The sequence below is a fragment of the Mesorhizobium cantuariense genome (assembly GCF_042647205.1).
GTDB lineage: Bacteria > Pseudomonadota > Alphaproteobacteria > Rhizobiales > Rhizobiaceae > Mesorhizobium > Mesorhizobium cantuariense.
In genome coordinates this window covers 3,565,558-4,014,404 of sequence record NZ_JBHRVD010000001.1, presented here as the reverse complement: position 1 = coordinate 4,014,404, position 448,847 = coordinate 3,565,558, and the positions used below count along the sequence as shown (strand labels likewise).

Genomic DNA, 448,847 nt, shown 5'->3' with positions numbered 1-448,847 from the left:
GGCGTTCATGGTCATTTCGTCGCGCAACCCCGTGCATTCGGTGCTGTTCCTGATCCTGACCTTCTTCAATGCCGCCGGCCTGTTCATGCTGACCGGGGCCGAGTTCCTGGCGATGATCCTGCTCGTCGTCTATGTCGGGGCGGTCATGGTGCTGTTCCTGTTCGTCGTCATGATGCTCGACGTCGATTTCGCCGAGATGAAGGAAGGCGCCCTGCAATATGCACCGATCGGCGCGCTGGTCGGGCTGATCCTGGCGGCGGAGCTGATCGTCGTGCTCGGCGGCTACACTTTCGCGCCGCAGCTCGCCTCGACGGTTTCGAAACCCATTCCGGATCTCGCCGCGCGGACAAACACCGCCGCGCTCGGCGACATCCTCTATACCGACTACCTCTACTACTTCCAGATTTCGGGCCTCATCCTGCTGGTCGCCATGATCGGCGCCATCGTGCTGACGCTGCGCCATAAACCAGGCGTCAAGCGGCAGTCGATCGCAGCCCAGGTCGGCCGCACGCCGGCGACCGGGATGGAAATCCGCAAGGTCAAGACAGGCGAGGGACTCTGAGATGGTTGTCGGCATCGCGCATTATCTGACCGTATCGGCGGTCCTGTTCACGCTCGGCGTGTTCGGCATCTTCCTGAACCGCAAGAACGTCATCGTCATCCTGATGTCGGTCGAGCTGATCCTGCTTGCGGTCAACATCAATTTCGTCGCCTTTTCGGCAGCACTCGGCGATCTGGTCGGCCAGGTGTTCGCGCTGTTCGTGTTGACGGTCGCGGCGGCTGAAGCCGCCATCGGACTTGCCATTCTCGTCGTCTTCTTCCGCAACCGCGGCTCGATCGCGGTCGAAGACGTGAACATGATGAAGGGTTGACGGAACCACCATGTATCAGGCCATCGTCTTCCTTCCCCTGCTCGGCTTCCTGATCGTCGGCCTGTTCGGCACGTCGCTCGGCGCCAAGGCGTCCGAATACATCACCTCAGGCTTCCTGGTGATCGCGGCTGTGCTGTCGTGGGTCGCTTTCTTCACCGTTGGTTTCGGCCACGGCGAAGTGTTCACCGTGCCGGTGCTGCGCTGGATCCAGTCAGGCGGACTGGAAGCGGCCTGGGCTTTGCGTATCGATACGCTGACGGTGGTGATGCTGGTGGTGGTCAACACCGTGTCGGCGCTGGTTCACATCTATTCGATCGGCTACATGCACCACGATCCGAATCGGCCGCGCTTCTTTGCCTACCTGTCGCTGTTCACCTTCGCCATGCTGATGCTGGTGACGGCGGATAACCTCGTGCAGATGTTCTTCGGCTGGGAAGGGGTTGGTCTCGCCTCCTACCTGCTGATCGGTTTCTGGTACAAGAAGCCGTCGGCCAATGCCGCGGCAATAAAGGCTTTCGTCGTCAACCGCGTCGGCGATTTCGGCTTTGCGCTCGGCATCTTCGGCTTGTTCGTGCTGTTCGGCTCGGTCAATCTCGGCACCATCTTCGCCAATGCGGCGACGTTCATTCCGGCCGAAGGCGCGCCACAGGGCGCCGCCGTGCTGACGTTCCTTGGCTATGCGCTGGACAAGCAGGCGGCCATGACGGTCGTCTGCCTGCTGCTGTTCATGGGCGCCATGGGCAAGTCGGCGCAGGTGCCGCTGCACACCTGGCTCCCGGACGCCATGGAAGGCCCGACGCCGGTTTCGGCACTCATCCATGCCGCCACCATGGTGACGGCCGGCGTGTTCATGCTGGCGCGGCTGTCGCCACTGTTCGAGCTGTCGCATTCGGCGCTGACGGTGGTGACCTTCATCGGCGCCTTCACCGCCTTTTTCGCCGCGACCGTCGGTCTGGTCCAGAACGACATCAAGCGCGTCATCGCCTATTCGACCTGCTCGCAGCTCGGCTACATGTTCGTGGCGCTCGGCGTCGGCGCCTATGGCGCGGCGATCTTCCACCTGTTCACGCATGCCTTCTTCAAGGCGCTGCTGTTCCTCGGCTCGGGCTCGGTCATCCATGCCGTCTCCGACGAGCAGGACATGCGCAAGATGGGCGGCCTGCGCAAGCTGATCCCGGCCACCTACTGGATGATGGTGATCGGCACGCTGGCGCTGACCGGCGTCGGCATCCCGGTGACGGTCATCGGCACCGCCGGCTTCTTCTCCAAGGACGCCATCATCGAGAGCGCCTTTGCCGGGCACAATTCGGTTGCCGGCATGGCCTTCGTGTTGCTGGTCATCGCCGCCTGCTTCACCTCCTTCTATTCCTGGCGGCTGATCTTCATGACTTTCCACGGCGAGCCGCGGGCGAGCCACGAGGTCATGCACCACGTCCATGAATCGCCGCCGGTGATGCTGGTGCCGCTGTTCATCCTGGCCGCCGGCGCGCTGTTTGCCGGCATCATCTTCCACGGCGCCTTCATCGGCGAGGGCTATGCCGAGTTCTGGAAGGCGTCGCTGTTCACGCTGCCGGAGAACCATATCCTGCACGATATCCACGAACTGCCGCTGTGGGTCGAGCTGTCGCCCTTCATCGCCATGCTGATCGGCTTCGCGCTGGCCTGGAAGTTCTACATCCGCTCGCCGGAAATGCCGGTCAATCTGGCTGCTCAGCATCGCGGGCTCTACACCTTCCTGCTCAACAAGTGGTATTTCGACGAGCTCTACGATTTCCTGTTCGTGCGGCCCGCCAAGCGCCTCGGCCACTTCCTGTGGAAGACCGGCGACGGCACCGTCATTGACGGCCTCGGCCCGGATGGTATTTCGGCACGCGTCGTCGACGTCACCAACCGGGTCGTCAAGCTGCAGACCGGCTACCTCTACCATTATGCCTTCGCCATGCTGATCGGCGTTGCCGCACTCGTCACCTGGATGATGCTCTGATGACCGCCTGGCCAATCCTCTCGCTGGTCACCTTCCTGCCGCTGGTTGGTGTGCTGCTTATCCTGTTCGTCAATGATGACAGCGAAAACGCACGCCGCAACATCCGCGCCATCGCGCTGTTAACGACGACTTTCACCTTCATCATCTCGCTGTTCATCTGGACCGGCTTCGACAATTCGCAGGCCGGTTTCCAGTTCGTCGAGAAGGTCGCCTGGCTCGACTCCGGCATCTCCTACCATATGGGCGTCGACGGCATTTCGATGCTGTTCGTCATCCTGACGACGTTCTTGATGCCGCTTTGCATCCTGGCCTCGTGGGAATCGATCGAGAAGCGCGTCAAGGCCTACATGATCGCCTTCCTGCTGCTCGAAACGCTGATGATAGGCGTGTTCTGCGCGCTGGATATCGTGCTGTTCTACGTCTTCTTCGAAGCCGGCCTGATCCCGATGTTCATCATCATCGGCGTCTGGGGCGGCAAGCGGCGCGTCTATGCCTCGTTCAAGTTCTTCCTCTACACGCTGGCCGGCTCGGTGCTGATGCTGCTCGCCATCATGGCGATGTTCTTCCAGTCCGGCACGACAGACATTCCGACGCTGTTGACGCACAATTTCCCGGCCAACATGCAGACATGGCTATGGCTTGCCTTCTTCGCCTCTTTCGCGGTGAAGATGCCGATGTGGCCGGTGCATACCTGGCTGCCCGACGCGCATGTCGAGGCGCCGACGGCAGGTTCGGTCATCCTGGCCGCCATCCTCTTGAAGATGGGCGGGTACGGCTTCCTGCGGTTCTCCTTGCCGATGTTCCCGCTGGCGTCCGAAATGTTCGCGCCGCTGGTCTTCGCGCTGTCGGTCGTCGCCATCATCTACACCTCGCTGGTGGCGCTGATGCAGGAGGACATGAAGAAGCTGATCGCCTATTCGTCGGTCGCCCATATGGGCTTCGTGACGATGGGCATCTTCGCCATGAACCAGGAAGGCGTGCAGGGCGCCATCTTCCAGATGCTCAGCCACGGCCTCGTCTCCGGCGCGCTGTTCCTGTGCGTCGGCGTCATCTACGACCGCATGCATACACGTGAGATCGCCGCCTATGGCGGCTTGGTCAACAACATGCCGAAATACGCCACGGTGTTCATGATCTTCACCATGGCCAATGTCGGCCTACCCGGCACCAGCGGCTTCGTCGGCGAGTTCCTGACCATGCTCGGCGTGTTCCGGGTCAACACCTGGGTGGCGTTCTTCGCCGCCACCGGCGTCATCCTGTCGGCGTGTTACGCGCTCTGGCTCTATCGCCGGGTGATCTTCGGCGCGCTGACCAAGGACAGCCTGAAGGGCCTGCTCGACCTGTCGACGCGCGAGAAGGTGATCATCTACCCGCTGGTCGTTCTGGTCATCTTCTTCGGCGTCTATCCCGCACCCGTCTTCGACGCGACGGCCGAATCGGTCAAGTCGCTCGTCACCAATGTCACTGCATCCATCGGCGCCGCGCAGACCGCGGCGGCGAATTAACCCAAGGGTTTTGCGAACCATGACGCCGGACCTTCTCTCCAGCCTGTCGCTCTCGACGCCAGAGCTGATCCTTGCCGTCGGCGCGCTGGCGCTGCTGATGGTCGGGGCCTATTCGCGCGCCAACACCGCCAACACGGCGACCGGCCTTGCCGTTGCCGTTCTGGTGATCGCCGGCGCCTGGCTGATCTTCCAAACCGGGCAGGGCAGCGCCTACGGCAATGCCTTCATCCAGGATTCCTTCGCCCGCTTCATGAAGGTGCTGGCGCTGGTCGGCTCGGCGGTGACGCTGGTTATGTCGATGCGGTTCGCCAAGGCGGAGCATTTCGACAAGTTCGAATATCCGGTGCTGGTGCTGCTCAGCACGCTCGGCATGATGCTGATGATCTCGGCCAACGGCATGATCGGACTCTATCTCGGCCTCGAACTGCAGTCGCTGGCGATCTATGTGCTGTGCGCGATCAATCGTGACAATCTGCGTTCGACCGAGGCCGGCCTGAAGTATTTCGTTCTCGGCGCGCTGTCGTCGGGCATGCTGCTCTACGGCATCAGCCTGGTCTATGGCTATACCGGCAACACCGGCTTCCAGGAGATCGCCACGGCGCTGGGCAGCGGCGAGCGCCAGCTTGGCCTCGTCTTCGGTCTCGTCTTCGTGCTGGCCGGTCTTGCCTTCAAGATCTCGGCGGTGCCGTTCCACATGTGGACGCCTGACGTCTATGAGGGCGCGCCGACGCCGGTGACGGCCTTCCTGGCGGCAGCACCGAAGATGGCGGCGATGGCGCTGATGGTGCGCGTCACCATGGGCGCGTTCAAACCGATCGCTTCCGACTGGCAGCAGATCATCGTCTTCATCTCGATCGCCTCGATGGCGCTGGGCGCTTTCGCGGCGATAGGCCAGACCAACATCAAGCGGCTGATGGCCTATTCCTCGATCGGCCACATGGGCTACGCGCTGGTCGGCCTTGCCGCCAACAGCCAGGCCGGCGTGCGCGGCGTCGCCATCTACATGCTGATCTATCTGGTCATGACGCTCGGCACCTTCGCCTTCATCCTCGCCATGCGGCGCAAGGAAGGCAATGTCGAGCAGATCAGCGATCTGGCCGGCCTGTCGTCGACCAATCCGATCATGGCGACCATCCTGACCATCCTGATGTTCTCGCTGGCCGGCATTCCGCCGCTCGCCGGCTTCTGGGGGAAGTGGTACGTCTTCCTCGCAGCCATCAACGCCAACCTCTATGCGCTGGCGATCATCGGCGTGCTGGCCTCGGTCGTAGGCGCCTATTACTATTTGCGCATCATCAAGATCATGTGGTTCGACGAACCGGTCGGTGGCTTCGTGCCGATGGCGACAGAATTGCGTGTCGTGCTCGGCGTCTCCGGCGCCTTCGTGCTGTTCTACGTGCTGATCGGCGGACCGATCGGCACCTATGCCGAAGCCGCCGCCAAGGCATTTTTCTAGACGGCATGGCGTTTCGGCTGGCTCCAACCTCGGCGTCGGAAGGGTTCCGGCTCGAGGCGCATGACAGCGTCGGCTCCACCAATGCGCTGGCGCTGGATCACGCAAGGGCAGGTGACCCGGGCAAGCTGTGGGTCGTTTCCAAGAAACAGGAAAGCGGGCGTGGCCGGCGCGGCCGTGTCTGGGCGACGCCCGAAGGCAACCTCGCGGCGACGCTGCTCGTGATCACCAAGGCAGAGCTTCGCCTTGCCGCAACGCTGGGTTTCGTCGCCGGACTGGCGCTGGCCGATGCGCTCGACGCCGTGGTGCCGAAGGGCCGGATCGCCATTGGCCTCGACGGTGGCAGTGAAGGAAAGAACCGTTTCGAGCTGAAATGGCCGAACGACGTCCTTGCCTCGGGCGCCAAGCTGGCCGGCATCCTGCTGGAATCGGCGATCCTGGAAGGCGGCCGTTTCGCGGTGGCGGTCGGCATCGGCGTCAATGTGGTGGCATACCCCGAGGATTTGCCTTATCCCGCAACATCATTGCACGCGCTGGGTGCGGCATGCGATGCGGAAACACTGTTCCTGGCGCTGTCGGATGCCTGGAGCGAGAATGCCCGGTTGTGGGATGAGGGGCGCGGACTTGCCGCCGTCAGGCGACGGTGGTTGGCTCGCGCGGCGGGGCTCGGCGGCGAGGTTGCTGTCAGAATTGACGGTAATGTGGTGCGTGGGGTGTTTGAAACCATTGACGAGGACTGCCGTTTCGTGATCCGCGACGATGAAGGTTCGGTTCTGACGATCGCCGCCGGCGACGTGCATTTCGGCGCGGTCGCTTCGGCCAGGGCCTAGAGCCATTCATGGACGGGTCTAACTGTTTGTTCTTGCGCAATTCCTGTGGGAAAACCGATACACACTTTTCCTGGAATTGCTTTATGGACTTGGCCTGAGGGCCAGGAAGGGAAAAATCATGGCGAAAGCGGAAAACGCCGAACTCGTCTTCGTGCCGCTCGGCGGCGTCGGCGAGATCGGTATGAACTTCGCTCTTTACGGCTACGGGCCGCCCAGTGCGCGCGAGTGGATCGTCATCGATGTTGGCGTGACCTTCCCCGATGCCAGCCTGCCCGGCGTCGACCTGGTGCTGCCCGACACGCGCTTCATCGAGGAGAACCTCGCCAATCTGCGCGGCATCATCATCACGCATGCGCATGAAGACCATTACGGCGCGCTGCTCGACACCTGGCCGAAGCTGAAGGCGCCGGTCTGGATGACGCCGTTCAGCGCCGGTTTGCTCGAAGCCAAGCGGCAAGGCGAGCAGGGCGCGCCGAAAATCCCGCTGACGATCTACCGGGCGGGCGAGAAATTCACCGTCGGCCCGTTCGAGATCGAAGCCATCCCGGTCGCGCACTCCATCCCTGAACCGATGTCGCTGGCGATCACCTCGCCGGCCGGCACCGTCATCCACACCGGTGACTGGAAGATCGATCCGGAGCCGACAATCGGGCCGAAGACCGACGAGGCGCGGTTCCGCGCCTATGGCGACAAGGGCGTGCTGGCACTGATCTGCGATTCGACCAATGCGCTGCGCGAAGGCGAGTCGCCTTCGGAAGTGGCCGTGGGCGAAGGCCTCAAGGGCGTCATCCAGGCTGCCAAGGGCCGTGTCGCCGTCACCACGTTCTCCTCCAATGTCGGACGCATCGTCTCCATTGCCAAGGCGGCGCGCGATGCCGGCCGTCAGTGCCTGGTGCTCGGCCGTTCGCTGAAGCGGGTCATCGATGTGGCGGGCGAGCTCGGCTACATGGACGGCCTGCCCGAGTTCATCGCCGAGGAGGATTTTGGCTTTATCCCGCGCGAAAACCTGGTCATCATCTGCACCGGCAGCCAGGGCGAGCCGCTGGCCGCATTGGCCAAGCTGTCGCGCGAAGAGATGAAATCGGTGTCGCTGACGGCCGGCGACACGGTGGTGTTTTCCTCGCGTACCATTCCCGGCAACGAGAAGGCGATCCTCGAGATCAAGAACCGTCTCATCGACCTCGGCGTCAAGATCATCGAGGACGGCGATGCGCTGGTGCATGTCTCGGGCCATCCGCGGCGCAGCGAGTTGCGCAAGATGTATGAATGGGTGCGCCCGCAGATCGGCGTTCCCGTGCATGGCGAGGCGGCGCATCTGGTGGCGCAGGGGTCGCTGATGTCGACTTCGGGCATCGGCCAGGTGGCGCAGGTGCGCGACGGCGACATGCTGCGGCTTGCTCCCGGCCCCGCCACCATCATCGACCAGGTGCCGTTCGGCCGCGTCTACAAGGATGGCAGACTGCTTGGCACCGATCAGGCGATGGGCATTCGCGACCGGCGCAAACTGTCCTTTGCCGGCCATGTCGCGGTCAACGTCGTGCTCGACGACAAATATGAGCTTGCCGGTGACCCCGATCTGGTCGCCATCGGCGTCGCCGAGGCCGATGGCCGTGGCGAGTCGCTGGAAGATTTGATGATCGATGCGGCAATCGGCGCGGTGGACTCGATCCCCCGTCAGCGCCGAAAAGATCTCGACCTGGTGCAGGAAGCAGTACGGCGCGCCGTGCGCGGCGCCGCCAACGAAGCCTGGGGCAAGAAGCCGCTGGTGACTGTATTCGTCACAAGGTGACGAAAGGGAGCCTATTGCCTTACTGCCCTGAGGAAAACCTATGCTCGGACGTTTGAACCATGTCGCGCTTGCCGTGCCGGAGCTGACAGCTGCCGTCGCCGCCTATCGCAACACGCTCGGCGCGGACGTGACGGAGCCGCAGGCGCTGCCAGAGCATGGCGTCACGGTGGTGTTCGTCAATGTCGGCAACACCAAGATCGAACTTCTGGAGCCTTTGGGCGAGGGATCGCCGATCGCCGCCTTCCTGGAGAAGAACCCTTCCGGCGGCATGCACCATCTTTGCTACGAGGTCGACGACATCCTGGCCGCGCGCGATCAGCTCAAGGCTGCCGGCGCCCGCGTGCTTGGCGACGGCAACCCGAAGATCGGCGCGCACGGCAAGCCGGTGCTGTTCCTGCATCCGAAGGATTTCTTCGGCACGCTGATCGAACTGGAGCAATCATGAGCTGGGTTTCGTTCACCGCCCTGTTTTTCGCGACCTGGTGGGTGGTGCTGTTTGCCGTGCTGCCGTTCAGTGTGAAGACGCAGGACGACGACCATGACGTGACGCTGGGCACGGTTCCGAGCGCACCGCGCGGACCGCACATGCTGCGCGCCGTGATCCGCACCACCGTCGCCACGGCTGTCCTGATGGGCATTTTCTATGGCCTGACGCATGGGCTGGGTTACAGCCTCAACGACATCCCGCACATCGTGCCGGAATTCAACCAAACCCCAGCCAAATAGACTGTCCGGCAACGACGTTTTTATCCTTCGGAATCATGCGCGGTTTCCGACAGGACTGCGGTGCGTTTTTGCGGCCGGGCGAGTGCTGACGCAAGGTAAGGTGGTTTGGCAACGCGTCGCGCTAAATAGCTGATTGCACAAAAAAAATGCAAGGCACAAGGCCTTGCAATTTAAACGCGTCCGATCTGTTTCCGGTTTCCGGTGGCAGCGAGTAACCGCGCCTAGATCGCATCCTCCCAAGACTTTGACCGCGTAGGAGAGCAGATTTTTTTCTGCCCTCTCGGTTATCGAGGTACATTAGCCTAAGGCGAATGAAAATGTCACGAAGAATTTTGCCTTGAAACGGGCATTCTCGTGCTGCACTGCACAATAGTGTGGCAGGCGTTGCTTCGGATACGACCAATAAGACACCCGGGGCAATCGCGGCGCCTTGCAGCGCCGCGCGTCCGCTGGACGCGCGAAGGACGCCGCAACGCTTTTGATCCCGGCTGCCTGTGCTTTTTGAAAATCGATTTCCGATTTTCGGGCCGATGCGTCCGGGTTTCCATTCCGCCATGAAATGGCTATGAAGCCGGGTCAAGCAAGCCAAAGCCGCGCCGATTCTGACGCGGCCATCCTCACTCACGGACCTGTCCATGCGTTTGTCGCGCTATTTCCTGCCTATCCTCAAAGAAAATCCGCGCGAGGCCGAGATCGTCTCGCACCGGCTGATGCTGCGTGCCGGCATGATCCGCCAGCAGGGGCAGGGCAGTTTCTCGTGGTTGCCGCTCGGCAAACGGGTGCTGGACAAGGTCTGCCGCATCATCCGCGAGGAGCAGAATCGCGCCGGCGCGCTGGAAATCCTGATGCCGACCATCCAGTCGGCCGATCTGTGGCGCGAAAGCGGCCGCTATGACGACTACGGCAAGGAGATGCTGCGCATCAAGGACCGGCAGGACCGCGACATGCTCTACGGTCCGACCAATGAGGAAGTGGTCACCGAGATCGTCCGCGCCTATGTGAAGTCCTACAAGGACCTGCCGCTCAATCTCTACCACATCCAGTGGAAGTTCCGCGACGAAGTGCGGCCGCGCTTCGGCGTCATGCGCAGCAGAGAATTCCTGATGAAGGACGCCTATTCCTTCGACCTCGACTTCGAGGGCGCCAGGGCGGCCTACAACAGGATGTTCGTGTCCTATCTCAGGACTTTTACGCGCATGGGGCTGCAGGCGATTCCGATGCGCGCCGACACCGGGCCGATCGGCGGCGATCTCAGCCATGAATTCATCATCCTCGCCGACACCGGCGAGAGCCAGGTCTATTGCCACCGCGACTATCTTTCGCTCGATGTGCCTGGGGCCAATACCGACTTTGCCAACGACGCCGAGATCGCCGGCATCGTCAAGACATGGACGACGCCCTACGCCGCCACCGACGAGATGCATGACGAGGCGGCTTGGGAAAAGATCGGCGAAACCGACAAGGTCTCCGCGCGCGGCATCGAGGTCGGCCACATCTTCCATTTCGGCGACAAATATTCCAAGCCGATGGGCGCCAAGGTGACCGGGCCCGACGGCAAGGATCATTTCGTCTCCGGCGGCTCCTACGGCATCGGTCCGTCGCGTCTGGTCGCGGCGATCATCGAAGCCAGCCATGACGACAACGGCATCATCTGGCCGGAAGCCGTGGCGCCGTTCGACATCGGGCTGATCAACATGAAGGCGGGCGACGCCGAGTGCGACCGTGTCTGCGACGAGTTGCATGCCGCTTTCGTCGCCGCCGGCAAGGACGTGCTTTACGACGACACCGACCAGCGGCCCGGCGGCAAGTTCGCCACCGCCGATCTGATCGGCCTGCCGTGGCAAGTGATCGTCGGGCCGCGCGGCGTGGCTGCCGGCGAGATCGAGATCAAGAATCGCAAGACCGGCGAGCGCGAGACGTTGCCGATCGCTGACGCGAAAAAGCGCTTCGGTGTCGCCGCATGAGCGAGGCGGTGGCGGCAAGATCGGCGGGCGCCGGACCCTTTTCCATCTTCGAACGCATGGTCGCGTGGCGCTATCTGCGCTCGCGGCGCAAGGAGACGGTGATTTCGGTGATCGCCTCGATCTCCTTCCTCGGCATCATGCTGGGCGTCGCCACGCTGATCGTGGTCATGGCGGTGATGAACGGCTTCCGGGCGGAGTTGTTGACGCGCATCCTCGGCGTCAACGGTCATCTGATCGTGCAGCCGCTCGATTCGCCGCTGGAGGACTATGCGCAGGTCGCCGGCCGTATCAACGGCGTGCCCGGCATCAAATACGCCATCCCGCTGATCGATGGCCAGGTGCTGGCGCAGGGCAATGTCGGCGGCGGAACCGGTGCGCTGGTGCGCGGCATACGTGGTGAGGATCTCAGCAAGATCGCTATCGTCGCCAGCAACATCAAACAGGGCTCGATCGCCGATTTCGACACCGGCGAGGGCGTTGCCATCGGCAAGCGCATGGCCGAGAATCTCGGCCTGACGCTTGGTGACACCATCACCTTGATCTCGCCGGACGGCGACGTGACGCCGATTGGCACGACGCCGCGCATGAAGGGCTACAAGATCGCGGCGATCTTCGAAGTCGGCATGTCCGAATATGACACCTCCATCGTCTACATGCCGTTCGCCGAAGCGCAGCTCTATTTCAACATGGACGGTCGGGCGCAGACGATCGAGATCTATGTCGATAATCCCGATGACGTCGATGCGCTGAAACCGAAGGTGGAGGCGGCTGCGCAGCGGCCGATCGACATGGTTGACTGGCGCCAGCGCAACGAGACCTTCTTCTCCGCCCTGCAGGTCGAGCGCAATGTCATGTTCATGATCCTGACGCTGATCGTGCTGGTGGCGGCGCTCAACATCATCTCCGGCTTGATCATGCTGGTGAAGGACAAGGGGCACGACATCGCCATCCTGCGCACCATGGGGGCGACGCGCGGCGCCATCCTGCGCATCTTCTTGATGACGGGGGCGGCGATCGGCGTTACCGGCACGCTCGCCGGCGTGCTGCTCGGCGTGCTGATCTGCACCAACATCGAATCGATCCGCCAGTTCTTCTCGTGGATGACCGGCAAGGTGCTGTTCAATCCGGAGCTCTATTTCCTCAGCCAGCTGCCGGCGAAGATGGATCCGCGCGAGACGACCTACGTCGTCCTGATGGCGCTCGGTCTGTCCTTCCTGGCAACGGTGTTTCCGGCATGGCGGGCCGCCCGGCTCGATCCGGTCGAAGCCTTGAGGTACGAGTGATGGCCGAGGCCATTATCGAGTTGAAGAGCGTCGAGCGGCACTATGTCCAGGGGCCGCGCAAGCTCACCATTCTCAATGGCGCGGACTTCTCGCTGAAGCGCGGCGAGATGGTGGCGCTGGTGGCGCCGTCGGGCACCGGCAAGTCGACGCTGCTGCACACCGCCGGCCTGCTGGAGCGTCCTGACGCTGGCGACGTCATCCTGGCTGGCCGTGCCTGCGGGCGGCTCTCCGACGACGAGCGCACGGCGATCCGCCGCAACGATGTCGGCTTCGTCTACCAGTTCCATCACCTGCTGCCGGAATTCTCGGCGCTGGAAAACATCATGATGCCACAGCTCATCAAAGGGCTGAGCCGCAAGGACGCGGCAGAGCGCGCGGCACTGCTGCTCGACTACATGCAGATCGGCAAGCGTGCGTCGCACCGGCCGTCCGAGCTCTCCGGCGGCGAGCAGCAGCGCGTCGCCATTGCCCGTGCGGTTGCCAATGCGCCGCTGGTGCTGCTGGCGGATGAGCCGACCGGCAATCTCGACCCGGTCACCGCCTCCTATGTGTTCGACGCGCTGGCGGCGCTGGTCAAGCAATCGGGCCTTGCGGCGCTGATCGCCACCCACAATCACGAGCTGGCATCGCGCATGGACCGGCGCGTCACCCTGGCCGACGGCAAAGTGGTGCCGCTTTAGTCTCCGATGTCGTCATCCTAGGGTCTGCGCGCGTCGCTCCGCTCCTTGCTCCGCCCTAGGATGACGAAGCGATGGGTGTATTGGCCAATCGCAAAGGCTGCGATCTGCCCACGTAGCACTGTCCGACGCCCCGTCAACCTTTCCTTAACCCTGCCGATCTGATCGCCCGGAAATTCCGGACGCGGCCGGATTGTGCTCGTTGACATTTGAACAAAATTAGAACAAACTACGAACATATCAACAACAGGAGAGAGTTATGACCGATCTGGTTCAGGATGTCATCTCACTGGTTTGCATGAGCACCTTTCTCGTTTCCATGGCGATCTGGATCGGAGCCATGTGATTTGGCGGCGTTGGCCGCCGCTGGTCCTGAGTGGGCTATGACCCGTTCCGCCGTTAAGCTTTTCTTGCCGCCGCGACGTTAGGGTGCCCTGAAAGACAGGGAGCGTCGCGTGTCGCCCATCGTCACGGCCATTCTCGTGGCCAGCAATCTCGGGCTGATCTTTCTCTTGATGACCGTGCCGCTTGGTCTGCGCACGGTCCGGCTGTCTCGTCTGGTAGCGATGGACCGGCAGCGCCTGTGGCAGGCGCTGTGGCCGCTTGGCAGCGATGCCGGCTGGTCCGGTGAGATACTCTCGGCCGAAGCGCCGGACGGTGAGGGCGTGGCTCGAATCATGCTGTCCTGGGAAGGCCGCGACGGCAAGCCGATCGAGCGCAAGTCGCGGTTCGAAGACATTGTCGAGGGCAGCCGCTTCTCGATGCGCGTCATCGAGGACACCGCGCTCGACGCCTCGTTCTGGAAGGATTTTCGCGAAACCACCGAACTCGTCTCCGACGGCAATGGTACGTGGGTCACCCTCAGCCAGACCGATCGCTACCGCGGCGTTGCTTTCCCAGTGTTCCGCTATTTCGCCATGCGCCGCGAACTCTCCAAGCTGCAGCGCTGGGCGCGGACCGGGCAGTATCGCAAGGGTGGCTGGTTCGAGCATCCGCTGAGCCAGGTCGGCTTCGCCGGTCTTTCGGCATTGATCCTGTGGCCGTTCTTCGGCCTCCATTTCGGCGGGCTGGCGCTGGCCGCGATCCTCACATCGGTGGTCGCCTTGCACGAGCTTGGCCACATGGCGGCATTCCGCCTGATGGGCCACAACAGGGCACGAATGATCTTCATTCCGCTGCTCGGCGGCATTGCCATTGGCGGGCGGCCGTATGACAGCCGTTTCGAGGTCGCCTTCGTGGCATTGATGGGCGCCGGCTTCTCCGCCTTCCTGGTGCCGATCGCAATCGCTGCAAGTACCTTTGCCGGCGCGGAAGGACATCGGCTGGCGGCAATGCTGCTGGCCGCTCTGGCGGGGTTTGCCGCCCTGTTCAACATCGCCAATCTGGTGCCGGTGTGGAAGTTCGACGGCGGCCAGGTGCTGCGCCAGATCTGCCCGGGGCCGATCGCGCTGGCGCTGGCCTCGTTCTTCCTGCTCTCGGCCTTCCTGGCCGTGGGGTGGCGGGCCGGTTTTTCCGCCAATTTTCTGCTCGCTTCGGGAGCGGTGTTTTCGATCCTCAGCCTGCTGACGACGAGCAGCGGTGTAAAGCCGCGTCACGAGTTGAAGCCGATCCGCACTGTCGACCGCTTTGCCATGGCGGCAGCGCTGCTGGCGGTGTTCGCCATCCATGGCTACGGCGTCCTGTGGGCCTCCGCGCAGCTGATCTGAGCAGTACCGGATCAGGAAGGCTCAGCCGGCCTTGCGCGCGACTTCGACAGGCAGAGCCGTGGCGGGACCGAAGACGTCCTCGAAGGCGGATTTCAGTGCCAGGTCGAGGTCGGCCATTCCCAAGGGAAGGCCGAGGTCGACGAGGCTGGTGACGCCGTGATCCTGCACGCCACAGGGCACGATGCCACTGAAATGGTCGAGATCCGGCTCGACATTGATGGCGATGCCGTGAAAGCTGACCCAGCGCCGCAGCCGGATGCCTATTGCCGCGATCTTGTCCTCGGCCGGCGAGCCGTCCGGCAAGGCAGGGCGGTCCGGTCGCACCACCCAGACGCCGACCCGGTCCTCGCGGCGTTCGCCCTGCACGTTGAAGGCGGCGAGCGTGCCGATGATCCACTGTTCGAGCGCCGCAACGAAGGCGCGCACATCCTCGCGCCGCCGCTTGAGATCGAGCATGATATAGGCGACCCGCTGGCCCGGCCCATGATAGGTGTATTCGCCGCCGCGTCCTGCCGCAAACACCGGGAAGCGGTTCGCGTCGATCAAATCCTCGCCGCGGGCGCTGGTGCCGGCGGTGTAGAGCGGCGGGTGTTCGACCAGCCAGACCATTTCGCCGGCCGCCCCGCTTCGGATCGCCTCGGCGCGCGCCTCCATGAAGGCGAGCGCATCGGGATAGGCGGTGAGGCCGGGCTCGATCAGCCATTCGACCGGTACTGAGCCGGGGAGCGGCAGGAACGACGTGGCGATCTGGCTGCGTTCTGGCATGAGGTGTTGTCTTTTCGCTTATGCTCGTCGCGGTTCCAAAATCGCCTTGCACTTTCGTGCGACATGAACTTGCCTTCCATATGGCGATATCAGGCGCAAACGTCCAGTTCCGGCTATGCATCCGAACCCTGTGGAGCATTATGCCAATCGCCTGACATTATTGCTTGCCGCGCACTTGTTTCGCCGGAAACGATTTGCTACACGCCGCGAGCCGGTCGGTTCCGGCTCTACCACGTGCGGTCGTGGCGGAATTGGTAGACGCGCAGCGTTGAGGTCGCTGTGGGGCAACCCGTGGAAGTTCGAGTCTTCTCGACCGCACCATTCTCTCTTCCCAGAATCCGATATGTGCCAGCCTCCGCCCCATGGGCGGGGCGCATTTTGTTTGATATTCCCGCACTTTACGCCACTTTCTTTTTGAGCATCGGATTCTCCCAAAACCGGTTTCCACTTTCGGGCCCGATGCTCTAGACCTGATTTGCACCTTTTCCGGGATTGCGATGGCGGGAGGCGCTGGTGGAAGGCCAGGACGAACGGACGACCGGCGCCAGGGCCGCCGAGGATCACCACGCCGACATCTATGGCGAGGACGGCGCAGTCCTTTCGTCCTTCCTTGCGCGGATTGGGGCGGCGATCGCCGACCGCGACACGCTCACGCTCAAGCATGAAGTCGACGACCTGCACCAGTCGGAACTCGGCGACCTGCTCGAGGCGCTGCATCCCGAACAGCGCCGCGCGCTGGTCGAACTCTTGGGCGCCGATTTCGACTTCTCCTCGCTGACCGAGGTCGACGAGGCGATCCGCATGGAGATCGTCGACAATCTGCCCAATGCGCAGATCGCCCAGGCGGTGCAGGAGCTCGATTCCGACGACGCCGTCTACATTCTCGAAGACCTCGAGAAGGAAGACCAGGACGAGATCCTGTCGCAGCTGCCGTTCACCGAGCGGATCAGGCTGCGCCGCTCGCTCGACTATCCGGAAGAGACCGCCGGCCGGCGCATGCAGACCGAGTTCGTCGCGGTGCCGCCGTTCTGGACGATCGGCCAGACCATCGACTACATGCGCGACGACCAGAATCTGCCTGAGCGCTTCAGCCAGATCTTCGTCATCGACCCGACCTTCAAGCTGCTCGGCGCCATCGACCTCGATCAGATCTTGCGCACCAGGCGCTCGGTCAAGGTCGAGGAGGTCATGCATGAGACGCGGCACGCCATTCCCGCCACCATGGACCAGGAAGAAGCGGCGCGGGAATTCGAGCAGTATGATCTGCTTTCGGCCGCCGTGGTCGACGAGAACGAGCGGCTGGTCGGCGTGCTGACCATCGATGACGTCGTCGACGTCATCCAGCAGGAGGCCGAGGAAGATCTGATGCGCATGGGCGGCGTCGGCGATGAAGAGCTGTCCGACAGTGTTTTCTCCACCTCGCGCTCGCGCGTTCCATGGCTGTTGATCAATCTGTTGACGGCATTCCTGGCCGCATCGGTGATCAGTCTGTTCGACCGCACGATCGAGCATATCGTGGCGCTGGCGGTGCTGATGCCGATCGTCGCCGGCATGGGTGGCAACGCCGGCTCGCAGACCATGACCGTCACGGTGCGGGCGCTGGCGACCAAGGATCTCGACATCTACAATGCCGGCCGCATCATCCGCCGCGAGATGGGCGTCGGCTTCATCAACGGCATCGTCTTCGCCATCCTGATCGGCATCGTTGCCGCCGCCTGGTTCCGCGACCCCAATCTGGGTGGCATTATCGCGGCGGCGATGATCATCAACATGTTCGCGGCTGCCTTGGCCGGCATCCTGATCCCGCTGCTGCTCGACCGTTTCAAGGTCGATCCGGCGGTCGCTTCGGCGGTCTTCGTCACCACGGTGACCGATGTCGTCGGCTTCTTTGCCTTTCTCGGCATTGCCACATGGTGGTTCGGTGTGCCCTGAAGGCACCCCTTTGTCTCAATTGACTTTTACGTAAATGCCATGCGAGGCTTGCGCGGGGCGCCTTGTCGATTCCGGCGTGGCATGGGTTTTGGTTCGGGACGGAGGGGCGATGCCGCATGGCGATCGCCCGGGATTCCGGCGTGCGGAGTGGCAATGCGAGAATATTATTCGATCACCGAGTTGACTCGCGAGTTCGACGTATCGACGCGGACGCTGCGCTTCTATGAGGACGAGGGGCTGGTGCAGCCGGTGCGGCGCGGCCGCACGCGGCTGTTTCGCCCGTCCGATCGCCATCTCATCCGCCAGATCATGCGCGGCAAAAGGCTCGGCTTCTCGATCAACGAGATCCGCGAAATCATCCAGATGTACAAGGCGCCGCCCGGCGAGGTCGGTCAACTCAAGCTGATGATCAAGCGCATCGAGGAAAAGCGCGAGGATCTCAGGCAGAAGCGCCGCGACCTCGAAGAGACGCTGGCCGAACTCGACCAGGCCGAGGAATCTTGTGTGGAGCGGCTGGTGGAACTTGGTGTGAATACGTAGGCGGACTGGATTCTAGCGCGCGTTTGAGCGGCATGGCAAACGTTGGAGATTAGCCTAAGTCTTCCAAACTTCGTCATCCTCGGGTCTGCGCTGCGTCGCTACGCTCCTTGCTTCGCCCGTGGATGACGACGGAATGGATGTTTCGGCTAATCTTCGAACGCGGCGACCCCATCAGCGAAGCCGCCCGTCAAAACCTCTGCGCGATGAAAACCGGGGCGCGCCAGCTCAGATCCAGCGGCGCACCCGCTTCGCATAATCTCGGTATTTCTTGCCGAACTTCGCCGCCAGCACCTTTTCCTCGCCTTCGATCGCTGCCTTCTGCGTGGCATAGGCGGCGATGAAGGCGAGCGGCAGGAACCACACGATGCCCGAGACAAAGGCGACGCCGATCAAAAGCAGCGTGTTGGCCAGATACATCGGATTGCGGGTGATGCCGAAGGGACCCGTGGTGACAAGGTGATCGGGCACCGCGTTGGGGTTGAGTGTGGTCTTGGCCCGGATCATGGTGCGGATCGCGGTGAACCAGAGTGCGGCGACGGCAAACAGCGCCACCCAGCCGGCGGCGAAAAGAATGTCGCCCAGCAGGTCGCCGATCCAGGGCAGGGGATAGAGCAGGCCAAGCGCGATGCTGATGGCGATGGCGGCGGTGTAGATCAGCGGCGGCCACGGTATGAGCCCCGGCTTCGGCTGGTTCTCGGTCATTTGACCCCTTCCTCCATCAACTTGCTGTCGGTCTTGGCGGTGCACATGCCGGCAAGATCGGACAAATGTGTCTTCCATTCCGCAGTCTGGTCGTTGTTATAGAGCCGATCAAGCGTGGCCTCGCCCTCGAGCGTATCGAGCATGCAGACACAGTAGCTGGAACAGAACTCTGTGTCGCGCGACTGCTCGCAAGACAGCTGGCAGGTTTTGAGGAAATTCACCTGCGGGGTTTCGACCTGTGCCGGCATCATCTGCGAGAACAGCCACATGCAGCCGATCAGCAATGGCTGGTGGATCAGGTAGAAGGCCAGGCTGTGCCTGCCGATGAAAACCAGCGGGTTGGCCCAGCGACCGGGTGCCAATTCGGCAAGCCGGGCAAGCACCCCTGAACCGACGGCGAGTTTCGTCACCGCGATACCCGCAAGGACGGCGCCGAACCACGGAAACAGCGGAACGTAGTCGTTGGAACGCGGATTGTTCGCCGACAGGCCGACCCACCACAGCCACGGGTGATCGAAAGCCTCGAAGCGCAGATAGACCGGTGCCGCGATGACGAGCGCGGCAATGACAAGCGTCAGCAGCGCCGGCAGGCGCAGGAAGGCGAGGCCGAGCAGGCTTGCCAGCGCTATCTCGTGCAAGATGCCGAAGAAGATGAAGCCGTCCGGGGTGGCGATGCGGGTGGCGACCGAAATCGCGATCGCGGCTCCGGCAACCATGGCGAACCGCTTCCGGAAGCCGTTCCAGCGGATCTGTCGGCCATGGGCGAGATACAGGCTGACGCCGACCAGGAACAGGAAGGTCGAGGCGATGCAGCGCGCGTAGATCTTCCACCAGCCGAAGGCGGTCAGGCCGGGATCGGTGTAGCCGAAGAATTCCAGATCCCAGGTGAAATGGTAGCTCGCCATGGCGATCAGCGCGATACCGCGCACGATGTCGATGGCGACGATGCGCTTTGGTCGATCCTGAACGGGTGCGGTCGGCGTTTGGATGCTCATGGTCTCGCATTCTGATTCAGCCCCGCAAGACGACTATCACGGTTGCCCCGGACAAAAGAAGACCGGGAGCTTTGATCATCCGCCGCATTGGGCCAGTGCCGGGAAGCCTTTGGCCGACTTCGCTTTTTGCCGGGTAGGCGTCGGTTTCCTCTTCTTGGCGCCGGGATCGCCCCGGCAGATTTGACCGGTGATTCTGCTTTGGGGAAAGCAATGTCCACCCATGTGCGCCATCCGATCTGGCTTCCGGCCCTCAAGGCCGCGGACGCGCGCACCTTCGCTTCGCTCTATGCGGTCGAATCCTTTGCTCGCGCCACAGTGTCGAGCGTCATCCCGATCCAGGCCTACGAGATCCTGCACAACGAGCAGATCGTCTCGATCCTCTACACCGTCGTAGCGATGCTCGGCCTGTCCGTAACCCTGTTCATGCCGATGCTGATCCGCCGCTTTGCCCGCCGCTGGGTCTACACGGCGGGCGCCTGCCTGCTCGCCATAGGCTCGCTGTTCTTCGTCACCGACACGCTTGCCGGGCAATTGGCCGGCATGCTGTGCCGGGTGATGGGTGCCAGCGCGCTGTCGATCACGCTCAACCTCTACATCATGGACCACATCCGCAAGACCGATTTCATGCAGGCCGAATCGCTGCGCATGGCGTGGTCGATGCTGGCCTGGACGGGTGGGCCGACGCTCGGCATCCTCCTCTACACACGCTACGGCATCTATGCCGCGCATGGTGCGGTGGCGGTGTTCGCCCTGGCCCTGCTGGCGCTGTTTTGGACCTACCGGCTTGGTGACAACCCGTCGATCCGTCCGGGCAAGACACGGCCAGTCAATCCGCTCGCCAATATCGGCCGCTTCATCGCGCAGCCCAGGCTTAGGCTGGCCTGGCTGATCGCTTTCGGCCGCTCCTGTTTCTGGACGACGTTCTTCGTCTATGGTCCGCTGTTCATGGTGATCACCGGCGAGGGCAAGCTGGCCGGCGGCCTGCTGGTTTCGGCCGGCAATGCGCTGCTGTTCATGGCCATCTTCTGGGGCAAGGCGGGGAAACGCTTCGGCGGCCGCAGGACCATGACGTTTGCCTATTTCGCCATGTCGGCGACGCTTTTGGCGGCAGGTTTCGTCGGCGAAACCGTGCCGCTGCTCACCGGCGCCTTCCTGCTTGGCGGTGCCTTCTTCACCATTGCGCTCGACGCGCTCGGCTCGACCGCCTTCATGCGCTCGGTGCGCTCCTATGAAAGATCGCAGATGGCGGCGGTCTATCGCACCTATCTCGATTTTTCCGAGCTGACGCCGCCGCTGGTCTATTCCGTGGTGCTGGCCTTCTTCGGGCTGGGCTCGGTGTTCGTCACGCTCGGCCTGCTGGCGGCGGTTTGCGGTTTTGTGACATGGCGTTATCTGCCGAAATCGCTCTGATCTTCAGGGCTTGGGCTCTTCAGGGTTTGGGCGGAAGCGCCGCGTGATGCCCGCGCACCCAGTTGTGGAAGCGATGCAGGTCGTATTCCTCGGGCATCAGCACGCCGGCCGCGTGGCGCATCGAGTGCAGGCCTTTCTGGTTGACCTCGCAGATCGCCGCATCCTCCTCCAGCACCTGTTTGCCGAAGGCAACGATGTTGTCGATGTCGGTTGCATCGAGCGCTTCGGGCGCGAACAGCCATTCGGCGACAAGCTCGGTCTGCTCGGGGCCTTGCGGTACCAGCCGCACGGTTCTGATATAGTCGACATGGCCGACGACGAACATCGAGGGCAGGCTGGTGGCGTAGGTCTGGCCGGCGGCACGCTCGGCTGGTGTCAGGCCCGAGAAGACCGGTCCATGCGCCTGGCCGTCGCGCGACCATGTTTCGGCGCCAGTGCGCAGGCCGCCGGAAAATTCGGGCGCGTCATTATCGGCGTGGCGCGTCCATTCGGGGTCGTCATGCCGGCCCATCAGGCCGCGGCCATAGATCGGCACCAGCCGCGACAGGTCCTTGTGGACGCCCGGGCAATGCAGGCACTCGTTGAAGTTTTCCCAAAAGATCTTCCAGTTGCAGTTCATCACCTTGCGCAGCACGTGGCCGCTCACCAGCGTCTCCAGCGGCCAATTGCCGAGATCGCCGGAGGCGGGATCGAAGGATGCCTGCGCCGAGCCAGCGGCGTCCTCCTGCAGATTGACGAAGACAAAACCGCGCCACACCGAAAGCGCTACCCGATAAAGCGGATGGTCGGCCTTGTCGAAGCCTTCCGGCAGCGATTTCGACGGCACGCGCACAAGATCGCCGCGCAGCGAGTAGGACCAGGCGTGGTAGGGGCAGGTGATCAGCCGCGCCTTCAGCCGGCCCTCGCTTTCCTGGCAAAGCTGCGAGCCGCGATGGCGGCAGGTGTTGTGGAAGGCGCGCAGCTCGCCGGTCTCGTCACGCAGCACGACGATGTCCTGCGTGCCGATGCGGAATCTGCGGAAAGCCAGGGGTTGTGCAAGGTCGCTCTCACGGCAAATGAGCAGCCAGCTTCGATACCAGATGGCGTCGAGATCCCTTTGATAGGCTTCTGCGTCCCAATAGGCCGATGAGGGCAGGGTCGGTTCGGCCCGGGTCAGGCCGTTGTAGAGACCGCGCTCGCTGGCAATGGGCTGCATGGCTGGCTTCCTGTGAAGGTGCAAGCCGACACCCGGCCAGGAAAATTGTCAATTGCGGCACCGGCGGGCCTCGGCTGGTACGACGCATTCGCGATGGTTGCCGGCGGAATTTGGTTTGCCGGAGGCGAGGATTCTGCCTATAGTCGCCGATGTCGTCGGTTCCATTTTGGAGCCAAGAGGGAATGCGGTGAGGGCGAGTTTTCGCCCAATGCCGTGGCTGCCCCCGCAACTGTGTGCGGTAGTCCTCTCCATATGCCACTGAAGATTTTTCTTCGGGAAGGTGGGGAAGGGCGCTGATCCGCGAGCCAGGAGACCTGCCGGCGACAGGAAACTGACTTCGATGCCCTCGGGTGGAGGGCGAAAGGACAAGATATGACTACCGCTTCCGTCTCCCTCGGCGCCTCCGTCTCCTCGCAGTCGCGCTTCATGCAGCTCGCTCTTGCTGCGTTTCTCGGCATTTTCGTGATGGGCTTTGTCGGCTTCTCGCATATCGATGCGGTCCACAATGCAGCTCACGACTATCGCCATTCGATGGCGTTTCCCTGCCACTGACGAGGATCTGACATCATGAACCTGTTTCGCAACGTCGTGTTCATCGCGGCGATCGCAGGGCTCGTGGCCGGCGTCGTTCTCGCCTGCATGCAGGCCTACGCCACCGTGCCGCTGATCCTTAAGGCGGAAGTCTACGAACAGGCCGGCGGCGGGCACAGCCATGACCATGCCGCAACGGCCGCAACGGATACCACTGCCATGAGCACTGCGGCCCCGGCCGAAGCGGCTGCTCCGGCGGAAGACGAGGGTTGGGCGCCGGCAGACGGTTTCGAGCGTTTCGCCTTCAGCGTGCTTGCCAATATCATCACCGGCATCGGCTTCGCCTTGATCCTGGTCGCGGTTTCCGAATTCGCCGGCGGCATCGGCAATTGGCGCCATGGCGTGTTCTGGGGCCTGGCCGGCTTTGCCGTGTTTACGCTGGCACCCGGTCTCGGCCTTCCCCCGGAACTGCCGGCAATGCCGGCTGCCGATCTGACCGAGCGCCAGATCTGGTGGTGGGCAACGGTGGCGGCGACCGCGGCCGGGCTCGGCCTGATCGCCTTCCGCAAGTCGCTGCCGCTGGCGATCCTTGCCGTGGCCTTGATCGTCGCGCCGCATATTGTCGGCGCGCCGCAGCCCGGCAGTTACGAGACGGCGATTCCAGAAGGGTTGCATCACCAGTTCGTGGTGGCGGTGACGGTGACCAATCTGGTGTTCTGGCTTGTGCTCGGCGCGGTCGTCGGTGTGGTGCGTGGCCGCTTCACCGGCACGGCGACCAGCCTGCGCGACAGCTTTGCCTGATCGCAGCAAGCTGACCTTCCTCATCGGCGGTGCGCGCTCCGGCAAGAGCGCGCACGCCGAAACTCTCGCGACAGCCTTGCCGCCGCCATGGATTTATATCGCCACGGCGCAAGCCTATGATGACGAGATGCATGAGCGCATCGCGCTGCACCGGTCGCGGCGCGGCGAAGGCTGGACGACCATCGATGCGCCGCTCGATCTCGCCGGCACGCTTGCCGCCTTGCCGGACGATCAGCCGGTGCTTGTCGACTGCCTGACGCTGTGGTTGACCAATCATATGCTGGCCGAACACGACCTCGGCCTCGAATGCCGTCGGCTGGCGGAGGTCCTGTCGCGGCCGCGCGGGCCATGGTTCGTGGTCTCCAATGAAGTCGGGCAAGGCATCGTGCCGGACAATGCACTGGCGCGCCGGTTTCGCGATGCGGCCGGCCGACTCAATCAGCAGGTCGCCGCGGTTGCCGATACGGTGCTGCTGATGGTGGCGGGGCTGCCGCTCAAGGTGAAATGAGATGACCGACATCGACAACAAGCCCATCGAAGGCAAGCCCATCGAAGACCGGGACGAAGAACGCCACCGCGCCAAGATGGCCAAGCGCAAGGCGGTGCAGGACGCCGAGGTGGCGGCCAAGACGATCGAGAAGGGGCTGCTGATCGTCAACACCGGTCCGGGCAAGGGAAAGACCACTGCCGCCTTTGGCCTGGCGCTGCGGATGCTCGGCCACGGCAAGCGCGTCGGCGTCGTCCAGTTCATCAAGGGCAAGTGGCATACTGGCGAGAAGGACGCCTTCGCCGCTTTCGGCGACCGCGTCGTCTGGCACGCGATGGGCGAGGGGTTCACCTGGGAAACGCAGGATCTGAAGCGTGACATCGCCGCGGCCGAAGCCGCGTGGGCCAAGGTGCTTGAGCTGATGGCCGATCCGTCGATCAGCCTGCTGGTGCTGGATGAGCTGAACATCGCGCTGCGCTACGACTATCTCGATCTCGACAAGGTGGTTGGCGCGCTGAAAGCACGGCGCGAGGGCCTGCATGTCGTCGTCACCGGCCGCAACGCCAAGCCGGCGCTGGTCGAGGCTGCCGACCTCGTCACCGAGATGGGCGTGACCAAGCACCATTTCTCAGCCGGTGTGAAAGCGCAGCAAGGGATAGAGTTCTGAGAGTCTTACCCTCCCCCTTGAGGGCATATGCGCTAAGATAGGTGTTGCAGTGGGGAATCGGTTGTGATTCTACGCTGCGATGACTCACGAATCGCTTGTAGATGACGGCTGGGCCGAGACGATTGAGCTCCTCGGCGGTGAAGAGTTGATTGCAGGGAGTGCCCGCGAGACGAAGGCGTTTCTGCGGCCGCGGGGCGTCAGGTCGGCTACTGATCTGTTGCGCCTGACACTGGCTTACTGCCTTGGCAAGGTGGGCATGCGGGGCGTCGTGGCCTGGGCGGCGGCAAGCGGGATCGCCGACATCTCGGACGTGGCGTTGCTCGGCCGGCTGCGCAATGCAGGGCCGTGGCTGCAGCAGTTGATCGGGCACCTTTTGAAGCGCGAGGAGGAAGGCTTGCCTAAGGGCCGGCTGATCCGCATCCTCGATGCGACATCGGTTGCCAAGGCGGGTGTGCATGAGAAGAAGAACAATGGCCTTTGGCGTATGCACTGCGCCTTCGATCTTGAGCGCGAGCAGTTCGATTTCCTCGAGATCACCGACCAGAGCGAGGCCGAGCTGATCGACCGCGTGCCGGTGGTGCCGGGCGAGATCCGCATCGGCGACCGCGCCTATCTGCAGGCCGAGCGGATCGCAAAGGTCATGGCGCAAGACGGCGACGTTGTCGTGCGCGCGCCGTGGAAGAATGTGCGATGGCTCGACGCCAACGGCAAGGCGTTCGATCTCATCGGCCACCTGAAGAGCTGCCGGGAGGAGGTCATCGAAACGCCTGTCTGGCTGGGCCTCAAGAAGGGCGAGCCCCTGAAGATGCGCCTGATCGCCTTGCGCAAATCCGAGGCTGCGACACAAGAAGCGCGGCGCAAAATCAACAAGGAAGCCAAGGCCAAGGGCAAGCAGGTTCAACCGGAGACGCTGATTGCCGCCGGCTTTGTCATCCTTGTGACCTCGCTTGACCAGGAGGAGTTTCCCTCCGGCACAGTTCTCAAGCTCTATCGCATGCGCTGGCGCATCGAGCTCGCCTTCAGCGTCTGAAGAGCCTGATCGGACTGCGCGCGCCTCCAGCCAAAGACCCAAGGATCGCAAAGCCTTGGATTCTTGCCCACTTCCTCATCGCGCTTGTGACCGAACCCCTTTCGCAGGAGTTGGGTGTCTCTCCCCCTTGAGCGACGGGCGCCCGCTGCTGTGGCGCGCCACCCGCCAGATCGTCGCCTCTCTGATCGCAGCGATCTTTGCTCAACCTCCCTTGGCAGCCCTGCGCCAAAATCTCCATGCCTTGCGACATCGATGGCGTGAGCCACCACGAAAGCGCAAATTTCAGTCCATGCCGAAGCTATCTTAGCGCATATGCCCTTGTGGGGAGGGTCGATCCGCGAAGCGGAGCGGGGTGGGGTCTTCGGCGCCGCACCCCCACCCCGGCGCTGCGCGCCGACCCTCCCCACAAGGGGGAGGGTGAGGTTAGGTCACAACGATGACGATGATCGAAACCAACCCGAACAGCGCGATCAGCAGGTAATCGGCGACGCGATAGAGTTTCAGCGCTCGCCTTATGTCGACGCTGTCGGCCTCGCGGCGGCCGCCTTCGCCCATGAAGACGTCATCGACCAGGACGCCACCGTAGCTCCGTGGCCCGGCGAGCGCGAGGCCGAGCGCACCGGCCATCGCCGCTTCCGGCCAGCCGGCATTGGGAGAGCGGTGTTTTTTCGCGTCGCGCCACACCGCGTGCCAGGCATTGCGCGGATCGGCGCCCCTGACCAGGAACGCCGCCAGCACGATCAGCAGTGCCGTCAACCGCGACGCCGGCAGGTTGATCCAATCGTCGAAGCGCGCCGCCGCCCAGCCGAACGCCTCATGGCGTGGAGTGCGGTGGCCGATCATCGAATCGGCGGTGTTGGCGGCCTTGTAGGCAGCGCCGCCCGCCAGGCCGCCAATGCCGGTCCAGAAGGCGGGGGCAACGATGCCATCGGAGAAATTTTCGGCCAGGCTCTCGATCGCGGCGCGACAGACACCGGCCCTGTCGAGCGTTTCAGGGTCGCGGCCGACGATTCGCGAGACGGCCATGCGACCCAGAGCGAGGCCACCGGTGTCGAGAGCATCCGCCACCGCCTCGACATGGTCGTGAAGGCTCTTCTGCGACAGCAACGATGTTGCCAGAAGGGCAGTGATGAATAGCCCCATGGGAACGAACCAGAGCAGGATATGCAGGCCGAGGCCGATCACCGCCGGCACCAGCACGATGACCAGCAGCGCCTGGACACCGCGCTTGCGACGCAGCGCGTCGGGATCAGTGGCGCGGTTGAGCCTGCGGTCGAGAAAGGATATCAGCCTGCCGAACCACGTCACCGGATGGCCGATGGCGCGAAACAGCCAGTCCGGATATCCGAGGGCGAATTCGACGGCCAATGACAGGAAAGCGATCAGGACTGACATGAAGCTTCTTGAAGGAGCGGTGGACCATGGTGGAAGTCTTGGCCGGGCGAGGGTGCTTTTCCCCAACGCCCTGCTGCCTTTCGTCGACCTCTCGACCGGCATCAATCCGCACTCCTACCCGCTTTTCGACCTGCCCGCCACCTCGCTGTCGCGGCTGCCGGAGGCCGCGCGCACGCGCGACCTGACAGAGATCGCGGCCAACGCCTATGGCGCGCCGTCGCCAGCCAACGTCGCGGCGGCGCCGGGCACGCAGATCCTGTTGCCGCGCGTCGCATCGCTGGTGAGGCCCGGCAAGGCGCTGGTGCTGGGTCCGACCTATGCCGAACATGCCCGCGCTGCCGCGATCGCGGGACACGCGGTGGCGGAGGTCGATAATTTCGAAGCGTTGGCGGACGCCGACCTTGCCATCATCGTCAACCCCAACAATCCGGATGGGCGCATCATCGAGCGCGACCGGTTGCTGGCGCTGGCCGCCGGATTGCGTGCCAAGGGCGGGCTGCTGGTCGTCGACGAGGCGTTCATGGATGTCGGCCCGCGTCAGCACAGCCTCGCGGGTGACGTTAACCAGGGCGGCATCGTCGTGCTGCGCTCGTTCGGCAAGTTCTTCGGCCTGGCCGGCGTGCGGCTCGGGTTTGCACTTTCCGAGGCGGCAACGGTCGAACGCCTGGAAGCGCAATTCGGACCATGGGCCGTCGCCGGCCCGGCGCTGGAATACGGCATCCGCGCGCTTGCCGACATCGACTGGCAGGACGCAATGCGGGCATCCCTTGCGGAAGCATCGGCGCGGCTCGATGCGCTGCTCGGCCGCTTCGGCATTCCCGTAGCGGGTGGCACCACGTTGTTCCGCTATCTCCGCTTGGCCGATGCCGCCGACCTGTTTTCCGCCCTTGGCGAGCGCGGCATCCTGCTTCGCCATTTTGCCGACCGGCCGCATGTCTTGCGCGCCGGCGTGCCGGGGAGTCAGGAGGAATGGCAGCGGCTCGAATCCGCTCTTGCCGAATGGGCGGCGCGGCGCGAGGATCAATCGAAGGGTTCAAAACAATGATCCATGTCTGCTCGCTGGCAAAGATCGAGGAAACGGTGGCCAGGACCGGCGCCGACCGCATGCTGTCGCTGCTCGCCGCCGGAACGGACGTGGTCCGGCCGGCGTCGATCGCCCGGGAGAACCACCTGCATCTGGTCATGCACGACATCGCAGTGGCGCAGGACGGCATGACCATGCCGGGCGAGGAGCATGTCCGCAACCTGCTCGATTTCGCGCGCCGGTGGGACCGGGCAAGGCCTATGGTCGTGCATTGCTATGCCGGCATCAGCCGCTCGACCGCCTCGGCCTACATCATCGCGGCAGCACTGGCGCCGAAGCGTGACGAGGCCGAGCTGGCGCGCACGTTGCGGGCGCTATCGCCGTCGGCAACGCCCAATCCGCGACTGATCGCTGTGGCCGACGCACTGCTTGATCGCAACGGCCGCATGGTCGAGGCGATCGAATCGATCGGGCGCGGTGCGGATGCCTTTGAGGGCACGCCTTTCGCGCTGAAGATTGATGCGTAGTTCCTCGACGTCGTGATTTTGACCGACGCCAATTCCTCCTTCAGGCGCCATCCATCGTTCATTGGGCGGACTGATGCGACCGTTGGAGATCGGCCAAAGCCTCCCCGCCTTCGTCATCCACGGGCGAAGCAGGAGCGAAGCTCCGTCGCGGAGACCCGAGGATCCATGCCGCGACAGCGGCCGTAGAGTGCAACCGAGCAGAATTCTGCACCGTAGCAGCGCTTCGGAGTCCCGGCATGGATCCTGGGGTCTGCGCCGCGTCGCTTCGCTCCTTGCTTCGCCCCAGGATGACGAAGAAAAAGGCTTCGGCTATTCTCAGAAGGGCGCGATGTGCCCATCTGATGGTCAGAGCATCTGTACCGAGCAACTATGCTACGTCAACCACTCCGCGAGCTTCGCCTTGCGCACATCCCTGAGCAGGCTGATGAAGCCGTCGGCTTGATACTCGGCCGTCAGCCGGCCCTTCTCCGCCGTTGCGATGCTGGCATCGCCGACCACGCCGTTCGGGTTCAGGTCGCTGGCGATCCAGGCAAAGGCGTGGGTGCCGGTGTGGCGCAGCAGCGAGAATTCCTTTTCGGCCTTGGCGACGTTGGAAACGAAATTGTCGGCCTTGCTCATGTCGACAAGGTCAGGCCGGAAATGCAGCATCAGCGAGGTCTCGACATCACCGCCATGGATGCCGTGGCGGTCCTCGAGCTCGGTATACATGCCGGCCGGGCGGCCGAAGCGTTGCCAGCTGGTCTTCACAGCCAGCATCTTTTCACGCACGCGCAATTCGCGCGTGACGATGCCCATGATCTCTTCGTTGCCGCCATGCGAATTGACGACGACCAGCTTGCGCACCCCGGCGCGCGCGATCGACAGGCCGAGCTCGGTCCAGGCTTCGACCAGCGTCGTTGCCGGCAGTGTGAGGGTGCCCGGTGCGTGCAGATGCTCGTTCGACTTGCCCGCTGCCTGGACCGGCAGGATGCGGATGTCGAGATCGTCGGGCAGGCGCGAAATGACCGTGTCGAGCATGCCGTTCATGATCGAAGTGTCAGTTGAAACTGGCAGATGCGGGCCATGCTGCTCGATCGCCGCCACCGGCAACACGGCGATCGTCGCCTCCGGATCGATCGAGGCGTATTCGGTGGTCCGGTAGTCGCCCCACCACACACGTTTCTTCGCAACAGTCATGTCATGCCTCTTCAATGGTCAGGCAGACCTAGCGCGGCAAGCGCGGCCTGTCGATCACCCAGCCGCGATGGCCTCGACCTCGACCTTGAATTCGGGCCGGGCGAAACCGGAGACGATCATCAGTGTCGAGGCCGGCGCGGGGCTCGAAAACAGCCGGTCGCGGACGTCCATATAGGGCCGCAGATGCGTGCGGTCGGTGACATAGGCGTTGATGCGGACGATGTCCTGCAGACCCAGCCCGGCCTCGCCGAGGATCGCCTCGATGTTGCGGAAACAGAGTTCGGCCTGCGCGCCGGCGTCTTCCGGAATCTGATCGTCCGCGGTGATGGCGACCTGACCCGAGCACAACACAAGTCGTTTGCCGGGCGGCACCTCGACGCCGTGGCTGTAGCGGGCAAAGGGCGGCTTGATCGACTTCGGGGTGAGGAATTTGAACATGGCAATCTCCTGGATATCGCCAGCCTAAGGCCTGACCCATTACACCTTCAAGATGGCGGTGCATGTTGCCGGGGCGATTGTGGACAGGCGAAAAAAAAATAGGCACGATGCCTCCGGTGCAGCACGACCTGTCCGGCTTTCGCAGATGGCTGTGGTGCAAGCAGGCGGTCCCGGTGCAAGCCTCCGGTGGCATGCGTCTTGCTTCTTGAATCTTTGGTGTCGAGCCTGGCGCGTGGCGCGCCGGAGCAAACAAAGGGTGGTGTCTATGTACGGAAGACAGAAGATCTCGGTGGCGGTTGTGGCCCTGCTTGCAGCCAGCACGCTGGGTGCGGCTGCGAATGAAAAAGTCACCTTCGGCACCAACTGGTTGGCCGAGCCTGAACATGGCGGATATTACCAGTCCGTGGCGGACGGCACCTACGCCGCTTGCGGCCTCGACGTCACCATCATGCAGGGCGGCCCGCAGGTCAGCGGCCGGCCGTTGCTGCTGGCCGGCAAGATCGATTTCTACATGGGCGGCAATCTGCTGTCGGCTTTCGATGCCGTCCAGCAAGGCATTCCGATGCGCGTGGTGGCGGCGGACTTCCAGAAGGACCCGCAGGTGATCATGTCCCATCCCGGCGAAGGGCTCGACAAATGGGAGGACCTGAAGAACGCCGACCAGTACATATTGGGCGACGAGGGCGTGCAGACCTTCTTCCAATGGATGGTCATCGAACTCGGCTTCGACGCCTCAAAACGCGCGCCCTACACCTACAACACCGCTCCCTTCCTCGCCAACAAGAAGTCGATCCAGCAGGGCTACGTCACCTCCGAGCCGTTCGCGGTCAAGAAGGAGGGCGGCTTCGTGCCGAACCAGTTCCTGCTTGCCGACTATGGCTGGGACACCTACTCAACGACGATCGAGGTGATGCAGGACACGATCGACAAGAAGCCGGAGGTGGTCCAGTGCTTCGTCGATGGCTCGGCCAAGGGCTGGTACAAATATCTCTACGGCGACAACAAGGCCGCCAACGAATTGATCAAGAAAGACAATCCCGACATGAGCGACGAGCAGATCGCGTTCTCGATCGAGCAGATGAAGAAGTTCGGCCTGGCCGATTCCGGCGACACCGAAAAGCTCGGCATCGGCGCCATGACCGACGAGCGGATCAAGAGTTTTTACGACAAGATGGTCAAGGCCAAGGTCACTCCTGACGGCATCGACATCAAGCAGGCCTACACACTGACCTTCGTCAACAAGGGCGTCGGGCTCGAGTTGAAGAAATAGGCCGTCCCGGCATGATGCAGGAAAAAGTGGCGCCAGCGCCGGCTGCGTCGGGTACGGCCCCGACGCTTCTGGCGCTGCGTGGCGTCGGCAAGGTGTTTTCAAACGGCGTGACGGCGCTGAGCGACGTCGACCTGACGATCCGGGAAGGCGACTTCCTCAGCCTGCTCGGGCCGTCCGGTTGCGGCAAGTCGACCGCATTGCGGCTGATCGCCGGCCTGTCGACGCCGACCTCCGGCGTGCTCGACTGGCGCGGCGGCGGCGCGATCGACCGCTCGAACATCGGCTTCGTTTTCCAGGAGCCGACGCTGCTGCCCTGGGCCAGCGTTTTCGACAATGTCTGGCTGCCGCTGCGGCTGAAGGGCATCAGCCGCGCCAAGGCGGCGCCAACGGTGACGGAAATGCTGGCGCGGGTTCACCTGACCGGCTTCGAGGACGCGGTGCCACGCGAACTTTCCGGCGGCATGAAGATGCGCGTCTCCATTGCGCGCGCCATGGTGACCAAACCGCGCGTGCTGCTGATGGACGAGCCGTTCGCCGCACTCGACGAGATCACCCGCTTCAAGCTCAACAATGATCTGCTGGAACTGTGGCAGGACGAACGCTTCACCGTCGTCTTCGTCACCCACAGCGTCTTCGAAAGCGTGTTCCTCTCCAACCGCGTCGTCGTCATGGCGGCGCGGCCGGGCAGGGTGTTCGACGAACTCGCCATCGAGGCGCCCTATCCGCGCGACGAGGCGTTTCGCACCTCGCCCGACTATGCAGCACTGTGCCGTCAGGCTTCCGATGTGCTGGTCAAGGCCATCAATTCAACAGCAGGCGCGCATCATGACGGCCATTGACGAACGCGCGTTCAAACTCGACCCCGAGGAAGCACGCCGCGTGCGCCAGGAGCGGTTCGAACGGGTCGGCCGCTGGGTGCTGCCGCTGGCGATCATGATCCTGGCGATCTGGCTGTGGGATCGCATCTGCGTGTGGAATGCGATTCCGCAATACATCCTGCCGCGTCCCGGCGTGGTGCTGTGGACGCTCTACAACGATGCCGGCCTGCTGTTTTCCTCGCTCCTGGTCACCTTGCGCATCACCTTCCTCAGCCTGGCTCTGGCGGTCATCGGCGGGGTCGGGTTGGCGGTCCTGTTCGCACAATCGAAATGGGTCGAGATGTCGTTCTTCCCCTTCGCCATCGTGTTGCAGGTGACGCCGATCGTGGCGATCTTTCCGCTGATCAACATCTATGTAAACGACCAGACGACCAAGCTTCTGCTGTGTGCCTGGATCGTCGCCTTCTTTCCGATCCTGTCCAACACCACGCTTGGCCTCAACTCCGTCGACCGCAATCTGCGCGACCTGTTCAAGCTCAATGGCGCGACGCGCTGGCAGCAGTTGCGGTATCTGCGGCTGCCGGCGGCGATGCCGTATTTCCTCGGCGGGTTGAAAATCGCCGGCGGCCTGTCGCTGATCGGTGCCGTGGTGGCCGAGTTCGTCGCCGGCACTACTGGGCAGTCGTCTGGCCTTGCCTCGCGCATCATCGAGGCCGGCTACCGGCTCAACGCGCCGCGGCTGTTCGCGGCGCTGTTCTTGATCTCGCTTACCGGTATCCTGATCTTCCTCGTGCTGTCGCTGATTTCGCATCTCATTTTACGGCGCTGGCATGAAAGTGCGCTGAAGCAGGAGCGCTAGGATGACTGAAAGGTTGGCGCGAAACACCCCCCTCTGTCCTGCCGGACATCTCCCCCTCAAGGGGGGAGATCGGCTGTGTTTTTTGCTTTCGCCAATTGTGAATGCTGAAAGAGAGGCGGTTCGACCGAAGCTGCCAATCTCCCCCCTTGAGGGGGAGATGTCCGGCAGGACAGAGGGGGGCAGACCTTGATACCAGCCTCCGGCTCTTATCATCTCGCCAACGCCCGTGTTCATCAATCCATCACGGCTGGCTTTGCCGCAACCTTCGATAACGATGGTTTCGCACTTGCCGACGTCGCGGTCGTCGACGGCAAGATTACGGCCATCACCGCGCATGGCCGATCGAAAGCGCCTGCTGATGCTGTCGACCTTGACGGCCGCATCGTGCTGCCGTGTTTCGTCGACTGTCATACGCATATCGACAAGGGCCATATCTGGCCGCGAACACCCAATCCCGACGGCACCTTCATGGGCGCGCTGAACGCCGCCGGCGCCGATCGTGTGGCACGCTGGAGCGCCGAGGACGTTGCCCGGCGCATGGATTTCTCGCTGCGCTCAGCCTACGCCCATGGCACCAGGGCGCTGCGCACCCACCTCGATAGCGTCGCGCCGCAGGAGGAAATCTCCTGGCCGGTGTTCGAGGCAATGCGCGAGGCATGGCGCGGCCGCATCGAGTTGCAGGGCGCCTGCCTGCTCGGCATCGAAGGCGTGCGCGACAGGAAATGGTTCGACGGGCTGGCAAAAAGGGTTGCCGCGGCCAATGGCGTGCTCGGCGTCGTCACTTACATGGTGCCGGATCTCGAAGAGTTGCTCGACCATGTCTTCGCGCAAGCCATCAGACATGGCCTCGATCTCGATTTCCATGCCGACGAGACCGACGATGTCGCCGCCATATCGCTGAAGAAGATCGCCGAGGCCGCTCTCTGGAATGGCTTCGAAGGCAACATCCTCGTCGGCCATTGCTGCTCGCTGGCGCGCCAGCCGGACCTCGATGTGCTGGACACGCTGGACAAGGTGGCGAAGGCGCGGCTCGCCGTCGTTTCACTGCCGATGTGCAATCTCTATCTGCAGGACCGGCGCGGCGACGGCACCACGCCGCGCTGGCGTGGCGTGACGCTGCTGCACGAGATGAAGGCGAGGGGCATTCCAGTGGCCGTCGCTTCCGACAACACGCGCGACCCGTTCTATGCCTATGGCGATCTCGACATGCTGGAGGTCTACCGCATGGCGACGCGCATCCTGCACTTCGATCACCCGGTCGCCGACTGGCCGCAAGCGGTCACCGCGACGCCGGCCAAGGTGATGCGGCTCGATGGTTTCGGTGCGCTTGCCGCCGGCGGCGATGCCGATTTCATCGTGTTCAAAGGTCGGAGCTGGACGGAATTGCTGTCGCGGCCCGAATCGGATCGCATCGTCGTGCGTGGCGGACGCGCAATCGACCGGCAATTGCCCGATTATGCCGAACTCGACGAGCTGATGGTGGAATGATGGATGTTTCGGCGCTCAAACGCGATCTCGAAGGCCTGAAGGTCGACGACAATCCGGCCATCGTCCAGCAGAAGAGCCGCGACTTCTACTGGTACAGCCCGGTGCTGAAGCAGCAGCTCGACCATGTCACCGGCGATTTGGTCGTGACGCCGAAGAACGAGGCCGAACTGATCCGTGTGCTCGCCGCCTGTCACCGCCATGGCGTGCCGGTGACGCCGCGCGGCAGCGGCACCGGCAATTACGGCCAGGCAATGCCGCTCTCCGGCGGCGTCGTGCTCAACCTTGCCGAGATGAACGAGATCAAGTCGATCGCGCCAGGTCGCGTTGTGACCGGGCCGGGGGCCATTCTGGCCGATATCGACAAGGCAACGCGGGCGCATTCCGGGCAGGAGCTGCGGCTGTCGCCGTCCACCTACAACACGGCCTCGATCGGCGGCTTCATCGCCGGCGGCTCGGGCGGCGTCGGCTCGATCAATTTCGGCGGCCTGCGCGATTTCGGCAACGTCTTGCGGCTGCGCGTGGTGACGATGGAGGCAGAGCCGAAAGCACTAGAACTTACCGGCGAGGATCTGCACAAGGTGACCCATGCCTACGGCACCAACGGCATCATATCGGAAGTCGAGATGCCGCTGACGGCAGCCTATGACTGGGTCGATGTCATCGTCGGCTTCGACGCTTTCATGGATGCCGCCCGCTATGGCAATGCGCTGGCCTGCCAGGACGGCATCCTGACCAAGCTGATCACGCCGATAGCCGCACCCGTGCCGCAGCTCTATTTCAAGCGGCACCAGAAATTCGTGAAGGAGGGGCAGAGCATCTGCGTCGTCATGGTGGCGCAGCATGGGCTGGATGCCTTTTTGGCGTTTACTCGCCGTGCCGGTGGCGAGGTGATCTTCAATGCCGCAACCGCGACACCGGACGAGAAAAAGGGCCTGCCGCCGGCCTATGAACTGGCCTGGAACCACACGACACTGCGGGCGCTGCGCGTCAACCCCGACATCACCTATCTGCAGTCGCTCTATCCCTTCCCCAACCAGCTGGCGCTGGTCGAAAAGATGGACGCGATGTTTCCGGGCGAGGTGTTCTCGCATCTCGAATTCGTGCGGCTGGACGGCAACATCACCTGCTTTGGCCTGCCGCTGGTCAAGTTCACCACAGAGGCGCGGCTCGACGAGATCGTGCGCCTGCATGAGGAGAATGGCTGCCCGATCTTCAACCCGCATCGCTACACGCTGGAAGAGGGCGGCATGAAGCAGACCGACGCGGTTCAGCTTGCCTTCAAGCGCGAGACCGATCCGCAAGGCCTGCTCAACCCCGGCAAGATGATCGCCTGGGAGAACCCGGATTACGACTTCCGTTCGGGCCGGATTTTTTTGTTCAAGGGGCTGCAAAGGGCGGGATGAGGACAGGTTTGCGCTTGAACACCCCCCTCTGTCCTGCCGGACATCTCCCCCGCAAGGGGGGAGATTGGCAGCCTCTGAGTCGCGACCATTCTGCGGCGTTGACAGTTGGCGAAAGCGATGCGGCAGTCCGATCTCCCCCCTTGCGGGGGAGATGCCCGGCAGGGCAGAGGGGGGTGTCTCGCGCTGACGTCTGGGATATTCCCCTGTGAAAATCCTCGTCCTCTACGCCCATCCGATCGAGACCAGCTTCAATGCCGGCCTGCACCGGATGATCGTCGAGCGGTTGACGGCGGCGGGCCATACGGTTGACGACTGCGATCTCTATGCCGAGGATTTCGATCCGCGGCTGACGCTCCAGGAGCGGCTGGACTATCATAATCAGCGTGGTCCCGCCGATGCTGTGGCGCCTTATGTCGAGCGCCTGCTGCAGGCGGATGCGCTGGTGCTCTCCTATCCGGTCTGGAACTATGGCTTTCCAGCGATCCTGAAAGGCTTTTTCGATCGCGTCTTCCTGCCCGGCGTGTCGTTCAAGCTGGTCGACGGCAAGGTGCAGCCGTCGCTGCACAACATAAGCAAAGTTGCGGCGGTGACCACCTATGGCGGCAGCCGGTTCCGCGCCATGCTGATGGGCGATCCGCCGCGCAGGCTGGTCAAGCGCATGCTGCGCGCCACGGTAAAACCGGGCGCGCCGGTGAGCTATCTCGCGCACTACGCGATGAACCTGTCTACCGACCGCACGCGCAAGGCTTTCATGGCCAAGGTCGCGGCACGCATGGAGGCGTTCTGATGCGCGCGCTGGTGGTCTACTGCCACCCGGTCCCCGACAGCTTCTGTGCGGCAATTCGCGACGCTGCCGTCGAAGTGCTAAGGGCGAGGGGCTGGGAGGTGCGGCTGCTCGACCTCTATGCCGAGAAATTCGATCCGGTGATGGGCTGCGACGAGCGTCGCTCCTACAATGACCAGGCGCCGCAGGACCCGGCGCTGAAGCCGCATTTCGAGCTGCTCAACTGGGCCGAGGCGATCCTGTTCGTCTATCCGACCTGGTGGTACGGGCTGCCGGCAATGCTGAAGGGCTGGCTCGACCGGGTGTGGGCGACGGACGTCGCCTTCAAGCTGCCGGCCGGCAAGGGACGGATCAAGTCGCTGATGACGCATGTGACCAAGGTCGGTGTCATCACCACCTGCGGGGCGCCGACCTGGTGGAGCGTGGTCGTCGGCCAACCGGGACGCAAGACCCTGCTACGCGGCATGCGGGCACTGTGCGCGACGCGCTGCCGGACCTTTTTCCTGGCGCACTATTTGATGGATTCCTCGACGCCGCAGACGCGGGCTGCGTTTCTGGCGAAGGTGCGAGCGAAGCTGGAGCGGTTTTGAGTTTCTTACCCTACCCCTTGTGGGGAGGGTCGCTCCGCAAAGGCCGCTAGGGCGGCTTTTGCGGAGCGGGGTGGGGGTCTCGTAGGCGCTATCCCCACCCCGTCCCGCAATCTCCGCTCCGCTCCGACTGCGAGCCGACCCTCCCCACAAGGGGGAGGGTAAGAAGCGCTACATCCTCGTCCGCTCCGACTTCGGATCGTACATCGGCTTCAGCGACGCTTCCGCCGCAAAACGCTCGCCGGCGATCTCGATCTCGTAGGATGAGGCCAGCACATCGGCCTCGCTCTCGCCTTTACAGGGCACATAGCCCAGCCCGACGGCGCCGCCGAGGTGATGGCCGTAATTGCCAGAGGTGATCGGACCAACGATCTTGCCGTCGCGCAGGATTGCCTCGTTGTGGAAAAGCAGAGGTTGCGAGTCCTTCAAGCGGAACTGGACCAGCCTACGGTTCAGCCCGGCTTCCTTCTTGCGCAGCACGGCATCGCGGCCGATGAAGTTGCCCTTGGCCGTTTTGACCGCGAAGCCAAGTCCTGCTTCCAGCACATTGTCTTCATCGGTGATGTCGTGGCCGAAATGCCGGAATGCTTTTTCGATGCGGCAGGAATCCAGCGTGTGCAGGCCGCAGAGTTTCAGGCCGACTTCGGCGCCGGCCTCGTTGATCGCTTCGAAAACATGGGCTGCCTGATCGGTCGAGACATAGAGCTCCCAGCCGAGCTCGCCGACATAGGTGACACGGTGGGCGCGAGCCAGGCCCATGCCGATTTCGATCTCCTGGAACGTGCCGAACGGATTGGTCTCGTTGGAGAAATCGTTCGGGCTGACCTTCTGGATCAGGGTTCGTGCGTCCGGCCCCATCAGGCAGAGCACGCTTTCGGCCGCCGTTACGTCGGTGACGACGACGAATTCATCGGTGATGTGCCTGCGCAGCCAGGCAAGATCGCGCTGCAGCGTGGCGCCTGGGACGACGAGGAAGAACGCCGTCTCCGACAGCCGCGACACCGTCAGGTCGCTCTCGATGCCGCCGCGCTGGTTGAGCATCTGGGTGTAGACGATCTTGCCCGGCGCGACGTCCATGTCGTTGGCGCAGAGCTTTTGCAGGAAGGCGCAGGCATCGCGGCCCTCGACACGGATCTTGCCGAACGAGGTCATGTCGAACAGGCCGACGCCGTTCCTGACCGCGAGATGCTCCTCGCGCTGGTTGTCGAACCAGTTCTGGCGCTTCCAGGAATAGCGGTATTCGCGCTCCTGGCCCTCACGGGCGAACCAGTTGGCGCGCTCCCAGCCGGCGACTTCGCCGAACACGGCGCCGCGCGCCTTCAGATGCTCATGCAGTGGCGAACGCCTGACATTGCGCGACGTTGCCATCTGGCGATAGGGGAAATGGTCGGCATAGAGCAGGCCGAGCGTTTCGGAGACGCGCTCCCGGAGGTAACGACGGTTCTTCTGGAACGGCTGGGCGCGGCGGATGTCGACTTCCCACAGGTCGAAGGGGGCTTCGCCGTCATTGATCCACTGCGCCAGCGCCATGCCGGCGCCGCCGGAGGAGACGATGCCGATCGAATTGTAGCCGGTCGCCATCCAATAGCCGGACAGCTCCGGCGCCTCGCCGAGATAGTAGCGGTCGTCGGGCGTAAAACTCTCGGGACCGTTGAAGAAGGTGTGGATGCCGGCGGTTGCCAGCATCGGCATGCGGTTGACGCCCATTTCGAGGATCGGCTCGAAATGGTCCATGTCCTCCGGCAGTTGGTCGAAGCAGAAATCCTCGCGGATGCCGTCCATGCCCCATGGCTTTGCCACCGGCTCGAAGGCACCGAGCATCATCTTGCCGGCGTCCTCCTTGTAGTAGGCGCACTCGTCGGGCACGCGCAGCACCGGCAGACGAGTGAGACCGGGGATCGGCTCGGTGACGAGGTAGAAATGCTCGCAGGCGTGCAGCGGGATGGTGACGCCGTTCTGTGCTCCCAGCTCGCGCGCCCACATGCCGGCGCAATTGACGACGATGTCGGCCTCAATGGTGCCTTGGTCTTCGCCCTGTGCCCAGGACACGCCGGTGACGCGGCCGGCCTTGGTGTGGACCTTGGTGACCTTCACATTCTCGACGATGGTGGCGCCGCGCTGGCGAGCGCCCTTGGCCAGCGCCATGGCGATGTTGGCGGGGTCGCACTGGCCGTCGAGCGGCAGATGCACGGCGCCGACGACATCGGAGACATTCAGATGCGGGTACATCTCACTGACTTCATTGGGCGAAATCTCACGGACATCGACATCGAAGGCGCGAGCGAGCGACGCTTGCCTGTAAATCTCGTGCTTGCGCTCCTCGGTCAGCGCCACGGTGATCGAGCCGACCTGGCGCATGCCGGTGCCGACCTCGGTCTCGGCTTCCAGCTTGACGTAGAGATCGGCGGAATATTTCGCCAGCCGCGTCATGTTCTGCGAGCCGCGCAACTGGCCGATCAGGCCGGCGGCATGCCAGGTCGTGCCCGAGGTCAGCTGCTTGCGTTCGAGGAGCACGATGTCGGTCCAGCCAAGCTTGGCCAGGTGATAGGCGACCGAACAGCCGGAGACGCCGCCGCCGATGATGACGGCGCGTGCCTTGGCGGGAATGGCTTTGGCGGTCATGCGGCCTCACGGCGATAGCTGGAAGCGAAACGGCGCAGCCGGAGCGCTGCTTCTTGCAGCATGGGTTCGGGCTGGCAGAGGCTGATGCGGATATGGCCGGCGGCTGCCTCGCCGAAGCTGGAGCCCGGCATCACGCCGACGTTCTCCTTGTCGAGGAAAGCGAATGCGAATTTCTCGTCGTCGGGTTCGACGGCGGATATGTCGAGCATGACATACATGCCGCCTTCGGAGCCGCGCACGGTGACATCGTTCATGCCGCGCACGGCATCGAGGAAGACGGTGCGACGCGCGGCGTAACGCTCGGCGATGTCCTTGACGCCATAGCGGTTCTCCAGCGCCTCGGCGCAGGCGATCGAGATGAAGGCCGGCAAGCCGTAGGTCGTCACCAGGTTGAGGTTGGTGAGCAAGGTGATCATCTCCTCCGGGCCGGTCAGCCAGCCCATGCGCCAGCCGGTCATGCCGTGGCTCTTCGACATCGAGTTGATGACCAGAGTGCGCTCGGCCATGCCGGGCAGCGAGCGCGGCGAGACGTGCTCACCGCTGCCCAGCGTCCAGTAGACCTCGTCCGACAGCAGCCAGAGGTCGTGCTCCCGGCAAACCTCAGCCAGCTGTTCCAGCCGCTCGCGCGAATAGACGGCACCGGTCGGGTTGTTCGGCGTGTTGATCAGGATGGCGCGCGTGTTGGGCCGGAGTGCCGCGCGAATCATCTCGGCGTGCGGCTGGAAGCCGTCCTCGGCCGGTGTCTCGACCACGGTGAAACTGGCGCCGGCGGCGCTGAACGTGTTGGGATAGGTGGCGTAGTAGGGCGCCACCACGATGGCGTGGTCGCCCTGGTCGAGCACGGCCTGCACGGCAGCGTAGAGTGCGGCCTGGCCGCCCGGCGTGGCGATGACCTGATCCGGCATCGTCTCGACGCCGGTACAGGCGCTCGAAGCCGCCGCCATCGCCTTGCGCAAGCGCGGCAGGCCGGGAAGCGGCGTGTAGTGATGATTGCTGCCGCGAACCGCGGTCACGCAGGCTTCGATCGTTTGCGAAGGTGTGTCGAAGTCGTGATCGCCGACCGACAGCATGATGATGTCTTCGCCGGCCGCCTTGCGGGCCCAGGCAGCCGAATGGACTTCCCAGCCGTCCTTGCCGGAAGGCACGATGCCGGAAATGCGCGACGATGGTCTAGGCATGTATGTCTCCCGAAATTTCGTAGCCGGCCCGTTCGAGCCGGTCGCGCAGAGCGGCGATGTGTGGCGGTCCGACTTCACAGCAGCCGCCGACTATGTCGGCGCCGGCCTCGACCCAGCCGATCGCCTGGTCGGCATAGGCGTCCGGACCGAGATCGTGACGGGCGTGCAGCACATCGACGGTGCCGCCATGCTTGAGTGCTTCGGTGGAGGTGAAGCCATTGGCATAGGCGCCGACCGGGCCGCCGAGATCGATCAGTTCAGGCAAGGCCGCGGCGATCGCTTCGGGCCGGCAACAATTGAGCAGCCGCGCGGCGACCGTCAGGCCGTCGAGCGCGCCTGCCGCGGTGGCTATCGTCTCGCCGCTGCGCAGGCGTGGCTTGCCATGGTCGGCCAGCGTCCACGACACCCACACCGGCTTGCCACTTTCCGATGCCGCGGTGACCGCCGCGCGGGCTTCGTCCGCCGACGCCATGGTTTCGCACAGGAACAGGTCGACGCCGTCAGCCTGCTCGGCGACGATGCGGCGGTAGATGGCGAGCGTTTCCTCGAAGGAAATGGTCAGCGCCGGCGCGTAGCTGCCGAAAAGCGGCGACAGGCAGCCGGCGATCGCGGTGTCGCCGGCCGCGTCGCGGGCCTGCCTGGCCAATTCGATGCCGCGCTTCTGCAACGGCTTGAACAGATCTTCCGCGCCCTCGCGCGCCAGGCGTTCGGGTGTTGCCGAATAGGTATTGATCGTAATGACACGGGCGCCAGCGCGGATGAATTCCGCGTGCAGGTCGCGCACCAGATCGGGCTCATCGATCAGCACCCTGGCCGACCAAAGCGGCGTTGGCTCGGATTGGCTGCGGCGGACCAGTTCCTGGCCCATGCCGCCATCGGTGAGGATGATTTTCTTCATGCGCGCAGCCTCTCGTTCTTCGGATCCCACAGTGGCTCATCTTTCTGCACGATCGCCTGAAAACGGTCGCCGAAGATTTCGACCTCGATGGTCGTGCCGGGCTCAGCCAGGTCGGCGGGCAGCATGCCGAGCGCAATCGATTTGTCGATCCGATGACCCCAGCCACCGGACGTCGTTTCGCCAACGATCTGGCCGTCATGCCACAGCGTCGACACCGATGGGGCGTCGCAGTCGCCGGGGTTTTGGACAACCAGCGTGACGAAGCGCTTCTTCACGCCTTGCTGTTTTTCATTCAGCAACGCCGCCTTGCCGCGGAAGTCGGGCTTGTCCCATTTGACGAAGCGCTCGAGCCCGCCCTGCAGGATCGAATAGTCGGTCGACAGATCGCCCTTCCAGGTGCGGTAGCCCTTTTCGAGCCGCAGCGAATCGAGCGCATACATACCGAACGGCTTCAGCCCGTGCTGCTGGCCTGCCGCACAGACGGCATCGAAGATGGCGGCGGTGTCGTCGACCCTGGTGTGGATTTCCCAGCCGAGTTCGCCGGCGAAGGAGACGCGCACAAGCTTCGCCCAGCGGCCGGCGATCTTTGTCTCCTGATGCGTCAGCCAAGGCAGAGTGAGGTCGGCTTCGCAGACATCGGCGAGGATTTTTCGCGAGTTGGGGCCGGCCAGGATCTGGGTGGAGAATTCCTCGGTCCGGTCGATCAGCCTGAACTGCGCATCCTTGGGCATGCGCGATTTCAGCCATTCGAAATCATGCCACTGCGCCACCGCCGCGGTGATCAGCGTCATCACATTCTCGTCGTGGCGCACGACGGACATTTCGGTGACGATGCGGCCCTTGTCGTCGGCAAAATAGATGAGACCTATGCGGCCTGGCTTCGGCACCAGCCCGGTGACCTGCAGGCTCAGCCATTCGGCCGCCCCCGGGCCTTCCAGGTTGAAGCGCGAAAAGCCCGGCAGGTCCAAAATGCCGGCGGCATCGCGCACGGCCAGGCACTCCTCGCGCACGCGATGTTGCCACGGTCCTTCGCGGCGGAAGGTCAGTGTGGCTTCCTCGGAGATGTCGTCGCCATCTTGCGCGTACCAGGTGGCGCGCTCCCAGCCATTATAGGCGTCGAAGCGGCCACCGAGCGCCTTGATGCGATCATGGATCGGCGACAGCTTGCGGTCGCGCCCTTCCGGCCAGGCATGGCGCGGAAACTGGATGGCGTATTCGTTGCCGTAGATCTCCATGCCTTTGGCGACGCAATAGTCCGGCGCCGAGGCAAAGGAAGTGAAGCGGCGTGGATCACACGACCACATATCCCATTCGGTCTGGCCCTCAGTCACCCATTCGGCCAGCACCTTGCCGGCGCCGCCGCCTTGGGCGATGCCGAAGGTGAAGACGCAGGCCTCGAAGGCATTGGGAACGCCGGGCATCGGGCCGATCAGCGGATTGCCGTCCGGCGTGTAGGGGATCGGCCCGTTGATGACCTTGGACAGGCCGGCGGTGCCCAGGATCGGCACGCGGGCGACAGCGTCGGTCAGATAATGTTCCAGCCGGTCGAGATCGTCGGGGAACAGCTGGAAGGAAAAATCCTCCGGCATCGGGTCGTTGTGGGTCGCCCAATGTGCGCGGCAATTGCGCTCATAGGGGCCGAGGTTCATGCCGTTCTTTTCCTGGCGCAGATAGTAGGACGTGTCGACGTCGCGCAGCAGCGGCAGCTTTTTGCCCTGTTCCTTCGACCATGCCGCCAGTTCGGGGATTTCCTCGAACAGAATGTACTGATGGCTCATTACCATCATCGGCACGTCGCGGCCGAACATCCGGCCCACTTCGGCGGCGCGATAGCCGGCGGCATTGACGACGATCTCGCAGCGGATCTCGCCTTGTGCCGTCTCGACCACCCACTCGTCATTCTCGCGGCGCACGCCCGTGACCGGGCAGAAGCGGATGATCCTGGCGCCCATGTCGCGCGCGCCCTTGGCCAGCGCTTGGGTGAGCTGCGCCGGATCGATGTCGCCGTCGCTGGGGTCATAGAGCGCACCCTTCAGATCATGTGTCTCGATGAAGGGATAGCGGCGCTTGATCTCGTCGACGCCGACAATATCGATGTCCATACCCTGATAGCGGCCCATGCCCTTGGCGCGCTGAAATTCCTGCATGCGCTCTTTCGTATGGGCAAGGCGCAGCGAGCCGGTGACGTGGTAGTTCATGGGATAGTCGACCGCGTCGGCCAGTCCGCGATAGAGTTCGGTCGAATAGCGCTGCATGTTCATCAGCGACCAGGACGAGGAGAAGGTCGGCACGTTGCCGGCGGCATGCCAGGTCGAGCCGGAGGTCAGCTCGTTCTTTTCGAGCAGTACGCAGTCGGTCCAGCCCGCCTTGGCGAGATGATAGAGCGAGGAGGTGCCGACGGCACCACCTCCGATGATCACCACGCGCGCCGTGCTCGGCAAACCCGCCATGTTTTTCTCCAAACTTTAGCTCAATAGACGGGTGGTGAAACCACCCAGATGACAATTGCCGGTTCGGCTCCCGGATTTCGCCAGCGGTAAGGCTTGCCTTCGAAGCGAAAGGAGTCGCCCTCGCCAAGCCGATGCCATACGCCTGCTATCTCAATGTCGAACAGTCCGGACGCGACGTATCCGGCTTCCTCGGTCGGCCGCTGCGCCTCGGCCTTCAGTGCCGCGCCCGGCGCGAAGACCGAACGCACCATCTCGAAGCTACCGCCGAGATCGGGCGACAGAAGCTCCTCCACCAGGCCGGATTCGCTTGTGCCAAGCGTGCGGCGCCGGCCGGCGCGCACGACCACGCCACGCTCGCTTTCGACAGGCACGTCATGGCTGAAGAACAGGCTGATCGGTACGCCGAACAGTTCGGCGAAGGCTCTGAGATCGCTGAGCGATGGCGTCGACAGGCCACGCTCGACCTGGCTAACCCAGCCGACCGAACGGCCAAGCTTTAGGCCGATCTCGGCGAGCGTCAGCCCACGCGTCCTCCGCAAGGCCCTGATATCGCCAGCAAGCACGCGTTCGTCAGGTCCCTGCAATGTTCTTGCTGTAGGCGAAGGCAAAACGCTCACTTCGTGAAAAAATCCGGTTAAATTTCATGAGAAATCAAGCTCGTGAAAAAATCAAGCGGATTTTCACGGATGCACAAGAATTGCTTGCGCGATTTTGGCGGTTCATGCAAAGGCTCGGGCAGGAACGGCGAGTGGGGACGTCCGGTCGAGACGAGGGTTAAGGGACGGCCCATGCTGAAAAACAACACCCGAATTGCGGGCGATGCCGAGATCATCGACGAGGCGATCCTGTCGCGCCGTTCGGTGCGCGCATTTCTGCCCGACATGGTCGACGACGATACCATTCGCGATATTCTGGCGGTTGCGGCGCGTGCTCCGTCCGGCACCAACATGCAGCCATGGAAGGTCTACGTCACCAAGGGCGAGACCAAGCAGCGGATCACCGACGCCATTCTCAATTCCGGCATCCGCGCGGAAAAAGCGGACTGGGACGAGTACCGCTACTATCCCACGCAGTTCTTCGAGCCGTATCTGACCCGCCGCCGCGCCAACGGCTTCGGCCTCTATGGCGCGCTCGGCATCGGCCGCCGCGAGGTCGACAAGATGCGCGCCCAGCACGACCGCAATTTCGTCTTCTTCGACGCGCCGGTCGGCATGATCTTCACCATCGATCGCCGGCTCAACCAGGGCTCGTGGATCGACTACGGCATGTTCCTGCAGAACATCATGGTCGCGGCGCGGGGCAGGGGTCTGCACACCTGCCCGCAGGCAGCCTTCGCGCCCTATCACCGGCAGATCAGGCCTGTGCTCAACATTCCGGATGAAGAGATCGTCGTCTGCGGCATGGCGCTTGGCCATGAGGACATTTCGAAGCCTGAAAACACCTTCCGCACCGACCGCGTGCCGCTGGAAGAGTGGGTGACGTTCAGCGAATAGCCAGCTTTGAAGTAGCGCCGGCCTCACAGGCCAAATCTGGCCGTCTACTCCGTATTCATCTGGGCACCGTGGCCGCTGACATGGGCGCCGTCTTGCGGCGTCAGCTTGAGGTAGGCCAGCAGCGCGCAGAGCGTGATGACGCCCTCGATCACGAACAGGATGCGGAAGTCGTCGGCGACGGCTGGAGCGCCCCCGGCCAGAAACGACAGTGCCGCAGCGGCCAGACCGACGCTGATCGCCACCGCTAGCTGCCAGAGGATGTAATAAAGCGCGCTGAAGCGGGCTAGCTGTTCGGGGGCGATGTCGGAATAGGCGAGATTGCCGGTCGAGGCCCATTGCGCGGAGCGGAAGACGCCGAAGACGAAGATGTAGGCAAGCACGATCCAGACCGGCGTGGTCGCCTGCATCAAGGCGAAGCCGGCGACCATGACGGCGACGATCGGCGTGTTGTAGACCAGCACGCGGCGGAAGCCGAAGCGGTTGAGGACGTGCGGCATGAAGAACCGCATCGCCACCGAGCCGACCGCGGCGACGAAAGTCAGCGATCCCGCCTGCACGGCGCTCATGCCGAAGCCGAGCTGGAACATCAGCGGCAGCAGGAAGACGACCGAGCTGAGGCCGATCGTGTCCAGCCCGCCGCCGGTCAGGAACGAAATGCGGAAGGTGCGGATGCGTAAGAGCTTGAGGTCGAGCAGCGGATTGCGCACGCGCAGGCAGTAGAACGAGGCGATGGTCAGGATGACGAGCGCCAGCGCCAGTTCGCCAGCAATGATACCGCCGGCGGCATCCTTGGCGGCAAGCGAATCCATGCCGAAGACCAGCAGGACCATGCCGCTGCCGACCAGCAGGAAGCCCGGAAAATCGAACGGCGTACGCACGGGCTTGGTCGTCGTCGGAAACAGCGAGGCGGCAAGAATTGCAGCCGCCAGTGCGAACGGCACGTTGATGAAGAAGATCCACCGCCAGGAAATGTAGGTGGTCAGCGCGCCGCCGACGAGCGGGCCGACCAGCGGGCCGGACTGGCCGGCGAGCGAGATGTACATGTTGATCTTGAGCGTACGGCTGCGCGGGAAGGTCGACAGGATGACGACCTGGCCGAGCGTGCCCATCAAGGCGCCGCCAAACCCTTGCAGTGCACGGGCGCCGACCAGCGTCCAGATGTTGTCAGACAGCCCGCACAGCGCCGACGAGGCGGCGAACACCAACAAGGCAAAACAGTAGACGTTGCGCAGGCCGAAGCGGTCGGCAGCCCAACCGCCAAGCGGCATCGAGATGATCAGGCTGGCGACATAGACGGTGATCAGCAGGCCGAGCTGACTGGGCGGACGGCCGAGACTTTCGCTGATGCCGGGCAGCGCGGTGACCACGACATTCTGGTCGAGGCTGGTCATGAACACGCCGCAGGCGACCGTCAGCGGCAGCAGGAGCAAGGCTCTGGCCGGCACATCGGCGCGATCTGCGGCGCCGGCGGATAGTTCAGCGGTCATGGAGATGTTCGAACCAAACGGATGTGCCGACTGAGAGACGGGATTTTCATACTCCTTGGGCCGGTTGGGCGGCCACATCTTCCCACCATGAGCGGCTGCGGCGCGATTCTCTAGAGCGGGATGAATTTAGGTTGGGCATATCCGGCCTCAGTGAAGTAATTTCGGCATTCGGTTGAAGTGACGGTGCCGAGGATTTGGCCGATGGCGTCACAGACAGTTTCGACTGTTCGCTTGGCAGCCTTGCGCAGCCAGTGCTTGAGCTTGGCGAAGAGCTTCTCGATGGGGTTGAGGTCGGGCGAGTATTTCGGCAGCAAGAACAGCCTGGCGCCGGCTGATCGAATGGTGCGGCGCACGGCCTTGCCCTTGTGCGAGCCGAGATTGTCCATGATGACGATGTCGCCGGACTTGAGGGTTGGGACAAGAACCTCATCGACATAGAGCTGGAAGCGCTCGCCGTTGATCGGTCCGTCGATCAGCCATGGTGCTTCGACACGGTCGTGGCGCAGCGCCGCCAGGAAGGTCATGGTCTTCCAATGGCCGTGCGGCACCTTGGCTTTGATCCTCTCGCCGCGCGGCGCCCATCCCCTGAGTGGAGCCATGTTGGTTTTGGTCCATGTCTCGTCGATGAACACCAGGCGGGAAGGATCGATACGATCCTGATATTTTGCCCACTGTGCCCGCCGGCGCGCCACATCTGGGCGATCCTGCTCGGCCGCGATCAGCGTCTTTTTTTGTGACTGAGCTTCTCGGCGTGGACGAACTCCCATACCGAGCGGTAATCAACCTTCAGGCCGCGCTCAGCCAGTTCGGCCACCAGTCCGCGCAACGTGAAATCAGCGGCCCGGCAGCGCAGCAACAGCCACTCCCGATGCTCTCCGGCAATGTTCTTCGGTCTGTGCCCACCCATCTTGCCGGGCGCAAGACTGCTCGTCTCGCGCAAGCGGCTTACCCATCTGATGACGGTGCTGATCCCAACCCCAAAGCGCACTGCTGTCTGCCGCCGCGACAGCCCCTCCTGCTCAACTGACGCTACAACCCGTTCGCGAAGATCCATCGAATAAGGCTTGCCCATCCATGCCGGCCTCCTTGTCCAGCCAGCATGTTGAATCAGATTTGCAAGCCTTAGGGAATCCCATCCGATTCAGCCTCAATTCATTCCGCTCTAGCGGCAGAACCGGCTGGCCTTGATGCCAGAAGCGGCGGCGATGCGACCGTCCGGCCGCGCCACCCTATTGCACTTCGTAGCCGACTTCCTCGCTGGCATGGCAGAGCGCCTTCCAGAACGAGCGTGCGAACGAGCGGAAGACATAGATGTCGAACTGGTCGGCACCGGTGCGCTGGATCTGGGCGAAGACGTCGTGATGGGTGGTCGAGCGGCCGGCGTCAATCGGGAAGGCCGGCAGCGAAAAGTCGATGGCGAAGAATTTCGCCAGCACCCATTCGGCCTTCGGCCCGGCAATGCGAATGGCGGTGCGGCCATGCGACAGGTCGGTCACCGTGCCAATGGCGGGGGTCACCACCTTGGCAAAGGCGGCGGCCAACCCTTCGGCCTCGTCGGCAACGGTGAATTTTCCCGGCGCGAAGCCGAACACCGATTTCACGCCGTCGCTCAAGCCGCCGCCGGCGCCATCGGGCAGAGCAAGCCCGGTGACGGTGCGGATGGCTGCTATCAGCTTCTTCTCCTCGCCGGGCCACGCCGCCAGCTGCACGATCGAGCCAGGCCGCGTCTCGGTCAGGATGATCTCGACGCCATGCTCGAAATTGCCGTGTGAGCCGACGTGAAATTCCGGTTCAAGCGGCGACAAATGCTCGGGTGATTGGCGCTCAACCATGCATGCGGCTCCCGTCCGGATCGAAGAAGTGGTTGGAGACGATCTCGACCGGTCCAAAGCGGTTGCGCAAGGGATCGGAGACATGGGCGCGTGTACCCTGCCGTGCCTTGCCGCCCTTGACCAGGGCCAGCGCGATATGCTTGCCGAGCGCCGGCGAATAGCAGCAGGCGGTGATGTGACCGATCGAGCCGTGCGGATTGGCCTCGTCAACCTCCTCGACGATGTGCGCGCCGCCACTGAGCGGCCGGTTGTCGAGGGCGATCAGGCCGACCAGTTCCAGACGATCAGACGCGATCAGGCCTTCGCGGTCCATCATCGCCGAGCCGATGAACGGCTTCTTCTTCGACAACATCCAGTCGAGATGCAGGTCGCGCGCCGTGGTGCGGCCGTCGATCTCGGCGCCGGTGACATGGCCCTTTTCGATGCGCATCGTGCCCAGCGCCTCGAGCCCGTAGGTGACCAGCCCGAACGGCTTGCCGGCTTCAACAAGCGCTTCCCAGACATGGGTGCCGTGGCCGGCGCCGGAATAGACCTCGAACGCCATTTCACCGGAGAAGGAGAGCCGGCAAATCATCACCGGCACATCAGCTATCTCGCCGCGCACGATGCCCATGAAGGGCAGGGTCGCATTGTCGACGGCTGTGCCGGTGACGCAGGCGGCGAGGATCTGCCTGGCCTTCGGACCGCCGATCGCGGCACCCGCCCATTCGTCGGTCACCGAGGTGAGGTGGACTTTCAGCTCAGGCCAGATCACGTCGAGGAAATATTCGAGATGCTGCATCACCTTGCCGGCATTGGCCGTGGTGGTGGTCATCAGGAAATCCTGTTCGCCGAGCCGCCAGGTGGTGCCGTCGTCGAAGGCGAGGCCGTCCTCGCGCAGCATCAGCCCGTAGCGTGCCTTGCCGACGGCCAGCGTCGAAAACATGTTGGTGTAGACACGGTCGAGGAATGCGGCGGCGTCGGGGCCTTGCACGGCAATCTTGCCCAGTGTCGAGACATCGACGATGCCGGCGCTTTCGCGCGTCGCCTTGGCCTCGCGCACATAGGCCTGCTCGACCGTCTCGCCTGCATGGCCATAGATCATTGGGCGATACCAGAGGCCGGCGGAGTACATGGTCGCGCCATTGGCGACGTGCCAGTCGTGCATCGGCGTCAGCCGCTCGGGCTTCAGGTCGCCGAAGCGTTCCGCCGCCAGCGAGCCGATCGACACCGGCGCAAAGGGCGGCCGGAAGCGCGTGGTGCCGACCTCGGGGATCGGCTTGCCCAGCGCTTCGGCCATGATGGCAAGGCCAGGCACGTTGGAGCTCTTGCCCTGGTCGGTCGCCATGCCAAGCGTGGTGTAGCGCTTCAGATGCTCGACCGAGACGAAGCCTTCGCGATGCGCCAGCCGCACATCCTCCGCAGTGACGTCGTGCTGGAAGTCGACAAAGCTCTTGCCCTTGGCCCTGATCTCGAACACCGGAGCCGGATCGGGGTCGCCAGGTACGGCTTCGACCGTCGGCAGCACGGAAGGCATGCTCGGCCCGCCTGCGGCGGCAAGGCCAGCGGCGCGGCCTTCGGCGATCGCCTCGGTGGTGGAAAAACTGCCGGTGAAGGCGCCGGCGCCAATCCATTGCTGTGTTGGCCATTGCTGTGTCGGCTTCGGCGGCAGGAAAGCTTGCCGCGCGGCGTTCCATTCCGCCTTGGCGCCGGCCTGGCTGGCCAAATGGATGGTCGGCGACCAGCCGCCGGACATCAGCAGGCAATCGGCATGGATGCTGCGTGCATCACCGATGAGTGCGCCATTGGTCATGTCGAAGCGTTGCAGTTTGAGGCCGGACAGCGCCTTGCCGCCTTCGGTGGCGACGACGGCGTGGCCGGCAAAGATCTCGGCCTCGGCTTCCGCGACCAGCTTGCGCATCTCCGACGAAAGTTCCGGCCGCACGTCGGCGATGGCGACGACCGCGGCACCGGCCTTCTTCAAGGCGATGGCGGCGCGATAGGCGCTGTCATTGTTGGTGAACAGCGCGATCCGCTCGCCCGGCAGCACGCCGAATTCGTTGGCATAGCGCTCGGCGGCATGCGCCAGCATCACGCCTGGCCGGTCATTGCCGGGGAATACGAGCGGCCGCTCAAAAGCACCGGTGGCCAGGACCACGGATTTGGCGCGGATCGCCCAGTAGCGATGGCGCGGCTCGCCTTTGCCTGGCTGCTCCTTGTGGTCGCTAACCCGTTCGAGCGCGGCGAGCGTATTGTTGTCGTAATAGCCCCACACCGTGGTGCGCGGTAAAAGCCGGACATTGTCACGGCCCGCGAGCTGGGCGACGATGCGGCGGGCCCAATCGGCGGCCGGCGCGCCGTCGATCGTCTCATCGGACCAGTTGGCCGAGCCGCCGAAACGCGGCTCGAGATCGGCCAGCATGACGCGGGCGCCCTGATCGGCGGCGGCCTTGGCGGCCATCAGCCCGGCCGGGCCAGAGCCGACCACCAGCACGTCGCAAAAGGCGTTCATGCGTTCGTAGCGGGCCGGGTCCTTTGCCGATCCGGCGCTACCCAGGCCGGCGGCGCGGCGGATGAAATGCTCGCAGAACATCCAGAAGCGCGTGCCTTTGAGCGGACCGAACACCGGTCCCATGAAGGTCTTGTAGTAGAAGCCGGCCGACAGGATCTTGCCGCCGAGCTGGTTGACGGCATGGATGTCCCAGGCAAGCGAAGGAAAGCGGTTCTGGCTGATGGCGACCAGCCCGTCATGGATCTCGACCATGGTCGCCGGAATGTTGGGTTCGCGAACCTCGCCCTTCAGCACCGTCACCAGGGCATTGGGCTCCTCGACGCCGGCGGTGAGCAAGCCGCGCGGGCGGTGGTATTTGAACGAGCGTCCGTAAAGCGTGACGCCTTTGGCCAGCAGTGCTGACGCCAGGGTGTCGCCGGCATGGCCGGTGTAGGCCGCGCCATCGAAGGTGAAGCGGATGGTTTTCAGCCGGTCGATGCGGCCGCCTGTGTCGGTGCGGCGCGGGCTCATGCCTTGTCCTCCGCCTTGCGGCGTGCGGCCGAGCCATGATCGCCGCGCCCATGATCACCGCGCCCATGATCACCGCGCATGAAGGCGACGTTGGAAATCTCATGCGTCAGCGTGTTGCGCACGACCCGCAGATGCGTGCGGCAACCGCCGGAATGCTGCCAGATCTCGTTGTGGTCGCCGGCCGGGTTCAGCCTGTTATAGACATAGGCGTTCCACGCCTCGAAATTCTGCGAGGCGGGGTCGGGACGCTCACGGTTGCCGTCACCTTGATAGGTGAACTCGATGACGTCGCGCGGGCCACAATAGGGGCAAGTGATCAACATTGGATTCTATGCTCTTGTTTGACCATGATCTTATCGGAAAACCGGCATCCACTTTTCCGGATCATGGTCTAATGCAGCCGCGGGTTTGCACCCTGGCCCTTGTCGTCGATCACCAGGCCGCGGTGGAAGCGGTCGAGCGTGAAGGGGGCGTTGAGGTCGTGCGGCTGGTCCTTGGCGATGGTCCAGGCGAAGCACCAGCCGGAAGCCGGCGTCGCCTTGAAGCCGCCATAGCACCAGCCGCAGTTGAGATACATGCCGGGCAGCGGACCGGTGGTGATGATCGGCGAGCCGTCCATCGACATGTCGCAGACGCCGCCCCAGGAGCGCAGCATGCGCACGCGCGCAAGCCCGGGAAACAGTGCCAGCATCTCGCTCATCACCTCGTCGACGACAGGCAGATTGCCGCGTTGGGCATAGCTGTTGTAGCCGTCGATGTCGCCACCATAGATAAGGCCGCCCTTGTCCGACTGCGACATGTAGAAATGGCCCATGCCGAAGGTGACGACGGTGTTGATGAAGGGTTTCAGCGATTCCGTGACGAAGGCCTGCAGCACATGGCTCTCGATCGGCATCGTCTCGATGCCGGCCAGCTGCATGACGCGTCCAGTGCTGCCGGCGACCGCAACGGCCACCTTCTTGGCACGGATGTCGCCGCGCGAGGTGGAAACGCCTGATATGCGGTCGCCGTCGCGCAGGAAGCCGGTGACTTCGCAGTTTTCGATGATGTCGACGCCGCGCCGGTCGGCGCCGCGCGCATAGCCCCAGGCCACCGCGTCGTGGCGGGCGGTGCCGGCGCGTCGCTGCATCAAGCCGCCGACCACCGGAAAGCGTGCGCTGTCGGAGATATCGAGCGCCGGGATCAGACGTTTGATTTGCGCCGGCGTCATCAACTCGGCGTCGACGCCGAGATGGCGCATGGCGTTGCCGCGCCTGGCATAGTCGTCGAACTGGGCTGGCGTGTGCGCCAGGTTCAGGCAGCCTCGTTGCGAGAACATGACGTTGTAATTGAGTTCGTGCGAGAGGTTCTCCCACAGCTTCATCGAGTGTTCGTAGAAGCGGGTGTTGGCCGGCAGCAGGTAATTCGAGCGCACGGCCGTCGTGTTGCGGCCGACATTGCCTGAGCCGAGCCATCCTTTTTCGAGCACGGCGACATTGGTGATGCCGTGTTCCTTGGCAAGATAGTAGGCGGTGGCCAGCCCGTGACCGCCGCCGCCGATGATGATGACATCATAGGACGCCTTCGGGTCCGGCTTGCGCCAGGCCGGCTTCCAGTCCTTATTTCCCTTGAGCGCATTCGCGAGCAGCGAAAAGGCCGAGTACTCTGCCATCATTGTCATCCGGTTCGGGCGATGCGGCAGACTATAGAGCAGGCCGCATCCGCAAAGCCAATATTGCGCCATTGCCTTTCGACTGGCCGACGCATTGGTCAGGGATCAGTTAGGGGGCAGGGATCAATGGGGTCAATGATCGGATGGGGTTAGCGATGCGACGGCTTGCCCCATGATATGGCCGTCTTTATCAAGGACAGGCTTCAAATTGCCTTTGCCGTCCATTGAGTCGCCAACAAATCATGCTTTCCCGATTGCTTCGTCTCATTTTGCTCCTCACGCTTGTCGTTTCGGCGCCGCTGTCGTTCGATGCGGTGGCACAAGGGCTTGGCCAGGCGCCTGCCGGACTGGTCGCCGACCAGCAGAAGATCCTGCAGGATTTGACGACCAAGACCGACAATTTCGAGAAGCAGATCCAGCAGGACGGCGAGGACGATGGCAACCTTGTCGATATCCGGCTGCAGCTCGAGGAACTGTCGCGGCAATCGCTGAACAGCGCGCTCGCCTTCCGCACGCGCCTTGGCGAGATCAACAGTCGGCTTGAACAGCTTGGCGCCGCACCCGCCGCCGGCCAGCCGCCGGAGCCCGACATCGTCAGTGCCGAACGCCAGGCGCTGGTGTCCGAGAAGGCGGAAATCAACGCGGTCATCGCCGTGGCGCAAACGCTTTCGATCCGCATCAGCGGGCTGATCGACAAGATCGGCAACATGCGCAGCGAGCTGTTCCGCAACCTTTTGACCAAGCGCTATGTGCTGTCCGATGCACTGAGCCCGCAGGTCTTTTCGGACGCCAGGGACGAATTCGGCAATTTCTACAAGGCGGTGTCGTCGTGGCTGAGCTTCGCCTTCAAGTTCAAGTTCCAGGCCATCCTCGCGGCAACCTTCGTGGCGCTCGGGCTGGCGCTGGTGCTGCTGGTCGGCGGCCGCCGCCTGTTCGGACGCGTGTTTGAAGCCGACCCGTCCAATGAAGATCCGTCCTACCTCAGTCGCCTGTCGGTGGCCTTCTGGTCGACCTTGCTGCCGACCTTGGCGGTCGCCGCCTTTCTCGGCTCGACCATTTTCTTTTTCAATTATTACAACGTGTTGCGCGGCGACATTGGCCTTTTCCTCAATGCGCTGGCGACGGTCATCGGGGTGGTGTTCTGCGTCAACCGGCTGACCAATGCAGCACTTTCGCCGCGGCTGCCGAACTGGCGCCTTATCCCGGTCGAAACAGGGCCGGCGCGCTGGCTGGTGCGCCTGGCCACCGCCATGGCAGTGGTCATCAGCGTCAACACCTTCCTGTCGGTGATCAACGACAAGATGGGCTCGCCGCTGTCGCTGACCATCGCCCGCAGTTTCGGCGCCACCATCATCGTCGGCGTCATCCTGATCCTGATGGCGATGCTGAGGCCGTTCAAGGCGCGTGACGGAAGCTGGCGTCCATGGCCGGCATGGCTGCGCTATACATCGCTTGCGCTCGGTCTTTTTACCATCGTCGCCGCGCTGCTCGGCTATATCGGCCTTGCTCTGTTCGTCTCGCTACAGGTCGTCGTTACCGGCACCGCGCTGATCACCGCCTATATCGGCTTCCTGTCGGCACGGGCGATCGGCGAGGAGGGTGCTTTCGCCAACACCTCCGTCGGGCGCTGGCTGTCGGCCAATTCGAGCTACGAGGATACGGCACTCGACCAGCTCGGCCTTGTCGTCAGCGTCGCCATCAATCTGATGATCGTGCTGGTGTTCCTGCCGCTCATCCTGCTGATGTGGGGCTTCCAGCCCGGCGACATCCAGGCGTGGGCCTACAAGCTGGCGACTGGGATCAATATCGGGTCGGTGACGATTTCGGTCACCGGCATCCTCTCCGGCATCGTCGTCTTCATCATCGGCTATTTCCTGACGCGCTGGTTCCAGGGCTGGCTCGACGGTTCGGTGATGGCGCGCGGCAAGGTCGATACCGGGGTGCGCAATTCGATCCGGCTGGCGGTCGGCTATGCCGGCGTGGCGCTGGCGGCACTCGTGGGCATCTCGGCGGCGGGCATCGACCTGTCCAGTCTGGCACTGGTCGCCGGTGCTCTTTCCCTCGGTATCGGTTTTGGCCTGCAGAATGTGGTCTCCAATTTCGTTTCCGGCCTGATCCTTCTGGCCGAGCGGCCGTTCAAGGTCGGCGACTGGATCGTTGCCGGCGATATCAGCGGCACCGTCAAGAAGATCAGCGTGCGCGCTACCGAGATCGAGACCTTCCAGCGGCAATCGGTGATCCTGCCCAATTCGAACCTGATCAACAACGCCGTCGGCAACTGGACGCACCGCAACAAGCTCGGCCGCGTCGACATCAAGGTCGGCGTCGCCTATGGCAGCGACGTCAAGCAGGTTCATGCCGTCCTGCTGGAGATCGCGCGCAGCCATCCGCTGGTACTGAAGAATCCGGAACCCTTCGTGCTGTTTTCCAATTTCGGCACGGCGGCGCTCGAATTCGAGATCCGCGTGTTCCTGGCCGATGTGATGAACGGCAACATCGCGCAGAACGACATCCGTTTTGCCGTCCTCGAAAAGTTCAGCGACGAGCATATCGAGATCCCCTCGACCCCGCGTGCCGTGGTCGAGGCCCACAAGCCCAAGGCCTGGCCGACCGATGACGACAAGATCGAAGCCGACTTCGCCGAGCAGGAACAGGTGAAGGCCGAAGCCGAGGCGGAGAAGAAGCGGCTGGCCAAGTCCCGCAAAACCAAGAAGCCCGATCCGGACTAGACTGGGAATCCGTGGGTCTCAATGCCGCCGAAAGCCAATTGCGGCATGAATGCGGCATTCAGTTGCGGTTCAGCTTCCATCTCATATAAGCTCCCATGCAAAGGCGAAAATGCCTTGCGAAATGCAACAGAGGCGGTGGGAACACCGATATTGCAACATGTGGAAGTCTCTCGTCGCTGCCGTCGCCCTGGTCGCCGCCATCGGCTCGGCTCATGCCGCGAGCGCGGTCAACAAGGACGCCGAGACCCGCACGCTGGTCGTCACGGAGGGCGGCAGCAAGACCGACCTTGCGCTGGCCGGTGGCGAAACGGTTGAGTTCTGCCCGAATGGCTGTTTCGTCACCTTGCCGAACGGCGACCTCGAAGCTCTGACCGGTTCGGAAACCGTCGAAATCTCGGGCGGCGTCGCCCGCATCAAGTAATCGTGGCGGTATAATTGGAAAGGCCGGGCATTTGCTCGGCCTTTATCGTTTCCGGTAACAGTTGCTTAACAATGACGCCGGAAATACCGCCACGGCAGCCGTCTACAACCGGGCGTTTTAACGTTCGCTACGCCATCCCGCGCTATACCAGCCTCAAGACGCCGAAAAGCGGCGCGCAACGAGGTCCGGCCTTCCGGATCATACGCGGCAGGGCAGGACGGGCATGGATGCGCGGTCGGACAGGAACGCAATACCGCTTGCGGTCGATCTCGACGGCACGTTGATCGCGACCGACCTGTTGTGGGAAGGGCTGTTCATCCTTCTCAAGAAGAACCCGCTCTACATTTTCCTGGTGCCGTTCTGGGCCGCCGGCGGGCCGGCGCGGCTGAAGCAGGCGATTGCGCAGCGCATCGACATCGATCCGGCATCGCTGCCCTATCGGGAGACGTTGCTTTGCCGTCTCCGGACCGAGCACGCCGAGGGCCGCAAGATCGTGCTGGCGACCGGTACGCCGCGCAAGTTCGCGGACGCCATCGCTAGCCATCTCGGCATTTTCGACCGGGTGCTGGCCACCGACGGTCTCGCCAATCTCACCTCGGGCAGGAAGCGCGCCTCGCTGATCGCGGCCTATGGCGATGGCGGCTTCGACTACGCCGGCAACAGCCGCCATGACCTCCAGGTCTTCGACGCCGCGCGCAACGCGATTGTCGTCGCACCCGACCGCCATGCCGCGCGCTGGCAAGCGGCACATGGCGCCGAGACGATGCCGGTGCCGAAGCCGAATTTGCGGACCATCGTCAAGATGCTGCGCGTCCATCAATGGCTGAAGAACTCGCTGATCGCCGTGCCGATGGTGCTGTCGCATGAATATTTCAACACCGACATGATCTGGCAATGCCTGCTGGCACTCGTCTCGTTCAGCGCGGTGGCATCGGCCATCTACATCCTCAATGATTTCTTCGACCTCGCGCTCGACCGCAAACACCTCACCAAGCGCAACAGACCGTTCGCCAGCGGCGCGCTGTCGATCCCGTTCGGCCTTGGCGCGATCGCGGTGCTTCTGGCGATCGGCGTCGGCACCGGGCTGTTTTTGTCGCTCGAATTCCTGGCTGTGCTCGGCGGCTACATGATCGTCACCACGGCCTATTCGCTGTCGTTCAAGCGCATGCTGCTGGTCGACGTGCTGACGCTCGCCGGCCTCTACACGATCCGCGTTCTGGCCGGTGCGGCGGCGACCGGCGTCGATGTCTCGTTCTGGCTGCTGGCCTTCTCGATCTTCTTCTTCCTGTCGCTGGCGTTGGTGAAGCGCTTCGTCGAACTGCGCACCACCGCCATTCCGCCTGGCGAGCGCATTGCCGGCCGCGGCTATCGCACCGAAGATCAGGAGATCGTCGCCCAGGCCGGCATGGCCTCGGCCTTCTCCTCGGCGCTGGTGTTGGCGCTCTACATGGACAGTGTCGCGGTGCGCGAGCTTTATCCGCATCCGTGGCTGATCTGGCCGCTGGCGCCGATCGTGCTTTATCTCACCATGCGCGTCTGGATCCTGGCGCGCCGCGACGAGATGCATGACGATCCGGTCGTCTTCATCATCCGCGACTGGCGCAGCCAGATCGTCGTGCTGATCGGTGCGGTGATGCTGGTCCTCGGAGGCTGGTAGGCATGGCCACCGAACGCTTCCAGAGTTTCGGCCTTGCCACGCCGCCGGCGCCGCGCGCCATCGGTGCTGATGACGCCATCGCGCTGCTGAAGGGAGGCCAGGCCAAGCCGGCGGCGCTGCTTGCCTACGGCAATGGCCGTTCCTACGGCGATTCCTGCCAAAACGAGTCCGGCGCGGTGGTCGACATGCGGTCGCTGAACCGGATCCGCGCCTTCAACGCCGAAACCGGTGTTCTCGAGGCGGATGCCGGCGTGCTGTTATCCGACATCATCGCCCACGCTGCCCCCTACGGCTTCTTCCCGGCGGTCGTGCCAGGCACGCAATTCGTCACGCTCGGCGGCGCCATCGCCAATGATGTGCATGGCAAGAACCATCACCGGCGCGGCACCTTCGGCTGTCATGTCGAGGCCTTCACGCTGCTCAGGTCCGACGGCAAAACCCACCGCTGCTCGGCATCAGACAATGCGCGGCTGTTTGCGGCGACGATCGGCGGCATGGGGCTGACCGGCCTCATCCTGTCTGCCTCGATCCGGTTGATGCGGGTGCATTCGCTCGACATCGTCGAAAAGGCGACGCCGTTTCGCGATCTCGACGAATTCTTCGGTTTGGCCGAGGCGGCCGATCAGGCCAATGAATATGCGGTCGCCTGGATCGACCAGTTGGCCGGCGGCCGCAATAGCGGTCGCGGCCTGCTGTTCACTGGTAATCACGCCGAGCACGGCTCGCATGCCGCTTCGCGTGCCGGCGGCAATCTCTCGGTGCCGGTCCAGCCGCCGTTCAATGTGCTCAACCGGCCGTTCCTGACCGCCTTCAACGCCGTCTACCGGTGGAAGAAGGGCCGGTCGCCCGCACCGCGCCAGGTCGGCTATCAGGGTTTTTTCTTCCCGCTCGACGGCGTGCGCGACTGGAACCGGCTTTACGGACCAAAAGGGCTTTTCCAGCACCAGAGCGTGGTGCCGGAAGCGACGGCGCGCGAGGCCGTGCCGGCACTGCTGGCGGCCGCAAGGCAAGCCGGGCAGGGCTCGTTCCTCACCGTACTGAAACGCTTCGGCTCCATCCGCTCACCGGCGCTGCTGTCGTTCCCGCGTCCCGGCTACACGCTGACGCTGGATTTCCCCAACAGGGGGGCTGCGACGCTCGCCTTGTTGCGGGAACTCGATCGCATCACGGTCGAGGCGGGTGGCGCGGTCAACCCCTACAAGGACGCCCGCATGGGCGCCGACATCTTCGCTTCGTCCTTTCCCGACTGGCAGCGGCTGGAGGCACTGCGCGATCCCGCCTTCATGTCGAGCTTCTGGGCGCGGACTGCAAGGAAGCTGGACACGCGGCGAGGTGCGGCCGAGGCGGCGGAATAGATAAAACTCGAGTAATGCTTGGTTACCGAATGGTTAAATCCACGATTCACTCAAAACATTCTTGTGGCTTCACGAAATGTTTGCGGGTTTGTAATAGGAAGCGTGAAGGGTGGCTTGGAACACATGAAATACATCGTCTTCATTCTCTTTACCGTCATGACCAATGCTGCTGCACAGCTGATGCTGAAGCAAGGCATGATGTCGCTCGGGCCGATCTCGTTCGAGGGCGTCAATCCGCTCGTCAAGCTGTTGCAGATCGTCTTCAGCCCTTGGGTGTTCCTGGGCCTCTGCACCTTCGTCATCTCGATGGCCTCGCACCTCTATGTGCTGTCCAAGGTCGAGCTTTCCTTCGCCTATCCGTTCCTCAGTCTCGCCTATGTCGCCGTCGCCATCTTCGCCTATTTCGTCTTCCGCGAGGACCTCAATGGCTGGCGCATCGCCGGCATCGCCTTCATCTGCGTCGGCACGGTGCTGATCGCGCAGAGTGGCAGAGATTTGGGTGGCCGCGGGCATGAAGACCAGACGGCTTCCATCCCGCCCGACAAGATCCAAGCAAACGAGATCGTTCGATGAGACATGTGATTTTCGGCGGCGACGGTTTCGTCGGCCGCCACCTTGCCCCGAAGCTCGTGGCCGATGGTGAAGAGGTTGTCGTCGCCGACATCGTCAAGAGCGACCTGCCGCATTACCGAAGCGTCCGCTTTATCCAATGCGACGTCACCGATCCGGCCTCGGTTACCGCGGTTGGGCTCAAGGCCGACGACATGGTCTACAATCTGTCGGCCAAGATGCTGTCGCCGATCCAGGTGCGCGCCAAGCGGCACGATTTCTTCTTCCGGTGAATTTCCACGGCACCGAGCACATCATGCAGGCCATGGACAGAGCCGCCGCCGCCAAGCTCGTCCACTACACGACCGACATGATCTACGGCCACACGGTCACGCAGCCGATGACCGAAGAACATCCGGTCGCGCCGCTTGGCGAATATGGCTGGTCGAAGCAGAAGACCGAGGAGCTGGCGGCCGAATGGCGCAAACGCGGCATGTCGATCTCGCTGTTTCGCCCGCGCCTGATCATCGGCCCTGGCCGGCTCGGTATCCTGGAAAAACTGTTCAAGCTGATCGACTGGAATTTTCCGGTGCCGATGATCGGTTCGGGCAGGAACCCCTATCAGTTCATTTCTGTTTTCGATTGTGCGGAAGCTGCCCGCGCGGCCTGGAAGGCCGGCGTGCCCAACGAGGCCTATAATCTCGGCTCACTCAACCCACCGCCGGTGAAGAAGCTGCTCGGCGACCTGATCAGGCACGCCGGCTCGAAATCGATCCTGATCCCGACATCAGGCTGGGCGGTCAAGCGCACGCTCGACCTGCTCGACCTGATGAACATGCCCATCATGGACCCGGAACAATATCTGATCGCCGACGAGGAGTGCGTGCTCGACGTGTCCAAGGCCGGGCGTCAGCTCGGCTGGGTGCCGCAATACCGCGACGAGGACATGCTGATCGCCGCCTACAGCGAGTACCGCGCCAAGAAGGCCGGTCATGCCGTCGCCACCAAACATGTGCCCGCCGAATAGCGGCTCGCAAAACAGCTTTCGTTGCGCCCGATCCTGGTCGTGCGTGCAGACAGGAGATTGAAATGACCGTCATGGCCAAGCCCGAACAGACGAACGTGCGCACCATGGTCAGCGCGCCGTCGCTGTCGCCCGCCACCGTCGCCAAGCCCGACCTGATCAGCGTCGAGCAGGCCAAGGCGATGGATCTCGCCCGCATGACCGACCTGTTCAAGGCGCATCTCAACCCCGGCCAGCTGCATTTCATGAAGCTGCTCGGCTTCCACAAGATCAAGATCGAGCGCGCCGAGGGCATGTTCTACATCGACCAGAACGGCCGCAAGATCCTCGACTTCTTCGGTGGTTTCGGATCGCTGGCCTTCGGCCACAACCATCCGCGCATTCTGGAAGCACGCAAGAAATTCCAGGAGGAGAAGCGCCAGGAAATTGCCATCGCCTTCATGTCGCAATATGCGGCGGCACTTGCGCACAATATCGCGAAATGCTCGCCCGGCGATCTCGACATGGTGTTTTTGGGCTCGTCCGGCTCGGAAGCCATGGAAGCGGCGGTGAAACTCGCCGAGCGTGCTGCCGGCCCGAAGCGGCCGAAGATCGTCTATGCCGAGAATTCCTTCCACGGCAAGACCAAGGGCGTGCTGGGCATCACCGACGGCCAACTCTACCGCGCCGACTTCAAGATGGCGGACAACACCGTCCGCATCCCGTTCGCCGACATCGAGGCCGTCGAGCGCCTGTTCCGTTCCGACCCGGAGGTCGGCGTCATCGTGCTTGAAACCATCCAGGGCGGCGCCGGCATCATCCAGGCGCCGGCGGAGTATTGGCAGAAGCTGCGGGCGCTTTGCGACCAGTATGGCGTGCTGTGGGTCGCCGACGAAGTGCAGTGCGGCTATGGCCGGTCAGGCCGCTTCTATGCCTTTGAGCATTACGGCGTCATTCCCGATGTGACGGCGCTGGCCAAGTCGCTTGGTGCCGGCAAGGCGGCTGTCGGCGCGATGATTGCGCGGCGCGAGGTCTACATGAAGGCCTACGGCACGCCGAAGACGGCGATGATCCATGCCATGGCGACCTTCGGCGGCATGGGCGAGGCCTGCGTCACCTCGATCGAGGGGCTCAACGTGCTCTATGATGAGGGGCTGATCGACAACGCCGCCGTCACCGGCGACTATTTGCTGCAGCGGCTGCGGGCGCTCAGGGAAAAATACCCGAAGATCATCAAGGATGTGCGCGGCAAGGGTTTTATGATCGGCCTGGAGTTCCACGACTTCTCGCAGACCTTGCCGATGGTGCTGCGGCCGATCGTCAGCGTGCTCGACGACAAGCTTAAGGGGTCGCTGTCGGGCTTCGTCGGGGCGCTGCTTTTGCGCGATTATGACGTGCTCGTCGCGTTCACCGAATACAACCGCAACGTCATCCGGCTCGAGCCGCCGCTGATCTGCCAGCGCGAGCATGTCGACCGTTTCGTAGATGCCTTCGACAGCCTGCTGTCGCGCGGCATCGTGTCGATCGTGAAGGATTTCGTCAAAAGCCAGGTCCGTTAAGCGAGTTCGCTGAGTACAACGATGCTGACCAAGTCGCCCGCACCGAACAACCTGCTCGACCGGCTCACCGGGGCCGGTCTGGCGTGGGGCGAGGGGACTTATGCGCGGCTGGCAGCACCGATCGGCGCGGCGGCCTTCGCGCTCTACATCCTTTTTACAGCGTTTACGGCGTGGGTAATGCCCGACGCCAATTGGGACATGCTGCCTTATCTCGCCATATCAGAGGAAGGCACCTATCCTGATGCCCAGGCACTGCACGACTATGCCTACAACACCGTCAAATCAGGCGTTTCAGCTGGTGACTACAAGGCGCTGACCGATGATGCCGGCGGCTTCCGCAGCCATATGGCGGAGAATGCCGCCGACTTCCATTCTCTGCTCGGCATGTACCGGATCAAGTTCCTCTACGCCGAGATCCTGTCGACGCTGAGCGCGGTGATGTCGCCGGTCGAGGCGATGCGCTTGGTGTCGGTGTTCTCCGTGCTGCTGTTCGGCGCGATTGCGCTGCTTTGGTTGCGCTCCGAGGGGGCGCTGGCCTTGGCGCCTTTGGTCGGCGCGGTGCTGATCATGGCCGATTTCGGCGATGCGGCGCGCGCCTCGACCCCGGATCTGTTGTGTTCCGCGCTGTTGCTCGGCGGGCTCTACGCCTATGTCCGCGGTCGCGAGATGGCAACGGCGCTCCTGCTCTTTCTCGCCTTCATGGCGCGGCCGGACAATATTGTTTTCCTGGCGATTTTCGCTGTGCTGCTGGTTGCGTTCCGGCAGAAGGCATGGGGTGCGTTGGCCGGCTTTGCCGCGTCCTTCGTCGCTTACTTCGCCATTTCGCACTGGGCCCATCATCCTGGCTGGTGGCCGCATCTGTGGTTCTCCAGCATCGAGCAGCACTACAATATGGACGGGTTCGAGCCGCCATTCTCGGTGGTCGCCTATCTCAGGGCCTTTGCCACCTCGCAGTTGCGCGCCGTCAGCCTGAACAGCTGGGTCGGCGTGTCGGTGCTGGCACTGGCCGGCTGGTTTGCTGCCGCCCGCGCCGGCTTCCGCCTCGATCGCCGCGCCGGCATCCTGTTTGCGGCACTGGTGCTCGGTGCGCTGGCGAAGTTCACCGTCTTCCCGATCCACGACACGCGCATCTATTTCCCGCATCTGATCCCGCCCTTCCTGCTGCTGTCGACGCCGTTCATGGCGCTGTGGGCAACAGTGGTGCGTGGTCAGCATCGCGCCGCCTTGCCAAGCATTCCCGGAGACAAGTCATGAGTTCGGTATCCAGCCTGGCGCGCATTGCCCTGTCGCTTGGTCTTCCCAAGGGAGTTCTCGATCGCGGGCCGTCGCTGCGCGGCACGAAGTTCCTGGCCAAGGCGGCGTTGAAGTCGCGCTTTGGTGGGTCGGGGCGACCGTTCCAGATGGTCAATGTCGGCGCCTGCGATGGCGCGCTGTTCGACGATGTGACGCCGTGGCTGCACCGCATAGCTGGCGCACGCGCGATGCTGGTCGAGCCGATCCCGTACAATCAGAAACGACTGCGCGCCAACTACCCCGACACCAGCCGGTTCATCATCGAGCCGGTGGCGGTGACAAAGGCCAAAGGCACGATCACCGTCCACACCTTCGATGCCGCCGCGCTCGAGGCCGGCACGTTGCCCATCGAATTTATCGGCTGCTCGTCGGTCACCGACACCAATCTGATGTCGGGCAAGAACGCCTGGGGCGAGGCCGACACCAACTTCAACAAGTTCGCACCGCATCTCAGGGATATCGAGGTGCCATCCGAGACCTTGCAGACGCTGCTCGATCGCAACGGCATCAGCCATATCGACGCTTTCCTCGTCGATTGCGAGGGCGCCGACTGGATCGTCTTCGAACAGCTCGACCTCAAGCGCTACCGCCCCGGCATGATCAAGGTCGAGGTCGGCGCGCTGCCGGCGGTCGAGATCGGCCAGGTTGTGGTCAAGCTGAAGACCTCAGGCTATCAGGTCGGCTTTCAGGCCGAGGACATCTGGGCCTTCGCCTGACGGTCAGCGATTTTTTCTGATGCCATATCGGGTCGCGCCGCACCTGCGGCGTGTCGCAAACAGGCGGTAGCGTCGTGCCCGTCGCCTGCATATTGTGCGCCGATCAAACGGGCGCCGACGCTGCCCGCAATAGTATTTGGAGTCGCGGGCAATGGCAGAGTTTCCGAAAAAGGCGAAGGTCGTCATCGTCGGCCTGGGCGGTATTGTCGGCGCATCGATCGCCCATCATCTGATAGAGCGGGGATGGGACGACATTGTCGGCATCGACAAGTCGGGCATCCCGACCGATATCGGCTCGACCGCGCACGCCTCCGACTTCTGCTACACGACCAGCCACGATTTCCTGTCCTGCTGGACGACGCTCTACTCCATCGATTTCTACGAGAAGATGGGCCACTACGCGCGCATCGGCGGTCTCGAAGTAGCCCGCGTTGGCGATGACAGCCGCATGGAGGAGATCAAGCGCAAGATCGCCTCGGCCAAGGCGTTTGGCACGCGCGCCCGGCTGATCGAACCGGCCGAGATCAAGGAAAAATTTCCGCTCATCGAAGAAGCGATGGTGCAGGGCGGCCTGTGGGATCCCGATGCCGGTCTGGTCATCCCGCGCTCGCAGACGGTCGCCGGCAAGCTGGTCGACCAGGCGGAAGCGTCGGGCAAGCTCAAATCCTTCGCCAACACGCCGGCCCGGTCGCTTGTCGTCAAGGACGGCCGCATCACCGGCGTGGTGACCGATCGCGGCACCATTGAGGCCGATTATGTCGTCGTCTGCGCCGGAATATGGGGCCGGCTGATCGCGGAAATGGTCGGCGAGGACCTGCCGGTGATGCCGATCGACCATCCGCTGACTTTCTTCGGTCCGTACAACGAGTTTGCCGGCACCGGCAAGGAGATCGGCTGGCCGTTGCTGCGCGACCAGGGCAATTCGGCCTATATGCGCGACACGGGCGATCCCAAGACCGCCGAGGGCGGGCAGATCGAATGGGGCTATTACGAAGAGACCAATCCGCGCCTTTGCCATCCGCGCGACCTCTTGGAGAAGGACCAGGCGCGTCTGTCGCCTTCGCAGCGCGATCTCGACATGGAGCAGATCCTGGCGCCGCTCGAACGCGCCATGGAACTGACGCCGATCCTGGGCGAACTCGGCTATAATGAGAGCCATTCCTTCAACGGGCTTCTCCAGGTGACGGCCGACGGCGGCCCGTCGATGGGCGAAAGCCAGAAGGTGCGGGGCCTGTGGTATGCCGTTGCCATCTGGGTCAAGGATGGCCCGGGCATGGGCAAGCTCATTGCCGACTGGATGACGGACGGCCGCACCGCGATCGACCATCACGCCATCGACTATGCGCGCTTCTACCCGCACCAGACGATGGAGCAGTTCATCTGGGATCGCTGCACCGAGACGGCGATGAAGGTCTACAATCCGGCGGTGCATCCGCGTGAGCCGTTCTCCAAGGCCCGCAACATCAGGCGATCGCCCTTCTGGGAGCGCGAGAAGGAGCTCGGCGGCTATTTCATGGAGCTGGGCGGCTGGGAGCGCGCTCACGGCTATGCCGCCAACGAGCATCTGCTGGAGAAATACGGCAACCGGGTGCCGGTGCGTGAGAACGAGTGGGACAACCGCCATTTCTGGCGCGTCTCCAATGCCGAACACCTCGCCATGAGCGAGGATTGCGGCATCGTCAACCTGTCGCACTTCGCCATGTACGACATTGAAGGTCCCGACCATGTCGCGCTGCTGGAATGGCTGTGCGCGGCCAAGATCGGCGGCGACAACAACATCGGCAAGGGCATCTACACCCACTTCCTCGACGAGGAAGGCATGGTGCGCGCCGACTTTACCGTCATCCGCATGGCCGACCGCTGTCGTTTGATCGACGGCGCGGATGCCGGTCCGCGCGACTTCCAGTACATGCGCCGCACGGCGCAGGACAAAGGTTTCGACGTCACCATCACCGACGTGACCGAGAAATATGTCACCATCGGCATCTGGGGACCGAACGCCCGGGCGACCCTGCAGAAGGTGGTCGAGAATCCGGGTGGTCTTTCGCTCGAGAATTTCCCGTTCGCGGCGATCAAGCAGGTCAGGATCGGCGGCAAGGATGTCACCGCTTTCCGCATCTCCTATGTCGGCGAGCAGGGCTGGGAGCTGCATATGCGCTACGAGGACGGCCTGGCCGTCTGGGACGCCTTGCGCTCGACCGGCGTCATGCCCTTCGGCGTCGAGACCTATGCCAACACGCGCCGCATGGAAAAGAGCCTGCGCCTGCAGAACGCCGACCTTTTGACCGAGTACAATCTGCTCGAGGCGGATCTCGCTCGTCCGAAGGTCAAGGAGAACGATTTTTGCGGCAAGGCCAGGCATGTCGAGTTCCGCGCCCGCGAACACCAGCCGGCCATGCTGTGCACTCTGGTGATGACCAGTAATGTCGATTCCAAAGGCGTTGCCCGCTATCCCGTTGGCACCATGCCTGTAATGGACCCGAAGACCGGCGAAACGCTGGTCGACGACCTCGGCCGCCGGTCTTTCACCACCTCGATGGCCTACGGCCCGACCATCGGCAAGAATATCGGTCTCGCTTATCTGCCATGGGCGTATGCCCAGGAAGGCCGCAAGCTGACTATCGAGTATTTTGGCGAGACATATCCGGTCGAAGTGGCGGCTGTCGGCTACAAGCCGCTCTATGATCCGGAGAATCTGAAGCCGCGCAGTTGATCACTGGGCAGGCGCAAAGGGCATGAAGACAAAAGCTTGGCCATCGGCCAGGCTTTTGTCTTTTTAAACAGGCTGTTTTCGCTTACCTTGCGGCATGTCTGCTTTTGCCTGCGCAAGACATTTCCTTTCAGGCTGCGCCGCATTCGCGCTGACGCTCTGGCTGGCGCCAGTGTCCCTCGCGGATGAGCCGGTCGATGTCGAGCTGGTGCTGGCGGTCGACGTTTCGCTGTCGATGTCGCCGGAGGAGCTCGAGATCCAGCGTCATGGCTACGCCGCGGCATTGACGCACGACAATGTGCTGCAGGCCATTGCCGATGGCGCCCATGGCAAGATCGCCGTCACCTATGTCGAATGGGCCGGCACCACCTGGCAGCGCGTCATCGTGCCGTGGACGGTGATCGCCAGCCGCACTGATGCGGAGCGCGTGGTTGCGCAATTGTCCGCGCAGCCGCCCAACAGCGCGCGGCGCACTTCCATCTCCGGCGCGCTGGAGTTTGGCAACGACCTGTTCGCCGAAAGCGGCTACCAGGGGACGAAGCGGGTCATCGACATTTCGGGCGACGGCCCCAACAACCAGGGCGCGCCGGTCAACCTCACCCGCGACGGGCTGATCAAGCAAGGCATCGTCATCAACGGCCTGCCGCTGATGACTCGAGGCGGGTTTTCCGGTGCCTACGACGTCAACAATCTCGATCGCTACTACAGCGACTGCGTCATCGGCGGTCCCGGAGCCTTCATGATCCCGGTCAACGACTGGACGCAGTTTCCCGAAGCCATCCGTCGCAAGCTGGTGCTGGAACTTGCCGGTCCGGCCTCGCCGCAATGGGCGGCGGAAGAAGCCGCGCATCCGCCCGTGATATTGGCGCAGGACAGGCCCGCCACCGACTGCCTGGTCGGCGAGAAAATGTGGCGCAACCGCAGCTGGATGTTCGACAGCCGCTAGGCGACCGAAGCATTGGCAAAATGGCCGGACCGCGCTATCCAGCCGGAGGGGCCGCGGTCAAAACCGAGGAAACATCAGATGAAACGTCTAGCCATCCTGACTGCTGTCGCGTCCGTGCTTTTTGCCGACGGCGCCAGCGCCCAATACAGGGACGAGCCCGCCTGCATTATGTTCGAGCACGCGAATTTTCGCGGGCGATCCATCGGTATGGGGCCCGATGATTCCGTAAACTTTCGTGGCGGCCAGTTCTGGAACGACCGTGTGTCGTCGGTGATCGTGCGCCGCGGCTGCACGCTCGTTGCCTATGAGGACTCGCGGATGGGGGGCCGCTCCATCGAGATCCGGCGCAGGATCCGCGATTTCGGCGGCAGCGAGTGGAACGACCGCATCTCCTCGGCGGAGTGCTATTGCGAAGGTTACTGAGGTTGGACTTCAGGCGGCGGGCGCCGCTGCCTGAGAATCTCAAGCCAATTCGCCAGTTGTCCGAGGACCTATCGGATCAGGCCGCCAGTAGCTGCTTGCGGTCGACGCGCTCCTGCTGCGGCGAGCGGGCGTAGAGCTCGCGGTAGCATTTGGAGAAATGCGAGGCCGAGACGAAGCCGCAGGCGACCGCCACTTCGACCACCGGCATCGATGATTGGATCAGCAGATGCCTGGCGCGGTCGAGCCGGATTTCGAGGTAGTAGCGGGCAGGGGAGCGTCCCATCTCGGTGCGGAACAGCCGTTCGATCTGGCGTCGCGACAGGTCGACATGGTCGGCGATCTCGATCAGTGACAGCGGCTCGGAGAGGTTGCCTTCCATCAACTCGATGATGGTCAGCACTTTCGAGTTCTGGACGCCGAGGCGGGCGCGCAGCGGCAGGCGCTGGCGGTCGGTCGGGCTGCGCACGCGGTCGGTCAGCACCTGCTCGCAGACGCGGTTGACGAGGTTCTCGTCAAAATCGTCGCCGATCAGCTTCAGCATCATGTCGAGTGCGGCGGTGCCGCCGGCGCAGGTGTAGATGTTCTGGTCGATCTCGAAGAGGTCGGCAAAGACATTGGCCTTCGGGAACGCTTCGGAAAAGCCCGGCAGGTTCTCCCAATGGATGGCGCAGCGCTTGTTGGACAACAGGCCGGCGGCGGCGAGGATATGCGCGCCGGTGCACAGGCCGCCGACGGCGACGCCGCGATTATACTCCTCGCGCAGCCAGGCGAAGGCGGACTTGTTCTGGTAGCGCTCGACATTGATGCCGCTGCAGACGATGGCCATGTTCGGCCGGTCGGGGCCTGCCATCTTCTTGCGTTCATCCTCGAGCGAGGTGTTGACCGCGCATTCGACCCCGTTCGAGGCACGCACCGGCTTGCCGTCGATGCTGGCAAGGCGCCAGCAATAGGCCTCGTAGCCAAGCATGCGATTGGCCGAGCGCAACGGGTCGAGCGCGGTCGCAAAAGCGATCATGGTGAAATCGGGAACAAGGAAGAATACAAACGATCGCTTGATCGGATGCTTTACGGCGTTCAAGGGAACCTCACACAGCCATGGCGCGAACAGGATGTCGCGAATAGCATAGCGACATCAGGAAAAACCATGTCTGTCAATCGGCTACGCCGCTACGACAAGATTAAATTTGCGACATGGGTCGCAAATGGGCAATCGGCATGCAGCGAGCCCTGGAAGTGGCACCAACTGTTCAAAGGACGGGCAAAGTACGGCCTGCGGGCAGAACAAAAACGCCGCTCTGGCTGGAGCCAGGCGGAGTTACAGTTTTAAAGCAGCGGCAGGGATGCGCTGCCTTGAAAATCTTCAGGCGACGAAGCCGAGGCGCGCCGCATTCATGGCGCCGGTCTGGCCGGGCATGGTGTTGGCGAGGCGCTGGCGCTCGAGAGCGGTGGTCAGGTTCATTTCGCGGCGGGCGAAGAGGCGTGCAAAAAGCTTCATAATCATCTCCATTTGTTGCTCAGACGGGTCGCCTTCGCTTGATGGAGTGGGGCAGCTCGTTTGCTGGCGCTGATATAGGCTTGTGTAAGCAGAAACTAATCGCAAAAGCGAAGCGCTTGATATGAAATGCGACATCGATTGCGGCAAATTTGGGCAAGGTGCTCGAAATTTGCGATTGTTTACAAGGCATTAATTGGAAATAGGAGCTGCTATGCGGCTTTCTCATATGCGTCATGCGCTGGCCACATGGCTCCGAAACTCATTTGAATACAAATAAAACAGAGAAGGCCTGCCGGGCGATTGCGCGGCAGGCCTTCAGCACATGGTACACACGATCTACTTTGCTCCAGCCCAGGATCCGACGCCATTGCGTGAATTGGTCTTGGTGTCGGAAGCTTCAGGCCAGCCGATATCCTTCTGCAATTCGATCGGCAGGGAGCGGATGGCGCGTTCGGTCTGGTAGCGGGCGCGGGCCGCGCTGAATTCGGTCGCGATCCGACCGAGGGACGACAGGATAGACATTTCATTCTCCTTTGGCATCTGGCGACTGCCAGACAGCGAGTTGGTTATGTCAGGTTTGTTTCAACTTCATTTCGTGTCGAATGCAGGTCTGTGTCGTGGTCGTTTCATGGCTGCTTGTGGCAGCTGCCTGCTTCGATGGAGTTGACTATCCTCCCAATCTGATGTTCAATCAAACGAAATGGAATGATGCTTTGTATCAGAAAAATTGAAGGTCGGTTCCCATGAACGCCCCGCTCAATCATCCACTGCCACTTCTCGATCTCGACGTTTTGCGCACTTTCGTGGCGATTGCCGAGACCGGCAGCTTCACCACCGCCGCCAATGCGGTCTTCCGCACGCCCTCGGCCGTCTCCATGCAGATCAAGAAGCTGGAGGATATTCTCGGCCGCTCGGTGTTCGCGCGCGACGCCCGCTCGGTGTCGTTGACCACGGATGGCGAAATGCTGCTCGGCTATGCCCGCCGGCTTTTGTCGATCAACCGCGAGGTGGTGTCGAAGTTCATCATTCCCGAGATTGTCGGCGTGGTGCGGCTCGGTTCGCCGGACGATTACGGCGAGCGCGTGCTGCCGCATGTGCTGAAGCGTTTTGCGCAGTCGCATCCGTCCATCGCCGTCGACGTCACCATCGATCAGAGCAGCAATCTGCGCCGGCGCATGGACGACCGGGCGCTCGACATCACGCTGTTGACCAATTCCTACAAGACCAGCGCATTGGGCGCCGAGGTGCTGCTGACCGAGCCGATCGTCTGGGCCGGCGCCAAGGGCGGCTGCGCGCATCTGCGCGAACCGCTGCCGGTATCGCTGTGGGAAGAGGGCTGCGCCTGGCGGGCCGGGGCGCTTGACGCGCTTGGCCGCGAGGGCCGCAACTATCGCATCGCCTATATGAGCGCGCATACGGCCGGCCAGCGTGCCGCGATCATGTCCGATCTGGCCGTGGCGCCGCTGCCGAAGTCGTTCCTCGGCAATGAGATGGTCGAACTCGGCCCGAAGGACGGCATGCCCGACATCGGCACTTACAATCTGGCGATGGTGGTGGCGCCGGACGCCAGCGCGCCGGTGAAGGCCGTCGCCGACCACATCCGCGCGACCTTCGAAGTGTTCCGCGAGACGGGCAAGTTCTGACAGATGACGTTGAGCCGGGTTTCAGTGCTCGGCGATCTCGTCGCGTTCGCAAAGCCGGTTGATCGTCTGGCCCAAATGCTCGACGAACTCGGCTGGTCCGAGACTCCGGTCGTTGTCTTGACTGCCGATCACATAGTGACGGCGCTCCATCGCTTTTTGGAGGGCGAACTTGCCGCTTCTGAGGTGGAGGAATGGGCAAACTTGATCGAACTCAGGGACGATATCGACTATCAACCGGATCGAAACGATGAAATCGCGGAGGCAATCTTCGTGCTTGCCAATCCGCTCATCAACGGAGATCTCGACAAGGCTTTGGTCGACGAGGTGACCATCTCTCTTTCAGCCTGAGTGTCGGCTTCATTCGTGAGAAACGCGACGATGTGCTGCCGCGCGCGACGCGATTCCGGCATGTCGATCAATGGCCAGACATGGAACATGCCTTGCTCATAGACGACATCGATTTCGACGCCGGCGGCACGCGCCTTTTCGGCGAAGATCAGATTGTCGGGACTGAGCAGGTCGTGCGAGCCGGTCAAAAGCAGCGTTTTCGGCAGCACCGACAGATCGCCATAGAGCGGGCTGATGTGCCAGTCGCTACGGTCGATGCCGGCACTGTACATCCGGATGGCTTCCAGGCCGCCGGCTATGCCGAGCCACGGGTCGTTGCGTTCGGCCTCGAACAGCTTTGGGTTGGAAAGCGACATATCGAGGCCCGGTGAAATCAACACATGGCGCGACGGCGGGGGCAGGGCCTGCTCAGCCGCCATCATGGTCAGCACCACGGCCATGTTGCCGCCGGCGGAATCGCCCATGAACACTATGTCCTCGGCCTCCGTCTCGTCGAGCATATGCCGGTAGACGTCGCCGACCATGCCGAACATGGCGTGGAAATCGTGTTCGGGGGCGATGGGATAGATCGGCACGGTGATGCCGTAGCCTAGCCGGTCCGCCATGTCGGCGATCAGATGCCAGTGATAGGGTGTGATTTCAAAGACATAGGCGCCGCCGTGCAGGTAGAGAATCCGCTTCTGCTCGCCGGCCCAGGGGGCGATTTCATAGACCGGGAAGCCATCAATCGTATGCATCTCGATGCCGAGACGCTGCTGCAGCGAGGCGGGCGGCCGGTGGTTCTCGGTCTTGCGCGCGGCGGCGATCCAGCGCTGCAGGTTTTCCGGGCTGGCAAACGCCTGTTTGCGGCTGTGCCGCAGGACGAAGGACACGACGTGGCTTTTCAAACTTGGCATGCGGATACACGAACTTCGGCGAAAGCCGACTAAGAGAACCCCCACTATCTCCGAAGATCGTGCCGCGGCCGAAAATGTCAAGTTTTACGCCCGCGTCTACACGGTGGTGTGATCCGCGCCGTGGTGGTCAGCGACGCGGTAGAAGTGCGGCACGCAGCCGGTTGCTGGTGGTCGCCGGGGACATGCGAGATCCCCGGCGCCTGCCGAGCAATTTGCATTTGTCGGCGAAGGTCATCAGCGCGCGGCGCTCCAGATCGTGCTGAGGAGTGCGGCCTTTTCGCTGGATCGCGGCGACACCGGCCAGCCGATATCCTTCTGGAGTTCAGGCGGCAGGCTGTTCAACAGGCGCCGTGCCTTGTTGCGGTCATGGGCGTTTCTGATGGCCGCGCCATAGCGGCTCAGGCTTTCGAGCATCGACATTGTTGTCTCCCTTGGAACGTTGCGGTGGCTGATTTCTGCCGTTCGATGCCGGTTAAATGCGCCTGCCATGTATCTGGCGGATTTCACGAAAACAGCGTTTCGGTTTCCGGATCAGGCGATCCGGAAACATTTGCATACAAACGAAATTGCAGGTGATTGACGCCCCGAGGCGATCGCTTCTCGGCCCCGCCCGGTTGACAGCGGGTGGCGGACGTCTGCTATTGTGCGCTGCAGCATTTTGAGGGTGCTGGTAAGGGGCTGCTGGTAAAGGAGGTGCTGGTAAGGAGTATGGCGTGAATGACATTCACAGTATTCAATACCTTCGAGGACTCGCCGCTTCCGCGGTAGTTTGCTTTCATATCAGCGAGCAGTTCAACGGTCCGTTCGCGGTTGGCGCTGCAGGTGTCGACCTCTTTTTTGTCATCAGCGGTTTCATCATGTGGGTGACCACGGTCGATCACCCTGTTAATCCACAGCGTTTCATGTGGCGACGGATTGTCCGTATCGTGCCGCTTTATTGGATCGTCACGGTGCTGACCGCGCTGGCAATTTTCGTCAAGCCGCAATTTCTCTTCGGACATGTGCTGAGCCCGGCAAATTTTGTCGGCTCGCTGATGTTTCTTCCGATCATGCAGGATGGGTCACTTCACCCCGTGGTGATCCAGGGCTGGACGCTGTGTTATGAAATGATGTTTTACGTCATTTTCGCCTTGGCGCTCTTGCTAGGCGAGAAGCAGCGTTTTGCCGCGCTGATCGGCGTGCTGACGGTAATGGTCGCATTGAACTTGCTGCTGCTCAGAGGCTATCCCTTCACCTCTCCCCTCATGCTCGAGTTCGCGGCTGGCATTGTCGTCGGGCGGCTGTGGATGGGGGATATTCGGCTCCAGCTTGTGCTGGCGCTGTCGCTGGTTGTTGGCGGATTTCTGCTGTTGATGACGTCCCAGATGCTTGACCCTGAAATGCCTCGTGTCCTGCGTTGGGGTGTTCCGGCGGCCCTGATCGTTGCCGGAGCGGTTTTTGCCGAGCGTGCCAGACCGTTCAGCCCCGTGGCCTTGTTTACATTTTTTGGCAGTGCCTCGTATTCGATCTACATCTGGCATGTGCTGGTGGTTGTCGTGGTAACTGGCATCATGCTGCGGCTTGGCGTTCCGCCAAATTGGCAGCCGGCGCCGATTGCCTTTATCAGCATTGCGCTTTCCGCGATGCTTTACCTGACGATTGAAAAGCCGCTGACCAGCTTTCTCAACCGGTCACGTGTCAAAAGCATACCGCCGGTCGGTCAGCTGTCCAGCTTGCGCCTGCCGTCGAATGAGACAAACGACTAAGGCGCCTCGGCGGAATCCGTTGCAATGTGCCTTAATTCTATTCCCGCCCGCGCCGGGCGGCGTGGCCTTCGCGCGAACGTCGGCGCGGGGTGGCGTCGCCGGCCACGCCATCCTCGCTGACCGTCTTGCGCGGCGGCAGTTTCACCGCCGCTGACAGTTTCGGGAACGGATCGACCTTGTTGGGCAGCGCCATGGCGTAGACGAAATGCTCCTGGAATTTCGGTTCGAGCGCCGTCTCGATCTTCTCGATCTTGCTGACAGTGTCCTCGATCTCGCGGCGATAGCCGCGATTGAGCAGCGCCATGCGCGCGCCGGCACCGGCGGCGTTGCCGACAGCCGAGACCTTGTCGAGGTCGCAATCCGGGATCAGGCCGAGCACCATGGCGTATTTCGGATCGATGAAAGATCCGAAGGCGCCGGCGAAGTGGATGCGATCGACGTGCTCGGTGTTCTGCTTTTCCATCAACAGCTTAGTGCCGGCATAGAGCGCCGCCTTGGCGAGCTGAATGGCGCGCACGTCGGTCTGGGTGATGGTGATCTTTGGCTCGCCTTCCTTCAGCACGTAGGAGAAGGTGCGGCCGTTGGCGGTGACGCGCGGCGAGCGGGCCGAGAGCCCCCCGTCGATGACGCCGTCTTCCGAGATGATGCCGGCGAGATACATTTCCGCCACCACTTCGATGATGCCGGAGCCGCAGATGCCGGTGACGCCGGTCGCCTGGACGCTGTCGAGGAAGCCCGGCTCGTCGGACCACAGTTCCGAGCCGATGACGCGGTACTTTGGCTCCAGCGTGTCGGGATCGATGCGCACGCGCTCGATGGCGCCGGGCGCGGCCCGCTGGCCGCCGGAGATTTCGGCACCCTCGAAGGCAGGGCCGGTCGGAGAAGAAGCAGCCACGACCCGCGCACGGTTGCCGAGCACGATCTCGGCATTGGTGCCGACATCGACGATCAGCATCATCTCGTCCTGGCGATGCGGGCCTTCCGACAGCGTCACCGCCGCCGCGTCGGCACCGACATGGCCGGCGATGCAAGGCAGCATGTAGAGCCTGGCGCCCTGGTTGAGCTTCAGGCCGATGTCGGATGCCTTGATGTGCACCGCACCCGAAACGGCCAGCGCGAAGGGCGCGCCGCCAAGCTCGGTCGGATCGATGCCGAGGAACAGATGGTGCATGATCGGATTGCCGACGAAGACGGAATCCAGGATGTCGTTGCGCTGCACATTGCCTTCGGCGCAGACCTTGTCGACCAGGCCCGAGATCGCCTCACGCACGGCGACCGTCATGCCTTCGCGGCCGTCAGGATTCATCATCACATAGGAGACGCGGCTCATCAGATCCTCGCCAAAGCGGATCTGCGGGTTCGAGGTGCCGGAAGAGGCGGCGACGCGGCCCGACAGCAGCGATACCAGATGCATGGCGATGGTGGTCGAGCCGATGTCGCAGGCGAGCCCATAGGCTTCGTTCTTGAGGCCGGGCCAAAGTGCTACGACGCGCGCGGTCTCGCTGTCGGCATCCTTGTAGATGGCGGCGGTCGCGGTCCAGTTGCCCTTGCGCAAGATGCCTTGCACCTGCGGCAGCAGATAAAAATCGAAATCGAGGCTTTTCAGGCCCCAATCGTGCATCAGCGCGATCTTCAGGCGGTCGAGGTCGCCAAGCGGCTTGTGCATGTCGGGTTCTTCGATCTCGACATAGCACATGCGGATGGCCGAATCGCGGGCGATAACCCTGGTGTCGGCATCCTTGCGGATGGTCTGCGCATTGATGACCGTGTCCTGCGGCACGTCGATGACGAGGTCGCCGAGGATCTGCGCCGAGCAGGAGAGGCGGCGCGGTTCGGGCAGGCCGCGGACGCGCTCATAGCGCTCTTCCTTGGCGCCCTTGGGCGTGATGTGGTCGTTGGAGGAAACGATCTTGTGCTTGGCGAAATTGCCTTCCTGCACTTCGATCTGGCAGCGTCCGCAGGTGGCGCGTCCGCCACAGACGCTTTCGACATAGACGCCGAGCTGGCGCGCGGCATCGAGCACCGGCGTCCCGACAGGAAACCGCCCGCGCTTGCCGGACGGCATGAACAGCACGAGCGGGTCGGTGATGTTGGCAGGTGAATTCACGATTGCGCGCTTATCCTCGGCCCATCCGGGCTTCACGACCGCCACGGCGGCGTCCGCCATTGTTGGCGCCGTCACCCGGCGCATTGACTTGCGTCGGGGCGGCAACGGCCTGGCCGCCTTCGGCCGGCTTGTAATCCTTGTAGGTGCGGATCCAGTTGGTGCAGTTCTCGTCGGTGCCGTTCAGCACATTGGCGCCGCGCACGGCTTCCATTTCCTGCGGACGCACCGGGTTCATGATGGCTGATGTCATGCCGGCGCCGATCACCATCGGGATGAAGGCGGCGTTGATGCCGTGGCGATGCGGCAGGCCGAACGAGATGTTGGACAGGCCGCAGGTGGTGTTGACCTTGAGCTCTTCACGCAGGCGGCGCAGCAGCGCGAACACCTGGCGGCCGGCGTCACCCAGCGCGCCGATCGGCATGACCAGCGGGTCGACGACGACGTCATGCGCGGGAATGCCGAAATCGGCGCAACGCTGCACGATCTTCTTGGCGACGGCGAAGCGCACATCCGGATCCATCGAAATGCCGGTCTCGTCGTTGGAGATGGCGACGACGGGCACGTTGTACTTCTTGACCAGCGGCAGGATGGCTTCGAGCTTTTCTTCCTCGCCGGTGACGGAGTTGACCAGCGGGCGGCCCTTGGCGACCTTGAGTGCTGCCTCGATCGCGGCGGTGACCGAGGAGTCGATCGACAGCGGCAGGTCGACCAGACCCTGCACGATCTCCAGCGTCTGCACCAAAAGGCCGGGTTCGGTCTCGTTCGGATTGACCGAGGTGACGCCGGCATTGACGTCGAGCATGGTGGCGCCACAGGCTGCCTGCTCGAGCGCGTCCCTGATGACGGTCTCGAAATTGCCCGCGATCATCTCGGCGGCCAGCTTCTTGCGGCCGGTCGGGTTGATGCGTTCGCCAATCACGCAGAACGGCTGGTCGAAGCCGATGATGATTTCTCGTGTCGCCGAGGCGACGATGGTACGGGTCATGAGTCTCTCCGCCGTGATATAAAGATTTCTTTATATCGTTGTCTGGTTTCGTTCAAGCGAATGGGTGGCCGTCCGCGCCGTCAATGCGCGGTCTTCACCATGTCCACCTGCGTTTCGGTAATGTCGTCGTGCAAGATGCTTTCGAGCCGGTCGGCGACCATCTGGTCGTCGCGACGGATCTCGCGTTTCCATGGCTGGCGGCCCTTCAGCACGCCCGATTCATCGACGATCTCGGCGACATATTCCTCCTGCCGGTAGGCCATCACATGGACGCCGGAAACGCCTGATATTTCCTTCACCTCATTGATGATGTCGATGCAGAGCTGCTTGCCTTCCTTCTTCTGGTCCTGGGCGCCTTCCAGCCGCTTGATGACTGAATCGGGAATATGGATGCCCGGCACGTTCGAGCGGATCCATTTGGCCGTCTTGGCCGAGGCGAGCGGGCCGACGCCAACCAGGATGAAGCATTTTTCGGTGTAGCCGAGGTCGCGCACCTTCTGCATGTAGGTGCGGAACATCGGCACATCGAAGCAATACTGGCTCTGCACGAATTGCGCGCCGGAGGCGATCTTCTTGCCCAGCCGATGGGGCCGGAAGTCGATCGGCGGCGCGAAAGGATTGATCGCAGCACCCAGGAAAAGCTGCGGCGGCGTGGTCAGCTTGCGGCCGGACAGGAACTTGCCGTTGTCGCGCATGATGCGGCAGGTCTCGAGCAGCGACATGCAGTCGAGGTCGAACACCGGCTTGGCGCCGGGCTGGTCGCCGGCCTGCACGCCGTCTCCGGTGAGGCACAGCATGTTGGCAACGCCCATCGCGGCACCACCCAGCACGTCGCCCTGGATGGCGATGCGGTTCTTGTCGCGGCAGGCGATCTGCATGATCGGCGCATAGCCCATGCGAGTCAAAAGCGCGCAGATGCCGACCGACGACATATGGCAGTTGGCGCCCGACGCATCGACGGCGTTGATGGCGTCGACCCAGCCGTCGAAAATCTTGGCACGGTTGTAGACGTCCTCGGGATCGGCGCTGTCGGGCGGGTTGAGCTCCGTCGTCACCGCGAACTCGCCGCGCCGAAGCACGCGCTCCAGCCGGCCGCGCGAGGTGTGGCCGGGCAGGGGCTCGAGCGGCAGATCGATGCCGGCCGGGTTCTCGTCGCGCTGGCGTCCGATCATGCCGACGCCCCGGTGTTTGCCGCCCCATTCTTGGCGGCAGCGGCTGCTTCGCGCGCGGCGGCAGCCTGCGCGGTCACCCGCAGCCAGGCCGAGGTCTCGCGCAGCGACTGGTCTACCGGCTTCTGCACGGCCAGGATACTGTCGCTGTGCACCATGTTCTGCGAGCCTTCCCAGGCCTTGACCCAGACGCACGGCATATCGGGCTCGACCTCGCAATTGCCGTTGGCGCGTACGCCGCCGCAGGGGCCGTTGCGCAACTGCTTGGGGCAGTTCATCGGGCACGACATGCCGGTCGATGACAATATGCACTGGCCGCACATGCGGCAGTCGAACATGAAGCCCTTGACGCGCTTCTCGACGAACTTGATCGGCCCTTCGACGCGGCCGTAGCCGATGCCTTTCCACAAGGGATGGAGAAGCAGGAACATGTCGGCGAATTTTGCGTAGAACCATTCGAGCAAGCGCGAATGCCTGACCGACCAAAGCCGGACCGCGAAGGAGCGCTGTACGCGCCGCTGCGGCGATACGTCGGCCGGCTTGTAGTCGGATTTCGGCGCTGCCTTCTTGACCAGAGTGGCCTGGGTAACCGCCGGGGTGGTTTCAGACATTTTCTTTGCCGCCCGCCTTGACCAGAGCGACCAGCCGCTCGCGGTCGTATTTCGTGTCGATGTCGTTGAACGCCTTCTCGACCTCGACTTCGAGGTCGTCGCCGACCGGAATGGGATCGGCCTTGCGCCATTCGGCCAGATAGTCGTCGGTGCCGCCGGCGCCGGTGCGCATGGCGCACATGTCGATCGCCTCGGTGAAGCGCAGCGGCAGTTCGCGCTTGGCGTTCTGCCGGCCCTTCTTGACGATGATCTGGGCAGGGATATCGCGCCAGTAGACGACGATCAGATCGGCCATGAATTCTCACTCCTCGATATCGGAGCATTGCCGGAAGCGCAGTGGGGCCGCTTGTTATGGGACGACGCGCGCGCATTCAAAAGCGACGCATTTGGATGTCGTAAAATGAAAGGTGGGTTTATTCGTTTGCGGCGTGTGCCGGCGGCGGGTTTGACGCGTCGGAATAGCCGGCGCGCGGCATGCGGTTCCGGGCGAAGAACGCGCTACCAGATGCCGGTTCTGAGGCCCGTCCAGAGATAGAACCAGATCGTCGGGTGATACCATTGTTGCGACGGCAGGCCCGGGTCGACGGTAGTGAGTTTTCCGGCCAGCACGTCGCTGACCGCCTCGACGCAAATGTCGCGCGAGAACGCGGCCTGGCGCAGCGCGTAGCTGGAGATGGTGTCGCCGCGTTTCGGCTGACCGCGTACTTGTTTCAGCACGGCGCCCGTATCGACGCCGGCATCGACCAGATGAACGGTGGTGCCGAAATTCTGCGGATCGCCGGATGTCAGCGCCCAGTAACCGCCATTCATGCCGCGGTATTTCGGCGTGATGCCGGCGTGATAGTTGAGCACCGGGCAAGGCATCTTGGCCAACATGTCCTTCGACAACAGCCTGCAGCCGTTAAGCAGGACAACGCCCGGCTGGAGCTTCTCGATCGCCGCGAGGCACTCCGGCCCGTTGGCGGAAGCAATATGGATGATCTCCTGACCTTGCCGCGGCTCGACCTCGAGCTCTTCTTCGGCAATCAGCCGCGCGGCATGGCTGGCTAGCAGCCGCTTGCCAAGCCTGCTGAGCACCATCGTGCCGAGCTGGCCGATGGCCGAGATCCAGCCCTGGCGGCGAGCCCGGCCACGCAGCAATTGCTTTTTTGATTCAGGCGTTTCGAGGACGACGCTGACAGGGCCAACGCGATCGGCGATCGCATTGACGATAGCCCAGACATGCTGGCCTCCGCCGGTGACGACCACGATCGGACGCGGACTGGATTCTGATGCTGCCATGGATATTGCCCCCTCCAAGCAACCCGTTCTCGACAATGGGCGGGATGCTAAGGCGTCCGGGTTAATCCTTGGTGATCAGCTCTTCGATACACGGTCAGCGCTTGAATTCGATGACATCGAGCTTCGATTCGTAGTAGGGCGCTGGAAATTCAATGCGCCATTCCTTGGCGCTGTTGCGGAAGGCGTAGCCGACCTGGTCGGTTTGCGGGCCGCTGCCATAGGGCTTTGCCGGATCGCTGTTGACATAGAAGGAGCCGAGATAGATCGCACGTTTCTCGCCATCGTCGAAGAAGCGACCCTTGGTGCGATGCGAGCCGCTGATCTTCTCCAGCCGCCAGCCGGAACCGTCATCGGTCACCTTGCACTTGAACCAGCCATAGATGACGAGCGGCAAAGGTCCGCCGGCCTTGATGGTTCGGCACTGCCAGTTGCCGGTCAAATCCTTGTCGGAGAAGGCCACCAGCGGCTTCGCCAGCAAGGCGTCGAGTTGCCTGACCTCGGCGGGGTCGCCCGCTTTCGCCTCGGCGAGCGCCGCCTTGCGGGTCTCGCCATATTTGTCGAGCCGCGCCTTGTCGGCGGCGGTGATGAGTTTCTGCACCTCGCCATCGGCAAGGGCGGGCAGCGTGCAGCAGAGCAGGCCGACAAGGGCGAGCAGCGGGCGAAGTGTCATCGGAGGCCTCCCGGTTGATGTCTGGCGCAGCGCCGCTGCCATCTGGTGCATAACTTATCGGGTCGCTGGCGCCTGTCATCCGTGCTTAACAGCGTCACGGTCAAAAATCATGGTGTGACGAATGCGAATCTTGCTCACGGGATCGTCGGGTTGGCTGGGCAGCGCGCTGGCGCCGAGGCTGCGGGCGCTCGGGCACGACGTCACCGGGCTCGATCCTGCGCCATCGCCGGAGACCCGCATCGTCGGCTCGATCGCCGATCGTGACCTTGTCATGCGTACAGTTGGGGACAACCGGATCGAGGCGATCATACACAGCGGCGCGCTGCACAAGCCCAACATCGAGAACCGCGCCAACGGCGATTTCGTCGCCACCAATGTGCAAGGCACGCTGAACCTGCTCGACGCGGCGGTGGCGGCAGGCGTGCAGCGCTTCGTCTTCACGTCGACGACCTCGCTGATGATCTCGCAAACGATACGCGACGGGTTCAGCGGCGGTGCGCGGAAAGCTGCCTGGCTGACGGAGGCGATGTCGCCCGAGCCGCGCAACATCTATGGCGTCACCAAGCTTTCAGCCGAGCATCTCTGCCGCCTCTATCATATCCAGCATGGGCTGCCGGTGGTGGTGCTGCGAACGGCCCGCTTCTTCCCCGAAGCCGACGACATGGCGCATGCGATCGAACAATCGGACGCCAACACCAAGGCCAACGAGCTGTTGTTTCGCCGGTTGACGGTGGAAGACGCGGCCGATGCCCACATCCTTGCTCTCGAAAAGGCGCCGCAGCTGGGCTTTGACATTTTCATCGTCTCGGCACTGACGCCGTTCCACCCGGATGATTGCGCGGCCTTGATCGCCGATGCTCCGTCGGTCGTCGCGCGCTATTTTTCGGAATTTCCGGCGCTTTACGCGCGAAGGGGCTGGACGATGTTTTCCTCCATCGACCGCGTCTATGACGCGTCGCGGGCAAGGGACAGGCTGGGTTTCGTCTGCAAGACGAGCTTTGCCGATGTGCTTGCGGCGCTGCGGGCGGAAGAGGGGCTGCCTAGCCCGTGACAGCAGCGGCTTGCGCCATTCCTGCCGTCAGGTCGCCATAGCCCGTGGCACGGCGTTCATAGACGAGACCGAGCATTCTGGCGGCTTTTTCGGCGACCTTGTCGAGTTCCGGATCGTTGGTCTGGGCGAGGTAGATCAGCTTCTCGTAATTGCCGAAATAGTCCTTGATCAGCTCCGGGTGCTTGTCGAGGCCGAGCGGCTTCATGAAGAAGGCGTCGAACTGCCGGCAGAGGAAGTCGGTCATGTAGAACGACATCATGTCGTCGTCGGCGATTTTCGCATAGGCATCCATGCCCTGGTAGAAGGCAAAGCAATGCGGGCCGGCCATGCGCTGGACGCCATGCTTTTCGCAGATACGGTCGAGCAGGCCTCCGGTGCCGCAATCGGCATAGCCGACGAAGATGTTGGTGTAGCCTTCCGCCTTGGCCTTTTCGATTGCCTTGTCCATGGCCGGGGCGATGCGGTCGGGATAGAAATGGAATTCCGCAGGCAGGCAGGTCAGGTCGAGGTGATCCAGTCCGAGCTGTTCCTTGACGGCCAGAACTTCGCGCGCAATCATCCCACAGGCGATAACGAGCAGCCTGTGGTCTTGATTCGGTTTCGTTTTTTGCGTCTTGACCATGGAACCAGTCGAGCCGGCCTTCGTTGCTGTGGGGCTAATTTATCTATTGAGGGAGACACCGTCCATGAAACTGCTACGCATCACGCCAATTGCCATCCTGGCCTGCGCCCTGGCCCTCACGGCTTGTGCGAACACCGTCCGTGGCGTCGGCAAGGACGTCAAATCAACTGCCAATGCGGTCGAGGACACCGTCAACAATCCCTGATCCGCGCCCGGCCTTCTTCATCTGGGAACAAAAAAGCCGCGCTGCAAGGCGCGGCTTTCTCATTGTCCATGCCGAACCGACCAATCAGGCCGAAGCCCGCACATTGTGCTTGCGCTTCATGTAGTCCTTGGCGGTCTCGACCGCCACCGCCGCGTCGCGGCAGTAGGCATCGGCACCGACGGCCTTGCCGAATTCCTCGTTCAGCGGCGCGCCGCCGACCAGCACGACATAGTCGTCGCGGATGCCCTTTTCCTTCATCGTGTCGATGACGACCTTCATGTAGGGCATGGTCGTGGTCAGCAGGGCCGACATGCCGATGATGTCGGGCTGGTGCTGCTCGATCGCATCGAGATATTTCTCGACCGCATTGTTGATGCCGAGGTCGATGACGTCGAAGCCAGCACCCTCCATCATCATGCCGACGAGGTTCTTGCCGATGTCGTGGATGTCGCCCTTGACGGTGCCGATGACCATCTTGCCCTGCTTGGGCGCGCCGGTGGCGGCGAGCAGCGGGCGCAGGATGAACATGCCGGCCTTCATCGCATTGGCGGACAGCAGCACTTCCGGCACGAACAGGATGCCGTCGCGAAAGTCCTCGCCGACGATGCGCATGCCTTCGACCAGTGCTTCCGTCAGCACCTTGTAGGGCACCCAGCCGCGCTCGAGCAGGATGTTGGTGCCTTCCTCGATCTCTTCCTTCAGCCCGTCATAGAGATCGTCGTGCATCTGCTGCACCAACTCGTCGTCGGAAAGTTCGGAAAGGATGATCTCGTCGTCGGCCATTTGTATCGAGCTCCTGCCGGCATCGCGACTGCGTCGCAAGGCACAAAATATTCGCGTTCATACCTAACCCGCTGAGGGCATGTATCCATAGCTGATTTGCGACTTCCCGCAAAAGGAAAGCGACCGTAACTCTCTTGGAATTCTTGTCGATTTTGCGACAGGCGTTGGCGCTGGCGAGCCGTTTCAAATAGGGTGCATGGCTACGATCTGGCAAGAGCGGCGAGATGCAGCCGCTATGGATTCCAGACAAGAACAGATTCAGGGAAGAACCACCATGAGCGAACACGCGGCAGTCGATCAGGAAGCGTCAAACGCGCGGCGTGGGCGCGGCGCCAGCGGCGGGGCTGCTGCCCGGCGGGCAGCACGGTCGGGCGGTGGCCCGGGCACGCAGCTCACCTACATCAAGCGCAAGATCAACGTTTACGAGGTGCTGGACGAGGAAGGCCTGGCGCTGATCGAGAAGAACACCGACACGGTGCTCGAGGAGATCGGCATCATCTTCCGCGACGATGCGGAGGCGCTGCAACTGTGGAAAGAGGCCGGCGCCGACGTCAAGGGCGAGCGTGTGCACTTTCCGAAGGGTCTGTGCCGTTCGCTGCTCAAGACCGCGCCGTCCGTCTACACCCAGCACGCCCGCAATTCCGAGCGTTCGGTGCAGATCGGCGGCAATGCCACCGTTTTCGCGCCGGTCTACGGTCCGCCCTTCGTGCGCGACCTCGATGGCGTCAGGCGTTATGCGACGATCGAGGATTTCCAGAATTTCGTGAAGCTCGCCTATATGGCGCCGTCGATCCACCATTCGGGCGGCACGGTGTGCGAGCCGGTCGATGTGCCGGTCAACAAGCGCCATCTCGACATGATCTACAGCCACATCAAATATTCCGACAAGCCGTTCATGGGCTCGGTGACCGCGCCGGAACGCGCCGAAGACACCGTCGCCATGGCCAAGATCGTGTTCGGCGACGACTTTGTCGAGAACAACACGGTGCTGACCAGCCTGATCAACGCCAACTCGCCGATGGTGTTCGACGAGACTATGCTCGGCGCGCTGAAAGTCTATGCGCGCCACAACCAGGCCTGCATCGTCACGCCGTTCATCCTTGCCGGTGCGATGAGCCCGGTGACGGTCGCCGGCACGCTGACGCAGGTTCTGGCCGAGGTGCTGGCCGGCGCGTCGTTCACGCAGCTGATCCGGCCGGGCGCGCCGGTGCTGTTCGGCACCTTCGCCTCATCGATCTCGATGCAGTCGGGCGCGCCGACATTCGGCACGCCTGAGCCGTCGCTGGTTTCTTACGGCGCCGCCCAGCTGGCGCGCCGCCTCGGCCTGCCGTTCCGCACCGGCGGCTCACTCTGCGCGTCCAAGGTTCCGGACGCACAGGCGGCCTATGAGAGCGCCAACACGCTGAACTCGACCATCCTGGCCGGCACCAATTTCGTTCTGCATTCGGCCGGCTGGCTCGAGGGCGGGCTCGCCTCCTGCTACGAAAAATTCATGATGGACATCGACCAGCTCGGCATGACGCAGAAATTCTCCGAGGGCGTCGACCTGTCGGAAAACGGCCAGGCGATGGATGCCATTCGCCAGGTCGGGCCGGGCAGCCACTATCTCGGCTGCGACCACACCCAGGCCAATTTCCAGACCGCCTTCTACCGCTCCAACATCGCCGACAACAATTCGTACGAGCAGTGGCTGGCCGAAGGTGAGAAGACAGCACCCCAGCGTGCCAACGAACTTGCCCGCCGCTGGCTGGAAAGCTACGAGGCGCCGTATCTCGATCCGAGCATCGACGAAGCGTTGAAGGACTTCATCGCCAAGAAGAAGGGGTCGATGCCCGACGCCTTCACTTGAAAGGAGCCCGAGTCAGGCGGGGCTAAAGTCGCCAACATCATCCACAAGGAAGTCTGGCGGAGCGCGTTCTCCGATCCGGTCAAGAAGGAATGATTGCGCCTGCCGGCAGCGTTGACGGCATTGCCGCGGCGCTTCTTGCCAACGGCCTTGTTCTTCGTGGCGGTTTCAATTTTGCGCCAGGCGAAGCGCCGCCAACGGGATCATCGGACGCGCCAGCAAGAGCCGTCCTGCTGGTGGGGCAGGCGGGTGCCGCGCCCTGGCCGCATTTCCTGCGCTGGCGCGTCAAGCAATCGCAGAATATCGCAAATCCGCTCGACAGCTGGTCGCGCGAAGTGATCAGTGCTGTGGCGGAGACATTCGGGGCGCGGGCCGTTTCGCCTTCCGACAGACCTTATCTGCCGTTCCAGCAATGGGCGATGCGGGCGGAGGGGCTGAAGCCGTCACCGCTCGGCATCCTCATGCATCCGCAGTACGGGCTCTGGCACGCCTATCGCGGTGCGCTGCTGTTCGACGATGAGCTTCCGATTCAAGCCGCTGAGCCGGGACCCCATCTTTGCGACACCTGTGTCGAGAAACCTTGCCTGAAATCCTGCCCGGTCGACGCCTATTCCCCGCAAGGGTTCGCCTATCAGTCCTGCCTGGCGCATGTGCGGGGGGTGAATGGCGAACCGTGCCGCAGCGGTGGCTGTCTCGACCGGAATGCCTGTCCCTGTGGCACGGCCTATCGCTACCCCCTGGAGGTCCAGGCGTTTCACATGGCGAGCTTTGCGCGCGACGGCCGGCTGATCGAAATGCAGCTCTCAAAGCTTGACGATTGACCGCAGTGAGCCTATTCATCAAGTCATCAGATGACTTGATGAATAGGCTTATGCAACCCGCCATCAGAACCAATCTCACCGACAGCGCCGCCGAAAGCCTGCGTGCCGAGATCGTCAGCGGCCGCTGGGGTGTTGGCGAGCGTATTCCCAATGAGGCAGCCCTGACCGACCTTCTGTCGGTCAGCCGCGGCACTGTGCGCGAAGCGGTGCGGGTGCTGGTCTCGCAGGGATTGCTCGATACGCGCCAGGGCTCGGGCACTTATGTGCGCTCCGCCGTCGATGCGTCTGCCGCGCTCGACCGGGTCAAGCGCAGCGGCCTGCGCGATCAGTGGGAGGCGCGGGCGGCGCTGGACCTCGAGGCCGCGCGGCTCGCCGCCTTGCGTTACACGCCAGCCGATCTCGAGCGGATGCGGCAATTGCTTGCCGAGCGCGGCACCGTCGCGGACGGCGGAAGCGATGCCTTCATCCGTCGCGACCTCGCCTTCCACAAATCGGTCGTCGCGGCATCCGGCAACAGGGCGATGATGGAGCTCTACGACTTCTTCACCGCCGCCATCACTGAGACCATCCACGCCACGCTCGACGGCAATCTGCCTGAACCGGATCAGCAGGCGCATGCGGCAATCGTCGAGGCCATTGCCGCGAGCGATCCCGAGCGCGCGGTTGCCGCTGTTCGCGCCTTCATGGCGCCGGTGCTTGCCCAACTTGAAAGACTGCTTTCGCAATGAACCAGAGTTTTCGTCAGCCTGACCCCAAGCCGCAAACCGAGGCCATCCAGGGGCTGGAACTCATCGATGCCGAGGCCGACAGCCTGCCCGTGCCGCAGCCGCCTGAACTGCGCAGCCGTGCGGCGCGTATCGTGCTCGGGGCGAGCCTTGTGCTGATTGCCTTCAGCCTGCGGCCGCTGTTTTCCAGCCTGTCGGTGCTGTTGCCCGAGGTGATGCAGGCGACCGGGCTTTCGACGACGGGCGCCAGCCTGCTGACGACGCTGCCCGTGCTGTGCCTGGGTCTGTTTGCGCCCTTCGCACCAAGACTCGCCCAACGCTATGGGGCTGAGCGCACGCTGCTCGGCGCGCTCGCCTTGCTGGTGCTGGGAACCGGCCTGCGCTGGTTCGAATCAGTTCCCTTGCTGTTTGTCGCCACCTTCCTTGCCGGCGGCGCCATTGCCATCGGCAACGTGCTGTTGCCGGGCCTGGTGAAGCGCGATTTTGCCGACAGGGCCGCCGTCATGACCGGGCTCTACACCATGGCTCTGTGTGCCGGCTCGGCCGCCGCTGCCGGCTTCACGCTGCCGATCGAGCATTTTGTCACTGGTTCATGGTCGGGAGCGCTCGCGGCGTGGGCAGTGCCGACGCTGGTCGTGCTGCTGATCTGGATCCCGCAGGCGCTCGGCAGCCGGCGGCAGGTCAGCCATCGCGGCTTTCTCGTCGTTGGTCTCTGGCGTGATCGCCTGGCGTGGCAGGTCACGCTGTTCATGGGGCTGCAGTCGGCGCTTGCCTATTGCATCTTCGGCTGGCTGGCGCCGATCCTGCGCGAACGGGGTTTCGATGCGGCCACCGCCGGCGCCATGGTTTCGGTGTCTGTCATGGCGCAGGTCATCACGTGCCTCGCGGTGCCGTCCTTTGCGATGCGGCTGAAGGATCAGCGCGGCATCAATGTCGCGCTCGTTGCCACAGCGGTGATCGCGCTGCTCGGCATTCTCTTTGCACCGACCTCGACCGTGCTGTTCTGGGCGGTCCTGCAAGGCATTGGGCAGGGCGGCCTGATCGCGGCAGCCATGAGCCTGATCGTGCTGCGTTCGCCGGATTCGCATGTGGCGGCGCATCTTTCCGGCATGGCGCAAGGCGTCGGCTATCTGCTGGCGGCCTTCGGCCCGCTGCTGGTGGGTTTGATCCGTGGCTGGACCGGCAGTTTTTCGGCGTCGGCCCTCCTGTTTGTCGCGCTCGGGCTTGGCGCCGCCATCATGGGGCTCGGCGCCGGCCGCGCGCTGCATGTGAGCGCACGGACCGTGCGCGCCGACGACCGATAGCGCGTCACCCAATCCTGCACGAAATGTTGACTGCGAGGGTCAGGGAACGCCTTGCCGTATCGGCTTGGCCGGATATGTATCGCGCATCAAACGAACGGAGCGGGCGATGACGAAGCAGGACCTTCAGATCAGGACCAGGGATGGCGTTGCCGGAGCAGGGCTGTTCCGCTCTGCAAACGCATCTTCGACCAAGGCCGGCGTCATTCTCTATCAGGACGCCTTTGGTCCGCGGCCGGCGCTCGACAGCATGGCCGAGCGGCTGGCGAATGAAGGTTATGCGGTGCTGGTGCCGGACCTGTTCTACCGCAACGCGCCTTACGGGCCATTCGACGCCAAGACCGCCTTCGTCGAGGAAAAGAGCAAGGCGGCGCTGATGGCGCTGGTCAGCGGCACGACGCAGGATATGACCATCAGCGACAGCGGTGCGCTCATCGATGCGCTCGCTTCCGAGGGCGTCACAGGGCCGGTCGGCACCGTCGGTTACTGCATGGGTGGCGGCCGGGCACTGAACGCCGCTGCAACCTATCCCGACAGGATAAGGGCGGCCGCGAGCTTCCATGGCGGCAATCTGGCGAGCGACGCAGCCGACAGCCCGCATCGCAAGGCAGCCTCCATCAAGGCGCGTGTCTATGTCGGCACTTCCGGTATCGACAGGAGTTTCCCACCGGAACAGTCGGCGCGGCTGGCCGAGGCGCTCAGGGTGGCGGAAGTCGACCATGTCATCGAGAACTATGCCGGCATGGCACATGGCTGGTGCGTACCCGATCATAGCGTTTTCAATGCCGCAGGTGCGGAACGCCACTGGAAGCGATTGACGACGCTGTTCGCCGAAACACTGATCTGAGCCCTTCGTTCAGCTGTTCTTGCCTGTTGGCTGCCCGTCCCGTTCGCGGTATCAGGCACCACGAATGGCGCGGCCCCAGATGAGCGGATCGAGCGGGAACGAATAACCTGATGCAATCCTATGATGTCGTGATCATCGGCGCGGGTGCCGCTGGAATGATGTGCGCCGTGGAGGCGGCCAAGCGCGGCCGTTCGGTGCTGATCCTCGATCATGCGGCAATGCCTGGCGAAAAGATCCGCATCTCCGGCGGCGGCCGGTGCAATTTCACCAATATCCATGCCAGCCCGAAGAATTTTCTCTCGGGCAATCCGCATTTCTGCATTTCGGCGCTCAGCCGCTATACGCAGCGCAATTTCGTTGCGCTCGTCGAACGCCACCGCATCGCCTATCACGAAAAAACGCTGGGGCAGTTGTTCTGCGACGGCTCGGCACGCCAGATCATCGACATGCTGGTCTCGGAAATGCAGGGCAGGGGCGTGGAGCTGGCACTGTCGACCAGCGTTGAGGATGTCCGCAAAACCGAGGAGGGGTTTGAGCTCACCCTCTCCACCGGCACGGTCACTTGCCAGTCCGTTGTTGTGGCCTGCGGCGGCAAGTCGATCCCCAAGATGGGGGCGACCGGCTTCGGCTACGAGCTTGCCGAACGGTTCGGCCTTGCTGTTGTCGAAACGCGGCCGGCGCTGGTGCCGCTGACCTTCGACGCAAACACGCTCGAGCGGCTAGCGCCGCTGGCCGGCAACGCCGTCGACGCGGAAGTCGCCTGCGGCAAGACGCGGTTCTCCGAAGCGATGCTGTTCACGCATCGCGGCATCAGCGGACCGTCCATCCTGCAGATCTCTTCCTATTGGCGCGAGGGCGATGAAATCCGCATCGCCATGCTGCCGGGAGTTGACGTGGCGGACCTCATTCGGGTGGCCAAGCGAAGCAATGGACGGCAAGCGGTGCAGACGGTGCTGGCAAACCATCTGCCGAAGCGGCTGGCGCAGTCTATCACTGAACGAACCGGGATCGACGGCAACCTCGCCGATCTTTTCGACGCCCAGATCAAAACCGTCGCCGCCGCGGTCAATGACTGGCGCATCAAGCCTGCCGGCTCGGAGGGCTACCGCACCGCCGAGGTGACGCTGGGCGGGATCGACACCAACGGACTGGACCAGAAGACAATGCAGGCGAAATCCGTTTCGGGCCTGTTCTTCATCGGCGAAGCCGTCGATGTCACGGGCTGGCTGGGTGGCTACAATTTCCAGTGGGCATGGTCGTCGGGCTGGGTGGCGGGGCAGGCGGCTTAGCAGGCTGTGGAAAAAGGGACGGAGATACCCGTTTTGAATCTGGTTTGTGCTCGGTCTGATTCTGATACGTTCCGTGAACAAAACAGTTTTTCAACAGCCTGTTAGGGCCAAACGCACCGAAAATAGCGATGATGCTACTTCTGCACCTTCGCCCGAACTGCAGGCGCTTTCTTCTTCTTTTTGGCCTGATTGTAATCGATCGCTGCGCGGACGAGGTCTTTCAAAGCACGCTCATCGAGCCTATCGCCCTCAAGGATATCGATTGCCCGCCACACCTTGCCGCGCCAAAACCGTTGTTGAACAGCTTGTCGGGGTCCGGCAGGCTCGCGCCGTGGGAAAAGGTGAGCTTCACCTTGTCTTTGTGCGCGTTGCCGACCACGATGTTTCCGTCGAGGCACCATACCGGGCTGCCCATCCACTTCCATTCCTCGGTGATGTCCGGGTCGGCTGCAAGAATGGTTTTGCGGATGCTGGCGAGCGTCTCGGCGCGCCAGTCCGTGAGGCCGGCGATCAGTTGGTCGATCTGTTCGGACGGGTTCATTGGGTGCCTTTCTGTGCCTCGACGTGTTTCAACCGCCGCCCGCTACCAACGCGCCAGCTGGGTGATCTGAACGAGGTTGCCGCAGCTGTCGTTCAGCTGTGCGATGGTCGAACCGGTCACCTCGGTCGGCGGCTTGATAAACGCGCCACCCTTCGCCTTGATGCGCTCATAGTCGCCCTTGACGTCGTCGGTGAGGAGCATGACTGCGGGCTGGCCCTGCTTGAAGATGGCTTCCTGATAGGCCTTGGCGGCCGGGTTGTCGTTGAGCGCGAGCTGCAGCTCGGTTCCATCAGGCTCTTCGGCCGATGCCACGGTCAGCCAGCGATAGGGTCCATTGCTGAAATCGGCCTTCTTGGTGAAGCCCAGCACGTCGGTGTAGAAGCGCAGTGCGTTTTCCTGGTTGTCCACGTACACGCTGGTCAGCTTGATCTTCATCGCTCTTTCTCCTCTGTCGTATTCGGTCGTTACGGGATCCAGCCGGGCAGGGCCGCGGCCTGCTTCACCCAGTCCGCCATCCGCGCCTCGTCGAACTGGTCTTCGCGGATGTCGATCCAGCGCACATCCTTGCTCTTTGCCGTGCCGCCGGGTGGGATCGGCTGCAACGACATGCCGCTGAAGAAGGTCACCTTCACGTAGTGGGTGAAGGCATGAAACGACACGAACCAACCCTGGCCCTCGATGCCATAGAATGGCGAGTTCCATCGCACGGCCTTGCGGACGTCAGGCACGTTGCGCACAATGAGCGCGTCGAGGCGCTCGCCGAGACCGCGCTTCCAGCCCGGCATTGCCGCGATGTAGGCCTGCACCGGGGCGTCGCCGTCGCCCTTGGCGATTTGCGGATTGCCGCCCGAGAGCAGCACTGGCGCAGCCTTGGCCTTGGTCGATTGTCCAAGCGTCTTGGCCATTCTACCCACTCCTATCCGCTCGCACGCTGCGCGCCGCGTCCCTTGGTGGCATAGGGCAGCACGAACATGTACAGGCCGCTGAACAGCAGCAGGAAGAGCGGCAAGAGCGGTGAATAGACCACCCAGGCGGGAGGCTGCCCAAATGCCATGGTGACGAAGTTGGCGATGACGGTCAGCGTAAAGATGATCGACAGCCAACGATGAATTTGCCGGATCCACTTGTTCCAGTCCAATGGCACCTCCCGTTAAAGCGAGCCGAAGCGGACCCATCGATCCGCTTGCCGGCGGTTTCAATTTGCCGGCGGTTTCAATCCAGCCGCGCCAGGACGTCTTCCAGGGCAGTAAGGAACCTTTGCCAGCCGACCGTGGCGCCGCGGAAATATGGCTGCTGATCCGGCCGGAAGCCCGTCTGCTGCATGCGCAGATGGGTTCCCGTGTTCGTAGCGGTGAGCGTCCAGGTGACCACGCTCTCGAGGTCCTTGGTGTCCCAGGTGTAGGACAGCGTCTTGTTGGGCTCGACTGTCTGGACCTGGCAGTCGACGCCGCCCCAGTCCGCGCTGAGATTGAAACGGTGGTCCACGACTGGCTTGAAGTTGTTCTTCATCAGCCACTCCTCGATCAGATGCGGTTGGGTGAGGGCGCGCCAGATCTTCTCCGGCGGATAGGGGATCTCACGTTCGACGACGACGGAGCGCGTTTCGGTCGTAATGTTGGTCATTGGTCCATTCTTTTGAGCAGATTTTCGAGGTCGTCGAACCGGCTTTGCCAGAACGCGTTCATCTGGTTCGTCCAGTCGGTCAGTGGGGAAAGTGCTGCGAGCTGGGCGCTATAATGGGTCTGCCGTCCCTCATGGCGGTCGCGCACCAGCCCGGCCTGCCTGAGAAGGCCGAGATGCTTCGACACCGCCGGCTGCGAGACACCTGACTGAGCCGTCAGGGCGCCGACAGTCTGCTCGCCCTCGCGGCACAGGCGCTCGAAGATCGCCCGACGCGTTGGGTCGGAGAGCGTTCTGAACAGGACATCGTGAGCGCTGGTCATTTGGGATCGATAACCCGGTGGCTATTGATTGACGTATAACCGTCGAGATATGTGTGTGTCAAGCGGGAGCGCGGGTAGGTCACGATCCGACCGTTTTCAAAAAAATCTTCCCATTGCCCCAAGGATTAGCCATTAGCCTTCGTCCAACAGGCAAATGATGGCGATGATGCTGGATGAAAGCGAAGCCTCCGACGCCGAACTGATCGGGCGGGCGAAGGGCGGAGACAGGGGGGCCTTCAGCACATTGCTGGAAAGGCACTACGACTTCGTCTATCGCGCCGCCTATCGCTGGTGCGGCAGGAAGGCCGATGCCGAAGACATCGCCCAGGAAGTCTGTGTCCGGCTGGGCAAGGCGATCCGCGACTATCGCGGCGGCGGCGCTTTCACGACATGGCTCTATTCCGTGACGATGAACGCCACGCGCGACATGATGCGCAAGACCGCGCGCGAAACGGTCAAGACCGAGGCCTATGGCGTTCATGCACTGATCTCGGGCGAGGCATCGGTCGAACCGGAAGACCCGGCCGATGGGCTGTGGGCGGCGGTGCGGCAACTGCCGGACAAGCAGCGCGACGCGGTGCTTTTGGTCTATGGCGAAGGGTTGAGCCACGCGGCCGCCGCCGAGGCGATGGCGATCTCGGAGACGACGGTTTCCTGGCACATCCATGAAGCGAAGAAACGGCTGAAGACGCTGATGCGCTCGGCCGGGGAAGTGTGACCATGGTCGACGACAACGAACTCAACAGACTGCGCGATATAGCGGCGCCGGCGCCCGCCCAGGACGCCAAGGCGCGTGCTTTTGAGGCCGCCCTGCGCGCATACGATCAGGAAAATATTTCTGCTGTCACCCAAGGATCGGTTGGCGGGCTTCGTCTCACAGAGCGAGCACAAAAGCTCTGGAGCGAGATCATGCAAAAGAAACTCATTGCCACGCCGGCCCTTGCCGGGCTCGTCGCCCTGCCGATCGCCGGATACGCCACCTTCCATCTGCTGAGGGAACAGCCGCCTAGATTCGGCGGCGACGAGAAGATCAGCGAGACGCTGGCCGACAAGCCGGCGACCGTGAAGCCGACGACCGCCGAGCCGAAGCCGGCTCGCAGCGAGTTGGAGAAGGACAAGAAGGCCGACGCGGATGTGGAAAGCCGCGATGCGACCGATGCGCTTGTCGCGCCGGCCTCGCAGCCGAAATCCGAATCGACTGTTGCCGGCGGCGCGACGCAGCAGGAATCGGCGACTTCAAGCCGCACTCCACAGCAGAATGCGCTGGGGCGCGGTATGCCGGCCGAGCCTGCACCACCGGCGCCGACAGGTGAATTCGCACTGGATGGCACCGTGAGCGCGCCCAGCACCTCTCGGGACGCCCGCATGCCGGCCGAGTCGAAGCTGATGGCGCCGCCGTCGACCTTGCCGGCCGACCAAATGCAGCCGCAACCGGAAAACCGCGACCGCGTCGAGGATTTCAAGACCAATCCGGTGCATGCGGCACTCGAGGATCCGGTCTCGACCTTCTCGATCGACGTCGACACGGCCTCCTATTCCTTCGTGCGCGGCTCGCTGAAGCAGGGCACCCTGCCGCAGGCCGATACGGTGCGCGTCGAGGAGATGATCAACTACTTCCCCTATGACTGGAAGGGTCCGGAGTCGGCTTCGACGCCGTTCAACTCGACCGTCAGCGTGATGCCGACGCCGTGGAACACGCAGACCAGGCTGATGCACGTCGCCATCAAGGGATTTGACGTCAAGCCGACCGAGCAGCCGAAGGCCAATCTGGTCTTCCTGATCGATGTCTCGGGCTCGATGGACGAGCCCGACAAGCTGCCGCTGCTCAAATCGGCTTTCCGGCTGCTTGTCAGCAAGCTGAAGGCGGACGACACCATCTCGATCGTCACCTATGCCGGTGACGCCGGCACAGTCCTGGAGCCGACCAAGGCTGCCGAGAAGGACAAGATCCTCAGTGCCATCGACAATTTGACGCCCGGTGGCAGCACGGCCGGCGAGGCGGGCATCAAGGAAGCCTACAGGTTGGCGCAAAAATCCTTCGTCAAGGACGGCGTCAACCGGGTGATGCTCGCCACTGACGGCGACTTCAATGTCGGCCAGAGCGACGACGACGATCTGAAGCGGCTGATCGAAAAGGAGCGTAAGACCGGTGTGTTCCTGTCGGTGTTCGGTTTCGGCCGCGGCAATTTGAACGACCAGATGATGCAGACCATTGCCCAGAACGGCAACGGCACCGCCGCCTATATCGACACGCTGGCCGAGGCTGAAAAGGTGCTGGTCGAGGATGCCTCGTCGACGTTGTTCACCATCGCCAAGGACGTCAAGATCCAGGTCGAGTTCAACCCGAACAAGGTCTCGGAATACCGGCTGATCGGCTACGAGACCCGGGCGCTCAACCGCGAGGATTTCAACAATGACCGTGTCGATGCCGGCGACATCGGTTCGGGCCATTCCGTCACCGCGATCTACGAGATCACGCCCAAGGGCAGCGGTGGTGAGCAGATCGATCCGCTGCGGTATGGCCAGGCGTCGGTGGACAATGGCGGCGTCGCCAATGCGGACGAATATGCCTTCGTCAAGATCCGCTACAAGCTGCCCAATGAAGACGTCTCGAAGCTGATCACCACGCCGGTGACCTCGGCCAACGAGATTTCGTCCTTCGACCAGGCCAGCACCGACCAGCGCTTCTCCGTCGCGGTTGCGGCCTTTGGCCAGAAGCTACGCGACGAGGATGCGACCGCGAAGTTCGGTTACGACAAGATCATGGAGATTGCCACTGCCGCTCGAGGAGCCGACCCGTTTGGGTACAGGTCTGAGTTCCTCTCGCTTGTGCGCCTTGCCTCGGCGCTGGGCGGTAACCGGTAGTGGTGATGACGGCGGTTTCTTTCAGATGGGATCGTTCTGATACGGGAAACCGACCAACGGGCGGGTGAGGCAGGCCGGCGAGGGGTTCATTCCCTTGCCGGCCTTTTTTTGAGGAATTTCCCGGTCGTTAAATTGCGCCGCATTTCCGGTACCGGATCGCAACTCCCTCTTGTTACACCGGACAGGTCTACGGGGCTTGAGGGAACCGGAATTGCAGATCAGGACTATCGCCAACTCGACACCCCCGGCGCGAGACGCCTCGGCGGTTTCATCGGCCCCATCATCAGAATCCAGGCGTATCAGTGACGATGTCGCGCAGGCGCGCCACACCGCCATGTCGGCGCTGACCAACGACCGCTTTCGCGTCATGCTGGAACAGATCACCGACCCCAGCGCTTCCGGCGCGCTGATAACGATGCGCGGCGACAATGTGGTCGATTTCAAGTCGGCGCAGTCAAGCTACGCCGACAACAGCGAATAAATCGAAAACCGATAAGGTCAGGCCCGGCTGCGGCGGCGCTCGCGGCGGGCTTCACTGGTCTCGGCGGTGTTTTCCGTCGCGACCTTGTTGCGCATCGGACCAATGCGCTCGACGATCGCGGCAACCGTCGGACGATCCGCCTTGGTGTGCGCATCGAGCGCCTTGCGCATGGCGGCAAGGTGCTGGAACGAGGTGCCGCAGCAGCCGCCGATAATTTTGGCGCCACCATCGACAGCGAGGCGCACATAATCGGCCATCAGTTCGGGCGTGCCGGAATAATGGATTTCGGTGCCGCGGAATTCGGGAATGCCGCAATTGCCCTTGACGATCACCGTCGCTTCCGGCTTCGCCTCGGTCATATCGAGCAGCGAGGCCAGGATGTCGGACGCGCCGACGCCGCAATTGGCGCCGACGCCAAGCGGCGCCTGCGACAGCCCGTCGGTGACGCCGTGGATATCCTTCGGCAGCAGGCCCATCATTGTGCGGCCGGCAGTGTCGAAGGAACCGGTGTAGGTGTAGGGCAGGCCGACGCGGATGGCAGCCTCGGCGGCTGCCCGGATCTCGTCTGGAGCCGACATCGTCTCGATCCAGGCGACTTCGGCGCCGCCTTCCTTGAGGCCCTCGATCTGCTCGGCGAAGGCGTCGACCGCCTCGTCATAGGTCATGGCGCCGAGCGGCACCAGCAATTCGCCGGTCGGGCCGACCGAGCCGGCGACGATCACCTTGCGGCCGGCCTTGCCGGCAACGGCGCGCGCGAGTTCGGCGGCGCGCTTGTTCAGCGCATGCACGCGATCCTGCGCATGGTGAAGCTTCAAGCGGTGACGGGTGCCGCCGAACGAGTTGGTGAGGATGATGTCGGCGCCGGCATCGACGAAATTCTGGTGCAGGCTGGTGATGGTGTCGGGCGCCGTCTCGTTCAGCAGCTCGGGTGCCTCGCCGGCCTCCAGACCCATGGCGAACAAATTGGTGCCGGTGGCGCCATCGGCCAGCAGCACGCCCTTTTCGGCCAGCAGCGCATCGATCGGGTTGGTGGTCGTCATCGGATTGGCTTTCATGTTTCGAATTCGAATAAGGATATAAAGAAGTCTTTATGTGTAGTCAATGATTTTGCGGCGATGCCGGCGCCAGATCGGAGGCCGTTCCTCACGATGTCGAGGTGATCTCGACATGGATTTCGGTGCAGATCCCGCCATTGGTTGGATAATAGTCGACCGAGCAAGCGGTGACGACCAGCAGGAGGTCCTGCTCGGCCCGCAACGTCACATAGCCGCCTGGCGGGTTGATCGACGCGGAGACCACCAGCCGGCCGTCCGGCTCCGGCAACGAATTCTGGAAGAGATCCACCGGATCGGGGGTGAAAGGCAGCGATATGCCCTCCTTGGCAAGCGCCTGCATCAGATTGTCCCGGCAATTCGGATGATTGGGAAACCCGGCGCGCTCGTAAAGCGCGCTATCGCAAGCGGGGTAGAGCATATCGTGCGGACCGGGCGATGCGTTCTCGACCAGCGTCAGCATCGGCTTGGCGGCGGCACTGAAGAAGCTGTCGCCGAGGCCGGGAAAAAGCCGCTCGGTGATGTCACGCGTCTGCGAGGTGCTTAGCCAGTCGAGCGTCGGCTCGGTGGTGAACGCCCAGAGATCGGAAACCTGCTGTCCCTTCGGGTCGATGATCAGGATGAGGTCGCCGCGCGAGACGCGGATGGAGCGGCCCGACTGGGGAGGAACGACGATACGGCGCGAGTCTGGCATGAGTTGTCCTTCAAGAAATGCGAGTGGCGTGGCCGGGACCAGGCTCTGCCAGGGGACCATGATTGTCAGAACTCAGACAGTGCCTGTTGGGAACGACATGCCGGCCAGTCTGTGCGCGAAGCCGGCCGCCTCATGTGCATTGATGGCGGCGGCGCGGATCAGATTGTCGAAATGCTGGATCAGCGTCTGGATCGGCTGGGTGGCGTTGAGCACCAGATACATGTCACCGACATAGATGGCGGCGCGATAGGGGCCGAAGATGGTGTAGGGAATCGAATAGCGCATCCGCCCGTCATAGAGAAACAGCCGGAAGGTCGGGTAGAGGTCGTCGAGCAGCGTCGCCATGTGCAGCAGCTGGGCGCGGCGGTCGGCTTCGGGGAAACGATCCCAGACACCCAGCCCGCGTGCAAAGATCTCCAGCGTGTGGCGCGGCATGCAGACTTCCATGTCGGTTTCCGGCCGCCTGTTGTAGTCGATGCGGTATTGCGTTTCGCCGGCCTGGGCGAGGCGGCTCTTGTTGGTGATGCCCGCTTCGTAGTCGACCAATGCTTCGGTGCGCAGAAGGTCGGGAATGCCGGCCGGTACGTAGCGGATCTTGGTGCCGGCCGCCTCGGCATGCCATTTGGCCAGCAGCGTGCGATCGAAACCGTCCGGTGCCTCCTCGATTTCCAGGCTCTCGCGGATTTCACCGGTGAGGCCCTCGTCCTGGCTGAGGCCGAGTAGCCAGTCGAGCGACACCTTGAACTCGGCGGCGATGTTGAGCAGCGTTTCGGCGCGGGGCAGGCGGGTCGAGGCGCCCGATAGCAGCTGCGACAGCGCCGAGCGGTCGATGCCGACCGCGGTCGCGAAGGCCGACTGGTTGAGGTCGGAGCGTGTCAAGAGCATTTTCAGGCGTTCGCGGAAGATCGTCGACAGGTCGCGCTTATCCATTCCGTCCTCCAGGCCGATTGAGGAAAAATTTGCGCCGAAGCCTCTCTGGGGCTTCGGCAGGCGCAAATGAATCCCTAAGTCTGTTTACAATGTATAACATGTGCGGTCAAAAATGCGCAATCGCAACAGTTTGTGCACTTTGTCTCGTTGAGTGGAATCATTTCTCCTGACACAATGTTGTCAGGAGCCAATTGGGGCTCCGGCGACTGAGGGGCAGTGGTCGATAGCATGACGAGCAAGAGCATCAGGCGACACAACGTACCGGCCATCGAGTGGCCGACCGTGGTTCTCGCTTTCTTCTGCTACGCAACTTGGCTCGCCACCGGTTTCCTGCTCTGGCCATCTTACCCCATATTGGCGCTCGCCATCCTGGCTTTGACCGCCGCACTGCAATCCTCGATCATGCACGAAGTGCTGCACGGTCATCCGACGCGCAACGCGCGGGTCAACGAAGCCTTTGTGTTCCTGCCGATCGGTCTGGTCTGGCCATTCCGCCGCTTCAAGACCATCCATCTGCGCCACCATGCCGACGAGCGGCTGACCGACCCGCTGGACGATCCGGAAAGCTATTATCAGGCGCTCTGGCAGCATGACGAGCTGCCGCCGACGATGAAATTCGTGCTCAAGATCAACAACACCATGGCCGGCCGTTTCGTGCTCGGCCCCTGGCTGTCCTGCATCGGTTTCTTCATCGACGACGCCAGGCAGATGATTGCCGGCGACAAGGCGATCCGCAAAGCGTGGCTCCTGCATGCGATCGGCCTTGCCATCGTTGTGCCGATCGTCCAGTTCGGCTTCGGCATACCGCTGTGGCTTTACATCCTGGTGCCGGTCTGGCTCGGCCAGTCGCTGATCTCGATCCGCACCTTCGCCGAGCATCAATGGTCCGAACATCCGGAAGGCCGGACGGTGATCGTCGAGCGCTCGCCGCTGTCGTTGCTGTTCCTCAACAATAATCTGCACTTCGTCCACCACAAGAGCCCGACCGTGGCCTGGTATCGGTTGCCGAACCTGTTTCGCGACCGCCGTGAGGAATGGCTGCGGATGAACAATGGCTATGCCTATCCGAACTATTTCGCGCTGATCAAAGCCTATGCATTCAAGGCGAAGGAGCCGATCGTGCATCCGGTGCTGCGGCGTGCGCCGGAGCCGGGCAGGGCGTTCAAGCCACGCATCAGGGCACGCAGCATCAGTGGGCTTGGCAGTGCGCCGGTCCCCGCCGAGCCGCCCAAGGAATGAGTTTTTTGCGGCAGCCATGTGCTGCCTGCTAGACTGGCTGCGGTCGGTTCCCTTCAATCCCGGGCATGGTGGTCAGACTTTGACATGAGCGAATTGATTGCGGCGTTGCCGATGTATGACTGGCCCGAAATGCGCGACGAGGTCGACGCGCAATGGGTGCGGTTGCGCGATGCTTTCCGGCAAAAGGGCATCGACGCGCCGCAAGCCATCGCGCGCCGCAATGGTGACCTGCCGCCGGTGCCTGGCGGCATTTATGACGCCCAGAGTGCATTGATCGCGCCGGACTCGGAGACATTGCCGCCGGACGAACTCGATTTTCACAGACTGTGGCTGCACCCGGCGCTGCTTTTCTCGCAGACCTGCTGGGGACCAATGGAACTCGGCCTGTCCAGCCATGTGCAGGTTATCGGCCAACCCAGCTACGACGCCTACGAAGGCGGGCAGGGTGAGCTCTACTCCAGCGCCATCGTCATGCTGGCGGATGGCACGCCGTCGGTTGCCTCGCCAAATGACGGCAGCCCGCTGATCCCACTCGATCGCATCCGCGGCAAGCGCTTCACGTTCAACAATCTCGATTCCATGTCCGGCCTGATCGGCCTGACGCGCGACCTGCAGGCGATGGGCGAGAGCCTTGACCTCTTTTCCTCGCGCAGCGAAAGCGGCGGGCACCGCGCTTCGATCGTCGCCATTGCCGAAGGCAGGGCCGATGTTGCGGCGATCGACTGCGAGAGCTGGGCGCTGGCGCAACGCTTCGAGCCTGCGGCGAAAGAGGTGGCGGTCGTCGGCTGGACAGGCCGGCGCAAAGGCCTGCCGTTCATCACCGCCGCAACGACGCCGGAAAAGACAGTGGCGGCGCTGCGCGAGGCCATTGCCGGACTAGCCGAGCAGCCTCTTATCCAACGGGTAGGTTGACAGCTGCTCGTTGCCGGTTTCGGTGATCAGGATCTGCTCCTCGATCTTGACGCCCTCGCGCCCGCCAAGCCGGCCGATATAGCTTTCCACGCACAGCACCATGCCAGGTTCCAGCACACCGTCCGGCGTGTCGGCGGTCCAGTCCACGGCATGCGGCAAGGTCGGGTATTCGTCGGCCAGCCCGACGCCGTGGTAGAGCACGCCATAACGCGTCGGGAAGCAGTCGCCGGGCGGCACCGCTGAGCGTTCGACAAGGTGGCGGAAGGAGATGCCAGGCTGCATCAGAGCCGTGTTGTGTTCGATCTGATCTGCGGCGATGCGGAACAGGTCGCGCTGTTCGCTCGTCGGCTTTCCATCGCCGCACAGCCATGTGCGTGACAGGTCGGCGCAGAAGCCGTAGGGGCCGATCAGGTCGGTGTCGAAGGCAACGAGGTCGCCAGCCTCGATCTTGCGAGACGAGCACTCCTGGAACCATGGATTGGTGCGCGGGCCCGACGTTAGCAGCCGGGTCTCGATCCATTCGCCGCCACGCGCAATGTTGCCGCGATGAAGTTCCGCCCACAATTCGTTCTCGGAGATGCCCGGCTTCAGTGCCTGCTCCATCTCAGCCATCGCCGCCTCGCAGGCGACGATGGCTCGGCGCATGGCGAGGATTTCGTCGGATGATTTGATCAGCCGCGCGTTCTCCATCACCGCTTCGCCATTGCCGATGGAAATACCGAGGCGAGCCAGTTCCTCGACGCCTTCCGGATTGATGTGATCGACCACGATGCGGTTGCCGCCGCCATGTTCCCTGAGCAGATCGGCGATCCCAGCGGCCCAGCGGCGGACTTTTTGCTCCGTCAGCTCGCCGCTATAGAGATACATCCACGATACCGCAGGCCGCACTTCGTCGACGACGCCGGAATGGTCGGATAGGTGCTCGCAAGAAAAATAGTCGAACAGCACCACCGGCCCGTCGGTGGCAACAAAACAATGCCGCGTCGGGTTGTGCGCCACCCACAGCTGCATGTTGGTGGAATCGGTGGCGTAGCGGATGTTGACGGGGTCGTAGAGCAGGGCGCCCGCATAGCCGCGGCGCTTCAACTCGGCGCGGATGCGATCGAGCCGGTATCGGCGCATCAAGGCCAAGTCGGGCGCGGCAATGCCTGCCGCGGCCCATTCAGCCTCAGCTTGGGCGCCATAGCCCAGCACATGCTGGTTGAGCGAAGCCGCCTTCTGGCGGGAGGCGTCGCGCAGGGCCTCGATCGAGCCTGGCTCGAACGGCATGATCTTGCGATGGCGGCCAAAGCTGCCCTTTGGCCCTGCACTGTCCATGATTGAACCTCAGGTCCGCATCTTTTCGCCGCTCGGGTCGAAAGGTGCCTCGACATTGATGCGCGCCGGACGCCGATGGCCGAGGATCTCGATCTCGAACAGTCCCGCGCTTTCGTCCTCGGCGAGTGCTGCCGGTACATAGCCCTGTGCCATCGACTTCTGCACATAATGGGCATAGCCGCCCGACGTCACCCAGCCAACCACGCGCCAGTCGCCGTCGACGATGCCGCGCACGGCGGACGCGCCTTCGGCAGCCTTGGAGCCGCGTATTTCCTTGCCGCCCTTGTCGAAGCGCGGTGCGCCATAGCCATGCGGCTTTTCCACCGTGCCGTAGTCCTTGCTGACCTTGGCCCAGATCGGTTCGTCGCCCATCACATCGGCGTCGGCGGCATCGACGATGAAGGAGACGCGGCGCAGTTTCGGACCCCCGGCCTGTTCCTTGGCGGCAGCCTCGCGGCCGATGAAGTCGTTCTTCTCGAGCTTGATGAAGCGGTCCATCGCCCCTTCAAACGGCCCGTAGATCGGCCGCAATTCGCGGAACCAGGTCGGGAAGTTCTTTTCCAAGCGCATCGACAGCAGAGCGCGCATGCCGAAATCGATGAGACCGAACTCCTCGCCGGCGTCCTTGATCGCCTGATAGACGAGGCGCTGGTAGGTCGGCGCCATCCAGATCTCGTAGCCGAGGTCGCCGGTGTAGGTGATGCGGTTGACCAGGCACGGCGCGCCGCCGACCGCCATCTCGCGGAAATCCATGAAACGGAAGGCTTTGGTCGAGATGTCGACGTCGACCAGCTTCTGCAGCAAGTCGCGCGATTTCGGCCCGGCTATCGAGAGACCGACCAGGCTCTGGTCGAAGCGGTGGATGCGCACGGACCCGTCCTTCGGCAGGTGCTTCTCGAACCAGCGCATGTGATATTTCTGCGCGGCGGACGAGCCCCAGATCATGAAGCGGTCTTCGGCCGCCTTGGCGATGGTGAAGTCGCCGATCAGCTTGCCGAATTCGTTGAGCATCGGCGTCAGCACGATGCGGCCCGTCTTCGGCATGCGGTTGGTCATCAGCCGGTTAAGGAAATCCTCGGCCGCAGGTCCCGACACTTCGTATTTGGCGAAGTTGGCGATCTCGGTGACGCCGACACGCTCACGCGTGGCGCGCACTTCCTCGCCGATCGGCTCGAAATCGTTGGAGCGGTGGAAGGAGACGATATCCCTGGGCTCCTTGCCCTTCGGCGCGAACCAGAGCGGGGTTTCGAGGCCCCACGAGTCGCCCATGACGGCGTTGTTGGCCAGCATGGTGTCATAGAGCGGCGTCGTCTGCGCCGGGCGTGCCGCCGGCAGTTCCTCGTTGGGGAAGCGGATGGAGAAGCGGCGCGAATAGTTTTCGCGGACCTTGGCGTTGGTGTAGCGCAGGCCGGCCCATTCGCCGAAACGGGTGACATCCATGCCCCAGACGTCGAAGCCGGGATCGCCATGGACCATCCAGTTCGACAGTGCCAAGCCGACGCCGCCGCCCTGGCTGAAGCCGGCCATCACGGCGCAGGCGCACCAGAAATTGGTCAGACCCTGCACCGGGCCGACGAGCGGATTGCCGTCGAGCGCGAAGGTGAAGGGGCCGTTGATGATCTGTTTGATGCCGGCCTTCTCGATGCCGGGGAAATGCTTGAAGCCGATTTCCAGCGACGGAGCGATGCGGTCGAGGTCCGGCGGCAGCAATTCGTGGCCGAAATCCCACGGTGTGTTGACCGGCGACCATGGCTTGCAGGCCTTTTCATAGGTGCCGAGCAGGATGCCGTTGCGCTCCTGGCGGGTGTAAATTTCGCCTTTGAAGTCGAGCACGCCGATCATCTCGCGGCCGGTCGACTTGTTGAATTCCTCGACCTCCGGCATCGGCTCGGTGAGCAGATACATGTGCTCCATGGCCAGCACCGGCAGTTCGACACCGACCATGCGGCCGATCTCGCGCGCCCACAGGCCACCGCAGTTGACGACATGCTCGGCCTTCACCGTGCCCTGTTCGGTGACGACGTTCCAGGTGCCGTCGACCTCCTGCGTCAGTTCGACGACGCGGTTGCGCAGCACGATCTCGGCGCCGAGTTTTTTGGCCGCCTTGGAATAGGCGATGGTGGTGCCGGACGGATCAAGATGGCCTTCGACCGGATCCCACATGGCGCCAACGAAATTGGTCTCGTCCATCAGCGGGAACATCGCCTTGGCTTCGGACGGCGTGATCAGTTCGGTATCCATGCCGAGATAGCGGCCCTTGGCATGCGCTAGGCGCAGGAAATCCATGCGCTCGGGCGTATCGGCCATCATCACGCCGCCGGTCAGGTGCAGCGAGCAGGACTGGCCTGATATTTCCTCGATCTCCTTGTAGAGCTGCACCGTATAGGCCTGCAGCTTGGCGACGTTGGGATCGCCGTTCAGCGTGTGGAAGCCGCCAGCCGCGTGCCAGGACGAGCCGGAGGTGAGCTCCGAGCGCTCGATCAGCATGATGTCGGTCCAGCCGGCCTTGGCCAGGTGATAGAGAACCGAGCAGCCGACGACGCCGCCGCCGATGACAACCGCTTTTACATGAGATTTCATCAAGATAGGTCCGTTTTTGAAGGGATTGAATCGAGTGAGCGGGGTGTGAAAACAAAGCGGAGGTCGGATGCAGCGATGTTCTCGCCCAGCCTGCCATCAAGCGCGGCAAGAATGGTTTCACAGACGGAAGTACGGTCTTTCAGGACGTCATGGCTCCAAAGACGCAGGATCGAATAGCCTTGGGCACGCATGAAATCGTCGCGGCGGCGGTCATAGGAACTGCCGGCATGTTGGTGTCCGTCGACTTCCACGACAAGCCATTTTTCGCGGCAAGCGAAGTCTGCAAAAAAGGGGCCGATGGAGAACTGACGCGTGAACTTGTAGCCGCCAAGTTTGCGGGCTTTTAACTCAAGCCAAAGCAGCGCTTCGGCCTGGTTGTCACCTTGCCTGAGTTTTCTGGCTCGCTGGGTGGCGCCCGTTTTGCGGCGGCTGCGTGTTGCGGGGCGGGCTTCCCCCACTCCGTCGCCGCTTCGCGGCGCCACCTCTCCCCCCTCCGGAGGGAGAGGAAGGGTGCCAGCCTGCATAAGCTCGCGCCTTTCCTCTCCCCCGTCGATCGGGGGAGAGGTGTCGAGCGCAGCTCGACGGAGTGGGGGTCGACCGTTCATCAAATCCATACGAATGATCAGTTCATCAACAACATTGACGATCAAAAATCGGTCGGCGCGCCGCCCTCGGACCGCCGCTTGGCGACGAAGGCGTTGAGTTCCTCGCAGATGGCCGGGTCCATATAGGGCTCTTCGTAGGACGCGAGCCGTTCCTTCCAGACTTTATTGGCCTTTTCGAGCGCTGTCGGTGAGCCGGCTTCCGCCCAGGTCTCGTAATTGCGCCAGTCGGACAGGATCGGCGAGTAGAAGGCGGTCTTGTAGCGGTCCTGGGTGTGCTGGGTGCCGAAGAAATGGCCGCCGGGACCGACCGACTGGATGGCGTCGAAGCCGAGCGCCTCGTCGGAAAGGTCGAGGGGGGTCAGGAATTCGGCGACCATCTGCAGCAGATCGATGTCCAGAATGGTCTTCTCGTAGGAGCAGCGCAGGCCGCCCTCGAGCCAGCCGGCGGCATGCATCATCAGATTGCCGCCGCCCTGGATGGCTCCCCACAGCGAGAACACGCTTTCATAAGCCGCTTGCGCGTCGACCGTGTTGGCGGCGCAGGTGTTGGAGGTGCGGTAGGGGATGTTGTAGCGGCGGGCAAGCTGGCCACCGACGAGCTGCGCCTTCATGTATTCCGGCGTGCCGAAGGCCGGTGAACCGGACTTCATGTCGACATTGGAGGTGAAGCCGCCATAGCCGACGGGAGCGCCCTTGCGCACCATCTGGGCGAAGGCGATGCCGGACAGCGCCTCGGCGTTCTGCTGCACCAGCGCGCCGGCAATGGTGACCGGCGCCATGGCGCCCGACAGGGTGAACGGCGTGACGACGACGACCTGGCCCTTGCTCGACATCTGGATGATGCCTTCCATCATCGGCACATCGAGCTTGAGCGGCGAATTGGTGTTGATGATGGTGAAGACGGACGGCTCTTCGAGCATCTGCTCGTGGCTGATGCCGCGCGCGATCCTGGCGATCTCGATGCCGTCGACATTGCGCTCCTTGCCGAGCGAATAGATGTGGAACACCTTGTCGGTGAGCACGCTGAGATCGCGGATGCACTCGAGGTGGCGGACGGACGGATGGATATCGGTCGGCTCGACCGGGTAGCCGCCCGTGCAGTTCAGGATGTTGTGCATCTGCGCGAGCTTGAGGAAGTTGCGATAGTCCTGCTGGTTGCCGGGCCGGCGGCCGCGATCGATGTCGGAGCAATTGGGCGCCGACGCCATCATAGAGATGATCACATTGTTGCCGCCAAAGCGCACATTGTGCGCGGGGTTGCGGGCATGGATGGTGAACTCCGACGGGCAGTGTGACACCAGTTCGAGGATCATGTCGCTGTCGAAGCGCACCCGCTCGCTGCCCTCGCGCACGTCGGCGCCATGCGCCTTCATAATGCTCCGGGCTTCGTCATGCAGCACATCGACGCCGATTTCCCGCAGCACGCGCAAGGAGGCGAGGTGGATTGATTCCAGTTCGTCGTCCGAAACCAGCCTGGTTGGCGTCAGCGGGTTCTTCAGCTGGCGGAAAGCCGGTTGCTCGAACGCGGCCGAGCCGCCGGCGCGCTTTCCGGCGCGGCCGCCGCGACGGGCGCGGTCGGTGGCCAATGCCGGTTCCAAGGGTTGTAGGGCGGCGGTCATGATGGTCCTCGTACGATGCGATAGCGGGCGGCATAATGGACCGGCGGCTGTCCGACCATTGCGGAGGCGGCGACCACTAGGGCGAGGGAAGCGACATGCCGGAACGGCAGGCGCGCGGCCGCGACATCGCCTTGACCGCGCTGATGCGCCTGGAAGTGCCCGAGAGCAGCCGTCCGGCTGGATGCGCTGATATGGAGTGCGTTACACTTCCGTCTTTTACTTCTGATATACTTGTGCGCTTAACGTCTTTGGAGGGACAGTCATGCCTGACGTTGTCAAAGTGCGCGCCGCGACGAACAACGAGGTCGCGTTCCTTTCCTGGGATATAGACGGCATGATTCCGGGCTGCCTCGGTTTCGAGATCGTGCGCAACTACCCCGACACCGGCGAGGAGCGTTGTCTGGCGTCCTGGGTGCCCTTCAAGGGGCAGCGCAATCCGAGATGGATTCCCCAGGACACCGGCGTCTGGCCGGTGCAGAAGACATTCTGGCGCGACCTCACCGTACGGCGCCGCCGTGATAGCATCGACGTCAGGCCAGACGGCGAGATGATAGCCTACCGGGTGCGTCCGGTCGGGGACATGAAGCCTAGCCTCGATCCCGTGCCGGTGCGCCCCGATCAGGTCGTCGATGGCAAACCCGCCTATACCGGGCCGGCGCGGCCGCTGGGCTATCTCGGCCACGGCGCGGTCAGTCCGGCGATCTTCCTCGGACAGATGTTCGGCAAGGCGCGTGTCGCCTTCACCAACGGCGTGCTGTCGACGCAATGGATGTCGCATGCGCTGCAGGAGGCCGGCATCAAGGTCGGGCAGCGCGACAAGATCAGGGCGGTGCTGCAGGATCCAACGAGCAAGATACGCGCCTATCTACAAGGTGACGTGCCTGACGTGCTGACCAGCCTCATGAAACGGGCGAAGGCCGACGGCGGCACCGTCAGGCTTGCGCTCTATGAGCTTGGCGACGACGCGTTGTGTGACGCCATCATCGCCGCCAAGGATGTCGTCGAGGTCATCCTTTCCAATTCGGGCAGGGACGACCAAACCAAGGCCTGGGACGCCGGTAACGCGCCATACAGGAAGCGCCTGCACGACGCGGGCGTCGTGGTGACGGACCGCCTGTTCAACAACAACCATATCGGCCACAACAAGTTTGCCGTCTACCGCGATGCCCACGGCAAGGCGCAAGCGGTGATGACCGGCAGCACCAACTGGACGTCGACGGGTATCTGCGGGCAGTCCAACAACGCCTTCATCCGCGATGACCCGGATATGGCCGAGATCTTCGACGCCTATTGGCAGCGCATGAAGGCCGATGTGTTCCCGCCGCCGGCCTCGGAAAGCGCTGCCGGTCATGTCGCGCAGACGCAAGGCGTGCCATTCCGCCGGGAAAACCACAGGCCAAACCCGCTGAATGGCGCCACGGCGGCGCTGGATGGCATGACGGTATGGTTTTCGCCAAACGATCCCGACCGCAACAAGAAAGACATTTCCGTGCGGCCGGTCGACCTCGAGGACGTCTTTGCCCGCATCAAGGCTGCGAAGCGCGCAGTGCTGTTCCTGGTGTTCAATCCTTCGCGGCTCGGCGACAACTCGGTTGTCGACCAGGCGGTTGCGGCAGCCAAGGCCGATCCGAAGCTGATCGTGCAGGGTGCGATCAGCGATCAAACCGCCATGCCCAACTATGTCGCGCCGACCAAGGATCCGGTCACCCACAAGTCGAACAAGGACGGCAAGTCGCCATTCGTCTTTCCGGAGAAGGTCTGGGAGGCGCCGAACGTCTCGATTGTGCGGGCGGCAAACCTGACCGGCGCCACGATCGCCCGCGACTTTCAGGCGGAGGTGCTGACCGTCGGCCATGCGATCGTGCACGACAAGATCGTCATCATCGATCCGATGGAAGACAATGCCACCGTCATCACCGGCAGCCACAATCTCGGTTACAAGGCGTCCTACGAAAATGACGAGAACCTGGTGATGGTCGAGGGCGACAAGACCTTCGCCGCTGCCTACGCGGTGCACATGCTCGACGTGTTCGATCACTACAAATTCCGCGCCTGGCGCCGGACAATCGGCAAGGGGCCTTCCGACGATGACGGGATCGCCACCGACGACAAATGGCTGAAGCCTTACGCCGACGGCAAGAAGGGCGCTCTCGCCCGCTATTTTCCGTAGCGTCGGCCGAGCCGAACACTCGCCGCCATTCAATCCGGACCCGTTCGGCTTGCGCCAGCCGCACTGGCTCGTTGGCGCAAGCGGATTTCGCCGGCCGGATGGCCAGCACTTCACGTGGATGGCAGCATGGTCGCGACCGGCTCGAGCGAAGCGAAGCGGGAACGCAGTGGGCAGCGCTTGCCGGCGTCACCGCGGCACTTGCCATGTTCGGCGCGGCGCAAGGGTTGAGCTCGCCGCTGTTCACGCTCCTCATGCAGAAGCAAGGCATGTCGCCGGCACTGATCGGCCTGTCGGCGGCGATGATGCCGCTCGGCCTGATCCTGTCGGCTTCCTTCGTGCCGGCGGCGGTGCGGCTGGTCGGCGCCCGCAACCTGGCGGTCGGCTGTTCGCTGATCGGCGCGCTCTGCTTCCTGGGCATTGGCTATCTGCAGGACTGGGTGGCCTGGTTCGTCATCCGCTTCATCATCGGCGTGGTCATCAATCCGCTCTACATTCTCGGCGAGGTGTGGGCGCTGTCGCTGGCGCCGCCGTCGCGGCGTGGCCGGGTGATGGGCGTGTTCAACACGCTGATGGGCGCCGGTTACGCGGCCGGGCCATTCGCGCTGACCCTGCTCGGCACGTCGGGCTGGGCGCCCTTCCTTGTCGGTGTCGCCGGCTTCACGCTCTGCGCGGTGATCCTGCACGCCGTCTCGTCAAAGCTCACCGGTTTCGAGGATGACGGCCAGCCTGCCAGCGGCCTTGTCGGCTTTGCCAAAATGGCGCCGGCGCTGCTGCTTGCCGTGCTGGTCTCGGCCGCGGTCCAGCAGAGCACCTATGCGCTGGTCCCGGTCTTCGGCGCCAGTTACGGTCTGGCGGAAGCCGTGCTGGCCTCGCTGGTGATGGCGCTGTCGCTGGGCAATATCCTGCTGCAGATTCCACTCGGCCTTCTGGCGGAGCGTTTTGGCGGCCGTGCCATGATCATCGTTTGCGCGCTGGCGACGAGCGCCTGCGCGCTTTTGCTGCCGCTGCTGATCATGACGCCGTTGATCTGGGTCGTGCTGCTGGTGATGGGGGCGGTCGGCTACGGCGTTTACACGATGGCATTGGTCGAGCTCAGCAGCCGGTTCAAGGGCTCGGCGCTGGTCGCCGGCAACGCTGCCTTCGCGCTGATGTGGGGCGCCGGCGGCATCGTCGGCCCACCCGGCGCCGGCCTGCTCATGCAAGGCATCGGCCCACTCGGCTTGCCGGTCGTGATCGCCGGCCTCGATGCGGTGCTGGTGTTGTTCGCGCTGTATCGCTCGTCGGTGCGTCGCGCTTTCTGACAGGCCCAGCTTCCTGACAAGCATTGTCTGGAGCAAGCGGTTTTCGCCCGCGGGGGACTTACCACCATCCAACTCAATCGCTAATCCTGCAGCCCGATAAGTGGTGCGCACAATGACTCTGGCGAAATCGAACGACGACGAGACGATGCAATGGGCAGCGATCACCGGTGTGATCGCGACCGTCTCGGTGTTCGCCATCGCGCAGGGCCTGTCCTATCCGCTGTTGAGTTTTATTCTGCAGCGCCAGAGCGTTTCTCCTGCGATGATTGGCCTGTCGGCGGCGATGACGCCGGTCGGCTTCATCCTGTCGTCACCGCTGATCCCGGCGCTGGCGCGGCGGTTCGGGGCAGGGCGCACGGCGCTCATTTGTGCTTCCCTGTCGGCAATCGTGCTGGCGCTGATCGGCTGGACGCAGAATGTCTATCTGTGGTTTCCGCTGCGCTTCCTGATCGGCGTCGTCACCAATCCGCTCTATGTGCTGAGCGAGATCTGGGTGATTGCGCTGGCGCCGCCGGCGCGACGCGGTCGCGTCATGGGCGTCTATTCGACGATCATCTCGGCCGGTTTCGCGGCCGGGCCATTGTGCCTGCTTGCCGTCGGCACTGAAGGCTGGCCGCCATTCCTGGTCGGCATTTTCGCCTTCGTGCTGTGCGGCATCTGCCTGGCATCGGTGCTGCCTCGCTTGCCGAAGGTCGACGAGGCTGGCCATCGGGTTTCCGTCCTGGGCTTCGTGCCGCTGGCGTGGCTGCTTTTGTTTGCCGTCATCGTCGCCGCCGGTTTCGAACAGGGCGCGCTGGCTTTGCTGCCGGTCTATGGCACCCATCACGGCATCACCGAGACCCGCATGTCGGCGCTGCTGTCGGTGATGATCGCCGGCAACATCGCCATGCAGGTGCCGCTCGGCCTTTTGGCGGAAAGGCTTTCCGCGCGCCTGGTGCGGCTTGCCTGTGTTTCCTTGACGGTGCTTGGTTGTGTGCTGTTGCCGCTGCTCATCGAGACGCCGCTGATCTGGCCGATGATCTTCGTCTGGGGCGCCGTTTCCTACGGCATCTACACGATGTCGATCATCGAACTGGGCGAGCGCTTTACCGGTTCGACACTGGTTGCCGGCAACGCCGCCTTCTCCTTGATTTGGGGCGTCGGTGGCATCGCCGTGCCGCCGCTGGCGGGCGGCGCCATGGATATTCTGGGCGCCGGCGGGCTGCCTATCACGCTTGGCCTGATGTGCCTGGCGCTGACCATCGCGAGCCTCGTTGGTCGGCGGAAAGCCTCAATCGTCAGCTGAACATATTGAATATCGAACACCTTATATCGATGTTGGCAGTGCCAAAAGCGGCACGTTTATCGGAGACCTCATGACCAAGTCCGCCACCAAGACGCCAAATTCCGCTCCTTCGAGCGATCCCTTCCTCTGGCTTGAAGACAGGACAGCCGCGCAGTCGCTCGACTGGGTGCATCGCCAGAACGAGGTCACGGTTGGCGAGCTGCAGGGTGATCCGTCCTATCAGGCGTCGTTCCAGACCGCGCTCGACCTGATGACGGCCGAGGACAACATTGCCGTCGGCGCTGCACTCAAAGGCCATGTCTACAATTTCTGGCAGGACAAGACCAATGTGCTCGGACTCTGGCGCCGCACAACGGTCGCTTCCTACAAGACCGAGAAGCCCGACTGGGAAACGATCGTCGACTTCGACCGGCTTGCTGCGAAGGAGAGGATTAAATGGGTGTTCGGCGGCGCCAGCCGGCTCTATCCGAACTTCAACCTTTGCCTTGTCTCGATGTCGCCGGATGGCGGCGACGCCAGCGAGATGCGCGAATTCAACATCGAAACTAAATCGTTCGTAGAAGATGGGTTTCACGCGCGGGCTTCCAAGTCGGGTTTCGGCTGGCTGGACAAGGACACGGTCATCGTCTCGGCGGCCTTCGAGGAGGAGGACAAGACGCAGTCGGGTTATCCGCGCGTGGTCAAGCTCTGGAAACGCGGCACCAGGCTGGAAGACGCGACACCGATCTTCGAGGCGCAGAAAGAGGATCTCGCCGTCGGTGCCGCTGTCGAGTTCGATGGCGACCGCCGCTATCTGATCCTCGCCAGGACGCTTAATTTCTTCGCCTCGCACCTTTTCCTTCGGCTGCCTTCCGGCGAGAACAGACGTCTGCCTTTGCCGGACGACATGACCGACACCGCGATATTCAGGGATCAGCTCGTCTTCGGCGTGCGCAGCCCGTGGACCGCGCCCGATGGCACGGTGTGCAAGCCCGACGGCCTCTATTCGCTGGATCTGGCGCACTGGGTCGAGACCGGCGCGCTCGGACCTGTGGAGACCTTGTTGGAGTCGGCGTATCGCGTTTCCGTCGCCGGCATTGCCCGCACACAGGACCGGCTGTTCATCAACCTGATGGACAATGTGCGCGGCAAGGTCATCGTCTGCGATCGCAAGGATGGCGGCTGGTCGCTGAAACCGGTCGCGCTGCCCGAAAACGGCAATGTCGGCATCAGTCATGCCGAGCATTTCGGCTCGAGCGTGTCCTTCTCCTTCACCGACTTCCTGACGCCGAGCTCGATCATCTGGTCGGATGACAATGGCGAGACGCTGGCCACCGTGAAGTCGCAGCCGGCGCGTTTTGATGCCTCGCCGCTGATCTCGGAACAGTTCGAGGCACGCTCGAAGGACGGCACGATGATCCCCTATTTCGTCGTCAGGCGGCGCGACCAGAAAGGTCCGGTGCCAACGCTGCTCTATGGCTATGGCGGTTTCGAAGTGCCGCTGCTGCCGGGTTATGCCGGCGTGCGTGGCCGGCTGTGGCTAGAGAAGGGCAATGCCTATGTGCAGGCCTGCATCCGCGGCGGCGGCGAGTTCGGCCCGGCCTGGCATCAGGCGGCCCTGAAGGGCAATCGCCAGAACGGTTTCGACGATTTCGCGGCAGTCGCACAGGACGTCGTCAAACGCGGTATCGCCACGGCTGCTTCGCTCGGCATCCAGGGCGGTTCGAATGGCGGCCTGCTGACCGGCGTTTCCTTGACACAACGCCCCGAACTCTTCGGCGCCGCCATCATCGAGGTGCCGCTGCTCGACATGCTGCGCTACACCGAGTTGCCGCCCGGCGCCTCGTGGATGGCCGAATATGGCGACCCGTCGAAACCGGAAGACGCGGCGTGGCTTTCCGCGTACTCGCCCTATCAGCATGTCGACGCCGGTGCCGCCTATCCGCCGATTCTGCTGACCACCTCGACCGCGGACGACCGTGTCCATCCCGGCCATGCGCGCAAGATGGCCGCCCGCCTGCAGGAAGCCGGCCATGCCAGGACGCTGTTCTTCGAGGAGACCGAGGGCGGACATGGCGGCCGCGGCGACCGCCGGCCGCAGGCGGCGCAGACGGCGATGAAGTATGTCTTCCTGCAAAGGGCGCTGGGCGGGATCGCCTAACCGGCGATCGGGTGTTGCGGACGCAAAGGGTGGTTCACCTCGACCATCCTTTGCTTTAAGGTGCCGGCCATGGCTCTCGAAGGGACATTGGCTGGCGCATTTGGCGTTCGCGCATTGCGGGTCGCGGTGACACCGTCACCGCGCACGCTGCGTGCCGAGCTTTTGCGGCTGTGCGCCCGCATCGGCTATTCGCCACCCGCTTACCTCTGACGCATTCGCCCCCGGCTTGGGCCGGATAGAATCCAGAGGAAAGATCAGATCCATGACCTATCAGAATTATTCGCTGAAGCAGCTTCAGCAGATCGACGCCGCGCATCATCTGCATCCGTTCACCGACCACAAGGAATTGCGCGAGGCCGGCTCGCGCATCATCACCCACGCCAACGGGCCGTTCATCTACGATTCCGAAGGGACGGAAATCCTCGACGGCATGGCCGGGCTGTGGTGCGTCAACATCGGCTATGGCCGTGACGAGCTGGCCGAGGCTGCCTATGCCCAGATGAAGGAACTGCCTTACTACAACTCCTTCTTCAAATGCTCGACGCCGACGCCGGTGCTGCTGTCCAAGAAGCTGGCGGAGATCGCGCCAAAGCACGTCAATCAGGTGTTCTACGGTTCGTCCGGTTCGGAAGCCAACGACACGGCGCTGCGTCTTGTGCGCCACTACTGGGTGCTGGAGGGCAAGCCGGAGAAGAACCGCATCATCTCGCGCAAGATGGCCTATCACGGCTCGACCGTCGCCGGCACGTCGCTCGGCGGCATGGACGGCATGCACAAGCAGCTCAACGGGGCGGTGCCCAACATCGTCCATGTGATGATGCCCTATGCCTATGAGCTGGCGCTGCCGGGCGAGAGCGATCATGATTTCGGTCTGCGCGCGGCCGGGGCTGTCGAGGATGCGATCCTCGAAGCCGGCGCCGACAAGGTTGCCGCCTTCATCGGCGAGCCGGTCATGGGAGCGGGCGGCGTGAAGATACCGCCGGTCAGCTACTGGCCGGAGGTGCAGCGCATCTGCCGCAGATACGATGTTCTGCTGATGCTGGACGAAGTCATCACCGGCTATGGCCGCACTGGTGAGTGGTTCGCTGCCCAGACGCTCGGTATCGAGCCCGACACGATCACCACGGCCAAGGCGCTGACATCGGGCTATCAGCCGCTGTCGGCTTTGCTGGTCGGCGACCGCATCGCCTCGACGCTGGTCGAGAAGGGCGGCGAGTTCAATCACGGCTACACCTATTCCGGGCACCCGGTGGCCTGCGCCGTGGCGCTGAAGAACCTTGAGATCATCGAGCGGGAAGGGCTGGTCGATCGCGTCCGGAACGACACGGGTCCTTATTTCGCCAAGGCGCTGCAGGAGCGCATTGCCGGGCATGATCTGGTCGGCGAGGTGCGTTCGATCGGGCTGATGGGCGCGATCGAGATCGTCAAGGACAAGGCGACCAAGGAGCGGTTCCTTCCGGCTGGCAGTGCGGCTGTGACCGTGCGCGACCACGCGATCGCAAACGGCATGATGCTGCGCGCCACTGGCGACACGATGATCCTGTCGCCGCCGCTGATCTGGACCCGCGATACGATCGACATGGCCTGCGACCGCATCTCGAAGGCGCTGGATCTGGCGCAGGCCGACCTGCGCAAGCGATAGGGCTCGACCCCGGACCGGGCGTTCCGCGGCAGGAGCGCCCGGCCTCAAGACCATGCTGAAGCGACGAACGAATTCCATCCCCAGCGCGTAGTGTGTGGGGCAGCGGCTGATTCGGCTGCGACAAGGAGTTGTTTCCATGAGAAAGACCGGCAAGAGCCGACGGACGCAAGAAGCGGCCAGCATCGGCGGTGACCTGATGCTGGCGCCGCTGGTGGCGATGATGCGGCTGCCGTTGATGGCGACGGACGCCGGGAGTAGCCAGCCTTGGGACACGGAGACGGCGCGTGCGGTGAACGAGAAGACCGTCGCGATGGCCGAAGGCGCGTTTGCGGCGCAAATGTCTTTCCTGCAGTCGGCATCGCGGTTCTGGCCGGAGGTCTTTTCCGGTCGCACACCATCGCTGTTGAACGGCGTTGCGGCGGAACGCTCGATCAGCGCCGCGCTGAAGCCGGCAAGCCGTGCCGTGAAAGCGAACTTTCGCCGGCTGTCCAACAAGACCTGACAACCAGAGGCCGATCCAGAAAAACCGATTCCCGTTTTTCGATGTCATACGTTAGAACCCATCAGGCATATCTGCCGATGGGGAACATCATGGCCGGACAACCGCTCAACCAGCCCGCCGAAATCCCGGCCGAACTCGACCGCTGGAACTGGGGCGCCTTTTTCCTGAACTGGATCTGGGGCATCGGCAACAGCACCTTTATCGCGCTGCTGGCGCTGATCCCTGTCGTCAACATCATCATGATCATTGTGCTGGGTGCGCGCGGCAGCCGCTGGGCCTGGCAGAACCGCGCCTGGCGCGACGCCGAACAGTTTCGAAAGACGCAACGCAACTGGGCAATTGCCGGCCTTGCCGTGTGGGTGGTCGGGATCGGCGGCTGTGCGACGATGGTCGGCAGCATCCCCTACGTCCTGAAAGGCAGCGATGCCTACCACATGACGATGGACAGACTTCGCGCCGACGACCGCGTCAAGGCCGCGCTGGGTGATGATCTGGCCGACAGTTTCTGGGTCGGTGGCCATCTCAATGTCAATGCGAATGGGGCTGGTGACGCCCAATTCAGCATTCCGGTCCACGGCGCCAAGGGCAAGGGCACCGCCTACTCGACGGCTGTCCGGACAGCCGCCACGTGGGGCCTGCGCCTGCTGGTCGTCAGGGTCGAGGGAGCCGATGCACCGATCGTGCTGATCAACGAAGATCATGTCCCGATCCCGAATGCGGCAATCGGAATATAGCTGGGCAAAACGCAAAATCGCGGCCTATACGCGGCGCGACAGCTGACAGTCCGGCTGGCTTTGTGGCCCAACAGGCGATGACCTCTGCTGCGTTCCAGACAAGGAAATGTGCTGAAAAACCAGATGCTGTCTGACAGTATGCGCGCGCGTTCATGTGGACCAATAGCAATTTCATACAAGGGCACACGCATATGGTGAGTTCCGTTCGGGCGGTCGTGATCGGTGGCGGCTGCGTGGGTGCCGGCATTCTCTACGGCCTGGCAAAGCGCGGCTGGACCGATGTGGCATTGCTGGAGCGAACACAGCTTACGGCCGGCTCGACATGGCATGCCGCGGGGCTCATCCCCTCTTACGCGCGCAGCCGCAATGTCGGCCGCATGATCGCCAGGTCGATTGAAATCTATGAGGGCCTGGAGGCGGAGACGGGCCAGAACGTCGGTTGGCACAAATGCGGCCAACTGCGCATTGCCAACACGCGCGACAGGCTGGACGAGTACAGAAGCTACATGGACGTCGCTGAGGTCCAGGGTGTGCGGGCCCGGATCGTATCGCCCGCGGAAGCGCGGGAGATCTGGCCGCTGCTCGACAACAACAGCATGCTGGGCGCCCTCTACCATCCCGATGACGGCCACATTGCGCCGGCCGATGTCACCCAGGCCATGGCCAAGGGTGCACGTGACCTCGGCGCGAAGGTCCATCTTGATACCGAAGTCGAGGGTTTCGAGCGGATGCCGAGCGGCGAGTGGAGGGTCAAGACCTCACGCGGTGACATTGTCTGTGAACATGTCATCCTTGCAACCGGCAACTACGCCCGCCAGACAGGCGCCATGCTGGGCCTGGACATTCCCGCGATCCCGATCCTGCATCAGTACTGGATCACCGAGGCGGTTCCCGAAATTGTGGAACGCAAACGGCTTGGTCTTCCGGAGATGCCGATCCTCAGGGACGAGGGTTACGAGGGTTATCTGCGCGAAGAGGGGGACGGGCTGATGTTCGGTCCCTATGAGCGTACCGAGCAGCTCAAGCTGTTCGCCGAAAACGGCGTTCCGGAATGGTTCGGCGCCGATCTGCTCGATGAAGACTTCGACGCCGTCTCCTGGAACTGGGAGCGCGCGACCGAACTGGTCCCCGCGCTCGGGCGCGCCGGCATCAAGCGGAATGTGCGAGGGCCTTTCCAGATGACGGCCGATGAACTGCCGCTGATGGGGCAGGCGTGGGGCCTGGAGAATGTCTGGCTCGCCGAAGGGGTGCCGGGGGGCATCCTTTGGGGCGGTGCGATTGGCTATTACCTCTCCGAACGGATCGTGGAGGATGGCAACAGCATCGACACGGCGGAGCTGGATCCCCGTCGGTTCGGCCAATATGCCAACAAGAACTGGACCCGGGCAAAGGTCCGGGAAGCTTGGGGCACCCACGCCGCACAGCACTATCCTGGCCAGGACATGCCGGCGGCGCGACCGCAGAAAACGGCCCCGTCCTATGACCGTCTAAGCCAGCTCGGCGCGGTATGGGATGTGTTGAACGGCTGGGAGATGCCGAGCTGGTTTGCGCCCGCGGGTGTCGAAGCGCGCAATGTCTACAGCTGGCACTGGACCCCCAAAGGGAACCACGTCGCCGCAGAGGTTCAGGCTGTCCGCCAGGCCGCGGGCTTGGTCGAGATGACACCAATGACCAAGTTCGAGGTCGGCGGGCCGGGCGCCGAGGGCTGGCTCGACGGAATCCTGGCCAACAGACTGCCCCGTCCCAGTCGTGTCGCTCTTGCCCATCACCTGACGCCGGCTGGCGGCGTGCAGGCCGAGTATGTGGTGGCGCGGCTGCAGAGCGACCTGTTCTATCTCATATCGACGCCGCGCGCCGAGCGCTGGAACCTTGACGATCTCAGCCGGCTGTTGCCGAAGGACGGCAGCGTGCATCTGCGCAACGTCACGGAGGATCGCGGCAGTTTCACAATCGTTGGGCCGAAGGCGCGCGACATATTGCAACCGCTGACGGAGATGGATCTCTCCAACGAAGCCTTCCCGTGGTTCAGCGTGCAATCCGGGACCGTCGGCATGGCCAGCGACGTACGACTGCTGCGCGTCAACTATTCGGGCGAACTGGGATGGGAACTCTATCATCCGCTCTGCTATCAGCGGCATTTGCTGGATGCACTTCTGGTATCGGGAGAGGCGCACGGGCTGAGGCTGGTTGGACTTCAAGCGCTGGAATCGCTTCGTCTCGATAAATCCTATCGGGCGATGTATCGCGATATGAACCTCGAATTGTCAGCCTGGGAAAGCGGTCTCGACCGCTTCGTCAGCCTCGACAAGGGCGACTTCATCGGCCGGGCCGCACTGGTCGCAAAACAGAAGCAGGGGACGGCACGCCGGATCGCCACGCTGTCGATCGATACGGACAGTGCGAGCGCGTTCGCCTTCGAGGGCGTTTACCGCGAAGGCGAACTCGTCGGCCACATCACTTCGGCAGGCTACTCCTATACTTTTGGTCACGACATCGCACTTGCGCTGCTGCCCTTGGAACTTGTGTCGCCCGGCACCAAGCTCGAGGTTTCCATCCTCGGCGAGCGCCGCGCGGCAAAGGTGATCGCCGACTCGCCCTATGATCCGGAAGGCGCCCGCGGGCGTATGTGAGGCATCCCGGAGTACAGTTGTCCGGTTTGATTGATGTCTCAAAAAGCGTTTGACGGGGAAACGCAAAAACCGCGCTCCATCGGGAACGCGGCTTTGCCAGATACGCATGGTGCTTCGCTACGCAAACACTTTGCGAAACTTACGGGCACTTGTCGAAACTTACGGGCTCCGGTACGCGAGACCTGATCCGGAGCGCCGGGCGAATGCGATATGTCCGCCTCGCAGTCCGTTTTATAGGGACATCGTTACCGGGGGGTTATCGAGAGCTTAAGCAAATCTAAATTTGCATTTTTTCTGCCCAAGAAAATCGGAAAAAGTCCGCCAAATCCGTTGGTTACGCTGGGTTACCGCGCAGAAAATTAATTATGCCGGAGAAATCCGTGCCACCATGTCCCTGGGCGTTGAACAAGGCATAGAGCTGAGCTGCTTCGGCACCAAGTGGCGTCACGGCGCCGGCACTTTGCGCGGCTTCCTGGGACAATCTCAGGTCTTTCAGCATCAGTGCCGCTGCAAATCCTGGGTTGTAATCCCGGTTTGCGGGCGAAGTCGGCACCGGGCCGGGCACCGGGCAATAGGTGGTCAGGGACCAGCATTGCCCCGACGAGGTCGAGGCGACGTCGAACAGCGCCTGATGCGACAGGCCGAGCTTTTCGGCCAGAACGAAGGCTTCGGCGACGCCGATCATCGAAATGCCGAGGATCATGTTGTTGCAGATCTTTGCCGCCTGTCCGGCGCCGTCGCCGCCGCAATGGACGATGCGGCCGGCCATCGGCTTCAGGGTCGGCTCGGCGGCAGCGAAGGCATCGCCGGAGCCTCCCGCCATGAAGGTCAGCGTGCCGGCCGCAGCACCGCCGGTGCCGCCCGAGACCGGCGCATCGATGGACAGCAGGCCGTGTTTGGCGGAAATGGCATGCGCCTTGCGCGCCGATTCGACGTCGATGGTCGAGGAATCGATGAACAACGCGCCTTTTTTCGCCTTGGGCGCGATGTCTTCATAGACCGACAGCACATGCTTGCCGGCCGGCAGCATGGTGATCACCACGTCGGCATCCTTCACCGCGGCCAAGGCATTCGCCATCACTGTCACGCCATGCTCCCGGGCGACGGTGAGGTTTTCCGGCATCAAGTCGAAGCCATGCACTTGATGCCCCGCCTTGACCAGATTGGCGGCCATCGGATTGCCCATGTTGCCGAGGCCGATGAAGGCGATCGTCGTCATTGTGCTCTCTCCCAGAGTTGCTGGCTTCAGCGGCCGATCAGAGCACGCGCGATGATGACGCGCATGATCTCGTTGGTGCCTTCGAGGATCTGGTGGACGCGCAGGTCCCGCACCAGTTTCTCGATGCCATAGTCGTGCAGGTAGCCGTAACCGCCGAGCAGCTGCAGCGCATCGTTGGCGACGTTGAAGCCAGTATCGGTGACGAAGCGCTTGGCCATCGCCGACCATTTGCCGGCATCCGGCGCCTTGCGGTCGAGCTTTGAGGCGGCGGCATAGAGGAAGATGCGCGCCGCCTGCAGCTCGGTCTCCATGTCGGCCAGCCTGAACTGCAAAGCCTGGAACTGGTTGATCTTCGAGCCGAAGGCCTTGCGCTCGGCGGTGTAGGCGAGCGCCTTGTCGAGCGCCGACTGTGCGCCGCCCAGCGAACAGGCGGCGATGTTCAGCCGTCCGCCGTCGAGGCCGGCCATGGCAATGCCGAAGCCCGCGCCTTCGCCTGAAAGCAGGTTCTCCGCCGGCACCTTGCAATCCTCGAAAATGACCTGGCGCGTCGACTGCATGTGCCAGCCCATCTTGTGCTCGTTGGCGCCGAAGGAGAGACCTGGCGCATCCTTCGGCACGACGATGGTGGAAATGCCTTTCGGCCCTTCAGTGCCGGTGCGCACCATGACGGCGTAGACATCGCTGTCGCCGGCGCCCGAGATGAACTGCTTGGTGCCGTTGAGGACATAGTCGCCGCCGCTCTTGACCGCGCGCGTCTTCAGCGCCGCGGCATCGGAGCCGGACCCCGGCTCGGTCAGGCAATAGCTCGCCAGCCACTCCATCGAAGTGAGCTTCGGCAGGAAGCGTTGGCGCTGTTCGTCATTGCCGAAACGGTCGATCATCGACGCCACCATGTTGTGGATCGAGATGAAGGACGAAAAGGCCGGATCGGCGTGCGACAGCGCCTCGAAGATCAGCACGGCGTCGAGTCGGCCAAGTGCCGAGCCGCCGACATCGTCCCTGATATAGATGCCGCCGAGGCCGAGCGGGCCGGTCTCGCGGATCACATCGGCCGGGAAATGCTTGTTGCGGTCCCAGTCGAGCGCGTTCGGCGCGACGCGGTCGGCGGCGAAGGCCTGCGCCATCTCCTGGATGGCGCGCTGTTCCTCGTTGAGTTCGAACTGGCTGGTGCTCGCATCGACCGCGGCGTCCATGGCGTGCTCCCTAATATCTTCGACCTGCTGGCCTGTCGTTTTTGGCTTTGCGCGCGCACCAATCTAGACCAATGATGCCGCCGCGCAACCCGACCCTTCGCGGAGCGGCTGTGCACCAATGCATGTCCGGAGCACGATGTGACGACAAAATTTGATGAACTGCTGGGACAGTTCCACGCATACCTTGCGTCCGTCGATCACGCCTTGGTGCGCGATGCCGTGGCCCGGATCACCTGGAAGATGCCGGTCCGCATACTGGAGCCGCATCCGCTTGCCTGCCTGCGCCATCTTGACCGCGCCGTGGAGTTGGTCGCGCCGGATGCCAAGCCGCTGGTACGGCTGCTTGCCGAGCGTCGGAACGATCTCCGCTGGGGGCAGACCTATGGCGAGGCGGATTTCGGAAAAGAGTTCATCGACAATTATGGCTGGCTGGAAGTGTTCGGCACGCGAGGCCATTTCGCCAATGACGAGGTCGCCGCCGGCCTGCTGATCCTTGGGTCCGATATCGTCTATCCCGACCACCATCACGTCGCCGAGGAAATCTACATTCCGCTGACGGGCGGCACCGAATGGCGGATGGGCGAGAGCGGCTTTTGCATGCGGACGGCCGGCGAGGTCGTCCACCACGCTTCCAACGTCAATCACGCCATGCGCACCAGCAAAGAGCCATTGCTGGCGCTCTACATCTGGCGCGGCGGACCGCTGGCGCAGAAATCCGATGTCACCGGAACCGTGGCGCAGGGCAAGGGCTGATGGCCAAAGCGATCATGCTGCAGGGCACCGGTTCGGATGTTGGCAAGACGGTGCTGGTCGCCGGCCTCTGCCGCGTGGCAAAAAAGCGTGGCCTGAACGTGCGGCCGTTCAAGCCGCAGAACATGTCGAACAATGCCGCCGTCGCCGATATCCCGGGCGACAACAATGCCGGGGGCGGTGAGATCGGCCGCGCGCAATGGCTGCAGGCGATCGCTTGCGGCGTCGCGCCGTCGGTCCACATGAACCCGGTGCTGCTCAAGCCGCAGACCGATGTCGGCGCGCAGGTCATCGTGCAGGGCAAGGTGTCTGGCGAGGCGCGGGCGCGCGACTACCAGGCGATGAAGGGCCGGCTGATGGACGCCGTTCTGGACTCCTGGGGCAAGGTTGGCGAGGGTGCCGATCTGGTCATCGTCGAGGGCGCCGGCTCGCCAGCCGAGATCAACCTTCGCAGCCGCGACATCGCCAATATGGGCTTTGCCACCCGCGCCGATGTGCCTGTGGTGCTGGTCGGCGACATCGATCGCGGCGGCGTCATCGCTTCGGTGGCCGGCACGCATCTGATCCTGCCGGAAGAGGACCGGCGGATGATCGTCGGCTATCTCATCAACAAGTTTCGCGGCGACGTTTCGCTGTTCGACGACGGCATAAGGTCGATCGAGACATTCACGGGATGGCGCTGTTTTGGTGTCGTGCCGTGGCTGAAGGCGGCGACGCGCTTGCCTTCGGAGGATTCGGTGGTGCTGGAACGGTTGGCATCGGGTGAGACGCGCGCGCTGAAGGTGGCCGTGCCGATGCTTGGCCGCATCGCCAATTTCGACGATCTCGACCCGCTCAAGGCCGAACCGCAGGTCGAGGTGGTTTTCGTGCCGCCGGGAAAGCCGCTGCCCGCCGATGCCGGGCTGGTGGTCATTCCAGGCTCCAAGTCGACGATCGGCGATCTCCTGAAGTTCCGTGAGAACGGCTGGGATCGCGACCTTCTTGCGCATCGCAAGCGCGGCGGCCATGTCGTCGGCATTTGCGGCGGCTTCCAGATGCTCGGCCGCACGGTGCGCGACCCCGACGGCATCGAAGGCAGCGTCACCGAGGCCGAAGGGCTCGGCCTGCTCGACGTCGAAACGGTGATGGAACCGGAAAAGACGGTGCGCAATGTCAGTGCCCGCTCGGTGCCCTTCGATCTGCCGCTTGAAGGCTACGAGATCCATCTCGGCCGCACCACCGGGCCAGATAGGCTGCGGCCGTCCGCCGTCATCAATGGCGTCGAGGACGGGGCGGTGTCGGCCGATGGCAAGGTAATCGGCACTTATATGCATGGCCTGTTTGGCGCCAACGGTTTTCGCGGGAAATTCCTCGAAAGCCTCGGCATCAAGGGCGGCGGTATCGACTATCGCGCCGAGGTCGAGCAGGCACTGGACGAGGTCGCAGCCGAGCTGGAGACCCATCTCGACTGCGACGCGATCTTTGCGCTGGCTCGGTAATTCGCGACGCAGGTTGGCTCAGGCCTTTTCGCCAGCCTTTGGCCAGTAGGTGCCAAACGACCAGACGTTGCCTTCCGGGTCTCGGCAGATGAACTCGCGGCTGCCATAGTCGCGGTTGGTCAATTCCTGGATGATCGTGGCGCCGGCCTTCCTGGCCTTGGCATAGGCGGCATCTGCGTCGTCGACGGCAATGTAGATCGACTTGCCGCCGCCTGAGCCGGGTTCGCCGACCATCTTGCCGTAGTCGTCGTCGCGCACCGTGCCCAGCATGATCATCGAGGAGCCGAAGACCAGTTCGGCATGGTGCACGACATCGCCTTCGCCATAGCGGGCCTGGACGCTGAAGCCGAAAGCCTCGCCCAGCCAGTCGATCATTTTTGCCGCGTTCTTGTAGCGCAAAGCGGGGTAGAGGCGGGGCGCTTCAGTGGTGATTGGCATGGAAACCTCCTTCATTAGGTTGGTCGATACCCCACTCTGGTCGAAGGCCGTTCCAGCGTCTTGAAGAAATGTTACCTGGCCGAGAGCGCTGTCGGCGTCTCGCCGGCAAGGTCGCGGAACTCGCGCACCAGATGAGCCTGGTCCGCATAGCCGCAATCGGCGGCGATATCCGCCCAGTCGACGGCCTGCTGCCTCGACAGGCCGAGCGCGCGGTTGAAGCGGACGATGCGCGACAGCGTCTTGGGGCCGATGCCGATGGCGTTGGAAAAACTGCTGGCGAGATGCTTGCGGCTCCAGCCCAGCCTTTCGGCGATCGATGCAATGCGGGTCCGGCCGCCGGATGTGATGATACGGTCATAGGCCCAGGCGATTTCGAGCGGTGTCTCGGTGGCATTCTCGAGACGGGCGGTGACGAAGGCTTCGGCCATGTCGAAACGCGTGGCCCAGTCCGTCGCGTTGCCGAGCCGTTCACGCAGCGCCAAACCTTGAGCGCCGAGCACGTCGTCGAGGACAACCATGCTGTCGGCCAGTTCGCTCATCGGCAAGGCGAAGAAACGGCGTGCGCCAAGTGGCGTGAAGTTGACCTGGACGCAGCAGGCGCCGCCGAAGGATTCGATCATCACCGGTCCGGCATAAAGGCCGGCGGCGAAACTGGCGAAGCGGTCATTGTCGCCCGGCGCCTTGCCGAGGCCGATGGCGAAGGGTTCGGCGAAGCTGATGACCAGCGGTACGGTGAGCGACGCGTATTCGACGTTGCGCAGATGGCCGGGCGCTGTTTCGCGATAGCCACAAATGTCCGACACGATGCCCGCAAGTTGAGGGTTGGGCAGGCGCCGGCGCATCTCGAACCGCCCGGCGACGGATCGGTCCTGCTCTTGCCGGGGTTGCATCTCGACTGGCATCGGCCATCCTTCCGTAGAAAGAAATCTAGCAGACCCTTGGCCGGAATCAAAAGCGCCCGGCTTTTGGCCGGGCGCTCCTCGTCCCCACTTCAAGAGAACGTGTCAGGCGCCGCGCATCAAGCAGCCGCCGGCAAGCACGATGAAAGCAATAAGCACGATCCACACCGATGCGAGTGGAATGAACGCAAGAACGCCAACCGCGGCGAGAACGCCGATGATGGCGATAACAACGGAGATGATAAAAACGATCTGGGTAGGTGCGCTAAGATTCATGTCTGCCTCTCCAACATGATTCGAACAGCGGCATTCTATCAGGGCGCGTGATCACACACCAATCAAGGCCCGCAGCGGGTTCGCAGGGTCGGCCAGCAGCTTCACCGCCAGCGCCAGGCACACGATCACCAGCAGCGGCTTGATCAGTTTTGCGCCGATGCGCATGGCCAGGCTGGCGCCGACGCGGGCGCCGAGGAACTGGGCAACGCCCATCATCAGGCCGATCTTCCAGTAGACGACGCCGAAGGCCGCGAAGACGATGAAGCCGCCGATGTTGGAGGCGAAGTTGAGCAGCTTGGTATGCGCCGTCGCCTTGAGCACGCCGTAGCCGGCAAGTGCCACGAAGGCCAGCATGTAGAAGGAGCCGGCGCCTGGTCCAAACAGGCCATCGTAGAAGCCGATGGCGGGCACCAGGGTCAGTCCGAACAGAAACGGCGACAGGCGCTCGGCCCGGTCGACGTCGTTCATGTTGGGCTTGAACGCGAAGTAGAGCGCGATGGCGATCAGCACGATGGGCAGGGCGGCCCGCAGGATGTCACCCGGCACGATCGTTGCCAGCAAGGCGCCGATGGCGCTTCCGACAAGCGCCAGAAGCGCCGACGGCAATTGCCGGCGCAGGTCGACATGACCCTTCGATGCGTAGTGGATGGTCGCCGAGCCCGAACCGAACATGCCTTGCAATTTGTTGGTGGCGAGCGCCTGGACCGGTGTGAAGCCGGCAAGCAGCAGCGCCGGCACCGTGATTAGCCCGCCACCGCCGGCGATCGAATCGACAAAGCCCGCGGCAAAGGCGGCGAAGGCGAGCATGGCGACGGTCTGGATGCTAAGGTCGATCATCTGATGTATGGGGGTGTCCGGCCGGCTGAAATATCGGGCGTTCCACCACGACCGCCCTGTTTGCGCAAGGTCGATTCCGCGCTACCTCTATCCAGGCGCATCGCGCTTGGATTTGTATTTGTGTGGTTAACCCGGAAAGAGGCTCCTGATGGCATTCGCATTGCTGGACCAGATACGTCAGATCTTCGACGGCGACCCGGGCGTGCGCAAGGTGGCGGACGATCCGGTCCTGTCGGCGGAACTGCTGATGCTGTTCCGCATGATCCTGGCCGACGGGTCGGTCAGCGAGAGTGAAATGGTTGCCTTCCGGCGCATCTGCAAGGATGCCTTCGGCATTGCGGAAACCAGCATCGACAGCGTCATCGAATATCTCAACGAGTTCGGCTACGAGACCAATGGCTCGCAGGCGATTGCACTGTTTCGTGATCTCGACATCGAGCGGCGCCGGCAATTGGCCCAACATATGGCGGATATCGCCAAGGCGGATTCGCAACTGGCCGAGAGCGAGGTGCGCCTGCTGCGCCGCACGCTCGACCTGCTCGACATCAGCCCAGTCGATGTGGTGAAGCCGGAAGGCTGAGGCATTGCTTGGGCAACGGTTCGCTGACGCCGAGAGGTGCGCTTAAATGGCCTTTGCCGACAGCTATCTGGGACAATTGCGGGCGTTGATCGGGAATCGCCTGGTGCTGATGCCAGGCGCGCGCATCGTCATCGAGCGCGCCGACGGCCGCATCCTGTTGCAGGAACGGACCGATTTTGGCTTGTGGGGCTTGCCTGGCGGCAATGCCGAGGAAGGCGAGGGCCTGGAAGCGGTGGTGATCCGGGAAGTACTCGAGGAAACCGGGTTGGTCGTCAGCGACGTCGAACCGTTCGGGTTTGGCTGCGACCCACACTATGAAACCTTCCAGTTTCCGAATGGCGACCGCGCTCAGTTCTTCGCCTTGGTGTTCTACACGCGCTCCTTTGAAGGCGAGCCGGCCGTCACCGATGACGAGAGCAGTGCTGTCGGCTGGTTCGCGCCTGGCAGCTTGCCCGAAATGCTGCCCAACATGGCGCGCAGCATCGAGGCCTATCTCCGGTTCAAGACCACCGGAAAATTCCAGATGATCTGAGAGATTGTTTGGAAATTCTACTCTGGCGGCCATCTGATGGCGTTTTCTGCGCTTCCCCGTTCTACTGCGTCGCAGTAGAACTGAGCTCACGGACCAAATGTCCGCTGCGCTACGGTTCTCGAAACCACCACCATATGGCTCACCAGAGCGAATTTCGAAACACTCTCTGAGAGGCTCTAACCCTGCTCCTGCATCCGGCGGGCGATTGCCCGGTGCAGATCGGGGGCGGCGGCAACCAGCACCTTGGCCGCCTCGGACTGCGGATGGTCGAGCACCGCGTTCGTCTTGCCGCGTTCGACGATCTTGCCGTCATGCATGACCAGCACCTCGTCCGTGATGGCGCGGGCGACGGTCAGGTCGTGGGTGATGAAGAGATAGGCGATGCCGAGCTTCTGGTTGAGCTCGGCGAACAAATCGAGGATCTGGGCGCGGATCGAGACGTCGAGGGCCGAGACCGGCTCGTCGGCGACGACCAGCTTGGGGCGCGTGATGATGGCGCGGGCGATCGACAGGCGCTGGCGCTGGCCGCCGGAAAATTCGTGCGGGTATTTGTCCATGTCGCGCTGGTCGAGACCGACTTCGTGCAGCGCATGCGCCACCATCTCGCGGCGCTCGGCGCGGGTCGGCTTTTTCTCCAGCACATGCAGGGGTTCGGCGACCAACTTTTCGACCTTCTGGCGCGGGTCGAAAGATCCGTAGGGATCCTGGAAAACGACCTGCATGTCGCGCCGCGCCGGCTTCAGCTCGGCTTCGCTCTTGCCGGTGATGGTCTCGCCGCGAAACCGGATCGTGCCCGATGTCGGCCGATCCAGCGCCAGGATCATGCGGGCGAGCGTTGACTTGCCGCAGCCGGATCTCCCGACCAGCGCCACCGATTGGCCCGGCGCCATCGACAGCGAGACATCGTCGACAGCGCGGATACCAGGCGCGCGTTTGAACAGCGAGGTCCGCCGGCCGGGATAGTCGCGGGTCACGCTCTCGACCTGAAGCAAAGGTCGGCCCGTCTCGATGCCATGCGGCCTGGCGCGCGCCGGGACATGCATCGAGGCTTGCGCCAGCTGGCGCGTGTAGGGGTGGAGCTGTTCGGACAGAGTGTGTGCCGTGTCGCCGGCTTCCATCACCTCGCCGCGCCGCAGGATGGTGATGCGGTCCGCCATCTTGGTCACTACAGCGAGGTCGTGCGAGATCAAGAGCAGGCCCATGCGGCTCTCGGCGACGAGGTCGCGCAACAGGTCAAGGATCTGGGCTTGCAAGACAACGTCGAGCGCCGTCGTCGGCTCGTCGGCGATCAGCAGCTTCGGCTTCAGCGCGCAGGCGATGGCGATGACGACGCGCTGGCGCTGGCCGCCGGACAGTTCATGCGGATAGCGCGACATTGGGAATTTCGCTTCGGGCAGGCCGACGCGGTCGAGCATTTTTCGTGCCCGGTCTTCTGCCTCGGCGCGGCTGGCCTTGGTGTGCCAGCGTATGCCTTCGGCGACCTGTTCGCCGATGGTCTTGACCGGGTTGAGCGCGGTCATCGGCTCCTGGAACACCATGCCGATGTCGTCGCCGCGCAGTGCGCACATCTGGTCCTCGGTTGCTGCCAGGATGTCGATACCGTCGAATGTGACGCGTCCGATGGCGCGCGCGGCATGGGGCAGGAGCTGCATCACCGTCAGCGCGGTCATCGACTTGCCCGAACCCGATTCGCCGACCAGCCCCATCACTTCGCCGGGCGCGACGGAAAGCTCCATACCCTTAAGGATCTGCGTGTCGCCGATGGTCAGCGACAGGTTTTCGATGTCGAGCAGGCTCATCGCTGCCGCCGCGATTTCGGATCGAGGATGTCGGCGATGCCGTCGCCCAGGAGGTTCAGGCCGAGCACGGCGACAACGATCGCCATGCCGGGAAAGATCGCCATCCATGGCGCCACCACCATGCGGGTCTGCGCGTCGAACAGCATGCGGCCCCAGCTCGGCATTGGCGGTTGCGCACCCAGGCCGAGATAAGAAAGCCCGGCCTCGGCCAGGATGCCCAGCGCGAACTGGATGGTGCCTTGCACCAGAAGCAGGGTGGCGATGTTGGGCAGCACATGTTCGATGGATATCTGCGTGCTGCTCTTGCCGGCGGCGCGCGCGGCAAGAATGAACTCGCGCGGCCAGATCGCCAGCGCGCCGGCCCGGGCGACACGCGCGAAGACCGGGATGTTGAAGATGCCGATGGCGATGATGGCGTTGACGGCGCCCGGCCCGAAGATGGCGGTGATCATGATCGCCGACAGCAAAGCAGGGAAGGCGAAGACGAGGTCGTTCAACCGCATCAGCGCTTCGTCGACGAGGCCGCCGCGTGCCGCGGCAAAGGCGCCGAGCGGCACGCCGACGCCCATGCCGATGCCGACCGCGACCAGCGCCACGGCAATCGAATTGCGGGCGCCGACCATGACCATCGACAGGATGTCGCGGCCGAAATGGTCGGTGCCGAACCAGTGCGCCAGAGAGGGTGCTTGTGTCTTGTCCGATATCACCAGTTTCGTGACGTCGTAGGGCGTCCAGGCATAAGAGACGATTGCCATTGCCAGGATCAGCAAGGTGATGACGAAACCGGCAACGAAGGCGGTGTTCCTGAATGCCTTGGCCAGGATGCTGCCGAACGTCTCCTCAGGGATGTCGATGTGCAGTGTCATTGCCGGCTTCTCAGGCGCGGATCGACGACCGCATAGGAAAGGTCGACGAGGAGGTTGACGGCAATGACGGCCGCGACCAGCAGCATGACGACGCTTTCAACGACGATCAGATCGCGCTGGGTGATTGCCTGGAACACCAGCCGGCCGAGGCCGGGCAGGTAAAAGACATTCTCGATGATGATGGTGCCGGCGAGCAGGAAGGCGAACTGCAGGCCCAGGATGGTCAGCACCGGGATCATGGCGTTGCGCAGCGCATGCCGCCACAGCACGGCGCGATAGGGCAGGCCCTTGGCGCGGGCGGTGCGGATATAGTCCTCGTTCAGCACCTCGATCAGCGCCGAGCGGGTAACGCGCGCCAGGATCGCGGCTTGCGGCAAGGCAAGTGCGACCGCCGGCAGCAGCAGCGATTTCAAGGCCGGCCAGATGCCGGCACTCCAGCCGGGAAAGCCGCCGGCCGGGACCAGCCGCAGCCAGACGGCGAAGACATAGATCAGCATCAGCGCGAACCAGAAATTGGGCACGGCGACGCCAAGCTGTGCGGCGCCCATCGAAATCGTATCACCGGCCCGTCCACGCCGGCTGGCGGAAAACAGGCCAACGGGAATCGCGATGATGGTGGAGAGCGCAAGCGCAATCAGCGCCAGCGGCAGCGAGACGGCAAGCCGCTCGCGCACCAGATCGATGACCGGCACCGAATAGGTGTAGGAGCGGCCGAAATCGAGACTGAGCAGACCGCCCGCCCAATGCAGATAGCGTAGGCCAAGTGGCGCGTTGAGGCCCATCTGGTTGCGCAACAGCTCGACCTGATCGGCACTGGCGTTCAGGCCCAGCATCAGCCGTGCCGGATCGCCGGGCAGGATCTCCAGCACGGCGAACACCACCATGGAGGCCAACACCAGCGTGGCGATGGCGATGGCGAGGCGCTTGAGGAGGTAGGCGGTCATGGAAGGTGGGGGATCACTCGCTCCACTTCACCTTGGTCAGATCGTTGGCCTGGATCGGCGCGTTTTCCCACAGCCCTTGCAGCTTGGCGTCCCAGACGCCGACCTTGGGCAGTTCGAAGAGGAAGCCGACCACGGCATCGTCGGCCAGGATCTTCTGTGCCTGCTCCAGCAATTCCTTGCGCTTGGCCTCGTCGGAGGTGACGCCGAGATCGGCAATCACCTTGTCGAAGGCCGGGTTGTCGTAATTGAAGTAATAATCCTTGCGTGAATAGATATCGATGTCGTTGGGTTCAGTGTGGGAGACGATGGTCAGGTCGTAGTCCTTCTTGGTGAACACCTGATCCAGCCACTGTGCCCATTCGACCGGAATGATCTCGAGATCAATACCGACGTCGCGAAGTTGCGAGGCGATGATCTCGCCGCCGAGCCGCGCATAGGCGGGCGGCGGCAGTTTCAGCGTCGCCTTGAAGCCGTTCTCAAGCCCTGCTTCCTTCAGCAATTCCTTGGCCTTGGCGACATCATGTGGGTAGCGGCCGGTGAGGTCGACATAGTCCTTGTTGGCCGGCGACATGTGCGAACCGATCGGCTGGCCGAGACCGGCCGAGGCGCCGTCGATGATCGCCTTGCGGTCGAGCGCGTAGGAAATCGCCTGCCTCACCTGCAGCTTGTCGAAAGGCGGCTTCTTGTTGTTGATCGACAGGATGGTTTCGCCCTCGGTCGCGCCGATCACCACCTTGAAGCGCGGGTCGTCCTTGACCTGCGCGACACTGTCGGCGTCGAAGAACGGGAAAGCCTGGATGTCGCCCGAGAGCAGCGCCGGCACATAGGCCGCGGCATCGGGCACGATGCGGAATTCGGCCTTGTCGAGAGACGCTGGCGTGCCCCAGTAAGTGTCCGATTTGACCAGGGTGATCGATGATCCCTTGGCCCAGCTCTGGAATTTGAACGGGCCGGTGCCAACAGGCTTTTCCTTGTTGGTGTCGGCTGTCTCAGGCGCCACCATCACCGCGTCGCCCCAGCCCATATTGTAGAGGAAGGATCCTCGCGGGTTCTTCAGCGTGACCTTGACCGTTGCGGGGTCAACGACATCGACCGTGTCGATTGCGGCGAACAGCCCCTTTTGTGCGTTGACCGAATTGTCGGCGCGGGCACGGTCGAGCGAGAATTTCACGTCATTGGCATCGAAGTCGGTGCCGTCGTGGAATTTGACGCCGGTGTGCAGCTTGAAGGTGTAGACCTTGCCGTCATCGGAAATGGTCCAGCTTTCGGCCAGATCCGGCAGCACTTCGCCACTCGGCCCGATGCGCGTCAGGCCCTCGAACACATTGGCGTAGAGCACCTCGTCGATCGCAGCGGCGGCCCCGGCGGTCGGATCGAGATGCGGGGGTTCGAGCGGAATGCCGATGACCAGGTCGGTTCGCGCGGCAAACGCAGAAGTGCCGGCGGCCATTGAAAGCACTGCAGCAGCCAGGACGGTTTTCCACAATTTCATCGTGCAACTCCCAATGCGTTTCAGACACCTGCTCAAACCCGGGCGATAGAAGCGTGATTTCGCCGCGGAGTAAATTGCGTTTCGTTCTGCCCGTTGGCATGGCCGGGAATGTTTTTGTCCTGGCGGCCTCATCGGCAGGTCGAAGCTTGTCGCGATGTGCGCGTTATCCCGTGGCTGTGCCGCGCAGCAGCACGTTGAGCCCGATCGCCATCACCTTGGCCGATTCCACCATGTCCGATATCCCGACCCATTCGTCCGGCCGATGGGCGAGGTCGAGAATGCCCGGGCCATAGGCGATGCAATCATAGATGTGGCCGATGCGGGCAATGTGCTTCTGGTCGTAGGTGCCCGGCGAAATGACGTAGTCGGGTTCGCGGTCGAAGATCGCCATGATACCTTGCGCTACCGCCTTGACCACCGGCGCGTCGCGCTCGGTCATCAGTGGCAGCACTTCTATCAGGTCGCGGATTTCGTAGTCGAATTTTTTCCGCTCGCGCTTCAACCGGTCGAGAATGCCGGTCACTTCACCTTTGACGGTGTCGAGATCTTCCTCCAGCAGGAAACGGCGGTCGATGGTCAGCCGGCAGGAGTCGGGCACGTTGGGCGAGGGCAGGCCGGGCCGGAAATCCTCGGTCTGGCCGCCATGGATAGAATTGATGTTCATCGTCGAGCGCTTGGCCCCTTCGGGCACGACCGGCATGCGCGTCATCTTGCGGTCGAGCGCGGGGAACAGTTCGTCCTCGAAAGCCCTTAGCACGGCGCCCATGTGGCGCACGGCATTGTCGCCGAGAAACGGCATCGAGCCGTGGGCGATCTCGCCCTTGGTCTCAATCTCCGCCCACCAGACGCCGCGATGACCGAGGCAGATGCGGTCCTTATTGAGCGGCTCGGGAATGATGACGTGGTCGACCCTGGGTTTTGAGAAATAGCCGAGGCTGGCCAGATGGGCGACGCCGCCGAAGCCGCCGGACTCCTCGTCCACGGTACCGGATATTTCGATGGCGCCGGGAAAGTCGGGGAAGACTTCCAGGAAGGCTTCGGCTGCGATGATCGAGGCGGCCAGTCCCCCCTTCATGTCGCAGGCGCCGCGGCCATAGACCTTGCCGTCTCTGACGATGCCGGCAAAGGGATCGACGGTCCAGCCGTCGCCGGCTTCGACCACGTCGATATGCGAGTTGAAGTGGACGCAGGCGCCGGGCGACCGTCCGTCGAAACGGGCGACGACATTGACGCGTGGGTAGCGGTCGGTGTCACCTGGCGTGCCTTCGGCGCGGATGAATTCGGTCTCGAAACCGCTCTTCTTCAGCCGCGCTCCAAGATATTCGGCGCATGGCCGGTAGGCCTCGCCGGGTGGATTGATGGTCGGAAAACGGATCAGCTCGGCGGTCAGCGCGACGACATCGTCGCGACGGTCATCGATTGCCTGGAGGAGTCGCTCGTTCATGTGCAGAGTTGAGCAACGATCGTCTTGGTTTTGCAAGCCCGTTGGTGATCAAGCCCGTGCGGCGTGTCGTTGCGGCAACTATCGCGGGAAATCGTTCAAATTCGCTGCTTTGAATTGGCGAATTGGTCAAGGAGTGCGTGTTACCCGTTCACCTGCCATGAAAAAGATGAAAAAGAACGTGATGGCAGGCAAGTAAGGGGCAATCAAAGGGGTTTGATCGCATGAAAAAGACAGTTCTCATGGCGGCCGTGTTTGTCGCGATGCTGTTCGGTGCTTCGGGGCAGGGTTGGGCAGCCAGCCTCGTTGCAAACATAGACGTGTCGTCGCAGACGATGACAGTTAGATATGGTGCGGCGGTTTACCGCTGGAGCGTCTCCACCGCGCGCAAAGGCTACATTACTCCGCGCGGCAGCTATCGACCGCAACGGACGGCGCGGATGTGGTATTCGCGCAAATACGACATGTCGCCAATGCCTCATTCGGTGTTCTTCCGCGGCGGCTATGCCATTCACGGCACCGGCGCGGTGAGGCAGCTCGGGCGCCCGGCATCGCATGGCTGTGTGCGCTTGCACCCGACCAACGCCGCCGCCTTCTATGCGATGGTTCGGCAAGCCGGCTTCGGCAACACGCGGATTGTCGTGACGAACTGAGGCATTCAGGTTCGCTGATGTTGGCCATCATCTGCTGGCGCAGGGCTAACCTCCCCGCCAGCGGTTCGGCTTAGGCGCTTGCGGCTGGAGCTGGCTTTGGGGTCGCTTTCGCCCGCCGCCGATCTCCCACCTTTTGTGGAACCACATCCACTGGCCTGGATCTTCGCGTACCCAGCGCTCGACCACGTCGTTGAGACGCTGGGTGGTGGCGTGGACATCGACGCTGCCGTCAGTGGTGCGCGGCAATGTCAACTTGTCCTCGATCTCGAGCCGGAAGCGGTTGCCTGGCAGCCTGACGCAGCGCGCCGGATAGACGTCGCAGTCGTAGTGACGGGCAAGGGTGGCCAGCACCCGATTGCTCTGGCAGCGACGGCCGAAGAATGTCGTATCCAGGCCGTTGGAGAATTTCTGGTCGACAAGAATGCCGATGTTGCCGCCATTCTCCAGGACGCCCGCCAACGCGAACGAGGCGCCGGCCATCGACGGCAGCAGTGAGCCCATGGTCGAGCGGCGCGTCGACAGGATGTAGTCGGCGAGATAGGGATTGTTGGGCGGGCGAAACAGCGCCGTTATGTTCATGCCGAAGGTCGCCGCCGCCACCGGCAACAGTTCGAAATTGCCGAGATGGCCGGTAAAGACGATATGCGGCTTCTGTTCGCTGGCGATTTCGACGAAGTGGTCCGCTCCCTTGACCTCGACGCGGCCGGGCTTGCTGGCTGCGGGATCATAGTCGAACAGGGCGTCGAGAAAGATGTATTCGGCGGCGAGGCGCGCCATGTTGCCCCACATGTCGGAGGCGATTGCCTGGATTTCGCTTTCGCTCTTTTCCGGGTACGCCTTGCGCAGATTGTCAACGGCGACCTGATGGCGCCCCACCCAGGGGCCAACGCGACGGGCGACACGGTCGGCGAAGTTCAGCGCACTGTCGGCCGGCAGCAGACGCAGGACTGAGATGATCATCATCGCCGCGCGCGCCACCAGCCAGTAGTTGAGCTGACGCAACTGCCTGCCGTAGCGAAATTTGAGATCCCGACGGAACTTCTTGAACACAGAGGTCAAGGCTCTAACCGACGCGCAGGATGATCTTGCCGAATACGTCGCGGCCTTCCATGCGCTTCAGCGCGGCATCTATACCGTCGAAGTCGACTTCGGTATCGATGACAGGTGCGACCTGTCCCGCCGCCATTTTCTGCATGGCGTTTGCCATGTTCTCCATGCGGCAGCCGAAGGAACCGAGCAGTTTCAGTTGCTGCTGGAACAACTGCATCAGGTTGATCTGCGTCGACACGCCGGAAGTCGAACCGCAGGTCACCAGGCGGCCGCCACGCTTCAAGCAAAGCATCGAGGCGGCAAAGGTGTCGGCGCCGACATGTTCGAAGACGACATCGACGCCCTTCTTCTTGGTCAGCTTGCGCACGACGCCCTCGAAACGGTCGTCGCGGTAGTTGATGACATGGTCGGCGCCGAGCGCCTTGGCCTTGTCGATCTTGTCGTTCGAGCCGACCGTGGTGATGATGGTGCAGCCCATCCGCTTGGCCAGCTGGATGGCCGCCGAGCCGATGCCGGATCCGCCGGCATGGATGAGGACGGTCTCACCGGTCTGCAGCCTGGCGTTGTCGAACAGCATGTGCTCGACGGTGCCGAAGGTGACGGGCGCCACCGCGGCACCGATGTCGGTCACGCCCGGTGGAGCAGGGACCAGCAGGCGGGCCGGCAGGTTGATCTTCTCCTGCGCGAAGCCGTCGAGATGGAAACCGTGAACGCCCGAAACATGTTCGCAGAGATTGTCGCGGCCTTCGCGGCAGGCTCGGCAAAGGCCGCAGGTGCGCGCGCCGTAGATCGACACCAATTGTCCGGGCAGCAGACTGGATACGCCAGGACCGACCGCCTCGACTTCGCCGGAAGCTTCGGCGCCGACGACCAGCGGCAGCTTGCGCTTGGCGAAGGCCATGCCGCGCCAGCCCCAGACGTCGATGTGATTCAGCGCCACCGCCTTGATGCGCAGCGTGACTTCGCCGAGTGCCGGCGGTGGGGGAGGCGGCAGGTCCACCGTTTCAAGACGGCGGTCCTCGATAAGTTGCAAAGCGCGCATGGGGCCTGTCGGTTCAGTCTGGCTGAAAAAGGTCGCTTAGACCGGTTCCCGCGCCATGACAAGGCAAGTGTTCTGGCCGCCGAAGCCGAAGGAGTTCGACAGAACAGTGCGAACCTCGGCATTGCGCTTCTTGTTCGGCACCACGTCGAGCACGATCGCCGGGTCGGGATTGTCGTAGTTGATGGTCGGCGGAATGACGCTCTCGCGCATCGTCATCAGCGAAAACGCCGCCTCGACGGCGCCGGCCGCCGAAAGGGTATGGCCGATCATCGACTTGTTCGACGAGACCGGCATCGAGCCGATCCGTTCGCCAAACACGGTCGATAGCGACAGATGCTCCATCTTGTCGTTTTCCGGCGTCGAAGTGCCGTGGGCGTTCACGTAATCGATCTCGTCTTCGCTCAAGCCGGCATCGGCAAGCACAGCACGGACCGCCGCGATCGCCGGCGAAGCGTCCGGCTTCGAGCGGGTGCGGTGGAAATCGTCCGCCTTTTCGCCGCAGCCGCGCAGGATGCCAAGAATCGTGGCGCCGCGTGCCAGCGCGGCTTCCAGCGATTCCAGCACGAGAGCGCCGGAGCCCTCGGCCAGCACGAAGCCGTCGCGCTCCTTGGAGAAGGGTTTTGACGCCTTTTCGGGAATGTCGTTGTGGGTCGACAGCGCCGACAGCAGCGAGAAGCGGATCAGCGCCTCGGCGGTCGCCGAGCCGTCGGCGCCGATCGACAGCGCCCGGTCGCATTCGCCGCGGCGGATCGCCTCGACACCGAGTTGGATGGCGGTGGCGCCGGAAGCGCAAGCGGTCGACAGCGTGATCGGCAGTCCGCGTGTGCCGAAACGGTCGGCAAGCCGGTCGGCGATCGAGCCGAACTGCGTGGTCTCGAAAATGTCGAGTTCCTTCAATCCGCGCGCCACCCGCAGCAGCCGTTCGCCGCCGGAGTCCAGGTTATCGGAATTGTAGAGCGCGAAGCGGTCGTGCCAGTCGAGCTCGACCGGTGGTGAAGCGAGGAAGAGAGGACCACCGAAATCACCGGAATCGAGGCCGGATTCGGCCACGGCCTCACGCGCGGCGGTTTCCGCCAGTTCATAGGTGAGGGGACTGGAGCCCTTCGAGCTCGACGGCAGGAAGTCAACCATGCCGGAGATGCGGGTGTTGAGATGATCGACCGGAAAGCGGGTGATCGGGTGGATGCCCGACTTGCCCGAGGTCAACGCCGCCCAATTGTCGGCCTTGCCGACGCCAAGCGAGGTCACCACGCCGATGCCGGTGACGGCAACGATCGGCCTGCCCATGTGATCGTTCAGATTGGCCATGCGGTAGCCCTCGATCGTTTATCGTTGCAGCATGGATCGTGGAGCACCGCCTCAGGCGGCGTTGACGAGCGCCATGCCCTCGAATTGGTGATAGCCAATCGCCGTTGCAAGGACGGTTGCGGGAACCCCTTCGAACGGCTTCTCGGCTGCGGCATCAAAAACAGGGTAGGCGGCCTTGCGATCGACGGCCAGCGCCGCCAGCGCCACGGCGAAGGGAAACTGTGCTTCCTTCATGTGCCCGGTCAGCGTCGAGAAGCCGCGCGCGGCAATCGCCGGATTGGCATCGAGCGCTGCTTTCTCGGCGATGGTTGCCGTATGGGCGCCCGACGCGCCCGACAGGGCCAGCAATTTGCCGTTCGGCATTGCAGCCTGCTTGAGCAGTGCGGCGATCTCGGCGTCGAGTTCTCCCCGTGGGCGCCTGGCGCGGCCGGAGACGACCGGCCCAAGCTCGGCATAAATCTTTCGTCCGCGGCTTGTCGCGTGTTCGCGCTGCTCCAGCACCAGGAAGGCACCGCCGGATCCAGTCACGACGCCGCCGCCCTCAGCCCCCTGTCTTTGCCAGACCGGCTTCCACGGGCCGCGATGCAAATAGCCGGCAAGTTCATAGCCGAGCAGCATGTCGGAATGTTCGGTCTGGAAGGCACCGCCGACCAGGATGTGCGTCGACTGGCCGGAGCGGATGCGCGCGGCTGCCGTCTCGACGGCGGCGACACCGGCACCTTCCTCACCCATGAAGGTTCTGGATGAGCCCGTCACCTTGTGGACGATGGAGATGTTGCCGGCGAGCAGATTGGAAAGCTGGGCCAGGAACAGTGTCGGCCGCAATTCGGTGGTCAATTTCTCGTTGAGCAGCACATCGCGGTCGTTGCGGCTTTCCGAAGCGGCGAGAATGGCGGCATCGACCGCCTCGTCGCGTTCGCCGCCGCCTGCGGCCACAACCATGTCCATGGTCGTGCAGAGTTCGTCATTGCCCTTGATGCCGGCGTCGTCGAGCGCCAGGCCTGCGGCATAGGTGCCGAGCCTCTGCCAGGTTTCCATCTGGCGCTGATCGCCGCGTTTGGCGATCTGCAGGTTCCAGTCGATCTCCGGCAATGGATGGACGGTATAGGGTGCAAAGCGCGCCGCTTCGAGCACCGGTTCCAGGCCCGGCTGCGCGAGCTTCTGCCAATGGGCGTCCGGACCTTCCCCCAGCGAGGAGACAAGGCCGATACCAGTGATGACGACGTCGCGGGGGCTGCTCATGAGCGGCTTTGTGGGTCAGGCGGCAGGGCGCGTCAAGATCGCGCGCTCAACCGACGTCAGGCGGTTTTGGCGGCAACCAGTGCGTCGATCTTGGCGCACAGGTTCTTCATGACGAAGTAATCGTCGGTCGAAGCCTTGCCGTCATTGACTTCCTGGGTCCACTTTTCCAGCGGCACCTTGATGCCGAATTCCTTGTCGATGGCGAAGACGATGTCGAGGAAATCGAGGCTGTCGATGCCGAGATCGTCGATCGTGTGGCTCTCGGGCGTGATGGTTTCGATATCGATCTCGCTGGTGTCGGCAATGATCTTGGCGACTTTGTCGAACGTGGTGGACAAGGGGCTTTTCCTTCGGTTGCGGGCGGAATCTGTCCGCATCTGGTTTGGGCGCTGTCTAATCGGTTTTTCCCGGCAGGAAAAGGCCTCATACGCCGGGCGCAGATGGGAAGCCTGCTCTGCAAAGGCAAGAAGGGCCGCCGGTTGACCGGCGGCCCTTCCCTTTGACGTCACGTCAGCTCAGCTGTCGCGGAGCTTGACCAGGTCGTTTAGCAGCCCGCCCGTTCCGTTGTGGACGGTCAGCCGCTCAACCTTGCCGGCGATGGTTTCCAGAGCCTCGAGCTCCTTCAACCGCAGCATCACCGGGTTTTCCGCCATCACCCTGGCCGTGTTGAGCAGCGAACGCGTGGCGTTCGTCTCCTCGCGGCGGCGGATGATGTTGGCCTCGGCCTGCTTTTCGGCCGACACCACCTGGTTGAGGATCTCGCGCATCTCGCCCGGCAGGATGACATCCTTGAGCGCGATATCGCTGACCTCCACCCCGATCTCGGCCATATCGGCACGAACCTTGCCGGCGGCCTCCTCATCGATCGTCACTTTCTTTTCAAGGATCTGATCGAGTGTCAGCGCGCCAAGCGCCTTGCGGAAGGCATATTGCAGGGCGCGGTAGAGGGCTTCGGAGAAGTCCTTCACCATGCTCACCGCCTTGACCGGATCGACGACCCGGTATTCGGCAGCGATGTTGACGCGGATCGTCACGCGATCCTTGGTCAGCACTTCCTGCCCGGCAACGTCCAGCGACTGGCGCTTGAGGTCGACGACCTTGATCTGCACCATGCGTCCGACGTTCCAGAAGCCATGCACGCCCGCCGTCAATGTCCTGACCAGGACACCGTCGATGAACAGCAGTCCGGCCTGACCGTCGACGACCGGGTGGACGGACATCAATTCCGCCTTCCGGGCCTGGCCGAGCCGGCGCATGACCGCCGCATCGATGGCGAGATCGACCGATGTGTCGATCAGCGTCACCTTCCACGGACCGGCATCCGTCCACAGCACGAGCTTGCGGTCCGGCGCCAGAACGGCGTGCAAATTGCCGTCACGCTCGATGATGGCGACATCCGTGCGCCCGGTGCGAACGACGGTGAAATGACGCGCAGCCACATCCGGGAGCTTGTCGAACAACGCCTTCTCGTATGCCGAAACGAATTCCGGGTTCTTCAGATCGTGCCGGGACACTTCAAGGCTGCCGCGCCGATTGGCGAGCCAATGTTCGCCCGGCAGCAGGACAGCCTTGATCTCACCCTTGTGAAGGGTGAGGGCACGTTCGTTTTCCCTTACGAGGACGCGCTCGCGTCCAAGAACCTTGTCGAGAATGGTCATTGTCGTACTCCTGTCGGGCATGGCCCCATGCGAGGCGTCAAGTCATGCGTCGATCTTCCCTTCGTTTCTCGTTTCACGTCGTCGTGGTCCGGGCACGAATGATCCGGGGACTGGTGGCATCAATCCGTTGCGGACCCGCGGGAGCGGATCGCGGGGCAGCGAAGCGGGCGCCGGAGGCCTTGGCCTCCCTTGCCGGCGACACTGCGCCTTGATCGTCACCGCGGGCCTGGCCGCGAGCCGATGGTGTCGGACTCTTCGATACGGCCTTGGCCCGGAGGCTTCGGCCGTTCGTCAGGTCTTCGGCATTCCAGTCCCCGGACCGTTTTCAGATAACACCGTGGCAGGGTGCTGGCTTATCAGGCCAATGGAGAAGGGATCGAACCTTCGACAGTCAGATTAACAATCTGATGCTCTTCCAGCTGAGCTATCCGTGGTGCAGACGACGGGACTCGAACCCACAACCTCCGGAGTATGTCCGGCGCTCTCCCAGTTGAGCTACATCCGCGATCCCAATCCCCAAAGCGGCGCCGTATACAGGACGGCAAAGCTGCCTGCACGGGCGGAGACGAAAGCTCCAACCGTTGTGCTCGCTTCGGTTTTCGTGACCGGGAGCGCGCCTATACCCCCTGCGACGGGTTGTCGCAAGCGGCATTGTCGTGGCCAATCAGCGGCTTCTTTCAGGGGTGGCATTTCGGCAACACAACTCGTGCCAACATCTGATTGCATGTACCAATGTACCATGGTAAAGAAAGCGATGGATGTAGAACGTGTGCAGACCGGGGTTCGCCTGGAAAAACGACTGGTGAAGGTGCTGAAGGCTTTGGCCGAACACCGCGACATGAGTCTCGGTGATCTCATCGAAGGCATCGTGCTGCATGCTTTCGAAGGGCAGACGCCGTTTTCGCCGGCGACGCTCGAAACGATCAGCCAATTGAAGCGCATCTACGGGCTGGAGCTAGGCGCGGCGGACAGCCACCGTCTGACTGAGGGGAAGACGGATGACGAGCCATCTTGAGCGCAGCCACAGCATAGTCCTTTGCGGGCCGGTCGATCGCGTCTTCCCGCTGTTCACGCCGATCGGTGAGACCTTATGGGTGGAGGGCTGGGATCCGGAGTTTCTGCACCCGCGGAGCGGAGAAACGCGGCAAGGCATGGTCTTCCGGACGCTCCACGGTGATGAGACGACGCTCTGGACCTGCGCCGACTGGGATCCTGTCGGGCATCGTGTCCGCTATGTCAGGGTGACGCCGGATTCGCGTTTCGGATTTGTCGAGGTGGCCTGCCGTCAGACGATTGACGGCGGCACCGAGGCGACCATTGCCTATACATTCACGGCCCTGAATGCGGCAGGCAGGTCGTATCTGTCCGAACTGACGCAGGATGCATTCGCGCGCATGATCGAGACGTGGAAAGTCCGCATCGACGCGTGGCTGCTTACCGACGCGTCGGCCGGTTCTCGCGATGATCAGAATTAGAAGGTGACGCGGCCGAGCACGCGCAGGCCATCGCCTTGCGGTTCGACGACCACCGCTTCGCCTTCGCGCGGCGAAACGCCGGTTAGTGCCACGATGTCTTCCAGATGGGTGACCATGACCAGATTATCGGAGCCGGAATAGGCGCGGATTTCCTTCAGGATCGCAGCGATCTGCGCGGTCTTCTGGGTCTCGTCGCCCTTCAAGAGATCGAGCGGCGCAAACAGCTCCGGCTCGGCCTCGAAGGCGATGCGCGCGGTGTCGAGGCAGCGGCAATAGCGGCTGGACAGCACGCGCTCGATCGGTGCTGCCCGGGCGGCAAACAGAGCGCCGATCTTGCTCGCCTGCTGCTTGCCGCGCGCCGACAGGTTCATTTGGGTGGCACAGCTGTCGATGTCGAAATTGGCCGGATCGGTGGTGCCGGTGACCATGGCATGACGCAGCAGCACGACATGCCCGCCATCGCGCAGCAGCGCCCAGCCGGCGTCCGTGGCGTGAGCCACGCCGGGAACAAGCAGGAACAACGCCAAGGCAAATCGAATCATCCGCTATCCCTCTCCGGTTCCCGGCAATGGGTTCCGGTGACAGGACATATAGGGACGGCAAAGCCAGCCGAAAGACAAGGCGCGGTCGGGCGGAGCCCTAAAGCACGTCGCCTCTGAACGGATTCATGTGACGCGCTTTAGGTGGTTTCTTCATGCATGTCGTACTCCCAAAACCGGGGCCACTTTTGGGCGACATGCATTAGTTCTTCGCCATCTGCTTCTTCACCAGATCGATCTTCTGGTCGGTGAGCGGGATGGGGATTGTGTAGCCGGCTTCTGTAAAGCCCTGCTTGGCGTTCTCGAAGAATTCGATCGCCTTTTGATATTCGGCCTTGCCGCCGCCATAGCTGGCTCGGTTCCAGTGGATGTCGCCGAGATTGTTCTGCGCGAAGGCCCATTGCATGGGCAGGCTTTCCCTGGCGAATACCTTCAGCGTCGCCGTGAAGGCGACTTCGGCATCGCCGAGATACTTGTCGGTGTGTTCGAGATTGCCGAGGTTGAGCAGGCTCATGCCGATGCCGTTCTGTGCGTTCGCCCAGTCGACCGGCGCGGCGTCGACAGTCAGCACTTCGAGTGCTGCCCTGCGGGCTGCGATGGACTCAAGCAAGGTCTTGGGGTCGGCATTGCTCATGCTCAGCCAATGCAGCGCCGAGCCGAGGCCGGCCTGGGTCAGCGCCCATTGCCGCGGGTTCGTCTCGCGCTTGTACTCGCGCAACGCATCGCGGTAGGCGGCAATGGCTTCACCGTAATGTTCCAGCTTGTCGGTCACGCCGCCGAGAAGCTGCAGCGTGTTGCCGAGATTGTAGTGGCTCATTGCCCAGTCGAGGGGAAATTTTCGTCTGACATAGACCTGCCGGGCCGCCTGGAAGGCGCTTGCCGACTGCTCGAGCTTGGCCGCATCGCGAGTGCGCTGGCCAAGCGTCTGGTAGATCGAACCGAGATTGTTCTGCGCCGACGCCCAGTCCATCGGGAAACGCTGCCGGGTAAACACAGTCAGCGCATCGTCATAGGCCGCCGCGGCCTCCTCGAGCGCACCGGTGCCCATATCGAAGCGGGCCACACCGCTCAGCGCGTTGCCGAGGTTGAGCCGGCTGGTTGCCCACGAGACCGGGAAGGTTTCGCGGGTTCGCACCTCGAGTGCGGCACGGAAGGCGTCGGCCGCCTCGTTGATCTTCGCCTTGTTGTTGAGTTGGATGCCGAGCGACACCAGCGTGTTGCCGAGATTGTTCTCGACCATCGCCCATTCAACCGGCGCCTTTTCGCGTGTGTATTCCTCAAGTGCTAGCCGGTAGGCGGCTTCGGCCTGCGTCAGATGCTCGCCGGCCGCCTCGCGCTCGGAAAGCGCATAGAGCGCCAGGCCGAGATTATTCTGCGAAGCCGCCCAGTCGAGTGGCACCTTGTCGCGCGGGCGTTTCTGGAGCGTCGCGCGCATCGCCGCCACCGCTTCGTTCAGGCGCTTCGGGTCGCTCTCGCGTTCGCCGATCTTCAACAGCACATTGGCCAGATTGTTCTGCGCGGCGGCCCAATTGAGGTCGTCCTTCTCGCGCTCGAACACGACCAGGGAATCGCGAAAGATCTGCGCGGCCTCTTCTAGGCGCGCGGTCTCCGTCTCGCGCTCGCCGATGGTCTGCAGCACCACCGCCATGTTGTTGCGGGTGATCGCCCAGTCGCGATTCTGTTCGCCATTGGGGATGAAGTTCAGGATGGCGCGATAGGCCTCGATGGAGTGCCGCAGCGCATCCAGGTCGCCGGTGGCGTAGCCGTAAGCGTTCAGCGCCTCGGCTTCCTGGTTCTTGTAGTTCCAGCGCAGCTTGTCGTCCCATTTTTCGGCCAGCGAAAACGCCTTGGCATAGTCGCCGGCGGCGGATCTGTAGTCGAAGACCAGCCCCGAGGCGTCGGCCCGCCTGGCGTAGATCGCGGCATCGGCAAGACGCTTCTGCTTGACGAGGTCTTCGGCTTCATCGACCGCATCGTCGGTCTGCTCGACCCGGCCGACAGCATCGTCGAGGAATTTCCGCGCCGTCACGATGGCGCCCTGGCCGATCGCCTTGTCGGCGGAGGCGACGAGGCGTTTGATCTCCGGATCGTCGGTGCGCAGCGCGGCGCGCTCGGACATCATCTTCTTCAGGCGCTCGGCCTGGGCGTCGAGCACCTTTTGCAGGTCGGACGGGTCTTCGGGGATTTTTTCCGTGCCGAGCGCCTTCAGCACGCCATAGAGCGCGTCGAGCGGCACGCCCTCCTGCAGCGAGGCCAGTTCCACCTGCGCCCGTTTCGGGTCGGGCAAGTCGGAAATCGTCAGCAGCAGTTGGCGCCGCTCGCCGGTGATCAGCCCGTCGTCGCCGGTCGGCTCCGCTGGCGCAACGCCGAAATAGAGCAGGCGGCGCAGGCTCTCATTGACCCAGGGGCGCTGCCTTGCCTTGGTGTCGAGATAGACCTCCTCGGTCACCATGCGCATGACCGAGCCGAACTCGGTGCCCTTCATCGCCGCGAGGTGGCGCAGCAGGGCGGACGCGTAAGGGCTGTTTTCGCCGGCGGCGCCATCGAGCGCCGGACGACCCGGTTCTGCGGCAAAGCCGACCACCGTGCCCAGGCTCGCGTCGGCCGCCGGCGCATTGCCGAGTGCCTTGGCACCGCGCACCGGCTCCAACCCGCCGGCGCCTATGGGCGTGGCGGAGGCTGTCGGCGCGCGCCGCACGACTGCATCGGGTGGAAACGGGTTGTTGCGGCAGGCGTCGAGCAGCACGATCGTCACCGGCACGGTCTTCTTCAACGCGTCCATGAGGGCGGAAATCGGCACCAGTGCCTGGTCGGCATCTTTCAATGACGACAGGTCGGCATCGACCGGAACCAGATAGTTCTCGCCGCCGGCCTCGATGCCGTGACCGGAATAATAGATGAAGGCGACATCGGCGCCTTCGGCATCTTCCGTGAACCGCTCCAGGTCGCGCTTCAGCTTCGCGGCGTCGCGATCGGTGACGCTGCGCGCGTCGAAGCCAAGGTCGGTCAGCATCTTGGCCATATCGCGGGCGTCGTTGGCGGGGTTGGGGAGGGCCGCGATGTGCTCGTATTTCGACTGGCCGATGATCAGCGCCACGCCCTTGAGGCTTTTCGTCTCGGCAACTGCAAGTGCGGTCGCGGCAAGGTAAAGCAGTGCGGCGACGAAGGCCGTCAGCCACGCCTGCCGCAAAAGATTACGCTTCGTGGTTTCGACAAAGCCCATTTGTCGTTCGTGTCCGCCCTGATGATCCAAACCCTGTATAACGCTGCCAGCCGACGATGATCAAATTCGGGCGCGATTGCGTCGCGGTCGTGGCTCGCCTATCACGGGAAACTCGCCCGTCACGGTAAAAATGTCTCCGCTCACCGAAACCGTCCTTTTCGTCTTCAGCCTTGTCGCGCTCGGCTATCTCGCCGGGTTGACTGGCTATTTGAAGCCGGCGAGCGGCGAGGGGATAGCCGATTTCGCGATCAGCGTGGCAATGCCGCTGCTGTTGTTTCAGACCATGGTGAATGCCGATTTCCACGGCGTGGCACCCTGGTCGCTGTGGGGCGCCTATTTCGCGGCCGTGGCAATCACCTGGGCCGCCGGCCATGTCGTCACGACGCGTATATTCGGGCGGGATGCACGAGCCGGTGTCGTCGGCGGCGTGTCGTCGGCCTTCTCCAATGTCGTGCTGCTCGGCGCCCCCTTCATCCTTGGCATCTTCGGCCCGAGCGGCTTCGAAGTGCTGTCGCTGCTGGTCTCCGTGCACCTGCCGATCATGATGATGGCCTCGATCGTGCTGTTCGAGATGTTCGGGCGGGGCGGTGGCGAGCCCGTGCACCCCTTGCGCATCATCCACGGTTTCCTGAGGCGGCTGTTGCTCAATCCGCTGATCATCGGCATTCTGGCGGGCCTCGCATGGCGCTTTAGCGGCGTGCCGCTGCCCGACCTTGCCTCGCGGCTGGTCGATGCGCTGGCCGATACCGCCGGCCCGGTGGCGCTGTTTGCCATGGGCCTCAGCCTGCGCCGCTTCGGCATATCCGGCAATGTCCGGCCGGCGCTGGCGCTTTCGGCGCTGAAGCTGTTCCTGATGCCGGCGCTGGTTCTCGCCTTCGTCTGGCTGCTCGGCCTGCCGCCCTTGACGGCCAAGGTTGCGGTGGTGGTGGCGGCTCTGCCGTCCGGCATCAACTCCTATCTCATCGCCGTGCAGTTCAACACCGGTCAGGCGCTGGCATCGAACCAGATGACCATCGCCACGGCCTGCGCCGCCGTCACCACCGCTTTCTGGCTGACAGTTGTCGTCCACGTCTTTGGATAGTTTGTCTTCGGCTGGTTTCACCCTGGTCCAACCCCTATATGCCATCTTGCGATTGCTTGCGGGCCTTGCCCTAGGTAAAGAGCAGTCCCTAGGTAAAGAGCAATGGCTCCGGCGTGCCGGCTTCAGTCCATGGCGCACGCTCACCGAAGATTTCACAGACCGGCCCGTCAGTGCGCCGAACGGAGGATAGACCATGCTTCAGAAAACCAGCCATTTCATGCGGCAGGCCAATCTCATCAATGGCGAATGGGTGCAGGCCGACAGCGGCCAGACGGTCGACGTCAACAACCCGGCCACCGGTCTCAAGATCGGCACCGTGCCGAAGTCGGGCAAGGCCGAGACCCGCCGCGCCATCGAAGCCGCCGCCGCCGCCTTCAAGTCGTGGCGCAAGACCACCGCGCTCGAGCGCTCGAAGCTGCTGCGCAAGCTACACGACGCGATGATGGATAATCAGGACGTGCTCGCCGAACTGCTGACCATCGAGCAGGGCAAGTCGCTGTTCGAATCTAAGGGCGAGATCGGCTCGGCCGCGTCCTACATATTGTGGTTCGCCGAGGAAGGCCGCCGCACCTATGGCGACGTCGTGCCCTCGCCATGGGCTGACCGCCGCATCCTGGTGACCAAGGAGCCGGTCGGCGTCATCGCCGCCATCACGCCGTGGAATTTCCCGTCCTCGATGCTGGCCCGCAAACTCGGACCGGCGCTCGCCGCCGGCTGCACCGCCGTGGTCAAGCCGGCGTCGCAGACGCCGTACTCGGGTCTCGCCTGGGGTGCGCTCGCCGAGGAAGTCGGCTTCCCCAAGGGGGTCGTCAACATCCTGACCGGTTCGGCCAGCGAGATCGGCGACGAGATCTGCGCCAATCCGCTGGTGTCGAAGATCACCTTCACCGGATCGACCGAGGTCGGCAAGCTTCTCATCCAGAAGTCGTCGGTCACCGTCAAGAAGGTGTCGATGGAGCTCGGCGGCAACGCGCCGTTCATCGTCTTCGACGACGCCGATCTCGAACGCGCCGTCGCCGGCGCCATCACCGCCAAGTATCGCAATTCCGGCCAGACCTGCGTCTGCACCAACCGCTTCCTTGTCCAGGCTGGTGTCTATGACAAGTTCGTCGAGAAGCTCGCTGCCGCCAGCAACGGGCTGAAGGTCGGCTCCGGCCTTGAGGACGGCGTGCAGCAAGGGCCGCTGATCGACGAGAAGGCGGTCGAGAAGGTCGAGGAACTGATCGCCGATGCCACCGCCAAGGGCGGCAAGATCGTTGCCGGCGGCAAGCGCCATGCGCTCGGCGGTTCGTTCTTCCAGCCAACGGTCATCGCCAACGCCACACCCAAGATGCGCTTCATGAAGGAAGAGATCTTTGGCCCGGTCGCACCGGTGTTCAAGTTCGAGACCGAAGAGGAAGCCGTCGCACTCGCCAACGACACCGAATTCGGCCTCGCCTGCTATTTCTACACCGGCGATCTCGGCCGCGCCTTCCGCGTCATGGAAGGGTTGAAATACGGCATGGTCGGCGTCAATGAAGGCCTCATCACCACGCCGGAGGCGCCGTTCGGCGGCGTCAAGGAATCCGGTCTCGGCAAGGAAGGCGGACATCAGGGCATCGAGGACTATCTCGACACCAAATATGTCTGCATCGGCGGCCTCGGCCTCTGATAGACTACCCCTGAGATAGGCAGGCCCGTGACCTGCCTATCTCAGGGTTGAGAAAACCAGCCGAACTCCTCTGGATCAACTGCGGGCATGGCGATGAAGGACGGCGAGGTTTTCGGCACGACGCAGGCAGGCGAGCCGGTGCGTCGCTTCACGATCAGGGGCGGCGGTATCACCGCCAACATCATCGGCCTGGGCGCGATCATCCAGGATCTGCGCCTGACTGGGCACGATGCACCGCTGGTGCTCGGCTACGACAATCTGGAAGCTTATGAGACGGATACGGGCTTCTTTGGAGCGGTTGTCGGCCGCTATGCCAACCGCATCCGCGACGGCCGCTTTACCATCGCCGGCAGCCGCTATCAGACCGAGCAAAACTTCCTCGACAAGCATACGCTGCATGGCGGCTCGCAAGGCTATTCCCATCGGCCATGGACGGTTTCGCTGCATGGCAGGGATTTCGTCACGCTGACGTTGCATGATCCCGACGGTACGATGGGTTTTCCCGGTGCGCTCGACGTCACCTGCACCTACCGGTTGAAGATCCCGGGCACGCTCAGCGTCGAACTGACCGCCACCTGCGAGGAGCCGACGCTGTGCAATCTCACCCAGCATTCCTATTTCAACCTGGATGATGGCGGCGCCGGCGACATTCTCGACCACAGGATGATGCTGAATGCCGGCGCCTACCTGCCGGTCGATGGCGACATGATCCCGACCGGCGTGGTCAAGCCGGTTGAGGGCACGCCGTTCGATTTCCGTCAGGCGCGGCCGCTGCGCATGGAGACCGAGGGCGAACAGCTGCCCTATGACCAGAATTTCTGCCTCGCTTCGACGCGCGGGCCGCTCAAGCAAGCGGCATGGGCGCAAGGCGCCAGTTCCGGTGTTGAGATGGAGGTCTGGACCACCGAGCCCGGCGTCCAGCTCTATACCGGCCAGTATGTGACGCCGCGCACCGGGCTGGAAGGGCGGAACTACAAGGCCTTTTGCGGTTTCTGCCTGGAGCCTCAGGTGTGGCCGGATGCGCCGAACCGGCCCTATTTCCCTCAGGCAACGCTATGGCCGGGCGCGATCTACCACCACGTGACGGAATACAGATTCCGCCTGCCCTAGTTTTTCAGACCTTAACCGGCGAATGCCGCTCGCAGCGTCTCGAACGGCGCCAGTGCGCCACGTACCTGCACCACGGCGGCGGCGACACGATGGGCACGGCGCGCGGCTTCCAGCGGGTCGTGGCCGGCAAGTCGAGCCGCAAGATAGCCGCCGTTGAAGGAATCGCCGGCGCCCGTCGTATCGGCGGGAGCAGCGACATGGATCGCAGGGACTTCGCGTAATGTTCCTCGTTGGGCAACCAGCGCCGGCGCTTCGCCATTCTTGACGACGACCTCGCCAATCAATTGCCCGAGTCGCTCCGCGGTCGCTTGCGGCGTTGTATCGCCGAACAGCATCTGCTCGTCGGGGAAGGTCGGCAATGCGATGTCGGTGACGGCAAGGGCTTCGACGATCGCGGCCTGCGCATCCTCGCAATTGCGCCAAAGCCGCGGCCGGTAGTTGGGATCGAAGGCGACAAGTGAACCCGCCGAGCGCGCCTTGGCGACGGCCACCAGCAATGTGGCGCGCGCGGCATCGTCCAGAATTGCCAAAGTGATTCCGGAAAAATAGACAAGCGACTGATTTTCCAGGTTTTTCGACAATGCAGCCGGGTCCGAGGCGAGCTGCCGCGCGGCGGCATCGCCGCGCCAGTAGGTGAAGGAACGCTCGGCCCCGGTCAGCGTGATGGCATAGAGGCCGGGCCGCGCGCCCGCTATGACCGGGCTGGAACCGATGCCGATGCCGTTTTCGGCCAGGAAATCGATCTGGTCTTGCGAGAAGGGGTCGTCACCGAAGGCCGAGACATAGGTTGCCGGCCGCTCAGTGCTCAACGCATGCAGCGCCCACAGCGTGTTGAACGTGTCGCCGGCAAAGCCCATGCGCCAGTTCGGTCCCGTCTGGCCCGACAATTCGAGCATGCATTCGCCGATCGAGGCGATGCCGGTTCCCGCCATCTACAGTCCTCCAATGATCTTGGTGCTGTAGCTTTTTGCCATCGGCAGCGCCATGCTTGGCAAGCAGGGTTTTTTCCGCCACAGCGTTTTCCCACAGGCTGGCGGGATGCGATCCGTCCGGCAGAGCGTTGTCCGCAGAAGAGGAACCGGTTTGGCATCACTATGGCGTTATCTTCTGGCAGGTCTTGGTCTGGCTGCCTTGCTGGTCGGCATTCTCGCGGTCGTCTATCTGACGGCGCCGCAGTCGGCGCAGCCTGCCGGCCCGGATATCTCGCGGACGAAGAACACCGCCGCCGGGCTGTTCGTGGCCAGCTTCGCACCGGAACGGGGCGTTGTGCGGCAAGGCGAACTACAGTCCTGGCGGCTGACGCTGAAGACAAAGGCTGGAGCGCCGGTCGAAGGAGCGGCGATCGCAATCTCAGGCGGCATGCCGCTGCACAGCCACGGCCTGCCGACCAGCCCGCAGGCAACCGACTATCTCGGCGACGGGCGTTATCGGATCGAAGGGGTGAAATTCACCATGAGCGGCTGGTGGCAGCTGCATTTCGCCATCTCGGCCACCGCCGGCTCCGATACGGTGCTCTTCAACGTGGTGCTGTGAGCAACAAATGAGGCGGCTTTCGCGATTTCTGCCGCTGATGGTGGCCATTGTCCTCGCCGGTTGCGGCAAGCCTGACTTTTCCGACGCCGAGAAGAAGACCATCGCCTCGCTGGCTCTGTCGGCGCTGCCGTCACTGAAGCCCGACACCACCAACCGGTTCGCCGACGTGCCGGCCGCCGCAGCACTCGGGTCGACACTGTTCTTCGACCAGGGCATGAGCCGCGACGGCACGGTGTCGTGCTCGACCTGCCACAAGATCGACCGCCAGTTCCAGGACGACCTGCCGCAAGCGGTCGGCGTCGGCCACACCAACCGGCGCACCATGCCGCTGGCCGGCGTGGCGCGCGATCCCTGGTTCTTCTGGGACGGCCGCCGCGACAGCCTGTGGTCGCAAGCGCTGACGCCGCTCGAAAACCCGCTGGAGCAAGCGGGAAACCGCACCGCCTACGCGCATTACATCAAGGCGCGCTTCGGCGAGCGCTATGAGCGCATCTTCGGGCCGCTGCCTGACTTTTCCGACATGCCGTTGAATGCCAGCCCGCTTGGAAATGATGCGGAGACGGCTGCCTGGAACGCGATGAACGACGCACAACGCGACGGGATCAACGGCGTCTTTGCCAATATCGGCAAGGCGATCGCCGCTTTCGAGCGCTCGATCGAGCCGGCGCCGACGCGTTTCGACCGCTTTGCGCTGGACCTCGTCACCGGCGCCGAGCCGAAAGGCGATGCGGTCTTTTCCAAGGAGGAAATCCTTGGCCTGAAACTGTTCATCGGCAAGGCCAATTGCGTGACCTGCCACGACGGCCCGCGCTTCACCGACAACAGCTTTCACAACACCGGCGTGCCGCCTGTTGCGGATCTGCCGCCGGATCGCGGTCGCATCGATGCGGTGGCACAGGTCGAAGCCGACCCGTTCAACTGCTTCGGCGCCTATCGCGATGGCGATGCCGGCGCCTGCGGCGAGCTGCGCTTCATGGTCAAGGATGCGCCGCAACTCATCCGCGCCTACAAGACGCCGTCGCTGCGCGGAGCGGCAACGCGGCCGCCCTATATGCATGCCGGGCAGTTTTCGTCGCTTGACGAGGTCGTGGCGCACTACGCCAAGGCTGCCCCCAGCGTCGAGGGGGTGTCAGAGGTTCGCCCGCTGGAGCTTTCAGACCGAGAGCGTGCGGCGCTGGTGGCGTTCCTGAAGACTCTGGCGGAGTGAGGTTGCCGACTATATCGGCGATTGAAAAATATTGCAAAAAAGGTATACTTAAGTCGATGAGCTGGTCGGTCGTATTTCTCAATAGCGAGGTGAGACAGGAGCTTGAGGCTCAACCGAAAGATATCTTGGCCAGCTTTCTGAGGATATCGCGTCTGATCGAGGCGCACGGGCTGCAGAAAGTCCACGAGCCATACGTTAAGCACTTGGAAGGCAGGCTTTGGGAAATGCGCATGAAGGGCCGGGACGGCATCGCCCGTGCGGTCTACGTGACCGCGGCCGAACGCCGTGTGGTAGTGGTGCGAGTGTTTGCCAAGAAGACTCAGAAGACGCCACGAAGCGAAATCGAATTGGCTCTTAAGCGAGCAAAGGAGGTTCTATGAGCCGGAAAACAATCCCCGTTGAGGACGTCGCCAAGGACTGGTTCAAGGACCCGGAATTCGTTGCCGAATACGAAGCGTTGGAGGAAGAGTTCGCGATCGCCGAAGCTTTGATCAAGGCCCGGGGTGAAGCCGACATGACTCAGGAAGAGGTCGCCGTCGCCATGGGAACAACACAGGCCGTGATTGCCCGCTTGGAGAGTGGTCGAAACATGCCTTCGACCCGAACATTGCAGCGTTTCGCCAAGGCGACCGGCTCGAAGCTCCGCATCAGCTTCGAGTCTGCGAAGCCGAAGTCGCGCACCGGTCATTGATCTAGAGCAGTTTCTGGATAATCACGGTTAGGCATCGTAGCCGGCGTGGGCGAACAGGTTTTCGCATTCTTTGGGGTGGAAACGATCGATGGCGACGGCCACGGCGTCCCATAATTCCGGGATGGACCGGGCTGCTGCCTTTCGCAGTAAAGCCTTCAGCTTGGCGAAGGCCATCTCAATGGGGTTAAAGTCCGGGGAGTAGGGCGGAAGATAGCGAAGGGAAGCCCCCGCAGCCTCGATGATTTCGCGGACACCGACCACTTTATGAGCAGGCAGGTTGTCCATCACGACGACATCGTCGGGTTGAAGCGTCGGCACGAGGACGCGGCGCAAGTAGACCAGGAATGCTTCGCCATCCATGGCGCCGTCCAGGAGCCAGGGCGCGACGATCCCGTCGAGGCGCAGGCCGGCCGTGAAGGTCGTGGATTTCCAGTGCCCATGAGGAACAGCCGCCCGGCAACGCTGTCCACGCGCAGAGCGGCCTCGTAGCCGGGCCATCTTGGTATTGAGGCCACTTTCGTCGATGAAGATCAGGCGGCTCGGATCGAGATCGAGTTGGCCTTCGAACCACTCTTCCCGCGCTGCCAAAACATCCGGTCGCTGCTGTTCGGCCGCGTGCGCTGTCTTTTTTTGTACGTGATGCCACGCTTTGCGAAGAACGCATGGACCGTCGTCAGGCTGGCTTTGACCCCGCGCTCTGCCGCAAGGCGATCGACGATCTCGGCAAGCGTGATGTCCCGCTCATCGGTCTCGACCAAGGCGAGAATGAAAGTCTCGTGCGCGTCCAGCTTCGATACCTTCGGCTTGCCCTGCCGCCCAGGTTCCAGATTGCCGCTCGAACGCCAGGCCCGATACCATGCACCAGACGTCGATATCCCGATCGCAAACCGCCGTGCCGCTTCTCGGGTCGACAGGCCTGCCTCTATCGCCTCGATAACACGCGTCCGCAAATCCAGGCTGTAAGCTCGTGCCATGCCGCTGCTCCTTCCGCAAATCACTTCCATCAGGGAATCAGAACAAGCCGTTCACTGCAAACAAACGACTCCGATTAAGGGAAAACCGCTCTAGCGATCCTTGACCGTTTCCATCGCCACGAAGGTCGAGGTCTGGGCGACATGGGGCAGGGCCGAGATGCGCTCGCCCAGGACGCGGCGATAGGCGGCGATATCCCTTGTGCGAACTTTCAGCAGATAATCGAAGCTCGACGCCATCATGTGACACTGTTCGATCTCCGGCACGGCCTGTACGGACCGGTTGAAGGCGTCGAGCGCGGCGGAACGGGTGTCGGACAATTTTACCTGGACGAAGGCGACATGGCCTTCGCCCATGCGCTCGCGGTCGATGATCGCCTGGTAGCCCCTGATGTAGCCGTCCTTCTCCAGTCGCTTCACGCGCGCCTGCACCGGCGTCTTCGACAGGCCGACCTTTGCCGCCAGTTCTGACATGGAAAGCCGGCCATCGCTTGCCAGTGCCGCCAGGATGTTCCTGTCGATGCGGTCCAATTGGTCTTCTGTCATCGAAAATGCAGTCCATATGTCAATTCTGAGCCGCTAGGATAAATCGAATGACCTGCAATGTCGATTTCTTCGGACCGACTGAAAATTCGCACCTGTGCTAGCTTGCGCCATTCGGTCCGGTGACCGCCGGCCGCTCCCTTTTGCTCGATCCATGGGACCACCATGCCAGCGCTTGATGCCATCCGCCAGCAGATCCGCGCCAACTACCTGCCCGACGAAGACGAGGCCGTGAAGCGGCTGGCCGAGGCGACGGGCCTTTCAGCGAAAGACCGCAAGGCGATCTCGGCCCGGGCTGCCGATCTGGTGCGGGCGGTGCGCGGCTCGTCGGATCCTCGGCTGATGGAAGTCTTCCTGTCCGCCTATGGTCTCTCCACCAAGGAAGGCGTGGCGCTGATGTGCCTGGCCGAGGCGCTGTTGCGCGTGCCCGACACCGAGACGATGGACGACCTCATCGCCGACAAGATCGCGCCGCACGACTGGTCGGCGCATTCGGGCGGTTCGAGCTCCATCTTCGTCAACGCCTCGACCTGGGCGCTGATGCTGACCGGCCGTGTCCTCGATGAGGGTGAGGGCGGCATTGAAGGCACGCTGCGCTCGATGGTGCGGCGACTGGGCGAGCCGGTCATCCGCAAGGCGGTGGCCGCCGCCATGCGCGAGATGGGCGAGCAGTTCGTGCTCGGCCGCACCATCACTGAAGCCGTCAAGCGCGGCCGGCCGATGACGCAGAAAGGCTATCTCTATTCCTTCGACATGCTGGGCGAGGCGGCCCGCACCGAGGCCGACGCCTTGCGTTATCACAAGGCCTATGCCGACGCGATTTCCTCGCTCGATGCCGGCTCCAACGGTCCTGATATCAGGCAGAACCACGGCATTTCGGTCAAGCTTTCGGCCCTGCATCCACGCTACGAGGTGGCGCAGAGGGACGAGATGCTGCCGGTCATGGCCGAGCGGCTGCTGTCGCTGGCGCTAGCCGCGCGCCATTCGCGCATGGGGCTCAACATCGATGCCGAGGAAGCCGACCGCCTCGATCTGTCGCTCGACGTCATCGAGCGGGTGCTGGCCGAGCCGGAGCTCGCCGGCTGGAACGGTTTTGGCGTCGTCGTCCAGGCCTATGGGCCGCGCGCCGCCTTTGCCATCGACTGGCTCTACGCGCTGGCGAAGAAATACGACCGCAACATCATGGTGCGGCTGGTCAAGGGCGCGTATTGGGACACCGAGATCAAGCGGGCGCAAACGCTGGGCCTCACCGGCTACCCCGTCTTCACCCGCAAGGCCAACACCGACGTCTCCTACATGGCTTGCGCCAAGAAGCTGCTGTCGATGACCGACCGTATCTATCCGCAATTCGCCACCCACAACGCCCACACCGTCGCCGCGATCCTGTCGATGGCTGACAATCGCGATGCCTTCGAGTTCCAGCGCCTGCACGGCATGGGCGAAGCCCTGCACGAGACGGTGCGACGGTCCGAAGGCACGCGTTGCCGTATCTATGCGCCGGTCGGTGCGCATTCCGATCTGCTTGCCTATCTGGTCCGCCGGTTGCTGGAGAACGGTGCCAATTCTTCCTTCGTGCATCAGCTGACCGACGAGGATGTCGAGCCGGAGGACATTGCGCGTGATCCGCTCGAAACGGTCGAAAGCCAAGGTCCGGCCGCCAATCCGGCGATTGCCCGGCCTTCCCAGATTTTTGGCGCCGGCCGTCGCAATTCCAGGGGATTTGATATCACCGACACGGTGACGCTGGCGGCGATCGACAAGGCCAAGGCCGCCTTCGCCGGGCCGGATCGTTGGCATGCCAAGCCGATCACCCGTGCCGCCGGCTACGGCAAGCAGCGTCCGATCGTCAACCCGGCAAAGCCTTCCGAGGTGGTCGGCACGGTCAGCGAAGCCGCTGCCAAGCAAGTCGCGACCGCCGTGCGCTTTGCGGTGGAAGCGCAGCCGGCCTGGGCAAAACGTCCTGTCGCCGATCGCGCCGCGATCCTCAACCGCGCCGCCGATCTCTACGAGACGAATGCCGTCGAGTTCTTTGCACTTGCCACAAGGGAGGCCGGCAAATCGCTGGCCGATGGTGTGGCCGAGGTGCGCGAGGCCGTCGACTTCCTGCGCTACTACGCCACCGAGGCGGCCAATGCGGAGGCGGGCACGCAAGCGCGCGGCGCCATCGTCTGCATCTCGCCGTGGAATTTCCCGCTCGCCATCTTCACCGGCCAGATCGCGGCAGCACTTGTCACCGGCAATTCGGTTATCGCAAAGCCGGCCGAGCAGACGCCGCTGATCGCCTTTCGCGCTGTCGAACTGCTGCGCGAGGCCGGCGTGCCGGAAGATGTCATCCAGCTTCTGCCGGGCGACGGCCCATCGGTCGGCGGGCCGCTCACCGCCGACCCGCGCATTGCCGGCGTCTGCTTCACCGGCTCGACCGAGGTCGCCAAGCTGATCGAGAAACAGCTGGCCGAGACGGCCGCGCCCGACGCCATGCTGATCGCCGAGACCGGCGGCCTCAACGCCATGATCGTCGATTCCACCGCGCTGCCCGAACAGGGGGTGCGCGACATCCTCGCCTCGGCCTTCCAGAGTGCCGGCCAGCGCTGCTCGGCGCTGCGCGTGCTTTATGTCCAAAAGGATGTCGAGAAGAAGATGCTGGAGATGCTGAAAGGCGCCATGGAGGCGCTCAGCATTGGCGATCCCTGGCGGATTTCGACCGATGTCGGCCCGGTCATCGACGACGAGGCACAAAGCTCGATCCGCGAGTACTGCACCAAAATGGGTCTGCAGGGCCGGCTGATCGCCAAGCTTGAGGCACCCAAGGAGGGGCGCTTCGTTGCGCCGCACGTCTTCCGGGTCAAGGGCATCGAGGACATGGAGCGCGAAGTGTTCGGGCCGGTGCTGCATGTCGCCACCTTCGACGCCGACGAGATCGATGCGGTCATCGCCGCCATCAACCGCAAGGGCTACGGCTTGACCTTCGGCCTGCACACCCGGATCGAGGGCCGCGTCCAGCATTTCGTCGATGGCATCCATGCCGGCAACATCTATGTCAACCGCAACCAGATCGGCGCCGTCGTCGGTTCGCAGCCGTTTGGCGGCGAGGGGCTTTCAGGCACCGGTCCGAAGGCCGGAGGTCCGCACTATCTCAGGCGTTTTCGCAAGGGGCCGGAGGCAGGTACCCATTTGCAGGATGGCCATAAGGTGACGGCGACCGAGCTTTCCGACAATCTGCCTGATCCCACACTTGGCGGCTGGTCGACGCGGCCCGACCGGATCGCCATTCTGAGGAAGCATCTGCGCGGCAAGGGTGCTGCGGCCATAGGTGCCGCCGCCGGCATCGATTTCGGCCAGGTCGACCTGCCTGGGCCGACCGGCGAGGCCAACACGCTCTCGCTGTCGCCACGCGGACGGGTGCTGTGCCTTGGTCCCGATGGCGACACGCTGCTCGCGCAGACGATCCAGGCACTCGCCGCCGGCAATGCGGTGCTGGCCGTGGCGCCCGGCGCACCGGCGGCGCTTTCCCCATTGACCGGCAAGGGCCTGCCGCTCGCCGCCATCGACGGCCGACCGGATCCGGTCGAAGCGCGCGCGCTGCGCGTCGACGTCGTCGCCTTTTCCGGCACACCCGAGGCTGCACGCATCGTGCGCAAGGTCATCGCCGACCGCTCAGGCCCGATCGTGCCGCTGGTCAGCGAGGTGCTGAACCCGGCGGCCTATGCACATGAACGGGCTGTCTGCGTCGATACCACCGCCGCCGGCGGCAATGCGAGCCTGCTGGCCGGAGCCTGACCCCGGCCAGTATTTACGCGCCTTCGACGACTGAAAAGCCCTCAAACTGCGGATGGCCGAGATAGTGGACCTTGGTCGTGCCGACATTCTTGTGGGCGGCACGGAAATTCTCCGACTTGGTCCAGGCGATAAAATCATCATGGCTCGCCCACACTGTGTGCGACGCGAACAGCGTGTAACCTTCGGTCTCGTTGACCGGGCCACGCAGCAGGTGGAATTCCCGGAACCCTTTCATCTCCGCGAGGCTGGAGTCGCGGTTCTTCCACACGGCTTCGAAATCGTTCTCCGAGCCGGTCTGCACCTTGAAGCGGTTCATGGCGATGTACATGGTGGTCCTCTCATATGGTTGTTGATGATTAGCGGCCGTAGCGTTTGTTCTGCGCGCATTCAAAATGGGCCGATTTCGGTCTCGAATTCCAAACTCTCGCTTGCTGCCTGTGGTGGAATTGGGGGGAAGGGGGCTGCCTTGCGGACAATGCCAAGCGCTGCCTGATCGAAAGCCGTCGATCCTGAGGTCTCCAGGATGCGCAACGCGTTTATGTTGCCCTTCCTGCCTATGACGAATGTGACAACCGCATTGTTGCGTGCCGCCAGTTGCAGGGAAGGCGGGAGGGTGCGATTGACGCTGCCAAGCTTTCTAAAGACGTCGCCGCGATAGTTGTCGTCCGCGGCGCTGCCTGCCTCTTTTTGTCTTTTGCCCTTGCTGGCTGCTTGCGCCGACCGGTCCTGGCCATCCGCCGTGCCACGCTTCTCATCCGTCGCCCTTGAAGGAGCAGTTGCCGGAGTTGGCCGGGCGCTGGGGATCGGAGGCCGTTCTGGAACGGCGACAGGCGTGACCGTGCTCTCGGCCTGAACGGTTGGCTGCGCCGGCGTGTCGGCCTTCCGAGCTATACTCTGGTCATCGGAGCGTGGGGCGCCGGCCACCAATATGTCGGGCGTCACTGGGGGCTGTTTGACGGGATCCGGCAACGGCTTGAGCGGCGGCTTTGCCGCTTCCGTGGCAGGTTGGGAGGCCTCTTTTGGCGGCGTTGGCTTAGACGGCGTTGCCGGCTGTGGTTTGGCCGGTTGCGGGTTCGGCACCAGCGCAACGTTTATTGCTGCCGGGTCCTTATCCAACGCGCTGCCGGCCACTTTGGTGCCCGACTGATCGCTGCCTTCCGGCTGCTCGGCATCCTGGGGACTGGACATCCCAGAAGGCATCAGAAAGGCCGCCGCCACCGCGGCATGGAGCAGGCAGGAGACGACGATCGCTGCCGTCCATTTGCGGTTCCAGGCCGATGGCCGCGGCAGCGCAAGCGGCTCGGCTGGCTCTATGGCCAGCACGGGGCCGGCGTCGGGGAGGGGACTGATATCGTGCATGTCTCGCCGCGAGACCTGCAGCGACAAGGGCAGAATTGTCAAATCAAGATCGTTCGCTGGCAGCGGCAGTCGGCCGTGGCCGGCAATTGGCCCCGCCACGGTGTTCTGCAGGAATGCGGGATGCAGTCCCACCTCAGACGCCGAAAGCGATACCGGTCTTTGTGCCCGTCTTCAGCTTGCGCATGCAGGCATTTGGTTCGATGCCGGTGCCAGAGCACTCCGTCGCGCTGTTGATCAGCACGCGGCTGACTTTCGAACATTCGGTGCCGGCCAGATCGAAACGCGTCACCTTGGTCTTGCCCACCGGCAATTCCTTGAAGTCGAGCATGGTCAGCCGGTCGACGACGCCGGCTTCGTTGAACAGGGCGATCTCGAACGCCGCCTTGGACAGGTCGGCGCCGAGATTGTTGTTGACCACGAACGTCAGGCGGCAACCCTTGTCGGAAGGTTGCGCACCGTTGAGTTCAAGGGTCAGCGCGGGGACCGGCGCGGACTCTTGTGCCCACGCCGGAACCATCGCAAGCGACATCGCCAGCGTCGAGGTCAGCAGACGAAGGGATGTCGTCAAGCTCGTCATGGTCATCAGCCTCCAAACCGCATCGTTGCCGCCAGCTTCAGCGTTATGCCGGGCTCATAGACCGCAACTGTCGTGCTGCCGTTGAGCGGGTTGGCGTATTTGACATCGAACAGATTGTCGGCGCGGAAATCGACCTTGAGATTATCGGTCGCCTGATAACTGGCGAAGGCATTGACCAGCGTGTAGTCCTTGGCCACCGCATTGCCCTTCGGCTTGCCGTTGTACTGCACTTCGCCGCCGACAGTCAGTTTGTCTTCGAGGAAGCGCAAGCCGAGCTGCGCCGTGATCTGGGAGGAGGGGATGGTGGCGAGATCTGCCCGGTCGCCTTCATACGATATCGTATGCCCATTGATGATGGACGCCGAAAGTCCGGCATAGCCCCATGCCGCGTCGTAAACGCCTTCCATTTCGAAGCCGTTGATCTTGGCCTTGGCGAAATTCTGATACTGGAAGCAGATCGGGATCCCTGGGCCGAACGGGCAGCCGCTGGTCGGGTCGAACGCCGACAGCGTCACACCTTCGATATAGTCGTCGACATCGTTGTTGAAATACGCCGCCTTGAGACGGAACGCGTCGCCAGCCTCGATAATGTCGTTCTGCTTGTAGTTGAAGCCGAATTCGGTCGTCTTGCCGGTCTCTGGCCGCAGATTGGGATTGGGCAGGAACGGGAAACTGACGCCTGCCGGGTGATTGCCGCTGATCAGCGTCTCGGTAATCGATGGCGAGCGATAGCCCTCGGCGTAGGTGCCATAAAACTGAAGGCCTGCAAGGCCCGCGGATTCGAACGGGGAGACGCCGACGGTGATGCGCGGCGATACCCTATCGCCAGAAATGTCGTGGGTGTCATCCTTGAGGCTGTAGCTGTCGTAGCGGAGACCGGCGATGACTTCGAGCCAATCCCAGGTGAGCTTGTCCTGGACATAGACGCCGGAGACGTTGCGCTTGCCCGACGGCGTGTAGAAGCTGTCGCCGCCGGCGGTGCCGCCGGTCTTGACGTTGTCGCCGACCCAATCGCCGCCATAGGTCAGTTCGTGCGCGATGCCGGCAGTCTCGAACCGGGACGTGTTCCAGATGTCGATGCCAGTGGTGCCGACGTCGAATGTCGACTGCGATCCCGCCGGCAAGACAACGGGAAGGCCGGTGACCGGATCAAAGCGGTTTTGCGGGACGAGGCTGGTCAGATCGAGATTGGTCTTGTTGTAGGAGGTGTTGATGTGGAGATCGAGCCAGCTCTTGTCCTCATCCGTGATGTTGTAGCGCGCCGTGAAGGTGTTCGACTTCAGGTCGACGTCATTGACCGGCACACCGCCGCTGATCTCGTTCCAGCCGTCGCTTGAACCGACCCAGCCGAGCTTCAGTTCGCTGTTGTCGGTCGGGCGGATGGTGGTCTTGAGCAGGCCGCTCAGCACGTCGAAGCCGGTGCCCTTGACCGTGTCGCCACCGCCATCCTTGTAGTCGTCGTAGTTGCGGTAGACGATGTTGCCGAGCGCATCCCAGTTCTCCTTGAAGCGATAGGCGCCGGATGCGCTGGTGGTCCAGCCCTTGCCGTTGCTTTCATAGCGTCCCGTGACGGAGCCGGCCCATGTCTCGTCCGGCTTGAGAAAGTCCGCGGCATCCTTGGTGTCAAAGAAGACGACGCCGCCGATGGCGCCCGAGCCGTAAGTGTTGGCGACGGGGCCACGGATCACGTCGACGGATTTGACGAGCTCGGGGTCGATGTAGAAGGTCGACTGGGTGCCGTGGTCGGAACGCTGGAAATTCTGACGGGCGCCGTCGACGATGACCGCGACGCGGCCGAAATCCTGCAAGCCGCGAATATTGATGCTGGTGCTGACGCGCCGGGCGTCCGCCTGCGCCGCGACACCTGGCACGCCGAGCAGCATTTCATTGGGCGTCGTCGCCATGCGGCGGTCGAGTTGTTCCTGATCGACATGGCTGGTCGACGCGAGCGATTCGATCGCCGTCTCGCCGGTGCGGCTGATGACGAGGATCTTGTCGAGTAGCGTTGCTCCCGCGGGTGCGGCCTTTTCTTCGTCAGTCTTCTTCGTTTGATCTGTCTGCGGGGCCGCCTGCTGAGCGTTGGCCAGTTGCGCCGACAAGGCGATCGCCGCCACGCTGGCCAGCAAAGCCGCCGCGCCGTTCGCCGCCGACCGGCCGCGCCATTCCCAATTCACCAACCCCATGCCCCAACTCCAAAGTCCAGGTTTCATGCTGGCTGGCCCGGGGCTGGCTGGCATTTTTGATCGTGTCCGGCGTCTTAAATCTTGACTCATTTAATCCGGTATTGCACTGACTAGTAAACATGATTATTCAAGTCAAGAATGAATCGGATTACGCAACGCCTAGCCAGACGCCCGGCACAGGAAAGGGATCGATCCAGATGAATACCCACAATCCCAACGATTTTCGCTATCGCGTCCGCCGTTCCGACGATGCTTCCACCCGTTTCGACCGGGTTCCGCTGGCGGTGCGGACCCTGTCGAGCAACACCCTGTTCCAGGGCGAGCACGAGATCGGCATCGAGCATCACGGCGCGCTCTACCGGCTGAAGATCACCCGCCAGGGCAAGCTCATTCTCAACAAGTAAGACAAGGCAACAGGGACGAGACATGGACCAGCGCGTAAAACCCGCCCCGCATGAAATCCGGCGGGCACGGACAGACAATCCGAAGACCCGCGAGCGTGATCTGGCTGCCCAGCTCGGCATTTCGGAGGCCGAGCTGGTCGCGGCGTATTGCGGCGACGGCGTTGTCCGCATCGAGCCGCGCGTCAACGATCTTTTGACCGGCCTTGAGGCCGTCGGCGAGGTCATGGCGCTGACCCGCAATGAAAGCGCGGTGCACGAAAAGATCGGCGTCTACGACAAGGTCGTCACCGGCAACCACAATGCCATGGTGCTTGGCGAAAACATCGACCTGCGCATCTTCCCGAAGGTGTGGGCACACGGCTTTGCCGTGGAAAAGCGCGATGGCGACGAGATCCGCCGCAGCCTGCAGTTCTTCGATGCGGCAGGCGAGGCCGTGCACAAGGTGCATCTGCGGCCGGCCTCCAGCCTCTATGCCTATCAGAAGCTGGTCGCTGCGCTCGAATCGTCCAACCAGGAGCCGACGGTCGATATTTCAGGGCCGCTCGCCGATGACGAGACCCATGGTGACGAAGCGACCGCCAGTCTCGACGATCTGCGCGACCGCTGGAGCCGGCTGACCGACGTGCACCAGTTCTTCGGCATGCTGAAGACGCTGAAGCTCAGCCGCCGGCAGGCGGTGCGCATGGTCGGCCAGGACTATGCCTGGCTGCTCGACAATGATGCGGTCCGGGCCATGTTCCATCACGCCGCCGAAGGCGAGATGCCGATCATGTGCTTTGTCGGAAACCGCGGCTGCATCCAGATCCATTCCGGTCCGATCAAGTCCATCAAGCCGATGGGACCATGGATCAACGTGCTGGACGAGACCTTCCACCTGCATCTGCGGACCGACCATATCCACGAGGTCTGGGCCGTGCGCAGGCCGACCAAGGACGGGCATGTCACCTCGCTCGAGGTCTATGACGCTGACGGCAAGATGATCATCCAGTTCTTCGGCAAGCGTCATGAAGGCGAAGCCGAGCGTGACGACTGGCGCTTCCTGGCGGAAAATCTGCCGCGCATTCCAAGCCCGACCGCAGCCTGAGGACTATAGAAATGGTTTCCTTTTCCAGACTGGCGCCTGTCCTCAGCTTGGCGCCCGTTTTAAGATCGGCAATGGGGCCGGCGATCGGTCTTTCCCTGGCTTTTGTCGCGTTGCAACCTGCCGGCGCCACCGAAGGCACGGCCGTGTTTGCCGATCCGTCGAAGATAGCCGCCATTGGCGGCTCGATCACCGAGATCGTCTACGCGCTCGGCGAGGAGAAGCATCTGGTGGCGCGCGATTCCACCAGCCGGTATCCAAAGGCGGCGCTTGAGCTGCCCGATGTCGGCTACATGCGTGCGCTGTCGCCGGAAGGCGTGCTCTCGGTCAATCCGACCGGCATCCTGGCGCTGCATGGCAGCGGTCCCAAGGAAGCCGTCGATGTCCTGAAGAAGACGAGCGTCCCGTTCATCGAAGTGCCTGAGCATTATAGCCACGAAGGCATCCTCGAGAAGGTCCGCATCGTCGGCAAGGCGCTCGGCGTCGACGCCAAGGCCGAGGTGCTGGCCAAGGAGCTTGATGCCAAGCTCACGGCAGCCGAACAGCAAACGGCCTCGATCAAGCAGCGCAAGCGCATCCTGTTCGTGCTGTCGATACAGGGCGGCAAGATCCTGGCGGCCGGCAGCGAGACCGCCGCCGACGGCATGGTCAAGCTGGCCGGCGGGGTCAACGCGGTCGAGGGCTTTTCCGGCTACAAGCAAATGTCCGACGAGGCTGTTATCACCGCCAGGCCGGATGTGATCCTGATGATGAGCAATGCCGGACCTCCGGTATCGGACGACGAACTGTTCGGCAATCCGTCGATCGCCTCGACGCCGGCCGGAACCGCGCGCAAGCTGATCCGCATCGATGGCGCCTATCTGCTCGGCTTCGGGCCACGCACGGCTGATGCCATCCATGACCTCGCTGTCTCGCTTTATGGCGGGCAGGTCACGGACTGAGCAGGCAGATCATGGTCGATCAATCGATCGCCGGTCCGGTGATGGCGAGCGCATCCGAGGGCGACCGGTCGGGCCGCGCCCGCATCGTCATTCTGCTGCTGTGCCTGGGGCTGGCGGCTGCCGTTTTTCTGTCGCTGACATCAGGAGCGTCGGACGCATCGGCCGTCAACGTCATCGGCGACTGGCTGTTCGGCACAGTGCCTGATAACGCCGCGTTGAGCGCCCGCGACAGCCTGATCGTCTACGACATCCGCCTGCCGCGCATCATCCTCGGCATGCTGGTCGGCGCGGCGCTCGCGGTCTCCGGCGCGGTCATGCAGGGACTGTTCCGCAATCCGCTGGCCGACCCCGGCCTGATCGGCGTCTCGGCCGGCTCCAGCCTCGGCGCGGTTGCCGTCATCGTGCTCGGCGCTACAATATTGGCTCCGGTGACCGCCTTGCTCGGCACGCTTGCACTGCCATTGGCCGCCTTCTGTGGCGGGCTCGCCACCACGCTGGTGCTTTATCAGATCGCGACACGACGGGGGCAAACCTCGGTTGCCACAATGCTGCTCGCCGGCATCGCACTGGCAGCGCTCGCCATGGCGCTGACCGGCATCCTCATCTTCATGGCCGACGATCGCCAGTTGCGCGACCTGACTTTCTGGCAGCTCGGATCGCTCGGCGGCGCGACCTGGGCGAAGATTGCTTCCGTCGGTCCGATCATCGTGCTGGCGCTGGCGGCAATGCCGTTCCTGGCGCGCGGCCTCAACGCGCTGGCACTGGGCGAGGCGACCGCCGGTCATCTCGGTATTCCGGTACAGCGGCTGAAATACACGGCCATCATCGGCGTCTCGGCGGCGGTCGGCGCGTCCGTCGCCGTCAGCGGCGGCATCGGCTTCGTCGGCATCGTGGTGCCGCATCTGCTGCGCCTGCTGATCGGTCCGGACAATCGCTACCTGCTGCCGGCGTCGGCGCTGCTCGGTGCCTCGCTGCTGCTGCTGGCCGACGCGGTCGCACGCACCATCGTTGCGCCGGCCGAATTGCCGATCGGCATCGTCACCGCGATGGCCGGGGCGCCGTTCTTCCTTTGGATCCTGCTGCGCAAGCGCGGCATAGTCGACCTGTGAGGCTTGGATGATCGAGGCAAGGGACGTTTCGGTTGATATCGCCGGCAAGCCTATCGTCACCGGTGTCGATTTCCACGCGCGGCCGGGCGAGATCGCTGCCATCGTCGGCCCCAATGGTTCGGGCAAAACGACCTTCCTCAAGGCGCTTTCCGGCGAACTCGCCTATACCGGGCGCGTCGCGCTCAACGGCCGCGATCTCTCGGCGATGAAGCCGGTCGAGACCGCAGTTCATCGGGCGGTGCTGCCGCAGGCGACGACGCTGTCGTTCCCGTTCACGGTGCGAGAAGTGGTCAAGCTTGGTCTTGTCGGCGGCCGCTCGGGCGTCTTGCCGGGCGAGGATGCGCGGCTGCCGGAACGGGCGCTGGCGCGTGTCGATCTCGACGGCTTTGCCGGGCGTTTCTACCAGGAGCTTTCCGGCGGCGAGCAACAGCGCGTCCAGCTCGCGCGCGTGCTGTGCCAGGTCTGGGCGCCGGTGCTCGACGGCAAGCCGCGCTATCTCTTCCTCGACGAGCCGGTTTCCAGCCTCGACATCAAGCACCAGCTGATCATCATGAACATTGCCCGCGACTTTGCCAGAAGGGGTGGCGGCGTGGTCGCTATCCTGCATGACCTCAATCTCACGGCCATGTATGCGGACCGGATCTTCGTCATGCATCGCGGCCGGCTGGCCGCCACCGGGTCGCCGCAGGACGTGCTGAGCGATGATCTGATCGAAAAGGTGTTCGACTGCCGGCTCAGGGTCGGCGTGCTGCCGGCTGGCAACGTGCCGTTCGTCCTGCCGCAATCAGCGGTCTATTGATATTCAGGTGAGGCCGGCCTGCGAATGGCGGTTTCCTGCGCTTCCGGTACTCACGTACCCAAACGTACGCTCCGTTCCGGTTCTCGGAACCCATCATTCTCGACTCGGCCTGACCTGAATCTCAACAGACCTACTCAAACGCCGGGAGACTTGCTCAGGCGGCCGGGGCGCGGCGCTCCATCAGCATGTCGATGCCGAGCAGGTTGCGCACATTCGGCCGCGCCGCCACCAGGTCGGCGATGGTGTAGCGGGCGAGCACCGCGAAGAACGCGTTCAGCGCCTCGCGCAGCGCCGAATTCAGCGCGCAGCTGTCGACCAGCGGGCATTCGGCGGCGTCGTTCTCGAAGCATTCGGCCATGGCGAAGCTCTCTTCCGTCACGCGCACGACATCGAACAGGCTGATGGCTTCAGCTGCCCGGCCAAGCTTGACGCCGCCATTCCTGCCACGCACGGTCTGGACAAGGCCGTGCTCGACCAGCGGCTGCAGGATCTTGAACAGGAAAAGCTCCGACACCGAATAGGCGGCCGCGATCTCGGGGATGCGGCTCAATCGGTCATCATTCGCCGCGCAATACATCAAGATGCGCATGGCATAGTTGGTCTGGCGCGTAAGCCGCATTTTGTCCTCACAAGGCACTGGTGCGGTGCAACCACGCCAGATTTCAAAATTTTGCTGATGTGGCTTTGACCCGAAATTCCGGATTCGCCACATTGGCCTTGGCGGAATATGGCCTATACCTTGGAATAATTCCAGACTAGCTTCGCACAATAGATGAATTTTCTCCTCAACTTTGTGTGCGCACCCGCGCAAGATTCGGGGCTGAACCGGCTGTCACGGGTATTCCGGCCGTCAAACCACTAAATAGCCTGAGATCGACGAGGAGCAGCTCACCCATGTCACAATCGGCTTCGTCCCTGGCGCCTGTCCGTTTCGATGCCGACGCGGATGCCAAGCTTTCCGCGTTGCGGCGGACAAAATTCGTCGCGGCGGCGGCACTTGCGCTTTGCGTGCTGGTGTTTGCGGTCGCCAAATCATTCGAGCACATCTATCCGTGGCTCGGCTTCGTCGCTGCCTTTGCCGAGGCCGCGACCATCGGCGGCCTGGCCGACTGGTACGCGGTGGTGGCGCTGTTCAGGCGGCCGCTGGGGCTGCCGATCCCGCACACGGCCATCATCCCCGAGAACCAGCACCGCATCGCCGACAATCTCGGCCGCTTCATCGAGGTCAATTTCCTGGCCCCCGAACCGGTGCGTGAAAAGCTTGCCGAGGTCGACTTTTCGGCGCTGGTCGCCGACTGGCTGGCCGATGCCGAGCGTGCCGCGGGCCTGTCGCGCTTCGTCGTGCGGCTGGTGCCGCAGACGCTCGCCGCCGTCGAGCAATCCGGCCTGCGTGGCTTCGTCACCAGCCGCATGCTCGAACAGATCGAAAAGGTGCCGCTGGCCCCGCTGGCGGCCGAGCTGCTCTCCGCGCTCACCGATGATCGCCGCCACCAGAAACTGTTCGACGAGTTCACCAAGGTGATCGGCCGGTTTCTCAACGACGAACAGGCGCTGGCAACGATGCGCGAAAAGATTCGCGAGGAACTGCCGTCGCTGTTCAACCTGTTTCGCGCCGATGCCTATCTCCTGAAAAAGATCGTCGCCTCGGCCGGCTCGCTGCTCGATGAGGTGCGAGCCGATCCCAACCACCCGATGCGCGCCGAATTCGACCGTTTTGCGCAGACATTCATCGAAAAGCTGAGGACATCGAAGCAATATGCCAAACGCGCCGAGAAGCTGAAGCGCGATTTCCTCGTCCGGCCGGAGGTCAAGGGATTGGCCGGCGACATGTGGGCAAGCCTCAGCCAGTTCATCGAGCAGGACGCCAAGGCGCCGAATTCGGTTATCCGCGCGCATCTTGCCAACATGTTCGTCGAGGTCGGCCGCCATCTTGCCAGCGATGCGCAGATCCGGGCCGACATGAATGGGGGATTCGTGGTGGCGCTCGCTTCGTTCGTCGAGAGCCAGAAGAGCGGCGTGTCGACATTCATCGCCGACCAGGTCAAGCGCTGGGATCTTGCGCAGCTGACGCGACTGATCGAGATGAACATCGGCAGGGACCTGCAATACATCCGCTTCAACGGCATGATCATCGGCGGGCTTGCCGGTCTCGTGCTCTATACGGTGGAGCTGCTGTTCCTCACCAATTGATGCGCGGTGAGGTTGCCCCTGGTTCCATCGCGTTCGAAATGGACTCACGGCACGCGAGTGCTATTCTCCTGGTGAGGGCGCCCGCATTTGCGGCAAAGGGGAGTGAGCGAGCATGGCGAAACAACCGGAATCCGATTCCTTCATGGACATGTTCGGCAGGTTCGGTCGCGACCTGAAGGTGCCTAATGTCGATGTCGAGGCGATCCTCGCGCATCACCGCAAGAACCTCGAAGCGCTGGAGAAATCGGTACGAGCCAGTGCCGCCGGCGCGTCCTCGCTGTTGTCCAGGCAGCGCGAAATGCTACAGGACACACTGCGCGAGGTCACGGACATGGCGCAGAGCTACAGGGCGCCGGGCAATCCGCAGGAATTGATGACCAAACAGACGGAGTTTGCCAGAAAGTCCTTCGAAGTCGCATTGAAGAATGCAGGCGAAGTGGCTGAACTGGTCAAGAAATCCGGCACCGAATCGGTCGACATCCTGCGCACGCGCATCAAGGAGGCGATGGAGGAAATCCGCGCCGGCTACGAGAAGAAGTAGCAGATGCGGCCGAGGCCGGCTGGTAGCTGCCGGCTGCCCTGAAGCCTGGAAATCCCGATTTAACCTGCGACTGCGCTCGTGGCGTGGCAGGATTGCGGCCGAAATCGGCGGAACGGATTCGCGCCGAGCGAATTGACAGAGGCCGTCAGTTCGTGGTCCGGAGGCTTTGGAAGCGATCGGGAAACCAGGAATGACTGAAATACGGCCTAAAACGCCGCCGACCTACGAGCAGTTGAGGGCGATGGCCGGGCAGGAGCTTGGCGTGTCGGAGTGGACGACGGTCGACCAGAACCGTATCGACCAGTTCGCCGAATGCACCGGCGACCACCAATGGATTCATGTCGACCCTGAGAGGGCGCGGCGGCAAAGCCCGTTCCGCACGACGATCGCGCATGGCTACCTGACGCTGTCGATCATCGGCGCGCTGGCGCTCGGCATGGGCATCGTGCCTGAGAACACTCAGGCCGCCTTCAATTATGGCTTCGACAAGGTGCGGTTCCTGGCGCCGGTCAAGGTCGGCGCGCGCATCAGGCTGCGCACCACGCTGCTGTCCATGGAGGATAGGGGCCCTGGCCAGTATCTGATGAAGGCAGCCAACACGGTTGAGATCGAAGGCGAGGAAAAGCCTGCCCTGATGGCAGAAACGCTGGTCATGCTCTATGAACGTCGCAAGCGGGCAGGGGTCTAGAGCGACCATCCGCCAGGCCGTGAAGCGGCCGATTTGCACAATGTCAGAGGTTTTGCGGCCTAAGACTGTCAAAGATCAACCTGAGGCCCAGCGCTCCCATGACCGCTCCTGCGAACCGGTCGATCCAGTTCTTGGACCCAAGATAGATCGAACGGGGGCGGCTGGCCGAGAAGGCAAGGGCGACGGCCGCATACCAGGACGCTTCCACCAGGAAAATCAACGGCGGCAGAGCGAGCAGCAGCCAATACGGTGGCGATGCTGGCAGGAGGGCGGCAAAAATGCTGCCATACACGATGGCGGTCTTCGGATTGCAGAGCTGGGTGATGAAAGCAAAAGAAAACGAGCGGAAGCGGGACGGGCGGGGCAAGCCTTCCGTTCGCGGAATAACGATCGGTTCGGATGCACCGCGCCAGATGCGGACACCTAGATAGACAAGGTAGGCGCCGCCGGTCAGCTTCAAGGCGAAGTACAGCCAATCGACCTGCAGCAACAGGGCATTGAGGCCGACGAGCGCCAGGCTGCCAAAGACCGCCCCGCCGAGGCCCATGCCAATTGCGGCGGCCAGCCCGTCAAGCCGGGATGCGGTTACTGCAATGCGCGAAACGAGCACAAAGCTGGGGCCTGGGCTGATGGCGCCGATCAGCAAAGCCCCAATGATGCTGGCGAGAATGGCGACGTCAGACATGTGCAAGCTCCTTTTTGCGCAAGCGAGCAGCATTCCTAGTCCGAACTCCCCACCTGCCGCCACAATGGCAAGTCCCGCCAGCATTCGCAATGTCAGGGGTTTTATAACAGCTCGACCAGTCTCTGCCGCCTGAACTCGGCGCGGGCCGAGAGCAGTGCGAGGAACAGCGCGACCAGCGCCAGCACTGTCGCCGTCTGAAATGTGACTTGCATTCCCCGGGCGGCGGCCTCGGAACTCAGAAACTCCTGACCAACGCCTTGGTGCCCTTCGGCCGATGCGACGGCGAATATGGCGCCCATCAATGATGCGCCGGTGATGAGGCCGAGGTTGCGTGAAAGATTGAGCAGGCCGGAAACGACGCCGCGCTGGCTGGCGCCGATACCGGTCATGACGGCTGCATTGTTCGACGTCTGGAACAGCGCGTAGCCGATGCAGGTGACGGTGATCGGAACGACATAGCCGGCAATGCCGAGTTTGGTCATGGCGAGCGACAGGAGGAACGTGCCTGTCGTGAGGCTGAGCAGGCCAGCGACCATCATCCTGTGGGCGCCGAAGCGGTCGGTCAGGCGTCCAGCCACCAGCGCCGACAGGGTCGAGACAAGCGGCCCGGTCGACAGCACGAGGCCGACCATTGCGGCATCGAGCCCAAGCCCGCGTGACAGGTAGAATGGGGCAACCACAAGGGTCGCCATCATCACCGTGGCGACGATGATGCTCATGGCGAGGCTGGCGCTCAGCTGAAGATCGCGGAAGTTGGCAAGCTGGATCAAGGGGTTTTTCACTCTCGCCTGCGCGGCGGCGAAGAGAAACACGCCGATGCCGGCAGCTATCAGCAGGCTGATGTTGAGTGCGCCGAAATTGCCTCTGCCAAGCGTCATGGCCAGCGCATAGGCGGCCAGCGTCAGGGCCAGCAGGGCGGTGCCCATGACATCGAACGTGCCTTGGTCGACCTGCGCGGTTTTATTGCGTGCCGGCAGGGCACGCCAGGCGAGAGCTAAGGTCAGTACGCCCAGCGGGACATTGACGAGGAAGATCGCGCGCCAGCCCAAGCCTGCGATCAAAAGGCCGCCAAGCGAGGGGCCAAGTGTCGTGCCGATCGCGGACATGGCGCCGAGCAGGCCCATGGCGCTGCCAATTCTGTCTTTGGTCACGGTTTCGGCGACAAAGGCCAGCGTCAGCGCCATCATCAGCGCCGCCCCAAGTCCCTGCACCGCCCGCGCGGCGATCAGCAGCCACAGCGTCGGCGCCAGGCCGCAGAGCACCGATGCCGATGTGAACAGCGCGATACCGCCAAGCAGCAAGGGCCTGCGCCCGAACATGTCGGCCAGCCGTCCGGCGCTGACGATCAGTGTGGTGATGGCCAGCAGATAGGCCAGAACAACCCATTGCACGGACTGGAACGACGCGCCGAAATTCTGCATCAGCGACGGCAGTCCGACGCTGGCAATGCTGGTTCCCAGCGACGACAGCAGCGTGGCGAGCGAAAGGCTTGCCAGCGCCCAGCGGGCGGATTGCATCCGTGGCGGCGTCGATGCGCGCCCGTCCAGATTTTGCTCGGCAATTGCCACGGCGATCTCCTTCCATCAGCCCCATAACCGGAACTGCTGGAGATCTAGTCCCTTGGCCGATGTGGCGGAAGGCGCAGCATTTGCATCTTGTTCGTGCGTTTTACGCCATACCATGCCATGATCCATCGATGACATCGCCCGATCTCAATCTGCTCTTTGCTCTCGATATCCTGCTGGCCGAAGGCAGCGTGGCGCGCGCCGCCAGCCGTCTGCGCCTCAGCCCCTCGGCGATGAGCCGGACGCTGGCGCGGCTGCGCGAGGCGACGGGCGACCCGCTGCTGGTTCGCGCCGGTCGCGGCCTAGTGGCGACGCCGCGTGCGGAAGAACTGCGACAGCAGGCTGGCCGTGTCGTCCAGGACGCGGAGGCGCTGCTGCGTCCTGCCACCCTGCTTGATCTCCGGAGCCTGGACAGGGTGTTCACGCTGCGCACCAATGAGAGTTTCGTCGAAGAATTCGCGCCTCGTCTCGTCGCCCGTATCCAGGCCGATGCGCCCGGCGTGCGGCTGCGCTTTGCACCGAAGTCCGACAAGGACGTCATGTCGCTGCGCGACGCGGCGATCGACCTGGACATAGGCGTCGCCGGCGAGACCGGACCGGAGGTGCGCATCCAGGCATTGCTTCGCGACCGCTTCATCGGCGCCGTGCGGACGGGCCATCCCCTGAGTGAGGGCGCGGTGACGCCAGAGCGCTATGCGGCAGGCCGGCACATCAGCGTTTCACGGCGTGGCCGCGAGAAAGGGCCGATCGACGAGGCTTTGAACCTGCTCGGGCTACAGCGGACAGTCGTGTGCATGGTTTCCGGTTTCTCGGCAGCCCTTGCCATGGCCCGCACGTCCGACCTGATCGCCAGCGTTCCGGAGCGGCACACCGAGGGCGCGCGCGCCGGCATGCACAGTTTTCCCCTGCCGGTCGTCACAGCGGAGGTCACCATCTCCATGCTCTGGCACCCACGCCTCGATGCCGATCCGGCGCAACGCTGGTTGCGTGACTGCGTGCGAGAGGTCTGTACGACGTCTCGCTGACAGTGACGAGAAGCCTGCGCCAACGGCCCAGGCTTCTCATCCGTCCCGTTTATTCGGTTTGGCGTTTCCGCAAATATCTCATCGCGCTTAGTGTGAGCGTCGCCATGACCGAACAGTAGCCCACCAATGGCCATGCCGTGTTTCCATCAAGCAGGATGACGAACAGCGTGCCGAGGATGCCGACGACAAGGCTCTGGATGCAGAAGTAGAGCGCGACGGCGGTTCCCGCGACATCGCCGAAGGCCCCGAGTGCGCCGTTCGCGGTGACCGAAACAGTGAAGACGATGCCCACGGCGATGACCCACATCGGCAGGACGAATGTCGCAAAAGACGGTGCAGCGAACAGTTGTCCGGCCGCCAGCAGAGCCGCGCCGAGCAGCAACATCGCCATGCCTCTGATAGCACTGCCCGCGATGCCCCAACGTGCAATGAACTTTTTGGCGAAGCGGGTGGTCACGATCATCAGCAGCGCCGCGGTGGCGAAGGCCAGGCTGAAACCGAGCTGTGAAAAGCCGGCGCGATCCATGAGCACCCGCGGCGCCGTCGAAAAGAACACGAAGAAGGCGCCCATGGCGGCACTGAAGCCGAGCGTATACGCCCAGAAGGCGAAGCTGGAGAGAATGGGACGAAACGCCATTGGCCTGATATCGCCATTCAACGGTCGTGTTTCATGCCATCTCGGCCATGCATTGAGGGTGGCGGCTATCGCCAGACCGCCGAGCGTCAGGAAGATCGCGCGCCAGCCGAGATTGTCGGCGATCAATGCACCGGCAATCGGCCCCAACGCCGGCACGAAGGCCAGCATCGAACTGAACAGGCCGTAGATGACGGCACTTTCGGGCCTCTGCGCATAGACGTCGCGAACCGTTGCAAAGGTTGCAACGAGAACGGCGGATGCACCGATGGCCTGCATGACTCGCAAGGCGACGAACACCATGGCCAGCGAGGTGCAGGCGAGCAGGACGGATGCGCCTGCAAACAAAAGCGCGCCGCCGATCAGCACAGGACGTCTGCCGATCCTGTCGGAAATCGGGCCGAAGACCACCTGGCCGAGGCCAAGGCAGATCATGTAGAGGCTCAGCGTCAGCTGGATGACATCAGGCGATGTCTTGAGGATTCCCGGCATCGCCGGGACGATCGGGAGGTAGATATCCATGGCCAGCGAGGCCAGGATGTCGAAGGGCGCCATCAGCACCATGGCTGCTGGCAGGGAAGTGGTCCATGTCGGGTTTTTTGGACAAGGCATGATTGAACATCCGCTCAAATGGGTACATTTGGCGGCGATCTGCCGTTCTCACTGAAGATGGGAAATGACGGGCCGCCGCAACAACGAAGTGCTGTTGCGGCCTACTTGTCTGCTGACTTGCTGGTTCCCATAGTTGCTATCCCGGATCGCGCGGATATTCTCTCGAACGCGCAGATCCGTCCCCTAGCAGCCGGAGGTTGCCCAGGCAACAGGATCGGCTTGATGCGTGTCAACGCACCATCGCCGCCTCGAGCACCCTGAAAATCCGCTCGTCCGCGCACTGGGCCACGTTGAAGCGCAGGAAGCGGCTCGCTGTTCCAGACAGGCTGAATGCGTTGCCGGGCGCCAGCACGATGTTGTCGGCCAGAGCGCGGCGGGCCACTTCGGCCGCATCCACGCCATCCGGCAGGCTGCACCACAGGAACAGGCCGGCCGGCTGGTCGATCCAGGGCGTGATTCCGATCGCCTTCAGGCGGGCGCTCGTCTCGCCCATGGCGCGCGCAAGCTTCGCGCGCAGCAACTCCATATGCTTGCGGTAGCTGCCGTCCTTCAGCAGGGTCAGCACCAGTTCGGCCGCTAGCCGGCCGCCGCCGAAGGTGGTGGCGATCTTGAGGTCGGTCAGCGGCTCGATCCAGTCGCGGGGGGCTGCGATGAAGCCGCAGCGAACCGAAGCCGACAGCGTCTTGGAGAAGCTGCCGATGTGGACGACGCGGCTCAGGCCATCGAACGCCGCCAGCCTCGGGGCCGGCGCATGTTCGAAATCGGCAAAGATATCATCCTCGACGATGGTCAGATCCGACTGGTCGGCGAGCTTGAGCAGCCGGTGCGCGGTGACCGGCGACAGCACCGCTCCGGTCGGGTTGTGGATGGCGGAGTTGGTGATGTAGAGGCGCGGCCGGTGCTCGGCCAACGCCTGCGCGAACAATTCGATATCCGGCCCCGAGGGCGTATAGGGGACGCTGACGACCTTGGCCCGGTGGGCGCGCAGCAGAGCGTGAAAATTGAAATAGCAGGGGTCGTCGACCAGCACCGTGTCGCCGGGTTCGATGAGGAACCGGCACAACAGGTCGATGGCCTGCGTGCCCGATTCCGTCAGCATGATCTGCTCGGGCGAGGCTTCGATGCCATAGCCAGCCATGCGCCGCGCCAGCAATTGCCGCAGCGGCGGCAGGCCGAGCGGCGTGCCGTAGTCGGCCAGTGCGATATCGTCGGCACGCGCCACCGTGCGCAGTGCCCGGCGCAAACCTGCCTGGGGCATCCATGAGGCCGGCAGCCAGCCGCAGCCGGGTTTCAGCATGTCGTCGCCCGCTTCCAGCGACTGCCGCGAGATCCAGAGCGGATCGACGGCGCGGTCGAGGCGGGGACCGATTTCGGCCAGCGACAGCGGCGCAAGCGAGCCGGCGGCATAGAAACCCGAGCCCGGCCGCGAGCGGATCGCACCTTCGGCGGCGAGCCGCTCATAGGCTTCGACCACGGTGGATTTGGACACCTGCATGGATTTGGCGAAGGCGCGGATCGACGGCAGTCGTGCGCCCGGCGTCAGGCTGCGCGCCGCGATCCGCTGGCGGATCGTCGTCATGACGCTTTCGACGAGCGTTCCGCTGCTCTCGCTTCCTATGGTCTGCTTGTCCATCCGTACTGCTCTATTGCCCATGACAGTTTCGTACAACTGTACCGCATTGTCTCTGGCAATGCCACCGGCTCCGCTCGATACAGAGCCGACAAACGGAGCATATGATGGACAAGATCGCGAGTGGCTGGATGAACGGATTCATCGGCGTGTTGATCTTCAGCGGCTCGCTGCCGGCGACGCGCGTGGCGGTGAAGGATTTCGATCCGACATTCCTGACGTCGGCCCGAGCGGCGATCGCCGGACTGCTTGGTCTGGCGCTGCTGCTCGTGTTCCGGCAGAAACGTCCGGAGCGCGGCGATCTGCTGTCGCTGGTGATCGTCGCGCTGGGCGTGGTGGTCGGCTTTCCCTTGCTGACCGCTCTGGCGCTGAAGCACCTCACCACGGCCCATTCCATCATCTTCGTCGGACTGCTGCCGCTGGCGACCGCGATCTTCGGCGTGCTGCGCGGCGGCGACCGTCCGCGCCCGGCGTTCTGGCTGTTTTCGTGCGTGGGCAGTGGGCTCGTCGCGGGCTTTGCCCTGACGCAGGGCGTGACGGCCTCGCCGGTGGGCGACGGTCTGATGCTGGCTGCCATCATCGCCTGCGGCCTGGGCTATGCCGAGGGTGCTGCGCTGTCGCGCAAACTCGGCGGCTGGCAGGTGATTTGCTGGGCGCTGGTGCTGTCGCTGCCGATCATGCTGGTGCTGACGCTGATGACCATGCCGCCGTCGTTCGACGGCGTCGGCGTCAGTGCGTGGATCGGGCTTGCCTATGTCTCGCTGTTCAGCATGCTGATCGGCTTCGTGTTCTGGTATCGCGGGCTGGCGCAAGGCGGCATCGCCGCGGTCGGGCAGTTGCAGCTGCTGCAGCCATTTTTCGGGCTGGCACTGGCAGCGACGCTGCTGCACGAGCAGGTCAGCCCGCTGATGGTTGTCGTCACGCTTGGCGTGGTGCTTTGCGTCGTAGGCGCCAAGCGATTCGCGAAGCAGGAATTGCCACGACGCGCGATCGCCTGATGACGGTGCTGTCCTCGCCTAGAACTTCGTCACCACGCCGATGCCGATGCCCTCGAAACCGCCCATCGCCATCAGGGCCGCGGGCGCCTCGTCGAGGCTGATCCTCTTGCCGACCAGCAATTCGGGCTTGAGCTTGCCGTTGCGGATCATGTCCATCATCGCCTGGTAGCGGTAGGCCTGCATGCCGTGGCTGCCGAGGATTTCGAGCTCGAAGGCGATCACCTTGTCCATCGGCACTTGCGGGCGGGCATGCTCGCCCAGCATCAGGCCGACCTGCACATGGCGGCCGCGCCGGCGCAAGTTCGCAATCGAGTTGAACGAGGTGGTGGGGTGGCCGAGCGCGTCCATCGACATATGCGCGCCGCCATTGGTGATCTGCTTGACCGCCTTGACCACATTCGGCGTCTTGGACGCATTGATGGTGGCGACGGCGCCGATTTTTTTGGCGAAATCCAGTTTCTCGTCGGTGAGGTCGATGGCAATCACATTGGCGCCCATGGCACTGGCGATCATGATCGCCGACAGGCCGACGCCGCCGCAGCCATGTACCGCCACCCATTCGCCCGGCGTCACCCGGCCCTGATCGACAATGGCGCGAAACGAGGTGACGAAGCGGCAGCCGAGGCTGGCGGCGGTGGCGAATTCCATCTCGTCGGGCAAGCGCACGAGATTGGTGTCGGCGTGCTCGATGGCGACATATTCGGCGAACGAGCCCCAGCCGGTGAAGCCAGGCTGCGTCTGGTGCTCGCAGACTTGGTGATTGCCCGAATTGCATTCGAAGCAACGCCCGCAGCCGACGGCGAACGGCACGGTGACGCGCTCGCCGGCTTTCCAGCGGGTGACCTGCTTGCCGGCGGCGACGACGATGCCGGCCAGTTCGTGGCCCGGCACATGCGGCAGCGTGATGCCGTCGTCATGACCCATCCAGCCATGCCAGTCGCTGCGGCACAGCCCGGTTGCCTCGACCTTGATGACGACGCCATCGGCGGCCGGCTTCGGATCGGGAACGGTCTGGATCGTCGGCGCTTCGCCGAATTTCTCGAAGACGACGGCTTTCATCGATAACTCCAAATAGGTTCACGGACCACGCGCATCGAAGTGCGAGGATAGCCGATTCCTTGGCGCGGCGAGCCCGAAATTGATGCCGCAATTCAGGCAGGGGGCGCAGGAGGCGTGTCGAGCAGCGGCTGCCATGCCCGGAACCAGTCGCTTGCCTCAGCATCCCAGGGCCAGATACCGTCGACCGTGGGATAGATCAGCTGCAAGACGCGAAAATCCAACCCGTCATAGAACCACATATCCCAGCCGCAATGCTCGCGGTAGTGCTCGATGTGCACGGCACCGAATTGACATTCGAACCCTTCAATGAACCCTGTCGATCGCTGGCCCGGTTCGAAAACTTCGCCCGAGCGGACGCGGCTGCAATATTCGTTGATGATGAACTGGGAGATTTCCTGTTTCAGGCCGATCACGATGATTTCGGGGGCTTTGAAGTTGTGCTCGATGCCGACGGAATAGGCGAAGGGCGCCAGTTCGTCTTCCTCCAGCACGTACAAGATATGGCAGCCGTAAGCCTCGATGTCGGCAAGCGCTTTCGCTTCTTCTGGATCGCAGTCTTCCCTATTCGGCATCGATCTGATTCTCAGGCGCCGCCTTCCAGAAGGCCGGCAGCGCCATGCAGGCGGCGTTTATGCGCGCGATCGTCGGGTATGGCGTCAGGTCGACACCGAAGCGGGCGTTGCTGGTGACTTGCGCTACCAGGCAGATGTCGGCCAGCCCCGGAGCGTCGCCATGGCAGAATGTTCCGGTCTCCGCCGACGAAGCCAGGATCTTTTCAAGCGGCTGGAAACCTTCGTTCACCCAGTGACGGAACCAGTTGACGACGTCCTCGTCGTCGGCGCCGAACAGAGTGCGCAGCGAGGTCAGCACGCGCAGATTGTTCACCGGGTGGATGTCGCAGGCGATCATCTGCGCCAGCATTCTGACCCGTGCCCGACCGGCCGCATCCCTCGGCAGCAGCGGTGGTTCCGGGCAGGTCTCGTCGAGGAATTCGATGATCGCCAGCGATTGCGTCAGCAGCGTGCCGTCGCCGAGCACCAGCGCTGGCACCAGCCCTTGCGGATTGACCGCGAGATAGGCTGGTTCCAGATGCTCGCCATGGCGCAAATGATGCGGGACGTAGTCGTAGCTCAGCCCCTTCATCTCCAGCGCGATCCGCACCCGGTAGGAGGTGGAGGAGCGATAGTAGTTGTGCAGGACGAGTTCGCTCATGCGCTCACTTCGGTTGGCCAATGGTCACCTCGATCGTGCCGATGCCGTCGACGCCGCCCGTCATCGTGTCGCCGGCACGAACCGCGCCGACACCGGCCGGCGTGCCGGTGAAGATCAGGTCGCCGGGCGCCAGTTCCACCGCCTCGCTGCAGATCGACACGATATCTGCGATCGGCCAGATCAGCTCGGCGAGGTCGGCGTCCTGCCTGACCTGGCCGTTGACGGCGAGCCAGATGCGGCCTTTTTGCGGGTGGCCGGATTTTTGTGCTGACGTCAGCGGGCCGCAGGGGGCGGAGCGGTCGAAGGCCTTCGACCAGTCCCACGGACGGGCGGCTTTCTTGGCCTCATCCTGCAGATCGCGGCGGGTGAGATCGATGCCGACGCCATAGCCCCAGATATGATCCAGCGCCCGTTCGCGGGGAATGCGGAAGCCCGGCCTGCCGATCGCTGCAACCAGTTCGATTTCGTGGTGCAGATTGGCCGTCAGCGGCGGGTAGGGAATCGCCGTGCCGGAATCGACCACCGCATCGGCCGGCTTGGTGAAGAAGAAGGGCGGATCGCGTTCGTCATTGCCGAGCTCGCGGGCATGCGCGGCGTAGTTGCGGCCGACGCAGAAGATGCGGCGCACCGCGAAACGCTCGGACGAGCCCGCAACGGCCACCGATGCGATTGCGGGCGAGGGGAGGACGAAGTCTGTCATGGAGGGTCTCTGCCTGGTTGCCGGAACATTCGACCGATTTGGGCGTTCCGGCAAGGCGATTTGGTCGAGAAAGTGCCGGCGGCACTTTCCACCGGAGATGGCGATATACTATTTGGCAATAATCTGGCCATGGTGGCGGGGTTATTCTAATCGCCCATGAACTGAAACGAACCCCATGACCGCAACCCACGATCGCGCCCGGTTCCTGATCATCGACGACCACCCGCTGTTTCGCGAGGCGCTGCACAGCGCGGTGCAGATGGCCTATCCGGAAGTCGACACGGTGGAGGCGCGCTCGATCACCGAAGCGCTGGATCTGCTGGCCGGCGCCAAGCCGTTCGATCTTGCGCTGCTCGACCTCAACATGCCCGACGTGCACGGTTTCGACGGCCTGCTGCAGCTCAGGACCCGCTATCCGCGCCTGCCGGTGGTGATAGTCTCGGGCTATGAGGAGCCGAAGATCATTTCCGAGGCGCTGTCCTATGGTGCTGCCGGCTTCATTCCGAAATCGGCGCGCAAGAGCGACCTCGCCGCCGCCATACGCTCGGTGATGGAAGGCGCGATCTATGTGCCGGAAACCTACGAAGGCCGCACGCCCGACGCCGAAAGCGTCGACCGCGCCGACATGGTGCAACGCCTGTCGACGCTGACGCCCCAGCAGTTGCGCGTGCTGCAGATGCTGCGCCAGGGCCTGCTCAACAAGCAGATCGCCTACGAGCTGCAGGTGGGAGAGACGACGGTCAAGGCGCATGTCTCGGAGATTTTGCGCAAGCTCAATGTCTACAGCCGGACGCAAGCGGTGATCGAGGTTTCGAAGCTGGACAATGCGGAGCTGTTTCGCGATCAGGCGGGGTTTTGAATTTGCCCACAGCGATGGTCGGGCGAGCACGGTAAAAGTGCACTGTCACCGTAATTCCTTCCGTAATTCCTTCGACGAAGATGAGAGTCTCTAGACGCTAACTCCCAAGAACTTCTTTGCACTCACATACACCATACCGCGATCAAGAAAGCCTGATTCAATCGATTCTTTTATACGGCGTAAATCCGTTATATTTTCAAGATATGGAACTATCAATTCGACAATAAGAATTGTAATAGCCGCTACTCTTTTTACATCCTCCAATTCACGATTTTCAAGGTCCATAGCACTAGTAATTTCATCCTTATGCCCCGGGAAAGCTGAATCAAGCCTGATCCTAATAGGGCATTTATGCCCCTTCGGAGTCGGCATCCCATCAATTTGCATCCCCCAGGAACGCAACAGATATTGATGTAGTAGCTATTTCCATAATTTGATTTTTGCAGGTCAACAACCTGTGTCGATTCTTTAAGATAACGGCACCAGGATGTCGACTTCTTAATGAAATCATGCTCGGAGAGCCTCTGGTTAAATAGAGAGAGTAGTTCCTTTTTATCCATTGTCACTGCCGCTTATATGTTTCTACGACACCCGTCCAGAATTACGAGAATTACGGTGACAGTGCACTATTTTCCTTTCGCCGCCTGCCTCGCTTCCTCGGTTTGACGGCTTTTCGGGTTTGCCCGGCAATCCGGTCCAGAAAGGCCTCGCCGCCCACCGGCCGGCCGATGCTCTCGGCCTTGCGCAAAGCATCGAAAGCCGCGGCATCCATCTCGATGAGATCGAATAGCCCGGTCGACGATGGCAGCCGATCCCTCATCGGCCCCAGCTCCGTGACACCGTCGGGCTCATCCGTCAGATGCGCCCGGGCGCTTGACCAGGGCCAATCCGTGGCCTGCTTGACCAGCCCAGCGCGCACAGGGTTCAGCCCGACATAACGCACTGCCGAGAGGAGATGATCCTCGTCCATGGCAACGGCGCCGAAACGCCCTTGCCAGAAATGCCCGGTTTTCTTCTGCCGGGCATGGATCGCCCCCGCATAGGCGCGGTGCACCTTGGCGAGCGCGCGCCGCAGGCCATCCGGATCGGCGGGCGTCAGAATCAGATGCACATGGTTTGGCATCAGGCACCACGCCCAGATGCCGACATCGGCGGCGTGGCAATGCTCGACCAGAAGGCTCTTATAAAGCGCATAGTCTTCGGGTGTGAAAAACACCTTGGCGCGCCCGTTGCCGCGCTGGGTTACGTGGTGCGGGATTCCGGGAACGACAATGCGGGCAAGGCGAGCCATGCGGTCAATCTAAGCGTCACAACACCGGCCGGGCAAGAAAAAGTGCACTGTCACCGTAATTCATGTGGTTGACCTCGGCGCGGGACCTATACGTGAATGTAGCGAGAAATTAGTGCACTGTCACCGTAATTCGTAATTCCTTGGCGCACCTGCTAGAAATTAGTGCATTGTCACCGTAATTCACGGTGACCATGTCCCTCATCGACATACGCAACAACACGCCGACACAACTCAAGCGGTAGCGGCTTGCCCATCGCAGTTCCTTTCAACCGCAATGAATCACGAACTAAATCAATGGGAATCCTGAATCCCTTAAGCCAGCAAATGCGCCAGCAGCGCCCTTAGCTGCGCCGGCTTCAGGGGTTTGCGCATCAGTTCGATGCCGCCGGCGCGCGCGGCCTTGGCGACGGCTTCGGAACTGTCGGCGGTGACGATCAGCGCCGGCACGGCGCGGCCGAGATAGTCGCGCACCTCGGCGATGGTGGCGGTGCCGAGATCGCCGTCGTCGAGATGCTGGTCGGCAATGACGATGTCGGGCACCCAGTCGGTGTCGCCAAGCATGTCGAGGGCGTCGTCGGTCGAGGTCGCGGCCCGCACCAGGCATTGCCAGCGCTCGAGCAGGAAGGTCATCGCCTGCAGCACCTCGACATCGTTTTCGATGAGCAGCACCTTGGTGCCGAACAGGCCGTAGCCGCGCGGCCGTTCCATGTCGGCGCTGTTGGCGATGGCGTCGGCCGGGGCGCCGATGCCGACGGGAACATCGATGTGGAAGATCGTGCCGCGGCCGACCTTCGACGAGAATGTCACGGGATGGCCGAGCGCGCTGGCCATACGACGCACGATGGCGAGCCCGAGGCCGAGACCGCCAACGTCCAGTTCGGCATTGGCCGACGAGGTGCCGCGGTGGAATTCCTCGAACACCGCCTCGCGCTGGTCGTCGGGAATGCCGCAGCCGGTATCGGCGACGTCGATGCGGATGGTGTCGCCGCGATGCCTGGTGCCGACCAGCACGCCGCCCGAGCGTGTATAGCCCAGCGCATTGGAAAGAATGTTCTGCAGGATGCGGCGCAGCAGCGTGCGGTCGGAGCGGACCACCGCATTGACCTGCCGGAATTTCAGCGACAGCCCCTTCAGTTGCGCCACCGGCAGGAAATCCGAGCGCAGCGAGGAGAACAGCGCCTCCAGGCTGACGTCGCCTATGTCGGGCTGGACCACGCCGGCATCGAGCTTGGAGATGTCGAGCAGGGTGCGCAGCAGGTCCTCCATCGTCTCCAGCGAGCGTTCGACCTGCCGCACCAGTTTCTTGCCCTCGTCGCTGGTCTGCACTTCGGCGAGCGCCGAAACCGAGAGGTGGGCGGCGTTCAGCGGCTGCAGCACGTCGTGGCTGGCGGCGGCGAGGAAGCGGGTCTTCGACAGGTTCGCCAGTTCGGCGTTTTCCTTGGCGGCGCTGAGGTCGATGTTCGACTGCTCCAGCCGACGCAGCGTGGAATGCAGTTCCTCGGTGCGCGTACGCACTCGATTTTCCAGCGAAATCGCGGTCTGGAACAGCGAAAAGGCGTTGCCTTGCTGGTCCATCGACCGCTCGACGCGGCTGACGAGGGCGGCGTTGATCTTCTTCAGCTTTTCGAGATCGTTTATGTCCCTGAGCGGCATCTTGGTTAGCGCCTTATTCCGCCGCCTGGCGCGCGCCAAAGGCGATGCCGGTGAACGTCTGGTTCAAATGCATCGACCGGTATTGTTCGCCATAGGTGCCGAAGCCGATGACGTTGTTGACCCGGTAGAGTTCGGAAATGTCGCGGAACACCTGTCGGTTGCGCGCATCCAGCCGGCGCAGCACGCAGTCGAAGCCGAGGATCATGTCGATGCCGCCGAGCCTCTCCTCGACATCGCGCAGTGCCGCGCGCGTCGATTCGACCATGTCCTTGGGTTGCGCGATCGACAGCACGACGCCATCGTCTATGGCGCAGAAGAAGGACAGCGATCCGTCGGGATGCATCTTCTGGATCGACCGGCAATAATATTCGCCGCCCACCTTCACCACCACCGGATGCGAGGCAAAGCTCAACGGCGTCAGCGTCTGCGCGACGATGCCGACGGAGGCGGCATATTCCTCCGCCGCATTGGTGGCGTTGAACTCGCGCACGATGCGGTGATCGGGATCGGACGCCGTCACCACCAGTTTTTCGTCGGTCGGAACGAAATTGTCGGTCTTGAAGACATGGAAGGGAATTTCAGTGGCGATCAGCACGATGATGGCGCTGTCGGACGTGACCTTGCCGTTGGAGATCAGCCGCGTCGTCTCGAACTTCAGGTCGTCGCCGGCCGAGCCGCCAAGCAGCGGTATGTCGTCCAGCCCCCAATGGATGGCCGAACTCACCGCTTCCTCGGCATAGGAGAGCCCGTCGATGAAGCAGAGCGCGAACGTTCCCTTGGTGCGATCGCAACCCAGGCGCACGCGCAACGACCGCCGCAGGGCCTCGACCTCACTGGTGATCCTGTCCATGCCCGACGACGACAAATTGTCGACCATCACGCTGGCGGTGGTGAAGGCCGCGGACGGAAGCAGCATGGCCAGTACATGACCGTCCTCGAGGCCTTGCGGCGTGATCTCGCCGGCGGTCGAGCAGCCGGCGTGGTCGAGCCCCGGTGCATGGGTCATGAGCGCCTGGGAAAGGGCGCTGGCCTCGACCAGGCTCTGGGAAAAGAACAGCAGGGCAAAGCCGGCGTCGATCGCAGCTGCCTCCAGCGCGATCGCCCTGGCGAACGCCTCCATGTCGGGCTCGTCCGTGGTGAGCGCCGACAGGCCGCATGCATAGCGCGTCCGTGAACTGGCCAGCGATGTTCTCCGCATTTCCTCCGACGCGTTTTTGTGCGCGGCTGTTTTTACATGCTTCTGGCGCGCGGGCGTCGACCAACATTGTTGCCTTCAATCGGCATTTTGGCAATGGGGCGATGGGGACTGCACGTTTGGGCGTGGCCATGACCGAAAGTACAATGTGCCGCGTTTGCGACGTGCTGTTTTTTGTGCGTTGTGCGGTGTACGAATAACGCATGACTGACGCGCCAACACCGCGTCGGCAGCGTGATGACCAAGGTTGATACCCAGGGAGGGACCATGTCGGACGTTTCGTTGATGGTGAACGGAAAACGGGTCAGCGGTGCTGCCGAGGATCGAACGCTTCTGGTTCACTTCCTGCGGGAAAATCTCGGCCTTACCGGAACGCATGTCGGTTGCGACACCTCGCAATGCGGTGCCTGCGTCGTCCATGTCGACGGCAAGGCGGTCAAATCCTGCTCGATGCTTGCGGTGCAGGCCTCCGGCTCGACCGTGGTGACGATCGAGGGCCTGGCCAATGGCGCCGACCTGCATCCGGTGCAGGCCGCCTTCAAGGAACATCACGGGCTGCAATGCGGCTTCTGCACGCCGGGCATGATCATGACGGCGACCGACATGATCAGCCGCCACCCCGAAGGCCTCGACGAGGCGACGGTGCGCGCCGAGCTCGAGGGCAACATCTGCCGCTGCACCGGCTACCACAACATCGTCAAGGCGATCCTCGCCGCATCGAAGACGATGAAGGGGTCGAAGGGCAGGGCGAAACAAGCTGCGTGAGAGGCAAGCGAGTAGCGAATAGGGAGTAGCGAATAGTCAGCATTCTGACCAAACGCCAACTCAACATCCTTCACTACTCGCTACTCACTATTCGCTATTTCAGCATTTCGGGAGGAATTTCTGATGGGCATTGAAGGTGTTGGCGCTCGGGTCGTGCGCAAGGAAGACAAGCGGTTCATCACCGGCGCCGGCCGTTATGTCGACGACATGGTGGTTCCCGGCATGAAGCATGCGGCCTTCGTGCGCAGCCCGCACGCGCATGCGCAGATCAAGAAGATCGATGTGAAGAAGGCTCAAGGCATGCCCGGCGTCATCGGCGTGCTGACCGGCAAGGAACTCAAGGCCGACGGCATCGGCAACCTCATCTGCGGCTGGATGATCCACTCCAAGGATGGCTCGCCGATGAAGATGGGGGCGTGGTCGCCACTCGCTTTCGACCGGGTCCGTTATGTCGGCGACGCCGTGGTGGTCGTCGTCGCCGAGACCAAAGGCCAGGCGCGTGATGCCGCCGAGGCGGTCGAGATCACCTACAAGGAACTGAAGGCGGTCGTCGATGCCTCCAAGGCGATGGACAAGGGCGCGCCGCAGATCCACCCCGAGGCCGACAACAATCTGATCTTCGACTGGGACATCGGCAATGCCGACGACACGGCCGCGGCATTCAAGAAGGCCGCCCATATCGTCAAGATGGACATCATCAACAACCGGCTGGTGCCCAACGCCATGGAGCCACGCGCGGCTCTTGGCCATTACGACAAGGCCGAGGACCACTACACCTGCTGGACGACCTCGCAGAACCCGCATGTGGCGCGGCTGGTGATGAGCGCCTTCTACAATGTCGCGCCGGAAAACAAGCTGCGCGTGATTGCGCCCGATGTCGGCGGCGGTTTCGGCTCGAAGATCTACATCTATCCCGAAGAGATCGTCTGCCTGTGGGCGTCGAAGAAGACCGGCGTGCCGGTCAAATGGGTGGCCGACCGGACCGAGAGCTTTCTGACCGACGCGCATGGCCGCGACCACCACACCCATGCTGAAATGGCTTTCGACAAGGATCACAGGATCCTTGGCCTCAAGGTCGAAACCCAGGCCAATCTCGGCGCCTATATGTCGCTGTTTTCGTCGGCGACGCCGACCTACCTCTATGCGACGCTGCTGTCGGGCCAGTACAACATCCCAGCGATCCACGCCAATGTGAAGGCGATCTACACCAACACCGCGCCCGTCGATGCCTATCGCGGGGCAGGGCGGCCGGAAGCGACCTTCGTCATGGAACGCATGATGGAGACGGCCGCGCGCCAGTTCGGCGTCTCACCGGCCGAGTTGCGGCGCAAGAACTTCGTCACCTCGTTCCCGCACCAGACGCCGGTCATCATGTGCTATGACGCCGGCGACTACGCGGCTTCGCTCGACGCGGCGATGAAGGCGTCGGACTATGCCGGCTTTGCCAAGCGCAAGGCCGCGGCTGGCAAGAAGGGGCTGCTGCGCGGCATCGGCATGAGCTGCTACATCGAGGCCTGCGGCATCGCGCCGTCTGCCGCGGTTGGTTCGCTGGGCGCCGGTGTCGGCCTTTGGGAAAGTGCCGAGGTGCGCGTCAATGCCGTCGGCACGATCGAGGTGCTGACCGGCTCACACAGCCACGGCCAGGGCCACGAGACGACCTTCGCGCAACTGGTCAACGAGCGCTTCGGCGTGCCGCTTGATTCCGTCTCGATCATCCATGGCGACACCGACAAGGTGCAGATGGGCATGGGCACCTATGGTTCACGCTCGGGTGCGGTCGGCATGTCGGCCATCGTCAAGGCGCTCGACAAGGTCGAGGCCAAGGCCAAGAAGATCGCAGCACACCTGCTCGAGGCCGACGAGGGCGACATCATCATCGAGAACGGTGCGCTGAAGGTCGCCGGCACCGACAAGAACGTACCGTGGTTCCAGATGGCGCTCGCCGCCTACACCGCCCACAATCTTCCGGGCGGCATGGAGCCCGGGCTGAAGGAGACGGCCTTCTACGATCCGTCGAACTTCACCTTTCCGGCCGGGTGCTACATCTGCGAGGTCGAGGTCGATCCGGAAACCGGCATGACCGAGATCATCCAGTTCGTCGCCGCCGACGATTTCGGCAACATCATCAACCCGATGATCGTCGAGGGCCAGGTGCATGGCGGGCTGGCGCAAGGCATCGGCCAGGCGCTGCTCGAAGGCGCCCACTATGACAACAGCGGCCAGCTTTTGACCGCGAGCTACATGGACTACACCATGCCGCGCGCCAGCGACCTGCCGTCGTTCAAGGTCTCGACCTCGAACACGCCGTGCCCGGGCAATCCGCTCGGCATCAAGGGCTGCGGCGAGGCCGGCGCCATCGGCTCGCCCCCGGCGGTGATCAACGCCATCACCGACGCCATCGGCAGCAACGATCTTGCCATGCCGGCTTCGCCGTCCACTGTGTGGGCAGCGATCCGCGCGGCGAAACATTGAAAAGCGAATAGCGAATAGGGAGTAGCGAATAGGAAGAGAAGGCGGTGCGACGGGGCAGATCCTATTCGCTATTCGCTACTCCCTATTCGCTCTTTCACCCAGGGGAGAAAGACAAATGTACTCAGTCAACTATCATCGTGCCGCCTCGGTCACTGATGCCGCCAAGCTGATCAAGACGGGTGACGCCAAGCTGCTTTCGGGCGGCATGACGCTGATCCCGGCGATGAAGACGCGGCTCGCCGCACCGTCCGACCTTGTCGACCTGTCGCGGATCAAGGAGCTGCAGGGCGTCAAGGTGTCGGGCAAGACCGTCACCATCGGTGCCGCCACCACGCATCACGCCGTTGCCAATGACGAGAAGCTGAAGAAGGCCTGTCCGGCACTTGCCCATCTGGCATCGCTGATCGGCGATCCGGCGGTGCGCCACAAGGGGACGATCGGCGGCTCCATCGCCAACAACGATCCGGCGGCCGATTATCCGGCGGCGCTGCTGGCGTTGGGCGCCACCATCATCACCAACAAGCGCCAGATCGCCGCCGACAAGTTCTTCAACGGCCTGTTCGAGACATCGCTGAAGGATGGCGAAATCGTCACTGCGGTCACCTTCACCGCGCCGGCCAAGGCGGCCTATGAAAAGTTCCGCAATCCGGCATCGCGCTACGCCATCGTTGGGGTGTTCGTGGCCAAGGGCAAGGATGGCGTCAGCGTTGCCGTCACCGGCGCCGGTGACGACGGCGTCTTCCGCTCGAAGGAGATCGAGGCCGCATTGGCCAAGAATTTCGCTGCCGCGGCACTCGATGGCGTGAAAGTGCCGGCGAAGAATCTGATGACCGACATCCATGCCTCGGCCGACTATCGCGCCAATCTAATCGCGGTGATGGCCAAGCGCGCGGTTGCGGCAGCCAACGCCTGAGAAACTGTTTGGAAACTCTACTCTGGCGGCCATCTGATGGCGTTTTCTGCGCTTCCCTAGTTCTACTGCCACGCAGTAGAACTGAGCTCACGGACCAATGTCCGCTGCGCTCCGGTTCTCGAAACCACCACCATATGAGTCGCCAGAGCGAATTTCTGATACGATGAGTTGCAGACAAGGAAAGGGGCCTCCGCGGTCCCTTTTTCGTGTGTGGCGACCGTATCTGTCTAGGCGCTGATGGAATCGCCGCGCGCCAATCCTCTGCTTCAAGCAATTGCGGCCGATACTTCGTCCGGAACTGACAGCAATCTCGCACTTGCACAAATTTATCTTGCACTGCAATATGACTTGGGGCGGGAATGCGAGCCGGGTTCGGAGTGTACCGCCGTGCCCTTTCGCATGCCCAATGCGAAAGGATCGGCATGACCGACATCTCCGCGACGCATGTCGTCCCGTCCCGATCCGTCGCCGACAGGCCAGCCAGAACCAGACTGGCCTATCTCGACGGCTGGCGCGGCCTTTCGATCGCCCTGGTGCTCATCGGCCATTTCTTTCCCGTTCCCGGAATCAATCTCGGGGTGCTGGGCGTCGAATTCTTCTTCGTGCTCAGCGGTCGGCTGATGGGCGAGATCCTGTTCATCGAACGCTACCCGCTGAAGAAATTCTTCAAGCGCCGCTTTTCCCGCATCTATCCGGCGCTTCTGGTGTTCGTGGTCGTCGCGATGATTGCGCTGTCCAGCACATTCATCGCCTTCAAATGGAAGGCGGCGCTAACGGCGCTGACATTCACCTACAATTATGCCGGCATTCTCGTGACCCGGGCAGGCGCGCTCGACCATATCTGGTCGCTCTGCATCGAGGAGCACGCCTACATCATCCTGGCGCTGATCAGCGTCGTCGTCTCAAGCCGCTCTCGCGTCGTCGTGCTGCTCCTGGCGCTGGCCCTGCTGGCCATGGCCAACGGCGCGGTTTCGTACTGGGTCTTCGGAATGGACTACGAAACCACCTATTGGCGCACCGATGTGCATATCGCGTCGATCCTGCTGTCGGCTTCGATCTGCCTGCTCAAGGCCGACGGCAGGCTGCCGGCGGTCTTGAGAGGCAAGCATGTGGCCGTGGTGGCATCGATCTGCGCCGTTCTGCTGTTCCTCGATCCGGTGCCGACGCCGATCCATTATCTCTTTGCCGTCCCGCTGCTGGCTCTGGCCGTCAATGTGCTCGATTTCAGCCCCGGTATTTTTCCGGGTTGCTGTCCTCCTGGCCGATGGCAACGCTGGGGCTGTGGTCGTACTCGCTCTATCTGTGGCAGCAGCCGTTCTACAAATTCGTCTATGAGCAAGGCGGCGCGCCGATCCCGATGCTGGCCGGCGTCTTTGCCTGCGCGCTGTGCAGCTATTATCTCATCGAGCGACCGGCGCGCGAATGGCTGAACCGCAATTGGTGAGCAACAGGGCCGTTCAGGCCGTCTTGCGGCGCGCTCGCCCTATGCCTGCAACGATCTGACGTAGTAGCGCACCGCTTTCTTGCCGCCATGGATCACCGCGTCGCCGGCTTCAGTGAAGCCGAGCGCGGCGTGGAAGGCATCCGAGGCGGGATTGGGCGGGTCGGTGTTGACCTCGCAGGTGACCAGCATGTGGCCGGCGCGCTCAACATGGCCGAACAGGTCCTGATAGAGCCGGCGGGCATGGCCGCGACCGCGCGCGTCTGCCGCGACAACGACGCGGTCGACATAGACGAAGCGCTCGTAGCGTTCGCGGAACCACAAGAAATTCGGGCTGTCGTAACGGGCATCCTGGTCGAAGGTCATGATGAAGGCTTCGAGATCGCCGATGCGGCGCGCGTAGAACGCTTCGCCAAGCAGGAAGGACAGCCGTTCGGGCTCCAGCCACGACAGTTCGGCGGCATGCTCGTTGTTGAGCGCGAGGATCGCCGCTTCGTCTTCGGCCGATACGCGGCTGATCGGGGCAGGGGTCGCGGTCATGCCTTGGCTGCCTTGATGGTGGCTACCACGAGGTCGGTGTCGGTCAGCGTGTTGCGATACTCGCGGTCGAGGTCGGAGCCGCCCATGCCGACATGGGGATTGCGGTAGTCCATGGCGCTCGGCACATCCTTGAGGGCAGCAAAATGCATTTCGGACAGGCCGGTTTTCCTGCGCACCTCAGCGATGTTGTGCAAATCGAGCCCGCCGCAGCCGAGGATGACGATGCGGTCGCCGGCCTGCCGCACCAGATCCGCCAACAGCGGCAAGCCTTCGATGGCGGTGTCGCGCTGGCCGCTGGTCAACACGCGGCCGACCTTGCATCGGATCAACGCTTCGAGCGCCTCGGCCGGGTCGCGCGTCATGTCGAAGGCGCGGTGGCAGGTGACGTTCAAGGAGCCGGCGGCCTGCGTCAGTTCGCTCATGCGCGCCTCGTCAATGGTGCCGTCGCCGTTCAGGCAGCCAAACACCACGCCGGGCGCGCCGAGATCGCGCAGTGCCGAGACATCGGCGAGCATCGAGGCGTACTCGGTGTCGGTGTAGAGAAAATCGCCGCCGCGCGGCCGCACCATGACGTGAAACGGCACGCTTGCCTGGTCGAGGGCGGCGCGCACGGTCCCAAGGCTCGGTGTGATGCCGCCTTCGATGAGGCTGGCGCACAGTTCGACCCTGTCGGCGCCGGCAGCTTGTGCTGCCAGCAGGCCATCAATGCCTTCGACACAGATTTCGATCAGCGGCAGGCGAGTTTCAATGGTCAAGGGGCGATCCAATTCATGATTTTGCGAAAAGCCCTAGCATCGGGCCGGTTGGCGCGAAAGCATGAACAGCGTGCCGCCATTTGGGCCAGGCGACATTTCTCCGCTTGACACTCTCATAACCATGGAGTTATGAGTTAACCCATAGCCAAGAGGTTATGAGTTAGCCGTTGGCAACACGGCGTCGCAGTCGACAATCTTTCAAACTCGCAAACCCGAATGCATGGCATCCGGGCCGGCAAAACACGCCCTGACGAAACACTTCAGAGGAGAAAGACCATGCAAGCAAGGATCAAAAACCCGGTGGTGCTCATTCCCGGATCCGTGCAGGCGCTGCTGGCGCTGGACAAGTCGACCGAGGCGGCCGACGTGCCCTATGTCACGCGCAAGCTCATCCATCTGCGCGCCAGCCAGATCAACAACTGCGCCGTCTGCGTCGACATGCATGCGCGCGAACTGAAGAAGGCCGGCGAAAAGGACGAGCGCATCTTTGCCCTCGCGGCATGGCGGGAGACGCCTTACTTCACCGACGCCGAACGCGCGGCGCTGGCGCTGACTGAGGCCGGCACACGGCTCGCCGACCGGCCGGACGCGGTGCCGGACGATGTCTGGGACGAGGCCGCCCGGCACTATGATGAAAAGGCGCTTGCCGCGCTGGTCATCCAGATTGCGCTCATCAACGCCTTCAACCGGCTCAATGCCACCACGCGGCAGATGGTTGGTAGTTGGGGCTAGCCTTGGACGGGGGAGGCGGGACGGCGCGCTGTGACGCGCAGCGCACGCCTCCCGACATCTGGACGCTGATATCGGCTTGGCCGCTACTGGCGCAGCTCGGTGTTCTTGGCGCCTTCCTCGATCTGATCGATCACCAGCAGCTTGACCTCGCTATCACCGATATTGGTGGCCTGATGCCATTGGCCGATCATTTCGATGATGAAATCGCCCGCCTTGTAGGTGGTGCTGTTGCCGGTCTCGACATTGGTGACCTTCAGCGTGCCGGCCTGGACATAGGCGTAGCGCGGGAAGGGGTGTCTGTGGACCGGCAAGGTCGCGCCCGGCGCGATGTCGTAGGTCGACACCAACACCTGCACGTTCTTCTGCGGCAGCGTGATCGGCTGGCCGGATGCGGTCGTCGTGCGGGAGGCAAGCGGGGTCACGACGACAGGCGTGCCGCTGCTGTCCAGCGCGTGGGCCGGATTTGCGGAAAAGGCTGCCGCGAGGAGCAGGCCTGACATCAGAATTTTTCGCATGATTCTCTCCAACCCGAGCGCCAGCATCGCGCGGTAGGCAGTTGCTAGCAAGGCGTGGTCTCGAGCGAAGGGCGATGTCCCAGGCCGTCGAACGTGGAGATTGCCGCCGCCGCTGCTCAAGGATTACGCCACGGCACCGAGCCTGGGTTCCGCCGGCGTCCCCAGGCCGGCACATCCCAGAGGGGCGATCGTCCTTCCCCGGCAACCGCTCCGATCGGTCCGCGGGCAGCAAATGCCCGTTCGACGCATACCATTTGGAACAATCGAAAATCTTGCCGCTGCCATGACTGTGCAGGCATTCCGCATTCACTGAAGTCAGTACCAATTCTTGCCAAACCAAGACGCGCTAATCATGCCGCAAGCAGCAGGAATCATCGCGCTTTCAAGCGCGGCGCCCTGACTTGGTTGGGTGGATTGATGATGAGGGAGATGGCCGGTGTGACCGGCGAGGGCTGGTTGGGCGGCATAAGCTTCCAAGATCAATCCACGCCCGCATGGCGGGCTATTGTCGCCCGGTCGTCAGTAAGGTGGTCGTGACGAGCTTCCTCTCCCCGATCCGTTTAAGGCAGCGATCGGAAATATTTGGCCATGTCGCCTTGGCGCATTCTTTCTCAGTGACCGCAAGGGATGCCCCTGGCTGCACGTTCGCGGCCTGGGTGGCGGTGGATGACGCAAAGAGAACCGTCTGAGTTAGGAGGGCCGAAAAGATGGCGACCTGGAACAGCACAGCAGCAAAAGCGATCTTTTTGAACATGCGAGGGAACGCTCTTCAATGCTCCTGGTTCCTCCTGACTTTCAGTTTTCCGGCTCCTAACGGGAACAAGAGACCGGTGGTCCGGTTAAATGGATTATGCCAGACAAGATCAAAGAACCGTCAGCGAAGCCCGAACAGAAGAAGGTACCTGTCCAGCGTCGCGACAAAGAAGCACCGCCAGAGCTTGACCATGTCGATCCGCCACCGCGAGACGTGCGAGAGGCGCCGGCACCCAATCCAAACGGCGATAAGAAATCCTGACGGGATCGCTGCAGCCGAGGCAAAGCACATGTCCTGGTCCCACGAAAACGCGGCCACCTGGAGCAGCTAAGTGTTTTTGAAAGATTGGCTCCCCGGATCGGACGAAGCTGCGAACTATGAATACGCGATTCCCCTCCAGGGTACGCCTAAGAAGATGCGTAAACGTGACCGCGACCGAGCTGAGGCCAGGTGCTTGGCCGGCGTTCCCAAGCCGTCGCTAAGAGAGCGGGCCGTAGCCCTCGCAATCGAGAAGGGCGAAGTCAGGACGAAAGAGCTAACTGATGTCGGCATTCCTCTTTGTTACATTGCCCGCATGTGCGACGAGGGCTTGCTCTTGAAAGTTGCCTATGGGCGCTACTGTGCGGCAGTTCCGAATGCTGCTTAAACGTTCATTCGGGATCTGGGGTTCAAGTCGGGAGAGGATACCGTCAATACAGTGCTACCACCGAGTTCGATTGCTGAACGACGTTCTTGACCCATGTCTAGGTTTGTCGGCTAGTCAAAAGTGCGCAGCTACATCTTGTCGCGTCGGAGGAGAGACCGGGGTATGGGGCGGATACGACGTTCGCAGGTTTGTATTAGCATTGGCTCCCCGCTTGGTCGCACTTCTTGTCGCTCCAACGGGCACGGCGAGGGACCCGTTATTTCAGCTATTACTTATATGTGTAGCGATCGGGCCGAGCTCGATTCTTCATGGTCGCGCACCCGCCGGTGGGCCGTTTGGTAGCTGCAGGTTCCCGCTTCTTGAACATTCATCCCAAGATGAGGCGCAACCTATTTGGGCAGGACCACGATCGACCGAAGCGGTCACCGCGCCACGAAGCGCGCTATCTGACGATTGATAACATCGAAGTTGGCATTTGGCCCAAGTTCTGGTGGACCGAGCAGTTCGATCGCCTTCGTGCGGGTGACGATCTCCCGCGCGGCAGTTTGGGTCTCCATCCGGGCCAGCGGCGCCCCTAGGCACATGTGCATGCCATATCCGAAGCCCATATGTCTCTTGGTGCCGCTACGCTCAAGCAAGAATTTGTCTGGCTCAGCAAATGCGGCAGGATCCCTGTTGGCGGCGGAGAGCCATATGACCACCAGCCCTCCCGCAGGAATTGTCGTGTCTCCAAGCTGGACATCGCGCAAAGCGAAGCGGTCGATGTTTCGGATTGAGTTGCGGAGTCGCAGCGTCTCCTCAACCGCTCCGGCAACGAACTCAGGATGTTCGCGGAGCTGATCTCCCTCATTTGGAGAGCCTTCCATCAGGCGCACAAAATTGACGATGAGATTGGTCGTGGTTTCATTGCCGGCCAGGAGCAGGAGCATCGCCATTGAGAGAACTTCGGCATCGGTGAGCCTCTCGCCCTCCACTTCAATGCTTAGAGTCTGACTCATAATGTTTTTGAAGCGGATCAATGGTTTGCCAGCCTGCGCGTCATGAGCTGAGCGGAGGCCAGCAAGAGCCATGCGGTGGAACTTTCGATCGTGGCCTCGAAGTCCTTGGCCAGGCGTCGGTTTCGTCCGAACCATGCAAAGGTGCGCTCGACGACCCATCGACGTGGAAGCACTTCGAAGCCCTTGGCGGTGTCGGATCGTTTGATGATTTCGAGCGTCCAGTCGCCTTTCCCATGAAGGGCGGTCTCAAGCTTCTCACCGGCGTAAGCGCCGTCGGCGAAGACGTGGCGCAGCCAAGGAAAGCTGGCTCGAATGGAGGCCAGAACGTCGGGAGCGCCGTCGCGGTCCTGGATATCGGCGGTATGGATGACCGCGCCGACGAGCAAACCCAGGGTGTCGGTGAGGATATGGCGCTTGCGGCCTTTGATCTTCTTGCCGGCATCGTAACCGCAAGGCCCGCCGCTCTCCGTGGTTTTCACGCTTTGACTGTCGATCACGCCGGCGCTGGGTGAGGCTTGGCGACCGGTGGCCAGACGCACGCTCATCAGCAGCAGATGATTGATGGTGCTCCAAAGGCCGCAGTCGCGCCAAGCGTAGAAGTAGCGCTGCAGCGTCGACACCGGCGGCAAGTCCCTGGGCAGCATCCGCCATGGCAAGCCACTGCGCAGCACGTAGAACAGTCCATTCATGATCTCGCGCCGCGACCATTTCGGCGGGCGCCCAAGTCGGGACCGGGGCGGAATCACCGGATCAAGAACCGCCCACTCCATATCCGTCAAATCGCTTGAATACCGCAGCCCTTTGCGGGCATGCTTGGCTCGGGTGATATCGGTCCACATGGGATTCTCCGTCGATGCTTCGCAACACCGACTGAATCACAAGCCGCTGATATCACCCAACTTCTTTTCGGGTCAGACACTTAGGAAATCGGAAATGAGATCGCCTTCCATAGGGCGCCTGCGACGCTCTTCCAAATAGGTTCGGAAGTAAGCAGCCATTTCTTCGCCAGTCCTTCTTCCTCGATCTACCATCGCCGGCTCAAGGATGGGGAGCCACGTGGAAGCGCCTGAATTGTCGGCGAGAACGGCGGTCCACCTACGGATTTGCTCCATCTCGTCGCGCGGGATCCCGAGGATCGCACAGATCATCGTGACTGTGATCGGCGCTGCGAAATCCTCGACCAAATCGAAGGCCTCGCCCTGGAGTGCCATGGCCATGCGTTCTCTTACCGCTGTTTCGACGACCGGGCGAAAGCGCTCAAGGTACTTAGGCATGAAGACGCGGTTCCCTATCAACCTTAGGCGACGATGCTTCTCTCCGCTGGCGGAAATCATGTTGTTAAAAAGGAAAGCCAAGTTCGCCTCTCCGAACTCGCCACCTGTATGAAGGCCCCGGTCCGAAGAGAAGGTATTCGGATCGAGCAGGACGCGTTGCGCATCTTCATAGCGGAGGACCGACCAGCTCTCGACCAGCCCGGGGCAGAGATAGGCAACGGGATGGCTCTCTCTAACCCGCGCCAAGATCGGATAGGGATTCCGCCGAAAGGCATCGGAGGTCATCGGATTGAAATCTGGGTCGATCATAGCGGCCATCCCTGTCTTGGCCCACGTCTGATACGTGCGTCCTCGCCATGCGAGGCCAAGGCGCGCGGATGCAGGTGCTGGGGCGCGTTCCGAGTTTCAACGATAGCATCGGGCCGCTGTTTTCAGCCCAACGTGCCTCTAGAATAGGGCCACTAGACACATATGTCCAGTGACCCTATCTTAACGGCGCCCCATCAAGCACTCGAGGCCAAGAGAGGAGAGCGTCATGGCGAAGATATGCTTCATGAAAGAGGACCGTGTGCTGTGTGTCGTGGAGGGAGCCGACGGTCAGTCATTGATGGAGGTCGCTGTGGCCAACGGCATCCCTGGCATTGTCGGTGAATGTGGTGGCTCGCTGGTCTGCGCTACCTGTCATCTCTACGTGGAACGCGGCCCCGTAGAGAACCTCTCTCCGAGGAGCGCGATGGAAGAGGATATGTTAGAGCTGGCAGACACCCAGGTTGAGACCACGAGTCGGCTTGGCTGCCAGATCGTTGTTTCCCGAATGATTGAAGGGTTGGTTGTCCGTAGGGGAGATGACATCGAATGGGCGTCCGACGATTGAGAAGACGCGCTTCCCTAAGCCGGACCTGACGGCTTTGGTGGTCAGCCGCCGCCGGGTAATGTGCTGCCTCTCAGCGAACGACGCATGCTTGGGAGTTTGGTCCTCGGTCTCCGCTTGTAGAATGCCTAGCCGAGAAAGGACATCGCGGACCTGCTTGCGGCCAACGCCTTTGGTTTCGCCGTACTCGGTGACGGTGATCCAAGAGCCTATCGGTGCCTGGACGACTTCACCCGTGGTGCTGTCGATAGTTTCTGAGGTGTACTCCAAGGTGTCCTTTCTGGGGTTTGATTGTCGCTTGCGCAAAATATCCCGAGGCAGCCCGCTAAGGTGCCATCGGAATGATCCTTTCCACGGCGTGGAGTTGGTTGATGGAGAGTTTGGCCAGCTTGGCCGTGATGCGGGCCAGGAGGTCGGCGTGGGGGTCCGGTTCGGGTGGAACTTTTCTGACGTGCGTCGGAATAGTTTCTCGCTTCCTCTTGTAGTTGGCGCGGTCTCTCTCACGCCGATCTTGAGCGACCGCCACCTCCGTGGTCTTGCCGGTGGCGATGGAGATTAGTTGATAGGCGCGGGCTCGGCCCTTTGCATTGACGCTCGGGCAGTGGTCCCGAAGGAAAACCTCGAAGGCTTCCGTCCGCTGCCCATAGAGGGTCTCCTTGTCGATCCGGCGCTTGGCCTCGGCCAGATACAGGCCACACGACATGCCCTGATCGTTTGCCCTCTGATTAGCCTTCTCGCCAGCCTTGTAGTGGGCGTCGGCATGCGCCCCGAGCTGTTCGAGGGTCAGCTCCGAGAAACTCATTGCGTTCACGTTCAGTTCTCCTGATTTGTCGCTCCAGCGCAGGGCTGAACAGCATGAATTATACGGGTTTGGTGGGGTCGGAACCCGAGGCGTGATCCCGAGGTTCACCTTGCGGTGATTGTCGCCCAGAAAGACGCAGAGGAGCAGACGAGCGCCTGCGCAATCTGCTCGCTTCTGATCTTAGATGCATGATGATTTCGGCTTCGTAGTCCCACGGTTGTCCCTATTCGGTTTCGTGGTGCCACTGTGGTCCCCATTAGCAGTCGCTAACGGAGCCGCTCTATAAAGCCACTGTTGTCCCTATTCGGTTTCGTAGTATTTGCTACTGTTCACCCTATTTGTGCATCGTAACGCTACGTGGTCCTTACCCAGACCTTGGGGTTCGGCTGGCGGTCAAATAGCGCTTCATAGGGTAGTGGTGTCCCTATTCGGTTTCGCAGTGCCACGGTTCACCCTAACCGGCAGCAACCAGCCCCAGAGCCCGATAGACCGACGCCTTGGATAGCCCGGTGGCTCTCATGATCTCGGGGACAGTTTTTCCATCGGCGCGCATGGCCACGATCTCAACTGCCCTCTCAGGGGTCGCCTTGACCTTGCGGCCGAACTTTGTGCCGGTAGCCTTAGCCTTGGCAATCCCGTCCATCTGCCTCTCAGACCGAATGGCGGTCTCGAACTCAGCGAACACGGCAAGCATCTGCAGCATGGCGCGGCCGGCCGGTGTGGAGGTGTCAATCTGCTGGTCAAGGACCCGAAGGGCAACGCCGTCCTTCTCCAGTCCCTTCACGATGTTGAGGAGGTCTGTCGCTGACCGAGCAAGCCGATCGATGCGGGTGATGATGAGCGTGTCACCCCTGCGCAGAGCCCGGAGGCAAGCCTTCAGCTCCGGCCTGCCGGTGTCCAGCCCTGACCGCTTCTCCTCGAACAGGTTCTTCGGCTCAACCCCAGCCGCGACCATCTTGTCACGCTGGACCTCAAGAGACTGGCCGACGGATGATACCCGGATGTATGCGAGGTCGGCCATGTGCTGCTGTCTTTCCAATGTCTAGACGTTGTGAGACTGAACTTATGAGACATGAAAAGAGGCGTGTCAACAGATCGTCTCACAGTTTATACATTTTGAGACGATATAGGCCGCAGTGACCACTTCAGTTATTCAACTTCTCCAGGTTGCAGCGCCAACACATTATGCGCGCGTTCCTCCACGGTGAAAGGGCGACGTTTGTCTTTGTCGGGCTCGGCCTTGTCCTTCGGGGCTGCCTCCAGGTACATGAACGGGTTCGTGACCTTGAGGTCATATTCCCGAATGGCGTGGTTGACGGCGGCGCGCACCACGTTGAGGTAGCGGTCCACAGACGAGGCCTTCCGGCCGTCGAGCATGTGGTCCCGGATTTCCTTAGCGTCCTGCCGCTTCAAGCTACTGAGCTTCCGGTCCTTTCCCAAACCCTCTCTGACCAACTTGAATATCCGATCAAGCTCCATCTGCTTGGTCTTGTCGTCTCCGACCTTCTCTTCGAGATAGAGCTTCCTGGCGTCTTCGAGGGTGGGGTCGGGCTGCACTTCACGGCTGCCTAACATCAATGTCCGAAGCAGCGCAGCGTCATTGGGGGAGACATCAACGGGATAGCCGTCGTCCCCGATTGGATATTTCTGAGCGATACTCTCGGCGATCACATCTCTCGCCACCACTTCGTGGTCGAAATCCCTGCCGCCGCCTTGCCAATCGGGATCAAGTTTCCACTGCCTGACTTGCCTGTCGGCACGTTGGAACTGGTCCAAGGGCGTGTCTGCGGTCCCGAGCGAGGTTGCCTGAGGCGTCCTGACCCCCAATGCAGCGTTTCTCAGTTGCTGCTCAGCTTCGGCATGGACCTTCTTGTATCGCGCCAATGCTTCGGCCTCGGTTTTCCCGAGCGGCACAACGATCTCACCTCGACCGAGAAACGCCTTTAGGGCAGGGGGTACTTTGCGCCGATAACGCCATCCGGCCTTGCCGCGCTTCTGAAGATATTGCACTAAAATCATCATTCCCATGTACCCTTCGGTGTACCTGAAGGTGTACCTCGGGGGAAGCGCAAACCCTTGCAACTGTTGGGATATAAGGCTTTGAGGCGTTAAGTGGCTCCCCGGGCCGGATTCGAACCAGCGACCAACCGGTTAACAGCCGGTTGCTCTACCACTGAGCTACCGGGGAACGGAGGCTCTTATGTGAGTGGCGCAGCCTATAGCTGCCCTTTTCGGCTTTGCAAAGAAGCATTTCGCATTTTTCCGAGGCTTTTTCGCACAGGGGTTTCTCGCAATCGTCGACGGATGCCCTCATATTAGCCGTCTTGGCAGGGATAGGGAACCGAAAGCGCGGCTGCGGCTTTGGTTTAACGATGCTCCTGAACGATCAAAACGGGTCAATTTTCGAGACGATGACAGCACAAGAGAACCAGATGCCGGCGCGCAAAATTTCGGTTTTCGGGCGTGAGTTCAAGATGCCGCGCTCGCGCGGGCTCAGAATCACCATCGGTTTCCTGCTGACCATCGGCGGCATCCTCGGTTTCCTGCCGATCCTCGGGTTCTGGATGGTTCCGCTCGGATTATTGGTGCTGTCCTATGAATTCGCCATGGTTCGGCGCCACCGCCGCCGCTTTGTCGTCTGGTGGGAACGACGCCGCCGGCCGGATTGACGGCCGATAGCGCAAGATGGCGCGCCTTAGCGTCCAGCGTGCTCTTCCAGTGCCTCATAGATCTGCTGGAGAATCGCCGCGGCTGAGGCAAGCCTTGCCCTGTCGTGCGGCGACAAGTTGCCCGCACCTTCGATGGACAAGCGGTCGATGGCGTAATGCAAAAGCTCTCCGCACTGCGGCAGCGATAGGCCGGACGACGCGTTCTTGCCTTTTACCACAGTTGCCTGGTGCATGGCTTCGCCTCCTGGCGTGCTCAACGCGTGGGCCGTTGATACGTTTCTTGCGGCGGCAGGTGATGCTTAACAACCCGCTAATATGCTATTGTGATGCCTGGGCCCTGAGGATTTGACGGATGCTGCCCGCACTGGCGCCGAGGAAACCGTTCGGAATGCACGGTGGCCGCTTGACGGCATTTTCGCCGCAACCTATTGGAACCGGGTGGAACGCCGGGAGCAACGAGGCCTCGTGGCGGAGTGGTTACGCAGAGGACTGCAAATCCTTGCACCCCGGTTCGATTCCGGGCGAGGCCTCCAATGCCCGGGCCCCCGCGCAGCAGCGCCGGGGGCCTGAAGTTCCTGACATATGAACCGCGGTTCTGGCGCGGCAAGCGGATTGGTTGGGACATGAGCGCTGATTTCTCCGAGCTTCGCGTCAAGATGGTGGACGGCCAGGTTCGCACCACCGATGTGACCAGCGCGCCGCTGCTCGACGCCATGCTTGTCGTGCCAAGAGAGGTCTTTGTCGGCGCCGCCCAGCGCGATCTCGCCTATATCGACGAGGACATCCGCATTGCTGTCGGCGCGGACGGCGCGCGCTACCTGATGGAAGCCTCGCCGCTGGCCAAGCTGATCCAACTGGCTGAGATCAACCCGACCGATTCGGCGCTCGATGTCGGCTGCGGCACGGGCTACGCTTCGGCCATCCTGTCGCGGCTGGCCGGGTCCGTGGTGGCGCTCGAAAGCGATTCGGAGCTGGCGGAAACCGCCAGATCGACGCTTTCGTCGCTAGGCTGCGGCAATGTGACCGTTGTCCAGGGGGCGTTGCCGCACGGGCATGCCGCTAAGGCGCCTTATGATGTCATCTTCGTCGGCGGCAGCGTCGCGGAAGTCCCGGTGACGCTGCTCGACCAGCTTGCCGAAGGCGGCCGGCTTGTCGCGGTCGAAGGGCAGGGCAATTCCGGCGTGGCCCGACTTTTTTTTAAGGCAGGGGGGGTTGTAACCGGAAGACGCGCGTTTAATGCGGCAATTAAGCCACTACCGGGGTTTGAACGTATTCGTGTCTTCGAGTTCTGAATGATTTGGCCTTGCAGCAGAGGCTTTGTCATGGTCGCTTGCATTTGAACGATCGTTGCTGATCCGCAAACTGGGGGCACTTTGGGGCTGAGCAACAGGGAACATGAAACACGCCGCTACGGCTGCTCAAAGGGAGAAGCTGGCGCGGCGCGGTTCCCATGGAAAACGAATGAGGGATACACCGTGCCGTCTGTACGCAAGTCACTTTTCACCGCCGTCCTCGTTTCGGCGACCATGCTGTCCCCACTGGCCGCTTCGGCAGAAAGCATCTCCGGCGCGCTTGCCAAGGCCTATCAGTACAATTCTTCGCTGAATTCGGCCCGTGCCGGCGTTCGTGTCACCGATGAGGGTGTCGCCATCGCCAAGTCGGGCTATCGTCCGACTGTCACCGGCTCGGCGGAAATCGACTATTCGAGCAGCCATCTCAACGGCACCAACTCTAGCGTACGGCTGACCACCGGCAATTTTGGCGTCCAGATCAATCAGACGCTGTTCGACGGCTTTCAGACCAGGAACAATGTCGCTGCCGCCGAAGCGCAGGTCCGTGCTTCGGTCGAAAGCCTGCGCAACACCGAAGAGGGCATCCTGTTCAGCGCGGCCCAAGCGTATATGAACGTGATTCGCGACCGGCAGGTCGCCGTGCTGACCGAGCAGAACCTGCAGTTCCTGACCGAAACGGCGCGCGCGGCGCGTTCGCGCTTCGAGGTTGGCGAAGGCACGCGCACCGACGTGGCACAGGCCGACGCTTCGCGCGCCGCCGCCGTGGCATCGCTGAGTGCTGCCCGGGCGCAGGCGCTGGCAAGTGCGGCGATCTATCGCCAGATCGTCGGCGACGAGCCGGGCAAGCTCAAGGGCGCTTCGCCGGTGGCAAAGCTGTTGCCGTCGAGCCTCGCCGCCGCCGTCGGAGTGGCCGCGAACGAGCATCCGGCTATCCTTGCGACCCAGCATCTGGTCGACGCCGCGGCGTTTTCGGTGAAGTCGGCCGAAGGCGCGCTGCTGCCGCAGCTGTCGGCTTCCGCCGGCGTTTCGAGCGCCTATCGCAACACCTCGCCCTTGCCGGGCGTCAATTCGCAGGATGGCACGACCAATTCGGCCAGTGTCGGGGCAACGCTGACCATCCCGATCTATTCCGGTGGCCGAACCTCGGCGATCGTGCGCCAGGACAAGGAATCGCTGAGCCAGGCCCGCATCCAGGTCGACGTCAGCCGCGACCAGGTGCGCCAGGCTGTGACCGCTGCCTGGACCGAGTACACCGCCGCGCAGCAGCAGCTGACGGCCAACAGGCAGGTGATCGAAGCCGCGAAGCTGGCGTTGAACGGCGTCATCGAAGAGCGCAATGTCGGCCAGCGCACCACGCTCGATGTCCTCAACGCACAGGCGACGGTGATCACTGCTCAGATCAACCAGGCCGGCTACGAGCATGATGTGGTGGTAGCGAGCTACGCCATTCTGCAGGCGACCGGCCGTCTGTCCGTTGACCGCCTTGGCCTGCAGGTGGCGAAATACAAGCCTGAAGAGCACTACAACGCGGTCAAGGACAAGTGGTACGGCCTGCGCACGCCCGACGGCCGCTGAGGACGTTCAGCCCGGACTTGCCGTCTCTCTGTTTGAGCAGGATCTTTTGCTCCGCTGCACTTTGCTTCGGGATCGCGCTAATCTGTTGAAATCCCACAAGTCCCCAGATTGGGGATTCTCGTAAGGCCATCCGTCGGTTACGCTGTCGCCATGATTCGATCCGGCTTTGCCGGAGCGGAAATCCACAGGGGTCACAAAGGCGGCGGATGTGACGATGGCAACGGCAAGCAGCGCACAGCGCGAACCTTCCATGGAAGAGATACTGGCTTCCATCAGGCGGATCATCGAGGACAGCGACGGTGGCCGCAAGCAGCCGGGCGACGCCGATGAGCTGATCCAGGATCTGGAGTGCGTGTCGAGCGCGGATGCAGCCCCCGACGTCGAAGCATTTCGTGCCGACCTGCATGCCGCTCCCGAGGTCAGGAAGCCGCCGATCACGCTGGCGGAAGTCCAGGCACAATTGCCGGCGGCCGAGCCGGTGATTGCACGCATGGAAACGCCGGTGCGCCCCAATCCCTCCCCGGCAAAGCCATCGATGACACTTGCCGAGGTCAGCGCCCGCGTTGCCGCCGAGCCGGCCACGGCCGACGCGCCAGCACCGCGTCCTGTCCCTGCTGCGGACGTCGCCGATTGGCGGCGCGAGATCGCCGCGGTTGGCGAGCAGGCGAGGGCGGTGTCGGACAGGGGCGAGGCCCGCAAGACGGTTGCGCAGCCGCCGGTGGACAATCTCAGGGACGAGCCGGCCACAGAACCGGTCGTCGAGCCGTCTCGTCCGGATGCAAGCGTGGTGCGACCGGTGGCGGCCAGCGATGCGCCGCGTCCGGCGATCGTTTCCGAGCACACCGGCCGGCAGGTCGCCGCTGCCTTTGGTGAGCTTTCCGATGCGTTTGCCAGCCGCAGCAAGAAGACATTCGACGAGATGGCCGAAGAGATGCTGCGGCCGATGCTGCAGGATTGGCTGGACAACAATCTGCCGACGCTGGTCGAAAGGCTGGTGCGCGAGGAGATCGAGCGCGTGGCGCGCGGGGCGCAGTAGTTCCCGATACCGATTGCCAAAATAAGCGGCGCCTTGGAGGCGCCGTTTCTTTTGGTGAGGTCAGCTTGTTGGCAGGACGACGGATCGCCTTCCGTTGAAATGACCAAGGCTTCGCCTATTTGCTTGTGGGGGTCCGAGACCGCCCTTGCGGTTGACTTGGCCAAAACCTTCCGATTTACACCGGACCAGCAAAACTCCCGACAGCGCGGACCATTTTCCCATGCTTGAAAAGACCTACGACGCCAAAACCGTCGAGCCGAAGATCGCCAAAGTCTGGGAAGAGGCCGACGCGTTTCGCGCCGGTGCCGGGGCCGAGGAGGGGGCCGAGGCCTTTACCATCGTCATCCCGCCGCCAAACGTCACCGGTTCGCTGCATATGGGCCACGCGCTCAACAACACGCTGCAGGACATATTGGTGCGCTTCGAGCGCATGCGCGGCAAGAACGTCTTGTGGCAACCGGGCATGGACCATGCCGGCATCGCCACGCAGATGGTGGTCGAGCGCCAGCTTATGGAAAAGCAGATCCATCGCCGCGACCTGACCCGCGAACAGTTCATCGAGAAAGTGTGGGAGTGGAAGGCTGAATCCGGCGGCGCGATCTTCAACCAGCTGAAGCGGCTCGGCGCCTCCGCCGACTGGTCACGCGAACGCTTCACTATGGACGAGGGCCTGTCCAAGGCCGTGCTCGAAGTGTTCGTCACGCTCTACAAGCAAGGGCTGATCTACAAGGACAAACGCCTTGTGAACTGGGACCCCAAGCTGTTGACCGCGATCTCCGATCTCGAGGTCGAGCAGCAGGAGGTCAACGGCAATCTCTGGCACTTCCGCTATCCCATAGATGGCGAGGTCTTCGACCCGGAAAACCCAAAAACCTTCATCACCGTGGCGACGACACGCCCCGAGACGATGCTGGGCGACACGGCCGTCGCCGTGCACCCCGACGACGAGCGCTTCCGGCACCTTGTCGGCAAGAACATCGTTCTGCCGATCGTCGGCCGCAAGATTCCGGTGGTGGCGGACGAGTATTCCGATCCGGAAAAAGGTTCGGGCGCGGTCAAGATTACGCCGGCGCACGACTTCAACGACTTCGAGGTCGGTAAGCGCCACAAGCTGCCGGCGATCAACATCCTCACCACGGAGGCGGCGGTAAGCCTCAGGGATAATGAGGATTTTCTTGCCGGTCTCGAGGTGACGCCGGAGCGCCAGGCGGTCTGGGACGAACTCGACGGCCTCGATCGCTTCGTTGCGCGCAAGAAGATCGTCGAGCTGATGGAAGAGGGCGGCTTCCTCGAAAAGGTCGAGCCGCATCGCCACGCCGTGCCGCATGGCGATCGCGGCGGCGTGCCGATCGAGCCGTTCCTGACCGAGCAGTGGTATGCCAACGCGGCGGAACTGGCCAAGCCGGCGATTGCCTCGGTGCGTGAGGGCCGCACGAACTTCGTGCCGAAGAACTGGGAAAAGACCTATTTCGACTGGATGGAGAACATCCAGCCCTGGTGCATCTCGCGCCAGCTCTGGTGGGGTCACCAGATCCCGGCCTGGTACGGGCCGGACGGGCGTGTCTTCGTCGAGAAGACCGAGGAAGAGGCGCTGGGCGCGGCGATCGAATATTATCTGGCGCTGGAAGGCCCATGGAAGGCCTGGGTCGAGGACAAGCTCGAGAACTACAAGCCGGGCGAGATACTGACCCGTGACGAGGACGTGCTCGACACCTGGTTCTCGTCGGCGTTGTGGCCGTTCTCGACCTTGGGATGGCCCGATGAGACGCCCGAGCTCAAGACCTACTACCAGACCGACGTGCTGGTGACCGGCTTCGACATCATCTTCTTCTGGGTCGCCCGCATGATGATGATGGGCCTGCATTTCATGGATGAGGAGCCCTTCCACACCGTCTATGTCCATGCGCTGGTGCGCGACAAGAACGGGCAGAAGATGTCGAAGTCGAAAGGCAACGTCATCGATCCGCTCGACCTGATCGACGAATACGGCGCCGATGCGCTGCGCTTCACCCTGACGGTGATGGCGGCGCAAGGCCGCGACGTGAAGCTCGATCCGGCGCGCATCGCCGGCTATCGCAATTTCGGCACCAAGCTGTGGAACGCGACGCGTTTTGCCGAGATGAACGAGGTCGCGCGCAATGACGATTTCTGGCTGAACGACGCCAAGCTGGCGGTCAACCGCTGGATCCTCACCGAGTTGACGCGCGCCGCGCGCGAGATCACGGACGGCATCATCTCATACCGCTTCAACGAGGCGGCGGGCGCTGCCTACCGCTTCGTCTGGAACCTGTTCTGCGATTGGTATCTGGAACTGCTGAAGCCGGTGTTCATGGGCACTGACGAGGCGGCCAAAGCCGAAAGTCGCGCCTGCGTCGCCTTCGTGCTCGACGAGATCTACAAGCTGCTGCATCCGATGATGCCGTTCATGACCGAGGAACTGTGGGCGCAGACCGCCGGCGAAGGCAAGGAGCGGTCGTCGCTGCTGTGCCATGCCGCGTGGCCGTCGCCGGACTTCGAAGACGCGGATGCCGCCGCCGACATCAACTGGCTGGTCGACCTTGTCTCCGGCATCCGCTCCGTGCGCTCGGAGATGAACGTGCCGCCGGCAGCCATTGCACCGCTCGTCGTGGTTGGCGCCAACGACGTGACACGAGAACGGCTCGTTCGCGAGGATTCTGCGATCAAGCGGCTGGCGCGGGTCGGCGACATCTCGCTCGCCGATGTCGCGCCAAAGGGTTCGGCGCAGATCGTGCTCAACGAGGCGACGATCTGCCTGCCGCTTGGCAGCCTGATCGATCTCGCCGCCGAGGCGGCACGGCTGCAGAAGGAATTGGCCAAGGTGACCGAGGAAATCGCGCGCCTGCACAAGAAGCTGTCGAACGAAAGATTCGTCGCCAGCGCGCCGGCCGAGATCGTCGACGCCGAGCGTGAAAAGCTCGCCGAATACCGCGACGCGCAGGACAAGCTTTCGGTGGCGTTGACCAGGGTTCGCGACGCCGGTTGAGAGTAGATTCGGAAGACTTTAGACTTCTCTAAAATGCTGGTTTTTTGCCTCGAAAATCGGCATGCCGTTGCGTTAATCTTGACGTAAACGGAAGTTTTTGCCCCATTGTTGCCATAATGTAACAATGGGGCTCGTGGCCCCCAAAAAGCACTGTTTTTGAGCCCTTTTGGGTGATTTTTCTCTGTTTTTTTGGGGACGATACTCCGTATGAGCCTTTTTTCGGCCTTGTTGCATCCGCTCGCATTTTGTCGAAAGTGCGCCTGGCGAATGTGTACATGTACACCCTTGAATTCGTTGTTGCACCGTTAACCTGAATTGGTTCTAGCTTGATGCACTCGAATTCGGGGAGGACATTTCATGACTATTCTGCGACTGAAAGCGCTGCTGGGGGCAGGGTGCTTTTCGCTGGCTTTGATCGGGACGGCGATGAACTCGGCACATGCCGGCGGCCTGGAGCGCGGCGGCTACGACATCGATCTTCTGTTCGATCCGGCGCCGTTCGCCACCGAAGCGGAATCGACCTATGTGATGCCGCAACGCAAGCTCAAGAATGCGGTGGACACCAACCCGCTCGACGGCAATTTGACGCCTCTGGGCAGCACGGCGAAGGACAGCGAGAGCTATTGGGTGCCGCGGATCGGTGTCAAGGCGCAGATCGTCCAGGGTGTCGACTGTATGTTCGACTATTCCCAGCCTTGGGGTGCGCACACAAATCCGGGTCTTTGGGCCGGTGCCCAGTCCAACATGGAAACCGACATCAAAAGCAACAACTACGCCACAACCTGCTCCTACAAGATGGACGCCGGCAAAGGCCAGGTTCGCTTCATCGGCGGCGTCTACTACCAGGAAGTCTATGGCTTCAAGCAAGACCTGATATCGCCGCTGGTGCCGGATTTCCAGGGTACCGGGCGTGTTGATCTCAAGGGGACCGGCTGGGGCTGGCGCGCCGGCCTTGCCTACGAAATCCCCGAGATCGCGCTGCGCGCGAGCCTTGTCTACAATTCGCGGGTCAAGCTCGACAATATCTCGGGCACGCTGGATTTGACGCATGTTGGCAGCGTGGTGCTGCCGATCTACGGCTCAACGCAATACATGCCGGATACGGTCGAATTGAAATTGCAGTCAGGCATTGCGCCAGACTGGCTCGCCTTTGGTTCGCTCAAGTGGGTCAATTGGAGCCTGCTGCAGAGTGTTCCGATTTGCGTCGTAGGTACTCCCGCCGCGGCATGCGTTACGGGTGATGCTCTCCATTCAGGCCAGATCACCTCGCTGGACCTGATGTATCGTGACGGCTGGACAGTTACCGGCGGCATCGGCCACAAGTTCAACGATCAGTGGAGCGCCGCCGGTCAGCTTTCCTGGGATCGTGGCACGTCGCATGGCTATGGCTCGCAGACCGATACCTGGACACTGGGCGGCGGCGTCGCCTTTACACCCCAGCCAAACATTGAGGTTCGCCTGGCGGGTGCGGTCGGGGTGCTGACCAGCGGCCATTCGGGAACGTTGGCTGGCGAAAACGGCTATGTCGCCGGCACCGATGTCAGCTATGACTTCGGCAACGATCTGGTCACGGCTATTTCAGGTGGCCTCAAGATCAAGTTCTAAGTCTCTGAAAATTATAACAAAAGGCCGGGGATTGCCCGGCCTTTTTTGTTTGGGATCGCATTGCCCGCGATTGTCTCATCCAAGCCGCGTTGCATATTAGCCGCACCGCTTTCGCCTCGTGCGATTGTGACGTTTTGGCAACACTTTCTGAACAACCCCTGCGCTAGAAGTCAGGCTGAGGAAATTGCCCATTTCCCGCCATAAACCCGGCGCACCTCGATCTTGTCTCGGGACACGCGCCAAAAGGCTCGGCGATGGGGCAGGCCGCACCGCCCGCGGCAAGGAAGAATATGGACGCCAAAGTCATTTCCAAGGCCAAGCTCCCCAGCCGCCACGTGACCGTCGGTCCGGCGCGTGCGCCGCACCGTTCCTATCTCTATGCGATGGGCTTGTCGGCGGCCGAGATCGCACAGCCGCTGGTCGGCGTCGCGTCCTGCTGGAACGAAGCGGCCCCCTGCAATATTTCGCTGATGCGCCAGGCACAGGCGGTCAAGAAGGGCGTCGCGGCCGCCAGCGGCACGCCGCGCGAATTCTGCACCATTACCGTCACCGACGGCATCGCCATGGGCCACCAGGGCATGAAGTCGTCGCTGGTGTCGCGTGAGGTCATCGCCGATTCGGTCGAACTCACCATGCGCGGCCATTGCTATGATGCGCTGGTCGGGCTGGCCGGCTGCGACAAGTCGCTGCCTGGCATGATGATGGCCATGGTGCGCCTCAACGTGCCGTCGATCTTCATCTATGGCGGTTCGATCCTGCCCGGCAGCTATCGCGGCCGCCAGATCACCGTGCAGGACGTGTTCGAGGCCGTCGGCCAGCACTCGGTCGGCACGATCGATGATGCCGAACTGCTTGAAATCGAGCAGGCCGCCTGTCCTTCAGCCGGCTCCTGCGGCGCCCAGTTCACCGCCAACACAATGGCCACCGTAGCCGAGGCGATCGGCCTGGCGCTGCCCTATTCCTGCGGCGCGCCAGCACCCTACGAGATGCGCGACCGTTTCAATTTCGCCTCGGGCGAAAAGATCATGGAACTGATCGCGAAAAATATCCGGCCGCGCGACATCGTCACGCTGAAGGCGCTGGAGAATGCCGCGACCGTGGTCTCGGCCACCGGCGGCTCGACCAACGCTGCACTGCATCTGCCGGCGATCGCGCACGAGGCCGGCATCAAGTTCGACCTGTTCGATGTGGCCAAAATCTTCGAGAAGACGCCCTACATCGCCGACCTCAAGCCGGGCGGCAAATATGTCGCCAAGGACATGTTCGAGGCCGGCGGTATTCCGCTGTTGATGAAGACGTTGCTCGATCACGGCTATCTGCATGGCGATTGCCTGACCGTGACTGGCCGCACTTTGGCCGAAAATATGGAGCACGTTGCCTGGAATGAACACCAGGATGTGGTCCGCCCGGCCAACAGACCCATTACCCAAACCGGCGGTGTCGTGGGCTTGAAGGGAAACCTTGCCCCCGAAGGCGCGATCGTGAAGGTCGCGGGCATGGCGGAGTTGAAATTCTCCGGCCCGGCGCGCTGCTTCGATTCGGAAGAGGAATGTTTCGAGGCGGTGACGCATCGCAATTACAGGGAAGGCGAGGTTCTCGTCATTCGTTACGAAGGGCCGCGCGGCGGTCCTGGCATGCGCGAGATGCTGTCGACGACGGCGGCGCTCTACGGCCAGGGCATGGGCGGCAAGGTGGCGCTGATCACCGACGGGCGCTTCTCGGGCGCGACGCGCGGTTTCTGCATCGGCCATGTCGGCCCCGAGGCCGCCGTGGGCGGTCCGATCGGGCTGCTCAGGGATGGCGACGTGATCTCGATCGACGCGGTGAACGGCACGATCGACGTGGCGTTGTCCGATAGCGAACTGGCGGCGAGGGCAAAGACCTGGAAGGCGCGCACGACCGACTATCAGTCGGGCGCGATATGGAAATATGCACAGACGGTAGGGCCGGCGCGCGATGGCGCGGTGACCCATCCGGGCGGTGCGAAAGAAACACATTGTTATGCGGACATCTGAGTTGTTGAGGTCGTCTGTCTTTTCGGCACTGGTCGTGATCGCCACTTTTGGCGCGACCTTTGGCGCCGTGGGCCAGGCCATGGCCTTCGACGACAAGGTGTTCGACGACAAGACTGGCGTGAAGCCGCAATCCAGCCCCTGGGCGGTGTTCCAGTTCGGCTTCTCCGCCTATAAGAACGGCCACAAGGAACAGGCCGCCGAGGCCTACAAATACGCCGCCGAGAACGGCCAGATCGGTGCCACCTGGAAGCTTGCCCGCATGTATGCCGAGGGCGACGGCGTGGCGCGCGACGACTATGAGGCGTTCAAGTTCTTCTCCGAGATCGTCGACCAGGATGTCGAGCCCGGCTCGCCCGAGGAAAGCTATGTCTCCGATGCGCTGGTGGCGCTTGGCGACTATCTGCGCAAGGGCATTCCCGGCAGCCCGGTCACCGAGAACGAAGTGGCGGCCCAGGAATATTACATGCGCGCCGCGGCCAACTATCGCAATCCGAACGCGCAGTTCGAGATGGGGCAGATGTTCCTCAAGGGTGAGGGCGGCGTGAAGGCCAGCGTCAAGCAGGCCGGGCGCTGGTTCCAGCTTGCCGCTGAAAAGGGCCATGCCGGCGCCCAGGCGACGCTTGGCCACCTGTTGTTCCAGAGCGGCAAGATCGTTCGCGGTCTGGCGATGATGACGGCAGCGCTCGAACGCGCTTCGCCGGCCGATCAGCCCTGGATACGCGGCATGCAGGAGGAGGCATTTGCCACCGCCGGCGAAGCCGACCGCCGCACCGCGATCTCGCTGGCCGATGACATCCTCACCAAGGGCGGCAACGCCGACCAGTAGTCTCGCGGCCGCGCTGAGCTCGCTAAAAGCACTCGATTTCGATCTTGATCAGTTCCCGGTCGGCACCATGTTGGGCGCCGGCGTCGAGATCGGCGTGACGTACGGGTGCGGTGCCATCGTGTTTGCGGGGCAGCTGTCCGCGACCTTCGTCCACGAGGTGTTGTTGAGCACCATGTCGCAGCGAGCCAGATGGCTCTGGTCGGCAATCGTCAGGCAGGCGACCTGACCGATCTGGTAAGATTTCCCATTGGCCAAGCATTCCTGATCGGCATGAGCCGCTGCAGGAGCGGCCATGGCAAATGCCAAGCCGATCGGACAAAGAGTAAATCGTATGGTCATGGAACCCCAGCCGCCATGCTGACCCGCAATGAACGGCGCGAATGTGGCGATATGAGGGTTCAGAGCGTGATCCCGAAAAGTGGGGGGCCGGTTTTCGGAAAAGATCAGGCTCAAACAAGAGGATAGAGCCCCATCCCGACTCCATCGGGATGGAACAGGCTCTAGCCGTTGTCAGGCCGGCTGCAAAGCCAGATCGATCGCCACCGGGACGTGATCGGACGGCTTTTCCCAGGCGCGTACATGCTTTTCGATCGAGGCCGACGAGAACCGATTGGCGGCTTCCGGCGACAGCAGAAGATGGTCGATGCGGATGCCGTTGTTCTTCTGCCAGGCACCGGCCTGATAGTCCCAGAACGTGTAGGTGTCGGGTCCGTCGGTGACCGCGCGCACCGCCTCGGTGAAGCCAAGGTTGAGCAGCCGGCGGAAGGCCTGCCGCGTCTGCGGCTGGAACAGCGCGTCACCCAGCCAGTTCTCCGGAAACCGTGCGTCGATCGGCTCGGGAATGACGTTGTAGTCGCCGGCCAGCACCAGGGCCTCTTCAAGCTCGAGTCGCTCCTTCGCCCAACGCTCCAGCCGCGCCATCCAGGACAGCTTGTAGGGGAACTTTTTCTCGTCATCGATCGGGTTGCCGTTCGGCAGATAGAGCGAGGCGACGCGCAATGCGCCCTTGTCGGTCGAGAAAACGCCTTCGATGAAACGCGCCTGCTCGTCGGCATCGTCGCCGGGCAGGCCTCTGATAACCTCGTCGAAGCGCAGCTTCGACAGGATGGCGACGCCGTTGAAGCCCTTCTGGCCATGGGTTTCGACATTGTAGCCAAGCGCCTCGATCTCGGCGCGCGGGAACTGCTCGTCGACCGTCTTGATCTCCTGCAGGCAGACGATGTCGGGCGCGCTTTCGGTCAGCCAATGGGTCAGGTTGCCGATGCGGGCGCGGACGCCGTTGATGTTCCAGGTGACGATTTTCATGACGGTCTCGATGCTGTTCTGTTGGGCTCTTGCGGCGGATGGCGTTCGACCAACCCGATCGTATTGCCAGCCGGGTCCTTTAGGAAGGCCATCCATTCGCTTTCCCCCGCCGGACCGAACTGGCCTTCGGTATCGCGATGGACGAGCGTCGGCGGCGCGGTGAAGGGTACGCCCGCGGCGACCGCCGAAGCATGGAAGTCATCGAGGTCTGATATGTCGAGATAGACGGTTCCGGCCGGTATGCCGTCGGTGAACAGCAACCTGATATCGCCGGCCATGATGAAGGCGATGCCCGGCGGATCGAAGCGCGCGTGGACAGCCATACCGAGTACGTCGCGCCAGAAAGCCAGCGTCGCGTCGAGGTTGCGTCCAGCCGACAGCGCGATCTGACGGACCGCGCCGATTGCAGGCATTTCTATATGGAAAAGCTCGTGCCGCAGCCGCAGGAGGCGACTGCGTTCGGGTTCCTGATCTGGAACGACTGGCCCATCAGATCGTCGACGAAATCGATCACCGAGCCGCCCATATAGACCAGCGACAGGTCGTCGATCAGCACCGTCGCGCCATCCTTCTCGATGGCGACGTCGTCGTCGTTGCGGGTATCGACCAAGTCGAACTTGTAGGAGAAGCCCGAGCAACCGCCGCCTTCGACCGACACGCGCAGCGCCGTCTTGCCGGCTTCGCCCGAGACAATCTTGGCGATCCGCCTGGCGGCGGCCTCGGTGATATCGACTTTCATGGCAGTCTTGGCATCCGCGCCCATGGGCGTCACCTTGCTTTCGGTTTCACATGATAGGTATGAAGCGCGACGGGGCAAGTCAACTGCGGCATCGATCATGACCAATGAGTTGGGCGACATCGGATTCGGCTATCGGCCGCGTGCCGCCTATGCCTGCGATCCGGCAAAGTCGCGCGGACGGCTGTTCGACGAGGTGGAAAGCCCGACCCGCACGCCGTTCCAGCGCGACCGTGATCGCATCATCCATTCGACGGCGTTCCGCCGGCTCAAGCACAAGACGCAGGTCTTCATCGCGCATGAAGGCGACCATTACCGCACCCGGCTGACCCATTCGATCGAAGTGGCGCAGATCGCGCGCGCCCTGGCACGGGCGCTGCGCGGCGACGAGGATCTGGCCGAGGCGGTGGCACTGGTGCATGATTTCGGCCACACGCCCTTCGGCCATACCGGTGAGGACGCGCTGAACGAGAAGATGGCCGCCTGGGGCGGTTTTGACCACAACGCGCAATCGCTGCGCATCGTGACAAGGCTGGAGGCGCGCTACGCCGAGTTCGACGGGCTGAACCTGACCTGGGAAACGCTGGAAGGCCTGGTCAAGCACAATGGACCGTTGACGGATGTCAACGGAAAAGGCCTGAAAGGGCCGGTGCCGCAGGCGATCCGTGATTATTCCGAGCTGCACGATCTCGAACTCGACCGGTTTGCCGGCATCGAGGCGCAATGCGCGGCAATCGCCGACGATATCGCCTACAACACGCATGACATCGACGACGGGTTGAGGGCAGGGCTGCTGACGCTGGACATGCTGGAGACGGTTTCGCTGCCCGGAACCATTCTGAGAGGCGTGCGCGCGCGCTATCCCTCCCTCGATGATGTGCGCACCGGCCATGAACTGATGCGGCGGCAGATCACCGCCATGGTCGAGGATGTCATTGTCACCACCACGGCCAATCTCGAACGCATCAGGCCGCAGAGCGCCGATGCGGTGAGAGCGGCGGGCGAGACGATGGTGGCTTTCTCGACCGAAATGGCCGCCTTAGAGAAAGAACTGAAGGCCTTTCTCTACAAGCATCTCTATCGGCACGCGGAGGTGATGCGGGTGCGGGCGGGCGCCGAGCAGATCGTCAACGATCTGTTCGACGCCTATTTCGCCGATCCGCGCGCCATGCCGGATGGCTGGCGCGTGGGGCTGGATCGGGCCGACGATCGCATCAAGGCGCGCAGCGTCGCCGACTTCCTGGCGGGTATGACCGATACCTACGCGCTCAAGGAACACCGGCGTTTGTTTGACCATACGCCTGAATTGAGCTAGGGCGGGCTCGATTTTGCCGGCCAACGAGCCGGATTCGCTGCAAAGCCGCCAGAGCCAGACCCCAGAGTCACACAAATGAACATCTTCGCCGATTTCACCGCGCGAATCATAAAAGCCGTCGAAGCGCTTGATCTGAAAGACAATGACGGCGTTTCGCCTGACCTGTCGCGCATTGCCGTCGAGCCGCCGCGTGACGCCAGCCATGGCGACCTGGCGACCAACGCGGCGATGGTGCTGGCCAAGCCGACCGGCCAGAATCCGCGTGCGCTGGCCGAAAGACTGGCGCAGGCGCTGCGTGACGACAAGGATGTCGCCGCGACAGAAGTGGCCGGCCCAGGCTTCGTCAACCTCAGGCTCAAGGACGGCTTCTGGCAGACGCATCTGACCGCACTGCTTGGCGAGGGCCGCAACTATGGCCGCTCGACGGTTGGCGGCGGCAGGAAGACCAATGTCGAATATGTCTCGGCCAATCCGACCGGGCCGATGCATGTCGGCCACTGTCGGGGCGCCGTCGTCGGCGATGCGCTCGCCAACCTGATGGCCTTCGCCGGTTACGACGTGACCAAGGAGTATGTCATCAACGATGCCGGTTCGCAAATCGACGTGCTCGGCCGCTCGGTCATGCTGCGCTACCGCGAGGCGCTGGGCGATGATGTCGGCGAGATTCCGGCCGGGCTTTACCCCGGCGATTACCTGGTGCCAGTCGGTCAGGCGCTGGCCAAGGAGTTCGGCGGCTCGCTTCTGCAGATGCCGGAAGACGAGGCGCTCGCCATCGTCAAGGATCGCACCATCGATGCGATGATGGCGATGATCCGCGAGGATCTGGCGATGCTCAACGTGCATCATGACGTGTTTTTTTCCGAACGCACGCTGCACGCCGACAATGCCAAGAAAATCCGCTCGGCGATCAACGATCTGACGCTGAAGGGCCATATCTACAAGGGCAAGCTGCCGCCGCCCAAGGGCGAGAAGCCCGACGATTGGGAGGACCGCGAGCAGACGCTGTTCCGCTCGACCGCGGTCGGCGACGACATGGACCGCGCGCTGGTCAAGTCCGATGGCTCGTTCACCTATTTCGCCGCCGACGTGGCTTACCTGAAAGACAAGGTCGATCGCGGCTTTGTCGACCTGATCTATGTGCTCGGCGCGGACCATGGCGGCTACGTCAAGCGGCTGGAAGCCTTGGCGCGGGCGATTGCCGGCGAAGAAGTGAAACTCACCGTGCTGCTTTGCCAATTGGTGAAACTGTTTCGCGATGGCGAACCGGTGCGCATGTCGAAGCGGTCCGGTGATTTCGTGACGCTGCGCGAAGTGGTGGAGGAGGTCGGCCGCGACGCGATCCGCTTCATGATGCTCTACCGCAAGAACGATGCACCGTTGGATTTCGATTTCGCCAAGGTGACCGAGCAGTCCAAGGACAATCCGGTGTTCTACGTGCAGTACGCCTCGGCGCGCTGCCATTCGGTGTTCCGGCAGGCGAGCGAGCAGCTGGGCGAAGCCAATTTCGACCGCAACAGCCTGGCGTCCGCCGTGGCTTTGCTGACCGACGAGGGCGAGATCGGCCTGATCCGCAAGCTTGCCGAATACCCGCGTCTGATCGAGTCCGCGGCACTTGCGCTCGAGCCGCACAGGCTGGCATTTTACCTCTATGATCTGGCTTCCAGCTTCCACGGACACTGGAACCGTGGCACGGATAATCCGGACTTACGTTTTGTTAAGGTTAACGACCGACAATTGACGCATGCCAGACTAGGGCTGGTGCAGGCTGTTTCGGACGTTTTGACGTCCGGCCTGACGTTGATCGGAGCCGCTGCGCCCACCGAAATGCGTTAGGTTTGACTAAATAACCTGTCACCTTTTGCCCACATTGCGCTGGTAAGGGCCAACCCTACGCGACGTCCATGGCGTCCGAATGAGTGCGAGTTCGGGAACAATAATGGCAGACAGAACCCAGCTGAGAGTAGCCGACAACAACGACATCTCTGACGATGATCCGTTCGCGGAACTGACCAGGATCATGGGGTTCGACCCGCGTCAGCCGGTCAAGCCGCAGTCGCCCGCCCAGCCGAAAGCCCCAGCCGCCGATCACGTGGCGGAAGAGGGCGATTTCGATATCGATCTCGAGAAGGAGATGATGGGCGAGTTCGGCGCTGACGACAGCGACGCCGCTCCGGTTGCCGAGGCTCATGAACCGACATTCGAACATGAGCCGGCGTTCGACGCGGCTGATGCCAGCGCAATGGACGACGAGCTTTCGGTGTCGCTCGACGACGATTTCCATCTGGACTTGGACGAAGTCGACGACCACGCAGCCGGCGCCAGCCATGCGGCCGGCGCTGAAACTGCGCCAGCTGTCGAGCCGGCTTTCGAGTCCGATTTCGACAATGCCGTCGCCAGTTCGCTTGAGGATGTCTCGCCCTTCGAGGACGATCAGCCGATGGCGGACGAGCTTGCCGCGTCGCTCGACCAGGACTTTCGGATCGATGAGGAAGCCGAAGAGGCCCAGAACGCAGTTGCCGTCGCTGACGCGCCTGCTGTCGAGATGGCCGCTCCCGATCATGAATTCGACGATGCGGCTGCGATCTCGCTCGAAGACGAGCTGATGCTCGACGACCATTCGGCGGCGGAACAGTCCTACACGGCTGCCGATCCGGTCGAATATCCCATGCCGGAGCAGGCGGCTGCGCGTGACGGCCAGGCCTCCGACGAGAATTTTGTCGGCGACTTCGACGATGCCATGGCTGATGTCGACATGGATTTTGATAGCCGCGCGGATGAGCCGGTCGCCTTCGAGGAGCCGGAAGCGCATGATGGGCTTGCCGATACCGCGGACGCGAAGGGCGAGATTTCCAGCCCTGAAGGCGCATCGGATGATGCTTTCGACCTGAATCTCGACGACACGTTTGCCGAGACGATCGAAGAGCCGGTCGCTGAAATTGCCGCCGCTCCGGTCCAGCCGGTGGCGCCAGCCGCTGATATGGCCGAGCCGGTGCAAGCTCCGATAGCGGATGAACGAAGCCTGGAAGACGAGTTGAATGCGCTGCTCGGCACCATGACCGCGCGTACGGCGCCGGTGGCCAGGGAGCCCGTCACGGCTCAGCCAGCTGTCGCCGCTCCGCCGCCTGTCGCCGAAGCAGCAGAGGCCGCCGAAGAACCGGCCGAACTTGTCGGCGACCTCCACTGGGACCTTGACGAACCCGCGTCCGAGCAGCCTCAGCACCTTGGCGGTGCGCAGGCGGCCGATGCGAATCTTGACGATCGTCTGTTTGATGAAGTTGAGGGCCAGGATCCGGGCCCGGATGCTGCCGGGCAGGGCGATATCGATTTCGACAATGATGCGTTCGACGCGGCTTTGGCCAAGAGCCTCGACCCGCGTGACGCGGCCCGGGACAATTTGGCGGATTCTCTCGATTGGCTGGCGGAACGTTCCGCGCCGCCAGAGCCAGCCCGTTCGTGGAGCCGCGTGACGCCGGTTCCGCAGCAGCCGTCATTCAGCGCTCAGCCTGCGTTTAGCGCTCAGCCGGCCGCTTCGATGGCATCCATAGCCGCGGTGCCGTCCTACCGTTCGACCGAGCCAGTCGAGACTGTCGCTCCTGCAGCCCCTGCGTCCGAGCCGCAATCGCGGCAGTCCGCGCGTTACGAAGACATGCCCGATGTCGAGACAGTCGATGTGCCCGAGCGTGTCGTGGCGCTGGCGGACGATCTCGATATTCCGGAACTGCACTTCGAGGAAGATCAGCCGGCGTCGTCTGGCTATGACGATCTCGATGCCGAGTTCTCCAGCCTTCTCACCGAGATGAATGCGGTGGAGGTTGCTGCCGCTCCCGCAAGCAACGTGGCCGGCGCGTCTTACGACGATGACTCCTACGCCGCAGGCTTCAAGCCGGGCTATGACAGCGTCAAGCCGGGCTATGACGTCAAGCCGGGCTATGACGGTGTCAGCCAGGGCTATGACAGTGTCAAGCCTGGCTATCAGCCCGAGGCGCGGACCTATGCGGCGCGGCCGATGGACGTGTCTGCCCGCGCGGCGGCGCCCACGGGTTATGCCGATGCCTCCGATGGCTTCGATCTCGACAATCTGCCTGGCAGCCAGCCGGTTTCACAGGCGGATGATTTCACCGTCGATGAACTGGACTACGATCCTGAACTTGACGAGGCGATGGCTGTTCCGGGTCTCGGCGAACGCGAGGTCGCAAGGCCTTCGCGCGGACGCGGCCTGTTCATTGCCGCAATTGTCGGCGCGGTGGCGGTGGCTGGTGGCCTCGGTGCCTTTGCACTGTCTTTCGGCGGCAAGGGCGGCAGCGAAGCGCCGGTGATCGTCAAGGCCGACAACGCGCCGATCAAGGTCAAGCCCGAGAATCCGGGCGGAGCCGTGGTGCCGAACCAGGACAACAAGGTCTACGACGCGGTCAGAGGCGCGAAGCCCGCCGAGCCGGTTCAGGAAAAGCTGGTCACCAACATCGAAGAGCCGGTGGACGTCCAGGCGAAAGACCCGGCCCGCGCCATCGATCTTTCGCCGGACCAGAACGCAGGTGCCGTTGGAACCGATGACGGCAATGCCGCACCGACGGCCGGCGCTGCTTCTGCCGACAACACGGCGCCCGCACCCAAGTCCGAGGATCGCATCGCGCAGGTGCTGCAGGATGCCGACAAGGGCACCAATGCCGATGTCGTCGCCGTTGCGCCGCGCAAGGTGAGGACCATGGTGGTCAAATCGGACGGTTCGTTGGTGCCGCGCGAAGATCCGGCTCCCGCCGCCCCGCAAGTGGCCGCAACGGAGCCGGTCGACCCGGCGCCGCAGCATGTTGCCCCGTCGGCGCAGGCCGATGCGGACCAGACCGGCACGGTGGCGCCTGTCGCCGCTCAGGCGGACGTCGAGCCGGCCCTCAAGCCGGTAGCCAAGCCCAAGGCTGAGGCCAAGGCGCAGTCGACCAACACGCCGGCCAAGGTTCCGCTCGCGCCGCAGCGCCCGTCCGACCAGCCGGTCGACGTCGTCGGCGAGGTCAAGCCCGATCAGGTTGCGTCCATCGATCCGGCATCGACCGCGACCGGCGGTGGTTCATGGTCGATGCAGATCGCTTCACAGCCGACGGTCGAAAGCGCCCAGTCGAGCTATCAGGATCTGCAGCGCCGCTACGGCAGCGTGCTTGCCGGGCGTACCGCCAACATCGTCAAGGCCGAGATCGCCGGCAAGGGCACGTTCTACCGTGTGCGCGTTCCGGCCCAGTCGCGCAATGACGCGATCAATTTGTGCACCAGCTACAAGGCCGCCGGCGGCAACTGTTTCGTCTCGCGCTAGAGCCGGAGCCACCCAATCAAAAGCCGGCGCGGTCACCGCGCCGGCTTTTTTTTATGGGGAAAGCAGATCTGGCGTTGCACCGTATGTCATCCCGGCGATTCCCTTTGATCGCGCGAAGCTTTAGACTCTCGATATGACCGAATCAAAATCCATGATCCTCGGCTGTGCCGGGAAATCGCTCACCCGCGAAGAAATCAATTTCTATCGCAACGAATGCCCGTGGGCCTTCATCCTGTTTGCGCGCAACATCGGCGAGACCGAACAGATCCGCGATCTGGTCGCCTCGATGCGCGACTGTATCGGGCGCCCGGACGCGCTGGTGTTCATCGATCAGGAAGGCGGCCGTGTGCAGCGCCTGCGGCCGCCGCTGGCGCCGAACTATCCGGCCGGTGGCGCGCTTGGTGCGCTGTGGCGCGACGACCATGATGCCGGCGCCCGCGCGGCGTGGCTTATGGCGCGGCTGCATGCTTTCGACCTGCTGCGTTACGGCATCACTGCCGATTGCCTGCCGGTGCTCGACGTGCCGATCGAGGGCGCCAGCGACGTTATTGGTGCGCGCGCCTATGGCAAGGACCCGCGACCGGTGATTGAACTTGGCCGTGCCGCCGCGGAAGGGTTGATGGCAGGTGGCGTGCTGCCTGTCATGAAGCATATTCCGGGCCATGGACGCGCCTTTGCCGACACGCATTTCGAATTGCCTGTCGTCAATGCCTCGCTCAGCGATCTGCAGCGGCATGATTTCGCCCCGTTCCGGGAGCTCAACCATCTGCCGATGGCGATGACGGCGCATGTCGTCTACAGCGCGATCGATCCCAACAACCCGGCGACCACCTCCGGCAAGGTCATCGACGAGATTATCCGGCGCGAAATCGGCTTCGACGGGCTGCTGATGAGCGACGACACCTCGATGAAGGCACTTTCTGGGGATTTCCCGACAAAGGCGGCCTCGATCCTTGCGGCGGGCTGCGATCTGGTCCTTCACTGCAACGGCGTTTTCGAGGAGATGGCGGGCATTGCATCGCGGACCACGGGGCTCGAGGGCACGTCGCTGGAGCGCGCAAAGCGGGCGCTGACCTATATAAAGAACCGCGACACGGTTGAAGAAACCGAAATACGCGCTGAATTCGCCACCTATTTCGAGGCGGTGGCCTAACAGAGGAAAGTGACAGGCAGTGGCGGAAACATTGGAAAGCAAGGCCGCAAAGGCCGCACCGATGGACCGTCTGTGGGCCGAGAATGACGATTCACGCGTCACCGGCGACCCGTCGTTGGTCGTCGACGTGGCCGGCTTCGAAGGCCCGCTCGATCTTCTGCTGCATCTTGCCCGCACCCAGAAGGTCGATCTGGCGCGCATTTCGATCCTGGCGCTGGTCGAGCAATATCTGACCTTTGTCGAGACAGCGAGGGCGCTCAGGCTCGAGCTTGCCGCCGACTATCTGGTGATGGCGGCGTGGCTGGCCTTCCTCAAATCGAAACTTCTGATCCCAAAGCAGCCGGGCGACGAGGGCGAAAGCGGCGAGGAACTGGCGGCGGTGCTGCAGTTCCGGCTGAAGCGGCTGGAAGCTATGCGCGACGCCTCGGCGCGTCTGGTCAACCGCAACCGGCTCGGCCGTGACGTGTTCGCGCGCGGCATGCCGGAAATGGTCATCGTCGAAAAGCGCAACGCCTATTCGGCCTCGCTCTACGATCTCTTGACCGCCTACGCCCAGCAGCGGCAGAAGCAGGCGATCAACAATGTGACGATCGCCAGGCGCGGTGTCTGGTCGCTCAAAGACGCGCGCGACATCTTGACCCGCCTGGTGGGGGCCGTGAGCGACTGGACGACGCTGGAGAGTTTTCTGATCGCGTACATGACCAGCCCGGAAGAACGGCGCACGGCGATCGCCAGCTCTTTCGCGGCCACGCTGGAACTGGTGCGCGATGGCACGATGGACATGCGGCAGGACGAAGTGTTCGCGCCGATCTATCTGCGCGGCCGCACGCAGGCAATCAAGGCAGTCGAGGTGGCATCATGAGCGAACGCGCCAACGCTTCGGTTATTCCGTTCAAGGTCGGTGACGAACCCGAAGAGGAGTCGCTTTCCCAGGACCCGGCCGAGCAACAGGTGCAGAACCCGGCCGAACGGCTGCATCTGGCGGAGGCCGTGCGCATGGCCGAGGCGATCGTGTTCGCCAGCGCCGAGCCCGTCAGCGAAAAGCAGCTTGCGGTACGTCTTCCGGATGGCATCAACATCGCCCTGGCCATGGCCGAGCTGCAGCAGATCTATGCGCGGCGCGGCGTCAATCTGGTGCGTATCGGCGAGGCCTGGGCGTTCCGCACGGCCGGCGATCTCGCCTTCCTGATGAGCCGGGATACTGTCCAACAAAGGAAGCTCTCCCGCGCGGCGCTCGAAGTGCTGGCGATCATCGCCTATCACCAGCCGGTGACGCGCGCCGAGATCGAGGACATCCGCGGCGTCGAAACCTCGAAAGGCACGCTCGACACGCTGCTGGAAACGGAATGGGTGCGCATGCGCGGCCGGCGCAAGACGCCGGGACGCCCTGTCACCTACGGCACGACAGACACCTTCCTCGACCATTTCGCGCTGGAGGAGATCCGCGATCTTCCGGGCATGGAGGAACTGAAAGGGGCGGGACTGCTTTCAGGCCGCATGCCGTCGAATTTCGCCATTCCGCAGCCGCCAGCCGATCCCGACGCGTTGACCGACGACGAGGATGCGCTGACCGACATCGATCTCGAGGAACTCGGCCTGCTGACGCCACGCGTCACGGAAGATTGACTGGCATTGGCCGCCAGTCTGTCGAGGATGCGCGGATTCGTAGCGGGCCATCACGCCGAAAATGCGTGACATCCGTCACCCTTTCATAAACTCTGTCGCAGTTGTGTTTGAATCCCAACGCGAAAACGCATAGATCATCGCCAGGGAAAACATTCGAGAGAGATTTGCTATGGGTTCATTTTCGATTTGGCACTGGATGATCGTGCTGGTGATCGTGCTTTTGGTGTTCGGCCGGGGCAAGATTCCCGAGCTGATGGGCGACATGGCCAAGGGCATCAAGAGCTTCAAGAAGGGCATGGCCGACGACGAGGTTGCCGAAGACAAGCGCACCGTCGAACATCGCGCCGACGAGACCGTTACCGCCGCGAAGGAAAAAGCCAGCAAGAGCTGAGCCACGGGTTCTAGTCGGAACAGAGTGCCATGTTTGAAGTCGGCTGGACCGAAATGCTGGTCATCGCGATCGTCATGATCGTGGTCGTCGGGCCCAAGGATTTGCCCAATATGCTGCGCACCTTCGGCCGCACGACGGCGAAGCTGCGCGCCATGGCGTCCGATTTCCAGAAGCAGTTCAACGAAGCGCTTAAGGAAGCCGAGCTCGACGACGTCAAGAAGTCCGTCGACGAGCTCAGGGGCATGAGCCCGATGGCCGAGATCAGGAAGCAGCTCAATCCGTTCGAACAGGCTGCGGCCGACGTTCGCTCCGGCGTCGACTCGGCGATGAAGCCGAAGCCGGCAGCCGATCCGGCAACCCCTGCCGTTTCGACCCCGCAGGCGGGCGAGCCGTTGAAGAATGGTGCAACGACCATGCCTGGCGTCAACGGGCCGGAAGCCGCGCCGGTTTTCCCGGCAATGACCGACGAATCGGTGGTGACGTCGTCAGTGTCGACGGCACCTGTCGTGGCGCCGAAGGTGTCCGCGGCGGCGAAGAAAGCAGCCAAGCCTGCGCCGGCAAAGACGATACCGGTTGCAAAAGCACCGGCCAAGGCTTCGGCAAATGGCGCGAAGGCTCCCGCGCCCAAGGCGCCCGCGAAGATCGTGACGGCGGCAAAGCCTGAAACGCCCAAGGCCGCGAAGCCTGCCGCGGCCAAGGTCATCGCGACCAAGACCGTGGCGAAAGCCGAACCGAAGCCTGCTCCGGCGAAGAAGCCGGTGGCCAAGAAGACGGCGGGAGCCGCCAAGTGAGCGTTTCGGACACCGAAAAGGACGAGATCGAGAAATCGTCGGCGCCGCTGATGGAGCATCTGATCGAGCTGCGCCGGCGGCTGATCTGGTCGCTGGGCGGTTTCTTCGTTGCCTTCCTGGTCTGTTTCTTCTTCGCCAAGAAACTGTTCAACCTGCTGGTCGTGCCGTTCAAATGGGCGACGCAATGGGCAGGGCTCGATCCGCACAAGGTCGAGCTGATCTACACCGCGCCGCAGGAATTCTTCTTCACCCAGGTCAAGCTCGCCATGTTCGGCGGCATGGTGATTGCCTTTCCGCTGATCGCCACGCAGATCTACAAGTTCATCGCGCCCGGCCTCTACAAGAACGAGCGCAACGCCTTCCTGCCGTTCCTGATCGCATCGCCCATCCTGTTCCTGATGGGCGCATCGCTGGTCTATTTCTTCTTCACGCCGATGGTGATGTGGTTCTTCCTCGCCATGCAGCAGGCCGGCACCGACGATCAGGTGCAGATTTCGCTGCTGCCGAAAGTGTCGGAATATCTCAGCCTGATCATGACGCTGATCTTCTCCTTCGGCCTGGTGTTCCAGTTGCCGGTGGTGACCAGCCTGATGACACGGGTCGGTATGCTGTCGTCCAAGGGGCTGGCCGAGAAGCGCAAATGGGCGATCGTCATTGCCTTCGTCGTCGCGGCGATACTGACGCCGCCCGATCCGATGAGCCAGATCGGCCTCGCCATCCCGACCATCCTTCTTTACGAGGTCTCCATCTGGGCTGCCCGGCTGATCGAACGCGATCAGGAAAAGCAGCGGGTGGCGCGCGAGAAGCAGGAAGCGGCGGAGACCGTGGCGGACAAAGCCCCGGAAGAGCCTCCGGCGCCGGCTGCCTCGTAGGCAACAGAGCGGCGGCAGCGGCGGAAAAAGACAGTCGCCGCCCAGCCCATCTTGCATCGATCTCAGATGCGGTTTACGCCCTCTGGCTGAAACGCATCGCACTCAAAGCGATGCGTTTCAGTTTTGTTTGAAGCATGTCGTTGTCCCAAAACCGCTGCGCACTTTTGGGCGACATGCTACCCAGGAGCGTTCAAACCATGCTTGACATCAAATGGATTCGCGACAACCCGAAGGCCCTTGTCGAGGCGCTGGTCAAGCGCTCGTGGTCGGCGGGTGAGGCGCAGTCCACGGTCGACGGGCTGATTGCCTCGGACGAGGCGCGGCGCGAACACGTCACCGAACTGCAGACCAAGCAGGAGCGCCGCAACGCCGCCTCGAAGGAGATCGGCAACGCCATGCGTTCGGGCGACGCGGCCCTTGCCGAGAAGCTGAAAGCCGAAGTCGGCGAGATAAAAACCTTCATCCAGAATGGCGAGGCGCGAGAACGCGAGCTCGACAAGGCGCTGAGCGATGCGCTGGCGGTGCTGCCCAATGTGCCGTTCGATGACGTGCCGGTCGGCAAGGACGAGCACGACAATGTCGTCAAGCACATCGTCGGCAAGGTGCCGACGCGGCCGAACTGGGTGAAGGAGCATTTCGAGATCGGCGAAGCGCTCGGCATGATGGATTTCGAGCGCGCGGCAAAGCTGTCAGGCTCGCGCTTCACCGTGCTGAAAAGCGGGCTGGCGCGGATGGAACGCGCGCTCGGCCAGTTCATGCTCGACCTGCACACCACCGAGCATGGCTACGAAGAAGTCATCCCGCCGCTGATGGTCAAGGACGATGTTCTCTTCGGCACCAACCAGTTGCCGAAGTTCGAGGAAGATCTATTCTTCACGTCACACGGGGAGGGCCGGCTTGGCCTGATCCCGACCGCCGAAGTCCCGCTCACCAACCTGGTGCGCGAAGAAATCACCGCGCATGAAAAACTGCCGCTGCGCTACACCGCGCTGACGCCGTGCTTCCGTTCGGAAGCGGGTTCGGCCGGGCGCGACACGCGCGGCATGCTGCGCCAGCATCAGTTCTACAAGGTCGAGCTGGTGTCGATCACCGATCAGGAGTCTTCACTCGCCGAGCACGAGCGGATGACGCAATGCGCCGAGGAAGTGCTGAAGCGGCTCGGCCTGCCGTTCCGTACCATGACGCTGTGCACCGGCGACATGGGCTTTGGCGCGCGCAAGACCTACGACATCGAAGTCTGGCTGCCCGGCCAGAACGCCTATCGCGAGATCTCGTCCTGTTCGGTTTGCGGCGATTTCCAGGCGCGCCGCATGGACGCCCGCTACAAGGACAGAGACGGCAAGGGCAACCGCTTCGTCCACACGCTCAATGGTTCGGGCACTGCCGTCGGCCGCGCTCTCATCGCTGTCATCGAAAACTACCAGAATGAGGATGGCAGCGTAACCATTCCTGAAGTGCTGCGGCCTTACATGGGCGGCCTGGAAAAGATCGAGTCATCAAAGTGACTAGCTTGGCAGTGTCGCGTTCCTTCGCGCCCCCCTCTGTCCTGCCGGACATCTCCCCCTCTAGTGGGGAGATTGCGCTGTCGTCGCGGCTTTCGCCAATTATTGGCGTAACAAGGAACGCGGCGGCGAGCGAGCTGCCGATCTCCCTCCTTGAGGGGGAGATGGCCGGCAGGCCAGAGGGGGGCGCCATAGAGCGCTGCCGTCAGTCCAATTCTGCGAAGGGGCTTCATGCGTATCCTCCTGACCAATGACGACGGCATTCATGCCGAGGGCCTGGCGTCGCTCGAACGCGTCGCGCGCACGCTGTCCGACGATGTCTGGGTGGTGGCGCCGGAGCAGGACCAGTCCGGCTATGCTCATTCGCTGTCGATCTCGGAGCCGCTGCGGCTGCGCAAGATCGGCGAGAAGCATTTTGCCGTGCGCGGCACGCCGACCGATTGCGTCATTATGGGCGTCAAGAAGATCCTGCCCGGCGCACCCGACCTGATCCTGTCCGGCATCAATTCCGGCGCCAACATCGCCGACGACGTCACTTACTCCGGCACTGTTGCCGGCGCCATGGAAGGCGCACTGCTCGGCATCCGCTCGATCGCGCTCAGCCAGGGCTACAGCTATGTCGGCGAGGATCGTGTCGTGCCTTACGAGACGACCGAGGCGCTGGCTCCGGCACTCCTGAAGAAGCTGGTCGCAACACCGTTGCCGGACGGTGTGTTGCTCAACGTCAATTTTCCCAACTGCACTCCCGAGGAGGTCGCCGGCACAGTGGTCACCTCGCAAGGCAAGCTCGTGCACAGCCTGTGGGTTGACGAGCGCCGCGACGGGCGCGGCCTGCCTTACTACTGGCTGCGTTTCGGCCGCGAGCCGGTCGAAGGCAAGCAAGGCACCGACCTCTACGCTCTGCGCAACAGGCTGGTGTCGGTGACGCCACTGCAACTCGACCTCACAGCGCATGAAATCCGTGACCAATTGAGCAAGGCGCTTGCATGAACCACGGCCTCCAGAACGATGACCGCGAAGGCTTTGCCGCCTTTCTGCTGCGCCTGCGTGGCCGGGGAACGGTGCCGAAGGCGCTGATCGCGGCTTTCGAGGCGACGCCGCGGCGCGGGTTCCTTGGTGCCCAGTTCCATTCCACCGCCTGGTCGGATCGCATGCTGCCGATCGAATGCGGCGAGGCGATCGAAGGCGCCGACATGCAGGCCGCAGTGATCGCGGCGCTCACCATCGAGCAGGGCAACCGCGTGCTCGAGATCGGCACCGGTTCCGGCTATACCTCGGCGGTGATGTCGCGGTTGGCGGCGCGGGTCGTCACCACCGATCGCTACAAGACGCTCGTCGAGCAAGCCAGGCAGCGCTTCGAGGCGCTCGGCATCGGCAATGTCATCGTGCGCCACGCCGATGGTTCCGGCGGCCTGCCGAATGAAGGGCCGTTCGATCGCATCGTTGCATGGGCGTCCTTCGACAGCCTGCCGCGCTTCCTGCTCGACCAATTGTCGAGCGGCGGCATCGTCATCGCCCCGATCGGACCCGAGGAGGGCGAGCAGGTGCTGGCCAAGCTGACCAAGGTCGGCAGCCGGTTCGAGCGCGAGGATATCGGCCTCGTTCGCCTGCAGCCGATCTTGCGCAGTGTCGCCGCTATTATCTAGCGTATGTCGATGTTTAGGTGATGCCGCGCTGCAAGCGAACGCTTGGCGCGCCCGTTTTCGACTCCGGCTGGCCTGACCTGAAATCTCCCTTCAGCTCGTCCTCTAATATTTTAAGAAAAATTGCGTCGGATTCCATGGGGTTAACCGTCGAGTAACATTAACGCGCTTTAATCATGCTTAGTTTGTACCGGGTATGTGCGGGTTAGTGCGATGCAACTCAGTGTTTTGAAGACAAGCGGTCGCAATCTGGCGCGAGGCTGCGCCATACTGATGGTCGCGGGTGCTGCTGCGGGGTGCAGTTCCCAGGTTTCGCGGTTCAATGGCGTCGACGACGTCTTTACATCCTCGACCAACAATCAGCGCGCCATCATCAACAAGCAGGACGCCGTGCAGCAGCCCTATCCGGGTGATGTCGCGGCTGCTCCGATCGATGGCAGCCACACACAATCGGTCAGCCGCTCCAGCCTCGAGCCGGTCTCGACGCGGCCGCTGCCGCCACCCGTTGCCCAGGCGCAGCCGGCTCCCGCACTGGCGCCTGCCTCAAAGCCGGTCCGCACCGCATTGGCTCCGGCGCCGCATGTCGACAGGACCACGACCGGCACCGTCGCCCCAGTGGCATCGCCGTTCAAGGTTGCGCAGCCCGATGAACCGCGAGTGGCGACTTCCGGCACTGCGCATGCGACCGAGATCGTCGTCAGGGACGGCGAAACGATCTCCGGCCTGGCGCAGCGCTATAAGGTGCCGTCCGACGTGATCATGAAGGTCAACGGGCTGAGCGCGACCAAGGGGCTGAAGACCGGCCAGAAGCTGGTCATCCCGGCCTATGCCTATTCGAGCAAGGGCGAGCCGAAAGTCGCCGATGCCAAGCCGGCGAAAGACGGCAAGCACGACCTGCCGGCGACTGCGCCGGACAAGGTCGCCGTTCTGCCGCAGCAGCCGAAGCTCAAGGAGGGCAAGTCCGCCACTCAGGTCGACACGTCGGCCGCGGCAAGCCAGCCCAAGGAGCCCAAGCCGCAGGTAGCCGCGGCCAAGGCGACCAATGCAGCTGGCACCTATACGGTCCAGTCGGGCGACACGCTTTCCTCGATTGCCAGAAAGACCGGCGTCGGCGTCGTCGCCATCAAGCAGGCAAACGGCATGCAGGATGGCTTGCTCAAGATCGGTCAGACCCTGAAGGTGCCGGCTGGCGGGACCGCGACCGTCGCCAGCGCCAAGCCGGCCAAGATCGATCCGGTGACGACGGCCACGACGCAGCCAGCGGCAAAGACCACGCCGTCGGAAACGCTGGCGTCCTACACGCCGCCGAAGAAAGATTCGAAGGTCATTCAGCAGGCCGAGGCCGACGACGCCGTCGCGCCCGACGCCACCGGCATCGGCAAGATGCGCTGGCCGGTGCGCGGTCGCGTGATCTCCGGTTTCGGCTCCGGCAAGGATGGCGTCGACATCGCCGTGCCCTCGGGCACACCGGTCAAGGCGGCCGAGAATGGCGTCGTCATCTATGCCGGCGACGGCCTCAAGGAATTCGGCAACACGGTGCTGGTGCGTCACGAGAATGGCCTCGTCACCGTCTACGGCCACGCCAGCTCGATCGAGGTGCAGCGCGGCCAGAAGGTCAAGCGCGGCCAGGAGATCGCGCTGTCGGGCATGAGCGGCACGACGGACTCGCCGAAGCTGCACTTCGAAGTGCGCAAGAATTCGGCTCCGGTCGATCCCTCCGGCTATCTCGAATAGTCGGGGGGTTATCTCGAATAGAAGAAAAAAAGCAATTTGCGGGACGTCTGACCTCCAGTCCGCCCGCCGGCTCAGCCCGCTCCGCAAGGGGCGGGCTTTTTCAGCTTCGAGACGGGTCAGTCCTTCAGCGGTTTACCGAGCCGTCCGGCCAGATCCTGGGTGAACTGCCAGGCGACGCGGCCCGAGCGGCTGCCGCGCGTTGTCGCCCATTCCAATGCTTCGGCGCGTAGCTGCTCGGGATCGATGACAAGGCCATGATGGCTGATATAGCCATCGATCATGTCGAGATATTCGTCCTGTGAACATTTGTGGAAGCCGAGCCACAGGCCGAAACGGTCGGACAGCGACACCTTTTCCTCGACCGCTTCGGACGGGTTGATCGCGGTCGAGCGCTCATTGTCGATCATGTCGCGTGGCAACAAATGGCGGCGGTTTGAGGTGGCATAGAAGATGACATTGGCCGGGCGGCCCTCGACGCCGCCTTCGAGCGCTGCCTTCAGCGATTTGTAGGAGGTGTCGTCGTGGTCGAAGGAAAGGTCGTCGCAAAACAGGATGAAGCGGAAGCGGGCCGCCTTCAGCAATCCCATCAGCTTCGGCAGCGTGTCGATGTCCTCGCGGTGGATTTCGATCAGCTTCAACGGCAGGTCGGACTTGGTCCTGGCGTTGATCTCGGCATGCACGGCCTTGACCAGCGACGATTTGCCCATGCCGCGCGCCCCCCACAGCAACACGTTGTTGGCTGGATAGCCGGCGGCGAAGCGTTCGGTGTTGTCGACAAGGATGTCGCGGACGCGGTCGACGCCGCGGATAAGGCCGATGTCGACGCGGTTGACCTTGCGCACCGGCTCCAGATAGCCCGGATCGGCCTGCCAGACGAAGCAATCGGCCTCGCCGAGGTCGGTTTCGGGCACGGGCGGTGGGGCGAGGCGGGTCACCGCCTCGATCAGCCGGTCGAGTTTCTGGTTCAAGGCTTCAATGCTGCTGTCGGTCATGTCTGTCTTTTGTTTTCGCGTTTTTGACGTGCGGGAGCGTGAACCTGCCCGATTCCGTCGGGTTCGAAACCGGTTGCAACCTTTTGTTCGAGCGTGATCTTTTCCGCAAACCGGCTCGCGCTTTTCGCGATCATGCTCTAACACGGCTCAACAGGCCGGAAAAGCAGCCGATTTGGCCGGCCGCGCAGTTGCATTGACAACTTTACCGACTATATTCCGGCCAAATTTCAAGGGGCCGCCAAATTGGCGGCTGTTTTCAAAATTCAGGAGTACCTCGATGTTCGTGACACCGGCATACGCCCAAGGCGTCGGCGCTTCTCCCGACATGTTCATCAGCATTTTGCCGTTTGTCCTGATTTTCGTGATCATGTATTTTCTGATCATCCGGCCGCAGCGCACGCAGCTGAAGAAGCGCGGCGAGATGCTGGCCGCGGTTCGTCGCGGCGATACGGTCGTCACCGGCGGCGGCTTTGTCGGCAAGGTGACCAAGGTGATCGACGATAACGAACTCGAGATCGACCTCGGTAATGGCTTGAAGGTGACGGCGCTGCGCTCGACGATCGCCGATGTGCGCGTCAAGGGCGAGCCGGTGGCCAACCAGAACGCCAAGAAATAATCCAATTTTAGGCGGAGCAATCCGCAGACACGCTCTGACGGACGACGCCATATGCTGTATTTTTCGCGCTTCAAGATGATCCTGATCTGGGTGGCCGTGGCCATCACAGTGATCCTCGCCGCGCCCAACCTCATCCCCGCAAGCACCTTGGCCCAACTGCCCAGCTGGGTGCCGAAGCGTCAGATGACGCTCGGCCTCGATTTGCAGGGCGGCTCGCACATCCTGCTGGAGATGAATCAGAACGATCTGATCAAGGACCGGCTGGAGACGACGCGCGACGAGATCCGCACGCTGCTGCGCGACGCCAAGATCGGCTATACCGGCCTTGCCGGCACGGGACGGACCTTGCAGGTCCGCATTACCGATCCCGCCCAGGTCGATGCCGCCAAGACGGCGCTGAAGACGCTGACCGATCCGGTCGCTGCCGGCCTGTTCACCGGCGGCTCCATCCAGGAAATGACGCTCGACGATTCCGAGCCCGGCCTGCTCAAGTTCAACGTCACCGATGCCGGCGTCAAATATCGCACATCGACCGCATTGACGCAGTCGATCGAGGTGGTCGAGCGCCGCGTCAACGAACTCGGCACGACCGAACCTATCGTGCAGCGGCAGGGCGACGACCGCATCCTTGTCCAGGTGCCGGGTCTTCAGGACCCGCAAAGGCTGAAGGAAATCCTCGGCCAGACCGCCAAGCTGACCTTCCAGATGGTCGACCAGTCGATGCCGGTGCAGGACGCGCTCAATGGGCGTCCGCCTGCCGGTTCGTCGGTGCTGTATTCGCAGGACGATCCGCCGGTTCCCTATCTGATCGAGAACCGCGTCATCGTCTCGGGTGAAAACCTCGTCGATGCACAGGCGACCTACAATTCGCAGAACAACGAGCCGGTGGTGTCGTTCCGCTTCGACTCGAAGGGCGCCGCGCGCTTCGGTCAGGCCACTGCGCAGAATGTCGGCAAGCTGTTCGCCATCATCCTCGACAATCAGGTGATTTCGGCGCCGCAGATCCGCGAGCCTATCCTGGGCGGCACCGGCCAGATCTCCGGCAATTTCACCGCCCAGAGCGCCAACGACCTCGCCGTGCTGCTGCGCGCCGGCGCCTTGCCAGCGACGTTGACGGTGATCGAAGAACGCACAGTGGGCCCCGGTCTCGGCCAGGATTCGATCCATGCCGGCAAGGTGGCCGGCATCATCGGCTCGATCCTCGTCGTCGCCTTCATGTTCGTCGCCTACGGCTTCCTTGGCTTCCTCGCCAACATTGCGCTGGCGGTGCATGTGGCGATGATCGTCGGTGTGCTCTCGCTGCTTGGCGCGACGCTGACCTTGCCGGGCATCGCCGGTATCGTGCTGACCATCGGCATGGCGGTCGATTCCAACGTTCTGATCTACGAGCGCATCCGCGAGGAGCGACGCGCCGGCCGCTCCGTGATTCAGGCGATCGATACCGGTTTCACCAAGGCGCTGGCAACCATCGTCGATTCCAACATCACCTCGCTGATCGCGACGGTGGTGTTGTTCTATCTCGGTACCGGGCCGGTTAAGGGCTTTGCCATCACTTATGCGATCGGCATCCTGACAACCGTCTTCACCGCCTTCACCTTCACCCGCCTGCTGGTCTCGATCTGGCTGCGCCGGGCACGTCCAAAGGAGTTGCCGCGTGCCCCGGTAACCTTCGTTCCGCCTGGCACCAAGATCCCCTTCATGGGCATCCGCCGCTGGACGTTCACACTGTCAAGCGCGCTGTCGATCCTGTCGGTGGTGCTGTTCATGACCGTCGGCATCAATTACGGCATCGACTTCAAGGGCGGTTCGCTGATCGAGGTGCAGGCCAAGAGCGGCAATGCCGACCTCGCCGACCTCCGTGCCAGATTGACGGAACTCAACATCGGCGAAGTCCAGGTGCAGCAGTTCGGTACGCCGAACGACGTGCTGATCCGCGTCGGGACGCAGGATGGCGGCGAGAATGCCGAGCAGACCGTCATCGACAAGGTGCGCGGCGAACTGCAGGACAATTATGACTTCCGCCGCGTTGAAGTGGTGGGACCGACCGTCTCCGGAGAACTCGCCAAGCAAGGCACCATCGCCATGCTGATCGCGCTGCTCGGCATCCTGATCTATGTCTGGTTCCGCTTCGAATGGCAGTTCGCGGTCGGCGCCATCGTTGCGACGGTGCACGATGTGGTGATGACACTTGGCTTCTTCGTCATCACCGGACTGGAGTTCAACCAGTCATCGCTGGCGGCGATCCTGACCATTATCGGCTATTCGCTGAACGATACGATCGTGGTCTATGACCGTGTTCGAGAGGATTTGCGAAAATACAAGCGGATGCCGCTGCCGCAACTGTTGAACAACGCCATCAACGAGACGCTGTCGCGAACGACGCTGACCTCGGTGACGACGATCCTGGCGCTGCTGGCGCTGGTGCTGTTCGGCGGTGAGGTGATCCGCTCGTTCACCATGGCCATGCTGTTCGGCGTTGTCTTCGGCACCTATTCGTCGATCTTCATCGCCGCACCGCTGCTGATCCTGTTCAAGCTGCGGCCGCAGGCTTCGGCCGACGAGGAGAAGCCGGTCAATGGCGGCAAGGCGGTCGCGACCTGACGCGCCGCCCCGTGGGGGTGACAGAACGGTGACCAGCAAAGGCATCGTCATCCGCGAGGCGCATTTTCCAGGCCGCGCGCCGATCGAAGCCTACGGCAATGGCGGGTTCCGCTTTGCCGACATGTCGCATCGCGGTTCGCTCATGTGCCTGCCGTCCGGCATCCATGGCTGGGAGCCGGCGGATCCTCTGGCGCTGACGGTGGCGGATTTCGACAGGCTGCTGACTGAGGCCGACAAGGTCGAGATCCTGCTGGTCGGCATGGGTAGGGATCTCCGGCCATTGCCCGCCGCACTGCGGGCCGCGCTGAAGGCGGCAGGCATTGCGTCCGACCCGATGTCGACCGGCGCCGCGGTACGGACCTACAATGTCCTTCTGGCGGAAGAGCGCGCCGTGGCCGCCGCGCTCATCGCCGTCGATTGACATGTCCCAGAATGCCAAAATCGTCATGGATGCGGTGCGCGCCGCCGACCATGACCGCTATCTGACCGCGCTCTACGCGCCGGCCGACAAGCGCGACGTGCTGTTTTCGCTCTATGCCTTCAATGCCGAGATCGCAGGCATTCGCGATCGCATCCATGAGGCGCTGCCGGGCGAGGTGCGGCTGCAATGGTGGCGCGATGTCATTGCCGCCGGCGGGGAGGCGGGCGCCGGCCATCCCACAGCCGAAGCCTTGAACGCCACCATAGCAACATTCAGCCTGCCGAAACTGGCCTTCGAGAACATGCTCGATGCGCGCATCTTCGACCTCTATGACGACCCGATGCCGTCGCGCACCGATCTGGAGGGCTATTGCGGCGAGACGGCCGCCGCGCTCATCCAGCTTGCGGCGATGGTGCTCGATCCCGGTGAGGCGCCGCGCTTTGCCGAACTGGCGGGGAGGGCGGGATGCGCGCAGGCGATGACCGGCCTGTTGCTGCTCTTGCCGCTGCACCGCAAGCGCGGACAATGTTTTATTCCGGCTGATATCCTTGCTGCGGCCGGCTCTTCGCCGCAAGAGTTCGTCACCGGCGACGGCGGTCCTGGCGCCAAACGCGTCGCGGCGGCGATGATGGCGCTGGCGCGGGACCATCTTTCCGCCTTCGAACAGGGGGCATCGGCCTTACCTGTTTCGCTGCGCCCGGCATTTCTGCCGCTGGCTCTGTCGCGTGCCTATCTCGGCAAGATGGAGAATGGTTCACCGCTCGATGGTGTGGCGCGGCTGTCGGCCTTGCGCAGGCATTGGCTGCTGCTGCGTCGTGCGAGCAAGGGCTGGCCGGCACTTTGACGTAAACGTCAATCATGCTAAGGATTCCCCGCGCCGAAACTGTTGCCGAAGACGACAGGCCGGCTGGAGGAGATGCCCGTTCAATGAGCTTGCCTTTGTTGGTCGCGATCGTCGCCCTTGGCATTGCGCTGTCGGTTGCCGCGGTGCATTTCACCGGCGGCAGCAAGACGGCGACGCTGGCCGGCGCGGATCAGGCGAGGAGCCGGTTCGCCGAGGATTTTCCCGACGAGATCGCGGCGGTGGTCCGCCTGACAGCGGATGGCCGATCGGCTTTCCTCGACCTCGGGCGGGCGCGCATTGGGATCGTTCACAGCATCGGCGACTGTTTTTTGACCCGCATCGTCAAGTCTCTGGACGTCGCTGCTTTGGCTGCCGATGATGCGAACACGGTCTCGTTCCGGCTCGCCGATTTCACCTGGAAGGGCGGCCGCTTCCGCTTTGCCAGCGCAGCGGATGCGCAAGGCGTGCTGGAAGCGCTTGAGCCGCGACATTCAAATTCCGCCAGGCAGGCCGCGTGATGGACAGCTACAATTTCCCGCAAGTCACCCAACTGGCCATCCCGTTCTTCGTTGTCGCGATCCTGATCGAGCTTTGGTTGGTGCGCACCGGCCGTGCCAAGGGTTCGTTCGAGACGCGCGACACCTTGACCAGCCTGATGATGGGCACCGGCAATGTCGTTGCGGGGCTGCTGCTTGGCGTCGTGTCCTACTGGGCGTTGCTGTGGCTCTGGCAATTCCGCGTCTTCAATCTCGGCCTGTCGGTCTGGGTGTTCCTCGCCGCCTTCCTGCTCGATGATCTGCGCTACTACGTCTATCACCGCATTGCCCACCGGGTCCGCTGGGTGTGGGCCGAACACGTCAATCACCATTCGAGCCAGCACTACAATCTGTCGACGGCGCTGCGGCAAAGCTGGACCGGCCTGTTCACCTTCATGTTCGTGCTGCAGGCTCCGCTGGTGCTGCTTGGCTTCCATCCGGCGGTGATTGCCTTCACCTTCGGCTTCAACCTGGTCTGGCAGTTCTGGATCCACACCGAGACCATCGGCAAGATGTGGGGCTGGTTCGTCTTCAACACGCCCTCACACCACCGCGTCCACCACGCCACCAATCCGCGCTATCTCGACGCCAACTATGCCGGCACGCTGATCATCTGGGACCGCATGTTCGGCACCTTCGTCGGGGAGCTGGAAGAAGACCGGCCGCGCTATGGGATCGTCAGGAACCTCGGCACAAGCCGCCGGGCTGGAGCCATGATGGCTCGCGCGAAACCTCGGAAAGCTTGAAGGCAGCGTATGTTCGGAGAAATCCGTCACAGGCGGGCAAGCCGGGGTTGCCGATGGCTGGTGTCGAGCCAGCCGAATAGCTGTTTTGTGACGGCTGTTAGACGGCTACTTCGAACTGCCATCGCGCATCATGCGCCTGAAGATGTTCGCCAGATCGTTCCTGGCGTCGTCGCTATACTCGACTTCAAGCCGCTGAATCATCAGTGCGGCTCGAATATTGGGCGAAAAGTCCTCGGAAGTGAGCGCGAACCTCTTCTCCCGAATGGCTTGGCCTCGTGTCCTCGACCGACGCCTTCACCCGCGCCCTGATCGAGGCCATGCGCTCGGCGTGTTCTTCCTCTTCGCGCTGGAAAGCGCGAAGCGCGGCGCGGATGACCTCGCTCGCCGATCCGAAAGACCCGTCCTCGACTTTCTCGCGGATCATGCGCGCCATGGCGGGCGTGACGGTGACAGTCAGTTTCTCGGCGGATTCCATGGATGCCTCACTCAAAAGGAAGTAGGATGGTATCCTACTTTCCTTTTGCACCCAATTGGCTCGCTCATGTGTCAGCTAATGCGTTGACCGAACCGATGTAGCGTCCGGACTGACCGTCGCCCGTGAAAGCAGGCGTTAGCTCGACGAGAGCATCAACGACTGCCGGCACCTCTGAGGCGGGCGTCTCCCGCGAGAAATGAGCGCAGACATACACACCCTGAGGATGTGACGGGTTCAGCCGGGCTTGGATGTTCCAGGACGGCGCCAGCGAATAGAGCCTCTTCATGAAATCGAGGAGGAACTGTTCGGTGTAGGGGCCTTCGAGGCGCTCTACGGCAACAACCCTCTTCAAACTTCTATCGCGGTTCTCATTGTAACTCTCGTTGTCGATCACCCAGCCCTTGCCGCCGTGGGGCTGGCCGATCAACGCTTCCAGCGCTGGTATATGAGTGCCGCGCAATTTCTGCAGGTTATTGCATCTGATGTAGATGCTCCAGACAATGTCGTAGTCGCCGGCGAAAGGTTCCTCGCTCGTAGAGAGCCCCGGTGGTAAAAGCTGGAACGGTAGGCCAGAGGAACCGGGCATAAGCTATTCCGCCGCTTCGGCCGTTTGCGCCGCCAATCCCAGCCATTGCCGGCAATCGGCGCGTGCGCGCGATGTGATGGCGTGCCGCTTGGCAACGGTCTTGTCCTTGCCGCGCATGCGTTTGCCCTCGGTCTTCGGGGCTTCCACTGGCGGAAACAGGCCGAAATTGACATTCATCGGCTGGAAGGAACGCTTTCCCGGCTCGTCGTCTGAAACGATGTGGCCACCGGTGATGTGGTTGAGCAAGGCGCCGAAAGCGGTGGTGAGCGGCGGCAGCGACGGTGCCCGGTCGAGCCTTTCGGCGGCGGCGAAGCGGCCGGCGAGCAGGCCGATCGCAGCACTTTCCACATAGCCTTCGCAGCCGGTGATCTGGCCGGCGAAGCGCAGGCCGGGGCGCGACTTCAGCTGCAGCGAGGCGTCCAGCAAGGTCGGCGAGTTGATGTAGGTGTTGCGGTGCAGGCCGCCGAGGCGGGCGAAATCGGCGTTTTCGAGACCCGGTATGGTGCGAAGCACGCGCACCTGCTCGGCATGCTTCAGCTTGGTCTGGAAACCCACCATGTTGTAGAGCGTGCCCAGCGCATTGTCCTGGCGCAGCTGGACGACCGCATAGGCCTTGACCGTCGGATTGTGCGCGTTGGTCAGCCCCATCGGCTTCATCGGTCCGTAACGCAGCGTCTCGACACCGCGTTCGGCCATGATCTCGATCGGCAGGCAGCCGTCGAAATAGGGCGTGCCTTCCCATTGCTTGAATTCGGTCTTTTGACCCTCCACAAGCGCCGCCACGAAGGCGAGGTATTGCTCCTTGTCCATCGGGCAGTTGATGTAGTCCTTGCCGGTGCCGCCTGGCCCGACCTTGTCGTAGCGCGACTGGAACCAGCATGTGTCCATGTCGATCGTGTCGAAATGGATGATCGGGGCAATGGCGTCGAAGAAGGCGAGCGCATCGGCGCCGGTCATGTCCGTGATCGACTGGGCAAGTGAAGGTGCGGTCAGCGGCCCCGTGGCGACGATCGCCTGGTCCCAGTCCGCCGGCGGCAGACCCTGCACTTCCTCGCGCTGGATGGTAATCAGCGGATGCGCTTGAAGCTTTTTCGTCACCGCCTCGGAGAATCCGTCGCGGTCGACGGCAAGCGCGCCGCCGGCCGGCACTTGATTGGCATCGCCGGCGCTCATGATCAGCGAGCCGGCCAGCCGCATTTCGGCGTGCAACAGGCCGACGGCATTGTTTTCGGCGTCGTCGGAGCGGAACGAATTGGAACAGACGAGTTCGGCCAGGCCATCGGTCTTGTGGGCATCGGTGCCGCGAACGGGCCGCATTTCATGCAGGATGACGGGAACGCCGGCTTGCGCTGCCTGCCAGGCGGCTTCGGAGCCGGCGAGGCCGCCGCCGATGATGTGGATGGGATTGTTGCTCATGAGCGCCGGAATAATCGCTTGGTGCGGCGATTGCAATTGCCGTGCGTGGTGCGGGCAAACAGCGGCTCGGGGAATCAACCCCTGAATACAACAACACCCGCCGGGGGAGGAGGTCCGGCGGGTGTCGTTTTTGGGGTCGACCCTCGGGAGGAGGTGAAGGCCGACCGTATTCGTCATCGCCGGGGAGGAGGTCGGCTTTGACGAAAACTCTTTCGCCGTTTTTGAAAGGGGCGAAACCTCTGGAGCAAAATTCGTTTTGCCCCGGGGAAACAACGCCCGCCGCGGGAGGAGGTGCGGCGGGCGCCGTTTTGGTGGCCGACCTTCGGGAGGAGGTGAAGGTCGGGCCTATTCGTCATCGCCGGGGAGGAGGTCGGCTTTGACGAAAACTGGTTCGCTGTTTTGAGAGGGCGAAACCTCTGCGGCAAAATTCATTTTGCCCCGGGGAAACAACGCCCGCCGCGGGAGGAGGTGCGGCGGGCGCCGTTTTGGTGGTCAACCCTTGGGAGGAGGTAAGGGGTGACCGTATTCGTCAGGGTCGGGGAGGAGGGTCGACCCTGGCGAAATTCCGTTTAGATCGCCATTCTGGTTAGATGGCTTGCCGGGCGATGATCTTGATTTCGTCACGGACGATACCGAGATCATGCAGCTGGCGGTTCGAAAGGCGACCCAGCTCGGTAACCGTCTCGCGATAAACGCGCCAGTTACGATAGTTGCGGATCAGGTTCATTGTCGTTCTCTTTTTCAAAACTGGTTCGGACCATTCGCGGTCCGAAGAATTAGACCGCCTTGCGGGCGACGTAAGGAATGTCGCTGCGGCTGATGCCGAGGTCGGTCAGTTCACGGTTGCTCAGGCGGCTCAGCTCGGACACGGTGTCCCTGTAGCGGCGCCAGTTGCGGTAGTTGCGGATCAGGTTCATGGTAGTTCTCGTTTCGTCTTTCTTGCGGATCATTCCGTTTGTGTACGAACCATAAATAGGCGGGGTCATATCGATTTAAAAGCGCTATGGCTGCATGGCAGCAATGCAAATTGTGCAATGCAGCATTAACGCGCGTTCACGGACCTGACACAAAGAAACCCGAATCGGAAAATGCCGCCGCGTCAACGGTTTGACCGGGTCGGCTGAAAAAAAGACCAAACTGGGGGAGAAGCGGCATGGCGAGCTATTCGTCACGGGTCAGGTCGGATATAGCGCGATGGCTGCAGGCGGGCCTGATCGATGCGGCGACCGCCGATTCCCTGACACGCGATATCGAGGCCAATGAGCGCAAGTCGTTCAGCTTCGGCTCTATCCTGGCGATGATGGCCGCATTGTTGTTCGGTGCCGCCATCCTGATCTTCGTTGCCGCCAACTGGGACGCCATCCCGCGCCTGGCACGCGTGGCGGCACTGTTTGCCGTCATCCTTGGCGGCTATGTCGGCGGCGCGGTGTTGAAGACGCGCGACCATGCGGCGATCGGCGAGGCATTGTGGATCGTGGCGGCTGCGGCTTTCGGCGGTTCGATCGCACTGATCGGCCAGATGTATCATCTGTCCGGCGACGAGGCGTCGGCCCTGGTCACCTGGGGCGCCGGCACGGCGTTGGCGGCGGTCGCACTGCGTTCGAACCCGCTGACCGTCGCTTCGGTCGGCATTGCCGACGCCTGGCTATTCCTCAAGGGCTTCGACTATTACAGCCGCAGCGACTTTCCGCATGCCTTCGTCGTCATGGCGATCGTGCTGTTTGCCGTTTCTTTCTGGACCCGCAGCCAGGCGGCGCGCCACCTGATCATCCTGTCGGTGCTGTTCTATCTGGTGCTGCTGGCCGCGAACCACGACACACTGCAGGTGGCGGTCCCGCTGGTCGTCGCGTCGGTGCTGCTGTTCGCGGCCTCCATCCTGGCTCCGGACCCGGTCGACAAGATCGTGCAGCTCGGCGGCCGCTTGCCCTTGCACGCGCTGCTCGGCTTCCTCACCGGCCTGGCAATGATCCAGTTCGAACTGGCCGACGAGAGCACCTACAACAGCGGTTTTGCCATCGCCTCGATCGTCGCGCTCGCCGGCATTGTCGCGGCAATCGTGCTGGCAGGGCGGGAGAGCCGCGGTTTGCGCTGGCTCGCCTATCTCGGCTTCGCCTTCGAACTCGCCATCATCTATGTGGTGACCTTGCAATCGATGCTCGATACGGCCGGCTTCTTCCTGGCCGCCGCGGTGCTGCTCGGCATTCTTGCGATCGTCATCATCCGCGTTGAAAAGCGCATGAAGGGCCCAGTTGCCAAGGGAGCCACGGCATGATGACCGGGAAAAGACTTGTTATTTCGGCATTGGTGCTGGCGGTTGTCCAGATAGGCTTCCTGAGCTGGATCATCGCCGGCCGCGCGGCGATCCTGCGCAACGGCAAGGAAGTGCTGCTGAAGGTCGAGCCCGTCGATCCACGCGATCTCCTGCGCGGCGACTACATTATTCTCGGCTACGAGATTTCGCGGATACCGGTGAAAATGATCGCTGACATACCGCCCGACAAATTTTCCAGCGACGACACCTCGATTGTCGTGCGCCTGAAGAAGGGCGCAGACGGCTACTGGACGCCGGCTGCCGCCTGGTTCGGCAAGGCGCCGACACCGGCCGCTGCCGACGAGGCCGACATATCAGGCCATGTCACCGAAGGCTGGGACCTCCGCGGCGAAGGGATGACCATCGCGCCGGACTACGGCATCGAGCGCTTCTACCTGCCGGAGGGCGAGGGGCTGGCGATCCAGAACGACATGCGGGTGCGACCGTTCGGCATCCGTCTGGCGCTCGCCGGCGACGGCACCGCGCAGATCAAGGCGCTGGTGGACGGCGACAAGACGCTGTTCGAGGAACCACTCTATTAGTATCCATACCTGCCGTATCAGCATCCGTACCGTGGTGTGAAGCATGCCAGTTAGCCTGTCGACGCGTGAGGACATCAACCTCGACACTGTTTTGCGCATCGCGTGGAAGAAGGACACGGTGGAGATCGGCGAGAAGGCCTTGCGGCGCATCGCCGAATGCCGTGCCTCATTCCTGAAGCTGATTGAATCCGACCCGCCACCGGTCATCTATGGCGTCACCACCGCCATGGGGGAGTTGGCGAGCCGCAAGCTCGAACCCGACGAGCGGGACCGCCATGCGCGCATCAAGGCGTTCGCCGCCGCCACCTCGTTCGGCGATCCCTTGCCGGACCGCGTGGTCCGCGCGATCGTGCTTGCCCGCCTGGCCAACTTCATCGAAGGCAACGCCGCCACCACGCCGCGCATCGCGCTTGCCGTTGCCGAGATGCTGGATGGCCGGCCGATGCCGACAGTGCCGGCCTCCGGCCAGGGCGGCGCCGGCGAGATCCTGGCGCTCTATCCGCTGTTCGCCGAGCTTTCGACGCGCTTCGATCTGGAGGTCAAGGAACGGGGCTCGCTGATCAACGGCTCGCCTTGCGCTGCCGCTCTGGTGGCGGATGCTGCGCTCGCGGCACGCCGCCGCGTCCGCATGGCGCAAAAAGTGTTCGCGCTGTCGATCGAAGCGTTTCGTGCGCCGCTCGAGCATTACGACGCGGCGCTCGACGCGCTCTGGGGCGATGACCATGAAGCCGCGGCCCTGCGGGGATTGCGGGAATTCCTGGTCGGCGCCGGCGACGGGCGGCGCAATTATCAGGCGCCGGTCAGCTACCGCATCGTGCCGCGCGTGCTCGGCCAGGCGCATCGTGCGCTGTCGATGGCCGAGCGGGCGGCCACCGTGTCGCTGGCCTCGATATCGGACAATCCGGTGTACATCCCGCCTGACGACGCACATCCGCTCGGCCGCTGCATCTCGACCGGCGGCTATCACAATGCGATGGCGACGCCGGCGCTGGACGATTTGGCGGCGATATGGGCCGATATCTGCCTGCTCTGCGACCGCCACGCCTCCAAACTCCTCAACGGCAAGGTCTCGCTGCTGCCCGATCTCTTGATGACCGGACGACACTCGGCCGACAGCGACGGTCACGGCAATGTCGGCTATGTGCCGATGGCGATCACCGGCTATCTCGAGCAGGCCAAGCTGGCGGCACAGCGCACCTTCATTCCGGGAACGGAATCGGCCGGCGCCGGACAGGACGATGTCGCCACCACGGCGTTCTTCGCATGGACCAAGGAAGCGACCGCCGGACGCTGCGTCGATGCCGCCATGGCGATGCTGGCGATGATGGCCTCGCAGGCACTGCACGTCACCGAACGCACGCCGCCGCCGGCGCTTCAGACCTTCGTCGATGAGATCAGAGCCATCATGCCGCCGGTCGGTGACGATCGTGTGTTGGGGCCGGAACTTGCCAGGTTGGCCGAGTGGTTCACGCGCCAGGTCTTCGAGGCGTAGCCTAAAGCTCTTGGGGCAAATGCTGGGATTGGTCGGCGCAAATCGTCGGCCTCATCACTGCTTCATAAGCCGTTGGCAGATGGCTGGCCGACGGTCGTTTCAGCCAAGCTTTCTGCGAAGCAGGCCAAAGTCGACAAGGCGCAAAAGTCTTGTCTTGTCGCTGATGAGCTTGTCGAACGCCGCATCGAAATCACTACCGATTGCAAGCCACTCGCCTTTCAGCCCCCGAGCGCGCCGGGCGCGCAGCCAGTTCTTTATCTTCGCGCCAGTTCCCATGGGCTTCAAAATGACACCAAAGCCGTAATCGGCATCGACGGTGAAATAGTCGAGATTCGGATTGCCCAGCACGAAATCGATGTATGCCTTGTAGGTTACGCCGCACCACTCGCCGTGGAAAAAAGCGGGATTGGCTGCCGCCCGGTCCGGGGGCAGGCAATCATGCACCACCACGGCACCCCCGGGCGCAACCATGCGGAAGCCTCCCTGATGTCTCGCGCCGAGCACTCGTATGTGTGATGCGGATCAACGAAGACAAGGTCGAACGTCTGTCCCTTTAGGCGCGTGTCTTCGAGGCATGCGGCGATATCTTCATCTGCGGAGGTGAAATCGACAGGGAGACCATCAAGCGGCGCCTCAGTCGCCCGATAGACCAGACGCATGCAGGGCTGAAATCCCAATTGCTGTGCTTCCGCGTACCTGAAGCCAGTGGTGCTCGTGTTGATCTCAAGGTAGCTCGTGAGCCCGAAGCGAACCGAGAGCAGCCCACAGATGTGCGCCTTGTTCCAGTATTCAAGTGTCATTGTTGTCCCGCCATTTCCCCATAATGAGTTGATCTCATTGTCGGCTATGTCTCAAGCGATCAATCAGCAGGACGCTCGCCAGGCGCAGGGCTGCCGTCTCGGTACGTTCAGGCGCACAGTGGTGTCGTCGAACATAATGGTCCCACGGCAGTTTCCTCTGCGTCTTCGCGGGTAGATCCGTTTCAGTCGGGAGTTTCGGCCGGCTTCAGGGGCGTCGCACCTGAGCGCTTGGACTTGCTTGCGGTTGATGGTGATCGGCGGTGAACCGATTCGGGGCCAGGTTCAAGCAGTCGGCTTTCTGGCAAAAACCCATGCCTGAAATGTCAGAAAGTTCAATGCCGGGATTGCGATGCTGATGATGGCGAAGGTTTGCCATCCGGAGAAATATCCCTGGTGCGCCAAATAAGTGGTGACCGAGATTACCAGCAGGCTCATTGCCTGGACGACACAGAACTTTGCCCATTCGCCTAACACTGCTGCGTCCGAGGCGAATGTCAGCTTTCGGTGCCCAATAAAGGAAACCGGCACCAGAACCACGTAGGCCAAATAGGCAGACACCGTCTCGGTGAAGCCGCCGAGCAGATGCAGACCATTGGCGATGGCAAAGTACGCGCCGGTATTGGCAAGTCCCACGGCACAGAAAATGACAAATTGCCTCAAGCGGGCACTGGAGGTCATTGACGCCGGCCAAGAACATAATACTGGGCGCCAAGCGGCACGCCGCCGAAAGCATCGTCAACGCGCCTGAGCACACCCTCAATGGCCGGAACCGTAAGGATATAGCGACCCGCGACATCGCGCAGGCCCGCTCCTCTGAGATATTCCACCACCTGTTTCTTCGCGAGCAGGACCGCGTCCTCGTCGAATGGACACGTCGATACTGCCCGGCGGGTCAGCGGATTGTACGGATTGTGCTCGAAGATCAGCACCACGCCGCCGGGGCGAGTGACGCGCGCGAGTTCGGAAGAAAATTTTATCCAGTTGGCTGGCGGTACGTGATGCATGACGCAGATGGCATACACGGCATCAAATTCCCCATCCTGGAACGGCAGTTCTATCCCATCCGAGACACGATAAATCAGGCCCGGGTTTCTCAGCTTCGCCTCATCAATGCATTCGGATGAAGGATCGACGCCCGTAAGCTTGCCGATCTTGTCTCGAAGGAGTTCGTGGTAGTTTCCAATCCCACAGCCCACGTCGAGAACCGAAAGCTTTTCGGTTGGCCCGAGTCTGTCTTCGAGGAGGCCTAGCAACCGCGCAGCCTTGGCGCGGGTGAAGAAATCGACTTTCAAACCCGAAAAGGAAATCGCGTTGTTCACAGCCTCCGAGTAGGAGTTGCGATACGCATCGAACTCATTGCCGGTTGCGTTCTTGCTCAATCTACAATTTCTCCGCTAAAAGCACGCCGTTTATCATCGGCCGCCATCGAGCGGCAAGCCCGTTGTCTCGAAAGGTAGCCACATGCTCGAAGCCCATTTGTTGCGGCGATGGACCCTGATCTGGGCGCTTTCTTCGCTGGCGATGCTGGGCGTTGTCGCAGCCTACGTACACCGGGAAAGCCCCGCGTACACTTGGGATTATGCGTTATATTGGAACACTTTTGAGGACTATGGGAATTACTTCGCGACCGACCCTGCCAGGGCGCTGAAGGCTTTTTTGGGTGGGATCTGGACTCAAGACTATAACCCGTCCGGGGTACTGCCCCTCCTGCCATTTTACGCCCTGTTCGGTCCCGGACGGATCGTCTATGTAAGCGCCGTCGCGCTGCTTTATCTGCTCCCGACAACGCTCATTGCGACAGCTGTCTACAGCCACATGGCGAAGACCACCTCGGGCTTGTTGCCGATCTTCCTGGTGGCGCTGACATTTCTGCCTTTTTGGGCGCCGACCCTCCGAGGAATGCTGGACATAGTTGGCCTCGTTTTCCTGGGCCTCTCCACGCTGCTGCTGTTTAGATCCGATTTCCTCACGAGGCGACCAGTTGTCAATGGCCTTCTTCTGGGCCTTCTGATCTGGCTGCCATTCCTGTTTCGGCGCTGGTACGCCTACAGCGTCGTCATGTTCTTCGTCGTTGCCTTTCTGGTTGGGTCAGCCAAGGCGATCCACGAACGGACCGGGCTCCGAGCTATCCTGACTATGGGCTGCAGTCAGGTGATCGCCGGCGTCGTGCTCGTCACCTTGGCGCTCGCGTTTCAATACGCGCTCGTGGTTCGCGCGTTCACAACCTCGTATAGTGATCTTTACAGCGCCTACCAGGTGCCTTTCCCGACTCATCTCGGGATGTTTGCAAGCCGTTTCAGCCCTTACATGCTTGCGCTGACGGTGATCGGAGCGATCGTGCTTCTCGCGAACAAAAGCTTCGAGGGAGCCTTCTGCCTGATGGCTGCAGTCGGGACTTTCCTGCTTTTCATTAGAACTCAACAAATCGGTCCTCACCATTTCCTGCCGATCGCGTTCTGGCTTTTGCCGCTCTTGCTTGCTGGCGTAGCGCGCTGCGCCGGATATCTGGGAGTTTTGCCGATTCAATTCCGGCTTTGGCCTTTTGCCGCGATTGCGGTTGCAACCTTTCTTGTGGCCATCGCTCCGTTGTCGCGATCACTGGGGCCTACGGCCCATATCTTCGTTCCGCGCAGCGATGTGAGCCCGCTCCATCTGGATAACTATGCCGAGTACGAGCGACTCACTTCCGATCTCGAGCGACTAACCGCCAATGGCGAAAAATTCGTGGTCTATGCATCAACCAAGATATTATCGGATTCCCTGCTCCTGGCTCTCGATCGAAATCTTCGAGACCGAGTGATCTATGCCCCCGCCATCGCGAATCAGGATCTTTTCAATTTTGACGCCTTGCGATCTGATTTCGCCGTTGCGGCGACGCCACCGCAGGAACAGCAAGCACCTGGAAGTCAAGCCAACATAACAATCCCTGGTCAATGGCTACTTGACCGACGCGGTTTTGGGCGGGCCTATGAGAGGGTCGGCTCCGACTACACGCTCATGGATGGCGTACGGGGATATCTTTTTCGACGCGTTCGACCGGTTACGCTTGAAGAGGTCGACGAACTTGTAACCGAACTTGATCGCCATTATTCCGGCTGGGGTCAGATGTTCCGATCCTCAATGGCGATGCCATTTGCAGCGCGGAACCAGACCCTCGGAGATCAATGGGGGCAAATCATCATAACGGGACCGAATACGTTTCTTATCCATCCTGGAACGAACCTGCCGACTTCGATCAAGCTGCCGTTTCAGCCTGCCATTAGCCGACTGCCAAAGCGCCTTAATCTATCCATCTCGGGCAAAGTTCTAGAACAATGCCCCACCGCCGATGGCGTGGCGGCAAATGTCATGTTCAATGAGCGAGAGATTTGGTCGGGTGTCGTTTTGCCCGGAGGCAACACGACAATTCAACTGCCGGAAGAAAGCGGGATGCTTTCGGTTGTTGTCCATGACAGGTCCCAACCGAGTTGCGATCATGCTGTCGCAACATTTGAGTTTTAGCCATGCAGAAAATTGCTGATCAAGTCGCCCTGTCGATTGTGATTCCAGTCTATCGGAGCGCGGACGTTCTCCCCGAGCTTATATCCCAGGTGAAGGGTGCGCTCGCTGGAAGATGGCCATTATGAGCTGGTCCTGGTCAATGATTGCAGCCCGGACGAAAGCTGGAGCCATATTGAGCGCTACGCCAAGGAGTTCCCTTGGGTGCGCGGCATCTCTCTCCGCAAAAACTTTGGCCAGCATAACGCGACCATGGCAGGACTAAGGTACTCGCGCGGGCGCGTCATCGTTGTCATGGACGATGACCTGCAACACCCCCCATCCGCCATCCTCGCTCTCGCTGCGACGATCGAGAAAGGATTTGACGTTTGCTACACCCGGTACAATGAGCGCAAACATGCTGCTTGGAAGAAGTGGGGCAGCCGCCTCAATGACATCGTGGCTGGCTGGGTGCTCAAAAAGCCTCGCGATCTTTACCTTTCATCCTTCAAGGCGATGAGCCGCGGAGCCGTCGACGCGGTTCTGGCCTATGATGGCCCCTACGCCTATGTCGACGGACTGATCTTCAATGTGACGAACTCAGTCACCTCGGTCGATATCGATCATCAGGAACGCTTTTCCGGCGCGGGCAACTACAATCTGAAGCGATCCGTGTCGCTGTGGCTCAAGATGGCCACGGGGTCGTCCGTCTATCCTCTTCGCATTGCGACGGTGTTCGGATTCGCGATGGCGGCCGTCAGCCTGATATTCTTGGCACTAATCATAATACAGCGATTGACGCATCCCGAGATGCAGCCCGGCTGGGCATCGGTCATCGCCACCATTCTCCTGATAGGCGGATTGCAGATGGTCTTTTTGGGCATTCTCGGCGAGTATCTTGGGCGCGTCTACATTCGGCTCAACAACACGCCGCAATATGTCGTTCGGGAAACCACCTTTTCGAATTCCAACTGATCTCGGCAGGGTCGAGCCAGTCGCCGGCTGCTGCGTCGGTGTAGGTGCCGATAGTCGATTGTCTGTGATCTCATGCTGGTAGGTTGGTGCGGATGAAGGGACTCGAACCCCCACGCCTTTCGGCACTGGAACCTAAATCCAGGGCGTCTACCAGTTCCGCCACATCCGCATTGACCGGCAATCCCATGTAGCCATCATTCTGTCAATGTCAGACAAGATGCTGGGTCGGAGACAAGATGTTGGGTCAGGGCCAAAATGTTGGTTCTTCGCGAATTGCGAAGACTGTTGAAAATTAGCCTCGCCTGTGACAAAAGGCGTGTCAAATGTGACGGGACGCGACGATCCGCTTCTACAGAATGTGATAAGAAGTAGGAAAAACAAGAACTTATTCACATTTTGGAACGCAGTTTGGGAGAGTTTGAGCCGTATTACCGGTCAAATCGCCAGGTTCCGTACCAAAAGCCATTCCCGGCAAGAATATACCGGCAGGCTGTAAACGGCAGAGGCCGTGGCAGTCTCATTGGTGAAAACAAAGGTTTTACGATGCAGGTCACCGAAACGCTCAACTCCGGTCTCAAGCGCGAGATCAAGATCACCGTGCCGGCCGGTGACATGGAAGCCAAGCTGATGGCGCGGCTTTCGGATGCCCGCAACAAGGTCCGCATCAACGGCTTCCGCCCCGGCAAGGTGCCGGTGCAGCACCTGCGCAAGGTCTACGGCAAGTCGTTCATGGCCGAAGTGGTCAACGAGATCCTCAATGATTCGACCCGTTCGATCATTACCGGGCGTGGCGAAAAGGCGGCCATGCAGCCCGAAGTCATCATGACCGAGGACGAGAAGGAAGCCGAGAAGATCCTGGCCGGCGGCGCCGACTTCGAGTTCCGCCTCAACTACGAGATCATCCCGGCGATCGAGATCAAGGACTTTTCCGACATCAAGGTGACCCGCCAGGTGTTCGACGTGCCGGACGCCGAGATCGACGAGCAGGTCCAGCGCGTCGCCGAATCGGCGCGCAGCTACGAGCCGAAGACGGGCAAGGCCGCCAATGGCGACAGGGTCTCCATCGACTATGTCGGCAAGATCGACGGCGAGGCCTTCAACGGCGGCGCCGGCACCGATCAGCCGCTGGTGCTGGGTTCGAAGGAGTTCATCCCCGGCTTCGAGGATCAGCTGGTCGGCGCCAAGGCTGGTGACGAAAAGCAGGTCACCGTGACGTTCCCGGAAAACTACCAGGCCGCGCATCTGGCCGGCAAGGAAGCGACCTTCGAGGTCACCGTCAAGGAAGTGTCCCAGCCCGGCGCGCTGGAAATCAACGACGAGACCGCCAAGAACCTCGGCCTGGAGTCGCTGGAGCGCCTGCGCGACGTCGTGCGCGGCCAGATCGAGAACCAGTTCGGCGCCATGACGCGCCAGAAGGTCAAGCGCCAGCTGCTCGACCAGCTCGACGCGGCTTATTCGTTCGAGGCGCCGTCGAAGCTCGTCGACGCCGAGTTCAACAACATCTGGGCGCAGGTCAATCGTGACCTGGAAGCAGCCGGCCGCACCTTCGCCGACGAAGAGACGACGGAAGAAGAGGCGCGTGCCGAGTACCTGCGGCTTGCCGAGCGCCGCGTGCGCCTCGGCCTGGTGCTGGCTGAAATCGGCGAGAAGGCCGGTGTCACCGTATCGGACGAGGAATTGCAGCGCGGCCTGTTCGAGCAGGTGCGCCGCTATCCGGGCAATCAGCAGCAGGAAGTCTTCGAGTTCTACCGCAACAATCCGGAAGCGTTGAACACGCTGCGCGCGCCGATGTTCGAGGAAAAGGTGGTCGATCATCTCCTCGGCCAGATTTCGGTCACCGACGTCAAGGTCAGCAAGGAAGATCTGATGGCCGACGACGAGGAGGACGACACCGCTACCAAGGCGAAGCCGGCGAAGAAAGCCGCCGCCAAGAAGGCCGACGACAAGAAGGCCGACGACGCGGAAGAGCCCAAGAAGAAGGCCCGCGCCGAAGAAGAAAGCCGGCAAGGACGCCGAATAACACCAGCGCTCCGCTGAAACAGGAAAGGCCGCCCTCGAGGCGGCCTTTTTCGTTGCGAGGTTGTGGCAACAGAGACCCGCTATAGCCCGCGTTTCGAATCCACGCCGCCTGATATTGAGAGGATCAGATGGAGTGGCCGTGACCCAGCAGATAAATTTCTGATGAGAAACTGGGTGGCTGAGTCAAAGTCAGATTTTGTTGTCTTTGTGTTATTTTGGAGAGGGGAAACGATTCGGGCGACAACGTGAAACCACAAAGGATACGAGATCCGCTACACGATCTCATTGAATTCTCTGAAACCGCGTTCGAGCAAGCGCTTTGGGATGCAGTTAATTCCGAAGAAATGCAGCGGCTTAGGAGAATTAAACAACTTGGATTTTCTGAACTTGTTTATCCAGGAGCCACGCACACGAGGCTGGCTCACAGCTTAGGTGTGTTCCATACCGCTCGAGAGCTATCAGGCCGGGTCAGGAAATTTCTTGGTAAAGACTTCGATGAAGATCGCGAAAAAATCGCTCTTGCCGCTGCGCTTGTGCATGACCTTGGTCACGGGCCGTTTAGCCATGCGTTTGAAGACGCAATGAAGAAGATTGCCAAGGCACGGGGCCAGAAGGTCGAAAAACGGCATGAGATTTGGACCGCTGACATCATTCGTGAGAATACGGACATCGGCAGACGCATCGAAAAGGGAATGGGCAAAGAGGCAAGAGAGGCTGTTGCCACTTTGCTGCTGCAGGAAACGCCGACCGACATCTATTCGGGAATCGTTTCGAGCCAATTTGATGCTGACCGCCTCGACTATCTTCGTCGGGACCGGCTTATGACCGGTGTCAGTCATGGAAGTTTTGACTATTTCTGGTTGCTCGCCAATCTCGAGGTCGACCAGGTGCCGTTCTCAACGGATGGTGAGGATTACGCGAATATCGATAGTTTGGTGCTTGGGAATAAGGCATTTCAGGCAGCCGAAGCGTATGTTCTTGGTTTGTTTCATATGTATTTTGCTGTATATTTCCACAAGGCGACCAGATCGGCAGAAAAAATTCTAACCGCCCTTTTGGTCCGGCTGGGAGAGTTGATTTTGGATGGAAATGTCGCAGCTACCGGTCTCGACTCGGCTCATCCGATTACTGAGTTCTTGGTCGATTCGACGCTCAGGAATTATCTGACCCTTGACGACTCGGTTGTATGGGGCAGTTTGCCGCTTATGGTTCGCGCGTCTGACGACCACATAAAACATTTGGCGTCCAGGCTTCTTCGAAGGGACCTGTATAAAGCCTTTGACGTGACCGAATATTTTAAGGGTCGGGGTGGAGAGGCATCGGTAGCTAAATTTCGAGCCGCCCTATCAGAGGCAAAAAAAGCAGACGGTTTTGGATATCTCGAAATTTTTGAGGATTCCCCAGCTAGGGATCCTTACAAGAGGCGTGGGTACGATACGCCTGAGGCCCTCTCAAAGGTCCTTATACGTGGGTCACCTGGCGGCCCTTATCAGGATTTGGCCGAATTGTCGGACGTAGTTAGCGCATTACAAAAGCGTACGGTCTACCGCGTCTATGCCGGTAACGCTAATGCACTGGAAAAAGTGAAACAAATCGCGATGGGAGTGGGATGATGACAAACTCCACAGATATAGCAAAGATATTGAATCTTAATGGAGGCGAACTAGTTGGAAGAACTCGACTTCAAAAGACCTTCTATTTTCTTGAACGCCTTGGCATCGGATTTGGTTATGACTTTCAATACTATCACTATGGGCCATACAGTGAGGAGCTGACTATCTCTGCTCAGGATTCTGTGGCGCTTGGATTCGTAAATCACGATAAGCGCGTCGGAACTAGGTCTCAATTGTATTCGGTGTTTCAGTCGCTTTTGAAAGATGAACGCGATCCACTGGACGCTTCGCGGAAGCACGCCCTGAAAATTCTCGCCGGGTATGATCCAATTTCACTAGAGCTTGCTGCGACTGCAGACTTTTTGGAGTGCGCCGGCTACGGCTTGGATGCTTGGTCAGAGACTGCCGTCAGGAAGTCATCGAAGGCGACGCCTGAACGTATAGAAAAAGCCAAAAAGTTGCTCTTAGATCTCCAAGGGCTCTAGACGTGTAAATTACGACCTTCGATAATTTATAGCGCTTTCAGGCCGCCTCGAGGCGGCCTTTTCGTTGCCAAACTGCAACAGCCGCCACGCTTCGCGAGCGATGGCCTGTGGCGATCAAGCTTTGATCATTATCTGCGCTTCTATTGCAGGCCACTTGGCTGTTGGAGGGCGTGTTGAGACTGTTCGTCGAATTGGGACACGCTGCGGCAATTGCGCTGGTCCTTGTCTCGGTCTGCGGCACTGCCCGGGCCGATACGGTGCCTGACAATTGGCGGTTCGACACGAGCGAGGACGGCCTCGTCACGGCGTCGCTCTATGCCACCAACAAGCTGATCACCGGCGGCGGCGCCTTGAGCTACAGTCCGATCCTGACCATAGCCTGCCGGGCGAATGGCGAACCGCATTGGACCGAATGGCTGCAACTGAACGACGCCGTCTCCGCCAGCCGCAAGATCACCATGTCGGTCACGGTCGACCAGGGCAGCAAGTTCGATGAGAGCTGGTCGGTCGGGCCGCGCGGCAGGATGCTGGTGCGCGACGGCGCTGACGGTATCAAGCGCCTTGTCGCCGCGAACCGGCTCCAGCTTTCGTGGCGGTTCGGGCTGCTGTCGGGGCGCGGCGAGGCCGATTTCGATCTTGCCGGGTTGGGTGAAGCGGTCAACCAAGTTGCCGGCAGCTGCAACACGGATGTACCTTGAGCCACTGCAGACCACCTAAACCTTTGTACGGTCGACCTCTTCTACCTGCCGGCCAGATTCTGTGGTATATAGGCCGCAATTCCATTTGGGGGCGAAGCGGATAATCTGTTCTGCCGTGCAAGGCGCGTCTAACCTCTTGTTTTACTGTGATCTTATCCGAACTGAAGGGCAGCGTAAGCAAAGACCGGGTTTCAGTTTTCGCTCGCGCCTTCAGTTCTGGATTATGGCCTAGGTTGCCTGCTTCCATCGGTCCGAGATGTCGACTAGGGAAAACCGCCTCAGGGATACCGGCATCCGCCTCTCGGAAGCGAAGGCGGGTGATTTCTTCGCGCTTTTGAAGCCCCGTGTCATGGCGCTTGCTGTCTTCACTGCTTTCGTTGGCCTGATGGCAGCGCCTGGCGCGATGAATCCGGTCATGGCCGTGATTGCAATCGGTGCGATTGCGATTGGAGCGGGAGCGGCCGGGGCTCTCAATATGTGGTACGACGCGGATATCGACGCGCTGATGTCGCGCACATCAAAGCGGCCGATTCCGTCGGGCCGCGTCACGCCGGGTGAAGCTCTCGGCTTCGGCCTGGTGCTTTCCGCATTTTCGGTCATGACGCTCGGCGTGCTGGTGGGCTGGCTTGCCGCATCGCTGCTGGCCTTCACCATCTTCTTCTACGTCGTTATCTATACGATGTGGCTGAAGCGCTCGACGCCGCAGAACATCGTCATCGGCGGCGCGGCGGGTGCCCTTCCTCCTGTCATTGGCTGGGCGGCCGCCACTGGCGCCATCGGCGTTGAAAGCCTCATCCTGTTTCTAATCATCTTTCTATGGACGCCTCCGCATTTCTGGGCGCTCGCGCTGTTCAAAGTCGGCGACTACGCCGCTGCCGGCATCCCGATGATGCCGAACGTTGCCGGCCAGGTCTCGACCAGAAAACAGATATTCGCCTATTCACTGCTTCTGGCGCCAATCGGCGTGCTGCCCTGGGCGTTCGGATTCGCGAGCGGGTTCTATGGAATTGTTTCGGCTGCATTGGGCGCGGGTTTTATCTGGCACGCCTGGAAGGTTCTGGTCGCTCAAGACCAGGGGATGAAGCCTACAAAGGCGCTGTTTGCCTTCTCGATTTTCTACCTTTTCGCGATCTTTGCCTTACTGCTTGCCGACACCATCGCAATGCGAGCATTCATGTCAACCGGAGGTTGACGGCAAGACCGCTGTTATCGGAATACTCGTCGGGTGAGACAGCCGGTCTGTCCTTGCTGCATCGAAGGCGTTGCAGGCCAGAATCGGCTCGAACATCACGAAGGGATCGCACAGAATCCCAGGATCAGCAGGGCGACCACGCCAAGGCCGAGTATGAGAAGCGTCCTTCCGTCCATGACCTTCACCTTTGACCCTGAGAATATCGAAAAAAGACCACCAGAGCTAGCCGGACCGCCGGGGCCCTTCCGACAAAGGGCGACAAGTCTCTGGCAAGAGAGTATGTTGATTGCGGTGCAGGTCGCGGTTTTTGCGTGGCCAATCACGCAGAACGGCAGCACCGCGAAGCCGCGACCTTACCGGACCTGGTCTGGAGGAATGGTCATGGCTAGCTTTCATGTGATAGCAGGCGCCAGCGAGACGCTGGAACATACCAAAATTCGAAAAATCGGCGTTTCCGACCTTTTCGACGCGCTCAAGCGGGGCGTCGACGATTTCATGGTCAAACCGTCGCACATCGTTTTTCTCTGCTTGATCTATCCGCTCGTGGGCGTGGTGCTCGCCGCCTGGACTTCTGGCGCCAATGCGTTGCCGTTGTTGTTTCCGCTGGTCTCCGGTTTTGCGCTGATTGGCCCGTTCGCGGCGATAGGCCTCTATGAAATCAGCCGCAGACGGGAAGCCGGACTCGACTTCTCCTGGAGGCACGCTTTCGAGGTCAGGAATTCTCCGGCGCTGCCGGCCATCGCGGCGGTCGGGATCATGCTGTTTGCAATCTTCATCACCTGGCTTTTGACGGCGCAGATATTCTACCAATATCTTTTCGGCCCGGCTCCGCCGGAATCGATATCCGGCTTCATCAATGAAATATTTGCCACCGGACGCGGTTGGACGCTGATTATCCTGGGGCACGCCATAGGCTTCGTCTTCGCTGTGGTGGTGTTGTGCACAACGGTTGTCGCCTTCCCCTTGTTGCTCGACCGCGACGTCGGCGCCTACGAAGCCATCCACACCTCGGTGCGTGCGGTGCTGGCTAACCCGATCGCCATGGTTGTCTGGGGACTGATTGTCGCCGTCGCCCTGATCATCGGCTCGCTGCCGGTGTTCGCCGGGCTGGCCGTCGTGTTGCCGATCCTCGGTCACGCCACCTGGCATGTTTACCGCAAGGTCGTGGAGTCGCCCGCCAGACCGGCGAGTTGAGGAAATTCTGCCTCACCGCACCGGCGAGGGTGCCGGTGCAAGTCTGATCGAAGCCGTCAGTAAGCCGGGTGACTGAAGCGAGCCTGGTGTGCGCCCATGGTCAGGTTGCGGAAATCCTCGCCACTGACATGCACCAGCGTTCTATGGTCGCCGCCTTCGAAGTAGATGTCGGCGGCATCGCCAAGGCTCTCATCGACAATCACCGGCACATCGTAAGCTGCGCCGATCGGCGGGATGGCGCCGGTGTCGCAATCACCGAAGAGCGAAATCACCTCGTCTTCGGAGGCGAGTCCGAGACGCTTGTTCATGACGTCTTGCAACCTGCCAAGTTCGATCCTGTGGGTGCTCGGAACCACGGCCAGCGTATAGCCAAGCTCGTGGTGAACGACCACGGATTTCGCCATGATGCTGCCGGGCACATGCGCGGCTATTGCCGACTGTCGGCTTGTTGAAGTGCGATGATGAGCGACGGTGTCGTAGGAAATTCCCTTGCCGTCGATGAAGTCCTTCAGTCTGTTTGCGATCGTCATCTTGGCCTCCCTTGCCGGAGTTCGCGACGCACGGGGATCAGCGCAGCGAAAACCGGATCCATTTTTCGGGATCATGCTCTAACAAAAATGGACCAGCTGCCGATTGTTTCAAGGCGCCGGCAACCGAACTGGACGCACGTCGCATGCAAGGGTCCTGACCGGAAATGCCATAGGCAAATCCGGTTTGCGCGTCAGGGGCCGGATCCGAAAAACGCCAGCCGGGTGAAAAGCGTGTAGTCGGCTTCGAAGACCATCATTGCCACGAACACCAGCACCAGTATCGGCGGCAGGATGATCGCGTAGGTCAGCGCCAGCCGTTCCCAGGCCATGTGCATGAAGAAGGCGACGATCAGGCCCGCCTTGAGCATCATGAAGATCAGGATCAGCGACCATCTGAGATAGCCGTGGAGACCGAAATAATCGACCATGTAGGAGCATGCGCTGAGGATGAACAGCCATGCCCAGACCACCAGATAGAGCTTGATCGGGTGCTCCTGGTGGACCTCCGCATCGGCGATGCCGGTCGCCGGCGCGTCATGCGCATGACCAGCGTGAAGTGCGTGTTGCCCTAGGCCGTTTGCGGTTGCTTCAGCCATATCTGCCTCTCACCAAAGATAGAAGAACGCGAAGATGAACACCCAGACCAGATCGACGAAGTGCCAGTACAGCCCCATGATCTCGACGTTCTCATAGCGGCCGTGCGGCTGGTGAAGAAGCCGCGCCGTCCGGTGTCATAGTCTCCGCGCCAGACCTTTCGCGCCACGATGATCAGGAAGATCACCCCGATCGTCACATGGGTGCCGTGGAAACCGGTGATCATGAAGAAAGATGAACCGAATTGTGCGGCGCCCCAGGGATTGCCCCAGGGCCGCACCCCTTCAGTGATCAGCTTGGTCCATTCGAAGGCTTGCATGCCGACAAAGGTCGCGCCGAGTGCCGCGGTCAGAAGCATGAGAATTGCCGTCTTGCGGCGGTCGCGGCGATAGCCGAAATTGACCGCCATGGCCATCGTTCCGCTGCTTGAAATCAGCACAAAGGTCATGATGGCAATAAGGATCAGCGGGATATCCGAGCCGCCGATACGAAGCGCAAAGACCTCGCTCGGATTGGGCCATGGCACGCGGGTCGAAATGCGGGCGGTCATGTAGGAGAGCAGGAAGCAGCCGAAGATGAAGGTGTCACTGAGCAGGAAGATCCACATCATGGCCTTGCCCCAGGACACGTTCTTGAACGCACGCTGATCCGAGGACCAGTCGGCGGCAATGCCTTGCCAGCCTGCGGGCCGTGGCTCCGTTTGGCCGATATGCGTCAGTGTCTCTGCCATCCGCTTGATCCCTAAGTCAGCAACTGTCGGCAAATGTCGATGAACGTCGCGGCCCAACCGGCCAGCAGGGCGAAGATGGCGAGCCAGACGAAGAGCAGGAAATGCCAGTACATGGCGCACAGCTCGATGCCGAGGCGAAGCCGTTCCGGCCGCGCTCCATTCCAGGCGCCGGCGGTCGTTCTGCCGAGGCCCACCAGCCCGCCCAGTATGTGCAGGCCATGCATGCCGGTGATCAGGTAGAAAAAGCTATTGGCCGGATTGGAACTCAGCAGATAGCCGTCGTCGGTCAACTGCCGCCATGCCACCAACTGCCCGACCAGGAAGGCAAGCGCCGTGAGCCCGGCTGTGGCGAGGCCGAGTCTGACCATGTCGATCTGCCGCTTGCGCGCGGCGACCACGGCGCATTGCAATGCGACGCTGCTCAAGATGAGCACGCCGGTGTTGAGCCAGAGCAGGCGGGGGAGCGGCAGGGGCTGCCAGTCCGACAGCGCCATGCGCATGAAGTAGGCGCTGGTGAAGAGTGCGAACAGACAGCCGACGACGGCGAGGAAGACACCGAGGCCGATCTTGGCGGTTGGCAGCGCTGACCGGTCGAAGGCGACAACGTCCCCGGCCAGACCTTGCTCGAGCCATGGCCTCGACATCAGCCGCTGATGGGAAAGCCACCATCCGGCAAAGCCGGCGATGACGAACAGGAAGACTATGATGACGCTCATGCCGGCTCCTTTGAGGGGCCGAAAGATCCCGGCACGTTCTGTGGGATGAAATCCTCCTTGGCGCCCGGCACGCTATAGTCATAAGCCCAGCGATAGACGATCGGCAGATCCTTGCCGAAATTGCCATGGGTCGGCGGGGTTTCGGACGTCTGCCATTCGAGCGTCGTGGCGCGCCACGGATTGCCGCCGGCCTCACGGCCATGGCGGATGCTCCAGATCAGATTGAACAGGAACACGATCTGGGCAAAGCCGACGATGAACGCCATGATGCTGATGAAGGAGTTTAGGTGGTGGGCCGACTCCGTCATGATCGTCATATTGGACAGTTCGTTGTAGCGCCGCGGCACGCCCATCAGGCCGATGTAGTGCATGGGGAAGAAAATCAGATAGGCGCCAAGGAACGTGACCCAGAAATGGAACTGGCCCAGCGTCTCGTTCAGCATCCGGCCGGTGACCTTCGGGTACCAGTGGTAGATCGCGCCGAAGATCACGGTGATCGGAGCGACGCCCATGACCATGTGGAAATGGGCGACGACGAACATGGTGTCGGATAGCGGGACGTCGACGACGACGTTGCCGAGAAACAGCCCGGTTAACCCGCCATTGACGAAGGTGACGATGAAGGCCATGGCAAAAAGCATCGGTATGGTCAGATGGATGTCGCCGCGCCACAGCGTCAGCACCCAATTGTAGACCTTGATGGCGGTCGGGACGGCGATGATCAGGGTCGTGGTGGCGAAGAAGAAGCCGAAATAGGGGTGCATGCCGCTGACATACATGTGGTGCGCCCAGACCACGAAGCTCAGCGCGCCGATGCCGACGATGGCCCAGACCATCATCCGGTAGCCAAAAATGTTCTTGCGCGCGTGGGTGCTGATCAGGTCGGAGACGATACCGAAGGCCGGAAGCGCCACGATGTAGACCTCGGGGTGGCCGAAGAACCAGAACAGATGCTGGAACAGGATCGGGCTGCCGCCGCCATGCTGCAATTGTTGACCCATCTCGACAACCGCCGGCATGAAGAAGGAGGTGCCGAGCGCACGGTCAAACAGCATCATCACGCAGGCGACGAACAGCGCCGGGAAGGCGAGCAGCGCCATGACGGTGGCGGTGAAGATGCCCCAGACCGTCAGTGGCAGGCGCATCAGCGTCATGCCGCGCGTGCGGCCCTGCAGCACCGTCACCACATAGTTCAGGCCGCCCATGGTGAAGCCGATGATGAACAGGATCAGCGAGACGAGCATCAGGATGATGCCCCAGTCCTGGCCGCCAGGCGTGCCGGTCATGATGGCTTGCGGCGGATAGAGCGTCCAGCCGCCCCCGTCGGTCCGCCGGGCGCAAAGAAACTCGACACCAGAACCAGCACGGCAAGCAGATAGATCCAGTAGCTCAGCATGTTGACATAGGGGAAAACCATGTCGCGAGCCCCGACCATCAGCGGGATCAGGTAGTTGCCGAAGCCGCCGAGAAAGAGTGCCGTGAGCAAATAGATCACCATGATCATGCCGTGCATGGTGATGAACTGGTAGTAGGCTTCCGGGGTGATGAAGTCGAACGTGCTGGGGAAACCGAGTTGCAGCCGCATCAGCCAGGACAGCACCAGCGCGACCATGCCGATCCCGATCGCCGTCGCCGAATACTGGATGGCGATGACCTTGGCATCCTGCGAGAAGACATACTTCGTCCACCAGCTGTGCGGATGGTAGAGTTCCATTTCCGCGACTTCGGCGGCCGGGACGGCATCTGCAGGCGTGATATCGACCATAGGAGGAGCACCTCCGTGCCCTTTTCAGCGGGACCCGACAGTTTCGAGTTTTGCCGCAACTTTCAAAGCTGATGCCATGGCGTTGCTCGGCGCCTGTTGCGCCGAGCCCGTCTGCTGGGGCGCCGATAATTGCGCGAACGTCTGCTGCTGGTCGAGCCAGGCCACATAGTCCTGCTCGGTGTCGACCATGACGATGCCGTTCATCAAAGGGTGGCCTTGGCCGCAAAGCTCGGCGCACAGGACCTGAAAGGTTCCGGTCTTGATCGGAGTGAACCAGAAATAGGTGACCGAGCCCGGGATCATGTCCATCTTGGCGCGGAATTCCGGCACATAAAAATCATGTAGCACATCGATCGAGCGGAGCAGCATCTTGACCGGTTTGCCGACCGGCAAATGCAGATCAGCCGCTTCGACCACGACATCGTCCTGACCATTGGGATCGCCGGCGATCACGCCCAGCGGATTGTCCGCGGTGACCTCGCGGGTGTCGGATGTGCCAAGCTTGCCGTCCTTGCCGGGCAGACGGAAACTCCACTGCCACTGCTGGCCGACGACTTCGACCACGGTTGCGTCGCTGGGAACGTTGACGAACCGGTTCCAGACGAACAGGCCGGGAATCAGCAACGCCGTGACCCCAACCGCGGTGACGATTGTCAGCCACGATTCGAGCCGCTTGTTCTCCGGTTCGTAGGCAGCCCGGTTCCCTTCCCGATGACGGAAGCGGAAGACGCAATAGGCCATGAACAGAACCACGGCGGCGAAGACGACACCGGTGATCCAGAAGGTGATGATGATGGTGTTGTCGATATAGCCCCAGTTCGAGGCAATAGGCGTCCACCACCATGGGCTCAGGAGGTGAAACAACACTGAGCCCACAACGATCAAAACGAGTACAAGCGCTACGGCCATGTCCCGTCCTCCCGGCATTCAAGGGCGCGAGAAGGTGTCCCAGGAAAAACCAAGTGCATCATGCTTGATTTGCGATCGAAACTCCAGAGCCGACTATCTTGACGGCAAAAATGCCGCTTTTTTTGCCGCCACGACCCTTCGAGAGGGCCGTTCCTAGATCAACAGCAGGCCCTTCATGCTGGCATGGCCTTTGCGCCCGATGATGATGTGGTCGTGGATGGCAATGCCCAGACGCTTGCCGGCCTCGATGATCTCCTTCGTCATCTCGATATCGGCCCGCGATGGTGTCGGATCGCCTGACGGGTGGTTGTGGAGTACCGCAAGTGTCTTGGTAACTATTTGAAAAATAATGGGAAACAGGGTGGTTCGTAACAACAAGGGTGCGGTAGTTGGGGGCGGTCTTGTGTGCTCCCCCGTGATCATCACGCTCAGTCATTAGCGTTCAGCGTGAGTCGTTTGGACGCACGGCTAGACACGGTGTTTTTTGATTCCGCGTCACGTCTCCTCGATCGGATATAGCCCGGCTTTTCATGATATGCAGTCTGGACTGAAAGGCGAGTGTTCGCGTCTCGTCGCCGCAAGGCGTTTGCGGCTACCATTTATGGACAAATAGAATTTCGCGCTGCCGCCCACGGCCGTCGCTCGCGTAGGTCCCCAGGATGCGGGCCGACCTTCAACTGATCTGTTTGATGAATGTCTCAAGCATGTCGCGGAGCTTCTTGGTGTCCTCGTTCCCATAGGAGCCTTCGACGCGCGCCTCATGGTCCTGCACTCGGCGGTTCTGGCTTTCCAGAAGGGCGGCGCCCTTGTCGGACAGGAACATGCGTACCTTGCGGCGATCGCTGGGGTCGGGAACGCGGTAAACCAGCGCTTCCTCGACCATTCGATCGACCAGTTTCGTCAGCGTCGGGTGATTTATCGCCAGTTCGTCGGCCAGTTTGCCCATGGTCGAGCCGCCGACTTCAGACAGCGCCATCATCAGGCGCCACTGGTCGAGCGAGACGCCCTCGGCGTTGAGCTGCCTGCTGATGTGCCGATTTGCCTGGGCCAGGAGGTGCGACAGGTGCTCGCTGAGGGGACGGCGCTGCATGATATTTGATTCTATAATTGTTTAATCGGAAACTATGTATATGATTTACGCTGCAAACGAAAGACAGTGACTTCACAACCGTTCAAATCAGGCGGCACAGCTAATGGCCCCAGCAGGCAGGGTCTCCTCAGCACGGCATTCGGCCGACAGGGTCGAGGTCGGCCGGTGTGTGCCAGGCCAGGCCGATTCCCTGGCCCGCGCCGTAAGGCCGGTGAAGACGCGGCGATGGAATGTCGGCCATTCCGATACGCACTCTTTCCGTGTCGTTCCCAAACGGCCGGTGAGGATTGGCCTTCTGGTTCCTTTCCAGGGTGCTGACGCCATATGGGGCCCTTCCTGTCAATACAGCGCGGTCCTGGCGGCCGCCGAGATCAACGAGCGGGGCGGCATTCTGGGACGCCAGGTCGAGCTGCTGGCGGCGGACGCAGGCGGCAGTCCGGCCGCTGTGGTGGAACGAGCGCGCGAATTGGTGGAGAGGGATGGCGCGGAGGTGCTTGTCGGCGTGCATCTGTCCTCGGTGCGCGTTGCATTGAGCGAAGCGTTCGCCGGGCGGATCCCCTACGTCTTCGCGCCTCTCTACGAAGGCGGCGAGGAACGGGCAGGGGTCTTTGCAATAGGCGATGTCCCCGAGCAGCAATTTCCCGGACCGGTGCGCTGGTTGATGGAGAACCGCAAGGCGCGGCGCTGGTTCCTGGTTGGCAATGACTATGTCTGGCCGCGTGCGTCGCACCAGTGGGTGCGGCGATTTATCGAGGAAAATGGCGGTGAGGTCGTCGGCGAGGAATATGCGGGCATTGGCCAGGGTCGGACTGAGCGCCTGATCGATCTCGTGGCAGAAGCCAGCCCAGACATCGTCTTCGAATCGCTGGTCGGTGCGGAATGCGTGCCTTTCAACCGGGGGTTCGCCGACAGGGGCTTGAGCCAGTCGATCATCAGGTTCTCCGGTGCTATCGAGGAAAACACGCTGATGGCGATCGGCGCGGAGAACACGGCAAATCTTTATTGTGCCGCCGGCTACTTCAACGCGCTCGCAACGCCCGATAATTTGCGTTTCCTCAAGCGCTACCGAGAGGCTTTCGGCCTCACCGCCCCGGTCCAGGGCGTGCTCAGCGAGGCCTGCTATGAGGCGCTGCAGTTCTTGCATGCCATGGCCAACAAAGCGCAAAGCCTGTCGACGGTCCATCTCACCGCCGCGCTCGAAGGACTGAAATACCGTGGTGCGCGCGGAGAAGTCGTTATCCGCAATGGTTCAGCATGTGGCGCAACGTTTCTGGCGCGTGCCGACGGTACCGAGTTCCAGGTTCTGCAAGCTTTCAATTGCTTAGACTAGGACCAACCAACCCTACCACGCACCTCGTCGTACGGTGACGCCTGGTTTTGCGGGCCGCGTGCTGAGCGCGTCGCGCCAATCTACTCCCGCTTAACGCCGTTTCGTTCCAAGGCGGCTGTTTCCTTCGATCTATCCCTGCAAAGCGAGATGGGTGGGTTTGGCTCGGAAAAAGTACTTGAAAAGTGAAATATTGAATATATAGGATATTGGCACGCTTCCATCTGGCACCCCATGGCTCGGCCGGCAACGCCACATCCATCAATTCCTAACGAACGAGGCCAAAATGTTGACGATCACCGCAATCATCCGTGCCCGCAAAGGCTACGAGCAGGCCATGTCACAGGCGCTCCTGGAGGTCGCGGAACATGTCCGCGAAAACGAGGCGGCGACTGTCGGGTTCTTCGTTTCCCAAGACCTTTCCGATCCTCGCGTTTTCACCACCTATGAACGCTTCGCCGACCAGGCAGCCATGGACACGCACAACGGCTCGCCAGTCGTCGCGCGCTTCTTCGGCATCGCCAAACCCATCCTCGACGGCGAGGTGACATTGGTCACCAGCCAGGAAGTTTCCAGCAAAGCCTGACGGTTTTGACGCCGCCACAATTCACGAGGAGATCGACATGAACGCACCCGTCACCTTGAAACGGCTGGGTCCTGACGCCGAGAAATTCGTCGGCAAACAGAAGAAGCTCTACATCGACGGTAAGTGGGTGACAGCCGCTTCGGGCGAGACGTTCGCGGTGATCGATCCGGCCACCGGCCTGATCTTTGATCATGTGCCAGCCGGCGACAAAGTCGACATCGATCGCGCCGTGGCGGCCGCGCGCCGCGCCTTCGATGACGGCCCCTGGGCAAGGATGACGCCGGCCGACCGCGGCAAGCTGGTTTGGCGGCTGGGCGACCTTGTCGAGAAACACGCCGACGAAATCGCCCAGATCGAGGCGCTGGACAACGGCAAGCCGGTCAACGACGCCCGCTTCGGCGATGTCGCTTTCTCCTACGAACTGCTGCGCTACATGGCGGGCTGGAGCACGAAGATCACCGGCCAGACCATAGCGCTGTCGTCGGCAGCGCCATTCCATGCTTACACGTTGCGCGAGCCGGTAGGCGTGTGCGGCCAGATCGTGCCGTGGAATTTCTCCTTCATGATGGCGGTATGGAAGATTGCGCCAGCGCTCGCCGCCGGCTGTACCATCATCCTGAAACCAGCCGAGCAGACTCCGCTGACGGCGCTACGCCTGGCCGAACTGGTCGAGGAAGTCGGCTTTCCGGCCGGCGTGTTCAATGTCGTCACCGGCTTCGGCGAAACGGCGGGTGCCGCCCTTGCCGCCCATCCAGATGTCGACAAGATCGCCTTTACCGGGTCCACCGAAGTCGGACGCAAGATCCTCGCTGCCGCGCAAGGCAATCTGAAGAAGGTATCTCTGGAACTCGGGGGCAAGTCGCCAATGATCGTCTTTCCCGACGCCGATCTCGAAAAGGCCATTCCGGCTGTCGCATCCGGCATCTTCTACAATATGGGCCAGACCTGTTCGGCCGGCACCCGGCTCTATGTCCACAGGAATGTCTCCGATGCCGTGCTGGATGGTGTCGCGCGGCTGGCTGAGAAAATGCCTGTCGGGCCGGGCCTCGATCCGATCAGCCAGATCGGCCCGCTCGTATCCGACGAGCAGTTCCAGAAGGTGCGCGGCTATATCGAAGCGGGTGTCAGTGAAGGCGCCGAGCTTTTCGCAGGCGGCAGGCGCGTCGGTGACGTCGGCTACTTCCTGCAGCCGACCATCCTTGCCAACACGCGCAATCACATGTCGGTTGTTCGCGAGGAGATTTTCGGACCGGTGCTATGCGCCGCCAGTTTCGATGACGATGGCATCGATGCCGTCGTTCGGGAGGCCAACGACTCGATCTATGGGCTGGCGGCAGGCGTCTTCACCCGGGATCTCAGCACCGCCCACAAGGTCGCAAAACGGCTGAAGGCAGGCACCATCGGCATCAATACCCACCATGTCGTCGACCCGGCTCTGCCCTTCGGTGGTTTCAAACAGTCAGGCTGGGGCCGCGAGCAGGGATATGAAGCGATCCAGCTCTACACCGAAGTCAAATCGATCGGTGTTGCGCTATGAGCACCCTGGAAGACAGGCCGTCGGGCGCTCCATGCTTGCCGCCGCCTCGCGGTTTTGCTCCTGGCGTAGCTTCGGCCGAAACCGACTTCCAATCCTTGCTCAGGCCAGTGACAGCGCATTCTAAAAATCACGTCGCTTGGCAAAAAATAGTTGAAAAGGAAAATATTGAATATATAGTGTTTATGAAAGGTGCCCTGCGATTGGCTAACAGGCTTGATGCGGCATAAGCGGTTGCGATCTGCTGGGATGGCAGCAGGAACCGAATAACAAAAAAGAGGGTGAACAACATGAAGCATAAGGGGACCTTCGTGGCCTGATCCACGAACATAATGCCTCATTCACGGAAGCCGTCTGGTCGATCTGTTTCGGATCGGTGTGACCAGGCCTGTCGCGAATTCCGGCAATGCAGAAGTGAGTAGAGGCGGTTTGCGCGCGTTTCCAGGCGGCCAGCTTGGCTGTCAGGCATCAGCGCTCCATGGCTTTGCTATGTCTGCGACCCATCGAAAACAATCAACCGACTGCCCGCCCCGGCCGGGCATCGCTTAGCCGAAACTCAAACAAAACCCAATGAGGGATCGATGAAAAAACTGATAGCAGCCGGCGCGATCGCGCTGGTTACCACAAGCTTGACCGCAAGTGCGATGGCGGAGGATCTGGACGCATTCAATGCGCGCGCGACCAAGATCACTGAAGACGCCACCAAGACGCAGACCGCCACGCCGCCAAACAGCGGTCCGGCGATCGCCAAGAACAAGACCATCGTCATCATCCCGTGCTCCATGGGGGCCGAGGGATGCGCGCGGGTTGCCCGCTCCACCCAGGAAGCGGCGACAGTCGTCGGCTGGAAGTCGGTGCTTATCGATGGCGGTGGCGATCTGTCGACCATTGCCAATGCCATCCGCAAGGCCATATCCATCCATGCCGATGGTATTTCCATCATGGCTGTCGACGCCAAGCAGGTGCAGGGCGCTCTCAAGGAAGCCAGGGCCGCGGGCATCAAGATCGTCTCGGCCGCCAGTGCAAACCAGGACGGCCTCTACGACACCGTAAATCCCAGTCAGGATGCCTCGGTCGAAGCCGGCTATGCGATAGCCGCGCAAGCCTACCAGCAGAACGGGCGCAAGCTCTGGGCGCTGGAAATGAACGACCGCGAGTTCGCCATCGTTCAATGGTGGCTGAGCGGTGTCGAAAAATTCATGAAGGAATGCGCCGAGGCCGGCGGCGACTGCAAGATGTTGGGCACCGACAACTTCCTCGTCGGCGACCTGACAACGCGTCTGCCCGACCAGACGGTGGCGTTGGTCCGCAACCATCCCGACTATAATTACCTGTTCGCCGGCTATGACGCAGCTCTGAATTTCATGATCAAGGGCCTGCACGCGGCGGGGCTCGACAAGCAAGGTCACTCTGCTGGCTTTGACGGCAATCTCGCCAATCTCGATTTCATCCGAAAAGACGGCTACCAGGATGCCAGCCTCGCCAACGCCATGGAGTGGTATGGCTACGAACATGTCGACCAACTGAACCGATTGTTCAACAACCAGCCCGTGGTTCCGACCGCCATACGTTTCAAGGTCATCAACAAGGGCAACGCCCCGGAGAAGGGCGGCTGGGTCGGCGACGTCGACTTCAAGTCCTTCTACCGCCAAGCCTGGGGCGTTAAATAATCTCGATGTCCATGCAGGTCGACTCCGCGCTTTCATTGCAGATCGGGAATCTCTCAAAGAGCTTCTCCGGTCAACGTGTCCTGCATAATTTCGACTTCGATTTGAAGCGAGGCGAGATTCATGCGTTGGTCGGAGAGAATGGCTGTGGCAAATCGACATTCATCAAATGTCTGTCCGGCTTTCATTCTCCTGACGAAGGCGCCGAAATCATAGTCCACGGGCAGAAAATGGCGCTCCCGTTCACGCCCGTGGACGCGTTGAAGGCAGGATTTGGCTTCGTCCACCAGAATCTCGGGCTGATCGGGGACCTGACGGTGCTGGAGAATCTTGCCCTATCGCGCGAATTCGCCAAAGGTCCCTTATGGAAGATCGACTGGAGTGAAGAGCGCAGGCGGGCAAGTAAGGCACTCGATCTGATCGGCGCCAACATCGATCCGAAGGCGTTCGTCCGCGATCTTTCGCTCGCCGAGCAGACCTTGGTCGCCATCGCCCGTGGTCTGCAGATCAGCAGCAGGACCAATCAGGTCGATCCGATACTGGTACTCGACGAGCCCACCGCCGCTTTGCCGCAAGATGAAACAAAGCGGCTGTTCGAAGCGCTGAACACAGTGGTCAAGCACGGCGTGTCGATCATCTACGTGTCGCACAGGCTCAACGAGATCCTGCAACTTGCAGACAGGGTCACCGCCATGCGCAACGGACGCCTGGTGCAGACCCGACCGAAGGCTGGCCTGACCGAACGTGAACTCGTCGAGATGATCATCGGACGATCCCTGGCAGCGCACTATCCACCAATCTCCAAACTGGAGCGTCTTTCCGGAACAGTTCTTGAAACCAGGAATCTCTGTGGGCGGCGAATCCGCGACGTCAACCTTCATATTCGCCAGGACGAGATCGTCGGCATTGCCGGCCTGCTCGGCTCCGGCCGCAGCGAGATCGGCCGCATCATCTTTGGTGCGCAGCAGCGGACATCCGGCGACGTGGCCATGAAGGACGGCAAGGTCAGCTTTCGTAGCCCGGCCGACGCCTTGGCCAAGGGTATCGGCTACGTTCCGCAGGATCGTCTTCGTCAGGGCGGTTTCCTCCGCCTTCCAGTTTCGCAAAACGTCACCATGGCCAATCTTTCGGAGTTCTGGCGGGCAGGCAAGCTCGACCACCGACGCGAGCGTAGCGCCGTCCAGAAAATCATCGGCAGTTTCGATATTCGTCCCAATGACCCGGACGCCAGGTTCGGTTCGCTGTCGGGCGGAAACCAGCAGAAGGCTATCATCGGCCGCATGCTGCGTTTGAATCCCAAGCTGCTTATCCTCGACGAGCCGGTCCAGGGCGTCGACATCGGATCGAAGAGCGAAATCTACAAGATCATCGAGAATGCCGCCGCGAAGGGGATGGGTGTCCTGCTCATAGACTCGGATTTCGAGGATCTTTGCCGGCTTTGTCACCGCGTCCTGATCGTTAACCAGGGCCGCATCACCGCTGAAGCCTCCGGGGCCAGCATGACAAGCGACAGGATTTCCGAGCTTGTCTATTTGTCAGAGGGAATGAATTGATGGAAAACGTTCAAGATGGCGCTGCGCCAAGAACGACACCGATATGGACGATACGGTATGCTGGCTATGCATTGCCGGCCATATTGCTCATCCTTGTAGTCATCTTTTCGGTCCTCAATCCGACGACATTCCCGAGCCTTTTGACGCTGAATACCTTGCTGCGCACGGAATCCGTGGCTGCGATCCTGGCGATCGCTCTGATCTTTCCGCTTGTGGTCGGTGAGTTCGACCTGTCGGTTGGCGCCAATCTCGGACTTGGCGCAATCCTGGTGACGGGGCTGACGTCGCAGGGAATTCTGACGATTTGGCCAGCCATCGTGGCCGCCATCGCCATGTGCGGCCTGGTCGGGGCCATCAATGGTGTTCTGGTGGCGCGTATCGGCATCAACGCCATGGTCGCGACGCTTGGTATGAGTGTCATCGTCACCGGCTCCGTGCTCTGGTACACGCAGGGCAACGTCTTCTTCGACAATATTCCGATCCAACTGACGGATCTGGCCGATAACAGCCTGCTCGGCGTTCCCATGCCGGCGGTGTTCCTGGCCATAGTGGCCTTCTGTGCATGGTATGTGCTCGAACAGACCCCGTTCGGCCGCTATCTCCATGCCGTTGGCAGTTCGAAGGACGCGGCTGCATTGTCGGGGCTGAACATCCGCAATCTGATCTTCTCGAGTTTCCTGATCTCCGGCTTGCTTGCGGGTTTCTCGGGGGTCTTGCAAGCGGCCGCGCTAGGCTCCGGCAATCCGAACGTTGGGCCGGCCTTTCTGTTGCCGGCTTTTTCGGCCGCATTCCTCGGCGCCACCGCCATAAAGATCGGCACGTTCAACGTGCTGGGCACGATCGTCGCCGTGTTCACGGTCGCTGTCGGCATTACCGGCCTGCAACTGATGGGCGTCGCGTTCTTTGTCACCCCGATTTTCCAAGGTGTGGCATTGATCGCCGCTGTCACCGCGGCGCGGTTCCTGAGGCGCCAGGAACTCTGACCGATACTGCTATGCGGCAATATGCTGCCGCATTTGTCAGTTGTGAAATGTTGCCTTGGAAACTAAGTTCGGGCGTTCAGGGGACAGGAAGAACGAGATGAGCGAAGAAGGACATGACGCCGATCACCATCATCACGCACCGCCCGACGACATAGTCGTGCGTGTAAGGGCCCTCGAGAACCTGTTGATACAAAAGGGATTGATCGATCCGGCTGCCGTGGATGAACTGATCGACACTTACGAAAACAAGATTGGGCCGCACATTGGCGCCAAGGTCGTTGCGCGGGCCTGGTCCGACCCGGCTTACAAGCAGCGTCTGCTGGCCAAACCCAACGAGGCACTGCAGGAACTAGGCGTTTCCCGCATGCAGGGCGAAGACATGGTGGTGGTGGAGAACACGCCTTCCGTCCACAATGTCATCGTTTGCACGCTGTGCTCCTGTTATCCGTGGCCGGTGCTTGGTCTGCCGCCGGGATGGTTCAAGTCAATTGAATACCGCTCCCGGGTCGTCCGCGAACCGCGAAATGTCCTTCGCGATTCATTCGGTGTCGACGTGCCACCGGATGCCGAAGTCCGCGTCTGGGACTCCAACGCCGAGTTGAGATATCTAGTGCTGCCAGAGCGCCCCGCCGGTACAGAAGGGCTGTCGGAAGCACTGTTGGCCACATTGGTCACTCGCGACTCCATGCTTGGTGTTGGACGGCCGAAGGCAGCCACTAACCCCGCAGGGGCATCGGCATGAACGGCCTTCACGACTGTGGCGGTATGGATTATCTCGGGCCGATCGAGATCGAGGCCGATGAGCCGGTCTTTCATGCCGAGTGGGAAGGCCGTGTGTTTGGTCTTTTGCTCGCCATCGGCATGAATGGCTTCTACAATCTTGACGATTTCCGGCACTCCAGCGAAAATCGCACGCCGAGCGATTACCTGAACATTCCTTATTTCGAAAAATGGCTCAGCAACTATGAGATGCTTCTGGCCAAGAAAGGCATCGTCACGCAACAGGAACTTCTTGATGCGCGCAAGCTGAAGGACGCGAAACTGCCCAAAGGCGCGTCGCCCGCCTTGCCAAGAACAATGGTGGCGGCAGTCCTGGCCGGCGGCGGTTCGGCCCGCAGGGATATCGGCGCCGAGCCGCGTTTTCGCCTCGGCGACCAGGTGGTCACGCGAAATATCAATATCCCCGGCCACACCAGGTTGCCACGCTATGCACGTTGCAAGACGGGCGTAGTGGTGCAGGATCGCGGCATTTTCACCTTCAACGACAGCATGGCGAACCTGGGCGAAGAACGCCCACAGCATATCTACTCGATCCGCTTTACCGCTCGCGAACTTTGGGGGATGGACGCGTCCGAGAGGGATACTTCTTTCCTCGACCTCTGGGATGACCATCTCGGTCCGGCCACGAAAGTGGAGGGTGCGGCATGAACATCAACGCCCCCTATATCCCCAGCGATGGAGAAGGTCCGGTGTTCTCCGCTCCCTGGGAAGCACGCGCATTTGCCATGGTGGTCAGGCTTCACGAGGCAGGGCACTACACTTGGGTCCAATGGGTTGAGGCGCTAAGCAGCCAGATCGCCAAGGCCGAACACGGCGAACACGCCAAGCAGGGCCATACGGACGATTACTATGAGTGCTGGCTGGCGGCCATGGAAGGATTGTTGAAGACGCTGGGGTTGATGACCGACGAGGGCCTGTCTGCCGAAATCGAGACCACGTTGGCTCATTGGCCGCATCCCGACCATGTCGCCAAACGCGAACCTGTCGCACGGGATCTGCCAGGACATGTGCCCGCGCGTCTCTAGGCAAGATGCCTTGTTGGGTGGAATCGCTTGAACAACCAATTGCCACCTCACCGACTCGTAAGTGAGGGAACCGCCCTAGTCGTGCGATAGAGGATCTCCTCCGGCGAGCTTCCGGTGACAAGAGCAAACAGAGCCGACGACGACACCAAGCATCCCCCCTGACCAGCCGATGCCCAACGCGGGCGTAGCCGTCATCATGATGGTGCTGACGGCTGGATCTATACGAGAGGTACTTCATGGCTTTTCCAATAACCCGACGCATGGATGCCGACCGCTTCTGGTCGACGATGGAAGCGTCCGCGCAAATCGGCGTGGGCCGCGAAGGTGGCCTGTCCCGCCTCGCGCTCAGCGATGCCGACAAGGCGATGCGCGACCTGTTCGTTGAATGGTGCGGGCAGGCCGGTCTCGCCGTCACGGTGGACGCGGCAGGCAGCATCTTCGGGCGTCGGGCAGGGGCGGATGACAGCCTCCCGCCGGTACTAGTAGGCAGCCATCTCGACACACAGGCCAATGGCGGTCGTTTCGACGGTATTGCCGGCGTGCTTGCCGGGCTTGAGCTGGTCCGTGCCCTGAACGATGTCGGCCACGTCACCAGGCGGCCGATCGAAATCGTCAACTGGACAAACGAGGAGGGTGCAAGGTTCTCCCCGCCGATGGTCGCTTCGGGATGCTTCGCCGGCCAATACGCGCTCGACTGGGTGCATGCCCGACCTTCCGATGACGGCCCGACATTCGGCGATGAATTGAAACGCATAGGCTACCTTGGCGAGACGCCTGTCGGCGGCCGGTCGATCGACAGCTATTTCGAACTGCACATCGAACAGGGCCCGGTGCTCGATGCGGAGAAGGTGCAGGTTGGCGTCGTCACCCATGGCTACGCTTCTTATGGCGCACTCGTCGAGTTTCGCGGCGAGACAGCACATACCGGCCCGACGCCAATGGACAAGCGCCACAATGCGCTTCTGGCCGCCGCCCGGCTGCTCGTAGCCGTGGACGACATTGGATGGGAATATTCAGCAACGGGCGGCAAGGCGACCGCTGCGCGTTTGGTCGCCTGGCCCAACAAGCCAGGCATTCTCTCCGACTGGTCGCAGGCGGTCTGCGACGTGCGCCATGATGACCCGGATACGGCCAGGGCAATGGCCGATCGCATGCATGCCGCGGTGACGGAGGCAGCAACGCTAGCGGCGTGCGAGGCCAAGATCCTCGACACCTGGGAGTGGGGAGGCAGGATATTCGACCGCGCGCTGGTCAATCTGGTGCGACGGAAGGCGCAAGAACTGGGGTACAGCCATCGCGACCTGCCGAGCCAGGCCGGCCACGATGCCTACTTCATGACGCGCATTTGTCCGACCACGATGATCTTTACCCCATGCAAGGATGGCATCACGCACAACAATGCGGAGTTTACGACAAAGGAAGAGATATCGCCCGGCTTCGATGTGTTGATGCATAGCGTCGTGGCACAAGCGGATCGCGGGTGAGTTCTCTGAAGCGAGCCAATTCGTTTCACTGAGATTCCTGTGACCGTGCCATCTTCGCTATTCCCTGTTTTTCTACGCCAGAGTCCTACGCGGGCAATTTTCTGTTGATCCGACGGGCCGTCAGCCCCATTTTTGTCGCAGGGAGCAACCGACACGAAGGAAGACGCCAGGAATTCAGATCAGCAACAGACCTTTCATGCTGGAATGGCCTTTCCTGCCGATGATGATGTGGTCGTGCACGGCGATGCCCAGCCGCTTGCCCGCGTCGATGATCTCCTTCGTCATCTCGATGTCCGCGCGGGAAGGTGTGGGATCCCCAGAAGGATGGTTGTGGATCAAAAAACTTCGACTATATTCGTCATACATATCAGACACTTGTGCCGGGATCTTGGGAGCTGAGGTCGTTAACTGGGGCGTGTATTGAGTGACCACTTGTGATCTTCCACGCTTGGGCATGATCGCATTTGCTCAGTACCCTGACGTCCCGATCAACCACGGATTCCGAACGCCCATCTTTTCTCGCTAGTGCCACTCGGGACGGCTGAACGGCCTTTCTACTACTCTGGTGGAGACGCCTTGTCGAACGGCAGTTTGCGCGTGGACCTGCAGACAACGAGGATCGATTTGTCCCAGCGATCGAGCTCGCTGCTCGGGTAGAGGATTGCTTTGCCGATTTTGAGGAACAACGGCCCGATGCGCATGCAGCGCCAGTTGCGAAGCGTCCCTTCGCTCAGCTGTCCGCGGGTGGCGAGCGATGATGAGAGGCATGTTGCGGTCGCCTGCGCCCTGTCGGTCCTGGTCGGATTGGCTCTCAACCAGACCCTCCTGGTCCACCGATTGGCCCTACGACGAGTGTCTGTCGCGCCAGCTTATCGCGCAGCACCGATCCGTTGTATTGGGTTCAGGCCGACGACCTAGCGCTCGACCGGACTCCCGAAAGGCCGCGCTTGCGCACTTCCTCCGAAAGCCTGAGATGAGACCCCCGGAGGTCGTGAGAAGGCGCAACTCGCCGCCAAAGAACAAAGGCCGAAGCGATGGAACGATCAACAACTATCGTGACCACGTCGAGCGGCTATTGGCCGACTGGCTTGACGAGCTTGACGAGCCCCTTTCCAAGCTCGGCAGCGATCCTTCTCTCGTACGTGCGTCACGAGAAACTCACCAAAGAGAACGGCGCCTATATCGCCAATGGATGCATGCGAACGCTGCGCGCCGTGGTGATTTCCACCGAGAACTGACCCGCCTTTCATGTATGTTTCGGTTCGGTGTCGAGAATTGCGGTTGTCATCCTGGCAGCGCCGAAGACACTGGCCCATTCGCTGAAGCTGAGGTTTGTGGTGATGATGAAGCTTGTGCGTTCGTAGAGCTTGCCCAGCAGATGGAAGAGCAATGCTGCACCTGATGCACTGAACGGCAGATAGCCAAGCTCGTCCAGGATCACGAGATCGGATGCACGAGGCGATTGGCGATCTGGCCGGATCTTCCCTGTGCTTTCTCCTGTTCCAGCGCATTGACCAGCTCGACCGTCGAGAAGAAGCGAACCCGTTCGTGATGATGCTCGATGGCCTGCACGCCGAGAGCCGTCGCGATATGGGTTTTTGCCTGCTCCAGGGCCGCCCACGTGCTGACAAAAGGTTGACGAATAATCAAAGAAAATGTCCGAAATTTAAAATTCTAGCGCCTGGTTTGAATTCATAGTCCTCGCAGAAAAAGGGGCGTGTTGGCGGCAACTTGTTTCCAATCCGTCAAAGAAGCGGAGATTTATGATGCGAATGGACGGCAAACCGGGATCGGCAGCCAACCGATCTGCGTGGTCGTAAAATGCAGGCGGTATTCGACGGACACAATGACGTCCTGCTGCGCCTTTGGAGGGACGCCGGTACGGGCAAGGATCCGATCGCCGAGTTTCGCGACAGCACGAGCGAAGGCCATCTCGACCTGCCCCGGTCTCACTCGGGCGGACTGGCCGGCGGGCTCTGCGCCATCTTCGTGCCATCAGGGCATCTGGTGCTGAAAACGCCAAATGCGGACGGACACTATGACACGCCGCTTTCTGACACGGTCGAGAGGCACCAGGCGCTCGATACGGTGTTGGAAATTGCCGCCATCGCCTTCCGATTGGACCGGGCAGACGCTTGGAAGGTGTGTCGATCGACGGACGAGGTCCGTGCCGCAATGGACGCGAAGGTTTTTGCGGCCGTACTGCACATGGAAGGCTGCGAGGCGATCGGTCCCGATCTGATCGAACTCGAGATATTCCATGCAGCTGGGCTCCGGTCGATCGGGCCAGTCTGGAGCCGCCACAACATTTTCGGCCATGGCGTACCTTTCGCCTATCCGAAATCGCCAGACACAGCACCGGGCCTGACGAACGCAGGATTCGCTCTGGTCCGGGAGTGCAACCGGTTGGGCATCGCCATCGACCTGTCTCACATCACCGAGCAGGGGTTCTGGGATGTCGCAAAGACAACTGACAAGCCGCTAATCGCCAGTCACTCGAATGCCCATGCGCTGACGCCGGTGGCGCGCAATCTGAACGATCGCCAACTCGACGCCATCAGCGAGAGTCGGGGCATCGTCGGTCTGAACTTCGCCACGACGATGCTACGATCCGACGGGCAGGAGAATGCCGGGACGCCGCTCTCCGACATGGTCCGCCATATCGATTATCTGGTCAACCGGATGGGAATCGATTGCGTCGGCCTCGGTTCGGATTTCGACGGCGCGACGATCCCGCAGGGTATTTGCGACGCGGCCGGAACACAGAATCTCGTTTCCGCACTGCGGGACGCCGGATACGGCGACAGCGACCTTCAGAAGATTTGCAGGGAGAATTGGCTGCGTGTGCTTGCGGGAGCCTGGCACGAGCAAAACTGACCACTCAGACCGTCAAACAAACCAAAAAGGGGAATGACAATGACGAGACACCTTCGGAGCCTTCTTTGCCTCACGGCCGGCACGGGCCTGGCAATCTTACTCGCCAACGCTCCTGTTCTGGCCGGCACCCCAGCCGATACATTGGTCGAAGCTTTCGCAATCGATGACATCATCAGCCTTGATCCGGCCGAGTCGTTCGAACTCAGTGCAGGCGAGGTCATCAGCAATACTTACGACACGCTGGTTCGACTCGATCTCAACGACACTACGAAGGTGGTTGGCGACCTCGCCGAAAGCTGGACTGTCTCGCCCGATGGCCGGACCTATACCTTCAAGCTCAAGCCCGGCCTCGTTTTCGCTTCGGGCAACCCTATTACCGCTGAAGACATTGCCTGGTCGTTCGAACGAATGGTCAAGCTCGACAAAAGCCCTGCCTTCCTGATCGACCAGCTCGGACTTAGCGGCGACAATGTCGCCCAGAAGGCCAAGGCGATCGATCCCACAACCTTTTCGCTCACTGTCGACAAGCCCTACGCGCCGAGCTTCGTGTTGAACGTCATGGCCGCAAGCCCAATCTCGGCCGTCGACAAGCAGCTGCTGACGGCACACGCCAAAGCCGTCACGCCGACCAACGATTACAAATACGACACCGACTTCGGTAACGGCTGGCTGAAGACCAACTACGCTGGGTCCGGTCCCTTTGTCATGAAGACCTGGAAGGCCAATGAGGCCGTCGTTCTGGAGCGCAACGACAAATTCTACGGTGAGAAGGCCAAGCTCGCCCGCATCATCTTTCGGCATATGAAGGAAAGTACCGGCCAGCGGCTTGCACTGGAAGCTGGCGACATCGACGTCGCCCGCAATCTCGAGCCAGGCGACATCGACGCCGTGTCAAACAACAAGGCGCTTGCTGTCTACAGCGCGGCGAAGGGCACCGTCTACTACATCAGCCTCAACCAGAAGAACCCCAATCTGGCCAAGCCAGAAGTGCGGGAGGCCCTGAAATATCTCGTTGACTATGCCGCGATCGGCAAGACGCTGATTAAGGGCATCGGCGAGATCAATCAGACCTTCCTGCCAAAGGGCCAGCTTGGTGCGCTCGACGAAAATCCCTACATGTTCAATGTCGCCAAAGCGAAAGAACTGCTCGCAAAGGCCGGACTTGCTGACGGATTCACGGTCACCATGGATGTGCGAAGCGCCCAGCCCGTGAGCGGGATCGCCGAGTCCTTCCAGCAGACCGCGGCCCAGGCAGGCGTCAAGGTCGAGATCATCCCTGGCGACGGAAAGCAGACGCTGACCAAATATCGCGCCCGCAACCACGACATCTATATCGGCCAGTGGGGATCGGACTATTGGGATCCGCATTCCAACGCGCAAACATTCACGGCCAATCCCGATAATTCGGATCAGGGCGCTTCCAAGACACTGGCCTGGCGCAATGCCTGGGACGTGCCGCCGTTGACGGCCGAGACGGATCGCGCTCTCCTGGAAAACGACCCTGTCAAACGTACGGCGATCTATCAGGACCTGCAGAAGAAGGTCCTGGACGATGGTCCGTTCATCAACATCTTCCAGCAGACCGAAGTGGCCGGTACATCTGCGAAACTGAAGGGCTTCAAGCTTGGCCCGACCTTCGATTCCAACTTCCTCGCTCCAGTCTCCAAAGACTGACCAGGGAAGGACGATCCGATGGCAATGACCGATACGGCATTGAGTGCCGGGCGCAGACGCGCCCGGACAATGAGCAGGATTTACGGCGTGGCCGGTTTCCTGGCGGTCATCGCCACCACCTATATTGGGCTTCTGGCAGTGACCTTCTTCATCGGCCGCGTTGTGCCGGTGGATCCCGTCCTTGCAGTTCTCGGCGACCGGGCGCAGGCCTCGGCAATCGAGCGGGTCCGCGAGCAGATGGGGCTGAACCTGCCCCTCTGGCATCAGTTCTTCATCTATGTTCGCCAGGTTCTCTCAGGCGATTTCGGCACGTCGGTGCTGACCACCAATCCGGTCATGGCGGATATTGCCCATGTCTTTCCGGCGACGCTGGAGCTTGCAACCTTCGGAACACTGATCGGCACGGTGCTGGGCGTTCCACTCGGGATTCTGGCCGCAGTCAAACGGGGATCGTTCACCGACCAGCTCGTTCGACTTGTTGGGCTCGCCGGATACTCGATCCCGATCTTCTGGCTGGCCCTGCTGGGACTCCTGCTCTTTTATGCACGTCTCCACTGGGTTGCCTTTCCCGGCCGGATCGACATTGTCTACGAGTATACCTTCACGCCGATTACCGGGCTATTCCTGCTGGACGCGGTTTTGCAGCGCCGGTGGGATGTCGCCTGGGACGTATTCCGGCATCTCGTACTGCCCGCGAGCCTGCTCGGCTATTTCTCGCTTGCCTATATCAGCCGCATGACCCGCTCCTTCATGCTGAACGAGCTCGGGCAGGAATATGTGATTGCCGCCCGCGCCAAGGGCCTCTCGGAAACGCGGATCATCTGGAGACATGCGCTCAGAAACGCAGCTGTCCCGTTGGTTACGGTGATTGCGCTCTCTTATGCCGGCCTTCTCGAAGGCTCGGTGCTGACGGAAACGGTGTTTTCCTGGCCGGGCCTCGGTCTCTACATCACCAACTCGCTTCAAAATGCCGACATGAACGCCGTGCTTGGCGGCACGCTCATCATCGGCGCCGTGTTCATCGCCCTCAACATCCTTTCCGACCTGCTTTACCGAATCCTCGATCCAAGGACCCGAGCGCGATGACTATGACGATCGATCCTCCTCCTCTCAGCCGCCGGGCATACCTCCTGAGCGATCAGCCGGCCTCGCGTACGCAAGCCAGCCTCGGTCGCGCCTACATGGTGTGGCTGCGCTTCTCCGCCAACGGTCTGGCACTTGCGGGCCTGGGCATTATCATGGCCTTGTCGCTGGTCGCGATCTTCGCCGATGTCATTGCGCCGCATTCGCCGGTCTCCGGTGATCTGGCCGGGGCCCGCCTGTTGCCGCCTGGAACAGGCAGCTATCTGCTTGGCACAGACGATCAGGGCCGCGACATTCTTTCAAGGCTGATCTTCGGCTCTCGACTGACGCTTGCAGTCGTCTCGCTCGTGGCCGTTATCGCTGCACCGCTCGGCCTTCTTGTCGGCACCGTTGCCGGCTATGCAGGTGGCTGGGTGGATGCCGTGCTGATGCGGATCACCGATATCTTCCTCGCCTTTCCGAAACTCGTGTTGGCGATGGCGTTCGTAGCGGCGCTTGGGCCGGGGATCGAAAATGCGGTGCTCGCCATCGCAATTACATCTTGGCCAGCCTACGCACGGATCGCGCGTGCGGAAACGCTACGGGTTCGCAATTCAGACTATATCGCCGCCGTTGGGTTGATGGGCGCCTCACCATGGCGCATCGTGCTGCGCCACGTCATGCCCATGTGCCTCTCGTCGCTGATCGTGCGCGTCACGCTCGACATGGCCGGCATCATCCTGACGGCCGCCGGCCTCGGCTTCCTTGGCCTTGGCGCACAACCGCCCATGCCGGAATGGGGCGCGATGATCGCGTCCGGGCGCCGTTTCATTCTTGATCAGTGGTGGGTTGCCACCATGCCCGGCATTGCCATCCTCACCGTCAGCCTCGGCTTCAACCTGCTCGGCGATGGATTGCGCGACGCACTTGATCCAAGGGAGGCCGGCCGATGAGCCCGCTTTTGACCGTCACGAACCTGAAAGTGCAGTATCCTACCCGTACAGGGCTCATCGAGGCAGTGCGCGACGTGTCCTTCACGCTCGGGCGCGAACGTCTCGGCATCGTTGGCGAAAGCGGCTCCGGCAAGTCACAGACCGGCAGGGCGATCATGGGCCTTACGCCATCGCATGCCCGGATTACAGCCGATCAGCTCGCATTCTCCGGCATCGACCTGATGACGGCGACACCGCGAGAGCGACGGGCGCTGCGCGGTGGCCGCATCGCCATGGTGCTGCAGGACCCGAAATATTCGCTCAATCCGGTCATGACCATCGGACGGCAGATTTGCGAAACGCTGAGGACGCACAGCCCCGTAACGAAGACCGAGGCGAAGCGTCGAGCTTTGGAGATGCTGGAGGCGGTGCAGATCCGCAATCCGGAACGGGTGTTCGGGCTTTATCCGCACGAGGTCTCTGGGGGCATGGGACAACGCGCCATGATTGCGATGATGCTGGTCGCCGGTCCAGAACTTCTGATCGCCGACGAGCCGACCTCGGCGCTAGACGTCACAGTGCAATTGGAGGTTCTGGCGATCCTCGACAAGCTGGTGGCGGACCGGGGCATGGGGCTGATCTTCGTCTCCCACGATTTGCGCCTTGTCTCATCCTTCTGCGACCGGGTTCTCGTGATGTATGCGGGCCGTGTCGTGGAGGAGTTGTCTTCAGGTCAGATTTCGAATGCCAAACATGCCTACACCCAAGGACTTCTCGGTTGCATGCCGAAAATCGGCGAGAGCCGGCATCCGCTACCGGTTCTCAACCGCCAACCGGAGTGGGCCGCATGACATCCGTTCTGACTGTCGAGAATATTACTGTCGCCTATGAGGATTATCGCGCGCTCGACGATGTCACTCTCGCGGTCTCACGCGGCGAAACCTTCGGTCTCGTGGGAGAATCCGGTTCAGGAAAATCGACTTTACTGCGTGCTATCGCCGGCCTTGCGCCGGTGCGCGCTGGAACGATCCGGGTCGACGGAGTGACACTTACAGGCACGAAGCGCTCGCGCGACTTCTATCGAAAGGTGCAAATGGTGTTCCAGGACCCCTATGGGTCACTGCATCCACGCCAGACTGTCGATCGAATATTGCTGGAGCCGCTCGCAATTCACGGTGTCGGAGACACTGAGCCTCGCATCCGCCGTGCGCTCGACGAGGTAGGGCTTGGCCCGTCCTTTCGGTTCCGCTTCCCGCATCAAATGTCGGGCGGCCAGCGACAGCGCATCGCCATCGCGCGCGCTCTTATTCTCGAACCGGAGATCTTGCTGCTGGATGAACCTACGTCGGCGCTCGACGCATCCGTTCAGGCGGAGGTGCTCAATCTTCTCGAGCAGGTGCGAAAAGAGCGCGACTTGAGCTTTGTCATGGTGAGCCATGACCTTGGCGTCGTGACTCATATGTGTGAGCGAATGGCGGTGATGCGAGGCGGGAAAGTGGTAGAGGAGCTGACATCCAGTGATCTGATCGCAGGAGCGTTCAAAGAGGACTATACACGTGACCTCATGACAGCGAGCAAGGGTTTCGTGCGCGCACCAAAGGCCGCTTGATTCCCGGCGATCTCACCGAAACTTTCCGGGAGGCTTGCCGTACTTCTTGCCAAATGCCGTGGCAAGATGTGCTGAGTCCGAAAAGCCTGTCTCGAACGCGATGGCCGTGATCGGCATGGCGGTGTTTTCCACCAGGAAGCGTGCATAACGCAGGCGGGTTTCGAGAATGAAGCGTTTCGGGGTCATGCCGATATGCTCTCGAAATAGCCGGGCGAACTGGCGCGGCGATAGACCGACGACGGCCGCAGCCTCTTCGGGGGAGGTACCGCGGCCCTTGCGGCTTTCGATGAGAACTACGGCGCGCTGGATGCGAGTGTCACCAACTTGTTGGAACGGAGAGACCCGTTCGTGATCAAAGGCGCTTATGCTTTTTTGTTCGGTCAGTGATAGCTGATGGACGGCCTTTGCTGCCCGGTCCGGCCCGCAATGGGTGCGAATGAGCTCCGTCAAGAGCGACAGGATGGAGATCCCGCCCGGCACCGTGATCTGTCCGTCCGCGACGATAAAATCTTCACGGGTAGAAAAGGAGTGGCGAGGGAACGCCACCCGAAAATCTTCCGCGTGAAAGGGATGGATTGCCGCTTTGCGACCTATTAGCAATCCCTCCTGCGCTAGCACGAAGGCGCCCGTGCAGACCCCGATCACAGTCACGCCAGCAGCGACTGCGACCCTTATATAGTCCCGATGCTGCGCAGGGGCTGCCCGCAGATGCGGCAGAAGTCCACCGATGACGACGATGTAATCGAAGTCTGTTGGATTGGTGTAAGGCGCGTCTGCCTGGACGCGGATGCCACAGCTTGCGACGGCGGCCTGTCCCAGTTTGCCCATGATCGACCAGCGGCAATGAAGCGGGCGCGAATTGTCGGCGAAATCCGCGGCATGGCGTAAAGGCTCCACAACGCCGGTCAACGACATCATCGGAAAGGTCGGCCACAACAGAATGCCGACGGACAGATCCGGCTTGCGATCGCGCGACGAGAGCAGTCGTTGCGCCCACAGATCATCGAGCCACCGGACATAGTCGGGATCAGTCGGCGCTGGTGAAGTATCGCTGTCGGACGTCACGGCAAACCCTCGTTTGTCAAAATGTGTACCGCTCGCGTGTCGATTTTTCAAAGAAAAAGTCCATTCCTTAAAATTCCAAGCTCGTCCTCCGTGCCAATCTGATCGTGGTCGTATGTCGATACCGGAGCTTGCTTCTTGCCGATCATATGACTGTTCCTTTTCGCTGCCGGCGGTTGGCCGGGTTGCGCTCGCCTACCGTCGCTAGAGAAAAGTCCAATGAACACCCAGACTGCAGAGATCGCATTGAGACGCGCGGAGGGTGCGACGGGCCACAAGCCGGTTATTCTAATGACGCCGAATATCAACGTGACAGAGCGTGCCTGGACAGAGCGGGAATATACGGTACGGGCAAACTATGCCGAAGCTATTGCCGAGGCGGGCGGAATTCCTCTCATTCTTCCCTTTGAACTGGAAACCATGATCTCTGCTGCGGCTTTGGCCGACGGCATTCTGATCACCGGGGCCCAGCCTGGCGCGGAAGTGGCGCCTCAGCGCCGTGAATGTGAGCGAACCCTTGTCGGAATTGCGATCGAGGCCAGAAAACCACTGCTTGGCATTTGCCATGGCATGCAGTTGATTGGAGAGTATCTCGGCGGGACATTTGTCGCTGCTCTGCCCACCGGTGCCGGCATGCCGCCGACCGACCACATGCCGAGTGCCATACCGGACGGCCTGGCCCATGACATCCTGCTGGCGCCTGAGAGCGAACTTGTCGGATGGGCCGGCTCAACAGCGGCTCAGGTCAATAGCCTGCATCGCCACATGCTAACGGGTATGGGGCGCTTTCGGGTCGCGGCGCGCGCCCCGGATGGCGTTATCGAAGCTTTCGAGGGGACGGCTGATGGGTTCTGCCTCGGCATCCAATGGCATCCCGAATACCGACTGACCGAGTTCGATCGGGCAATCCTTAAAAATTTTGTCGAACGCAGCGCCCGACACGCGCGGCCGGGAATTGCGCCCGGAGCGTTTCGCGAAGAGCTTTGCGCGGTGCGCCAGCGGCTTTCAGCGCTTGGCCTCGCTCTGCCGGAACCGGCAGTTCCGCCAGGAGCCTTCGTCGGCGCGATTCGCAACGGGACGATCGTTACGGTTTCGGGGCAGGTGCCTCTCAGGGAAAAGGCCGTTATTAAAAGGGGCCATCTGGGCACCGATGTATCCATTGAGGAAGGCCGGGAATCTGCGCGTTGGGCGCTACTCAACGCCCTTGCCCAGTTGGAGGGCATTGCCGGCGGACTCGATCGGGTGGCGGGCTTCATCCGGCTGGCCGGATATGTGGCTGCCTCGCCCGACTTTACACAGCACGGGACGGTGGTGGACGGGGCTTCCGAGCTGCTCCGCGAGATTTTTCCCGACCGATGGCCACACGCTCGCGTCGCTCTCGGCGTTGCCTCTCTGCCGCGCGGTGTTCCCGTGGAGATCGAATTGACCGCCTCTCTGGCTACCGAGGGGCTTTGACATGGCGCTTGTGGCAGTCATCGGAGCGGGTGTCGTGGGCGTCGCATCCGCCTATCTGTTGGCTCGCGCCGGACACAAGGTCACGCTCATCGATGCGGCTCGCGAACCGGGGCTGGGAGCAAGCGCTGGCAACGCCGCCCAGCTTTCGTGGGCCTATGGCGATGCCATGGCGTCACCGGCGCTGCTGAAACATTTGCCAGCGATCGTTGCCAAAAGGGATCCGGCGTTTCGCATTCGCTGGCAACTTGACCCGGATTTCCTGATCTGGGGGCTGCGGTTCCTGGCCAATTCATCTGCTAGCCGCTGGTGGAGCAACACCTCCGCCATTTTGCAGCTGGCCAATGAATCGCGCCAGGAACTAGAGGCTCTCCTGGCAGAGGCGGATATAGCGTTTGACTACCGGGTTGCGGGTAAGCTCCATCTCTACCCCAATCGGACAAACTTCTCGGCAGCTCGGCCGATTGTCGAGCGAAAGACGGCCCTCGGATTCGATCAGAGGCTGCTGACGCGTGCGGCGGCCGAGACGGTGGAGCCTGCTTTGAAGACATATCAGGGCGAGATTGCCGGCGCTATCTTTACGCCCGGCGATGCGCTCGGCGATGCGGCGGCCTTTTGTCGTCAGCTCACCGCACACATTGTGGATCGGTATGGCGTTTCGACCCTGTTTGGCCAGCGGGTGGTTGCTTTCGAACAACGGCAGGGAAGGCTTCGTGCTTTAAGGTTCAGCGATCGCGGTCCACTTCATACCGAGGTCGCAATTGTCACCGCTGGGCCTATGAGCCGCACTTTTGCGGCCGATTTGCCTGAAGTCCGGTCGATCCGCGCGGTGAGGGGCTATTCGTTGACCATCCCCTTTAGCCGGGGAGCGCCCCGCGTCAGTTTGACGGATACCAAGCGCAAGCTTGCCTTTGCGGCTATCGGCAATCGAATGCGCGTTGCAGGCATTGCCGATATCGAGCGACCGGACGCCGGCTTTGGCGCGGACCGCTTCGAGACGTTGCGTACTGCAGCTTGCGAAGTGTTTCCTGACCTTTTCGGCTTGCAAGAGAGCGAGAGTTGTTGGTCGGGCGAGCGGCCTATGACACCATCGTCGCGCCCCATCATCGCGCCGTCGCGCCGCATCCATGGCGTCTATATCAACGCGGGTCACGGCATGCTGGGCTGGACGCTTGCGCTTGGCTCTGCACGACGGATGGTCGGTATGGTGGGGTAAGTGCCAAGATGCGCGATGATCATATGCAGGCCCTGAGGAAGGCATTGCCCTCATGGAAAGCCGCGTCAACGAATTGCTCGTCAATGTCTGACTACAGGTTTCACGAAAGCTCCGCAGACGCCCCAGGGGAACGGAGGGTGCGCCCTCAGGTTGATTTGCATCAGGGAGATATCAGGAGGCCGAAAAATGCGGCGCGATGATGATTTCCCAAGATGGATTTCCGGGACCAATGCGGCGCGACAGCCGGCGCTCAACGTAAAAGGCGGGCTTTCCGTCCGCAGTGCACGTACAGTGCAGGAGTTCCTGAACGAGAACTTTTCGCGCAAGCTGGCGCTTGCCGAGATGGCCGCGGTTTGCGGGCTTTCATCCTATCACTTTGTGCGCGCCTTCTCCAGGACGTTCGGGATGCCGCCGCATCAGTTTGTTCTCGATCTGCGGCTGGACTTCGCGGAAAGACTGCTTGCCGACAGCCGCTTGACGATCGCGGACATCGCCCATTTGATCGGTTTTTCAAGCCAGAGCCACTTCACCACAGTAATGAAAAAATATCGACATGTAACGCCATTGCAGGCGCGGTTGAGTAAGTTTATTTCGACAGTTAAACGATAGCTTGTCTAATTGACACTTGTCAAAGTAACGAATACAGAATGATCATTTGATCCAAAGCGTGTCGCGGTTAATTGGCCTCATATCCGGCCGCTTTGAAGAAGTTTCTGCATTCGGTTGGCTCGAACAGGTAGCAGGAACAGGAGCGAAGCGCCTTGCAGAGTGCGTCGAAGGTTCTGGCCGCCTTCTTTCGCTATCGCGCCTGGAGTTTTGAGTAGGCCATTTCGATCGGATTGAGATCGGGTGAGTATGGTGGCAGGAACAGGAGCCAAGCGCCTCTTTGGCGAACCAGTTGGGCGGCGCGCTCGTTCTTGTGGAAGCCGACATTGTCGAGGTGCGCGAAGATGGCGGCATTCATCGGCGCGTTGACGATCCACGGCGCGACATGCCGTGGCATCGCAACCCGGCGATGAAGGTCTGCGTCTGCCATTTGCCGAATGGCGCATGCGTCCAAGCGCTCGCCCTTCGGCACCCAGCCGGTGCGTTTGGTCAGCTTGGCGCCAAGGCCTTGTTGAAGAAGCGCTTTCGCCGCCCCATCCACAGTTCACGCGCCTGGCGCACGTCGGCCCGCTGCTGCTCGCTGGCCTGTAGAGTTTTTTTATGACTGAGCCCCAGGCGATTGAGCAGGCGCCCGACATTGGAGCGGTGCACGCTCACCCCACGCACCTCCAGTTCGACGCAAAGCTCTTGAATTCGTGCTGTCATCATGGGCGAGCCACTTGGCCGAAGCCTTCAATCTCTGCTCCGCCGCTCGGAAGGTTCCCGGCAAGGCAGCCCCGGGCATCATGACTACCGGCGCCTTGCGGATTTTCCGGCCCTCGACGGCGGCCTGATAGGCTTCATTGAATCCTGACTCAGTGGGCGCAGGCAGCGACACTAGGCGCCGTTGGCGCGGTAGCGCCAGCGCGTCGTTCCATGCCGATCCTTGTAGGAGTAGGCCCGGATATTTGTCTTTCAGACGCTGTTCCATCAAGGAACCAGACTATTATCCACGATGACAATATTCTCGTCATCGTGGCCGGGAAGATCGGCGAACGCCGTCTCCAGTTTGAGGCGATCCCAGATAACACGACTATCTATTTTCTTTGGCTTCGGCATGCCGCGGTGACGGAGGCAGCAACGCTAGCGGCGTGCGAGGCCAAGATCCTCGACACCTGGGAGTGGGGAGGCAGGATATTCGACCGCGCGCTGGTCAATCTGGTGCGACGGAAGGCGCAAGAACTGGGGTACAGCCATCGCGACCTGCCGAGCCAGGCCGGCCACGATGCCTACTTCATGACGCGCATTTGTCCGACCACGATGATCTTTACCCCATGCAAGGATGGCATCACGCACAACAATGCGGAGTTTACGACAAAGGAAGAGATATCGCCCGGCTTCGATGTGTTGATGCATAGCGTCGTGGCACAAGCGGATCGCGGGTGAGTTCTCTGAAGCGAGCCAATTCGTTTCACTGAGATTCCTGTGACCGTGCCATCTTCGCTATTCCCTGTTTTTCTACGCCAGAGTCCTACGCGGGCAATTTTCTGTTGATCCGACGGGCCGTCAGCCCCATTTTTGTCGCAGGGAGCAACCGACACGAAGGAAGACGCCAGGAATTCAGATCAGCAACAGACCTTTCATGCTGGAATGGCCTTTCCTGCCGATGATGATGTGGTCGTGCACGGCGATGCCCAGCCGCTTGCCCGCGTCGATGATCTCCTTCGTCATCTCGATGTCCGCGCGGGAAGGTGTGGGATCCCCAGAAGGATGGTTGTGGAGAACCGCCACCGTCTATCTAACTATCTGATAGATAATGATAAATCTTACATAGGCCTGCAGGCAGGGTGCGGTAACTGGGGCCGGTCTTACGTGATGCTAGGTGATTATCATGCTCACTCACTAATGTTCATCGTGAGTCGTTTTGACGCACGGCACGACACGGTATTTTTTTGATCCCACGCATCTAGTCCTTCGGTGGGGTACAGCACCGCTTTCCCGACCTTGATAAAGGCTGGTCCAACTCTCATTGCTCGCCAGTTTCGCAGCGTTCCAACAGAGATGCTGCCACGATAGCGCTGCGAGACTTCCTCAGCCGTTAGAAACTTTCTGTCATCCATCAGGAGTCTCCATTGTCGGTGACGGCTGCGCTCCTAGCGGCATCGCAGCTTGATACATCCGAGCATGCTCGGGCACACCCCATAACGATCGAACATCGAGGGGGCATCAAGATGATGAGGTCTGTGGATTCGAAATGGAAGACGCGGGCGAGGAGAGGAGTCCTGACGGATACGGTAGGCTAGAAATCGGACGGTCCATCAACCATAATGCTACGCGTTGGCCCAATCAGCGGACTTGCCACTATGCCGTTGATGGATGGGGAAGATACGTAAATAAAATCAGTTAGTTACGAGAGGTTGTGTGCAAGAATCGCACGCGAAAGTTCTGCTTCTCTTTTTTTTTCGTTCCCACGACGGAGCCACCGACAGCCCTTTCGGACGCTCTTCTGCCGACGATATTGACCGCTCCAATGCGGATGTTTGCCGGGGTATCCATGAAACCTCATTGCCCGCCGCGGCCGCAGAGGAGGCCACCTTGCTGAGGTATGTTGAGGTTCAGAGTTTCCAGGGAACGCCAAGGGGGCTTTCACGACGGGAGAGCGTAGAAGTCCAGAGCTTGGAGCATGCTTTGCGAATTGTTGAGAAGCTGGCGGCAAACGCGGCGGGCATGGTCGCATTCAGCCGGAAAGGGGATACTGGCATCGGAGAGTTCGAGGATGCTGTTATCCTCTCTGCTAACGGCACGGTTCCGGTATTTGAGGCTGACTTGGCGATTGTCTGCTGAAGACCCGACCGCTTGCGGCGTCATCGTCTCGATCGGACTTCTGCGCACGACTGGCTCCGAGCCGTACAGCGTCACCCGGTTGCGGACCGGTTTCCTTCGCTAGATAAGGTGCCGCATCCGCTACGCTGGAGTTGCTCCGGCGAGTTGGCCTCGCCAGCAGTCTGAACGGCTACACCGATGCTGATTGTAACGCGGCGCGAAACGGGGGGCCCGGGGTTGCGGAGCGCGGCAGCCTCGACACCCTGACGAATCCTCTCAGCTACGGAGACTGCTTTTTCCTCGTCCACCTCCGGCAGGAGCACGAGGAACTCTTGGCCACCGTAGCGGGCCACCTGATCCTGATCGCGCCTGACGTTGTCCTGGATGATGCTGGCCACCTCGACCAGACAGCGATCGCCCTCGGCATGGCCGAGGTGATCATTCAGGGTCTTGAAGTGGTCGATGTCGCACATATCAGCGCGAAGGCCGGGCGTGAAGTCGTGGTCTCTAAGCGACAGCCAGCGCGTGCCGCAGCGGCCCGACAATGGACCGGCGCAAGATCAAGTGCTTCGACGAAAGCAGATTGACATCATCGGGGTCCAGCGAGAGCGGCGCAAGCCGGCGATGTTTGTGATGGCGGACCGGTCGTTACGCCGGCGGCGCTTCGTCACCTTCAAGGCAGACAAGCGGCAGGCACCAGGGGATCGCGTGCAAGGGAAGGTCGACGGCCCGGTTCCGAAAGGGCAAAAGAAGGACAACGCCGAATGGCTGAAGCGTGGTCTTGTCGGCCGGTGAGACCCCAAAAGTGAAGGTGACTTGTGCCTTCTTGGTAGGCCGGTCGGCCCAAATCCATCATGTCGCTCGCTGCAAACCGCGCGCCGGTGGCCGATCTTGTTGCGCAACAACATAAGAGGTTCGCGCGGATTATCTTTTTTTGGAACAGGTGCGTAGCCCGCGCATTCTTTTGGTTCAAAAGCGGTCGGGAGATTGCGGATGACACGGCGCGTCGACAAGGAAAGAATAGCAAGGGCAGATCGGGAAGCTCGATTGATCATTGACGCCGAGCGTGAGGCAAGAGACGCCAAGACCTTACGCCTAAGACAGCAGCGATTGCAGATGAAAGCCGACCCGTCGGCGAGGCGCCAAAAAGGACACGTGGGCCGTGTGATCGAGATAGAATGACATGAGCACACGCGGCATCAACTTCCTCGATCAGTGGATCGCAAACAACGTCCCCGAAACGACAAAGGCAGATTTCAGTCGATGAGCTTACCCACAAGCTCATTGCCGACGCCAAGGCCGTTGGCATCAAGCGAGTTGAGATCGACGAGGAAGTGGACAGTCTCTACCGCACCATTCTTGACGCCATCGTCCATTACGAGCCCGGCCTACCAGAGTAACGACCGACTTGACTCGTTCCCATTGCGTTCCCACTTTGGTCTTCCCTGACGTAATTAGGCGGCTCTTAAATGTGCGGACGCGTTTTCGTAAAGACCACGATTCCCGACATGGTTCGACGTTTCGAATTTGCCCATCCCGGGGAAGTCGACCGGTTGGGCTACAGCTTCCCGCTCTGGAATGGTGCTCCAAGCCTGACCTTTCCGATCATCATCCGTGAGGAACTGTCGACGAGCATGGCCGGTTTCGTGTCGGCGCGCTGGGGCCTCGTTCCCGGATGGGCTCGCGATGGCGGCGGTCGGCCGCCGCCCGTCAACGCCCGCTGCGAAACCATCTCCAGCAATGGCATGTTCCGAAAGGCTTACGCCGCGCGCCGCTGCCTGGTGCCGGTCGACGGCTACTTCGAATGGCACAAGCTCGACGCCTCGGGCAAGAAGAAGCGACCCTATGCCATCGCCTTGAAGTCGGATGAGCCCTTTGCGATGGCCGGGATCTGGGAAGAGTATTCCGACAATGCAACCGGGGAACTTATCCGCACCTTCGCCATTGCCACCTGTGAGCCGAACAAACTGATGGCGAGCATCCATGACCGCATGTCGGTGATCCTTGCGCCGGCCGACTACATGCGCTGGCTGGGACTGGAACCGGACCCACGCGACTTGATGAGGCCGTTCCCGTCCGATCTGATGAAAATGTGGCCGATCGACAGCAAGGAGGGCAGCCCGCGCAACAACACACCTGACATCATCGACGAAATCGGGCGAGGGCCGTCTGACCTGTTTGACGTCTGACAACGTTCGGTCAGTTAGCCGAAGAGTGGCGTGACGGTACATCGCCTTTGGGCATCAAAATGGTCGAGAGACGACCGCAGGGCAGTCGAGCGCTTGGCGCAGGACTTTCTCGTCGCGGCGTCTCCAACAATGAGCTTCGCACCTTTCAGGTCACTGGCCTTTTCGGGAGAGCGCACGAGCACGGTGACATCGTACTCTCGCGCCAGCGCTTGGGCGACGATCAGACGGCCCGTGCCGCCGGTTGCTCCAAGGACCAGTATCTTGGGCTGGGCAGTCGGGATATTGTCGTTACGGAATCTTGCATCGTAACTACCTCGGAAGGCGGGACGCCTCCTAAGAGGCAGTCCCTGGTTGATGTTCATGGGTGATGGTCAGAGCCGGCTCTCCGTGAGCAGCTCGCGTGCGCTTCCGTGTGGACAGCAGGCTGTCTGGCGTTAAGCCGAGGCAGCGATTTCCGCGGCGAAGTCGCGATAGGTGCGCAGCGGGCGGTTCAGCAGCTTGGTCAGGCGGTCGATGTCGCCAGCATCGGAAATCATGCCCTCGCTGATGAAGCGCTCGCCCATCAGGCGCATGTCGAGCGCCATCCAGCCCGGCATGAACTGCCCCAGGTTCTGTTCGAAGCCTGCTAGGTCTTCGCCGGGGTAGGTGATCTGGCGACTCAGGACGTCGGTCCAGATGGGGGCGACATCCGTGCCGGTCAGCGTATCGGGACCCGACGAGGTTGATCCGGTCGAGCGGGAGGGCAACGTCGGCCTGCTCGCGGCGAAGCAGCTCGATCGCCGCGACCTCGGCGATGTCACGCGCGTGCCAATCACAGGCGTCCGGCCGGCGAGGTTTACCGCAGCCTCGTTGAAGTACGTGATCTTTCCCTGCTGATCGGTCGTGTAGATGGCCGCAGGGATGGCGGCGAGCAGATCCTGAAGGTGACGCTCGCTATCGCGCACCTTTGCTTCCGCAATCTTTTGGTCAGTTATATTCCGCGCGATCTTGGATGCGCCGATGATACGACCCGTTGCATCTCGGACGGGCGATATTGTCAGAGATATATCTACAAGCGACCCGTCCTTGCGGCGCCGGATCGTCTGGAAATGGTCGACAAGTTCTCCCCGGCGTATCCGGCCCAAGATCAGCGGCTCCTCCTCCAGTCGATCCGGGGGGATGATGATCGTGATCGGCTTGCCTACCACCTCTGAAGCCGAATAGCCGAACAGGCGCTCAGCACCTCGGTTCCATGTCGAGATGACCCCATTCAGATCCTTGCTGACGATCGCGTCATGGGAAGACTCCACGATTGCCGCCAGCCGCTGAGCAGCGTTTTCACCCTTGATCCGCTCAACGCCGAAACCGAGGTGACGAGCAATGGTCCGGGCAACTTCAACATGGTCGTCTGAATGATCCTGAGTCTCGTCGAAGTAGGCCATGAACTTGCCGAGGAGCAGTCCACCTTCCATAATCGGAATGAAGGAGATTGCACTGATGCCTTCAGCTTGAATGGCCTGTTTTAGCTGGGCAAGTGCTGCCTCGACCCGCTTGCGCTCGCTGATATCGTGCTGAACCCGTACAGCGTATCGAAATTGCCCATTCTGGCTTGCTGTCAGTCGACGCGGCGATGCCGTAGGGGCTGGCCCGGCAGTATAGCATTTTTGCGAATGCACGGCTGGGCGGACGAAGGTAGCGGCGGCGAACTGGCCCAGGCGCGAGCCAAGGACGTGTTAATGGTGGGCTTGAAGCTCCTAGAGGCCGATGACATCCTCTACGTCTTCAATAACCGAGACATGTAGCAGCCATGCCAACTCGGTTGCCCATGGGTCTGGGTTGGTGGTGCCGCTCATCGACATAGGCGCGCCAATTCATTCGAATCTGCGGCGCGTTTTTTGCCCTCCTACGTCGGGCAACGGGGCTACCTCATATTCGAATGAAACGCGGTTCCGCCCGCGTTGCTTCGCTTCAAAAATGCACCGTCCGGCAGTGCGGAGAACATTCTGAATATCTGCACCGCGAGGAAATTCTGCCCCACCGATGCTGACCGTTACGTTCACGCCGTCTTGTTTCCCCTTCACCCAGGGAATACCCTCGATATGACGGCGGATGTTCTCTGCAATCGTAATTGCCTTCGCTTTGCGCACACCTCGTAGCAACACCCCAAATTCTTCCCCACCGAGGCGGCCAATCGAGTCCCCTGGGCGGGTCGTGTAGACGAGCGCCTTCGCGATCCGGACCAAAGCCTCGTCACCCTTGAAATGTCCGTGCCTGTCATTGATTGAGGAGAAGTGATCCGGATCGATCAGGAGGAGCGTGTCGCATTCTCCCTCATCGCGGTTTCTGTCCATCCTTGCGATGAATTCACCGCGGCTAAGGAGTCCAGTCATCGGATCGTGGCTGGTTACGAAGTTGAGCCTGTCGTGCGCCTCTTCCAAGGCCGTATGCGACTTCTCCAACTTATCACAAGTCTCCCGGATCGTTTCCGATTGGGCGAAGATGTAGGCACTGACTGGCAGCCCGATGAGAATGGGAATGAAGGTACATTCCACCCAACTCAGCCAGTCGATCGGCATCTGTAGCGCAAGTCTGGCCGTAAACGACAGACCGAAAGTGGCGACGATTGCAATTAGCGTCACGACTATTGATTTACCCAGAATACGCTTCGTGCGGGGCGTCATAGTGTTCCTCTAGACATTGGGCCTGAAGGGGGCGCTACCCAATCGGATGGCAGCTTATCGCGGGAAGCTAAAGTAACGATTCTGGTAGACGCTAAATTCTTACAGATCTTAAGCGCAATCTCCCAGGTCGACGAAGCGATCGATCGGGCGCAACAGACGGTCAATCGGCACGCGACGCTCGATGCTGAGTTCGTAAAACAGCGCCTCCAGGGTTCACTCAAAATTAGTTACCTACCCATAGAATGCGTCCGGTTTTAGTTGTGCGTACCTACTTGTTCTTTCTTCCGGAACTGGAAAAAGTTTGACCACGAAATCATCAAAGCGCGCCGGCGAGCCAGCGGATCGGGCCGGACTGGCTGCGCTGTCGAAACTGGCGATCGCCTCCTATGAAGACCTGGAGCGCGAGTTAAAAGCCAAGATCGCGGTGCTCGAAGCCCAGGCGCGGCGCTTTGAGACAGCAATTGACAACATCTCGCAAGGCATCTGCTTTTTCGATGCCGGCGAGCGGCTGATCCTGTGCAACCGCCGCTATGCGGAGATCTACCGGATCGCACCCGAAAAGCTGCATGCAGGCGTGACGCTTGGCGAAATCGTCGGCTACCGGCTCGCTGCCAACACCTCCGCGATGGACGGCGACGCCTATCTGGCTTTCGCTCGCTCGGTCAATTCAGGCACTGGTCCAAGGAACTGGCCCGCCGAACTCAAGGACGGTCGTACCATTCAGATCAGCCATCAGCCTATGCCCGACGGCGGATGGGTTGCAACGCATGAGGACATTACCGAGCTTATCGCCAGCCGGCTGGTCATGAACCAGCACGTTTCGCTTCAGACGCTCATCGACTGGGTTCCCGACTACCTCTGGGTCAAGGATACCGAAAGTCGCTTCGTTGTCGCCAACCGAGCTCTTGCCGCCGACCATGGCCGGCAGGAGGCCAGCGAGATGGTCGGTTTAAGTGACTTCGACCTGCACGCCCCCAAGCTTGCCCGGCAATTTCGCGCGAGCGAGCAGGACCTGTTGCGCAGCGGCCAGCCGATGATCGACAGGGAAGAGTTTATCGTTGACGCGTCCGGCACGGGCAAGTGGCTATCGTCGACCAAAGTGCCGCTACGCAATGCGCAGGACGAGATCTTTGGGCTCGTCGGCATTGCCCGCGACATCACGGCGCGCAAGCAGGCCGACGATCTGCGAAATGGGCAGGCGCAGATTCTTGAAATGATTGTGACAAATGCCCCGCTCGAAGGTGTGCTTGAACGTCTCATGCGGCTAATCGAATCTCAGTTGGCCGGCATATCGGGCTCCGTCTTGTTGCTCGATAAGGACGGCAGCCATTTACGGCATGGCGCCGCACCCAGCCTGGTAAAGGACTACACCGACGCGATCGACGGCGTCCGGATCGGCCCCAAGGTTGGATCCTGCGGTACCGCCGCCTATCGGCGTGAGCCCGTCATCGTCACCGACATCATGAACGATCCGCTCTGGGAGGACTATCGCGAACTGGCGGCTCCCTACGGCTACCGGTCGTGCTGGTCGACGCCGATCTTGTCGCATAATGGCGCCGTGCTTGGCGTCTTTGCGATGTATTCGACGACCGCGCGCGAACCGGCCGAGAACGAGAACAGGCTGATCGATTTCACCACCCGCATCGCCGGCATCGCAATCGAACGCAAACTGGCCGAGGATCGCATCCATTTCATGGCCAACCATGACACCCTGACGGGGCTTCCCAACCGAGCCCTGCTCAGCGATCGGTTGGCACAGGCGTTCGTCTATGCGCAGCGCTACGATCGGTGGGTTACAGTCCTGTTCATCGATCTCGACAACTTCAAGGCCGTTAATGACACATTGGGTCACAATGCCGGTGACGTGCTGTTGAAGATGGTCGCCAGCCGCATGGTCGGTTGTGTCAGTGCCACCGACACCGTGGTGCGGCTGGGTGGCGATGAATTCGTCATCGTGCTTTTCGATCAGGTCTCGGACGCAGATATTGGCGACACGATCTTGCGAAAGATCCAGGCGTCGATAGCCGAGCCGGTTCAATTGGGAGAGCATCATCTCAGGATTACGGCCAGTATCGGCATTGCGACCTACCCGAAGGACGGGTCAGACGCCGAAACGTTGCTGGCAAATGCGGATGCGGCTATGTACCGCGCCAAGGAGCTTGGCCGGGACAATTTCCAGTTCTACGCGCCCGAATTCAACTCGACGGCCCAGGAAAAATTCTTTCTGCAGGAGGAGTTGCGCAACGCACTGGCCCGTGCCGAGTTCACCCTGTCCTACCAGCCGCAGGTTGACCTTCGTTCGGGTCATGTCTTCGCCGTCGAGGCATTGATACGCTGGAACCATCCAAGCCTCGGCACGATCTCGCCGATGAAATTTATTCCGCTGGCCGAGGAAACAGGGCTCATCGTGCAGATCGGGGACTGGGTCCTCCATGAAGCCTGCCGGCAAAACAAGGACTGGCAGGATGCGGGCCTGCCGCCGATAGTCGTGTGCGTGAACGTGTCGGCCAGGCAGTTCAGGGAAAGCAACCTGATCAGCCGTGTCGTCAATGCGCTGAAGGATAGCGAACTGGAGGCGAAATATCTCGAGCTCGAGGTAACCGAGAGCCTGATCATGCAGAATATCGAGACGGCGGTGGCGACGATGAACGAGTTGCAGAGCCTTGGCGTCCAGATCTCGATCGACGATTTCGGAACCGGCTATTCGAGCCTTAGCGCGCTGAGGACGTTCCCGCTGGCGCGGCTGAAGATCGACAAATCCTTCATCAAAGACCTTGCCGCCAACGAAAACGACCAAGCCGTTGCCATCGCGGTCATCTCGCTCGGGCAGAAGCTCAATCTAAGGGTCATTGCAGAAGGTGTCGAAACGGAGGACCAGGTCGCGTTCCTGCGCAAGAACAATTGCGACGAGATGCAGGGCTATCACTTCAGCAAACCGGTCTCAGCCGCGGGCATTGTGCAACTGCTCAACACGGGCGGCGCGCGACCAAGCCAAAAATGATGCCGATGACCCGCGTTTGTTCGAAAGCAGAGCAGATGTTGACTTCCCTAAACGCTTAACCACGCGCTTCTGCATCATCCGAGCGAACGAGCGGAACGATCCAAGGCGGCCTCGCCGAACATCAAGAGGGTACTGATCTCGTTCATCATCTGCCTGAATCATGTTTGAAATCAATGCAGCTTCGCTGGGCAAAGGTGCGACCGACGATACTACATAAACTTGAAAACGTCGGTCGCCAGCCTATGGGGAGCGCCGGCAAGATCAGGCGCATTGGCACGGGGACCGCATAAGTGTGCCTTCGATGAGATTGGACTAACATGGTGAACAACTGGTTACTGTGCAGCGGACAACGCCACTTTCAACCACAAAGTGGCGGCTCTAAGTCACGCGTGGCGGCGCCTTGCACCGTTTGCTCGCTTCGTCCAGCGCCTTGGCGGGGTCCTTGACAATTTGGGTTCGCATTATTTTTATGGCCGTGTTGATCAGACAGTCGGCATAGTCATCCTCCTCGTCGGCAACTCCAGTAACGAGGGTGGCCAAAACAAATAGAATTGTGGCGACCCCTGGGCTGGTACGGCAACGATGCGTCTTTGCAGCCGTGATTGGACAGGCATTGATCGGAAGAACCACGGCCATAACGGGTGCTCCTGCGGTGGCGAAGCGGAACAATTTTTGAAAGTCCGGCCCCGAATGCGGCTAGGCATCAAGGCCCGGCCAAAGGACGGCGACCGACCATAGGTCGGCCGCCGCGAGGCCATTGTGAGTGCACAGGGAACCCCAGAGTGTCTGGCGGAAATACAGCACTCCGATCAGAGTCGTTCGCAACCCGCATGCACGACCGTGGTGAACACCGAGTTTATAAAAAAAATGGCCGGGCCAGATTTGGGCGAAGGTTACCCTGAATTAGCCGCACCTGGTCCAGATGTTGAGCGGGATGGCAAGCGAGCGGAGTGACCCACAGGCGAGCAGGACCAAACTACGCTATTTGCCGTAACGGTACTCCAGCGCATCCGCGATGCGCTCGCAAAGCAGTTCTCCCGTGACCGCAGTAACGTGAAGCCGCAGGCGGATTCCCTGGGCATCCACTAAAGTGATGACAATTCGTCGATCGGAATACCCGGCCTGTTCTGATACTTCATCGAGGATGAAGTCCTGTATTTCGCGGGACCTCTCTGGGTCGTTTTCCATTGTTGTCCGCTCCCAAAAGAACGCCATCTTTCGCCCAGTTGTTCCCGCGATCTCTACGGGCTAATCGTCCCGATCGCTGGTCATGGCCGAAATTCTCGGCAAAGACTTGAGCCTTAGAAGAGCAGGTCGAGTTGTTTTTCCACCTTGCCCAGCCCGACCGCCCCCTGGCCCCTCGATTCGTCCGACTTGCTGCGTCATAACGGTTCGCCGGCAACCATCACCGTCCCCTTGCAGTATTTAAGATTAAATATGACAGCCTTCCCACTGTCAGCCGTCAATCCAATAGTTCTATTCCTGATCTTCGACGAGACAATAGCAAGAAAAGCAGCCTCGCAGAACCTCGAAGTTCGTACCCGTTTCGTTTCCCCTATGTGCAACCGCTTTCGATTGGAGGTTGAAAAAGCAAGAACTGTTCTTGTTTTGTCCTCATGAACCGCGCCTACATCGCCTCGCCGCAAACGGCAAGGCGCGCAACGGCCTCAGAAGTCTTGTCTTATGACCAGCAGCTCGGAGAATGCTCTCCTGGCCACCATGCGCGTCTGCGAAACATCGGGTTCAATGGCAGGTGGTGATGTTCGACGTCATCTCATTCCCGGAACTGAAACGACACCAAGGCCGCCCGTTTTCAGAATGTGACGTACGCAACCGCCGCGCGTCCGCCGCGACGATTCCAACCTCCAGGATTGACGTGCAGGCCCACTCACTGCAATGTGTGTTAACCAGCTGTTAACCTTGCGGCGGCTGAGATCGGGGGGAACTTGGAACGGTTTTTGGATGCGAATCTCCTGAATTGGGACGATCGGGCCGAACTGCACGCGACCGACAAAACGGGCAGCTACCGCATCGAGAATGTGCTTTCTGGTGGATCCAATCTCTATGAGCTGGAAACGCGCGAGATCGGTGACATTTCCGGCAAGGACATCGTCCATCTGCAATGCCACATTGGGCTCGACACGATCAGCCTGAGGAATCTCGGCGCGGGCAGCGTGACGGGCCTGGACTTTTCACCCAAGGCGATCGCCGCGGCGCGGGATTTCGCCTCTAAGGCAGGCAGCGACGTTCGCTTCGTAGAAGCCTCGCTGTTCGAGGCTGTTGAAGCGCTCAACCGGACATATGACATCGTCTACGTCACCTGGGGCTCGGTGAACTGGCTCGACGATGTCTTCCGTTGGGCGCAGGTGGTCGCCGATCTGCTGCGGCCCGGCGGCAGGCTCTATTTGGCCGAGGGCCATCCCTTAATGTTCCAGTGCAATCGCAAGGCCGCAGCGCTTGAGTTGAGGCACGACTGGCGAACGCCAGCGGCGCGGCCGCTCGCCTGGAACGAGGATCTGACCTATACTGGCGACGACCGTCTTTTGAAGCATCCCCGTTATTACGAATGGATCCATCCGATCAGCGATGTGGTGAACGCGTTGATCGCAGCTGGGCTATCGCTCGATTTTCTCAACGAGCACGACACGGTTTCCTGGCAGCACTTTTCATTCGCGATCAGGGCCGGCAAGAATATGTACGGCCTGCCTGAAAACGCACCCAAGATTCCGATGGCCTATTCGATTGGGGCGACCAAACGTGGCGTCGGAACGTACCGGATTGTGCCGAAGAAGGTCGACGGCCACTAGTCCCGCCCCCTGCCGAGTTCGAGGCGGTTCCGCGCAACAGCGCGAAGGCGTCAAATTTAATGACTGTGAAGGCTAAAATTAAGTTATTGCGAACTAATATTCCCTCGATCAGGCTTACCAACGGAGCCTGAGTAGCAAGGGAATCTCGCTTTATTGGCTCTTTTCGCCAACAGGTTCGGCCGCATGAAGGGGGCTGTCTTTTCGCCGGCAAAGATTCCGGCGGCGATCGCAATTGTGGTTATTGCCGTTTGTGCCCTGTTCGCAGACCACCAGAATAGGATCGTCTCGGACCAGGCCGCCCGTGCGGATGTCCTGGCCAAGGTCAGCGTCATTCGCGCCAAGCTCGAGGGGAACATCAACGGCAACCTGCAACTGGTGCGAGGACTGGTCGCGGCGGTCACAACCGAGCCCTACATGGGACAGCAACGTTTCGCAGAGCTCGCCAGCAAACTGTTCAACGAAGGGTCCCAACTTCGCAACATCGCCGGCGCGCCCGACCTGATCATTTCCTTGATGTACCCGCTCGCCGGCAACGAGAAGGCCATCGGCCTCGACTACCGCAAGAACGACCAGCAGCGTGCGGCTGCCTTGCGTGCGCGCGACGAGCGCAAGCTCATTCTCGCCGGCCCAGTCGATCTGCGGCAGGGAGGCGAGGCTTTCATCGGCCGGTTTCCTGTATTCGTAAAAAGCGCGGGCAACACCGACCGCTTCTGGGGCATCGTTTCCGCCGTGGTCGACGTGCAGCGCCTTTACCAGGCGAGCGGTCTTCTCGACGAAGATCTTGGGATCGACGTCGCGCTCATCGGCAATGACGCGCTTGGCGCGAAGGGAGTGAAGTTCTTTGGTGACGAGCGCGTCGTCAATAGCAACCCGGTGACGGCTGACGTTCTGGTCCCGTCGGGCTCCTGGCGGATCGCTGCCATTCCCAAGAGCGGTTGGCCCGCCACCCCCGCCAACGCCTGGCTGCTCCGCGCGATCATGGCGGCGGCGGCGGCGCTGATCCTGCTTCCCTTTCTGGCGGCAGGCCGCCTAATTGATGAAAGGCAGCGAAATTACTGGGAGCTGAACCGGCTGTCTCGCCGGCTGGAGCTTGCTCTGGAGGCGTCGGCCATCGGAGTCTGGGAACACGACCTCGAAACCAACCGTCTTGCTTGGGACGATCGCGTCAACGAAATATACGGCAGAGAGACCGACGGCGGGCCGCGTGGATATCTGGACTGGGCCGGAGGCATTCATCCTGCCGATTTGCCTGCCGCGCTTGCCGACTTCGACAAAGCCGTTGCTGGGCGGAGCACATATTCATCGGAATACAGGGTCATTCGTCCGGACGGCGAAATTCGCCACGTCCGATCCAGAGCGATCTTCTACCAGACCGCAGACAATTCGCCTCGAATGGTCGGCGCGGAATGGGACGTCACCGCAGATGTTTCGCTGAACAACGACCTGGTTCGCGCAAGGCAGCTGGCCGAGTCGAAAAACACGGAACTCGAGTCTGCGAAGGTGCAAATAGAACATGTCGCCCTGCACGATGCGTTGACGGATTTGCCTAATCGCCGTTTCCTGGACCAGGTACTGAAGGATTACGTGGCAAAGGCCAGGCTGAATGGCGGCTATGCAGCGCTGCTACACGTTGATCTGGACCGCTTCAAGCACATCAATGATACACTCGGCCACGCGGCGGGCGACGCAATGCTGGTGCATGCCTCATCCGTTCTCCAGTCCAACGTCGGCGACCGCGGTTTCGTCGCTCGGGTTGGGGGAGACGAATTCATCGTGCTCTGCACGGTGCGTGACGATGTCGGCCAAGTAGCCCTGCTTGCTGATCGCATTATCGGAGAGATGCGCAAGCCCGTTGACTACCATGGTCACCAATGCCGTTTTGGGGTCAGCGTTGGCATTGCGGTCGACAATGGCGGGGATGCCGATGTCAGGCAGTTACTGGTGAACGCCGACATTGCTCTTTACCGGGCGAAGAAGCGGGGCCGCAACCGACATGAATTCTTCAGTGGCGAGCTGCAAAGTGAAATCGTCAACACGAAAAGAATTGCCGACGAGATCCTGGCCGGTCTTGAACGAAACGAATTCATCGTATTCTACCAGCCTCAATTCGACGCGAAGACCCTGGAGATAGTGGGAGTTGAAGCGCTGGCGCGGTGGAGGCATCCAGAGAAGGGTATCCTGACGCCTGACGTTTTCCTGAAGATCGCCGAAGAATTGAACGTCGTTTCGACGATAGATCGCAAAATCCTTCAACAATCGCTTTTGGATTTCGAGGCGTGGTCTGCCGACAAAATCGGCATTCCGCGTGTATCCGTCAACGTCTCGGCACGGCGTCTTCGAGATGAGGAATTGATAAAGAGTTTGCGAGATCTCAATATCAGGAAGGGAACATTTTCCTTTGAGCTCGTAGAGTCGATCTTCCTCGATGACAACGACGATCTGGTCACATGGAACGTTGACCAGATCAAACAACTCGGCATCGACATTGAAATCGACGATTTCGGCACCGGCTATGCTTCCATTGTCAGTTTGCTCAAACTGCAGCCTCGCCGCCTGAAGATAGATCGGCAACTGGTGGATCCTATCGTGAACTCACCCCAGCAAAGGCAGGTCGTCTCGTCGATCATCGAAATCGGTAAGTCTCTGGGCATCGAGATCATTGCCGAAGGGGTCGAGACGATGAAACATGCACGTCTGCTTAAAGGGCTTGGCTGTGACATACTGCAAGGCTACGCATTCGGGCATGCGATGGATTGCGACAGTCTGACAAGCTTTGTGCGATCTCGCCGGTTGCGTGTCGCAAGTTGAATTTGGCCTTACGATTCCCGAGGTTCGGGAACCCATTGAGAAGCATGGTAGTGACCGCAGTGCGACGGAAAGGGCCTTGTTCGCCTGCAAACGAATCGCAGGCCCGCTCATTGTGACCCGGTCGGTAAACGTTCCTCGGATCTGGAGACTGTCGGAGACCAGTTGGCCCAAGGATGCCTGCTCCAGCTGGTCTGGGTCAGGATGTTGTGCGCGGCGGAGAGGGCCATGAGGCGACCCTCGAAGGCGGCAATGAGCAAGACAATCCATCTTGGTTCCACTCTCGCGGACGGGTCGATCAGGCGGAGAACTGCCATCGCTCTGGTCGATGTTTGGTTCAGAAGCGCGGAAAGCGCCGTAATGATCTGCGCAATCACAAACGCTTCTGGATCATGATGCTGTCCGGAACCCCGTGCCATGCCACTCCGAGGCGCTGTCTCCGCTCCGTGCGCCCGCCCAGCACGATCCGACCGGCGCCCATAAGACCCCGACCGGCGCCCATAAAATGAAATCGTCGAGGCCCTCACGCTTCATAGGAAGGACCCTACCCAGGCCATAGGGTACGTCGACCACGAGACACTTCGCGTACCACCATGCGAACAGGATGCCGACAACGTTGCCCACGCCATGCCAATGAACCGCAAGCTGCCCGATCTGCACGACGACCGGACTAATGTCTGGGAAGGCCCGGGCCGCTGAGGGCAGGCTAAAGTACTCGCCCAATTGTAGGCTCCGAGCCGTAATTGCAGCCGGCTTTCAAGCACCAGCCGAGTTGGTTGTCAGCGTCGTATGTGACCTTGTGTACGGTCCAGAATTCGGGCTATTTTGCGTTTGATGGGAATGGAGTTCTCCCGAAACCGCCGGTAAGGCTGATGACTCCTACCGCGACAACCGCGGTGGGAATCTGTCTTGATCCCGCCGCTCTAGGCGGGCCGATGCTCGCCTCAGACAGAGGATCGAGCATGTCCTTTACAAATTGCCTTGTTGTGATGGCCGGTGGTGCCCTTGGCACCCTGGCGCGCTATGTGATTTCCGTGCTGGCTCTGCCGATCAGCGGCCCGTTGCCCTGGGGCACGATCATCATCAACGTCACCGGGTCGCTCCTCATCGGCTTTTTTGGAACGCTGACCTTTTCCAGTGGTCGTTTTCCGGTCTCAGAAACGCTGCGTCTTTTCGTCATGATCGGCATATGCGGCGGCTACACGACCTTCTCGTCGTTCAGCCTGCAGACCCTCGACCTGATTCGCACCGGCGGATTGGCAAAGGCAGCCCTGAATATCGGCCTCTCTGTCGTTTTGTGTGTTGGCGCAGTCGCGCTCGGTCACCTGATGGCAGCGCGCCTGAATGGCGGCGCGACGCAGATTTCTCAGCTCAACATCGAAGAGGAAGCATGAGCATGCTGTACGTCCTGAACATGCTGGAAGGGGTTTCGTCATGATTTCCTGGGCAACCGCAGCACCTGCCGTTACCGCCGCCTTTCTGGCTTCCCTGGTGGAAGCGGTCGAAGCCCTTACCATCGTGTTGGCCGTGGGCACTGTTCGCGGCTGGCGGCCGGCTTTGACCGGAACCGGGGCCGGATTGGCACTGCTTGTTCTGCTGGTGCTCGCACTCGGTCCGCTGCTCGATCTGGTACCGCTCCATGCGTTGCAACTGGTTATCGGTGTTTTGCTGCTGCTCTTCGGCCTGCGCTGGTTGCGCAAGGCCATTCTGCGCTCGGCCGGGGTGATCGCCCTCCATGATGAAACGAAGGCGTTCGCCAAGGAGGAAGCCAACCTGCAAACGGCCGAGCGCAACAAGGAGGCTCATCTCGACTGGATCGCCGGCATAACCGCGTTCAAGGCGGTTGTGCTGGAAGGGCTTGAGGTGGTCTTTATCGTCATTGCAGTGGGAGCCGGCAGGGGATTGCTGGTGCCTGCGGCGATGGGCGCGGCAGCCGCTTGCGTTGTTGTGCTGTTGATCGGCGTCATTGTCCATCGCCCCCTTGCCCGGGTGCCCGAAAACACACTCAAGTTTGGCGTCAGAGTGATGCTTTCGGCGTTTGGCGTGTTCTGGACGGGGGAAGGGCTGGGTGTCGACTGGCCTGGACATGATCTCTCCATCCTGGCCTTTGCCGCAATCTTCCTTGCAGTCGGCCTGGTGGCGGTCAAGCTGGCGATGCGCACGGCTTCAGAGGTGAAATTATGAATATAGCGTCGCTCATCCTTCGCGAATTGATCGGTATGTTCGTTGATGACGAGTTCCTGGCCTTGGCTGTGGTGGCAGTGGTCGCCATCGCAGGTCTTCTCGCTTGGCTCGCCGTGCCGCAATTTGTCGTGGGCGGGCTGTTGCTGGCTGGCTGCGTCGTTGTCGTGATGTCCAGTGCGTTACAGGCAAGCCGGAAAGCGCGCTGACGATCATCCATGTCTACCCTTGGCTGTCTCGGGGGGAGGGGTCGCCAGCCAACTGCGAAGTCCCGTCCATTTGGATACGCAAGACACGGCGGGGCGGCGGCCAGAAGTAAAGATAGGCTGCAATTGCGATGAGTATCGCGAGCATAAACCAAAGAGCCAGATGCAGTGGATCAAACTTGCGCATGTGCTGTCTCGGCTCCCTTGGCAAACATCCCAGAGCCCTCCTAACGCTAGGGTACGCGATTGCGCTTGCAAAGCCTTGTTGCACCGCAGCAGGGTTTGCGGCTAAGTGCAACATCTCGACTGGACCCGGTGAAACTCCGGGTGGCTCTTCCGACCGCCAATCCGCCGGACAACTCAACCGCATAACCAGTTTTGCAGGACGGGCCAAGTTGGGTCCGTGCGGTTGGTAAAATTTGACCGGACTCTCATGCTCTCACTTCACGCCCACCGGGATCAATGGCTCGGCAATATTCGTGGCGACGTGCTCGCCGGCCTCGTTGTCGCCCTGGCGCTTATCCCAGAGGCGATTGCATTCTCGATTATCGCCGGCGTCGATCCGAAGATCGGACTTTATGCCTCGTTCTCGATCGCGGTCATTGTTGCCATCACAGGGGGGAGGCCGGGGATGATCTCGGCAGCAACGGCAGCGACAGCCGTTCTCATGGTTACTCTGGTTCGCGACCACGGCCTGCAGTACCTCTTGGCCGCAACTGTGCTAGCCGGGCTCCTGCAGATCGGCGCTGGTCTCATCAAGCTCGGTTACGTCATGCGCTTCGTGTCGCGTTCGGTCATGACCGGCTTCGTCAACGCCCTTGCGATCCTGATTTTTATGGCCCAACTGCCCGAGCTGATCGGGGTGCCGTGGCTGACCTATGTGATGGTCGCGGCAGGCCTCGGCATCATCTATCTCTTCCCGCTGATCACCAAGGCGGTGCCATCGCCTCTGGTTTGCATCATCGTCCTAACAGCGATCGCGATGTATTTTGGCTTTGATCTGCGCACCGTGGGCGATATGGGCGAACTTCCCTCGACCCTGCCGGTATTCCTCATCCCGCGAATTCCGTTCTCTTTGGAGACGCTGCTGATCATCCTGCCATATTCTGCGGGGGTCGCCGCCGTGGGCTTGCTTGAATCGCTGATGACGGCCACCATCGTCGACGACCTGACCGACACGCCGAGCGACAAAAATCAGGAGTGTATCGGACAGGGCATCGCCAATATGGCCACCGGCTTCATCGGCGGCATGGCCGGTTGCGCCATGATCGGGCAATCGATGATCAACGTGAAATCCGGCGGCAGCGGCCGGCTCTCGACCTTCTGCGCCGGCATCGTCCTGCTGTTCATGATTGTCGTCCTCGGCCAGTGGGTGAAGCAGATCCCGATGGCTGCGCTGGTCGCCATCATGATCATGGTGTCGATCGGCACCTTCAGTTGGTCTTCGATCAAGAATCTGCGCAGCCATCCGCGCAGTTCGTCCGTGGTGATGCTGGCAACGGTCGCCTGTGTCGTCGTCACCCACAATCTGGCGATCGGCGTGCTGGTCGGCGTGCTGCTTTCAGGCATTTTCTTCGCCTGGAAGATCGCCCAGCTCTTCCGGGTCACGTCGACGCTTTCGGTGGATGGCGGCTCACGCGCCTATGTGGTCGAGGGCCAGGTGTTCTTCGCCTCGGCCGATGACTTCACCGCCTCCTTCGATTTCAAGGAGGCGCTGGAAAAGGTCACGATCGACGTCAGCCAGGCGCATATCTGGGACATTTCCAGCGTCGCCGCCCTCGACATGGTGGTGCTGAAGTTCCGCAGGGAAGGGGCTGACGTCCAACTCGTCGGCTTGAACGAAGCCAGCGAGACCATCGTCGACCGGCTGGCGATTCACGATAAGCCTGGGGCGCTGGAACGCCTCATGGGTCATTAGGGAGGAACGCAATGGCTAAAATAGTCGCCCTGGTAGACGGCTCCGTCTACGCACAAAGCGTCTGTGGCTACGCATCCTGGCTCGCTCTTCGAACCGGCTCGCCGGTCGAACTGCTGCATGTGCTGGGCCGCCGCGAAACCCACACCGTTCCCTCCGACCTGAGCGGCAGTATTGCGCTCGGCGCGCGCACCTCGCTGCTCGCGGAACTCAGTGCGCTTAACAGCGTGCAAAACTGGCCCAGAAGCGCGGGCGAGCCATCCTTGAGGACAGCAAGGCCGTGGTCGAAGCGGCCGGCGTCGGGCAGGTCACGGTGAAGCTGCGCATCGGCGACCTGGTCGACACCGTCACCGAATATGAATCCGATGCGGACCTGATTGTGATCGGCAAGCGCGGTGAGGCAGCGGATTTTGCCAGGCTGCATCTCGGCTCGAATATGGAGCGCGTTGCGGGGTCGAGCCCTAAGCCGGTGTTTGTCGCCTCCCGCGCCTTCAAGCCGGTCGAGCGGTTCATGATCGCTTACGACGGCGGCACAAGCAGCATGAAAGCGGTCGACTATGTAGCACACAGTCCGATCTTCGCCGGGCTGCATTGTCGATTGGTCACCGTGGGCGCCAATTCGGATGAAACACGCAAGCGCCTGGCCGATGCCGAGGCAGTGTTGCGCGGTGCCGGCTATGACGTTGAGGGCTTTGTCGCGCAAGGCCAGTCTGACGTCGTGCTGACGCAGTTCGCCGAAGATGGCAAAATAGATCTTCTGGTTATGGGTGCCTACGGGCATTCCCGCATCCGCAACCTGATCATCGGCTCGACCACCTCTGAAATGATCCGCTCCTGCAAGGTGCCGATCCTGCTATTCCGCTAAGGCAGCGGGTATCATCCAGTATTGGGACGGGCATGCATTTTCTTCTGACCTACGGCCGGTTCGCGCGGCGGAACTGGGACCACCTGCTTTTCGGTGCGATGCTGCTGGCGCTTTCAAGTTTCGGGCAGACTTACTTTATCTCGCTGTTCGGCACGCATTTCAGGCAGGATTTCCGCTTGAACGGCCTATAATTCTCCAGCCGGAAACCTACCCCGTTTGCCGGTTAGGCCCGGCGGCCGAACCCCGCCCCCCAGCCCCGGCCGCTGGGCCGCTAGGCGCTTGGCCGGCCTCTGGTGCAGTGGGAGACGATTTGAAGAAGGGAGGACATGGGGATGGCTGCCTATCTGATTGCCGATGTTGATGTCACCGACGCTGCCACGTTCGATGAACACAAGCGCGAGGTCCCGGCGACCGAAGCGCCATGGCGGGCGGTATCTCGCGCGCGGCGGCACGACCCGAGTACTTGAAGGCGACTGGGATCCGGATCGCCTGTCGAATTCCCCGACATGGCCGCGCTCACTGCCTGGTACGATTCTCCGGAGTACGAGCGCCTGAAGGAAATCCGCTTCCGCAGCGCCAGGGCTTTGAGGACCGGATATTTGAGGAGGGAGCCGCCTAGGGTTGCTGCTCATACGCTGCGAGTGCCTTGGCGACGCCGTGGCGCGGAAACAGCGCCAATCCTGCGAAGCCAGCTGCTCGGATGGCGGATCACCTGCCCGCATTGCGGAGCATTGCTGCGAGGGCTCGGCGATGTTGAACTTCCTCGCACCGGGGCGTATTGCCGCTTCGCGCCTGCCTGCACCACCCCGGCCATTCGGGGTCGCCGTCCGCGCACGCTCCGGTGCGGGCGCCTTTCGACGGATTTGGCCGGGTCTTGTCGGAGGGACGGACCATCGGGCGTGAATTCCGAAGGCTTGATGATGACGGTGCAGCCGGCCGCCAGTGCCGGGCCGCACTTGCGGGTGATCATGGCATTGGGGAAGTTCTAGGGGGTGATGACGGCAGCGATCACCGACCGGCTCCTTTGCCAGAAGAATGCGGGGGTCGGCTGAGGGTGATGGCAGCGTCGTGCCGTAGGTGCGGCGCGCTTCCTCGGCGAACCATTTGATGAAGGAGGCGCCGTAGAGAACTTCGCAGTGCTTCCGACAGCGACTTGTCTTGCTCGGCCGTCATGATCGACGCCAGATCGTCGGCATGTTCGAGCATCAGCGCGTGTCAGCGCTCAAGGTGTAGGGCACGTTAGGCTGGTGTAGTTAGGCGCCATTTCCGCAAGGCGGCAGTGGCGGCTGCGATCGCAGCCTCGGTATCTTCAGTGCCGCAGTCGGGGATATGGCCGATGATATCGCTGGTCGCGGAATCGTCGAGGCGACCGTGGCACCGGAGCCCGCCGGCAGCCACGCGCCGCCGATCAGGGCTTTCTCCACGAACAGGGAAGGATCTTTCAATGCCAGCGTGTCTCTTTCCTCAATATCGCTTGCGCCGGTCGATCAGACCGAGCGGCGGTTTGCCGTTTGCGTGACGGCGCATAATTTCAATGCGTTCTTCATGATTGTCTCCACCACACATATCGTGCCGGTCATTGCCCGCTTCGGATGAAGTGGGCGATCCGTTCGGCAATCATGATCGTCGGCATGTTGGTGTTGGCGCAGGGAATGGAGGGCATCAGCGATGCATCGCAGACCCGCAAGCCTTCGACGCCGTAGACCAGGCCGGCAGGGGAGGTAACGGCCATCGGATCGTCCGGCGACCCCATGCGGCAGGTGCCCGAGGGATGCCATGTGCCGCCGACATGGCGGCGAACGAACTCGGTAAGTGCGATATCGTCGTTCAGCAACCCATCCAATGTGGTGCCGAGCGTGACGGCTGAATGAATAAGTGCCGCGCGCAAGGGACCTGCAAGATCGAGCATGGCCGACAGCGCCCCGCGCTGGAGCGCATTCCACGCGCCGGGAACCGCAACCTTTGCCACCCGAGGGGAATAGCTGGACGGAAACACCGTGCCGCGATAGCCGTCCATATGTGGGTCGGAAAGCGCTTGCGCGCCCATACGAAGCGCGAGTTTCAGCCGCTCCAGATCGCGCTCGTCGGTCAGCATGCGGAAATCGACGTCCGGCTCGACAAGCGGGTCGGCGGAGGCAAGTTTCAAAAAGCCGCGCGAATAGGACTTGTTGACCCAGAAGAACAGGCTGCCCATACGAAGCCCGACCGAATGCCAGCCAGCGCGCGACAGGATGGCGGCGTGCATGTCACCCCGCGGCGCATCTTGCAGGCCGGAGGAGAAGCGCCAGACCGCCTGTTCATGGTGTTCCGCCCGGTCGCGCACCCGCATCGACGGTGGCAGATAGGCAGCCACGGCGATCGAAGGGTGCTCCATCAGGTTCCGACCAATCCCTGAGCAGGATGCGATGACCGGGATGCCGAGCGCGGTGAGATCGGCACCGGGGCCGATGCCGGAGCGCAGCAGCAGTGCCGGTGAGTGGATCGCGCCCGATGCGACGATGATCTCATGCGCCGCGATCGTATCGGGGGTGCCGCCAGTGATCTCTGCTCCCACGGCGCGGATACCGTCGAACAGGATGCGGGTCGCCGTGCTGTCGGTGATGATCCTGAGATTTGGCCGGCGGCGGACTTCCGGCGTCAGATAGGCGAGCGATGTAGGCAGGCGCTCGCCGGTGTCGCTGACAGCGATCGCCCCGTGAAAGGCGCCGTCTTCCCACGCGCCGTTCTGGTCCGGACGGATTGGGTGGCCGCGCTTTTCCAGCGTTTTCATGACGCGATCCACGAAGGGCGATATTTTGTCGTCGGCGATCCGGCGGATCGTCAGCGGCCCGTCGGTTCCATGCAGCGGTCCCTTGAAATCGCGGTCGGTCTCGATCTTGAGGAAATTGGGCAGGCAGTCCTCCCAGCCCCAGCCGCTGGCGCCCAGCGCCTCCCATTCCGCATAGTCCGACGGTGCGCCGCGATTGGCCATCATGGCATTGATCGCCGAGCCGCCACCGAGCAATCTCGCCTGCTCGTAGCGGCGGGATAAGCGGGGTGCGCTGTTCGACCTTGAGTACCCCATCAGGGAGGTCAGAGAGGCCCAGATGTTGCTTGTGTCGAGATAGGCGCGGCCGGGATAGCGGCTGCGAACGTCGTCCGGTATGTCGCCGACAGCGATGTTGCGGCCAGCCTCGACCAGGACAACGGTGCGCTTCGGATCTTCCGACAGCCGCGCGGCCAGAACGCATCCGGCTGAGCCACCGCCGAGTATAAGGTGATCGGCGGTCATGCCGCCTTGCCGTGTTTACGATCCGTGCTGCGGGCGTTGAGCGCCACCAGCATCACCAGAATGAAGGAAATTGCCGTCAGCAGCGAACTGATCGCCGCGATCGTCGGATCGATCTCGTCGCGCAGCGCGGTGAACATGCGCTTGGTCAGCGTTTGGTATTGGCCGCCGGAAATGAACAGCGATACGACGGTCTCGTCGAGAGCTGAAATGAAGGCGAACAGCATCCCGGAAATCACGCTGGGCCGGATCTGCGGCAGGGTGACCACGAAGAAGGTGCGCAGCCGGTTCATTCCCAGGCTGCGCGAAACCATCTCCTGCGTCGGATCGAATTTCCGCAGCCCCACCAGAACGGAGATGATGACGTAGGGAAGACCGAGCATCGTATTGGCGAGGATCAGCCCGGTCATGCTGGCAAGAAGACCGACCTGAGCATAGACGAGGAACACGCCAACGGCGGTGATGACGATCGGAACCACGAGCGGCAACAGCAACAGCATCTGCAGGCTGCGCACCAGACGGGAAGACGTCATGTTCAGCGCGTAGGCTGCGGCCGTGCCAAAGATCGTCGCCAGAATGGCACTCGAAACCGAGACGATGAGGCTGACCCGCGTTGCCTGCATCCATGCAACGCTGCCGAGATAGGCCTCATACCAGCGCAGCGACCAGGATGGAGGCGGAAATGTCAGGAAGCGGGCGCTCGAAAAGGACATCGGCACGATGATGATGATCGGTATGATCAGCCAGGCCAGAATAAAAGCAACGATGCCATAAAGCAGAACAGTGGGCATGCGCATGCGTCACCTCGTTCCCATGATGCGTTCAAAAGGAATAGCCAGGCTCGCCAGCCTGAAGATCAGAAAAACGCAGATCATCAGGACGACGCTGATCGACGATGCCGCACCCCACTCGTTGTAGACTTCGATGTTACGGGAAACGAGCATGGAAACCATGTAGGTGCGCCCGCCGCCGAGCAGCTCCGGCGTGATGTAGAAACCGAGCGTGAGCACGAAGACCAGAACCATGCCGGCGATCATTCCGGGCAGCGACAGCGGCAGGAAGACCCGAGCGAAGACATGCGATGGCGATCCGCCAAGGCTTGCGCCAGCCATCGTCAGTTCGGGCGGGATCTTCTTCATCGTTGCGTAGAGCGGCAGCACCATGAACGGCAACAGGATGTGGATGGTGGCCAGTACCGTGCCGAATTCATTGTTGACGAGCAGAAGTGGGCTGTCGATCAACCCGGCGCTTTTCAGCGCGGAATTGACGATGCCGGTTCTCTGCAACAGGATGAGCCAAGCATAGGCCCGCACGAGAACGCTGGTCCAGAAGGGCAGCAGGACCATTGCCAGGACGAGTACGCTCCAGCGCTGGGGCAGGCCCGCCGCCACATAGGCGACGGGGTAGCCGAGCAAAAGCGTTACCAGCGTGACGACGACGGCGATACGAAAGGTCTGGAGGAAGGTCATCCAATAGACGGAATCGGTCAGGAACCGTTGATAGTTCACGATCGTAAACCCGCCATCCTGCCAGATCGACTGCCAGGCAAGCCAGAGCAACGGCACGATCAGCAGCGACACGATGACGAGGAGCGCCGGAGCAAGGAGCATGAGCATCAACCTCTGCTCCCTGCGGTCATGCAGCATCGATGGATTGCTTGTCGACATGGTCATCAATGACGCTCCCCGGTCCGCCGGCGATTACTGCTGGATGAAGGCTGCCCAGCGCTTCTGCGCTTCCTCGCCTGCCGGCGAACTCCACCATGCATCCGATACCAGAACCTGCTTGGCGGCATTGTCGGGTGAACTTGGCATTTGCGCCGCGCGTTCCGCAGTAATCTTGCCGGTCTTGTAAGCTTCGGGGTTGCCCGGGCCGTAATCGATATAAGCCGGGAAGTTTGCCTGAATCTCCGGCGTCATCGCCGCATTGATGAACTTCACCGCCGTGTCAAGATTGGGCGCGCCCTTCAGAATGCACAGAGAGGTATATTGCAGGAAACCCTGATTGAATGTGTAGCTGATCGGGGCACCTTCCTTGGCAACGGCGGTCACCCGTCCGTTCCAGGCCATTTCCATATCGACCTCACCATCGGCGAGAAGCTGCGCGGACTGGGCGCCCGACGTCCACCAGACCGTCACGTATGGCTTGATTTCCTCAAGCTTCTTGAAGGCACGGTCGACATCCAGGGGATAGAGCTTGTCGGGTGCAACGCCATCCGCCAGAAGCGCTGCCTCTAGTGTAGCCAAGGGGTGGTTGCGAAGCGCGCGCGTTCCCGGGAATTTCTTCACGTCCCAGAAGTCAGCCCAGGTCTGCGGTGGCTTGTCGCCGAACTTGTCCTTGTTGTAGGCGAGAACGCTGGAATAGAACTCATAGGCGACGGAATAGGGGCTCCTGTACTCCGCAGGCATCTTTTCTGCATTGGGGATCTTGGAGAAATCCAGGGTTTCGATCATGCCTTGCTGGCCGCCGCGAATGCAGTCCTGCGTGGGCGTATCGACGACATCCCAGATCGGTTTGCCGGTCGCCGTCTGGGTCTTGATGACGGGCCAGGCATCCGGGGCGCTGTCCTGGTTGATGGTAATGCCGAGCAGTTTGGCGACCGGATCGAGGATCGCCTTGGTTTGCGCCTCCTGATAGGCGCCGCCCTGCGACACGAAGGTGACCTGTTCGGCCATTGCGAGCCCGGCGGAAAAGGCGACGACTGAAGCGGAAAGCACGAGCGTGGAAAATTTCATGTCCGTTCTCCTCTTTTGGCAGGATTTCAAACCCTGCTTTTGACGTTGGAAATGCAGGGTCTTAGCGCCCGATTGCATCCAGAAACTGGTACCAGCCGGCAACAAGCCGGACAGCGGGTTCGCGGATGGGATAGAAGGGAACGGATTTCAGCCGCTCCGAAGTCAGAAGCCCGAGATCGGGATTTTCGCCGGCGACGATCGCGGCAACATGCTTGCCCATGGTGGAGGCAAGCGCGACGCCAGTGCCGTTGTAGCCGACCGCATACACGATCCGGTCGTCGAGTCGGCCGACATGCGGGATGCTGTCCATGGTCATGGCGACGAGGCCGGACCAGCGGTGCGTGACGGCGGCATCGGAAAGTTCCGGGAACTGACGCACCATCGCCTTGTGCAAAGCAGCAAAGGCGCTCTCGGAGTCCGTCTTGCCGAAGGCACCGCGGCCGCCATAGAGCAGGCGGTCGCCGGCCTTGCGGAACCAGCGCATCATCCGCCGGGTCTCCGTGTAGCTGCGGCCCTTCGCCAGCAACTGGCTGCCGGCCCTGCCGGAGAGTGGTTCCGTAGCGATCATTGCCGAGCGAAAGGGAATGATCGCCTTGCGCACCGCCGCCGTGGCCTTCGTCAGGTCGGAATAGGAGTTGGTCGCGATAACGGCCTGTCTGGCGGTGATCGTTCCACCTGGCGTTTCCAGCAACACGCCGGATTCTTCGCGCCGCAGATCGGTCACCGGTGTATTTTCGAATATCGGTATCCCTGCCGCCTTCAGACCCGTCGCAATGCCGAGCACGAAATTGAGCGGATGGATGATGCCGCCATGGGTGTTGAGCATGCCACCGACGAAATCTCGCGAGCCGGTTTCCGTCGCCATTTCCTCTGCCGAAAGCATGGAGCAGGCGTTGTCGCCGAGAGCCTGACGCAGCCAGTCAGCCTCCTTCTTCAGCGAGGCGAGGGAGACCGCATTGTGGGCGCAACGCAGCGATCCGGTCGGCCGATAATCAGCGGCGACGATGCCATAATCCTCGACGAGTTCGCCGACATGATCGATGCTCTCGATGCCGAGATCGTGCATGCGGCGAGCCGTGTCGAGGCCATGGCGGCTGGCAATATCAGAGAAGGATATCCGGAACTTGCCGGAGACGACGCCGCCGTTGCGGCCGCTCGCGCCCCATCCGATACGGCTTGCTTCCAGCACGACGGTCGACAGACCACGGCGGGCGAGGTAGCGCGCCGTGGTCATGCCCGTATAGCCGCCGCCGATGATCGCGACGTCAAATTGATGACCACCCGCCAGCGCGCCGAAGACCGGACGGTCGGTGGCCGTCTGCTGCCAGAGCGAGGCAATATCAGGGAAAGGAGGATGGGCGGTCATCGTCTGTCCGTTTCCGTTCTCAGGCCGCGTTGGCGGTCTGGACGCTCGCGGCCAGTTCGGCGTCGACGGCGTCGGCAAGCTGTTTCAGCGAGGAAAAATGGAAGTCCGGCTTTGTCACCGCCTTGGGCTTCGGTGTACCCCCGAACCCATTCTGGCCCTGGCGTCGTTCGATCCAGCAGGTCGTGTAGCCGAGTTCCTTCGCCACACCGATGTCGTGGTGCTGGCTCTGGGCGACATGCAGGATTTCCGACTGGTTGTAGCCGGAGGCGGATTGACGACCCTTGTTGAAGGCGAAAAACTGTGGATTGGGCTTGGCACATCCCGCCTCGTCGCAAGTCACGCTGTCATGAAACGGATTGCCCAGTGTGGCCGAATAGGCCGAGAAGGCGGTGCGGTCGGCATTTGTCATCGCGACCAGCCGGAAGTTGCGGCGCAGCCGCGCCAGCGCCGCGACGGAATCGGAAAATGCTGGCCAGCGCAGGACCGCGAGCTGAAATGCTTCCGCCGTCGCATCGCTTTTCGTGAAGCCGAGCTCCGACGCGAGAGAAAGATAGACATCCTTCATGGCGAAGGAGGAGCGTCCGTAAAATTTGTCGCGACCGCGCAGGTAGGGCTCGAAGATGTCGTCGTCCGACGCGGCCGCGGCTTTGTCGCCGCCCAGCGCTCGAACGGCATTCAGGACGCCCGTTTCGAAATCAATCAGAGTGCCGACGACGTCGAAGGTCATGATCTTGAATTCGGATATTTTCATAGTCTTCTTTCCTTGTTGGCTTTGTAAGGGAAGGCGGGCCTTCAGGAGGCTTCTGGAACCAGGATCGTGTCGTCGGGATGCAGGGCCACCGTGATGGGATCGCCTGGCCTTTTGAGTTGCAACCGACCGGTATGGTTGCTGGGAAGCCTGAGGCTGAGGTCGCTACCAGATAAGAGCTTCAGGAAAACCCTGATGCTTTCGCCCTGATAGAGCGTTTCGGTCACGGTTCCCGTCAGCCGGTTTGAGCCGGCAGGCTCGCTGCCGTCGGCGACGACGAGCTTTTCGGAATGGACCACGAGATGAAGAGGCCGGTTTGCCGGAACCGGATGCGAGGTCCGCAGCACGGTATCGCCCAGTTGCACGCTGTCGTTGCTCTTGCGCTCGACCGGCAACAGTGTCGCCTCGCCGACAAACCGGGCGACGAAGGAATCGGCCGGACGATCGTGCAGCTGCTCGGGCGTATCGACCTGTACGAACTTGCCCTTGTTCATGATGGCGACACGGTCGCTCATCGTCAGAGCTTCGCGCTGGTCGTGCGTGACGTAGATTATTGTCGCATCGAGCTTCCTGTGCAGCCGCTTGAGCTCGATTTGCATGGATTCGCGCAATTGCTTGTCGAGCGCGGACAAGGGTTCGTCCATCAGGATCAGCCGCGGCTCGAAAATTATGGCGCGGGCAAGGGCGACACGCTGGCGCTGGCCACCTGAAAGTTCATGGATGCGCCGGTCGTCGTAGCCGGTGAGTTCAACCATATCGAGCGCGCCCTGCAGTTTGCTGGGCCAGCTTGATTTGGGCAGCCGCCGGGCGCGCAGCGGGAATGTGATGTTCTCGGCGACGCTCATGTGCGGGAAAAGCGCATAGTTTTGGAACACGATTCCGATATCGCGTCTGTGCGGCGGCTCGGATGTAATGTCTCGCTCGCCTAACCATATCGAACCCGACGTCGGTTGTACGAAGCCGCCTAAAATACCCAGGAATGTCGTCTTGCCCGATCCGGAGGGGCCGAGGATGGAGACGAATTCGCCCGCGGCCACCTCCAGGCTGACCTTGTCCAGGGCCTGGAAGCTCCCATATGCCTTGCTCGCCGCGCGAATGGATACGCCCACGCGATCCGGCTGTTTCGTTTCAACCATATGATTCCACTGCAAAATATTTGCGCATCAACGCCTGGTCGGCGTGCGCTTCATCTTTGTCGAGCGGAAACTTGAACATGGAGGCCATCCCTGGACTTAACTTGCCCTGTACGGTCGCATGTGCTGTTCCCAAGTCTTGGTGAAGGTCTTTTTTGCCTTGCTTGACCGGCAGCAGATCAAAGAAACGGCATGTTCGCAATTGAAAAAAAGTTTGGAAAGATGTTACATGATGTAATGAACAAATTGCGACGATCCCTGCCGTCGATGAACGGCCTGTTTACGTTCGAGGCCGCGGCACGGTGCGCCAGTTTTTCCAGGGCGGCGGAAGAGCTCAATGTCACGCCTGCTGCCGTCAGCCGGATGATCGCGCGCCTGGAAGAGCGCCTGGGGACGGCGCTGTTTGCGCGTCAGGCGGGGGGCGTCGGTCTGACCGAGTCCGGCCGGCTGCTCTTCGATGCGATTGCCCGGGGTTTTTCAGGGATCGAAAATGCCCTGCGCGAAATCGAGGATCGCCGCATCGGCATTCAGACGGTTTCACTGTCGGTTTCAACCGGCTTCACAACGCACTGGATGATGCCGCGCATGGCGGATTTCAAGAAGCAGTTTCCCACCGTCGACCTGCGTTTCCAGCTGGTGATGGGCGCGCTGTCAGGTCCGGTCAACGATGTTGATCTTGGCATGCGCTTCGTCAACGGTCCCGACGAGCGCCATGAGGCAGCCTTTATCATGCCGGAGATACTGGTCCCGATCTGTAGCCCTTCCTACCGCGAGAGCCACGGGCCGGATGGGGGTGACGTGAGCCGGACTCCCGACACCACGATCAACCTCAGCGAAGCCCAGCCGAACTGGTCCAGCCTGTTTTCCTCCGCAAACGACGGCGATGCGCTGAATTCGATGATTTTTTCGGACTATGCCATTGTCGTGCAAGCCGCTCTCCTGGGGCAGGGCGTAGCGCTCGGCTGGCTGAACGTCGTCGCGCACTGGCTGCGAACCAAAGCGCTGGTGCCGGCGCGCGAGCATCTCATGACAACCGGCCGCCAATGCCATCTTGTCCGTTTGCGCGACAAGCCCGCCCGCCCCATCGTGACGCAGGTCCGGGATTGGATGATCGCAGAACTCAACGACGATATCGCAGCGGTGGATGCGCTTTACCCGGCTCTGGGTCTCGAACCAAAGACCTGGTTGAAAACCTGACGTCGAGCGCAGCCTGTTGCAATCATCGAGACCATGATTGTCGATCCGGGCTTCTTCCGCACGGAGTTGCTCACCGAGGAATCGACGCAGTGTGCTTTCGGTCCGGACTACACCGAACGACGGACCCAGTTGGAGCAATTCTATACCTCCCATAACGGCAAGCAGGGAGGTGATCCTGCCAACGCTGACGGGTCAGGACGAACTGCCGCGCCGTTTCCTCGCGGGTGCAGATGCCGTTGCTGCCGCAGACCAGGCTGGTCAGGATCACGACCGATCTCTCCAACCAGATTCGCGGGCTCATGAAGACGTTCGGGCTGGTCATTCCGCGAAGCAAGGGCGGCAAGTTCGAAGCCGAGGCCCGGCGCCTGCTGGCCGGTCAGGAAGAGCTCGCCCGGATTGTCCTGCCAATTCTCGAAGCCTGGCTCAACATGCGCGCCCGCGTTCGTTCGTCTTCACGAGCGAGATGCCGGACCTGCCGATCAAGCTTCTCCTGTTCACAGCAGACCTGCTCATGGACAGACAGAAGCGCCTGAACCAAAGGGCGAAGCGGATGGCCGTCAGCAACCAGTTCCCAAACCTTTCGCCGGAACTGTGACCCAATCGATCGACTGAACTGCAGCCCATATTCCTTCAGCATGGACCGCGTCTGGTTTTCTAGATCGCGACGGATCTCGACAAGTCTGGACCGCGCGACCAGCATGGACCCGGTGGCCTGACTCTCTGCGCTCTTGACCTTCACTTCCCGATACCAGCCGACGCGAACCAGTTCGGCCAGGCCGCGGGCATCGTTCTCATCGCTCTTGTTCATTCGGACTGAAAGCGCTGCCTTCGCATGCCGAGCATCAATGCAGACGACCGGCAACCCGACCCTTTTCAGCTCGTGCCAGAGCCAGCTGGACATGGCACCTGTCTCAAATCCGATGCGCTCGGCGTGAGGCGCACGTTTACGCAGCAACTCCGTCAAGGCCCCTGGATCGGACTTCGCCTTTCCCTGGAACACCGTCTTTCCAGTATCGTCGACCACGCAGACGCTCGTCTCCCTCTGTGACACATCCAATCCGACATATTGCTTCACTGCGGCCTCCTTGATCTCAATCGTCGGCGGCTTTTGCCGTCAGCCGAGTCTTCGTTCAAAGGAGCGACGGCAGCAATTACGTCATCGTTTCCAAAACTGACCCCCGATCTGGTCAATTTTGCACGCCGATTCACATCCCGCTCAACCAGAATATCTGTTCGATCGCCGCATTAATGAACGCGGGTCGAGCATAGCGAGCCTCCTGATGGTACCACCATCGAAAGCGCGGCATGTTTCGGCAGACGACCCAAACAATGAGGTTCGCAGCATTCGGTGGCGCCCAACGTTTTCAAGCATCGAGTTGAGGCGTATATCTCGGTCCCGCTCTTCGGGTCGCGGTGCGAAAAATATGTTTGGTCTTGGCCAAGTCTCAGGAGCTTTAGAGCGGGGCCAGCCACCGAATTTTTGGTCGTGCCGCCGAAAGAAGCTCGCTACGAAAATCCCCCTACCGGGCCAGGATAGAAGCCGCTTTGTCGGCAGCGATGTCGGGCTACGAATTCACAGTCACCATCAATCATCCCAAGCGCCACGACGAGGAAGACTTCTTTCTCGACCCGAATGGCGCGACAGATATAGAGATGTTGCAAAACATCGCCGACGCGCTTGCGCCCTTCATCGACGACAAGCCCCCAAAGATGAAATAGATGAGCGTCGCAACCTAGGGCCTTAACGTCCCAGCGGCAGTTTGGACGCCGAAATCAGCTCTTCCTCGTCTCTCACTCCCACTGTTGATTTTCACTGAGAACTGACCCGGCATTTCCACCGAGATTTGACCCGCCTTTCATGTATGTTTCGGTTCGGGGTTGAGGGTCAAGGTTCTGGCTTTCTCCTTGCTTTCTTAGGCTCGTGGGCAGAGCTATTTTTGAATCGGAAGCTGTCGTTTCCGGTTTCCAGGATGTGGCAATGATGGGTCAGCCGGTCGAGTAGCGCGGTTGTCATCTTGGCATCGCCGAAGACGCTGGCCCACTCGCTGAAGCTGAGGTTGGTGGTGATGATGACGCTGGTGCGTTCGTAGAGTTTGCTCAGCAGATGGAAGAGCAATGCTCCACCTGATGCACTGAACGGCAGATAGCCAAGTTCGTCCAGGATGACGAGATCGGAATGGACGAGGCGATTGGCGATCTGGCCGGATCTCCCCTGTGTCTTCTCCTGTTCCAGCGCATTGACCAGCTCGACCGTCGAGAAGAAGCGAACCCGCTTGTGATGGTGCTCGATGGCCTGCACGCCGAGGGCCGTGGCAACATGGGTTTTGCCTGTTCCGGGGCCGCCGACGAGCACAATGTTGTGGGCCTCATCGACGAACTCGCAACGATGAAGCTGCCGCACGAGTGCCTCGTTGATCTCGCTGCTGGCGAAGTCAAAGCCGTTGAGATCGCGATAGGCTGGAAAGCGTGCCGTCTTGAGCTGATAGGCTGTCGACCTGACCTCGCGTTCCGCCGTCTCGGCCTTGAGCAGTTGCGACAGGATCGGAATGGCGGCTTCAAACGCCGGCGCTCCCTGTTCGGTGAGCTCGCCTACAGCCTGCGCCATGCCGTGCATCTTCAGGCTCCGGAGCATGATGACGATTGCGCCGCTGGCAGGGTTATGACGCATGGCGCACCTCCAGGGCCTTCCTCAACGCGTCGTAGCGTTCGACATTTGCTCTCGGCTCATTGGTAAGCGTCAAAGCCTGAGGAGCATTGATGGTTGGGGGCGTGAGCGATTTGCCGTCGATCAGACGATGGAGCAGATTAAGCACATGGGTCTTGGTAGGAATACCGCCCTGCAACGCCATTTCCACGGCGCAAAGCACGGCCTGCTCGTCGTGCTGAAGGACAAGTGCCAGTATGTCGACCATCTCGCGATCGCCGCCCGGCTTCTTGAGCAAATGCTGCTGCAACGACCTGAATGCATCGGGAAGTTCGGCAAAGGGTGCTCCGTTGCGTAGGGCGCCTGGCTTGCGCTGAACGACAGCCAGATAGTGCCGCCAGTCATAGATCGTCTGCCCTGGTCGATCATGCGAGCGATCGATGATGCGGCGATGCTCGCAGATGGTCAAACCTTCCGCAGCAACCACGACACGATCCGGATAGACCCGCAGGCTCACGGGCCGATTGGCAAAGGACGCCGGCACGCTGTAGCGGTTGCGCTCCAGATGCACGAGGCAGGTTGGCGCTCGAGATCGCAGACAATCGTCCCGTACCGCTGGCCGCGCCGGAATGCAAAGTCGTCAATGCCGATGATCGCAAGCTCATCACGCGGCTGTTCAGTCCGCCGGCGCACGACACGCAATAGGGTATCGTTGCTCACCGGCATCATTAGGCGATCCGCAAAGGCTGCGGCCGGTCTGCCACCCAACGCCAACCCCAGATGATGTACGATGGTCTCAAGGCGTCCTGTTCTTCGCGACAACGGGGCCAGTATATTGGTGCCAAATCGCTCAGCAAAAATGCGGCGGCGGCAAAGAACGGCATCACACCAGAAACGGCGAACCGTCACCCGTAAGACAACCCGTCGGCCCGCGATGGGCAGATCGGCGGCTTGCCGCAGATATCGGCTCTGGATCCGGCGTGAACTCGTCCCACAGCACGGGCACATCGCCGAAGCTGCTGCGGCGCGCACGTCAAGAAATATACAATCCCCGTCGATTTCCGCATGTTCGACGAGCAAGCCATGCGGTGCCAGTCTCGTCGACCCAAATCTCTGTTCCATCGCGCTGATTCCCCTCGGAAACCGCGACATCACCCTTCACATGCAGCAAGATTGAGTCAGAGCCCCTTTTGCGCGAAAATACGGGGGCCCGATTCCGTGATCATTGACATTCGAGCTCAGGTCATCGGTGATCCGCTGGCACATCCTGCCCAATGTGACCGTAGACGCCTATGCCTATAATGACGAAATTCCCGGTCCGCGCATTCATATTCGCCAAGGCGATCGAATCCGGGTCAATGTCACCAATGCGCTGCCTGAGGAGACAACGATCCACTGGCACGGCATGATCCTGCCCAACCAGATGGACGGGGCGGCGGAAATAACCCAGCCACCCATAGAACCTGGACAGATCTATTCCTATGAATTCACGGCGACGCAACACGGCACGTATTTCTATCACCCGCACGCCAAGCCGGACCGGACGCAGGCGCTTGGTCTCTATGGCGCGCTGCTCATCGATCCGGCCAACCCGGCCGACGAAGTCGCGGCCGACCACGACTATGTCATCCAGTTGCAGGAATGGCTGCTGCGCGAGGGCCTGACCTATCCTTCGATGCCGATGGACGGCGGCATGCCGAACTTCTTCACCATCAACGGCAAGGCCTACCCCTCGACCGAGACCATCCACATGAAGCTAGGCGAGACCTTGAAGGTGCGCTTCATCGGCACCAACAATGGCCTCATCCACCCCATGCACATCCATGGCGGCCCATTCGAGGTCGTGGCTCGCGACGGCGAGACGGTTCCCCCTTCGGCTCGCTTCCTCGCCGATACGTATCCATCCGGCGTGTCGCGCCTTGTTCGGGTGATGAACGAGTGGTCTTAAGCGTGCTCTTATGAGCGCACTTAGGAGCAGTTGATGGGTCAGATCACGTTGCTCACAGGCCCCGAACGTCGGCGGCGGTGGAACGAGGAGGAACGGCGCCAGATTTTGGAGGAGGCGTTTTCGCCCGGAGCCTGTGTGACGCAGGTGGCGCAGCGGCATGACGTTTCGACGGCGCTGATCTACACATGGCGTCGCAAGCTCTGCGAACACGTCCCGGACCCGTGCCTTACAGAGGCGGTGGTTGTGGATGAAGACGTCGGCCATCCACTGGAGCACCGGCCGGCTATTGTCGTGGAGCTGGTAAAGGGCGGCCGGGTGAGCATCTTCGCGGGAGCGACGCCCACGCTGGTTACGGCAGTGGTAAAGGCACTGCGGTGATCCCGTCGGGCGCGCGGGTGTGGCTGTCAATGGGCCACACCGATATGAGGAAGGGCATGCAGGGCCTGGCTTTGCTGGTGCAGCAGCACCTGAAGCGCGATCCCCACCTATGTGTCGGGCGAGATTATGTGGCGGAGCCGCGCAGACGCCTGTCAGGGCCTGCCAAGTCTTGAGTCCTCCGCCACATAATATTTCATGCCTCTCTGACGGACGCGGGATTTCCCTGCGCCGCGATGCTGGAGGGCAGGATGCTCGAATTCTATTTTTCGTATCGTAGGGTGCTCAAGCGCCTGCGTGGCGGTGCACTCGGTGGCGAGATGGATCGCCTCGCGGAGCATTTTTTCACGCTTGGTTATAAGCGAGCGTCCGCCAAGATTTACCTGAGCCGGATTGCTCGTTTTAGCCAGTTTGCCGCGACGCGCTGTGGTCCGATGCCGATCCATCAAGGTGTCGTCGACAGCTATTTGCACACATTTACTACGGATACTCCGCGCATTGGAGCAGTGTCGGCTCTGGGACACGCACGGCGAGTGGCTCCGGACCGGTTCATAGTTTCCGTTCCAAGTGTAGAGGATGATCCGGTTGCTCCACTTCTGGCCTCCTTTTCGGACTATCTGCGCAGGGTGCGGGGCCTGGAGCCGAAGACCCGCGAAGGCGTTCTTCTGGGCGGCCGCCGCTTTCTGGATTGGTTCCGCCATCGCCATCCCGGCCAAGACCTCGAGACGTTGACGGCTGAGCTCGTCCTCGCTGCTGTCGAGCATCGGCTGTCGCTCTCGGCGACCACCGGCACCCGCACGGCAGCGATTTCTCACATTCGAACATTTCTTCGATTTTTGTATTGGGCTGGCTACCATGACCAGGATCTCGCCCGCGTCGTCCCAGGGACGCCCCATTGGCGTTTGGCGCATTTGCCGCCGCGCCTTGCATGGGAAGACGTTCGGCGCGCAATCGATGCGATCGGCGCAACTACGCCGGTCGACATCCGCGATCGAGCCGTCCTGTTGCTGCTCGCCACCACGGGTATTCGCAACGGCGAGCTACGCGCCATTCAGCTGCAGGATATCGACTGGCGAACCGGTGAGGTTTTTGTCCGGCGCACCAAGAGTAAGCGTGACCGGGCGGCACCGCTCCTCGAGGAGACCGGCGCCGCGCTCGCCGACTATATCCTGCGCGCTCGACCGAAAGTGGATAGTCCGTATCTGTTCCTGTCCTTCACGCCGCCCGTCGGACCCTTCAAGTGCGCGTCGCCTGTTTCGAGGATCGTACGGAAGCGGTTGCGGCATGGCGGCGTCGAAGTCGGGCGGGTCGCAGGTGCGCATCTCCTGCGCCACAGCCTTGCCACCCAGCTCGTCAGGCAGCGAACGCCGATCAACGAGGTCGCCGATCTTCTCGGGCACCGGAGCATCAACACAACAGCGCTGTACGTAAAGGTCGCGGCCTTGCAGCTCGCCGAGGTGGCACTCCCCTTTCCCGGAGGCGTCGTATGACCGCCTTTGCCCGATGCCTCGGCGAGAAGGCCGAGCGTTACATCGAATTGCGCCGCTCGCTTGGCTACGCCTTCAGCAAGCAAGCTGGCACGTTGCGGGCTTTCATCCACTACGTTGAGCGCGCTCAGCTCGATGGGCCCGCCACTCGAACGATGGCGCTGGATTTCGCCTTGTCGTTCAGCGGCGCCGCTAACAGCCGCGTCGCTCGCCACGGCGTGCTCCGGAGGTTTTACGAGTATCTCGCCATCTATGACGTCCGAACCGAGGCCTTGGAGCGCAGAGTTTTCCCCAGATCCAGAGCCATTCCGCCTCCGCGTATCCTCAGCGAGGCAGAGTTGGCGTCGCTCATCGACGCATGCGCCCGCATTTCGCAAGGCACCCCTCTCAGAGGGCGGACGATGGCGACGCTGATCGGATTGTTGGCGAGCTCGGGGCTGCGATCGGGCGAAGTGGTCAGGCTTGATCGTTCCGACGTCGATTTGGCCAACGGGGTTCTCCTCGTTCGGAAGACGAAGTTCCGCAAGGACCGTCTCGTTCCTGTTCACACGACGACCCAAACAGCCCTTCGTCAATATGTGCGTGAGCGCGATGCTGCTTTTCCCACGCCCAAGGATCAGGCCTTCTTCCTCAGCTCCCGAGGCAACCGCCTTTCGGCGACGGGTCTGCAAAACGCTTTTGCTGAGGTCCGCAAGCTCGCCCGTCTTGATGGCGGCAAGCCGTTAAGGCCGCACGATCTCAGGCATCGTTTCGCCGTGACCCGCCTCAGCCTCTGGCACCAACAGCGCGCAGACGTTCAGGCGCTGCTCCCGTTGCTCGCCACATATCTCGGTCACGCCAGCTACAGCGACACAGCCTACTACCTCACTGGCTCGGCGGAGCTCCTCGCCATTGCGGCTGAGCGCGCCTTCCTCGACGGAGGTGCAGCATGAGCGAACATTTGCTCCTGGCGCCGCTCCTGGAGTCCTACTTTCGCCGGCGCTTGACCAAGCAGCGCAACGCGACTCCCGCGACCGTGGCCAGCTATCGCGACGCCTTGCGCATCCTGATCCTCTTTGCCGCCGCCCGGTTGCGGAAGAGGCCGGCGGCGTTGACGCTCGAAGATCTCGACCGAGACCTCGTTCTCGCTTTTCTCGACGAGCTCGAGGAGAAGCGGAACAATTCCGTCGCCACGCGCAACGCCCGCTTGTCCGCGATCCGATCTTTCTTCCACCATGTCGCAGCCGCCGACCCGGCGTCCTTCGGTGTCGCCCAACGCGTGCTGACGATTCCCATTAAACGGGCGCACATTGGGGTGACGCACCATCTCACCAAGGCCGAAGTGGACACCCTCATCGCGGCGCCCGATCCAAAGACGCCCCGTGGTCGGCGCGACCGAGCCTTTCTGCTCTTCTTGGCGCGGACCGGCGCCCGGGTCTCCGAAGCCACCGGCATCAACGCAAACGACCTTCAGTTGGAGCGGTCGCACCCGCAAGTGCTCCTGCGCGGCAAAGGGCGCAGAGACCGCGTCGTCCCCATTCCTAAGGACCTGGTGCGAGCGCTGACGACCTTGTTGAGCGAGCGCGGGATCACCCATCACGAGCCGCGACCGATATTCGTCGGCGCCCGCAACGAGCGCCTGACTCGTTTCGGAGCGACTCATATCGTGCGGCGTGCGGCCGCCGAAGCCGTGGCCATCAGGCCGGCCTTGGCCGACAAGCCCATATCGCCGCACATCTTCCGTCACTCCCTGGCCATGCAGCTTCTCCGGTCCGGCGTGGACCTTTTGACGATCCAGGCTTGGCTCGGGCACGCACAGGTCGCCACGACACATCGCTATGCCGCCGCGGATGTCGAGATGATGCGCAAAGGACTCGAGAAGGCGGGCGTCTCCGGCGATTTCGGCGTGCGTTTCCGACCAAACGACGCCGTTCTGCAGCTGCTGAACTCCATCTAATTATTATGTGGCGGAGGACTCCAGACTTGGCAGGCCCTGACAGGCGTCTGCGCGGCTCCGCCACATAATCTCGCCCGACACATAGGAACGGTTATGTGGTGCGTCACATAACCGTTCGGTGGTGATCTCTACGTTTTCCGCGGACGCGCCGGATCGCTGGTAAAGATCATCTGGCATGACGGGATCGGCATGTCGCTTTATGCCAAGCGGCTCGAGAAGGGCCGCTTCATTTGGCCCCAGGCGAAGGACGGTGCAGTGTCGCTGACGAGCGCTCAGCTGGCGTGTTTGCTCGACGGGATTGACTGGCGCAACCCGCAATACAGCTGGCGTCCGGCGAGCGCGGGATAGGACGCGGATTTCCTCAGCCAAAGCGGCATTTTTCGGTTGCACCGAGAGACAGGTGCTGATTCATTTCGGCCATGGAAGCCGCCGTTTCGCCCCTGCCGGACGATGTCGAAGCGCTGAAGGCGCTGGTTGTTTCGATGGGCGCCGAACTTGCCGCCGCGAGGGCTAAGGCGTCGGCCACGGAAGCTCTGATCGGGCACCTCAAGCTGCAGATCGCCAAGCTCAGGCGCGAGCAGTATGGCCCCAGCGCCGAGCGCAGCCGCCGGCTCCTGGACCAACTGGAGTTGCAACTCGAGGAACTCGAGGCCACAGCCAGCGAAGATGACCTTGCCGCCGAGGCGGCGGCGACCAGGACGACCAGTGTCACCGCCTTCGAGCGCAAACGGCCAGTGAAGAAGCCGTTTCCCGAGCATCTGCCGCGTGAGCGCATCGTCATCCCCGCGCCATGTTCGTGCCCGACTTGCGGCGGGACGCGGCTTTCGAAGCTCGGCGAGGACGTGACCGAGACGCTGGAGGTGATCCCGCGTCAGTGGAAGGTCATCCAGACGGTACGCGAGAAGTTCTCGTGCCGGAACTGTGAGACGATCACCCAGCCGCCGGCGCCGTTCCATGTCGTGCCGCGTGGCTGGGCAGGTCCTGGCTTGCTCGCCATGCTGCTGTTCGACAAGTACGGCCAGCATCAACCCTTGAACCGCCAGGCTGAACGTTTCGCTCGCGAGGGCGTGCCACTGAGCCTGTCGACGCTCGCCGACCAGGTTGGCGCGGCCACTTTCGCGCTCATGCCCCTCTATCGCCGGATCGAGGCTCATGTTCTCGCCGCCGACCGATTGCACGGCGACGACACAACGGTGCCGGTCCTCGCCAAGGGCAAGACCGATATCGGCAGGCTGTGGGTCTATGTCCGCGACGACCGGCCATTCGGCGGCGCCGATCCGCCCGCCGCGCTGTTCCACTATTCGCGCGACCGCCGTGGCGAACATCCGCGAGCGCATCTCGACAGCTGGTCCGGGATCCTGCAGGCAGACGCCTATGGCGGCTATGGCGAACTCTACGCAGCCGATCGTCGCCCAGGGCCTGTGCTCGAAGCGGGCTGCTTTGCCCATGCGCGCCGCAAGTTCTTCGAACTCGCCGACGTCGAGGGATCAGCGCGCAAGAAGAGCCGCGGCGAACGGACAGGGGCGGCGATCTACCCGATCGCACTGGAGGCGGTGCAGCGCCTGGATGCACTGTTCGATATCGAGCGCGAGATCAACGGATTGAGCGCTGAAGCGCGTGCTTGCGCCCGCCAGGAGCGCAGCGCTCCACTGATGGAGGACCTTCACGCCTGGCTGATCGCCCAGCTTGCCCAGCTCTCACGCAACCACGATCTCGCCAAAGCCATCAACTACATGCTGCGCCGATGGCCGGCGTTTACCCGCTTCCTCGACGATGGCAGGATCTGCATTACGAACAATGCGGCTGAACGGGCCTTGCGCTGCGTCCCGCTCGGTCGCAAGGCCTGGCTGTTCTGTGGCTCCGATCGTGGAGGCCAGCGCGCTGCAGTCATCTACGCCCTCATCGGCACCGCCAAGCTCAACAATGTCGATCCGCAAGCCTGGCTTACCGATGTGCTTCACCGCATTGCCGGGCACCCCGCCAATCGCCTCGACGAGTTGCTGCCGTGGAACTGGCGGTCCAAGCCCGCCGCAATCGCAGCCTGACAATGCACATCAACAAAATCCATTCCGTGCGAACCATCGCGCTCGTCGCCCGGGACCTCGGCGAAGATGAGGACTGGCTCGGCCAAATCGCTATCGAAATGGAACCCGAGGACGGTCTGATCTGGGTCTACGGGCCAGACCACGAAGACGGCGTCATGGCCTTCTCCGAATTCGGCATCGAAAGCCTTCAAAACCTCATCGCCATCCATCGCGACGGAAACAAATAGGTCCGTCCGCGTCCCTCACCGGAGGGATACGCCGATACGATCAATGCCGGGACAGCGCTACGACGTCGTCTGGAAGGCGAGGGAGCCCGGCAAGTATTCGCTTCGTTTGCGACGGGTCATCCCAATTCGAGCTAATTTGCCGTCGAGCCTGCTGCCGTAAGACCAAAGTTCGATGTACACTTAGGGAATGTCCAAGCGCTACGACATGCAACGATCACACAATGGTCTATGGTCGATCATTGACGTGTTCACCGGGCAGCCGGCTACTCTTGATGGCGCGTTAATGGTGGGCCTGAAGCTGATAGAGGTCGATGACATGCTCTATGTGCTCAATTGCCGAGATCTGAGCGATAGGAAGGCGAGAGGAATCGCTTAAGTCCCCGGGGCGTATACCAGCCATACCAATTCGTATCGGCAAGGACGCGCCGGTTCATTCGAATCTGCGGCGCGTTTTTTGCTCTCCTACGTCGTGCAACGTGGCTACCTCATATTCGAACGAAACGCGATTGCGTCCACGTTGTTTCGCTTCAAAAATGCACCGTCCGGCAGTGCGGAGGACATTCTGAATATCTGCACCACGATGGATTTCTGCCCCGCCTATACTGACAGTTACCCTCACGCCGTCTTGTTGACCTTTCACCCAAGGAATCCCCTCGATATGACGGCGGATGTTCTCTGCAATCGAAATCGCCTGCGCTTTGCGCACACCTCGTAGCAAGACCCCAAACTCTTCCCCACCGAGGCGGCCAATCGAGTCCCCTGGGCGGGTCGTGTAGACGAGCGCCTTCGCGATCCGGACCAAAGCCTCGTCACCCTTGAAATGTCCGTGCCTGTCATTGATTGAGGAGAAGTGATCCGGATCGATCAGGAGGAGCGTGTCGCATTCTCCCTCATCGCGGTTTCTGTCCATCCTTGCGATGAATTCACCGCGGCTAAGGAGTCCAGTCATCGGATCGTGGCTGGTTACGAAGTTGAGCCTGTCGTGCGCCTCTTCCAAGGCCGTATGCGACTTCTCCAACTTATCACAAGTCTCCCGGATCGTTTCCGATTGGGCGAAGATGTAGGCGCTGACTGGCAGCCCGATCAGAATGGGAATGAAGATACATTCCACCCAACTCAGCCAGTCGATCGGCATCTGTAACGCAAGTCTGGCCGTAAACGACAGACCGAAAGTCGCGACGATTGCAATTATCGTCACGACTATTGATTTACCCAGGATACGCTTGGCGCGCGGCGTCATAGAGTTCCTGTAGACATCGGAGCTGAACACGACGTTACCAAGTCGGCTAAGATTATTCGGACTCCAAAAACGATGGTGCAAGAGCACCCTTCGACCGAAAAATGGACATCTTTCCCGTACCACCCCCGCTGGATCTGCGCCAGGTCCTCTGCCTGTGCGGTCGCCGGCGATGCGATGACCAACTCGCTCGAAGCGCCGAGCTTTTTGATGTCGAGGTGCATCAGTTCGGCACGCTCGTAGCGGCATACCTGCGGCGGTGGATCCAAGAGCTTCTTCGTCTTCAACCCAGGTGCAGGTTAGCTGTCCGTCCTGCCTGCGGTTGGCGCGGGTTTCGTCCGATCGGCGAAATCGGCGTCCAGGTCGAGCTCGAGTGTGAAGCCGACGTTTTCTTGCGTGAAGTTCGCCAGATCGACGTCCTCGTGCAGGCCCTCGCCGACATAGCGCGACAGCCGCAGTTCGATCGTTTGCTGGGCTATATCCGAAATGGCTAGGTGGCGACTGAACGCCTTCGGGACCGGAGCGATGTAATAGCCAAGCCAAGAGTGCTGCGCCACATTGGGAATAGAAACCGCCTGTGGCGGATGCCCGTCAATCAGATAGCGGTGGCGGGATAAAAGCCGCGTCCGATGAACGAACAGGCCCTGGTCAGGCCCTTGGTCGAGAAAGCCGTCCCGGCGGCCGGTCGCGAGGACAGTCCGGCCTTTGCTGACATAGATTGTTTCCGGACGTGCCCGCAGGCGAACGAGGCTGTGGTCGGGTAGTTCAGGGGGCATATCCGTCGGCTCCACACATGCAGGATATTACGCCGGCTAGTCAGAGAGAAATTTCGACCGTTCAATTCCCCGTGTATCCAGCCAATGGCCGGGAACAGCCGAACGCTCTGCCCGTTTACGTCTGAATAGAAAGTTGCACCCAAAAAGGGGTAACAGCCATGGCCTATCGGGAATATATTCACACGCCAGTGACACCGCGCGACATGCGGTGGGGTCTTCGGCAGGGCGCCATCGCAGGCATAGTCGCAGGTATCGTGTTCGCTGCCTTCGAAATGATCGTCAGCGCGGTAATGATGGGCGCGGAAGCATTTTTTATGCCGCTGCGCATGATCGGTGCCATCGCGCTTGGATCGGAGGTACTCGATCCCAGCTATTCGCTCGTGACGGCGGGCGTCAGCGGCGTCGTCGTACATATGGTACTCGCGATCATCTACGGAATAATCTTCGGTGAAATCGCAGCAATGTTGCGCGGGCCGGTTGCCTTTATCGGCGCAGGCAGCATCTTCGGCCTCGTCCTCTGGTTGATCAATTTCTATCTAATCGCACCGGCCTTCTTCCCCTGGTTCTTGGAATCCAGTCCGCTGGTGCAGTTCATCGCGCACACCTTCTTCTTCGGTTCAGTGCTCGGCTACTACCTGAGGAAGTCGCACCAGAGAAGCGGGCTGGAGGAGCCGTTGGTTTAGTCGTGCCGCTGGCAATTGCTAACGAGGTCGGACGCGCAACCGGCATTGAAGCTGACCCAGCGGGGGCGGCGAAAGTTCTTCTTGTCGGGCGCGTCACGAGATCTGCAGGCGGTAATTGAGCGCGACGGCGGCCAGGCCCTCGACCGACGTCTCAATCCAAATGCAATTTGCAGCCCCGCTGACATCAGACAGGACTCGGTGCGAGTTTCATCTCTGCGTGACCGGACCCTTTTCAGTGTGCAATGTTCCGTGGGGCTCAAAAGCAAAAAAGGCGAATGCGAACGTTACGGTGTGGGGCACGTCTTTCCCATGGCGCTGCACCACCACATTGCCGACATCGGCACCGCGGGTGATGTCCGCAGCATCAACCGCCGACACCTGTCCTGGCCGCCAGCTGATGCGCAAGTCGCCGGCGTTGATGGCGCCTTTCTCGCGCACCAGCGGCAAAGTCCATGCCTCGCTGCCCACGGCCACGACCCTCATCATCGCCGGTACGTTCTCCGGCAAATCTCCCGTGAACAGGAACGGTCGTAGCGCCTGGTCATAACCGACATTGGGATTGGTCCCGTAAGCGCGAAACGGGGATCGTTGGGCACCAGCACGCGTCCCTCTGGCGCGCGCTCACGAAAACTCTTCAGTGATTCCAGGCGCGAGGAGAGAATCTTGAGCGACCGGCCCGCCAAATCGCCGACGATGGCTTCCCCGCCATACTGTTGCCACCAGCTTTCGGTCTGGCGATCGTACATCACGAGATCGGAATTGCGCAGCTTGCCGGTCGTGCCAAAGTCGAGAGTCCTACCGTCAAGGCGCCGATCGACGATGATGCCGGTGTTGCACAAGGGGCAGTAAGTCACTGTCACCGGTATGCCCCCCACGACGTCGTTGACGATCTCGTGCCAGATCATCACGCGCAGCGGGTAGGCGCGTGCATCCTCGCCGAGGATCAGTGAACCGACCGGCTCGTCGGGGCGCCAGGCCTCTCACCTTGCCGACGGGCGTGAACTGCGGGTCGTCGATTGACGGGATGCTGTCCTTCGCCGGTCCGCCGGAGATGATTTCGGTAAGATCGATCGTGGCACGGGAGAAATCGGTACGTGGCCATTCGCGCATCCATTGCCGCGAAATGTCGGCCATCGCTAGCGAAGTTGACGCCACAAAAACAAGCACCGCCGCTAAGGGCGCAATGAGGTTTCGCAAGGCGGTCATAGCCTGTCCGTTCAGACGCCTGCAAGCAGTGCCTGTCTCCCGCTTGGTGCGTCGTCTCGTTCAAGAATAAATTCGCCCGAGCGTCACAGATGGTTACTCAGTAATGCCTCAAAGCGGAAATCTGCCGAGCGTCTTCCCGCCGGACAATGAGCGTCGCTGCAATCTGACCTGGTGATTGATCGCGTCCATTCGACGCCTTTGCCGATCTCCCCCACAAGCGGGGAGATCGGCAGCTTCGCCATCCGGCGCTACACGTCGCCGAGGCAGGGCTCAGGCAATATCGCCGCCGCTTCTTCTCGCCGCTGCCCACGCCGAGGCCGGCATGAGGATCGCTGTACCTTGGCGCACCCTAAAATCGCCGAGCCGACCTCAGCAGCCGTCATCCAACCTCTTCAACGTATCTTCCCGTTGAGCGCAATCGGCGCTGATGGCCCAAAATACGAGCTTCCAAAGCCGGAAGCGACCCTTGAAAGCTGGCCATTGTTGAAACCTGCACTTGTCGCTAATAGCCCTCGATCGGCCTTCGCCAGTCCTAAACTACGTTCGGAGGGCCGCCGTGCTTTTCCGGACTTCCGCCGGCAGAACCGATTGCTGTTCTCGGGTGGGCACTCAGGGACGCGAGTTGCCGGCCCCCGTGAAGCATCCGACTGTTCCAGTCGGCGGAGGCAACCGACCTTGCGAAGGCCACCCCCTTGCTCTGAGCCGAATGGACGATAAGGCCGAGCGCTAGGCCCCCCAAAATCGCGGCGGACGTAAACAGCCATCCCGGCACCGATGCTTCGATTGGAGCGATAAGAAGCTCCGGCACCAAGCGGTGGAGGAGATAAATGTGATAGCTCGCGGCGGCGATCGCCACAACGACGGCGGAGGCCCAGGAAGGCAGCAAGAATCGGGGAACATACAGAAGCGTTGCCAGTACACCGATCTGGAGCCCGTATTTGATCCAGGAACCGATCCAGTTGCCGCTTGCATAGGCAACGAGCGGCATGACGATCAAGGCTAGGAAGAGGACCATGAGGCGTCGCTGCCGGGTGTCCGCCGAGGCCGCGCACCAGCCGAAGGCGCAGAGATAGAAAACCCAGGGAAGCGTGAATATCTGCCGCTCGCCAATCGGCCAGATAACCGGGCCGACGAAGCGAAGCGCAACGGCGCTCAAGAGCAGCAGAAGACCAAGGAGGAACGGATCCTGGCGCGCTGTCGCGCGCACGGCCGGGATGAGGAACAGGGCAGCCAGCACAACCAGCATCTGGACATAGACTTCTACGAACCAGTAGAGGAATGGAAGCATCGTGTGGCGCACGGGATCAGCAAATCCGAAATTGCCGACGAGGAACACCGACGTCCAAGGAACTGTGCCCCATGCCAGGGCATATCCCGCCAGAATCGCATAGTAGGGAAACAGGATCAGGGCGAGCGGCCGGAAATAGCGCGCAAAGTCACCCTCAAGCAGCGATTCCTTCTGGAAACGAGCAATCGCGTAGCCGATCAGCACCGTCATTGCGGCGGCGCCGCCAGGCACCGGCCACAGGGTCGCATGCTGGGTGACGACCAACAGGATGGCCAGCGCCCGCACGACGAGGTCCGATCCGACAGCGCGCTTCGGGTGCCGCTCAGGACGCAGGCGTGCAAGTTCCGCGAGTGACATCCTCTCCCATCGGTTCGGGATGTATCCGAGCCGGCGGTCCAGCACCATCGAGATTTCGACGTACCGCAGGGAATCGCCGCCGAGCGAGGTAAAGCTGTCCTCCTCCCCAACCGGATGAGGAAAGAACGCTTGGCGGAATGCCTCGGCTACGCCCTGGCGATCGGCGTGCTCTTCCTCCAGCCGCGCTTTCAGGGCCAGGTAGTCGATCTTTCCGGAGGCAAGCCGCGGCAGTGCCATCAGGCGGACGGCCTTCACATGGCGAAGGGTCAGCCCGGTCGCGCGTGCAAGGTAGGCGCAGACCTCACCGGACGATCGGGCCGCCGTGTAAGCCGCGAGTATGGTCTCATCATTTCCGACGACCGCCGCAGGGATGCCTTCGGCCGCAAGCGCCGTCTCCAGAGCGTCGTGGCCGATCCGGATGCCGGCAATCTTGGACATGCGCCGCTGGCGGCCCACGATGCGATAAAGGCCGCCGGCATCACTACAGGCGATGTCGCCGGTGTGAAGCGCGTCCACTTCGGGGCCGCGGGCGAGGTCGGCACGGTCCTGGGCATAGCCCATCATCACGTTGGGGCCGCGATAGACGATCTCACCCGGCACCCCAGGCTCCGAGATCGGGCGTCCTTTGTCGTCTTGCAGAGACAGTTCACCGCCTGGGATGGCAATTCCAATCCGATCCGGCGCTGTTCCGGCCAATTCCGGCGGCAGGTAGGCGATCCGGGCCGTTGCTTCCGTCTGACCATACATGACGAAAAACTTCCGGCCGGCTGCGGCGAGGCGCGCATGATAGGCGCGCACGAGTCCGGGCTCCAGCCGGCCGCCGGCGACGGTCATGAAGCGGAGCCGCGAGGGAAGCCTTTCGCGAAAACCGATCCGTTCCAGCAGTTCGTAGGTAAACGGAACCCCCGACAGATTGGTGCAACCGGTCTTCTCCAGCGCTTCGAGAAAGTTATCGTCGAGCACGGAACGGTTCGTGAGATAGATACTGCCACCGACTGCCAGGTGCGAATTAAGAACGGAAAGGCCATAAGAATAGTGGAGTGGCAGCACGAGGGCAGTGCGGTCGCTGGTGCGGAGATCGAGATATTCGGCGATCGCGCGCGCATTGGCCTCCACCGCCGTGGAGGAGAGCCGGACACCCTTGCCGTGTCCGGTGCTTCCAGAGGTTGTCAAAAGAAGGGCGAGATCGGGATGAAGCGCTCCTTGCGCGTCAGCTGGGATCTTCTCCAGCCTCCAGCGGCGATCCACCCGCCGATACACCACATCGGGCGCGAATTTCTCCCGAAATGCGTCGATTGCTTGCGGTTCGTCGGGAGGAAGCAGGGCGACAGAATGGCCTCCGGCGAGCGCCCCAAGGTATGCTGTGACAGCGTGCTCGGAAGAGGCAGCCTCGAGGGCGATCAGGCATTTCTGCGCGCCGAGCTGCTCCCCAAAGGCGGTTACGCGCCGGGCAAGCTCCGCGTAGGAGATCGGCGGGCGCCTGTCTATCAAGAGCGCGGGCGAGTCACCATAGCGTGCGAGATCGGTCGCAAATACCGGCACCATATCGCCCCCCTTTTGACGGCGGAAAGACTGCGGATTGGGACCATGCCGCTACATAACTGGAGGCTAAAGGTCAAGAATTAGTTCGCCGATGCCAGCTTTGTACGGCGGCGGTCGCTTTGCTCTGCCGGAGGCGAGGGAACCGCCATGACGCGCGTCGTCGTCAGAGCCGAGGGCCCATCATCGTGAGCCTGGAAAAGGTGCGGTTGCCGAAACGCTGGGGAGCCTCGCGCCGGGTGATCTCGGCAGGTGCTGTTCCCCACAGGGCGCTGCCGGAGCGCTTCGGCAAATGGAACAGCGTCTGGAAGCGGTTCGACCGGCTGAGCAAGGCCGGTGTCTTCGAGCTCTTCTTCGATCATCTGGCCGGGCTGTCGTCGTCAGCGCATCTGGTGCAGATGTTCGATTCGACCGTAGTGCGCGCCCATGTCTCGGCCGCCGGCGCAAAAGGGGGCAGGACGGACAGGCGCTACAGAGGTGGGTTCTCGACGAAAATCCATTGAAAACAGACTTCGACGGGCCTTCCCATCGCCTTTGACCTTACCGGCGGCGAGAAGGGCGATGCGCCGCACTTCCCAATCCCGCTCGGCCTCGGTCCCGCCATCGACCCGCGTGCAGCCCTCGGCGACAAGGAATATTCCAGCAAGGCCAACCGCAAAGCAGCGCGCCACAGAGGCATCGTCCCAGTCATCCCGCACAAGACCAACGAAAGGGACAAGCCGGCCTTCTTCGCCAAGACCTCTATAAAGGCCGAGCCCGCATCGAGATCGCGGTCGGCAAGATCAAGCGCTTCGCATTACGCCGCGAGAAGACAAAGCGAAACTTCGCAGCCTTCGTCGCACTCGCAGCCGCTTTCATCTTGATCAAATCCGTCCACAACGCCTAGCACTAAAACGGCGCTTACCGGGACGACCAAAACTCTAAAAACTAGCACTACTTTGGCAGTTTTTGGTTCTGGGAGCATTTTGAGGATTCCCAAGAGCGGTTTTGCGTGATTCATGAGAGGTCGGCTGTTGGAGGGGCCGGCCATGAACAGGGATTGGCAAGTCGATCTGGAGCAGTGGCTTGAGCCGTTCGTCTCGGCGCTGAGGCACAAGACGCGTGCGCGGATGTGTCCGGCCTATATTGCTGGGCTGATTGGCCTTGGGGATCGCAAGAGCATCCAACCGATGGCGGCGCGCGACGCAGGTGTCAACTATGACCAACTGCACCACTTCATCGCGAGCGGCGTGTGGGATGCTGCGCCGCTGGAGAAGGTGCTACTTGCGGAGGCCGACAGACAAGTTGGCGGGAACGATGCGTGGCTGATCGTGGACGACACCGCGCTCCCCAAGAAGGGGCGCCACTCGGTCGGCGTCGCGCCGCAATATGCCTCGGCGCTTGGCAAGAACGCCAACTGCCAGACGCTGGTGTCGCTGACGCTGGCCTCTGGCGAAATGCCGGTCATGGTGGGACTGCGGCTATTTCTGCCCGAGAGCTGGACTTCCGATCCCGCCCGGCTCGACCGTGCCGGCGTGCCCGAGGACCATCGTGCCTACAGGACCAAGCCCGAAATCGCGCTGGCCGAGATCGACCGGGCTCGCGCAGCCGGCCTACGTTTTGGCTGCGTGCTCGCCGATGCCGGATATGGCTTGAGCGCCCCCTTCCGGCAGGCGCTCACCGAGCGCGGCCTTACCTGGGCCGTCGGTATCCCGTTCAAGCAGAAGGTCTATCCGGCCGACGTGGCGATGATCTTCCCCGTTGCCGGACGCGGCCGCCCGCGCCATGGCGGACGGTCAGTTGGCGGCGTGGCACGAAAGGCCGCCTCTCGGCGCGCTTCGCCGCTGTCCGTGCCCGGGTTGCAGATGGCCCACCCCAGCGCATCCGCGACATGGGCGCTCAGCATCTGCCCGGCGAGGAGGTCTGGGTGATCGGCGAGCACCGCTCAACCGGCGAGCGCAAATACTACCTCTCCAACTTGCCCGCCGACACCCCGCTCAAGCAGATCGCAGGCGCCATCAAGGCGCGCTGGGTCTGCGAACAGGCGCATCAGCAGCTCAAGGAGGAACTTGGCCTCGACCACTTCGAGGGGCGCTCATGGACGGGCCTGCACCGGCACGCGCTGATGACGATGATCGCCTACGCCTTCCTGCAATCTCGCCGCCTCAAACAAGCGGGAGGGGGAAAAAAGAATCCTCGGCCCACCGCCCCAGCCGAGCCTACCCGCCGTCAGGCAAGCCATCCTCACCGCGCTCGCGCAGCCGCCCCCAATCCGTTGTCCCCACTGCCGCAGAACCCTCTTCGCTAAAAATATGCCAAAGTAGTGCTAGCAAGGATTGACGTTATATCTACTTGACCATATCTGACGCACTCAGAATTGCATCTTGTCGGTGTCGATCTCAATGCAAGTAGTTTAACACGCGAAAGGGCGTCTTCCGCGGCCCACACCGGGCCATACCGGATGGTTACCCTACTGCCCGTGGCTCACACATGCACTCCCGCTCCACAGGCGGCTGGACAGATAGGCCCTTGCCTCCGGCGTTGGCGCCGATCGCCGATGGCCGGGTGCGGCCATTGCTTAAGCGGCGCTGCCGGTTTGGGATTTGCGTAGCAAGCCCGCCGCGGGATCAAACAAGGCTTTGGCGGCGGCAGAGTTGTCGAAACGGCCTGCATCGAAGGCCAGCGCATCACGCATGGGAAGCGCGGCCGAGAAGAGAAATCCCTGCGCGATCATGCAATCAAGCGACCGGAGAATCAGGCGATCCGCGTCCGTTTCGACCCCCTCGGCGACCACCTCTATTCCCAGCGTTCGCCCGAGATCGATGACTGCTTTGACCAGGGCCTGATCTTCCACGGACTTGGCTAGATCGCGAACGAAGTCCTTGTCGATCTTGATTTTGCGGATTCGGCGGTCTTTCAGAGAAACCAGCGTCGAAAAACCGGTGCCGAAATCATCCAGCACAATTGATATGCCCGCGTCCGCCAGGCGTTCCAACTTTTCGTCAATTCTGTCGCGATCCACGGGCGCTTCTTCCGTGATCTCTATCTCGAGCATCGCCACAGGGATATTCTTCGTCTTGAGGCTGTCCAGTATCATTTCATCGACATTGCCTGCTTCGAGTTCGCGTGGCGAGAGATTCATCGCGACCCGAACATGCTGACGCCCATTTCTCAAAAGCTCTTCGATCATGGAGCAGCAGTTGAGAAATACCGTTTCCGTCAGCACGGAAAGCAGCCCGGTTTCACGCGCCGCAGTGACGATCTCAGGCGGGGAGATGGCCCCATGAATCGGGTGTTGCCACCGCAGGAGCGCTTCGAAGCCGACTATTGCATTCGTGTCCAGTCGCACCATGGGCTGGAACCATGAGCAAAGAGTGCCGGCTTCGATGGCTCCGCGCAGATCGCGCTCAATGCAGTGCTTGCGTTCAAGCCCGCGTTCGAGTTCGGCATCGAAGAGACAGTATTCATTCCTGCCACTGCGCTTGGCCGCATAAAGCGCGAAGTCCGCCCGCAGCAGCATCTCCGTCAATCGGGGTCTGTCCGATACATAGATGCCGATCGAAGCGCCGACGCGCACCGAGTTCAACGCCGGATCCGGATTTGCGATAGCGGCGATAATCGAGGATGCAAGTTCGTCAGTTGAATACACGGACCTGCTGGCGGGAAAGAGCAGCACGAACTCGTCTCCGCCGATGCGCGAAATGGTTGCCCCTGGTGGCGCATGGTTCTCTATTCTGCGCGCAACCCTGACCAGCAGGTCATCACCGATATTGTGACCATAGGTATCGTTAACGGATTTGAAACCGTCCAGGTCGACCAGCATGGCCACGAACGGACCGTCTGTAAGTCCGAGCTGGCGGACAGCCTGCTCGAGCCCGTACCTGTTGAGCAAATTCGTCAGCGGATCCCGTCTGGAGTTTCGTTCCATCTCGGTGGCGAACGCCTTCGCCTCGTATTTGAGGCGGCTCGCTTCTCGGAAGCGGGCTTGTCCGAGGAGCGCGCTTCTCATCATTCCACCGAGAAAAAGCAGGACTGAGAAAGCCAGAATATAATTTTCGATATCGCCTTTCGCCAAAAGGCATCCGGTGGTGACCACAAGCGGCAGCATCATGAAGTTGATCGAGGCTGGGGCGTATGATGTTCCGTAGGTGACCGAACCGGCCGACGCGCCCGCGAGAACGATCAAATAGATCGGCGCTTGGGGCGTGGTGTATCCATCGGTCAGCACCGCCAGGAAAGACCAGGCGATGCCCGACGCCAGAGCCAACATCCCATAGTGAGAAAGTCGCGCACCGACCGGCTTCAGCCTGCTGTCGGCTATGTCTGATTGGGCGAGGGCAAGTGCCATGCGTGCGCCATTTATTATGCTGACCGCCGCAAACCACAGCACCGCCGCAAGGCCGCCGCCCGAAAGCATCTGCACGGTCAGGATCAGGGCCGAGAGCACGGTGCCGATAGGCATCGAAATGAAGATTCCCGTCCTCAGATCAGCGAACTGATCTCGGAGAATTCCGGCGTCCACGGATTCACTTTGCCCTTGAGGGGCGGACCCTTGAACAGTCTGCTTGGAATGCCTCATAGTGGTAAGTAGCTAGGCCAGTGGAATGAAAATCGCGTTAAGTGTCTGACCCGAAAAGAAGTTGGGTGATATCAGCGGCTTGTGATTCAGTCGGTGTTGCGAAGCATCGACGGAGAATCCCATGTGGACCGATATCACCCGAGCCAAGCATGCCCGCAAAGGGCTGCGGTATTCAAGCGATTTGACGGATATGGAGTGGGCGGTTCTTGATCCGGTGATTCCGCCCCGGTCCCGACTTGGGCGCCCGCCGAAATGGTCGCGGCGCGAGATCATGAATGGACTGTTCTACGTGCTGCGCAGTGGCTTGCCATGGCGGATGCTGCCCAGGGACTTGCCGCCGGTGTCGACGCTGCAGCGCTACTTCTACGCTTGGCGCGACTGCGGCCTTTGGAGCACCATCAATCATCTGCTGCTGATGAGCGTGCGTCTGGCCACCGGTCGCCAAGCCTCACCCAGCGCCGGCGTGATCGACAGCCAAAGCGTGAAAACCACGGAGAGCGGCGGGCCTTGCGGTTACGATGCCGGCAAGAAGATCAAAGGCCGCAAGCGCCATATCCTCACCGACACCCTGGGTTTGCTCGTCGGCGCGGTCATCCATACCGCCGATATCCAGGACCGCGACGGCGCTCCCGACGTTCTGGCCTCCATTCGAGCCAGCTTTCCTTGGCTGCGCCACGTCTTCGCCGACGGCGCTTACGCCGGTGAGAAGCTTGAGACCGCCCTTCATGGGAAAGGCGACTGGACGCTCGAAATCATCAAACGATCCGACACCGCCAAGGGCTTCGAAGTGCTTCCACGTCGATGGGTCGTCGAGCGCACCTTTGCATGGTTCGGACGAAACCGACGCCTGGCCAAGGACTTCGAGGCCACGATCGAAAGTTCCACCGCATGGCTCTTGCTGGCCTCCGCTCAGCTCATGACGCGCAGGCTGGCAAACCATTGATCCGCTTCAAAAACATTATGAGTCAGACTCTAAGGATTTCAGCAGCTTACAGTGCAATCGCTCGATTGACGGCCTGTGACACCCCGTTCTTGAGGATCGCAGGGCGGCGACCGTGGCACTAGTGTTGGAGACCAAAGAAACGCGTCATCCACCCCAGTAAGCACTTTCATGAAAAGGCTAGATCTTGGCAGGAACTTTGCGCGTTTTCTTGACCAACGACTTTGCAGCTGCTGAATGTATCGCTGCTGCAGCGGCTCGAGCCGTCCGTTTCGGTTTCAGCGTCACAGCCGAACCAGCCACCGCTACCTTGCGTTTCTGCCCGAGGCCGGCTGCCTTTGCCAGTGCCGAGCGGGCGGCAGCGTAGTTCGGCGCCACCATCGGATAATCGGCAGGCAGGTTCCATTTCTGCCGGTATTCCTCAGGGGTCAATTTGTAGTGCGTGTTGAGGTGCCGCTTCAGCGATTTGAATTTCTTCCCGTCCTCCAGGCAGATGATGTAATCGGACGTCACCGATTTCCTGATCGATACGGCGGGCTCCAATTTCACCGCAGGTTCGGCCGCGGGTGTGCCAATTCCTCGCAAGGCGACATGGATGTCCCCGATCAGCTTTGGCAGCTCCGCGACCGGCACCGGGTTGTTCGACACATAGGCGGAGACGATATCGGCGGCGATCGACACGAGATCGGTATTGTCTTGCTGTTCGGCGGGCACCGTCATGGAATATTTCCCTCTCGTTCTCTCGGATATATAGAAGCGTATGGGTAAGCGTTTATTTCGCCAAACAAGAAAATAATTCGTTATCTTCCCAACAATTCTCATTCGTTGCGAATAACAAGCGGCAAGCTTCGCTTACTTCGTGGAGGTCGGATGCGGACGAGTCTTGCCGATCGTTTTCCGAGAAGCGAGAAGACTTTCCGCTCGCTTCCCTGCCATTGCCGCCTGTTGCAGAGCAGGGCCGCCGGCTCGCAAGGCGGCCGAACAACCGGCAACCCTCAAGATCAATTTCCATCCGCTGTGCTCGACCGCGCAGCTCGGCTCAGCGCCCGGCATTGGAAGGATCAACATCTCATCGGCTTTCCATCAAACGCCGTCAATGGCATTATTTTTGTTGAGCAACTGTACAATCTCCACGGCCAAGACCGGCATGCTGAAATGATAGCCCTGCATTTCGTCGCAGTTGTTCTTGCGCAGGAACGCTATCTGTTCGTCCGTCTCGACGCCCTCGGCAATGACCCTGAGATTGAGTTTCTGTCCGAGCGAGATCACGGCGCTGGCGACGGCCTGGTCGTTCTCGTCGGCGGCGAGGTCTTTGATGAAGGATTTGTCGATCTTCAACCGCGCCACGGGGAACGTCTTCAGCGCGCTGAGGCTCGAATAGCCGGTGCCGAAATCATCGATCGAAATCTGCACGCCAAGACCCTGCAACTCGTTCATGGTGGCGACCGCCGCCTCGATATTCTGCATGATCAGGCTCTCGGTCACCTCAAGCTCAAGATATTTCGCCTCCAGGCCGCTGTCCGTCAGCGCGTTGACGACGCGGCTGATCAAGTTGTTTTCCTTGAATTGCCTGGCCGACACGTTCACGCAGACAACCATCGGCGGCAGGCCGGCATCTTGCCAAGCCTTGTTTTGCCGGCAGGCTTCGTGCAGCACCCAGTCGCCGATCGGTACGATCAGCCCTGTCTCCTCGGCCATCGGGATGAACTTCATCGGCGAGATCAGGCCGAGGCTCGGATGGTTCCAGCGGATCAGCGCCTCGACCGTGAAGACATGGCCGGTACGAAGGTCAACCTGCGGCTGGTAGAGCAGGGTGAACTCGGCGCGCGCCAGCGCGTCTCGCAGTTCCTCCTGCAGAAGGAATTTTTCTTGGGTCTTGGAGTTGAACTCGGGCGCGTAAAACTGGAAATTGTCGCGGCCAAGCTCCTTGGCGTGGTACATCGCCGCATCGGCGTTTGCCAGCAGCGTCTCGGCGTCTGCCCCGTCCTTCGGGTAGTTAGCAACGCCCATGCTGGCCGTTGCTCTGATATTGTGCTCGCCCAGCCGAATGGGCTCCGCAATCGCCGCCCGGATCTTTCGCAAGATCGCGTCGGCAATGTCGGCGTCCGGTACCTGGTCGAAAAGCACGACGACGAATTCATCGCCACCCAGCCGCACCACCGTGTCGGTCGCCCTGACGCAACCGACCATTCGGCTGGCGACGGTCTTCAGCAGCACGTCTCCGGCATTGTGACCCAGCGTATCGTTGACGAGCTTGAAATTGTCGAGATCGATGAACACCACTGTAACCCACCGATCGTAACGCTGGGCATAGAGGATCGCCTGCGAAAGCCGGTCGCTGAGCAGGGCGCGATTGGGAAGCCCGGTCAGCGTGTCATGGTTGGCCATGAAATGGATGCGGTCTTCGGCCAGCTTGCGCTCGATCGCGATGCCAGCGATGCGGGTGGTGGAATCGATCAGCCTGGTCTCGTCCTCGACCGGTTCGCGCACCGTCTTCGAATATATCGCAAAGACGCCCAGCACCGCGCCGGTGTGCGACAGGATCGGCGTCGACCAGCACGAGCGGTAGCCAAAAGGGGCTGCCACCTCGCGATAATCCTCCCATAGCGGATCGTGCATGATGTCGGCGACTATGACGGGCTCGCGCCGGTAGGCGGCGGTGCCGCAGGAGCCAACCTTGGGGCCGATGCGGATGCCGTCGATGGCGTCGGTGTAATCCTTTGCCAGGCTAGGCGCCGCGCCATGCCGCAGATGGCTGCCATCCTTGTCGAGCAGCAGCACGGAGCCGGATATCCTGTCAACTGGGACTCGATGAGGCGCATGAGCCGCTCGAGCACGTCCTCGAGCGGGGCGCTTGTCGCAATCATCTCCAGGATCTGCGCCTGCCCATTTCGCAGGTCGTCCGCTTGCTTGCGCGCCGTGATGTTCCGGGCGATGCCGACCAGCCCGAAAATTTCGTTGCGGGCATTGCGCACCGGCACTTTCGTCGACGACAGCCACTTGCCGCTGCCCGACACGTCGACGATGAACTCTTCCCTATCGATCATCGGCTGACCACTGTGCAGCAGGTCCTGCTCGCTCGTGCGAAACTGCCGGGCGAGTTCGGGCGCGTGCAAGTCGAAGTCGCTGAGACCGACCATCTCGCTGGCCTCCTGCCGGCCATGATCAGCGGCAATGGCCCTGTTGGCGACGACGAAGCGGCTTTCCGTATCCTTGACCCACATATAGTCGGGAACCCAGTCGATCAGCGTTTGCAGCGAGATATGCTGGTTCATGAGCAGGCGGCTGGCGGTGAGCTCGCTGATGTCCTCATGCGTTGCCACCCATCCGCCGTCGGGCGGATTTTTCTCCGGCCTCGTTCTTCAGGAGGTTGTGGGCGGTGCAGATCATGGCCCACTCGGCACGTACTTTTTCGACGCCCCGCAACAGGAATCGGCGGAATCCGCGCGCCTGTTTGATCTGTCCGAACACCGGTTCCACCACTTGTTTTCTCAATCGGTAGGGCGTTTCGAAGCCGCCGTCGTCGATCTTCTTTCGCATCCATTGTGTCAGGGGCCCGCCGATTTTTCCGTTCGCGGCTGTTGCGTGCTTGGCGCGTCCGGGCGCGACATAGCCGTCGATACTGTGTGCTTCGAGCGCTGCGAGGTTGGCTTCGCTGCAGTAGCCGGAGTCCGCTAAGGCCAGCTGTGGTTTGCTGCCGAGATTGTTCTCGATGGCCTCGATCAGAGGCACCAACTGACCTTGATCGTTGCCGCACTGCGTCAGTTCGTGCGCGACAATGATCTGGGCGGCTGCGTCGACGGCGGCCTGTGCATTATAGGCCTGAACGAAGCCATCCTTCGACTTCATGATGCGGCTTTCCCGATCGGTGAAGTTGCGTTGCGACTTGGGATCAGGCTGGTCGGATGGCGGCGCCGCCGGTTTGCCCGGCTTCTTGCGGCCTTCGGCTTGGCGCTGCCATTCCTTCTCGGCCTCGATGCGACGCTCTTCCTCCGCCGGCAGCCTGGCGTCCGCCTCCAGCGCCGCCTTCGCATGCTGGATCTTCGCCAACCGTTTCTGCTTGTCGCCGACCCAATCCGGCATCTCGTCACCGCGCTTGGCGGGGTCTTTCAGTTTCAACTGAAAATACACTCCGATCTGTTCGGGGGCGTCGCCAGACACATGGGCAGCGCGCCTTCGACCGACATGGTCGCAGAGCGCGCATGGCGTGCTCTGGCATCAAGCAAACCGCGCGTAACGCGAGAAATGCGCGGGTGAAGCTCGTAGGCCCGTCGCCTTAACCTGATCTTCATTTCGGCAGACGATGCTCAGTTCAGCGGCAAGGTTACAGTACCGCATTGCAAAGCCCGTTGCCTCCCTCAAGGTGACGGGCTTTGTTGCTATCAACTGGCCGACGCGGAGGGGGCAGGGTTGGGGTGCCTTTGGCCCACGCCGGCCGGGGGCGAACTGAGGGCGGCCGCATCTACATTGGTCTCGGATCCATGTTTGGTGGTGTAGGTGCGCTCACTCGACAGTGACGTTTCTCAGTGTGATTTTTCATGGAATAGGTTGCCAGAAAATGCGGGGTCCCGATTCCGTGATCATTGCCAATCTGGCCGTTCTCAATCAAAAACTCATTCCCATTTCAGCCGAAAGATAAACCGTGCGGTAACGGAACCCATGGGACTATGAGGCCGCCCGGGTAGCCCGCCGCCGCCAGGCGCTGGTTCGGGATCCACGGGAGGTGTTTCGCGCATGTGCGAAAGGTCCGGCAATCGATGCAATTTCCTTTCGACGGCGCTCCTGCTGTCCGCGTCACTTGGGACGTTTCCGGCCATTGCGCAGGACATCACGACCTCGCTGGTCGCAATACATCAGAGCTCGGCGCTTAGCGACCTTGCGAGAAAACTCGGCAACGGCGGTTATGAACTGCAGGATGGAAGCTGGGTTTCGTTCTCCAAATGGTATCACACGAACTGGGTCGACTTGCATATAGACCTGCTCACCCAGATCACGGAAGATAACGGCATCCTGTGGGGATTTGGAACCGGAGAGCAAGGCGACAAGTATCGGATCGAGCCTAGCCTCAAGCTTGGCTTCCTCACTCAGATGCATCCGAATCCGAACAGCACTGTTTCGTTGTCGCTCACCACGACCATCGGCGGAAACCTGACCGAAAAGCCCTGCAAAGCGGATTATGGCGATTTGGGTACTTACAACGTCAATTGTCGGCTTGCGGCGAGCGAGACAGCACCCGAAGAAACATTGAAATATCTGGTTAACGTTAAACCGGAGAGCCTGCGTCTCTGGCTGAATTACCGTGTTACTTTCTGATCGTCAGGGGGCCACGCTTGAGATGTCACGTAGCCGCCCGAAGTTCGCGATCGTCCGTCCTAGTTATTGTTTGACAGGGGTAAGCACATGTCACGTTATCGTTGGAAGTTCGGTGTCGCCACAGCTCTCGCTCTCCTGCCGGCATCGATAGCGGCGGCGCAAGACGCTCTCGGTCCGGACGCGCTCGCCGCGGTTTGCCGCGCCAGTCAATCCGGTGCTTCCATATGCCTGAGTGCAACGCTCCCAACCTCGGCTTCGCTAGCAGTGCCAGGCTGGATGAGCCCGGATGTCGGCGCCGCATGGGCTGCGGGCTACAAGGGACGAGGCAGCACAATCACAATCGTCGACGACTTCTCCAGCGCGTCACGGTTTTATGGCAACCTTGGCATCGGGGTGCAATACCAGCGGCACGGTGAATGGACCCGCGAGGAAGCCAGTATGATTGCTCCTTTGGCGACCATCAGGGCCAAAGACTTCACGACGAGTTCGGCCGTCAGCCTGGCGCCAGGCCTGAATGTGCTCAATCTAAGCTATGGCATGTACGCTACAGCGGGCTACAACGTAAACCAGATCGGGTGGAGCGCGGAGGAAGCTTCGATCATCTACTATGCCACCAGAGGATCAGCCGTGGTCTCGAAGGCAGCGGGCAACGACTCGGTTGCGGTGGGCGGTGTCACGGGCGGTCAGCAGGACTATCTCGACCTCGCCCTGATTGGAAAAACGTCAGCTATCTTCGCCGGCGCGCTCGACGCGAACGGCACGCCGTCCCACCCCACCAAGCTGGCCTGGTACTCCAACAGCGCCGGCTCCAACCCGCTGGTGCAGAGCCATTTCCTCGTCGTTGGCGTCGCGGGAGATAAGACTGGCCTCTACGGCACCTCCTTCGCTGCGCCGGTCATTTCCGGTTATGCCGCGATCCTGGGCAGCAAGTTCACCAGAGCGTCGCCGACCCAGATCACCAACCAGCTGCTCAATACGGCTCGTACCGACACGCTTATCAACTATAGTGCCTCCGTCTATGGCAGAGGCGAGGCTAGCCTTTCACGCGCCCTGGCTCCGGTATCGATTAGGTGAGCGGCGCTGCGTGGGCCAGCCTCCAGAGCGATGAGATTTCCGTGAACTCGTCGCCTCTATTGCTCCATGTGGGCAGCATTTGATTGGGCTCTGTTGCCACAGATGATGCTGCGGAGCCCGGTAGCAGTCTGAATTACGATCATCGACATGAATGAAGCTCCCAAAAAAGTGCCGGCGGCTCATACACCCCGAGCATGAGAATATCATTCTATGCCGGAAAAACTTTGCAAACAGAGCCCAAGCCGAGCAAGGGCGATCCGCAGGTTTCCCGGTGTGCAAATTTTCCGCCTATAAAAACTGGTCGCGCCGGCTTAAGTGTCCAACGTTCGCAATAGAAGATTGCGCACGTTCGAGACTTGCCACCGGCCATTGCGCGCTGTTCGGACACCACGGTTGTTCAAGGCGATTGCCAAGCCACGGAGGCTGGTTATGCCGGCTCGCTGGATGGACTCGATGATCGGCAGAACAGTCTGCGCAAACAGGTCAGCTTCTCGCCGAGATTTGACGGCCCTTCGCAGCTGCCTCGGCGGTGTTGGTCGCATTGCCGAGTTTCATTCCGGTTGCCTTGCGTGAGGCGAGGGCGGCCTTGGTGCGTTCTGAGATCAGCCGCCGCTCTTTCTCGGCGAGATGCCGCGTGAATGGGTCAGCATCGGCGCCGTGTTCGGCCACGATAAACGGAACCCGCTGAACCATCAGCCCGGCGATGAAGGCGACGTCACGTGACAGTCGATCGAGCTGGCAACGATCACCGGGCATTTGGCCTGTCGGGCCAGGGCGAGGGCGGCTGCCAGTTGAGGCCGACGGTCCAGGGCATCCGAGCCCTTTCCGGTTTCGACCTCGGTGAACTCCTGGACGATCGAAATGCCCTCGGCTTCGGCGAAGCGGGCAATGGCAGTTTTCCCCCGCCAAGTTCGCGATAGCCGTTCGCCAAGTCCTGCGGCGACGACATCCTCGCGGAGTTCTGCCTTCGGCCCTTCGCTCGCGTCCCGCATGCCGGCAATGACGGCGCGTTCAATGCCTCTTTCCGTCCCAGCCGAAGCCTTCGGGAAATCCGGGATTCGGATAGAAAGCTTCACAGGAACTTGAAGCCGCAGATCGCATCGCTCTCCTGCCAGCGCGCGAACCAGCCATCCGAAGCCAAAATCAAAAAAATCGGATTGGCATCATCGGACCCTGAGAATGGATGGCCGGGCGTTTCAGCCCGGCCATCCCGGTCAATTACTGCGGCGCAACGCAGGCCCCATCTGGACCAACGACCTGGCCTTCGGGGCAGGCCGGCGGCGGCAGGGGCTCTGCCGGCGCCGGGGCCGGCTCGGGCGCGGCCTGCGGCTCCGGCTCGGGAGCCGGAGCAGGCGCTGGTGCCGGGGCCGGGGCCGGGGCTGGTTCAGGCGCGGGTTCCAGAGCCGGAGCGGGGGCCGGTTCAGGAGCCGGAGCCGGGGTGAGCTCTGGTGCCGGCGCAGGTTCAGGCGCGGGAGCCGGCGCGGGTTCCAGAGCCGGAGCGATGGCCGGTTCACGAGCCGGAGCCGGGGTGGGCTCTGGCGATGGGACGGGCTGAGGCTGTGCCTCGGGCGCCGGGGGCATTGGCTGGACGTCGGGTTCAGCGGGCGTCGGTTGGGCTTCGCTGACCGGGGCGGCGCAGAGTCCGTCCGGCTGGCGCACGGTGCCGTCCGGGCAGGGGCCTGTGTCGGCCGGGGCGGCCGGCGTCTCGGCCGCTGGCTGACCCTCTGCCGCGGCAGGCGGCGTATCGGCCGTCGGCGTCTCGGGTGTCAGCTCTTCCGCGGGCTGTGCTTCCGCCGCGGGAGCGGCGCAACTGTCGTTCGGCTGACGGATCGTGCCCTCGCCGCAGGCCTCGACTCCTTCCGGAGCCGGACCTTCAGGCACGGCCTCGGCTGGCGGAGCGGTCGCAAGATCGCCTTCCATGGCAACGCCTTCCATGGGCGGTGCAGAAGACACGGCCTCTGCCGGCACCTGATCAGCTGCTGGCGGCGGCGGAACGTTTTCGTCGGTGGCGGCGCCGCCCGCTTCTTGACCAGTAGTGGTCGACTCGGCTGCCGCCTGTTCTTCGGTCGCGACCTCGGCGGGAGCTTGAGTTGGGACAAGGGCCTGCGGTTCTGGATGGTAAATCTCGAGCGTGTTGCCGTCGATCTTGCCGCCTTCCGCTTCCGTCTTGGTCAGGGCGACGTCACGGACCTCAACCTGCTGGCCGCTGGCCCGCTCGACATAAGTGATGTCGATGTTGTTGTTGATAACGACGTTGTTGACGACGTTGACGGTGCCGACCTCCTGGCTGTTGTTGATGATGTTGACGACCTGGTTGTTGTCGCCGATGACAACGCTCTGGATATTCTCAGACTGGAAGTCCTCGTTGCGCACGGCGCGCCAGTAGTAGTTTGGAATGTCGCCGTACGAGATGTCGACGCTGAGGCCGAACGAGTCGTCCCGTTGGGGAGGCAGCGGCGCCCAGGCAAGATGGTCATTATCGCGCCGCCAGGCGACCCATGCTGGCGCCCACGTGGTGCCGGGGACCCAGAACCAGCCGATGCGCTGAGAGTAGGCCCAGCGCCCGTAGTGATACGTGGCCCAGCCGAACGGCTCATTGGAAACCCACGTCCAGCCGTTGCGGCGGGTGTAGACCCAGCGACCTTCGGTATACGGTCGCCAGTCACGATCGACACGCGGTGTCCACACGTAGCGGCCGCGGAATTCTACCCACCGGCCATGCGGCGCGAGGGGCTGATAGAATGAGCCGAGCGCGACATTGACCGATCCGCCACCGGCATACACACTGAGCTGCGCGTAGAACGGCCGGTCGCGGTAGTAGCGGTCCCAGTAGCTGTCGATGTTGAACGCCACGGTCGGCAGGTACGCATAGCGCACGTAGCTGGCAACGGAGAGCCGGGTGTTGCGATACGGGATGGTCAGGTAGCGGGCGCTGAACCAGCCACGATAGCCCCGGTATGAGCCATCGCACCAGGTCAGGTTGCGAACGCAGCCGAACAGCGTCACTGGAGCGCTTTGCGGGACCACAACCAGCACCGGATACCGTGTGTCGGGACCGGCGCGCTGGTTCAGATTGACGGTGGTGGTGGCATAGACTTGCTGCGCATCAGCTGCGCCGGAAAACGATAATGCCGCTATCAGCACCACGGCCGCAGCGGCAAGTCTGGTCATACAGGTTTTCAAAACGGGCATAGTTAACTCCCTTGAAAACGTGGGATTGTTCGCAAAAAAAGGCAATCCCGCACGGGCGGAACGTTGCTCACAACGCTGGCAAAGCAATCGGGTTCCGCGCCGAAGGACAGGCTACTGCAGACTAGATGAACCGTGGCTGTACGGAAGCCGCATTGTGTTCTGCCCTCGCCAGAGCATGCGACAGCAGACAGGTCGGCTGAGCCAGCAGCTAGGCTCTGTGCCGTTCACCGCCGATGTTGACTACAAGTTCAAGGGGCGTTTCCTGGTTGCCCTCATGCTCGTTGATTTGCGTTTCCTCCCAGCAGGCGCGCGTCTTGAGCCAGAAGATGGCGGCCGTCACGCCTTCACGTTGCCTGAGACGCGGTCACCTATAGACGAAACCGGGGGGGCATGGGACAGCCGCCCGGTCAGTCGGCCGGAACGACTTGCTCTTCCCGCCGCGGGCGCTGGCCGTCCTTGCCGGGCACCAGAACGACGATCGCGCAGACAGTCTGGCCGCCACGGTTGGCCTCGTTCGCCTTGGCGAGCGTGCCGCCATCCTGGGCCGCGATCTGCTGGCCGATGCCGTAGCAATCGGACGTCATGCCCGGCACCGTCTGAGCGGCAAGCAGCGCCGCCAAGCAAAGCGCGGGCAGGACGGACCGGCGGATGGCGCGAGCCATGTTCATGTCACTTTTCTAGCGCATCGGCGCTGAACGGGAAATGAATGATGGGTTTTCGCCAAGCGCCTTTCGGTAGAGGATCTCCGTGACGCGGGCATTGGCTTTGATGCCACCGCTCTCGAGCTCGTGGGCAAAAGCGGACTTCAGCTCCTCTTCCTCGATTTCGAGAACGCAGGCGATGTCGGTCGCTGGCAGACCAAAGCCGGCCAAGGCCTCGACCTGCGCCCGTCGGTTCGCATGGATGTCTTCGATTTCGGCTCCTATCTCGTCCTTCCAGTTCCGTCGCAAACTTTCTGTCAATGCTGCGATGGCATGAATGCTCTACGATTTCACGGCCTTGCGGAGTATGTCGGCCGCGACGTCGCAGGCTTCGCCTGTTTTTCCGAGCCGCCGGCGGTATGGCAAGCGATCATCCATGACCGCTGCCTCGGCAACGCCCTGTGTAAATCCGTGCCCATCGCCAACCATTTGGAAAAACGCCGTCTGATCCAGAAGCCCTTTCTCCGTGTGTCCAGCGACGTGGCGGACGAGGTCACCGCGACAAGGACGCCGGCGGCAACCAGCAAGGAATCCTACATCGCGATCCCACCGAGACGGCGCGCCTCCTCTTCATATGCCGATAACGGCTTTGTCGCCTCGAAATGGAGGTCACCGAGTTTTGTTGCAGTTGCAACGCAAAAGGCCCGTCGCCCAAGGATTGGGGGAGCGACGGGCCGTGTTGCCTGAAGATGCGGTACTGTAACTAGGCCGCCCGACGATGGTGGTGCAGAACGGTAAACGCCGCATTAACAAGCCGGCAGAAGCCAGCGGGTTCTCTGGACATCTGTGGGAATGTCCAATGATCCGAGAGGATCAGCTTAAGTTTGGGACCTTGTTTGACACAGCGCATCGGCCGATCAGATGAAAACCCGCCGACTGGAGGCGGGACTATGATCCGAGGTCGCTGTCATTCGGAACGTGAGCGATTGTACCTGGTGCTGTCATGCGGCGTGAGAACGCCCACCCGGATCTGGGAGGTTCTGCCGGGTGCCGTGATGCCCTGCGACCGACGGGCCTTGTTCTGGGCGGATCTGCCCCGCGATGCGGTCTGCGACCCGGCCTCTTCCCCACAACAGCGCGTGGCGATCTTCTTCCCCGCGGCTGCGCCGCTCCTCGCGCAACAACAAGATCGCCACGCGCCGTCCTTCGCATGCGCTGCGGCCTGATGGTGCGGGTTGGCCGTCCCGGGGCTCCAGATCGCCACAAGGCCGCGATGGTCGCGGGCTTGAACACAGCACAGGAGTTCACACCATGTCCCAGATCGGTTCGTTCACCCTCAGCAATGACGGCACCTACACCGGCACCATCAAGACCCTCGCCATCGACGCCAAGGCGCGTCTCATCCCCAGCGATCCCGCCGCCACCAGCGACAAGGCGCCCGACCTCAGGGTCATCGTCTCCGGCGTCGAGATCGGTGCCGCCTGGCGCCGGACCTCCAAGGAGGATCGGACCTACCACTCGGTCAAGCTCGACGATCCCTCCTTCAGCGCACCCATCTACGCCAACCTCTTCGAAGGCGACGATGGCAAATATGCCCTGATCTGGTCGCGCTGATCGACACCGCGGCGCCCCGGTCACAACGGGGCGCCGCTACTCGATCACGTAGCCCAGCGCGCGATAACCCGCTCGTCGCTTCCCAGCCATCCGGGCGAGAACCGGAACCGTCTGATCGACATAGTCCACGACCAGAACATCCCTCTTTCCGTCATGCTCCCGATGCAGCCGGCCGACATACTGCGCCAGGGTTCCCTTCCAGGCGATCGGCATCGTCAGGAACAGCGTGTCGAGACGAGCATCATCGAAGCCTTCGCCGATATAGCGGCCTGTCGCGAGTATCAGGCGCTCATGATCATCGGAGACATTCAATGCGGCGTTAGCTGTTTTGCGATCGGTCGCCGACATGCCGCCGCGCAGGACCACGAGATTTCTCACGAATGGCGAGAACCTCTTCTGAAGATAATCGAGGTGGTCTTTCCGCTCCGTCAGAACAATGGGCGAACGCTTGGCCTCAAGCGATTTCAGCACATCATCGAAGATCAGATCATTCCGACCATCGTCATGCGCCAGCGCTGCATAGATTGCAGGCATTGATGGTCGTTCGGCGGAGGCCAGCGATGCCGGGAGTTCAAACTGCGTCGAGCGATCGCGCGCGCGGTGGCGGATACCACGTTCGGCGGCTTGAACCCGTGCATCGACCCTATGGCGAACAGGGCCGCATTGCATGAAGATGATCGGATGGTGCCCATCTTTCCGGGCAACCGTCGCCGACAGGCCGACGACGTATCGCGCCTTCGACCGCCGGGCGACAAGCTCAAAGCTGGCTGCGGACAGGTGATGACATTCATCGACGATCAGATGGCCGTAATCGGCGACCATGTCCGCAACTTCACCCTTGCGCACCAGGCTCTGGATGAGCGCAACATCAATGACACCCGTCGGCTTTCTTTTCCCGCCGCCAATAACGCCGATCTGCTTTGGATCTATCTGCAAAAAGGTTCGTAGACGTTCCACCCATTGATCGAGCAGCTCTCGTCGGTGGACCAGAATGAGCGTGTTTCGAGCACGATGCGCAACGAGCGCCGCCGCGACGACCGTCTTGCCAAAGGCGGTCGTCGCGGCAAGCACGCCGTTCTCATGCGCGGCGAGAGCATCGAACGCCGCCAACTGCGGCCGTCGTAATTCGCCCTGGAAGGATACGTCTGCGGGAAGTGCCGTGCCGATTTCGCGCAGATCTTCCAGATCGGCAACTGCGCCATGGCTTTTGATGAGATCGATTACTTCCTCAAGGCAACCCCGAGGTAGAGCGACATGCTGCGCATATAGCTCGGCGCACGAGACGACCCGAGGCTTGCCGAACGTCGGCAGCCGCATTGCCTGGGCGCGATAGAACTCCGGATTCTGGAACGCTGCCAGACGAACAAGCTGCGCAATCAGGGCCGATGGAAGTTCTGTCCTGTCGATGTAAACCTGATCGGCGACCACGATCCTGATGTAGTGCGGTATCGCGGCCTCAATACGCCGCGGCGCACTGCGGCGCGACGGCGACATCTTCCACGGCTCGTCGGCATGTTCGTCGTCCACCGGCATGCGGACGCCCAAAACCCGACCTGACAGCTCCGCCTCGTCCGCGATCCTGAAGGCCAGGTCAGCCGACAATCTGGGCAGGGACGACAGATACGCCCATTGGTCGTCGTAAGGTCGCAAATCCTTGTCGACAAAAATGCTGTTGCCGCTCTCCCGTGCCTTTCTCTGCAACGGCAGTGCAATCAGATTGCCAAAGCCCCCAAGGGGCATCGTGTCCTGATTGGGAAAGAAGCGATCATAGGATTTAAAGCCGATCTCGGGGCGTTTTTCCATCGTCTCCGTGATCAGGGCAGAGCCCATCTGCCTGGCGGTCCTTGCCGGAACAGGCTCCGAGAAGAATATCCAGACATGGCCACCATTCCCCGACCTCGACCGCTCCAGGGCGGCGGCAATTCCTTTCGAATGACAGGTGCTGAGCAAGGCCCTGGCGTCATCCGCCCAGCTATCCTTGTCGAAGTCGGCGGCAAGGAACCAGCATGTCTCGTCTTGCAGTAATGGATACACCCCGGCGACAAAATCCCCCGAGCGAGCATCGCCGCCGCGCAGATGCTTTTCGATGATGTCCTCGGATGGCGGTACGAACGCCTGATGCGGGCATTCCCCGCATTTCACCTTCGGCTTGCCGCAAATCCCCTTGGCCCACTCGTTCGAGCATGCCGGCGAATATCCTGAACCTCCCGTCTTCCTGTTTTCCCATCGAACCGGAAAGACATCGGGACGCCCAGCAAACAGACGGCGGAACAACTCAATTTTCTCTGCCGATGACGAGTTATTGGTGACAAGCGCATCGGCAAAGGCTGTGCGCTCGCCAGCATGGCTGTCGGATATCAGCTTCTGCTCAAGTGTTTCCAGTTCGCGCGCAAGCGCCAGCCGCTCCGCATCCAGAGCAGCCAACCGTCGCCGGATGTGCGCGATTTCATCAGAAACTTCGTCAGCCAAGCTTCCGCCTGCGTCTCTACGTTCATCTTGTTGCCCAAACATAGCCCAAAACCACCTCGGGCTTAAGACGCGCAGTGCCTGACCGGCAGCTGTTCAATCTGGGATTATGCGGAGCAGAACTCGCCGAAACTGACGGAAAAACAAGCCTTCAGAGGCCGGCACTCCGCATAATCCCGCGCTACGCATAATCGGTGTTATGCGGTGCACCGCATAATGTCGAGATCGGGGCCGCCTGGTCGAAGACATCCAACGAGGGCCGCGACTATCTTGGTCTCAAGCTCGACGATCCGAGCTTCAATGCCCCGATCTACGCCAACCTCTTCGACGACGAGGAAGGTGAGGGTTTCTCGCTCATCTGGTCCCGCCCGAACGCGCGGCGGGGTGACTAAGGCTCGGCGTAGGCCCCGGCCGGAAGGCCGGGGCCTTCTTCCGCGGACGTCCGGTTCGGTTCACTCAAGCCGAGAGCGATGCCGAAACCGCATCGCCTGATGCCGATCGACCATCCTCCGTCGGTGCTGTTGTTTCTATAAAATGCAGGCTCACTCTGTGAAGACGAGGCAAGCGATGATCGAGCCGTTTGACGAAACCGCGCCGACGGGTGACGAACTCACCGAATACGATCGGGAGCACATCAAGCTCTATGCACGCCTGCTTGACGCCGCCGACGACGGCGCGGACTGGCGCGAGGTGGTCGAAATTCTCTTCGGCATTGATCTGACGAAGGAGCCACAACGCGCCCGGCGCATCCATGACAGCCATCTGGCGCGAGCGCGCTGGATGGCGCGTGCTGGCTACCGCCATCTCTTGCGTCAACCCCGCAGCTAGCACCACCGCTCCTGTCGTTCCCGGGTGATGCTGAAACGGCATCACCCGATGCCCGGCGAGGGTCTTCCGCCAATCGCTACAACCCGGAATTGTTTTGAGGCGGGGTCTACGCGTTTCTTGCGAGGAGCTCTTGGATGAGGCCGGATACGTCGCATTGGCGAGACAACGACAGCTATGATTATTTCGATACATTACCCATCGAAGGGCTCGCCTGGGAGTGTCTGCGGCGTCACGAACCCTATCAACGGCACTACCAAGCGCTCCTGACCACAAGAGCCGAAAAAGCACCCTTCCACCCTGAGACACAGCGGCTGTGGGGGTTACGATTTCCCGGCCAGGCCGGATTTGTCCGCCTTGGCGCAAGACGTTCTGTGGTCGCCTGACGTCGATCCAGCTGTGGTTTCTCTCGTGCCGGCGCCGGAATTCCTGTCGTCCTTGCGATCGGCGCCTTTGACCGGCCTGGGCGTGCTCCACGACAGTCCGGAAGGACGTCACATTGTCCACAGTGCAGGTGTCGCGACCCAACTTCTCCTTCTGCCCGGCAGTGACCCGCACGGCCACCTGGCGGCGCTGATCCCCTTGGATGCAGAAACGTTGGGACGGATCGAAGCGCTCACCCGTTTCTGGCGTTCCTTGCAGGGGCGCCCAACGGCTTCGGACACGCGTATGACCCCACAGCAGCGCCGCCGGTTTCGTCTGATGATGCAGGCCGCTGACGGCCGTGCGAACGGCGCGAGCTACCGCGACATTGCGGTTGCGTTCTACGGACACAAGCGCATCGCCGCCGATCCTTGGAAGACCTCGGCGTTGCGCGATGCGGTGATCGGCCTGGTCGAAGGCGCCACCGCCATGATCGGCGGCGGCTATTTGCAGATCCTGCGTCATCGCCGTCGATCCTAGCGTTTCTGGCCCCCGACGAGGGGGTGGGATTTTAGCCTCCCTCAACTTCCCCATCCCTTGCGAAGCCCATTCTCCGCCACCGTGGTCGCCGTCCACCGCTGAACGCCAGCGGCTGCCCAAAACCCCACGGAGGTCCGACCCATGCGACCCGATATCGCCGTTTTGCCGCCGCGCTTCCTGCGCACCAAGGAAGCCGCGGATTTTCTCAGCCTGTCCGCCCGCACGCTCGAAAAGCACCGTACCTATGGCACCGGTCCTGGCTATCGAAAGCTCGGCGGCCGTGTCGTCTATGCCGTCGACGATCTTCAGGCTTGGGCCGAACGCGGCGCCGTCACCTCGACATCCGATCCGCGCGGTTCTGTCCTGCCGGCCAAGCGTCACGCACCGACGCCGCCGGCGCATGGCGGACGATACGCTCGCTGACCACGCGCGGATTTCAAATGGTGGCGCGGAACCAATCCCTATCGGAGCGCGGGCAGCTCGACCTGTTCCGGGCGCTCCCCGGCGACTTCGCCCCACGAGACGCGCAGGATCTCATGGCCTATCCGTTCTTTTCCCTCTCCAAGACCCATCGCGTCGCGCCAATCGACTTCACGGCCGGCAACGTCACGATCCGGGTCGAAGCCGTACCCGATCATGGCATGGCGACCATCTGGGACGCCGACATCCTGATCTGGGCCGCGAGCCAGATCGTCGAGGCGCGCGACGCCGGCCTTCGCACCTCGCGCCTGATGGCCGCCACCCCCTATGAGATCCTCATGTTCGTCGGCCGCGGCAAGAGCCTGCGCGACTATCAGCGCCTGAAGGCGGCGCTTGATCGGCTGCAGTCGACCACCGTCTCGACGACGATTCGTCAGCCCGCCGAAGGCCGGCGTCACCGCTTCTCATGGATCAATGAGTGGCAGGAGCGCATGGATCGCCATGGCAAACCCGCGGGGATCGAGTTGATCGTCCCCGACTGGTTCTACCAGGCAGTCCTCGATGACGCGCTCGTGCTGACGATCGATCGCGCCTATTTCGACCTGACTGGCGGGCTGGAGCGCTGGCTCTATCGGCTGGTGCGCAAGCATGGCGGACGCCAGCGCGACGGCTGGCGCTTCGACTTCCGTCACCTTCACCTGAAATCCGGCAGCCTGTCGCCCTACAAGCGCTTTGCCTTCGAGCTGCGCGACATCATCCGCCGCCAGCCGCTGCCCGGCTACACGCTGTTCCTCGAAGTGGAGATGGGCGGCCGGACGCTGCTCGCCTTCGAGCGGATCGCCTCCTGTGGAAGGCCTGTGGACGGCCTCGTGCTATCGGGAACCGGAACTGTCGTGCCATCGGGAACCGCAGGCACGTGCTATCAGGAACCCGAGCATGCTCTAACTTCCAGAAAGCAAAGCCGAAATCGCGCCCTTAACTTAGACTCTAACCCAGATTCTAACTTTGAAGCGAGCGCGCGCGATGTGCAGAGGCTCGTACGGCGAGCCAGCGACGCACTCAGCGTAACCACCAACAAGACCCCGAACATGTCAACGGTTTCTGGTGGCCGCAACACGGCAACCAGCGTCTCCGAAGCCTCGACTCCGCCTCTTGATCGGCACACGGGAGCCACCCGATGATCGCCGCACTCCTCAATCAAATGAGCCGTGTCGGCAAGGCAACTTTGACGCTGCTTCTCGCCGGTGAATTGACCGGCAAGGGAAATCAGTTCGCGACCTTCGTCGTGCGCCCGACCACCGACATGACGCCGCAGGTGCGCGATCGCATCGCCGCTTCCCAGCATGTGGTCACCGTGGCTGACATGCTGGGCGCGAGGCTCGCGCGCGAATTTCCCACCACATCAGGAGAACCCTCATGACTGGCATCGCGGCTCCGCGCGTGCGCGGCGCGTTCCCGGCCACGCACCACGCTACCGACAATCTCGTCCGTGTCGAACTGACCTGGGTCGAGAAGAGGATCGAGAACTGGATACGGTTCGGCACGCACGCCCACGAACAGATTGTTGATCGTCACCGGCGCATCCTGTCCTATCGCCCCGGCACGGTCTTCGCGTTCGTTCGCTGGGCCGCGAACGACTTCGGAACGATCATCTCACGCATCGATATCGTGCGTGCGGTCGCACGTGGCGATGCCTATCAGACACTGCCCTTCGTGCGCCCCGGCGGCGACATCCTTCTGAGGGTCGAGAGCTGGCCCAAGGTCGAACGCGTGCTGCAAGCGATCGACGCCATCCAGCGCCTCGACATCGAGCCTGAGTTGGTGTCGCCCGATCATTGGCGGCACATCCACAACCGGATAACCGCCGGCCACGCGCCGCGCAGCTACACGCTCGACCAACATCGCGCCTTCCTGCTGCGCAAGAGGACCGAGCCGTGACGCGCGTCGCGATCATCCTGGCTAGCGTTCTCGCAACCATGGGCGTCGGCTATCCCGGCCTCACTTCGCTGCCCACGAAGCTCATCTGGAATGCGTCAGCTAGCGCGCCGATCGGCTTCTACACGATCGACTTCGACGGACCGTTCGAGGTCACCGATCTCGTCGCCGTCAAGGTGCCCGAGCCACTCGCGGCCTTCCTCGCTGATCGCAGCTATCTGCCGAGGGGCGTGCCACTCTTGAAGCGCATCCTTGGCGTTTCCGGGCAACGAGTCTGTCGCTCGAACCTCACCATCACTGTCGATGGTATCGAGGCGGGCATGGCCCTCGAGCGTGATCGGGCCGGCCGTGACCTGCCGGTCTGGCAGGGCTGCCGCCGCATCCCGACCGGCGAAGTCTTCCTGATGAACCGGCAGGTCCGCGACAGCCTCGACGGACGTTACTTCGGCCTCCTTTCCACCAGCCAGATCATCGGCCGCGCCGTCCCGCTGTGGACCGACGAGCACGGGAACGGCCGCTTCGAATGGCGCGTGCCAACGCGGTGAGCGCGCGACCGGCGGCGCGCGTCGTGCCGCCAGCCTTAATCACCGCACCACTGAAAACAGGAGCCTGACATGCAACAGATCGGGGAATTCACGCGCCAGAAGACTGGCTATAGCGGGCGCATCCACACGCTCAGCCTCAACCTGGATATCGCCATTGTGGCGGCAGGGGCGAGCGAAACGGAGAATGCGCCTGACTACCGCGTTCACGCCGGCAACGAGGACGGGCCCGAGATTGGCGCCGGCTGGAAACGCTCCAGCGAAAAGGCCGGAGACTATGTCTCGATCCAGCTCGATGACCCGACCTTCGTGCAGCCGATACGCGCGAACCTCTTTCGCAATGGCGACGACAAGACGTCCTGGTCGCTGCACTGGGCGCGACCGCGCGACCGCAACGAGAAGGATTGAACGGTGCGCGCTCGCCGTCCGTCGACGAGCCACCGCGGTGCGCCCGGGCCGCTTCGCGCTGCCCGGCGCATGGCTCTGCTCCTCCTTTGCGGCCTGTCCGTTACGACCGTCATGCCGGCGGCCACCTTGGCGCAGGAAACACCTCTCACACGATCGTCGCAGCGCGATCCGTTTAGCGCTCACATCAGCGAAGCCTCGCACCGCTTCGGCGTTCCGACTGGGTTGATCCGCGCCATCATACGCAAGGAGAGTGCGGGCGATGTGCGCGCCGTGTCCAGCGCAGGCGCCCGCGGCTTGATGCAGATCATGCCGGGCACATGGGATTATCTGCGCGCCCGCTGGTCGCTTGGCCGCGATCCGTTCGATCCCCGTGACAACATCCTGGCCGCAACGGCGTATCTACGCGAGCTGCGCGATCGCTTCGGCTCGCCGGGGTTTCTGGCCGCCTACAACGCCGGCCCTGCACGCTACGAAGCCTACCTCACTGGCCGTCCGTTACCGGCCGAGACCCGCGCCTATGTCGCGGCGCTTGCCCCCCTGATCGGTGAAAGCGAGGGTATGCGCCCTTTCGCAGTCACGTCTGTCGAGGCCATTCCCTGGAAGCGCGGCTCGCTCTTCGTAGGTCAGCGGGATCGCTTACAAGCTGTCGCTCTCGTGCCGACCGAGCGATTACCAAATGACTCGAGCTCTGCACCCACCGTGCGCGATGTCTCCGCCATCGTGCCGCTGTCCGAAGGCCTCTTCGTGGCGCGAGCGGGCGAAAGGATCCAGCCATGAGCGCGCACGGGCGTTTTCGCGCAACCGCAAGCTCCAGCGCACCGTGGCGTGCGTGGAGGCGGAAGGTGGGCAGAACAACCGTAAGCGTCCGGAGCTTGCACGTGAGGTCAGGTTTTGACAGGAACTTGGGCTTTCCAGTTCCACGGCAAGAGTTCATCCAGCCGATTGACTGGGTATCCGTCGACCATGCGGCTGAGCACATCGCGCAGCCAGGCGTAGGGCTCGACGTCGTTAAGTTTGCAGGTTTCGATCAGCGAACACAGCACCGCCCATCGATGGCCACCGCCGTCGCTGCCCGCGAAGAGGTGGTTCTTGCGGCCGAGACTGACCGGACGGATCGCGCGCTCGACCGAGTTGGTGTCGAGCTCGATGCGACCGTCGTGCAGGAAGCGGGTCAGTCCGTCCCAGCGCGAGAGCGCGTAGCGGACCGCTACGGCGAGTGTGCTTCGTCCCGACAACAGTGGAAGCTGCGCTTCGAGCCAGGCCCGCATGGCGGCGACAATTGGTTTCGAGTGGCTGCGCCGCGATGCCAGCCGATGCGCCGGCGATTGACCGCGAACGTCGGCTTCGACGGCATAGAGTTCGCCGATCCGGCGCAGCGCCTCGGTCGCGATCGGCGCGTTGGTGGCCTGCGCCACATCAAAGAACTTGCGCCGGGTGTGGGCCCAACAGGCAGCAAGAACGATGTCTCCCTTGACGGTGAGTTGCTGGAAGCCGGCGTACCCATCGACGTGAAGCACGCCCTTGAAGTGCTTGAGATGCGAGGCCGGGCGTTCAGCCTTGCGGTCCGGCGCGAACAAATAGACCGCAGCCGGCGGCTCCGGTCCGCCCCATGGTCTCTGTTCGCGGGCATAGACCCAGAGCCTGCCGGTCTTGGTGCGGCCACGGCCCGGATCAAGCACCGGAACCGGCGTGTCGTCGGCAAAGAGATGGTTGGAAGCAAACACGCTTTTGGCGAGCCGCTCATGCAGAGCTTCGAGCCACCAGCAGGCGCCGCCGACCCAACCAGCGAGCGTCGAACGCGGAAGATCGACACCACAGCGGGCGAAGATCTGCGACTGCCGGTAGAGCGGGGTATGGTCGCAATATTTGGCTGTCAGTACCTGCGCCAGCAACGCCGGCGTTGCCATGCCGCCGGCGATCAGCCGCTCCGGAGCCGGCGCCTGCACCACCGTCTCGCAGACACGACACGCATATTTTGGTCGCGTCGTCCTGATCACGCGAAGCTGCGCCGGAATCCAGTCCAGCATCTCGCTCATGCTCTCGCCGATGGGATGCAGCGCAACGCCGCAGCCCGCGCAGACTGTGCTGCCGACATCGAGCAGGACGTCCTCACGCGGCAGATGATCGGGCAGCGACTTGCGATGGGATTGCCGCTCGGTCGACGGCTTGCTGACGAAGGGGCGGCTCTCCTGGATGCGAGCAACGTCGGCGTCGAGGTCTTCCAATGCGAGCGCAAGCTGGTCGGGATCGAGCTGCTCGGAGCTGCGGCCGAACTGCGCCCGCTGGAGCTTTTTGATGATCGACTGAAGCCGCTCGATCTCTCCGTCGCGGCTCTCGACCGCAGCCGCCATGTCGCGCACGAGACGCTGCAAAAGCTGCGGGTCGGAAGGCAGATTCGCGAGATCGATCAACATGACCGAATCTATCACAAACAGCCCCAGAACCCAAGGATTCCGGGCCTTTTCGGGCCAGTCGACGCGTCGATTTTAGCCGGCGAGGGCTGGCCTCCAAACACGCTCGGGAGCGCGCCAGTCGATGCCTTCGATCAGCATCGCAAGCTGCGCCGGCGTCAGCGTGATCGAACCATCATAGCTCGCCATCACCGGCCATGCGAAGCTGCCCTGATCGAGCCGTTTGGTGAACAGGCACAGTCCGTTTCCGTCCCAGAACAGGATCTTCAGCATCGACGCCTTCTTGCCCCGGAAGGCAAACAGATGGCCCGAGAACGGGTCCAGCTTCAGCGTTTGCTGCACCAGCATGGCGAGCCCGTCGAGACCCTTCCTCATGTCGGTGTAGCCCAGCGCCAGATGCACCTTCACACCCGCCGGCACGATCATCATAGTGTCGTTCCTTCACTCGCGACGCGTTGTCGAACGGCATCCGGATCGCTGCCGGCCGGTGCGAAGACACGCCGGCCATCAGGCAGATCGATCGCCGTCATTCCATCAGGCGGCTGTACCAGGCTCTGTAGAAGGCGCACCGCCGCAGTGTCATCGCCCATCGCCACAGCCGCAAGCTTCGCGCGCTTCTTCTGCGCTACGCCGAACTGCGCGCGCCAACGGAACAACAGCCCCGTGACGATCCCGTGCTTTCGCGCGACCTGCGAGACGCTGACACCTGGCCGGTCGCTCTCCAGCGCAATGGCGTGCTTTTCAGCGTCGCTGAAGAAGCGTCGGGCAGGTTGCCGGGGCGTGCCAGGATCATCGTTCGACGAGGCCGTCAAGCTCGATTCCGGCGGCGTTCCGTTAGCACTAGTGCTAACGGCCGGGCGGGCGGAGGGATGAAGATGCGCCCGCCAGTCGATTTCGACCTCACCCTCGTCCAGTCGGTCTCGCCATATGCGCAAGCTCGTCGGCGAAAGATGCAACGCCGCGGCATATTCGCGAACACCCATGCCGCTCCAGTTCATCGCCTCGACATGCATCGCCCAGTACGCCTGGACAGCACGGTTGCGCACATCCGTGGTCACCGAAAAGCGCAGCCGAGCCCACTTTTTCTGCCGCTTCGCTCGCTCTTCCAGGCGCTTCTGACGGCGCAATTCCGCCTGATATTCCGCATGCTTACGAGCCGCCTCGTTGCCGGCGAAGTACTTCAGCCAGCGATCGAGCGTGTCCTTCGTCAGGCGATGAACGCGGCAATATTCGGTCCGCGTCATACCGCTGCGCTGCCACGCCTCGACGTGAACCACCCACCAGGATTGCCGCGCCTTGTTCTCGAAATATCTCAAATTCACCGGAGATCCTCCATGCTACGAAGGAGCCCGACATGTCGCGCAAATGCACTACTCAATCTGGGTGCAGGGACCGGACGCTTACGAACAACCGGAAGATGGCGAGATAAAAGGCCGCGAGGTGCGGCGTCGGTCGGTCGTGTTGTTTCAATAGGTTATGCAGCATTTCCGCGAGGTGCGAAGATTTGGTGCACCGCGCCAGAACCATGTTTTCGCTGTGATTTCCATGCCTTGATACGATGTGCGGATCTTCGCCATGAAAGGTGAGGATGGTTTCCGAATCCGGCCCGGCCGCATCCGCTCGCCCAGCGCCCAGCGCGCCAGGCCCTTCATCGGGCAGGCGCTTGCCGCCGCCCAGAAGGCCGGCGCTCGTATCTCTCTCGCCGGCCGGATCAGTCCGGGCAATCGCTCGACGTTCGGGCGTGGCCGCTCGGCGAGCGTGCGCGCCAATCGTCTCCTCACCGGCCGCTCGCGGGCCGTGATCATCAAGACGCGGCTGGTGCGTCATCACTCGCGCGCAGCGCCGCTTGCGGCCCATCTCACCTATCTTCGCCGCGAGGGCGTCACCCGTGACGGGGAGAAGGCAAGGCTGTTCGGGCCGGAAGCCGATGCGGTGGATGGCGGTGCTTTTGCCGAGCGGTGCGGCGATGATCGGCACCACTTCCGCTTCATCGTCTCGCCCGAAGATGCCGTCGACATGGCGGATCTCAAAGCCTTCGCCCGCGATCTGATGGGGCAGATGGAAAAGGACCTCGGCACAAAACTCGATTGGGCGGGCGTCGATCACTGGAACACCGACAACCCGCACCTTCACATCATCCTGCGCGGCCACGCTGATGACGGGCAAGATCTCGTGATCTCGCGCGATTACATCAAGGAGGGGATGCGCGCGCGCGCGGCCGATCTTGTTACGCAGGAGCTCGGCCCGCGCAGCGATATCGACATCAGCCGAAATCTGCAGCGCCAGGTCGACGCCGAACGTTGGACCCAGCTTGACCGGCAACTTGTTCGCGACGGGCGCGACCGAGGCGTCATCGACCTTGCCACCAACCAGAACGCCCAGCCCGACGAGTATCACGTGCTGAAGGTCGGGCGGATGCGCAAGCTCGAAACACTTGGCCTTGCCGAACAGGTCGGCCCGGGCCAATGGATGATCGACGACAAGGCCGAGGCGACGCTGCGCGAACTTGGCGAACGCGGTGACATCATCAAGCGGATGCACCGCGCCCTGACAGGGCAGGCGATCGAGCGCGGCTCGGCGAATTATGTGCTGGCGGCGGAGCGCCTCGACACGCCGATCGTGGGTCGGCTGGTCGACCGCGGTCTCGATGATGAGCTGAAGGGCAGCGCCTACGCCGTGGTCGATGGCACCGACGGCCGCGCACATCACATCAAGCTGTCCGACCTCGACGCCGCGGGCGACAGCGCTCCGGGTTCGATCGTCGAGCTGCGCAAGTTCCATGACGCGCAGGGACACGGGCGCGTGGCGCTCGCTGTCCGTTCCGATCTAGACATTGAGCGGCAGGTTACCGCCGCCGGGGCAACCTGGCTTGACCGCCAGAATATTGCCCGCGAACCGATTGCGTTGTCGGAAGGCGGCTTTGGGGCCGAGGTGCGGCAGGCGATGCAGCGCCGTGCCGACCACCTAGTGCAACAGGGCCTCGGGGAGCGGCAAGGCCAACGCATAAGCTTCACGCGCAACCTGATCGACACGCTGCGTCGCCGCGAACTGGAGGCGCTCGGCGAAAAGCTTTCCGCCGAAACCGGCCAGCCTTTCAACCGCGCCCGCGGCGGCGAGTATGTAGCCGGTTCCTACCGGCAACGTTTCACGCTCGCCTCCGGCCGCTTCGCCATGATCGATGACGGCCTCGGTTTCCAACTGGTGCCCTGGACGCCGTCCCTGGAAAAACATCTTGGCCGCCACGTCTCTGGCGTCGCTCGCAATGACGACGGCATCGACTGGAGTTTTGGCCGCAAGCGAGGCCTCGGCCTTTAACCTCATGTTGAAGAAAGGACCGCTTCTATGTCCGCCACCAAAATACTCTGGGGCCAGATCCTCGCGGTCGTCACGATCGTGCTTTTCACGACCTGGGGCGCGACGGAGTGGGTGGCCTGGCGGCTGGCTTTCCAGCCCGAGCTCGGCAGGCCATGGTTCTATGTCCTAGGCTTTCCCTTCTACCTTCCGCCGTCCTTCTTCTGGTGGTGGTACGGCTTCGATGCCTACGCTCCGTCGATCTTCGTGGAGGGAGCCTTTATCGCGGCTTCCGGCGGTTTCGCCTGCGTCGCCGTCGCCATAGGCATGTCGGTCTGGCGGGCTCGCGAGGCCAAGAAGGTCGAGACCTACGGGTCCGCCCGCTGGGCCGACAAGCAGGAGGTCAAGGCAACTGGCCTCCTCGGCTCCGATGGAGTGGTGCTTGGGCGGTTTGACGGCGCCTATCTGCGCCACGACGGACCGGAGCACGTGCTGTGCTTCGCGCCCACACGTTCAGGGAAGGGTGTGGGCCTTGTCGTCCCGTCGCTGCTCACCTGGCCGAGTTCCGCGGTCGTGCACGACATCAAGGGCGAGAACTGGCAACTCACCGCGGGCTTCCGCGCCAGGCATGGCCGCGTCCTGCTGTTCGATCCCACCAATCCGAAATCCTCATCCTACAACCCGCTGCTCGAGGTGCGCCGCGGCGAATGGGAAGTCCGCGACGTTCAGAACATCGCAGACATCCTGGTCGATCCCGAAGGCTCGCTCGAGAGGCGAAACCATTGGGAAAAAACCAGCCATGCTCTTCTGGTCGGCGCGATCCTGCATGTCCTCTACGCCGAGCAGGACAAGACGCTTGCTGGCGTCGCCGGTTTCCTCTCCGATCCTAAGCGTCCGATCGAATCGACGCTGTCAGCGATGATGAAAACAGCGCATCTGGGTGAGGGCGGTCCGCACCCGGTCATCGCCAGCGCCGCGCGCGAGCTCTTGAACAAATCCGACAACGAGCGCTCCGGCGTGCTCTCCACCGCCATGTCGTTCCTTGGCCTCTATCGCGATCCTGTGGTGGCAGAGGTGACCCGCCGCTGCGACTGGCGCATCACGGATCTTGTCGACGACAAGCATCCGACGACGCTCTACCTCGTCGTGCCGCCGTCCGACATCAACCGGACCAAGCCGCTCATTCGCCTGATCCTCAATCAGATCGGTCGCCGTTTGACCGAAGATCTGCAGGTGAGGGCGAAAGGGCACCGGCTGCTCCTGATGCTCGACGAGTTCCCGGCGCTTGGCCGCCTCGACTTCTTCGAGTCGGCGCTCGCCTTCATGGCCGGCTACGGCCTGAAAAGCTTCCTGATCGCTCAATCCCTCAATCAGATCGAGAGGGCGTACGGCGCCAACAACTCGATCCTCGACAACTGCCATGTCCGGGTAAGCTTTGCCACCAATGATGAGCGCACCGCCAAGCGCGTGTCCGACGCGCTGGGAACAGCGACCGAGATGAGGGCGATGAGGAACTATGCCGGCCACCGGCTGTCGCCCTGGCTCGGTCATCTCATGGTTTCCCGCTCCGAGACGGCTCGCCCGCTGCTCACGCCTGGTGAAGTGATGCAACTGCCGGCCACCGACGAGATCGTCATGGTCTCGGGCGCACCGCCGATCCGCGCCAAGAAGGCGCGCTATCATGAGGATGCTCGCTTCCGGGAGCGTATCCTGCCGCCTCCGGCATTGGTGGCGGCAGTGGAGGGGAGACCGGACGACTGGACCAGACTGCCTCTGCCTTCCCGTCCCCAGATTGCCGAAGCCACGTCGCGCCTGTCGGCCGCGGATGAGGACCAAACTGATTCCGAACGTCGTCGGCAACCTGAGCTCAGCCGAGTCGAGTTGGTCGTGAAGCCTTCAACCGAGAACGAATTCGAGATCGATCACCAAGACGACGTGGAAGACGATGTTACCCGCAACCGTCGACTGACACGCCTCATGCAAGGCATTGCGCGGCAGGCGTCGCTCGACCCCGGCGACGGTGTGGATATGTGAGGCTCCGATGGCAAAGTCACCCCGCAAACAACGCCTGTCCGTCTATCTCGATCCGAGGGTGATGAGCAGGCTTGCCGAACATGCGGCGCGCCGTGATCTTTCACGTTCGCTCGTCGCCGAGGCGGCCATCGAGTCGTTCCTCTCGCCAGATGCCACCGAGCGACAGGAGGCTGCGATCACCAAGCGGCTTGACCAGCTCGATCGGCGCATGACACGCCAGGAGCGCGATGTCGCGATTGCAGTGGAGACGCTCGCTGTTTTCGTCCGCTTCTGGCTGGCGACAACACCAGCGTTGCCCGAGCCCGCGGCGCAGGCTGCCCACGCGAAGGCTGGCGAGCGCTATGATGCCTTCGTCACCGCGCTCGGCCGGCGCCTGGCGAAAGGTCCAAAGCTTCGACAGGAAATCTCCGAGGATATCGAAGGTGCCCTGGACACACACCAGCCCGGCAGGCCCGTGGGCTAAATGGCCTTAAGCGGTGTCAGGATTTTTCGTTGAAAATTATAGTCTGTATGCTATAAGGCAGAGGAGAATGAAAAACCAAAAGCCCGCAGTATGGATGGGGTCGTCGAAGGGCGACCTGCGCGAGTTTCCGGTCGATGTTCGCCGGTTGATGGGTGTCGCAATCAACGACGCCCAGAATGGTGAGGAGCACCCGGCTGTCAAAGCCCTGAAAGGGTTTGGGGGCCGCAGCATCCTCGAGGTGGTCGACGACTTCGACGGAGATACCTACCGGGCGGTCTACACGGTGCGCTTTGTCGGGGTGATCTACGTCCTTCACTGCTTCCAGAAGAAGTCGAAGAAGGGCAGGGAGACACCCAAGCACGAAATCGATCTCTTGACAGTGCGATTGAAGGCGGCCGCGGCGCACTACCGCGAGAACTATGGGAAAGGAACAAAGTCATGACAGAAGACATCACCGCCGAAGTGAGTAGCGGCAACGTGTTTGCGGACCTCGGCTTTGACAATCCCGAAGAGGAATTGCTCAAGGCCAAGCTGGCCCGCGAGATCCGCGCCATTATCAAGCGCCGGCGCCTGACCCAGGCAAAGTCGGCTGAACTGCTCGGAATGAAACAGCCCGACGTCTCCGCGATCGCCACCGGGCGCACGGGTAAGTTTTCAATAGACAGGCTGGTTCGCTGTCTGGACCGGCTCGACTACAAGGTCGACGTGGTGGTTCGCCACAAGCCTCGACGTTCAACTCGTGCTGAAGCCGCTTGATCAGACGGCTTTGCTGACGAGCGGATAATTGAAGACGAGCGCCCTTGCCTGAAGATCGTCAGCCTTGATTACAGGTCGGCACCGCCAATCTCCTGTGTTTGCACGCTACGCCACTACGCCTCGATATAGGTGTTGAAACAACTCGAGATGTGGCTCTCTTAATCATCCCCGTCCAGGGGCCGCCCATGTTCCCCCGGATCGCAACGGGGACACGATGGCAGTTTCGCATCACAATTCAGAAGGTCTGGCGCGCGGCGCACGTATGTTGCGCACAGCGCTCGGACCTGCGATCGCGCGCTATCTCGACGATGCGAGCATCGTCGAGGTGATGCTCAATCCCGATGGCCGGTTGTGGATCGATCGCCTGTCCGAGGGCCTGTCCGACACCGGCGAACGTTTGTCGGCGGCGGACGGCGAGCGTATCGTTCGCCTCGTCGCTCATCATGTCGGCGCCGAAGTCCATGCCGGCGCCCCACGCGTCTCGGCCGAGCTGCCCGAGACGGGCGAGCGGTTCGAGGGGCTTCTTCCTCCCATCGTCGCGGCGCCCGCCTTCGCGATCCGCAAGCCCGCCGTCGCCATCTTCACCCTTGAGGACTATGTCGCGGCCGGGATCATGTCGGCGCGCCAGGCGGACGCACTGCGCCAGGGCGTTGCCACCCGCGCGAACATTCTGGTCGCAGGCGGCACATCCACGGGCAAGACCACGCTGATCAACGCGCTGCTGGCCGAAGTGGCCAAGACCGCCGATCGCGTCGTCATCATCGAGGATACGCGCGAACTGCAATGCGCCGCGCCCAATCTCGTGGCGATGCGCACGAAGGACGGCGTCGCGTCGCTCTCGGATCTCGTTCGTTCGTCGCTGCGCCTTCGCCCCGACCGCATTCCGGTCGGCGAGGTGCGCGGGGCCGAGGCGCTCGAACTGCTCAAGGCCTGGGGCACCGGCCATCCCGGCGGCCTCGGCACGATCCACGCCGGCAGCGCCATTGGCGCGCTCCGCCGCATGGAACAGCTCATCCAGGAAGCCGTCGTCACGGTTCCACGCGCGCTGATCGCCGAAACGATCGACCTGGTTGCCGTCCTTTCCGGCCGCGGCTCCGCGCGCCGGCTGTCCGAACTCGCCCGTGTCGATGGCCTTCGCCCGGACGGTGATTACCGGGTCGCGCCAGCCGTCCGCGAGGGCGACGACAGCCCGACCTTGCTCATCCAAAGCCCTGAAGGAGAAAATCCGTGATCCAACCCCTGCGCCTCGCGCGCCATCGTCTCGCCATGACCGTTTCCGTTCCCGGGCTCATCCTGGTGATGGCCGCGCCCGCTTATGCCTCCGGCTCATCGATGCCGTGGGAACAGCCGCTGCAACAGATCCTCCAGTCAATCGAAGGCCCGGTCGCCAAGATCATGGCGGTAATCATTATCATCGTCACCGGCCTGACGCTCGCCTTCGGCGACACGTCGGGCGGCTTCCGCCGGCTCATACAGATCGTGTTCGGCCTGTCCATCGCTTTCGCGGCGTCGAGCTTCTTCCTGTCGTTCTTCTCGTTCGGCGGCGGGGCGCTGGTCTGATGGCGGGCGCTGTCGAACAGGGCGGCCCAATGCCCGATTATGCAGTGCCGGGCTATACGGTCCTCGTGCACCGGGCGCTGACCGAGCCGATCCTGCTCGGCGGCGCCCCGCGCGCCATTGCCATCATGAACGGGACGCTCGCCGGTGCCGTGGGGCTGGGGCTGCGTCTGTGGCTCGTCGGCCTCGCCATCTGGGCGATCGGCCATTTTGCCGCCGTCTGGGCCGCCAAGCGCGATCCGCTTTTCGCCGACGTCGTTCGCCGGCACCTGCGCATCCCGGCGCATCTCACGGTCTAAGCGAGGTCGCCCCGATGATGAATCTTGCCGAATATCGCAATCGCAGCAGCCGGCTCGCCGACTTCCTGCCCTGGGTGGCATTGGTCGGCGCCGGCGTCGTCCTCAACAAGGACGGTAGCTTCCAGCGCACCGCACGCTTCCGCGGCCCCGATCTCGACAGCGCTGTGCCGGCCGAACTGGTCGCCGTCGCCGGCCGGCTCAACAATGCCTTCCGCCGCCTCGGCTCTGGCTGGGCGATCTTCGTCGAGGCGCAGCGCCAAGCCTCGACCGGCTATCCCGACAGCCGCTTTCCGGATGCGGCCTCGACGCTGGTCGATGCGGAGCGAAAGGCGGGCTTCGAGGAGGCCGGCGCGCATTTCGAGTCCAGCTACTTCCTGACGCTCACCTATCTCGCGCCCGCCGAAGACACGGCGCGCGCGGAAAGCTGGCTCTACGAAGGCCGCGAGAAGAAGGGACTTGACCCCAATGCGGTGCTGACCGGGTTCATCGATCGAAGCGACCGCGTCCTTCGCCTTGTCGAAGCCTTCATGCCGGAATGCCGCTGGCTCGATGACGCCGAGACGCTGACCTATCTGCATGGCTGCGTCTCGACCAATCGCCACCGTGTCCGCGTTCCCGAAACGCCGATGTATCTCGATGCCATGCTGGCCGACCAGCCGCTGACCGGCGGGCTCGAGCCGCGGCTGGGCACGTCGCATCTGCGCATTCTGACTGTCACGGGTTTCCCGACCGCGACCACGCCGGGTCTGCTCGACGAACTGAACCGGCTGGCCTTCCCGTATCGCTGGTCGACACGCGCGATCCTGCTCGACAAGAACGATGCGACCAGGCTGCTGACAAAGATCCGGCGTCAATGGTTCGCCAAGCGCAAATCGGTCGCGGCGATCCTCAAGGAGGTGATGACCAACGAGGCATCCGTCCTCGTTGACACCGACGCCGCAAACAAGGCCGCCGATGCCGACATGGCGCTGCAGGAGCTCGGTGCCGACTATGCGGGCATGGCCTATGTCACCGCGACGGTGACGGTTTGGGACGATGATCCCGGCATCGCCGACGAAAAACTGCGCCGGGTCGAAAAGGTGATCCAGGGCCGCGATTTCACAGCGATTATCGAAACCATCAACGCTGTCGACGCCTGGCTCGGCAGCCTGCCGGGTCATGTCTACGCCAACGTCCGTCAACCTCCCATCTCCACGCTTAATCTCGCCCACATCATCCCGCTTTCCGCGGTGTGGGCGGGCGAGGTGCGGGACGAGCATTTTGCAGCGCCCCCTCTGCTCTTCGGCAAGACCGAAGGCTCGACCCCGTTCCGGCTTTCGCTTCACGTCGGCGATGTCGGCCACACGCTGATCGTCGGCCCGACCGGCGCGGGCAAGTCCGTGCTGCTGGCACTGATGGCGCTGCAGTTCCGCCGCTATGCAGGCTCACAGGTTTTCGCCTTCGATTTCGGCGGCTCGATCCGCGCGGCGGCACTCGCCATGGGCGGCGACTGGCATGATCTCGGCGGCGATCTCAGCGATGGGGCGATCGACAGCGTCAGCCTTCAGCCGTTCGCACGCATTCATGATGTCCCAGAGCGCGCCTGGGCCGCCGACTGGATCGTGGCGATCCTGACGCGCGAGAATGTGGCGATCACCCCAGAGGTCAAGGAGCATATCTGGACGGCGTTGACTTCACTGGCCTCCGCTCCCGTCGGGGAGCGCACGATCACCGGTCTGGTCGTGCTGCTGCAATCAAATGATCTCAAGCAGGCATTGCGTCCCTATTGCGTCGGTGGTCCCTACGGCCGGTTGCTCGATGCCGAGCGCGAACATCTCGGATCGGGGTCGGTCCAGGCATTCGAAACCGAGGGACTGATCGGAACGGGTGCTGCGCCCGCGGTGCTTTCCTATCTATTCCACCGCATCGAGGACCGGCTCGATGGCTCGCCAACCCTTCTCATCATCGACGAAGGTTGGCTTGCGCTGGACGACGAGGGCTTTGCCGGCCAACTCCGCGAATGGCTGAAGACGCTGCGCAAGAAGAACGCCAGCGTCATCTTCGCCACGCAGTCGCTCAGCGACATCGATGGTTCGGCAATCGCGCCGGCGATCATCGAGAGCTGCCAGACCCGGCTTCTGCTGCCGAACGAGCGCGCCATCGAGCCGCAGATCACGGCGATCTATCGCCGCTTCGGCCTCAACGATCGGCAGATCGAGATCATCGCCCGGGCGATGCCGAAACGCGACTATTACTGCCAGTCCCGTCGCGGCAACCGGCTGTTCGAGCTCGGTCTGTCGGATGTGGCACTCGCGCTCTGCGCTGCATCCGCGAAGACCGACCAGGCCGCGATCGCCCGCATCGTCGCCGAGCATGGCCGCGAAGGGTTCCTCGCTGCCTGGCTGACCCACCGCAATTTGGGCTGGGCCGCTGAACTCGTTCCCGCCCTAACCAACCCCGCCCTCACCAACAAGGAGAAGTCCCCATGAAACTGCGCCGTTCCCTTGCCATGCGGTTCGCTGCCGCCCTGCTTGCCGCACCCGCCGCAATCTCGCCCATCCTGGCGACGCCCGCACAGGCCTTCATCGTGTTCGATCCCTCGAACTATTCGCAGAACGTCCTGACGGCAGCGCGCTCGCTCGAGCAGATCACCAACCAGGTCACCTCGCTTCAGAATGAAGCGCAGATGCTCATCAACCAGGCCCGTAATCTCGCTAGCCTGCCGTTCTCCTCGCTGCAACAGCTCCAGCAGTCCGTGCAGCGTACGCAGCAATTGCTCGCTCAAGCGCAGAACGTTGCCTATGACGTCCAGCAGATAGATCAGGCCTTCCAGCAGAAATACGGCAACGTCTCGCTGTCGAGTTCGGATCAGCAACTCGTCGCCGACGCGCGCTCGCGCTGGGGCAACACGGTTGGTGGGCTTCAGGATGCCATGCGTGTGCAGGCGGGCGTCGTCGGCAACATCGACACCAATCGAACGCAGATGTCGGCGCTGGTCGGCCAGAGCCAGGGTGCGACCGGCGCGCTTCAGGCAACGCAGGCCGGCAACCAGCTCCTCGCGCTCCAAGTGCAGCAACTCGCCGATCTCACCGCTGTCGTCGCCGCGAACGGTCGGGCGCAGGCGTTGCAATCGGCCGAGCAGGCCACCGCCGCCGAGCAGGGCAGGGAGCAGCGCCGCCGCTTCCTGACGCAGGGCTCGGGCTACCAGCCCGGCAGTGCGCAGATGTTCCATGGCAAGAACTGAGGTCCGCGCGATGGACGGGAAGATCCTCGCTCGCCTCGGCGCGGTCGTTTTCGTCGCCGTCGCTTTAACCGTGACCGCAATCGAGATGAGCAGCAAGGACGAGCAGCCTGGCGCCATGGCGACGCGGGGCCGTCCCTTGGCGTCGCAAGACCCGCTCGCGGCCGAATTGCGCCGCTGTTCCGGGATCGGCGAGGCCGGTCCTCGCGATCCCGGCTGCCTGCAAGCGTGGGCAGACAGCCGGCGCCGGTTTCTCGGTCAACGTGACTCGGCAACCGCGCCTGCTCCGGTAGCGCCGACAACGCTGTTTCCGAATGTGCCGGCGTCAGCCGACCGGAAAGAAGGGAAGCGGGCGGCTGTGACCGCTCCCGCGATGCAGGTCGAGCCGCCTCGGCCGGAGGCGCGCTGACATGGGCGGCATGGGCGTCATCGACCATTTCCTCGAAGTCTTCACGCGCTACATCGACAGCGGCTTCGGCCTGCTCGGCGGCGAGGTCGGCTTCATCGCCACAACCCTGATCGTCATCGACGTGACGTTGGCTGCGCTCTTCTGGTCCTGGGGTGCGGACGACGACATCATGGCGCGCCTCGTCAAGAAGACCCTGTTCGTCGGCGTCTTCGCCTATCTCATCTCCAACTGGAACAATCTCGCCCGCATCGTCTTTGAAAGCTTCGCCGGGCTTGGCCTGAAGGCCTCGGGCACGGGTTTTACCGTCAACGATCTGATGCGCCCGGGCAAGGTGGCGCAGACCGGGCTCGACGCCGGCCGGCCGTTGCTGGACTCGATCTCGAACCTGATGGGCTATTGGTCCTTCTTCGAGAACTTCATCCAGATCGCCTGCATGTTCTTCGCCTGGGCGCTGGTGCTGCTGGCCTTCTTCATCCTGGCAATCCAGCTCTTCGTCACGCTGATCGAGTTCAAGCTGACGACGCTCGCCGGTTTCGTGCTGATACCCTTCGGTCTGTTCGGCAAATCCGCGTTCATGGCCGAGCGGGTGCTCGGCAACGTTATCTCGTCCGGCATCAAGGTGTTGGTGCTCGCCGTCATCATCGGCATCGGCTCGACACTCTTTTCCGAGTTCACCGCAGGTTTCAGCGGCAACACGCCGTCGATCGACGATGCCATGGCGATCGTGCTGGCCGCGCTGTCGTTGCTCGGCCTTGGCATCTTTGGACCGGGCATTGCCAACGGTCTCGTCTCCGGCGGCCCGCAGCTCGGCGCGGGCGCGGCGGTCGGCACCGGGCTCGCGGCAGGCGGCATGGTCGCGGCGGGCGCCGCGGCCGCCGGCGCCGTCGTGTCCGGCGGGGCGGCTGTCAGCGGCGGTGCCGCGGCGGCAGCCCGTGGCGGTGCCGCCGCCGCGGGCAGGGCATCCACAGCCTACGGCCTCGGCGCGGCCGGACAGTCAGGCTTTGCCGGCGTTGCATCCGGGCTCGGCGGTGTCATCAGCGCCGGCGCCCAGGGTGCCATCTCACCGCTCAAGCGCGCGGCCAATAATGCGGCAGGCAGCATGAAGCACAGCCACCAGTCCGGCGCTCGCGCTGCCTTCGAGACGACGGGCGGATCATCCACCGCCGGCACAATCGGTGCGAACGCTGGGGAAGCCGGCTCCGCTCCGGTCGCGTCCTCCGCCACCGAAAGTCAGCCCGCCAGGGCGAAGCGCATGAAGCGCTCGCAACAGATGACGCATGGCGTCCAGGCCGCCGCTCACGCTGTTCGCAGTGGTGACAGCCATGGCGGCGGCTCCTCGATCAACCTCTCTGAAAGAGACTAAGCATGTTCAAACGACCGTCCACACACTACGGCAAATCCCCACAACCCGAGACGCCCTACCAACGCGCTGCCCAGGTCTGGGACGAGCGCATCGGTTCCGCGCGCGTGCAGGCGCGCAATTGGCGCACCATGGCCTTCGGTTCCCTGGCGCTCGCCGCCGGGTTCTCCGCCGCGCTCGTCTGGCAATCCGCCAACGGCTCGATCGTGCCCTGGGTGGTGCAGGTCGATCGTCTCGGCCAGGCGCAGGCTGTCGCCCCCGCGGTCGGCGACTATCAGCCGAACGATCCGCAAATCGCCTTCTACCTGGCGCACTTCATCGAACAGGTGAGGTCGATCCCCGCCGATCCGGTCATCGTGCGGCAGAACTGGCTGCGCGCCTATGACTTCGCGACGCAGGGCGGGGCGCTCGCTCTCAACGACTATGCGCGCGCCAATGACCCGTTCACCAAGGTCGGCATACAGCAGGTCGCCGTCGACGTGTCGTCGGTCATCCGCGCATCGCCGGTGAGCTTCCGCATCGGCTGGGTCGAACGCCGATATCAGGACGGCTCACTCGCTTCCACGGAGCGCTGGTCCGCCATTCTCACCATTGTCGTGCAGCCTCCGCGCGACGCCGACGCGCTGAGGAAGAACCCGCTCGGCATTTACGTCAACGCGATCAACTGGTCGAAGGAGCTTGGACAATGACCCCCGCACTCTGCAAAGCCGCCCCCTGGGGGCGTCCGGCTTTCCTCATCCACGCAATGCCGGCCTTCCGCAAAATGTCCTTCCCAGCACTTCTGCTTTTGACCTCGGTGCTTGCAGGCTGTGCCACCAGGCAGAAGCCGCCGGAGATATCTTATGACGACCCGATCCCGGCCGTGCAGGCGGTCGATCCGCCCCCGCCCGTCAAGGTGGTAGAGCTGTCTAAGCCGCTGCCGCTTCCCGGCCAGTTGAAGCCGGTCGGCAAGGACGCAAAGCCCGAGCCGGAACCGACCGATCCGGCCGCACGCGTGAACCTGGCCAATGCGGCCGCGCGCGTCCAGCCTGTCCGCAACGGGTTCATCAACTCGATGCAGGTCTATCCGTTCGTCGATGGCGCGCTCTATCAGGTCTATGCCTCGCCGGGGCAGATCACCGACATCGCGCTCCAGCCCGGCGAGCAGCTCGTCGGTTCCGGTCCCGTCGCCGCCGGTGACACCGTGCGCTGGATCATCGGCGATACCGAGAGCGGTACGGGCGGGGCCAAGCAAGTCCACATCCTCGTCAAGCCGACGCGCGCCGACCTTCTCACCAATCTCGTCATCAATACCGATCGGCGCACCTACCACATGGAACTGCGCTCGATGCCGTCCACCTATATGGCGTCGGACATCTGTGCCAAAGTCACCTCATTGCCGAACATCGTATTCAGAACGAGGGTCTGCTTTTTCTCGATTTCGTCCGGGGGAAAATAGCGCGCCTTGAAGCCGAAATCCTTCTGGTATTCGCGACGCCGGTAGTCCGTCTCCTCGGCTGCCCGGAACTTCTCGACGAAGACGAAGATTCCGTCCGCCTTGAGGTGCTGGGTCACGAACGCGATCTGTCCCGATCTGTTGGGCGAGTACATCTGAAAGGTCGTATCCTCCAGAATGATATCGAATCCTTGAGCGAAATTTGCCAGTCGCGGATCCGAGCCCAGGACGTCCCTGGTTAACTTATGAAAAGGGCCAACGAAGAAGTCAGCGTGCGGCGGTTCGCCATAGGACATGAAGCATTTGTAATTCTCCGGGTTCGGGCTGCAGGACAGTGTGCGTATCTGTCCCTCTGACAGTTCGGACAGTGTTCTCGCCATCGTACCTTCCGCTGTTCCAAGGCTGTATAGCGCAAGCGGTGCGTCACGGTGCCGTGCGTATTTCATCACCGCGTGGGCCATCCGGCACTCCTCTTCCAATCTGTAGGGAATGCTGCCGTGATAGTGCTGGTCGAAAAAACCTTGTCGTGACGCATGCAGGCCGATCAGGTCGCGCAGCAGTTGATCACACGGCAGAAGGCGCGTATCGGCTAAGCGCGTCGATGCTCTACAAGATCGCTACGTCGCTGGACGTTCCCGTCAGTCGGTTCTTCGACGGCCTGCCGGGGAACGATGAGACCTGCGTCGAGGCGCGGCCCCTGCCGGTCGATGAGCGCCTAGATTTCATTGCCAGCGCGGAGGGTCGGCGCCTGATCGAGGGGCTAGTGAAACTTCCGCCGCGTGTGCGCGGTCGCGTCTCGTCCCTGATCGCAGCTTTGGGGGAAGAACTGGCCCTGCTAGACACAAAGGCGGACAGCGAGACGGCCGGCGAGTCCCGGCCGGCCGAATGCAAGACCGTCTGACGGCCGTCAGGCCCGTTAGCCAAATTTTCGGGCAGCGGGCACGGCGATGCGGCCGCAGGTCGAGGACACTTCGATTTCGACGCCGAAAGCCCGCGAGCGGGTCGCGAATCCCTCGAGGATGTCTCGCGCCGCGCTTCCCGTGACGGCGACGGGTACCAATCTGCCCGTTGCTGATCCTGGAGACTGAGCTTCCGCGCCGATCACGACGGGCAGGAGATCTATTTCTGCGAGGTTTCCGCCCGCATCATAGCGGCAGGCGGCGAGGATGCTTTGCCAGACTTCCGGTGGATCCCATTCGTTTTCGTCGGGGTGCACGTGGAAGAGGAAATTTCCGAGGCCGTAGAAGATCGGCGAGCCGTTGTAGATCTCCACCGCCTGCAGCACCGGAGCGCCGTGGCTGACGAAGAGGTTGGCGCCGGCGTCGATGCACATCCTGGCAAAGGTCTGCACCCAGTGCGGTACTTCCTGCCAACCTGGTTCCCAATGATGGTGGTGCAGATAGGCAATGACGAAATCGCCTTGTGCCGCCGTGTGCCGGATGGCGGACAGATGGACACTCGCGCTCCGCTGTTCGACTTCGATCAGACGGCCGAAATCGGCGGCTTGCGTGAATACGGTGCCGTAGAAATTGATCTCCTTGCCGGCCGACACCTCCATCGGGTCTTCCGGTTGCGCATAGTTGGCCAGCTCAAAAGGCGAGCTTTGCAAATGGGCGCCCAGCTTTGCCAGCCTGCGGAAATGTCCGTCCGGCACCCGCATCTTGCGAACGGTGTTCAGACGATTGACGCCGGGCCGAGCCGGTCGGAAAGCCGTGCGGTCTTCGGCATACATGTTGGCCGGCCCGGGGCCCGCATCCATCGCAAGAAGCGCGACCTCGCGTGCGCCCAGCCGGCGGCGGCCCGGTTTCCTCGCGTCAGTCTCGTTGGCCCCGATGCCGGCATGCAGGAAACCGCGCGCCTCCACCTCCTCCAGTGTCGAGAGGATGCCGCCAGCTCCGAGATCGAAGGCGTGGTTGTTTGCAAGCGCCAGCGCGTTGAAACCGATGGCCTGCAATGCGTCGAGCACTTCAGCCCTGGAATATCCAAAATACTTGCCCTTGGTCGGCCACCCGCCGTGCTTGCCCAGGATTGTCGACTCGAAGTTGGTGAAGACGACGTCGCCTTGGCGCAGGAAGTCCGTAACCGCGATGAAGCGTTCGTCTTTGACGTCACGGACGTCGTGCGTGATCAGGGATTGGCCGGTAACGACCGCGCAGAACTGGTCTTTCATGGAACTCGCCTTGAAGGAGGGGAGGGCGCCGGCGTTCCGGCCAGCGCCACGTCAATGTCAAAGTCGGGTGCCGGGCCTATTGCGAGACGGCCGGTGAGATATCGCTCTTGAACCATTTCAGGCTCAGCGCCTTGATCGTCCCATCCTTGGTGGCGGCGTCGATGGCCGCGTTGAACTTGGTGAGCAACTCGGTATCGTCCTTGCGCATGCCCGCGCCGACGCCTGGGCCCCAGAGACCGCCCTTCAGTTCGGGGCCGAAAAACACCACATCCGAACCGGAAGGCGTCTCCAGGAAATCCCGCCAGGTGAAATAGTCGGCAAGGCCGCCGTCGATGCGACCCGCGGCAAGATCGAGCTTCATGTTGTCCTGGCTGTCATAACTGCGAATGGTCACGACATCGCCCAGCATTTCCTTCACGACTGCTTCCGAATTCGACGAGCGCAGGGCCCCGATCGCCCTGCCGGCGAGTGTCGATCTGAGGCGTTCGATGGTTGCCTTTTCCTTGTCCCCGATGCTCGAGAGGTTGACCTTTTCCTTGGTGTCGCCAGGATCGAGACCCAGGTCCTTGCGCACAACGAACTGGTTGAAGCCGGTGGCGTAGGGAACTGAGAACGCGATCTTCTGCTTGCGTTTCTCCGTGATCGCCATGCCGGACATGATCACGTCGAACTTGCCTACAAGCAGTGCCGGAATGATCCCGTCCCAATCCTGCGGGACGAAGGTACATTTGATCTGGATGCGACGGCACAATTCCTGTCCTACCTCGATATCGTAGCCGTAGAGTTGACCGTTCGCGTCGGTGCTGTCCCAAGGCGGCGAAGCACCTTCGGAGGCGATCGTTATGACGCGCTCGCTTTGCGCGCTCGCCGGGAATGCCGACATCAGGGAAGCGATAGAAACAGCAATAGCCAGGGGTATGCGCATGATGCACCTCTTCGTTGGTTTAGATGGGAAGGCCTGCCGAAAGACCCGCGGGTCAGGGCAGGGAAGTCGTGGTCTCGGGGTCAGGCAATGGCGGACGCAATCGGACTTTGCGTCGATGCACACGATTGCCGTCGGTCGAAAGCCATCGCTCCAGCAACTGGATCGCTTTCACCGCGATCGAGGTGAGCGATAGGTAGATCGCTCCGGCGACGATGAAGATTTCGTAAGGCGCGAACGTCGTCGAAACCATCTGTCTCGCCATGCCGGTGATCTCGAGCAGCGTCACGGTGCTCGCCAGGGACGAACCCTTGATCATCCCGACGATCTCGTTGCCGTAGGCCGGGAGCGATATCCTGAAAGCGATCGGGAAGGTGACCAGGCGAGCGATCTGGAAGCGTTTCAAGCCGAGAGACGTGGCCGCCTCGGTGACACCCTTGGGCACGGACTGGAGACCGCGGCACAGGATCTCGGTGGTGTGTGCCGCGCTATTCAGCGAAAATGTAAGCAGGGCGCACCAGAAGGGGTCGCGCAGGATGACCCAGAAGATGCTGGCTCGCACCGCCTCGATCTGAGCGAGGCCATAATAGAGCAGGAACAGCTGAACCAGCATCGGCGTGCCGCGTATGACATAGGTGTATGCCAGCACCGCGAGCGAGAGGCCGGGGCGTCCGAACGCGCGGATGAAGGCCAGCGGCACGGACAGAAGAAATCCGGCCGTCAGCGACAAGACCGTCAGGGTCAATGTGAGACCAACGCCCGAAGGCAGGACAACCATTGCGTCAAGCATCAAGCCGAGGTTCATGGGTCGCTCCCTCCTACCGGCCGAGTGCCGGATAGCGCCGCTCAGCCAGCCGGATCGACAGCAGCGTGACGGTGGTCAGCGAGAGATAGAGAGCGGAGGCCGCAAGGTAGAAGGTCAATGGTGCGCGTAAGGATCCAGCCCCCACATACGCGACGCGCATGATGTCGGTCAGGCCGACGATCGAAACCAGCGCGGTATCCTTGAAGAGCGAAATCCAGAGATTGCCATAGGCCGGCAGCGCCAGCCGCAGCATCTGCGGTCCGATGACGAACACCCATCGCTGCCAGGCGTTCAGCCCAAGCGACTTTGCCGCTTCCGTCTGACCTGTTGGCACTGCCGCAATCGCGCCACGAAACACCTCGGTCGCATAGCCGCTGAAGACGACCGACAGCGCGATAACCCCTGCTGTGAATGCGTTCACCTCCACATAGCGGCCGGCGATCGTGCTGGCGAGGGTGGTTCCGCCGAAGTAGATGAGCAGGATAATGAGAAGTTCTGGTACACCACGGACAACCGTGGTGTAGGCCGTCACGATACGGTTGAGGCGCGGTTGTGCCGTGCCCTTCGAAATAGCCAAGAACAACCCAAATGCCGTACCCAGGCAGCCGCTGACAAGAGCCAGGCTTATGGTCACGGTAAGTGCGACAACAAATTGAGTAGTAAACCCACCCATGGGGCGCTTTCCTCGACTCGCAATACCGCAAGATACGCCGGTCCTTGCCACTCAGACCAAGTCGTATAACCCAAGGTTGCGAATTGTTATATTTGTAATTTGGAGTTAATTTGAGATATTGGCTAATTCTAGCGCTTGAAATTACACACTCAATCTATAATTTTTAATATTTTATCTATAACGCGCCGTTATATACTGAGGCGGTTCGTTGCTCCCCAGGTTGGCGGTATCTGCTTCCCGGGTGGGCGTTATCAGGGAAAGGAGCGCAGGGAATGGAGTTGCTGCAGAGCGACCTGAAGCTCCGTCAACTGAAGGTCTTCCGAGAAGTGTTGCGGGCCGGTTCTACAAGGCGAGCAGCGGTTGCGCTCGGGATAAGCCAGCCGGCCGTCAGTCAACATGTGAAGCAACTCGAGACCACGCTCGGCATCACTCTCTTCAAGAGATCAGCCAACCGCATCGTCCCCTTGCAGGAAGCATGGGAACTCCTGCGAAACGTGGAGCTTGCCCTGACGTCCCTGGATCGGCTGGACGCGTCGATCTTCGCGATGAAAAATGATGAAAAGCAGCGGATTGCGATTGCCGCGCCTTCTGTTTTCGGTTTCATGACCTTGCCCAAAGTCGTGGCGATCATCCGCTCAAAGACCGCTTCGAATGTCCGGTCGATTTCTGGAAGCTACGAGCAGATCGGCGAGCACATCCTGGCTGGGCGGGCGGATCTTGGAATCTCGAGACTGCCGCTGGACCCAAGTCTGTTTGGATGGGCGCCCCTTGGGTCAGCCCGCAACGTATGCATCTTTCATCCCGACCACCGCTTTTCAAAACAGACCTGTATCGAGGCTCAAGACCTGGCAGGCGAAACAATCGTCGATATCGATCCCCAGTTCGCCGCCCACCAGATGAACTTCAATGCCTTGCGCTTCGCCGGCGTCGAGCCAGACATACTGGTGGAATTCGATTGCAACGGTCACGAAGCCGGATACGTTTCGGCTGGCCTAGGCATTTCGATAACCAATGAGATCATTGCGCGTGAGTATGCGGCGTTTCACTTGGGAATAAGGCCAGTGGAGCCGTCCGCGCTCTACCACTACGTTGCGATCTGGCAGAAGGGCAGGACCTTTTCGAATGCACTGAATGTGACCCTCGATGCGATCATCGCCGCGTTTTCCCAGATATCATCTGCGAGAGGGTGATCATCCCTTTTGGGATGGTGTCCTCGACAGCGGCTCCTTTGAACAGGAGGTAAGGGTTCATCCTATCAGAAAACGATCAGCCCGCGCCTCTGCAACAGAACGCGGGTAGTGGGTCGGTTTGAAATTCAGCCTTCAAGCGCCTCGCGCGATCCCAACCAATTGGCCAAGTCGATTGTCGCACTGTCAACTGACGAGGCGGAAGATACGAAGCCGCTCGCCAGCGCGCGCAAAGGCGGCCTAAAAGGTGCTAAGGCAAGAATGAAAGCGCTGCCCCCGGAACAGCGCTCAGAGATGCCGAGAACGGCGGTGTCGGCCCGCTGGAAGAAAGGCTAAGCCGCCCTGCGATCGTCGTTCCAGGGCTCAGGTTAATGCGGTTGAGCTGCACTTCATGTACTTGGGAGATCGGCGACATCTTCGCGCTGATCGAAGCCAAGGAAGCCGAAGAAGTCGATGGCCGTGGCGCGTATCGAAAGAAGATCGAGGCATGATTCAAAGGGAATTGCGTCGCCCGTTTTCGGCCTTCGGCAGCGGTGCAGCAATTGGAACGCTTGGCGGATTGATTGGGCTTGGTGGTGCCGAGTTCCGGCTTCCCGTACTGATAGGCCTATTCCAATTCGCCGCCTTAGAGGCGGTAATCCTGAATAAGGCAATGAGCCTTGTTGTCGTGGCGTCGGCGTTGCCGTTCCGGGCGGCAACTGTGCCGTTCGCGGAGATCGCCGCACACTGGCCCGTCATCGTGAACTTGCTTGCCGGTAGCTTGCTTGGTGCCTGGATCGGCGCCGGCTGGGCAACGCGCCTGAAAGCCGAGACGCTTCACAAGGTAATCGCGATGCTCTTGCTGGGCATAGCTGTCGTGCTTCTGTTGGGCCACGATCCTTCGTCCGCTGGCGCTGCCCTTGCCAGCGGCGGTCTACAGATAGCTTTGGGAATCGTTGCCGGCTTCTGCATAGGCGTGGTTGCCTCGCTGCTTGGCGTGGCCGGCGGCGAGCTGTTGATACCTACGCTCATTCTGTTGTTCGGTGCCGACATTAAGCTTGCCGGCAGCCTGTCATTGGCCGTGAGCCTGCCAACCATGCTTGTCGCCTTCACACGCTACAGCCGAGATCAGAGCTTCATCGTTTTGGGCAAGAACAAAGGCTTGGTTGCCATCATGGCCGCAGGCTCGGTTGTTGGCAGTTTCATAGGTGGTAGGCTGCTCGGCATAGTGCCGAGTGCTTGGCTTCTGCCAACCCTTGCGGCAATTCTTGTGGTGTCAGCCATCAAGGTTTGGCGGCAGTAGGATTTCAAACTGACCCCTACCAGAACGCGGGCCTCTTGAGCAAAATAGCCCCGATGTTAGCTCGTCTTGATGCCGATCTTGCGGCGCTTCGCTGGCGCCGCTTCAGGCTCAGGCGCTACAACCTTCCGTCCCAGGCCGATCGCCTTCGCCATCGCCGATCGCGCCGCGGCATAGTTCGGCGCAACCATCGGATAATCGGAGGGCAGGCCCCATTTCGCGCGGTACGCATCCGGCGACAGATCGTAGTGAGTTCCTAAGTGCCGTTTGAGCGATTTGAACTTCTTGCCGTCTTCCAAGCAGATGATGAAATCAGGCGTCACCGATTTCTTGATCGGGACAGCGGGTGTAGGCTTCTCTTCCGCTCTGGGCGGGGCTGTTCCCTGCAGCTAGCTGATCGCTCCGTAGGTATCGGAAATTACGCGAGCGAGTTCCGCAACTGGAACCGGGTTATTGCTGACATAGGCGGAAACGATGTCAGTGGTCATCCCCAGCAATTCCGCGTCGGACTTGATAAGATCTTCAGGCATTTGGCCAACCTTTCATTTGCTCTTCAGGTGCCGTAGCCCCGATCTACGTCAGCAGCCTCGCTACAGCAAAGCGCACCGGGTGCACAAGACAAGAAGTTACAATGAGGAACGCCGACGGGGCATGGGTCGCGAAACTCTGCATGAACCATTTCGCTATGCTGCCGGCTGTATCGCCGCCCGTAGCAGCATGCCGAACAGGTCGCGTGGCTCGTCGGGATCGGCGAGCAAGTCGAGTTCCTCGTACAAGCCCGTCGCTTGCAACTGGTCGCGCACATATCGTAGCGCCGAAAAGTCCTCGATGGCGAAGCCGACTGAATCGAACAGCGTGATCTGCTTGGCGTCTCGGCGTCCCTGGGCCTTGGCGGCGATCACTTGCCAAAGCTCGGTCACCGGATGGTTGGAATCCAGTTGCTGGATTTCGCCCTCGATGCGCGTTTGTGGCGGGAACTCGACGAAAATGTCGGAGCGCAGCAGGATGTCCTTGTGCAGTTCGGTCTTGCCGGGGCAGTCGCCGCCAACCGCGTTGATGTGGACGCCGGAGCCAACCATGTTGTCGGTGAGAATGGTGGCGCACTGCTTGTCGGCGGTAACGGTAGTGATGATCCCGGCGCCTTCAACCGCCTCCTGCCCGGTTGCGCAGATGGTGATGTCAAATCCCATGCCAGCCAGGTTCTTCGCGCATCTCATCGAGGCTGAGCGGTCGATGTCGTAGAGCCTGAGCCGATCGACGCCGGTCAGCGCCTTGAAGGCGATCGCCTGGAATTCCGACTGCGCTCCATTGCCGATGATGGCCATTGTGCGCGCACCGCGTGGTGCCAGATACTTGGCCGCGACAGCTGACGTGGCGGCGGTGCGCAGCGCGGTCAGGATGGTCATTTCGGTGAGCAGCATCGGATAGCCACTGCCAACGTCGGCGAGTACGCCGAAAGCGGTGACGGTCTGCAAACCCTGGCGCATGTTCTTCGGATGCCCGTTGACGTATTTGAAGCCATAGAGACGCCCATCGCTTGTCGGCATCAACTCGATGACGCCGTCATGGCTATGCGAGGCGATGCGAGGCGTCTTGTCGAACAGTTCCCAGCGACGGAAGTCTTCTTCGATGTAGCCGGCGAGCTCGGTCAGGAAGCGCTCGACGCCGATGGCGATCACCAGCTTCATCATACGGTCGACGCTGACGAAGGGGACGATGTTCAGCTTTGCCGTGGTCATGATCAAAAGCTCCCGGAATGGCTACGGGTCGGACGGTCCATGATGCGGCGGCCCATCAGGCTCGCCGTCAGGTCGACCATCAGCGTCGCGGTGCGGCCACGCTCGTCCAGAAAGGGGTTCAACTCGACCAGGTCCAGGCTGGAGACGAGGCCGCTGTCGGACAGCATCTCCATCACCAGATGCGCCTCGCGGAACGTTGCGCCGCCGGGAACCGTGGTGCCGACTGCTGGTGCGATCGACGGGTCGAGGAAATCGACGTCGAGACTGACATGCAGCAGCCCGTCTTCATCAGACACGCGCGCCAGGAAGGCGCGCAGCAGCGGCGCGATGCCGTGCTCGTCGATGGCGCGCATGTCGTGCACCGTCACTCCTGCCTCGTTCAACGCCCTGCGCTCAGCCGGGTCGACACTGCGCAGGCCCATGGTGCAGATACGCTTGGGATCGACCGCTGCCGGCAGATCCGGGAAATAACCACTAAAGCCCGGCTGGCCGCTGGCGTAAGCGAGCGGGACACCGTGCAGATTGCCGCTTGCGGTGGTGTCGAGCGTGTGGAAGTCCGGATGCGCGTCGAGCCACAGCACGAACAGCGGGCGACCGGCCTCTGCGGCGCGGCGGGCGAGGCCAGACACGGTCCCGGCGGATATCGAATGGTCCCCGCCGAGGAAGATCGGCATGGCGTCCTCGCTCGCCGCGTAGGCCGCATCGGCAATGGCGGATGTCCAGGCCGATATTTCGGGCAGGGCCTTCAGCGCCAGATTGCCATGCACGACGCGCCTTGCCGGAAGCGGCTGGACCGCGCCCAGGTCCTCGACGCTGTGGCCGAGGCCGGACAGCACCTCCCGCAGGCCGGCGGTCCTGAGCGCACTCGGCCCCATCTCGCATCCCATTCTGCCGGCACCGTCCTGCACCGGCGCCCCGACGATTCTGCAACGCATCTGTTTTCCCAACCACCACGTTTCGAATGGCCGGCAGGAGACCACGGCCAGCCGGCGATATGAACAGGGTGAATTGGCAATCCGAGAAGCATTGTTTATCGTAATGGCAGCGAAATTGATCAAAATGGTATCTCGATGAACGCGCTGGACGAACGCCTGGTGACCCTGCTTAGACATGACGCCAGGCGCAGCGTGTCCGATCTCGCCGTCGATCTCGGCGTCTCGCGCGCCACGGGTCAGGGCGCGCATGGAGCGGCTGCAACGGTCCGGCGATACTATCGGCTACACGGTGGTGCTGCGCGCCGACGCGGTCGATCAGCGCATCCGCGGTATCATGCTGATTGAGATTGAGGGCCATGCCGCCGACCGCGTGGTTCGTGCGCTTGGCGGCTTCCCTGAAGTCTCGACCATCCACACCACTAACGGTCGCTGGGACCTAGTGGTTGAGCTCGGGACGGCCTCGCTGACTGATTTCGATGCCGTGCTGCGGCGCATTCGCCTTATAGCTGGGATCACCGGCAGCGAGACCAGCCTGCACTTGGCCACGCCGCGCACGACGCGAGCAAGACTGACCTAGCCGGTCAAAGACCAAACAGAAGATCCACGGCTCAACCGCCTTGCTATCCCAGAGCCAGTGCGAGAGCGAAAAGCACCAATGCCACCAGGACAGTCGTTGCTGACGACTGCGACAGAGATTGGAAAAGAAAACTTTGGGACCTTGTGAATACCGGTCGGCGTGGGAGATGACGTGGAGAATTGCTCATTGAAGATTTGACCCAAGATCTTCGGCAAGGCGGTCGATGACCTTCGTGCCCCGACCTTCACGCGCCTGGCAACCGACTATATCACAACCGATATTCCAATAGAGGAGAATGAGTTCGCTATTGACCGAGAGGCCGGCGCGGTGCCGAGCCTCGGTGATCCTGCGTTTCAAGTCGCCGACGAAGGTCGTGTAGCTCTGAACGGTCAATGTCGCGCGGCGCCTTGATTATCGCAGGACCGGATTTTGGGCCTTGCTGCTCATGCCGCCGTCTTCATACGTTTCTTAGCAAGCAACGCACGAACGAACACGTTCCACCGCTTCATGGCGGCACGCTTCTCCGGCATATAGTTCCAGCGATCGTAACTCTTTGAGCTGACGTCTTGCAGTGTGTGGTTCTGGAGGCGATCGCGAATCTCTTTTGAGAGCCCTGCCTTCCCGGCGAGCGTTTTCCAGGTTCGACGCAGGTCGCGGTTCGTCACATTGGGGATCACGACACGGTCGCGTTGACGCCACATGAAGCAATAGAGCGTGCCATGGCTGACCGGCCTGGAAGGATCCATTGCCGAAGGAAAGAACCAGCCATATTCATTGGGTTTGATTGACTCGATGATCTCAGCAGCAACCTCAGGAACAGGGATGGCGTGTGGCTTCCCGTTCTTCGTCTTTGACCAGTCGATAATGCGCTCCTTGGCATCCCATTGATCGACATGCAGCCTGGCGATTTCCTCAACACGCTGACCCGTCAACATCAGGATTCGGACAGCACGCGTGTAAGGCGGGTGAACCGGTGCATCGGGGCATTCCAGCCAGCGGTATAGCCGCAAGAATTCCTCTTCATCGAGCCAGCGCGTACCGACCTGCTTTGGTTCGGTCGGAATGCCGGCGGCCGGATTGTAGACCAAGCGGAAGCGGCGCAATGAATTCGAGCGGTAGTCGTGCTCGGATTTCAGGCCCCAACTGTATGCCGAGCGAACGTAGCTTCGTACGTGATCAGCCATCGATCGCTTCCCGCGATTGTAGATGGGGCGAATGAGGTCAGTGACTTCATCGGGCTCGATGTCGCGAGCTGGGCGGTTGCGACCTAGGGTATCCGCAATCTTGTTGAGGCCTTTTTCCGCCTCCTTCCAGGACGACTTTCCCGAGTTCTTTAGATAGGCGACGTAGCCTTCAAACAGGTCGGCTACCGTGCCGGGTCTGGTGTCACCGGCTATCTTGATGCTTCGCCCTTTCTGGATCATGTCGGCGAAGTCGCGCTCGAACACCTCCCGCGCCTTGCTCAGCGGCATCGAGGGATAAGACCCGAGCTTCTTCTTGATCCTTTTCTGGTCGCGCCACTGCTGCGCCATCCAGTCTGCGGTCACGCGCGATGGCATGGGCTTCATCACAAGGACGAGGCGTCCGGTCCCATGTCCTTCGCCATCGATCAGGCTTAGCTGTTTTCCAGTCTGCTCAACCTGCTTGATCGCGCGGCGTATTTCACCATCTGTTAGGCTCGGCAAAGGGCTCTCCCGTAGGCTTTCAAGTGGGGTCGCCAGATGGGTTGCTGGGGCCGGCGACTGGGGTCAAAAGGGCTCTCGATCCCCCTTAAAACCGGTCCCAGTATGCCATTGTATCCGAGAGTACGGCAAGCCGAAAAAGATATGTGATTCAATGGGTAGTAGCGTGATCCAGCGTGATGAAATTAGGTCGAGAGGGATGGTTGTGGACCAGGATAATGGCGGTCGCCGAGAGTTCCAGCGCACGCCTGACCACCTCGCGTGGGTAGACAGGCGTGTGGTCGACGGTGCCCTTCTGCTGCACCTCGTCGGCGATCAGCGCGTTCTTCTTGTCGAGGAACAGGATGCGGAACTGCTCGCGCTCCTCGAAGGCCATGACTGACCGGCAATAGGCAAGAAGCTGTGTCCAGGACGCGAGGATTTCGCGACCCTGCACCTCTCCACGCGCCATGCGCTGTGCGGTCGCCGCGACGATCTTGAGATCGAGCGCCACCGTTGGGCCGATGCCCTTGACCTCCTGCAAGAGGCCAACCGGTGCTCCGAGCACTTCGGCCAGCGTGCCGAAGCGCGCCAGCAGCGCCTTGGCCGCCGGCTTGGTGTCGGCGCGAGGAATCAGGCGAAAGAGCAGTAGCTCCAGAAGTTCGTAGTCGGGCAGGGCGTCCGGACCTGCCGAGGCAAAGCGCGCGCGCAAGCGGTCGCGATGGCCGAGATAATGCGGCTTTTCGTCGACCGCCGCCTTGGCTTTCGCCGTCGGCCGCATCGGCGCTTCGGAGAAGAAACTCCGTTCGTCGTCGTCGCTTGTGTTGCCCATATGCCGCCCACATTGCTCCGGTGCTGACATTAGAACCGTTCCGGCCTGGATTGAAACAGTTCTGTTCTGCGATCGCGAGACGACCTCCGACAGCTCCCGCTGTCAGCTTCCAGCTGCCTTTGCACCGGCAAGATGAAACCACGATTGCGCAACAAAACTTAACATCACTTCGCGCATGCGGCCACTTTCACCTGACATGGTGACGGCATCGGAGGCGCATTGCCTCGCTATACTGGAGCACGCATGTTCGCCAAAATGGACTCTGGATTATTTGCCGGCCGGGCATCTCTGGCTGCGATGACAATCCTGTTTGCAACGCATTCGGGGCTGGCGGCCGACGCCATTGCGGTCAATTCCGATGATTTTATCCCGCCGCCCGAGCCCTCTCGTTTCGGACGCATCGAACAGAAACTGGCCGACTGGCATGTCGTGCTTGGCGGTGGCGCCATCATCGTCCCCAAATACGAGGGCAGCGACGAGTTCAAGATCATGCCGGTGCCTTTCGTCACGGCGACATTCCTCGACACGGTGACGATCGATCCGATAGGTGCCAACATCGCCGTCTATGAACAAGGACCGTTCGAATTCAGCGCGCGGCTTGGCTATGAGATGGGCCGCAAGGAAGACGATTCCGATCACCTGCGCGGCTTGGGGGATGTCGACATGGGCGCGACGGTTGGCGCAAAGGCGGCGGTGAAGTTCGGCCCGGCCGAAATCTTCGCGCAACTGGACAAGACCATCGGCGGCAGCGATGGCCTGGAGGGCAGGGTCGGGATCGAGGTGAACCGGCCTCTGTCCCAATCGCTGATGATCGGCGCCAGCGCGTCCGCCGTCTTCGCCGACGAAAATTACATGCAGGCCTATTTTGGCGTCACGCCCGAACAATCGGCTCGCTCGGGGCTGGCGCGCTATGACGCCGGCGCAGGGTTGAAGCGCGCCGATTTTTCGATTTCCGCCACATATATGCTCAACCAGAACTGGATGGTGCGCGGCGAAGCGGGGGTCGGCGTCCTCCTGGGAGACGCTGCCGACAGCCCTGTTGTCGTCGACAAGATCCAGCCTTCAGGGATGCTTCTGGTCGGATATCGGTTCTGACCCACGCAGACACCAATGCAGGCTATGACAAACTCCAGCATGGCACAGCGAAGGCGCCAAAACGCTCTGGACGCCGAATCCAGATTGGCAAGACAAGGTTCGCATATCCTCATTGTCGAAGACGATTTCGAGATCGCGCGCATGCTGGGTGAGACACTCACCGATAACGGCATGATCGTGAAAATGGCCGAGAGCGGCGCCCAGATGGATGCCGCGCTTCGCAACCAGAAGTTTGATCTCATCGTGCTCGATGTGATGCTGCCGGGCGAAAACGGCCTCAACATCTGCCGCCGTCTTCGTGCCGGGACGAACATTCCAATCCTGATGCTGACGGCGCTTGGCGAGGAAATCGACCGTATCTTCGGGCTGGAAATCGGCGCCGATGATTATGTGACGAAACCGTTCAGCGCGCGCGAACTGACGGCCAGGATACGGGCGTTGCTGCGCCGCACGGCCTATGCTCCCGACGAGCGGGACCGGTCGAAGGTGCTTCGCTTCGACGGCTGGCTCCTCGACCCCATACGCCGGCGATTGTATGATCCCAACAATGCGCGGGTCGCGACCACGACGCATGAATTCGACCTGTTGCTTGCGTTCTGCCGCAATGCAGGCCGGGTTCTCACTCGCGAGGAGCTTCTTGGCGTAACCCATGCCGGGCTCGCCGGGCCGATCGAGCGAAGCATCGATGTCCATATCAGTCGGATCCGCCGGAAGATCGAAAAGGACGCGCGCGATCCGGTACTTCTGAGGACCGTTCGGCTGGGTGGCTACATCTTCACCGCGACGGTGGAGGAAGCATGAGGGTTTTCGTCCGCCGTTTTCTGCCCCAATCCGTGCGTGGGCAGTTTGCGGCAATCATTGTCATCGCGTTGGTTGTGATCCTGTCCGTCGGATCGGTCGTCGAAAATTTTATAGAGAACGTCGACCTTCCGGTCCTTGACGATGGCGCCAGACGGGCTGCCGTTGTTGCTGTCTTGTTGCGCGAAACGCCAACGGAAGCGCGTGGCGCAATTCTGGCTGCGGCTAGGCGAGCTGGTTTTGATTTCAAGGTGCTGCCCAAGGAACAGATACGCAGCATTCCATATTCTTATCTGGAATGGCGAAGTATCGAATGGCTCCTCCGTATCGACAGGGGATCAATTGATGGACGCTGGATAAGGATCGGTGGCCGATACGCGTTTGTCCTGGACCTGGACCAGCGGGACGTCCTGGCTCATTTCGGCATGCCCGATTCTTTACTGACATCAGGCCTCGTCCGCACCTTGTTCTATAGGTTCATGGGTTTCGTCGCCTTGCCCCTCCTGATCTGGCTGTTTGCGGTTTGGGCCGTGACGGACCCGTTGAAGCGCATCTCGGCGGCAGTCGGTTCGGCCGAGATTGAGAATAGCGACCAACTCTTCATCGAACGCGGTTCCGTCGAAATGGTCGGTCTGGCGAGCGCGCTGAACAGGATGAGAACGCGTATCCGGACGATGATCGAAACCCGCACGCGCATGTTGCGCAGCGTCAGTCACGATCTGCGCACGCCTTTGACGCGGCTGCGGCTTCGCGCCGAGCGCATGGATGATGGACCCACCCGAACCGCGATACTGTCCGATGTCCAGCACATCGAAGTCCTGATTGACGAGACCCTGACCTATCTGCGCAACGATGTTTCGACGGAGAAGCTGCAGCGCGCCGACATTGCCAGCATTCTGCAAACGGTCTGCGCCGAATTCTCCGATGTCGGGTTTCCCGTCTCATATTCCGGACCGGATCGGCTTCTGGGCTGGTGCAAGCCCAATGCACTGGCGCGAGCGATCGCGAATCTCTGCGACAACGGGGTCAAATTCGCCGGCAATGTCACGGTCGCACTGACGGAGACCGACACGGCGGCACGCATCACGGTAGGCGACGACGGGCCGGGCATTCCGATGACGGTGCGCGCCCGTGTTTTCGAACCATTCTTCAAGCAAGATGCGTCGCGCGGCGCTGCATCGAAGCATGGCTTCGGCCTGGGTCTCTCGATCGTTGCCGACATCGTCCAGGGTCACGGCGGCAGGATCGAATTGCAGGACAACCAGCCGAACGGACTGGTCGTCACCATCGACCTGCCGAATGCTGCTGGTGTCCAATTGTCATAAAGGGCCGGGGGTCGAGGTACCAGCGCCGCCTGACGCGGCAAAGTACTAGGCCGGCAGGCCGGGGCGATCGAGCTTTTTGGGCGACAGGGTGAAAATCTCGCAGCCTGTGTCGGTCACGCCGATCGTGTGCTCGTACTGCGCCGACAGCGAGCGGTCGCGCGTCACCGCGGTCCAGCCGTCCGACAGAACCTTCACGTGCGGCCGGCCGAGATTGATCATCGGTTCGACGGTGAAGATCATGCCGGGCCGCATCTCGACGCCCTCATTGGCGCTGCCATAGTGCAGGATGTTCGGTGCGTCGTGGAAAAGTTGGCCGACGCCGTGGCCGCAGAAGTCGCGCACCACCGAGCAGCGCTCACCCTCGGCATAGGTCTGGATGGCGGCGCCGATGGCGCCGGTGCGGGCGCCGGGCCTGATCGCCGCGATGCCGCGCATCAGGCATTCATGGGTGACTTCGAGCAGGCGCTCGGCAGCGCGCTTGATCGTGCCGACCGGATACATGCGCGAGGAATCGCCGTGCCAGCCGTCGAGAATGTAGGTGACGTCGATGTTGACGATGTCGCCATCCTTGAGCGGCTTATTGTCGGGGATGCCGTGGCAGACGACATGATTGATCGAGGTGCAGGACGATTTCGTGTAGCCGCGATAGTTGAGTGTCGCCGGCAGCGCACCGTGGTCCATGCCGAATTCGAAGACGAAGCGATCGATGGTTTCGGTGGTGACGCCGGGCTCGACCATCGGCACCAGTTCGTCGAGACAGCGCGCGGTGAGATCGCATGCCTTGCGCATGCCGGCAAAGCCTTCCTCGCCATAGAGGCGAATCTGGCCGGTGTTTCTGAGGGGTGCCGTGGCGGCATCGAGATAGGTGACCATTTTGTCCGTGCAGCCGGTAGGGCTCTGCAAGAGAGCCGACGTGAAAATCTCCCCAGATTTGGCACTTGAGAGCAAAAGGTTCAAGGAAGAACTGCCTGATGCAGCCGCGCACTTCGGATATTCGCCTTGCATGGGGTGATGTCTTGCCGGTTTTTGCCCGGTTTGCTTTCCTTTCTGGCCATCGTGCGGTAGGGCGGGTGATGTTCAGGAGATCGCGCCCCTTCACGGCGGCCAGGCTAACCAGATGGCTTGAAGCGCCGCTGACGACAGCCTGCTCATGCCTGATGGGCATGGTGCTGCTGGCGATGCTGTGCCTCGGCCAGCCGGCGGTGCCAGCCTTCGCGGATACTGCGCCGAGTGGTGCCAGCGTTGGTGTCGAGCGGTCCGGTGAGGTGGCGGCACTGCTGCGTGTCACCGGCAAGGCGCATGCGCTGGAAGTTCGCGTCGGCCGTCCGGCGTTGATCAAGTTCACCGGCGGCCATGCCGCGCTGCCGGTCCCCAACGCGGTCTTCCCCGGGGTCGAACGGACGCCGTCGAGAGCGGTTGTTTCGGGATACGGAGCGACCTCGGCTTCCAGGGCGAGCACCAACCAGCCGCGCGCGCCGCCGACCATCGCCGCCTGAGCGGTTCAGAACCACCCCCTTCACCTCATAGCTATCCCTGTTCGCGTCGTGATCGCACGGCTGCCGTCGGCCGCTCGGCGGTCGCGCGGCGCGTCATTCTCCGGACTATTTCAATGCAACGCATCACGACATTCAAAACCCTGTCGCGCGCGGTCTCGGCTGCCGCGTTCCTCTCCGTGCAGGCGCTCATCTGCATCGGAACCGTCTATTGGGCGGTTGCCGAGACGCTCGGCCTGTCGGCGATGGCGGCCCTTGTCCTCGGCGGCATCTTCGCCGTGCCGACGATATTTGTGCTGATCACCGCCATTCGCATGGCCTTCGACGCGGAGACGGATCCGGCGAACCAGTGAGCGCATGTCGCCCAAAGCATATCCTCGGGTGCGCGATTGTTTTGGGCGACGTGGCGGCTCAGCGACCCAAGTGACGACACATTTCTGGGCCAAAGCCGGTCAAAGCAACTTTTGACGACGAACGGCGCTGCCTCGGTGACGCCAGTTCGGGAGTTATAGAATGGACAGACTGCAATTCGAGGTGCCGGTGCGCATCGCACCCGCGACCGGCCTGCCAGTCGAGGAGATTTACGGCGTCGAGCAGGCGCTCGATTTTCTCCAGGACTGGCCTGCGCGCCGTCAGGGCCCGATCTATCAGAAAGCGTTCAACGCCTGCTTTGGCGCCACGGTGGACGTGGTCAAGACCGAGGATGCGTGCCGGGCGTTCATGGCGTTTTGCCGGGCGAGCGGACTGATGGCCAGGGACATGATGACGCCGCGCAAGCGCGGCGGTGAGGCGAGGGCGCTCCAGGCCTGAGGGCCGTCGCCCGTTTCACCTGCCCCGATTGCAACGCCAACGAAACGCGTTTGAACGCACACGGCGATGTCGTGAGCGTACGGCTGCGTCCTTATCGTCCCCCACGACCGTACCAAGATGCACCAGAGTCAGCGCCGTTAAGCTTCCGTTTCCACCTTCCCGGCTACGCCATTGCTTGTTGGCAATGGTTGATTCGTTGCGTCAGTCTCATGGTTCGGAAGATGTCCCCAGAAAAAGTCCGTGCATTCCCGATCGACCGTCAGGTATTCTTGGTCCGAGAGGTTGCTGCCAAGCTCGGCAGCCTGCATGGCGAGACCGCCACCTCGTTCTGGAGAGCCAAGGCGTCGGAGCTGCTCGACCTCGTTGTCGGATCCGGCAGGGACAGAACAGCAGCCAGCGACGAAGTGCGCAGATTCTTCCTGGCCGTACAGAGAGAGATGTTGGCCGGGACGGTTGCGGAGCCGATGCCAATTCTTTCCGCTTGAAGCAAATCTCGCGCCTCTGTCTTCTATTAAATGCTCCAATAGTGGGTAAACACTGGCTATTTCTGTGATTTCTGTGCCAAAACCGCAACAGCTCACCTAATTTACATCGCCTCAATTCTTGGGAGCCTCCGCTGCTGCTGCAATCTGATAGGTTGCATTAGCAAGGGGCGATTCGTGCCGAGGCGGCGCGGGTCTGGGGGTTGATGATGGCTCGTGTTCGGGGGAGAGCAGTTGAGTCTCGCGTTGTTTCAGGGTGGTTGAAACAGAGATTTCTCGCCATTTCAGGTTTGGCGACAATAGCGGCCGTGACCATGGTCATGGCGGCGATGCTTTTCATCGGCTCAACTGGCTCTGCCGAAGCGACTTGCGTCGGGCCGACCGGAAATGTCGAGGACTGCACGGGCGCCGGAACGCAATCCGACATCAGTTTCACAGCGCCCGGTGTCACGACGCTCAACGTCAACACGCTGACGATCGATCCCAGCCGGATATCCCTGACCGGTACGGGATCGAGCCCGGCGCCGGCGACGGAAGTCCAGCACTACACCTGCAGCACCGGCAACGCGGCCGACTGCACGATCACGCCGGGGACACCGGCCTCAGGGAACAATCCGGCGACGGCCGAGACCTGTGCCGTCGCCGGCGGCGCGCCGTCCGGGACGACCTGCATCGCGCCACCCGCCACCGCGGCGGGCGGACCATCCGGCAATTCCGGCCCGACACTGACGGTCAACTACAATCAGCCGGGAGCCGACACCAATGTGCCGGGTAGCGGCGCCGCTATAGCGACCGGCACCATCGGCGTTCTCGGTGCCTCGAACGGCAGCCGCGGCGGCAATGGCAGCAATGGCTACGTCTTTTCGAATGGTGGTGATGGCGGCAACGGCGCCGATGGCGGTACCGTCACCGTCAACGTCACCGGGGCGGTCAAGACAAGCAACAATTGCGTGCTGCCCACGGGTTGCCCGAACGCAGGCATTGTAGCCAGTAGCGTCGGCGGTGACGGCGGCGACGGCGGCGATGCCAAGGGTATTTCGGGCGATGCCGGCGATGGCGGCCTGGGCGGTGTCGGCGGCAACGCCACCGTCAACTTCAACGGCGGCAGCGTCGAGACTTTTGGCAATTATTCAGCGGGCATCGTCGCCATCAGTCAGGGTGGCCATGGCGGCAATGGCGGCGGCGGCGGCGGCCTGGTCTTCAACCCGGGCGGCGGCAGCCCGGCCGGCAGCGGCGGCAACGCCAATGTCTTCACCGGCAGCGGCACGACCATCGTCACCCATGGCATTTATTCGCATGGCATCGCCGCCCAGTCGATCGGCGGCGGTGGTGGCGGCAGCGCCGGCGGTTTCGGCCTGTTCTCCTCCTCGGGCGGCAGCGGCGGCAATGGTGGCAATGGCGGCATCGTCCAGGTCACCAACAATGCTGCGATCACCACCTGGGGCAACAATTCGCAAGGCATCCTTGCCCAAACCATCGGCGGCGGCGGCGGTGACGGCGGCTCGAACTTCGGCCTGTTCGCCTCGGGCGGCAGTGGCAGCCTCGGCGGCAATGGCGGCCCGGCCAATGTCGTGACGGTCGGCGTCACGAACTCGGGCGCGATCATCACCCATGGCCAGGAATCGAACGGCATCCTGGCGCAGTCGATCGGCGGCGGCGGCGGCAATGGCGGCAATTCGGGCGGTCTGGTGGCGCTTGGCGGCAACGGCGCCTCGACCACCAATGGCGGCATCGTCGAAGTGACAAACACCGCAGCCGGCTCGATCAGCACCGACGGCAAGCAGTCGGCCGGCATCTTCGCGCAGTCGGTCGGCGGTGGCGGCGGCAATGGCGGCACCTCCGGTGGCCTGTTCACCGCCGGCGGATCCGGTGGCGCCGGTGGCGACGGCGCCCGGGTGACGGTGACCAATGCCGGCGATATCGAGACCGGCAAAAATGGCGCCGGTTCGGTCAATTCGGCCGGCATCTTCGCGCAATCGGTCGGCGGCGGCGGCGGCAATGGCGGCGGCGCATTCTCCGGCGGCATCGGCTTCAGCGTGGCGCTTGGCGGCGCGGGCGGGAGTGGTGGTACGTCCGGCGCCGTGGAGGTGCTGCGCGACGCCGACGATACCGCCTATTCGATCATCACCCATGGCGACATGTCGGATGCCGTTTTCGCGCAGTCGATTGGTGGCGGCGGCGGCAATGGCGGATTCTCGGTTTCGGGTGCGGTGGGAGCGCTTGCGCTCGCAATGGGCGGGGCCGCGGGCAACGCCAGCGACGGCAATACCGTGACAGTGGAGACCGCCGGGTCGCTGACCACCTATGGAAACGGCTCTCGGGGCATCTTCGCACAATCGATCGGCGGTACGGGCGGTAATGGCGGCGCGGCAATCGCGGTTGCGATCAACGCCACCGGCACATTCGCGGCGGCGATCGGCATTGGCGGCAATGGCGGCGCGGGCGGTGCATCGAAGCTGGTGACCGTATCGAGCCTCAGCGACATTTCGACAGCCGGCGACAATGCCGGCGGCATCGTCGCGCAGTCGGTCGGCGGTGGCGGTGGCAATGGCGGCTATTCGATTGGCGGGGCCATCGGCGGCGCGGTCGGCATTGCGGTCAACATTGGCGGCAAGGGCGCCGGCGGCGGCGCCGGTGCCGACGTCATCGTTGGCAGCTCCGGCTCGATCCACACGACCGGCGACAATTCGACGGGCATCCTGGCGCAGTCGGTCGGCGGTGGCGGCGGCAATGGCGGCTTCACCGTTTCGGCGGCCCTCGGCGGCGGCGCGGCAAGCGTCGGCCTTGGCGGCGCGGGCGCCGACGGCAGCGCGGCCGGAAACGTCGTCATCCACGCCGACGGCGCCAATCATGCGGTCACCACCAGCTATGCCGGCACCTGGAATCTCGTCACCGAAGGCAAGAATGCTGTCGGTGTCCAGGCTGAAAGCATCGGCGGCGGTGGCGGCAATGGCGGTTTCTCCGGCGGTATCGCGGCGGGCGCCGTTGTCGGCGTCGGCGTCAATCTCGGCGGTACGGGCGGTGGCGGCGGCGATGCCGGCACGGCAACCGTCAACAACGGCAAGAAAGTCGGCAATGTCGTCACGCAGAACAGCATCCTGACGATCGACGACGGCTCGATCGGCATTCTGGCGCAATCGATCGGCGGCGGCGGCGGCAATGGCGGGTTCGCCGTGACGCTGAGCGGCTCCGGCTCCTTTGAAGGCGCCGGCGGGTCGGCCTCGGTCTCGATCGGCGGCAGCGGCGCGACGGGTGGCATCGGCAAGCATGCCGGGGTCAACAATTACGGCAACATCACCACCTACGGCAAACAGGCCGACGGCATCCTGGCGCAGTCGATCGGCGGTGGTGGCGGCAATGGCGGCTTCAGCGTCGCCGGCACGTTCACGACCGGAGCGTTGGGTGCTTCTGTCGCGGTTGGCGGCAGCGGCGGCACCGGCCAGACGGCCGGCTCGGTGACCGTCACCTCGATCGGCAACATCGAAACGCATGGCGACCAGTCGGTCGGCATCCTGGCACAATCGGTTGGCGGTGGTGGCGGCAATGGCGGTTTCGCCGGCGCCGGTGCGATCACGCTGCAAGGCGTGAGCGCTGCCGTCGGCCTCGGCGGCAAGGGCGCGGGCGGCGGCAATGCGGACATCGTCGGCGTCACATCCACCGGCAACATCACCACCTCCGGCGACCAGGCGATCGGCATACTGGCGCAGTCGGTCGGCGGCGGCGGCGGCAATGGCGGCTCGACCGTCTCGCTGGCGCTGGGAATGGACGCCGGCATCGGTGTCGCGCTCGGCGGCAGCGGCGGTGCGGCCGGCAATGGGCTCGGCGTCACCGTCATCTCGACCGGCAACATCACCACCGGTGCCGATTTCACGTCCGGTGACGTGCGCGGCACCGGTGCTGCGGGCATTCTGGCGCAATCGGTTGGCGGCGGCGGCGGCAATGGCGGGTTTGCCGGCACGCTCGGCGGCGGCAAGTCGATCGCGGTCGGCGTGGCGCTTGGCGGTAAGGGCGCCGGCGGCGGCAGCGCCGACATCGTCACGGTCACCTCGACCGGCAACATCTCGACCAATTTCGACAATTCGTCCGGCATCATCGCGCAGTCGATCGGCGGCGGCGGCGGCAATGGCGGCTTCAGCGTGGCCGTCAGCGGCGCGCTCGGCGACCCGGATGCGGCAACGGCATCTGTGGCGATCGGCGGCAAGGGCGGCATCGGCGGCGTCGGCAAGGCGGTGACGGTGACGAGCACCGGCACGATCACCACGACGGGCAAATTCTCCAACGGCATCCTGGCGCAGTCGATCGGCGGTGGCGGCGGCAATGGCGGCTTCGCCGTCGCCGGTTCGGCCACGACCGGCAATGCCGGCATCGGCGTCGGTATCGGCGGCGCAGGTGCGACGGGCTCGATCGCCGGCAATGTGATCGTCAACAGCTACGGCGTTGCCCTGAACGGGCAGCCGGTGCTGCAGGCACCGGCAGGCAACACGGCGACGATCTGGACGCAGGGCGACAATTCATCCGGCATTTTCGCGCAATCGGTCGGCGGCGGCGGCGGCTCCGGCGGCTTCGCCGGCAGCCTCGGCATCGGACTGGGCGGTGGCGGATTGGGCGTCAGTGTCGGCGGCAGCGGCGGAGCGGCGTCGAATGCCGGCACGGTCACCGTCACCAGCTACAACAACATCCTGACCAACGGAAAAGACTCCTTCGGCATCCTGGCGCAGTCGGTCGGCGGCGGCGGCGGCAATGGCGGCTTCGCCATCGCGCTCTCCGGCAGCAAGGATCTTGCCGGCAGCGTCGGTGTCGGCGGTTCGGGAACGAGCGGCGGCGATGCCAACATCGTCACTGTCGACAGCCACGGCAATATCGAGACCGATGGCGATGGCTCGCATGCGATCTTCGCGCAGTCGGTCGGCGGTGGCGGCGGCAATGGCGGCTTCGCGGTCTCCGGCAGCCTGGGCGGCACGGGCAGCCTGTCGGTGGCTCTCGGCGGCGGTGGCGGCGCTGGCGGCGATGCAAAATCGGTTACCGTCACCAGCACTGGCAATCTGCGCACCGAAGGCGGCAAGGCCGACGGCATCCTGGCGCAGTCGGTGGGCGGCGGCGGCGGCAATGGCGGCTTCACGGGCGCGCTCGCCATCGTCGGCGACGGCGGCGCGATCGGCGTCGGTGTCGGTGGGACGGGCGGCGCTGGCGGCGATGGCGATGTCGTCACGGCCACCTCGGTCGGCAACATTGTCACCATTAAAGCCAATTCGAACGGCATCCTGGCGCAGTCTGTCGGCGGTGGCGGCGGCAATGGCGGTGCGGTCGTGACCCTCTCAGGCGCCGGCAAGCAGGGCAGCGCCTCGGTGTCGGTCGGCGGCAAGGGCGGCAGTGGCGGCATCTCCAGGCTGGTCACCGTCAACAACACCGGCACGATCGACACTACCGGCAATCTTTCGAACGGCATCCTGGCGCAGTCGATCGGCGGCGGCGGCGGCAATGGCGGCTTCTCCATCGCCGGTAACATGACGGTCGATGGCGCCGGCGGCGCCAGTGTCAGCATCGGCGGCTTCGGTGGTCTCGGCAAGGATGCCGGCGCGGTCGTGGTCAACAGCAATGTCGGCACCACGCTCGTCAACAACAACGCGACGATCCACACCAGGGGCGGCGATGCCAACGGCATCTTCGCGCAATCGGTCGGCGGCGGCGGCGGCAATGGCGGTTTCTCCGGCGCTCTCTCGGTCACCGGCCCGAACGCCAAGGCGGCGATCGGCATTTCGATCGGCGGCTTCGGCGCCGGCGCCGGCAACGGCGAGGCCGTCACCGTCACCTCGGTCGACAACATCCTGACCGAAGGCGCTGGCGCCAACGGCATCTTCGCGCAGTCAGTCGGCGGCGGCGGCGGCAGCGGTGGCTTCTCGTTTGCGGCAGCGGTGAACGGCACGCTCGGCAAGGGGCAAGGCACCAAGGCGGCGATTTCGGCGTCGCTGGGCGGCCTCGGCGGCTCGGCCGGCGACGGCAGAAACGTCACGGTCGACTCGACCGGCATCATCCAGACCACCGGGATCAAGGCGTTCGGCGTGCTGGCGCAGTCGGTCGGCGGTGGCGGCGGCAATGGCGGCCTCAGCGTCACCACCAGCCTCAGCCTTGGCGAGAACGGCAACCAGATCAGCGCCTCAGTCGGCGGCGTGGGCGGCGGTGGCGGCGCCGGCGGCGATGTGCTGGTGACGCGCCACGGCGCGACCATCACCGGAGGCGACCAGGCGGTCGGTCTCTTCGCGCAGTCGATCGGCGGCAGCGGCGGCAATGGCGGCATGTCGATTTCCGGCGTCATCGCCGGAACCGATGCCAAGACCTTGTCGGCGAGTGTCGGCGGCTTTGGCGGCGTCGGCAGCAATGCCGGCAAGGCAACGATCGACAACACCGGCGCTGTCTCGACCTATGGTGTCGAAGCGCATGCCATCCAGGCGCAGTCGGTCGGCGGCGGCGGCGGCAATGGCGGCATGGCCGTCTCGGCCGCCATCGGTTCGCTCGGCACCGGCACCAATCTCAATGTCGGCGTCAGCGTCGGCGGCTTTGGCGGCGACAGCGGCTATGGCGGCGACGTCGTCGTGACCAACCACGGCCTGCTGCAGACCGGTCTGCTTGCAACCGGACAGACGGTTACCAATGGCGACGGCGCCTACGGCATCTTCGCGCAGTCGGTCGGCGGCGGCGGCGGCTCCGGCGGCAACGCGATTACCGGCGTGCTCGGCCTCTCCGGCAACAATCCCGGTACGCAGGCCAATGTCAGCGTCGCGGTCGGCGGCTCCGGCGGCGACGGCAACAAGGGCGGCACGGTCACGATCGAGCAGTATGGCGGCATCGAGACCTCGGGCATGGGCGCATTCGGCATCCTGGCGCAGTCGATCGGCGGCGGGGGTGGCACCGGCGGGCGCTCCAACTCGATCTCACTGCAGCTCGGCGCGAAATGCACGCTGGCCAAGGTCTGCGAACCGGCCGGCGGCAAGCCGAACTGGAACCTGCAGGCGACGGTCGGCGGGGCAGGCGGAACGGCCAATGACGGCAACATCGTCAACGTCTCCAACTATGATTTCATCACCACCCATGGCGACAAATCGTCGGGCATCGTCGCCCAGTCGATCGGCGGCGGCGGCGGCATGGGCGGCGATGCCTATATCGGCACCACCGGCCTTGTCGCCATTCCCTATGTGCCGCTTGATCCGACAATTCTTCTCGCACCGCTGGGCACATCCAGCCTGAAGCGCTCCGGCTCGGTCGCCATCGGCGGCAGCGGCACCGGCGGCGGATCGGGCGGCACCGTCATCGTCAGCAATGAAGGTATCATCACCACGCATGGCCAGAAGTCGGACGGCATCCACGCGCAGTCGATCGGCGGCGGCGGTGGTGACGGCGGCGACGGCATGGCCGGCGCGGTCGGCACCGTCGGACTTGGCGGCAGCGCTGGTGCGAGCGGCAATGGTGGCGCCGTGACCGTCACCAACGGCAAGCTCGACCTGTCCCAGGTGACCATGGCCACGATCGAGACCTTCGGCACCACGCCGACGGCGCCGGGCGCCGACGGTCCGACCGTCGATCCCCAACTGGGGCATTCGGCCGGCATCTTCGCGCAGTCGGTCGGTGGCGGTGGCGGTTCCGGCGGTGGCGCGGGTGCGCTGCTGGCGATCGGTGGCGGCGGTGGCGCTTCAGGCGCCGGCGGCCATGTCATCGTCAACAATTACGGCGGCATTCTCACCCATGCCGATGATTCCGTTGGCATCTTCGCCCAGTCGGTTGGCGGCGGCGGTGGCGCCGGCGGCTCGCTCGGCATCACCGCGCTCGGGGTTGGCGGCAGTGGCGGCTCCAGCGGCGGCGGCGGCGCGGTCGATGTCGCCAATGTGGCAATGATCGAGACGCACGGCATCGATTCCTATGCGATCCAGGCACAGTCGGTTGGCGGCGGCGGCGGCTCCGGCGGCGGCAAGAACGGCGGCGTCACCGGCTCGATCCCGGCGCTGATCGCCATCGGCGGTTCGGGTGGCTCCAGCGGCGCCGGCGGCAGCGTCACGGTCACCAATTCCAACATCCTGCACACCTACGGCGCCGGCGCCGATGCCATCAACGCCCAGTCCGTCGGTGGCGGCGGTGGCTCGGGCGGACGGGCGATCGGCTTCATCGCGGTCGGCGGCAAGGGTGGCAGTTCCGGCAAGGGCGGCGACGTCACCGTGACCAACAATGCCGCCGGTGCGATCACCGTCGAGGGCTTTGGGGCGCACGGCATCTTCGCGCAGTCGATCGGCGGCGGCGGCGGCAATGGCGGCGGCGCGTTCGCCGCCAGCATCGTGCCGGTTGCCATCGGCGTTGGCGGCGATGGAGGCAGTTCGGGCGACGGCGGCGTCGTCACCGTCAACAACCATGGCCGCATCACGACAATAGAAGATGCGTCGGTGGCGATCTTTGCCGAATCGATCGGCGGCGGTGGCGGCAATGGCGCCATGAGTGTTGCCGCGGCTCTCAGCCCGGGCGCCTTCACCTTCGGCATCGGCGGCGCCGGCGGCGCCAACGGTAAGGGCGGCGACGTCAACGTCACCAATTTTAGCGACGGCATCATCCACACCCAGGGCTTCGGCTCGACCGGCATCATGGCGCAGTCGGTCGGCGGCGGCGGCGGCAATGGCGGCGCGGCCTATTCGGTGGCCGGCGGCGCGGCCGGCCTCTCCATCGCGCTTGGCGGCAAGGGCGCGGCCGGCGGCGACGGCGGCATTGTCACCGTCATCAACAATGGCGCCATGCAGCTCGACGGCGACAATTCGGTGGCGATCTTCGCGCAGTCGGTCGGCGGTGGTGGCGGCACTGGCGGAACCGCGATCGCGGCGACGATCGGCCCACCGGTGTTCATCGGCGGCGACACCGGCGCGACCGGCAAGGGCGGTGACGTCACCGTCACCAACACCGGCCATATCACGCTGACCGGCGACGGTTCGGTCGGCATCTTCGCGCAATCGGTCGGAGGCGGCGGCGGTGTGGTCACGGCGGGTACCGACGGCATCATCGAGGCCGTCAACGGCGGCAGCGGCAATGGCGGCAAGGTCACCATCAACAGCAATGTCGCCATGACCATCACCGGCGACAATTCGGTCGGTGTGTTCGGCCAGAGCGTCGGCGGCGGCGGCGGCGTTGGCGGCCATACCGGCGACTTGCTCGGCCTGAGGATGAACGCGAACTCGACCCCGCAGGGCTTCTCCGGCTCGGCCGGCGGCAGCGGCACCGGCGGCGGCATCGAGTTCACGCAGACGGCAGACCTCGACGTGACCGGCAAGAACTCCTTCGCCCTGATGGAACAGAGCGCCGGCGGCACCAGCAATGGCGACATCAAGGTGACGATCGCCACCGGTGTGAAGATCACAGGCGGCTCTGGTGCGGGCGCCGGCGTCAATTTCAAGGACGGCAACAACAATGTGCTGACCAACAATGGTCTCATCCGTTCGGTGCTGCTGATCGACGGCTATGCGATGCGCGGCGGCGACGGCAACGACACGTTCGACAATTACTTCGCGACGGTCGGATCGGTCGGGCTCGGCGGCGGCCTCAACACCTTCAACAACAAGGCCACCGCCCTCTATCTGATGGGCGACACCGTCGATCTCGGCCTGACCGGCCAGCTCAACAATGACGGCCTTGCGGCACCCGGCGGGCTCGACCGCGTGATGACGACCGAGCTCAATGGCAGCTGGTCGCAATCGGCCACCGGTGTCTATCTGCTCGACCTCGACCTCGACCCTGAGGCCGACCGGATCGATGTGACGGGAACGGCCGACGTCAATGGTTTCGTCAACATCAACATCATGGAGCCAGGCGCGGCCTCGCCGGGCAACGAGGACTACATCATCCTGCATGCCCTTGGCGGCGTGACCGACAAGGGCTTGAAGCTGAATTCCATCCCGAGCGCGGTGGCGCAGTATTCGCTGAAATATCCCAATCCCGAGGATGTCGTCCTCAATGTCGATATCAATTTCGCCCGCGCCGGCCTGACCGAAAACCAGACGGCGGTGGGTTCGGCGATCAATGCGATCCAGACCGACCTGACGTCGCCGAACTTCACCAAGATCGCCAGCGCGATCTTCTACATCCCGACGCTCGACCAGCTTGGCGCCGTCTACGACACCGTCTCCGGCGAGGGCGTCAGCGGCTTCCAGCAGCCGGAGTTCGACGCCAACGGCATCTTCCTGGCGGCGATGAACCGGCAGTCGGATGCCTGGCGCATGGGCATGGCGACGGATCCGATGAGCCAGTCGGTGGCGGTGCCGGAGACGGCCTATGCGGAACCGCCGGGCAAGGCCAATCCCTTCGATGCCATGGCGAAGGCGCCGGATGAGCGGCGCTGGAATTACTGGGCGACGGCCGGCGGCAATTCGGGCGTGGTTTCCGGCGATCCGGTCGTCGGCAGTGCCGGCCTCGGCTACAAGTCAGGCAATTTTTCCGCCGGCCTCGACTCGCAGGGCGACCCCGACATCCTGATGGGTTTCGCGCTCGGCGGCGTGGCGTCCTCCTTTGCCGTGCCGGACCGCGAAACCTCCGGCAACATCGTCGGCGGCCATGCCGGTGCCTATGGCGCGCGCAAATGGGGACAGTTCTACATCAACGGCTCGCTGGCGATGGACCTCTACTCCAACACGACCGACCGCTTCGCCTCGGTTCCGGGCGCGCCCGATCCGCTCAACCCGGTCCCCGCGATATCAAGGGAACACTGGACCGGCGATTTCATGAGCGCCGGCTTCGGCACCACAATCGAGGCCGGCTGGCGGCAGCCGGTCGGCGCTGGCGCGATCACGCCCTTTGCCGGGCTGCAATTCTCGGCGCTGTCGATGCAGGGTTTCTCGGAAAAATCGCTGGATGACGGTGCGCTGGGCCTGGACTTCGAGCACCGCACGATCATCTCGCTGCCGGTCTCGCTCGGCCTGCAGCTCGACACGACGATCGCCGTCGGCGAGACCGCGACGCTGCAGGCCTGGGGCCGCGCGGCCTGGCTGCATGAGTTCAGACCGGACCGCTCGGTCGAGCCAACCCTCCAGGCAGCACCTGGCTATGCCTTTGTCGTCCAGGGTGCTGCAGCCGCCGAGGACGCCGTCGCCGTCAACGCCGGCGTCAAGCTGAACTGGGGCAGCGACACATCGGTGTTCGCTACCTTCGACGGCAAGTTCGCCGATCGGGTGCAGACCTATGGCGGCAATGTCGGGTTCAGGCTGAACTGGTAGGCACGGATCACTCGCCGGCACCGTACCCGGCGGACCTGCTCCAGGGGGCCGCTCCGAGACATCGACGCCCGCTCTTGCGGCTGCGTCTTGCTGGCTGGCCCGTGCACCGGCCAATACACGCGACTATAAAAAAGCCCGCACAGGGTGAACCGGCGCGGGCAAGGAGTGTCACGTCAAAACGTGTCGATCGGCCAACGACCACCTTTTTTGGAAGACAATAGATCACCGATCAAAAATTAACGGAACTTTTTAGCCATTCGTTCATATGTGCGTGCTTTCTAATCTATGTCATGGCCTTCAGTTGCTTCACCCGATTTCGGCTCATAGCGGACGGTATGCGCCGGAGCACGGGCGCAAATGTTGCCACCATCTTCGCCCTGACCTTGCCGATCGTTGTCGGCGCCGCGGGCTTCGGGGTCGAGACCTCCTATTGGTATTACAACAGCCTGAGATTGCAGGCGACGGCCGATGCCGCCGCCTATGCCGGCGCGCTTGAACAGGTCTCGGGTTCCGACAAGCCGACAATCGTCGCGGCCGCGGCCCAGTCGGCGGCGTCGAACGGGCTGGGCTCGGGCACGATCGTCGTCAATACGCCGCCAGCGTCCGGCCCGAATACGGCGAAGAAGGCGGTCGAGGTGATCGTCGGCCAGAAGCTCGACCGGATGTTCACCCTGATCTTCACGCAGGCTCAGGTTCCCGAACAGGCAAGGGCGGTGGCGCTCATTACCGATGCCTCGAGTGCTTGCATGCTCGCGCTCGATCCATCCGCTTCGCAGGCGATGCTGTTTTCCGGCAGCACCAGTGTTAAGCTCAGCGGCTGCTCGGTCATGTCCAATTCGATCGCCTCGGACGCCATCAAGCTTCAGGGCTCGGCCGGTCTGCAGGCCGATTGCCTGATATCGGCGGGCGGTGTCTCTCTCAGCAATCCCGTCACGACCGTCTGCGCGGCCCCGATCACCCAGGCACTGCCTGCCGGCGATCCCTTTATCGACCTGCCGGCCCCGGTGGCCGCGAATCCCTGCCAGAACGACAACAAGGCGACGCTCAGTCCAGGCACTTATTGCAGCGGCATGAATCTAAAGGGCAATGTCACGCTTTCGCCCGGCGTGTATGTCGTCCAGGGCAGTTTCAAGATAAACGCCAACGCAGCCATCACCGGCAGCGGAGTGACCATCTTCATGTCGGGCAGCTCGACGGTCAGCATGAATGGCAATGCGTCCGTGCAGCTCAGCGCGGCGACTTCGGGCACCTATTCAGGCGTTCTGTTCTACGGCGACAGGACCGGCATGAGCGCGTCCAGCACGTTCAACGGCACAGCGGATTCGCTGCTGACCGGGGCTATCTATTTCCCCAAACAGCAAGTGAACTATCTTGGCAACTTCTCGGGCAATGGCGGCTGCACCCGGGTCGTCGCCAATACGATCCAATGGTCCGGTAACTCAACCATCAATCAGGATTGCTCGAGCCTCGGAGTGCCCAACATTCCAGCCGCGCGGTCCGTGGCACTGGCCGAGTAGGTCCGTGGGGCGCCGATCGATGCCGATCCTTGGCGATGATTCGGGCGTTGCGGCGGTCGAGTTCGCGATGGTGCTGCCCATCCTGTGCCTGGTGCTGCTTGGCATTCTGGACGGCTGGTCCTACGTAACGAGTTCACTGTCGATGCGCGCCGGTGTGAAGACCGCCGCGAACTTGGTCATGAGCGGATCGACGGATGATGCGGCGACCCAGGCCCTTGCCATTGCGAGCTGGGAAAATCGGCCGGAGGACGGCCAGGTCACGCTAAGCCGCATCCGTATGTGCGGGACGACCGTGGTCGACGCTTCCACCATGTGCAGTGGGCCGAAGGTGCCGTCGATCTATGTCCAGATACAGGCATCGGGCACCTGGGTGCCGCCAATTGCCTTCGGCGCCTTTGCCGCTTCCACCGTCATCGGTCACCAGGAGATGATCCGTGTCCGCTAGGGTAAGCGCGTTCAGGCGGGATCGATCGGGCGGGGCCGGGCTGGAGTTTGCGCTGATCGCGCCCTTCCTGGTCATGCTGCTGTTCGGGATCTTCGCCTTTGGCTGGTCGATGCACTCGGTCTCCAGTGTTCGCTATACGCTGGAGACGTCAGCGCGCTCGCTGCAGCTTAAGAACACGCTGACCCAGGCCGACATCCAATCGATTGCCACGCAGAAATTGCAGGCCTTGGGTTTTAAGGATGTGAGTGTCACGATCATCATCGACCCGGCGAGCGGTGGCTTCCGCATGGCGCATCTGACCGCCACCTATGCCTTCGTCATCGACTTCCCCTACTTCAATTCATTCCCGATCAACTACGCGACAACCGTTACCGTGCCGCTGGTCGGCGGCGGCTAGTTTCGGCTGTGGCAGGACAGCGATCGGCAAGAACGCGCGTTGGGGTTCTGCTTACCTGTACGCCTTGAGCGCGATCAGACCACAGAGAATGGTTATTGCCGTCAGGATCAGCGCCCACGACACGACGTTATGTGATAGACGCCTCCGGCGACCGCGCAGGGCCCGGTCTCGCCAGCGTTTAGCCTGATCAGCCCCTAGGTTTAGTTTAGCCACGTCCTTCCCCCCAGAGAAGGATGCGACTCATGCCGGCTGATGTCCAGATCGGCGCCGCTTTTGGCGGCACGTAACGCAAGCTTGGCACTCCGGCGAGCTTTTGATGGCACAGGGCTATCTTATATATTCGTTAATGCTAATATAAAGTTGACGTTACGTCATGTCCGGCCATCTGTCGAGGTGTGCATTATGGGGGTTCCAATGAGAGTGGCTATATTTTGCGCGGCTGTCGTGTTCGCAGCGACTGGTGCCGCTGTCGCCAAGGAGAAGAAGAAGGTGGCAGTCAGTGACGCCGCCGCCTTGTGTGCTGCCAACCCGTCAGCCAAGAAACCCGTCCCAAATCTGGACCGCAGTTTTACCGGAACTGCCAAATCGGAAGATAGCGGCGCAAAGCCAGAGCCGCGCCTCGGATACGACACGAATCCGTGGATTGTAACAGGTTTTTGACTTCGCTTCGGCGGACGCTGGGTTGAAGCGCTGAAGATGGATCGTCTTAACCGGCGGGCGCCCCGTCTTTAGTTAGGCTCCCGCACGCAATGCCGCCCCCTTGCTGCGGGACCGGAGCGCAAGGTTTCGGGCCGCCGTTGAGGAGGAGGATGCACAAATGGCCGCCTATCTGATCGCGGATGTAGACATAAAAGACGCCGCCGTGTTCGAGGAATACCGGCGGGATGTGCCGGCCACAGAGGAGCGTTACGGTGGGCGATACCTAGGTCGTGGCGGTGCGACTAAGGTTTTGGAGGGTGATTGGGAGCCACACCGTTTGGTTATTATCGAATTCCCCGACATGGCGTCATTGATGGGCTGGTACAATTCACCGGAATACGCCCGCCTTATCGAAATTCGCAAGCGTTGCGCCAGCACCAGGATCATTGCGCTTGAGGGGATCGCAACACCCACTGTGTGACGACGGTGGCTTCATAAATTAAGCAGCCGCGGGGAACGTCAAACCCTTTCCCGCAGTGGCCGGGATGGTCCGTTGCCTCCAGGAGCCCAACTGCACCGTCCAATGCCATGTCGATGAAAAACCCGCCACGGGAGCGACCTGCGGCGGGCTTTTGGAGCGGCTACATCCCTGAGGAATCGACCACTTTGTAGTAGTATTGTGAACTGTGTGACCGCGTTGGCCTACGGTGTGATCGCGGAAGATCGCGATCGGATCGTGGAAGCCGATAGTCACAGAAACCCCTGGGAAGCAGTCTGCGTCCAGAAATTGCCAAACGTTGGACAGGGAGGGAGGTTTTCCACGAAGTGCTTGAGATCTCTGGTACGCCCAAGGGGAATCGAACCCCTGTTACCGCCGTGAAAGGGCGGTGTCCTAACCGCTAGACGATGGGCGCGCTCAGACGAAGCGGCTTATACTGGCGTTGTGCGCAACCGGCAACCCGTCAGGTGCCACCTTGGACAACTTTTTTCCGGGCCTTTGGAATCAAGGATTTCGCGATCGCCGGCAAGGTGCGGAATTCTGCTCCGCTGCACTCGTCGGCTAAGGTCGCGGCATGGATCCCAGGGTCTTCACGACGGAGCTTTGCTCCTGCTTCGCACTGGGACGACGAAGTTGCTGCTAGCCGTCACCGCCGCTGCGCCGGCGGCAGCGCCAGTTCCAGTCGCGCTCCGGACCGACGTCGACGTGAACCGATTCTGTGTGGCAGTAAGTGCCGACACCGCCACGACCGGGCATGCTTCTGATGTAGCTCGCCAGCTCCCATTTCGAAACGCCGGGAACCTGGATGTCGGCGGCGGCGCAATACATGTGCAGCGAATTCTTGGCGCCGTTGGCGCGCCGGTTGCGGGCCGGGTCGCGATAGCCTGACGTCACCGTCATCTTGCGACCGTAGTGGCCTTCGATCGTCTTCAGCACGCGCACCAGCGACGGCTTCAGGCAGGCCACATCGACGCTCTCGTTCTGCTTGAGCAGCCCGTTGGGCGCCAGCCGGGCCATGCCGGCGGCGGACGCAACCTGATAGGAGCCGCCGACTGGCCCCTCATCCTCGTTGAGGTCGACGTCGCTTTCGTCGTCGAGGCCGGACTTGCGCTTGATTTCGAACAGGGCTGTCTGGCGCACGCCGGGCAGGGCATCGCTACCCGTGATGTGGCCGTCGGTATCGCCGCCGAGCGAAGCCAGTTGCACCGGCTTTGCCATGGGGTTGGCCGAGGCGAGCGTGATGATCGGCTTTGCCGCTGCTGCCGGCTTGGCCTGCACCGCGGGCTGCTCGCCCGACCGGGTGTTGATGAGCGGCGCCGCCGAGGCGGGCGTGGCGCCAAACATCGAGGCCAGGAAGCCTTTTTTCTTTGGTGCTTCAGCCTGCGGCATCTCGCCAGCCGTCACATAGACCGGATTGCTCATTGCAGGTGCTGCTGTCGGCTTCGGCGCGTTCACGCCGGCATCGGCGGCGGCGATCTGTTGGGCAACCCCGTCATTCTGCTGCGCTGTCTGCGCCTGCTGCTGCAAGGACTGCGGCGTCTGTCCGACAATCGTGTCGGTGCCCGCCGGCGCAGTCAGCGGAAAGGCGGTTTGGGGATTGGCAATCGGCACATAGGCGACCTTCTCGGGAAGCGCCGTATCGCTCGCCGTCATCACGGTCGTCTGTTCGGTTGTGACCTCAGACGAATCGGATGCGACGGACGCCTTGCCGTTGGAGGCAGCACTTATGTCCGATGCGGTGGCATTGTAGCCGGGCATTCCGACCGACATTGTCGGGTCGCCAGCCGAGGTGCAGGAGGCCAGAAGCAAGGAACAGAGCGCTGCCACGATTGCGCGGCGTTCTCCCTTTGCGAGGCTCCATCCTGCTGATTTCAAAGTCAAATTCCCCCTCGATGTCCGGTCGGTATAGCCTTGGCGCGGCACGCATACGTCAGTGCCAAGGCGACCTTTGTCTCCGATCCGGAAACGAGACCTGTGTCAAATCCGCAAGCCTGGAAGTATTTTTGCAGTGATTGCCGAATTGCGACTGCTAGATAGTTGACGACACCATTTCGCTCGCTTTTACCGGCCCGTCAACTCACCAGACATTACAGTCCGTTACACGCGCACCTTCACATAGGTGCCGGGAGCATCTCCCAAGGTTTTCATATGCTTGCCGGGTTTGCGGGCCGGCACGCGGGTGTTGTCCTTGGCCTCTATCCAGCTCTGCCAATGCGGCCACCAGGACCCTGGATGGTCGGCGGCCCTGGCTACCCATTGGCCGAAGTCGCCCGTCGGCGTATCCCCGGTCCAGTACTGGTATTTGTTGGATGCCGGCGGGTTGACGACACCTGCGATATGACCGGATCCGGCCATCACGTACTCGACCTTGCCGCCGAAATATTTCGAGCCGAGGAACACCGAAAGCGCCGGCGCGATGTGATCTTCCTTGGAGGCGAGGTTGTAGATCGGGATGGTGATATCGCCAAGCGACACTGTGTGGCCCGCCAGTTCCATCATGCCTTGCGAGAGGTTGTTCTCGAGATAGCAGTTGCGCAGGTAGAAAGAGTGATTGGCCGCGCCCATGCGGGTCGAATCGGCGTTCCAATAGAGCAGGTCGAAGGGCAGGGGATCCTTGCCGCGCATGTAGTTGTTGACGACATAGGGCCAGATCAGGTCGCCCGAGCGCAGCATGTTGAAAGCGGTCGCCATCTTGGTGCCGTCGAGATAGCCCTTTTCGCTCATCGACTTTTCCACCGCGGCGACCTGCTCTTCGTCGACGAACACTTTCAGGTCGCCGGCATGGGTGAAGTCGACCTGCGTGGTGAAGAAGGTGGCCGACTTGATACGGTCGTCGCCCTCGCGCGCCATCAGCGCCAGTGCCGCCGCCAAGAGCGTGCCGCCGACACAATAGCCGATCGCGTTGACGTCGCGTTCGCCGGTGGCCTTCTCGACCGTGTCGAGGCCGTATTGCAGGCCCTCGCGGATATAGGCCTCCCAGCCCTTGGTGCCGTGGCGCTCGTCCGGGTTGATCCAGGAGATGACGAAGACGGTGTGGCCCTGTTCGATCGCCCAGCGGATGAAGGATTTCTGCGGGTTCAGATCGAGGATGTAGAACTTGTTGATCCAGGGCGGACAGATCAGCAGCGGCCGCTTAAGCACCGTCTCGGTCGCCGGATCGTACTGGATGATCTCGGCGACATCGCTACGGCCAACCACCTTGCCGGGCGTAGTGGCGATGTTCCTGCCGATCTCGAAGGGTGAATAGTCGGCCTGGCGCAGCTTCAGGTCGCCCTTGCCGGCGGCGATGTCCTCGGCCAGCATCTTCATGCCGCGCACCAGGTTTTCTCCGTTCGAGGCAACGGTTTCGCGAAACAATTCCGGATTGGTCAGGATGAAATTCGACGGCGAGATGGCGTTAGACACCTGCTTGACGTAGAAGCTGGCCTTGTGGCGGGTGTGCTCGTCCAGGCCTTCGGCGTGCTCGACCAGGTCGACCGCCCAGCGCGAGGTGACGAGATAGGCCTGCTTGAGGAAATCGAAGAAGGCGTTGCGGCCCCATTCCGGGTCAAGAAAGCGCTTATCGCCAAGCTCCGGCTTGACGGCGTCCTCCGTGTTTTCGGCGGCGTTGCTGGCGCGTTGAATGGCGTTGGCCCAGACCGTCATGTAGCCGGAGAACAATCGCGTCTGCGCTTCCAGCGCGCGCTGCGGATCGGAAAGCCAGTATTCGCTGAGCTTGGAAAAGGTCTTCACCATATCGACAACCGGCTCGGCGACGTGATCGCGCACGTCGCCTTTTTCGCGTGGCTCGGCCCATGCGGAGGCCGCTTTGCCGGCTTGCTCAATCATGCGCGCCATGTTCAGGGCGAAGCGTTCCGGGTCCTTCACCAGATATTGCTCGACGGTCGAAGGCTCGTCATCTTCCGCTTTGCCCGAATCGGGTGTTTTGGACATGGTTGGCGGGGTTCCTCCCGAGGCCTTTTCTTGACATATTAACATGGGACATCCGACCGGGTCCAATCTCGCTCTACCCCGGCTGCCAAGGAAACAATATGACGATTAATATTGGCGAGACTGTTTTTTTCGGTGCCGGACGTTTTTGCCGCATCGGCGCGGCGATCGTCCTCATGGGGATTGCCGGGTGCTCAAGCACCAACGGCCCGACACCTGTCGCTGCGGGTATGGGGCCGAAGGATACCGGCACCTTTCCAAACCTGAACATCAAGCCGCAAGTGGCGGCGCCGCAGTTCACCGAAGCCGAGAAGAACGCCAAGCTTGCGCAATTGAAGGCGGATGAGAATTCGCAGGCGGCAAAGGGCGGTGGCCCGAAGGTCGCCAATCAGGCGGCGCTGACGGATCTCGCCAAGAGACATGGCGACGAAACGCTGAAGCAGATCGAAGCCAAATGCGACCCCGCCCTCGACCCTACCTGCAAATAAGTATATAGCGCGCGCCCAATACCTCACTGATCTCTGGGCCCCTTTGCTGTCTGGAACTGCCATGGAAGAATTTCACAAGGTTCGCCGGCTTCCGCCTTACGTCTTCGAGCAGGTCAACCGGCTCAAGGCCAGCGCTCGTTCACGCGGCGCCGACATCATCGATCTTGGCATGGGCAATCCGGACCTGCCGACGCCCAAGGCCATCGTCGACAAGCTGTGCGAGGTCGTGCGCGATCCGCGTACCCACCGCTATTCCTCGTCGCGCGGCATTCCGGGCCTGCGCCGTGCCCAGGCCGCCTACTATAGCAGGCGCTTCGGGGTGAAGCTCAATCCCGACACGCAAGTGGTGGCCACACTTGGCTCGAAAGAAGGTTTCGCCAATATGGCGCAGGCGATCACGGCGCCTGGCGACGTGATCCTGTGCCCGAACCCGACCTATCCAATCCATGCTTTTGGTTTCATCATGTCGGGCGGCGTCATCCGCTCGCTGCAGGTGGAGCCCGACGACGGCTTCATCCCGGCGCTCGAGCGCGGTGTCAAGCATTCGATCCCGAAGCCGCTGGCGCTGATCCTCAACTATCCGTCGAACCCGACGGCGCTGGTCGCCTCGCTTGATTTCTACAAGGACGTGGTCGCCTTCGCCAAGAAGAACGACATCATCATCCTGTCCGATCTTGCCTATTCGGAGATCTATTTCGACGGCAATCCGCCGCCTTCGGTGCTGCAGGTGCCGGGCGCAATCGACGTCTGCGTCGAGTTCACCTCGATGTCGAAGACCTTCTCCATGCCCGGCTGGCGCATGGGCTTTGCCGTCGGCAACGAGCGGCTGATCTCGGCGCTGACGCGGGTGAAATCCTATCTCGACTACGGCGCGTTCACGCCGATCCAGGTGGCGGCGGCACACGCGCTCAACGGCGACGGCGCCGATATCGCCGAAGTGCGCGACATCTATCACAAGCGCCGCGACGTGATGGTCGATGCCTTCGGCAGGGCCGGCTGGACCATTCCGGCACCGGCGGCATCGATGTTCGCCTGGGCGCCGATCCCGGAGCCGTTCCGGCATCTCGGCTCGCTCGAATTCTCCAAGCTGCTCATCGAACATGCCGACGTGGCGGTGGCGCCCGGTGTCGGCTTCGGCGAACATGGCGACGAATTCGTGCGCGTTGCTCTGGTCGAGAACGAGCACCGGATCCGGCAGGCGGCGCGCAACATCAAGCGCTTCCTGGCGAGCAGCGCCAAGCAACCCAACAATGTGGTGCCGCTTTCCGCTCACCGGTAAGCTTGCCGCACACCAATTTCGATCTGACTTGAGGGACGTTGCCTTCTATGGCTGAAGCATTGCGTGTTGGAATTGCCGGCCTCGGCACGGTTGGCGCATCGGTGGCGCGCGTGCTGCGCGACAAGGCGGCGGAACTGACCCGCCAGTGTGGGCGCGATATCCTTGTCACCGCAGTCTCGGCGCGCGACCAGAAGCGTGATCGCGGCGTCGATCTGAGCTCGGCAAAGTGGTTCGACGATCCGGTCAAGATGGCGCAGACCGCCGAAATCGACGTGTTCGTCGAACTGATCGGCGGCGACGAGGGGCCGGCGCGCTCATCGGTGAAAGCGGCACTCGAAACCGGCCGTCACGTCGTCACCGCCAACAAGGCGCTGCTGGCCAAGCATGGCGTGGCGCTGGCCGAGATCGCCGAAAAGAAGGGTGTTCTGCTCAACTACGAGGCGGCGGTGGCGGGCGGTATTCCCGTCATCAAGACGATGCGCGAGGCGATGGCCGGCAATTCGGTCACGCGCGTGTTCGGCATTCTCAACGGCACCTGCAACTACATCCTGACCCGCATGGAGGCCGAGGGCATTTCGTTCGACGCCTGCCTGAAAGACGCGCAGCGGCTGGGCTATGCCGAGGCCGATCCGACCTTCGACATCGAGGGCCACGACACCGCGCACAAGCTGTCGATCCTGACCAGCCTTGCCTTCGGCACCAGGATCGCCGCCAACGACATCTACATGGAAGGCATTTCCAACATCACCCAGGCCGACATCCGTGCCGCCGCCGATCTCGGCTACCGGATCAAGCTGCTTGGCGTCGCCCAGCGCACCGAGAGCGGCATCGAACAGCGCGTGCACCCGACCATGGTGCCGACCGCCTCGGTCATTGCGCAGGTGCATGGCGTCACCAATGCGGTGGCGATCGAGACCGACATTCTTGGCGAGCTGCTGCTGTCCGGCCCCGGTGCGGGCGGCAATGCCACTGCCTCGGCCGTCATCGGCGACATCGCCGACATCGCCAAGAGCCGGCCCGGCTTCCAGCACGGTCCGGTATTCGGCCGGCCGGCGAAGGAGTTGAAACCCTACAAGAAGGCGCAGATGCGCAGTCATGCCGGTGGCTATTTCATCCGGCTGACCGTGCATGATCGCATCGGCGTGTTTGCCGCTATCGCCAAGCGCATGGCGGACAACGACATTTCGCTGGAATCGATCGTCCAGCACGCGGTCAACGGCGAGGCGGCAGCACAGAAGACGGTGATCCTTGTCACTCACGAGACGACCGAGGCCGCCGTGCGCAAGGCCGTCGACGGCATCACCAAGGACGGACATCTGACCGACAAGCCGCAGGTCATCCGCATCGAGCGGGCAGGGTAGCTTTTGTCCGATAGCCGCGCGGGACAGGAATTCCGCAGGCATTGAGGTCCGGTCCGGCGGCGCACAGCCGCCACTGACCGGAACGAATTCGCGCCGACGCCGTTCTCTTGTTCAGCAACGAGAGGAACCTTCATGGCCGATACCAACAAGTCCGACACCCCGAACATCGACGACATCCAGAAGACGCTGGAAAAGCAGATTGCCGAACTGCGCAAGGAGATCACCAAGATCAACAAGAGCATTTCGGCGCGGAGCGCGGAAATGCTCGATGACGCCAGCGAACAGGCTTCCGAGTTCTACGACACGGCCGCGAGCCGCGCGTCGCGAACCGCGCAGCAGCTGCGCACGCAGGCCCATGCCGTTTCGGAAGTAGCGCGTGAAAATCCCGGCACGACGACAGCCGTGGTTGGCGCGATCGGTCTGCTCGGCTTTCTGGCCGGCTTCGCCATCGGTCAGTCGACGAACGATACGTCGCGCCGCTGGTATTGACCGCGGCGCGATAGGGCCGGGTTTTCCGGCTCATTTGCCTGTTTCAGCACATCATTTTTGAGGAGGGCACTATGGCTTCATCCGCGTTGATCAGCATCCTGATCACATTCCTCGTCATCATCCTCGTTCTCTATCTGGTTCAGCGCCTGCCGCTCGATGCCCGGATGAGGCAGATCGCCCAGATCATCGTCATCATCATCGGCATCATTTCGCTGCTCAAATACCTTGCGGTCTTCTAGGCCGCGAAGGGCGCCGATGTTCAATTTTCATGCCGGCTCGGTTCTTTTCGGCCGGGCCTGCGTTGTTTCGAAGAGCGGTTTAATCGATTGATATTGCTGGCTATTCGATAAAACTCTTGGCAGGTCTTGCCGTTGTCATGCTCGTTTGACAAAACAGGCCCGCCTCCGGCGGGAGGCCGCATTGCCAACGAGGAAATCACCAGATGAACGTGGCCCAGAACATCGTCGCCGGTCTTGACCGGATACTCACCATGGAACTGGTGCGCGTCACCGAACGGGCCGCTGTCGCGGCCGCCAGGCTGCGCGGGCGAGGCGACGAAAAGGCGGCCGACCAGGTCGCCGTGGATGCCATGCGCCAGGAACTCAACCGGCTTGCCATCAAGGGCACGGTGGTGATCGGCGAGGGCGAGAGGGACGAGGCACCGATGCTCTATATCGGCGAGGAAGTCGGCTCCGGCAAAGGTCCGGCCGTCGATATCGCGCTCGATCCGCTCGAAGGCACGACGATCTGCGCCAAGAACCTGCCCAATGCGCTCGCCGTCATCGCGATCGCCGAGAAGGGCAGCCTGCTGTTCGCGCCCGATGTCTACATGGACAAGATCGCCATCGGCCCGGGCTATGCACACGGCGTCATCGACATCGATGCCTCTCCGGCCGAGAACATCGCCAGTCTCGCTCGGGCCAAGGGCGTCGCTATATCGGACATCACCGCCTGTATCCTCGACCGGCCACGTCATGCCAAGCTGATCGATGCGGTGCGCGCCACGGGTGCCGCGATCCGGCTGATCGGCGACGGCGATGTCGCCGGTGTCATCCACACCACGGACCCGGAAGAAACCGGCATCGACATCTATCTCGGCACTGGTGGCGCACCCGAGGGCGTGCTGGCCGCGGCCGCGCTGCGTTGCACCGGTGGCCAGATGCAGGGCCGGTTGATCCTCGACACGCCGGAAAAGGTCGCACGTGCTGCAAAGATGGGTATTTCCAATCCAAAACGGATCTACCATGCGGAAGACATGGCGCGCGGCGACGTGCTGTTCGCGGCGACCGGTGTCACCGACGGCAACATGCTGGCAGGCGTCAAGTTCGGCCGCAATTGCATCACCACCCACACGATCGTCTTGCGCTCGTCATCGCGGACCGTGCGCGAGATCAAGGCCCGGCACCAGGATCTGGATAAGTTCTAGCTTCAGGCTTGTTATTGGCTCGGGTGCTTGCGGAGCCGCATCGCAGTTGTTAGCCCTGTGGCGGCATCGGATGATGCTGCCACAGGAATTTGACGATGAAACCGTTCGACTGGCACGCGGATCCGATTTCGCGCGCCACCGCCATCACGAAGTCCTATCGCAACACCCAGAACGTGCGCCGCTTTCTCACACGAGAATGCGGCGAGGCGTTCAGGTTCGACCGGCCGTTCATGGCCTGGCTCAAGGACGGTGCGGACAAGACGATGGGCGATGCGGCCGACGAATGGCTTCGGCGCCAGGCTGAAAAGCGGAAAGCGTAGTTTTCTTGACATCATCCGCGACGGCGCACACCCGTGAACCGCTTGGCTTTGCCTGCCTTTGGCCTAAAGCGCGTCGCGTTCACGCGGCGCGCTTTTATGCATGTCGTTATCCCAAAACCGCTGCACACTTTTGGGCGACATGCACTATCCTGCGGCCAATCATGGGTTGGCAAAGCGTATGACCGGCGAAAAACGCCTCTTCCTCGATGTCAGGCAGTCGGCTACCGGGGTCTCCTGGGAGCACCGGCTGACCGAGCGACAGGACATGATTGCGCTCGCCATCGCACAGGGCCATGGCGTGCCCGATGTCGTCGCGCGGGTGCTTGCCGGTCGTGGCGTCACCGCCGAGCAGACCGAGCGGTTTCTCGACCCGACGATCCGCGATCTTCTGCCGGATCCGGCATCGCTGACCGACATGGACAGGGCGGCGGCGCGCATCACCGCCGCGGTGATGGCCAGGGAAAAGGTGGCGATCTTCGGCGACTATGATGTCGACGGCGCCGCCTCGTCGGCCTTGCTGAAGCGGTTCCTTACGCATTTCTCGGTGCCGTCGGAAATCTACATCCCCGATCGCATTTTCGAGGGCTATGGGCCCAACCCCGACGCCATGCGCGAACTTGTTTCGCGTGGCGCGACGCTGATCGTCACGGTCGATTGCGGCACCAATAGCGCCGTTTCCATCGATGCCGCCAACGAGGCCGGGGCCGATGTCGTGGTGCTCGACCACCACCAGGTCGGCGGTGCTTTGCCGGCGGCAATTGCCGTCGTCAATCCCAACCGCGACGACGACCTTTCCGGGCAGGGCCATCTCTGCGCCGCAGGCGTGGTCTTCCTCGCCCTTGTGCAGACGGCCAAGATCCTGCGTAGCCGCATGGCCGATACCACGCCGCCGGACCTGCTTTCGCTGCTCGATATCGTGGCACTGGCCACCGTCTGTGACGTGGTGCCGTTGATCGGCGTCAACCGCGCCTTCGTGGTCAAGGGGCTGCAGATGGCGCGCCAGCAGAAGAACGAAGGGCTGGCGGCACTGGCACGGGTGTCACGCATCGGCGAGCCGATCAGCACTTTCCATCTCGCTTATCTGATCGGCCCGCGCATCAATGCCGGCGGGCGCATAGGCGATGCCGCACTTGGCAGCCGGCTGCTTGCGACCGACGACCCGGTCGAGGCGCGCACCATTGCCGAGACGCTCGACCGGCTCAACCAGGAGCGGCAGCTGATGGAGCAGGAGATGCTGGCGGCAGCGCGCGCCGAGGCCGATGCCGAGCTTGCCGGCGGCAATGGTCCGGCCATCGTCGTCACCGCCAGCAACGCCTGGCATCCGGGCATTGTCGGCCTGCTCGCTTCGCGCTTGAAGGATCATGCCCGCCGGCCTGCCTTCGCCATCGCCTTCAACGCCAACGGCACCGGCACCGGCTCGGGCCGCTCGGTGTCGGGTTTCGACCTCGGCCGGCTGGTGCGCGAGGCCGCCGATGCCGGGCTGATCGTCAAGGGCGGCGGCCACGGCATGGCGGCGGGCATCACCGTGGAGCGGGCGAAGCTTGGCGAGCTCAGGGCGTTTTTCGAAGAGCGGGCGGCAGCCGATGTGTTCCGCCTGCAAGGCGAGGAAAGCCTCGCGGTCGACGGCGCGCTTGCCGCCGAAGGCGCGACGCTCGGACTTCTCGACGCGCTGGAAAAGGCCGGCCCCTTCGGAGCCGGGCATGCAGCCCCCGTTTTCGCGCTGCCGCGTCACCGGCTGGCCGATGCGCGGCCGGTCGGCACCAACCACATCCGCGTCGAGCTGCAATCGGAAAGCGGCGGCCGCATCCAGGCGATCGGCTTTCGCGCCGTCGATACCGCGCTTGGCGAATTCCTGTTCAAGAACCGGGGCAAGACAATCCACGTCGCCGGTTCGCTGTCGGGCAATTACTGGAATGGCAACCGCACCGTGCAGTTTCGCATCACCGACGCGGCGCGGGCGTAGCCGCCGGAGGCCAACTCAGTTGGCCGGTGCGTAGCGCAGCAGCGTCACGCCCTGAGCAAGGCTTTCCGCGCCGAGCGGCTTCAATGTCAGTGACAGGCCGGACTGGAAATACGGCTTGCCGCCGCCCAGCACGACCGGATGCATGTAGAGCCGGTATTCATCGATGAGAGCGGCTCTCGCCAGACTGGCTGCAAGATCGGCGCCGCCGAGGATGACGAGGCCATCAACCTCCGCCTTGAGAGATCGTACCGCAGTCAGGGCATCGTCATGCACCAGCCGGGCATTGTGCCCGACTTGCCGAAGCGTGGTTGAGAACACGATCTTCGGCGTCTCTCGCCATGCACGGGCAAAATCCCGTTCGACCTCGGTGGCGCCGGTCTCGCGATCCGGGCTGTCCCAGAAGCGCATCATCTCGTACATCCGGCGTCCGGTGAGGACGACAGAGGTCTGTTTCATCATGTCATTGAAGTGCTGGTGCAACTCCGCCTCGGGTACAGGCAAGCCAATGTCCCCGTCCTGCCCGGCGATGTAGCCGTCCAAGGACGTCAGCATGGAATAGACGATTTTGGCCATCGGTGCCTCCGTTCGATTTTTTGCAGACGACCATAACCAATTGCATTTTGCAATCGGTTTATCGCAAGGTGAACGGAAACGGGTGCGATACTTCGGGGGCACGATGGTTCCATCACTGTGACGGAACCGACCAATCATGTGTTGAATGGGCAGATAGGCCTAGGCCAGAACGGTCTGCAGCCGGGTCAGTTCGCCGATCTGCGCCATCGTCGCCTGATAGCCGAGGTTGATCGCCTCGTCGGCGCGGTGGAACTCGGTCAGTCCGATATGGCTGAGCTTCGGCTGCAGCGACATGTCGGGCGGGTCGCCGGCAAGCCTGGCGCGCGAAATGCGGTCCTGGATGATGTTGAAGGCCTCTACCATGACGCCGGTGATGCCGAGCCGGGTCTGGTGCGACTGGTGGGCGGGGTCAACATGGCCGGGCCTCGGCGCGTCCTTTTCGACGACCAGTTCGCCGGCGCTGTGTTTTATCACGGCGGCGCGCCCGAACAGGTCGTAGTGAAGATTGACCGCTACGACGAGCGGCTGCTCATAGGCGCGGCAGACCGAAACCGGCACCGGGTTGACCAGGGCGCCATCGACCAGCACGCGGCCGTTGCAATTCACTGGCTCGAACACGCCGGGCAGCGCATAGGAGGCGCGCATGGCGGTGATCAATGAGCCGCTCGACAGCCAGATCTCGTGGCCGGTGCGGATTTCGGACGTGACTGCGACGAACGGCTTGGCTAGGTCCTCGAAACGGATGCCGGCCATGTGCTCGCGCAGCCGGGCGTCGAGCTTCATGCCGCCGAACAGGCCGCTGCCGCGCAAATTGAGATCGAGCAGGCCGAAGATGCGTCGCTTGGTCAGGCTGCGGGCGAATTCTTCCAGTTCGTCCAGTTTACCGGCAAGGTAGCAGCCGCCGACCAGCGCGCCGATCGAGGTGCCAGCGATCATCGACACTTCGATGCCGGCTTCATCGAGCGCGCGCAGCACGCCGATATGCGCCCAGCCGCGGGCGCAACCGCCGCCCAAGGCGAGCGAAATGCCGAGTTTCCTTGGTGGTATTGTTTCGGACGCGCCGCCTGACGAGGACAGGCCGCTGGCCTCCCTGACATCTGGTCTGTTACGCAATGACGCCCACTCGAGCATCATGATCTCCCTTGTCCCACGGCTAATATACGGGCAGGCCGTATCGAAATGATGAATCTATGTGGTTGGTGTCAGGCAGAAGGTTCAAGCTGATGGTTTCCGATACGTGTTTTCCGCATCGAACAGCGGCTTGCTGCCGTCGTCGGCAAGCGTCCCCTTGCCATCAACCAGCCCCACCGTCCGATAGAAGCATGAACGCCGACCAGTGTGACAGGTTGCGTCGTGGCCCAACACTTTGACGCGCAACCATATGGCGTCCTGGTCACAATCCGCGAGCATCTCGACGACATGCTGAAAATTGCCTGATGTTTCGCCCTTTTTCCAAAGCGCGTTGCGCGAGCGCGACCAGTAGTGGGCGATGCCTGTCTCAAGCGTCAGCGCCAGCGCCTGCGCATTCATGTGCGCAACCATCAAAAGCATGCGGTCCTCGGCGTCGGTGACGACGACCGTGACGAGGCCGGCTGCATCGAAGCGCGGTGAAAACACCGCGCCTTCTTCGAGAGCCTTCTTGTCTGACGGAGCTTTTGGAAATTCCAGTGCCGACATCCCGGGTCTATTTTCCTGTTTGACCATGATCTCTGGACAAACGGCTTCCGTTTGTCCGAGAAAACCGGTCTCCACTTTTCGGGATCATGGTCTAGCGACGTCGACTTGGGGGCTGCGCCCCAGCGCCGCGCACCATGGTGACGAAACGGACCTGCTCTTCGGGCGTGTCCTTGAAGACGCCGGTGAAGGTCGAGGTCAGAGTGGTGGACCCCTGCTTGCGGATGCCGCGCATGGCCATGCACATGTGCTCGGCTTCGATCATGACGGCGACGCCGCGCGGATTGAGCACGTCCTGGATGACGCCGGCGATCTGCGCGGTCAGGGCCTCTTGGGTCTGCAGGCGATGGGCAAAGATATCGACCACGCGCGCAATCTTGGACAGGCCGACGACCTTGCCGTCCGGCAGATAGCCGACATGCGCCTTGCCGATGATCGGCACCATGTGGTGCTCGCAATGCGAATGGAATGTTATGTCCTTGACGATGACCAGGTCATCGTAGCCGGCGACCTCCTCGAAGGTGCGGCCGAGCTCATCGGCGGGGCACATGTCGTAGCCGCCGAACATTTCGCGAAAGGCCTTGGCCACGCGCTTGGGCGTATCGATCAGCCCTTCGCGGTCCGGATTGTCGCCGGTCCAGCGCAAAAGCGTGCGCACGGCGGCCTCGACTTCGGCTTCGCTCGGCCGGTCGGTAACCGGCTTCTCCATATAGGCTGACTGGGGCATGAGTTTCTTGATGACGGCATCCATAAAGGCGTCTCCCGTAGTCCCTCTCGACGGAGGAACGAGTTGAACGGACCACGACCTTTCGGTGTCGGAAACTCGCCCCGTTTCCAGCCCCGCAAGTGGCGTGAACTTCCCGGCAAGGACACTGGCTTTCGTTGTCTTGTCGATACCGGACTGCCAGCATTATATAAGGTCATGACGAGCGAAAGGAAGACACGACAGCGGCAATCGCTGTTCGCTTGGCGGCGACAGATTGGAAAATAATGATCAACGACGTCTACAATACGAAAATTCTCGGTTTTGCCGGAAACATCGCCCGCATCGGTCGCCTCGATCATCCTGACGCGACCGCCAAGGCGCATTCCAAGCTGTGCGGCTCGACCGTCACCGTCGACCTCAAGATGCAGGATGGCGTGGTCACGGACTTTGCCCATGATGTGAAGGCTTGCGCGCTCGGCCAGGCGTCGTCCTCGATCATGGCGCAGCATGTCGTCGGCGCGAGCGCCGAGGAATTGCGCGCGGTGCGCGACACGATGCTGAAGATGCTGAAGGAAAATGGCGCCCCGCCAGACGGCCGCTTCTCCGACCTCAGATATCTGGAGCCGGTGCGCGACTACAAGGCCCGTCATGCCTCAACCATGCTGACTTTCGATGCCGTGGTCGACGCGGTCGGCCAGATCGAGAAGCGCGCTGAAGAAGCGGCCTGATCTTGAGATTTGCCTTGTCTACGGTGCGCGGGCTTCGCAGAGGCGCCCAAACTCTTTGCTTCCACGGCTTGGTATTTGCCGGGAGCCTTGCCCTCTCACTTGCGTTGAGCGTTGGCTCGAGCCGAGCGGAAACAGCAGTCCAGCGGGATATCGGCGACTACCTCACGAAAGCCATTCAGGTGTGTTGGAACATGCCTGCAAACACCAGAAGCGTTGCGCGCGTTCAGATCAGCCTGAACAAGGACGGGTCGCTCGCCGGCCCGCCAAAAATAGTCAGTCCTGTAACGCCGCCGCTGGACAAGGTTGCCGAGGCCGCCGTTCGGGCAATCACGCGCTGCGCACCATTTCCCAGGCTGACATCATATGCTGCCCACTACGATATGTGGCGCGATGTCATCCTCACATTCAACCCGGGAGAAGACTCACCGGGCGAGCTTCCGGCTGCGGATGCGCTCGACAAACTCTTCGAAAAATATAGCAAGAAGACAAAGTAGCGGGAGCACGGCCGGAAGGGTTCAAGCCTGCGCTTCCAGCACCCGCCTGCTTTCGGCGAACTCGCTTCTGAGCCAGTCGGCGAAGGCGGCGGCAGGCTCCGAAAGATCGCGCAAGCTTCTTGCCACCAGCCAATAGGCGCCGGATGCGACGTCGATGTCGAACGGCTTGATCAGCGTGCCGGATTTGATTTCCCCGCCGATCTGCAAGAGATCGCCAAGCGCCACGCCATGCCCGAGCAGGGCGGCCTGCTTTGAAAGCGAGGCGTCCGCCAGCATCGGACCGCGCGCGGGCACGGCGTCGGCCGGCACGCCGGCCGCCTCGAACCAGCGCGCCCAACCCTGACGGTTTTCCTCGTGCAAAAGCGTGTAGCAACCAAGATCGATGGGCTTCTCGAGGGCAGGACCCGAGGCAAGCAGCGCCGGCGACAGAACCGGCGAATCGACTGTCGAGGCAAGCCGCTCGGCCTGGCTGCGCGGCCACGAGGTGGCATGCGCGCTGAAGCGCAAGGCAAGTTCGGGTTGATCGCTGCGGAACTCGATCAGCCTTGGATCGACTTCGAGGGAGACGTCGATATCGGGCCGCAACTGGCGAAATCGATTGAGCCGGGGGACCAGCCACACGGATGCAAGCGACGGCTCGACACTGACGCGAACCACGGACTGCGCCGGCGTCGCCACCAGTTCCCCAAGCAAGGTGTCGATGGCGTCGAAACTTTTGACGAGCTGATCCAGCAGACGCCGGCCGGTGTCGGTCAGTTCGACACGGCGATGGTGACGTTCGAACAGGGGCTGGCGCAGGAAGGTTTCGAGTTCGCGGATCTGCCGGCTGATCGCAGCCTGCGAGACGAAAAGCTCCTCGGCGGCCCTGCTGAAGCTCAGATGCCGGCCAGCCGCCTCGAAGCTCCTCAATGCCGTCAGCGGCAGGCGCCCACGCTTCATTTCGCATAACCCAGGATTATCCGAAGTGGAAATTATACTCGTTTGAAGGCGAAGGCCAGCGGCGGTCTAATCCATGTCAAAGGAGGCCGATCATGATCCAGTTGCTGAGCATCTTTGGCGATGTCATGCGGATCGCAACGTTTCAATGGCGCGACGAAAGACAGCGTGAAAAACGCCGCGAAGAGCAGACCTGTTCTGGCCGCTGGGCGCCTTCGGCTGACAGGCAGCCGTTTCGCCGTTTCCGTCCGTGACGGCGGGAGGCGCGCAAGGAGCGGGGATTGCGTTCTCCAGTGGAAGCCCACATCTATCGTGTGGGAATGCATTTGTTTGAGCGTGATCTTTGGACAAACGGTTTCCGTTTGTCCGAGAAAACCGGCTCCCACTTTTCGGGATCATGCTCTGGAACGGAGACTGCGGTGGGCGACCAGCATGGGCATGCGCATATTGCCGGACCGCCAAGGCGCGGCCGCAACTGGCCCGGCCCGTGGCGCAAGACGCCGGGCCGTTTGCTCGGCACGTCGCTCGTGCGCCTTTACCAGCTGATACTGTCCGGCTTTGTCGGCAATTCTTGCCGGCATCTGCCGACCTGTTCGGAATATGCGCATGAGGCGATCGCCCGCCATGGCCTGTGGGCCGGCGGCTGGATGGGATTTTTCCGCGTGCTGCGCTGCGGGCCATTCGGCACGCATGGCATCGACCGCGTGCCGGAGGTGCTGGCGGATCGTTATGTCTGGTTCACGCCATGGCGGTACTGGCGGATCGGCAGCAAGCGTGGCGAAGCGCAGGACTGATGGCGCCGGTCATGTCCCGGCGGCACTGCGCGTTTACGATCCGGTAGGGTTAACGCAAGCCTGCACAAAGACTGCGCATTTGAGACAAAATCGAGACAAGAGACCCCGCTAAGCCGCTCGCGAACCCCCTTCTGGAGCGAGCAGAAAATGCGCAATTTCGACCGTCTTCCCTTTATCTTTGCCGGGATCCTCTTTCTGCTCGCCTGGCTGCTGGGATTTCCACTGCGTGCGCAATCGGCGCCACTGGGGGACGTCCAATGCACGGTGATTGCAGATGCGGCGAGCGGCAAGACGCTTTACCAGGATGGGATGTGCGACCAGCGGTTCAGCCCGGCATCGACGTTCAAGGTGCCGCTGTCGCTGATTGGGTATGATGCCGGAATCTTGCGCGACGAGCACACGCCGAGCTGGGACTACAAGCCGGAGTTCAAGGCGGTGAAGCGGGACCAGAAGACCGTCGATCCGGTGGTCTGGGAGCGGGATTCGATTCTGTGGTTCTCCCGGGAAATCACCCGTCGGCTTGGGCCGCAAAGTTTTGCCGGTTATGTCTCGAAATTCGACTACGGCAACGCTGATGTTTCCGGCAATCCCGGCAAGAATGATGGTCTGACCCAATCCTGGGTGAATTCTTCCCTGAAGATCACGCCGGTCGAGCAGGTCGATTTCCTGCGCAAGCTGCTGGCCCGCAAGCTGCCGGTGTCGGCCAGGGCTTACGACATGACATCAGCCATCATTCCAACCTTCCAGGCCGGTGACTGGACCGTGCAAGGCAAGACCGGAAGCACCAGGCTACGCAACGACGCCGACAAGGTCCAGGACAAGCGCTCGCTCGGCTGGTTCGTCGGCTGGGCGAACAAGGATGGCCGCCAGATCGTTTTTGCGCGGCTTGTCGTCGACACCAACCGCACCGATATGCCGAAGGGCCTCAAGACCCGAGCCGCGTTCCTGAAGGACCTGCCGCTGCTCGTCAAATGAACGCCTGACACCTGAGCCGGGCTTTACGGCGGCGGAAACTGTCCATAAAAGACAGCCGCGCCGGACGCATCCGGCTTTTCCCACGACCACCCGCGCTCGTTTGCGGGACTGGATAGGAGATACACATGCTGAATGCCGTTTCCCTGACATTTCCCGATGGTTCCGTCCGCGAATACGACGCGGCGATGACCGGTGCCGGCCTGGCCGAATCGATCTCCAAGTCGCTGGCCAAGAAGGCCGTCGCCTACGCGATCGACGGCACGGTGCGCGACCTCAGCGATCCGCTCGGCAAATCCGGTAAGGTCGAGATCGTCACCCGCGACGATCCGCGCGCGCTGGAATTGATCCGCCACGACACCGCCCATGTGCTGGCGGAAGCCGTGCAGGAATTGTGGCCGGGAACGCAGGTGACCATCGGGCCGGTGATCGAGAACGGCTTCTATTACGACTTCGCCCGCAACGAACCGTTCACGCCCGACGATTTTCCGGTGATCGAGAAGAAGATGCGCGAGATCATTGCGCGCAACAAGCCGTTCACCAGGGAAGTCTGGTCGCGCGACAGGGCGAAAAAAGTCTTTGCCGACAAGGGCGAGCGCTACAAGCTGGAGCTGATCGACGCCATTCCCGAGGATCAGGATCTCAAGATCTATGCGCAGGGCGACTGGTTCGACCTTTGCCGTGGTCCGCACATGGCCTCGACCGGGCAGATCGGCAGCGCCTTCAAATTGATGAAGGTAGCCGGCGCCTATTGGCGCGGCGACTCGAACAATCCGATGCTGACGCGCATCTACGGCACGGCCTGGGCCGACCAGGCGCAGCTAGAAGCCTACCAGATGATGCTGGAGGAGGCCGAGAAGCGCGACCACAGGAAGATCGGCCGCGAGATGGACCTGTTCCATTTCCAGGAGGAGGGGCCTGGCGTCGTCTTCTGGCACGCCAAGGGCTGGAAGATGTTCCAGAACCTGGTCAACTACATGCGCCGTCGCCTCGACGAGCAGGGCTATCAGGAGGTCAACGCGCCGCAGGTGCTCGACAAGAGCCTGTGGGAGACGTCAGGCCACTGGGGCTGGTATCGCGACGCCATGTTCAAGGTGACGGTCGCCGGCGACGACACCGATGACGACCGGGTCTTCGCGCTGAAGCCGATGAACTGTCCGGGTCATGTGCAGATTTTCAAGCATGGGTTGAAGTCCTATCGCGATCTGCCCGTAAAACTTGCGGAATTTGGCAATGTGCATCGCTATGAGCCGTCGGGCGCGCTGCATGGGCTGATGCGCGTGCGCGGCTTCACGCAAGACGATGCGCACATCTTCTGCACCGAGGAACAGCTCGCCGCGGAATGCCTGCGCATCAACGATCTGATCCTGTCGACCTATGCCGATTTCGGTTTTGAAGAAGTTAGCGTCAAGCTGTCGACACGGCCGGACAAGCGCGTCGGCACCGACGAAGCATGGGACCACGCCGAGGCGATCATGGGCAGCGTGCTGGAGACGATCAGGACGCGGTCCGGCAATCGCATCAAGACCTCGATCAATCCGGGCGAGGGCGCCTTCTACGGGCCGAAATTCGAGTATGTGCTGAAGGATGCCATCGGCCGCGAATGGCAGTGCGGCACGACACAGGTCGACTTCAACCTGCCGGAGCGTTTTGGCGCCTTCTATATCGGCTCGGATTCCGAGAAGAAGCAGCCAGTGATGGTGCACCGCGCCATCTGCGGCTCGATGGAGCGCTTCCTTGGCATCCTGATCGAGCACTACTCCGGTCATTTCCCGCTGTGGTTCGCGCCGTTGCAGGTGGTGGTGGCGACGATCACGTCGGATGCCGACGGCTATGCCACCGAGGTGGTGGCAAGGTTGAAGGCCGCAGGGCTGTTGGCGGAAGCGGATCTGCGCAACGAGAAGATCAACTACAAGGTCCGCGAACACTCGCTGGCCAAGGTGCCGGTCATCCTCGTCTGCGGCAAGCGGGAGGCGGAAGAGCAGACGGTCAACATGCGCCGGCTGGGCTCACGCGACCAGGAATCGCTTGGGCTTGACCAGGCGATCGCGCAGTTGACCGAAGAAGCGATCACGCCCGACCGCCGGCGCAAACGCGCGGCCTGATCGGCATCGTTTCGACCAAATGGCGGTGGAGCGATCCACCGCCATTTTCATATCCCTGTCACGCCGATCTTGTAACGAGCCCCTATGCTCAAGCTGAAATTGCGCGAACGACCATTTCCCGAGCTTTCCTATGCCAATCCGCGCCAGCCGGCGCTGACGCGCTGGTTCATTCATTCAGTCGAAGGCCTGTCGGGCCGCGACCGCTACACGGCGCTTTACGATTTCTGGCGCCGCCAGGTCGTGCCGACAGGCGAACGCGTGTTCAGCCGCATGCTCGACCTGATCGACGTCCGGGTGCGGACATCAGATCAATGGCCGCCCGCACAATTGCCGGATACGCCGCTGGTGATCGTCGCCAATCATCCCTTCGGTATCGGTGACGGCATCGCCGTGCTGTCGTTGGTCGAGCAGCTCGGACGTCCGTTCCGGGTGATGATCCACAAGGACCTGCTCAAGATCCGCGAGATGGAGCCTTACTCGCTGCCGATCGACTTTTCCGAGACCAAGGACGCGCTGAAGAACAACATGGCCGTGCGCCATGAAGCGGTGCGGTTGCTGAAGGAGGGCGTCACCATCGTGGTGTTTCCGGCCGGCGGCGTCGCCACCGCGCCGAAGGGCTTTGGCCGGGCGCGCGATCTGCCGTGGAAGATATTTCCGGCCCGTCTCGTCCAGGACGCCAGGGCGTCGGTCATTCCGATGCATTTTTCCGGGCAGAACGGCAGGCTGTTCCATCTCGTCAGCGGCCCGATGAACATGGCCGAGAGTGATGGCCGCCTGGCGAAGTTCGTCGGCAGGGCCTCTCTGACATTGCGCACGTCGCTGCTCATTCACGAATTCGCACGGCTGTCCGGCAAGGCGATCGACGTGCGCGTCGGCAATGTGCTGAGCTGGAGCGAGTTGGAGCCATTGCGCGACCGAAAGGCATTGCTCGACCGGCTGTATCGCGGCGTGTTCGACCTCGCGCCAGCTTTGCCACGCCGCCGGATTCCGTTCCTGCCGGCGCGGACCAAACTGGCGGCTTGAGGCAGCCAAACGTCCGGCTCACAAGGGGGCCGAGTCTCGGCCGTCCATTGCAGAAATAGTATGACACTGTAACGTCACGTGCTATAGAGAGGCAAGGAAGGACTTGCCATGAGAACCAGCAAACCGATCACCGTGACCCTTGGCCGCCAGCAGAGCAGCGTCGACGCACGCCTGGCGTCGGGCGCCTACGACTCCGCCAGCGAGGTCATGCGCGCCGCGCTGCGTGCCCTCGACCGTGAGGAGCAGACCATCACCGCGATCATGCGCGCCAAGGTCCAGGAAGCTCTTGACGACCCGCGTCCAGACATCCCGGCAGAAGAGGTCTTCAAAGCGCTGCGCGCCCATCATGCGGACCGCATGAAGACCTCCAAGCGTGACACATAAGGTCGTCTTCAGGCCGGCGGCTCAAGCCGACCTCTTCGCCATCTACAACTACATCGAAAACGACAGCGGGAGTCGGCGTGCCGGCGACTATGTCGATCGCATAGAGGCCGCGTGCATGGCGCTGTCCACCTTCCCGGAACGCGGGACCGTGCGCGACACCGTTGGCCCCGGCGTCCGCATCGTCGGTTTTGAACGCCGCGTGTCGATCGTTTTCCGGGTCGACGGTGGCACCGTGGTCATCCTGCGCGTGCTCTACGGCGGACAGGATTATCCGGCCGGTTCAGAGGATGACGCAGACACCTGATTCCCCCGGTAGGAAGTGCGAACTACAATCTAATCCGCGCCTTCTTCGGGGTCCATCGCCGCGGCCTCGGTGGCCAGAACCTCGATTTCTTGGTTCTGCCCGGCGACGACCGTAAAATCCTTCTGATAGATGCGGTCGCGGTTCTTGGCGATGATGGTGTAGTCGCCCTCGGCCAGCACCATCGAGGCGAAGGCGCCGACGGTTTCCTTGATCGGATCGCCGGATTCGTTGAGCAGCGACCAGGACGTGTCGGCGATCGCCTCGCCGCCGGTTTCGCGCACCAGCTTCATCGTGATCTCGGCGGCGTGGTGCTCGACGGTGGCTTCGGTCAGCTTGCCGGCCTCGACGCGGATGTCGGAGCGGATGACCGCGTTGACCGCGCCATAGGTCGAGACGATGTGGTAGATGCCGGCGTTGAGCCGCACGACGCTGTTGGGCTCGACATCGGGAATGATCAGCGCGCGGTCGCCATTGGCCTCGGCGGTGCCCTCGTAGATCGAAAAGCGCAGCTTCTTCGGTGGAATGCGCACGCCGCCGGAGAGCACCGCGTCGAGCTTGAGGCCACCGGCATCGAGCACGAGGCTCTCGCGCTTGGCGTCCTTGCCGACAGTGATGCGCTTGGTGGCGCCGGCCCGGCCGTAGGAGGCGTGAACCAGGTAGCTGCCGGGCTCGAGCTGGAAGACGGCGGAGCCGCCATGGGACGAGGCGACCATCGGCAATTTGCCGTTGACGGCTTCGGGCTTGAAGACCCGCCAGACAATGCCGCGCGTGATGTCGGCGCCCTTGTCGGTCAACTGGGCGGACAGTGTGATGGCGCCGCCGCCGCTCAGCGCCAGCGATGTCTCGCCTTTCGGCGTCGCGTAGCTCGAAATTCCCGGAAGCTTCAGGTCGGTGACACCGTCGACGTTCTGCGCCATGGCGAACGAAACCGGCGCCATGAACAGCAGGGCGCCGAGCCAGACCAGGAAAAGACGGACAGTCCCCTCAAACATGCCTTGCGTTGAAGCCCATGGCGGTGGCAATTTCAAGGCTTAAGAGTCCGATCAGTATGACTCTTACCTCCGGCGTATCCGCGCCAATGCCCGAGCCGCCCGAATTCCCGATGGTGCGCTTCAGCTCAAAACAGAATGTCTAGGAGACTTGCGCCCATGGCGTCGCCGATCATCGATTTCCTGCTGACCCGAAACTCCGCTCCGATCCCCGATTTGAAGGAGCCGGCGCCGAGCGATGCGGAGATCGCCACGATGATCGCCGCTGCCTCCCGGGTGCCCGACCATGGCCGATTGGAGCCCTGGCGCTTCATCCTCTACCGTGGCGACGCTCGCGTTGAGATCGGCAGACAACTGGCCGCCCTTGCCGAGCAGCGGGAGGGCCCCTTGCCGGAAGGCCGCCGCAACCAGGAACTGGCGCGGTTCTCGCGCGCGCCGCTGGTGATCGGCATCGTGTCGATCCCCAGGGAGAATCCAAAGATCCCGCAATGGGAAATGTTCCTCTCAGGCGGCATGGCGGCGATGAACCTGATGATATCAGCCAACGCGCTGGGTTATGGCACCAACATGATCAGCAACTGGTATTCCGATGTACCGGAGGGCCGGGCGCTGCTAGGACTGGCGCCGCAGGAGCGGGTTATCGGTTTCGTCCATATCGGCTCCTATGCCGGCCCGGCGCCGGAGCGGCCGCGGCCGGATCCGGCAAAGCTTTACGGCGACTATTCGGGACCATGGAACGGTTGAATGTTTTATGAGCCTTCAAAGGGCCACGGTCTGCCACACGACCCGTCGAAGGCGATCGTGGCGCCGCGTCCGATCGGCTGGATTTCGACGCTGAACAGGGCTGGTGAGATCAACCTCGCGCCATACTCCTTCTTCAATGCCGTTTCGACGCGGCCGTTCATCGTCTGGTTTTCCTCAGAGGGTGAGAAGGACAGCGCCTCCTTTGCGCAGGAGACCGGCGAGTTCGTCGCCAATCTGGTCAGCCGCGATCTTGCGGAGAAGATGAACCGCACATCGGTCAATGCACCGCGCGGCGTCAATGAGTTCGTCTATGCCGATCTTGCCATGGCGCCGTCGCGCCTGGTCGCGCCGCCGCGCGTGGCGGCAGCGCCGGCAGCGCTTGAGTGCAAGGTGACGGAAGTCTTTCGGCCAAAGGCGCTGGACGGATCGCCGACAAGTGCTGTGGTCGTGGCCGGCGAAGTGGTCGGCGTGCACATCGACGATGCCTTCCTGACTGACGGCCTGTTCGACATCACCAAGGCCGGCAACGTCGCTCGTCTCGGCTATATGGACTACGCCAGCGTCGACGAGGTGTTTTCGATGCGCCGACCGCGCTGGGACAAGGATTAGGCCGAGACTCCCGCCGCCTTGGCCCGCGCCAGAAGTCGTTCGGCCAGCCGCAGATGGGGGCGGTCGTACATCTTGCCGTCGATGCCGACGACGCCGGGATTTCCCGCCGCCTGGAATGCCGCGACGATCGCCGCCGATTGTCTCACCGCCTCGGCTGACGGCGTGAAGGCGGCGTTGATGACCGGCACCTGATCGGGATGGATCGCCATCTTACCGGTGAAGCCATCGCGCTCGGCTTCGGTGCATTCTGCTTCGAAGGCCGCCATGTCGCGAAAATTCGGAAAGACGGTGTCGATCGCCGCAACCTCCGCCGCACCCGCGGCGAGTATGGTCATGGTGCGAGCGTGACGGAACACGTCCGTGTAGCGGCCGCGCTCGTCGCGCGCCGTGCGCGCGCCGATCGCCGCCGACAGGTCTTCTGCGCCCCAGGTGAGACCGGCAAGCCGCGCGCTCGTGCCGGCATAGGTCGCCGCCGCCAGCACGCCGGCCGGCGTTTCGGTGATGATCGGCAGGATCTTGATCGCGCCGTCGGTCAGATCGTTTTCGGCCTCGCGCACCCTGAGCTTTGCCGACAGGTGCTGCACATCCTGGCCGCTGTTCGACTTGGGCAGCATGATGCCGTCGGGTCGTGCCGGCACCAACGCCGCCAGATCGTCATCCGTCAGCCCGGTCGACAGGTCGTTGACCCTGACATAGATGGCTGAACTGGTTCGCGCCCTGCGTTCCAGGATGAAGCGCGCCGCCACCTCGCGCGCCAGCGCCTTGTTGTGCGGCGCCACGGAATCCTCGAGGTCGACGATGACCACGTCGGCGCCGGCACCAAAACCCTTTTCCAGCTTCCTCTGGGAATCGCCGGGGACGAACAGCAGCGAACGCATGCGTCAGATCGCCTTCTTCAGCATCATCGCTTGCCTGGTGCATTTGGCGACGAGATCGCCATGCTGGTTGTAGGCGCGATGCTCGAATTCGACGATACCGCGATCGGGTTTCGATTTCGACTCCCGCACCGAGATGACTGTCGTCTCGACCCGGATGGTATCGCCATGGAAGACCGGATGCGGAAACACGGTCTCCTTCATGCCGAGATTGGCCACCGTGGTGCCGACGGTGATGTCGTTGACCGAGATGCCGATCATCAGGCCGAGCGTGAACAGCGAGTTGACCAGCGGCTTGCCCCATTCGCTCTTGGCGGCAAAATCGAAATCGATATGCAGCGGCTGCGGGTTCAGCGTCATAACCGAAAACAGCATGTTGTCGCTTTCGGTGACGGTCTTGCGCAGCGTGTGCTGGAAGACATGGCCAACGACGAACTCTTCCAAATAAAGCCCGGCCATATCCTGCTCCTCTGCTGCCCATGGGGTTGATAGGCGCTGCGTTCGGGGCTCGCAAGCCAGTTAATGAACATGGTGAACCGTTCGTAAACCATTTCTGCTTACGGTCCTGAACGGGGCCAGAACCTTCTGGCAAGGGGCGTAAGCAGACGGGCATGGTTGTTGTTTCGCATTTCCTGAAATGGATCTACACCGCCAGGGTGTCGGAGCGCGCCGCCGCGGCGAGCGCGCTGGCCCGAGCCTATGTCAATTCCGACCTGCCATTCGAGGACCGCTGCGCCGCCGAGGCAGCACTGACGCTGCTGCTCGACGATGCCTCGTCGAAGGTGCGTCTGGCGATGGCCGAGGCGCTGTCGATGAGCCACCACGCGCCATTGCAGATCATCAGCGTGCTTGCCTCCGACCAGCCGGAAGTCGCCGGCGTGGTGCTGGCGCGCTCACCGCTGCTCACCGATGCCGATCTGATCAACCGCGTGGCCTCGAGTCCGAAGGCGACGCAAAAATTGATCGCCGACCGGCCGCTGGTGTCGATGGCGCTGTCGGCGGCCATCGCCGAGATCGGCGAGGCGGAAGCCTGCGCCGTGCTGCTCGCCAACAGCGGCGCCGACATCGCTTTGCTCAGCTTCCGCCGCATGGCCGAACGCCACGGCCATCTGCCTTTGGTGCGCGAGGCGCTGATATCGGACGCGCGCCTGCCTGCCGACTGCCGGCATATGCTGCTCGTCAAGCTCGGCGAGATGCTGAAAACGTCGCCGCTGGTGATGGCATTGATGGGCGCGGCGCGAGCCGACCGCGTCATGCGTGACGCCTGCGTCAAGGCTTCGGTGACGCTGATCGAGGGCACGCGCCAGGAAGAGCATTCCGCGTTGATCGAGCATCTCAGGCTGCGTGGCGATCTCACCGCCAGCTTTCTCATCCGCACCATCGCGCATGGCAAGGTCGATTTCTTCGGTTCGGCGCTGGTCGCGCTCAGCCAGCAGTCCGAACAAAGGGTGAGGGCGCTGCTGGCCGGCGGGCATGACGTCGCGCTGCAGGCGCTGTTCCGCAGCGCCGGCCTCGCCGCCGCCACCCACGCCATCATCCTGCGCGCACTGAAGATCTGGCGCGAGGTCGCCAACGGCAAGCGCGTCGCCGGTGTGCAGGAGGTCAGCTGGCTGATGCTCAAGGAAGTGGGCGGGCAATCCGCCGAAGGCGATCTTGCCACGCTGGTCAAGTCGATCCATCTCGATGCGCTGCGCGAGAACGCGCGGGGTCACGCGCTGGCGATCGCGGCGGCTTAGATGCAAGACGCTCTCGATATCGCGCAGTGGATTTTCGATTTTCCAAACAGGTGGAAATGACATCTGCTCGACGATCGATGAGAAGGCTCTTTGCCAACCTTCTAGTCTAATACTATCGTGCCCATCCTCAGTACATGTATATTTGAGACGGATAAATCCGCTGGTTGGGAGGGGGCATGGGGGATCGATATTGCGATTTTGCAGAACTTGAGAAAGCCGAACGCGAAGGCACTCATTTTCGAAGATTCTCCAAAAGGAGAGCGTCAAATATTGCTATAATTGCACCCCATGGTGGAACGATTGAACCAGGAACTTCCGAAATCGCGTTGGCAATCGCCGAAGATGATTTCCAATTTTATTGTTTCGAAGGCTTGGTCGACGCTAAGCATGAGCGGTTCCATATTACTTCTACGCGATTTGATGAGCCCCAATGTTTAGCGTTGATAAAACCGTGTGATGTGGTGATCGCAGTGCATGGACTCGAAGGGTCGTCGAAAAAAGTTGATGTTGGCGGAATGGACATTTGGCTTCGGGATCAAATTTCGAGAAAAATTGGTGAAGCTGGTTTTGGCAGTCAGACAATGTCTACGGGCAATCACGCGGCGACTAACCGCCGGAACATTTGCAATCTGGGAAAAATGGGCCGAGGCGTTCAACTTGAGATAACAAGAGGTCTAAGGGATGCATTCTTAGTGTCTGACCCGAAAAGAAGTTGGGTGATATCAGCGGCTTGTGATTCAGTCGGTGTTGCGAAGCATCGACGGAGAATCCCATGTGGACCGATATCACCCGAGCCAAGCATGCCCGCAAAGGGCTGCGGTATTCAAGCGATTTGACGGATATGGAGTGGGCGGTTCTTGATCCGGTGATTCCGCCCCGGTCCCGACTTGGGCGCCCGCCGAAATGGTCGCGGCGCGAGATCATGAATGGACTGTTCTACGTGCTGCGCAGTGGCTTGCCATGGCGGATGCTGCCCAGGGACTTGCCGCCGGTGTCGACGCTGCAGCGCTACTTCTACGCTTGGCGCGACTGCGGCCTTTGGAGCACCATCAATCATCTGCTGCTGATGAGCGTGCGTCTGGCCACCGGTCGCCAAGCCTCACCCAGCGCCGGCGTGATCGACAGTCAAAGCGTGAAAACCACGGAGAGCGGCGGGCCTTGCGGTTACGATGCCGGCAAGAAGATCAAAGGCCGCAAGCGCCATATCCTCACCGACACCCTGGGTTTGCTCGTCGGCGCGGTCATCCATACCGCCGATATCCAGGACCGCGACGGCGCTCCCGACGTTCTGGCCTCCATTCGAGCCAGCTTTCCTTGGCTGCGCCACGTCTTCGCCGACGGCGCTTACGCCGGTGAGAAGCTTGAGACCGCCCTTCATGGGAAAGGCGACTGGACGCTCGAAATCATCAAACGATCCGACACCGCCAAGGGCTTCGAAGTGCTTCCACGTCGATGGGTCGTCGAGCGCACCTTTGCATGGTTCGGACGAAACCGACGCCTGGCCAAGGACTTCGAGGCCACGATCGAAAGTTCCACCGCATGGCTCTTGCTGGCCTCCGCTCAGCTCATGACGCGCAGGCTGGCAAACCATTGATCCGCTTCAAAAACATTATGAGTCAGACTCTTAGATGGGTCTGAAAATTTGAATATCTTTGCAGGAGCCATTCGAAACGCACTTGCAATGCCGCGCCCTGAAGGTGCCTAGAAAAGGCCTTTGCGGAAATTCAACTCCGTTCGCTGCGGAGAAAATGCGGGAGTCCTCGACGCGCTGCGCGAGAATGCGCACGGACACGCGCCGGGCGATAGCCTAGCTTATACTATCAGTTGGTATAGTGTTGGGTATGCGCCATCGTGCCTCAAAACGCCTGAAGTGCCCGACCGAAATCAAGCCGTTGATCGATGAGATCAAGGTTCGCATGAATCCCGATTCTATATGGCTATTCGGCAGCCGGGCGCGGGGCGACAATCGACCTGACAGTGACTGGGATATTCTCGTTGCCTTGGCTGACGACGCTAAACCGGAACTGCTCGACCCGCTCGTTGGCTGGATGATTCAGAACGAGGTCGGAATTCCCGCTACAATTCTCTCCACCACATCGAGCGAATTGGCTGCAAGCTGGGATTCGCGAAATACGATCGCGTATGACGTTGCCCGCGACGGGCGCAGGCTGGATGTGTGACCATCACACCAGCGTGACTAAACCCGATCCCTCGCGAAGAAATCCGGAAAATCCTCCATCGCGGCGGCGATGATGCGCAGCGATGCCGCGATCTGCAGCATCTCGCCAGTGCCGTTTCGTTGGGCGATCCTCGCCACATATTGGCGGGCGACGGCGACGGTCGAGGTCTGCGGATCGCCGGGGGCGCGGAAGAGCAGTTCGCGCGCCAACCCTCTTAGGAAGTTGGTAATCGAAAGCGCGGTTTCGGATGGGATGGCATGGCCCTGGCTTGCGTCGCGCAGTCGCAGGATCTCCAGGCCGACCGTGACGGCGGCGACGCCGCCGCCCAGAACCGCATCGCCCTTCCTGCCGGCGTTCTGCACCAGCGGCATCAGCTGGTTGATGCGGTCATAGGCGAGGCTCTCGAAGGCCGAACGTCTCGGCACGCGCTCATGCAGGCAAAGCCGCGCCAGATCCTCGCGCATGGCGCGCACGATGCGGTTGGCCGCGAGCCATGGATCGGCCGGGAGCACGACGATGAAGACACCGATCGCCAGCAGTATGCCGACCAGGATCGACGCCGAACCGGCGAAGAAGGGCCCGGGATCGTAGGTCATTGCCTGATGCGGATTGAGGAAGGCGAGGAAATTGATGGCGAAGGCCGTGGCCACGCCGACATAGCGTGGATTGGCCATGGCCAGCGCCGTCGGCACCAGGATGGGCACGACAAACAGCATGAACCAGCCGAAGCCGGGCAAAGCGGGCAGCGCGATCTGGCCGACAAGAAAGGCAAAGGGCAAAGCGAGCAGCGTTCCCTTGAAGAAGCCCCAGGCCACCTGTACGGGGTCGGGGCGAGCGGCAAACAGGCTCGATACGACGGCAACGAGAATGACCGTGCCGGCCGCTTCCGACCATTTCGTCGTCAGCCAGAAGGCCGCGACAAGCAGCGTGGCAAGGGCAGCGCGCACGGCGTTGCGCGACGCGCCGCCATAATCGCGATGCACCACCAGCGCGGGTTGCCTGCTGCCGCGAACCGGGCGCGTGGCAGGCGCGCGCAAGGCGTCGAGGCCGCGCAGCACCTGCTTGAGCGCCTCGGCGAAATCGGCGGCAATGGTAAGGCGGGTGATGGTGCCGACCCTGTCGTCGCCCTGGTCGGTCGAGGCATCGGGCATTTGCCGGGCGTTTCCGGCAATCGCATCGAGCCGAGCCACCCACAGCGCCGTATCGTCCAGCGCGCCGGGCTTCGTCGCCAACTCACTGACCAGCGATTGTAATTCCGAGCGCACCGGAATGAGCGCCGCATTGTTCGGGGCGGCGTGCGAATGCAGCGCGCGTGCCGCCGACAGCGCCGAGAGAAGCTGTCCGATGGTGCGCCGGATCGGATGGGCGCGCGGCGCGAAGCTTGGCGCCTCGAGCCTGGCATAGGCGCGCATCTCGCCAAGCTTCTGGGTGTCGGCGACCAGCTTACGGTGTAGGCCCGACAGCATTGCCGGATCGCCGCCTGAGAACGCACCGCCCGCGTATGTCGCCAGATCGAGGATGCAGCGTTTCAACCGCGAGATGATGGCGTCGCTGGCCAGTTTCGGCAGGATCAGCCGGCTGGTCAGGCCGGCGCAGACGATGCCGAGCACGATCTCGGCACAGCGTGCGACCGCGAGGTCGACGACGAGGTGCGGCTGTCCGAAGGCGGGCAGGCCGATGATCATCGCGGTGTAGCCGGCAAGGGCAGCACCATAGGCTTCGGGATTGCGCAGCAGCGACGAGACGAAGGTGCAGATGCCGATCCAGACCGCAAGCACCGTCACCAGCGCCCAGGGGCCGGTGCCGAAAACGGTGGTGATGCCGATCGCAGCGACGCCGCCGACCAGCGTGCCGAGCAGCCGGTAGAAGCCCTTCGCCAGCACCATGCCAGCAACCGGCTGGGCGACGATGAACACCGTCATCATGGCCCATTGCGGGTGGTCGAGCTTCAGCGCATAGGCGGCCAGCAGCGCGATCAGGCCGGCCGAAACGGTGCGCAGCGCGAAAATCCAGTCCGAACGCGTCGGTTGCGTCAACTCGGCCAGACTGGTTTCGAAATGGGCTTTCAGCCGCGTCGAGATCACATGCTGCTCCGTATCAGAAGCGCAAGCTAAACCGGCTGGCGCTTAGATATCCAGCACTTCCGTCTCGGCGAACTCGGCGCGTTCCTGGATGAAGCGGAAGCGGGCCTCCGGCTTGGTGCCCATCAACGCCTCGACGGCGTCCTTGGTCGCGGCCTCGGCGTCGATCACGTCGATCCTGAGCAGCGTGCGCTTCCTCGGATCCATGGTGGTTTCCTTGAGCTGGGCGGCCATCATCTCGCCCAGACCCTTGAAGCGGCCAAGCTCGACCTTGCCGCGCCCGGTAAATTCGGTGCGCATAAGCTCGTCCTTGTGCGCGTCATCCCGGGCATAGGCGACCTTGCCGCCTTGCCTGATCGAGTAAAGCGGCGGCACCGCCAGATAGAGGTGGCCACCACGCACCAGTGCCGGCATCTCCTGGTAGAAGAAGGTGATCAGCAGCGAGGCAATGTGGGCGCCGTCGACGTCGGCGTCGGTCATGATGATGACGCGGTCGTAGCGCAAATCCTCGTCGCGGTATTTCGATCGCGTGCCGCAGCCGAGCGCCTGAATCAGGTCCGAGATCTGCTGGTTGCCGGCAAGTTTGTCGTTGCCGGCGCTGGCGACGTTGAGGATTTTTCCGCGCAGCGGCAGGACGGCCTGGCTGGCGCGATCGCGCGCCTGCTTGGCCGATCCGCCGGCCGAGTCACCTTCGACGATGAACAGTTCGGCGCCGGCCGCGGCATTCTGCGTGCAGTCGGCGAGCTTGCCTGGCAGCCGCAATTTGCGCACCGCGCTCTTGCGCGACACTTCCTTTTCCTGGCGCCGGCGCACCCGCTCGTCGGCGCGCGCGATCACCCATTCGAGAAGCTTCGACGCTTCCTGCGGATTGTCGGCCAGCCAATGGTCGAACGGGTCGCGGATCGCGGTCTCGACGATGCGGATCGCCTCGATCGTCGCCAGCCTGTCCTTGGTCTGGCCGACGAATTCCGGCTCGCGGATGAACACCGACAGCATGCCCGCCGCCGAGATCATGACGTCTTCCGAGGTGACGATCGAGGCGCGCTTGTTGCCGACGAGATCGGCATAGGCGCGCAAGCCCCGCGTCAGCACATTGCGGAAGCCGGCCTCGTGGGTGCCGCCTTCGCCGGTCGGGATGGTGTTGCAGTAGGAATTGATGAAGCCGTCGCCGCCGAACCAGGTCACCGCCCATTCGAGCGAGCCATGGCCGCCTTGTTTCTCGCTCTTGCCGGCGAAGATTTCGCGCGTCACCTGGAAGTCGTCGCCGAGCGATGCCTTGAGATAGTCCTTCAGGCCGCCGGGAAAATGGAATTCCGCCTTGGCCGGCGTCTGATCCTTTTCCTTGATCAGGGACGGATCGCAGGTCCAGCGGATCTCGACGCCGCCGAACAGATAGGCTTTCGAGCGCGTCATGCGGTAGAGCCGCGCCGGTTCGAACGCCGCGCCCTTGCCGAAAATCTGCTCGTCGGGGTGGAATCGGATTTTTGTTCCGCGCCGGTTGTGGACCTCGCCCAACTGCTCCAGACCGGTCACGGGAACGCCGCGCGAAAAGCGCTGGCGATAGAGCTGGCGGCCACGCGCGACCTCGACCTCGAGATGGTCCGACAGCGCGTTGACCACGGACACACCGACGCCATGCAGGCCGCCTGATGTCTCATAGACCTTGGAGTCGAACTTGCCGCCCGAATGCAGCGTCGTCATGATCACTTCGAGCGCCGGCTTCTTGAACTTCGGATGCGGGTCGACGGGAATGCCGCGGCCATTGTCGGTGACGGCGAGATAGCCGTCGGCCGAGAGTTCGACATCGATGAAGGTCGCATGGCCGGCAACCGCTTCGTCCATCGAATTGTCGATGACCTCGGCGAACAGATGGTGCATCGCCTTGTCGTCGGTGCCGCCGATATACATGCCTGGCCGGCGGCGCACCGGCTCCAGCCCTTCCAGCACCTCGATGTCGGCGGCGCTGTAGCCCTCGCTGCCATCCTTGGTCGCGGCAGGACGCTTGGTGGCTTGCACCAGCGGATCCGCCGGGCGCGCGGGTGTGCGAACCGGCTGTGGCTGCTTGTCCATATTGCCGAAGAGATCGTTGTTGTCGTCCATGCCTGCCATAGGGTCCGGTGCTGCGAATCACCTCGCGATACTGCCACGCTTTTCAGCGCCAAGCGACCGAGGTTCCTGTTCCGTTCGGGGATCTGGTCCCTCTTAACCCAAAACCATTCGATAACCAAGCCGGTGGAAATAGATCTAATACCACCGCGCAAAATTCCTGAATCTTTAACAATGCCGCCTAGGGTTAAGCCCAACAAAACAAGAAACTGCGGGCATCAGGGGTTTCGGCGTGAGGGGCAAGGCCATATCGATGATCGGCATCGCCGCCGTTTTCGGGGCGATCTCGATCTTTGCCGCGGATTTCTGGGTCAAAAGCCAGGCCAAGGCCGATTCCGAAGAGAAGACGTCGTCGATCCCGGCACCTGTTGTGCCGAAGGTCGAGTTCAAGACCATCGTGGTGGCGAATGCCCCATTGCGCTACGGCATGGAGCTCGACCGCGCGCAACTCAGCGAAATCCCGTGGTCGCAAGAGTCCGTGCCGCAGGGCGCCTTCACCACCATCAATGCCTTGCTCGCCGACGGCACTCGCGTGGTGCTGTCGCCGATCGAGGTCAACGAACCGGTGCTGCTGACCAAGCTGTCCGGACCAAATGGCCGCGCGACGCTTTCCAACATGATGACGCCGGGAATGCGGGCGGTGACCATCCGCACCGACGAGATAGCCGGTGTCGGCGGCTTCGTGACGCCGGGTGATCGCGTCGATGTCGTGCTGACGCGCGATGCCGGCGAGATTCAGGAAGTGGCCAAGAACGCGCAAGGCGCTGCCGGTTCGACGATCACCTCCGAGATCGTCGTTGACGATGCCAAGGTGCTGAGCGTCGGGCAGGGCGCCGACGAGCGCCAGACGACGCCGCAGATTGCCAATTCCGTGACCATCGAGGTGACGACCGACGGCGCGCAGAAAGTGGCGCTTGCCCGGACCGTCGGCACCTTGTCGCTGTCGCTTCGGTCCTCCAGCGAAGGCGGCGACGGCAAGAACGGCGTCACCACCATCTCTTCCTTCGGCGGATCG

At 62.1% G+C, this 448,847-nt stretch carries 423 protein-coding genes, 7 tRNA genes, 26 pseudogenes, 2 riboswitches and 1 other annotated feature (2 of these 459 only partly in view); of the genes and pseudogenes, 263 read left to right on the top strand and 193 right to left on the bottom strand.

From position 1 onward, the window contains the following. From ACFOJ9_RS19455 to ACFOJ9_RS19395, 13 genes are all read left to right on the top strand, one after another. A protein-coding gene (locus tag ACFOJ9_RS19455) for an NADH-quinone oxidoreductase subunit J (RefSeq protein WP_378980488.1) crosses the window boundary here: on the top strand, nt 1-562 show its 3' portion. 59 nt of this gene lie to the left of the window's left edge; 562 of the gene's 621 nt are visible here — the last part of the coding sequence; its start codon lies off the left edge, out of view; it ends in the stop codon at nt 560-562. 1 nt (nt 563) lies between these two features. Then, a complete protein-coding gene (gene nuoK, locus ACFOJ9_RS19450) occupies nt 564-872 on the top strand; it encodes an NADH-quinone oxidoreductase subunit NuoK (RefSeq protein WP_010910101.1) in 309 nt (102 codons plus the stop codon). Between the two features lie 10 nt (nt 873-882). Continuing rightward, a complete protein-coding gene (nuoL, locus tag ACFOJ9_RS19445) occupies nt 883-2,856 on the top strand; it encodes an NADH-quinone oxidoreductase subunit L (RefSeq protein WP_378980487.1) in 1,974 nt (657 codons plus the stop codon). Beyond that, nucleotides 2,856-4,361 carry an NADH-quinone oxidoreductase subunit M gene (locus ACFOJ9_RS19440; RefSeq protein ID WP_378980486.1) on the top strand — a complete coding sequence of 502 codons (1,506 nt, stop codon included), beginning with the start codon at nt 2,856-2,858 and terminating at the stop codon, nt 4,359-4,361. The genes nuoL and ACFOJ9_RS19440 overlap by 1 nt, the downstream gene beginning before the upstream one ends. A gap of 19 nt (nt 4,362-4,380) precedes the next feature. Then, complete coding sequence (gene nuoN, locus ACFOJ9_RS19435; RefSeq protein WP_378980485.1) at nt 4,381-5,817, top strand: NADH-quinone oxidoreductase subunit NuoN; 1,437 nt, start codon at nt 4,381-4,383, stop codon at nt 5,815-5,817. Nucleotides 5,818-5,822: 5 nt separating this feature from the next. Then, on the top strand, nt 5,823-6,644 hold the full coding sequence (locus tag ACFOJ9_RS19430) for a biotin--[acetyl-CoA-carboxylase] ligase (protein WP_378980484.1): 822 nt from the start codon (nt 5,823-5,825) through the stop codon (nt 6,642-6,644). Between the two features lie 118 nt (nt 6,645-6,762). After that, complete coding sequence (locus tag ACFOJ9_RS19425; protein WP_378980483.1) at nt 6,763-8,433, top strand: ribonuclease J; 1,671 nt, start codon at nt 6,763-6,765, stop codon at nt 8,431-8,433. Nucleotides 8,434-8,473: 40 nt separating this feature from the next. Further along, nucleotides 8,474-8,878 carry a methylmalonyl-CoA epimerase gene (gene mce / locus ACFOJ9_RS19420; protein ID WP_378980482.1) on the top strand — a complete coding sequence of 135 codons (405 nt, stop codon included), beginning with the start codon at nt 8,474-8,476 and terminating at the stop codon, nt 8,876-8,878. After that, the gene (locus ACFOJ9_RS19415; RefSeq protein ID WP_378980481.1) at nt 8,875-9,159 is read left to right on the top strand and encodes a DUF1467 family protein; all 285 of its coding nucleotides are present in this window, start codon (nt 8,875-8,877) and stop codon (nt 9,157-9,159) included. The genes mce and ACFOJ9_RS19415 overlap by 4 nt, the downstream gene beginning before the upstream one ends. A gap of 635 nt (nt 9,160-9,794) precedes the next feature. Next, nucleotides 9,795-11,123 carry a proline--tRNA ligase gene (gene proS / locus ACFOJ9_RS19410; protein WP_378980480.1) on the top strand — a complete coding sequence of 443 codons (1,329 nt, stop codon included), beginning with the start codon at nt 9,795-9,797 and terminating at the stop codon, nt 11,121-11,123. Next, nucleotides 11,120-12,406 carry a lipoprotein-releasing ABC transporter permease subunit gene (locus tag ACFOJ9_RS19405; RefSeq protein WP_378980479.1) on the top strand — a complete coding sequence of 429 codons (1,287 nt, stop codon included), beginning with the start codon at nt 11,120-11,122 and terminating at the stop codon, nt 12,404-12,406. Before proS ends, ACFOJ9_RS19405 begins: the two co-directional genes overlap by 4 nt. Continuing rightward, nucleotides 12,403-13,086, top strand: coding sequence for an ABC transporter ATP-binding protein (locus tag ACFOJ9_RS19400; protein WP_378980478.1), 684 nt, complete (start codon nt 12,403-12,405; stop codon nt 13,084-13,086). The genes ACFOJ9_RS19405 and ACFOJ9_RS19400 overlap by 4 nt, the downstream gene beginning before the upstream one ends. A gap of 452 nt (nt 13,087-13,538) precedes the next feature. Next, entirely contained in the window at nt 13,539-14,789 is a 1,251-nt protein-coding gene (locus ACFOJ9_RS19395) for a site-2 protease family protein (protein WP_378980477.1), read from the top strand. Between the two features lie 21 nt (nt 14,790-14,810). Here the strand turns inward: ACFOJ9_RS19395 and lipB are convergent, their stop codons facing one another. After that, on the bottom strand, nt 14,811-15,554 hold the full coding sequence (gene lipB, locus ACFOJ9_RS19390) for a lipoyl(octanoyl) transferase LipB (RefSeq protein WP_378980476.1): 744 nt from the start codon (nt 15,552-15,554) through the stop codon (nt 14,811-14,813). 236 nt (nt 15,555-15,790) lie between these two features. On the opposite strand from lipB, the gene ACFOJ9_RS19385 reads away from it, so the two are divergent. From ACFOJ9_RS19385 to ACFOJ9_RS19375, 3 genes are all read left to right on the top strand, one after another. After that, nucleotides 15,791-15,875, top strand: a tRNA-Leu gene (locus ACFOJ9_RS19385). A gap of 192 nt (nt 15,876-16,067) precedes the next feature. After that, nucleotides 16,068-17,486, top strand: a complete 1,419-nt coding sequence (gene mgtE, locus ACFOJ9_RS19380; protein ID WP_378980475.1) for a magnesium transporter — start codon at nt 16,068-16,070, stop codon at nt 17,484-17,486. Between the two features lie 153 nt (nt 17,487-17,639). Further along, nucleotides 17,640-18,026 carry a MerR family transcriptional regulator gene (locus ACFOJ9_RS19375; RefSeq protein WP_056596491.1) on the top strand — a complete coding sequence of 129 codons (387 nt, stop codon included), beginning with the start codon at nt 17,640-17,642 and terminating at the stop codon, nt 18,024-18,026. Nucleotides 18,027-18,251: 225 nt separating this feature from the next. Here the strand turns inward: ACFOJ9_RS19375 and ACFOJ9_RS19370 are convergent, their stop codons facing one another. Together ACFOJ9_RS19370 and ACFOJ9_RS19365 are read right to left on the bottom strand one after the other, a co-directional pair. Next, on the bottom strand, nt 18,252-18,728 hold the full coding sequence (locus ACFOJ9_RS19370; RefSeq protein WP_378980474.1) for a methyltransferase family protein: 477 nt from the start codon (nt 18,726-18,728) through the stop codon (nt 18,252-18,254). Then, on the bottom strand, nt 18,725-19,723 hold the full coding sequence (locus tag ACFOJ9_RS19365; RefSeq protein WP_378980473.1) for a heparan-alpha-glucosaminide N-acetyltransferase: 999 nt from the start codon (nt 19,721-19,723) through the stop codon (nt 18,725-18,727). Before ACFOJ9_RS19365 ends, ACFOJ9_RS19370 begins: the two co-directional genes overlap by 4 nt. 210 nt (nt 19,724-19,933) lie before the next feature. Between ACFOJ9_RS19365 and ACFOJ9_RS19360 the strand changes: the two genes are divergently transcribed. Continuing rightward, the gene (locus tag ACFOJ9_RS19360) at nt 19,934-21,133 is read left to right on the top strand and encodes an MFS transporter (RefSeq protein ID WP_378980472.1); all 1,200 of its coding nucleotides are present in this window, start codon (nt 19,934-19,936) and stop codon (nt 21,131-21,133) included. Nucleotides 21,134-21,152: 19 nt separating this feature from the next. On the opposite strand, the gene ACFOJ9_RS19355 is transcribed toward ACFOJ9_RS19360, so the two are convergent. Continuing rightward, the gene (locus tag ACFOJ9_RS19355; RefSeq protein ID WP_378980471.1) at nt 21,153-22,328 is read right to left on the bottom strand and encodes an aromatic ring-hydroxylating oxygenase subunit alpha; all 1,176 of its coding nucleotides are present in this window, start codon (nt 22,326-22,328) and stop codon (nt 21,153-21,155) included. 139 nt (nt 22,329-22,467) lie between these two features. Next, a riboswitch (cobalamin riboswitch) is annotated at nt 22,468-22,664 on the top strand. Nucleotides 22,665-22,700: 36 nt separating this feature from the next. On the opposite strand from ACFOJ9_RS19355, the gene ACFOJ9_RS19350 reads away from it, so the two are divergent. From ACFOJ9_RS19350 to ACFOJ9_RS19330, 5 genes are all read left to right on the top strand, one after another. Next, nucleotides 22,701-22,880, top strand: a complete 180-nt coding sequence (locus tag ACFOJ9_RS19350) for a CbtB domain-containing protein (RefSeq protein ID WP_109667912.1) — start codon at nt 22,701-22,703, stop codon at nt 22,878-22,880. 15 nt (nt 22,881-22,895) lie between these two features. Further along, a complete protein-coding gene (locus ACFOJ9_RS19345) occupies nt 22,896-23,660 on the top strand; it encodes a CbtA family protein (protein WP_378980470.1) in 765 nt (254 codons plus the stop codon). Then, a complete protein-coding gene (gene cobU / locus ACFOJ9_RS19340) occupies nt 23,653-24,168 on the top strand; it encodes a bifunctional adenosylcobinamide kinase/adenosylcobinamide-phosphate guanylyltransferase (RefSeq protein ID WP_378980469.1) in 516 nt (171 codons plus the stop codon). Before ACFOJ9_RS19345 ends, cobU begins: the two co-directional genes overlap by 8 nt. Nucleotide 24,169: 1 nt before the next feature. After that, nucleotides 24,170-24,814, top strand: coding sequence for a cob(I)yrinic acid a,c-diamide adenosyltransferase (gene cobO, locus ACFOJ9_RS19335; protein WP_378980468.1), 645 nt, complete (start codon nt 24,170-24,172; stop codon nt 24,812-24,814). Nucleotides 24,815-24,893: 79 nt separating this feature from the next. Then, nucleotides 24,894-25,844 carry a transposase gene (locus ACFOJ9_RS19330; RefSeq protein ID WP_378980467.1) on the top strand — a complete coding sequence of 317 codons (951 nt, stop codon included), beginning with the start codon at nt 24,894-24,896 and terminating at the stop codon, nt 25,842-25,844. Nucleotides 25,845-26,267: 423 nt separating this feature from the next. Here the strand turns inward: ACFOJ9_RS19330 and cbiB are convergent, their stop codons facing one another. Next, entirely contained in the window at nt 26,268-27,239 is a 972-nt protein-coding gene (gene cbiB, locus ACFOJ9_RS19325) for an adenosylcobinamide-phosphate synthase CbiB (protein WP_378980466.1), read from the bottom strand. On the opposite strand from cbiB, the gene cobD reads away from it, so the two are divergent. Then, nucleotides 27,238-28,284 (top strand): threonine-phosphate decarboxylase CobD, encoded by a 1,047-nt coding sequence (cobD, locus tag ACFOJ9_RS19320; protein ID WP_378980465.1) that lies wholly within the window; start codon nt 27,238-27,240, stop codon nt 28,282-28,284. The genes cbiB and cobD overlap by 2 nt on opposite strands. Next, nucleotides 28,281-28,790: a tyrosine phosphatase family protein gene (locus ACFOJ9_RS19315; protein ID WP_378980464.1), complete on the top strand. Its 510-nt coding sequence runs from the start codon at nt 28,281-28,283 to the stop codon at nt 28,788-28,790. Before cobD ends, ACFOJ9_RS19315 begins: the two co-directional genes overlap by 4 nt. A 372-nt stretch (nt 28,791-29,162) precedes the next feature. Here the strand turns inward: ACFOJ9_RS19315 and ACFOJ9_RS19310 are convergent, their stop codons facing one another. Beyond that, a complete protein-coding gene (locus ACFOJ9_RS19310; protein WP_378980463.1) occupies nt 29,163-29,966 on the bottom strand; it encodes a creatininase family protein in 804 nt (267 codons plus the stop codon). A 54-nt stretch (nt 29,967-30,020) separates the two neighbouring features. Further along, entirely contained in the window at nt 30,021-30,404 is a 384-nt protein-coding gene (locus ACFOJ9_RS19305; RefSeq protein ID WP_378980462.1) for a RidA family protein, read from the bottom strand. Between the two features lie 265 nt (nt 30,405-30,669). Between ACFOJ9_RS19305 and ACFOJ9_RS19300 the strand changes: the two genes are divergently transcribed. From ACFOJ9_RS19300 to ACFOJ9_RS19270, 7 genes are all read left to right on the top strand, one after another. Further along, nucleotides 30,670-31,674 carry an ABC transporter substrate-binding protein gene (locus ACFOJ9_RS19300; RefSeq protein ID WP_378980461.1) on the top strand — a complete coding sequence of 335 codons (1,005 nt, stop codon included), beginning with the start codon at nt 30,670-30,672 and terminating at the stop codon, nt 31,672-31,674. 11 nt (nt 31,675-31,685) lie between these two features. Further along, nucleotides 31,686-32,513: an ABC transporter ATP-binding protein gene (locus tag ACFOJ9_RS19295; RefSeq protein WP_378980460.1), complete on the top strand. Its 828-nt coding sequence runs from the start codon at nt 31,686-31,688 to the stop codon at nt 32,511-32,513. Next, nucleotides 32,500-33,351, top strand: coding sequence for an ABC transporter permease (locus ACFOJ9_RS19290; protein WP_378980459.1), 852 nt, complete (start codon nt 32,500-32,502; stop codon nt 33,349-33,351). Before ACFOJ9_RS19295 ends, ACFOJ9_RS19290 begins: the two co-directional genes overlap by 14 nt. A gap of 186 nt (nt 33,352-33,537) precedes the next feature. Further along, complete coding sequence (locus ACFOJ9_RS19285) at nt 33,538-34,839, top strand: cytosine deaminase (protein WP_378980458.1); 1,302 nt, start codon at nt 33,538-33,540, stop codon at nt 34,837-34,839. Further along, complete coding sequence (locus ACFOJ9_RS19280; protein WP_378987896.1) at nt 34,839-36,242, top strand: FAD-binding oxidoreductase; 1,404 nt, start codon at nt 34,839-34,841, stop codon at nt 36,240-36,242. The genes ACFOJ9_RS19285 and ACFOJ9_RS19280 overlap by 1 nt, the downstream gene beginning before the upstream one ends. A 205-nt stretch (nt 36,243-36,447) precedes the next feature. Next, nucleotides 36,448-37,029, top strand: a complete 582-nt coding sequence (locus ACFOJ9_RS19275) for an NAD(P)H-dependent oxidoreductase (protein ID WP_378980457.1) — start codon at nt 36,448-36,450, stop codon at nt 37,027-37,029. After that, a complete protein-coding gene (locus tag ACFOJ9_RS19270) occupies nt 37,029-37,616 on the top strand; it encodes an NAD(P)H-dependent oxidoreductase (RefSeq protein WP_378980456.1) in 588 nt (195 codons plus the stop codon). The genes ACFOJ9_RS19275 and ACFOJ9_RS19270 overlap by 1 nt, the downstream gene beginning before the upstream one ends. 168 nt (nt 37,617-37,784) lie before the next feature. Here the strand turns inward: ACFOJ9_RS19270 and ACFOJ9_RS19265 are convergent, their stop codons facing one another. The 5 genes from ACFOJ9_RS19265 to ACFOJ9_RS19245 are packed head-to-tail and all read right to left on the bottom strand — an operon-like array spanning nt 37,785 to nt 45,324. Further along, nucleotides 37,785-40,235 (bottom strand): GcvT family protein, encoded by a 2,451-nt coding sequence (locus ACFOJ9_RS19265; protein ID WP_378980455.1) that lies wholly within the window; start codon nt 40,233-40,235, stop codon nt 37,785-37,787. Next, nucleotides 40,232-41,413, bottom strand: a complete 1,182-nt coding sequence (locus tag ACFOJ9_RS19260; RefSeq protein WP_378980454.1) for a pyridoxal phosphate-dependent aminotransferase — start codon at nt 41,411-41,413, stop codon at nt 40,232-40,234. Before ACFOJ9_RS19260 ends, ACFOJ9_RS19265 begins: the two co-directional genes overlap by 4 nt. Continuing rightward, nucleotides 41,406-42,311, bottom strand: coding sequence for a homocysteine S-methyltransferase family protein (locus ACFOJ9_RS19255; protein WP_378980453.1), 906 nt, complete (start codon nt 42,309-42,311; stop codon nt 41,406-41,408). Before ACFOJ9_RS19255 ends, ACFOJ9_RS19260 begins: the two co-directional genes overlap by 8 nt. Continuing rightward, nucleotides 42,308-44,761, bottom strand: coding sequence for a GcvT family protein (locus ACFOJ9_RS19250; protein WP_378980452.1), 2,454 nt, complete (start codon nt 44,759-44,761; stop codon nt 42,308-42,310). Before ACFOJ9_RS19250 ends, ACFOJ9_RS19255 begins: the two co-directional genes overlap by 4 nt. Before the next feature lie 20 nt (nt 44,762-44,781). Next, on the bottom strand, nt 44,782-45,324 hold the full coding sequence (locus ACFOJ9_RS19245) for a helix-turn-helix domain-containing protein (RefSeq protein WP_378987893.1): 543 nt from the start codon (nt 45,322-45,324) through the stop codon (nt 44,782-44,784). A 225-nt stretch (nt 45,325-45,549) separates the two neighbouring features. Here ACFOJ9_RS19245 and ACFOJ9_RS19240 point away from each other — a divergent pair, with 225 nt between their 5' ends. Then, a complete protein-coding gene (locus ACFOJ9_RS19240; protein WP_378980451.1) occupies nt 45,550-46,254 on the top strand; it encodes a nitroreductase in 705 nt (234 codons plus the stop codon). A 44-nt stretch (nt 46,255-46,298) separates the two neighbouring features. Here ACFOJ9_RS19240 and ACFOJ9_RS19235 read toward each other — a convergent pair whose 3' ends face one another. From ACFOJ9_RS19235 to ACFOJ9_RS19210, 6 genes are all read right to left on the bottom strand, one after another. Beyond that, nucleotides 46,299-47,741, bottom strand: a complete 1,443-nt coding sequence (locus ACFOJ9_RS19235) for an MFS transporter (protein ID WP_378980450.1) — start codon at nt 47,739-47,741, stop codon at nt 46,299-46,301. Between the two features lie 110 nt (nt 47,742-47,851). After that, nucleotides 47,852-48,813 (bottom strand): IS630 family transposase gene (locus tag ACFOJ9_RS19230; RefSeq protein ID WP_378979495.1). Its coding sequence is split into 2 segments (ribosomal slippage): nt 47,852-48,472 and nt 48,475-48,813, totalling 960 coding nucleotides; the frame shifts between segments, so codons are not numbered across the junction. A 157-nt stretch (nt 48,814-48,970) separates the two neighbouring features. Then, nucleotides 48,971-49,573 (bottom strand): sarcosine oxidase subunit gamma, encoded by a 603-nt coding sequence (locus tag ACFOJ9_RS19225; protein ID WP_378980449.1) that lies wholly within the window; start codon nt 49,571-49,573, stop codon nt 48,971-48,973. Then, nucleotides 49,566-52,574 carry a sarcosine oxidase subunit alpha gene (locus tag ACFOJ9_RS19220; RefSeq protein WP_378980448.1) on the bottom strand — a complete coding sequence of 1,003 codons (3,009 nt, stop codon included), beginning with the start codon at nt 52,572-52,574 and terminating at the stop codon, nt 49,566-49,568. Before ACFOJ9_RS19220 ends, ACFOJ9_RS19225 begins: the two co-directional genes overlap by 8 nt. Further along, entirely contained in the window at nt 52,571-52,897 is a 327-nt protein-coding gene (locus ACFOJ9_RS19215) for a sarcosine oxidase subunit delta (RefSeq protein WP_378980447.1), read from the bottom strand. Before ACFOJ9_RS19215 ends, ACFOJ9_RS19220 begins: the two co-directional genes overlap by 4 nt. A 68-nt stretch (nt 52,898-52,965) precedes the next feature. After that, nucleotides 52,966-54,225: a sarcosine oxidase subunit beta gene (locus ACFOJ9_RS19210; protein ID WP_378980446.1), complete on the bottom strand. Its 1,260-nt coding sequence runs from the start codon at nt 54,223-54,225 to the stop codon at nt 52,966-52,968. A 242-nt stretch (nt 54,226-54,467) separates the two neighbouring features. Between ACFOJ9_RS19210 and ACFOJ9_RS19205 the strand changes: the two genes are divergently transcribed. The 12 genes and pseudogenes from ACFOJ9_RS19205 (at nt 54,468) to ACFOJ9_RS19150 (ending at nt 69,586) form a co-directional block, all read left to right on the top strand. Next, nucleotides 54,468-56,954: a mechanosensitive ion channel family protein gene (locus ACFOJ9_RS19205; protein ID WP_378980445.1), complete on the top strand. Its 2,487-nt coding sequence runs from the start codon at nt 54,468-54,470 to the stop codon at nt 56,952-56,954. A 157-nt stretch (nt 56,955-57,111) separates the two neighbouring features. Continuing rightward, nucleotides 57,112-57,375: a hypothetical protein gene (locus tag ACFOJ9_RS19200; RefSeq protein WP_056596396.1), complete on the top strand. Its 264-nt coding sequence runs from the start codon at nt 57,112-57,114 to the stop codon at nt 57,373-57,375. A 223-nt stretch (nt 57,376-57,598) separates the two neighbouring features. Next, the gene (locus ACFOJ9_RS19195; RefSeq protein ID WP_378980444.1) at nt 57,599-59,032 is read left to right on the top strand and encodes a UbiA family prenyltransferase; all 1,434 of its coding nucleotides are present in this window, start codon (nt 57,599-57,601) and stop codon (nt 59,030-59,032) included. Between the two features lie 2 nt (nt 59,033-59,034). After that, the gene (locus ACFOJ9_RS19190) at nt 59,035-60,387 is read left to right on the top strand and encodes an FAD-binding oxidoreductase (RefSeq protein ID WP_378980443.1); all 1,353 of its coding nucleotides are present in this window, start codon (nt 59,035-59,037) and stop codon (nt 60,385-60,387) included. Between the two features lie 123 nt (nt 60,388-60,510). Further along, nucleotides 60,511-60,960: an EamA family transporter gene (locus ACFOJ9_RS19185; protein WP_378987890.1), complete on the top strand. Its 450-nt coding sequence runs from the start codon at nt 60,511-60,513 to the stop codon at nt 60,958-60,960. After that, a pseudogene (locus ACFOJ9_RS19180) lies at nt 60,957-61,963 on the top strand (NAD-dependent epimerase/dehydratase family protein). The gene ACFOJ9_RS19185 and the pseudogene ACFOJ9_RS19180 overlap by 4 nt, the downstream one beginning before the upstream one ends. A 104-nt stretch (nt 61,964-62,067) precedes the next feature. Then, a complete protein-coding gene (locus ACFOJ9_RS19175; protein ID WP_378987887.1) occupies nt 62,068-63,498 on the top strand; it encodes an aspartate aminotransferase family protein in 1,431 nt (476 codons plus the stop codon). Between the two features lie 21 nt (nt 63,499-63,519). Then, the gene (locus ACFOJ9_RS19170) at nt 63,520-64,752 is read left to right on the top strand and encodes a hypothetical protein (protein ID WP_378980442.1); all 1,233 of its coding nucleotides are present in this window, start codon (nt 63,520-63,522) and stop codon (nt 64,750-64,752) included. After that, nucleotides 64,749-65,507 carry an FkbM family methyltransferase gene (locus ACFOJ9_RS19165; RefSeq protein WP_378980441.1) on the top strand — a complete coding sequence of 253 codons (759 nt, stop codon included), beginning with the start codon at nt 64,749-64,751 and terminating at the stop codon, nt 65,505-65,507. Before ACFOJ9_RS19170 ends, ACFOJ9_RS19165 begins: the two co-directional genes overlap by 4 nt. 151 nt (nt 65,508-65,658) lie before the next feature. Beyond that, complete coding sequence (locus tag ACFOJ9_RS19160; protein ID WP_378980440.1) at nt 65,659-68,220, top strand: GcvT family protein; 2,562 nt, start codon at nt 65,659-65,661, stop codon at nt 68,218-68,220. A gap of 94 nt (nt 68,221-68,314) precedes the next feature. Beyond that, nucleotides 68,315-69,163, top strand: a complete 849-nt coding sequence (locus tag ACFOJ9_RS19155) for a DUF1194 domain-containing protein (protein ID WP_378980439.1) — start codon at nt 68,315-68,317, stop codon at nt 69,161-69,163. A 78-nt stretch (nt 69,164-69,241) separates the two neighbouring features. Then, the gene (locus tag ACFOJ9_RS19150; protein ID WP_378980438.1) at nt 69,242-69,586 is read left to right on the top strand and encodes a peptidase inhibitor family I36 protein; all 345 of its coding nucleotides are present in this window, start codon (nt 69,242-69,244) and stop codon (nt 69,584-69,586) included. 76 nt (nt 69,587-69,662) lie between these two features. On the opposite strand, the gene ACFOJ9_RS19145 is transcribed toward ACFOJ9_RS19150, so the two are convergent. The 3 genes from ACFOJ9_RS19145 to ACFOJ9_RS19135 form a co-directional block, all read right to left on the bottom strand. After that, nucleotides 69,663-70,601: a GlxA family transcriptional regulator gene (locus ACFOJ9_RS19145; protein WP_348640062.1), complete on the bottom strand. Its 939-nt coding sequence runs from the start codon at nt 70,599-70,601 to the stop codon at nt 69,663-69,665. A gap of 345 nt (nt 70,602-70,946) precedes the next feature. Then, the gene (locus tag ACFOJ9_RS19140) at nt 70,947-71,081 is read right to left on the bottom strand and encodes a hypothetical protein (protein WP_013531161.1); all 135 of its coding nucleotides are present in this window, start codon (nt 71,079-71,081) and stop codon (nt 70,947-70,949) included. A gap of 336 nt (nt 71,082-71,417) precedes the next feature. Then, complete coding sequence (locus ACFOJ9_RS19135) at nt 71,418-71,603, bottom strand: hypothetical protein (protein WP_292638219.1); 186 nt, start codon at nt 71,601-71,603, stop codon at nt 71,418-71,420. Between the two features lie 221 nt (nt 71,604-71,824). Between ACFOJ9_RS19135 and ACFOJ9_RS19130 the strand changes: the two genes are divergently transcribed. Continuing rightward, nucleotides 71,825-72,724 carry a LysR substrate-binding domain-containing protein gene (locus ACFOJ9_RS19130; protein ID WP_378980437.1) on the top strand — a complete coding sequence of 300 codons (900 nt, stop codon included), beginning with the start codon at nt 71,825-71,827 and terminating at the stop codon, nt 72,722-72,724. 21 nt (nt 72,725-72,745) lie between these two features. Here ACFOJ9_RS19130 and ACFOJ9_RS19125 read toward each other — a convergent pair whose 3' ends face one another. From ACFOJ9_RS19125 to ACFOJ9_RS19115, 3 genes are all read right to left on the bottom strand, one after another. Further along, on the bottom strand, nt 72,746-72,958 hold the full coding sequence (locus tag ACFOJ9_RS19125) for a hypothetical protein (protein WP_378980436.1): 213 nt from the start codon (nt 72,956-72,958) through the stop codon (nt 72,746-72,748). Continuing rightward, the gene (locus ACFOJ9_RS19120) at nt 72,955-73,968 is read right to left on the bottom strand and encodes an alpha/beta hydrolase (RefSeq protein WP_378980435.1); all 1,014 of its coding nucleotides are present in this window, start codon (nt 73,966-73,968) and stop codon (nt 72,955-72,957) included. Before ACFOJ9_RS19120 ends, ACFOJ9_RS19125 begins: the two co-directional genes overlap by 4 nt. A gap of 234 nt (nt 73,969-74,202) precedes the next feature. Then, a complete protein-coding gene (locus tag ACFOJ9_RS19115; protein ID WP_378980434.1) occupies nt 74,203-74,388 on the bottom strand; it encodes a hypothetical protein in 186 nt (61 codons plus the stop codon). Between the two features lie 293 nt (nt 74,389-74,681). On the opposite strand from ACFOJ9_RS19115, the gene ACFOJ9_RS19110 reads away from it, so the two are divergent. Beyond that, nucleotides 74,682-75,713 carry an acyltransferase family protein gene (locus tag ACFOJ9_RS19110; protein ID WP_378980433.1) on the top strand — a complete coding sequence of 344 codons (1,032 nt, stop codon included), beginning with the start codon at nt 74,682-74,684 and terminating at the stop codon, nt 75,711-75,713. A 37-nt stretch (nt 75,714-75,750) separates the two neighbouring features. Here the strand turns inward: ACFOJ9_RS19110 and ACFOJ9_RS19105 are convergent, their stop codons facing one another. The 7 genes from ACFOJ9_RS19105 to ACFOJ9_RS19075 form a co-directional block, all read right to left on the bottom strand. Then, nucleotides 75,751-77,880 (bottom strand): ASKHA domain-containing protein, encoded by a 2,130-nt coding sequence (locus ACFOJ9_RS19105; RefSeq protein ID WP_378980432.1) that lies wholly within the window; start codon nt 77,878-77,880, stop codon nt 75,751-75,753. Continuing rightward, complete coding sequence (locus ACFOJ9_RS19100) at nt 77,831-78,805, bottom strand: methyltetrahydrofolate cobalamin methyltransferase (protein ID WP_127258517.1); 975 nt, start codon at nt 78,803-78,805, stop codon at nt 77,831-77,833. The genes ACFOJ9_RS19105 and ACFOJ9_RS19100 overlap by 50 nt, the downstream gene beginning before the upstream one ends. Before the next feature lie 80 nt (nt 78,806-78,885). Further along, nucleotides 78,886-79,977, bottom strand: a complete 1,092-nt coding sequence (locus ACFOJ9_RS19095; protein WP_378980431.1) for a methylenetetrahydrofolate reductase — start codon at nt 79,975-79,977, stop codon at nt 78,886-78,888. Continuing rightward, a complete protein-coding gene (locus tag ACFOJ9_RS19090; protein ID WP_378980430.1) occupies nt 79,974-80,585 on the bottom strand; it encodes a methylenetetrahydrofolate reductase C-terminal domain-containing protein in 612 nt (203 codons plus the stop codon). Before ACFOJ9_RS19090 ends, ACFOJ9_RS19095 begins: the two co-directional genes overlap by 4 nt. After that, the gene (locus ACFOJ9_RS19085; RefSeq protein WP_378980429.1) at nt 80,578-80,880 is read right to left on the bottom strand and encodes a virulence factor; all 303 of its coding nucleotides are present in this window, start codon (nt 80,878-80,880) and stop codon (nt 80,578-80,580) included. Before ACFOJ9_RS19085 ends, ACFOJ9_RS19090 begins: the two co-directional genes overlap by 8 nt. Nucleotides 80,881-81,083: 203 nt before the next feature. Continuing rightward, nucleotides 81,084-81,866: a formyl transferase gene (locus ACFOJ9_RS19080; protein ID WP_378980428.1), complete on the bottom strand. Its 783-nt coding sequence runs from the start codon at nt 81,864-81,866 to the stop codon at nt 81,084-81,086. A 94-nt stretch (nt 81,867-81,960) separates the two neighbouring features. Next, complete coding sequence (locus ACFOJ9_RS19075) at nt 81,961-82,536, bottom strand: DUF4893 domain-containing protein (protein WP_378980427.1); 576 nt, start codon at nt 82,534-82,536, stop codon at nt 81,961-81,963. Nucleotides 82,537-82,657: 121 nt separating this feature from the next. On the opposite strand from ACFOJ9_RS19075, the gene ACFOJ9_RS19070 reads away from it, so the two are divergent. Continuing rightward, on the top strand, nt 82,658-83,587 hold the full coding sequence (locus ACFOJ9_RS19070; protein ID WP_378980426.1) for an NAD-dependent epimerase/dehydratase family protein: 930 nt from the start codon (nt 82,658-82,660) through the stop codon (nt 83,585-83,587). Here ACFOJ9_RS19070 and ACFOJ9_RS19065 read toward each other — a convergent pair. Beyond that, nucleotides 83,577-84,209: a DUF1638 domain-containing protein gene (locus tag ACFOJ9_RS19065; RefSeq protein WP_378980425.1), complete on the bottom strand. Its 633-nt coding sequence runs from the start codon at nt 84,207-84,209 to the stop codon at nt 83,577-83,579. The two genes, ACFOJ9_RS19070 and ACFOJ9_RS19065, sit on opposite strands and share 11 nt — an antisense overlap. A gap of 64 nt (nt 84,210-84,273) precedes the next feature. Between ACFOJ9_RS19065 and ACFOJ9_RS19060 the strand changes: the two genes are divergently transcribed. Further along, on the top strand, nt 84,274-84,414 hold the full coding sequence (locus tag ACFOJ9_RS19060; protein WP_352678292.1) for an EncA/B family entericidin: 141 nt from the start codon (nt 84,274-84,276) through the stop codon (nt 84,412-84,414). Nucleotides 84,415-84,498: 84 nt separating this feature from the next. On the opposite strand, the gene ACFOJ9_RS19055 is transcribed toward ACFOJ9_RS19060, so the two are convergent. Next, a complete protein-coding gene (locus ACFOJ9_RS19055; protein WP_023812311.1) occupies nt 84,499-85,197 on the bottom strand; it encodes a corrinoid protein in 699 nt (232 codons plus the stop codon). A gap of 274 nt (nt 85,198-85,471) precedes the next feature. On the opposite strand from ACFOJ9_RS19055, the gene ACFOJ9_RS19050 reads away from it, so the two are divergent. The 6 genes from ACFOJ9_RS19050 to ACFOJ9_RS19025 all read left to right on the top strand — a co-directional run bounded on the left by ACFOJ9_RS19050 (nt 85,472) and on the right by ACFOJ9_RS19025 (nt 92,026). Further along, a complete protein-coding gene (locus ACFOJ9_RS19050; protein ID WP_127382453.1) occupies nt 85,472-87,046 on the top strand; it encodes a trimethylamine methyltransferase family protein in 1,575 nt (524 codons plus the stop codon). Nucleotides 87,047-87,135: 89 nt separating this feature from the next. Further along, nucleotides 87,136-87,864, top strand: coding sequence for a hypothetical protein (locus tag ACFOJ9_RS19045; RefSeq protein WP_378980424.1), 729 nt, complete (start codon nt 87,136-87,138; stop codon nt 87,862-87,864). Nucleotides 87,865-87,914: 50 nt separating this feature from the next. Further along, complete coding sequence (locus ACFOJ9_RS19040) at nt 87,915-88,592, top strand: FadR/GntR family transcriptional regulator (RefSeq protein WP_378980423.1); 678 nt, start codon at nt 87,915-87,917, stop codon at nt 88,590-88,592. After that, nucleotides 88,589-89,893 carry a CynX/NimT family MFS transporter gene (locus tag ACFOJ9_RS19035; RefSeq protein ID WP_378980422.1) on the top strand — a complete coding sequence of 435 codons (1,305 nt, stop codon included), beginning with the start codon at nt 88,589-88,591 and terminating at the stop codon, nt 89,891-89,893. The genes ACFOJ9_RS19040 and ACFOJ9_RS19035 overlap by 4 nt, the downstream gene beginning before the upstream one ends. Nucleotides 89,894-89,999: 106 nt before the next feature. Next, complete coding sequence (locus ACFOJ9_RS19030; protein WP_378980421.1) at nt 90,000-90,737, top strand: dienelactone hydrolase family protein; 738 nt, start codon at nt 90,000-90,002, stop codon at nt 90,735-90,737. Nucleotides 90,738-90,847: 110 nt separating this feature from the next. After that, nucleotides 90,848-92,026, top strand: a complete 1,179-nt coding sequence (locus ACFOJ9_RS19025; protein WP_378980420.1) for a BaiN/RdsA family NAD(P)/FAD-dependent oxidoreductase — start codon at nt 90,848-90,850, stop codon at nt 92,024-92,026. Between the two features lie 134 nt (nt 92,027-92,160). Here ACFOJ9_RS19025 and ACFOJ9_RS19020 read toward each other — a convergent pair. The 6 genes and pseudogenes from ACFOJ9_RS19020 to ACFOJ9_RS18995 form a co-directional block, all read right to left on the bottom strand. Then, a pseudogene (locus ACFOJ9_RS19020) lies at nt 92,161-92,567 on the bottom strand (DUF1801 domain-containing protein). A gap of 42 nt (nt 92,568-92,609) precedes the next feature. Continuing rightward, the gene (locus ACFOJ9_RS19015) at nt 92,610-93,002 is read right to left on the bottom strand and encodes a VOC family protein (RefSeq protein ID WP_378980419.1); all 393 of its coding nucleotides are present in this window, start codon (nt 93,000-93,002) and stop codon (nt 92,610-92,612) included. 29 nt (nt 93,003-93,031) lie between these two features. Then, the gene (locus ACFOJ9_RS19010) at nt 93,032-93,472 is read right to left on the bottom strand and encodes a DUF1801 domain-containing protein (RefSeq protein ID WP_378980418.1); all 441 of its coding nucleotides are present in this window, start codon (nt 93,470-93,472) and stop codon (nt 93,032-93,034) included. Between the two features lie 11 nt (nt 93,473-93,483). Continuing rightward, on the bottom strand, nt 93,484-93,705 hold the full coding sequence (locus ACFOJ9_RS19005; protein WP_378980417.1) for a hypothetical protein: 222 nt from the start codon (nt 93,703-93,705) through the stop codon (nt 93,484-93,486). Between the two features lie 74 nt (nt 93,706-93,779). Beyond that, on the bottom strand, nt 93,780-94,190 hold the full coding sequence (locus ACFOJ9_RS19000) for an SRPBCC family protein (protein WP_378980416.1): 411 nt from the start codon (nt 94,188-94,190) through the stop codon (nt 93,780-93,782). Continuing rightward, nucleotides 94,187-94,510, bottom strand: coding sequence for an ArsR/SmtB family transcription factor (locus tag ACFOJ9_RS18995; RefSeq protein ID WP_378980415.1), 324 nt, complete (start codon nt 94,508-94,510; stop codon nt 94,187-94,189). Before ACFOJ9_RS18995 ends, ACFOJ9_RS19000 begins: the two co-directional genes overlap by 4 nt. Before the next feature lie 157 nt (nt 94,511-94,667). On the opposite strand from ACFOJ9_RS18995, the gene ACFOJ9_RS18990 reads away from it, so the two are divergent. The 3 genes from ACFOJ9_RS18990 (at nt 94,668) to ACFOJ9_RS18980 (ending at nt 97,856) form a co-directional block, all read left to right on the top strand. Then, on the top strand, nt 94,668-95,228 hold the full coding sequence (locus tag ACFOJ9_RS18990) for an RNA polymerase sigma factor (RefSeq protein ID WP_378980414.1): 561 nt from the start codon (nt 94,668-94,670) through the stop codon (nt 95,226-95,228). Nucleotides 95,229-95,230: 2 nt separating this feature from the next. Next, on the top strand, nt 95,231-97,375 hold the full coding sequence (locus ACFOJ9_RS18985; RefSeq protein ID WP_378980413.1) for a vWA domain-containing protein: 2,145 nt from the start codon (nt 95,231-95,233) through the stop codon (nt 97,373-97,375). A gap of 211 nt (nt 97,376-97,586) precedes the next feature. Next, nucleotides 97,587-97,856 (top strand): hypothetical protein, encoded by a 270-nt coding sequence (locus ACFOJ9_RS18980; RefSeq protein ID WP_378980412.1) that lies wholly within the window; start codon nt 97,587-97,589, stop codon nt 97,854-97,856. A gap of 17 nt (nt 97,857-97,873) precedes the next feature. Here the strand turns inward: ACFOJ9_RS18980 and bmt are convergent, their stop codons facing one another. The 3 genes from bmt to ACFOJ9_RS18965 all read right to left on the bottom strand — a co-directional run bounded on the left by bmt (nt 97,874) and on the right by ACFOJ9_RS18965 (nt 100,532). Continuing rightward, complete coding sequence (gene bmt / locus ACFOJ9_RS18975; protein ID WP_378987884.1) at nt 97,874-98,896, bottom strand: betaine--homocysteine S-methyltransferase; 1,023 nt, start codon at nt 98,894-98,896, stop codon at nt 97,874-97,876. 103 nt (nt 98,897-98,999) lie between these two features. After that, the gene (locus ACFOJ9_RS18970) at nt 99,000-99,602 is read right to left on the bottom strand and encodes a DUF1989 domain-containing protein (protein WP_378980411.1); all 603 of its coding nucleotides are present in this window, start codon (nt 99,600-99,602) and stop codon (nt 99,000-99,002) included. Between the two features lie 72 nt (nt 99,603-99,674). After that, nucleotides 99,675-100,532 carry a helix-turn-helix domain-containing protein gene (locus ACFOJ9_RS18965; protein ID WP_378980410.1) on the bottom strand — a complete coding sequence of 286 codons (858 nt, stop codon included), beginning with the start codon at nt 100,530-100,532 and terminating at the stop codon, nt 99,675-99,677. A 228-nt stretch (nt 100,533-100,760) separates the two neighbouring features. Between ACFOJ9_RS18965 and ACFOJ9_RS18960 the strand changes: the two genes are divergently transcribed. Both ACFOJ9_RS18960 and ACFOJ9_RS18955 read left to right on the top strand, forming a co-directional pair. Beyond that, a complete protein-coding gene (locus ACFOJ9_RS18960; protein ID WP_378980409.1) occupies nt 100,761-101,771 on the top strand; it encodes a fatty acid desaturase in 1,011 nt (336 codons plus the stop codon). Nucleotides 101,772-101,855: 84 nt separating this feature from the next. Continuing rightward, the gene (locus ACFOJ9_RS18955; protein ID WP_378980408.1) at nt 101,856-102,683 is read left to right on the top strand and encodes a phosphate/phosphite/phosphonate ABC transporter substrate-binding protein; all 828 of its coding nucleotides are present in this window, start codon (nt 101,856-101,858) and stop codon (nt 102,681-102,683) included. Here the strand turns inward: ACFOJ9_RS18955 and ACFOJ9_RS18950 are convergent. The 4 genes from ACFOJ9_RS18950 to ACFOJ9_RS18935 all read right to left on the bottom strand — a co-directional run bounded on the left by ACFOJ9_RS18950 (nt 102,648) and on the right by ACFOJ9_RS18935 (nt 108,804). Next, a complete protein-coding gene (locus ACFOJ9_RS18950) occupies nt 102,648-104,000 on the bottom strand; it encodes a M24 family metallopeptidase (protein ID WP_378980407.1) in 1,353 nt (450 codons plus the stop codon). The genes ACFOJ9_RS18955 and ACFOJ9_RS18950 overlap by 36 nt on opposite strands. Before the next feature lie 9 nt (nt 104,001-104,009). Continuing rightward, on the bottom strand, nt 104,010-106,580 hold the full coding sequence (locus ACFOJ9_RS18945; protein WP_378980406.1) for a GcvT family protein: 2,571 nt from the start codon (nt 106,578-106,580) through the stop codon (nt 104,010-104,012). Continuing rightward, a complete protein-coding gene (locus ACFOJ9_RS18940; protein WP_378987881.1) occupies nt 106,580-107,062 on the bottom strand; it encodes an endonuclease domain-containing protein in 483 nt (160 codons plus the stop codon). Before ACFOJ9_RS18940 ends, ACFOJ9_RS18945 begins: the two co-directional genes overlap by 1 nt. A 164-nt stretch (nt 107,063-107,226) precedes the next feature. Beyond that, the gene (locus tag ACFOJ9_RS18935; protein ID WP_378980405.1) at nt 107,227-108,804 is read right to left on the bottom strand and encodes a trimethylamine methyltransferase family protein; all 1,578 of its coding nucleotides are present in this window, start codon (nt 108,802-108,804) and stop codon (nt 107,227-107,229) included. 262 nt (nt 108,805-109,066) lie between these two features. Here ACFOJ9_RS18935 and ACFOJ9_RS18930 point away from each other — a divergent pair, with 262 nt between their 5' ends. From ACFOJ9_RS18930 to ACFOJ9_RS18890, 9 genes are all read left to right on the top strand, one after another. Continuing rightward, nucleotides 109,067-110,974, top strand: coding sequence for a phospholipase D-like domain-containing protein (locus ACFOJ9_RS18930; RefSeq protein WP_378980404.1), 1,908 nt, complete (start codon nt 109,067-109,069; stop codon nt 110,972-110,974). A gap of 98 nt (nt 110,975-111,072) precedes the next feature. Further along, nucleotides 111,073-112,275, top strand: coding sequence for an MFS transporter (locus ACFOJ9_RS18925; protein WP_378980403.1), 1,203 nt, complete (start codon nt 111,073-111,075; stop codon nt 112,273-112,275). A gap of 112 nt (nt 112,276-112,387) precedes the next feature. Further along, nucleotides 112,388-113,560, top strand: coding sequence for an MFS transporter (locus ACFOJ9_RS18920; RefSeq protein WP_378980402.1), 1,173 nt, complete (start codon nt 112,388-112,390; stop codon nt 113,558-113,560). 70 nt (nt 113,561-113,630) lie between these two features. Continuing rightward, complete coding sequence (locus tag ACFOJ9_RS18915; protein WP_378980401.1) at nt 113,631-115,700, top strand: prolyl oligopeptidase family serine peptidase; 2,070 nt, start codon at nt 113,631-113,633, stop codon at nt 115,698-115,700. Nucleotides 115,701-115,769: 69 nt separating this feature from the next. After that, the gene (locus tag ACFOJ9_RS18910) at nt 115,770-115,910 is read left to right on the top strand and encodes a capsid protein (RefSeq protein WP_378980400.1); all 141 of its coding nucleotides are present in this window, start codon (nt 115,770-115,772) and stop codon (nt 115,908-115,910) included. A 52-nt stretch (nt 115,911-115,962) separates the two neighbouring features. Continuing rightward, nucleotides 115,963-117,342 carry an aspartate aminotransferase family protein gene (locus ACFOJ9_RS18905; RefSeq protein WP_378980399.1) on the top strand — a complete coding sequence of 460 codons (1,380 nt, stop codon included), beginning with the start codon at nt 115,963-115,965 and terminating at the stop codon, nt 117,340-117,342. 136 nt (nt 117,343-117,478) lie between these two features. Beyond that, entirely contained in the window at nt 117,479-117,844 is a 366-nt protein-coding gene (locus tag ACFOJ9_RS18900; RefSeq protein ID WP_378980398.1) for a hypothetical protein, read from the top strand. Between the two features lie 89 nt (nt 117,845-117,933). Continuing rightward, nucleotides 117,934-118,578 carry a cytochrome c oxidase assembly factor Coa1 family protein gene (locus tag ACFOJ9_RS18895; RefSeq protein WP_378980397.1) on the top strand — a complete coding sequence of 215 codons (645 nt, stop codon included), beginning with the start codon at nt 117,934-117,936 and terminating at the stop codon, nt 118,576-118,578. Nucleotides 118,579-118,769: 191 nt separating this feature from the next. Continuing rightward, nucleotides 118,770-121,208 carry a GcvT family protein gene (locus ACFOJ9_RS18890; protein ID WP_378980396.1) on the top strand — a complete coding sequence of 813 codons (2,439 nt, stop codon included), beginning with the start codon at nt 118,770-118,772 and terminating at the stop codon, nt 121,206-121,208. Between the two features lie 334 nt (nt 121,209-121,542). Here ACFOJ9_RS18890 and mmsB read toward each other — a convergent pair whose 3' ends face one another. Next, nucleotides 121,543-122,427: a 3-hydroxyisobutyrate dehydrogenase gene (mmsB, locus tag ACFOJ9_RS18885; RefSeq protein WP_378980395.1), complete on the bottom strand. Its 885-nt coding sequence runs from the start codon at nt 122,425-122,427 to the stop codon at nt 121,543-121,545. A 26-nt stretch (nt 122,428-122,453) separates the two neighbouring features. Then, entirely contained in the window at nt 122,454-123,620 is a 1,167-nt protein-coding gene (locus ACFOJ9_RS18880) for an isobutyryl-CoA dehydrogenase (RefSeq protein WP_378980394.1), read from the bottom strand. A 138-nt stretch (nt 123,621-123,758) separates the two neighbouring features. On the opposite strand from ACFOJ9_RS18880, the gene ACFOJ9_RS18875 reads away from it, so the two are divergent. Together ACFOJ9_RS18875 and ACFOJ9_RS18870 are read left to right on the top strand one after the other, a co-directional pair. Then, entirely contained in the window at nt 123,759-124,373 is a 615-nt protein-coding gene (locus ACFOJ9_RS18875; RefSeq protein ID WP_378980393.1) for a dimethylsulfonioproprionate lyase family protein, read from the top strand. Next, a complete protein-coding gene (locus tag ACFOJ9_RS18870; RefSeq protein ID WP_378980392.1) occupies nt 124,373-125,848 on the top strand; it encodes a cobyric acid synthase in 1,476 nt (491 codons plus the stop codon). The genes ACFOJ9_RS18875 and ACFOJ9_RS18870 overlap by 1 nt, the downstream gene beginning before the upstream one ends. Nucleotides 125,849-125,866: 18 nt before the next feature. Here the strand turns inward: ACFOJ9_RS18870 and ACFOJ9_RS18865 are convergent, their stop codons facing one another. The 4 genes from ACFOJ9_RS18865 to ACFOJ9_RS18850 form a co-directional block, all read right to left on the bottom strand. Next, nucleotides 125,867-126,286 carry a VOC family protein gene (locus ACFOJ9_RS18865; protein ID WP_378980391.1) on the bottom strand — a complete coding sequence of 140 codons (420 nt, stop codon included), beginning with the start codon at nt 126,284-126,286 and terminating at the stop codon, nt 125,867-125,869. Between the two features lie 71 nt (nt 126,287-126,357). Continuing rightward, entirely contained in the window at nt 126,358-127,188 is an 831-nt protein-coding gene (locus ACFOJ9_RS18860; protein ID WP_378980390.1) for a helix-turn-helix domain-containing protein, read from the bottom strand. 102 nt (nt 127,189-127,290) lie between these two features. Further along, complete coding sequence (locus ACFOJ9_RS18855; protein WP_378980389.1) at nt 127,291-127,461, bottom strand: hypothetical protein; 171 nt, start codon at nt 127,459-127,461, stop codon at nt 127,291-127,293. A 51-nt stretch (nt 127,462-127,512) separates the two neighbouring features. Next, nucleotides 127,513-128,298, bottom strand: a complete 786-nt coding sequence (locus ACFOJ9_RS18850; protein ID WP_127291702.1) for a TSUP family transporter — start codon at nt 128,296-128,298, stop codon at nt 127,513-127,515. Between the two features lie 148 nt (nt 128,299-128,446). On the opposite strand from ACFOJ9_RS18850, the gene ACFOJ9_RS18845 reads away from it, so the two are divergent. Together ACFOJ9_RS18845 and ACFOJ9_RS18840 are read left to right on the top strand one after the other, a co-directional pair. Further along, nucleotides 128,447-128,878: a TerB family tellurite resistance protein gene (locus ACFOJ9_RS18845; protein WP_378980388.1), complete on the top strand. Its 432-nt coding sequence runs from the start codon at nt 128,447-128,449 to the stop codon at nt 128,876-128,878. A 46-nt stretch (nt 128,879-128,924) separates the two neighbouring features. Further along, on the top strand, nt 128,925-129,410 hold the full coding sequence (locus tag ACFOJ9_RS18840; RefSeq protein WP_378980387.1) for an NUDIX domain-containing protein: 486 nt from the start codon (nt 128,925-128,927) through the stop codon (nt 129,408-129,410). A gap of 176 nt (nt 129,411-129,586) precedes the next feature. On the opposite strand, the gene ACFOJ9_RS18835 is transcribed toward ACFOJ9_RS18840, so the two are convergent. The 5 genes from ACFOJ9_RS18835 to ACFOJ9_RS18815 all read right to left on the bottom strand — a co-directional run bounded on the left by ACFOJ9_RS18835 (nt 129,587) and on the right by ACFOJ9_RS18815 (nt 135,955). Then, on the bottom strand, nt 129,587-131,209 hold the full coding sequence (locus tag ACFOJ9_RS18835; RefSeq protein ID WP_378980386.1) for an ABC transporter ATP-binding protein: 1,623 nt from the start codon (nt 131,207-131,209) through the stop codon (nt 129,587-129,589). After that, nucleotides 131,206-132,075, bottom strand: a complete 870-nt coding sequence (locus tag ACFOJ9_RS18830; protein WP_378980385.1) for an ABC transporter permease — start codon at nt 132,073-132,075, stop codon at nt 131,206-131,208. Before ACFOJ9_RS18830 ends, ACFOJ9_RS18835 begins: the two co-directional genes overlap by 4 nt. Beyond that, entirely contained in the window at nt 132,072-133,019 is a 948-nt protein-coding gene (locus tag ACFOJ9_RS18825) for an ABC transporter permease (protein ID WP_378980384.1), read from the bottom strand. Before ACFOJ9_RS18825 ends, ACFOJ9_RS18830 begins: the two co-directional genes overlap by 4 nt. Before the next feature lie 13 nt (nt 133,020-133,032). After that, nucleotides 133,033-134,511: an ABC transporter substrate-binding protein gene (locus ACFOJ9_RS18820; RefSeq protein ID WP_378980383.1), complete on the bottom strand. Its 1,479-nt coding sequence runs from the start codon at nt 134,509-134,511 to the stop codon at nt 133,033-133,035. Nucleotides 134,512-134,674: 163 nt separating this feature from the next. Next, nucleotides 134,675-135,955 carry an acetylornithine deacetylase/succinyl-diaminopimelate desuccinylase family protein gene (locus ACFOJ9_RS18815; protein ID WP_378980382.1) on the bottom strand — a complete coding sequence of 427 codons (1,281 nt, stop codon included), beginning with the start codon at nt 135,953-135,955 and terminating at the stop codon, nt 134,675-134,677. A gap of 221 nt (nt 135,956-136,176) precedes the next feature. Between ACFOJ9_RS18815 and ACFOJ9_RS18810 the strand changes: the two genes are divergently transcribed. Continuing rightward, the gene (locus tag ACFOJ9_RS18810; RefSeq protein WP_378980381.1) at nt 136,177-136,605 is read left to right on the top strand and encodes a L,D-transpeptidase; all 429 of its coding nucleotides are present in this window, start codon (nt 136,177-136,179) and stop codon (nt 136,603-136,605) included. 45 nt (nt 136,606-136,650) lie between these two features. Here ACFOJ9_RS18810 and ACFOJ9_RS18805 read toward each other — a convergent pair whose 3' ends face one another. The 8 genes from ACFOJ9_RS18805 to ACFOJ9_RS18770 all read right to left on the bottom strand — a co-directional run bounded on the left by ACFOJ9_RS18805 (nt 136,651) and on the right by ACFOJ9_RS18770 (nt 143,410). Next, nucleotides 136,651-137,664 (bottom strand): lipid A biosynthesis lauroyl acyltransferase, encoded by a 1,014-nt coding sequence (locus ACFOJ9_RS18805; RefSeq protein ID WP_378980380.1) that lies wholly within the window; start codon nt 137,662-137,664, stop codon nt 136,651-136,653. A 4-nt stretch (nt 137,665-137,668) separates the two neighbouring features. Beyond that, entirely contained in the window at nt 137,669-138,697 is a 1,029-nt protein-coding gene (locus ACFOJ9_RS18800) for a zinc-binding dehydrogenase (protein ID WP_378980379.1), read from the bottom strand. Between the two features lie 36 nt (nt 138,698-138,733). After that, the gene (locus ACFOJ9_RS18795; protein WP_378980378.1) at nt 138,734-140,005 is read right to left on the bottom strand and encodes a beta-ketoacyl-ACP synthase; all 1,272 of its coding nucleotides are present in this window, start codon (nt 140,003-140,005) and stop codon (nt 138,734-138,736) included. 51 nt (nt 140,006-140,056) lie between these two features. After that, nucleotides 140,057-141,247, bottom strand: coding sequence for a beta-ketoacyl-ACP synthase (locus ACFOJ9_RS18790; RefSeq protein ID WP_378980377.1), 1,191 nt, complete (start codon nt 141,245-141,247; stop codon nt 140,057-140,059). A 56-nt stretch (nt 141,248-141,303) separates the two neighbouring features. After that, entirely contained in the window at nt 141,304-141,624 is a 321-nt protein-coding gene (locus tag ACFOJ9_RS18785; protein ID WP_352552436.1) for an acyl carrier protein, read from the bottom strand. Nucleotides 141,625-141,762: 138 nt separating this feature from the next. Then, the gene (locus tag ACFOJ9_RS18780; RefSeq protein WP_378980376.1) at nt 141,763-142,905 is read right to left on the bottom strand and encodes a slipin family protein; all 1,143 of its coding nucleotides are present in this window, start codon (nt 142,903-142,905) and stop codon (nt 141,763-141,765) included. Nucleotides 142,906-143,266: 361 nt separating this feature from the next. Further along, nucleotides 143,267-143,334: transfer RNA gene (locus tag ACFOJ9_RS18775), tRNA-Asn, on the bottom strand. Between the two features lie 2 nt (nt 143,335-143,336). Continuing rightward, a tRNA-Tyr gene (locus ACFOJ9_RS18770) sits at nt 143,337-143,410 on the bottom strand. A 234-nt stretch (nt 143,411-143,644) separates the two neighbouring features. Between ACFOJ9_RS18770 and ACFOJ9_RS18765 the strand changes: the two genes are divergently transcribed. Both ACFOJ9_RS18765 and ACFOJ9_RS18760 read left to right on the top strand, forming a co-directional pair. Beyond that, nucleotides 143,645-143,920 (top strand): ribbon-helix-helix domain-containing protein, encoded by a 276-nt coding sequence (locus tag ACFOJ9_RS18765; protein WP_378980375.1) that lies wholly within the window; start codon nt 143,645-143,647, stop codon nt 143,918-143,920. Continuing rightward, nucleotides 143,904-144,380 carry a hypothetical protein gene (locus ACFOJ9_RS18760; protein ID WP_378980374.1) on the top strand — a complete coding sequence of 159 codons (477 nt, stop codon included), beginning with the start codon at nt 143,904-143,906 and terminating at the stop codon, nt 144,378-144,380. The genes ACFOJ9_RS18765 and ACFOJ9_RS18760 overlap by 17 nt, the downstream gene beginning before the upstream one ends. Here ACFOJ9_RS18760 and ACFOJ9_RS18755 read toward each other — a convergent pair. Then, the gene (locus ACFOJ9_RS18755; RefSeq protein WP_378980373.1) at nt 144,377-144,922 is read right to left on the bottom strand and encodes a histidine phosphatase family protein; all 546 of its coding nucleotides are present in this window, start codon (nt 144,920-144,922) and stop codon (nt 144,377-144,379) included. The two genes, ACFOJ9_RS18760 and ACFOJ9_RS18755, sit on opposite strands and share 4 nt — an antisense overlap. Before the next feature lie 199 nt (nt 144,923-145,121). Beyond that, the gene (locus ACFOJ9_RS18750; RefSeq protein WP_378980372.1) at nt 145,122-148,142 is read right to left on the bottom strand and encodes a caspase family protein; all 3,021 of its coding nucleotides are present in this window, start codon (nt 148,140-148,142) and stop codon (nt 145,122-145,124) included. A 130-nt stretch (nt 148,143-148,272) separates the two neighbouring features. On the opposite strand from ACFOJ9_RS18750, the gene ACFOJ9_RS18745 reads away from it, so the two are divergent. The 3 genes from ACFOJ9_RS18745 to ACFOJ9_RS18735 all read left to right on the top strand — a co-directional run bounded on the left by ACFOJ9_RS18745 (nt 148,273) and on the right by ACFOJ9_RS18735 (nt 151,984). Beyond that, nucleotides 148,273-149,223: an AEC family transporter gene (locus ACFOJ9_RS18745; RefSeq protein ID WP_378980371.1), complete on the top strand. Its 951-nt coding sequence runs from the start codon at nt 148,273-148,275 to the stop codon at nt 149,221-149,223. 193 nt (nt 149,224-149,416) lie between these two features. Beyond that, on the top strand, nt 149,417-150,874 hold the full coding sequence (locus ACFOJ9_RS18740) for an NAD-dependent succinate-semialdehyde dehydrogenase (protein WP_378980370.1): 1,458 nt from the start codon (nt 149,417-149,419) through the stop codon (nt 150,872-150,874). 87 nt (nt 150,875-150,961) lie between these two features. After that, nucleotides 150,962-151,984 (top strand): aldose epimerase family protein, encoded by a 1,023-nt coding sequence (locus ACFOJ9_RS18735; protein ID WP_378980369.1) that lies wholly within the window; start codon nt 150,962-150,964, stop codon nt 151,982-151,984. Nucleotides 151,985-151,995: 11 nt separating this feature from the next. Here the strand turns inward: ACFOJ9_RS18735 and ACFOJ9_RS18730 are convergent, their stop codons facing one another. Further along, the gene (locus ACFOJ9_RS18730) at nt 151,996-152,916 is read right to left on the bottom strand and encodes a sugar kinase (protein ID WP_378980368.1); all 921 of its coding nucleotides are present in this window, start codon (nt 152,914-152,916) and stop codon (nt 151,996-151,998) included. A gap of 151 nt (nt 152,917-153,067) precedes the next feature. Between ACFOJ9_RS18730 and ACFOJ9_RS18725 the strand changes: the two genes are divergently transcribed. From ACFOJ9_RS18725 to ACFOJ9_RS18710, 4 genes are read left to right on the top strand one after another with little or no spacing between them, the layout of a single operon-like run. Then, complete coding sequence (locus ACFOJ9_RS18725) at nt 153,068-153,517, top strand: FixH family protein (protein WP_378980367.1); 450 nt, start codon at nt 153,068-153,070, stop codon at nt 153,515-153,517. A gap of 7 nt (nt 153,518-153,524) precedes the next feature. Continuing rightward, nucleotides 153,525-154,724 carry a cytochrome-c peroxidase gene (locus tag ACFOJ9_RS18720; protein WP_378980366.1) on the top strand — a complete coding sequence of 400 codons (1,200 nt, stop codon included), beginning with the start codon at nt 153,525-153,527 and terminating at the stop codon, nt 154,722-154,724. 56 nt (nt 154,725-154,780) lie between these two features. After that, nucleotides 154,781-155,104, top strand: coding sequence for a type II toxin-antitoxin system RelE/ParE family toxin (locus tag ACFOJ9_RS18715; RefSeq protein ID WP_378980365.1), 324 nt, complete (start codon nt 154,781-154,783; stop codon nt 155,102-155,104). Next, complete coding sequence (locus ACFOJ9_RS18710; RefSeq protein WP_183451433.1) at nt 155,101-155,415, top strand: helix-turn-helix domain-containing protein; 315 nt, start codon at nt 155,101-155,103, stop codon at nt 155,413-155,415. Before ACFOJ9_RS18715 ends, ACFOJ9_RS18710 begins: the two co-directional genes overlap by 4 nt. A 27-nt stretch (nt 155,416-155,442) precedes the next feature. On the opposite strand, the gene ACFOJ9_RS18705 is transcribed toward ACFOJ9_RS18710, so the two are convergent. Beyond that, nucleotides 155,443-156,389, bottom strand: a protein-coding gene (locus ACFOJ9_RS18705; RefSeq protein ID WP_417568608.1) for an IS630 family transposase whose coding sequence is annotated in 2 segments (ribosomal slippage) — nt 155,443-156,045 and nt 156,048-156,389 — 945 coding nt in all. Because the reading frame shifts where the segments join, the coding sequence is not laid out codon by codon here. Between the two features lie 90 nt (nt 156,390-156,479). Then, complete coding sequence (locus tag ACFOJ9_RS18700; RefSeq protein WP_056596145.1) at nt 156,480-156,932, bottom strand: Lrp/AsnC family transcriptional regulator; 453 nt, start codon at nt 156,930-156,932, stop codon at nt 156,480-156,482. 162 nt (nt 156,933-157,094) lie between these two features. Here ACFOJ9_RS18700 and putA point away from each other — a divergent pair, with 162 nt between their 5' ends. Beyond that, complete coding sequence (putA, locus tag ACFOJ9_RS18695; protein ID WP_378980364.1) at nt 157,095-160,706, top strand: bifunctional proline dehydrogenase/L-glutamate gamma-semialdehyde dehydrogenase PutA; 3,612 nt, start codon at nt 157,095-157,097, stop codon at nt 160,704-160,706. A 13-nt stretch (nt 160,707-160,719) separates the two neighbouring features. Here putA and ACFOJ9_RS18690 read toward each other — a convergent pair whose 3' ends face one another. The 4 genes from ACFOJ9_RS18690 to ACFOJ9_RS18675 are packed head-to-tail and all read right to left on the bottom strand — an operon-like array spanning nt 160,720 to nt 164,825. Continuing rightward, nucleotides 160,720-161,034, bottom strand: coding sequence for an antibiotic biosynthesis monooxygenase family protein (locus ACFOJ9_RS18690; protein ID WP_378980363.1), 315 nt, complete (start codon nt 161,032-161,034; stop codon nt 160,720-160,722). A 59-nt stretch (nt 161,035-161,093) separates the two neighbouring features. Beyond that, nucleotides 161,094-162,197 (bottom strand): TonB family protein, encoded by a 1,104-nt coding sequence (locus tag ACFOJ9_RS18685; RefSeq protein ID WP_378980362.1) that lies wholly within the window; start codon nt 162,195-162,197, stop codon nt 161,094-161,096. A gap of 1 nt (nt 162,198) precedes the next feature. Further along, on the bottom strand, nt 162,199-162,642 hold the full coding sequence (locus ACFOJ9_RS18680) for a hypothetical protein (protein ID WP_378980361.1): 444 nt from the start codon (nt 162,640-162,642) through the stop codon (nt 162,199-162,201). 5 nt (nt 162,643-162,647) lie between these two features. Beyond that, entirely contained in the window at nt 162,648-164,825 is a 2,178-nt protein-coding gene (locus ACFOJ9_RS18675) for a TonB-dependent hemoglobin/transferrin/lactoferrin family receptor (protein WP_378980360.1), read from the bottom strand. A 197-nt stretch (nt 164,826-165,022) separates the two neighbouring features. Here ACFOJ9_RS18675 and hemP point away from each other — a divergent pair, with 197 nt between their 5' ends. From hemP to ACFOJ9_RS18650, 5 genes are read left to right on the top strand one after another with little or no spacing between them, the layout of a single operon-like run. Next, nucleotides 165,023-165,229 (top strand): hemin uptake protein HemP, encoded by a 207-nt coding sequence (gene hemP, locus ACFOJ9_RS18670; protein ID WP_258594231.1) that lies wholly within the window; start codon nt 165,023-165,025, stop codon nt 165,227-165,229. A 22-nt stretch (nt 165,230-165,251) separates the two neighbouring features. Further along, entirely contained in the window at nt 165,252-166,313 is a 1,062-nt protein-coding gene (locus ACFOJ9_RS18665) for a hemin-degrading factor (protein ID WP_378980359.1), read from the top strand. Nucleotides 166,314-166,324: 11 nt separating this feature from the next. Then, nucleotides 166,325-167,251 carry a heme/hemin ABC transporter substrate-binding protein gene (locus tag ACFOJ9_RS18660; RefSeq protein WP_378980358.1) on the top strand — a complete coding sequence of 309 codons (927 nt, stop codon included), beginning with the start codon at nt 166,325-166,327 and terminating at the stop codon, nt 167,249-167,251. Between the two features lie 11 nt (nt 167,252-167,262). Beyond that, nucleotides 167,263-168,360 carry a FecCD family ABC transporter permease gene (locus tag ACFOJ9_RS18655; protein WP_378980357.1) on the top strand — a complete coding sequence of 366 codons (1,098 nt, stop codon included), beginning with the start codon at nt 167,263-167,265 and terminating at the stop codon, nt 168,358-168,360. 7 nt (nt 168,361-168,367) lie between these two features. Beyond that, a complete protein-coding gene (locus ACFOJ9_RS18650; protein WP_378980356.1) occupies nt 168,368-169,159 on the top strand; it encodes a heme ABC transporter ATP-binding protein in 792 nt (263 codons plus the stop codon). Nucleotides 169,160-169,313: 154 nt separating this feature from the next. Here the strand turns inward: ACFOJ9_RS18650 and rirA are convergent, their stop codons facing one another. Beyond that, a complete protein-coding gene (rirA, locus tag ACFOJ9_RS18645) occupies nt 169,314-169,778 on the bottom strand; it encodes an iron-responsive transcriptional regulator RirA (RefSeq protein ID WP_013531245.1) in 465 nt (154 codons plus the stop codon). 275 nt (nt 169,779-170,053) lie between these two features. Between rirA and ACFOJ9_RS18640 the strand changes: the two genes are divergently transcribed. The 3 genes from ACFOJ9_RS18640 to ACFOJ9_RS18630 all read left to right on the top strand — a co-directional run bounded on the left by ACFOJ9_RS18640 (nt 170,054) and on the right by ACFOJ9_RS18630 (nt 172,578). Next, the gene (locus ACFOJ9_RS18640; RefSeq protein WP_378980355.1) at nt 170,054-171,349 is read left to right on the top strand and encodes a DUF445 domain-containing protein; all 1,296 of its coding nucleotides are present in this window, start codon (nt 170,054-170,056) and stop codon (nt 171,347-171,349) included. A 112-nt stretch (nt 171,350-171,461) separates the two neighbouring features. Next, complete coding sequence (locus tag ACFOJ9_RS18635) at nt 171,462-171,890, top strand: phasin family protein (RefSeq protein WP_378980354.1); 429 nt, start codon at nt 171,462-171,464, stop codon at nt 171,888-171,890. 190 nt (nt 171,891-172,080) lie between these two features. Then, nucleotides 172,081-172,578, top strand: coding sequence for a MaoC family dehydratase (locus ACFOJ9_RS18630; protein WP_378980353.1), 498 nt, complete (start codon nt 172,081-172,083; stop codon nt 172,576-172,578). 43 nt (nt 172,579-172,621) lie between these two features. Here the strand turns inward: ACFOJ9_RS18630 and ACFOJ9_RS18625 are convergent, their stop codons facing one another. Both ACFOJ9_RS18625 and ACFOJ9_RS18620 read right to left on the bottom strand, forming a co-directional pair. Beyond that, nucleotides 172,622-173,263: a LysE family translocator gene (locus ACFOJ9_RS18625; protein ID WP_378980352.1), complete on the bottom strand. Its 642-nt coding sequence runs from the start codon at nt 173,261-173,263 to the stop codon at nt 172,622-172,624. A 101-nt stretch (nt 173,264-173,364) separates the two neighbouring features. After that, on the bottom strand, nt 173,365-174,831 hold the full coding sequence (locus ACFOJ9_RS18620) for an MFS transporter (RefSeq protein WP_378980351.1): 1,467 nt from the start codon (nt 174,829-174,831) through the stop codon (nt 173,365-173,367). Nucleotides 174,832-174,959: 128 nt separating this feature from the next. On the opposite strand from ACFOJ9_RS18620, the gene ACFOJ9_RS18615 reads away from it, so the two are divergent. Continuing rightward, a complete protein-coding gene (locus tag ACFOJ9_RS18615; RefSeq protein WP_378980350.1) occupies nt 174,960-175,853 on the top strand; it encodes a LysR family transcriptional regulator in 894 nt (297 codons plus the stop codon). 49 nt (nt 175,854-175,902) lie between these two features. Here the strand turns inward: ACFOJ9_RS18615 and cml are convergent, their stop codons facing one another. Next, entirely contained in the window at nt 175,903-177,099 is a 1,197-nt protein-coding gene (gene cml, locus ACFOJ9_RS18610; RefSeq protein WP_378980349.1) for a CmlA/FloR family chloramphenicol efflux MFS transporter, read from the bottom strand. A gap of 229 nt (nt 177,100-177,328) precedes the next feature. Then, a complete protein-coding gene (locus tag ACFOJ9_RS18605; RefSeq protein WP_378987878.1) occupies nt 177,329-178,732 on the bottom strand; it encodes an aminotransferase-like domain-containing protein in 1,404 nt (467 codons plus the stop codon). Nucleotides 178,733-178,836: 104 nt separating this feature from the next. Here ACFOJ9_RS18605 and ACFOJ9_RS18600 point away from each other — a divergent pair, with 104 nt between their 5' ends. Continuing rightward, nucleotides 178,837-179,727, top strand: coding sequence for a DMT family transporter (locus tag ACFOJ9_RS18600; protein WP_378980348.1), 891 nt, complete (start codon nt 178,837-178,839; stop codon nt 179,725-179,727). Nucleotides 179,728-179,745: 18 nt separating this feature from the next. Here the strand turns inward: ACFOJ9_RS18600 and ACFOJ9_RS18595 are convergent, their stop codons facing one another. The 4 genes from ACFOJ9_RS18595 to ACFOJ9_RS18580 form a co-directional block, all read right to left on the bottom strand. Then, the gene (locus ACFOJ9_RS18595; RefSeq protein WP_378980347.1) at nt 179,746-180,786 is read right to left on the bottom strand and encodes a zinc-dependent alcohol dehydrogenase family protein; all 1,041 of its coding nucleotides are present in this window, start codon (nt 180,784-180,786) and stop codon (nt 179,746-179,748) included. Between the two features lie 92 nt (nt 180,787-180,878). Next, the gene (locus ACFOJ9_RS18590; protein WP_378980346.1) at nt 180,879-181,358 is read right to left on the bottom strand and encodes a DUF4262 domain-containing protein; all 480 of its coding nucleotides are present in this window, start codon (nt 181,356-181,358) and stop codon (nt 180,879-180,881) included. Continuing rightward, nucleotides 181,348-181,998: a maleylacetoacetate isomerase gene (maiA, locus tag ACFOJ9_RS18585; RefSeq protein WP_378980345.1), complete on the bottom strand. Its 651-nt coding sequence runs from the start codon at nt 181,996-181,998 to the stop codon at nt 181,348-181,350. Before maiA ends, ACFOJ9_RS18590 begins: the two co-directional genes overlap by 11 nt. Before the next feature lie 4 nt (nt 181,999-182,002). Beyond that, a complete protein-coding gene (locus ACFOJ9_RS18580; protein WP_378980344.1) occupies nt 182,003-182,698 on the bottom strand; it encodes a fumarylacetoacetate hydrolase family protein in 696 nt (231 codons plus the stop codon). 175 nt (nt 182,699-182,873) lie between these two features. On the opposite strand from ACFOJ9_RS18580, the gene ACFOJ9_RS18575 reads away from it, so the two are divergent. Further along, nucleotides 182,874-183,557, top strand: coding sequence for a response regulator (locus tag ACFOJ9_RS18575; RefSeq protein ID WP_378980343.1), 684 nt, complete (start codon nt 182,874-182,876; stop codon nt 183,555-183,557). Between the two features lie 90 nt (nt 183,558-183,647). Here ACFOJ9_RS18575 and ACFOJ9_RS18570 read toward each other — a convergent pair whose 3' ends face one another. The 5 genes from ACFOJ9_RS18570 to ACFOJ9_RS18550 all read right to left on the bottom strand — a co-directional run bounded on the left by ACFOJ9_RS18570 (nt 183,648) and on the right by ACFOJ9_RS18550 (nt 187,699). Further along, entirely contained in the window at nt 183,648-183,842 is a 195-nt protein-coding gene (locus ACFOJ9_RS18570; protein ID WP_378988350.1) for a hypothetical protein, read from the bottom strand. Next, nucleotides 183,809-184,117, bottom strand: a complete 309-nt coding sequence (locus ACFOJ9_RS18565) for a DUF4304 domain-containing protein (RefSeq protein ID WP_378980342.1) — start codon at nt 184,115-184,117, stop codon at nt 183,809-183,811. The genes ACFOJ9_RS18570 and ACFOJ9_RS18565 overlap by 34 nt, the downstream gene beginning before the upstream one ends. A 50-nt stretch (nt 184,118-184,167) precedes the next feature. Then, complete coding sequence (locus tag ACFOJ9_RS18560; protein ID WP_378980341.1) at nt 184,168-184,848, bottom strand: transposase; 681 nt, start codon at nt 184,846-184,848, stop codon at nt 184,168-184,170. 312 nt (nt 184,849-185,160) lie between these two features. Then, nucleotides 185,161-186,501 (bottom strand): hybrid sensor histidine kinase/response regulator, encoded by a 1,341-nt coding sequence (locus tag ACFOJ9_RS18555; protein WP_378980340.1) that lies wholly within the window; start codon nt 186,499-186,501, stop codon nt 185,161-185,163. A 13-nt stretch (nt 186,502-186,514) separates the two neighbouring features. Next, complete coding sequence (locus tag ACFOJ9_RS18550; RefSeq protein WP_378980339.1) at nt 186,515-187,699, bottom strand: FIST N-terminal domain-containing protein; 1,185 nt, start codon at nt 187,697-187,699, stop codon at nt 186,515-186,517. Nucleotides 187,700-187,963: 264 nt separating this feature from the next. Here ACFOJ9_RS18550 and ACFOJ9_RS18545 point away from each other — a divergent pair, with 264 nt between their 5' ends. From ACFOJ9_RS18545 to ACFOJ9_RS18530, 4 genes are all read left to right on the top strand, one after another. Next, nucleotides 187,964-188,461, top strand: coding sequence for a (2Fe-2S)-binding protein (locus tag ACFOJ9_RS18545; protein WP_378980338.1), 498 nt, complete (start codon nt 187,964-187,966; stop codon nt 188,459-188,461). Nucleotides 188,462-188,584: 123 nt separating this feature from the next. Next, a complete protein-coding gene (locus ACFOJ9_RS18540) occupies nt 188,585-190,933 on the top strand; it encodes a xanthine dehydrogenase family protein molybdopterin-binding subunit (RefSeq protein WP_378980337.1) in 2,349 nt (782 codons plus the stop codon). A 115-nt stretch (nt 190,934-191,048) separates the two neighbouring features. Next, nucleotides 191,049-191,846, top strand: a complete 798-nt coding sequence (locus ACFOJ9_RS18535; protein ID WP_378980336.1) for an FAD binding domain-containing protein — start codon at nt 191,049-191,051, stop codon at nt 191,844-191,846. A gap of 422 nt (nt 191,847-192,268) precedes the next feature. After that, the gene (locus tag ACFOJ9_RS18530; protein ID WP_378980335.1) at nt 192,269-193,276 is read left to right on the top strand and encodes an acyltransferase family protein; all 1,008 of its coding nucleotides are present in this window, start codon (nt 192,269-192,271) and stop codon (nt 193,274-193,276) included. 53 nt (nt 193,277-193,329) lie between these two features. Here ACFOJ9_RS18530 and ACFOJ9_RS18525 read toward each other — a convergent pair whose 3' ends face one another. Together ACFOJ9_RS18525 and ACFOJ9_RS18520 are read right to left on the bottom strand one after the other, a co-directional pair. Then, on the bottom strand, nt 193,330-193,827 hold the full coding sequence (locus ACFOJ9_RS18525; protein ID WP_378980334.1) for a GNAT family N-acetyltransferase: 498 nt from the start codon (nt 193,825-193,827) through the stop codon (nt 193,330-193,332). Next, entirely contained in the window at nt 193,824-194,582 is a 759-nt protein-coding gene (locus ACFOJ9_RS18520; protein WP_378980333.1) for a copper homeostasis protein CutC, read from the bottom strand. Before ACFOJ9_RS18520 ends, ACFOJ9_RS18525 begins: the two co-directional genes overlap by 4 nt. 276 nt (nt 194,583-194,858) lie before the next feature. On the opposite strand from ACFOJ9_RS18520, the gene ACFOJ9_RS18515 reads away from it, so the two are divergent. Further along, on the top strand, nt 194,859-195,314 hold the full coding sequence (locus ACFOJ9_RS18515) for a carboxymuconolactone decarboxylase family protein (protein ID WP_378980332.1): 456 nt from the start codon (nt 194,859-194,861) through the stop codon (nt 195,312-195,314). Nucleotides 195,315-195,397: 83 nt separating this feature from the next. On the opposite strand, the gene ACFOJ9_RS18510 is transcribed toward ACFOJ9_RS18515, so the two are convergent. The 5 genes from ACFOJ9_RS18510 to ACFOJ9_RS18490 all read right to left on the bottom strand — a co-directional run bounded on the left by ACFOJ9_RS18510 (nt 195,398) and on the right by ACFOJ9_RS18490 (nt 199,810). Continuing rightward, the gene (locus ACFOJ9_RS18510) at nt 195,398-195,829 is read right to left on the bottom strand and encodes a cupin domain-containing protein (protein ID WP_378980331.1); all 432 of its coding nucleotides are present in this window, start codon (nt 195,827-195,829) and stop codon (nt 195,398-195,400) included. 502 nt (nt 195,830-196,331) lie between these two features. After that, nucleotides 196,332-196,583, bottom strand: coding sequence for a hypothetical protein (locus tag ACFOJ9_RS18505; RefSeq protein WP_378980330.1), 252 nt, complete (start codon nt 196,581-196,583; stop codon nt 196,332-196,334). A 1,068-nt stretch (nt 196,584-197,651) separates the two neighbouring features. Further along, on the bottom strand, nt 197,652-198,248 hold the full coding sequence (locus tag ACFOJ9_RS18500; protein ID WP_378980329.1) for a cytochrome P450: 597 nt from the start codon (nt 198,246-198,248) through the stop codon (nt 197,652-197,654). Next, nucleotides 198,245-199,066 carry an IS5 family transposase gene (locus tag ACFOJ9_RS18495; protein WP_378976343.1) on the bottom strand — a complete coding sequence of 274 codons (822 nt, stop codon included), beginning with the start codon at nt 199,064-199,066 and terminating at the stop codon, nt 198,245-198,247. The genes ACFOJ9_RS18500 and ACFOJ9_RS18495 overlap by 4 nt, the downstream gene beginning before the upstream one ends. Nucleotides 199,067-199,138: 72 nt before the next feature. Further along, nucleotides 199,139-199,810, bottom strand: a complete 672-nt coding sequence (locus tag ACFOJ9_RS18490) for a cytochrome P450 (RefSeq protein ID WP_378980328.1) — start codon at nt 199,808-199,810, stop codon at nt 199,139-199,141. Nucleotides 199,811-200,036: 226 nt separating this feature from the next. Between ACFOJ9_RS18490 and ACFOJ9_RS18485 the strand changes: the two genes are divergently transcribed. Then, nucleotides 200,037-200,375 (top strand): 2Fe-2S iron-sulfur cluster-binding protein, encoded by a 339-nt coding sequence (locus ACFOJ9_RS18485; protein ID WP_378980327.1) that lies wholly within the window; start codon nt 200,037-200,039, stop codon nt 200,373-200,375. A gap of 322 nt (nt 200,376-200,697) precedes the next feature. Here the strand turns inward: ACFOJ9_RS18485 and ACFOJ9_RS18480 are convergent, their stop codons facing one another. From ACFOJ9_RS18480 to ACFOJ9_RS18465, 4 genes are all read right to left on the bottom strand, one after another. After that, on the bottom strand, nt 200,698-201,183 hold the full coding sequence (locus ACFOJ9_RS18480; RefSeq protein WP_378980326.1) for a hypothetical protein: 486 nt from the start codon (nt 201,181-201,183) through the stop codon (nt 200,698-200,700). Between the two features lie 445 nt (nt 201,184-201,628). Continuing rightward, the gene (locus ACFOJ9_RS18475; protein WP_378980325.1) at nt 201,629-202,195 is read right to left on the bottom strand and encodes a recombinase family protein; all 567 of its coding nucleotides are present in this window, start codon (nt 202,193-202,195) and stop codon (nt 201,629-201,631) included. Between the two features lie 128 nt (nt 202,196-202,323). Next, entirely contained in the window at nt 202,324-203,202 is an 879-nt protein-coding gene (locus ACFOJ9_RS18470; protein WP_378980324.1) for a DUF6538 domain-containing protein, read from the bottom strand. A gap of 85 nt (nt 203,203-203,287) precedes the next feature. Next, nucleotides 203,288-203,362, bottom strand: a tRNA-Asn gene (locus tag ACFOJ9_RS18465). A gap of 244 nt (nt 203,363-203,606) precedes the next feature. Between ACFOJ9_RS18465 and ACFOJ9_RS18460 the strand changes: the two genes are divergently transcribed. Further along, nucleotides 203,607-203,843, top strand: a complete 237-nt coding sequence (locus ACFOJ9_RS18460; protein WP_378980323.1) for a hypothetical protein — start codon at nt 203,607-203,609, stop codon at nt 203,841-203,843. A 26-nt stretch (nt 203,844-203,869) separates the two neighbouring features. Here the strand turns inward: ACFOJ9_RS18460 and ACFOJ9_RS18455 are convergent, their stop codons facing one another. Then, a complete protein-coding gene (locus ACFOJ9_RS18455) occupies nt 203,870-204,076 on the bottom strand; it encodes a hypothetical protein (RefSeq protein ID WP_378980322.1) in 207 nt (68 codons plus the stop codon). Between the two features lie 226 nt (nt 204,077-204,302). Here ACFOJ9_RS18455 and ACFOJ9_RS18450 point away from each other — a divergent pair. The 8 genes from ACFOJ9_RS18450 (at nt 204,303) to ACFOJ9_RS18415 (ending at nt 215,196) form a co-directional block, all read left to right on the top strand. Then, nucleotides 204,303-204,376 (top strand) — tRNA-Cys (locus ACFOJ9_RS18450). 90 nt (nt 204,377-204,466) lie between these two features. Further along, nucleotides 204,467-205,135, top strand: a complete 669-nt coding sequence (locus tag ACFOJ9_RS18445; protein WP_378980321.1) for a protein-L-isoaspartate O-methyltransferase family protein — start codon at nt 204,467-204,469, stop codon at nt 205,133-205,135. 183 nt (nt 205,136-205,318) lie between these two features. Beyond that, nucleotides 205,319-206,710, top strand: a complete 1,392-nt coding sequence (locus ACFOJ9_RS18440; protein WP_378980320.1) for a TolC family outer membrane protein — start codon at nt 205,319-205,321, stop codon at nt 206,708-206,710. A 214-nt stretch (nt 206,711-206,924) separates the two neighbouring features. After that, nucleotides 206,925-207,746, top strand: a complete 822-nt coding sequence (locus tag ACFOJ9_RS18435; RefSeq protein ID WP_378980319.1) for a PopZ family protein — start codon at nt 206,925-206,927, stop codon at nt 207,744-207,746. Between the two features lie 220 nt (nt 207,747-207,966). Then, nucleotides 207,967-210,750, top strand: coding sequence for a valine--tRNA ligase (locus ACFOJ9_RS18430; protein ID WP_378980318.1), 2,784 nt, complete (start codon nt 207,967-207,969; stop codon nt 210,748-210,750). Nucleotides 210,751-211,107: 357 nt separating this feature from the next. Next, a complete protein-coding gene (locus ACFOJ9_RS18425; protein WP_378980317.1) occupies nt 211,108-212,355 on the top strand; it encodes an outer membrane protein transport protein in 1,248 nt (415 codons plus the stop codon). 290 nt (nt 212,356-212,645) lie between these two features. Further along, nucleotides 212,646-214,370 carry a dihydroxy-acid dehydratase gene (gene ilvD / locus ACFOJ9_RS18420; RefSeq protein ID WP_378980316.1) on the top strand — a complete coding sequence of 575 codons (1,725 nt, stop codon included), beginning with the start codon at nt 212,646-212,648 and terminating at the stop codon, nt 214,368-214,370. After that, the gene (locus ACFOJ9_RS18415; RefSeq protein WP_126068887.1) at nt 214,357-215,196 is read left to right on the top strand and encodes a tetratricopeptide repeat protein; all 840 of its coding nucleotides are present in this window, start codon (nt 214,357-214,359) and stop codon (nt 215,194-215,196) included. The genes ilvD and ACFOJ9_RS18415 overlap by 14 nt, the downstream gene beginning before the upstream one ends. A 48-nt stretch (nt 215,197-215,244) precedes the next feature. On the opposite strand, the gene ACFOJ9_RS18410 is transcribed toward ACFOJ9_RS18415, so the two are convergent. The 4 genes from ACFOJ9_RS18410 to erpA are packed head-to-tail and all read right to left on the bottom strand — an operon-like array spanning nt 215,245 to nt 217,264. Continuing rightward, nucleotides 215,245-215,649, bottom strand: coding sequence for a hypothetical protein (locus tag ACFOJ9_RS18410; RefSeq protein WP_378980315.1), 405 nt, complete (start codon nt 215,647-215,649; stop codon nt 215,245-215,247). Nucleotides 215,650-215,706: 57 nt separating this feature from the next. Then, nucleotides 215,707-216,501: an exodeoxyribonuclease III gene (gene xth, locus ACFOJ9_RS18405; protein ID WP_378980314.1), complete on the bottom strand. Its 795-nt coding sequence runs from the start codon at nt 216,499-216,501 to the stop codon at nt 215,707-215,709. Continuing rightward, on the bottom strand, nt 216,498-216,914 hold the full coding sequence (locus ACFOJ9_RS18400; protein ID WP_378980313.1) for a VOC family protein: 417 nt from the start codon (nt 216,912-216,914) through the stop codon (nt 216,498-216,500). Before ACFOJ9_RS18400 ends, xth begins: the two co-directional genes overlap by 4 nt. 2 nt (nt 216,915-216,916) lie before the next feature. Beyond that, a complete protein-coding gene (gene erpA, locus ACFOJ9_RS18395) occupies nt 216,917-217,264 on the bottom strand; it encodes an iron-sulfur cluster insertion protein ErpA (RefSeq protein WP_378980312.1) in 348 nt (115 codons plus the stop codon). 73 nt (nt 217,265-217,337) lie between these two features. On the opposite strand from erpA, the gene ACFOJ9_RS18390 reads away from it, so the two are divergent. From ACFOJ9_RS18390 to ACFOJ9_RS18330, 13 genes are all read left to right on the top strand, one after another. After that, a complete protein-coding gene (locus ACFOJ9_RS18390; RefSeq protein ID WP_378980311.1) occupies nt 217,338-218,552 on the top strand; it encodes a deoxyguanosinetriphosphate triphosphohydrolase in 1,215 nt (404 codons plus the stop codon). A gap of 75 nt (nt 218,553-218,627) precedes the next feature. Beyond that, entirely contained in the window at nt 218,628-220,385 is a 1,758-nt protein-coding gene (gene argS / locus ACFOJ9_RS18385) for an arginine--tRNA ligase (protein WP_378980310.1), read from the top strand. A 103-nt stretch (nt 220,386-220,488) separates the two neighbouring features. Then, nucleotides 220,489-223,851: an SPOR domain-containing protein gene (locus ACFOJ9_RS18380; protein WP_378980309.1), complete on the top strand. Its 3,363-nt coding sequence runs from the start codon at nt 220,489-220,491 to the stop codon at nt 223,849-223,851. 133 nt (nt 223,852-223,984) lie between these two features. After that, nucleotides 223,985-225,004, top strand: a complete 1,020-nt coding sequence (gene nagZ / locus ACFOJ9_RS18375) for a beta-N-acetylhexosaminidase (RefSeq protein WP_378980308.1) — start codon at nt 223,985-223,987, stop codon at nt 225,002-225,004. Nucleotides 225,005-225,065: 61 nt separating this feature from the next. Further along, nucleotides 225,066-225,866, top strand: coding sequence for a segregation and condensation protein A (locus ACFOJ9_RS18370; protein WP_378987875.1), 801 nt, complete (start codon nt 225,066-225,068; stop codon nt 225,864-225,866). Further along, a complete protein-coding gene (gene scpB, locus ACFOJ9_RS18365; RefSeq protein WP_378980307.1) occupies nt 225,863-226,630 on the top strand; it encodes an SMC-Scp complex subunit ScpB in 768 nt (255 codons plus the stop codon). The genes ACFOJ9_RS18370 and scpB overlap by 4 nt, the downstream gene beginning before the upstream one ends. Before the next feature lie 169 nt (nt 226,631-226,799). Next, on the top strand, nt 226,800-227,021 hold the full coding sequence (locus ACFOJ9_RS18360; protein ID WP_378980306.1) for a twin-arginine translocase TatA/TatE family subunit: 222 nt from the start codon (nt 226,800-226,802) through the stop codon (nt 227,019-227,021). Between the two features lie 29 nt (nt 227,022-227,050). Then, a complete protein-coding gene (gene tatB / locus ACFOJ9_RS18355; protein WP_378980305.1) occupies nt 227,051-227,812 on the top strand; it encodes a Sec-independent protein translocase protein TatB in 762 nt (253 codons plus the stop codon). After that, nucleotides 227,809-228,684 carry a twin-arginine translocase subunit TatC gene (gene tatC / locus ACFOJ9_RS18350; RefSeq protein WP_378980304.1) on the top strand — a complete coding sequence of 292 codons (876 nt, stop codon included), beginning with the start codon at nt 227,809-227,811 and terminating at the stop codon, nt 228,682-228,684. The genes tatB and tatC overlap by 4 nt, the downstream gene beginning before the upstream one ends. 197 nt (nt 228,685-228,881) lie before the next feature. Continuing rightward, the gene (gene serS, locus ACFOJ9_RS18345; protein WP_378980303.1) at nt 228,882-230,189 is read left to right on the top strand and encodes a serine--tRNA ligase; all 1,308 of its coding nucleotides are present in this window, start codon (nt 228,882-228,884) and stop codon (nt 230,187-230,189) included. 228 nt (nt 230,190-230,417) lie between these two features. Then, the gene (gene surE / locus ACFOJ9_RS18340) at nt 230,418-231,176 is read left to right on the top strand and encodes a 5'/3'-nucleotidase SurE (protein WP_024503850.1); all 759 of its coding nucleotides are present in this window, start codon (nt 230,418-230,420) and stop codon (nt 231,174-231,176) included. Further along, nucleotides 231,173-231,832, top strand: coding sequence for a protein-L-isoaspartate(D-aspartate) O-methyltransferase (locus tag ACFOJ9_RS18335; protein ID WP_378980302.1), 660 nt, complete (start codon nt 231,173-231,175; stop codon nt 231,830-231,832). The genes surE and ACFOJ9_RS18335 overlap by 4 nt, the downstream gene beginning before the upstream one ends. 210 nt (nt 231,833-232,042) lie before the next feature. Then, nucleotides 232,043-233,563: a peptidoglycan DD-metalloendopeptidase family protein gene (locus ACFOJ9_RS18330; RefSeq protein WP_378980301.1), complete on the top strand. Its 1,521-nt coding sequence runs from the start codon at nt 232,043-232,045 to the stop codon at nt 233,561-233,563. A gap of 116 nt (nt 233,564-233,679) precedes the next feature. Here the strand turns inward: ACFOJ9_RS18330 and ACFOJ9_RS18325 are convergent, their stop codons facing one another. Continuing rightward, nucleotides 233,680-234,555 (bottom strand): ATP-binding protein, encoded by an 876-nt coding sequence (locus ACFOJ9_RS18325; RefSeq protein ID WP_378980300.1) that lies wholly within the window; start codon nt 234,553-234,555, stop codon nt 233,680-233,682. A 147-nt stretch (nt 234,556-234,702) separates the two neighbouring features. Beyond that, nucleotides 234,703-234,924 (bottom strand): hypothetical protein, encoded by a 222-nt coding sequence (locus ACFOJ9_RS18320; RefSeq protein WP_164778381.1) that lies wholly within the window; start codon nt 234,922-234,924, stop codon nt 234,703-234,705. Here ACFOJ9_RS18320 and yajC point away from each other — a divergent pair. From yajC to ACFOJ9_RS18290, 6 genes and pseudogenes are all read left to right on the top strand, one after another. Further along, nucleotides 234,833-235,171: a preprotein translocase subunit YajC gene (gene yajC / locus ACFOJ9_RS18315; protein WP_127270542.1), complete on the top strand. Its 339-nt coding sequence runs from the start codon at nt 234,833-234,835 to the stop codon at nt 235,169-235,171. The genes ACFOJ9_RS18320 and yajC overlap by 92 nt on opposite strands. A 51-nt stretch (nt 235,172-235,222) precedes the next feature. Further along, nucleotides 235,223-237,772, top strand: coding sequence for a protein translocase subunit SecDF (gene secDF, locus ACFOJ9_RS18310; protein WP_378980299.1), 2,550 nt, complete (start codon nt 235,223-235,225; stop codon nt 237,770-237,772). A gap of 28 nt (nt 237,773-237,800) precedes the next feature. Next, nucleotides 237,801-238,193 (top strand): Mth938-like domain-containing protein, encoded by a 393-nt coding sequence (locus ACFOJ9_RS18305; protein WP_378980298.1) that lies wholly within the window; start codon nt 237,801-237,803, stop codon nt 238,191-238,193. Between the two features lies 1 nt (nt 238,194). Continuing rightward, nucleotides 238,195-239,037 (top strand): phytoene/squalene synthase family protein, encoded by an 843-nt coding sequence (locus ACFOJ9_RS18300; protein WP_378980297.1) that lies wholly within the window; start codon nt 238,195-238,197, stop codon nt 239,035-239,037. A gap of 83 nt (nt 239,038-239,120) precedes the next feature. Next, nucleotides 239,121-239,555, top strand: coding sequence for a hypothetical protein (locus ACFOJ9_RS18295; RefSeq protein WP_378980296.1), 435 nt, complete (start codon nt 239,121-239,123; stop codon nt 239,553-239,555). Next, a pseudogene (locus ACFOJ9_RS18290) lies at nt 239,555-240,399 on the top strand (sterol desaturase family protein). The gene ACFOJ9_RS18295 and the pseudogene ACFOJ9_RS18290 overlap by 1 nt, the downstream one beginning before the upstream one ends. A gap of 104 nt (nt 240,400-240,503) precedes the next feature. On the opposite strand, the gene ACFOJ9_RS18285 reads toward ACFOJ9_RS18290, so the two are convergent. From ACFOJ9_RS18285 to ACFOJ9_RS18265, 5 genes are all read right to left on the bottom strand, one after another. Beyond that, nucleotides 240,504-240,794: a type II toxin-antitoxin system ParD family antitoxin gene (locus ACFOJ9_RS18285; RefSeq protein WP_378980295.1), complete on the bottom strand. Its 291-nt coding sequence runs from the start codon at nt 240,792-240,794 to the stop codon at nt 240,504-240,506. A gap of 64 nt (nt 240,795-240,858) precedes the next feature. Then, nucleotides 240,859-241,380: a hypothetical protein gene (locus tag ACFOJ9_RS18280; protein ID WP_378980294.1), complete on the bottom strand. Its 522-nt coding sequence runs from the start codon at nt 241,378-241,380 to the stop codon at nt 240,859-240,861. A gap of 3 nt (nt 241,381-241,383) precedes the next feature. Further along, nucleotides 241,384-242,796 (bottom strand): methylenetetrahydrofolate--tRNA-(uracil(54)-C(5))-methyltransferase (FADH(2)-oxidizing) TrmFO, encoded by a 1,413-nt coding sequence (gene trmFO / locus ACFOJ9_RS18275; RefSeq protein ID WP_378980293.1) that lies wholly within the window; start codon nt 242,794-242,796, stop codon nt 241,384-241,386. A 586-nt stretch (nt 242,797-243,382) separates the two neighbouring features. Then, nucleotides 243,383-243,523 carry a DUF1127 domain-containing protein gene (locus ACFOJ9_RS18270; RefSeq protein ID WP_013531314.1) on the bottom strand — a complete coding sequence of 47 codons (141 nt, stop codon included), beginning with the start codon at nt 243,521-243,523 and terminating at the stop codon, nt 243,383-243,385. Nucleotides 243,524-243,572: 49 nt separating this feature from the next. Then, on the bottom strand, nt 243,573-243,713 hold the full coding sequence (locus tag ACFOJ9_RS18265; RefSeq protein ID WP_013531315.1) for a DUF1127 domain-containing protein: 141 nt from the start codon (nt 243,711-243,713) through the stop codon (nt 243,573-243,575). A 236-nt stretch (nt 243,714-243,949) separates the two neighbouring features. Here ACFOJ9_RS18265 and ACFOJ9_RS18260 point away from each other — a divergent pair, with 236 nt between their 5' ends. Genes ACFOJ9_RS18260 through ACFOJ9_RS18250 form a run of 3 tightly spaced genes read left to right on the top strand, consistent with a single transcriptional unit; the run spans nt 243,950 to nt 247,141 of the window. Further along, nucleotides 243,950-245,068, top strand: a complete 1,119-nt coding sequence (locus tag ACFOJ9_RS18260; RefSeq protein WP_378980292.1) for a DUF2157 domain-containing protein — start codon at nt 243,950-243,952, stop codon at nt 245,066-245,068. Continuing rightward, nucleotides 245,065-245,649: a GDYXXLXY domain-containing protein gene (locus tag ACFOJ9_RS18255; RefSeq protein ID WP_378980291.1), complete on the top strand. Its 585-nt coding sequence runs from the start codon at nt 245,065-245,067 to the stop codon at nt 245,647-245,649. The genes ACFOJ9_RS18260 and ACFOJ9_RS18255 overlap by 4 nt, the downstream gene beginning before the upstream one ends. 43 nt (nt 245,650-245,692) lie before the next feature. Then, nucleotides 245,693-247,141: an aromatic amino acid lyase gene (locus ACFOJ9_RS18250; protein ID WP_378980290.1), complete on the top strand. Its 1,449-nt coding sequence runs from the start codon at nt 245,693-245,695 to the stop codon at nt 247,139-247,141. A gap of 99 nt (nt 247,142-247,240) precedes the next feature. On the opposite strand, the gene ACFOJ9_RS18245 is transcribed toward ACFOJ9_RS18250, so the two are convergent. The 3 genes from ACFOJ9_RS18245 to ACFOJ9_RS18235 form a co-directional block, all read right to left on the bottom strand. Then, nucleotides 247,241-247,591 carry a hypothetical protein gene (locus ACFOJ9_RS18245; RefSeq protein ID WP_378980289.1) on the bottom strand — a complete coding sequence of 117 codons (351 nt, stop codon included), beginning with the start codon at nt 247,589-247,591 and terminating at the stop codon, nt 247,241-247,243. A gap of 632 nt (nt 247,592-248,223) precedes the next feature. Next, entirely contained in the window at nt 248,224-248,619 is a 396-nt protein-coding gene (locus ACFOJ9_RS18240) for a GtrA family protein (protein WP_378980288.1), read from the bottom strand. After that, nucleotides 248,616-249,320, bottom strand: a complete 705-nt coding sequence (locus ACFOJ9_RS18235) for a class I SAM-dependent methyltransferase (protein ID WP_378980287.1) — start codon at nt 249,318-249,320, stop codon at nt 248,616-248,618. The genes ACFOJ9_RS18240 and ACFOJ9_RS18235 overlap by 4 nt, the downstream gene beginning before the upstream one ends. Before the next feature lie 82 nt (nt 249,321-249,402). Between ACFOJ9_RS18235 and ACFOJ9_RS18230 the strand changes: the two genes are divergently transcribed. After that, nucleotides 249,403-251,442 (top strand): hypothetical protein, encoded by a 2,040-nt coding sequence (locus tag ACFOJ9_RS18230; RefSeq protein WP_378980286.1) that lies wholly within the window; start codon nt 249,403-249,405, stop codon nt 251,440-251,442. A gap of 96 nt (nt 251,443-251,538) precedes the next feature. Further along, nucleotides 251,539-252,393, top strand: a complete 855-nt coding sequence (locus tag ACFOJ9_RS18225) for a glycosyltransferase family 2 protein (protein ID WP_378980285.1) — start codon at nt 251,539-251,541, stop codon at nt 252,391-252,393. Nucleotides 252,394-252,477: 84 nt separating this feature from the next. On the opposite strand, the gene ACFOJ9_RS18220 is transcribed toward ACFOJ9_RS18225, so the two are convergent. Next, nucleotides 252,478-252,562, bottom strand: a tRNA-Leu gene (locus ACFOJ9_RS18220). 374 nt (nt 252,563-252,936) lie between these two features. Here ACFOJ9_RS18220 and tig point away from each other — a divergent pair. From tig to ACFOJ9_RS18190, 6 genes and pseudogenes are all read left to right on the top strand, one after another. Continuing rightward, nucleotides 252,937-254,413 (top strand): annotated as a pseudogene (gene tig, locus ACFOJ9_RS18215) (trigger factor). A gap of 244 nt (nt 254,414-254,657) precedes the next feature. Then, nucleotides 254,658-256,025, top strand: coding sequence for an HD domain-containing protein (locus tag ACFOJ9_RS18210; protein WP_378980284.1), 1,368 nt, complete (start codon nt 254,658-254,660; stop codon nt 256,023-256,025). Continuing rightward, nucleotides 256,025-256,510 carry a hypothetical protein gene (locus ACFOJ9_RS18205; RefSeq protein WP_378980283.1) on the top strand — a complete coding sequence of 162 codons (486 nt, stop codon included), beginning with the start codon at nt 256,025-256,027 and terminating at the stop codon, nt 256,508-256,510. The genes ACFOJ9_RS18210 and ACFOJ9_RS18205 overlap by 1 nt, the downstream gene beginning before the upstream one ends. Before the next feature lie 173 nt (nt 256,511-256,683). Continuing rightward, entirely contained in the window at nt 256,684-257,208 is a 525-nt protein-coding gene (locus ACFOJ9_RS18200; protein ID WP_378980282.1) for a hypothetical protein, read from the top strand. Between the two features lie 256 nt (nt 257,209-257,464). Next, entirely contained in the window at nt 257,465-258,400 is a 936-nt protein-coding gene (locus tag ACFOJ9_RS18195; RefSeq protein WP_378980281.1) for a heme o synthase, read from the top strand. A 381-nt stretch (nt 258,401-258,781) separates the two neighbouring features. Next, a complete protein-coding gene (locus ACFOJ9_RS18190) occupies nt 258,782-259,594 on the top strand; it encodes a DUF2189 domain-containing protein (RefSeq protein WP_378987872.1) in 813 nt (270 codons plus the stop codon). A gap of 56 nt (nt 259,595-259,650) precedes the next feature. On the opposite strand, the gene ACFOJ9_RS18185 is transcribed toward ACFOJ9_RS18190, so the two are convergent. The 8 genes and pseudogenes from ACFOJ9_RS18185 to ACFOJ9_RS18150 form a co-directional block, all read right to left on the bottom strand. After that, nucleotides 259,651-260,124, bottom strand: a complete 474-nt coding sequence (locus ACFOJ9_RS18185) for an aminoacyl-tRNA deacylase (protein ID WP_378980280.1) — start codon at nt 260,122-260,124, stop codon at nt 259,651-259,653. Nucleotides 260,125-260,315: 191 nt separating this feature from the next. After that, nucleotides 260,316-260,720, bottom strand: coding sequence for a cytochrome C oxidase subunit IV family protein (locus ACFOJ9_RS18180; protein WP_378980279.1), 405 nt, complete (start codon nt 260,718-260,720; stop codon nt 260,316-260,318). A 9-nt stretch (nt 260,721-260,729) separates the two neighbouring features. Further along, nucleotides 260,730-261,448: pseudogene (locus tag ACFOJ9_RS18175) on the bottom strand (heme-copper oxidase subunit III family protein). An 11-nt stretch (nt 261,449-261,459) separates the two neighbouring features. Next, a complete protein-coding gene (locus ACFOJ9_RS18170; RefSeq protein WP_378980278.1) occupies nt 261,460-262,164 on the bottom strand; it encodes a cytochrome c oxidase subunit 3 in 705 nt (234 codons plus the stop codon). Further along, nucleotides 262,161-263,929 (bottom strand): annotated as a pseudogene (locus ACFOJ9_RS18165) (cytochrome c oxidase subunit I). The gene ACFOJ9_RS18170 and the pseudogene ACFOJ9_RS18165 overlap by 4 nt, the downstream one beginning before the upstream one ends. A 24-nt stretch (nt 263,930-263,953) precedes the next feature. Beyond that, complete coding sequence (locus ACFOJ9_RS18160) at nt 263,954-264,838, bottom strand: cytochrome c oxidase subunit II (protein WP_378980277.1); 885 nt, start codon at nt 264,836-264,838, stop codon at nt 263,954-263,956. A 153-nt stretch (nt 264,839-264,991) separates the two neighbouring features. Then, nucleotides 264,992-265,156 (bottom strand): annotated as a pseudogene (locus ACFOJ9_RS18155) (JAB domain-containing protein); the annotation flags it as partial. A 355-nt stretch (nt 265,157-265,511) separates the two neighbouring features. Next, complete coding sequence (locus tag ACFOJ9_RS18150; protein ID WP_378980276.1) at nt 265,512-265,928, bottom strand: MarR family winged helix-turn-helix transcriptional regulator; 417 nt, start codon at nt 265,926-265,928, stop codon at nt 265,512-265,514. A 103-nt stretch (nt 265,929-266,031) separates the two neighbouring features. Here ACFOJ9_RS18150 and ACFOJ9_RS18145 point away from each other — a divergent pair, with 103 nt between their 5' ends. The 10 genes from ACFOJ9_RS18145 (at nt 266,032) to ACFOJ9_RS18100 (ending at nt 276,867) form a co-directional block, all read left to right on the top strand. Then, entirely contained in the window at nt 266,032-267,258 is a 1,227-nt protein-coding gene (locus ACFOJ9_RS18145) for a substrate-binding domain-containing protein (protein ID WP_378980275.1), read from the top strand. Between the two features lie 283 nt (nt 267,259-267,541). Beyond that, entirely contained in the window at nt 267,542-267,841 is a 300-nt protein-coding gene (locus ACFOJ9_RS18140) for a putative quinol monooxygenase (RefSeq protein ID WP_378980274.1), read from the top strand. 37 nt (nt 267,842-267,878) lie between these two features. Next, the gene (locus ACFOJ9_RS18135) at nt 267,879-269,378 is read left to right on the top strand and encodes an aldehyde dehydrogenase family protein (RefSeq protein ID WP_378980273.1); all 1,500 of its coding nucleotides are present in this window, start codon (nt 267,879-267,881) and stop codon (nt 269,376-269,378) included. 578 nt (nt 269,379-269,956) lie between these two features. Continuing rightward, nucleotides 269,957-271,045 carry a substrate-binding domain-containing protein gene (locus ACFOJ9_RS18130; RefSeq protein ID WP_378980272.1) on the top strand — a complete coding sequence of 363 codons (1,089 nt, stop codon included), beginning with the start codon at nt 269,957-269,959 and terminating at the stop codon, nt 271,043-271,045. A gap of 5 nt (nt 271,046-271,050) precedes the next feature. Further along, nucleotides 271,051-272,595 carry a sugar ABC transporter ATP-binding protein gene (locus ACFOJ9_RS18125; RefSeq protein ID WP_378980271.1) on the top strand — a complete coding sequence of 515 codons (1,545 nt, stop codon included), beginning with the start codon at nt 271,051-271,053 and terminating at the stop codon, nt 272,593-272,595. Then, the gene (locus tag ACFOJ9_RS18120) at nt 272,595-273,578 is read left to right on the top strand and encodes an ABC transporter permease (protein WP_378980270.1); all 984 of its coding nucleotides are present in this window, start codon (nt 272,595-272,597) and stop codon (nt 273,576-273,578) included. Before ACFOJ9_RS18125 ends, ACFOJ9_RS18120 begins: the two co-directional genes overlap by 1 nt. Nucleotides 273,579-273,675: 97 nt before the next feature. Then, nucleotides 273,676-274,320: a nitrile hydratase subunit alpha gene (gene nthA / locus ACFOJ9_RS18115; RefSeq protein WP_378980269.1), complete on the top strand. Its 645-nt coding sequence runs from the start codon at nt 273,676-273,678 to the stop codon at nt 274,318-274,320. Beyond that, complete coding sequence (gene nthB, locus ACFOJ9_RS18110; RefSeq protein WP_378980268.1) at nt 274,317-275,006, top strand: nitrile hydratase subunit beta; 690 nt, start codon at nt 274,317-274,319, stop codon at nt 275,004-275,006. The genes nthA and nthB overlap by 4 nt, the downstream gene beginning before the upstream one ends. Continuing rightward, a complete protein-coding gene (locus tag ACFOJ9_RS18105; RefSeq protein WP_378980267.1) occupies nt 275,003-275,383 on the top strand; it encodes a nitrile hydratase accessory protein in 381 nt (126 codons plus the stop codon). Before nthB ends, ACFOJ9_RS18105 begins: the two co-directional genes overlap by 4 nt. Before the next feature lie 236 nt (nt 275,384-275,619). Next, nucleotides 275,620-276,867, top strand: a complete 1,248-nt coding sequence (locus tag ACFOJ9_RS18100) for a Zn-dependent hydrolase (protein ID WP_378980266.1) — start codon at nt 275,620-275,622, stop codon at nt 276,865-276,867. A gap of 174 nt (nt 276,868-277,041) precedes the next feature. Here ACFOJ9_RS18100 and ACFOJ9_RS18095 read toward each other — a convergent pair. The 3 genes and pseudogenes from ACFOJ9_RS18095 to ACFOJ9_RS18085 all read right to left on the bottom strand — a co-directional run. After that, nucleotides 277,042-277,206, bottom strand: a pseudogene (locus ACFOJ9_RS18095) (JAB domain-containing protein); the annotation flags it as partial. A gap of 218 nt (nt 277,207-277,424) precedes the next feature. Then, nucleotides 277,425-277,601, bottom strand: a complete 177-nt coding sequence (locus ACFOJ9_RS18090; RefSeq protein ID WP_378987869.1) for a DNA-binding protein — start codon at nt 277,599-277,601, stop codon at nt 277,425-277,427. Between the two features lie 512 nt (nt 277,602-278,113). After that, nucleotides 278,114-278,439: pseudogene (locus tag ACFOJ9_RS18085) on the bottom strand (ATP-binding protein). A gap of 249 nt (nt 278,440-278,688) precedes the next feature. Here ACFOJ9_RS18085 and ACFOJ9_RS18080 point away from each other — a divergent pair. From ACFOJ9_RS18080 to ACFOJ9_RS18055, 6 genes are all read left to right on the top strand, one after another. Continuing rightward, nucleotides 278,689-279,744, top strand: coding sequence for a dipeptidase (locus tag ACFOJ9_RS18080; RefSeq protein WP_378980265.1), 1,056 nt, complete (start codon nt 278,689-278,691; stop codon nt 279,742-279,744). A 39-nt stretch (nt 279,745-279,783) separates the two neighbouring features. Then, nucleotides 279,784-281,418, top strand: coding sequence for an ABC transporter substrate-binding protein (locus ACFOJ9_RS18075; RefSeq protein ID WP_378980264.1), 1,635 nt, complete (start codon nt 279,784-279,786; stop codon nt 281,416-281,418). Between the two features lie 69 nt (nt 281,419-281,487). Beyond that, nucleotides 281,488-282,504, top strand: coding sequence for an ABC transporter permease (locus tag ACFOJ9_RS18070; protein ID WP_378987866.1), 1,017 nt, complete (start codon nt 281,488-281,490; stop codon nt 282,502-282,504). Next, a complete protein-coding gene (locus tag ACFOJ9_RS18065) occupies nt 282,501-283,433 on the top strand; it encodes an ABC transporter permease (protein ID WP_378980263.1) in 933 nt (310 codons plus the stop codon). The genes ACFOJ9_RS18070 and ACFOJ9_RS18065 overlap by 4 nt, the downstream gene beginning before the upstream one ends. After that, entirely contained in the window at nt 283,430-284,263 is an 834-nt protein-coding gene (locus ACFOJ9_RS18060) for an ABC transporter ATP-binding protein (RefSeq protein ID WP_378980262.1), read from the top strand. Before ACFOJ9_RS18065 ends, ACFOJ9_RS18060 begins: the two co-directional genes overlap by 4 nt. After that, a complete protein-coding gene (locus ACFOJ9_RS18055; protein WP_378980261.1) occupies nt 284,260-285,021 on the top strand; it encodes an ABC transporter ATP-binding protein in 762 nt (253 codons plus the stop codon). The genes ACFOJ9_RS18060 and ACFOJ9_RS18055 overlap by 4 nt, the downstream gene beginning before the upstream one ends. 12 nt (nt 285,022-285,033) lie before the next feature. Here ACFOJ9_RS18055 and ACFOJ9_RS18050 read toward each other — a convergent pair whose 3' ends face one another. Further along, the gene (locus tag ACFOJ9_RS18050) at nt 285,034-286,086 is read right to left on the bottom strand and encodes a GlxA family transcriptional regulator (protein ID WP_378980260.1); all 1,053 of its coding nucleotides are present in this window, start codon (nt 286,084-286,086) and stop codon (nt 285,034-285,036) included. Between the two features lie 216 nt (nt 286,087-286,302). On the opposite strand from ACFOJ9_RS18050, the gene ACFOJ9_RS18045 reads away from it, so the two are divergent. The 3 genes from ACFOJ9_RS18045 to ACFOJ9_RS18035 all read left to right on the top strand — a co-directional run bounded on the left by ACFOJ9_RS18045 (nt 286,303) and on the right by ACFOJ9_RS18035 (nt 289,360). Beyond that, nucleotides 286,303-287,538, top strand: coding sequence for an Atu1372/SO_1960 family protein (locus tag ACFOJ9_RS18045; RefSeq protein ID WP_378980259.1), 1,236 nt, complete (start codon nt 286,303-286,305; stop codon nt 287,536-287,538). Nucleotide 287,539: 1 nt separating this feature from the next. Continuing rightward, nucleotides 287,540-288,751, top strand: coding sequence for an FAD-dependent oxidoreductase (locus ACFOJ9_RS18040; RefSeq protein WP_378980258.1), 1,212 nt, complete (start codon nt 287,540-287,542; stop codon nt 288,749-288,751). A gap of 186 nt (nt 288,752-288,937) precedes the next feature. Beyond that, nucleotides 288,938-289,360 (top strand): helix-turn-helix transcriptional regulator, encoded by a 423-nt coding sequence (locus tag ACFOJ9_RS18035; protein WP_378980257.1) that lies wholly within the window; start codon nt 288,938-288,940, stop codon nt 289,358-289,360. A 190-nt stretch (nt 289,361-289,550) separates the two neighbouring features. On the opposite strand, the gene ACFOJ9_RS18030 is transcribed toward ACFOJ9_RS18035, so the two are convergent. Then, nucleotides 289,551-289,787, bottom strand: a complete 237-nt coding sequence (locus tag ACFOJ9_RS18030) for a transposase (RefSeq protein ID WP_378980256.1) — start codon at nt 289,785-289,787, stop codon at nt 289,551-289,553. Nucleotides 289,788-289,846: 59 nt separating this feature from the next. Next, a complete protein-coding gene (locus ACFOJ9_RS18025; RefSeq protein ID WP_378980255.1) occupies nt 289,847-290,065 on the bottom strand; it encodes a winged helix-turn-helix domain-containing protein in 219 nt (72 codons plus the stop codon). A 207-nt stretch (nt 290,066-290,272) separates the two neighbouring features. Here ACFOJ9_RS18025 and ACFOJ9_RS18020 point away from each other — a divergent pair, with 207 nt between their 5' ends. Further along, nucleotides 290,273-290,782 carry a M20/M25/M40 family metallo-hydrolase gene (locus tag ACFOJ9_RS18020; protein WP_378980254.1) on the top strand — a complete coding sequence of 170 codons (510 nt, stop codon included), beginning with the start codon at nt 290,273-290,275 and terminating at the stop codon, nt 290,780-290,782. Between the two features lie 174 nt (nt 290,783-290,956). Here the strand turns inward: ACFOJ9_RS18020 and ACFOJ9_RS18015 are convergent. Both ACFOJ9_RS18015 and ACFOJ9_RS18010 read right to left on the bottom strand, forming a co-directional pair. Next, nucleotides 290,957-291,127, bottom strand: a pseudogene (locus ACFOJ9_RS18015) (JAB domain-containing protein); the annotation flags it as partial. Nucleotides 291,128-291,231: 104 nt separating this feature from the next. After that, a complete protein-coding gene (locus ACFOJ9_RS18010; protein ID WP_378980253.1) occupies nt 291,232-291,456 on the bottom strand; it encodes a helix-turn-helix domain-containing protein in 225 nt (74 codons plus the stop codon). A 301-nt stretch (nt 291,457-291,757) separates the two neighbouring features. Between ACFOJ9_RS18010 and ACFOJ9_RS18005 the strand changes: the two genes are divergently transcribed. Beyond that, complete coding sequence (locus ACFOJ9_RS18005) at nt 291,758-292,180, top strand: hypothetical protein (RefSeq protein ID WP_378988347.1); 423 nt, start codon at nt 291,758-291,760, stop codon at nt 292,178-292,180. A 63-nt stretch (nt 292,181-292,243) separates the two neighbouring features. On the opposite strand, the pseudogene ACFOJ9_RS18000 reads toward ACFOJ9_RS18005, so the two are convergent. Beyond that, nucleotides 292,244-292,707, bottom strand: a pseudogene (locus tag ACFOJ9_RS18000) (diguanylate cyclase); the annotation flags it as partial. Between ACFOJ9_RS18000 and ACFOJ9_RS17995 the strand changes: the two are divergent. The 3 genes and pseudogenes from ACFOJ9_RS17995 (at nt 292,685) to ACFOJ9_RS17985 (ending at nt 294,348) form a co-directional block, all read left to right on the top strand. Next, entirely contained in the window at nt 292,685-292,954 is a 270-nt protein-coding gene (locus ACFOJ9_RS17995; RefSeq protein ID WP_378980252.1) for a hypothetical protein, read from the top strand. The pseudogene ACFOJ9_RS18000 and the gene ACFOJ9_RS17995 sit on opposite strands and share 23 nt — an antisense overlap. 388 nt (nt 292,955-293,342) lie before the next feature. After that, nucleotides 293,343-293,559, top strand: a pseudogene (locus tag ACFOJ9_RS17990) (DUF768 domain-containing protein). A 69-nt stretch (nt 293,560-293,628) separates the two neighbouring features. Then, complete coding sequence (locus ACFOJ9_RS17985; protein WP_378980251.1) at nt 293,629-294,348, top strand: SOS response-associated peptidase; 720 nt, start codon at nt 293,629-293,631, stop codon at nt 294,346-294,348. Between the two features lie 14 nt (nt 294,349-294,362). Here the strand turns inward: ACFOJ9_RS17985 and ACFOJ9_RS17980 are convergent, their stop codons facing one another. The 3 genes from ACFOJ9_RS17980 to ACFOJ9_RS17965 all read right to left on the bottom strand — a co-directional run bounded on the left by ACFOJ9_RS17980 (nt 294,363) and on the right by ACFOJ9_RS17965 (nt 297,008). Beyond that, on the bottom strand, nt 294,363-294,710 hold the full coding sequence (locus ACFOJ9_RS17980; RefSeq protein ID WP_378980250.1) for an NAD(P)H-binding protein: 348 nt from the start codon (nt 294,708-294,710) through the stop codon (nt 294,363-294,365). Nucleotides 294,711-294,782: 72 nt separating this feature from the next. After that, a complete protein-coding gene (locus tag ACFOJ9_RS38850) occupies nt 294,783-296,003 on the bottom strand; it encodes a PAS domain-containing protein (protein ID WP_449288648.1) in 1,221 nt (406 codons plus the stop codon). A 195-nt stretch (nt 296,004-296,198) separates the two neighbouring features. Continuing rightward, the gene (locus ACFOJ9_RS17965; protein ID WP_378980249.1) at nt 296,199-297,008 is read right to left on the bottom strand and encodes a GGDEF domain-containing protein; all 810 of its coding nucleotides are present in this window, start codon (nt 297,006-297,008) and stop codon (nt 296,199-296,201) included. A 301-nt stretch (nt 297,009-297,309) separates the two neighbouring features. On the opposite strand from ACFOJ9_RS17965, the gene ACFOJ9_RS17960 reads away from it, so the two are divergent. After that, nucleotides 297,310-300,009 (top strand): EAL domain-containing protein, encoded by a 2,700-nt coding sequence (locus ACFOJ9_RS17960; RefSeq protein WP_378980248.1) that lies wholly within the window; start codon nt 297,310-297,312, stop codon nt 300,007-300,009. 378 nt (nt 300,010-300,387) lie between these two features. Here the strand turns inward: ACFOJ9_RS17960 and ACFOJ9_RS17955 are convergent, their stop codons facing one another. Further along, nucleotides 300,388-300,645 (bottom strand): hypothetical protein, encoded by a 258-nt coding sequence (locus tag ACFOJ9_RS17955; protein ID WP_378980247.1) that lies wholly within the window; start codon nt 300,643-300,645, stop codon nt 300,388-300,390. A gap of 345 nt (nt 300,646-300,990) precedes the next feature. Continuing rightward, nucleotides 300,991-301,197, bottom strand: a complete 207-nt coding sequence (locus ACFOJ9_RS17950; protein WP_378980246.1) for a hypothetical protein — start codon at nt 301,195-301,197, stop codon at nt 300,991-300,993. Between the two features lie 770 nt (nt 301,198-301,967). Here ACFOJ9_RS17950 and ACFOJ9_RS17945 point away from each other — a divergent pair. Together ACFOJ9_RS17945 and ACFOJ9_RS17940 are read left to right on the top strand one after the other, a co-directional pair. Next, the gene (locus ACFOJ9_RS17945; RefSeq protein WP_378980245.1) at nt 301,968-302,816 is read left to right on the top strand and encodes a class I SAM-dependent methyltransferase; all 849 of its coding nucleotides are present in this window, start codon (nt 301,968-301,970) and stop codon (nt 302,814-302,816) included. A 183-nt stretch (nt 302,817-302,999) separates the two neighbouring features. Next, on the top strand, nt 303,000-305,624 hold the full coding sequence (locus tag ACFOJ9_RS17940) for a bifunctional diguanylate cyclase/phosphodiesterase (RefSeq protein ID WP_378987864.1): 2,625 nt from the start codon (nt 303,000-303,002) through the stop codon (nt 305,622-305,624). A 107-nt stretch (nt 305,625-305,731) separates the two neighbouring features. Here ACFOJ9_RS17940 and ACFOJ9_RS17935 read toward each other — a convergent pair whose 3' ends face one another. Together ACFOJ9_RS17935 and ACFOJ9_RS17930 are read right to left on the bottom strand one after the other, a co-directional pair. Continuing rightward, the gene (locus tag ACFOJ9_RS17935; protein WP_378987861.1) at nt 305,732-305,938 is read right to left on the bottom strand and encodes an HWE histidine kinase domain-containing protein; all 207 of its coding nucleotides are present in this window, start codon (nt 305,936-305,938) and stop codon (nt 305,732-305,734) included. A 73-nt stretch (nt 305,939-306,011) separates the two neighbouring features. Beyond that, nucleotides 306,012-306,281 (bottom strand): hypothetical protein, encoded by a 270-nt coding sequence (locus ACFOJ9_RS17930; RefSeq protein ID WP_378987858.1) that lies wholly within the window; start codon nt 306,279-306,281, stop codon nt 306,012-306,014. A 167-nt stretch (nt 306,282-306,448) separates the two neighbouring features. Then, a riboswitch (Fluoride riboswitch) is annotated at nt 306,449-306,510 on the top strand. A gap of 73 nt (nt 306,511-306,583) precedes the next feature. Between ACFOJ9_RS17930 and crcB the strand changes: the two genes are divergently transcribed. The 8 genes and pseudogenes from crcB to ACFOJ9_RS17890 form a co-directional block, all read left to right on the top strand. Continuing rightward, nucleotides 306,584-307,015 carry a fluoride efflux transporter CrcB gene (crcB, locus tag ACFOJ9_RS17925; RefSeq protein ID WP_378987855.1) on the top strand — a complete coding sequence of 144 codons (432 nt, stop codon included), beginning with the start codon at nt 306,584-306,586 and terminating at the stop codon, nt 307,013-307,015. 40 nt (nt 307,016-307,055) lie between these two features. Next, nucleotides 307,056-307,805: a COG4280 domain-containing protein gene (locus ACFOJ9_RS17920; protein WP_378980244.1), complete on the top strand. Its 750-nt coding sequence runs from the start codon at nt 307,056-307,058 to the stop codon at nt 307,803-307,805. Next, the gene (locus ACFOJ9_RS17915; RefSeq protein ID WP_378980243.1) at nt 307,802-308,011 is read left to right on the top strand and encodes a hypothetical protein; all 210 of its coding nucleotides are present in this window, start codon (nt 307,802-307,804) and stop codon (nt 308,009-308,011) included. Before ACFOJ9_RS17920 ends, ACFOJ9_RS17915 begins: the two co-directional genes overlap by 4 nt. A 302-nt stretch (nt 308,012-308,313) precedes the next feature. Next, nucleotides 308,314-308,369, top strand: a sequence feature (sul1 is cis-regulatory element that is thought to sense ions involved in sulfur or methionine metabolism; They are found in Alphaproteobacteria). Nucleotides 308,370-308,441: 72 nt separating this feature from the next. Continuing rightward, nucleotides 308,442-309,926 carry a SulP family inorganic anion transporter gene (locus tag ACFOJ9_RS17910; RefSeq protein ID WP_378980242.1) on the top strand — a complete coding sequence of 495 codons (1,485 nt, stop codon included), beginning with the start codon at nt 308,442-308,444 and terminating at the stop codon, nt 309,924-309,926. A gap of 11 nt (nt 309,927-309,937) precedes the next feature. Continuing rightward, nucleotides 309,938-310,788, top strand: a pseudogene (locus ACFOJ9_RS17905) (universal stress protein). 32 nt (nt 310,789-310,820) lie between these two features. Beyond that, nucleotides 310,821-310,979 carry a hypothetical protein gene (locus tag ACFOJ9_RS17900; RefSeq protein ID WP_378980241.1) on the top strand — a complete coding sequence of 53 codons (159 nt, stop codon included), beginning with the start codon at nt 310,821-310,823 and terminating at the stop codon, nt 310,977-310,979. Nucleotides 310,980-311,120: 141 nt separating this feature from the next. Then, nucleotides 311,121-311,255, top strand: coding sequence for a hypothetical protein (locus ACFOJ9_RS17895; protein ID WP_378988344.1), 135 nt, complete (start codon nt 311,121-311,123; stop codon nt 311,253-311,255). Between the two features lie 7 nt (nt 311,256-311,262). After that, nucleotides 311,263-311,306 (top strand): annotated as a pseudogene (locus ACFOJ9_RS17890) (hypothetical protein); the annotation flags it as partial. Between the two features lie 377 nt (nt 311,307-311,683). On the opposite strand, the pseudogene ACFOJ9_RS17885 reads toward ACFOJ9_RS17890, so the two are convergent. The 8 genes and pseudogenes from ACFOJ9_RS17885 to ACFOJ9_RS17850 all read right to left on the bottom strand — a co-directional run. Next, a pseudogene (locus ACFOJ9_RS17885) lies at nt 311,684-312,239 on the bottom strand (aldehyde dehydrogenase family protein); the annotation flags it as partial. A gap of 125 nt (nt 312,240-312,364) precedes the next feature. Beyond that, complete coding sequence (locus tag ACFOJ9_RS17880; protein ID WP_378980240.1) at nt 312,365-314,059, bottom strand: GMC family oxidoreductase; 1,695 nt, start codon at nt 314,057-314,059, stop codon at nt 312,365-312,367. Then, a complete protein-coding gene (locus ACFOJ9_RS17875) occupies nt 314,056-314,853 on the bottom strand; it encodes an ABC transporter permease (protein ID WP_378980239.1) in 798 nt (265 codons plus the stop codon). Before ACFOJ9_RS17875 ends, ACFOJ9_RS17880 begins: the two co-directional genes overlap by 4 nt. A 3-nt stretch (nt 314,854-314,856) precedes the next feature. Further along, complete coding sequence (locus ACFOJ9_RS17870; protein ID WP_378980238.1) at nt 314,857-315,729, bottom strand: ABC transporter permease; 873 nt, start codon at nt 315,727-315,729, stop codon at nt 314,857-314,859. 27 nt (nt 315,730-315,756) lie between these two features. Next, nucleotides 315,757-316,791 carry an ABC transporter substrate-binding protein gene (locus tag ACFOJ9_RS17865; RefSeq protein WP_378980237.1) on the bottom strand — a complete coding sequence of 345 codons (1,035 nt, stop codon included), beginning with the start codon at nt 316,789-316,791 and terminating at the stop codon, nt 315,757-315,759. Nucleotides 316,792-316,852: 61 nt separating this feature from the next. After that, nucleotides 316,853-318,157, bottom strand: coding sequence for an NAD(P)/FAD-dependent oxidoreductase (locus tag ACFOJ9_RS17860; protein ID WP_378980236.1), 1,305 nt, complete (start codon nt 318,155-318,157; stop codon nt 316,853-316,855). Between the two features lie 19 nt (nt 318,158-318,176). Next, the gene (locus tag ACFOJ9_RS17855; RefSeq protein ID WP_378980235.1) at nt 318,177-318,908 is read right to left on the bottom strand and encodes an HAD-IA family hydrolase; all 732 of its coding nucleotides are present in this window, start codon (nt 318,906-318,908) and stop codon (nt 318,177-318,179) included. A gap of 41 nt (nt 318,909-318,949) precedes the next feature. Next, nucleotides 318,950-320,041 carry an ABC transporter ATP-binding protein gene (locus tag ACFOJ9_RS17850; protein ID WP_378980234.1) on the bottom strand — a complete coding sequence of 364 codons (1,092 nt, stop codon included), beginning with the start codon at nt 320,039-320,041 and terminating at the stop codon, nt 318,950-318,952. A gap of 234 nt (nt 320,042-320,275) precedes the next feature. On the opposite strand from ACFOJ9_RS17850, the gene ACFOJ9_RS17845 reads away from it, so the two are divergent. From ACFOJ9_RS17845 to ACFOJ9_RS17835, 3 genes and pseudogenes are all read left to right on the top strand, one after another. After that, the gene (locus tag ACFOJ9_RS17845; RefSeq protein ID WP_378987852.1) at nt 320,276-321,235 is read left to right on the top strand and encodes a LysR family transcriptional regulator; all 960 of its coding nucleotides are present in this window, start codon (nt 320,276-320,278) and stop codon (nt 321,233-321,235) included. Nucleotides 321,236-321,259: 24 nt separating this feature from the next. Then, nucleotides 321,260-321,488, top strand: a pseudogene (locus ACFOJ9_RS17840) (short-chain dehydrogenase/reductase); the annotation flags it as partial. Nucleotide 321,489: 1 nt separating this feature from the next. After that, nucleotides 321,490-321,670, top strand: a pseudogene (locus ACFOJ9_RS17835) (IS110 family transposase); the annotation flags it as partial. On the opposite strand, the pseudogene ACFOJ9_RS17830 reads toward ACFOJ9_RS17835, so the two are convergent. Next, nucleotides 321,663-322,310: pseudogene (locus ACFOJ9_RS17830) on the bottom strand (IS110 family transposase); the annotation flags it as partial. The pseudogenes ACFOJ9_RS17835 and ACFOJ9_RS17830 sit on opposite strands and share 8 nt — an antisense overlap. Nucleotides 322,311-322,780: 470 nt before the next feature. Between ACFOJ9_RS17830 and ACFOJ9_RS17825 the strand changes: the two are divergent. Continuing rightward, nucleotides 322,781-322,954 carry a hypothetical protein gene (locus ACFOJ9_RS17825; protein ID WP_378980233.1) on the top strand — a complete coding sequence of 58 codons (174 nt, stop codon included), beginning with the start codon at nt 322,781-322,783 and terminating at the stop codon, nt 322,952-322,954. A 166-nt stretch (nt 322,955-323,120) separates the two neighbouring features. Here ACFOJ9_RS17825 and istB read toward each other — a convergent pair whose 3' ends face one another. The 3 genes and pseudogenes from istB to ACFOJ9_RS17810 all read right to left on the bottom strand — a co-directional run. Further along, the gene (gene istB / locus ACFOJ9_RS17820; RefSeq protein WP_378980232.1) at nt 323,121-323,903 is read right to left on the bottom strand and encodes an IS21-like element helper ATPase IstB; all 783 of its coding nucleotides are present in this window, start codon (nt 323,901-323,903) and stop codon (nt 323,121-323,123) included. Continuing rightward, nucleotides 323,893-324,465: pseudogene (locus ACFOJ9_RS17815) on the bottom strand (Mu transposase domain-containing protein); the annotation flags it as partial. The gene istB and the pseudogene ACFOJ9_RS17815, both read right to left, overlap by 11 nt. Beyond that, nucleotides 324,459-325,001: pseudogene (locus ACFOJ9_RS17810) on the bottom strand (transposase family protein); the annotation flags it as partial. The pseudogenes ACFOJ9_RS17815 and ACFOJ9_RS17810, both read right to left, overlap by 7 nt. A gap of 109 nt (nt 325,002-325,110) precedes the next feature. Here ACFOJ9_RS17810 and ACFOJ9_RS17805 point away from each other — a divergent pair. The 9 genes and pseudogenes from ACFOJ9_RS17805 to ACFOJ9_RS17765 form a co-directional block, all read left to right on the top strand. After that, a pseudogene (locus tag ACFOJ9_RS17805) lies at nt 325,111-325,788 on the top strand (copper oxidase); the annotation flags it as partial. A 72-nt stretch (nt 325,789-325,860) separates the two neighbouring features. Beyond that, nucleotides 325,861-326,205 carry an IS66-like element accessory protein TnpA gene (gene tnpA / locus ACFOJ9_RS17800; protein WP_095205366.1) on the top strand — a complete coding sequence of 115 codons (345 nt, stop codon included), beginning with the start codon at nt 325,861-325,863 and terminating at the stop codon, nt 326,203-326,205. Nucleotides 326,206-326,234: 29 nt separating this feature from the next. After that, a complete protein-coding gene (gene tnpB / locus ACFOJ9_RS17795; RefSeq protein WP_378980231.1) occupies nt 326,235-326,378 on the top strand; it encodes an IS66 family insertion sequence element accessory protein TnpB in 144 nt (47 codons plus the stop codon). A gap of 75 nt (nt 326,379-326,453) precedes the next feature. Further along, complete coding sequence (locus ACFOJ9_RS17790; RefSeq protein ID WP_378980230.1) at nt 326,454-327,692, top strand: site-specific integrase; 1,239 nt, start codon at nt 326,454-326,456, stop codon at nt 327,690-327,692. After that, on the top strand, nt 327,689-328,621 hold the full coding sequence (locus ACFOJ9_RS17785) for a tyrosine-type recombinase/integrase (RefSeq protein ID WP_378980229.1): 933 nt from the start codon (nt 327,689-327,691) through the stop codon (nt 328,619-328,621). Before ACFOJ9_RS17790 ends, ACFOJ9_RS17785 begins: the two co-directional genes overlap by 4 nt. Further along, nucleotides 328,618-329,625, top strand: coding sequence for a tyrosine-type recombinase/integrase (locus ACFOJ9_RS17780; RefSeq protein ID WP_378980228.1), 1,008 nt, complete (start codon nt 328,618-328,620; stop codon nt 329,623-329,625). The genes ACFOJ9_RS17785 and ACFOJ9_RS17780 overlap by 4 nt, the downstream gene beginning before the upstream one ends. 123 nt (nt 329,626-329,748) lie before the next feature. Next, nucleotides 329,749-329,973 (top strand): annotated as a pseudogene (gene tnpB, locus ACFOJ9_RS17775) (IS66 family insertion sequence element accessory protein TnpB); the annotation flags it as partial. Nucleotides 329,974-330,044: 71 nt separating this feature from the next. Further along, nucleotides 330,045-331,670, top strand: coding sequence for an IS66 family transposase (gene tnpC / locus ACFOJ9_RS17770; protein ID WP_378980227.1), 1,626 nt, complete (start codon nt 330,045-330,047; stop codon nt 331,668-331,670). 2 nt (nt 331,671-331,672) lie between these two features. Further along, nucleotides 331,673-331,897 carry a hypothetical protein gene (locus ACFOJ9_RS17765; protein WP_095204419.1) on the top strand — a complete coding sequence of 75 codons (225 nt, stop codon included), beginning with the start codon at nt 331,673-331,675 and terminating at the stop codon, nt 331,895-331,897. A gap of 430 nt (nt 331,898-332,327) precedes the next feature. On the opposite strand, the gene ACFOJ9_RS17760 is transcribed toward ACFOJ9_RS17765, so the two are convergent. Beyond that, a complete protein-coding gene (locus ACFOJ9_RS17760; RefSeq protein WP_378980226.1) occupies nt 332,328-333,137 on the bottom strand; it encodes a GGDEF domain-containing protein in 810 nt (269 codons plus the stop codon). Between the two features lie 296 nt (nt 333,138-333,433). Beyond that, nucleotides 333,434-333,925, bottom strand: a complete 492-nt coding sequence (locus ACFOJ9_RS17755) for a glycogen debranching N-terminal domain-containing protein (protein ID WP_378980225.1) — start codon at nt 333,923-333,925, stop codon at nt 333,434-333,436. Between the two features lie 143 nt (nt 333,926-334,068). Here ACFOJ9_RS17755 and ACFOJ9_RS17750 point away from each other — a divergent pair, with 143 nt between their 5' ends. Continuing rightward, the gene (locus tag ACFOJ9_RS17750) at nt 334,069-334,593 is read left to right on the top strand and encodes a hypothetical protein (protein WP_378980224.1); all 525 of its coding nucleotides are present in this window, start codon (nt 334,069-334,071) and stop codon (nt 334,591-334,593) included. 207 nt (nt 334,594-334,800) lie between these two features. Here the strand turns inward: ACFOJ9_RS17750 and ACFOJ9_RS17745 are convergent, their stop codons facing one another. The 3 genes from ACFOJ9_RS17745 to ACFOJ9_RS17735 all read right to left on the bottom strand — a co-directional run bounded on the left by ACFOJ9_RS17745 (nt 334,801) and on the right by ACFOJ9_RS17735 (nt 338,989). Continuing rightward, nucleotides 334,801-335,115 (bottom strand): hypothetical protein, encoded by a 315-nt coding sequence (locus tag ACFOJ9_RS17745; RefSeq protein WP_378987847.1) that lies wholly within the window; start codon nt 335,113-335,115, stop codon nt 334,801-334,803. Further along, entirely contained in the window at nt 335,076-335,507 is a 432-nt protein-coding gene (locus tag ACFOJ9_RS17740) for a DUF3179 domain-containing (seleno)protein (protein ID WP_378987844.1), read from the bottom strand. Before ACFOJ9_RS17740 ends, ACFOJ9_RS17745 begins: the two co-directional genes overlap by 40 nt. Before the next feature lie 824 nt (nt 335,508-336,331). Next, entirely contained in the window at nt 336,332-338,989 is a 2,658-nt protein-coding gene (locus ACFOJ9_RS17735; RefSeq protein ID WP_378980223.1) for an AMP-binding protein, read from the bottom strand. Between the two features lie 182 nt (nt 338,990-339,171). Between ACFOJ9_RS17735 and ACFOJ9_RS17730 the strand changes: the two genes are divergently transcribed. The 4 genes from ACFOJ9_RS17730 to ACFOJ9_RS38845 all read left to right on the top strand — a co-directional run bounded on the left by ACFOJ9_RS17730 (nt 339,172) and on the right by ACFOJ9_RS38845 (nt 341,270). Beyond that, entirely contained in the window at nt 339,172-339,486 is a 315-nt protein-coding gene (locus ACFOJ9_RS17730; RefSeq protein WP_378980222.1) for a hypothetical protein, read from the top strand. Between the two features lie 24 nt (nt 339,487-339,510). Beyond that, nucleotides 339,511-339,846, top strand: a complete 336-nt coding sequence (locus ACFOJ9_RS17725) for a hypothetical protein (protein ID WP_378987842.1) — start codon at nt 339,511-339,513, stop codon at nt 339,844-339,846. 165 nt (nt 339,847-340,011) lie between these two features. Further along, nucleotides 340,012-340,893, top strand: coding sequence for an IS701 family transposase (locus ACFOJ9_RS17720; RefSeq protein ID WP_449288647.1), 882 nt, complete (start codon nt 340,012-340,014; stop codon nt 340,891-340,893). After that, nucleotides 340,890-341,270 (top strand): transposase, encoded by a 381-nt coding sequence (locus ACFOJ9_RS38845; protein WP_449288646.1) that lies wholly within the window; start codon nt 340,890-340,892, stop codon nt 341,268-341,270. The genes ACFOJ9_RS17720 and ACFOJ9_RS38845 overlap by 4 nt, the downstream gene beginning before the upstream one ends. A gap of 270 nt (nt 341,271-341,540) precedes the next feature. Here ACFOJ9_RS38845 and ACFOJ9_RS17715 read toward each other — a convergent pair whose 3' ends face one another. Then, nucleotides 341,541-343,424: a putative bifunctional diguanylate cyclase/phosphodiesterase gene (locus tag ACFOJ9_RS17715; RefSeq protein ID WP_378980221.1), complete on the bottom strand. Its 1,884-nt coding sequence runs from the start codon at nt 343,422-343,424 to the stop codon at nt 341,541-341,543. Between the two features lie 238 nt (nt 343,425-343,662). Here ACFOJ9_RS17715 and ACFOJ9_RS17710 point away from each other — a divergent pair, with 238 nt between their 5' ends. Then, on the top strand, nt 343,663-344,484 hold the full coding sequence (locus tag ACFOJ9_RS17710; protein WP_378976343.1) for an IS5 family transposase: 822 nt from the start codon (nt 343,663-343,665) through the stop codon (nt 344,482-344,484). 177 nt (nt 344,485-344,661) lie between these two features. On the opposite strand, the gene ACFOJ9_RS17705 is transcribed toward ACFOJ9_RS17710, so the two are convergent. The 4 genes from ACFOJ9_RS17705 to ACFOJ9_RS17690 form a co-directional block, all read right to left on the bottom strand. Next, nucleotides 344,662-345,201, bottom strand: a complete 540-nt coding sequence (locus ACFOJ9_RS17705; RefSeq protein ID WP_378980220.1) for a MucR family transcriptional regulator — start codon at nt 345,199-345,201, stop codon at nt 344,662-344,664. Nucleotides 345,202-345,564: 363 nt separating this feature from the next. Further along, nucleotides 345,565-347,208: a putative bifunctional diguanylate cyclase/phosphodiesterase gene (locus ACFOJ9_RS17700; protein WP_378987839.1), complete on the bottom strand. Its 1,644-nt coding sequence runs from the start codon at nt 347,206-347,208 to the stop codon at nt 345,565-345,567. Then, nucleotides 347,112-347,804: a PAS domain-containing protein gene (locus tag ACFOJ9_RS17695; RefSeq protein ID WP_378980219.1), complete on the bottom strand. Its 693-nt coding sequence runs from the start codon at nt 347,802-347,804 to the stop codon at nt 347,112-347,114. Before ACFOJ9_RS17695 ends, ACFOJ9_RS17700 begins: the two co-directional genes overlap by 97 nt. Next, nucleotides 347,791-348,600, bottom strand: a complete 810-nt coding sequence (locus tag ACFOJ9_RS17690; RefSeq protein WP_378980218.1) for a transposase — start codon at nt 348,598-348,600, stop codon at nt 347,791-347,793. Before ACFOJ9_RS17690 ends, ACFOJ9_RS17695 begins: the two co-directional genes overlap by 14 nt. A 615-nt stretch (nt 348,601-349,215) precedes the next feature. Here ACFOJ9_RS17690 and ACFOJ9_RS17685 point away from each other — a divergent pair. Both ACFOJ9_RS17685 and ACFOJ9_RS17680 read left to right on the top strand, forming a co-directional pair. Further along, complete coding sequence (locus ACFOJ9_RS17685) at nt 349,216-349,794, top strand: hypothetical protein (protein ID WP_378980217.1); 579 nt, start codon at nt 349,216-349,218, stop codon at nt 349,792-349,794. Between the two features lie 276 nt (nt 349,795-350,070). Further along, nucleotides 350,071-350,868 carry a S8 family serine peptidase gene (locus ACFOJ9_RS17680; RefSeq protein WP_378980216.1) on the top strand — a complete coding sequence of 266 codons (798 nt, stop codon included), beginning with the start codon at nt 350,071-350,073 and terminating at the stop codon, nt 350,866-350,868. 483 nt (nt 350,869-351,351) lie between these two features. Here ACFOJ9_RS17680 and ACFOJ9_RS17675 read toward each other — a convergent pair whose 3' ends face one another. The 3 genes from ACFOJ9_RS17675 to ACFOJ9_RS17665 all read right to left on the bottom strand — a co-directional run bounded on the left by ACFOJ9_RS17675 (nt 351,352) and on the right by ACFOJ9_RS17665 (nt 354,728). Further along, nucleotides 351,352-351,624 (bottom strand): hypothetical protein, encoded by a 273-nt coding sequence (locus ACFOJ9_RS17675; RefSeq protein WP_378980215.1) that lies wholly within the window; start codon nt 351,622-351,624, stop codon nt 351,352-351,354. Between the two features lie 462 nt (nt 351,625-352,086). Continuing rightward, nucleotides 352,087-354,039: a DUF6600 domain-containing protein gene (locus tag ACFOJ9_RS17670; RefSeq protein ID WP_378980214.1), complete on the bottom strand. Its 1,953-nt coding sequence runs from the start codon at nt 354,037-354,039 to the stop codon at nt 352,087-352,089. 428 nt (nt 354,040-354,467) lie between these two features. Further along, nucleotides 354,468-354,728 carry a hypothetical protein gene (locus ACFOJ9_RS17665; RefSeq protein WP_378980213.1) on the bottom strand — a complete coding sequence of 87 codons (261 nt, stop codon included), beginning with the start codon at nt 354,726-354,728 and terminating at the stop codon, nt 354,468-354,470. Nucleotides 354,729-354,848: 120 nt separating this feature from the next. Between ACFOJ9_RS17665 and ACFOJ9_RS17660 the strand changes: the two genes are divergently transcribed. Both ACFOJ9_RS17660 and ACFOJ9_RS17655 read left to right on the top strand, forming a co-directional pair. Continuing rightward, nucleotides 354,849-355,448 (top strand): hypothetical protein, encoded by a 600-nt coding sequence (locus tag ACFOJ9_RS17660; RefSeq protein ID WP_378980212.1) that lies wholly within the window; start codon nt 354,849-354,851, stop codon nt 355,446-355,448. A gap of 564 nt (nt 355,449-356,012) precedes the next feature. Next, nucleotides 356,013-356,315 (top strand): DUF736 domain-containing protein, encoded by a 303-nt coding sequence (locus tag ACFOJ9_RS17655; RefSeq protein WP_378977672.1) that lies wholly within the window; start codon nt 356,013-356,015, stop codon nt 356,313-356,315. Nucleotides 356,316-356,351: 36 nt separating this feature from the next. On the opposite strand, the gene ACFOJ9_RS17650 is transcribed toward ACFOJ9_RS17655, so the two are convergent. Beyond that, nucleotides 356,352-358,784 (bottom strand): TOTE conflict system archaeo-eukaryotic primase domain-containing protein, encoded by a 2,433-nt coding sequence (locus tag ACFOJ9_RS17650; RefSeq protein WP_378977671.1) that lies wholly within the window; start codon nt 358,782-358,784, stop codon nt 356,352-356,354. A gap of 215 nt (nt 358,785-358,999) precedes the next feature. On the opposite strand from ACFOJ9_RS17650, the pseudogene ACFOJ9_RS17645 reads away from it, so the two are divergent. The 11 genes and pseudogenes from ACFOJ9_RS17645 to ACFOJ9_RS17595 all read left to right on the top strand — a co-directional run. Continuing rightward, a pseudogene (locus tag ACFOJ9_RS17645) lies at nt 359,000-359,173 on the top strand (DUF736 domain-containing protein); the annotation flags it as partial. A 175-nt stretch (nt 359,174-359,348) separates the two neighbouring features. Beyond that, a complete protein-coding gene (locus ACFOJ9_RS17640; RefSeq protein WP_378980211.1) occupies nt 359,349-359,609 on the top strand; it encodes a DNA -binding domain-containing protein in 261 nt (86 codons plus the stop codon). Nucleotides 359,610-359,743: 134 nt separating this feature from the next. Then, nucleotides 359,744-359,992 carry a transcriptional regulator domain-containing protein gene (locus ACFOJ9_RS17635; protein WP_378980210.1) on the top strand — a complete coding sequence of 83 codons (249 nt, stop codon included), beginning with the start codon at nt 359,744-359,746 and terminating at the stop codon, nt 359,990-359,992. Next, a complete protein-coding gene (locus ACFOJ9_RS17630; RefSeq protein ID WP_378980209.1) occupies nt 359,964-360,509 on the top strand; it encodes a DUF2285 domain-containing protein in 546 nt (181 codons plus the stop codon). The genes ACFOJ9_RS17635 and ACFOJ9_RS17630 overlap by 29 nt, the downstream gene beginning before the upstream one ends. Nucleotides 360,510-360,650: 141 nt before the next feature. Then, nucleotides 360,651-360,932: a helix-turn-helix transcriptional regulator gene (locus ACFOJ9_RS17625; RefSeq protein ID WP_378980208.1), complete on the top strand. Its 282-nt coding sequence runs from the start codon at nt 360,651-360,653 to the stop codon at nt 360,930-360,932. A gap of 17 nt (nt 360,933-360,949) precedes the next feature. Further along, the gene (locus ACFOJ9_RS17620) at nt 360,950-362,110 is read left to right on the top strand and encodes a replication initiator protein A (protein WP_378980207.1); all 1,161 of its coding nucleotides are present in this window, start codon (nt 360,950-360,952) and stop codon (nt 362,108-362,110) included. Beyond that, nucleotides 362,107-362,349, top strand: coding sequence for a hypothetical protein (locus ACFOJ9_RS17615; protein ID WP_378980206.1), 243 nt, complete (start codon nt 362,107-362,109; stop codon nt 362,347-362,349). The genes ACFOJ9_RS17620 and ACFOJ9_RS17615 overlap by 4 nt, the downstream gene beginning before the upstream one ends. Next, a complete protein-coding gene (locus ACFOJ9_RS17610) occupies nt 362,346-362,867 on the top strand; it encodes a DUF2840 domain-containing protein (protein ID WP_378980205.1) in 522 nt (173 codons plus the stop codon). Before ACFOJ9_RS17615 ends, ACFOJ9_RS17610 begins: the two co-directional genes overlap by 4 nt. 38 nt (nt 362,868-362,905) lie before the next feature. Further along, on the top strand, nt 362,906-363,409 hold the full coding sequence (locus ACFOJ9_RS17605) for a S26 family signal peptidase (RefSeq protein ID WP_378987836.1): 504 nt from the start codon (nt 362,906-362,908) through the stop codon (nt 363,407-363,409). A gap of 69 nt (nt 363,410-363,478) precedes the next feature. Next, nucleotides 363,479-363,814: a DUF736 domain-containing protein gene (locus tag ACFOJ9_RS17600; RefSeq protein ID WP_378980204.1), complete on the top strand. Its 336-nt coding sequence runs from the start codon at nt 363,479-363,481 to the stop codon at nt 363,812-363,814. A 3-nt stretch (nt 363,815-363,817) separates the two neighbouring features. After that, the gene (locus ACFOJ9_RS17595; protein ID WP_378980203.1) at nt 363,818-364,591 is read left to right on the top strand and encodes a lytic transglycosylase domain-containing protein; all 774 of its coding nucleotides are present in this window, start codon (nt 363,818-363,820) and stop codon (nt 364,589-364,591) included. A 107-nt stretch (nt 364,592-364,698) separates the two neighbouring features. On the opposite strand, the gene tnpC (ACFOJ9_RS17590) is transcribed toward ACFOJ9_RS17595, so the two are convergent. From tnpC (ACFOJ9_RS17590) to tnpA (ACFOJ9_RS17580), 3 genes are all read right to left on the bottom strand, one after another. Continuing rightward, nucleotides 364,699-366,228 (bottom strand): IS66 family transposase, encoded by a 1,530-nt coding sequence (gene tnpC / locus ACFOJ9_RS17590; protein ID WP_378980202.1) that lies wholly within the window; start codon nt 366,226-366,228, stop codon nt 364,699-364,701. 72 nt (nt 366,229-366,300) lie between these two features. Next, nucleotides 366,301-366,654, bottom strand: a complete 354-nt coding sequence (gene tnpB, locus ACFOJ9_RS17585) for an IS66 family insertion sequence element accessory protein TnpB (RefSeq protein WP_378980201.1) — start codon at nt 366,652-366,654, stop codon at nt 366,301-366,303. Next, on the bottom strand, nt 366,651-367,547 hold the full coding sequence (gene tnpA / locus ACFOJ9_RS17580) for an IS66-like element accessory protein TnpA (RefSeq protein WP_378980200.1): 897 nt from the start codon (nt 367,545-367,547) through the stop codon (nt 366,651-366,653). Before tnpA (ACFOJ9_RS17580) ends, tnpB (ACFOJ9_RS17585) begins: the two co-directional genes overlap by 4 nt. Before the next feature lie 253 nt (nt 367,548-367,800). On the opposite strand from tnpA (ACFOJ9_RS17580), the gene ACFOJ9_RS17575 reads away from it, so the two are divergent. The 14 genes and pseudogenes from ACFOJ9_RS17575 to ACFOJ9_RS17510 all read left to right on the top strand — a co-directional run. After that, on the top strand, nt 367,801-369,540 hold the full coding sequence (locus tag ACFOJ9_RS17575; RefSeq protein ID WP_378980199.1) for a relaxase/mobilization nuclease domain-containing protein: 1,740 nt from the start codon (nt 367,801-367,803) through the stop codon (nt 369,538-369,540). 27 nt (nt 369,541-369,567) lie between these two features. Beyond that, nucleotides 369,568-371,550 carry a conjugal transfer protein TraG gene (locus tag ACFOJ9_RS17570; RefSeq protein ID WP_378980198.1) on the top strand — a complete coding sequence of 661 codons (1,983 nt, stop codon included), beginning with the start codon at nt 369,568-369,570 and terminating at the stop codon, nt 371,548-371,550. Nucleotides 371,551-371,557: 7 nt separating this feature from the next. Then, on the top strand, nt 371,558-372,013 hold the full coding sequence (locus ACFOJ9_RS17565) for a CopG family transcriptional regulator (protein WP_378980197.1): 456 nt from the start codon (nt 371,558-371,560) through the stop codon (nt 372,011-372,013). A gap of 94 nt (nt 372,014-372,107) precedes the next feature. Further along, entirely contained in the window at nt 372,108-372,455 is a 348-nt protein-coding gene (locus ACFOJ9_RS17560; RefSeq protein WP_378987833.1) for a type II toxin-antitoxin system RelE/ParE family toxin, read from the top strand. Continuing rightward, a complete protein-coding gene (locus ACFOJ9_RS17555) occupies nt 372,452-372,769 on the top strand; it encodes a helix-turn-helix domain-containing protein (RefSeq protein ID WP_006338687.1) in 318 nt (105 codons plus the stop codon). Before ACFOJ9_RS17560 ends, ACFOJ9_RS17555 begins: the two co-directional genes overlap by 4 nt. Before the next feature lie 214 nt (nt 372,770-372,983). Then, nucleotides 372,984-374,000, top strand: a complete 1,017-nt coding sequence (gene trbB, locus ACFOJ9_RS17550) for a P-type conjugative transfer ATPase TrbB (protein WP_378980196.1) — start codon at nt 372,984-372,986, stop codon at nt 373,998-374,000. 35 nt (nt 374,001-374,035) lie between these two features. Next, nucleotides 374,036-374,329 (top strand): TrbC/VirB2 family protein, encoded by a 294-nt coding sequence (locus tag ACFOJ9_RS17545; protein ID WP_378987830.1) that lies wholly within the window; start codon nt 374,036-374,038, stop codon nt 374,327-374,329. Then, entirely contained in the window at nt 374,329-374,625 is a 297-nt protein-coding gene (locus ACFOJ9_RS17540; protein ID WP_449288645.1) for a VirB3 family type IV secretion system protein, read from the top strand. The genes ACFOJ9_RS17545 and ACFOJ9_RS17540 overlap by 1 nt, the downstream gene beginning before the upstream one ends. Before the next feature lie 14 nt (nt 374,626-374,639). Further along, nucleotides 374,640-377,093, top strand: coding sequence for a conjugal transfer protein TrbE (gene trbE / locus ACFOJ9_RS17535; protein ID WP_378980194.1), 2,454 nt, complete (start codon nt 374,640-374,642; stop codon nt 377,091-377,093). Beyond that, complete coding sequence (gene trbJ / locus ACFOJ9_RS17530) at nt 377,090-377,848, top strand: P-type conjugative transfer protein TrbJ (RefSeq protein WP_378980193.1); 759 nt, start codon at nt 377,090-377,092, stop codon at nt 377,846-377,848. The genes trbE and trbJ overlap by 4 nt, the downstream gene beginning before the upstream one ends. Next, nucleotides 377,835-378,254, top strand: a complete 420-nt coding sequence (gene trbK-alt / locus ACFOJ9_RS17525; protein ID WP_378980192.1) for a putative entry exclusion protein TrbK-alt — start codon at nt 377,835-377,837, stop codon at nt 378,252-378,254. The genes trbJ and trbK-alt overlap by 14 nt, the downstream gene beginning before the upstream one ends. Before the next feature lies 1 nt (nt 378,255). Then, nucleotides 378,256-379,617, top strand: coding sequence for a P-type conjugative transfer protein TrbL (gene trbL, locus ACFOJ9_RS17520; protein WP_378980191.1), 1,362 nt, complete (start codon nt 378,256-378,258; stop codon nt 379,615-379,617). Between the two features lie 2 nt (nt 379,618-379,619). Further along, entirely contained in the window at nt 379,620-380,303 is a 684-nt protein-coding gene (trbF, locus tag ACFOJ9_RS17515) for a conjugal transfer protein TrbF (protein WP_378980190.1), read from the top strand. Next, nucleotides 380,300-380,965, top strand: a pseudogene (locus ACFOJ9_RS17510) (TrbG/VirB9 family P-type conjugative transfer protein); the annotation flags it as partial. The gene trbF and the pseudogene ACFOJ9_RS17510, both read left to right, overlap by 4 nt. Here the strand turns inward: ACFOJ9_RS17510 and ACFOJ9_RS17505 are convergent. Next, nucleotides 380,953-381,510: a hypothetical protein gene (locus ACFOJ9_RS17505; RefSeq protein WP_378980189.1), complete on the bottom strand. Its 558-nt coding sequence runs from the start codon at nt 381,508-381,510 to the stop codon at nt 380,953-380,955. The pseudogene ACFOJ9_RS17510 and the gene ACFOJ9_RS17505 overlap by 13 nt on opposite strands. Before the next feature lie 140 nt (nt 381,511-381,650). Here ACFOJ9_RS17505 and ACFOJ9_RS17500 point away from each other — a divergent pair, with 140 nt between their 5' ends. Continuing rightward, on the top strand, nt 381,651-381,950 hold the full coding sequence (locus ACFOJ9_RS17500) for a hypothetical protein (protein WP_378980188.1): 300 nt from the start codon (nt 381,651-381,653) through the stop codon (nt 381,948-381,950). 15 nt (nt 381,951-381,965) lie between these two features. Here the strand turns inward: ACFOJ9_RS17500 and ACFOJ9_RS17495 are convergent, their stop codons facing one another. The 4 genes from ACFOJ9_RS17495 to ACFOJ9_RS17480 form a co-directional block, all read right to left on the bottom strand. Next, the gene (locus ACFOJ9_RS17495; RefSeq protein WP_378980187.1) at nt 381,966-383,219 is read right to left on the bottom strand and encodes a CapA family protein; all 1,254 of its coding nucleotides are present in this window, start codon (nt 383,217-383,219) and stop codon (nt 381,966-381,968) included. Nucleotides 383,220-383,295: 76 nt separating this feature from the next. Continuing rightward, nucleotides 383,296-384,144 carry a transporter substrate-binding domain-containing protein gene (locus tag ACFOJ9_RS17490; RefSeq protein WP_378980186.1) on the bottom strand — a complete coding sequence of 283 codons (849 nt, stop codon included), beginning with the start codon at nt 384,142-384,144 and terminating at the stop codon, nt 383,296-383,298. A gap of 52 nt (nt 384,145-384,196) precedes the next feature. After that, nucleotides 384,197-384,946, bottom strand: a complete 750-nt coding sequence (locus ACFOJ9_RS17485; protein WP_378980185.1) for an ABC transporter permease — start codon at nt 384,944-384,946, stop codon at nt 384,197-384,199. A gap of 13 nt (nt 384,947-384,959) precedes the next feature. After that, nucleotides 384,960-385,619, bottom strand: a complete 660-nt coding sequence (locus ACFOJ9_RS17480; RefSeq protein WP_378980184.1) for an ABC transporter permease — start codon at nt 385,617-385,619, stop codon at nt 384,960-384,962. A gap of 272 nt (nt 385,620-385,891) precedes the next feature. Here ACFOJ9_RS17480 and ACFOJ9_RS17475 point away from each other — a divergent pair, with 272 nt between their 5' ends. Together ACFOJ9_RS17475 and ACFOJ9_RS17470 are read left to right on the top strand one after the other, a co-directional pair. Beyond that, nucleotides 385,892-386,809: a LysR family transcriptional regulator gene (locus tag ACFOJ9_RS17475; protein WP_378980183.1), complete on the top strand. Its 918-nt coding sequence runs from the start codon at nt 385,892-385,894 to the stop codon at nt 386,807-386,809. Nucleotides 386,810-387,293: 484 nt separating this feature from the next. Then, complete coding sequence (locus ACFOJ9_RS17470; protein ID WP_378980182.1) at nt 387,294-388,088, top strand: sulfite exporter TauE/SafE family protein; 795 nt, start codon at nt 387,294-387,296, stop codon at nt 388,086-388,088. Between the two features lie 56 nt (nt 388,089-388,144). On the opposite strand, the pseudogene ACFOJ9_RS17465 reads toward ACFOJ9_RS17470, so the two are convergent. The 3 genes and pseudogenes from ACFOJ9_RS17465 to rocF form a co-directional block, all read right to left on the bottom strand. Continuing rightward, nucleotides 388,145-388,615 (bottom strand): annotated as a pseudogene (locus ACFOJ9_RS17465) (MucR family transcriptional regulator). Between the two features lie 153 nt (nt 388,616-388,768). After that, nucleotides 388,769-389,824, bottom strand: coding sequence for an ornithine cyclodeaminase (locus tag ACFOJ9_RS17460; RefSeq protein ID WP_378980181.1), 1,056 nt, complete (start codon nt 389,822-389,824; stop codon nt 388,769-388,771). Between the two features lie 2 nt (nt 389,825-389,826). After that, nucleotides 389,827-390,759 carry an arginase gene (rocF, locus tag ACFOJ9_RS17455; RefSeq protein WP_378980180.1) on the bottom strand — a complete coding sequence of 311 codons (933 nt, stop codon included), beginning with the start codon at nt 390,757-390,759 and terminating at the stop codon, nt 389,827-389,829. Between the two features lie 135 nt (nt 390,760-390,894). Here rocF and ACFOJ9_RS17450 point away from each other — a divergent pair. Beyond that, a pseudogene (locus ACFOJ9_RS17450) lies at nt 390,895-391,336 on the top strand (Lrp/AsnC family transcriptional regulator). 183 nt (nt 391,337-391,519) lie between these two features. Here ACFOJ9_RS17450 and ACFOJ9_RS17445 read toward each other — a convergent pair. From ACFOJ9_RS17445 to ACFOJ9_RS17435, 3 genes are all read right to left on the bottom strand, one after another. After that, nucleotides 391,520-391,729 (bottom strand): DUF1016 N-terminal domain-containing protein, encoded by a 210-nt coding sequence (locus tag ACFOJ9_RS17445; RefSeq protein WP_378980179.1) that lies wholly within the window; start codon nt 391,727-391,729, stop codon nt 391,520-391,522. 50 nt (nt 391,730-391,779) lie between these two features. Beyond that, complete coding sequence (locus ACFOJ9_RS17440) at nt 391,780-393,021, bottom strand: tyrosine-type recombinase/integrase (RefSeq protein WP_378980178.1); 1,242 nt, start codon at nt 393,019-393,021, stop codon at nt 391,780-391,782. Between the two features lie 148 nt (nt 393,022-393,169). Continuing rightward, nucleotides 393,170-393,829, bottom strand: a complete 660-nt coding sequence (locus ACFOJ9_RS17435; protein ID WP_378980177.1) for a JAB domain-containing protein — start codon at nt 393,827-393,829, stop codon at nt 393,170-393,172. A gap of 243 nt (nt 393,830-394,072) precedes the next feature. Here ACFOJ9_RS17435 and ACFOJ9_RS17430 point away from each other — a divergent pair, with 243 nt between their 5' ends. From ACFOJ9_RS17430 to ACFOJ9_RS17420, 3 genes are all read left to right on the top strand, one after another. Continuing rightward, complete coding sequence (locus ACFOJ9_RS17430; RefSeq protein WP_378980176.1) at nt 394,073-394,924, top strand: MipA/OmpV family protein; 852 nt, start codon at nt 394,073-394,075, stop codon at nt 394,922-394,924. Nucleotides 394,925-394,963: 39 nt separating this feature from the next. Continuing rightward, a complete protein-coding gene (locus ACFOJ9_RS17425; RefSeq protein WP_378980175.1) occupies nt 394,964-395,725 on the top strand; it encodes a response regulator in 762 nt (253 codons plus the stop codon). A gap of 422 nt (nt 395,726-396,147) precedes the next feature. After that, nucleotides 396,148-397,047 carry a sensor histidine kinase gene (locus tag ACFOJ9_RS17420; protein WP_378980174.1) on the top strand — a complete coding sequence of 300 codons (900 nt, stop codon included), beginning with the start codon at nt 396,148-396,150 and terminating at the stop codon, nt 397,045-397,047. Between the two features lie 45 nt (nt 397,048-397,092). On the opposite strand, the gene map is transcribed toward ACFOJ9_RS17420, so the two are convergent. Next, a complete protein-coding gene (map, locus tag ACFOJ9_RS17415) occupies nt 397,093-397,920 on the bottom strand; it encodes a type I methionyl aminopeptidase (protein WP_352628040.1) in 828 nt (275 codons plus the stop codon). Nucleotides 397,921-398,120: 200 nt separating this feature from the next. Between map and ACFOJ9_RS17410 the strand changes: the two genes are divergently transcribed. The 10 genes from ACFOJ9_RS17410 (at nt 398,121) to ACFOJ9_RS17365 (ending at nt 414,545) form a co-directional block, all read left to right on the top strand. Next, nucleotides 398,121-398,543 carry a hypothetical protein gene (locus tag ACFOJ9_RS17410; RefSeq protein WP_378980173.1) on the top strand — a complete coding sequence of 141 codons (423 nt, stop codon included), beginning with the start codon at nt 398,121-398,123 and terminating at the stop codon, nt 398,541-398,543. A gap of 113 nt (nt 398,544-398,656) precedes the next feature. Next, on the top strand, nt 398,657-398,893 hold the full coding sequence (locus ACFOJ9_RS17405; RefSeq protein WP_378980172.1) for a hypothetical protein: 237 nt from the start codon (nt 398,657-398,659) through the stop codon (nt 398,891-398,893). A gap of 160 nt (nt 398,894-399,053) precedes the next feature. Next, a complete protein-coding gene (locus ACFOJ9_RS17400; RefSeq protein ID WP_378980171.1) occupies nt 399,054-399,350 on the top strand; it encodes a DUF982 domain-containing protein in 297 nt (98 codons plus the stop codon). Between the two features lie 221 nt (nt 399,351-399,571). After that, entirely contained in the window at nt 399,572-399,835 is a 264-nt protein-coding gene (locus tag ACFOJ9_RS17395; RefSeq protein ID WP_378980170.1) for a DUF6074 family protein, read from the top strand. A 305-nt stretch (nt 399,836-400,140) separates the two neighbouring features. Beyond that, complete coding sequence (locus ACFOJ9_RS17390; protein ID WP_378980169.1) at nt 400,141-411,066, top strand: hypothetical protein; 10,926 nt, start codon at nt 400,141-400,143, stop codon at nt 411,064-411,066. A 290-nt stretch (nt 411,067-411,356) separates the two neighbouring features. Continuing rightward, nucleotides 411,357-412,583, top strand: a complete 1,227-nt coding sequence (locus ACFOJ9_RS17385; RefSeq protein WP_378980168.1) for a pilus assembly protein TadG-related protein — start codon at nt 411,357-411,359, stop codon at nt 412,581-412,583. 19 nt (nt 412,584-412,602) lie between these two features. Next, nucleotides 412,603-413,028 carry a TadE/TadG family type IV pilus assembly protein gene (locus ACFOJ9_RS17380; RefSeq protein ID WP_378980167.1) on the top strand — a complete coding sequence of 142 codons (426 nt, stop codon included), beginning with the start codon at nt 412,603-412,605 and terminating at the stop codon, nt 413,026-413,028. Further along, on the top strand, nt 413,018-413,425 hold the full coding sequence (locus tag ACFOJ9_RS17375) for a TadE/TadG family type IV pilus assembly protein (RefSeq protein ID WP_378980166.1): 408 nt from the start codon (nt 413,018-413,020) through the stop codon (nt 413,423-413,425). Before ACFOJ9_RS17380 ends, ACFOJ9_RS17375 begins: the two co-directional genes overlap by 11 nt. A gap of 414 nt (nt 413,426-413,839) precedes the next feature. Next, the gene (locus ACFOJ9_RS17370; protein ID WP_378980165.1) at nt 413,840-414,085 is read left to right on the top strand and encodes a hypothetical protein; all 246 of its coding nucleotides are present in this window, start codon (nt 413,840-413,842) and stop codon (nt 414,083-414,085) included. Between the two features lie 157 nt (nt 414,086-414,242). Continuing rightward, the gene (locus tag ACFOJ9_RS17365; RefSeq protein ID WP_378980164.1) at nt 414,243-414,545 is read left to right on the top strand and encodes a DUF1330 domain-containing protein; all 303 of its coding nucleotides are present in this window, start codon (nt 414,243-414,245) and stop codon (nt 414,543-414,545) included. Nucleotides 414,546-414,903: 358 nt separating this feature from the next. On the opposite strand, the gene ACFOJ9_RS17360 is transcribed toward ACFOJ9_RS17365, so the two are convergent. The 3 genes from ACFOJ9_RS17360 to phaC all read right to left on the bottom strand — a co-directional run bounded on the left by ACFOJ9_RS17360 (nt 414,904) and on the right by phaC (nt 418,496). Continuing rightward, nucleotides 414,904-414,978: transfer RNA gene (locus tag ACFOJ9_RS17360), tRNA-Glu, on the bottom strand. A gap of 224 nt (nt 414,979-415,202) precedes the next feature. Further along, nucleotides 415,203-416,444, bottom strand: coding sequence for a YcbK family protein (locus ACFOJ9_RS17355; protein WP_378980163.1), 1,242 nt, complete (start codon nt 416,442-416,444; stop codon nt 415,203-415,205). Between the two features lie 216 nt (nt 416,445-416,660). After that, nucleotides 416,661-418,496, bottom strand: a complete 1,836-nt coding sequence (gene phaC, locus ACFOJ9_RS17350; protein WP_378980162.1) for a class I poly(R)-hydroxyalkanoic acid synthase — start codon at nt 418,494-418,496, stop codon at nt 416,661-416,663. Nucleotides 418,497-418,594: 98 nt separating this feature from the next. Between phaC and ACFOJ9_RS17345 the strand changes: the two genes are divergently transcribed. The 8 genes from ACFOJ9_RS17345 (at nt 418,595) to recJ (ending at nt 425,819) form a co-directional block, all read left to right on the top strand. Further along, nucleotides 418,595-418,981, top strand: a complete 387-nt coding sequence (locus ACFOJ9_RS17345; protein ID WP_378980161.1) for a hypothetical protein — start codon at nt 418,595-418,597, stop codon at nt 418,979-418,981. Nucleotides 418,982-419,042: 61 nt separating this feature from the next. After that, nucleotides 419,043-420,260, top strand: coding sequence for an LL-diaminopimelate aminotransferase (locus ACFOJ9_RS17340; protein ID WP_378980160.1), 1,218 nt, complete (start codon nt 419,043-419,045; stop codon nt 420,258-420,260). Between the two features lie 47 nt (nt 420,261-420,307). Beyond that, nucleotides 420,308-421,621, top strand: a complete 1,314-nt coding sequence (locus ACFOJ9_RS17335; protein ID WP_378980159.1) for a homoserine dehydrogenase — start codon at nt 420,308-420,310, stop codon at nt 421,619-421,621. A 132-nt stretch (nt 421,622-421,753) separates the two neighbouring features. After that, complete coding sequence (locus ACFOJ9_RS17330; RefSeq protein WP_378980158.1) at nt 421,754-422,110, top strand: hypothetical protein; 357 nt, start codon at nt 421,754-421,756, stop codon at nt 422,108-422,110. A 71-nt stretch (nt 422,111-422,181) separates the two neighbouring features. Then, nucleotides 422,182-422,349, top strand: coding sequence for a Thivi_2564 family membrane protein (locus ACFOJ9_RS17325; RefSeq protein WP_109671537.1), 168 nt, complete (start codon nt 422,182-422,184; stop codon nt 422,347-422,349). A gap of 203 nt (nt 422,350-422,552) precedes the next feature. Beyond that, the gene (gene glpX, locus ACFOJ9_RS17320; protein WP_378980157.1) at nt 422,553-423,536 is read left to right on the top strand and encodes a class II fructose-bisphosphatase; all 984 of its coding nucleotides are present in this window, start codon (nt 422,553-422,555) and stop codon (nt 423,534-423,536) included. A 95-nt stretch (nt 423,537-423,631) separates the two neighbouring features. Beyond that, the gene (locus ACFOJ9_RS17315; RefSeq protein ID WP_378980156.1) at nt 423,632-423,856 is read left to right on the top strand and encodes a DUF6434 domain-containing protein; all 225 of its coding nucleotides are present in this window, start codon (nt 423,632-423,634) and stop codon (nt 423,854-423,856) included. 178 nt (nt 423,857-424,034) lie between these two features. Beyond that, a complete protein-coding gene (gene recJ / locus ACFOJ9_RS17310; protein WP_378980155.1) occupies nt 424,035-425,819 on the top strand; it encodes a single-stranded-DNA-specific exonuclease RecJ in 1,785 nt (594 codons plus the stop codon). A 15-nt stretch (nt 425,820-425,834) separates the two neighbouring features. Here recJ and ACFOJ9_RS17305 read toward each other — a convergent pair whose 3' ends face one another. The 4 genes from ACFOJ9_RS17305 to folE form a co-directional block, all read right to left on the bottom strand. Further along, complete coding sequence (locus ACFOJ9_RS17305) at nt 425,835-426,392, bottom strand: dihydrofolate reductase family protein (RefSeq protein WP_378980154.1); 558 nt, start codon at nt 426,390-426,392, stop codon at nt 425,835-425,837. Between the two features lie 159 nt (nt 426,393-426,551). Next, nucleotides 426,552-427,523: a patatin family protein gene (locus ACFOJ9_RS17300; RefSeq protein ID WP_378980153.1), complete on the bottom strand. Its 972-nt coding sequence runs from the start codon at nt 427,521-427,523 to the stop codon at nt 426,552-426,554. 84 nt (nt 427,524-427,607) lie between these two features. Then, nucleotides 427,608-428,069, bottom strand: a complete 462-nt coding sequence (hisI, locus tag ACFOJ9_RS17295) for a phosphoribosyl-AMP cyclohydrolase (RefSeq protein WP_378987827.1) — start codon at nt 428,067-428,069, stop codon at nt 427,608-427,610. 91 nt (nt 428,070-428,160) lie between these two features. Then, nucleotides 428,161-428,817, bottom strand: coding sequence for a GTP cyclohydrolase I FolE (gene folE / locus ACFOJ9_RS17290; protein ID WP_378980152.1), 657 nt, complete (start codon nt 428,815-428,817; stop codon nt 428,161-428,163). Nucleotides 428,818-429,056: 239 nt separating this feature from the next. Between folE and ACFOJ9_RS17285 the strand changes: the two genes are divergently transcribed. Together ACFOJ9_RS17285 and ACFOJ9_RS17280 are read left to right on the top strand one after the other, a co-directional pair. Then, nucleotides 429,057-429,500: an iron-sulfur cluster assembly scaffold protein gene (locus ACFOJ9_RS17285; RefSeq protein ID WP_378980151.1), complete on the top strand. Its 444-nt coding sequence runs from the start codon at nt 429,057-429,059 to the stop codon at nt 429,498-429,500. A gap of 14 nt (nt 429,501-429,514) precedes the next feature. Then, nucleotides 429,515-429,994 carry a cell envelope integrity protein TolA gene (locus ACFOJ9_RS17280; protein ID WP_378980150.1) on the top strand — a complete coding sequence of 160 codons (480 nt, stop codon included), beginning with the start codon at nt 429,515-429,517 and terminating at the stop codon, nt 429,992-429,994. A gap of 21 nt (nt 429,995-430,015) precedes the next feature. Here the strand turns inward: ACFOJ9_RS17280 and ACFOJ9_RS17275 are convergent, their stop codons facing one another. After that, a complete protein-coding gene (locus tag ACFOJ9_RS17275; protein ID WP_378980149.1) occupies nt 430,016-430,933 on the bottom strand; it encodes a LysR substrate-binding domain-containing protein in 918 nt (305 codons plus the stop codon). A gap of 92 nt (nt 430,934-431,025) precedes the next feature. Here ACFOJ9_RS17275 and ACFOJ9_RS17270 point away from each other — a divergent pair, with 92 nt between their 5' ends. From ACFOJ9_RS17270 to ACFOJ9_RS17240, 7 genes are all read left to right on the top strand, one after another. After that, nucleotides 431,026-431,184, top strand: a complete 159-nt coding sequence (locus tag ACFOJ9_RS17270; protein ID WP_378980148.1) for a hypothetical protein — start codon at nt 431,026-431,028, stop codon at nt 431,182-431,184. A gap of 165 nt (nt 431,185-431,349) precedes the next feature. Next, nucleotides 431,350-431,724 carry a membrane protein insertion efficiency factor YidD gene (yidD, locus tag ACFOJ9_RS17265; RefSeq protein WP_378980147.1) on the top strand — a complete coding sequence of 125 codons (375 nt, stop codon included), beginning with the start codon at nt 431,350-431,352 and terminating at the stop codon, nt 431,722-431,724. Nucleotides 431,725-431,871: 147 nt separating this feature from the next. Further along, a complete protein-coding gene (gene blaOXA / locus ACFOJ9_RS17260; protein WP_378980146.1) occupies nt 431,872-432,699 on the top strand; it encodes a class D beta-lactamase in 828 nt (275 codons plus the stop codon). 125 nt (nt 432,700-432,824) lie between these two features. Further along, nucleotides 432,825-434,801, top strand: coding sequence for a threonine--tRNA ligase (gene thrS / locus ACFOJ9_RS17255; RefSeq protein WP_378980145.1), 1,977 nt, complete (start codon nt 432,825-432,827; stop codon nt 434,799-434,801). A gap of 84 nt (nt 434,802-434,885) precedes the next feature. Next, on the top strand, nt 434,886-435,824 hold the full coding sequence (locus tag ACFOJ9_RS17250; RefSeq protein WP_378980144.1) for a lysophospholipid acyltransferase family protein: 939 nt from the start codon (nt 434,886-434,888) through the stop codon (nt 435,822-435,824). 108 nt (nt 435,825-435,932) lie between these two features. After that, on the top strand, nt 435,933-436,208 hold the full coding sequence (locus tag ACFOJ9_RS17245; protein WP_378980143.1) for a type II toxin-antitoxin system ParD family antitoxin: 276 nt from the start codon (nt 435,933-435,935) through the stop codon (nt 436,206-436,208). Then, the gene (locus ACFOJ9_RS17240) at nt 436,198-436,512 is read left to right on the top strand and encodes a type II toxin-antitoxin system RelE/ParE family toxin (protein WP_183451696.1); all 315 of its coding nucleotides are present in this window, start codon (nt 436,198-436,200) and stop codon (nt 436,510-436,512) included. The genes ACFOJ9_RS17245 and ACFOJ9_RS17240 overlap by 11 nt, the downstream gene beginning before the upstream one ends. A 29-nt stretch (nt 436,513-436,541) precedes the next feature. On the opposite strand, the gene ACFOJ9_RS17235 is transcribed toward ACFOJ9_RS17240, so the two are convergent. Continuing rightward, nucleotides 436,542-437,504 carry a hypothetical protein gene (locus tag ACFOJ9_RS17235; RefSeq protein WP_378980142.1) on the bottom strand — a complete coding sequence of 321 codons (963 nt, stop codon included), beginning with the start codon at nt 437,502-437,504 and terminating at the stop codon, nt 436,542-436,544. 156 nt (nt 437,505-437,660) lie between these two features. On the opposite strand from ACFOJ9_RS17235, the gene ACFOJ9_RS17230 reads away from it, so the two are divergent. Together ACFOJ9_RS17230 and ACFOJ9_RS17225 are read left to right on the top strand one after the other, a co-directional pair. Further along, the gene (locus ACFOJ9_RS17230; protein ID WP_378980140.1) at nt 437,661-438,245 is read left to right on the top strand and encodes a nitroreductase family protein; all 585 of its coding nucleotides are present in this window, start codon (nt 437,661-437,663) and stop codon (nt 438,243-438,245) included. Next, nucleotides 438,246-438,854, top strand: coding sequence for a flavin reductase family protein (locus ACFOJ9_RS17225; RefSeq protein WP_378980138.1), 609 nt, complete (start codon nt 438,246-438,248; stop codon nt 438,852-438,854). It abuts the gene before it with no gap. Here the strand turns inward: ACFOJ9_RS17225 and ACFOJ9_RS17220 are convergent. Continuing rightward, entirely contained in the window at nt 438,851-439,732 is an 882-nt protein-coding gene (locus ACFOJ9_RS17220; protein WP_378980136.1) for an HpcH/HpaI aldolase/citrate lyase family protein, read from the bottom strand. The genes ACFOJ9_RS17225 and ACFOJ9_RS17220 overlap by 4 nt on opposite strands. 3 nt (nt 439,733-439,735) lie before the next feature. Next, entirely contained in the window at nt 439,736-440,188 is a 453-nt protein-coding gene (locus tag ACFOJ9_RS17215) for a MaoC family dehydratase (RefSeq protein ID WP_109671518.1), read from the bottom strand. 152 nt (nt 440,189-440,340) lie between these two features. Here ACFOJ9_RS17215 and ACFOJ9_RS17210 point away from each other — a divergent pair, with 152 nt between their 5' ends. From ACFOJ9_RS17210 to ACFOJ9_RS17195, 4 genes are all read left to right on the top strand, one after another. Next, the gene (locus tag ACFOJ9_RS17210; RefSeq protein WP_378980135.1) at nt 440,341-441,465 is read left to right on the top strand and encodes a DUF2336 domain-containing protein; all 1,125 of its coding nucleotides are present in this window, start codon (nt 440,341-440,343) and stop codon (nt 441,463-441,465) included. 176 nt (nt 441,466-441,641) lie between these two features. Next, entirely contained in the window at nt 441,642-442,301 is a 660-nt protein-coding gene (locus ACFOJ9_RS17205) for a poly-gamma-glutamate hydrolase family protein (RefSeq protein WP_378980133.1), read from the top strand. After that, nucleotides 442,238-443,059, top strand: a complete 822-nt coding sequence (locus tag ACFOJ9_RS17200) for an IS5 family transposase (protein ID WP_378976343.1) — start codon at nt 442,238-442,240, stop codon at nt 443,057-443,059. The genes ACFOJ9_RS17205 and ACFOJ9_RS17200 overlap by 64 nt, the downstream gene beginning before the upstream one ends. A gap of 247 nt (nt 443,060-443,306) precedes the next feature. Further along, nucleotides 443,307-443,645, top strand: coding sequence for a nucleotidyltransferase family protein (locus ACFOJ9_RS17195; protein WP_378980131.1), 339 nt, complete (start codon nt 443,307-443,309; stop codon nt 443,643-443,645). A 17-nt stretch (nt 443,646-443,662) separates the two neighbouring features. Here ACFOJ9_RS17195 and ACFOJ9_RS17190 read toward each other — a convergent pair whose 3' ends face one another. Continuing rightward, complete coding sequence (locus ACFOJ9_RS17190; RefSeq protein ID WP_378980129.1) at nt 443,663-445,729, bottom strand: FUSC family protein; 2,067 nt, start codon at nt 445,727-445,729, stop codon at nt 443,663-443,665. Between the two features lie 42 nt (nt 445,730-445,771). Beyond that, the gene (gene parE, locus ACFOJ9_RS17185) at nt 445,772-447,826 is read right to left on the bottom strand and encodes a DNA topoisomerase IV subunit B (protein WP_378980127.1); all 2,055 of its coding nucleotides are present in this window, start codon (nt 447,824-447,826) and stop codon (nt 445,772-445,774) included. Between the two features lie 238 nt (nt 447,827-448,064). Between parE and cpaB the strand changes: the two genes are divergently transcribed. After that, nucleotides 448,065-448,847 carry the 5' portion of a Flp pilus assembly protein CpaB gene (cpaB, locus tag ACFOJ9_RS17180; RefSeq protein ID WP_378980125.1) on the top strand. The gene runs 144 nt beyond the window's last position, so 783 of the gene's 927 nt are visible here — the first part of the coding sequence; it begins with the start codon at nt 448,065-448,067; its stop codon lies beyond the right edge, outside the window.

Coding starts and splice junctions, on each gene's coding strand:
- ACFOJ9_RS19355 (WP_378980471.1), bottom strand. CDS start 22,328: ATGCAGCCCATTGCCAGCGAGCGCGGTCTCTACAACGGCCTGACCCGG.
- ACFOJ9_RS18025 (WP_378980255.1), bottom strand. CDS start 290,065: ATGATGACAGCACGAATTCAAGAGCTTTGCGTCGAACTGGAGGTGCGT.
- ACFOJ9_RS18020 (WP_378980254.1), top strand. CDS start 290,273: ATGCCGATCCTTGTAGGAGTAGGCCCGGATATTTGTCTTTCAGACGCT.
- ACFOJ9_RS18535 (WP_378980336.1), top strand. CDS start 191,049: ATGTACTCAGTCAACTATCATCGTGCCGCCTCGGTCACTGATGCCGCC.
- ACFOJ9_RS17715 (WP_378980221.1), bottom strand. CDS start 343,424: ATGCCTATCGGCACCGTGCTCTCGGCCCTGATCCTGACCGTGCAGATG.
- ACFOJ9_RS17880 (WP_378980240.1), bottom strand. CDS start 314,059: ATGACCGCCGATCACCTTATACTCGGCGGTGGCTCAGCCGGATGCGTT.
- ACFOJ9_RS18250 (WP_378980290.1), top strand. CDS start 245,693: ATGCCAGTTAGCCTGTCGACGCGTGAGGACATCAACCTCGACACTGTT.
- ACFOJ9_RS18270 (WP_013531314.1), bottom strand. CDS start 243,523: ATGAACCTGATCCGCAACTATCGTAACTGGCGCGTTTATCGCGAGACG.
- ACFOJ9_RS18765 (WP_378980375.1), top strand. CDS start 143,645: ATGGTAAAGAAAGCGATGGATGTAGAACGTGTGCAGACCGGGGTTCGC.
- ACFOJ9_RS19205 (WP_378980445.1), top strand. CDS start 54,468: ATGCTTTCCCGATTGCTTCGTCTCATTTTGCTCCTCACGCTTGTCGTT.
- surE (WP_024503850.1), top strand. CDS start 230,418: ATGCGTATCCTCCTGACCAATGACGACGGCATTCATGCCGAGGGCCTG.
- ACFOJ9_RS18565 (WP_378980342.1), bottom strand. CDS start 184,117: ATGGATAAAAAGGAACTACTCTCTCTATTTAACCAGAGGCTCTCCGAG.
- ACFOJ9_RS18415 (WP_126068887.1), top strand. CDS start 214,357: ATGCGGACATCTGAGTTGTTGAGGTCGTCTGTCTTTTCGGCACTGGTC.
- ACFOJ9_RS17250 (WP_378980144.1), top strand. CDS start 434,886: ATGCTCAAGCTGAAATTGCGCGAACGACCATTTCCCGAGCTTTCCTAT.
- ACFOJ9_RS18135 (WP_378980273.1), top strand. CDS start 267,879: ATGAACGCACCCGTCACCTTGAAACGGCTGGGTCCTGACGCCGAGAAA.
- ACFOJ9_RS18145 (WP_378980275.1), top strand. CDS start 266,032: ATGGCCCCAGCAGGCAGGGTCTCCTCAGCACGGCATTCGGCCGACAGG.
- ACFOJ9_RS17475 (WP_378980183.1), top strand. CDS start 385,892: ATGGAGTTGCTGCAGAGCGACCTGAAGCTCCGTCAACTGAAGGTCTTC.
- ACFOJ9_RS19150 (WP_378980438.1), top strand. CDS start 69,242: ATGAAACGTCTAGCCATCCTGACTGCTGTCGCGTCCGTGCTTTTTGCC.
- trmFO (WP_378980293.1), bottom strand. CDS start 242,796: ATGAGCAACAATCCCATCCACATCATCGGCGGCGGCCTCGCCGGCTCC.
- ACFOJ9_RS17635 (WP_378980210.1), top strand. CDS start 359,744: ATGAGGCCGGATACGTCGCATTGGCGAGACAACGACAGCTATGATTAT.
- ACFOJ9_RS18495 (WP_378976343.1), bottom strand. CDS start 199,066: ATGTGGACCGATATCACCCGAGCCAAGCATGCCCGCAAAGGGCTGCGG.
- ACFOJ9_RS19025 (WP_378980420.1), top strand. CDS start 90,848: ATGCAATCCTATGATGTCGTGATCATCGGCGCGGGTGCCGCTGGAATG.
- ACFOJ9_RS18255 (WP_378980291.1), top strand. CDS start 245,065: ATGATGACCGGGAAAAGACTTGTTATTTCGGCATTGGTGCTGGCGGTT.
- ACFOJ9_RS18590 (WP_378980346.1), bottom strand. CDS start 181,358: ATGCCGAATAGGGAAGACTGCGATCCAGAAGAAGCGAAAGCGCTTGCC.
- ACFOJ9_RS19250 (WP_378980452.1), bottom strand. CDS start 44,761: ATGGCGGGTTTGCCGAGCACGGCGCGCGTGGTGATCATCGGAGGTGGT.
- ACFOJ9_RS18615 (WP_378980350.1), top strand. CDS start 174,960: ATGACATCGCCCGATCTCAATCTGCTCTTTGCTCTCGATATCCTGCTG.
- ACFOJ9_RS18735 (WP_378980369.1), top strand. CDS start 150,962: ATGGCGATGAAGGACGGCGAGGTTTTCGGCACGACGCAGGCAGGCGAG.
- ACFOJ9_RS18515 (WP_378980332.1), top strand. CDS start 194,859: ATGCAAGCAAGGATCAAAAACCCGGTGGTGCTCATTCCCGGATCCGTG.
- ACFOJ9_RS18925 (WP_378980403.1), top strand. CDS start 111,073: ATGGCCAGCACTTCACGTGGATGGCAGCATGGTCGCGACCGGCTCGAG.
- ACFOJ9_RS18170 (WP_378980278.1), bottom strand. CDS start 262,164: ATGAGCGTCATCATAGTCTTCCTGTTCGTCATCGCCGGCTTTGCCGGA.
- ACFOJ9_RS19430 (WP_378980484.1), top strand. CDS start 5,823: ATGGCGTTTCGGCTGGCTCCAACCTCGGCGTCGGAAGGGTTCCGGCTC.
- ACFOJ9_RS17850 (WP_378980234.1), bottom strand. CDS start 320,041: ATGGTTGAAACGAAACAGCCGGATCGCGTGGGCGTATCCATTCGCGCG.
- ACFOJ9_RS17710 (WP_378976343.1), top strand. CDS start 343,663: ATGTGGACCGATATCACCCGAGCCAAGCATGCCCGCAAAGGGCTGCGG.
- ACFOJ9_RS17640 (WP_378980211.1), top strand. CDS start 359,349: ATGATCGAGCCGTTTGACGAAACCGCGCCGACGGGTGACGAACTCACC.
- ACFOJ9_RS18280 (WP_378980294.1), bottom strand. CDS start 241,380: ATGCCCGGTTCCTCTGGCCTACCGTTCCAGCTTTTACCACCGGGGCTC.
- ACFOJ9_RS19170 (WP_378980442.1), top strand. CDS start 63,520: ATGCTGACCAAGTCGCCCGCACCGAACAACCTGCTCGACCGGCTCACC.
- ACFOJ9_RS18300 (WP_378980297.1), top strand. CDS start 238,195: ATGTCCCAGAATGCCAAAATCGTCATGGATGCGGTGCGCGCCGCCGAC.
- ACFOJ9_RS18905 (WP_378980399.1), top strand. CDS start 115,963: ATGACCTATCAGAATTATTCGCTGAAGCAGCTTCAGCAGATCGACGCC.
- ACFOJ9_RS18830 (WP_378980385.1), bottom strand. CDS start 132,075: ATGACACTGCACATCGACATCCCTGAGGAGACGTTCGGCAGCATCCTG.
- tnpB (WP_378980201.1), bottom strand. CDS start 366,654: ATGATGATCGTGCCGGCGGGTGTGAAGGTGCATCTGGCGCTGGGCTAC.
- ACFOJ9_RS19280 (WP_378987896.1), top strand. CDS start 34,839: ATGGATGTTTCGGCGCTCAAACGCGATCTCGAAGGCCTGAAGGTCGAC.
- ACFOJ9_RS19120 (WP_378980435.1), bottom strand. CDS start 73,968: ATGCCAAGTTTGAAAAGCCACGTCGTGTCCTTCGTCCTGCGGCACAGC.
- ACFOJ9_RS17220 (WP_378980136.1), bottom strand. CDS start 439,732: ATGCGTTCGCTGCTGTTCGTCCCCGGCGATTCCCAGAGGAAGCTGGAA.
- ACFOJ9_RS17720 (WP_449288647.1), top strand. CDS start 340,012: ATGAACAGGGATTGGCAAGTCGATCTGGAGCAGTGGCTTGAGCCGTTC.
- ACFOJ9_RS17305 (WP_378980154.1), bottom strand. CDS start 426,392: ATGGCCAAAATCGTCTATTCCATGCTGACGTCCTTGGACGGCTACATC.
- ACFOJ9_RS19265 (WP_378980455.1), bottom strand. CDS start 40,235: ATGACCGCCAAAGCCATTCCCGCCAAGGCACGCGCCGTCATCATCGGC.
- ACFOJ9_RS17300 (WP_378980153.1), bottom strand. CDS start 427,523: ATGCTCGAGTGGGCGTCATTGCGTAACAGACCAGATGTCAGGGAGGCC.
- ACFOJ9_RS18640 (WP_378980355.1), top strand. CDS start 170,054: ATGTCACAATCGGCTTCGTCCCTGGCGCCTGTCCGTTTCGATGCCGAC.
- ACFOJ9_RS17215 (WP_109671518.1), bottom strand. CDS start 440,188: ATGGCCGGGCTTTATTTGGAAGAGTTCGTCGTTGGCCATGTCTTCCAG.
- ACFOJ9_RS18470 (WP_378980324.1), bottom strand. CDS start 203,202: ATGGGAATGATGATTTTAGTGCAATATCTTCAGAAGCGCGGCAAGGCC.
- ACFOJ9_RS18970 (WP_378980411.1), bottom strand. CDS start 99,602: ATGCCAGACTCGCGCCGTATCGTCGTTCCTCCCCAGTCGGGCCGCTCC.
- ACFOJ9_RS17865 (WP_378980237.1), bottom strand. CDS start 316,791: ATGAAATTTTCCACGCTCGTGCTTTCCGCTTCAGTCGTCGCCTTTTCC.
- hisI (WP_378987827.1), bottom strand. CDS start 428,069: ATGTCGGCACTGGAATTTCCAAAAGCTCCGTCAGACAAGAAGGCTCTC.
- ACFOJ9_RS18810 (WP_378980381.1), top strand. CDS start 136,177: ATGAAAAAGACAGTTCTCATGGCGGCCGTGTTTGTCGCGATGCTGTTC.
- proS (WP_378980480.1), top strand. CDS start 9,795: ATGCGTTTGTCGCGCTATTTCCTGCCTATCCTCAAAGAAAATCCGCGC.
- ACFOJ9_RS17935 (WP_378987861.1), bottom strand. CDS start 305,938: ATGGCAGTTCTCCGCCTGATCGACCCGTCCGCGAGAGTGGAACCAAGA.
- ACFOJ9_RS17380 (WP_378980167.1), top strand. CDS start 412,603: ATGCCGATCCTTGGCGATGATTCGGGCGTTGCGGCGGTCGAGTTCGCG.
- ACFOJ9_RS18075 (WP_378980264.1), top strand. CDS start 279,784: ATGACGAGACACCTTCGGAGCCTTCTTTGCCTCACGGCCGGCACGGGC.
- ACFOJ9_RS19060 (WP_352678292.1), top strand. CDS start 84,274: ATGAAACTGCTACGCATCACGCCAATTGCCATCCTGGCCTGCGCCCTG.
- trbK-alt (WP_378980192.1), top strand. CDS start 377,835: ATGGCAAGAACTGAGGTCCGCGCGATGGACGGGAAGATCCTCGCTCGC.
- ACFOJ9_RS18630 (WP_378980353.1), top strand. CDS start 172,081: ATGACTGAAATACGGCCTAAAACGCCGCCGACCTACGAGCAGTTGAGG.
- ACFOJ9_RS18660 (WP_378980358.1), top strand. CDS start 166,325: ATGGTTTCCTTTTCCAGACTGGCGCCTGTCCTCAGCTTGGCGCCCGTT.
- ACFOJ9_RS17235 (WP_378980142.1), bottom strand. CDS start 437,504: ATGTTTGAGGGGACTGTCCGTCTTTTCCTGGTCTGGCTCGGCGCCCTG.
- ACFOJ9_RS18755 (WP_378980373.1), bottom strand. CDS start 144,922: ATGATTCGATTTGCCTTGGCGTTGTTCCTGCTTGTTCCCGGCGTGGCT.
- trbB (WP_378980196.1), top strand. CDS start 372,984: ATGGCAGTTTCGCATCACAATTCAGAAGGTCTGGCGCGCGGCGCACGT.
- ACFOJ9_RS17950 (WP_378980246.1), bottom strand. CDS start 301,197: ATGGAAAACGACCCAGAGAGGTCCCGCGAAATACAGGACTTCATCCTC.
- rocF (WP_378980180.1), bottom strand. CDS start 390,759: ATGCGTTGCAGAATCGTCGGGGCGCCGGTGCAGGACGGTGCCGGCAGA.
- ACFOJ9_RS19155 (WP_378980439.1), top strand. CDS start 68,315: ATGTCTGCTTTTGCCTGCGCAAGACATTTCCTTTCAGGCTGCGCCGCA.
- ACFOJ9_RS18485 (WP_378980327.1), top strand. CDS start 200,037: ATGGCGAAGATATGCTTCATGAAAGAGGACCGTGTGCTGTGTGTCGTG.
- ACFOJ9_RS19095 (WP_378980431.1), bottom strand. CDS start 79,977: ATGATCGGACGCCAGCGCGACGAGAACCCGGCCGGCATCGATCTGCCG.
- ACFOJ9_RS17985 (WP_378980251.1), top strand. CDS start 293,629: ATGTGCGGACGCGTTTTCGTAAAGACCACGATTCCCGACATGGTTCGA.
- ACFOJ9_RS17655 (WP_378977672.1), top strand. CDS start 356,013: ATGTCCCAGATCGGTTCGTTCACCCTCAGCAATGACGGCACCTACACC.
- ACFOJ9_RS17870 (WP_378980238.1), bottom strand. CDS start 315,729: ATGACCATGTCGACAAGCAATCCATCGATGCTGCATGACCGCAGGGAG.
- ACFOJ9_RS19305 (WP_378980462.1), bottom strand. CDS start 30,404: ATGTTCAAATTCCTCACCCCGAAGTCGATCAAGCCGCCCTTTGCCCGC.
- ACFOJ9_RS18060 (WP_378980262.1), top strand. CDS start 283,430: ATGAGCCCGCTTTTGACCGTCACGAACCTGAAAGTGCAGTATCCTACC.
- trbJ (WP_378980193.1), top strand. CDS start 377,090: ATGAAACTGCGCCGTTCCCTTGCCATGCGGTTCGCTGCCGCCCTGCTT.
- ACFOJ9_RS19070 (WP_378980426.1), top strand. CDS start 82,658: ATGCGAATCTTGCTCACGGGATCGTCGGGTTGGCTGGGCAGCGCGCTG.
- ACFOJ9_RS18230 (WP_378980286.1), top strand. CDS start 249,403: ATGCTCGAAGCCCATTTGTTGCGGCGATGGACCCTGATCTGGGCGCTT.
- ACFOJ9_RS17605 (WP_378987836.1), top strand. CDS start 362,906: ATGGGCGTCGGCTATCCCGGCCTCACTTCGCTGCCCACGAAGCTCATC.
- ACFOJ9_RS18950 (WP_378980407.1), bottom strand. CDS start 104,000: ATGGACAGTGCAGGGCCAAAGGGCAGCTTTGGCCGCCATCGCAAGATC.
- ACFOJ9_RS18625 (WP_378980352.1), bottom strand. CDS start 173,263: ATGTCTGACGTCGCCATTCTCGCCAGCATCATTGGGGCTTTGCTGATC.
- ACFOJ9_RS18190 (WP_378987872.1), top strand. CDS start 258,782: ATGGCTAGCTTTCATGTGATAGCAGGCGCCAGCGAGACGCTGGAACAT.
- ACFOJ9_RS18035 (WP_378980257.1), top strand. CDS start 288,938: ATGCGGCGCGATGATGATTTCCCAAGATGGATTTCCGGGACCAATGCG.
- ACFOJ9_RS19040 (WP_378980423.1), top strand. CDS start 87,915: ATGCAACCCGCCATCAGAACCAATCTCACCGACAGCGCCGCCGAAAGC.
- ACFOJ9_RS18665 (WP_378980359.1), top strand. CDS start 165,252: ATGGACCAGCGCGTAAAACCCGCCCCGCATGAAATCCGGCGGGCACGG.
- ACFOJ9_RS18935 (WP_378980405.1), bottom strand. CDS start 108,804: ATGACCGCCGCCCTACAACCCTTGGAACCGGCATTGGCCACCGACCGC.
- trbF (WP_378980190.1), top strand. CDS start 379,620: ATGTTCAAACGACCGTCCACACACTACGGCAAATCCCCACAACCCGAG.
- mmsB (WP_378980395.1), bottom strand. CDS start 122,427: ATGACGACGATCGCCTTCATCGGCCTCGGCAACATGGGCAATCCGATG.
- ACFOJ9_RS17285 (WP_378980151.1), top strand. CDS start 429,057: ATGATCAACGACGTCTACAATACGAAAATTCTCGGTTTTGCCGGAAAC.
- ACFOJ9_RS18065 (WP_378980263.1), top strand. CDS start 282,501: ATGACTATGACGATCGATCCTCCTCCTCTCAGCCGCCGGGCATACCTC.
- ACFOJ9_RS17205 (WP_378980133.1), top strand. CDS start 441,642: ATGGGGGATCGATATTGCGATTTTGCAGAACTTGAGAAAGCCGAACGC.
- ACFOJ9_RS19050 (WP_127382453.1), top strand. CDS start 85,472: ATGAGCGAACACGCGGCAGTCGATCAGGAAGCGTCAAACGCGCGGCGT.
- ACFOJ9_RS17965 (WP_378980249.1), bottom strand. CDS start 297,008: ATGACGCCCCGCACGAAGCGTATTCTGGGTAAATCAATAGTCGTGACG.
- ACFOJ9_RS19090 (WP_378980430.1), bottom strand. CDS start 80,585: ATGTCTGAAACCACCCCGGCGGTTACCCAGGCCACTCTGGTCAAGAAG.
- ACFOJ9_RS19415 (WP_378980481.1), top strand. CDS start 8,875: ATGAGCTGGGTTTCGTTCACCGCCCTGTTTTTCGCGACCTGGTGGGTG.
- ACFOJ9_RS19220 (WP_378980448.1), bottom strand. CDS start 52,574: ATGAGCCCGCGCCGCACCGACACAGGCGGCCGCATCGACCGGCTGAAA.
- ACFOJ9_RS17675 (WP_378980215.1), bottom strand. CDS start 351,624: ATGCCCGGTGATCGTTGCCAGCTCGATCGACTGTCACGTGACGTCGCC.
- ACFOJ9_RS18445 (WP_378980321.1), top strand. CDS start 204,467: ATGAGCGCTGATTTCTCCGAGCTTCGCGTCAAGATGGTGGACGGCCAG.
- ACFOJ9_RS17430 (WP_378980176.1), top strand. CDS start 394,073: ATGTTCGCCAAAATGGACTCTGGATTATTTGCCGGCCGGGCATCTCTG.
- ACFOJ9_RS17790 (WP_378980230.1), top strand. CDS start 326,454: ATGCTCGAATTCTATTTTTCGTATCGTAGGGTGCTCAAGCGCCTGCGT.
- ACFOJ9_RS19010 (WP_378980418.1), bottom strand. CDS start 93,472: ATGGCCAAGACGCTTGGACAATCGACCAAGGCCAAGGCTGCGCCAGTG.
- nthB (WP_378980268.1), top strand. CDS start 274,317: ATGAACGGCCTTCACGACTGTGGCGGTATGGATTATCTCGGGCCGATC.
- ACFOJ9_RS19295 (WP_378980460.1), top strand. CDS start 31,686: ATGATGCAGGAAAAAGTGGCGCCAGCGCCGGCTGCGTCGGGTACGGCC.
- blaOXA (WP_378980146.1), top strand. CDS start 431,872: ATGCGCAATTTCGACCGTCTTCCCTTTATCTTTGCCGGGATCCTCTTT.
- ACFOJ9_RS18100 (WP_378980266.1), top strand. CDS start 275,620: ATGGCTTTTCCAATAACCCGACGCATGGATGCCGACCGCTTCTGGTCG.
- ACFOJ9_RS18760 (WP_378980374.1), top strand. CDS start 143,904: ATGACGAGCCATCTTGAGCGCAGCCACAGCATAGTCCTTTGCGGGCCG.
- secDF (WP_378980299.1), top strand. CDS start 235,223: ATGCTGTATTTTTCGCGCTTCAAGATGATCCTGATCTGGGTGGCCGTG.
- ACFOJ9_RS19345 (WP_378980470.1), top strand. CDS start 22,896: ATGAACCTGTTTCGCAACGTCGTGTTCATCGCGGCGATCGCAGGGCTC.
- ACFOJ9_RS19240 (WP_378980451.1), top strand. CDS start 45,550: ATGCTGAAAAACAACACCCGAATTGCGGGCGATGCCGAGATCATCGAC.
- putA (WP_378980364.1), top strand. CDS start 157,095: ATGCCAGCGCTTGATGCCATCCGCCAGCAGATCCGCGCCAACTACCTG.
- cobD (WP_378980465.1), top strand. CDS start 27,238: ATGAAGCTTCTTGAAGGAGCGGTGGACCATGGTGGAAGTCTTGGCCGG.
- ACFOJ9_RS17575 (WP_378980199.1), top strand. CDS start 367,801: ATGAAAGGTGAGGATGGTTTCCGAATCCGGCCCGGCCGCATCCGCTCG.
- ACFOJ9_RS17485 (WP_378980185.1), bottom strand. CDS start 384,946: ATGAACCTCGGCTTGATGCTTGACGCAATGGTTGTCCTGCCTTCGGGC.
- ACFOJ9_RS17760 (WP_378980226.1), bottom strand. CDS start 333,137: ATGACGCCGCGCGCCAAGCGTATCCTGGGTAAATCAATAGTCGTGACG.
- folE (WP_378980152.1), bottom strand. CDS start 428,817: ATGGATGCCGTCATCAAGAAACTCATGCCCCAGTCAGCCTATATGGAG.
- ACFOJ9_RS18835 (WP_378980386.1), bottom strand. CDS start 131,209: ATGAGCCTGCTCGACATCGAAAACCTGTCGCTGACCATCGGCGACACG.
- ACFOJ9_RS17895 (WP_378988344.1), top strand. CDS start 311,121: ATGGCTGCCTATCTGATTGCCGATGTTGATGTCACCGACGCTGCCACG.
- ACFOJ9_RS17570 (WP_378980198.1), top strand. CDS start 369,568: ATGTCCGCCACCAAAATACTCTGGGGCCAGATCCTCGCGGTCGTCACG.
- ACFOJ9_RS19145 (WP_348640062.1), bottom strand. CDS start 70,601: ATGATCGCTTTTGCGACCGCGCTCGACCCGTTGCGCTCGGCCAATCGC.
- ACFOJ9_RS18570 (WP_378988350.1), bottom strand. CDS start 183,842: ATGGACCTTGAAAATCGTGAATTGGAGGATGTAAAAAGAGTAGCGGCT.
- ACFOJ9_RS18285 (WP_378980295.1), bottom strand. CDS start 240,794: ATGGAATCCGCCGAGAAACTGACTGTCACCGTCACGCCCGCCATGGCG.
- ACFOJ9_RS19405 (WP_378980479.1), top strand. CDS start 11,120: ATGAGCGAGGCGGTGGCGGCAAGATCGGCGGGCGCCGGACCCTTTTCC.
- ACFOJ9_RS18545 (WP_378980338.1), top strand. CDS start 187,964: ATGTCGGACGTTTCGTTGATGGTGAACGGAAAACGGGTCAGCGGTGCT.
- ACFOJ9_RS18605 (WP_378987878.1), bottom strand. CDS start 178,732: ATGGACAAGCAGACCATAGGAAGCGAGAGCAGCGGAACGCTCGTCGAA.
- ACFOJ9_RS17270 (WP_378980148.1), top strand. CDS start 431,026: ATGATCCAGTTGCTGAGCATCTTTGGCGATGTCATGCGGATCGCAACG.
- ACFOJ9_RS17980 (WP_378980250.1), bottom strand. CDS start 294,710: ATGAACATCAACCAGGGACTGCCTCTTAGGAGGCGTCCCGCCTTCCGA.
- ACFOJ9_RS17705 (WP_378980220.1), bottom strand. CDS start 345,201: ATGACGGTGCCCGCCGAACAGCAAGACAATACCGATCTCGTGTCGATC.
- parE (WP_378980127.1), bottom strand. CDS start 447,826: ATGGACGACAACAACGATCTCTTCGGCAATATGGACAAGCAGCCACAG.
- tnpA (WP_095205366.1), top strand. CDS start 325,861: ATGGGTCAGATCACGTTGCTCACAGGCCCCGAACGTCGGCGGCGGTGG.
- ACFOJ9_RS18265 (WP_013531315.1), bottom strand. CDS start 243,713: ATGAACCTGATCCGCAACTACCGCAACTGGCGCCGCTACAGGGACACC.
- ACFOJ9_RS18635 (WP_378980354.1), top strand. CDS start 171,462: ATGGCGAAACAACCGGAATCCGATTCCTTCATGGACATGTTCGGCAGG.
- ACFOJ9_RS17955 (WP_378980247.1), bottom strand. CDS start 300,645: ATGGCCGTGGTTCTTCCGATCAATGCCTGTCCAATCACGGCTGCAAAG.
- bmt (WP_378987884.1), bottom strand. CDS start 98,896: ATGACGACCACCAACCCGATCGATGCGCTGCTGGCCGAAAAGGGCGTG.
- ACFOJ9_RS18990 (WP_378980414.1), top strand. CDS start 94,668: ATGGCGATGATGCTGGATGAAAGCGAAGCCTCCGACGCCGAACTGATC.
- ACFOJ9_RS18460 (WP_378980323.1), top strand. CDS start 203,607: ATGCCGGCGCGCAAAATTTCGGTTTTCGGGCGTGAGTTCAAGATGCCG.
- ACFOJ9_RS17765 (WP_095204419.1), top strand. CDS start 331,673: ATGCACATCAACAAAATCCATTCCGTGCGAACCATCGCGCTCGTCGCC.
- ACFOJ9_RS18675 (WP_378980360.1), bottom strand. CDS start 164,825: ATGGGGTTGGTGAATTGGGAATGGCGCGGCCGGTCGGCGGCGAACGGC.
- ACFOJ9_RS18915 (WP_378980401.1), top strand. CDS start 113,631: ATGACCAAGTCCGCCACCAAGACGCCAAATTCCGCTCCTTCGAGCGAT.
- trbE (WP_378980194.1), top strand. CDS start 374,640: ATGATGAATCTTGCCGAATATCGCAATCGCAGCAGCCGGCTCGCCGAC.
- ACFOJ9_RS18790 (WP_378980377.1), bottom strand. CDS start 141,247: ATGAGCAGCCCCCGCGACGTCGTCATCACTGGTATCGGCCTTGTCTCC.
- ACFOJ9_RS18530 (WP_378980335.1), top strand. CDS start 192,269: ATGACCGACATCTCCGCGACGCATGTCGTCCCGTCCCGATCCGTCGCC.
- ACFOJ9_RS18105 (WP_378980267.1), top strand. CDS start 275,003: ATGAACATCAACGCCCCCTATATCCCCAGCGATGGAGAAGGTCCGGTG.
- ACFOJ9_RS19375 (WP_056596491.1), top strand. CDS start 17,640: ATGCGAGAATATTATTCGATCACCGAGTTGACTCGCGAGTTCGACGTA.
- ACFOJ9_RS18600 (WP_378980348.1), top strand. CDS start 178,837: ATGGACAAGATCGCGAGTGGCTGGATGAACGGATTCATCGGCGTGTTG.
- ACFOJ9_RS19175 (WP_378987887.1), top strand. CDS start 62,068: ATGGTCAGCGCGCCGTCGCTGTCGCCCGCCACCGTCGCCAAGCCCGAC.
- ACFOJ9_RS18680 (WP_378980361.1), bottom strand. CDS start 162,642: ATGACGAGCTTGACGACATCCCTTCGTCTGCTGACCTCGACGCTGGCG.
- istB (WP_378980232.1), bottom strand. CDS start 323,903: ATGCGTCATAACCCTGCCAGCGGCGCAATCGTCATCATGCTCCGGAGC.
- ACFOJ9_RS19140 (WP_013531161.1), bottom strand. CDS start 71,081: ATGAAGCTTTTTGCACGCCTCTTCGCCCGCCGCGAAATGAACCTGACC.
- crcB (WP_378987855.1), top strand. CDS start 306,584: ATGTCCTTTACAAATTGCCTTGTTGTGATGGCCGGTGGTGCCCTTGGC.
- ACFOJ9_RS18195 (WP_378980281.1), top strand. CDS start 257,465: ATGTCGACTAGGGAAAACCGCCTCAGGGATACCGGCATCCGCCTCTCG.
- ACFOJ9_RS19425 (WP_378980483.1), top strand. CDS start 6,763: ATGGCGAAAGCGGAAAACGCCGAACTCGTCTTCGTGCCGCTCGGCGGC.
- ACFOJ9_RS18045 (WP_378980259.1), top strand. CDS start 286,303: ATGAACACCCAGACTGCAGAGATCGCATTGAGACGCGCGGAGGGTGCG.
- ACFOJ9_RS18550 (WP_378980339.1), bottom strand. CDS start 187,699: ATGCGGAGAACATCGCTGGCCAGTTCACGGACGCGCTATGCATGCGGC.
- ACFOJ9_RS18040 (WP_378980258.1), top strand. CDS start 287,540: ATGGCGCTTGTGGCAGTCATCGGAGCGGGTGTCGTGGGCGTCGCATCC.
- ACFOJ9_RS17875 (WP_378980239.1), bottom strand. CDS start 314,853: ATGCGCATGCCCACTGTTCTGCTTTATGGCATCGTTGCTTTTATTCTG.
- ACFOJ9_RS18360 (WP_378980306.1), top strand. CDS start 226,800: ATGGGTTCATTTTCGATTTGGCACTGGATGATCGTGCTGGTGATCGTG.
- scpB (WP_378980307.1), top strand. CDS start 225,863: ATGAGCGAACGCGCCAACGCTTCGGTTATTCCGTTCAAGGTCGGTGAC.
- ACFOJ9_RS17460 (WP_378980181.1), bottom strand. CDS start 389,824: ATGACCACGGCAAAGCTGAACATCGTCCCCTTCGTCAGCGTCGACCGT.
- ACFOJ9_RS17860 (WP_378980236.1), bottom strand. CDS start 318,157: ATGACCGCCCATCCTCCTTTCCCTGATATTGCCTCGCTCTGGCAGCAG.
- ACFOJ9_RS19365 (WP_378980473.1), bottom strand. CDS start 19,723: ATGAGCATCCAAACGCCGACCGCACCCGTTCAGGATCGACCAAAGCGC.
- ACFOJ9_RS18650 (WP_378980356.1), top strand. CDS start 168,368: ATGATCGAGGCAAGGGACGTTTCGGTTGATATCGCCGGCAAGCCTATC.
- ilvD (WP_378980316.1), top strand. CDS start 212,646: ATGGACGCCAAAGTCATTTCCAAGGCCAAGCTCCCCAGCCGCCACGTG.
- ACFOJ9_RS19370 (WP_378980474.1), bottom strand. CDS start 18,728: ATGACCGAGAACCAGCCGAAGCCGGGGCTCATACCGTGGCCGCCGCTG.
- ACFOJ9_RS18475 (WP_378980325.1), bottom strand. CDS start 202,195: ATGGCCGACCTCGCATACATCCGGGTATCATCCGTCGGCCAGTCTCTT.
- ACFOJ9_RS17385 (WP_378980168.1), top strand. CDS start 411,357: ATGGCCTTCAGTTGCTTCACCCGATTTCGGCTCATAGCGGACGGTATG.
- ACFOJ9_RS18560 (WP_378980341.1), bottom strand. CDS start 184,848: ATGGCTCGCCTTGCCCGCATTGTCGTTCCCGGAATCCCGCACCACGTA.
- ACFOJ9_RS19255 (WP_378980453.1), bottom strand. CDS start 42,311: ATGAAGAAAATCATCCTCACCGATGGCGGCATGGGCCAGGAACTGGTC.
- ACFOJ9_RS19065 (WP_378980425.1), bottom strand. CDS start 84,209: ATGGTCAAGACGCAAAAAACGAAACCGAATCAAGACCACAGGCTGCTC.
- ACFOJ9_RS17920 (WP_378980244.1), top strand. CDS start 307,056: ATGATTTCCTGGGCAACCGCAGCACCTGCCGTTACCGCCGCCTTTCTG.
- ACFOJ9_RS18745 (WP_378980371.1), top strand. CDS start 148,273: ATGTCTCCGCTCACCGAAACCGTCCTTTTCGTCTTCAGCCTTGTCGCG.
- ACFOJ9_RS18580 (WP_378980344.1), bottom strand. CDS start 182,698: ATGACAGACTTCGTCCTCCCCTCGCCCGCAATCGCATCGGTGGCCGTT.
- ACFOJ9_RS17420 (WP_378980174.1), top strand. CDS start 396,148: ATGCCCGATTCTTTACTGACATCAGGCCTCGTCCGCACCTTGTTCTAT.
- ACFOJ9_RS19055 (WP_023812311.1), bottom strand. CDS start 85,197: ATGGCCGACGACGAGATCATCCTTTCCGAACTTTCCGACGACGAGTTG.
- ACFOJ9_RS17425 (WP_378980175.1), top strand. CDS start 394,964: ATGGCACAGCGAAGGCGCCAAAACGCTCTGGACGCCGAATCCAGATTG.
- ACFOJ9_RS19130 (WP_378980437.1), top strand. CDS start 71,825: ATGAACGCCCCGCTCAATCATCCACTGCCACTTCTCGATCTCGACGTT.
- cbiB (WP_378980466.1), bottom strand. CDS start 27,239: ATGTCAGTCCTGATCGCTTTCCTGTCATTGGCCGTCGAATTCGCCCTC.
- ACFOJ9_RS18890 (WP_378980396.1), top strand. CDS start 118,770: ATGGTGAGTTCCGTTCGGGCGGTCGTGATCGGTGGCGGCTGCGTGGGT.
- ACFOJ9_RS18730 (WP_378980368.1), bottom strand. CDS start 152,916: ATGGCGGGAACCGGCATCGCCTCGATCGGCGAATGCATGCTCGAATTG.
- ACFOJ9_RS18865 (WP_378980391.1), bottom strand. CDS start 126,286: ATGCCAATCACCACTGAAGCGCCCCGCCTCTACCCCGCTTTGCGCTAC.
- ACFOJ9_RS18900 (WP_378980398.1), top strand. CDS start 117,479: ATGAGAAAGACCGGCAAGAGCCGACGGACGCAAGAAGCGGCCAGCATC.
- ACFOJ9_RS17750 (WP_378980224.1), top strand. CDS start 334,069: ATGGCCTATCGGGAATATATTCACACGCCAGTGACACCGCGCGACATG.
- ACFOJ9_RS19315 (WP_378980464.1), top strand. CDS start 28,281: ATGATCCATGTCTGCTCGCTGGCAAAGATCGAGGAAACGGTGGCCAGG.
- ACFOJ9_RS18240 (WP_378980288.1), bottom strand. CDS start 248,619: ATGACCTCCAGTGCCCGCTTGAGGCAATTTGTCATTTTCTGTGCCGTG.
- ACFOJ9_RS18160 (WP_378980277.1), bottom strand. CDS start 264,838: ATGGCCGTAGCGCTTGTACTCGTTTTGATCGTTGTGGGCTCAGTGTTG.
- nuoN (WP_378980485.1), top strand. CDS start 4,381: ATGACGCCGGACCTTCTCTCCAGCCTGTCGCTCTCGACGCCAGAGCTG.
- yajC (WP_127270542.1), top strand. CDS start 234,833: ATGTTCGTGACACCGGCATACGCCCAAGGCGTCGGCGCTTCTCCCGAC.
- ACFOJ9_RS18260 (WP_378980292.1), top strand. CDS start 243,950: ATGGCGAGCTATTCGTCACGGGTCAGGTCGGATATAGCGCGATGGCTG.
- ACFOJ9_RS18390 (WP_378980311.1), top strand. CDS start 217,338: ATGACCAATGAGTTGGGCGACATCGGATTCGGCTATCGGCCGCGTGCC.
- ACFOJ9_RS18490 (WP_378980328.1), bottom strand. CDS start 199,810: ATGATCGACCCAGATTTCAATCCGATGACCTCCGATGCCTTTCGGCGG.
- ACFOJ9_RS18955 (WP_378980408.1), top strand. CDS start 101,856: ATGAGCGAATTGATTGCGGCGTTGCCGATGTATGACTGGCCCGAAATG.
- ACFOJ9_RS18710 (WP_183451433.1), top strand. CDS start 155,101: ATGAGCCGGAAAACAATCCCCGTTGAGGACGTCGCCAAGGACTGGTTC.
- ACFOJ9_RS18435 (WP_378980319.1), top strand. CDS start 206,925: ATGGCAACGGCAAGCAGCGCACAGCGCGAACCTTCCATGGAAGAGATA.
- ACFOJ9_RS18985 (WP_378980413.1), top strand. CDS start 95,231: ATGGTCGACGACAACGAACTCAACAGACTGCGCGATATAGCGGCGCCG.
- ACFOJ9_RS19310 (WP_378980463.1), bottom strand. CDS start 29,966: ATGACTGTTGCGAAGAAACGTGTGTGGTGGGGCGACTACCGGACCACC.
- ACFOJ9_RS18815 (WP_378980382.1), bottom strand. CDS start 135,955: ATGAACGAGCGACTCCTCCAGGCAATCGATGACCGTCGCGACGATGTC.
- ACFOJ9_RS18860 (WP_378980390.1), bottom strand. CDS start 127,188: ATGCCAGTCGAGATGCAACCCCGGCAAGAGCAGGACCGATCCGTCGCC.
- ACFOJ9_RS19270 (WP_378980456.1), top strand. CDS start 37,029: ATGCGCGCGCTGGTGGTCTACTGCCACCCGGTCCCCGACAGCTTCTGT.
- ACFOJ9_RS17600 (WP_378980204.1), top strand. CDS start 363,479: ATGCAACAGATCGGGGAATTCACGCGCCAGAAGACTGGCTATAGCGGG.
- ACFOJ9_RS17335 (WP_378980159.1), top strand. CDS start 420,308: ATGGCTGAAGCATTGCGTGTTGGAATTGCCGGCCTCGGCACGGTTGGC.
- ACFOJ9_RS17395 (WP_378980170.1), top strand. CDS start 399,572: ATGTCCCCAGAAAAAGTCCGTGCATTCCCGATCGACCGTCAGGTATTC.
- ACFOJ9_RS17225 (WP_378980138.1), top strand. CDS start 438,246: ATGTTTTATGAGCCTTCAAAGGGCCACGGTCTGCCACACGACCCGTCG.
- tnpB (WP_378980231.1), top strand. CDS start 326,235: ATGGGCCACACCGATATGAGGAAGGGCATGCAGGGCCTGGCTTTGCTG.
- ACFOJ9_RS18595 (WP_378980347.1), bottom strand. CDS start 180,786: ATGAAAGCCGTCGTCTTCGAGAAATTCGGCGAAGCGCCGACGATCCAG.
- ACFOJ9_RS17560 (WP_378987833.1), top strand. CDS start 372,108: ATGGGGTCGTCGAAGGGCGACCTGCGCGAGTTTCCGGTCGATGTTCGC.
- nuoL (WP_378980487.1), top strand. CDS start 883: ATGTATCAGGCCATCGTCTTCCTTCCCCTGCTCGGCTTCCTGATCGTC.
- ACFOJ9_RS19100 (WP_127258517.1), bottom strand. CDS start 78,805: ATGACCCGTACCATCGTCGCCTCGGCGACACGAGAAATCATCATCGGC.
- ACFOJ9_RS19330 (WP_378980467.1), top strand. CDS start 24,894: ATGACTCACGAATCGCTTGTAGATGACGGCTGGGCCGAGACGATTGAG.
- tatB (WP_378980305.1), top strand. CDS start 227,051: ATGTTTGAAGTCGGCTGGACCGAAATGCTGGTCATCGCGATCGTCATG.
- ACFOJ9_RS18325 (WP_378980300.1), bottom strand. CDS start 234,555: ATGACCGACAGCAGCATTGAAGCCTTGAACCAGAAACTCGACCGGCTG.
- ACFOJ9_RS17400 (WP_378980171.1), top strand. CDS start 399,054: ATGGACAGACTGCAATTCGAGGTGCCGGTGCGCATCGCACCCGCGACC.
- ACFOJ9_RS17275 (WP_378980149.1), bottom strand. CDS start 430,933: ATGAAGCGTGGGCGCCTGCCGCTGACGGCATTGAGGAGCTTCGAGGCG.
- tnpC (WP_378980227.1), top strand. CDS start 330,045: ATGGAAGCCGCCGTTTCGCCCCTGCCGGACGATGTCGAAGCGCTGAAG.
- ACFOJ9_RS18720 (WP_378980366.1), top strand. CDS start 153,525: ATGAGGCGGCTTTCGCGATTTCTGCCGCTGATGGTGGCCATTGTCCTC.
- ACFOJ9_RS18655 (WP_378980357.1), top strand. CDS start 167,263: ATGGTCGATCAATCGATCGCCGGTCCGGTGATGGCGAGCGCATCCGAG.
- ACFOJ9_RS17940 (WP_378987864.1), top strand. CDS start 303,000: ATGAAGGGGGCTGTCTTTTCGCCGGCAAAGATTCCGGCGGCGATCGCA.
- ACFOJ9_RS17195 (WP_378980131.1), top strand. CDS start 443,307: ATGCGCCATCGTGCCTCAAAACGCCTGAAGTGCCCGACCGAAATCAAG.
- ACFOJ9_RS19080 (WP_378980428.1), bottom strand. CDS start 81,866: ATGGCAGCATCAGAATCCAGTCCGCGTCCGATCGTGGTCGTCACCGGC.
- ACFOJ9_RS17900 (WP_378980241.1), top strand. CDS start 310,821: ATGCATTTTCTTCTGACCTACGGCCGGTTCGCGCGGCGGAACTGGGAC.
- ACFOJ9_RS18740 (WP_378980370.1), top strand. CDS start 149,417: ATGCTTCAGAAAACCAGCCATTTCATGCGGCAGGCCAATCTCATCAAT.
- cml (WP_378980349.1), bottom strand. CDS start 177,099: ATGCCTTGTCCAAAAAACCCGACATGGACCACTTCCCTGCCAGCAGCC.
- ACFOJ9_RS19195 (WP_378980444.1), top strand. CDS start 57,599: ATGGATGCGCGGTCGGACAGGAACGCAATACCGCTTGCGGTCGATCTC.
- ACFOJ9_RS19235 (WP_378980450.1), bottom strand. CDS start 47,741: ATGACCGCTGAACTATCCGCCGGCGCCGCAGATCGCGCCGATGTGCCG.
- ACFOJ9_RS18880 (WP_378980394.1), bottom strand. CDS start 123,620: ATGGACGCCGCGGTCGATGCGAGCACCAGCCAGTTCGAACTCAACGAG.
- ACFOJ9_RS19105 (WP_378980432.1), bottom strand. CDS start 77,880: ATGGCGGACGCCGCCGTGGCGGTCGTGAAGCCCGGATGGGCCGAGGAT.
- ACFOJ9_RS17500 (WP_378980188.1), top strand. CDS start 381,651: ATGCTCTACAAGATCGCTACGTCGCTGGACGTTCCCGTCAGTCGGTTC.
- ACFOJ9_RS18800 (WP_378980379.1), bottom strand. CDS start 138,697: ATGCGCGCTTTGCAACTTATCGAGGACCGCCGTCTTGAAACGGTGGAC.
- phaC (WP_378980162.1), bottom strand. CDS start 418,496: ATGTCCAAAACACCCGATTCGGGCAAAGCGGAAGATGACGAGCCTTCG.
- nagZ (WP_378980308.1), top strand. CDS start 223,985: ATGACCGAATCAAAATCCATGATCCTCGGCTGTGCCGGGAAATCGCTC.
- ACFOJ9_RS17505 (WP_378980189.1), bottom strand. CDS start 381,510: ATGGCCCACGCGGTGATGAAATACGCACGGCACCGTGACGCACCGCTT.
- ACFOJ9_RS18855 (WP_378980389.1), bottom strand. CDS start 127,461: ATGAATCTTAGCGCACCTACCCAGATCGTTTTTATCATCTCCGTTGTT.
- ACFOJ9_RS17470 (WP_378980182.1), top strand. CDS start 387,294: ATGATTCAAAGGGAATTGCGTCGCCCGTTTTCGGCCTTCGGCAGCGGT.
- nuoK (WP_010910101.1), top strand. CDS start 564: ATGGTTGTCGGCATCGCGCATTATCTGACCGTATCGGCGGTCCTGTTC.
- ACFOJ9_RS19035 (WP_378980422.1), top strand. CDS start 88,589: ATGAACCAGAGTTTTCGTCAGCCTGACCCCAAGCCGCAAACCGAGGCC.
- ACFOJ9_RS17625 (WP_378980208.1), top strand. CDS start 360,651: ATGCGACCCGATATCGCCGTTTTGCCGCCGCGCTTCCTGCGCACCAAG.
- ACFOJ9_RS18870 (WP_378980392.1), top strand. CDS start 124,373: ATGGCCAAAGCGATCATGCTGCAGGGCACCGGTTCGGATGTTGGCAAG.
- ACFOJ9_RS19165 (WP_378980441.1), top strand. CDS start 64,749: ATGAGTTCGGTATCCAGCCTGGCGCGCATTGCCCTGTCGCTTGGTCTT.
- ACFOJ9_RS19225 (WP_378980449.1), bottom strand. CDS start 49,573: ATGGTTGAGCGCCAATCACCCGAGCATTTGTCGCCGCTTGAACCGGAA.
- ACFOJ9_RS17845 (WP_378987852.1), top strand. CDS start 320,276: ATGAACAAATTGCGACGATCCCTGCCGTCGATGAACGGCCTGTTTACG.
- ACFOJ9_RS18505 (WP_378980330.1), bottom strand. CDS start 196,583: ATGTTCAAAAAGATCGCTTTTGCTGCTGTGCTGTTCCAGGTCGCCATC.
- ACFOJ9_RS18400 (WP_378980313.1), bottom strand. CDS start 216,914: ATGCCTGCAATCGGCGCGGTCCGTCAGATCGCGCTGTCGGCTGGACGC.
- erpA (WP_378980312.1), bottom strand. CDS start 217,264: ATGGGCGCGGATGCCAAGACTGCCATGAAAGTCGATATCACCGAGGCC.
- ACFOJ9_RS18965 (WP_378980410.1), bottom strand. CDS start 100,532: ATGGATAAGCGCGACCTGTCGACGATCTTCCGCGAACGCCTGAAAATG.
- ACFOJ9_RS19440 (WP_378980486.1), top strand. CDS start 2,856: ATGACCGCCTGGCCAATCCTCTCGCTGGTCACCTTCCTGCCGCTGGTT.
- ACFOJ9_RS18080 (WP_378980265.1), top strand. CDS start 278,689: ATGCAGGCGGTATTCGACGGACACAATGACGTCCTGCTGCGCCTTTGG.
- lipB (WP_378980476.1), bottom strand. CDS start 15,554: ATGCCAGAACGCAGCCAGATCGCCACGTCGTTCCTGCCGCTCCCCGGC.
- ACFOJ9_RS17210 (WP_378980135.1), top strand. CDS start 440,341: ATGGTTGTTGTTTCGCATTTCCTGAAATGGATCTACACCGCCAGGGTG.
- ACFOJ9_RS17855 (WP_378980235.1), bottom strand. CDS start 318,908: ATGAAAATATCCGAATTCAAGATCATGACCTTCGACGTCGTCGGCACT.
- ACFOJ9_RS19260 (WP_378980454.1), bottom strand. CDS start 41,413: ATGCCTAGACCATCGTCGCGCATTTCCGGCATCGTGCCTTCCGGCAAG.
- ACFOJ9_RS19185 (WP_378987890.1), top strand. CDS start 60,511: ATGAAATACATCGTCTTCATTCTCTTTACCGTCATGACCAATGCTGCT.
- ACFOJ9_RS18840 (WP_378980387.1), top strand. CDS start 128,925: ATGGCCTTTGCCGACAGCTATCTGGGACAATTGCGGGCGTTGATCGGG.
- ACFOJ9_RS17495 (WP_378980187.1), bottom strand. CDS start 383,219: ATGAAAGACCAGTTCTGCGCGGTCGTTACCGGCCAATCCCTGATCACG.
- ACFOJ9_RS18140 (WP_378980274.1), top strand. CDS start 267,542: ATGTTGACGATCACCGCAATCATCCGTGCCCGCAAAGGCTACGAGCAG.
- ACFOJ9_RS17915 (WP_378980243.1), top strand. CDS start 307,802: ATGAATATAGCGTCGCTCATCCTTCGCGAATTGATCGGTATGTTCGTT.
- ACFOJ9_RS18795 (WP_378980378.1), bottom strand. CDS start 140,005: ATGGCCAATCTGAACGATCACATGGGCAGGCCGATCGTTGCCGTCACC.
- ACFOJ9_RS18825 (WP_378980384.1), bottom strand. CDS start 133,019: ATGACCGCCTACCTCCTCAAGCGCCTCGCCATCGCCATCGCCACGCTG.
- ACFOJ9_RS19000 (WP_378980416.1), bottom strand. CDS start 94,190: ATGACCAACATTACGACCGAAACGCGCTCCGTCGTCGTCGAACGTGAG.
- ACFOJ9_RS18895 (WP_378980397.1), top strand. CDS start 117,934: ATGGCCGGACAACCGCTCAACCAGCCCGCCGAAATCCCGGCCGAACTC.
- ACFOJ9_RS18525 (WP_378980334.1), bottom strand. CDS start 193,827: ATGACCGCGACCCCTGCCCCGATCAGCCGCGTATCGGCCGAAGACGAA.
- map (WP_352628040.1), bottom strand. CDS start 397,920: ATGGTCACCTATCTCGATGCCGCCACGGCACCCCTCAGAAACACCGGC.
- ACFOJ9_RS19030 (WP_378980421.1), top strand. CDS start 90,000: ATGACGAAGCAGGACCTTCAGATCAGGACCAGGGATGGCGTTGCCGGA.
- ACFOJ9_RS18425 (WP_378980317.1), top strand. CDS start 211,108: ATGACTATTCTGCGACTGAAAGCGCTGCTGGGGGCAGGGTGCTTTTCG.
- cobO (WP_378980468.1), top strand. CDS start 24,170: ATGACCGACATCGACAACAAGCCCATCGAAGGCAAGCCCATCGAAGAC.
- ACFOJ9_RS17680 (WP_378980216.1), top strand. CDS start 350,071: ATGAGCCCGGATGTCGGCGCCGCATGGGCTGCGGGCTACAAGGGACGA.
- ACFOJ9_RS18455 (WP_378980322.1), bottom strand. CDS start 204,076: ATGCACCAGGCAACTGTGGTAAAAGGCAAGAACGCGTCGTCCGGCCTA.
- recJ (WP_378980155.1), top strand. CDS start 424,035: ATGACCGGCGAAAAACGCCTCTTCCTCGATGTCAGGCAGTCGGCTACC.
- ACFOJ9_RS18540 (WP_378980337.1), top strand. CDS start 188,585: ATGGGCATTGAAGGTGTTGGCGCTCGGGTCGTGCGCAAGGAAGACAAG.
- ACFOJ9_RS17780 (WP_378980228.1), top strand. CDS start 328,618: ATGAGCGAACATTTGCTCCTGGCGCCGCTCCTGGAGTCCTACTTTCGC.
- ACFOJ9_RS18910 (WP_378980400.1), top strand. CDS start 115,770: ATGGCTCTCGAAGGGACATTGGCTGGCGCATTTGGCGTTCGCGCATTG.
- ACFOJ9_RS18030 (WP_378980256.1), bottom strand. CDS start 289,787: ATGGCAGACGCAGACCTTCATCGCCGGGTTGCGATGCCACGGCATGTC.
- ACFOJ9_RS18780 (WP_378980376.1), bottom strand. CDS start 142,905: ATGACCATTCTCGACAAGGTTCTTGGACGCGAGCGCGTCCTCGTAAGG.
- ACFOJ9_RS18715 (WP_378980365.1), top strand. CDS start 154,781: ATGAGCTGGTCGGTCGTATTTCTCAATAGCGAGGTGAGACAGGAGCTT.
- ACFOJ9_RS17245 (WP_378980143.1), top strand. CDS start 435,933: ATGAGAACCAGCAAACCGATCACCGTGACCCTTGGCCGCCAGCAGAGC.
- ACFOJ9_RS17685 (WP_378980217.1), top strand. CDS start 349,216: ATGTGCGAAAGGTCCGGCAATCGATGCAATTTCCTTTCGACGGCGCTC.
- ACFOJ9_RS17330 (WP_378980158.1), top strand. CDS start 421,754: ATGGCCGATACCAACAAGTCCGACACCCCGAACATCGACGACATCCAG.
- ACFOJ9_RS19215 (WP_378980447.1), bottom strand. CDS start 52,897: ATGTTGATCACTTGCCCCTATTGTGGCCCGCGCGACGTCATCGAGTTC.
- mce (WP_378980482.1), top strand. CDS start 8,474: ATGCTCGGACGTTTGAACCATGTCGCGCTTGCCGTGCCGGAGCTGACA.
- ACFOJ9_RS18150 (WP_378980276.1), bottom strand. CDS start 265,928: ATGCAGCGCCGTCCCCTCAGCGAGCACCTGTCGCACCTCCTGGCCCAG.
- ACFOJ9_RS18295 (WP_378980296.1), top strand. CDS start 239,121: ATGAGCTTGCCTTTGTTGGTCGCGATCGTCGCCCTTGGCATTGCGCTG.
- ACFOJ9_RS18930 (WP_378980404.1), top strand. CDS start 109,067: ATGCCTGACGTTGTCAAAGTGCGCGCCGCGACGAACAACGAGGTCGCG.
- ACFOJ9_RS17315 (WP_378980156.1), top strand. CDS start 423,632: ATGAAACCGTTCGACTGGCACGCGGATCCGATTTCGCGCGCCACCGCC.
- ACFOJ9_RS18690 (WP_378980363.1), bottom strand. CDS start 161,034: ATGTACATCGCCATGAACCGCTTCAAGGTGCAGACCGGCTCGGAGAAC.
- ACFOJ9_RS18995 (WP_378980415.1), bottom strand. CDS start 94,510: ATGACCAGCGCTCACGATGTCCTGTTCAGAACGCTCTCCGACCCAACG.
- rirA (WP_013531245.1), bottom strand. CDS start 169,778: ATGCGGCTTACGCGCCAGACCAACTATGCCATGCGCATCTTGATGTAT.
- ACFOJ9_RS19210 (WP_378980446.1), bottom strand. CDS start 54,225: ATGGCAGAGTACTCGGCCTTTTCGCTGCTCGCGAATGCGCTCAAGGGA.
- ACFOJ9_RS17735 (WP_378980223.1), bottom strand. CDS start 338,989: ATGGTGCCGGTATTTGCGACCGATCTCGCACGCTATGGTGACTCGCCC.
- thrS (WP_378980145.1), top strand. CDS start 432,825: ATGCTGAATGCCGTTTCCCTGACATTTCCCGATGGTTCCGTCCGCGAA.
- ACFOJ9_RS17665 (WP_378980213.1), bottom strand. CDS start 354,728: ATGAACATGGCTCGCGCCATCCGCCGGTCCGTCCTGCCCGCGCTTTGC.
- ACFOJ9_RS17565 (WP_378980197.1), top strand. CDS start 371,558: ATGGCAAAGTCACCCCGCAAACAACGCCTGTCCGTCTATCTCGATCCG.
- ACFOJ9_RS18700 (WP_056596145.1), bottom strand. CDS start 156,932: ATGACAGAAGACCAATTGGACCGCATCGACAGGAACATCCTGGCGGCA.
- ACFOJ9_RS18380 (WP_378980309.1), top strand. CDS start 220,489: ATGGCAGACAGAACCCAGCTGAGAGTAGCCGACAACAACGACATCTCT.
- ACFOJ9_RS19045 (WP_378980424.1), top strand. CDS start 87,136: ATGATTGCGCCTGCCGGCAGCGTTGACGGCATTGCCGCGGCGCTTCTT.
- ACFOJ9_RS17435 (WP_378980177.1), bottom strand. CDS start 393,829: ATGGGCAACACAAGCGACGACGACGAACGGAGTTTCTTCTCCGAAGCG.
- ACFOJ9_RS18555 (WP_378980340.1), bottom strand. CDS start 186,501: ATGCCGCTCAGGGACATAAACGATCTCGAAAAGCTGAAGAAGATCAAC.
- ACFOJ9_RS17910 (WP_378980242.1), top strand. CDS start 308,442: ATGCTCTCACTTCACGCCCACCGGGATCAATGGCTCGGCAATATTCGT.
- xth (WP_378980314.1), bottom strand. CDS start 216,501: ATGAAAATCGTCACCTGGAACATCAACGGCGTCCGCGCCCGCATCGGC.
- ACFOJ9_RS17480 (WP_378980184.1), bottom strand. CDS start 385,619: ATGGGTGGGTTTACTACTCAATTTGTTGTCGCACTTACCGTGACCATA.
- ACFOJ9_RS17540 (WP_449288645.1), top strand. CDS start 374,329: ATGGCGGGCGCTGTCGAACAGGGCGGCCCAATGCCCGATTATGCAGTG.
- ACFOJ9_RS18180 (WP_378980279.1), bottom strand. CDS start 260,720: ATGGCTGAAGCAACCGCAAACGGCCTAGGGCAACACGCACTTCACGCT.
- serS (WP_378980303.1), top strand. CDS start 228,882: ATGCTTGACATCAAATGGATTCGCGACAACCCGAAGGCCCTTGTCGAG.
- ACFOJ9_RS18010 (WP_378980253.1), bottom strand. CDS start 291,456: ATGGATGACAGAAAGTTTCTAACGGCTGAGGAAGTCTCGCAGCGCTAT.
- glpX (WP_378980157.1), top strand. CDS start 422,553: ATGAACGTGGCCCAGAACATCGTCGCCGGTCTTGACCGGATACTCACC.
- argS (WP_378980310.1), top strand. CDS start 218,628: ATGAACATCTTCGCCGATTTCACCGCGCGAATCATAAAAGCCGTCGAA.
- ACFOJ9_RS17325 (WP_109671537.1), top strand. CDS start 422,182: ATGGCTTCATCCGCGTTGATCAGCATCCTGATCACATTCCTCGTCATC.
- hemP (WP_258594231.1), top strand. CDS start 165,023: ATGAATACCCACAATCCCAACGATTTTCGCTATCGCGTCCGCCGTTCC.
- ACFOJ9_RS19160 (WP_378980440.1), top strand. CDS start 65,659: ATGGCAGAGTTTCCGAAAAAGGCGAAGGTCGTCATCGTCGGCCTGGGC.
- ACFOJ9_RS18785 (WP_352552436.1), bottom strand. CDS start 141,624: ATGCGGACAGATTCCGCCCGCAACCGAAGGAAAAGCCCCTTGTCCACC.
- ACFOJ9_RS17365 (WP_378980164.1), top strand. CDS start 414,243: ATGGCCGCCTATCTGATCGCGGATGTAGACATAAAAGACGCCGCCGTG.
- ACFOJ9_RS18920 (WP_378980402.1), top strand. CDS start 112,388: ATGACTCTGGCGAAATCGAACGACGACGAGACGATGCAATGGGCAGCG.
- ACFOJ9_RS18430 (WP_378980318.1), top strand. CDS start 207,967: ATGCTTGAAAAGACCTACGACGCCAAAACCGTCGAGCCGAAGATCGCC.
- ACFOJ9_RS19360 (WP_378980472.1), top strand. CDS start 19,934: ATGTCCACCCATGTGCGCCATCCGATCTGGCTTCCGGCCCTCAAGGCC.
- ACFOJ9_RS19190 (WP_378980443.1), top strand. CDS start 59,035: ATGGCCACCGAACGCTTCCAGAGTTTCGGCCTTGCCACGCCGCCGGCG.
- ACFOJ9_RS18335 (WP_378980302.1), top strand. CDS start 231,173: ATGAACCACGGCCTCCAGAACGATGACCGCGAAGGCTTTGCCGCCTTT.
- ACFOJ9_RS17340 (WP_378980160.1), top strand. CDS start 419,043: ATGGAAGAATTTCACAAGGTTCGCCGGCTTCCGCCTTACGTCTTCGAG.
- ACFOJ9_RS17345 (WP_378980161.1), top strand. CDS start 418,595: ATGACGATTAATATTGGCGAGACTGTTTTTTTCGGTGCCGGACGTTTT.
- ACFOJ9_RS18510 (WP_378980331.1), bottom strand. CDS start 195,829: ATGCGAAAAATTCTGATGTCAGGCCTGCTCCTCGCGGCAGCCTTTTCC.
- nthA (WP_378980269.1), top strand. CDS start 273,676: ATGAGCGAAGAAGGACATGACGCCGATCACCATCATCACGCACCGCCC.
- ACFOJ9_RS18960 (WP_378980409.1), top strand. CDS start 100,761: ATGACGAGCAAGAGCATCAGGCGACACAACGTACCGGCCATCGAGTGG.
- ACFOJ9_RS17230 (WP_378980140.1), top strand. CDS start 437,661: ATGGCGTCGCCGATCATCGATTTCCTGCTGACCCGAAACTCCGCTCCG.
- ACFOJ9_RS17555 (WP_006338687.1), top strand. CDS start 372,452: ATGACAGAAGACATCACCGCCGAAGTGAGTAGCGGCAACGTGTTTGCG.
- ACFOJ9_RS19200 (WP_056596396.1), top strand. CDS start 57,112: ATGTGGAAGTCTCTCGTCGCTGCCGTCGCCCTGGTCGCCGCCATCGGC.
- ACFOJ9_RS18120 (WP_378980270.1), top strand. CDS start 272,595: ATGGAAAACGTTCAAGATGGCGCTGCGCCAAGAACGACACCGATATGG.
- ACFOJ9_RS18185 (WP_378980280.1), bottom strand. CDS start 260,124: ATGACGATCGCAAACAGACTGAAGGACTTCATCGACGGCAAGGGAATT.
- ACFOJ9_RS17615 (WP_378980206.1), top strand. CDS start 362,107: ATGATCGCCGCACTCCTCAATCAAATGAGCCGTGTCGGCAAGGCAACT.
- ACFOJ9_RS18845 (WP_378980388.1), top strand. CDS start 128,447: ATGGCATTCGCATTGCTGGACCAGATACGTCAGATCTTCGACGGCGAC.
- ACFOJ9_RS18945 (WP_378980406.1), bottom strand. CDS start 106,580: ATGAAATCTCATGTAAAAGCGGTTGTCATCGGCGGCGGCGTCGTCGGC.
- ACFOJ9_RS18205 (WP_378980283.1), top strand. CDS start 256,025: ATGACAAACTCCACAGATATAGCAAAGATATTGAATCTTAATGGAGGC.
- ACFOJ9_RS19350 (WP_109667912.1), top strand. CDS start 22,701: ATGACTACCGCTTCCGTCTCCCTCGGCGCCTCCGTCTCCTCGCAGTCG.
- ACFOJ9_RS19290 (WP_378980459.1), top strand. CDS start 32,500: ATGACGGCCATTGACGAACGCGCGTTCAAACTCGACCCCGAGGAAGCA.
- ACFOJ9_RS18055 (WP_378980261.1), top strand. CDS start 284,260: ATGACATCCGTTCTGACTGTCGAGAATATTACTGTCGCCTATGAGGAT.
- ACFOJ9_RS17200 (WP_378976343.1), top strand. CDS start 442,238: ATGTGGACCGATATCACCCGAGCCAAGCATGCCCGCAAAGGGCTGCGG.
- ACFOJ9_RS17670 (WP_378980214.1), bottom strand. CDS start 354,039: ATGACCAGACTTGCCGCTGCGGCCGTGGTGCTGATAGCGGCATTATCG.
- ACFOJ9_RS17620 (WP_378980207.1), top strand. CDS start 360,950: ATGGTGGCGCGGAACCAATCCCTATCGGAGCGCGGGCAGCTCGACCTG.
- maiA (WP_378980345.1), bottom strand. CDS start 181,998: ATGAGCGAACTCGTCCTGCACAACTACTATCGCTCCTCCACCTCCTAC.
- tnpC (WP_378980202.1), bottom strand. CDS start 366,228: ATGTTGATCGATCTCGCGAATCTGCCTTCCGACCCGCAGCTTTTGCAG.
- ACFOJ9_RS17405 (WP_378980172.1), top strand. CDS start 398,657: ATGCAACGCATCACGACATTCAAAACCCTGTCGCGCGCGGTCTCGGCT.
- ACFOJ9_RS17370 (WP_378980165.1), top strand. CDS start 413,840: ATGAGAGTGGCTATATTTTGCGCGGCTGTCGTGTTCGCAGCGACTGGT.
- ACFOJ9_RS19135 (WP_292638219.1), bottom strand. CDS start 71,603: ATGTCTATCCTGTCGTCCCTCGGTCGGATCGCGACCGAATTCAGCGCG.
- ACFOJ9_RS17410 (WP_378980173.1), top strand. CDS start 398,121: ATGTTCAGGAGATCGCGCCCCTTCACGGCGGCCAGGCTAACCAGATGG.
- ACFOJ9_RS18330 (WP_378980301.1), top strand. CDS start 232,043: ATGCAACTCAGTGTTTTGAAGACAAGCGGTCGCAATCTGGCGCGAGGC.
- ACFOJ9_RS18070 (WP_378987866.1), top strand. CDS start 281,488: ATGAGCAGGATTTACGGCGTGGCCGGTTTCCTGGCGGTCATCGCCACC.
- ACFOJ9_RS18850 (WP_127291702.1), bottom strand. CDS start 128,298: ATGATCGACCTTAGCATCCAGACCGTCGCCATGCTCGCCTTCGCCGCC.
- ACFOJ9_RS18320 (WP_164778381.1), bottom strand. CDS start 234,924: ATGATCACGAAAATCAGGACAAACGGCAAAATGCTGATGAACATGTCG.
- ACFOJ9_RS17785 (WP_378980229.1), top strand. CDS start 327,689: ATGACCGCCTTTGCCCGATGCCTCGGCGAGAAGGCCGAGCGTTACATC.
- trbL (WP_378980191.1), top strand. CDS start 378,256: ATGGGCGGCATGGGCGTCATCGACCATTTCCTCGAAGTCTTCACGCGC.
- ACFOJ9_RS18820 (WP_378980383.1), bottom strand. CDS start 134,511: ATGAAATTGTGGAAAACCGTCCTGGCTGCTGCAGTGCTTTCAATGGCC.
- ACFOJ9_RS17610 (WP_378980205.1), top strand. CDS start 362,346: ATGACTGGCATCGCGGCTCCGCGCGTGCGCGGCGCGTTCCCGGCCACG.
- ACFOJ9_RS17490 (WP_378980186.1), bottom strand. CDS start 384,144: ATGCGCATACCCCTGGCTATTGCTGTTTCTATCGCTTCCCTGATGTCG.
- ACFOJ9_RS18750 (WP_378980372.1), bottom strand. CDS start 148,142: ATGGGCTTTGTCGAAACCACGAAGCGTAATCTTTTGCGGCAGGCGTGG.
- ACFOJ9_RS19300 (WP_378980461.1), top strand. CDS start 30,670: ATGTACGGAAGACAGAAGATCTCGGTGGCGGTTGTGGCCCTGCTTGCA.
- ACFOJ9_RS19015 (WP_378980419.1), bottom strand. CDS start 93,002: ATGAAGATCAAGCTGACCAGCGTGTACGTGGACAACCAGGAAAACGCA.
- ACFOJ9_RS18370 (WP_378987875.1), top strand. CDS start 225,066: ATGGACCGTCTGTGGGCCGAGAATGACGATTCACGCGTCACCGGCGAC.
- ACFOJ9_RS19115 (WP_378980434.1), bottom strand. CDS start 74,388: ATGTCGATGCTCGAAAGCCTGAGCCGCTATGGCGCGGCCATCAGAAAC.
- ACFOJ9_RS17545 (WP_378987830.1), top strand. CDS start 374,036: ATGACCGTTTCCGTTCCCGGGCTCATCCTGGTGATGGCCGCGCCCGCT.
- ACFOJ9_RS19075 (WP_378980427.1), bottom strand. CDS start 82,536: ATGACACTTCGCCCGCTGCTCGCCCTTGTCGGCCTGCTCTGCTGCACG.
- ACFOJ9_RS18575 (WP_378980343.1), top strand. CDS start 182,874: ATGACCGCAACCCACGATCGCGCCCGGTTCCTGATCATCGACGACCAC.
- ACFOJ9_RS18130 (WP_378980272.1), top strand. CDS start 269,957: ATGAAAAAACTGATAGCAGCCGGCGCGATCGCGCTGGTTACCACAAGC.
- ACFOJ9_RS19085 (WP_378980429.1), bottom strand. CDS start 80,880: ATGGCCGATCTGATCGTCGTCTACTGGCGCGATATCCCTGCCCAGATC.
- ACFOJ9_RS18125 (WP_378980271.1), top strand. CDS start 271,051: ATGTCCATGCAGGTCGACTCCGCGCTTTCATTGCAGATCGGGAATCTC.